General features: G+C 60.3%; 369 protein-coding genes, 15 tRNA genes, 1 other RNA gene, 4 pseudogenes, 1 CRISPR repeat array and 1 riboswitch (2 of these 391 running past the window's edge). Of the genes and pseudogenes, 282 read left to right on the top strand and 107 right to left on the bottom strand.

The features are described 5' to 3' along the window. Positions 1-1,054, top strand: partial view of an ABC transporter ATP-binding protein gene (locus AACP62_RS00210; RefSeq protein WP_339345563.1) — the 3' portion only. It extends 74 nt beyond the left edge of the window; 1,054 of the gene's 1,128 nt are visible here — the last part of the coding sequence; the start codon falls outside the window, past its left edge; its stop codon occupies positions 1,052-1,054. A gap of 171 nt (positions 1,055-1,225) precedes the next feature. Next, entirely contained in the window at positions 1,226-2,875 is a 1,650-nt protein-coding gene (locus tag AACP62_RS00215; RefSeq protein ID WP_425332890.1) for a DUF4032 domain-containing protein, read from the top strand. A gap of 104 nt (positions 2,876-2,979) precedes the next feature. Here the strand turns inward: AACP62_RS00215 and rlmB are convergent, their stop codons facing one another. The 8 genes from rlmB to AACP62_RS00255 all read right to left on the bottom strand — a co-directional run bounded on the left by rlmB (position 2,980) and on the right by AACP62_RS00255 (position 15,484). Continuing rightward, entirely contained in the window at positions 2,980-3,972 is a 993-nt protein-coding gene (rlmB, locus tag AACP62_RS00220) for a 23S rRNA (guanosine(2251)-2'-O)-methyltransferase RlmB (RefSeq protein ID WP_339345565.1), read from the bottom strand. 92 nt (positions 3,973-4,064) lie between these two features. After that, positions 4,065-4,817, bottom strand: coding sequence for a carboxymuconolactone decarboxylase family protein (locus AACP62_RS00225; protein ID WP_339345567.1), 753 nt, complete (start codon positions 4,815-4,817; stop codon positions 4,065-4,067). A 50-nt stretch (positions 4,818-4,867) separates the two neighbouring features. After that, on the bottom strand, positions 4,868-5,917 hold the full coding sequence (locus AACP62_RS00230; RefSeq protein WP_339346485.1) for a LacI family DNA-binding transcriptional regulator: 1,050 nt from the start codon (positions 5,915-5,917) through the stop codon (positions 4,868-4,870). Then, entirely contained in the window at positions 5,914-7,362 is a 1,449-nt protein-coding gene (locus tag AACP62_RS00235; protein ID WP_339345568.1) for an MFS transporter, read from the bottom strand. Before AACP62_RS00235 ends, AACP62_RS00230 begins: the two co-directional genes overlap by 4 nt. Beyond that, positions 7,352-11,401 (bottom strand): fibronectin type III domain-containing protein, encoded by a 4,050-nt coding sequence (locus AACP62_RS00240; RefSeq protein WP_339345569.1) that lies wholly within the window; start codon positions 11,399-11,401, stop codon positions 7,352-7,354. The genes AACP62_RS00235 and AACP62_RS00240 overlap by 11 nt, the downstream gene beginning before the upstream one ends. Before the next feature lie 250 nt (positions 11,402-11,651). Beyond that, entirely contained in the window at positions 11,652-12,233 is a 582-nt protein-coding gene (gene dcd, locus AACP62_RS00245) for a dCTP deaminase (RefSeq protein WP_015022650.1), read from the bottom strand. Between the two features lie 841 nt (positions 12,234-13,074). Continuing rightward, a complete protein-coding gene (locus AACP62_RS00250; RefSeq protein ID WP_044097755.1) occupies positions 13,075-14,478 on the bottom strand; it encodes an MFS transporter in 1,404 nt (467 codons plus the stop codon). Positions 14,479-14,491: 13 nt separating this feature from the next. Next, on the bottom strand, positions 14,492-15,484 hold the full coding sequence (locus AACP62_RS00255) for a nucleoside hydrolase (RefSeq protein ID WP_029678351.1): 993 nt from the start codon (positions 15,482-15,484) through the stop codon (positions 14,492-14,494). A 275-nt stretch (positions 15,485-15,759) separates the two neighbouring features. Here AACP62_RS00255 and fbaA point away from each other — a divergent pair, with 275 nt between their 5' ends. The 5 genes from fbaA (at position 15,760) to ilvC (ending at position 22,268) form a co-directional block, all read left to right on the top strand. Then, the gene (gene fbaA, locus AACP62_RS00260; protein WP_339345574.1) at positions 15,760-16,824 is read left to right on the top strand and encodes a class II fructose-bisphosphate aldolase; all 1,065 of its coding nucleotides are present in this window, start codon (positions 15,760-15,762) and stop codon (positions 16,822-16,824) included. A 194-nt stretch (positions 16,825-17,018) separates the two neighbouring features. Continuing rightward, positions 17,019-18,320 carry an adenylosuccinate synthase gene (locus tag AACP62_RS00265; RefSeq protein ID WP_339345575.1) on the top strand — a complete coding sequence of 434 codons (1,302 nt, stop codon included), beginning with the start codon at positions 17,019-17,021 and terminating at the stop codon, positions 18,318-18,320. Positions 18,321-18,329: 9 nt separating this feature from the next. After that, entirely contained in the window at positions 18,330-19,298 is a 969-nt protein-coding gene (locus AACP62_RS00270) for an FAD:protein FMN transferase (protein WP_339345577.1), read from the top strand. Positions 19,299-19,697: 399 nt separating this feature from the next. Beyond that, positions 19,698-20,954 (top strand): MFS transporter, encoded by a 1,257-nt coding sequence (locus AACP62_RS00275; protein WP_195760154.1) that lies wholly within the window; start codon positions 19,698-19,700, stop codon positions 20,952-20,954. 264 nt (positions 20,955-21,218) lie between these two features. Then, positions 21,219-22,268, top strand: a complete 1,050-nt coding sequence (gene ilvC, locus AACP62_RS00280) for a ketol-acid reductoisomerase (RefSeq protein WP_339345579.1) — start codon at positions 21,219-21,221, stop codon at positions 22,266-22,268. Between the two features lie 307 nt (positions 22,269-22,575). Here the strand turns inward: ilvC and AACP62_RS00285 are convergent, their stop codons facing one another. Together AACP62_RS00285 and AACP62_RS00290 are read right to left on the bottom strand one after the other, a co-directional pair. Then, positions 22,576-24,081: an amino acid permease gene (locus tag AACP62_RS00285; RefSeq protein WP_110417796.1), complete on the bottom strand. Its 1,506-nt coding sequence runs from the start codon at positions 24,079-24,081 to the stop codon at positions 22,576-22,578. A gap of 204 nt (positions 24,082-24,285) precedes the next feature. Next, positions 24,286-25,761, bottom strand: coding sequence for an amino acid permease (locus tag AACP62_RS00290; RefSeq protein WP_339345583.1), 1,476 nt, complete (start codon positions 25,759-25,761; stop codon positions 24,286-24,288). Between the two features lie 96 nt (positions 25,762-25,857). Further along, positions 25,858-26,036: riboswitch (Lysine riboswitch) on the bottom strand. 172 nt (positions 26,037-26,208) lie between these two features. Between AACP62_RS00290 and AACP62_RS00295 the strand changes: the two genes are divergently transcribed. Then, positions 26,209-27,165: a 3-hydroxyacyl-CoA dehydrogenase family protein gene (locus AACP62_RS00295; protein ID WP_339345584.1), complete on the top strand. Its 957-nt coding sequence runs from the start codon at positions 26,209-26,211 to the stop codon at positions 27,163-27,165. Positions 27,166-27,183: 18 nt separating this feature from the next. Here the strand turns inward: AACP62_RS00295 and AACP62_RS00300 are convergent, their stop codons facing one another. Next, a complete protein-coding gene (locus AACP62_RS00300) occupies positions 27,184-28,644 on the bottom strand; it encodes an amino acid permease (RefSeq protein ID WP_339345585.1) in 1,461 nt (486 codons plus the stop codon). Between the two features lie 305 nt (positions 28,645-28,949). On the opposite strand from AACP62_RS00300, the gene AACP62_RS00305 reads away from it, so the two are divergent. The 8 genes from AACP62_RS00305 (at position 28,950) to AACP62_RS00340 (ending at position 38,256) form a co-directional block, all read left to right on the top strand. After that, positions 28,950-30,440, top strand: a complete 1,491-nt coding sequence (locus tag AACP62_RS00305; RefSeq protein WP_339345586.1) for an amino acid permease — start codon at positions 28,950-28,952, stop codon at positions 30,438-30,440. Between the two features lie 159 nt (positions 30,441-30,599). After that, positions 30,600-32,414, top strand: coding sequence for an FTR1 family iron permease (locus tag AACP62_RS00310; RefSeq protein ID WP_339345588.1), 1,815 nt, complete (start codon positions 30,600-30,602; stop codon positions 32,412-32,414). Then, positions 32,411-33,034 (top strand): iron transporter, encoded by a 624-nt coding sequence (locus AACP62_RS00315; protein WP_029678340.1) that lies wholly within the window; start codon positions 32,411-32,413, stop codon positions 33,032-33,034. Before AACP62_RS00310 ends, AACP62_RS00315 begins: the two co-directional genes overlap by 4 nt. Before the next feature lie 13 nt (positions 33,035-33,047). Continuing rightward, on the top strand, positions 33,048-34,322 hold the full coding sequence (locus AACP62_RS00320; protein ID WP_339345590.1) for a Fe-S-containing protein: 1,275 nt from the start codon (positions 33,048-33,050) through the stop codon (positions 34,320-34,322). Positions 34,323-34,343: 21 nt separating this feature from the next. Next, positions 34,344-35,654, top strand: coding sequence for an ABC transporter permease (locus tag AACP62_RS00325; RefSeq protein ID WP_339345592.1), 1,311 nt, complete (start codon positions 34,344-34,346; stop codon positions 35,652-35,654). A gap of 16 nt (positions 35,655-35,670) precedes the next feature. Continuing rightward, entirely contained in the window at positions 35,671-36,837 is a 1,167-nt protein-coding gene (locus AACP62_RS00330) for an ABC transporter permease (RefSeq protein ID WP_339346490.1), read from the top strand. A 44-nt stretch (positions 36,838-36,881) separates the two neighbouring features. Then, positions 36,882-37,709, top strand: a complete 828-nt coding sequence (locus AACP62_RS00335) for an ABC transporter ATP-binding protein (RefSeq protein ID WP_339346492.1) — start codon at positions 36,882-36,884, stop codon at positions 37,707-37,709. Position 37,710: 1 nt separating this feature from the next. Further along, the gene (locus AACP62_RS00340) at positions 37,711-38,256 is read left to right on the top strand and encodes an FMN-binding protein (RefSeq protein ID WP_339345594.1); all 546 of its coding nucleotides are present in this window, start codon (positions 37,711-37,713) and stop codon (positions 38,254-38,256) included. A 91-nt stretch (positions 38,257-38,347) separates the two neighbouring features. Here AACP62_RS00340 and AACP62_RS00345 read toward each other — a convergent pair whose 3' ends face one another. Then, positions 38,348-39,637, bottom strand: coding sequence for a class I SAM-dependent methyltransferase (locus AACP62_RS00345; RefSeq protein ID WP_339345596.1), 1,290 nt, complete (start codon positions 39,635-39,637; stop codon positions 38,348-38,350). A gap of 189 nt (positions 39,638-39,826) precedes the next feature. Between AACP62_RS00345 and AACP62_RS00350 the strand changes: the two genes are divergently transcribed. Continuing rightward, positions 39,827-40,246, top strand: coding sequence for a DUF4186 domain-containing protein (locus tag AACP62_RS00350; RefSeq protein WP_339345598.1), 420 nt, complete (start codon positions 39,827-39,829; stop codon positions 40,244-40,246). Between the two features lie 116 nt (positions 40,247-40,362). On the opposite strand, the gene AACP62_RS00355 is transcribed toward AACP62_RS00350, so the two are convergent. Next, positions 40,363-41,409, bottom strand: coding sequence for a LacI family DNA-binding transcriptional regulator (locus tag AACP62_RS00355; RefSeq protein WP_154312965.1), 1,047 nt, complete (start codon positions 41,407-41,409; stop codon positions 40,363-40,365). A 260-nt stretch (positions 41,410-41,669) separates the two neighbouring features. On the opposite strand from AACP62_RS00355, the gene AACP62_RS00360 reads away from it, so the two are divergent. The 4 genes from AACP62_RS00360 to AACP62_RS00375 all read left to right on the top strand — a co-directional run bounded on the left by AACP62_RS00360 (position 41,670) and on the right by AACP62_RS00375 (position 47,563). Beyond that, positions 41,670-43,073: an extracellular solute-binding protein gene (locus tag AACP62_RS00360; protein ID WP_339345601.1), complete on the top strand. Its 1,404-nt coding sequence runs from the start codon at positions 41,670-41,672 to the stop codon at positions 43,071-43,073. Positions 43,074-43,102: 29 nt separating this feature from the next. After that, positions 43,103-44,026: a carbohydrate ABC transporter permease gene (locus AACP62_RS00365; protein ID WP_045935921.1), complete on the top strand. Its 924-nt coding sequence runs from the start codon at positions 43,103-43,105 to the stop codon at positions 44,024-44,026. After that, positions 44,023-44,844, top strand: coding sequence for a carbohydrate ABC transporter permease (locus AACP62_RS00370; RefSeq protein ID WP_045935920.1), 822 nt, complete (start codon positions 44,023-44,025; stop codon positions 44,842-44,844). The genes AACP62_RS00365 and AACP62_RS00370 overlap by 4 nt, the downstream gene beginning before the upstream one ends. 106 nt (positions 44,845-44,950) lie before the next feature. Next, complete coding sequence (locus tag AACP62_RS00375; RefSeq protein WP_339345606.1) at positions 44,951-47,563, top strand: glycoside hydrolase family 31 protein; 2,613 nt, start codon at positions 44,951-44,953, stop codon at positions 47,561-47,563. Between the two features lie 91 nt (positions 47,564-47,654). Here AACP62_RS00375 and AACP62_RS00380 read toward each other — a convergent pair whose 3' ends face one another. The 9 genes from AACP62_RS00380 to AACP62_RS00415 all read right to left on the bottom strand — a co-directional run bounded on the left by AACP62_RS00380 (position 47,655) and on the right by AACP62_RS00415 (position 58,881). Then, the gene (locus AACP62_RS00380; RefSeq protein ID WP_198205828.1) at positions 47,655-49,310 is read right to left on the bottom strand and encodes an MFS transporter; all 1,656 of its coding nucleotides are present in this window, start codon (positions 49,308-49,310) and stop codon (positions 47,655-47,657) included. A 179-nt stretch (positions 49,311-49,489) separates the two neighbouring features. Beyond that, positions 49,490-50,383, bottom strand: coding sequence for a 3-hydroxyacyl-CoA dehydrogenase (locus AACP62_RS00385; RefSeq protein ID WP_154312961.1), 894 nt, complete (start codon positions 50,381-50,383; stop codon positions 49,490-49,492). Positions 50,384-50,598: 215 nt separating this feature from the next. Continuing rightward, entirely contained in the window at positions 50,599-51,492 is an 894-nt protein-coding gene (locus AACP62_RS00390; protein WP_198205827.1) for a 3-hydroxyacyl-CoA dehydrogenase, read from the bottom strand. A gap of 302 nt (positions 51,493-51,794) precedes the next feature. Further along, positions 51,795-52,190 (bottom strand): VOC family protein, encoded by a 396-nt coding sequence (locus tag AACP62_RS00395; protein ID WP_425332891.1) that lies wholly within the window; start codon positions 52,188-52,190, stop codon positions 51,795-51,797. Between the two features lie 116 nt (positions 52,191-52,306). Then, entirely contained in the window at positions 52,307-52,609 is a 303-nt protein-coding gene (locus AACP62_RS00400; protein ID WP_339345609.1) for a DUF4411 family protein, read from the bottom strand. After that, on the bottom strand, positions 52,576-52,839 hold the full coding sequence (locus tag AACP62_RS08300; RefSeq protein ID WP_425332892.1) for a DUF4411 family protein: 264 nt from the start codon (positions 52,837-52,839) through the stop codon (positions 52,576-52,578). Before AACP62_RS08300 ends, AACP62_RS00400 begins: the two co-directional genes overlap by 34 nt. Continuing rightward, the gene (locus AACP62_RS00405; protein ID WP_339345610.1) at positions 52,836-54,002 is read right to left on the bottom strand and encodes an ImmA/IrrE family metallo-endopeptidase; all 1,167 of its coding nucleotides are present in this window, start codon (positions 54,000-54,002) and stop codon (positions 52,836-52,838) included. Before AACP62_RS00405 ends, AACP62_RS08300 begins: the two co-directional genes overlap by 4 nt. Positions 54,003-54,418: 416 nt before the next feature. After that, positions 54,419-56,488: a glycoside hydrolase family 31 protein gene (locus AACP62_RS00410; protein ID WP_339345611.1), complete on the bottom strand. Its 2,070-nt coding sequence runs from the start codon at positions 56,486-56,488 to the stop codon at positions 54,419-54,421. A gap of 521 nt (positions 56,489-57,009) precedes the next feature. Next, the gene (locus AACP62_RS00415) at positions 57,010-58,881 is read right to left on the bottom strand and encodes a PfkB family carbohydrate kinase (RefSeq protein WP_339345613.1); all 1,872 of its coding nucleotides are present in this window, start codon (positions 58,879-58,881) and stop codon (positions 57,010-57,012) included. Between the two features lie 251 nt (positions 58,882-59,132). Between AACP62_RS00415 and AACP62_RS00420 the strand changes: the two are divergent. The 6 genes and pseudogenes from AACP62_RS00420 to AACP62_RS00445 form a co-directional block, all read left to right on the top strand. Next, positions 59,133-59,783 (top strand): annotated as a pseudogene (locus AACP62_RS00420) (ECF transporter S component); the annotation flags it as partial. A gap of 146 nt (positions 59,784-59,929) precedes the next feature. Next, complete coding sequence (locus AACP62_RS00425; protein WP_339345614.1) at positions 59,930-60,748, top strand: energy-coupling factor transporter transmembrane component T; 819 nt, start codon at positions 59,930-59,932, stop codon at positions 60,746-60,748. Further along, positions 60,745-61,593 carry an energy-coupling factor ABC transporter ATP-binding protein gene (locus AACP62_RS00430; protein ID WP_339345615.1) on the top strand — a complete coding sequence of 283 codons (849 nt, stop codon included), beginning with the start codon at positions 60,745-60,747 and terminating at the stop codon, positions 61,591-61,593. Before AACP62_RS00425 ends, AACP62_RS00430 begins: the two co-directional genes overlap by 4 nt. After that, complete coding sequence (locus AACP62_RS00435) at positions 61,590-62,408, top strand: energy-coupling factor ABC transporter ATP-binding protein (RefSeq protein WP_339345617.1); 819 nt, start codon at positions 61,590-61,592, stop codon at positions 62,406-62,408. The genes AACP62_RS00430 and AACP62_RS00435 overlap by 4 nt, the downstream gene beginning before the upstream one ends. 34 nt (positions 62,409-62,442) lie before the next feature. Next, positions 62,443-63,366: a nucleoside hydrolase gene (locus tag AACP62_RS00440; RefSeq protein WP_339345619.1), complete on the top strand. Its 924-nt coding sequence runs from the start codon at positions 62,443-62,445 to the stop codon at positions 63,364-63,366. 40 nt (positions 63,367-63,406) lie between these two features. Continuing rightward, a complete protein-coding gene (locus tag AACP62_RS00445) occupies positions 63,407-64,855 on the top strand; it encodes an MFS transporter (RefSeq protein WP_154312948.1) in 1,449 nt (482 codons plus the stop codon). Between the two features lie 145 nt (positions 64,856-65,000). On the opposite strand, the gene AACP62_RS00450 is transcribed toward AACP62_RS00445, so the two are convergent. From AACP62_RS00450 to AACP62_RS00470, 5 genes are all read right to left on the bottom strand, one after another. After that, the gene (locus AACP62_RS00450; protein ID WP_339345621.1) at positions 65,001-65,972 is read right to left on the bottom strand and encodes a siderophore-interacting protein; all 972 of its coding nucleotides are present in this window, start codon (positions 65,970-65,972) and stop codon (positions 65,001-65,003) included. A gap of 185 nt (positions 65,973-66,157) precedes the next feature. Then, positions 66,158-67,039, bottom strand: coding sequence for an ABC transporter ATP-binding protein (locus tag AACP62_RS00455; protein WP_339345622.1), 882 nt, complete (start codon positions 67,037-67,039; stop codon positions 66,158-66,160). 5 nt (positions 67,040-67,044) lie between these two features. Then, the gene (locus AACP62_RS00460) at positions 67,045-68,061 is read right to left on the bottom strand and encodes a FecCD family ABC transporter permease (RefSeq protein ID WP_339345623.1); all 1,017 of its coding nucleotides are present in this window, start codon (positions 68,059-68,061) and stop codon (positions 67,045-67,047) included. Positions 68,062-68,104: 43 nt separating this feature from the next. Next, positions 68,105-69,154 (bottom strand): FecCD family ABC transporter permease, encoded by a 1,050-nt coding sequence (locus AACP62_RS00465; RefSeq protein ID WP_339345624.1) that lies wholly within the window; start codon positions 69,152-69,154, stop codon positions 68,105-68,107. A 46-nt stretch (positions 69,155-69,200) separates the two neighbouring features. Then, positions 69,201-70,271 carry an iron-siderophore ABC transporter substrate-binding protein gene (locus tag AACP62_RS00470; RefSeq protein ID WP_339345625.1) on the bottom strand — a complete coding sequence of 357 codons (1,071 nt, stop codon included), beginning with the start codon at positions 70,269-70,271 and terminating at the stop codon, positions 69,201-69,203. 418 nt (positions 70,272-70,689) lie between these two features. Here AACP62_RS00470 and AACP62_RS00475 point away from each other — a divergent pair, with 418 nt between their 5' ends. From AACP62_RS00475 to AACP62_RS00495, 5 genes are all read left to right on the top strand, one after another. Further along, positions 70,690-71,385, top strand: coding sequence for a lantibiotic protection ABC transporter ATP-binding protein (locus tag AACP62_RS00475; RefSeq protein ID WP_339345626.1), 696 nt, complete (start codon positions 70,690-70,692; stop codon positions 71,383-71,385). Next, a complete protein-coding gene (locus tag AACP62_RS00480; RefSeq protein ID WP_339345628.1) occupies positions 71,382-72,239 on the top strand; it encodes a lantibiotic immunity ABC transporter MutE/EpiE family permease subunit in 858 nt (285 codons plus the stop codon). The genes AACP62_RS00475 and AACP62_RS00480 overlap by 4 nt, the downstream gene beginning before the upstream one ends. 1 nt (position 72,240) lies before the next feature. Next, on the top strand, positions 72,241-73,065 hold the full coding sequence (locus tag AACP62_RS00485; protein WP_339345629.1) for an ABC transporter permease: 825 nt from the start codon (positions 72,241-72,243) through the stop codon (positions 73,063-73,065). A gap of 150 nt (positions 73,066-73,215) precedes the next feature. Further along, positions 73,216-73,947 (top strand): response regulator transcription factor, encoded by a 732-nt coding sequence (locus AACP62_RS00490; RefSeq protein ID WP_339345631.1) that lies wholly within the window; start codon positions 73,216-73,218, stop codon positions 73,945-73,947. Continuing rightward, entirely contained in the window at positions 73,935-75,443 is a 1,509-nt protein-coding gene (locus AACP62_RS00495) for a sensor histidine kinase (protein ID WP_339345632.1), read from the top strand. Before AACP62_RS00490 ends, AACP62_RS00495 begins: the two co-directional genes overlap by 13 nt. 1,432 nt (positions 75,444-76,875) lie before the next feature. Here AACP62_RS00495 and AACP62_RS00500 read toward each other — a convergent pair. The 4 genes from AACP62_RS00500 to AACP62_RS00510 form a co-directional block, all read right to left on the bottom strand. Further along, on the bottom strand, positions 76,876-77,172 hold the full coding sequence (locus AACP62_RS00500; RefSeq protein WP_198217313.1) for an ATP-binding cassette domain-containing protein: 297 nt from the start codon (positions 77,170-77,172) through the stop codon (positions 76,876-76,878). 397 nt (positions 77,173-77,569) lie between these two features. Next, positions 77,570-77,863: an ABC transporter transmembrane domain-containing protein gene (locus tag AACP62_RS08305; protein WP_024627011.1), complete on the bottom strand. Its 294-nt coding sequence runs from the start codon at positions 77,861-77,863 to the stop codon at positions 77,570-77,572. Between the two features lie 433 nt (positions 77,864-78,296). Next, positions 78,297-79,727 carry an ABC transporter permease gene (locus AACP62_RS00505; protein WP_024627010.1) on the bottom strand — a complete coding sequence of 477 codons (1,431 nt, stop codon included), beginning with the start codon at positions 79,725-79,727 and terminating at the stop codon, positions 78,297-78,299. Next, positions 79,724-80,389 (bottom strand): ABC transporter ATP-binding protein, encoded by a 666-nt coding sequence (locus AACP62_RS00510; RefSeq protein WP_229281577.1) that lies wholly within the window; start codon positions 80,387-80,389, stop codon positions 79,724-79,726. The genes AACP62_RS00505 and AACP62_RS00510 overlap by 4 nt, the downstream gene beginning before the upstream one ends. A 111-nt stretch (positions 80,390-80,500) precedes the next feature. On the opposite strand from AACP62_RS00510, the gene AACP62_RS00515 reads away from it, so the two are divergent. From AACP62_RS00515 to AACP62_RS00530, 4 genes are all read left to right on the top strand, one after another. Continuing rightward, the gene (locus AACP62_RS00515) at positions 80,501-80,887 is read left to right on the top strand and encodes a hypothetical protein (protein ID WP_198205806.1); all 387 of its coding nucleotides are present in this window, start codon (positions 80,501-80,503) and stop codon (positions 80,885-80,887) included. Positions 80,888-81,247: 360 nt separating this feature from the next. Further along, positions 81,248-84,379, top strand: coding sequence for a cation-translocating P-type ATPase (locus tag AACP62_RS00520; RefSeq protein ID WP_339345639.1), 3,132 nt, complete (start codon positions 81,248-81,250; stop codon positions 84,377-84,379). A 425-nt stretch (positions 84,380-84,804) separates the two neighbouring features. Beyond that, positions 84,805-85,011 (top strand): type II toxin-antitoxin system RelB/DinJ family antitoxin, encoded by a 207-nt coding sequence (locus AACP62_RS00525; RefSeq protein WP_339345640.1) that lies wholly within the window; start codon positions 84,805-84,807, stop codon positions 85,009-85,011. 337 nt (positions 85,012-85,348) lie between these two features. Further along, a complete protein-coding gene (locus tag AACP62_RS00530; protein ID WP_339345642.1) occupies positions 85,349-88,138 on the top strand; it encodes a class I SAM-dependent DNA methyltransferase in 2,790 nt (929 codons plus the stop codon). Between the two features lie 1,420 nt (positions 88,139-89,558). Here the strand turns inward: AACP62_RS00530 and AACP62_RS00535 are convergent. The 5 genes from AACP62_RS00535 to AACP62_RS00555 form a co-directional block, all read right to left on the bottom strand. Continuing rightward, positions 89,559-90,635 (bottom strand): hypothetical protein, encoded by a 1,077-nt coding sequence (locus tag AACP62_RS00535; RefSeq protein WP_339345644.1) that lies wholly within the window; start codon positions 90,633-90,635, stop codon positions 89,559-89,561. Further along, positions 90,622-91,281, bottom strand: coding sequence for an ABC transporter ATP-binding protein (locus AACP62_RS00540; protein ID WP_339345646.1), 660 nt, complete (start codon positions 91,279-91,281; stop codon positions 90,622-90,624). Before AACP62_RS00540 ends, AACP62_RS00535 begins: the two co-directional genes overlap by 14 nt. Beyond that, positions 91,278-92,348: a hypothetical protein gene (locus AACP62_RS00545; RefSeq protein WP_339345647.1), complete on the bottom strand. Its 1,071-nt coding sequence runs from the start codon at positions 92,346-92,348 to the stop codon at positions 91,278-91,280. The genes AACP62_RS00540 and AACP62_RS00545 overlap by 4 nt, the downstream gene beginning before the upstream one ends. Then, positions 92,345-93,100, bottom strand: a complete 756-nt coding sequence (locus tag AACP62_RS00550) for a hypothetical protein (protein WP_339345649.1) — start codon at positions 93,098-93,100, stop codon at positions 92,345-92,347. The genes AACP62_RS00545 and AACP62_RS00550 overlap by 4 nt, the downstream gene beginning before the upstream one ends. Before the next feature lie 299 nt (positions 93,101-93,399). Further along, a tRNA-Lys gene (locus tag AACP62_RS00555) sits at positions 93,400-93,472 on the bottom strand. 675 nt (positions 93,473-94,147) lie between these two features. On the opposite strand from AACP62_RS00555, the gene AACP62_RS00560 reads away from it, so the two are divergent. The 3 genes from AACP62_RS00560 to AACP62_RS00570 all read left to right on the top strand — a co-directional run bounded on the left by AACP62_RS00560 (position 94,148) and on the right by AACP62_RS00570 (position 96,261). Beyond that, a complete protein-coding gene (locus tag AACP62_RS00560; RefSeq protein ID WP_339345651.1) occupies positions 94,148-94,279 on the top strand; it encodes a hypothetical protein in 132 nt (43 codons plus the stop codon). Between the two features lie 21 nt (positions 94,280-94,300). Continuing rightward, the gene (locus AACP62_RS00565; protein ID WP_339345653.1) at positions 94,301-94,687 is read left to right on the top strand and encodes a hypothetical protein; all 387 of its coding nucleotides are present in this window, start codon (positions 94,301-94,303) and stop codon (positions 94,685-94,687) included. 140 nt (positions 94,688-94,827) lie between these two features. Then, the gene (locus AACP62_RS00570; RefSeq protein WP_339345654.1) at positions 94,828-96,261 is read left to right on the top strand and encodes an alpha-L-fucosidase; all 1,434 of its coding nucleotides are present in this window, start codon (positions 94,828-94,830) and stop codon (positions 96,259-96,261) included. Positions 96,262-96,866: 605 nt separating this feature from the next. Here the strand turns inward: AACP62_RS00570 and AACP62_RS00575 are convergent. Further along, the gene (locus AACP62_RS00575; RefSeq protein ID WP_339345656.1) at positions 96,867-97,190 is read right to left on the bottom strand and encodes a hypothetical protein; all 324 of its coding nucleotides are present in this window, start codon (positions 97,188-97,190) and stop codon (positions 96,867-96,869) included. Between the two features lie 514 nt (positions 97,191-97,704). Between AACP62_RS00575 and AACP62_RS08310 the strand changes: the two genes are divergently transcribed. Together AACP62_RS08310 and AACP62_RS00580 are read left to right on the top strand one after the other, a co-directional pair. Next, on the top strand, positions 97,705-98,064 hold the full coding sequence (locus AACP62_RS08310; protein WP_425332893.1) for a response regulator transcription factor: 360 nt from the start codon (positions 97,705-97,707) through the stop codon (positions 98,062-98,064). A gap of 289 nt (positions 98,065-98,353) precedes the next feature. After that, a complete protein-coding gene (locus tag AACP62_RS00580; protein WP_339345658.1) occupies positions 98,354-98,917 on the top strand; it encodes a GNAT family N-acetyltransferase in 564 nt (187 codons plus the stop codon). A gap of 117 nt (positions 98,918-99,034) precedes the next feature. Here the strand turns inward: AACP62_RS00580 and AACP62_RS00585 are convergent, their stop codons facing one another. Beyond that, positions 99,035-99,490, bottom strand: coding sequence for a hypothetical protein (locus tag AACP62_RS00585; protein WP_339345660.1), 456 nt, complete (start codon positions 99,488-99,490; stop codon positions 99,035-99,037). Between the two features lie 692 nt (positions 99,491-100,182). Here AACP62_RS00585 and AACP62_RS00590 point away from each other — a divergent pair. From AACP62_RS00590 to AACP62_RS00615, 6 genes are all read left to right on the top strand, one after another. After that, the gene (locus AACP62_RS00590) at positions 100,183-101,091 is read left to right on the top strand and encodes an ABC transporter ATP-binding protein (RefSeq protein ID WP_339345663.1); all 909 of its coding nucleotides are present in this window, start codon (positions 100,183-100,185) and stop codon (positions 101,089-101,091) included. A gap of 167 nt (positions 101,092-101,258) precedes the next feature. Continuing rightward, positions 101,259-101,819 carry an ABC transporter permease gene (locus AACP62_RS00595; protein WP_339346494.1) on the top strand — a complete coding sequence of 187 codons (561 nt, stop codon included), beginning with the start codon at positions 101,259-101,261 and terminating at the stop codon, positions 101,817-101,819. A gap of 233 nt (positions 101,820-102,052) precedes the next feature. Continuing rightward, positions 102,053-102,616, top strand: coding sequence for a hypothetical protein (locus tag AACP62_RS00600; protein ID WP_339345665.1), 564 nt, complete (start codon positions 102,053-102,055; stop codon positions 102,614-102,616). A gap of 49 nt (positions 102,617-102,665) precedes the next feature. After that, on the top strand, positions 102,666-103,895 hold the full coding sequence (ftsY, locus tag AACP62_RS00605; protein WP_339345666.1) for a signal recognition particle-docking protein FtsY: 1,230 nt from the start codon (positions 102,666-102,668) through the stop codon (positions 103,893-103,895). A gap of 189 nt (positions 103,896-104,084) precedes the next feature. Beyond that, positions 104,085-105,350: an ammonium transporter gene (locus AACP62_RS00610; RefSeq protein ID WP_339345667.1), complete on the top strand. Its 1,266-nt coding sequence runs from the start codon at positions 104,085-104,087 to the stop codon at positions 105,348-105,350. A gap of 17 nt (positions 105,351-105,367) precedes the next feature. Further along, entirely contained in the window at positions 105,368-105,706 is a 339-nt protein-coding gene (locus AACP62_RS00615) for a P-II family nitrogen regulator (protein ID WP_121912878.1), read from the top strand. Positions 105,707-105,825: 119 nt separating this feature from the next. Here the strand turns inward: AACP62_RS00615 and AACP62_RS00620 are convergent, their stop codons facing one another. Then, a complete protein-coding gene (locus AACP62_RS00620; protein WP_339345668.1) occupies positions 105,826-107,217 on the bottom strand; it encodes an MATE family efflux transporter in 1,392 nt (463 codons plus the stop codon). 415 nt (positions 107,218-107,632) lie between these two features. On the opposite strand from AACP62_RS00620, the gene dnaB reads away from it, so the two are divergent. The 5 genes and pseudogenes from dnaB to AACP62_RS00645 all read left to right on the top strand — a co-directional run bounded on the left by dnaB (position 107,633) and on the right by AACP62_RS00645 (position 113,605). Beyond that, positions 107,633-108,973, top strand: a complete 1,341-nt coding sequence (gene dnaB / locus AACP62_RS00625) for a replicative DNA helicase (RefSeq protein WP_198177608.1) — start codon at positions 107,633-107,635, stop codon at positions 108,971-108,973. Beyond that, positions 108,973-110,367, top strand: a complete 1,395-nt coding sequence (locus tag AACP62_RS00630) for a Mur ligase family protein (RefSeq protein WP_425332901.1) — start codon at positions 108,973-108,975, stop codon at positions 110,365-110,367. Before dnaB ends, AACP62_RS00630 begins: the two co-directional genes overlap by 1 nt. 26 nt (positions 110,368-110,393) lie before the next feature. After that, positions 110,394-111,194, top strand: a complete 801-nt coding sequence (locus tag AACP62_RS00635; protein WP_339345671.1) for a type 1 glutamine amidotransferase — start codon at positions 110,394-110,396, stop codon at positions 111,192-111,194. Positions 111,195-111,419: 225 nt separating this feature from the next. Then, positions 111,420-111,656, top strand: a pseudogene (locus AACP62_RS08315) (phasin family protein); the annotation flags it as partial. Positions 111,657-111,895: 239 nt separating this feature from the next. After that, positions 111,896-113,605, top strand: coding sequence for an ABC1 kinase family protein (locus AACP62_RS00645; protein WP_339346497.1), 1,710 nt, complete (start codon positions 111,896-111,898; stop codon positions 113,603-113,605). Between the two features lie 50 nt (positions 113,606-113,655). Here the strand turns inward: AACP62_RS00645 and AACP62_RS00650 are convergent, their stop codons facing one another. Continuing rightward, positions 113,656-114,516 carry an aldo/keto reductase gene (locus AACP62_RS00650; protein ID WP_198219556.1) on the bottom strand — a complete coding sequence of 287 codons (861 nt, stop codon included), beginning with the start codon at positions 114,514-114,516 and terminating at the stop codon, positions 113,656-113,658. A gap of 181 nt (positions 114,517-114,697) precedes the next feature. On the opposite strand from AACP62_RS00650, the gene AACP62_RS00655 reads away from it, so the two are divergent. Further along, positions 114,698-115,780: a glycerophosphodiester phosphodiesterase family protein gene (locus AACP62_RS00655; protein ID WP_198219555.1), complete on the top strand. Its 1,083-nt coding sequence runs from the start codon at positions 114,698-114,700 to the stop codon at positions 115,778-115,780. Here the strand turns inward: AACP62_RS00655 and AACP62_RS00660 are convergent. The 5 genes from AACP62_RS00660 to AACP62_RS00680 all read right to left on the bottom strand — a co-directional run bounded on the left by AACP62_RS00660 (position 115,749) and on the right by AACP62_RS00680 (position 123,210). Further along, the gene (locus AACP62_RS00660) at positions 115,749-117,836 is read right to left on the bottom strand and encodes an FtsX-like permease family protein (RefSeq protein ID WP_198187819.1); all 2,088 of its coding nucleotides are present in this window, start codon (positions 117,834-117,836) and stop codon (positions 115,749-115,751) included. The genes AACP62_RS00655 and AACP62_RS00660 overlap by 32 nt on opposite strands. 390 nt (positions 117,837-118,226) lie before the next feature. Beyond that, entirely contained in the window at positions 118,227-118,865 is a 639-nt protein-coding gene (upp, locus tag AACP62_RS00665; protein ID WP_015022561.1) for a uracil phosphoribosyltransferase, read from the bottom strand. A gap of 248 nt (positions 118,866-119,113) precedes the next feature. Continuing rightward, entirely contained in the window at positions 119,114-119,809 is a 696-nt protein-coding gene (locus AACP62_RS00670) for a hypothetical protein (protein WP_044097783.1), read from the bottom strand. A gap of 13 nt (positions 119,810-119,822) precedes the next feature. Further along, entirely contained in the window at positions 119,823-120,902 is a 1,080-nt protein-coding gene (locus AACP62_RS00675) for an NUDIX hydrolase (RefSeq protein WP_339345677.1), read from the bottom strand. Between the two features lie 61 nt (positions 120,903-120,963). Continuing rightward, positions 120,964-123,210: an RNA degradosome polyphosphate kinase gene (locus tag AACP62_RS00680; RefSeq protein ID WP_339345678.1), complete on the bottom strand. Its 2,247-nt coding sequence runs from the start codon at positions 123,208-123,210 to the stop codon at positions 120,964-120,966. Between the two features lie 671 nt (positions 123,211-123,881). On the opposite strand from AACP62_RS00680, the gene AACP62_RS00685 reads away from it, so the two are divergent. The 14 genes from AACP62_RS00685 (at position 123,882) to leuA (ending at position 137,420) form a co-directional block, all read left to right on the top strand. Continuing rightward, a complete protein-coding gene (locus tag AACP62_RS00685; protein WP_198205783.1) occupies positions 123,882-124,763 on the top strand; it encodes a CpaE/TadZ family protein in 882 nt (293 codons plus the stop codon). After that, positions 124,760-125,848 (top strand): TadA family conjugal transfer-associated ATPase, encoded by a 1,089-nt coding sequence (locus AACP62_RS00690; protein ID WP_339345679.1) that lies wholly within the window; start codon positions 124,760-124,762, stop codon positions 125,846-125,848. Before AACP62_RS00685 ends, AACP62_RS00690 begins: the two co-directional genes overlap by 4 nt. A gap of 12 nt (positions 125,849-125,860) precedes the next feature. After that, positions 125,861-126,523 carry a pilus assembly protein gene (locus tag AACP62_RS00695; RefSeq protein ID WP_339345680.1) on the top strand — a complete coding sequence of 221 codons (663 nt, stop codon included), beginning with the start codon at positions 125,861-125,863 and terminating at the stop codon, positions 126,521-126,523. Next, complete coding sequence (locus AACP62_RS00700; RefSeq protein WP_339345681.1) at positions 126,514-127,056, top strand: pilus assembly protein; 543 nt, start codon at positions 126,514-126,516, stop codon at positions 127,054-127,056. Before AACP62_RS00695 ends, AACP62_RS00700 begins: the two co-directional genes overlap by 10 nt. Before the next feature lie 330 nt (positions 127,057-127,386). Beyond that, positions 127,387-127,623: a DUF4244 domain-containing protein gene (locus AACP62_RS00705; protein WP_339345682.1), complete on the top strand. Its 237-nt coding sequence runs from the start codon at positions 127,387-127,389 to the stop codon at positions 127,621-127,623. After that, positions 127,610-127,987 carry a TadE family type IV pilus minor pilin gene (locus AACP62_RS00710; RefSeq protein WP_339345684.1) on the top strand — a complete coding sequence of 126 codons (378 nt, stop codon included), beginning with the start codon at positions 127,610-127,612 and terminating at the stop codon, positions 127,985-127,987. The genes AACP62_RS00705 and AACP62_RS00710 overlap by 14 nt, the downstream gene beginning before the upstream one ends. A 3-nt stretch (positions 127,988-127,990) precedes the next feature. Continuing rightward, on the top strand, positions 127,991-128,386 hold the full coding sequence (locus tag AACP62_RS00715) for an Rv3654c family TadE-like protein (RefSeq protein WP_339345685.1): 396 nt from the start codon (positions 127,991-127,993) through the stop codon (positions 128,384-128,386). 70 nt (positions 128,387-128,456) lie between these two features. Further along, positions 128,457-131,354: a DNA polymerase III subunit gamma and tau gene (locus AACP62_RS00720; protein WP_339345687.1), complete on the top strand. Its 2,898-nt coding sequence runs from the start codon at positions 128,457-128,459 to the stop codon at positions 131,352-131,354. Beyond that, the gene (gene recR / locus AACP62_RS00725; RefSeq protein ID WP_015022549.1) at positions 131,354-131,956 is read left to right on the top strand and encodes a recombination mediator RecR; all 603 of its coding nucleotides are present in this window, start codon (positions 131,354-131,356) and stop codon (positions 131,954-131,956) included. Before AACP62_RS00720 ends, recR begins: the two co-directional genes overlap by 1 nt. Before the next feature lie 128 nt (positions 131,957-132,084). Next, positions 132,085-132,918, top strand: coding sequence for an aspartate kinase (locus AACP62_RS00730; protein ID WP_081709035.1), 834 nt, complete (start codon positions 132,085-132,087; stop codon positions 132,916-132,918). After that, the gene (locus AACP62_RS00735) at positions 132,915-133,478 is read left to right on the top strand and encodes an ACT domain-containing protein (RefSeq protein ID WP_029678247.1); all 564 of its coding nucleotides are present in this window, start codon (positions 132,915-132,917) and stop codon (positions 133,476-133,478) included. Before AACP62_RS00730 ends, AACP62_RS00735 begins: the two co-directional genes overlap by 4 nt. A 17-nt stretch (positions 133,479-133,495) precedes the next feature. Continuing rightward, positions 133,496-134,584: an aspartate-semialdehyde dehydrogenase gene (locus tag AACP62_RS00740; RefSeq protein WP_339345691.1), complete on the top strand. Its 1,089-nt coding sequence runs from the start codon at positions 133,496-133,498 to the stop codon at positions 134,582-134,584. Between the two features lie 41 nt (positions 134,585-134,625). Beyond that, positions 134,626-135,246, top strand: a complete 621-nt coding sequence (locus AACP62_RS00745; protein WP_024626962.1) for a DUF5701 family protein — start codon at positions 134,626-134,628, stop codon at positions 135,244-135,246. Between the two features lie 263 nt (positions 135,247-135,509). Next, complete coding sequence (leuA, locus tag AACP62_RS00750; RefSeq protein ID WP_029678245.1) at positions 135,510-137,420, top strand: 2-isopropylmalate synthase; 1,911 nt, start codon at positions 135,510-135,512, stop codon at positions 137,418-137,420. 100 nt (positions 137,421-137,520) lie between these two features. Here the strand turns inward: leuA and AACP62_RS00755 are convergent, their stop codons facing one another. After that, the gene (locus AACP62_RS00755; protein ID WP_339345693.1) at positions 137,521-139,773 is read right to left on the bottom strand and encodes a transglycosylase domain-containing protein; all 2,253 of its coding nucleotides are present in this window, start codon (positions 139,771-139,773) and stop codon (positions 137,521-137,523) included. Positions 139,774-139,944: 171 nt separating this feature from the next. Between AACP62_RS00755 and AACP62_RS00760 the strand changes: the two genes are divergently transcribed. Next, entirely contained in the window at positions 139,945-141,087 is a 1,143-nt protein-coding gene (locus AACP62_RS00760; protein ID WP_029678243.1) for an inositol-3-phosphate synthase, read from the top strand. Between the two features lie 176 nt (positions 141,088-141,263). Here the strand turns inward: AACP62_RS00760 and AACP62_RS00765 are convergent, their stop codons facing one another. Together AACP62_RS00765 and AACP62_RS00770 are read right to left on the bottom strand one after the other, a co-directional pair. After that, positions 141,264-142,787, bottom strand: coding sequence for an alpha-L-arabinofuranosidase C-terminal domain-containing protein (locus AACP62_RS00765; RefSeq protein ID WP_198187843.1), 1,524 nt, complete (start codon positions 142,785-142,787; stop codon positions 141,264-141,266). Between the two features lie 12 nt (positions 142,788-142,799). Further along, positions 142,800-144,050 (bottom strand): MFS transporter, encoded by a 1,251-nt coding sequence (locus AACP62_RS00770; protein ID WP_198187844.1) that lies wholly within the window; start codon positions 144,048-144,050, stop codon positions 142,800-142,802. A 196-nt stretch (positions 144,051-144,246) separates the two neighbouring features. Here AACP62_RS00770 and AACP62_RS00775 point away from each other — a divergent pair, with 196 nt between their 5' ends. Beyond that, positions 144,247-144,957, top strand: a complete 711-nt coding sequence (locus tag AACP62_RS00775; RefSeq protein ID WP_155804977.1) for a TetR/AcrR family transcriptional regulator — start codon at positions 144,247-144,249, stop codon at positions 144,955-144,957. A gap of 26 nt (positions 144,958-144,983) precedes the next feature. Here the strand turns inward: AACP62_RS00775 and glf are convergent, their stop codons facing one another. Next, the gene (gene glf, locus AACP62_RS00780; RefSeq protein WP_198187845.1) at positions 144,984-146,162 is read right to left on the bottom strand and encodes a UDP-galactopyranose mutase; all 1,179 of its coding nucleotides are present in this window, start codon (positions 146,160-146,162) and stop codon (positions 144,984-144,986) included. Positions 146,163-146,398: 236 nt separating this feature from the next. On the opposite strand from glf, the gene ffs reads away from it, so the two are divergent. From ffs to clpB, 22 genes and pseudogenes are all read left to right on the top strand, one after another. Next, an RNA gene (gene ffs / locus AACP62_RS00785) (signal recognition particle sRNA small type) lies at positions 146,399-146,489 on the top strand. A gap of 98 nt (positions 146,490-146,587) precedes the next feature. Continuing rightward, positions 146,588-147,607 (top strand): phosphatase PAP2 family protein, encoded by a 1,020-nt coding sequence (locus AACP62_RS00790; RefSeq protein WP_198187846.1) that lies wholly within the window; start codon positions 146,588-146,590, stop codon positions 147,605-147,607. Positions 147,608-147,754: 147 nt separating this feature from the next. After that, a complete protein-coding gene (gene topA / locus AACP62_RS00795) occupies positions 147,755-150,631 on the top strand; it encodes a type I DNA topoisomerase (RefSeq protein WP_198187848.1) in 2,877 nt (958 codons plus the stop codon). Continuing rightward, positions 150,628-151,281: pseudogene (gene tmk, locus AACP62_RS00800) on the top strand (dTMP kinase); the annotation flags it as partial. The gene topA and the pseudogene tmk, both read left to right, overlap by 4 nt. Before the next feature lie 323 nt (positions 151,282-151,604). Beyond that, the gene (locus AACP62_RS00805; RefSeq protein ID WP_339345706.1) at positions 151,605-152,765 is read left to right on the top strand and encodes a DNA polymerase III subunit delta'; all 1,161 of its coding nucleotides are present in this window, start codon (positions 151,605-151,607) and stop codon (positions 152,763-152,765) included. A 74-nt stretch (positions 152,766-152,839) separates the two neighbouring features. Beyond that, a complete protein-coding gene (locus tag AACP62_RS00810; RefSeq protein ID WP_339345707.1) occupies positions 152,840-153,412 on the top strand; it encodes a YbhB/YbcL family Raf kinase inhibitor-like protein in 573 nt (190 codons plus the stop codon). 193 nt (positions 153,413-153,605) lie between these two features. Beyond that, complete coding sequence (locus AACP62_RS00815; protein WP_339345709.1) at positions 153,606-155,132, top strand: C69 family dipeptidase; 1,527 nt, start codon at positions 153,606-153,608, stop codon at positions 155,130-155,132. Between the two features lie 39 nt (positions 155,133-155,171). Beyond that, positions 155,172-156,692: a formate--tetrahydrofolate ligase gene (locus AACP62_RS00820; protein ID WP_339345711.1), complete on the top strand. Its 1,521-nt coding sequence runs from the start codon at positions 155,172-155,174 to the stop codon at positions 156,690-156,692. Positions 156,693-156,787: 95 nt separating this feature from the next. Further along, positions 156,788-156,861, top strand: a tRNA-Lys gene (locus AACP62_RS00825). Between the two features lie 328 nt (positions 156,862-157,189). Further along, positions 157,190-158,230 (top strand): substrate-binding domain-containing protein, encoded by a 1,041-nt coding sequence (locus AACP62_RS00830; RefSeq protein WP_339345713.1) that lies wholly within the window; start codon positions 157,190-157,192, stop codon positions 158,228-158,230. A gap of 327 nt (positions 158,231-158,557) precedes the next feature. Further along, positions 158,558-159,502 (top strand): nucleoside hydrolase, encoded by a 945-nt coding sequence (locus AACP62_RS00835; RefSeq protein WP_029678230.1) that lies wholly within the window; start codon positions 158,558-158,560, stop codon positions 159,500-159,502. An 18-nt stretch (positions 159,503-159,520) separates the two neighbouring features. Continuing rightward, positions 159,521-160,927, top strand: coding sequence for an MFS transporter (locus AACP62_RS00840; RefSeq protein WP_029678229.1), 1,407 nt, complete (start codon positions 159,521-159,523; stop codon positions 160,925-160,927). A 123-nt stretch (positions 160,928-161,050) separates the two neighbouring features. Then, a complete protein-coding gene (locus AACP62_RS00845; protein ID WP_029678228.1) occupies positions 161,051-161,656 on the top strand; it encodes a histidine kinase in 606 nt (201 codons plus the stop codon). Then, positions 161,653-162,393 carry an energy-coupling factor transporter transmembrane component T gene (locus AACP62_RS00850; protein ID WP_339345719.1) on the top strand — a complete coding sequence of 247 codons (741 nt, stop codon included), beginning with the start codon at positions 161,653-161,655 and terminating at the stop codon, positions 162,391-162,393. Before AACP62_RS00845 ends, AACP62_RS00850 begins: the two co-directional genes overlap by 4 nt. Next, positions 162,390-163,235: an energy-coupling factor ABC transporter ATP-binding protein gene (locus AACP62_RS00855; protein WP_339345721.1), complete on the top strand. Its 846-nt coding sequence runs from the start codon at positions 162,390-162,392 to the stop codon at positions 163,233-163,235. The genes AACP62_RS00850 and AACP62_RS00855 overlap by 4 nt, the downstream gene beginning before the upstream one ends. Positions 163,236-163,237: 2 nt before the next feature. After that, entirely contained in the window at positions 163,238-164,056 is an 819-nt protein-coding gene (locus AACP62_RS00860; protein WP_339345723.1) for an energy-coupling factor ABC transporter ATP-binding protein, read from the top strand. Positions 164,057-164,397: 341 nt separating this feature from the next. Continuing rightward, positions 164,398-165,132, top strand: a complete 735-nt coding sequence (locus AACP62_RS00865; protein WP_339345725.1) for an MIP/aquaporin family protein — start codon at positions 164,398-164,400, stop codon at positions 165,130-165,132. Between the two features lie 178 nt (positions 165,133-165,310). Next, complete coding sequence (locus AACP62_RS00870; protein ID WP_029678222.1) at positions 165,311-166,657, top strand: metal-dependent hydrolase family protein; 1,347 nt, start codon at positions 165,311-165,313, stop codon at positions 166,655-166,657. A gap of 90 nt (positions 166,658-166,747) precedes the next feature. Further along, positions 166,748-167,791 (top strand): tRNA glutamyl-Q(34) synthetase GluQRS, encoded by a 1,044-nt coding sequence (gene gluQRS, locus AACP62_RS00875; RefSeq protein ID WP_339345728.1) that lies wholly within the window; start codon positions 166,748-166,750, stop codon positions 167,789-167,791. Positions 167,792-167,922: 131 nt separating this feature from the next. Then, a complete protein-coding gene (locus tag AACP62_RS00880; protein ID WP_339345729.1) occupies positions 167,923-168,741 on the top strand; it encodes a YggS family pyridoxal phosphate-dependent enzyme in 819 nt (272 codons plus the stop codon). Between the two features lie 66 nt (positions 168,742-168,807). Continuing rightward, positions 168,808-169,623: a fumarylacetoacetate hydrolase family protein gene (locus AACP62_RS00885; protein ID WP_339345731.1), complete on the top strand. Its 816-nt coding sequence runs from the start codon at positions 168,808-168,810 to the stop codon at positions 169,621-169,623. A 160-nt stretch (positions 169,624-169,783) separates the two neighbouring features. After that, entirely contained in the window at positions 169,784-172,567 is a 2,784-nt protein-coding gene (gene clpB, locus AACP62_RS00890; RefSeq protein ID WP_339345733.1) for an ATP-dependent chaperone ClpB, read from the top strand. Positions 172,568-172,641: 74 nt separating this feature from the next. Here the strand turns inward: clpB and AACP62_RS00895 are convergent, their stop codons facing one another. Next, on the bottom strand, positions 172,642-174,717 hold the full coding sequence (locus AACP62_RS00895; RefSeq protein WP_339345734.1) for a P-type ATPase actuator domain-containing protein: 2,076 nt from the start codon (positions 174,715-174,717) through the stop codon (positions 172,642-172,644). 176 nt (positions 174,718-174,893) lie between these two features. Between AACP62_RS00895 and AACP62_RS00900 the strand changes: the two genes are divergently transcribed. The 11 genes from AACP62_RS00900 to AACP62_RS00950 all read left to right on the top strand — a co-directional run bounded on the left by AACP62_RS00900 (position 174,894) and on the right by AACP62_RS00950 (position 186,332). Next, positions 174,894-176,246, top strand: coding sequence for a DNA recombination protein RmuC (locus AACP62_RS00900; RefSeq protein ID WP_339345736.1), 1,353 nt, complete (start codon positions 174,894-174,896; stop codon positions 176,244-176,246). A gap of 37 nt (positions 176,247-176,283) precedes the next feature. Next, a complete protein-coding gene (locus AACP62_RS00905) occupies positions 176,284-176,961 on the top strand; it encodes a type I phosphoribosyltransferase (RefSeq protein WP_339345738.1) in 678 nt (225 codons plus the stop codon). Then, positions 176,958-177,662, top strand: coding sequence for a TrmH family RNA methyltransferase (locus AACP62_RS00910; protein ID WP_045935827.1), 705 nt, complete (start codon positions 176,958-176,960; stop codon positions 177,660-177,662). The genes AACP62_RS00905 and AACP62_RS00910 overlap by 4 nt, the downstream gene beginning before the upstream one ends. Further along, entirely contained in the window at positions 177,659-178,585 is a 927-nt protein-coding gene (locus tag AACP62_RS00915) for an ATP-binding cassette domain-containing protein (RefSeq protein WP_339345741.1), read from the top strand. The genes AACP62_RS00910 and AACP62_RS00915 overlap by 4 nt, the downstream gene beginning before the upstream one ends. Further along, a complete protein-coding gene (locus tag AACP62_RS00920; protein ID WP_339345743.1) occupies positions 178,582-179,571 on the top strand; it encodes an ABC transporter permease subunit in 990 nt (329 codons plus the stop codon). Before AACP62_RS00915 ends, AACP62_RS00920 begins: the two co-directional genes overlap by 4 nt. Before the next feature lie 43 nt (positions 179,572-179,614). After that, on the top strand, positions 179,615-179,911 hold the full coding sequence (gene gatC, locus AACP62_RS00925) for an Asp-tRNA(Asn)/Glu-tRNA(Gln) amidotransferase subunit GatC (protein WP_015022515.1): 297 nt from the start codon (positions 179,615-179,617) through the stop codon (positions 179,909-179,911). Positions 179,912-179,915: 4 nt separating this feature from the next. Further along, a complete protein-coding gene (gatA, locus tag AACP62_RS00930; protein ID WP_339345745.1) occupies positions 179,916-181,469 on the top strand; it encodes an Asp-tRNA(Asn)/Glu-tRNA(Gln) amidotransferase subunit GatA in 1,554 nt (517 codons plus the stop codon). Positions 181,470-181,493: 24 nt separating this feature from the next. Continuing rightward, a complete protein-coding gene (gatB, locus tag AACP62_RS00935) occupies positions 181,494-182,996 on the top strand; it encodes an Asp-tRNA(Asn)/Glu-tRNA(Gln) amidotransferase subunit GatB (RefSeq protein WP_339345747.1) in 1,503 nt (500 codons plus the stop codon). Between the two features lie 244 nt (positions 182,997-183,240). Continuing rightward, complete coding sequence (locus AACP62_RS00940; protein WP_339346498.1) at positions 183,241-184,293, top strand: GNAT family N-acetyltransferase; 1,053 nt, start codon at positions 183,241-183,243, stop codon at positions 184,291-184,293. Beyond that, entirely contained in the window at positions 184,290-184,604 is a 315-nt protein-coding gene (locus AACP62_RS00945; protein WP_015022511.1) for a DUF2469 domain-containing protein, read from the top strand. The genes AACP62_RS00940 and AACP62_RS00945 overlap by 4 nt, the downstream gene beginning before the upstream one ends. A 138-nt stretch (positions 184,605-184,742) precedes the next feature. Next, complete coding sequence (locus AACP62_RS00950; protein WP_045935821.1) at positions 184,743-186,332, top strand: NAD(P)/FAD-dependent oxidoreductase; 1,590 nt, start codon at positions 184,743-184,745, stop codon at positions 186,330-186,332. Positions 186,333-186,392: 60 nt separating this feature from the next. On the opposite strand, the gene AACP62_RS00955 is transcribed toward AACP62_RS00950, so the two are convergent. Further along, a complete protein-coding gene (locus tag AACP62_RS00955; RefSeq protein ID WP_339345752.1) occupies positions 186,393-187,055 on the bottom strand; it encodes a TetR/AcrR family transcriptional regulator in 663 nt (220 codons plus the stop codon). 221 nt (positions 187,056-187,276) lie between these two features. On the opposite strand from AACP62_RS00955, the gene rho reads away from it, so the two are divergent. Further along, complete coding sequence (gene rho / locus AACP62_RS00960; RefSeq protein WP_425332894.1) at positions 187,277-189,151, top strand: transcription termination factor Rho; 1,875 nt, start codon at positions 187,277-187,279, stop codon at positions 189,149-189,151. Positions 189,152-189,313: 162 nt separating this feature from the next. On the opposite strand, the gene AACP62_RS00965 is transcribed toward rho, so the two are convergent. Further along, positions 189,314-193,069, bottom strand: a complete 3,756-nt coding sequence (locus AACP62_RS00965; RefSeq protein WP_339345754.1) for an RCC1 domain-containing protein — start codon at positions 193,067-193,069, stop codon at positions 189,314-189,316. A gap of 163 nt (positions 193,070-193,232) precedes the next feature. Between AACP62_RS00965 and AACP62_RS00970 the strand changes: the two genes are divergently transcribed. Further along, on the top strand, positions 193,233-193,589 hold the full coding sequence (locus AACP62_RS00970) for a chorismate mutase (RefSeq protein WP_198183092.1): 357 nt from the start codon (positions 193,233-193,235) through the stop codon (positions 193,587-193,589). A gap of 65 nt (positions 193,590-193,654) precedes the next feature. On the opposite strand, the gene AACP62_RS00975 is transcribed toward AACP62_RS00970, so the two are convergent. From AACP62_RS00975 to AACP62_RS00995, 5 genes are all read right to left on the bottom strand, one after another. Then, complete coding sequence (locus AACP62_RS00975; RefSeq protein ID WP_339345756.1) at positions 193,655-199,138, bottom strand: RCC1 domain-containing protein; 5,484 nt, start codon at positions 199,136-199,138, stop codon at positions 193,655-193,657. A gap of 318 nt (positions 199,139-199,456) precedes the next feature. Further along, positions 199,457-202,198: a valine--tRNA ligase gene (gene valS, locus AACP62_RS00980; RefSeq protein WP_339345757.1), complete on the bottom strand. Its 2,742-nt coding sequence runs from the start codon at positions 202,196-202,198 to the stop codon at positions 199,457-199,459. Positions 202,199-202,242: 44 nt separating this feature from the next. Further along, positions 202,243-203,775, bottom strand: coding sequence for an ABC transporter substrate-binding protein (locus AACP62_RS00985; RefSeq protein WP_339345758.1), 1,533 nt, complete (start codon positions 203,773-203,775; stop codon positions 202,243-202,245). A gap of 10 nt (positions 203,776-203,785) precedes the next feature. Continuing rightward, on the bottom strand, positions 203,786-204,433 hold the full coding sequence (nth, locus tag AACP62_RS00990; RefSeq protein ID WP_339346499.1) for an endonuclease III: 648 nt from the start codon (positions 204,431-204,433) through the stop codon (positions 203,786-203,788). Between the two features lie 61 nt (positions 204,434-204,494). Beyond that, positions 204,495-205,334 (bottom strand): winged helix-turn-helix transcriptional regulator, encoded by an 840-nt coding sequence (locus AACP62_RS00995; RefSeq protein WP_339345759.1) that lies wholly within the window; start codon positions 205,332-205,334, stop codon positions 204,495-204,497. 163 nt (positions 205,335-205,497) lie between these two features. Between AACP62_RS00995 and AACP62_RS01000 the strand changes: the two genes are divergently transcribed. Further along, complete coding sequence (locus tag AACP62_RS01000; protein WP_339345760.1) at positions 205,498-206,160, top strand: hypothetical protein; 663 nt, start codon at positions 205,498-205,500, stop codon at positions 206,158-206,160. Between the two features lies 1 nt (position 206,161). Here the strand turns inward: AACP62_RS01000 and AACP62_RS01005 are convergent, their stop codons facing one another. The 4 genes from AACP62_RS01005 to AACP62_RS01020 form a co-directional block, all read right to left on the bottom strand. Beyond that, positions 206,162-206,725, bottom strand: a complete 564-nt coding sequence (locus AACP62_RS01005) for a manganese efflux pump MntP (RefSeq protein ID WP_339345762.1) — start codon at positions 206,723-206,725, stop codon at positions 206,162-206,164. Between the two features lie 267 nt (positions 206,726-206,992). Continuing rightward, positions 206,993-207,637: a DUF421 domain-containing protein gene (locus AACP62_RS01010; RefSeq protein WP_029678190.1), complete on the bottom strand. Its 645-nt coding sequence runs from the start codon at positions 207,635-207,637 to the stop codon at positions 206,993-206,995. A 3-nt stretch (positions 207,638-207,640) separates the two neighbouring features. Then, the gene (locus AACP62_RS01015; protein WP_015022498.1) at positions 207,641-208,087 is read right to left on the bottom strand and encodes a DUF3290 family protein; all 447 of its coding nucleotides are present in this window, start codon (positions 208,085-208,087) and stop codon (positions 207,641-207,643) included. Between the two features lie 150 nt (positions 208,088-208,237). Beyond that, a complete protein-coding gene (locus AACP62_RS01020; RefSeq protein WP_029678189.1) occupies positions 208,238-208,729 on the bottom strand; it encodes an inorganic diphosphatase in 492 nt (163 codons plus the stop codon). Positions 208,730-208,886: 157 nt separating this feature from the next. Here AACP62_RS01020 and AACP62_RS01025 point away from each other — a divergent pair, with 157 nt between their 5' ends. Next, a complete protein-coding gene (locus AACP62_RS01025; RefSeq protein WP_339345764.1) occupies positions 208,887-212,792 on the top strand; it encodes an LPXTG cell wall anchor domain-containing protein in 3,906 nt (1,301 codons plus the stop codon). Positions 212,793-212,845: 53 nt separating this feature from the next. Here AACP62_RS01025 and AACP62_RS01030 read toward each other — a convergent pair whose 3' ends face one another. Further along, the gene (locus tag AACP62_RS01030) at positions 212,846-216,550 is read right to left on the bottom strand and encodes a glycosyl hydrolase 115 family protein (RefSeq protein WP_339345766.1); all 3,705 of its coding nucleotides are present in this window, start codon (positions 216,548-216,550) and stop codon (positions 212,846-212,848) included. A gap of 190 nt (positions 216,551-216,740) precedes the next feature. Here AACP62_RS01030 and AACP62_RS01035 point away from each other — a divergent pair, with 190 nt between their 5' ends. Further along, positions 216,741-217,745: a LacI family DNA-binding transcriptional regulator gene (locus tag AACP62_RS01035; protein ID WP_339345768.1), complete on the top strand. Its 1,005-nt coding sequence runs from the start codon at positions 216,741-216,743 to the stop codon at positions 217,743-217,745. 443 nt (positions 217,746-218,188) lie between these two features. Here AACP62_RS01035 and AACP62_RS01040 read toward each other — a convergent pair whose 3' ends face one another. Further along, on the bottom strand, positions 218,189-219,196 hold the full coding sequence (locus AACP62_RS01040) for an aldo/keto reductase (protein ID WP_339345769.1): 1,008 nt from the start codon (positions 219,194-219,196) through the stop codon (positions 218,189-218,191). 1,456 nt (positions 219,197-220,652) lie between these two features. On the opposite strand from AACP62_RS01040, the gene AACP62_RS01045 reads away from it, so the two are divergent. Further along, positions 220,653-221,030, top strand: coding sequence for a hypothetical protein (locus AACP62_RS01045; protein WP_339345770.1), 378 nt, complete (start codon positions 220,653-220,655; stop codon positions 221,028-221,030). 126 nt (positions 221,031-221,156) lie between these two features. On the opposite strand, the gene AACP62_RS01050 is transcribed toward AACP62_RS01045, so the two are convergent. Further along, positions 221,157-221,233 (bottom strand) — tRNA-Met (locus AACP62_RS01050). A 95-nt stretch (positions 221,234-221,328) separates the two neighbouring features. Here AACP62_RS01050 and AACP62_RS01055 point away from each other — a divergent pair. From AACP62_RS01055 to AACP62_RS01125, 15 genes are all read left to right on the top strand, one after another. Beyond that, positions 221,329-222,384, top strand: coding sequence for a homoserine O-succinyltransferase (locus AACP62_RS01055; RefSeq protein WP_339345771.1), 1,056 nt, complete (start codon positions 221,329-221,331; stop codon positions 222,382-222,384). Positions 222,385-222,583: 199 nt separating this feature from the next. Then, positions 222,584-223,399: a F0F1 ATP synthase subunit A gene (gene atpB / locus AACP62_RS01060; protein WP_029678181.1), complete on the top strand. Its 816-nt coding sequence runs from the start codon at positions 222,584-222,586 to the stop codon at positions 223,397-223,399. Positions 223,400-223,530: 131 nt separating this feature from the next. Then, the gene (gene atpE / locus AACP62_RS01065) at positions 223,531-223,758 is read left to right on the top strand and encodes an ATP synthase F0 subunit C (RefSeq protein ID WP_015022486.1); all 228 of its coding nucleotides are present in this window, start codon (positions 223,531-223,533) and stop codon (positions 223,756-223,758) included. A 50-nt stretch (positions 223,759-223,808) separates the two neighbouring features. Beyond that, positions 223,809-224,351, top strand: coding sequence for a F0F1 ATP synthase subunit B (locus AACP62_RS01070; protein WP_029678179.1), 543 nt, complete (start codon positions 223,809-223,811; stop codon positions 224,349-224,351). A 51-nt stretch (positions 224,352-224,402) separates the two neighbouring features. Further along, a complete protein-coding gene (locus tag AACP62_RS01075; protein WP_029678178.1) occupies positions 224,403-225,230 on the top strand; it encodes a F0F1 ATP synthase subunit delta in 828 nt (275 codons plus the stop codon). A 46-nt stretch (positions 225,231-225,276) separates the two neighbouring features. Beyond that, positions 225,277-226,935, top strand: coding sequence for a F0F1 ATP synthase subunit alpha (gene atpA, locus AACP62_RS01080; RefSeq protein WP_029678177.1), 1,659 nt, complete (start codon positions 225,277-225,279; stop codon positions 226,933-226,935). A gap of 3 nt (positions 226,936-226,938) precedes the next feature. Further along, complete coding sequence (locus AACP62_RS01085; RefSeq protein WP_029678176.1) at positions 226,939-227,889, top strand: F0F1 ATP synthase subunit gamma; 951 nt, start codon at positions 226,939-226,941, stop codon at positions 227,887-227,889. 8 nt (positions 227,890-227,897) lie between these two features. Then, a complete protein-coding gene (gene atpD / locus AACP62_RS01090) occupies positions 227,898-229,382 on the top strand; it encodes a F0F1 ATP synthase subunit beta (protein ID WP_029678175.1) in 1,485 nt (494 codons plus the stop codon). Between the two features lie 2 nt (positions 229,383-229,384). After that, positions 229,385-229,681, top strand: coding sequence for a F0F1 ATP synthase subunit epsilon (locus tag AACP62_RS01095; RefSeq protein ID WP_029678174.1), 297 nt, complete (start codon positions 229,385-229,387; stop codon positions 229,679-229,681). A gap of 88 nt (positions 229,682-229,769) precedes the next feature. Beyond that, positions 229,770-230,573, top strand: a complete 804-nt coding sequence (gene nucS, locus AACP62_RS01100) for an endonuclease NucS (protein ID WP_339345778.1) — start codon at positions 229,770-229,772, stop codon at positions 230,571-230,573. Positions 230,574-230,810: 237 nt separating this feature from the next. After that, positions 230,811-231,053, top strand: a complete 243-nt coding sequence (gene nrdH, locus AACP62_RS01105) for a glutaredoxin-like protein NrdH (protein WP_029678172.1) — start codon at positions 230,811-230,813, stop codon at positions 231,051-231,053. A 522-nt stretch (positions 231,054-231,575) separates the two neighbouring features. Further along, on the top strand, positions 231,576-232,229 hold the full coding sequence (locus tag AACP62_RS01110; RefSeq protein WP_339345780.1) for an amino acid ABC transporter permease: 654 nt from the start codon (positions 231,576-231,578) through the stop codon (positions 232,227-232,229). Next, the gene (locus tag AACP62_RS01115; RefSeq protein WP_339345782.1) at positions 232,216-232,890 is read left to right on the top strand and encodes an amino acid ABC transporter permease; all 675 of its coding nucleotides are present in this window, start codon (positions 232,216-232,218) and stop codon (positions 232,888-232,890) included. The genes AACP62_RS01110 and AACP62_RS01115 overlap by 14 nt, the downstream gene beginning before the upstream one ends. Further along, positions 232,883-233,752, top strand: coding sequence for an amino acid ABC transporter ATP-binding protein (locus AACP62_RS01120; RefSeq protein ID WP_339345783.1), 870 nt, complete (start codon positions 232,883-232,885; stop codon positions 233,750-233,752). Before AACP62_RS01115 ends, AACP62_RS01120 begins: the two co-directional genes overlap by 8 nt. A gap of 87 nt (positions 233,753-233,839) precedes the next feature. Further along, the gene (locus AACP62_RS01125; RefSeq protein WP_339345785.1) at positions 233,840-234,751 is read left to right on the top strand and encodes a cysteine ABC transporter substrate-binding protein; all 912 of its coding nucleotides are present in this window, start codon (positions 233,840-233,842) and stop codon (positions 234,749-234,751) included. Between the two features lie 103 nt (positions 234,752-234,854). Here AACP62_RS01125 and AACP62_RS01130 read toward each other — a convergent pair whose 3' ends face one another. Next, positions 234,855-235,790 (bottom strand): FKBP-type peptidyl-prolyl cis-trans isomerase, encoded by a 936-nt coding sequence (locus tag AACP62_RS01130; RefSeq protein WP_339345787.1) that lies wholly within the window; start codon positions 235,788-235,790, stop codon positions 234,855-234,857. 112 nt (positions 235,791-235,902) lie between these two features. Here AACP62_RS01130 and AACP62_RS01135 point away from each other — a divergent pair, with 112 nt between their 5' ends. The 3 genes from AACP62_RS01135 (at position 235,903) to AACP62_RS01145 (ending at position 239,042) form a co-directional block, all read left to right on the top strand. Continuing rightward, the gene (locus AACP62_RS01135; RefSeq protein ID WP_339345789.1) at positions 235,903-236,931 is read left to right on the top strand and encodes a hypothetical protein; all 1,029 of its coding nucleotides are present in this window, start codon (positions 235,903-235,905) and stop codon (positions 236,929-236,931) included. A 2-nt stretch (positions 236,932-236,933) separates the two neighbouring features. Next, on the top strand, positions 236,934-237,959 hold the full coding sequence (locus tag AACP62_RS01140) for a DUF8094 domain-containing protein (RefSeq protein WP_339346501.1): 1,026 nt from the start codon (positions 236,934-236,936) through the stop codon (positions 237,957-237,959). Between the two features lie 117 nt (positions 237,960-238,076). After that, the gene (locus AACP62_RS01145; RefSeq protein WP_339345791.1) at positions 238,077-239,042 is read left to right on the top strand and encodes a tetratricopeptide repeat protein; all 966 of its coding nucleotides are present in this window, start codon (positions 238,077-238,079) and stop codon (positions 239,040-239,042) included. A gap of 12 nt (positions 239,043-239,054) precedes the next feature. Here AACP62_RS01145 and AACP62_RS01150 read toward each other — a convergent pair whose 3' ends face one another. Then, on the bottom strand, positions 239,055-239,684 hold the full coding sequence (locus tag AACP62_RS01150) for a CYTH domain-containing protein (protein ID WP_339346503.1): 630 nt from the start codon (positions 239,682-239,684) through the stop codon (positions 239,055-239,057). Between the two features lie 365 nt (positions 239,685-240,049). On the opposite strand from AACP62_RS01150, the gene AACP62_RS01155 reads away from it, so the two are divergent. The 8 genes from AACP62_RS01155 to AACP62_RS01190 all read left to right on the top strand — a co-directional run bounded on the left by AACP62_RS01155 (position 240,050) and on the right by AACP62_RS01190 (position 249,912). Beyond that, positions 240,050-240,125 (top strand) — tRNA-Arg (locus tag AACP62_RS01155). Positions 240,126-240,421: 296 nt separating this feature from the next. Further along, a complete protein-coding gene (gene spxB, locus AACP62_RS01160) occupies positions 240,422-242,176 on the top strand; it encodes a pyruvate oxidase (protein WP_339345792.1) in 1,755 nt (584 codons plus the stop codon). A 103-nt stretch (positions 242,177-242,279) separates the two neighbouring features. Then, on the top strand, positions 242,280-242,669 hold the full coding sequence (locus tag AACP62_RS01165) for a Rid family detoxifying hydrolase (protein ID WP_339345794.1): 390 nt from the start codon (positions 242,280-242,282) through the stop codon (positions 242,667-242,669). Between the two features lie 43 nt (positions 242,670-242,712). Further along, the gene (argS, locus tag AACP62_RS01170; protein ID WP_339345796.1) at positions 242,713-244,470 is read left to right on the top strand and encodes an arginine--tRNA ligase; all 1,758 of its coding nucleotides are present in this window, start codon (positions 242,713-242,715) and stop codon (positions 244,468-244,470) included. A gap of 27 nt (positions 244,471-244,497) precedes the next feature. Next, positions 244,498-246,069 (top strand): diaminopimelate decarboxylase family protein, encoded by a 1,572-nt coding sequence (locus AACP62_RS01175; RefSeq protein WP_339345798.1) that lies wholly within the window; start codon positions 244,498-244,500, stop codon positions 246,067-246,069. 111 nt (positions 246,070-246,180) lie between these two features. Further along, the gene (locus AACP62_RS01180) at positions 246,181-247,521 is read left to right on the top strand and encodes a homoserine dehydrogenase (protein ID WP_339345800.1); all 1,341 of its coding nucleotides are present in this window, start codon (positions 246,181-246,183) and stop codon (positions 247,519-247,521) included. Beyond that, complete coding sequence (gene thrB / locus AACP62_RS01185; RefSeq protein ID WP_339345802.1) at positions 247,521-248,573, top strand: homoserine kinase; 1,053 nt, start codon at positions 247,521-247,523, stop codon at positions 248,571-248,573. Before AACP62_RS01180 ends, thrB begins: the two co-directional genes overlap by 1 nt. Beyond that, positions 248,521-249,912: a Maf family nucleotide pyrophosphatase gene (locus AACP62_RS01190; protein WP_425332895.1), complete on the top strand. Its 1,392-nt coding sequence runs from the start codon at positions 248,521-248,523 to the stop codon at positions 249,910-249,912. Before thrB ends, AACP62_RS01190 begins: the two co-directional genes overlap by 53 nt. 19 nt (positions 249,913-249,931) lie before the next feature. On the opposite strand, the gene AACP62_RS01195 is transcribed toward AACP62_RS01190, so the two are convergent. Beyond that, on the bottom strand, positions 249,932-250,876 hold the full coding sequence (locus AACP62_RS01195; RefSeq protein WP_339346505.1) for an AEC family transporter: 945 nt from the start codon (positions 250,874-250,876) through the stop codon (positions 249,932-249,934). A 144-nt stretch (positions 250,877-251,020) separates the two neighbouring features. Here AACP62_RS01195 and dapE point away from each other — a divergent pair, with 144 nt between their 5' ends. The 12 genes from dapE (at position 251,021) to rplA (ending at position 262,763) form a co-directional block, all read left to right on the top strand. Continuing rightward, positions 251,021-252,250 carry a succinyl-diaminopimelate desuccinylase gene (gene dapE, locus AACP62_RS01200; protein WP_339345804.1) on the top strand — a complete coding sequence of 410 codons (1,230 nt, stop codon included), beginning with the start codon at positions 251,021-251,023 and terminating at the stop codon, positions 252,248-252,250. Positions 252,251-252,429: 179 nt separating this feature from the next. Next, entirely contained in the window at positions 252,430-255,141 is a 2,712-nt protein-coding gene (locus tag AACP62_RS01205) for an Rne/Rng family ribonuclease (protein WP_425332896.1), read from the top strand. A 155-nt stretch (positions 255,142-255,296) separates the two neighbouring features. Further along, complete coding sequence (gene rplU / locus AACP62_RS01210; RefSeq protein WP_024626855.1) at positions 255,297-255,605, top strand: 50S ribosomal protein L21; 309 nt, start codon at positions 255,297-255,299, stop codon at positions 255,603-255,605. Positions 255,606-255,637: 32 nt separating this feature from the next. Then, a complete protein-coding gene (rpmA, locus tag AACP62_RS01215) occupies positions 255,638-255,889 on the top strand; it encodes a 50S ribosomal protein L27 (protein WP_015022457.1) in 252 nt (83 codons plus the stop codon). 127 nt (positions 255,890-256,016) lie between these two features. Beyond that, positions 256,017-257,696: a GTPase ObgE gene (obgE, locus tag AACP62_RS01220; RefSeq protein WP_339345809.1), complete on the top strand. Its 1,680-nt coding sequence runs from the start codon at positions 256,017-256,019 to the stop codon at positions 257,694-257,696. Then, the gene (gene proB / locus AACP62_RS01225; protein ID WP_339345810.1) at positions 257,693-258,835 is read left to right on the top strand and encodes a glutamate 5-kinase; all 1,143 of its coding nucleotides are present in this window, start codon (positions 257,693-257,695) and stop codon (positions 258,833-258,835) included. Before obgE ends, proB begins: the two co-directional genes overlap by 4 nt. Positions 258,836-258,878: 43 nt before the next feature. Then, positions 258,879-260,087 carry a pyridoxal phosphate-dependent aminotransferase gene (locus AACP62_RS01230; RefSeq protein ID WP_339346508.1) on the top strand — a complete coding sequence of 403 codons (1,209 nt, stop codon included), beginning with the start codon at positions 258,879-258,881 and terminating at the stop codon, positions 260,085-260,087. 119 nt (positions 260,088-260,206) lie between these two features. Beyond that, positions 260,207-260,282: transfer RNA gene (locus AACP62_RS01235), tRNA-Trp, on the top strand. 44 nt (positions 260,283-260,326) lie between these two features. Continuing rightward, on the top strand, positions 260,327-260,551 hold the full coding sequence (gene secE / locus AACP62_RS01240; RefSeq protein WP_029678149.1) for a preprotein translocase subunit SecE: 225 nt from the start codon (positions 260,327-260,329) through the stop codon (positions 260,549-260,551). Between the two features lie 30 nt (positions 260,552-260,581). After that, positions 260,582-261,439, top strand: a complete 858-nt coding sequence (gene nusG, locus AACP62_RS01245; RefSeq protein ID WP_339345811.1) for a transcription termination/antitermination protein NusG — start codon at positions 260,582-260,584, stop codon at positions 261,437-261,439. Between the two features lie 138 nt (positions 261,440-261,577). Continuing rightward, positions 261,578-262,009, top strand: a complete 432-nt coding sequence (gene rplK / locus AACP62_RS01250) for a 50S ribosomal protein L11 (protein ID WP_015022451.1) — start codon at positions 261,578-261,580, stop codon at positions 262,007-262,009. A 64-nt stretch (positions 262,010-262,073) separates the two neighbouring features. Then, on the top strand, positions 262,074-262,763 hold the full coding sequence (gene rplA / locus AACP62_RS01255; RefSeq protein WP_029678147.1) for a 50S ribosomal protein L1: 690 nt from the start codon (positions 262,074-262,076) through the stop codon (positions 262,761-262,763). 90 nt (positions 262,764-262,853) lie between these two features. On the opposite strand, the gene AACP62_RS01260 is transcribed toward rplA, so the two are convergent. Together AACP62_RS01260 and AACP62_RS01265 are read right to left on the bottom strand one after the other, a co-directional pair. Then, the gene (locus AACP62_RS01260) at positions 262,854-264,086 is read right to left on the bottom strand and encodes a PucR family transcriptional regulator (protein ID WP_339345812.1); all 1,233 of its coding nucleotides are present in this window, start codon (positions 264,084-264,086) and stop codon (positions 262,854-262,856) included. Beyond that, a complete protein-coding gene (locus tag AACP62_RS01265) occupies positions 264,083-265,975 on the bottom strand; it encodes a DUF6020 family protein (protein ID WP_339345813.1) in 1,893 nt (630 codons plus the stop codon). Before AACP62_RS01265 ends, AACP62_RS01260 begins: the two co-directional genes overlap by 4 nt. A gap of 522 nt (positions 265,976-266,497) precedes the next feature. On the opposite strand from AACP62_RS01265, the gene AACP62_RS01270 reads away from it, so the two are divergent. From AACP62_RS01270 to AACP62_RS01290, 5 genes are all read left to right on the top strand, one after another. Then, positions 266,498-267,259: a biotin--[acetyl-CoA-carboxylase] ligase gene (locus AACP62_RS01270; protein ID WP_339345814.1), complete on the top strand. Its 762-nt coding sequence runs from the start codon at positions 266,498-266,500 to the stop codon at positions 267,257-267,259. A 66-nt stretch (positions 267,260-267,325) separates the two neighbouring features. Next, entirely contained in the window at positions 267,326-269,161 is a 1,836-nt protein-coding gene (locus tag AACP62_RS01275; protein WP_339345815.1) for an acetyl/propionyl/methylcrotonyl-CoA carboxylase subunit alpha, read from the top strand. Next, on the top strand, positions 269,158-270,729 hold the full coding sequence (locus AACP62_RS01280) for an acyl-CoA carboxylase subunit beta (RefSeq protein WP_339345816.1): 1,572 nt from the start codon (positions 269,158-269,160) through the stop codon (positions 270,727-270,729). Before AACP62_RS01275 ends, AACP62_RS01280 begins: the two co-directional genes overlap by 4 nt. A gap of 51 nt (positions 270,730-270,780) precedes the next feature. Continuing rightward, positions 270,781-280,140, top strand: coding sequence for a fatty acid synthase subunit beta domain-containing protein (locus AACP62_RS01285; RefSeq protein ID WP_339345817.1), 9,360 nt, complete (start codon positions 270,781-270,783; stop codon positions 280,138-280,140). Positions 280,141-282,411: 2,271 nt separating this feature from the next. Beyond that, positions 282,412-282,485, top strand: a tRNA-Gly gene (locus tag AACP62_RS01290). A gap of 900 nt (positions 282,486-283,385) precedes the next feature. Here the strand turns inward: AACP62_RS01290 and AACP62_RS01295 are convergent. Next, positions 283,386-283,640: an RDD family protein gene (locus AACP62_RS01295; RefSeq protein WP_339345818.1), complete on the bottom strand. Its 255-nt coding sequence runs from the start codon at positions 283,638-283,640 to the stop codon at positions 283,386-283,388. Between the two features lie 811 nt (positions 283,641-284,451). Between AACP62_RS01295 and AACP62_RS01300 the strand changes: the two genes are divergently transcribed. Beyond that, positions 284,452-284,922 (top strand): holo-ACP synthase, encoded by a 471-nt coding sequence (locus AACP62_RS01300; RefSeq protein WP_339345820.1) that lies wholly within the window; start codon positions 284,452-284,454, stop codon positions 284,920-284,922. 365 nt (positions 284,923-285,287) lie between these two features. Here AACP62_RS01300 and AACP62_RS01305 read toward each other — a convergent pair whose 3' ends face one another. Then, positions 285,288-286,367, bottom strand: coding sequence for a hypothetical protein (locus AACP62_RS01305; RefSeq protein ID WP_339345822.1), 1,080 nt, complete (start codon positions 286,365-286,367; stop codon positions 285,288-285,290). Positions 286,368-287,321: 954 nt separating this feature from the next. On the opposite strand from AACP62_RS01305, the gene AACP62_RS01310 reads away from it, so the two are divergent. The 11 genes from AACP62_RS01310 to AACP62_RS01360 all read left to right on the top strand — a co-directional run bounded on the left by AACP62_RS01310 (position 287,322) and on the right by AACP62_RS01360 (position 305,367). Beyond that, entirely contained in the window at positions 287,322-287,936 is a 615-nt protein-coding gene (locus AACP62_RS01310; RefSeq protein WP_155804963.1) for a helix-turn-helix domain-containing protein, read from the top strand. A gap of 581 nt (positions 287,937-288,517) precedes the next feature. Then, positions 288,518-288,766, top strand: coding sequence for an HD domain-containing protein (locus AACP62_RS01315; RefSeq protein WP_029678130.1), 249 nt, complete (start codon positions 288,518-288,520; stop codon positions 288,764-288,766). After that, positions 288,753-290,897, top strand: coding sequence for a CRISPR-associated helicase Cas3' (gene cas3 / locus AACP62_RS01320; RefSeq protein ID WP_339345824.1), 2,145 nt, complete (start codon positions 288,753-288,755; stop codon positions 290,895-290,897). Before AACP62_RS01315 ends, cas3 begins: the two co-directional genes overlap by 14 nt. 45 nt (positions 290,898-290,942) lie before the next feature. Then, positions 290,943-291,599, top strand: a complete 657-nt coding sequence (gene cas5c, locus AACP62_RS01325) for a type I-C CRISPR-associated protein Cas5c (RefSeq protein WP_339345825.1) — start codon at positions 290,943-290,945, stop codon at positions 291,597-291,599. Continuing rightward, on the top strand, positions 291,596-293,389 hold the full coding sequence (gene cas8c, locus AACP62_RS01330) for a type I-C CRISPR-associated protein Cas8c/Csd1 (RefSeq protein ID WP_339345826.1): 1,794 nt from the start codon (positions 291,596-291,598) through the stop codon (positions 293,387-293,389). Before cas5c ends, cas8c begins: the two co-directional genes overlap by 4 nt. Beyond that, entirely contained in the window at positions 293,382-294,314 is a 933-nt protein-coding gene (gene cas7c, locus AACP62_RS01335) for a type I-C CRISPR-associated protein Cas7/Csd2 (protein WP_029678124.1), read from the top strand. The genes cas8c and cas7c overlap by 8 nt, the downstream gene beginning before the upstream one ends. Before the next feature lie 10 nt (positions 294,315-294,324). After that, complete coding sequence (cas4, locus tag AACP62_RS01340) at positions 294,325-295,026, top strand: CRISPR-associated protein Cas4 (protein ID WP_339345829.1); 702 nt, start codon at positions 294,325-294,327, stop codon at positions 295,024-295,026. A gap of 60 nt (positions 295,027-295,086) precedes the next feature. Continuing rightward, a complete protein-coding gene (gene cas1c, locus AACP62_RS01345) occupies positions 295,087-296,118 on the top strand; it encodes a type I-C CRISPR-associated endonuclease Cas1c (protein WP_353955847.1) in 1,032 nt (343 codons plus the stop codon). 15 nt (positions 296,119-296,133) lie between these two features. After that, positions 296,134-296,421, top strand: a complete 288-nt coding sequence (gene cas2, locus AACP62_RS01350) for a CRISPR-associated endonuclease Cas2 (protein ID WP_232342799.1) — start codon at positions 296,134-296,136, stop codon at positions 296,419-296,421. Positions 296,422-296,899: 478 nt separating this feature from the next. Then, positions 296,900-303,544: a CRISPR direct-repeat array (repeat unit 32 nt; unit sequence GTCGCTCCCTTCACGGGAGCGTGGATTGAAAT). Between the two features lie 470 nt (positions 303,545-304,014). Then, positions 304,015-304,299 carry a hypothetical protein gene (locus tag AACP62_RS01355; protein ID WP_339345830.1) on the top strand — a complete coding sequence of 95 codons (285 nt, stop codon included), beginning with the start codon at positions 304,015-304,017 and terminating at the stop codon, positions 304,297-304,299. Positions 304,300-304,650: 351 nt separating this feature from the next. Further along, a complete protein-coding gene (locus tag AACP62_RS01360) occupies positions 304,651-305,367 on the top strand; it encodes a hypothetical protein (protein WP_339345831.1) in 717 nt (238 codons plus the stop codon). A gap of 160 nt (positions 305,368-305,527) precedes the next feature. Here AACP62_RS01360 and AACP62_RS01365 read toward each other — a convergent pair whose 3' ends face one another. From AACP62_RS01365 to AACP62_RS01370, 3 genes are all read right to left on the bottom strand, one after another. Further along, the gene (locus tag AACP62_RS01365) at positions 305,528-306,754 is read right to left on the bottom strand and encodes a hypothetical protein (RefSeq protein WP_339345832.1); all 1,227 of its coding nucleotides are present in this window, start codon (positions 306,752-306,754) and stop codon (positions 305,528-305,530) included. A 175-nt stretch (positions 306,755-306,929) separates the two neighbouring features. Beyond that, positions 306,930-307,163 (bottom strand): YMGG-like glycine zipper-containing protein, encoded by a 234-nt coding sequence (locus AACP62_RS08320; protein WP_425332902.1) that lies wholly within the window; start codon positions 307,161-307,163, stop codon positions 306,930-306,932. Positions 307,164-307,389: 226 nt separating this feature from the next. Then, positions 307,390-307,593 (bottom strand): DUF4176 domain-containing protein, encoded by a 204-nt coding sequence (locus tag AACP62_RS01370; RefSeq protein WP_198205693.1) that lies wholly within the window; start codon positions 307,591-307,593, stop codon positions 307,390-307,392. Between the two features lie 420 nt (positions 307,594-308,013). On the opposite strand from AACP62_RS01370, the gene rpsO reads away from it, so the two are divergent. The 21 genes from rpsO (at position 308,014) to AACP62_RS01475 (ending at position 336,313) form a co-directional block, all read left to right on the top strand. Further along, on the top strand, positions 308,014-308,283 hold the full coding sequence (gene rpsO, locus AACP62_RS01375) for a 30S ribosomal protein S15 (protein ID WP_024626835.1): 270 nt from the start codon (positions 308,014-308,016) through the stop codon (positions 308,281-308,283). A 251-nt stretch (positions 308,284-308,534) separates the two neighbouring features. Continuing rightward, on the top strand, positions 308,535-311,315 hold the full coding sequence (locus AACP62_RS01380; protein ID WP_339345837.1) for a polyribonucleotide nucleotidyltransferase: 2,781 nt from the start codon (positions 308,535-308,537) through the stop codon (positions 311,313-311,315). A 79-nt stretch (positions 311,316-311,394) separates the two neighbouring features. Next, positions 311,395-311,979, top strand: coding sequence for a LemA family protein (locus tag AACP62_RS01385; protein WP_198205691.1), 585 nt, complete (start codon positions 311,395-311,397; stop codon positions 311,977-311,979). Beyond that, the gene (locus tag AACP62_RS01390; RefSeq protein WP_339345839.1) at positions 311,976-314,240 is read left to right on the top strand and encodes a DUF2207 family protein; all 2,265 of its coding nucleotides are present in this window, start codon (positions 311,976-311,978) and stop codon (positions 314,238-314,240) included. The genes AACP62_RS01385 and AACP62_RS01390 overlap by 4 nt, the downstream gene beginning before the upstream one ends. 78 nt (positions 314,241-314,318) lie before the next feature. Further along, positions 314,319-315,200, top strand: coding sequence for an aldo/keto reductase (locus AACP62_RS01395; RefSeq protein WP_339345840.1), 882 nt, complete (start codon positions 314,319-314,321; stop codon positions 315,198-315,200). Next, positions 315,197-316,177, top strand: a complete 981-nt coding sequence (locus tag AACP62_RS01400; protein WP_339345842.1) for a purine nucleoside phosphorylase YfiH/LACC1 family protein — start codon at positions 315,197-315,199, stop codon at positions 316,175-316,177. The genes AACP62_RS01395 and AACP62_RS01400 overlap by 4 nt, the downstream gene beginning before the upstream one ends. Positions 316,178-316,296: 119 nt before the next feature. Next, positions 316,297-317,088 (top strand): IspD/TarI family cytidylyltransferase, encoded by a 792-nt coding sequence (locus tag AACP62_RS01405; RefSeq protein ID WP_339345844.1) that lies wholly within the window; start codon positions 316,297-316,299, stop codon positions 317,086-317,088. A 22-nt stretch (positions 317,089-317,110) separates the two neighbouring features. Further along, positions 317,111-317,830, top strand: a complete 720-nt coding sequence (locus AACP62_RS01410; RefSeq protein ID WP_339345845.1) for a pyroglutamyl-peptidase I — start codon at positions 317,111-317,113, stop codon at positions 317,828-317,830. A 144-nt stretch (positions 317,831-317,974) separates the two neighbouring features. Beyond that, positions 317,975-319,699, top strand: a complete 1,725-nt coding sequence (locus AACP62_RS01415) for a cell division protein (protein ID WP_339345846.1) — start codon at positions 317,975-317,977, stop codon at positions 319,697-319,699. A 221-nt stretch (positions 319,700-319,920) separates the two neighbouring features. Beyond that, complete coding sequence (locus AACP62_RS01420; RefSeq protein WP_339345847.1) at positions 319,921-320,907, top strand: CPBP family intramembrane glutamic endopeptidase; 987 nt, start codon at positions 319,921-319,923, stop codon at positions 320,905-320,907. Between the two features lie 112 nt (positions 320,908-321,019). Further along, complete coding sequence (locus tag AACP62_RS01425) at positions 321,020-322,384, top strand: C1 family peptidase (protein WP_339345850.1); 1,365 nt, start codon at positions 321,020-321,022, stop codon at positions 322,382-322,384. 177 nt (positions 322,385-322,561) lie between these two features. Further along, on the top strand, positions 322,562-323,683 hold the full coding sequence (locus AACP62_RS01430) for a 3-deoxy-7-phosphoheptulonate synthase (RefSeq protein WP_155805001.1): 1,122 nt from the start codon (positions 322,562-322,564) through the stop codon (positions 323,681-323,683). After that, the gene (locus AACP62_RS01435; protein WP_029678104.1) at positions 323,680-324,900 is read left to right on the top strand and encodes a 3-deoxy-7-phosphoheptulonate synthase; all 1,221 of its coding nucleotides are present in this window, start codon (positions 323,680-323,682) and stop codon (positions 324,898-324,900) included. The genes AACP62_RS01430 and AACP62_RS01435 overlap by 4 nt, the downstream gene beginning before the upstream one ends. A gap of 64 nt (positions 324,901-324,964) precedes the next feature. Then, positions 324,965-325,699: a 5'-methylthioadenosine/S-adenosylhomocysteine nucleosidase gene (mtnN, locus tag AACP62_RS01440; protein ID WP_198182976.1), complete on the top strand. Its 735-nt coding sequence runs from the start codon at positions 324,965-324,967 to the stop codon at positions 325,697-325,699. 376 nt (positions 325,700-326,075) lie between these two features. Beyond that, entirely contained in the window at positions 326,076-326,597 is a 522-nt protein-coding gene (rplJ, locus tag AACP62_RS01445; RefSeq protein WP_024626821.1) for a 50S ribosomal protein L10, read from the top strand. Between the two features lie 103 nt (positions 326,598-326,700). Then, the gene (gene rplL / locus AACP62_RS01450; RefSeq protein ID WP_015022403.1) at positions 326,701-327,081 is read left to right on the top strand and encodes a 50S ribosomal protein L7/L12; all 381 of its coding nucleotides are present in this window, start codon (positions 326,701-326,703) and stop codon (positions 327,079-327,081) included. A 318-nt stretch (positions 327,082-327,399) separates the two neighbouring features. Next, entirely contained in the window at positions 327,400-328,941 is a 1,542-nt protein-coding gene (locus AACP62_RS01455; protein WP_198182974.1) for a glycoside hydrolase family 30 protein, read from the top strand. A gap of 53 nt (positions 328,942-328,994) precedes the next feature. Next, a complete protein-coding gene (locus tag AACP62_RS01460) occupies positions 328,995-330,530 on the top strand; it encodes a glycoside hydrolase family 30 protein (protein WP_198182972.1) in 1,536 nt (511 codons plus the stop codon). A 259-nt stretch (positions 330,531-330,789) separates the two neighbouring features. Beyond that, positions 330,790-332,361, top strand: coding sequence for a variant leucine-rich repeat-containing protein (locus tag AACP62_RS01465; protein WP_339345861.1), 1,572 nt, complete (start codon positions 330,790-330,792; stop codon positions 332,359-332,361). 8 nt (positions 332,362-332,369) lie between these two features. Then, positions 332,370-336,080, top strand: coding sequence for a helicase (locus tag AACP62_RS01470; RefSeq protein WP_339345863.1), 3,711 nt, complete (start codon positions 332,370-332,372; stop codon positions 336,078-336,080). Continuing rightward, positions 336,080-336,313 (top strand): hypothetical protein, encoded by a 234-nt coding sequence (locus AACP62_RS01475; RefSeq protein WP_044097724.1) that lies wholly within the window; start codon positions 336,080-336,082, stop codon positions 336,311-336,313. The genes AACP62_RS01470 and AACP62_RS01475 overlap by 1 nt, the downstream gene beginning before the upstream one ends. 9 nt (positions 336,314-336,322) lie before the next feature. On the opposite strand, the gene AACP62_RS01480 is transcribed toward AACP62_RS01475, so the two are convergent. Further along, positions 336,323-336,733: an MscL family protein gene (locus AACP62_RS01480; RefSeq protein ID WP_415873641.1), complete on the bottom strand. Its 411-nt coding sequence runs from the start codon at positions 336,731-336,733 to the stop codon at positions 336,323-336,325. A 571-nt stretch (positions 336,734-337,304) separates the two neighbouring features. Here AACP62_RS01480 and AACP62_RS01485 point away from each other — a divergent pair. Beyond that, complete coding sequence (locus AACP62_RS01485) at positions 337,305-337,586, top strand: hypothetical protein (RefSeq protein WP_232342741.1); 282 nt, start codon at positions 337,305-337,307, stop codon at positions 337,584-337,586. Here AACP62_RS01485 and AACP62_RS08325 read toward each other — a convergent pair. The 3 genes and pseudogenes from AACP62_RS08325 to AACP62_RS01495 all read right to left on the bottom strand — a co-directional run. Then, positions 337,500-337,790, bottom strand: a pseudogene (locus AACP62_RS08325) (SAF domain-containing protein); the annotation flags it as partial. The gene AACP62_RS01485 and the pseudogene AACP62_RS08325 sit on opposite strands and share 87 nt — an antisense overlap. Before the next feature lie 72 nt (positions 337,791-337,862). Continuing rightward, a complete protein-coding gene (locus AACP62_RS01490; RefSeq protein WP_044097723.1) occupies positions 337,863-338,078 on the bottom strand; it encodes an FmdB family zinc ribbon protein in 216 nt (71 codons plus the stop codon). Between the two features lie 101 nt (positions 338,079-338,179). Beyond that, on the bottom strand, positions 338,180-338,857 hold the full coding sequence (locus AACP62_RS01495; RefSeq protein WP_198182968.1) for a 5-formyltetrahydrofolate cyclo-ligase: 678 nt from the start codon (positions 338,855-338,857) through the stop codon (positions 338,180-338,182). A gap of 79 nt (positions 338,858-338,936) precedes the next feature. Between AACP62_RS01495 and AACP62_RS01500 the strand changes: the two genes are divergently transcribed. From AACP62_RS01500 to rpmG, 13 genes are all read left to right on the top strand, one after another. Next, entirely contained in the window at positions 338,937-339,590 is a 654-nt protein-coding gene (locus tag AACP62_RS01500; protein ID WP_198182966.1) for a GNAT family N-acetyltransferase, read from the top strand. 76 nt (positions 339,591-339,666) lie between these two features. Then, positions 339,667-341,097: a hypothetical protein gene (locus AACP62_RS01505; RefSeq protein WP_198182964.1), complete on the top strand. Its 1,431-nt coding sequence runs from the start codon at positions 339,667-339,669 to the stop codon at positions 341,095-341,097. A gap of 178 nt (positions 341,098-341,275) precedes the next feature. Next, a complete protein-coding gene (gene groES, locus AACP62_RS01510) occupies positions 341,276-341,569 on the top strand; it encodes a co-chaperone GroES (protein ID WP_015022393.1) in 294 nt (97 codons plus the stop codon). A gap of 119 nt (positions 341,570-341,688) precedes the next feature. Beyond that, a complete protein-coding gene (locus tag AACP62_RS01515; RefSeq protein ID WP_198182962.1) occupies positions 341,689-342,789 on the top strand; it encodes a histidinol-phosphate transaminase in 1,101 nt (366 codons plus the stop codon). A gap of 178 nt (positions 342,790-342,967) precedes the next feature. Next, entirely contained in the window at positions 342,968-343,456 is a 489-nt protein-coding gene (nrdI, locus tag AACP62_RS01520) for a class Ib ribonucleoside-diphosphate reductase assembly flavoprotein NrdI (protein ID WP_198182960.1), read from the top strand. Between the two features lie 65 nt (positions 343,457-343,521). Beyond that, entirely contained in the window at positions 343,522-344,517 is a 996-nt protein-coding gene (gene nrdF, locus AACP62_RS01525; protein WP_045925134.1) for a class 1b ribonucleoside-diphosphate reductase subunit beta, read from the top strand. A 175-nt stretch (positions 344,518-344,692) separates the two neighbouring features. Further along, the gene (gene nrdI / locus AACP62_RS01530; RefSeq protein WP_015022389.1) at positions 344,693-345,190 is read left to right on the top strand and encodes a class Ib ribonucleoside-diphosphate reductase assembly flavoprotein NrdI; all 498 of its coding nucleotides are present in this window, start codon (positions 344,693-344,695) and stop codon (positions 345,188-345,190) included. Between the two features lie 51 nt (positions 345,191-345,241). Then, positions 345,242-347,437: a class 1b ribonucleoside-diphosphate reductase subunit alpha gene (nrdE, locus tag AACP62_RS01535; RefSeq protein WP_029678085.1), complete on the top strand. Its 2,196-nt coding sequence runs from the start codon at positions 345,242-345,244 to the stop codon at positions 347,435-347,437. 170 nt (positions 347,438-347,607) lie between these two features. Beyond that, a complete protein-coding gene (nrdF, locus tag AACP62_RS01540) occupies positions 347,608-348,603 on the top strand; it encodes a class 1b ribonucleoside-diphosphate reductase subunit beta (protein ID WP_029678084.1) in 996 nt (331 codons plus the stop codon). 117 nt (positions 348,604-348,720) lie between these two features. Then, positions 348,721-348,802 (top strand) — tRNA-Tyr (locus AACP62_RS01545). A 1-nt stretch (position 348,803) separates the two neighbouring features. Next, a tRNA-Thr gene (locus tag AACP62_RS01550) sits at positions 348,804-348,875 on the top strand. Positions 348,876-348,879: 4 nt separating this feature from the next. Continuing rightward, positions 348,880-348,953 (top strand) — tRNA-Met (locus tag AACP62_RS01555). 46 nt (positions 348,954-348,999) lie between these two features. Continuing rightward, positions 349,000-349,167 (top strand): 50S ribosomal protein L33, encoded by a 168-nt coding sequence (gene rpmG / locus AACP62_RS01560; protein WP_015022386.1) that lies wholly within the window; start codon positions 349,000-349,002, stop codon positions 349,165-349,167. Positions 349,168-349,301: 134 nt separating this feature from the next. Here rpmG and AACP62_RS01565 read toward each other — a convergent pair whose 3' ends face one another. Continuing rightward, positions 349,302-350,633, bottom strand: coding sequence for an O-acetylhomoserine aminocarboxypropyltransferase/cysteine synthase family protein (locus AACP62_RS01565; protein ID WP_339345871.1), 1,332 nt, complete (start codon positions 350,631-350,633; stop codon positions 349,302-349,304). 361 nt (positions 350,634-350,994) lie between these two features. On the opposite strand from AACP62_RS01565, the gene AACP62_RS01570 reads away from it, so the two are divergent. Together AACP62_RS01570 and AACP62_RS01575 are read left to right on the top strand one after the other, a co-directional pair. Next, positions 350,995-352,227: an FAD-binding protein gene (locus AACP62_RS01570; RefSeq protein ID WP_339345874.1), complete on the top strand. Its 1,233-nt coding sequence runs from the start codon at positions 350,995-350,997 to the stop codon at positions 352,225-352,227. Positions 352,228-352,527: 300 nt separating this feature from the next. After that, the gene (locus AACP62_RS01575; protein ID WP_339345876.1) at positions 352,528-353,973 is read left to right on the top strand and encodes a tagaturonate reductase; all 1,446 of its coding nucleotides are present in this window, start codon (positions 352,528-352,530) and stop codon (positions 353,971-353,973) included. Positions 353,974-354,304: 331 nt separating this feature from the next. Here AACP62_RS01575 and AACP62_RS01580 read toward each other — a convergent pair whose 3' ends face one another. After that, a complete protein-coding gene (locus AACP62_RS01580; protein WP_339345878.1) occupies positions 354,305-355,432 on the bottom strand; it encodes a mannonate dehydratase in 1,128 nt (375 codons plus the stop codon). An 80-nt stretch (positions 355,433-355,512) separates the two neighbouring features. Then, positions 355,513-357,156 (bottom strand): mannitol dehydrogenase family protein, encoded by a 1,644-nt coding sequence (locus tag AACP62_RS01585; protein WP_339345880.1) that lies wholly within the window; start codon positions 357,154-357,156, stop codon positions 355,513-355,515. A 248-nt stretch (positions 357,157-357,404) separates the two neighbouring features. Here AACP62_RS01585 and AACP62_RS01590 point away from each other — a divergent pair, with 248 nt between their 5' ends. From AACP62_RS01590 to dapC, 5 genes are all read left to right on the top strand, one after another. Further along, on the top strand, positions 357,405-358,436 hold the full coding sequence (locus AACP62_RS01590) for a LacI family DNA-binding transcriptional regulator (protein WP_339345882.1): 1,032 nt from the start codon (positions 357,405-357,407) through the stop codon (positions 358,434-358,436). 152 nt (positions 358,437-358,588) lie between these two features. Then, positions 358,589-360,031, top strand: a complete 1,443-nt coding sequence (gene uxaC, locus AACP62_RS01595) for a glucuronate isomerase (protein WP_339345884.1) — start codon at positions 358,589-358,591, stop codon at positions 360,029-360,031. 263 nt (positions 360,032-360,294) lie between these two features. Next, entirely contained in the window at positions 360,295-361,818 is a 1,524-nt protein-coding gene (locus tag AACP62_RS01600; RefSeq protein ID WP_339345886.1) for an amino acid permease, read from the top strand. A 57-nt stretch (positions 361,819-361,875) separates the two neighbouring features. After that, positions 361,876-362,193 (top strand): ferredoxin, encoded by a 318-nt coding sequence (gene fdxA / locus AACP62_RS01605; protein WP_015022367.1) that lies wholly within the window; start codon positions 361,876-361,878, stop codon positions 362,191-362,193. A 70-nt stretch (positions 362,194-362,263) separates the two neighbouring features. Further along, on the top strand, positions 362,264-363,394 hold the full coding sequence (dapC, locus tag AACP62_RS01610; protein ID WP_339345888.1) for a succinyldiaminopimelate transaminase: 1,131 nt from the start codon (positions 362,264-362,266) through the stop codon (positions 363,392-363,394). Here dapC and dinB read toward each other — a convergent pair. Next, positions 363,391-364,662 (bottom strand): DNA polymerase IV, encoded by a 1,272-nt coding sequence (gene dinB / locus AACP62_RS01615; RefSeq protein ID WP_339345890.1) that lies wholly within the window; start codon positions 364,660-364,662, stop codon positions 363,391-363,393. The two genes, dapC and dinB, sit on opposite strands and share 4 nt — an antisense overlap. Positions 364,663-364,888: 226 nt before the next feature. Here dinB and AACP62_RS01620 point away from each other — a divergent pair. After that, positions 364,889-364,975 (top strand) — tRNA-Ser (locus AACP62_RS01620). Positions 364,976-365,190: 215 nt separating this feature from the next. Here AACP62_RS01620 and AACP62_RS01625 read toward each other — a convergent pair. Beyond that, the gene (locus tag AACP62_RS01625; RefSeq protein ID WP_339345892.1) at positions 365,191-365,856 is read right to left on the bottom strand and encodes an IMPACT family protein; all 666 of its coding nucleotides are present in this window, start codon (positions 365,854-365,856) and stop codon (positions 365,191-365,193) included. Between the two features lie 108 nt (positions 365,857-365,964). Between AACP62_RS01625 and AACP62_RS01630 the strand changes: the two genes are divergently transcribed. The 3 genes from AACP62_RS01630 to rpsI all read left to right on the top strand — a co-directional run bounded on the left by AACP62_RS01630 (position 365,965) and on the right by rpsI (position 367,762). Next, positions 365,965-366,597: an AbrB family transcriptional regulator gene (locus AACP62_RS01630; protein ID WP_339345893.1), complete on the top strand. Its 633-nt coding sequence runs from the start codon at positions 365,965-365,967 to the stop codon at positions 366,595-366,597. Between the two features lie 203 nt (positions 366,598-366,800). Continuing rightward, the gene (gene rplM / locus AACP62_RS01635; protein WP_339345895.1) at positions 366,801-367,250 is read left to right on the top strand and encodes a 50S ribosomal protein L13; all 450 of its coding nucleotides are present in this window, start codon (positions 366,801-366,803) and stop codon (positions 367,248-367,250) included. 20 nt (positions 367,251-367,270) lie between these two features. Next, complete coding sequence (gene rpsI / locus AACP62_RS01640) at positions 367,271-367,762, top strand: 30S ribosomal protein S9 (protein WP_015022361.1); 492 nt, start codon at positions 367,271-367,273, stop codon at positions 367,760-367,762. Between the two features lie 30 nt (positions 367,763-367,792). Here the strand turns inward: rpsI and AACP62_RS01645 are convergent, their stop codons facing one another. Further along, complete coding sequence (locus AACP62_RS01645) at positions 367,793-367,939, bottom strand: hypothetical protein (protein ID WP_339345899.1); 147 nt, start codon at positions 367,937-367,939, stop codon at positions 367,793-367,795. A gap of 132 nt (positions 367,940-368,071) precedes the next feature. Between AACP62_RS01645 and adhE the strand changes: the two genes are divergently transcribed. The 28 genes from adhE (at position 368,072) to AACP62_RS01785 (ending at position 393,591) form a co-directional block, all read left to right on the top strand. Continuing rightward, positions 368,072-370,855 (top strand): bifunctional acetaldehyde-CoA/alcohol dehydrogenase, encoded by a 2,784-nt coding sequence (gene adhE, locus AACP62_RS01650; RefSeq protein WP_339345901.1) that lies wholly within the window; start codon positions 368,072-368,074, stop codon positions 370,853-370,855. A gap of 285 nt (positions 370,856-371,140) precedes the next feature. Then, on the top strand, positions 371,141-371,449 hold the full coding sequence (rpsJ, locus tag AACP62_RS01655; RefSeq protein ID WP_006295278.1) for a 30S ribosomal protein S10: 309 nt from the start codon (positions 371,141-371,143) through the stop codon (positions 371,447-371,449). A 16-nt stretch (positions 371,450-371,465) separates the two neighbouring features. Next, positions 371,466-372,119 (top strand): 50S ribosomal protein L3, encoded by a 654-nt coding sequence (gene rplC, locus AACP62_RS01660; protein ID WP_015022359.1) that lies wholly within the window; start codon positions 371,466-371,468, stop codon positions 372,117-372,119. Positions 372,120-372,123: 4 nt separating this feature from the next. Next, positions 372,124-372,798: a 50S ribosomal protein L4 gene (gene rplD, locus AACP62_RS01665; protein WP_029678067.1), complete on the top strand. Its 675-nt coding sequence runs from the start codon at positions 372,124-372,126 to the stop codon at positions 372,796-372,798. A 5-nt stretch (positions 372,799-372,803) separates the two neighbouring features. Continuing rightward, positions 372,804-373,106, top strand: coding sequence for a 50S ribosomal protein L23 (gene rplW, locus AACP62_RS01670; RefSeq protein WP_015022357.1), 303 nt, complete (start codon positions 372,804-372,806; stop codon positions 373,104-373,106). A gap of 35 nt (positions 373,107-373,141) precedes the next feature. Further along, positions 373,142-373,972, top strand: coding sequence for a 50S ribosomal protein L2 (gene rplB / locus AACP62_RS01675; protein WP_015022356.1), 831 nt, complete (start codon positions 373,142-373,144; stop codon positions 373,970-373,972). A 15-nt stretch (positions 373,973-373,987) separates the two neighbouring features. Further along, positions 373,988-374,266, top strand: a complete 279-nt coding sequence (rpsS, locus tag AACP62_RS01680; RefSeq protein WP_015022355.1) for a 30S ribosomal protein S19 — start codon at positions 373,988-373,990, stop codon at positions 374,264-374,266. Positions 374,267-374,287: 21 nt separating this feature from the next. After that, a complete protein-coding gene (rplV, locus tag AACP62_RS01685; protein WP_024626790.1) occupies positions 374,288-374,647 on the top strand; it encodes a 50S ribosomal protein L22 in 360 nt (119 codons plus the stop codon). Beyond that, on the top strand, positions 374,647-375,492 hold the full coding sequence (gene rpsC / locus AACP62_RS01690) for a 30S ribosomal protein S3 (RefSeq protein ID WP_029678066.1): 846 nt from the start codon (positions 374,647-374,649) through the stop codon (positions 375,490-375,492). Before rplV ends, rpsC begins: the two co-directional genes overlap by 1 nt. Before the next feature lie 3 nt (positions 375,493-375,495). Further along, positions 375,496-375,915, top strand: coding sequence for a 50S ribosomal protein L16 (rplP, locus tag AACP62_RS01695; RefSeq protein ID WP_015022352.1), 420 nt, complete (start codon positions 375,496-375,498; stop codon positions 375,913-375,915). Then, a complete protein-coding gene (gene rpmC / locus AACP62_RS01700) occupies positions 375,915-376,178 on the top strand; it encodes a 50S ribosomal protein L29 (protein ID WP_015022351.1) in 264 nt (87 codons plus the stop codon). Before rplP ends, rpmC begins: the two co-directional genes overlap by 1 nt. 2 nt (positions 376,179-376,180) lie before the next feature. Continuing rightward, positions 376,181-376,447, top strand: coding sequence for a 30S ribosomal protein S17 (gene rpsQ, locus AACP62_RS01705; RefSeq protein WP_015022350.1), 267 nt, complete (start codon positions 376,181-376,183; stop codon positions 376,445-376,447). A gap of 79 nt (positions 376,448-376,526) precedes the next feature. Next, a complete protein-coding gene (gene rplN, locus AACP62_RS01710) occupies positions 376,527-376,895 on the top strand; it encodes a 50S ribosomal protein L14 (RefSeq protein ID WP_015022349.1) in 369 nt (122 codons plus the stop codon). 1 nt (position 376,896) lies between these two features. Continuing rightward, positions 376,897-377,232, top strand: a complete 336-nt coding sequence (rplX, locus tag AACP62_RS01715; RefSeq protein ID WP_015022348.1) for a 50S ribosomal protein L24 — start codon at positions 376,897-376,899, stop codon at positions 377,230-377,232. Then, positions 377,229-377,801, top strand: a complete 573-nt coding sequence (rplE, locus tag AACP62_RS01720; RefSeq protein WP_339345922.1) for a 50S ribosomal protein L5 — start codon at positions 377,229-377,231, stop codon at positions 377,799-377,801. The genes rplX and rplE overlap by 4 nt, the downstream gene beginning before the upstream one ends. A gap of 1 nt (position 377,802) precedes the next feature. Next, the gene (locus AACP62_RS01725; RefSeq protein ID WP_015022346.1) at positions 377,803-377,988 is read left to right on the top strand and encodes a type Z 30S ribosomal protein S14; all 186 of its coding nucleotides are present in this window, start codon (positions 377,803-377,805) and stop codon (positions 377,986-377,988) included. An 80-nt stretch (positions 377,989-378,068) separates the two neighbouring features. Then, the gene (gene rpsH, locus AACP62_RS01730) at positions 378,069-378,467 is read left to right on the top strand and encodes a 30S ribosomal protein S8 (RefSeq protein WP_024626787.1); all 399 of its coding nucleotides are present in this window, start codon (positions 378,069-378,071) and stop codon (positions 378,465-378,467) included. A 16-nt stretch (positions 378,468-378,483) separates the two neighbouring features. Further along, the gene (gene rplF / locus AACP62_RS01735) at positions 378,484-379,023 is read left to right on the top strand and encodes a 50S ribosomal protein L6 (RefSeq protein WP_029678065.1); all 540 of its coding nucleotides are present in this window, start codon (positions 378,484-378,486) and stop codon (positions 379,021-379,023) included. A 1-nt stretch (position 379,024) separates the two neighbouring features. Then, on the top strand, positions 379,025-379,396 hold the full coding sequence (gene rplR / locus AACP62_RS01740; RefSeq protein WP_029678064.1) for a 50S ribosomal protein L18: 372 nt from the start codon (positions 379,025-379,027) through the stop codon (positions 379,394-379,396). Continuing rightward, on the top strand, positions 379,393-380,154 hold the full coding sequence (gene rpsE / locus AACP62_RS01745) for a 30S ribosomal protein S5 (RefSeq protein ID WP_029678063.1): 762 nt from the start codon (positions 379,393-379,395) through the stop codon (positions 380,152-380,154). Before rplR ends, rpsE begins: the two co-directional genes overlap by 4 nt. Continuing rightward, on the top strand, positions 380,154-380,339 hold the full coding sequence (gene rpmD / locus AACP62_RS01750) for a 50S ribosomal protein L30 (RefSeq protein WP_339345929.1): 186 nt from the start codon (positions 380,154-380,156) through the stop codon (positions 380,337-380,339). The genes rpsE and rpmD overlap by 1 nt, the downstream gene beginning before the upstream one ends. 2 nt (positions 380,340-380,341) lie before the next feature. Beyond that, positions 380,342-380,806: a 50S ribosomal protein L15 gene (gene rplO / locus AACP62_RS01755; protein ID WP_339345931.1), complete on the top strand. Its 465-nt coding sequence runs from the start codon at positions 380,342-380,344 to the stop codon at positions 380,804-380,806. 184 nt (positions 380,807-380,990) lie between these two features. After that, a complete protein-coding gene (secY, locus tag AACP62_RS01760) occupies positions 380,991-382,319 on the top strand; it encodes a preprotein translocase subunit SecY (RefSeq protein WP_029678061.1) in 1,329 nt (442 codons plus the stop codon). A gap of 247 nt (positions 382,320-382,566) precedes the next feature. After that, complete coding sequence (locus tag AACP62_RS01765) at positions 382,567-383,139, top strand: adenylate kinase (RefSeq protein ID WP_029678060.1); 573 nt, start codon at positions 382,567-382,569, stop codon at positions 383,137-383,139. Between the two features lie 293 nt (positions 383,140-383,432). After that, on the top strand, positions 383,433-385,259 hold the full coding sequence (locus tag AACP62_RS01770) for an ABC transporter ATP-binding protein (RefSeq protein WP_339345935.1): 1,827 nt from the start codon (positions 383,433-383,435) through the stop codon (positions 385,257-385,259). Further along, the gene (locus AACP62_RS01775; RefSeq protein ID WP_339346513.1) at positions 385,249-387,264 is read left to right on the top strand and encodes an ABC transporter ATP-binding protein; all 2,016 of its coding nucleotides are present in this window, start codon (positions 385,249-385,251) and stop codon (positions 387,262-387,264) included. The genes AACP62_RS01770 and AACP62_RS01775 overlap by 11 nt, the downstream gene beginning before the upstream one ends. A gap of 286 nt (positions 387,265-387,550) precedes the next feature. After that, positions 387,551-390,916 carry a DUF5107 domain-containing protein gene (locus tag AACP62_RS01780; protein ID WP_339345936.1) on the top strand — a complete coding sequence of 1,122 codons (3,366 nt, stop codon included), beginning with the start codon at positions 387,551-387,553 and terminating at the stop codon, positions 390,914-390,916. Then, the gene (locus AACP62_RS01785) at positions 390,913-393,591 is read left to right on the top strand and encodes a glycoside hydrolase family 2 TIM barrel-domain containing protein (RefSeq protein WP_339345937.1); all 2,679 of its coding nucleotides are present in this window, start codon (positions 390,913-390,915) and stop codon (positions 393,589-393,591) included. The genes AACP62_RS01780 and AACP62_RS01785 overlap by 4 nt, the downstream gene beginning before the upstream one ends. Positions 393,592-393,678: 87 nt before the next feature. On the opposite strand, the gene gdhA is transcribed toward AACP62_RS01785, so the two are convergent. Continuing rightward, entirely contained in the window at positions 393,679-395,025 is a 1,347-nt protein-coding gene (gdhA, locus tag AACP62_RS01790) for an NADP-specific glutamate dehydrogenase (protein ID WP_339345938.1), read from the bottom strand. A 382-nt stretch (positions 395,026-395,407) separates the two neighbouring features. Between gdhA and AACP62_RS01795 the strand changes: the two genes are divergently transcribed. From AACP62_RS01795 to AACP62_RS01835, 9 genes are all read left to right on the top strand, one after another. Next, positions 395,408-395,869, top strand: a complete 462-nt coding sequence (locus AACP62_RS01795; protein WP_029678055.1) for an Hsp20/alpha crystallin family protein — start codon at positions 395,408-395,410, stop codon at positions 395,867-395,869. 184 nt (positions 395,870-396,053) lie between these two features. Then, entirely contained in the window at positions 396,054-396,272 is a 219-nt protein-coding gene (gene infA, locus AACP62_RS01800; protein ID WP_015022331.1) for a translation initiation factor IF-1, read from the top strand. A 25-nt stretch (positions 396,273-396,297) separates the two neighbouring features. Further along, positions 396,298-396,411 (top strand): 50S ribosomal protein L36, encoded by a 114-nt coding sequence (gene rpmJ, locus AACP62_RS01805; protein ID WP_015022330.1) that lies wholly within the window; start codon positions 396,298-396,300, stop codon positions 396,409-396,411. A 132-nt stretch (positions 396,412-396,543) separates the two neighbouring features. Continuing rightward, the gene (gene rpsM / locus AACP62_RS01810) at positions 396,544-396,921 is read left to right on the top strand and encodes a 30S ribosomal protein S13 (RefSeq protein WP_015022329.1); all 378 of its coding nucleotides are present in this window, start codon (positions 396,544-396,546) and stop codon (positions 396,919-396,921) included. An 87-nt stretch (positions 396,922-397,008) separates the two neighbouring features. Further along, on the top strand, positions 397,009-397,407 hold the full coding sequence (gene rpsK, locus AACP62_RS01815; protein ID WP_015022328.1) for a 30S ribosomal protein S11: 399 nt from the start codon (positions 397,009-397,011) through the stop codon (positions 397,405-397,407). A 75-nt stretch (positions 397,408-397,482) separates the two neighbouring features. After that, the gene (locus AACP62_RS01820; protein ID WP_015022327.1) at positions 397,483-398,478 is read left to right on the top strand and encodes a DNA-directed RNA polymerase subunit alpha; all 996 of its coding nucleotides are present in this window, start codon (positions 397,483-397,485) and stop codon (positions 398,476-398,478) included. Between the two features lie 126 nt (positions 398,479-398,604). Next, positions 398,605-399,249 (top strand): 50S ribosomal protein L17, encoded by a 645-nt coding sequence (gene rplQ / locus AACP62_RS01825; RefSeq protein ID WP_024626776.1) that lies wholly within the window; start codon positions 398,605-398,607, stop codon positions 399,247-399,249. A 78-nt stretch (positions 399,250-399,327) separates the two neighbouring features. Continuing rightward, the gene (locus AACP62_RS01830; RefSeq protein ID WP_339345941.1) at positions 399,328-400,290 is read left to right on the top strand and encodes a tRNA pseudouridine synthase A; all 963 of its coding nucleotides are present in this window, start codon (positions 399,328-399,330) and stop codon (positions 400,288-400,290) included. A gap of 108 nt (positions 400,291-400,398) precedes the next feature. Next, positions 400,399-400,484, top strand: a tRNA-Ser gene (locus tag AACP62_RS01835). A gap of 578 nt (positions 400,485-401,062) precedes the next feature. Here AACP62_RS01835 and AACP62_RS01840 read toward each other — a convergent pair. After that, positions 401,063-401,875 carry a hypothetical protein gene (locus tag AACP62_RS01840; protein ID WP_339345943.1) on the bottom strand — a complete coding sequence of 271 codons (813 nt, stop codon included), beginning with the start codon at positions 401,873-401,875 and terminating at the stop codon, positions 401,063-401,065. 140 nt (positions 401,876-402,015) lie between these two features. Here AACP62_RS01840 and nusA point away from each other — a divergent pair, with 140 nt between their 5' ends. The 5 genes from nusA (at position 402,016) to ribF (ending at position 408,957) form a co-directional block, all read left to right on the top strand. Next, complete coding sequence (gene nusA / locus AACP62_RS01845; RefSeq protein ID WP_029678050.1) at positions 402,016-403,074, top strand: transcription termination factor NusA; 1,059 nt, start codon at positions 402,016-402,018, stop codon at positions 403,072-403,074. Between the two features lie 183 nt (positions 403,075-403,257). Further along, on the top strand, positions 403,258-406,029 hold the full coding sequence (gene infB / locus AACP62_RS01850) for a translation initiation factor IF-2 (protein ID WP_339345945.1): 2,772 nt from the start codon (positions 403,258-403,260) through the stop codon (positions 406,027-406,029). Positions 406,030-406,158: 129 nt separating this feature from the next. Then, positions 406,159-406,662 (top strand): 30S ribosome-binding factor RbfA, encoded by a 504-nt coding sequence (gene rbfA, locus AACP62_RS01855; RefSeq protein WP_029678048.1) that lies wholly within the window; start codon positions 406,159-406,161, stop codon positions 406,660-406,662. Beyond that, entirely contained in the window at positions 406,646-407,704 is a 1,059-nt protein-coding gene (truB, locus tag AACP62_RS01860; RefSeq protein WP_339345947.1) for a tRNA pseudouridine(55) synthase TruB, read from the top strand. The genes rbfA and truB overlap by 17 nt, the downstream gene beginning before the upstream one ends. 119 nt (positions 407,705-407,823) lie before the next feature. Next, on the top strand, positions 407,824-408,957 hold the full coding sequence (gene ribF, locus AACP62_RS01865; RefSeq protein WP_339345949.1) for a bifunctional riboflavin kinase/FMN adenylyltransferase: 1,134 nt from the start codon (positions 407,824-407,826) through the stop codon (positions 408,955-408,957). Positions 408,958-408,978: 21 nt separating this feature from the next. Here ribF and AACP62_RS01870 read toward each other — a convergent pair whose 3' ends face one another. The 4 genes from AACP62_RS01870 to radA form a co-directional block, all read right to left on the bottom strand. Continuing rightward, complete coding sequence (locus tag AACP62_RS01870) at positions 408,979-409,746, bottom strand: amino acid ABC transporter ATP-binding protein (RefSeq protein ID WP_029678045.1); 768 nt, start codon at positions 409,744-409,746, stop codon at positions 408,979-408,981. Then, positions 409,743-410,600, bottom strand: coding sequence for an amino acid ABC transporter permease (locus AACP62_RS01875; protein WP_029678044.1), 858 nt, complete (start codon positions 410,598-410,600; stop codon positions 409,743-409,745). Before AACP62_RS01875 ends, AACP62_RS01870 begins: the two co-directional genes overlap by 4 nt. A 25-nt stretch (positions 410,601-410,625) precedes the next feature. After that, a complete protein-coding gene (locus AACP62_RS01880; RefSeq protein WP_029678043.1) occupies positions 410,626-411,489 on the bottom strand; it encodes an ABC transporter substrate-binding protein in 864 nt (287 codons plus the stop codon). Positions 411,490-411,613: 124 nt separating this feature from the next. Further along, positions 411,614-413,023, bottom strand: coding sequence for a DNA repair protein RadA (gene radA / locus AACP62_RS01885; protein ID WP_029678042.1), 1,410 nt, complete (start codon positions 413,021-413,023; stop codon positions 411,614-411,616). A 90-nt stretch (positions 413,024-413,113) separates the two neighbouring features. On the opposite strand from radA, the gene AACP62_RS01890 reads away from it, so the two are divergent. Continuing rightward, positions 413,114-413,767 carry a hypothetical protein gene (locus AACP62_RS01890; protein WP_029678041.1) on the top strand — a complete coding sequence of 218 codons (654 nt, stop codon included), beginning with the start codon at positions 413,114-413,116 and terminating at the stop codon, positions 413,765-413,767. A 67-nt stretch (positions 413,768-413,834) separates the two neighbouring features. After that, on the top strand, positions 413,835-413,924 hold the full coding sequence (locus AACP62_RS01895; RefSeq protein WP_004268639.1) for a 30S ribosomal protein bS22: 90 nt from the start codon (positions 413,835-413,837) through the stop codon (positions 413,922-413,924). Positions 413,925-414,061: 137 nt separating this feature from the next. On the opposite strand, the gene rpiA is transcribed toward AACP62_RS01895, so the two are convergent. The 4 genes from rpiA to AACP62_RS01915 form a co-directional block, all read right to left on the bottom strand. Beyond that, positions 414,062-414,760 carry a ribose-5-phosphate isomerase RpiA gene (gene rpiA / locus AACP62_RS01900; protein ID WP_029678040.1) on the bottom strand — a complete coding sequence of 233 codons (699 nt, stop codon included), beginning with the start codon at positions 414,758-414,760 and terminating at the stop codon, positions 414,062-414,064. A gap of 106 nt (positions 414,761-414,866) precedes the next feature. Then, positions 414,867-415,862 (bottom strand): ribonuclease H family protein, encoded by a 996-nt coding sequence (locus AACP62_RS01905; protein ID WP_339345953.1) that lies wholly within the window; start codon positions 415,860-415,862, stop codon positions 414,867-414,869. Between the two features lie 88 nt (positions 415,863-415,950). Beyond that, the gene (gene pgm, locus AACP62_RS01910; protein WP_339345954.1) at positions 415,951-417,624 is read right to left on the bottom strand and encodes a phosphoglucomutase (alpha-D-glucose-1,6-bisphosphate-dependent); all 1,674 of its coding nucleotides are present in this window, start codon (positions 417,622-417,624) and stop codon (positions 415,951-415,953) included. 62 nt (positions 417,625-417,686) lie between these two features. Continuing rightward, the gene (locus AACP62_RS01915; protein WP_339345956.1) at positions 417,687-418,781 is read right to left on the bottom strand and encodes a diacylglycerol/lipid kinase family protein; all 1,095 of its coding nucleotides are present in this window, start codon (positions 418,779-418,781) and stop codon (positions 417,687-417,689) included. Positions 418,782-419,002: 221 nt separating this feature from the next. On the opposite strand from AACP62_RS01915, the gene AACP62_RS01920 reads away from it, so the two are divergent. From AACP62_RS01920 to AACP62_RS01950, 7 genes are all read left to right on the top strand, one after another. After that, a complete protein-coding gene (locus AACP62_RS01920) occupies positions 419,003-419,680 on the top strand; it encodes a serine dehydratase beta chain (protein WP_339345959.1) in 678 nt (225 codons plus the stop codon). A 12-nt stretch (positions 419,681-419,692) separates the two neighbouring features. After that, positions 419,693-420,568: an L-serine ammonia-lyase, iron-sulfur-dependent, subunit alpha gene (gene sdaAA, locus AACP62_RS01925; RefSeq protein WP_029678035.1), complete on the top strand. Its 876-nt coding sequence runs from the start codon at positions 419,693-419,695 to the stop codon at positions 420,566-420,568. Between the two features lie 174 nt (positions 420,569-420,742). Then, a complete protein-coding gene (gene serS / locus AACP62_RS01930; RefSeq protein ID WP_339345960.1) occupies positions 420,743-422,029 on the top strand; it encodes a serine--tRNA ligase in 1,287 nt (428 codons plus the stop codon). Between the two features lie 93 nt (positions 422,030-422,122). Continuing rightward, positions 422,123-422,207 (top strand) — tRNA-Ser (locus AACP62_RS01935). A 190-nt stretch (positions 422,208-422,397) separates the two neighbouring features. Beyond that, complete coding sequence (locus AACP62_RS01940; protein ID WP_029678033.1) at positions 422,398-422,895, top strand: hypothetical protein; 498 nt, start codon at positions 422,398-422,400, stop codon at positions 422,893-422,895. A gap of 115 nt (positions 422,896-423,010) precedes the next feature. Further along, a complete protein-coding gene (locus AACP62_RS01945) occupies positions 423,011-423,505 on the top strand; it encodes a YbaK/EbsC family protein (RefSeq protein ID WP_339345961.1) in 495 nt (164 codons plus the stop codon). Between the two features lie 127 nt (positions 423,506-423,632). Next, positions 423,633-425,192, top strand: a complete 1,560-nt coding sequence (locus AACP62_RS01950; protein WP_425332903.1) for a ClC family H(+)/Cl(-) exchange transporter — start codon at positions 423,633-423,635, stop codon at positions 425,190-425,192. A 28-nt stretch (positions 425,193-425,220) separates the two neighbouring features. Here the strand turns inward: AACP62_RS01950 and AACP62_RS01955 are convergent, their stop codons facing one another. After that, positions 425,221-425,832: a Type 1 glutamine amidotransferase-like domain-containing protein gene (locus AACP62_RS01955; protein ID WP_339345966.1), complete on the bottom strand. Its 612-nt coding sequence runs from the start codon at positions 425,830-425,832 to the stop codon at positions 425,221-425,223. 172 nt (positions 425,833-426,004) lie between these two features. Here AACP62_RS01955 and AACP62_RS01960 point away from each other — a divergent pair, with 172 nt between their 5' ends. Continuing rightward, positions 426,005-426,724 carry an HAD family hydrolase gene (locus tag AACP62_RS01960; protein WP_339345968.1) on the top strand — a complete coding sequence of 240 codons (720 nt, stop codon included), beginning with the start codon at positions 426,005-426,007 and terminating at the stop codon, positions 426,722-426,724. Between the two features lie 8 nt (positions 426,725-426,732). On the opposite strand, the gene AACP62_RS01965 is transcribed toward AACP62_RS01960, so the two are convergent. Both AACP62_RS01965 and AACP62_RS01970 read right to left on the bottom strand, forming a co-directional pair. After that, a complete protein-coding gene (locus tag AACP62_RS01965) occupies positions 426,733-427,434 on the bottom strand; it encodes a LuxR C-terminal-related transcriptional regulator (RefSeq protein WP_029678028.1) in 702 nt (233 codons plus the stop codon). A 99-nt stretch (positions 427,435-427,533) separates the two neighbouring features. Continuing rightward, positions 427,534-428,847 carry a PspC domain-containing protein gene (locus tag AACP62_RS01970; RefSeq protein WP_339345970.1) on the bottom strand — a complete coding sequence of 438 codons (1,314 nt, stop codon included), beginning with the start codon at positions 428,845-428,847 and terminating at the stop codon, positions 427,534-427,536. 113 nt (positions 428,848-428,960) lie between these two features. Between AACP62_RS01970 and AACP62_RS01975 the strand changes: the two genes are divergently transcribed. Together AACP62_RS01975 and AACP62_RS01980 are read left to right on the top strand one after the other, a co-directional pair. Then, positions 428,961-430,865: a PspC domain-containing protein gene (locus AACP62_RS01975; protein ID WP_339345971.1), complete on the top strand. Its 1,905-nt coding sequence runs from the start codon at positions 428,961-428,963 to the stop codon at positions 430,863-430,865. A gap of 28 nt (positions 430,866-430,893) precedes the next feature. Further along, the gene (locus AACP62_RS01980; protein WP_155804951.1) at positions 430,894-431,271 is read left to right on the top strand and encodes a hypothetical protein; all 378 of its coding nucleotides are present in this window, start codon (positions 430,894-430,896) and stop codon (positions 431,269-431,271) included. On the opposite strand, the gene AACP62_RS01985 is transcribed toward AACP62_RS01980, so the two are convergent. The 3 genes from AACP62_RS01985 to AACP62_RS01995 are packed head-to-tail and all read right to left on the bottom strand — an operon-like array spanning position 431,212 to position 435,515. Then, on the bottom strand, positions 431,212-432,768 hold the full coding sequence (locus AACP62_RS01985; RefSeq protein WP_339345973.1) for an alpha/beta hydrolase family protein: 1,557 nt from the start codon (positions 432,766-432,768) through the stop codon (positions 431,212-431,214). The two genes, AACP62_RS01980 and AACP62_RS01985, sit on opposite strands and share 60 nt — an antisense overlap. A gap of 44 nt (positions 432,769-432,812) precedes the next feature. Then, complete coding sequence (locus AACP62_RS01990) at positions 432,813-433,469, bottom strand: DUF4125 family protein (RefSeq protein WP_339345975.1); 657 nt, start codon at positions 433,467-433,469, stop codon at positions 432,813-432,815. Positions 433,470-433,481: 12 nt separating this feature from the next. Then, positions 433,482-435,515, bottom strand: coding sequence for a DUF4037 domain-containing protein (locus AACP62_RS01995; protein ID WP_425332897.1), 2,034 nt, complete (start codon positions 435,513-435,515; stop codon positions 433,482-433,484). A 404-nt stretch (positions 435,516-435,919) separates the two neighbouring features. Between AACP62_RS01995 and AACP62_RS02000 the strand changes: the two genes are divergently transcribed. The 4 genes from AACP62_RS02000 to AACP62_RS02015 all read left to right on the top strand — a co-directional run bounded on the left by AACP62_RS02000 (position 435,920) and on the right by AACP62_RS02015 (position 440,383). After that, positions 435,920-437,494 carry a PTS transporter subunit IIC gene (locus AACP62_RS02000; protein ID WP_339345977.1) on the top strand — a complete coding sequence of 525 codons (1,575 nt, stop codon included), beginning with the start codon at positions 435,920-435,922 and terminating at the stop codon, positions 437,492-437,494. 115 nt (positions 437,495-437,609) lie between these two features. After that, the gene (locus AACP62_RS02005) at positions 437,610-438,611 is read left to right on the top strand and encodes a LacI family DNA-binding transcriptional regulator (protein WP_339345978.1); all 1,002 of its coding nucleotides are present in this window, start codon (positions 437,610-437,612) and stop codon (positions 438,609-438,611) included. A gap of 12 nt (positions 438,612-438,623) precedes the next feature. Beyond that, positions 438,624-439,307: a ribulose-phosphate 3-epimerase gene (gene rpe / locus AACP62_RS02010; protein ID WP_045935676.1), complete on the top strand. Its 684-nt coding sequence runs from the start codon at positions 438,624-438,626 to the stop codon at positions 439,305-439,307. A 176-nt stretch (positions 439,308-439,483) separates the two neighbouring features. Beyond that, complete coding sequence (locus tag AACP62_RS02015) at positions 439,484-440,383, top strand: ribokinase (protein WP_339345983.1); 900 nt, start codon at positions 439,484-439,486, stop codon at positions 440,381-440,383. A 122-nt stretch (positions 440,384-440,505) separates the two neighbouring features. On the opposite strand, the gene AACP62_RS02020 is transcribed toward AACP62_RS02015, so the two are convergent. Further along, positions 440,506-440,579 (bottom strand) — tRNA-Pro (locus tag AACP62_RS02020). Positions 440,580-440,707: 128 nt separating this feature from the next. Between AACP62_RS02020 and lysS the strand changes: the two genes are divergently transcribed. The 4 genes from lysS (at position 440,708) to AACP62_RS02040 (ending at position 445,160) form a co-directional block, all read left to right on the top strand. Beyond that, positions 440,708-442,336, top strand: coding sequence for a lysine--tRNA ligase (gene lysS, locus AACP62_RS02025; RefSeq protein ID WP_339345985.1), 1,629 nt, complete (start codon positions 440,708-440,710; stop codon positions 442,334-442,336). A gap of 21 nt (positions 442,337-442,357) precedes the next feature. Continuing rightward, the gene (gene menA / locus AACP62_RS02030) at positions 442,358-443,338 is read left to right on the top strand and encodes a 1,4-dihydroxy-2-naphthoate octaprenyltransferase (RefSeq protein WP_339345986.1); all 981 of its coding nucleotides are present in this window, start codon (positions 442,358-442,360) and stop codon (positions 443,336-443,338) included. A 66-nt stretch (positions 443,339-443,404) separates the two neighbouring features. After that, on the top strand, positions 443,405-444,352 hold the full coding sequence (gene menA / locus AACP62_RS02035) for a 1,4-dihydroxy-2-naphthoate octaprenyltransferase (protein ID WP_339345988.1): 948 nt from the start codon (positions 443,405-443,407) through the stop codon (positions 444,350-444,352). Positions 444,353-444,419: 67 nt separating this feature from the next. After that, positions 444,420-445,160, top strand: a complete 741-nt coding sequence (locus AACP62_RS02040) for a phosphoglyceromutase (protein ID WP_024626731.1) — start codon at positions 444,420-444,422, stop codon at positions 445,158-445,160. A gap of 192 nt (positions 445,161-445,352) precedes the next feature. Here AACP62_RS02040 and phoU read toward each other — a convergent pair whose 3' ends face one another. Beyond that, a complete protein-coding gene (gene phoU / locus AACP62_RS02045) occupies positions 445,353-446,030 on the bottom strand; it encodes a phosphate signaling complex protein PhoU (RefSeq protein ID WP_198180375.1) in 678 nt (225 codons plus the stop codon). Between the two features lie 201 nt (positions 446,031-446,231). Between phoU and AACP62_RS02050 the strand changes: the two genes are divergently transcribed. After that, the gene (locus AACP62_RS02050; protein ID WP_339345989.1) at positions 446,232-447,482 is read left to right on the top strand and encodes a sensor histidine kinase; all 1,251 of its coding nucleotides are present in this window, start codon (positions 446,232-446,234) and stop codon (positions 447,480-447,482) included. Here AACP62_RS02050 and AACP62_RS02055 read toward each other — a convergent pair. Next, positions 447,415-447,702, bottom strand: a complete 288-nt coding sequence (locus tag AACP62_RS02055) for a hypothetical protein (protein ID WP_045935671.1) — start codon at positions 447,700-447,702, stop codon at positions 447,415-447,417. The genes AACP62_RS02050 and AACP62_RS02055 overlap by 68 nt on opposite strands. A 139-nt stretch (positions 447,703-447,841) precedes the next feature. Here AACP62_RS02055 and manA point away from each other — a divergent pair, with 139 nt between their 5' ends. The 4 genes from manA to AACP62_RS02075 all read left to right on the top strand — a co-directional run bounded on the left by manA (position 447,842) and on the right by AACP62_RS02075 (position 452,439). Continuing rightward, entirely contained in the window at positions 447,842-449,227 is a 1,386-nt protein-coding gene (manA, locus tag AACP62_RS02060) for a mannose-6-phosphate isomerase, class I (protein ID WP_029678746.1), read from the top strand. Between the two features lie 293 nt (positions 449,228-449,520). Continuing rightward, positions 449,521-450,432 (top strand): CHAP domain-containing protein, encoded by a 912-nt coding sequence (locus AACP62_RS02065; protein ID WP_029678745.1) that lies wholly within the window; start codon positions 449,521-449,523, stop codon positions 450,430-450,432. 49 nt (positions 450,433-450,481) lie between these two features. Next, entirely contained in the window at positions 450,482-451,222 is a 741-nt protein-coding gene (locus AACP62_RS02070) for a C40 family peptidase (RefSeq protein ID WP_029678744.1), read from the top strand. 170 nt (positions 451,223-451,392) lie between these two features. Then, positions 451,393-452,439 (top strand): universal stress protein, encoded by a 1,047-nt coding sequence (locus AACP62_RS02075; RefSeq protein ID WP_029678743.1) that lies wholly within the window; start codon positions 451,393-451,395, stop codon positions 452,437-452,439. 67 nt (positions 452,440-452,506) lie between these two features. Here the strand turns inward: AACP62_RS02075 and AACP62_RS02080 are convergent, their stop codons facing one another. After that, positions 452,507-452,920, bottom strand: coding sequence for an OsmC family protein (locus AACP62_RS02080; protein ID WP_024626723.1), 414 nt, complete (start codon positions 452,918-452,920; stop codon positions 452,507-452,509). A gap of 142 nt (positions 452,921-453,062) precedes the next feature. On the opposite strand from AACP62_RS02080, the gene AACP62_RS02085 reads away from it, so the two are divergent. The 3 genes from AACP62_RS02085 (at position 453,063) to AACP62_RS02095 (ending at position 455,235) form a co-directional block, all read left to right on the top strand. Beyond that, complete coding sequence (locus tag AACP62_RS02085) at positions 453,063-453,938, top strand: thymidylate synthase (protein ID WP_029678741.1); 876 nt, start codon at positions 453,063-453,065, stop codon at positions 453,936-453,938. An 89-nt stretch (positions 453,939-454,027) separates the two neighbouring features. Beyond that, on the top strand, positions 454,028-454,696 hold the full coding sequence (locus tag AACP62_RS02090; RefSeq protein WP_339345995.1) for a dihydrofolate reductase: 669 nt from the start codon (positions 454,028-454,030) through the stop codon (positions 454,694-454,696). Next, positions 454,696-455,235 (top strand): low molecular weight protein-tyrosine-phosphatase, encoded by a 540-nt coding sequence (locus AACP62_RS02095; RefSeq protein ID WP_339345997.1) that lies wholly within the window; start codon positions 454,696-454,698, stop codon positions 455,233-455,235. Before AACP62_RS02090 ends, AACP62_RS02095 begins: the two co-directional genes overlap by 1 nt. Before the next feature lie 65 nt (positions 455,236-455,300). Here the strand turns inward: AACP62_RS02095 and AACP62_RS02100 are convergent. From AACP62_RS02100 to galE, 3 genes are all read right to left on the bottom strand, one after another. Beyond that, a tRNA-Phe gene (locus AACP62_RS02100) sits at positions 455,301-455,376 on the bottom strand. Positions 455,377-455,423: 47 nt separating this feature from the next. Then, a tRNA-Asp gene (locus AACP62_RS02105) sits at positions 455,424-455,497 on the bottom strand. 72 nt (positions 455,498-455,569) lie between these two features. Then, positions 455,570-456,580: a UDP-glucose 4-epimerase GalE gene (gene galE, locus AACP62_RS02110; protein WP_029678737.1), complete on the bottom strand. Its 1,011-nt coding sequence runs from the start codon at positions 456,578-456,580 to the stop codon at positions 455,570-455,572. A gap of 144 nt (positions 456,581-456,724) precedes the next feature. On the opposite strand from galE, the gene trmB reads away from it, so the two are divergent. The 3 genes from trmB to AACP62_RS02125 form a co-directional block, all read left to right on the top strand. Next, positions 456,725-457,543 carry a tRNA (guanine(46)-N(7))-methyltransferase TrmB gene (gene trmB, locus AACP62_RS02115; protein WP_029678736.1) on the top strand — a complete coding sequence of 273 codons (819 nt, stop codon included), beginning with the start codon at positions 456,725-456,727 and terminating at the stop codon, positions 457,541-457,543. Positions 457,544-457,874: 331 nt separating this feature from the next. Then, the gene (locus AACP62_RS02120; RefSeq protein ID WP_339346000.1) at positions 457,875-460,262 is read left to right on the top strand and encodes a glycoside hydrolase family 28 protein; all 2,388 of its coding nucleotides are present in this window, start codon (positions 457,875-457,877) and stop codon (positions 460,260-460,262) included. 43 nt (positions 460,263-460,305) lie between these two features. After that, a protein-coding gene (locus AACP62_RS02125; protein WP_339346002.1) for a GTP-binding protein crosses the window boundary here: on the top strand, positions 460,306-461,373 show its 5' portion. 954 nt of this gene lie beyond the right edge of the window; only the first 1,068 of its 2,022 coding nucleotides appear in the window; its start codon is at positions 460,306-460,308; its stop codon lies beyond the right edge, outside the window.

The following is a 461,373-nucleotide window of genomic DNA, read 5'->3' on the forward strand; positions in this document are numbered from 1 at the left end:
TCTGGACATCAAAGACGGTGAATTCCTTGTTCTGGTAGGGCCTTCCGGCTGCGGAAAGTCCACCACCCTGCGCATGTTGGCCGGCCTGGAGGAGGTCAACAAGGGCCGCATCATGATTGGTGACAAGGACGTGACGACCATGCAGCCCAAGGACCGCGACATCGCCATGGTCTTCCAGAACTACGCTCTTTACCCCCACATGACAGTGGCCGACAACATGGGCTTCGCCCTGAAGATCGCCGGCACCCCCAAGGATCAGATTCGCCAGCGGGTGGAGAAGGCCGCTGAGGTGCTGGATCTGACTGAATACCTGGACCGCAAGCCCAAGGCTCTGTCCGGTGGTCAGCGTCAGCGTGTGGCCATGGGCCGCGCTATTGTGCGTCAGCCCAAGGTCTTCCTGATGGATGAGCCTCTGTCCAACCTGGACGCCAAGCTGCGTGTCCAGACCCGTACACAGATCGCCGCTCTGCAGCGCCAGCTGAACGTCACCACCCTGTACGTGACCCACGATCAGACCGAGGCTCTGACCATGGGTGACAGGATTGCCGTCATCAAGCTGGGCGTCCTGCAGCAGGTGGGTGCGCCTACCGAGCTTTACGATCGGCCGGAGAACGTCTTCGTGGCCGGCTTCATCGGCTCGCCTTCCATGAACATCAACATTCACCCCGTGGTCAACGGCCAGGCCAAGATCGGTGAGGACACCATCAGCCTGCCGCGCGAGGCCGTCGACAAGCTGACCCCCGAGGACCAGGGCAAGATTGTCGTGGGCTTCCGTCCCGAGAATGCCTCTCTGGCCAGTGCCTCCGATCCGGATGCCTTCTCCCTGAAAGTGGCCAACGTGGAGGATCTGGGCTCCGACGGCTATATCTACGGCAACATTCTGACCGACAACAGCGCGGCTGAGCAGGCCATCGTCATGTCCGACCAGAACAAGCTGACCACCATCCGTGTCAACCCGCGCGACCTGCCCAAGGTGGGCGACGTGGTCAAGATCCACATCGATCCTGACAAGATGCACCTGTTCTCCCCGGCCAGCGAGCTGCGGCTGAACTGAGCATTCCTGTGACCCTGTGGTTCGGCCACGGTTTCCCGCCGAGCCGCAGGGCCCGTATCGATCATTGATATCATCTCCTTTCCTTGTTGACCGGGTGACCAGGAGCCCCGCGCGGCGCATCCGTGCGGGGCTCTTCCCGTATAGGATGGGCGGCGATGGGATGGATGAAGCATGACTAGCGTGAACATCAACCGGGCGACGGCCTCCTCTCTGGACCCCCGTGCCCTGAAAGCCACCTCGATAAAGACCACGGCCGATCCCTCCTCCGAGCAGGAACCGGCTGCCCTGCATATCACGGCCACCAGCTCCAACCCCAGGATGTTCACCCTGCCCTGGGAGCGGCCGCTGGCTACCTGGCCCCGGGATCTGCTGGCCAACCTGCCCAGAGGCATCTCCCGGCACGTGGTGCGCTTCGTCCACGTGGGCGACGATGTCTACGCCATGAAGGAGATCACCCAGAGGGTGGCTGAGCGGGAGTACGAACTCCTGCGCAAGCTGCAAAAACTGGAGCTGCCCACGGTCAACCCCATCGCTGTGGTCACCGGTCGACACACTCGCGAGGGCGAGCCTCTTGAGGCCATGCTGGTCACCCAGCACCTGAAGTTCTCGCTGCCCTACCGTGCCCTCTTCGCCCGCAATCTGCGCCCGGACACGGCTGAACGTCTAATCGATGCCCTTGCGGTTCTTCTGGTACGGCTCCATCTGGCCGGCTTCTACTGGGGCGATGTCTCGCTTTCCAACGTGCTCTTCCTGCGTGATGCCGACGCCTTCTCGGCTTTCCTGGTCGATGCCGAGACCGGCGATCTGCACCCCAGCCTGACCGATGGACAGCGCGAGTACGACATCGACTTGGCCAGGACCAACATCATCGGCGAGCTCATGGATCTGGATTCCGGCAACCTGCTGGCCGGTGAGGTGGACGAGGTCGGTGTAGGCAACCGGCTGGTGGACCGCTATCACTCCCTCTGGAGCGCCCTGACGGACGTGGACAGCTTCGACCCGGATGAGATGTGGAAAATCGAGCGCCGCGTCAACAGGCTCAACGAACTGGGATTCGACGTGGACGAGCTGGAGATGAAGACCGAGGAGGACGGCAACCGGGTGCTGGTGCGCCCAAGGGTGGTCGATGCCGGCTACGCCTCCCGCAAGTTGCTGCGGCTGACCGGTCTGGATGTGCAGGAGAACCAGGCCCGGCGGCTGCTCAACGATCTGGACGCCTATCGGGCATCCACCTGGCGGCAGGGTGAGGACCTGGAGATTGTGGCCACCGACTGGATGCGTGAGGTCTTCGAGCCTACTGTGCGTATGATTCCGCCGGAGTACCGTTCGCAGATCGAACCGGCCCAGTTCTTCCATGAGGTGCTGACCCACCGCTGGCTGATGGCCGAGAAGGCCGGTCACGATGTGCCCATGGCCGAGGCCGTGCAGAGCTACATCAGTGAGTCCCTGCCCGAGTACCGGCTGGACTCCGAGGACATGAAGACCATCAACGAAGAGGCCGATGCCGGGGTGGTCGACGACGAGATGAATTGGCAGGGCGCCCATGCCCAGGCCGGTCAGGGTGAGCAAGTCACCAGAGATCAGGCCGACAAGGACGCAGATGGCCATGATGGGGTGGCTGACCAGACTAATGCTGAAGGCCAGACCGGAGCAGACACCCGGACGAACCGTGACCGGGCTAGCGAAGAGGTGCAGTCACAGCCAGCCTTCGAGGACGCGAATGGAGGCCGAAGTTCGCTGAGGTCGGTCTACGCCCCCGGCAGTCTGGATGCTGCTGCCGACCAGGACGATCAGGACGACGCGGTCTGGGCTTCCAGCTGATTGATTGGCTTGTGCGGCAATGGTCTGCTGTTTGCTGGCTGCTGCAGGCAGGCTGTTGCCGCTTGGCATGCCCGTCTCCGGATTGTCGGTGTTTGCCTGGTGGATTATTTGGCTTGGCTGGTGGACCGTCGGCGTGCCATGGCTACGGCGTAGAGGCTGATGCCGGCCGCCACCGAGGCGTTCAGGGATTCCACCGAGCTGGAGATGGGGATGGAGGCCAGGGCATCGCAGTTCTCGCGGACCAGGCGGCTCAGCCCCTTGCCTTCGGAGCCCAGGACCACCACCAGCGGATCGGTCTCGAAGCCTGTCTCGCCCACAATGGCGCTGCCTGCGCCGTCCAGGCCAACCGCGTAGTAACCGCGTTCCTTGAGCCCTTGGATGGCCTTGGTCAGATTGACCACGCGGGCCACAGGCAGATGGGCGGCGGCTCCGGCGGAGACCTTCCAGGCTGCGGCTGTGACCGAGGCGCTGCGTCGCTCGGGCAGAATTACACCAGAGGCCCCGAAGGCTGCTGCTGAACGGATCACTGCCCCCAGATTCTGCGGGTCGGTGACCCCGTCCAGGGCGATGAACAGCGGGCGGGCGGCAACCTTGGTCGCCTGGTCGGCCCCTTCCAGCGCAGCCGAGTGCTTCTCGGCCCTATCGACCAGGCTCTGCAGGGATGCGTACTGGTAGGGCTGCACCTTGAGGACCACGCCCTGGTGGTTGCTGGACCGGGCGATGCGGTTCATCTCCAGGCGGTCGGCTTCCAGCAGGTTGAGTCCCTCCTGACCTGCCAGCCTTACGATTTCTCTGGTCCTGTCGTCGTGTTCCATCCGGGCGGCCAGATAGAGCTGGCTGGCCGGGACGCCTACACGCAGGGCTTCCAGGACAGCGTTGCGGCCGATGACCAGGTCGTCGGAATCAGAGGTGAACCGGTCGGCCCGGCGCCGGGCTGCCAGACGTGGATCGGCCGCCTGCCTGCGCTGGGCCGCCTGCCGGGCCTTGTATGCCTTGTGATAGACGCGATCCTCTGCCTTGGGGGTAGGCCCCCGGCCGCGCAGCTTGTTGCGGTGCTTGCCACCCGAACCCTTGGTCGGGCCTTTCTTGTTAGCCATGTCTTCAGTGTAAAGGCAGGCGGGAACCGGTCAGATGTCCGTCGACCTCAATGCCTACAGGGCGAAGACACACTGTAACCAGGCCGTGTGAGTCATCCCAGAGCGGCCACCTGATCAGAATCCGGGAACTCCATCCACTCGACCGGGGACTGTCCCTTCGATGCAGGGGTGACGGCGATGTGGGCCATGGATGCCCGGCCCGAGGCCCCATGCCAGTGTCTGACGCCTGCCGGGCAAAAGACTACGTCGCCGGGTTCCAGTCTGCGCGGCTGATGGCCCTCCTCCTGCTCCCACCCCTGACCGGCGGTGACAATTAGGAGCTGGCCATGCGGATGGGTGTGCCAACGGTTGACGCACCCGGGCGCGAAGGTCACATTGCTGGCCGAGCATTCCGCGTCCGGATCGGTCAGGCGATGCAGCCAGACATGACCGGTGAAGTTGGGGCCGTCAGCCGAATCTCCCAAGGGGTAGGGCCCTGAATCCGGCTCGGTCCCGGCTTTGGATGGGATTGCAGCACTGTCCTGGTTCTCACCGTAGACCTCCTTGGCCAGGTCGAAGGCCGACCATGCCTTGGGCCAGCCTGCGTAGAAGGCCAGGTGGGTGATCAGCGCCACCATTTCTGTGCGGGTGACGCCATTGCTCTTGGCCATGGCCATGTGGCTCTTCAACTGGGGGAAGAGTCCCATGCTCATCAAGCCTGCGCAGGTGATCATGCTGCGGTCCCGAGCCGAAAGTTCGTCCTCGCGGGACCAGACCTGGCCGAAGAGCATGTCGTCGTTCAGGTGGGCGAATTGTGGCGCGAACCGACCGAGCCGGTCGTGGCCCGCAGTTTGTTTGATTGCCATGGGTTAGTCTCCTTGCCATCATTGTGGCCGGGTCATTCCGGCAGATTCAGCTATACCCCTTCGAGTGCGCTCGAAGTCAAGGTGCCCAGACTGTCCCGGATGGTCAACGAGGTAGGCAGGGCCAGGGCTCCGCGGTCCTCGGTGACAGGTGGGATGCCGGCTTTGCGCAGCCGAGCGATCAGGGCGGCCTGTTGACGGGACTGCCCGGTCTCGGGCTTCCGACCCAGCAGAATATCAGCTGCGGCATGTCCTATGGCTCTGCGGGGGATACGAATCGTAGCTACGGCCGGCTTGACGACAGGAGCGACCATGGTGTTGTCAAATCCGAGGACGCCGACCCTGTCGGGCACGGTGATTCCTTTGGACTGCAGCTCCAGAATGACACCGGCGGCGATTAGATCATTGTAAGCGACCACGGCATCGGGAGGTTCCTGCTCCAGTGCGATGACGGCCTGCCTACCGCCTTGGACAGTAGGATTCACCGGACCAATTCGTCGGCATTCCAGCCCTATAGTCCGGCTGAGTGCTTGCAGGCTCTCCCAGCGGGATCGGTCGGACCAGGCCCCCACACGGCTGGCTATGTACACTACAGACCGTCTTCCCTGACGCCGTAGCAGTTCCAGGGCTTGGGCCAGGCCGGTGGAGGCATCGGGCAGGACAGAAGGAAGGCCTTCCATGGGGCGGTTGAGGATTACAAGAGGCAGGCGTCGTCCCAGGCGCCGGGCCGTTGACGCCCGGACCTGATCGGTGGCCAGGATGATTCCACGGGTATGGCCGACCAGGCTTTCCAACAGGTCTTCCGTGCGCCCCAGCTCGGTTCCGGCTTCGATGATGCCGACTGCACCTTGTTCAGGAAGTGCCTCCTGAGCGCCGGCAAGGATCTGGGAGGAGATTCCGTTGGAGGTGTCCTGGACCAGAAAGGTGATCATGACTGGACCGGTCGCATCCCTACTGGGAGGACGGTCGGGCAGGGGGTATCCCATGGATCGGGCCAGGGAGCGGATATGGTCGGCGGTCTGCGAGTTCAGTCGACCGGGATTGTTGAGCGCGCGGGAGACCGTGGACGGGGACACTCCGGCCCTTGCGGCCACATCGATCATGCGCACGCGTCGGTGCCCTTCCCGCCCCTGTGCGGGCTCCGGGGATTTCCTGGACAAGCCTGATGCTCCGTTCCTTGCCTGATATGGCTGCACTGGCATTGTAGACGGCCTGCCTGCAGGTCGGCGCTGATGCGTCCGAAGACCTCCTCGGTCAGCGGATAGCAGCGGATCAGCAGGACCGAGATGGTGAACATGGCAGCCGGTACCAGGCCCACAGCCAGCCGCATGTTGGTGCCCAGGGCCGGATCCTGGGCAACATTCATGCCTGGCCTGTAACCCAGGAAAGACAGGATGGCCGGCCCCGCCCATCCATTGATGGCCGCTCCGACCTGGCGGGTGATGCTGAGGGCGGCCATGGAGGCTCCGGCAGTGTTTCCGTTGCCGGTCCGCCACTGCTCGTACTGGACCGAATCCGCCTGCATGGCCCAGATGCAGGGGGTGATGACCTGCACTCCGATGCCGTTCAAGGCTATGCAGGCGACTGCAGGCCAGGCGGATCGGACCAGGATGAAGGCCAGCGAGGATCCGATGACCATCAGCCCGCCCAAGGTCCAGGTGCCTCGCTTGCCCAGACGCTGCACCAGCCAGGGCGAGCAGGGGGCTACAACCACCCCGGCAAGGACGCCCACCAGGGTCAAGGCGAAGGTGATTCGTCCGGTCTGCCCAGGGTTGCCGACGGTCAGGACCTCCTTGGCGACGATTGGGGCCAGCGAAGCCACCGGGTTGGTCATGAACAGGGTGGCCAGACAGACCACCAGCAGGGGCCGATTGTCGGCCAGGAGTCGCAGATCCTCTTTCAGGGAGGTGCGAGGGGCTGCTGGAGGTAGGTAGCGCTCCCTGGTGGTCCGGGCCATGATCAGATAGCCCAGGGAGCCCAGCAGACAGCAGGCGGCGACCACCGGAAGAAAGAGGCGGGAGGGGTCCATGTCGTTGACCCGCGGTGCCAGGGTAAAGGTCAGGATGACCCCTGCCGCCGCTCCGCCGAAGGTGCGGGAGGCAGCCAGGCGCTGGCGGTCATCGGGGTCCCGGGTCATGGCTCCCAGAAGGGCCCCGTAGGGCACGCCGCCCAAGGCCCCGAGGAGTTGATAAAGCAGGTAGGTGGCGATGGCCCAGCCGATGCGTACCGCCATGGGGGCGCCCGCCGGAATGGTGTACATCAGGGTGACGGAGATCATCATCGGCAGGCCGAAGATGACGACAAGCCGCCGCAGACCGCCCTCCCGGTCTTTGTCGCGTCCGTCGGTGATTCTTCCGGCGACCAGGTAGACCAGGGCCTGGAAGAGGTGGGCTCCCAGGAAGATGTCGGCCACCAGCATGGGATCCATGCCCAAGTAGAGGTAGTAGGTGGTCAGAAAGAGGTTGGTCATCTGCCAGCCGACGTTGTTGGCGGCATCGCCCAGTCCGTAGCCCAGGATGGCGGACCTGGGCAGGGACTCAGCACTCATGGTCGCCCTCGGTGATGAGGCAGGGAAGGGAGGCGGGGGATTCCGGTCCGGCTCCTGCCGCATTGATGGCGCTGACGCTGACCGTGTACTTGCCGGGTGTCAGATCATCGAGGGTCAGGGTGGTCTGTTTTGCAGCCAATCGCAGTCTCGTATTCTGCCCACTTCCCATTTCGCGCATGGTGACCAGATAGCCCTGTAGAGGGATGCCTCCATCGTTCGGGGGAGACCAGGATGCCTGCATGGTTTTACCGGAAGAGGTCAGCCCGGGTTTGGCCGGACGCCCGGGCGCATGCCCGAGGATTAAGGGATCGCCTTGGGAAGAGGTGGGTGAGACCCGGCCATCCTCGGTGGTGAAGGCTGCCATGACCCGGTAGATGCCTGGTGGAATCTGCCGGAAACTATGGGTCTGTTGGTCGGCGGGCAGCCAGACGGTCGGCTTGGGCTCATGATTGTCAGACGGTTTCAGGGTCAGTTCGCACCCTGAAAACCCGCGTGGGACATGGTCAACAGTCAGACGGACGGTCATGTCTGCCGGGTCAATGCTGACCTGGGGGTCGCTGGGCCTGGGCAGCGTCGGATCGGTCCTTTCGGCTTTGGGGGGTCCCATACGCAGCTCAAGCAGGTCCGCTGGTTCGCCGATGCCCGTGGAGTTGCACTCCTGCAGGATCATCCGCCAGGTGCCGAAGGGGATCCCGTCCAGGTCGGCCCGTCCCTGAGGCCGGTCTAGGTAGAAGGTCATAGCCCGGCCTTTTCGGTCACGCAGAAGGACCTGGGCGGTGCGGGGCGCGTCGGCCTGGTGTCGGATCGGTCCGTGCTGCCAAGCCAGGCGCAGGCGGTGTCCATGAGGCTGGGCGTCGATACTTTGGGGAGCTGCAGGTATGGCCGGCAGACGATGGCGAGAGAAGGCCATGATCTGGCTCAGCTGCAAGGCGTACCGTCCTCCCTGATAAGGGTTGGCTCGCAGCCGGGTTGCCTCGATTTTGATAAACCTGATATTGCTCATTGGGGCGAAGTCGAAGGCCTGTGGCCTACCGTCCGCCGGCAGCGGATAGTTGTGGCGGCTGCAGACCTTGGTCCAGCTGCGACCGTTCGATGAAAGGCTGATGGAGAAGTCCAGCGGAAAGCCCTGACCCTGGTTGGGGTCGGTCGACCTGCTGCCGGTTGCGTACTCCACCACGCCGAAGGAACCGGTGCCTGACTGCTGGCTGGCATCTCCAGACGGATTGCGACCCCGGGGCGCTAGGACCACCTGGGATAGGGTGGCAGCCTGCCGCATCTCCAGGAGAATCCACTCCGGGCGGTTCCGGTTGCCGACGGAGCTGGACCAGCCGAATCGGTCGTAGGCGGCTCCGAGACGGCCGTCGACCAAGGCGGCCCTTGTCCACCCTGGCAGATCAGCTTGGGAGGAGACCTGGACCCGGGCCCCTGCGGCAAGATTGGCCCGGGCCTGTCGGGGAGGCCGCCGCCCGGCGGTGAAGGTGACCGTTACCGTGGCCGTCTCCTCCAGCTCTCCACGAAAGCGCACGCGGGCTCGATAGAGATGTCCGGGTTCCAGGCCGGAGGGATTGACGGTGTAGTAGATATCCTGCTCGTGGCGCAGGTTCCCGTTCATGCTTTCCAGGCTGAAGGCGCCCTCGGCATCCTCCAGGATCTTGGCGCTCCAGCGCTCGCTCATTGCGCTGCCCTCCTGACGCAGATGGATGCAGTGTTTAACCTCTCTTGATACCCATTCCACCCGGCCCAGGTCGATGCGGGGGTGTGCGGTCCCCAGCCGTGGCGGAGCGACATGGTCGATCCACCCCAGGAAGTTCTCCTCCCGGAAGACCTGCCTACCCTGCTTGCGCACGCACAGGATCAGAAGGAGTCGGGCCCCCTGGCTGGCCCGATCCCTGGGCACGGTGATGGTCACGGGTACGGTCCGCCAGGATGCATGTGGGACCCGCACCCGTCGGCGACCTCGGTCGACAACTACCTGTCTGCCCTCTGGGCCACGCTGCCAGGCCACTTGCCAGACCAACTCAAGGTCGGTTCCCCCACGTTCCTCGTCATTGTGAACGATGATGGTGCGTCGGCTGGTCATTCCGCGCGGGTAGATCCTGTGGGGCTGGCCTAGGCGCGGTTCACGGTCGAATTCCTTGTCGTAGGCGGCGACATCTGCGAAGGAGGCGGCTATATATCCAAAGGCGGGCCCCTCCTGCCAGGGTTCGTCCTCACCGCGCCAGGGATCGAACTGGGGACGCAGCAGCCTTTTAGGGTTAAGCCCCCTGCGGATTCTGCGCCGGTCCGGTTCCAGGCAGGCCTCGATGTTGTCGTAGATGAAGGCGGAAATGCAGAAAGGCTTCCAGTCGACCACTCGCGTGGTCCGTATGCCCCTGGTCACCCGTCCGACCTCCCGGCTGAAGTCCGCCCGGGAGATGGTGTCCGGATCGCCGTTGAGACGGCCGTGGTAGATGTCGACAATCCGTCCCTGCCCATCGTAGCGGGGGATGCCTGCGGTGGAGACGGAGAATTCCTCACCTGCTGCCAGGGGCAGGGGCGAATCGATGTCGTAGAGGGCATAGATGTTTGGAGCCGAAGTCATGCCAGAGGGATACCCGCCGTAATAGTGGCGGGAATCCTCATCGGTAATGGGAGCATTGAAGCCATCATTGACCACTGGCCGGGTGCCGTCCTGCTCCTGCACGGCCGCTTGCAGGGCTGGGATGAGCAGGTCGCCATCCTTGGGGTTCCATGCCTCGTTGGTGGTGGACCAGAGGACGATGCTGGGGTGGTTCCGGTAGGCCCGCACCCACCGCCGCGTCCACTCGGCATAGTGGCCAATGGCTTCAGGGCCGTAGCTCATGTGGAAGGGCGGATTCAGTTGCACGTTGGCTGGAGAGCCTGGATTCCAGAAGGCTGTCTCCTCCTCAAGGAGCATGCCGGTCTCGTCGGCGCGGTCGGCCAGGGCTTGCGAGGGGACTGAGCGGATGTGGTTGCGCAGGATGTTGAAGTTGGCATGTCGATAGGCGTCAACCCAGGCCTTGGTCATGTCCAGGCCGGATTGGTTGTCGTCAAGGATCAGCCCATAGGCATCGCCGGCCTCGTTGATCAGGTCGCGGCTGCCCTGGTTGAGTAGGCAGAGGGAGTCGCCGCGCAACCGGATGGGGATGCCGTTGAGCAGGTACCGATCTCCCTGGCGCTGGAATTGCCGGAAGCCGAATCGCTCCTGGGAACGGTCGACCACATGGCCGCCGACGTCGAGAAGAGCCTGCATGACATAGAGAAAGGGATCGGCACGGGACCAGTAGTGAGCATCCGGCCAGGCCGTCTGCAGGTGGACGACCTTGGAGGAGCGGGGACTCAGGGAGCAGGACACCGGGTTGAAGGCCAAGACGGCCCGGCCCCTGCGCATTGAAGGTTTCCAGGGGCGTACCTTGGCCCTGAACCGCAGATCGCATGGGCGCTCGCTGGTGTTGATCAGCGTTGCATTGAGCTCCAGCCGGTCGTTGGAGGGGTCGGCGTCGCCGCCCAGATCGGGGATGATTTGCAGGTCTTCGATGCGGATCTTGGGCCTGCTGCTGAGCCAGACGTCGCCGCCCAGCCCCAGCCGTCCAACCAGGTTCTCAGTGCCGAAGGGGAAGAGCAACCGATCGGGTCCTTCTGCAGAGGTCAGGGCATCGGCGGGAAGGGATTTGACACTCCAGATTTCAATCCTTATTTGGTTGCGTCCGGCATGAACCGCCTTGGTGACGTCCAGATCATAGGGGAGCAGCGTCATCAGATAACCCTTGGTGGATGACGGCCCCACTGGAATTGCATTGATCGACACCTTGCCCAGGGTGGCAAGGGCATCCAGGTGCAGGATTATATCCTCGTTCGGGTCAAGGGCGTTCAGGAAGAATTCCTTGAGGTAGACGCCATGGTGCAGATCCCGGCTCCAGGAGTCCGGATAGCCGGTGGTCTCCGGCAGGCTGTCCCACCAAGTGGGCACCATGACGGGATATCCCCGGTCTCCGTCGTTGGGGTGGAAGTCCCAGATGCCGTTGAGATTGAGTTTCACGCCGCCTCGCCTCGCTGCCTGCTGATGTCGGTTCCCGATCGGCCATCATGGCCGGTCAACAGGCAGGGTACATCGTATTAAGGCATTGCCATTTATTGCCAATCTGGTCCCGAGAAGTAAGGGTGGCCAGAGCTTGCTTCAAGCATGGCGGCTGAAGGCAGACTTCCGGCCTGGGCATTTGGGGATTGTCGACGAATATGCAGACACAGGCATGCAGGTGCCAGGCCTTTATGGTCCTGGCTTGGGGTGATTAGTCTGAGACGTCGGCCTTGTAGAAGTTGATGTAGGAGCGGGAAGGAGTTGGGCCGCGCTGGCCTTGGTAGTGGGAGCCGTTGTGCTTGGACCCGTAAGGGTATTGAGCGGGCGAGGAGAGCTGGAAGAAGCACATCTGGCCGATCTTCATGCCAGGCCAAAGTTTGACCGGCAGGGTGCTCACGTTGGACAGCTCCAGGGTGATGTGACCTTCAAAACCCGGATCGACGAACCCGGCGGTGGAGTGGGTCAGAATGCCCAAGCGGCCCAGGGAGCTTTTGCCCTCCAACCGGGCGGCCAGAGTGGAGTCCAGCTTGACATACTCCCAGGTGGATCCCAGAACGAACTCGCCTGGGTGCAGAATCCAGGGTTCGTCCTTGGGCACCTCGAATTGCTCGGTCAGCGCACCCTGGTCCTCCGCCGGATCCACGTATGTGTACTGATGGTTGTTGAAGACCCGGAAGTAGCGGTCCAGGCGTACGTCCACGCTGGAGGGCTGGACCATGGCGGGCGTCCACGGGTCCAGATTCAGGTGTCCTGCCTGGTGGGCATCCAGGATGTCATGGTCGCTGAGCAACATGCCTAGGTATCTCCTTTGGATTCGTTGGTCGAGGGTCTCTCCTCGGGCGGGAAACCATCCGAAATCCAGTCTAACCGGCCCTATGCCCGCTTCCTGATCCTGCTGGATTCACAGAGAATTTTCAGATAACACTATCGTCACCATAAGGTACCTGCTCTTTACTATAGATATCGGCTCAAAAACCGAACGGGCGGTTGACCTCCGTCCGACAACTGATTTCCCTTTCTTCTCTCTCGCCCGGCGGTGTTCACGCATCGCCGGGTTCTCTTCATTTTGGGGGAAGTATCAGTGCGCCGACGTTTCACGTGAAACCGTATGTCCAATGGCTCGATTGAGTTCGTTAAGGTCTATTACAGTACGGTCGGGCGTTGGCGAATCAATGAGTGTTTGCAAATCCATGAGTCGCCCAGTGTTGGTCCGGTCCGAACCTTTGTTCCTTGAGCTTCTACCCCCCCCCCCCTGTATTCAGGACTCAAGGCCGGCAGATCTCCGAGATGGAATTGACAGTTCCGTGCAGCCACATTCTGGCATAGATCGTGCTCCGATGCGCGGCCCAAATCATAGGCACAGAATTGAAGACGAGCATTGAAAATATGGAAGAACCCCCGTCAGTTATGGCTATGACGGGGGTTCTCCACCGGGGGGAGGGACGGCGATCTTCTTGCCTTCGGCGGCTGAGGGAAGAGGGGGACTATCACATTGCCAAAAGCAGTCCGAACTCCGCTCCCTCCCCGGTTCGAGCGGCCGGGTGCCGGTGCTGGGCCCGACTCATTCCCGAGGCCAGGAGGAGTGGACCAAGCAGTGCGGCTATCCGACCAAGTATGTGTAGGTCACACCAGCCTTACTCCTGGGGAGCCTTGGCTGACATGGCCTTGTGGAAGATGGCCACGATGATCAGGGCCAGCAGGGCGGCCGCCGCCATGACCCAGAACATGTTGGCCACCTGGGCCTGGATGCCGGTCTTGACGCCCGCCAGTGCATGTGACCCGAATTGGGGATTGGCCATGAGTCCGCTGTAGACAGCCATGCCAATAGAGGCCGAGGTGTTCATCATCAGATCCCCGATGCCGATGCCGCGTCCGTTCTGGTCCACAGGCAGGGTGGCCGAGAAGGAGTCGTAGAGGGGCGTGTAGGACATGGTGATGCCGGCGATGAAGACCGAGGCCAGCGCGGTCAGGACCCAGAAACCCGAGGTGAGCATCAGGGCCGAACCGGCGGCTCCGGCGATCATGAGCAGGGCGGACAGGATCAGCATGGGCAGGCGTCCCATGGCGTTCATGATGACTCCGGACAGGCAGCCCACCAGAGTGGCCACGATGTAGACGATGGTCAGGCAGAGGGAGACCTGGCTCAGGGAGATTCCGTAGATGCGGTCGCCGATCACGTTGTAGATGGGCACGCAGGCGAAATTGAAGAAGTAGAAGACGAAGAGGGCCAGCAGGACAGCCATGTAGGCGCCGTTGGTCACGAACCCGCGGCTCAGGAAGGGGTTGGCGCCCTTCCAGACGTAGCCGGCGAAGATCAGGATCAGGACGGCCAGCACCCCAAGCATCCAGGTGGCCGGGAAGGAGAAGTAGACGGCCACGAACCCGGCGATCAGCGCGAACAGGGCGATGCCGAAGACGTCGATGCGCTCGCCCTTGATGCCGGTGTCAGGCGTGTACTTGAGCACCGGGGGGATGAGCAGGATGGAGACCAGGGGCACCAGGAAGAGGTAGCGCCAGTCGATGGAGGTGATCAGTCCGCCGGCGAAGATGCCCACAGCCGAGGATGCGTAGTAGACGGCGTTGAAGATGCCCAGGTAGAAGGCGCGCTCCTTGTCGCTCAGGTACTTCATGGCCATGACCAGGAAGACCGAGCCGGCCACCTGACCGCCCGCGGTCTGGATCATGCGGGCCAGGACCACGGCCCAGAAGTTCGAAGCGCCGAAGAAGCCCAGGAGGCTGCCGACTATCAGGGCGCCCACGCCGAACAGGGTCATCTTCCTTGGGGAGATGTAGTCGCAGAGGGTGCCGTAGAGCATGCAGACCACGCCCAGGACGATGCCGGGTAGGGTGCTGATCAGCGAGGCGTTGGCGGACATCCCCAGGGAGTCACCCACGTTCTGGAAGACCAGGTTGAAGGCCTGGATCATCAGTGTGCCCAGCAGGAAGATGGCCAGCAGGGCCGGCAGGGCCCGCTTGGTGCTGCGGCGGTTTTCGTCCACGGTTGCTTCGGTAGCCGTTGTAGTGATGGTTTCGCTCATGACTGCCGTCCTTCTATCGTTCGCTCTCGGTCTTGCGCACCAGGGTCAGAAGCCTGTCCATGAAGCGCCGGGTGAACCGCTCGGTGTCGACCGACAGGGCCACCTTGGTGTTCTTGACCGTGTCCAGAAGCCTGCTGGGGTCGCCGATGGTACGGGCCCGCTGCGGTCCCTCGGTCTCGACCATCAGATTGGTGGCGAAGGTGGTGACCAGGCTGGGGTCGATGGCCACGGCTGCGGCCAGGGGATCGTGCAGGTTGCAGCCTCCCAGGTAGACCCCGCTCTCCTTTTCGCTGATGTCGATGTAGTAATCGGTCATGTCTGCCAGGAAGCGGCCGGCGCTGGTGCCTGTGGCGCGCAGGGCCTCGGTGTCCTCGCGGCTCATCAGAGCCTGGGTGGTCACATCCAGGCCAACCATGGTGATGTCTGCGGTGGTGGCGAAGACCCGGTTGGCTGCCTCGGGATCCTGGTTGATGTTGGCCTCTGCGAAGGGCCCAACGTTGCCAGGCTGGGTCAGCGTGCCGCCCATCATGACGATGCTGATGCGGTCGACGATGTCGGGGGCCTTTTCCAGGGCGGCGGCGATGGTGGTCAGGGCGCCGGTGGGCACTACGACCAGCTCACCCTTGGGGTAACGACGGACCGCGTCGATGATGAAGTCCACCGAGCTCTGCTGGCTGGCCTGCCGGTCGGTCTGTGCGGGGATTTCGACGTTGCCGGTGCCGTTGGCCCCGTGGAAGATCTCGGAGTCCGGCGGAACGCTGAAGGAGTCGGCCGTGCTGGGGTGATCGATTCCCTTGAAGACCGGGATATCCTCCCTGCCGTACATGGCCAGAAGCCGCAGATCGTTGTCGACGCCTTGGTCGCGCACCACGTTGCCGTAGGTGCCGGTGATTCCGATCAGTTCGGCATCCGGGGAGCCCAGAACGTAGGACAGAGCCAGCGTGTCATCGATGCCAGTGTCCAGATCCAGGATGATCTTGCGGACGGTTCCCTTGTTTGCTGACACGTTGGTCTCCTTCCCAGAAGGATGGGCAGCCCCAACCTTCTGCTTACCTATGTCGTGCCTTCCCTAGGCTGATTCGTTACTGCCGTGAAACAAACAACCTGTTTGATGTAACGTTTCATCAAACTGTACGGAGCTAAACTACCTGCGGCTTGGAGGCTTGTCAAAGCGCGTCGGGGGGGTGTTCGCCATCAGGGCAGAGACCCGCAAATCCATCGGTGATGTCTGCAGCTACGGGTGGTCGGCCGCTTTTCCTTGCAACCGACGATAATGAGGGTATGACTTTAGCGACTCCTGAACAGTATGTGGCGATGCTCGATGCGGCCAGACGGGGGTCCTACGCCTATCCCGCCATCAATGTGACCAGCACCCAGACCCTGAACGCGGCCCTGCAGGGGTTGGACGAGGCCCAGTCCGACGGGATCATCCAGGTCTCCGTGGGAGGTGCCGCCTACCTGTCCGGACAGCGCCTTGCCGACCGAGTGGCTGGCTCCATCGCCTTCGCCAAGTTCGCCCACGAGGTGATCGCCCGCTATCCGAGTATCACCGTGGCCCTGCATACGGACCATTGCGCCCCGCAATACCTGGACGAATGGGTGCGGCCCCTGCTGGCCTACGAGAGGGACCAGGTGGCCCACGGTCAGGATCCGCTCTTCCAGTCACACATGTGGGACGGTTCCGGCCTGCCCCTGCGGGAAAATTTGGCCACGGCGGCGGAGCTGCTGGAACTGTCCCGCGCCGCCCATACCGTTCTGGAGATTGAGGTGGGCACTGTCGGCGGCGAGGAGGACGGTCACTCGGCTGCCATCGACCAGCGGCTCTATTCCTCGCCCGAGGACGGCCCCAGGGTGGTCGATGCCCTGGGCCTGGGCGAGCGCGGCCGCTACATGGTGGCTTTTACCTTCGGTAATGTGCATGGGTCCTATAAGCCCGGTGTGGTCAAACTGCGGCCCGACCTGTTGGGGCAGATCCAGGCCAGGACGGCCAGAGCCATATCCAATGGGGAAGTCGGTGGCATACCCACTCCGAGCGCCCCTGCCGACAAGCCCTTCCTCCTGGTCTTCCACGGGGGCTCTGGCTCGCAGCCGGGGGAGATTGCCTCGGCCGTCGCTCATGGCGTGGTCAAGATGAATGTGGACACCGACACCCAGTACGCCTTCACCAGGGCCGTGGCCGGGCACATGTTCGCCAACTACGACAAGGTCCTCAAGGTGGACGGGGAGGTCGGCGAAAAGAGCGAGTACGACCCCCGTTCCTGGGGACGCCAGGCCGAGGACGGGATGGCGGCGCGTGTAGTCCAGGCCTGCCAGCAGCTGGGTAGTGCGGGAAGAGCCATGAGGTGATTGGCAACTTCCTGTCTTGAGAGGTACATGATGGCGGGGAAGCTGCGGTCGACTGCTGAACCTGTTCGGGCCTTCTGACACCAGGGTTGGTGCCTGGGTCGGTCGGTCTTCCGCTCCACACGTAGGGTTAGGCTCATCTATGGATGGTCTGCCGTTGTTTCCTTGGATGGCGGCCAGTGGATAAGGAGCATCGTATGCCTGGAATCGTGATCGTCGGGGCCCAGTGGGGCGACGAGGGCAAGGGCAAGGCAACGGATCTGATCGGCGAGCACATGGACTACGTCGCCAGGTTCAACGGGGGCAACAATGCCGGCCATACCGTGGTCGTGGGTGATCAGGAGTACGCCCTCCATCTTCTGCCCTCGGGGATCATTCACCCGGCCATCACCCCGGTCATCGGCAACGGCGTCGTGGTTGACCCGGCCGCCCTCTTCGAGGAAATCGATGGGCTCCAGTCCCGCGGCGTGGATTGCATCCGGCTGAGGATCAGCGAGTCCGCGCACATCATCGCCCCCTACCACCGGACGCTGGATAAGGTGACCGAGCGCTTCCTGGGCAAGCATAAGATCGGCACGACCGGCCGCGGGATCGGCCCCGCCTACGCCGACAAGATCAACCGTGTGGGCATTCGTGTGCACGACCTGTTCAATGTCGACCACCTGCGTGACAAGGTGGAGGCCAGCCTGCACCAGAAGAACCAGATGCTGGTCAAGCTCTACAACCGCCGGGCCATCGAGGTGGAGGCCACCGTTGAAGAGCTGGCGGGATACGCCGAACGGCTCAAGCCCTATGTGGCCAATACCTCATTGATGCTCAACCAGGCCCTGGAACAGGGCAAGAACGTGCTTTTCGAAGGCGGACAGGCCACCATGCTGGACGTGGACCACGGTACCTACCCCTTCGTCACCTCATCCAACTGCACCGCCGGGGGAGCCTGCACCGGCACCGGCGTGGGCCCGACCAAGATCGACCGGGTGGTCGGCGTGGCCAAGGCCTATGTGACCCGCGTGGGCGAGGGACCCTTCCCCACGGAACTGGACAATGAGCAGGGCGAATGGCTGCGCCGTCAGGGACACGAGTACGGGGTGACCACCGGCCGCTCCCGTCGCTGCGGTTGGTTCGACGCGCTGGTCAGCCGCTATGCAGTGCAGATCAACGGCCTGACCGACATCGTGCTGACCAAGCTGGATGTTCTCTCCGGTCTGGAGACCATTCCGGTCTGCGTGGGCTACGACATCACCCGGTCCGACGGCTCCAGGGTCAGGGTGGACCAGATGCCCGTGGACCAGGCCGAGTTCCAATCCGCCCAACCGGTGTACGAGGAGCTGCCGGGCTGGCGCGAGGACATCTCCGGTGCCAAGAGCTTCGAGGAGTTCCCGACCAAGGCCAAGGACTACATCCATCGCCTGGAGGACCTGTCCGGCTGCCGCATTTCGGCTGTGGGTTCGGGTCCGGGCCGCGATCAGATCGTGCAGATCCACTCGCTGATCGACTGAGGAATCTCCATGGGTCTGCCCTGCCTGACCGCCTTCCCCGGGGCGGTGGGTACGGGAATCATTATCTCCACGAATCGGCCTTTGGGAGACTGGCTTCACGGCGCCATCGCCGATCTGATCGAGGATTACGAACGTGCCCTGTCGCGGTTCAGGCAGGATGCCATACCTGCGCAGATGGCCCAGGCTATTCATGGGGGAAGGTTCGTCTTTCCGGACTACTGTCAAGGGCTCTTTGACCTATATGACAGGCTGTACTCCGCCACCGACGGGGCCTTGGACCCCATGGTGGGCGAGGACCTGACCCGTCTGGGCTACGGCAGGCAGCCCACCTTCCGGCTGCAGGCCGATGCTGCCGGTCAGCTGGGGCGGATCCATGGGCGACCGACCTGGGGCGATGACCTCAGGCGTCAGGGTGCTGTCCTTGTGACTACCGGCCCGGTCAGCCTTGATTTCGGGGCGGTCGGCAAGGGCTATCTGGTAGACCTCATTGCCGATTTGCTCGAACCTCGGGTGGAAGAGTATCTGATCGATGCCGGTGGCGACATGCGTATGCGGACCTCTCGTCCGGTCTCCATCGCCATGGAGGATCCCGGTGATCTGTCTGCCGGCGTGGGCCGAATCGAGCTGTCCCATGGGTCCTTGTGCGCCTCGGCACCCAGCCGCCGCCATTGGACCGACCGCTCCGAGGATGCCGCAGCAGCGGGGTTGACGGCACTTCACCACATCCTGGATGCCATCGACGGTCGTCCGGTCGACCGCGTGCTGGCCTCCTGGGTAGTCACTGACGAGAGGAACAACGGACACCCCACGGGTCTGGCTGACGGTCTGGCCACCGCACTCTTCCTGGTGCCGCCGGATGCGCTGGCCGCCGGATTCTCCTTCTCCTGCGCCCTCATGTATGCCGACCGTCAGGCCGTGATTTCCAACGAATTCCCGGGCCGGTTCTTCACCGACCCCAACATCCATCCGTCCACATAGTGGACCTGTCTCGTTGAACAAGCCGGTGCCAGGCCTATGGTCAGCACCAATACAGATGCGCGGAAAACGCATCCGATTCGAGAATGATGAAGGGAGGTTCGCCGTGATGACCAGCTTGACAGACACCCGCCGATTCGGCACCGTGTCCGCACGAATTATTAGCCCGTCCTCACCGGCGGACTGACTCGACAATCTTCATTGTTCGACCCCGTCGGAAGGCGGGGCTGGACGCATAGGCTTCATCGCATCAGACCCTGCCAACAGCGGGGTTTTTCTATAAGGAGATGAGATGAAGTGACGGCAAACGACGTCAGTGTTGCTTCCCCGGCCTCGACAGCCACCGCGTCCGGCAGCACCCGTGTGACCCGCAGCTCGGTTCGCACGGTCATCGGGGCCTCCATGGTCGGCACGGCCATTGAGTTCTACGATTTCTACGCTTACGGGACGGCTTCGGCCAACTATTTCCCCAAGCTGTTCTTCCCTAAGACCGATCCGACCGTGGCCCTCCTGGCCTCCCTGCTGACCTTCGCCATCGCTTTCATCGCGCGGCCCTTGGGATCCTTGATCTTCGGACACTTCGGGGACCGTCAGGGGCGCAAGACCACGTTGGTGGTCTCCCTGCTGACCATGGGCTGCTCCACGGTTCTGATCGGCGTCCTGCCCACTTATGCCACCTGGGGGCTCTGGGCCGTAGTGGTCCTCTGCCTGTGCCGGTTCGTGCAAGGTATCGGCCTGGGTGGCGAGTGGTCCGGCGCGGCCCTGGTGGCCACCGAGAACGCCCCGGAAGGCAAGAGGGCCCTTTACGGCTCCTTCCCTGAGCTGGGTGCCCCAATCGGCTTCTTCCTGGCCAACGGGACCTACTTCCTGCTGGAGATGTTCTGCACACCCGAGCAGATGCTGAGCTGGGGCTGGCGTGTGCCCTTCCTGCTCTCCGCCATCCTGGTGGTTGTAGGGCTGGCTGTGCGCGTCTCCATGCAGGAGACTCCCATTTTCCAGATGGCCCTGGATCAGCAGAAGGTCGTCAAGACCCCGCTTCTGGAGGTCTTCCGCAAGAGCTGGCGCCAGGTGCTCCAGGCCACTTTCCTGGTCGCGGTCACCTACACCCTCTTCTACACCTTGGCCACCTGGTCGCTGGCTTACGGCACCAAGCCCAAGTCCCAGGGCGGCGGCGGACTGGGCTTCACCAACCAGGAGTACCTGCTCATGCTTATGGTCTCCATCCTGGTCTTCGCCCTCTTCATCGTGCTGGCCTGCGTCTATGCGGACCGCATCGGCCGTCGCCGGGTGCTGATCGGCAGCTCCGTCATGCTGGTGGTCTTCAGCCTGGTCTTCCCCTACCTGCTCATGGCCCATCACAACACCTTCCAGGTCATGGTCTTCCTCTGCGTCGGGTTCGCCCTGATGGGCATCGCCTTCGGGCCTATCGGCGCCTTCCTGCCAGAGCTCTTTGACGCCAACGTGCGCTACTCGGGTTCCGGCATCGGCTACAACTTGGCGGCCATCGTGGGCGCGGCCTTCGTGCCTACCATCGCCACCTGGCTCTCCTCCCACTGGGGAGTGCGTTCGGTCGGGCTCTACCTGGCCGTTATGGCGGTCTGCTGCCTGGTGGCAGTGCTGACCTGCCACGAAACCAAGGATGTGGACTTCACCAAGTAAGCCCTGGAGGCATCCCGCCGGCCGGTTCTTTGAATCGCGCCGGTGTCCGAACAACGAATTGCGGACAGTCCATCTGGCCATATCACGAGTATGGTTGGAGGCATACCGTATCCACAGGGTACGGATCGGGGTCAAGGACAAAATCCGTCGCCCCGGTCGAAAGAGCATCGTCCGCCTGGAACAATGACAGGAATTCACAGTATTTAGCGTTCCCCGGCCTGGAAGAGCCGGTCCGGTCGGACCGCACATAAAGGAGTGTAGATAATGGCAGCACAGATTTGGTATGAGAAGGATGGGGACCTTTCGGTTCTGGATGGCAAGAAGGTGGCCATCATCGGCTACGGTTCCCAGGGACATGCTCATGCGCTGAACCTGCGTGATTCCGGTGTGGACGTTGTGGTCGGCCTGCGTGCCAACTCCAAGTCGGTGCCCTTCGCCAAGGAGCAGGGCCTGGAGGTCAAGACCGTGCCCGAGGCCACCAAAGAGGCCGACATCGTCATGATTCTGGCCCCCGACCAGTATCAGCGCAACATCTGGCGGGATGACATCGAGCCCAACATCAAGGACGGTGCGGCAGTTGCCTTCGCCCACGGGTTCAACATCCATTACGGCTACATCAAGCCCAGCGCCGACCATCCGGTCTTCATGGTGGCCCCCAAGGGCCCGGGCCATATTGTCCGTCGTGAGTACGTCGCTGGCCGTGGTGTGCCCGTGGTTGTGGCCGTGGAGCAGGATCCCCGCGGCGACGCCTGGGACATCACTCTGGCCTACGCCAAGGCTCTGGGCGCCCTGCGCGCCGGCGCCATCAAGACCACCTTCAAGGAAGAGACCGAGACTGACCTCTTCGGCGAGCAGGATGTGCTCATGGGCGGCGTCAACCACCTGGTCGAGGCTGGCTTCGAAGTGCTGACCGAGGCTGGCTACCAGCCCGAGATCGCCTACTTCGAGGTCTGCCACGAGCTCAAGATGCTGGTCGACCTGATGAACGAGGGCGGCCTGAACAAGGCTCGCTGGTCCTGCTCCGACACCGCTCAGTACGGTGATTTCACCTCCACCGTGGTGGACGAGTCCACCAAGGACAGGATGCGTCACCAGCTGCAGCGCATTCAGGACGGCTCCTTCGCCAAGGAGTTCATCGACGATCAGGATGCCGGCGCCCCCAAGTTCAAGGAGCTCCAGGAGAAGTACTCCCACGAGAAGATCGAGGAGGTCGGCCCCAAGCTGCGCGCCATGTTCTCTTGGAACAAGGACGTCAAGGATGCCGACGAGGCCCAGTCCTTCACCGGCAAGATCGCCCGTTCCCAGGTGCAGTGACATCTAGGTTCTGTCGGGAGGACCCTGCCTAGTCCGACTGACCATTCAGCAAATAGCCGTCCCCTTATCCGGATGCAAAGCCGATGAGGGAACGGCCATTTTGTTATCATGACCGAACACTCATGTTTCAGTTGCGCGCTCAGATTGTTCGCTGACCGGGTCGGTCATATGGATGTGCGAAATATTCAATGCGGGAGGATATACAGCGGTGCCCCGCGGGTGGAACGACCATCTGCGGGGCACCATTTGTTATATAAGGACGTTGAACTGTTGAACTACTTACAGGGTGTCCGCTGCGCCTGCTGCTTCAGCGTGCGGATTCGGCACCGGACACGTCCATGTCCTTGAGGCGCACGATCTTGGTGTGGTTGACGAACTTGAAGCCCAGGTAGAGGACCAGAACCAGGACCACGCTGAAGTAGGTCATGGCCATGTGCGACCAGTTCAGGCTGAGCAGGGAGGGGATGTCCTGTCCAGCGATGACGATGACGCAGAGCACCATGGCCAGGACCGGGCCGAACGGGTAGAGCTTGGAGTGGTACTTGAGCTCGCTCAGGTCGTGCCCCTGGAGCTTGAAGGCCCTCCGGAAGCGGAAGTGGCTCAGGGCGATGCCAATCCAGGCGATGAACCCGGTCAGCCCGGTGGCGGTCACCAGCCACATATAGAAGGACTGGCCGAAGATGCTGGAGGCGAAGGTGGCCAGGGACATGCAGACCGTGGCCACCAGGGCCGCCAGGGGGATGCCCCTCTTGGTGGTCTTGGCGAAGATGGCCGGGGCATAGTGGTCCTTGGCCAATCCGTAGAGCATGCGGCTGGAGGCGTAGGCTCCGGTGTTGACGGCCGAGAGGATGGATGTCAGCACCACCGCATTCATGACGCTGGCTGCCGAGGCCAGGCCGGCCCGCTGGAAGACCAGGGTGAAGGGCGACATGGCGATGTTCCCGTCAGATGCTCCCAGGAGGTTGGGGCTGGTGTAGGGGATCAGGGCGGCGATGACGAAGATGGAGAGCACATAGAAGAGCAGGATCCGCCAGAAGACGTCGTTGATGGCCTTGGGGACCGCCTTGCCGGGGTTCTCGGACTCGCCGGCGGTCACGCCCACTACTTCAGTGCCCTGGAAGGAGTAGCCGGCGATCAAGAAGACGCTCATGATGGCCGGGAACCCTCCCACGAAGGGGGCATCCTTGTAGGTGAAGTTCTTCAGGCCGACCGCCGGCTGGAACATGATTCCGCAGATCATGGCCATGCCGATGACCAGGAAGACAATGATGGTGGCCACTTTGATCAGTGAGAGCCAGAATTCCGTCTCGCCGAATGCGGAGACCGTCAGGGCGTTGATCAGGAAGACGATGACCAGGACCAGCAGGCTCCATATCCATCCTGGGGTGTGGGGCAGCCAGTACTGGATCAGCAGAGCGGCGGTGGAGATGTCCACGGCACCCGAGATGGTCCAGTTCAGCCAGTAGTCCCAGCCCATGGCGAAGCCCAGGGCCGGATCCACATAGCGGGCGCTGTAGGCGGCGAAGGATCCCGACACCGGCAGGTGGGTGGCCAGCTCGCCCAAGCTGGTCATCAGGAAGTAGACCATGACGCCCATGGCTATGTAGGCCAGGAGTCCGCCGCCGGGGCCGGCTGTGGAGATGGTGGAGCCGGAGGTCATGAACAGGCCGGTGCCGATGCAGCCGCCCAGGGCGATCATGGAGATGTGGCGGGTCTTGAGGTTACGCTTGACGCTGCCGTAGCCATGATGCTCTTGCCCGGCCCGGTCGGATTGATTGGTGTTCGACGCTGCATTGCTGGTATTCTGCGTCATGATCCTCCTCCTTTTGGCTGGGCGACGCACCGGGGAGTCCGGGGTCGTACTGAAATTGCGATTCCTGATATGCCGGCTGGATGCCGGAATAGATTCATATGGCCGGGTCCTTGAGCCGGTCCTCGAACGCTTAGGGAGTCTATGCCATTGGTATGGCCTTTCGGCTCCCGTGGTCACAATGTGTCATGTTAGCTGGCAAATCTTTCATAGCGATTCCGGATCCCCGCTCAAATCCATCTCCTCCAGGGGCACGATCCGGGTATGGTGTCGGATCTTGTAACCCAGGTAGAGCGCAAGCACCAGGGGCACGCTGATGTAGGTGACGCCGATTTCCTGCCAGTTCCAGTTGACGAAGGCCTCGAAGTTCTGCCCGCCGATGACAATGACGCATAGGATCAGGGCCAGGATGGGTCCCAAGGGGAAGAGCTTGGCGTGGTAGCGCAGCTCCTCAACCCGGTGGCCCTGGACCACCCAGGCGCGGCGGAATCGATAGTGGCTAAGTGCAATGCCGATCCAGACGATGAATCCGGTCAGCCCCGAGGCGGCAACCAGCCACATGTAGATAGGCTGGCCGAAGATGCTGGCGGCAAAGGTGGCCAGGGAGACCACCAGAGTGGCGATCAGCGAGGCCATGGGGATGCCGTGACGGGTGGTGTGCCCGAAGAAGGCCGGGGCGTAATGGTCCTTGGCAAGGGCATAGAGCATTCGGGTTGAGGCGTAGACCCCTGAGTTGGCGGACGAGAGGACCGAGGTCAGGATGATGGCGTTCATGACGCTGGCTGCCGAGGCCAGGCCCGCACGTTGGAAGACCAGGGTGAAAGGCGACATGGCGATGTCCCCCTGGGCGGAGCTGAGCAGATTGGGGCTGGTATAGGGAATCAGCGCGGCGATGACGAAGATGGACAGGATATAGAAGAGTAGGATCCGCCAGAAGACGTCGTTGATGGCCTTGGGAACGGCACGGGCCGGGTCCTTGGATTCGCCGGCCGTGACCCCGATCAGCTCGGTGCCCTGGAAGGAAAAGCCTGCAATCAGAAAGACGTTGAGAATGGCAGGGAACCCGCCCACGAAGGGGGCGTCCTTGTAGGTGAAATTGCCCAGGCCCACGGCTGGGCGGAACATGATTCCGCAGATCATGGCCAGACCGATGACCAGGAAGACGATCACCGTCATAACCTTGATCAGGGAGAGCCAGAACTCGGTCTCGCCAAAGGTCGACACGGTCAGGGCGTTGATCAGAAAGATAGTCACCAGGACCAGCAGGCTCCAGATCCAGCCAGGAGTGTGTGGCAGCCAGTACTGGATCAGCAGGGCTGCGGTGGAGATGTCCACAGCCACGGTGATGGCCCAGTTCAGCCAGTAGTTCCAACCCATGGCGAAGCCCAGGGCCGGATCCACATAGCGGGCGTTGTAGGCGGCAAAGGAGCCGGAAGTGGGCAGGTGGGTGGCCAGCTCGCCAAGACTGGTCATCAGGAAGTAGACCATGAGGCCCATGGCCGCGTAGGCCACCAGCGCGCCTCCCGGTCCCGCCTTGGCGATGGTGGAACCGGAGGTCATGAACAGGCCGGTACCGATGCAGCCGCCCAGGGCGATCATGGTGACGTGTCGGGTCTTGAGGTTGCGTTGGACCCGGTCGGTGGATGCGGAGGGACTGGCCTTTCCGCCCTGCCTGGTCGCCATGACTGCTCTTCTCCTTGAACTGACCTGAGAGCCCTATGACGACGGTTCCGGCCGGTTCCGCTCAGGCGGAATCCAGACGTATTGCCTGTCCGTGACACTGCACATAGCGCTCCGCAACATGGGGTTGCGACAGTCCCGGACCTGTTCGACCCGGGCCCAACGGGACGGATGGGCGGATCCGCACCGTTTCGGCCGGACCTCCTTTCGCCGGGAATTGGCGACACCGCACTGTCTGCTCCCGGTTACTGATAGGTTCGGCGACCTCTTCAGTGGTTTTGCAATTACGGGCCAGCATAGAGGGATTCTCAGACAAGGTCCGAACGGTTTCCGTCGTCTCCAATGATCGATAGGCAAATCTTGCAATGTATGGCTCTGCTGGGAGTCCCGGCTGCGCCGATTGACCGCGTAGGATGGGCGTGAATTCGTTAGGAAAGAAGGCAGTGACTGATGAAGGTCGACGACATCAAGGTAATCGGCAATATCGGGGCGGGCACCATGGGGCATGCCACGGCGCTCCAGTTCGCCATGCGCGGGTATCCGGTCCGGCTGGTGGACTCCAGTCGGCAGGCCCTGGACCGTGGGAGGGGACTGATTGAGCATGATCTGGATACCTTTATCGGTGCCGGGCTGATTCCCCAGGATCAGAGGGAGAGCGTGCTGGATCGGATTCAGGAGGACACTGATTACGGCATTCTGGCTGATGCCGATTTTGTCATCGAATCCGTCTTGGAAGACATGGATGTCAAGCACCAGGTTTGGCAGCAGGTGGAGACCATAGTTGGCGAGCAGACCATTCTGGCTACCAATACCTCGGGATTAGGGCCCACTGAGATCGCCTCGGTACTGCAACATCCCCAGCGGTTCCTGGTGGCCCACTTCTGGAATCCCGCCCAGCTCATGCCCCTGGTCGAGGTGGTCCCTGCTGCGGACACTGATCAGGGAGTAGTGGATACCGCGGTCGAGCTCATGAACCGCATCGGCAAGCATGCTGTGGCGCTGTCCACGGAATCACTCGGATTCGTAGGCAACCGTATCCAGGCGGCTGTCATTCGGGAGTGCCTGAATATCGTGGAACGCGGCATCGCCACTCCGCAGGCCGTCGACGAGATTGTCACCTACAGCCTGGGTCGGCGGTGGAGCATCCTTGGACCCATTGCCAGCGCTGATCTGGGAGGATTGGATGTCTTCGACAATATCTCCAAGTACCTCTACGACGATTTGGACAACCGTCCCGGCGAGGACCCGATCTTGAAGGCCAAGGTTCAAGCAGGGCAGCTGGGTGCCAAGAGCGGCCAGGGGTTCTATTCCTGGCAGGGTGCCGAGAGCCAGGCCATGATCGCCGACCGCGACCGGCGACTGCTGGAGGCGCTGGTCGCGGACCGCAAGAAGGAGGAGGGCCGCTGAGTTCTCCCGCTTGTATCGCTACTGCGCTCGCCGCTGGGTCAGTTGGTAGGCCACCAGGAGGACGATCAGCCAGATGGGCCCGGCGATGACGGCCACCCGGTAGCTGGACGAGAAGCACATGAGCACCACGATCATGGCCAGGAAGGCCAGGACCGCCCAGGGGGTCACCCGGGCAAAGGGCAGCTTGAAGTGCAGGACGTTCAGAGCGTTTTCGCCGGTCTTGCCCGCCAGGTCGCCGGGTCCCTCGCCGCGGGCAACAGCACGCCGGAAGAGCATCTCGGTCACCATGATCATTGACCAGTTGATGATGGCCGAGATTGTGGCGATGCTCATCAGGTAGTTGAAGGCGAACTGGGGCCAGAGGAAGACCACGACCACGGCCAGGGCGATGATGCAGGCCGAGGTCAGCACTCCTGCGTAGGGCACCCCTCCCTTGGACAGCTTCCCCAGATACTTGGGGGCATTGCCCTGCCGGGCCAGGGAGAAGAGCATGCGGGAGTTGGAGTAGAGGGCCGAGTTGTAGACGCTCATGACTGCGGTCAGGCAGACGAAGTTGAGGATGCCTGCGGCCGCGTGGACTCCAACCGAGTCGAAGATCTGGACGAAGGGACTGACGACCATACCCTGAGCATTGGGCTTGCCGATGGCGTTCCAGGGAACCACGGCCATGATCACCCCAAGCGTCAGGATGTAGAAGACCAGAATCCTCCAGATGATGGCGTTGGTGGCCTTGGGGATGGTCCGACGGGGATCGGAGGCCTCTCCGGCGGTGATGCCGATGAGTTCCGTGCCGCCGAAGCTGAACATGACCACCGCCAGCGACATGAGCAGACCGGTCCACTGGCCATTGGCCCCGTGACGCATGAGTCCGTTGGGCAGGAATCCGCCGCCCACGGTGAACCAGTTGGCAAAGGAGGCCCGCAGTCCGTTGGCAGTGGGCAGGGCCATGACCACGACAGCCAGTCCGCCGATGATCATTGCGACGATGGCCGCGATCTTGATGATGGCGAACCAGAACTCGAACTCGCCGAACTTGCTGACTCCCATCAGATTGGCGGCCGTGATGACCACCAGGAAGAAGGCTGCAGAGACCCAGGCGGGGATTGCCGGGAACCAGAAGTTGACGAAGGTGCCCACCACGGACAGTTCGACCATGGATACCAGCACATAGTTCATCCAGTAGTTCCACCCTGAAACGAAACCTGCCCGCTTGGACCAGTAGCGGGTGGCGTAGTAGCTGAAGGCGCCGGACTTGGGGTCTTCCACGCTCATTTCGCTCATGGCCCTGACGATCATGAAGATGGCCAGACCGCCTATCAGATAGGCGATGATGATGGACGGCCCAGCCAATGAGATGGATTCCCCGGACCCGTAGAAGAGTCCCGTTCCGATGGCGCCGCCCAGCGAGATGAGCTGGATATGCCTGTTCTTCAGGGTTTTGCGCAGGTCCTTGCCCTGCGACTCCTTGGGTTGATCCATGGGGATGTCATTCCTTAGGTGGTGATGGTTGCCGGCTGAATGTTGCCGGCCGACAGGGCCAACCCTATAGGAGCCGACCCGAGCAGAATGGCTGTGCCTTTGCATTGTGGAATAAAGGCGTCCGCCATATGAGACAGTCAATTCACCGAATGGTGACCGCCAGGCCCTACCATGGGCGTCGGTGCCTCCCGTCCGCTCCCGGTTATCGGCACCTCTGTGGTATTGCTGACCTACCGGCCTCGGTGGGACGTCCCTTCCTGGACGGCGATGATTAATGGGTTGTGAAGACAAGGAGGTGCAGTCGCATGAACCGTACGGGCAATGGCCCTTTGGCACAGCAGAATCAAGGTGACAGCGCCTCGGCAGGCGACGGCATGGAACGCGGTCTGAGCAACCGGCATGTACAGTTCATCGCCATCGGCGGCACCATCGGCACCGGGCTCTTCCTGGGGTCGGGCAAGTCCATAGCCCTGACCGGGCCCTCCATCATCCTGGTCTACATCGGCGTCGGCGTGATCATGTACCTGCTCATGCGGGCCATTGGCGAGCTCATGTATCGCAGCCCCGTCCAGCACACCTTCATCGCCTTCATCAGCCGCTACCTGGGCCAGGGATGGGGGTCCTTCGCCGGCTGGTCCTACTGGATTGTGCTCATTCTGATCGGCATGTCCGAGCTGACTGCCGTGGGCACCTACTTCGTCACCTTCTTCGGCACCTTCGGCATTGATCTGAGCGCCTGGCGGGGTCTGATCGAGCTCTGCTTTCTGGCGGCCATGGTATGTATCAACCTGATTGCCGTGCGGGTCTTCGGAGAGACCGAGTTCTGGTTCTCCATGATCAAGATCACCCTGATTCTGGCCATGATTGCCACGGCCGTGGTCATGGTCATCACGGGCTTCCACTATCCGGCCGTCCACATGCCGGGACAGGACCGGATCAGCCCGGCCGGTCATGCTGGCCTGGACAACATCACCACCGGCCTGAGTCTGGCGCCCAACGGGTGGATGGCTTTCTTCATGAGCTTCCAGATGGTCTTCTTCGCCTACGAGATGATCGAGTTCGTGGGAGTCACCGTCTCCGAGACCCAGAATCCCCGCAAGGTCCTGCCCAAGGCCATCAACCAGATCATCCTGAGGGTGCTGATCTTCTACGTGGGCGCCCTGGTCGCCATCATGCTGATTGTGCCCTGGCGCTCCTTCCGCCCCAACGCCGACGGCAGCTTCACCTCGCCCTTCGTCATGGTCTTCCGTTATGCCGGGGTGGACTGGGCAGCCGCACTGGTCTTCTTCGTGGTCATCACGGCAGCCAGCTCCTCGCTGAACTCCCTGCTCTACTCCGCCGGCCGCAATCTCTTCCAGCTGGCCGCCGCCGGCCGCTCTCCAGTGATGCGCAGCCTGCATACGATTTCGCGCCGCGGCAAGGTGCCCGCCCGGGCCATCGTTCTGTCCGGGGTGTTGATCCTCTTATCTCCGGTGCTGCATCTGCTGCCTGGCTTCGAGGATACCTTCGTCCTGTTCACCTCCTGCTCCAGCGCGGTCATCATCTTCATCTACATCCTGACCCTGCTTGCTCACCGTCGCTACAGGGCCAGCAAGGATTTCATGCCCGATGGATTCATCATGCCTGCCTACCGGGTGACCGGAACCGTTGCCATTGCCTTCTTCGTCCTGATCTATCTCTCGCTCTTCCTGGCTCCCGACACCCGGTATCCAGCCATACTGGGATTGGTCTGGCTGCTGGTATTCGGGGGTATCTGCCTGTGGAAGCATAAGGGTGAACCGCTGTCGACCGACTGATCATCCGTGAGCGTCGGCGCATTATATGGCCTCAAAACGCTATAAACAAGTCTGTTTTTCCACTTGTGCTTGGGCTAGATTGTTTTTCGGTAGTTGTCAAATCGGCCTTCGTTTCCCGCAGGTTCGATTACGAGGGACTGACGAAGGAGATCATCGCCCATGGTTGCACAGGTCGGCAGGACACGAGTGGCCAGGACCGCTGGCTCCCTGCTCTCATGCCTGCTCTTGGCCCTGATATTCCTGGTTCTGCAGACCCCGCAGTCGGCCATGGCGGCGAGCGGAGCCACGGATTATGGCAGCTGGACCCAGGTGGCTGGTTCCGTATCCCATCAGCTGGATCGAGGTTGTGAGGACTATGCCAGGGGGGATCGCGCCGGGGCGGCATCGGAATTCATGGGAGCCTACAACGTGGGCTACGTGGGTTCCGGATTTGTCTCGGTGGTGGAGTCGACCCTGGGGCAGGACAGGCGCAACGCACTGGATGGGCAGTTCCAGGCCCTGCAGAATCAGGTCTACGCCCCGGATGCCGGGCAGACCCTGACCCAGGGCAGCGAAAAACTCAAGGCTGACCTGGCCGCTGCGGCCACCCAGCTGGATGCCACCCAAGGGCTGGCCAATCCCCGTGCCTATGCCAAGGCTCAGCAGGAGCAGATCAAGGCGGACCGTCAAAGGCTGGACGCGGCCAAGAAGCATCGGAACAAGGGCAAGGGCGACCGGACCTGGACCCAGGTGGCCCACGAGATGACGCCCATCCTGGATCAGGCACTCGCGCAAGCATCCAAGGGACAGGGCCAGGCGGGATCCGACCTGGTCAACAAGGCCTATTACCAGTATTACGAGAAGCTGGGCTTCGAGAAGAACGTCATGAACGCCATCAGCGGCAACAGGGTCTCCCAGGTCGAGTACCAGTTCAAGGAGACCCGTATGGCCATGGTGGCGGGCAAGCCGGCCAAGACCCTGGTGAACGACCTGAAGAGCATGCTGGTCGAGGACGCAGCCATTCTGGACGGAGGTGCCGCGGACCAGGTCAATGGGTGGACGTCCTTCCTGACCTCAGCCTTCGGCCAGGCCTTCGTAGTCCTGCTGAGGGAGGGGTTGGAGGCCATCCTGGTGGTGGCGGCCATCATCGCCTACCTGGTCAAGTCCGGCCATAAAGACAAGGTCCGGCACATTTACTGGGGCATTGCAGCGGGCCTGGTGGCCAGCGGTCTGGTGGCCTTGCTCTTCACCCTGCTCTTCAACGGGAATGGTCCCCAACAGGAGATTCTGGAGGGCGTGGTGGCCCTGGTAGCCATGCTCATGTTGCTCTACACCAGCAACTGGATGCTGTCCAAGTCCTCTGTGGAATCCTGGAACCACTACATCCGAAGCCGGACCGTGGCTGCCATCTCCAAGGGCAGCGTAATCTCCCTGGCCCTGCTCTCCTTCCTGGCGGTCTTCCGGGAGGGGGCTGAGACGGTCATGTTCTACCAGGCCATCTTTGCCATGGCACCTGGTGGTTCACGGGAGATCTGGGCCGGTTTTGCGGCTGCCGCCGTGGTCCTGGTCATCGTCTTCGTGCTCATCCGCTTCACCTCGGTCAAGATCCCCATCCGGCCCTTCTTCATCATCACCAGCCTGCTCATGGCGGTCATGGTGGTCATCTTCGCCGGGGGTGGCGTCCATGCCCTGATCGAGGGCGACCTGGTGCCGGCCACCTATCTGCCCGGTGTGCCCACCAGCGACTGGATCGGGCTGTATCCCTACACGCAGACCATCGGCGCCCAGATTCTGGCGGCTCTGGTCGTGGTCGTGCTGGCAATTGTGTCGACCCGCCGCCTGCACAAGCAGGAGCAATCACGGTCGAATCAGGACTCCGACGGGTCCCCGTCGGCACCCGTCCATCAGACGGAAGCCGATCGGGCCGTCGAAGGGGCTGTGTCCTCCCAGGTCACGGCATCCATGCAAACACCAAAGAGCGAAGGACAATCATGAAGAAGAGACAATTGACCGCCTTGGTCGCGCTGGTGCTCTCGGGCACTTTGGCCCTGGCGGGGTGCGGCTCCAGCGGGTCAGGCACCCGTGAGGCCCCAGCGCCTGAGGCCTCCGGTGCCTCCCAATCCTCGGCAGGCAAGGGAGCAGGGTTCGAAGAGATCCCCATCCCGCCCGACGATCAGCAGAAGGGCCCCTTGAACATCGGCACGGTCTTCTTCCAGCCCATCGACATGGAGCCCGCTTCCATGGGCTTGAAGGCAGCGGATGCCAGCCTGCACCTGGAGGCCGATATCCACGCCCTGCCCAACAACAATCTGGGCTATGCCAAGGGGGAGTTCGTTCCGGATCTGACCGTCAACTACACCATCCAGAACAAGGATGATCCCAACGACAAACAGTCCGGCACCTTCATGCAGATGAACGCCTCGGATGGCCCGCATTACGGAGCCAACATCAAGATGGAGAAGGCCGGCTCCTACAAGCTGACCTATTCCATCGACTCTCCTGAGAAGAAGGGCTGGATGCTGCACGTCGACCCGGAGACCGGCGTGAAGGGACACTTCTGGACCGAGCCCATCGTGGTCAGCTGGGACTGGGACTACACGCCCCACCAGTGGTAAGCTGCTATGCACCATGCTTGAGCAATTTGTCACGGTTTTGCCGGGGACGTTGGCCCCGGCCCTCCTGGTCATGGTTTTCAGTGTGCTTTTGGGGGTTGGCGAGGGTCGCGATCGGCCCCGTTCTTCTTCCTGGCGGCTGATTGGCCTGGGGGTCGGCGTGCTGGGGGCGCTGGTTTTTGCCCTCCTGCGCGCCACCGTGATCATCAACCGGCGAACCATGGTCAACTATCCGACCCTGGTAGCCTGCGTTCTGACCGATCTGGCGGCCATCGTGGTGGTGCTGGCCGCCGACCGGCTGGTTTCGGACTGGCATCGCCGCCCCTGGGCCATGGATCTGGCCAACGGTTTGGCGGCCCTGGCCATAGCCCTGACCACCTTCCGTGCCCTGCCCGATGTCATCCTGCAGCTTACGGCCTTTGTGGAGCCGGGGGAGCCGGTGATGACCTCGGCCATGCTTCTGAGGGCCCTGGGCTTCCTGCTTGGTCTGGCTGCCGCTGTGATAGTGGCTGCCATTCTGAGGACCATGCATACTTCCTGCCCCCGGATAGCCTTCCGTCTGGCCGCCCTGCTCATGGTGGTCCTGCTGCTGATTCGGCACGGCGTAGCCCTGGTGGCCCTGATGCAGACCACCGGCCTGGTTCTTCTGCACGGCTGGGCCTTCCGGGTCATGGCCCTGGGATACAACGCCGATCTGACCCTGGTCCTTGCCCAGGTTCTGGTCTTCATCATTCCAGTCTTGGCCTGCTTGGTTGCAGGCTGGCGTATGCCGGTGACCGGAGCCTCCACAGCGGAAGACCGTAGTCACCGGGCCTTCCGCCGAAGGGCCCTGGCATCAGCGGTCTGGAGCCTGGTGGCTATGATCGGCGTCACCCTGGCCCTGACAGTGGGAACGGCCCAGGCCCACAAGGTCCCCGTGCTCTCGCCTCCGGAGCGGTATTCCTTGACCTCCGATACGGCTACCATTCGTTTCTCCCAGGTGGAGGATGGCCATCTGCATCGATTCAGCTACCGGGCCAAGGACGGCACCGAGATGCGCTTTATCATCATCCGCAAGAACGGCGCAGCCTACGGAGTCGGGCTGGATGCCTGCGAGAACTGCGGGGATGCGGGCTATTACGAAAAAGACGGCAAGATCATCTGCAAGAAGTGCGACGTAGCCATCAACTTGGCCACCATCGGGTTCAAGGGCGGCTGCAATCCCGTCCCTCTGCCATACAAGACCGGCCGGGGCGCCATACTGATCAGCACCGCCGACCTGGATGCCCTGTCATCGCACTTCAAGAGCTGAAAAAGGGAAGGAGCGGTTGGTATGTTCTTCATGCGAATGATGCTGCGGTCATTCAGCCGCCAGTTCGGGCGAAGAATGCTCATCGCCGCCACAGTCTGCCTGTCTGCCTGCGTGGCTACGGCCATGCTGGGGGTGGTCTTCGACGTGGGTGACAAGCTCAACGCGGAACTTTCCACCTATGGATCCAACATCACGGTCCAAGCCAAGGCTGATGCCGTGGTCTCCGACCTCTACGGCGACCAGGAGGGCAGCCCCTCAGGCGATGAGTCAACGCCAACCGCCTTCCTCAAGGAGTCCCAGGTGCCCAAGATCAAGACCATCTTCTGGGCCTACAACATCACCGACTTCGCTCCCCGCCTGGATCTTCGTGGCACTGTGGACCAGGTCGGTGCCCCCCTGGTAGGCACCTGGTTCGGCCGGACAGTCAAGGTAGACAGCGGCGAGAGCAGTACTGCAGGTCTCAAAGGTCTTAGGCCTTGGTGGAAGGTTCAAGGCCGCTGGCCCAAGGACGAGGCCGGGTCCGGCGGCAGGACCGAGGCCATGATGGGCAAGGAGCTGGCTGCACGACTGGGCGGCCGTCAGGTTGGCGACCAGGTCAGGGTCGGTCTGGGTGATCAACAGCGGACCGTCACCATTGTGGGCATCTTCGACTCCGGTGATTCTGACGCCTCCTCCCTCTACCTGCCTACCAGGCCGTTGCAGGAGATGTCCGGCCTGACCGATCAGATCGACCAGGTGGAGGTCAAGGCTCTGACCACGCCCGAGAACGACCTGGCCCGCAAGGCCGCACGAAACCCAGCTGCCCTCTCCCAGGACGAGTGGGAGACCTGGTACTGCACGGCCTACCCCTCATCCATCGCTTACCAGATCGAGGAGGCCATCCCCGGGTCCATGGCCAAGCAGGTCAGACAGGTGGCAGCCCTGCAGGGCGATGTTCTGCAGAAGACCCAGGCGGTCATGATCCTGATGACCGTGCTCAGCCTGCTGGCGGCAGCCATCGCCGTGGCCAATTTGATGGCGTCCTCCATATCCGAGCGGTCCTCGGAGTTCGCCCTGCTCAAGGCCTTGGGCGCCACCGACGGGGCTGTATCCCGATTGGTGCTAGCCGAGACGGCCCTGATCGCCCTGGCCGGGGCTCTGGTCGGCGCCTTGCTGGGCTCTGGAGTGGCTCAGATCGTAGGCAGGGTGGTCTTCGGCTCGGGCATCACCATGCGACCCATGGTCTTCGTGCTGGTCTTCGTGCTGCTGGCCATTACAGTGCTGCTGGCGTCCATCTCGTCCATCAGATCGATTCTGCGGCTTCGGCCGGCGGAGGTGCTTCATGGCCGCTGATCGCCATAAGAGCCATATGACCAATACCCGCATGTTCCTGACCATGCTCTTCGGGGCCGTCTTCCGTCGTCGGGGACGTGCACTGATGGCCGTGGTGGCATCCCTGGTGGGCGCAGCTACCCTCTTCTGCCTGGCGGCGGTCTGCATCGAGGCCCCTAGACAGATCAACCAGGAGATGCGTTCCTACGGGGCCAACCTGGTCGTCTCGCCCATCCAGGGGGGCAATAGGTCCGGGTCCGGCATCGAACAGGGCATGGTGGACCATACTACCCACATGGTGACCGCCAAGGCCCCGGCCCGGTACGCCACCTATCGATATGAAACGGTGCAGGTCAATGCCGGGGCCCGCGAGATGGCCGGCATCCACCCAGACCAGGTGCGTCAGCTCAACCGTCACTGGAGCGTGGAAGGTTCCTGGCCCCGGCCCGGTTCGGTCATGGTGGGGCGGGACCTGGCTGATTCGCTGGGGCTGACCACTGGCAAGCAGATGACCATCGGCTACCCGGCAAGCCAGGTCACCGGCACAGGCAAGGCCGGAGGCCAGGGCCGTGACTTTCGTGTGGGGGGCATCGTCGATACCGGTGGACCCGAGGATCGCATTATCTATGCCGACCTGGCCGATCTGGAGCTCCTGACCGGGGCCAAGCGGGGCACCGATGTCATCGAATACTCGGTCAACACCATGACTTCGGGGCTGAAGACCATCGCCGCAGGCATCAACGACATGACCTCCATGGGGGTCAAGGCCCGGCCGGTCACCAGGATCACAGCGGGCGACAGCCATACCATCGCCATGCTCCAGTCGCTCTTCTGGCTGGTTTCGGTGGTGGTACTGGTCCTGACCTTTGTGGGCGTGGGGACCACCATGGCCTCCATCGTCTCCCAACGGCGCAGCGAGATCGGCCTGCGCAAGGCTCTGGGTGCCTCTTCGCGGGGGATAGCCATGGAGTTTCTGGCGGAGTCGGCCTGCTACGGATTGGCCGGAGGTCTGGTCGGCACCGCCCTGGGCTATGGCTTCGCCCGGCTGCTCTGCCTATCCGTCTTCCAGCGTCCGCTGGGCTTCAACTGGTGGCTGGCCCTGGGCACGGTCCTGCTGAGCGTGGCCATATCGATGATCGCATCCATCCGGCCGGTCCTCCGGGCTTCGCGTATCGACCCGGCCCTGGTTTTGAGGGAGGAATGACAATGACGCAGGCAAAGGCGAGCGAGTCCCAGTCGGGCGGCGGCATGCTGCTGGATCTGGACCACGTTTCCAAGATCTACGGCGATCTGCATGCCCTGGACGATCTGAATCTGAGCGTCCCGCAGGGCCAGTGGCTGGCCGTGGTGGGGTCCTCCGGCTCGGGCAAGACCACGCTGATGAACATTCTGGGTTGCATGGACACCCCCAGCCGAGGCTCGGTCCGTCTGCAGGGGCGGCAGCTGGAGGATCTGAGCCAGTCCCAGCTGGCCGATGTGCGTAAGAATGTGATCGGCCTGGTCTTCCAGAAGTTCTACCTGGTCCCACATCTGACCGCCCTGGAGAACGTCATGGTGGCCCAGTACTACCACTCGGTGGTGGACGAGGATCAGGCCATGAAGGCCCTGGACCGGGTGGGTCTGGCGGATCGGGCCCGCCACCTGCCCAGCCAGCTTTCGGGCGGCGAGCAGCAGCGGGTCTGCGTGGCACGTGCGCTGATCAACGAGCCCAAGCTGATCCTGGCTGACGAGCCCACCGGCAACCTGGACGAGGCCAACGAGCGGATCGTGCTGGACCTCTTTAGGCAATTGCATGACCAGGGAACCTCCCTGATCGTGGTTACGCACGATGCCCTGGTTGCCTCCTGCGCCCAGCGGGAGATCATGCTCAACCACGGTGTGCTGGCCGGTGAGCAGTGGAACGATGAGGAGGCCAAGCAGGCCTACCTGGCAGCCGGAGGTCGGCCGGCCTTCAGTGGGGCTCCTGGAGATACCGGGGACCAGGATATTCCGGTGGGCTTCCATGACCCCACCAAGACGGCCAAGACCGGCGGCTCCCTGCCGGGATCGGCTGCTGATGCAGAAGGAGGGCGTTGAAATGGCTACAAGCAAGTCTCGGGGACTGGCCACAGCCTCGGCAACCCTGGTGACCCTGGTGGCGGTCGGCTCCCTCCTGGGCGGCTGCGGAAGCCAGGAGGCCAAGCCCATGGACGACGAGTTCGCCGGATCGGGCGCAGAGTCCAGCTCTGCACCAGAATCGGGAGCCGGCGCTGCGGGCGAGGGCACGCCCACGGCTGTTTCCCGTGATGGACTGCCGACCGCCCCGGCTGACACGGGCAACTATCACGATGGTACTTACGCCCTGACGGGCAAGTACGGGCATGACGGGGCTGACAGCATCGATGTGGATCTGGACCTGTCGGGAGGCCAGGTGACCCGGGTCCAGGTCCAGGGGCATTCGGATTCGCCCGTCTCGCGCGGCCACATGGAACGCTTTGCCCGGGCTGTGCCCGGAGTGGTCCAGGGACGCCCGCTCAAGGAGCTCAAGGTGGACAAGGTGGCCGGGGCCAGCTGGACTTCGGATGCCTTTAACAAGGCTCTGGACCTGGCCCGGCTGGAAGCTTCGGCGGACAGGTCGTCCTGAGGACCGGGCTGTAAGGGTTGCGTAAACAAAAAGGGGCGAGGATTTGACTCCCCGCCCCTTTTCAGGCTTTATGGTTTTAACGGTCGCGTAGTTATCGGTCCCACCAGGGCCGCAGCGGATAGGTGTCCGTGCCGGTCTCTGGATCAGGTTTGATGCACTGGAACTGGTGTATCTGAATGTTGTCGAGTTCGAAGTTGAGCCGCGCGCCGGCCATGTACAGGCCCCAGAGCCGCGCCTTGGGCTCGCCCACCATGGGCTTGGCCTGGTCCCAATGCTCCTGGAGGTTCTCGGTCCAGTGCTTGAGGGTCAGCGCATAGTGCTGACGAAGGTTCTCCTGGGTGATGACCTCGAAGCCGGTATCCTGGATGGCCAGTTCGATCTCGGCCGGGCTGGCCAGCTCGCCGTCGGGGAAGATGTAGCGGTCGATGAAGCCGCCGGCCCGCTTGTGGTCATGGGAGTTGGTGCGGGTGATCTGGTGGTTGAGCAGGATGCCGCCCGGACGCAGCTTGTCCATCATCTCCTTGAAGTAGGAGGGGTACTGCTTGTAGCCGACATGCTCCATCATGCCGATGGAGCAGATTCCATCGAAGCCGGACTCAGGCACGTCGCGGTAGTCCATCAGCCTGACCTCGGCCAGATCCTGCAGGCCCTCCTGGCGGATCCAGTTCTGGGCCCACTCGACCTGCTCCTCAGCCAGAGTCACGCCGATGACGTGGATGCCGCGGCGGGCGGCCGCGATCTCCATGGAACCCCAGCCGCAGCCCACGTCCAGCAGACGGTCGCCCTTGTTCAGGTGCATCTTGTCCAGGACCATGTTGAGCTTGTGCCACTGAGCGTCCTCCAGACTGTCGTCCTCCTTCTCGAAGACGGCGCAGGTGTAGGTCATGGAGGACCCCAGGAAGAGCCGGTAGAAGTCGTTGGACTGGTCGTAGTGGTAGCTGACGGTGGCCGCGTCGCCCCGACGTGTGTGGGGGCGGATGCCCTCGGTCAGTCGCTTGGCCAGGGAAGGTCCTTCGATGGCCGGCGGCTCGGGTACGCGCACTCCGTGCGAGAAGACGGCTCCAGCCGCCCGCGCCAGCTCCATCTTGCTGGGGTGCTTGACGAAGTGCTTGAGGCCCATCAGCTCCTTGAGGACCTGATAGGGGTTGCCCGGCAGCAACTCGGGAGAATCCAGATCGCCCTGCAGGTAGGCGCGGGCCAGACCCAGGTCGTTGGGATTTTCCGTGATGTAGTACATGGCACGGGAATTCTTGACTTCCAGATGCAGCGGCGCTTGGTCCTGCCCGAAGACCGACCCATCGAAGGCGGTCACCTGCACAGGCGCGTCAGGGGTGAGGAAGAGCCCGATCATCTCGGCTACAGTCATCTTGCTTTTGGCCATGAAGCCCCCTTGTGTGACCCGGACATGACCGAACATGGCGGGTCTGGTAGTTAGTGGATACAAGTACTGTCTTCACCCTACCCCTGACACTGGTCCCCGTTGGGTCCATGTTTGGTGAATTATTCCGCATGGGAAACCTTGCCTGGGTACAGACTCTTTGGTAAGGCTAAACATGGAGGCGATCAGGCAATGACCAGCAGCGGATCAGCGTCGGTCGGGGCAGATGAGGCCTGGACCCAGGACACTCTTGCCAGATTGGGGCATTCGCGCTTCCGGGCCGGCTTCTCTCTGTCGGCCAAGGATCGCGCCTACGCCCGTGCCAAGGGTAGGGATACCATCGACCGCCACGCCCATGAGATGCTGGCCAAGCGTGTGGGGCCTGCCCACCCTTTGAAGGATGGCAAGCAGACCCCCTACCGCGGGCATCCGGTCTTCACGGCCCAGCATGCCACAGCCACCTGTTGCCGGGGGTGCATCGAGCGCTGGCATCATATACCGCGAGGCCGGGCTCTGACCGATGCGGAGGTTGATGCCCTGGCCAGGCTGGTCATGGCCTGGATCGAGCGGGATTTGGTGAATCATCCGGCATCTGCCCCGGAATTGCTTTAGACCTGATTTTGGTTGCCTGATCCGGTCCGATAAATATTTGGTGACCTGCCCACTAATGTCGTGTTTCTGGTGTTTCCAAGGAAATATTTTCGTATCACACTTACGGCGGTGTGAAATCATGAATTGCAGGCCCATTTATCCAAGGGGCGGGTGTCTTCAATCGGGGCAGTCGTGTTACGAATCATGATCTGGGTGTCCAAGGTTATGTATGGGTTCTTTGGTGGGGTTTTCTTCAGAAATTCCAATGCGAGCGAACCAGCCTTGGCGCCCAGATCAAAAGGATCCTGACGAATTGTTGTCAGCCCGATTTTATCTGCGTAAGTGCTGTCATCGAAACCAACCAGGGAAAGGTTACCTGGGACGGTGAGCCTAAAACGATTGAGTTTGAAAAGTAACGGGATAGCGACCGAATCATCCTGGCAGCAGAGAGCAGTAGGGCGGCTTTCCATGCTTTGAAGCTGAGAAATAAAGGAGCTGAATACGTCTTGTCCGGGCTGCAGCTTTATTAATTCGGTTTTCACTGGTTCCGGCCACTGTCTGCAAGCTTCCAGGAAACCTTGCAAACGGTTCAAGGAACTGAAGTGCAGGGACGATTTTGGCGAGATGTGCATATACGCGATGTTCCGGTGACCAAGTGTAAGTAAATGATTGACCGCCAGCTGGATACCCTTTGCGTCATCGATTTTCACTGAACCGTCCAGGTCATGGTTCGATTCCACGTTGATGCCGATAATCGGTACATTGATACTACTCAAGCGGCTGGTTTCCTTGGAAGTGATGTCGAAAGAGGACACGAAAACCAGATCAACGTTTCTCCTGATAGGCAGTTCGGCAAAGAAATGCTCTTGTTCTTCGGAGTCGCCGATGGGATAGATGGAGGTGTCGTAGCCAGCCGGATGGAGGATGGAATCCAGCCCTTCGCGTACCAAGGAGCCGAACCAATCCAAGCGTTCGTTGCCAACCAGCAGTGCGGCGCGGAATGTCCGGCCGGTTTTAAGGCTTGCTGCCGTGTGCGTAACGGTAAAATTCATGGCCTCAGCGGCCTTCATTACCTTCGCCCGTGTTTTCGCTGACACCTTTTCTGGACTGGTGAAAGATCTCGATACTGTCGAAATCGACACCCCTGCTTCGCGAGCAACGTCGTAAACGCTGGCTTTGGACACTTGCCACCTCAATGCGGAGAAAATGCAACCAACTCTGTAAGTATAACAATCGCTCACTTTATCCTCGCTTGCAGATGGATTAGATCGACACGCCGCATATTGGGATGTAGCGAGCGGTAATTGACTCAGGAAGAATAGCTAAATAATGCTAAGGGTCGCATTACTTGATAATTTGTTATGAATGATTGAATATAGAGCCCGATTCTTTGATATACAATAGGTCTCGCAAGTGAGTATCTTACAAGGAGGTAGGAAAAACAATGCGAGTAAAACGCGTATTGGCTACATTTGTTGCGACCGTTAGCATAATTGCTTTGTCGGCGTGTGGTGCCGGGGGCGGTCAGGGCGAAGGCCAGACTGACACCAAGGCCGATAAGGGATTGAAAACTCTTGGGGTGAATGTCAAGTACAACCCCAACCACCTTGTGAATAAAGGCAAGCCCATTCAGCTTGAATACTGGTCTTGGGTCGACAAGGAACAGGACCCCATCAGTGCTATGACCCGTGATTATCAGAAGATTCACCCCAATGTCACTTTCAAAATTGTGAATGTTGCTTGGGCTGACTATTGGACGAAGGTTCCGCTAGCTTTGAAAGGCAAGAATGGACCTGCTTTATTTGCTATCCATAATTCACAAGATGCCCTCCTGAAGCCTTATATGGCCCCGATTGATATACCCGCAGACCAGCTCAAAGCCGATTACACCGGGGTCTCCGCCCACCTTGAGAAGGGCAAGGCCTACTACATCGATACGGTCATCAACACGGGGAACATCTATTACAACAAGAAGCTGTGGAAGGAGGCCAATTTGACGGATTCCGACATTCCGAAGACTTGGGACCAGTTGGTTACAGTCGCCCAGAAACTTACCAAATGGGATGGCTCCAAGATGGTGCAATCCGGCTTTAACCTCAACGGAGACGAAGCAAGCGCGGGCTACCCTGGTCTCTGGCAGGGGCTCAATTATCAAAAAGGCGAGCTCATGTTTGATTCCTCAGGAACGAAACCCAACTATAAAAATGAAACGACCAAAGAGAACATGCAGTTCATCAAGGACCTGTATGACAAATATAAGGTGGCTTCAACGGCGTTCGGCGTGGATATGGGGCAGAGTTTCGGCAATGGACAGACGGCCATGGTCTACCAGTGGGGAGGTTTTGCTGGCACGCTGAAGCTGAAGTATCCGGATATCGATTACGGCGTCTTCGCAACCCCGACCTTCTCTGAGCAGACGCCTTTTGCCTACGATCGTTACAACGGAGAATCGACCCCTGGCGTCAACAAGAACCAATCCAAAGAACAGCAGGAGGCGGCACAGGACTTCCTCAAATACATCCTCGCCAATGACAAGTTCATCAAGGACGATGCAAAGGCCTTCAATTCGTTCCCGGCTAAGAAGTCCCTGCAGAACGATTCAGAGATTCTGTCCATGCCGATCATGGCCGCTATCAAGCCTAGAATCGACCGGTTGATTTGGCCCGGACCGACGCCTTCAACTATGGAATCAAGCGCCAAAAAGTCTTTCCAGGACGTTTTCCAGAACCATAAATCGATTGATAGCGCCCTGGACTCGACCCAGGCTCTGATGGAGAAAGACATCAAAGGCACCGGATTCAAATCACTTGAGCCTGCCTATGCCTTCTATAAGGAGGCAAGGCGATAGACCATGGATGGACGTCGGAAGGCACAGCTATGAAGGCAGTGACGAAAACAGGTCACACAGGCAGCAAGACCATCCAGACTGGTAAGGGCCTCGGTCGTGTATTCACGATGAGGAACGTATCTCTTGCGGCCCTGGTCATATATTTCAGCGTGTTCATGATCTACCCGATATTCAAGGCATTCGCAGGTAGCATGCATGATTGGAATCCCCTGATAGGGACCTATAAATGGGTCGGTTTTGATAATTTCCGTCTGGTGCTTTCCGACGGTCTGTTTTGGAAGTCCATAGGGAACACGGCTGTCTTTTGCCTGGTATCGGTTGTGTTCCGTATTGTTCTCGGTTTGGGCTTGGCGCTCTTGCTCAGTTCGAAGTTGGTCAAGGCCAAGGATACGCTGCGTGGTCTCTTCTATATGCCGACCATCACCCCTATGGTTGCGGTGGCCTTTGTATGGGTTTGGATGTTTGACCCGCAGTTCGGCATGATCGACCGGGTTCTTGGGCTGGATATCAACTGGCTCAAGGATCCCAACTGGGCCTTGCCGGCCGTGATCATCATGACAATATGGAAGGATTTCGGGTACGCGGTCGTGCTCTATCTGGGGGCATTGATGAGTTTGCCGAGAAGTGTTTACGAAGCTGCCGCTATTGATGGAGCCAATGCATGGCAGACTTTTTGGAAAATCACGCTTCCGCTGCTGAAGCCAATGACTCTCTTCATCGTCATCACTTCCCTGATCAGTTATCTTCAGGCTTACGTGCAGATCATGATCATGACTGGCGGTGGACCCGGAACGCAAACATACACAATCAGCTATCTCATCTTCGATGAGGCCTTCCAGAAATACAAGTTCGGCACAGCTTCGGCCATGAGTGTTCTTCTCTTCCTTATGACAGGAATACTCACGATTCTGATGTTCAAGGCCTCAGGTGATATGGATATGGAGGAATCATGAGAGCAAGGAAAATGTGGTCCTGGATCCTGACTGGGATGCTTTTCATCCTTGCTCTGATCACAATCATCCCCTTTGTCTGGATGTTCATTTCGTCATTTGCGCCCAACAGCGAGATCGTGAAAGTGTCAGGCGGTATCTTCCCCAAACCCACAACTCTGAGCAATTACCGGGGCATACAGGAGAAGTTCGATTTTCTCCGTCTTTTTCTGAACTCCTTGTTCGTGTCATCGTTCAAGACGGTCGTGATCATCTACACAAGCGCAGCCTTGGGATATGTGTTTTCGAAGATGAGGTTCAGAGGGCGCAATTTGATATTCGGTATTGTGCTTAGCACCATGATGGTACCGTGGGCAGTCACCATTATTCCTCAATACGAGATGATGACCAAGTTTGGTTGGCTGGATACCTACAAGGCTCTGCTGGCTCCGGGCCTCGTCAACGCTTTCGGAGTCTTTCTTTTCCGCCAGTCGATTGGAGGAATACCGGATGAGATCGTGGAAGCGGCCAAATTGGATGGTGCCGGGGACGCAGTAATCTTCCACCGCATCATCCTGCCCATGAGCAGGAACTCCATATCCGCCTTGGCTATATTTACCTTCCTGTGGAATTGGGAGGATTACCTCTGGCCATTCTTGATGATCACCGATGAGAAGAAACAGCTGCTCTCCGTAGGTCTGAAGATGTTCAGTGGGCGATATGGGACCGATTACGGTGGCTTGTTTGCTGCAACCTCTATCGCCATTATTCCGGTGCTTGTGGTGTATGTGGTTTTCCAGAAGCAGTTTATAGCTGGAGTGGCCAGCGGTAGCGGCAAGTAGACAATGTTCAAGAAGATCTTCTAAATGGAGCAGGTTTCCGGTTCTTTACATGGAAGCTCTTTTGATGCGGGTCTGGATATAAGAAAACAGAGGAAGGAATTATTCTATGCGGGGAATAGATGACTCATATCGAGGCTTTTCTGCTTTTAATAACAAGCTTAAGCCAACCATGAATACCAGGTGGACCATCTGTGGGGATTGCTGGAGGATAGGGATTCTGAGCGATTCCCTGATCAGGCTGGAATGGTCTGCGAAAGGGGACTTCGAAGACCAGGCCACTCAAACTGTAATCAACAGAAACTTCACCGATCCAGACCAAATCCATGCGCGTGTAATAAAAGGAGATGAACAGCTTGTCATTGATACGCCAGCACTAAGGCTGGAATATGATTACAACTCCTTTGCCAAGGAGGGGCTCAGTGCCATGGTGAAAGGGGTTTCCAATCAGTTCAACACTTGGCATTTCGGTGATGATTCCCTGCATAACCTGCGTGGGACAGCGAGAACTCTTGACGAGGCTGATGGATCAATCGAATTGGGAGACGGTGTCATTTCCCGCGATGGGTGGGCCATTCTGGACGATTCATCTTCGAACCTTATTGTTCGTACTGACCAGGCTGGGGGGGAGAAAGATCCGTATGGTCATTGGATCATCCCCAGGGAAAGCAAGGAGATAGATATCTATCTGTTTGCCTATGGCCATCGTTATCGGGAGGCCCTAGCGGATTTTTACCAGTTAACCGGACCTGTTCCGCTTCTTCCACGGTGGGCTCTTGGAAACTGGTGGAGCCGTTTCCACCCCTATACTTCAGCGGAGTATCTAGGTCTTATGGATCGTTTCCGAGCATCTCGGTTGCCATTCACCGTCGCCGTCATGGACATGGATTGGCATTTGACGGATTCAGTTGATCCCAAGTACGGGTCCGGATGGACTGGATATACCTGGAATCGACAGCTGATTCCGGACCCTGAGAGTTTCCTCCATTCTCTTCATAAGCGGGATTTGCATGTTTCTCTCAATGTTCATCCTAGAGATGGGATTAGAGCATTCGAGAAGCCATATGCTGATATGGCACGGACATTGGGGGTGGACGCAGACAAGGGAGATCCGATTATGTTCGATCTCACGAATATCCGCTTCCTCAAGGCTTACCTGCAAATGCATCATCAGCTGGAGTCCCAGGGGGTAGATTTTTGGTGGCTGGACTGGCAGCAGGGGGGTGTGACTCGGGTGCCGGGGTTGGACCCCTTGTGGATGCTTAATCACTTCCATTACTTAGACAGTGCGCGTTCCGGTCATTGGCCCCTGATTCTTTCCAGGTATGCCGGCCCTGGGTCGCATCGGTACCCTATAGGATTCTCTGGCGACACCATTGTCACTTGGAATTCACTGAAGTTCCAGCCTTACTTCACTGCGACTGCCAGCAACATCGGTTTTGGCTGGTGGAGTCATGATATTGGCGGCCATATGAAAGGATGTCGGGATGACGAGCTGGAGGCCAGATGGTATCAGTTGGGTACCTTTAGTCCTATCAACCGTCTGCACTCATCAGCTTCGCCGTTCGAAGGGAAGGAGCCCTGGGAATATCCTCAGCCCTACCGAGGCGCTATGGAGAATGCCTTGCGCTTACGACAGGCGCTGATACCCTATCTCTATACAATGAACTGGCGGGCGGCATATGAAGGGCTCCCCTTGGTCCAGCCTCTTTACTGGGAAGATCCAGAATGCGAAGATGCTTATGCGTTTCCGGGCGAATATTGGTTTGGCAGCCAGATTCTGGTTTCTCCGATCTTGCAGCCTGTTGATGCCATTACCAGAATGGGGGAGAGCCTAACCTGGCTGCCTTCTGGGGACTGGTTTGATTGCATGGACGGTCGTCATTACCAAGCTGGTGATCCGCAAGGTCGCAGGTTGAGCCTGTGGCGGACAATCGACAGGGTACCGGTCTTGGCAAAAGCCGGAGGAATTATTCCTTTAGGGCCTGCCTATGAAGCCCCGGGTGGAGAGAGCGTTTCCTCTCCTGACAGCTATTCTGTTGGACGTTGCAAACCTAGGGCGGAAACTAGGAAGGAACTATCGGTCGGTTGCCATCCTCTGTCTGGCAACCCCGAACAGATGGTCCTGATGGTTTTCCCTGGTGCAGACGGTTGCTTCACCTTGATCGAGGATGCTGGACGTTTCCCTGTTTCTCCCGATCTTGACAAGGCTGAACGGGAGGCGGGTGCTGCAAGGACCGCCATCCGCCTTAATTGGTCTTCCGGCGGCGTAGTCACGATAGATGCTGTTAATGGATGCGTTGAAGCCTTGCCATCTTACAGGCATTGGAAAGTAGCTTTGCGCGGTTGGGCACCTACGGATTGCAAGGTGCGGATTGACAGGAGTGTGAGGAAAGTCCCAACGACATATGACGAATCAACACTGACAGTCTGGCTTGATCTAGGTAGGGTGCCAGTAGGCTCCAAAGTTGAAATATTGCCTGAGCGGGCTGAGTTGGCAAGCAACCCCGCGATGCATGACGCCGGTGCGGTCTTAAAGAGAGCGCAGATCTCTTTTGAAGTTAAAGATCAGCTCGCGGATATGGTGTCCAGGCAAGGAGTGGATGCGCTTGCGGGTTTGGATACCCTGCAAGCTGGATTCCCTGGCGGCGAACAGGGGGTGCCTTCGGCAGTGCCACGGTCGGTTCAATCGGCCTTGACTGAGATACTGTTGCGTTCTTAAGCTAATTGAGGCTAATAGATTGTCGGCTCTGGGTCTGTCTCCGGAGCCGACAATCCATTTTGTATCAAAGTAGAGAAGCTTTCGCGCCCTTTTATTTTGTTCCTCTAGTTGATTTGTTGCTGCCCAGTTTTTTCATCATTTCGGCAGCCAGCTTTTTCGGTGTCTTGCGCACGCCACTCTCTTCGGCATCCTTGATGATGGTCTTTACGTCCAGGTCGGGATTGCGGTCCTGGGTGGCCACCAGGTCGCGTGCCTCCTGCCGGTTGAGCACGGTGGGCAGGGTGCCGGGCATGGGGCGCCGGGCGGTCTCCGCCAGGAAGAGCACGGTAATCAGACCGCAGGTGGAGGTGAACATGATCCAGTAGGCGGGTGCTAGGGACTTGCCGGTCGCTGTTACCAACCCTTCCATGATGACAGGTGCGGTGCCGCCGAAGACGGCCACAGCCAGGTTGTATGACAGTCCCATGCCGCCGTAACGGGAAGCGGTGGGGAAGAGGGCCGGCAGGGTGGATGCCAGGTTGGCCACGAAGAAGATGACCGGGATGGCCAGCAGGACCAGTCCGCCGAAGACGGCGCCCGTGGTCTCGTGCTCCAGCAGTCGGAAGGCCGGCAGGGACAGGCATAGTCCGGTGAATGCTCCCATGAACAGCACCTTCTTGCGTCCGAAGCGGTCGGAAAGGGCTCCGGTGATGGGGATGCAGCAGGCCACCATAAGCAGGACCGGCAGGGAGAGCAGGTTGGCCTGGGCCGTGTTGTAGTGCAGGGTGCCTGACAGGTAGGTGGGCATGTAGGCGGTCAGCGTGTAGCTCAGGGTGTTGGCCGCGGCGACCAGGATGAAGGCCATGAGCAGCTCCCGCCAGTAGCCGCGGATCAGGTCCAGCAGGCTCTTGTGTTGGCTCTTGGTCTTTTCGGCGCTGGCATCCTGGGCCTGGCGGAAGGCAGGGGTGTCCTGGACCTTGGCCCGGAAGTAGACCGCGATGGCAGCCAGCGGCAGGGCGATGATGAAGGGGATACGCCAGCCCCAGGCCAGCATGGCTTCCGGGGAGATGGAGAACTCCAGCAAGGAGACCAAGGCTGCTCCGAAGGCGTAGCCGAGGTAGGATCCCACATCCAGCAGGGAGGCGAAGAAGCCGCGATGCCGGTCCGGGGAGTATTCAGTGACCATGGTCGAAGCGCCTGCGTACTCACCGCCTGTGGAGAAGCCCTGGATCAGCTTGAGCAGGATAAGCAGGATGGGCGCCAGCGGGCCGACGGCCGCATAGCCGGGCAGAAGGCCGATCAGCAGGGTGGCTGCGGACATGCTCAGCAGGGTGAAGGCCAGAATGCGTTGGCGGCCGATCTTGTCGCCCAGCTGGCCCAGGACCACTCCACCCAGGGGGCGGGCGACGAAGGTGACGGCGAAGACGCCCAAGGAGAAGAGCCGCTGTACGGCATCGGATGCGTCGGACAGGAAGACGCGGCCGATGGTCACCGCCAGGTAGCCGTAGACCCCCACGTCGTACCATTCCATGAAGTTGCCGACCACGGTGCCGGCGATGGCTCGCTTGAGGGTGGACCTGTCCACCACGTTGATGTCGGTCAGATGCAGGCGCTCGCTCCAACCGCGATGCGGTCTGGGATTCTGCTTGCGGGCCTTGCGTTTTTCCGCGGCCTGCTGCTTCTTCAGCTGCTTGGCTGTCTGTCGATCACGCTGTTTCTGCTCGTGTTGGCCGCTAGCTGCAGCCGAAATTTTATCGTCCTCTGCCATTATTCCTTCTCCGGCCACTAGGCCGTTGTTCGTCTTTTCCGCCTTTGTGATTTCCCTGTCTGCCTCTTCCTTTAGCGGTTTTCACAAAAATGCCATAAATATACAGCTTAGCACGCCTCATGATGAGGGCTGTGGCGGGCCCTTATCTGGCCCTCCACAGCCCTCTTGGTCGGATTTAATTAGGCCTTGAGGAATCCGGGATCTCGGTAGTCGGGATCAGGATACTGGTAGAAGCCCTGACCGGTCTCTTCGCCCAGCTTGCCTTGCTCGATCATGGCATTGAGCTTGTCCAGGAGGGGCTTGGCTTGAGGATTGTCACCCTGACGCTGGCTGAGGATGTTGTAGGCGGTCCGAAGGCCGACCATGTCGTAGAAACCGAAGGGTCCCTTGGGCGCACCAGTGGCGATCATCCAGGTTTTGTCGATAGTCTGTGGATCGGCCACATCGTGCGCCCATAGCATGCCGGCAGCGCCCATGAGCGGCATCAGCAACGTGTTGAGCACATAGCCGGGCTGTTCCTTGTGCAGCTGGATGGGGACCATACCAATCTCCCGGGCAAAGGAAACGATTTGGTTGTAGATGTCTGGGTCGGTTTGATCGGTTCCCATGATTTCAGCGGTATTCATCAGCCAGATCTGGTTGGCGAAGTGCAAGTTCAGGAATTTGTCTGGCCTGCCTGTGTCGGATGCGAAAGTGCTGGGCACGTAGGTGGAGGAGTTACTGGCGAAGATGGTGTTCTCGGGCGCCAGCTTGGCCAGGCTCTGATAGAAGTCGTGCTTGATGGAGGGCTTCTCGGGGATTGCCTCGATGACCAGATTCGCGTTCTTGACTGCCTCGCTCAGGTCGGTGGTGAAGCTCATTCGGCCTAATCCGGCATCGAACTGTTCGTCTGTTGCTTTTATGTCGCGCTTATAGGCGGTGCGAAGCGCCTTGACTCGCTCTCTGGCCGCTGCTACGGCATCGTCTCCGATGTCGTAGACCGTGACATTTTTGCCCTTGAATGCACATTGATAGGCGATCTGACTGCCCAAAACACCGCCACCGGCGACGGTGACCTGTTCAATATTTGTCATGAATGACCTCTTTCATTGTGTCGGCATCCTTCCTTGGATGCCTGATTCAATGGTAGTAAAGAGGCGCAGCCGGCGATTTGCAAAGGTTGACGAGCAGCTTGACGTTTAGATCCGCTTGAAAGTTAACAATGAAAATGGACCCGCCTATTGCGGGGAGGCGATTTGCGTTGTGGTCCCCCGCAACGGACGGGTCCTGTCTGGTGGAAACGGTTCTCTCAGGCCTTCAGGAAGTCAGGATCAGCAAAGGCGGGGTTGGGATAGGTGTAGAACCCTTCTCCCGAATCCTTGCCGGTCTTGCCCTCGTCCATCATCTTCTGGATCTTCTCCAGGAAGGGCTTGAAGTCAGGGTTGTCTCCCCGCTGCTCCTTGGTGATGTTGTAAGCGGTCCGCAGTCCCACAACGTCAAAGATGGCAAAGGGTCCCATGGGTGCGCCTGTCGCGATCATCCAGGTCTTGTCCACGGTCTCCGGATCCGCGATGCCCTGACCCCAAAGATAGGAGGCGGCTTCGAGCAGGGGGATGAGGAGGGTGTTCAGGACGTATCCAGGCTGCTCCTTCTTCAGGACGATGGGAACCATGCCGATCTCCCTGGCATAGTCCACGATTTCATCGAAGACCTTAGGGTCGGTCTGATCGGTACCCATGATCTCAGCCGTGTTGTACAGCCAAACCTGGTTGGCGAAGTGCATGTTCAGGAACTTGTCCGGCCGGCCCGTGTCAGCTGCGAAGGTGCTGGGCACGTAGGTGGAGGAGTTGCTGGTGAAGATGGTGTCCTTGGGAGCCAACTTGGCCAGATTCTGATAAAGGTCATGCTTGATCGAGGGCTTCTCCGGGACAGCTTCGATGACCAAGTCAGCGTTCTTGACGGCTTCGGCCATGTCGGCGGTAAAGGACATGTTGTTTAGTCCGGCGTCGAATTGCTCATCAGTAGCATTGATGTCGTGCTTGTAGGAATCGCGCAGGTTCTTGACGCGCTCCTCGGCGGCCGCCACAGCCTGGTCGTTGATATCGTAGATTGTTACCTTCTTACCCTTGAAGGCTGATTGATAGGCGATCTGGCTGCCAAGCACCCCACCGCCGGCAACCGTGACATTATGAATGTTCGTCATAGAAACCTCTTTTCGTCGCAATGCATCCATCTTTGGATACTTATTCCATACTACAGGCAGTGCCTGGGATTATTCTGGGTGTTCCATGATTGTTGGAAGCCTGAAATAACGCCCGAAATCACGGTTTATTCAGCCGTTCAATTGAGCGTGTGAAACACTGAGAATTTTGTCGCTTTGCTCACATGAGTGGTAAGCAGCAGTCGTCGTTGGGGCGGGGTTGCGAGCTGCTCTATTACGCGATTGGCCATCTCCATTCCTCGGTATACACGAGAGGGAAGAGTCGCCGGACTCTGAGAGGACAATCAGAGAATCTGGCAGAACTCGATGGTCTCCTGATTGGGTCCGATGACGTTGAAATAGCGGATTCCGTGCTGCCAGAAAGTGGGAATGGACTGGATGGAGTCCTCTCTGATGTTCAACCCCATCTCCAGGGCGTGCTCATAAGCGGCATCGATGTCTGGCGTGTCCAACGCCCAGTGGTTGATGGCTCCGGTGCGCATGGGCGCAGGTTCGCCCTCCCAGGTCTCGATGGTCAGATGCCCCAGACGCAGGAAGGCGCAGCGGTTCTCTCTGTTGGGGTAGATGCCGACCAGTTCGAACCCGAGTTTGTTGGTGTAGAAGTCGATGGTCTCGTCCAGGTCACGGGCGATCATGCCCGAGTGCTGCAGATCCTTGGCATAGTCCGACATTGGTCTCATGATGGCCGCTCCTTTGGTACCTTGATGCTGCGATGCTTCCTTATCTACTCTAGGCGATGGTGCGTCTGGAGATGAGGGTGAGGTAGAAAGTGAAGCAGGCTTTGTAGCCTGAATCTTCAGAAGCCTCCAACGTCCTGCATGAAAGCGAATAGGCCCACAGTGTTAACCGTGAGCTGGGAGGCGACAGTCGGAATCTTGGGATGTCTCCACGGGCGATCCGATTCAGCTTGGGGTTGCTCGAAAGTGACGATGGTAGCGCCGTAAAACTTGGCTGTAGCAATCAACCAGGGGTCGGCGATATCTCTGTCAGCCCATTCACGTACCGCTGTAGGTCGGTAACCGTTTTCGGGGCGGGCAATCTGGTTGAGCACTGTCCCATACGCTTCTACAATGCCATCCTCTTTCTCGCAGGCGACCATAATGCTTTTACTGCGTCCAACCAGACATCGACTTCCGAACAGTTGTGACCATATACCTCGTCGCGAACTTTGTCGATGATTGTCATTTGGCCCTCGTTGACCAAATCATGTAGATGATTCCAGAACGGTTTCGACAAAGCAAACTGAGGGCTGTAGTACCGGTTGCATGGTTCGATCAGGCAGTTTGCATCAATAAGAAAGGGCGAATCCATGAACGATGGCTGTGTCATGAGACGGCTCTTTTCATGAGCTTGGTGAAGGTGTCGCCTGTGATATCCGTGAGACGATACGCATCTAAATATGTGGTTCCCCCTTTGGCCACGCTGCTTGCTAGTCGTTCCAGGAATCGGGAATCGAATCTGCTCAGTTCGGTGTTATAAAAGGTTGGGGAACCTTGCTTATTTTCAGTTTCTTCTGACCAGATTTGGGCGGCCTGGTTGCATTCCTGGAAGGTTTCCTGGCTGATTAGCTTATGCTTCAGGGCGCGAAGGGCCAAAGCGGTGTGGGAGACAGGGAAGCGCTTTTTTAGTTCTTTCATCCGTTCGTCCAATGTGGTGTCGTCAGGAATGTTCTGCCATGCTTCCAAGAAGTCTTCGTCTGGCAACAATATGGCCGTCGCTACTTCATTGCAGACCTGTTCAAGCCTGGTGACTCCGGTGGGTAGGGCGGTGTCATTGTATAATTCATCAGCTCCCAGCCAAACATGTGCCAGCTCATGCACCAGGGAGAAGAGGCGAGCGGTTTCGGGCTCGTCAGTCTTGTTGATAAATATCAATGGGGCGTATGGATCGATGAGTGTAAAAGCACGAAATTCTGTAGGGTCGAGTGGTCTATGGGTGTTGTTGCCGACCACTCCGTTCTGCATGATGAGAATCCCGGTGCCCTCAGCGCGCTCGCGCAGCAGTTTGAAAGCCTTAGCCGGGTCATGCAGGCCGGATTTGCGATACCAATGTTCATCAATCTTCAGAGCTCGACGAATATCCTTGACGATAAGGTCGCTGCCGTCATTGATGGTCCGGGAACCCACCTGTTCCAGTCGGGTGCCTTCATTATCGATACGGTCTTGCCTCGCCCAGTCCTGGATGGCGGTCATCTGGTCAATGGTGTCCACAAGATCTCGGGAAGGATGTCCTTGTGGCTGCTGACTGCCGATAGTGCGTTTGGCATAGACGGGTGGCGTATCATCAATGGGCTCATCCATGAAGAAGTAGCCGAATGGCACCTGCAACTTGTCGCTGATGCCATGCAGTTGAGAGACAGTAGGCCTTTTGGCGCCCTGTCTCCATGCATCAATATTTTGACGTTGGTTTTCACTTAGATGATCTTCGGTGCCTATGGATATGACCCAATCGAGAATGGTGCGGGGAACATTGACGCGTACTGTTTGAGCCATTGTTCCCCCTTCTGCATCTCGAATCCTATCTGGTCATTTTCGCAGAGCACTTTGGACACCATTATTCGCTCTTTGAGGGTTATGAGCAAGCCTATCAGGGGCTCCGGTGCCAGTTGCTGACCAGGCCGGTTGGAGTTGATGCTCAAAGGAATCATGATCACCGGCACCCGTTTATTGGTCTGTTGCTTCATTTATCGATTACGCTACAACCGGCTTCCAGGAGATCAACGCCTTACGGATCGTGATTTGGTGATTCGCTACTCGATAACCTGGCAAACTCCCTGAGTGAACGTTGCGCAGGGTGGAATATGAGCGTGAAAACTTAACGAAACTCAGAACGGGATGCATCATGTCTTGATTGACTAAGAAGTCGGGTCAGGACGAGCGATCCTGACCCGATGCGAATGACGGATGTATCAGAGCATGCCCAGCAGCTCGTGGTTTCTGCTGTCCCTGGCGAATACCGGCAGGGTATCCAACGGGGCTTCTGCGGTGATCGTCTGGCCTCCGCCGTACATTGCTCCGTCGCGAAGATCCTGCCACTGTGTAGTCGCATCCCCAGGCAGGTAGACCTGTCGAGATCTCGCTCCTTCCTCTACCACGGGGGCTACCAGCAGATCAGGTCCGAGCATATACTCGTCGGCGATATCGGAGGCAGCGTCGTCATGGGGGAATTCGTAGAATAGCCCCCTGATGAGCGGCTGCCCATCCTCATGCGCTTGAGCAAATAGCTCACGCAAATACGGGCGAAGATGTTCTCGGATCTTGATGAACTTGACATAGATGTCTTCGACGGACTTGCCGTAGCTCCATGGTTCATTGCTCGCTCCGGACGGTAGTCGCCGTTCGCCTCGCGCTGTAGTGATGGCAGTCTTGGTGGTCCCGTCGGGGTGATGCTGGCTACGGTCACCGTGATTGCGCATGACGGGCGAGAAGCAGGAGAATTGCGCCCACCTCAATAACAGTTCACGGAAGGTGGGATCGTCGATATCGCCATTGTGGAAGCCACCCAGGTCGGTGGTGAACCAAGGAATGCCGGCCATGCCCATATGGATAGCGCAGGTGATTTGTGCTCTGAACGCCTCGAAGGTGGACGCCACATCGCCCGACCATACAAGAGCTCCATATTGCTGGGATCCGGCCCAAGCGCATCTGGTGAGGTTAACGATCTGCCCCTGGCGTCCGTAGGCCAGCTGCCCCTCGTAGAACCCCCTGTTGTATTCCCGCGGATACAGATTGGCTGTCTGCTGAGCAGGTCCAGCCCAGTAGCGGTAATTGCTGAAATCGTAAGTGCCGTACTCTGGTTCGGCTTCATCCAGCCAGAAGGCATCGACGCCGACATCGGCGTAGTGCTCACGGCATTTCTCCCATACATATTGGCGGGCTTTAGGGTTGGTAGCATCGTAGAACTGGCTGGGCCCCTCGAACATCATGCCGATGTCTTCGCCGTGGTCTGCTCGTACCAGCAGATTCTTGGCCTTCATCTCTGGATAGTTTTCAGAAGTCAGTGCTATCTGCGGCCAGACTGACACCATGAGTCGGATCCCCATCTTGTGCAATTCGTTGCTCATGCTGACGGGATCCGGCCAGAATTCGTCCTCGAACCTGAAATCACCCATGTGAGGCCAATGGAAGAAGTCGATGACAATGAGGTCCAGAGGGATACCGCGTTTTTTGAACTCTCTGGCAACTTCCAGCAATTGATCCTGGTTCCAATAGCGAAGCTTGCTCTGCCAAAATCCAAGACCCCATTCAGGCATCTGAGGAGCATGGCCGGTAGCGTCTGCGTAATGGGCCATAATAGAGCGGTAATCGGCACCGGCTGTAACCCAGTAATCAATCTGCCGAGTGCTGTCCGCCGACCATTGAGTCTTGTTTTTCCCAAAACTGACGGAACCGACGGCTGGATTGTTCCAGAGGAATCCGTATCCACAGCTGGAGACGACGAAGGGTATGGAGATTTGCGAGTTCCTATGGGCCAGTTCGAGCGTACAGCCTTTCAGATTCATGATGTTCTGTTGATATTCACCCATGCCGTACAGACGTTCGTTTTCCGGAGGCACGAATGTCACCTTGACCTGGTGGTCGCCTCCCACGATGGGAGTGAAAGAACGCGCTCTTAAATTCAGGGAGCCGCCATCGCTCATCTCGCTGAAGAGCAGCTTGCCGTCGGTGCGCCAAAAGCTGAGCAGGCACTTGTCGGTATAGCCGTTACCTGTGTCAATGCCGCCCGAAGCCTGCGCCTTGACCATGAGAGACCCGTTGATTATGGTGGCCTGTCCCTGCTGGTCATCGATGCTTATGTGCACCGCATCGGCAGGCTCGTGGTGGTCTCGTAAAAGCGCCCAGTCCGGGTCTTCGGGTTCGTGCATCTGCGAGGATCGGACGCGTATCGAATCTGATCCCCAGGGCTCGATGCGAAGGTATTCACCGTTGCCTGTCCACTTCAGGGCTTGGCCGTCGGTGGTAAATGTTGAATGTTGCATTGATTCGGTACCCTTTCACTTGGTTGATTCACCTTTGAGATCAGTCCTTTATCGCACCTGCTGTAACTTCCGCAACGATACGTTTCTGTGCGGCCATGAGCAGTATTGCGGTTGGCACCGAAGTCAGAACAGTTGCAGCCATCAATGGCCCCATTCCGGATTCTGTGCCCTATGAAATTATAGGGACCATCGTGATGGGACGCATGCGGACCCGTCGGAATCCAGCGTTGACGAAATCATGAAGTCAGACCATGCCAAACAATGAGAACAATGAGAACAGCGAGGTCGTCACGATGGTTGTAAATATATGCCAATGTGAAGCAGCGTAACGGCGAATGGTACAGCTGCTGTGGAATCCGCAGTGATTGGACCGGCGATGCACGCCAAAAGGCCGAGACGGGGCCATGACCGCAGACCTTGATGATTGGCACGGCAGTCGGAGGACCTGGGGACGTTCGGCTTGAGCCAGAGCAAGGCCTAGGACAATCACAGCCTTCCGACCGGTCTCGTGCCTGGGCCGCTCAGTCGATCAGGCCCTCCAGCTGGCGGCGGTTGATCAGGGAGGGGATGACGCCTTCGTGGGCGACGCTGAAGCCCGCGGCCAGATTGGCGATGTGGGCGGCTTTGTCCAGGGAGCATCCGTTGCACAGATAGGCGGCCAGGGCGCTGATGAAGGCATCGCTGGCACCGGTGTCATCGATTGCTCGGGTCTCGTGGGCCGGGAAGTCCTTGTGTCCGCTGGCCGTGACCAGGGTGCAGCCGTACTCGCCCAGGGTGATGATGACCTTGCCCACCCCGCCGTCGATGAACCGTTTCGCCTTGTCTACCACGGATTCTGGTCCGGGTATCAGGGTGTTCAGCTCGTTGAGATTCGGGATCAGGATGTCGATCGAAGCCAGCAGGTCTTCAGGCAGGTGGTCGCAGGACGACGGTTTGACGATGGTGGCGGCCTGGTGGCGCTTGGCTGTTCTGCAGGCCTCGGCGACGGTGTCCATGGGGATCTCTGTCTGGATCAGGCAGTAGCCGGTGTTTCTGAAGATCTGGTCGCGCTGGGTGATGTCGTCCGGTGTCAGGGACTCGTTGGCACCCGCCACCAGGGAAATCATCGATTCGCCCTTGCTGTCGACGAAGATATAGGCTTTGCCTGTGTCCGCTCCGGTGACCCTGCGCACGCCAGTGGCATCCACATGGGCTTGCCTCATCGTTTTGTAAATGTAGTCCGCGGCCGGATCGCTGCCGACATTGCCGATCAGGGAAACCTGATGTTGCAGCCTGGCCACGCCCACCGCCTGGTTGGTGGCCTTGCCCCCCGGCGTGGAGGCGAAGTTCCTGGTCGTGGTGGTCATACCTGCCTTGGGCAGGCTGGGGGCGGTCAGGTAGGTGTCCACGTTGATGCTGCCGACCACCACGATTTTCTTGCATTGTTGGTCCGGGGGCCGGCCGATGGTCTTCTCGCCGTCCAGGGTGAAGACGTGCTCGAAGGTCTCGCTTGGATCGGACTCATGCTCGATGGAGCGGATGATTCGTCGGCACAGGTAGGCGCCGAAATCGGCATTGCGCATCACGTAGGACGATATCTCCGGGCTGCCCGGGTAGCGCAGATGCACGTTGGTGTCGTTCATCAGGGAGACCAGGGAGAGGTCCTGGGGCAGGCGGTAATGCATGGATTCGGCGAATTGAAGGAATTCCAGGGCGTGGTGGTAGTGGGATGCCACGACTCCGGTGACCTGCCGGTTCTCCAGGACCCGGGTCAGGTCCTCACCGATTGTTTCCAGGACCATGTCGGTGTGGTACTGGAGGTTGTGGTCGAACAAGCAGCGTCGATAGCCATGCAGGAAGCTCTGGGTCCGTCTGCCCGGCGAGAGCAGGCAGGCGATGCTGGTGTGGTGGCGCTTGATCAGCTCTTCGGTGAGACTGTAAGCAGCCTCTTCGTAGGGCATGAGCGCGGTCCGGTCGTCTCCCAGGGGTCCAATGGTGAGTTCGGGAATCCCTCCTGCCTCGATCCTGCTTTTCAAGGCCAGGCTTGTCTGGTCGATCGGCTCCCAGACCATGCCATCCACCCGATGCTCCAGAGCGGACAGAATGTTGCGTTCCTCCTGGTCATGATCGCCGTAGCTGTTGAAAACCAGGGTGCCGTACCCCGACTTCTGTGCCTGCTGGATGATTCCGTCCAAGGTGGAGTCCATGGAGATGGATGAACTGAGCAGGACCCCGATTCTCCAGGTGGTGGTGCTGGGCTTGGAGGATCCGTAGGGCGTGTAGTGGTACTTCCTGACCAGTTCGAGGACCCTGTCGCGCGTGGCGGCTGTGATGCTCGCGTCCTTGTGATTCACAATCTTGGAGACCGTCGATGTGGATACGCCGGCAAGCTGAGCAATGTCCTTGATGTTCATGGGGTTTCCTGTCCTCCTCATCTCTGAAGCGCCGGCGAACGGCTTTGTCGACCTGCTGGATCTAGCGAATCAAGCTTACCTGAGGGATCGTCGTCGGAGGTTTCGCATTTGACACCCCATGCGGCTGTTGATAGTCTCTGTCAATGAAAGTTGTTTACTAAAGTGGTTTCTCAAAGCGGTGATGCGGATCTGGCTGTGAGCGACGGCCATCTGCAGAAATCGACATTCAAGGACCAAAGGCGGTACGGATTATGAGCGCGCAATCGTTGTGGAGAGGAATCACTGCGCAGTTCTCGACAAAATCCTTGGTGCTGATACCCATCGCGGTGGGTATCAACCTCATCGGCGGTACCCTGAGCTCCACCCTCAAACTGCCGCTCTTCCTGGATATGATCGGCACCACGGTCATCGCCTGCCTGTCCGGCCCCTGGGTGGCTGCCCTGTGCGGACTGCTGACCAACGTCTTCCTCGCCTTGGTGGCCAATCCGGTCTATCTGCCCTATGCGCTCTCCAGCGTCCTGTGCGGCCTGGTGATCGGCTACATGGTCAAGGCCGGGCTCTTCAGACGGATATGGGGAGTCGTTCTGGTCTGGCTTGCCTGCGCACTGGTCAACACGGTCACCGCCTCTCTGATCACCGTCTTCGTCTACGGGGGCGCCACCGGAGTCAACGGCACCTCGGTCCTCACAGCTGCACTGGTGGTGGCTGTCAAGAACATCGTCATCTCGGTGCTGTCCTCCTCCATGCTGGAGAATCTGATCGACAAGGGAATCACCGTCCTGATCGCTTATGTGATCGTGCGACGAATCCCCAAACGCTTCCTGAGCCAGTACGCTCTGGATGGCAGCGAGGACCAGGCCGATCTGGACGATTTGGATGACCTGGATGAGGACGAAGACGAGGACGAACGCGAAGCGACTGGGGCGTCCAGTCGGGAGAGTTCGGCACGGCCGGGGAAGATCGACGGCGCGATGGAATCTGAGCGGGGCCCATCGACAGGCGACCCAGCGGACTTGGACTGTGAACGTACCCAAAGGTCTGAACGCTGATGCCTGGTCCCGCGTCGAACGGCATTCCTGATTCCCCGCTGGCCCGTATGCATCCCATGGCCAAGATCGCCGGCGTGTGCTCCTTGGGCCTGGCGACCTTGGTCTGGCCGGACTTCACCCTAGGCCTGGGGATCATCGTCATGCTCTTTATCGCAGCGGCTCTGGCTCGGGTGCTTCGGCCCTTCTCCGGCGTCATGCTGGGGTTCGGCATTCCCGTTACGCTCATGCTGCTGTTCATCCAGGGGTGCTACAGCCCGAGGAATACCAGGGTCGTTCTTGACCTGGGATTCGCGCAACTGGGCCTCGAAGGCAGTCTCTATGCGGCCAAAATCGTAGTGACGCTTTTAGTCTTCCTGGGGTCCTTCTACCTGACCAATAAAACTACGTACATGGGTCGTCTGGTTGCGGCTCTGACACAGATTGGCGTTCCATCCAAGATCGGCTACCTGATTCTGGCCAGCCTCAATGTGGTCCCGCAGATGCAGCGCAGGATTGCGGTCATCGAACAGTCACAGCACGCGCGTGGCCTGGAGACCGGCGGCGGCTTGATTTCCCGGGCGCGGGCCTTCCTGCCCCTGCTTGGGCCGGTTGTCCTTTCCTCCCTGACGGATTCACAGGAGCGCGGGATGACCCTGGAGACCCGCGGATTCGGCATCCGGGGGGTGCGGCAGACCAGCTACCTTGAGGTGGTCTGGCGGCGCAGTGACACCGTGATGACCATCCTGTTCGCCGTTTTTCTGGTGCTGATCCTGGTGCTCGGCTGCCTCTCGCGCACCGGTCTGATCACCCTGGCTATCCAATGGGGAGGTCGGGCATGACCAAGGTCATACGAGTGGATGATTTCTCCTTCAGATACCGTGATGCCGATCGAACCACCTTGAAACGGGTGAGTTTCAGCGTAGAGCAGGGCAGCTTCTTCTGCATTGTCGGAGCCAATGGGTCGGGCAAGTCGACCCTGTGCAATGCCCTGGTCGGTCTGATTCCGCACTATTTCGTAGGCAAATCCAAGGGAAGCGTCAGCATCGAAGACAAGGACGTAGCCACTTCGACCATCGCCGATCTGTCCAGACAGGTGGGCCTGGTCTTTCAGAATCCCTTCAATCAGCTCTCTTATACGGCCGGGACCGTGGCCGAGGAACTGGCCTTCGGACTGGGCAATCATGGGGTTTCACGTGAAACCATGCATGCCAAGGTGGCCCGGGTGGCTGCTCTTATGCATATCGAGGATTTGCTCGACAAGAACCCCCTGGAGCTTTCCGGCGGACAGGTGCAGCGGGTGGCCCTGGGCTCGACCTTGATCATGGAACCGGACATCCTGGTTCTGGACGAATGCACGGCCCAGCTGGACCCGCTTGGCAGCGAGGAAATCTTCGACATTGTCAAGCGGCTCAACCAGGAGGGGATCACCGTAGTCATGGTCGATCACGATATGGAGCGGGTCGCCAGATGCGCTGATCAGGTCATGGTCCTGGGGGCAGGCCGGGTCCGCGCTCTGGGTACACCCGAGGAGGTCTTCACTGATCCCGAGGTGGAGAAGTGGGGGATTGACATTCCGGATTATGTCAAGCTTGCCAGGGGTCTGGAGGACGCAGGATTCGATCTGCCAGGTCTGCCCGTACGCGAGGACCAGGCGGTACGCATGATTCGGGAGGCGCTGCGATGAGGATCGACCTGGAGCATCTGGAGTACGTCTACCCTCACGGCCATCGTGCCCTGGACGGAGTGGATCTGGCTCTCGAAGGTGACCGGCCCGTGGCGCTGATCGGTCAGAACGGTGCTGGCAAGACCACCCTGGCCAAGCATCTGAACGGCATCATTAGACCGACCGGCGGACGGGTTTTGATCGACGGCGTCGATCTGGCCACGGCGGACACGGCCCAGTGGGCCCGGAAGGTGGGGTACGTCTTTCAGAACCCCGACGATCAGCTCTTTCTGGACAGCGTGCGCAAGGAATTCGAGTTCGGTCCCCGGCAGCTGGGGTTCGATCAGGATCTGATAGAGCGACGCATGGAGCAGGTGGCTGAGTTGGTGGGCTTGGCGGACCGGCTGGACGATCATCCTTTCGACCTGAGCCCCACCGAGAAGAAGTTCTGTGCCATCGGCTCCGTCCTGATGATGGATACGGGTGCTGTGGTTTTCGATGAGCCCACATGCGGACAGGACAAGTTCGGCAATGATCGGCTGGCTGCCATCATCGCCCGTCTGCGGGACCAAGGCAGGCTCTGCATCACGATTTCCCATGACATGAAGTTCGTCACCCGCAACTTCCCCAGGGTTGTGCTCATGCAGCATGGCCGGGTCCTGTTGGATGGCAGCCGCGAGGAGGTCTTCGCCCGGGAGGATGTGCTCAAGCAGGCCTATGTGACACCTCCGCCCATCACCCGTGTGGCGCGGCAGGTCGGCCTGGATGGCCCGGTCTTCACCGTCTCTGCCTTTGTTGATGCAGCCCGGCGGGCCAGAGCAGGGGCAGGAATTTGAGTTTGGATACGACACGAGGAAAAGGAGTGAAGCAATGACCAAACCTCTGATCATCGACACAGACCCCGGCATCGATGATGCTGCGGCCATCACGATGCTGGTCGACGAGCCCAGCTTCGACATCAGACTGATAGCTTCGGTGTCAGGCAATGTGGGCATCGGCCACACCACCAACAATGCCCTGAAGCTGCTGACCTTCCTGGGCAGGCGTATTCCCGTGGCCCGAGGCGCTGCGGCCCCGCTCATGCGCGACAACAGGTTCGCCACCGAAGCCCACGGCAAGTCGGGGATGGGGTCATTCGTCTTTCCTGATCCGGATGACAGCCTGTTGACCGAAAACAATGCGGTCCTGGAGGAGCGACGGGTGCTCCTGGAGAGTGATGAGCCAGTCACCATCCTGACCCTGGGTCCTCTGACCAACATCGCCCTGCTGTTGGCCACCTTCCCGGAGGTCAAGGACCACATCGATCGGATCGTCATGATGGGAGGCTCCACCGGACGCGGCAACATCGGGGTCTATGGCGAGTTCAACATCTCCGTCGATCCTGAGGCTGCCAAGATGGTCTTCCGCAGCGGGCTGCCTGTGACCATGGTCGGCTTGGACATCGGCCGCAAGGCCCATCTGGTGGCCTGCGACCTGGACGATCTGGACGCAGCCGGCGAAGTGGGCGGTATGGTCGCCTCCCTCTTCCGGTCCTACGATGGCGGACACATCGAGGAGGGGATCAAGATGTACGATCCCTCTGCCGCCATGATCCTGCTCCAGCCCGACCTGTTCACCATGCGCCAGGCTTTCGTGGATGTCGAAATCTCCAGCCCGCTCACCTTGGGCGCCACGGTGGTCGATTACGACGGCATCCTCGGCGGCAAGGCCAACGCCAGCGTCTGCGTGGACGTGGATGTGGACGGATTCCGCTCCGCCTTTGTCGACAGGGTCGGCCGGGTCCGCCGCCAGTAGCTTCCGCATTGAGAAGAACCGAAAGGAAACTAAGGAAAAAATGAGTGAGTCAACTGTCTCCGAGGAGCAGAAGAACGGCATACCCGTTCCCGAGGAGGGGACTCCCGAGTTCGCGAAAATGAACAAGATGGCCCGCGTGGCCATCCCGGTGGTCCTGATCATCTTCACCCTGGGCGTGCTCCAGCAGCAGGCCTTCGGCATGATCTACGTGAACATCGGCAAGCAGCTCAACCAGGCCAATCTGGCTCCGCTGATCACCTCCCTGCCGGGCATCATCCTGGGAATCGTCTGCGTCATCTACGGCTCCCTGGGCGATTTCGTCTCCCTGAAGAAGATGATGATCCTGGGCACGATCGTCTTCGTGCTGGGGTCGATTCTGGGCTGCTTCGGCACCTTCAGCATCTGGATCGTCATCGCGGCCCGCGTGGTTCAGTCGGCCGGCTGGCAGGTTTCCGGATCCATCTTCCTGGTTCTGGTCTCCAAGTATGTGGAGAAGAAGAAGCGCGTGCTCTGGTATGGCGTCTTCGTCGCGGTCTTCCGCTTCGCCGCCGCCCTGGGCGTCTTCCTGGCCGGCTACATGACCCTGCTTGACTGGCGCTGGCTCTTCGGCGTGGGCATCCTGGCCGTCTTCTTCATTCCCGTCCTGGCCAAGAACCTGCCCGACCAGCATGCCGCTGGCGTCAAGATCGACGGAATCGGCTTCACGCTGATCGGACTGTTCGCCGCTTCGGTGACCATGTTCTTCACCGACATCAACTGGGGCTGGGGCATCGCCTGCATCGTGACCCTGGTGGCCTTCCTGGTCTATGTCAACAAGGCCAGCAACCCCTTCATCACTCCGAAGATGCTGACCAACCCGGCCTTCGCCATGACCATGACCGTCATTTTCGTCGGCTACTTCTTCAGCTACACCCTGAACGCGGGCGTCAACGCCATTGGTCTGAACGTCTACGGCATCGACTCCTCCAAGGTCTCCAACCTGCTGGTCTGGTCCATCATCCTGGCCGGCATCATGGGATTCGCTGCCGGGCCGATCATCCAGAAGATCGGGCGCAAGGCTTCGGTCATCCTAGCTCTGGCCTGCATGGGCGGCGGTCTGATCGCCATTGCCTTCCTGATTCCCGCCGGTAAGATCTGGGCCCTGGCTGTGGCGCCCTGCATCTACTACTTCGGCACCTCCTTCTTCTACCAGCCCATCGTTGACACCGCGACCCTGACCGTGGCTCCTGAGGAGTCCGGGCGCGTGCTCGGCTTCAACGACCTCCTGCAGGCCATCACCGGCTCCATCGGCGTTGCCCTCTTCGGCCAGCTCATGGCCAACGGATCCATGGGTTCGGGCAGCCTGGCCGGCACTGCGCAGGGCCTGGCTTCGACCTACGCCAATGTCTTCATGATCGGCGGCGTGATCATCCTGCTGGGCTTGGTGCTCTTCATCTGCTCCATGAAGATGATCTACAGCCACTCCCGCGTGGCTGAGGATGAGGACTGATCCTCCGAGCTGCTGATTGAGAGAACCGGGTCCCGGGTTTGCCCCTGGCCCGGTTCTTTTGATATGAAAAGCCGGAACGGAAATGCGGGCAGGCCTTTCGTGACATCGCGAATTAAGCTTCTGTCGCTCCGCAGCTTGTAGCCGGTCAGGACATCTCGCTACGGCCCTGGCGCCAATATCCCATGAAAGAGATGCTGCGCCGGTCCATTCCCCGGTCTCTGACCAGCATGCGCCTCAGTTCGCGGACGGTGGCTGCCTCCCCCGCAATCCAGGCGTATAGGTCGTCGGAATGAATGGAGGCATCCGCCTGGGCGGCATTGGCAGTCTCCCAGAGCAGCTCTTTGTCGATATCGATTTCTGTGAATTCCTTGGGAGCTTCAGCGGCTGAGGCCGTGGGCGAATGAATCGGCAGGTCCTCCAAGAGGCTGCGCATGGCTTTGATAAGGGCATGTCCATGCCCGGATTCGTCGCAGGTAGTCCATATGACGCGGATTCCTTCGTGCTCGGGCAGCGGAAGACGATCCTCTTCGGTCGGGATCTCGATCACCGCCGCCCCGTCGCCCTGCCAGTGGTCCCGGATCAGGCTGTCCATTATGGCGGCGATGGCCGGTACCGCCGTTTCGTCGCCCACCAGGAGAAGATGCCTGGATTGGCCTGGGTGAAAGTCCATCCCTGCGACTGGTCCTCCGGCCTGTGCGTTGGGACCGATGATGATGGCTTGGTCGCCAGGTCTGGCAGCCTCTGCGAAGGCTCCTGCAGGCCCGGCATGATCGTGGATGACGAAGTCCACATCTATTTGCTCGCTCTCGGGTCTGACCTTGCGAACCGTATAGGTGCGCAGAGGATTGCGGCTCTCTGCGGGCAGGGTCCTCCACTGTTGGTACCAGGCAAGCGGATCTTCAGGGGTCGCCTCGAAGAAGGAAGGGGGCGGCACGGATCCGTCGGGGAGGGGCAAGAGGATTTTGATTCGCTCATCGTAGCCCGCGTCTGCAAAAATCTTCAGATCCGGTCCCTGGAAGACGATCCGCTTGAAGTGGGGCGAGAGCGTTTCCGCTCTGGCTACGGAGACACGGAAGGGAATCAAGGGTACAGGATGATTGGTGGCTTGTTGTTCCATGGCTGGCTCTCTTTCGGTTGGGGTTTATGGGTTGACCGTGGTGTCGGGCTGTAGGCGCTCGGGTTGTGGTGGTTTGAGACTTTGTGGTTTGAGGTTTTGCGGTTCGGGAGGTCGGGGTTGGGGACGTTGGGGTAAGCGATGTGGGGAGCGGGACGAGAGGTTTTACATCATTGGGTTGTTCGGTGTCATCCTGCCGAGTCATCCCAGTGTACGTGTGCATTACAAGCCCCGCCAGAGTGGGCTTGGAGACTATGGAGGGGTGCCGGGGTCATCAAGGGGGCACCGGTGGATCCATCGGTCACCACAGTGGAAGCGATGTCGAATACCTCGCTGACCAGGTTCTCGGTCATGACCTCATCGGGGGCGCCCAGGGCGACCCTCCTGCCATCCTTGATGGCCAGGATCCAATCCGAGTATCTGGCGGCCATGTTCAGGTCGTGGAGAACCATGACCACTGTGACTCCCTCCTGCCTGTTCAGGGTGCTCAGCAGGTCAAGTACCTCAAGCTGGTAGGCGATGTCGAGATAAGTGGTCGGTTCGTCAAGAAGGAGTATGTCGGTCTGCTGGGCCAGGGTCAAGGCGATCCAGGCGCGCTGGCGTTGGCCTCCGGACAGACGGTCGATTGGGCATCCAGCCATATCGGTCAGTCCGGTCAGGGCAAGGGCCCGTTCCACCGCCTTTTCATCCTTGGTCGTCCACCGCTCGACGAAGTGGTGGTGGGGGTATCGGCCGCGAGCGACCAGGTCGGCGATGGTGATGCCGGTGGGGGCTGACGGGTTCTGCGGTAGCAGCCCCAGGATCGTCGCCACCTTGCGGGTGGGCATGCTGGTGATGGGTTCTCCGTCCAGCATGACGGCACCCGAGGCCGGTTTCAGTATCCTTGCCATGGCCTTGAGGAAGGTTGATTTTCCGCACCCGTTGGGTCCGATGATGGATCCCATCGTGTGTGGGGGTATATCCAGACTCAGGTCCTCGATGACCGTGCGCCCGCCATAGGTGAGGCGGAGGTGCGATGCGGTCAGCCTATGCGCGATGCTCCAGGAGTCGCCTGCCGGGGGTGACGTCATGATGTTCAGAGCTCCTGTCTGCGGGTCATGAGGACCATAATCGTGATGAGAACGGGCCCGCCCACAATGCTGGTGATGATGCCGACAGGCACCTGGGCCGTAGGCAGATGTTGGGCGACGATGTCCGACCCAAGAACCAGGCAGCCTCCCACCAGGCCCGACTGGATAAGGGCTGATGCTCCACGACCGACCAGGACCGCGGCGATGGGCCCGGAAAGAAAAGAGACAAAAGAGATAGGGCCGGTGGTCGCCGTTGCGACGGCCAGGAGCAGCACACCCACGATAATCACCTGGAACTGGACACGGCTTACCCTGACTCCCAGTCCGGCGGCCATCTCCGGTCCCAGCTGCAGGGTGCTGACATTCCTGTCGAGTGCCAACAGGAGCATGGCGCCAGCCAGGGTTGTTGTTGCCAGTATGGGTAGATCGGACCACTGGGCATCCGCCAGACTGCCTGTCAGCCATCTGGTCGCAGCCTGGATGTCCCACTGGTCGCTACGAATCGTCAGCCAGGAACCCAGTGCGTTGAACCCTGCGGCTACTCCTATTCCGATCAGTATCAGCCGGGTCGGGTCAAATGAACCGCGCCAGGCCAGGGCCATGACCAGGAGGGCAGTCAGGAGACCACCCATGACTGCCAGGCAGGCCAGTGGCATGCCCGACAGGCCCAATACGACAATGCTGAAGATCGCAGCCGTGTTGGCTCCGGCCGTAATGCCGATGATGTCCGGGCTGGCCATCATGTTGCGCAGGAGGTGCTGGAAGCCGATCCCGGCCATGCCGAACGCCATGCCGGCGACACAGCCGATCAGTGTCCGGGGCAAGCGCAGTTGGAGAATCACGAACCTGGTACCTTCGGCGCCCTGCCCCCAAACCGTTCCAATCAGGTCGTTCATGGAGTAGACGCGGTGTCCCAGAACCAGGTCGGCTAGTGCGAGCCCGAACAGAAGTATCACAAGCAGAATGGTGACTGCCAGTGAACGAATGGCTTGGGCCCGTCGTATCCGCTGCAGGTCGGTCATCGTATCCGCCTATGCGAATCATGAAGGGAACAAACGACCATGCCTATACCTCTGTGGTTCTTCTGCGCCCGGCCAGAATCACGAATACGGGAGCCCCGATCAGTGCCGTGACGATGCCGACCTCCACATCGGATGGACGGGTGATTATCCTGCCAACCACGTCGGCGCCGACCACCAGGAGGGGGCCGATAAGGATGCTCAGGGCCATGATTCGCCTGTAGTCGGGGCCTATGAGCAGTCGTGCCACATGGGGGACCACCAGCCCGACGAAGCCGATCGGACCCGCCAGTGCCGTACAGGAGGCGCAGAGGAGTATCGCCGCAAGCCAGGCCAGGCTGCGGACACGTCCGACGTGCATACCCAGTCCTTCGGCCATCTGGTCCCCCAGGGTCAAGGCGTTGATCCCGGGCGTCAGGCAGAAGGCGAGTATCAGCCCAAGAGCGAGAAGAAGCAGAACCGGCATCATGAGGTCGAACCGGGCGCCCGAGATTCCGCCCACCTGCCAGAAGCGATATGAGCTGATGACGTTGACGCGCGGCAAAAGGATGGCGGAGGTAAGGGACCCCAGTACAGAACTGATCACGACACCGGCCAGGGTCAGCCGCAGGGGCGATGGGCCGGATGGACCCAGGGATCCTATAGCCCAGACGACCAGTGCGGTCATCGCGCTGCCCAGCAATCCCACCCAGACATACTGGGCTGGCGTTGAAAGGGAGAAGAAGGCCATGGAGCAGACGATTGCAAGAGCTGCCCCCGTGTTGAAGCCCAGAATCGACGGGTCCGCCAGCGGGTTGCGGGATATGCCCTGCGTCAGGGTCCCGGCCACCCCGAGCCCGGCACCGACCAGGAGGCCGAGGACGGTGCGGGGAATTCTCAGGCGGATGGCCGAGACCGCGATGTCATCCGAGGAGGCGGACAGGGCATTGAGGATGTCGGAAAGGCTGACGGAACGGGATCCGAAAACCAGGGACAGGCCGCAGACCATGACCAGACAAGCCGCCAGAATCAGCCCGGACAAAACCATGGGTCCGGTTCTCTTGCGATGCATGACGGCCTGTCGAGTATCAGGGCGCGGTGTCATTTCTGACCGCATATCGGCGCTCCCTCTTCCTTTTCCATCCCTTCCCTGCGGGGCCGAATCAGATCTTGGCGGCAGCCTCGCCCAGAAGCCCGGCGTAGGTGTCGGTCGTCTTCTGGATGGACAGGGCCGAGGGGTCAAGGGCGTTGGCCATCTCGCTGTCGTTGTCGATGACCACGACGGATCCGCGCGCAACTGCGGGAATCTTGGAGAGAAGGGGGTCCTTGCGCATCGCTTCAAGCAGGTCCGGGGTGCCGTAGGTGACGATGATGTCGACATCCTTGTACCTGTCGGCGTGCTCGGAGGAGATCTCCTTGTAGAAGTCCTTGGTGCTCCTGGAGTCCTCCTTGATGGATTCTGGGGTCTCCAGGCCCAGGTCGTTCAGGAATTGCGGCCGGGCGTCGGAGGTGGTGTAGACGCTGAACTTGGAGAGCTTGGAGGCATCGAAGTACATGACCGCCCCGGTCTTCCCCTTGATGGCCGAGTTGGCCTCGGCTGCCTTTGCGATGCGTTCCTCCAGGTCGGCTATCAGATTCTTGCCCTTTTCGGGTTCTCCGATGGCCTGGGCGGTGGCGGTGATGACCTTGCGCCAGGGGTCGCCCCAGGCAACCTTCTGGTAGGCGATGGTGGGCGCGATCCTGCTCAAGGTGTCGTACTGCTTCTTGGTCATGCCGGAGAGCAGGCCGATGATCAGATCGGGCTTGGATGCGGCGATGGCCTCGACATCGATACTGTCTGATTCGTCATGCAGCTTGGGCATATCCGCCTTGTCCACATGCATGTCATCCAGGGCATCCTTGGTCCAGGGCAGGTATCCGCCATCCACGGTCTTGCCGAAGGCGTTCTTCTGGATACTGACCGGCACGACTCCCAGGGCCAGGAGATTGTCGGGGGTGGCCCATCCGACGGTGGCGATGCGCTTGGGCTTGGAGGGTATGGAGGTGGTGCCGTAGACGTGATCGATCTTGACGGGGAAGGATCCTCGCTCTTCCGTGGCCTTTGACTCGCTGGACGGACCTGCCTGCGAGCCCGATCCGCAGGCACCCAGGAAGAACAGGGCGCTTGCCAGCACCAGAATGACTGCGATAGTGCGCTTGAATCGAGTGAGGGAAGGGAATGGTCGAATGTGCATGTGGTTCCTTTGATCGTGCTGTCGAATTGGCATGGTGCACCAGAGCCAGGTACCAGATGTAGCATCGGCTCGGCGGGAAGAAAAGAGTTGATTTCCTTGGTTGCGTGTGTTAAATGGCACGCTGCAAAAACGAGGAGAAAGCGAGGGCTGGGTCCGATCGACATCTCATGACCTTCGGTGAAACCATCCAGAATAGTCCTTGCTCTGCTGGCCTCTTGCTCTGCCGGCTTGCTACACGGATCCTGTCGGATATTAAGGTTCGACAGACGCAGAATTGTGACTGTTCCAGGCCTCTCAGACCTTCACCCTTCACAATGCCTTCCTTGGATTGCAGAAGTGTCCAGCCCGCTCCTTTATCTTTCTTTATTTTCGGTCTTTAGTCTGGCTCCTGTCACACGGAAACGAATAGGAGCTGACCATGCGTTACATATTGCGGACCGAGGGGCTGACCAAGGTCTTCGGCCACGGACAACGGGCCGTCGACCAGGTGTCCCTGCATGTCCCCGAGGGCGGAGTCTACGGGCTCCTGGGTCCAAACGGGGCTGGCAAATCCACCACCCTGAAGATGGTCACAGGCATGCTGCACCCCACTGGCGGATCGATGATTCTGGACGGGCACCCTTGGTCGCGCCGGGACCTCTACGACATCGGCGCCCTGATCGAGCAGCCGCCCATCTACCCAAACCTGACGGCCCGCCAGAACCTCAAGGTGCGTACAACCCTCTTCGGCCTGCCCGATGAACGGATCGACCAGGCGCTCTCCGTTACCGGACTGAGCGATACGGGCTCCAAGAAAGCTGGGCAGTTCTCCCTGGGTATGAAGCAGCGTCTGGGGATAGCCAACGCCATCCTGACCAAGCCTCGTCTGCTGATTCTGGACGAGCCCACCAACGGGCTGGATCCGTTGGGCATCGAGGAGCTGAGGGGGATGATACGCAGCTTCCCGCAGCAGGGGATGAGCGTGATCGTCTCCAGCCATATCCTCTCCGAGGTGTCGGTCCTGGCGGACCACATCGGCATCATCGCCGACGGTCGCCTGGCCTACGAGAATGAGCTGCACACCGGGGAGGACCTGGAGGGGCTGTTCATGGACGTGCTCAGGAGGTCACGATGAACGAGAGGAATGCCAGCGAACTCATCCAGCAGAATACGACTACTTCAGACAACCGGGCCGAGGCAAGGCTCGGGACTAGGGGCAACGGCATCCCCTTCGGCAGGATCCTGGCAGCGGAGATCATGAAGGGCCGGTCGGCAGCACCCAGACGGATGGCCCTGGCTTTCCCCCTGGTGCTCATTGTCATCGTGGCTTGCTTCGCATTCGGACTGCACGCCTGGTTGCCCTCCTGGGTCAACTACTGGTATGTCCTGCTCCTTCCGGCCATGACCGCCCTGATAAGCGTCGCCGTGGCCAACATCGACGGAAAGCAGCGGTGGAGAACGACCCTGTCCCTGCCTGCCGCGCCCGTTATGGTCTGGTGGGCCAAGATCGTCTACTGCCTGCTTCTGGTCGGCCTCGCCACCCTCCTGGCTCTGGGCCTTTCGGCACTCATAGTCGCCGTTTCCGGGGTTCAGGGCCCCTCCCTGGTCGATTTTGTAGTCAGCGCCCTGATGCTGGTCCTGGCCTGCTCCTGGATGATACCGGCGGGACTTGCCCTGACCGCCCGGTTCGGCGTTCTGATCGGGTTCGGCCTGCCTTACATGGTGGACCTGCTGGTCTCAATCATCTTCTGGGGAAACCAACGGCTATGGCCCTTCCTGCCGCCCGCCGCCATGATCAACCTGCCGGTGCCCTTCATGAAGGTCATGCCTGATGGTGTGCCCCTGGAGACTGAAGACAACAGTCCTATCAAGGCTGCGCTGTCTGTCTTCGGCGGGCAAAGCCTGACGGCCTTGGTGGCCTGTCTGGTCTGGTTCCTGCTCCTGTCCGTCCTGACGGGCATCTGGTTCTCGCGGAAGGAGACCAACTGACATGACTGGGATGACAGTCGGCCGGGTCGTGGCCTCGGAAATCGTGCGTTTGCACGGATCTGTGCTTATCGCCATCCATGTCGTCTGCGGGTTGGCGGCAGGACTCGTCTGCGGCGCCTACTTCGCCGCAGCCCCCTATGATCCCGGGTTGGAGACCGATGCCTTCTTTCAGGTCCTGGGCGCCTTCATGCCCCTGATGGCCGCCATTGTCGTTGCCATAAACATCGAAACCGAGCGTGAGGCCGGCGACATGGCCAACCTTCTGGGGATTCCCAGCCGCCGTCTGGGTCTGGCGGCCAAGGTCCTGGTGCTCTGGCTTCTGGGTCTGCTGGCACTGGCCCTGGCGGCTCTGGCCTTCTGCCTACCCATGGTTCTGGCTGGCGGACTGGGTGCACCAATCTCGGCCGTTGCGCTCGCTACTTTGGGCATGGCCGGTGGTTCCCTCTGCCTCTACCTTTTCTCCATCGCCCTGGCCCTACGCTTCGGCCGGAATGCGACCATCGCCATCGGGGTCCTCGGCACAGGGATATCCATCAGTTCCCTTGGCGGCCTCTTCAATGGCCTGTACAGCCGTACCCTGTCCGGCGCCGCCAGCACTCCCGGGATCAGCCAGTGGATACCCTTTACCTGGCCTACCAGGTTCGGCTCCCTGGGGATCGAGCAGGCCCTGGCCTTGACCATGCCGGGAGGGGAGGGCTTGCGTGCCTCAATCGGCATGACGGCTCTGGATAATCTGGTTCCCTGTCTGGTCCTCACCCTGACCCTGGGCCTGGCCCTCCTGCTCTGGATCGGCAGGTTCGAGGATCGGCGAAAGGTCAGCGATTAGACTGGATCACAGGGCATCCGGTCCGTAAGGAATCTGTCCTGCAAGGAAATCGTCCTGCAAGAAATCAAGCTTGCAAGAATCCTGGCCCGCAAGGTGTTCATTCTCAAACGCGGCTGGGCCGGGTCGGCAAGCGCAGAAAAGGAGCCAATCGTGGCTGATGTGCACGCCGGAGGTTCCCCCGGGGACGATCGGCATCGGGCCTCCATCCTGGTGGTGGATGACGATTCAAGGATCACCACCCTGCTGATGGCCGCCCTGTCCAAGGACGGCTATGCCGTGACCGTGGTCAACGAGTCGCGGAAGGTCGTAAGCATGGACCTGTCCTCGGTCGACCTGATTCTCTGCGATGTCATGATGCCCCACATGGACGGCTTTGCCCTCCTGGCTGCCATCAGGGAACGGGTGTCCTGTCCGATCATCTTCCTGACGGCCAAGACCGACGAGGACAGTGCGGTCCTGGCTTATGGCCTGGGTGCCGACGACTATATACGCAAGCCTTTCGGTATTGCCGAGCTCCGAGCCAAGGTCAGGGCGAGGCTTTCCCAGGGCAGTCGGCGCGGGCGCCCGCTCCTGCATTTCGGACCCTTGGACATGGACCTTCAGGCGCGGCAGATCAGGGTGGACGGGCACAACGCCAATCTGACGGATGCGGAATACCGCATATGCGCCCTGCTGGCAGAACATCCCGGTCGGGCCTACGCGCCCATGCAGATATGGGAGGCCTGCCTGGCCGCAGAGGATGACCCGGCCGCCAATGATACGGACAGCGATGCCACGGCTGCGGTCAGGGTGCATCTGAGCAATGCCCGGCGCAAGCTCAAAGCCCTGGGGGTGGACCCCATCAGGACCATCTGGTCGGTGGGGTACCAATGGGTGGCCTGACTGATGGCGCGCCCGAGTCGCCGATGGAGCAGAGCGTCAACGGCAAGGGCCGGCCAAGTCGCAAGGGAATGCCCATCGTTCTGCTGATCATCAGATACTTTCTCTATGTGCTGCTGATTCTGGCTCTGCTCTTCGCCGGCATATATATGGTCTGGATAAACCTGGGGGCCAGGGGCGACTTCTTCTGGGCCAACTATGGCGAGCAGCATCTGGAGAAGGTTGGGCGCTCCATTGGCCGTACGACCACTGTTGACGAATCACTGATTCCCGCCGCCTACTGGTACCGAACATATGACCATCAAGGGCATCCCGTGGGGGGCGATATGAAGGGCGGCATGGCCAGCGAGGCCGACCAGCTGGCTGCCTACCATCGGGAGCATAGGGCCTCTAAGACATCGGAAGAGCGGGAAAAGAAGACGGGACGGCCCCTTGCCACTCGTGCAAAGCAGGATGCGACCTACGCCGTCTATGCCACAGCCAATGGGCAGCCATGCGTCCTGGCCTATCGGGTTCAGCCGCAGTGGGCATCGAGGCAGGCCCGGGACCGCTATCCCAATCCCCAGAATCTTCTGCTCGCGTCTTACGGGATGGCTTTGCTGCTCACCCTCTTGTCGGTCGGGTTGCGGGCGGCCCATGTCATATCGTCCAAGCTCAAGGTCTTCAACCAGGTGGCTGACGACATAGGGCGGCAGGACCTGGATGCCTCCCTGCCCCGCAGCAACGTGCTGGAGATCAACCGGGTGCTGGGGTCCTTCGACAGGATGCGCGCCACGCTGAAGGACTCGCTGGAGAAGACCTGGACGGCCCAGGAGTCCCAGCGTCGGCAGGTGGCGGCCCTGGCTCACGATCTGAAGACGCCGCTGACCATCATGCGAGGCAATGCAGACCTGCTGGGGGAGACCGGGCTCAGCCGGGAGCAGCAGTCCTACCTGGACTCCATCGAGGATGTCATCCGTGAGATGGCTGACTATGCGCAAGCCATCAGCCAGGGTTCCGTGGGCACGGCTTCAGGGCGATCCGGGGTTATGGCGGTTGCTTTGAAAGATGTGGTCAACAACCAGGCCCAAGGCTACCTGAATGCCCGGGGGCTGCGGCTTGAGAGCGATGGCCGTCTGGATTCCGCCGCCGGTCACATTTCCGGTGATGCCGCTGACCTTGTCCGAGCGATCATGAACATCGTTGCGAACGCGGCTGACTACTCGCCGGACCATGGCCTAGTGACGTTGACCTGGAGGCTGGAGGGTGGTCAGGAGGGCGGGCGAGCCCTAGTGGTGACCGTGCGTGACCGGGGTCCAGGTTTCAGCAGCCGGGCTCTGGCCCATGCCACGGAATGGCTCTATCAGGCTGACAGCAGTCGGCACGGCTCCAGCGGTCACCATGGCATCGGCCTGGCTGCAGCGCGGTCGACTGTGGAAAGTGCAGGAGGCCGCCTAATCCTGGCCAATGCAGCCAGTGGCGATGGCGCAGCAGTCACTGTATCTTTGCCAGTGCAGTGAATTCAGCGGAGCTGATACCGGTCACAGCAAACTCGGTGTCCAGTTAAGAATTGCACAGTGGTAAAGATTAGGAAATAGTGTTAATCGTGGGCCAATAATTATGAAAACATCAATTGTTTAGCAATCGCTTTAGTAATTGATTACTAAAGTTCACCATTCTTTGGCAGATCTGTATGTTACAGATAACAGAAAGTATCAATCTGTAGGGATCTGCATGTAAAAATCAGATGACGCTGAACAGAGCGATCTGTCGCTGGAGTAGGCGATAATAGCACAGGGAAAAAGAAATGAATCCCGAGGTCAAACCTATTCTATAGCGAAAGCCTGATCGACGGCAAAACGGTGGTTTCGGCTTGCATCAACGGCAGACACATAGGCGAAGAGGCCTGTCTACTGCAAGACAGCAGGCATCAGCGCAGGCAGTCATACCCGATCGGAGATGCCGATGCCCGTATGACGCCTACGCAGCTGTATGAAATTGAAACTATTTGAGATGACCGGAGGAGCCTCAAGATCGTCGTCAGGGCCTGGCATGAAAATACCGTAATACGGTTCAAAACGCACGGCCGACATGGAATATAGGTGCCGTATCCTCTTCTCTCTTTTTGTATCATCCTATCTGGTATGAGAAGCTCAGAGCGTACGTCATGTATCAGCCCACGCCCACTCGTTTAGGCTATTAACCAGCGGTCTGATGCCCGGTCCGGCTCCTTAAGCCCGTAGGCGATCAACATCGTCGTGATCATATAGTCATCAAAAAAATCAGATAGTTGATTGACTGTGCGGAACAGCGAGGGTCATGTCTTGAAAATGAGCAATTCCAAGATTTATTCCTGCGTGCCCTGTATAAGTTTCACGTACTGTACTCCCAGCTAAACTTTACTGCTAGGTATCTCATGATCAGTCTAGCAATGACTACATATCATGCTGGAAACCAAGCAGCCAATAAATTTCATTAAAGATATCTTTAGAGGGCAAGACGATAGTTTGAATCGTCTGTTCCTTTGTTGAGGTGAGAACCTTGCTGCCGGTGGATCGTATTGTCCGCGCATATTTATATATAGCCAAATAATTCACATTGGTATCAAGTTTATTAACAGCAATACATATAGGAGAGTAGGATTGGCAGACAATATTTTCCAAAGGAAACCATTGATAGTTCTATTGGCCAAAACTATGATTCTATTTTGACGAAGCGATTGATTTTATTCTCTGTGCCGCCATGACTATTGTCTGCTCCGGGGAATTGGCATGAATGACTTGTGCGACGAGCTCCTCGTTTTTAGCGTCTAAATGGTATGTTTTTTCGTCAAGCAGCATGATCGGCCGCCTTATGGACAACAGCCTTGCCAGGGCCAAGCGATAGCGTTCACCGCTACTCAGCAATACACCGCGTTGCCTACTGGGGTATCCAATCCATCGAAGGTGTCTCTCACTTTGGCGTGAGGTTCACCTTATTTAAGGCATTCCAGCAGCCTTCATCGGATACGCCGTTCTTGTTCATCGCCAAATTCGTTCTGGAAGAACCGGAATATATGGGGGCATCTTGTTCTACATAGCCGATCAGAGAACGTACATAAGAGGAGCTGAGAGTTGAAATATCAATGCCATTAAAGAGAACATGGCCATGATTTGGCTTATAGAATACCTTTATAAGGGCCAGCATGGTTGATTTGCCCGCTTCGGATGGTCCGACTATCGCGTAGACGACGCCGCCTTTCATATGCACACCCGCTTCATTCAGTTGGAGCCCGCCACGATTGTTCCGTGCGTCATCATACGGAATATCAGCATGGTCAAGATCGATGTCAATCTGATCGGAGTTGGTGACCTTCCTTTGGACCCTACTGGATACTGCTCATGCTGATGTCGCATCTTCGGTCGGCATTCTCATTATCGCTTGAATGCTGGAGTTCGCGCCCAACGCTCTGAACAGTCTGCTATATGTCGAAGAAAGTGTCGCCATAGGCGTGGGCATCATTTCTAGGTACATAGAAAAGTTACCAGTTGCTGAACAGTCATCACTCCTTTGGCCACTTGGAAAGCGCCGATTCCCGATACAACCATCAGGCACAACTGCATTAAGGCCATTCCTGATGGCCATATCAGTGACTGCTTCTTTGAAATTAGACGACCGGATGTGCACGCTTGCCTGGCTTCTCGCCGATTTTATTGGTCTCACGCTCCGTGGCGTCGAAAACCCTGATCCTTTTCAAACTCATCAAAGCATCAGTGGCTGCAGACGTCATATCTCCTATGGCCGTTTGAGCCCCTCTGGAGCAGTCTCGTAATTTTCCGGATAAGACTACCAGTAAACCGACAGTAACAAGACAGGTCGAAAGAGAGATAACGAACATGACGGGACTGATTATGACCATTCCCACACACGCGCCTATGAACACCAGTAAAGTGCCAAACACTTCTGGCAATTATCGGTCAGCAATCGCTTCAGTTCATTTGTATCAGATGAAATAATAGAAATTACGTTGCCTGTATGCGACTGGTCCAGATCTTTGAACGGCAAATGCAGAATATGCATTACTAGAGACCGTCTCATATCGTTCAACAGCAGGTAAGCGTCAAAAGAAGTGATTGCTGCGCCGGACAGAAACACTCCTGCCAACGCTATTAGAGGGGCACTGCGGATCGCATGTTATGCTGCACGCGTCCAAGAATGACATTGACAAGCTGTGGCTGAGCCAGATTTAAGAGGGCGCTCGCTATACTTAGCAGACTAACCGTGAATAAAACACCCTTATGGATTTCAAAAGGCGGGGCACGTCTATCAAAGATGCGGTTTTCTCATTACTATTCCGCTTGTGTGGCGACATTTTCGTCCTTTGTTGGGGGTGGTTACTCACCGACTGCACGTGATATGACCCTCACAGAATCCTCGGAACGCGCGCACAGCGCCTGCACGCCTGTGACGAGGGCGCCTACGACAATAGCGAGGAGTGCGATGACCGCCCAATATCCCCATTGAACGCTTATCTTTGCGCTTCCCAGATATCGTTGCAGCATGAAGGCGGTGCCGCAGGTGCTGAGCAGTGTGATGACGAAGGCGAGCAGCACCGAGGTGACCATCGAAATGAGACCATCGAGGGCTCCCAAAATGCGCAACTGTCCGGTACTGGCACCGGATACGTATGTCAGCGCCAGATCCAGGCGTCGCCCTCGTGCGGTGATCATCAGTCCGGAGATTGCGCCCACCAAAGCGATGATGAGCGCAGGGCCGAGCATGGCCATCAGGTTCGTCAGCATGTGTGGGTTCACGTTCATGGAATGGCCGTTACTGGCGAAATTCTTGAGGCTGTCGGTCAGCGTATGCAACACACCAGAGAAAGTCATGAGCAACGACAAGCCGGCCGTCATGGGAATGATGGTCGCGTTCTGTCGTTGGATCCTCCCAACGGCCTGCTGCCTAGCGAGTTTCCAGGTGCTGAATGGCAGGGGGAGAAGATGCGTCCATCCTTTGGTGAACCAGTGCATGACATAGGGAGCCAGAACAGCCAATGCGAAGATCAGGAGGAACATGCCTCCCATGGAGAACCCAATGAATCCTGTCACTCTGGACTCTATGGGATTCCTGCCGGAAATGTGCGTGGCGAGCTCGCCAGAGTCTATCTTGCGTGTAGCTGTCCCCGGGATGATGAGCGCGCATATCGCTCCCACGAGCAACGATGCGCCTAGCAGAACACGGAATGCGTTCACTTGTCTCGGCGGGTTTTGTGACTGCCGAAGCGCCTCTATCGGCCTGATCTTGGATAGTGTGCGCACGGTCAGCACTGTGCCTGCAAGGACGGCGACTCCGGCAATGGCCAACCCAGTGCCGATGGATGCCAGCAGCTGGGTTGCTTGATACGTCAGTTTCAGCTCGAATGCTCTGGCCAGGAGGTCGAACAGATATGGTGCTGCCAGCGGCGTCAGGAGGGATGACGCTACTGCTGCCAAGATGAATAGGACGATGATGATAGCCAGATTCCCGAAGAGCAGCTGCCAGGGCGTGGCGCCTTGAAGGACCAGCAATGCTAGTTGGTGCCTGCGCTGGTTCAGAGCGGCGGTCACGACCCACAGCATCACGAACACGGCTATGACCACGCTGAACAGCATTGCTGGGCCGGAAAGGTTGGCGCCTAACCCGGCATCCGGTCCGTGGTAAGCGGCATCAATAGCCCTGCGCGCGGCGACGATAGTGCACACAGCGGTCTGGGAAACGATTAGTGACAGCCATACGCCGGCCCATACGGCCGGGGCTGCTTTCAGATCAGAGAGTGCGCCCCTCATATGCGGGCCCCGCTCTCCGTATCAGCGTTCAGCACGTGGCCATCACGGACCTCAACGATCTGGTCGCACTGTCCGGCTACCTCTCCACTGTGGGTCACTATTACTACGGTCCTGCCCGCATCCATAGCCAGGCTTTTGAACACCTGCATGACCTTGGCGCCAGATTCCTGATCCAAGGCTCCAGTCGGCTCGTCGGCGAAAATGATATCTGCATCGGAGAGCAGCACTCGTGCAAGCGCGACACGTTGCTGCTCTCCGCCTGAGAGCATCGTCACGCTCCTTTTTTTCTCGTTTGCCAATCCGAAGTACCGCAACATCTCATCCGCTTTTTGCTTGGGGAGTCGACGGCCGCGCAGGGTGAATGGCAGCGCGAGGTTCTCCTCCACCGTCATGCTCGTGATCAGGTTGTAGGATTGAAACACGAATCCCAGATGTCGACGCCGAAACCGAGTGAGCGCGGACGCTCGCATATGTGTGATGTCATGCCCTAGAAGGGAGATGCTTCCGGATGTCGCACGTTCCAACCCCGAAAGGCAGTACAGCAAGGTGGACTTTCCGCTGCCTGAGGGGCCGACAATCCCCGTGATTCTTCCGGGCTCAGCATGGAAGTCGACATGGTCGAGGATGGTGATCGAATCATCCTTCCTCGGAGTCACCGTCATTGTCAATCCATTTGAACTCACTGAAGCACCACTCATCACCGTTCTCCCATCATCGCCGTTCTCGCGACTTATAAATCTTCATCAGAATATTGCTATGGATGCCATACAAGGATGGCGCCCATAGACTTACATGACTGTTGTCCCTGCCGTCATCAGGGCAAAAATGACAGCCCATGCCATTTTGGTGAATGCGTCATCGCAGTGGCATATTTTTGTGGATTAGCTGCAGGTCCATCAACTCCAGATATTATCATGCCCACCGCCGTGGCATGCAAATATGCTGACGCCGCTATGATGAGCGGCTTCATCATTCATGGCGATATTGCTATTCTGCAGATCGATAATGTTGTGCATTTTGTCCGTCTCTCTCCTCTCTTTCTCGTGTTTAGTGCTATTTCCAATGGTGTCTCCACTGAAAGGATCGTTAGGGCAGACGGCTGGCAAGAACTACCATGGTTGGCCTATAAGACTATTTACTGCTCAGATAACGCCAGCTGAGCCTGTCGAATAATCACAAGAGGGTCTTAAATAGGATTCTCAGGGCAGATAAGGGTTTTTATGCCAGATGAGCCCAAATTGATTAAAGCTTTTCTAATGAAGATCTAGTATTTTTTTGGGGGGGGGGATTCGGCAACTAGGGCGCTGCCAAGTTAAGTGCAGCAAAGATACCGTCTCTGTCATGAGACAGGCCTGAGAATGCATACTGAAGCAAAGGCCTTGACGACTTCGGCCGTGTTTATGTATATTATTGGTTCAACTTGGCAAGCATCCACGCAGCGTTTTGGTTTGGCCGCCTCTGATTTCTTCCAACGGGCCTCTGAAGCGTTGACTACTCCGTGGCATAAGCAGGAGAGTGGCATGACTGGGTTGACCAGCGATCCCAAGCATGAGAAATCGACAGATACCGGCGTGATCCCGACTGCAGGGCAGGGCCATGAGCAGAGGCGCAGAGTGAATGGCCCCGTCCTCAAGGACCCTTCTATAGTAGGTGTCGATCAGGTTGCCCTTGCTCTGAATGTGGACCCCGACCGGGGCCTGGATGAGGCCGAGGCGGCGCGTCGGCTGGACAGGTTCGGTCCTAATGAGCTGGCTGGAGCACCTTCCGTTCCCGCGTGGCGGAAGTTCCTCCAACAGTTCAAGGATCCCTTGGTCTATCTACTCCTAGCCGCCACGGCCATTTCGTTGGTGGCCTGGGTGGTGGAACGCTCACATCCGGCATCAGGAGGCGGGGAGCCCCTGCCCTTTGATGCCATCGTCATCATGATCATCCTCATCCTTAATGCCGCCCTGGGGTACGCTCAGGAGGCTAAGGCCGAGCGGGCTGTGGATGCTCTGGCGAGCATGACGGCCCCGCACGCCTCGGTGCTGCGAGGCGGCCGGGTGGTCAGCCTGGAGACCAGCAGGATCGTGCCTGGTGATGTAGTAGTCCTGGCTGAAGGCGATTCGGTCGGCGCCGACGGAAGACTGTTCCAGGCCGCGGGTCTGCGCGTGGCCGAGGCATCGCTGACCGGCGAGTCGCTGCCGGTGGGCAAGCGGCCCGGTCGGCTTGACCAGCCCAAGGCTCTGGGTGACAGAACCAACATGGTCTTCAACGGCACCGCAGTGACCCAGGGGAACGGGCGCATGATCGTCACCTCTACTGGTATGGACACCCAGGTCGGGAAGATCGCCGACATGCTGGCTGATACCCAGGAGGAACCCACGCCCCTACAGAAGGAGATGGCCCGCGTCTCCAAGCTCCTCGGACTGGCCGTCTGCTTGATTGCCGCCCTGGTTTTGGCTGCTTTGGCCCTGATGGAAGGCTTTCAGACAACCCAGGATCTGATTGATTCCCTGCTCATGGCCGTATCCCTGGCCGTAGCTGCTGTGCCGGAGGGGCTGACGGCCATCCTGACTGTGGTTCTCGCCCTGGGCGTGCAGCGCATGGCCAAGCATCATGCCATCGTCAAGAAGCTCAGCTCGGTGGAGACCCTGGGATCGGCATCAGTCATCTGCTCCGACAAGACAGGGACTCTTACACGCAATGAAATGACCGTTGAACGGGTGGTCGTCCCCTCGGGGCAGGTCAGGCTCACTGGCACCGGGTACGCTCCGGAGGGAACCATGCAGCCGGTCGAGGCCAGTGGGTCAGATGATCAACAACTGACAGATACCATTGGTTCATCTCTGGCTGAGGCAGTGGAAGAGACCCTGATGGTCGGGGCCATCGCCAACGACGGAGACCTGCATTGGCAGCCGGTCGAGGCCGAACCTGATTCCCAGGCCCAGTCTGGATCCGGGCAGGGTCACTGGCAGAGCGTCGGCGATCCCACGGAGGTCTCTCTGATTGTCGCCGCTCGCAAAGTCGGCGCTGATGCCAAGGCTGATAGCTACCGTCGTCTGGCCGAGATTCCTTTCACGTCCGAGCGCAAGCTCATGTCGGTTCTGGCTGCCCCGAATGATGACAACGAAAGGGAATCACGTCTCTTCTGCAAGGGCGCTCCCGACGTGCTGCTTGGCCGATGCGACCGGATTCTCGATGGCGGCCAGGTCAGACCTATGACCAGTGCCGATCGGGAAAGGATACTTGCTCAGGTCAGCAGTCTCTCGGCGGATGCCTACAGGACCTTGGGACAGGCTTTCCGGCCTGTATCCGACCAGGAGCTGTCGGCGCTGGCCGAAGCTGACGCGGGGGAGTGGCCGTCAAGCACGGTCGGGACGGATCAGACGGACCGGTTGCCTGAAAAGTCTCAGCATGCTCCTGCAATTCGCTTGTCTGCCGACAAGGTGATCCAGGAAAGCACCCGACTGGAGAGCAATCTGATCTGGACGGGCATGGTCGGCATCATTGACCCGCCCCGCACTGAGGTCCGCCATGCGGTGGATCAGGCTCACAAGGCCGGCATCAGAACGATCATGATCACCGGCGACCATCCGCTTACTGCAGCCAGAATCGCAGGGGACCTGGGCATCATCAAGCCCGGACAGCCGGCCTGCACTGGCGAGCAGCTGGATGCCATGGACTCGGACCAGCTTCGGGAGACCACCTCCAAGGTCTCCGTCTACGCCCGCGTGGCCCCCGAGCACAAGCTGAAGATCGTCGAATCGCTCCAGGACCAGGGCAAGGTCGTGGCCATGACCGGCGACGGCGTCAACGATGCCCCTGCTGTCAAGACCGCAGACATCGGCGTGGCCATGGGCATCACCGGGACCGAGGTCACCAAGGAATCGGCCAAGATGATCCTGGCGGACGACAATTTCGCCACCATCGTCCAGGCTGTGCGAGAAGGCCGGGGCATATTCGACAACATCCGCAAGTTCCTGCGCTACCTGCTCAGCTCCAACATGGGAGAGGTCTTCACGGTCTTCGGTGGAGTGGTCTTTGCAGGGCTTCTGGGCATATCGCAGCCCGGTATGGCGGGTGTCACCGTGCCGCTGCTGGCCACCCAGCTGCTCTGGATCAACCTCCTGACCGATGCGGCCCCCGCGCTGGCCATGGGTGTGGACCCGCAGACCGACGATCTGATGGATCGCCCGCCCCGATCCATCAACGACCGGGTGATCGACCGGGACATGTGGGTTGACATCGTTTATATAGGCCTGGTCATGGCTGCGGTCACCCTGATCGGCATGGACATGCACCTGAGCGGCGGCCTCTTCACCGACAGGTCCGTCCAGGCGATCGGTCACGAGGCGCAGATCAGGGAGGCGCGGACCATGGGCTTCACTATCCTGGTCTTCGCCCAGCTCTTCAACGCGCTGGCCTCCCGCTCCTCCCGCAAGTCGGCCTTCCTGGGGCTCTTCAGCAATCCCTGGCTCTGGGGCGCCATCGGCGTCTCCATACTGCTTCAGCTCCTGGTGATCTACGTGCCCTTCCTGGGCGAGGCCTTCGGCACCGTCCCCCTCCAACCCCAGGCCTGGCTGGAGTGCATCGCCCTGGCCTCCCTGGTCCTGGTGGCCTCGGAACTGCGAAAGCTGTTCAACTGGGCGGCCAGACGGGTACGGGCATAACATCGCTTCTTCCTGATGCGGCGACCACACTCGCTGTCGCCGCATTAAGTGAGGACACAGTTTGCGCCCTACTTCATCTTCCGCAAAACCATTGTGGATCAGCTGTGTGGAGCCAAGGCTGTTGTTGCTAGGCGGGGAGGGGATGAGTGCATCCGTGTCCGGCATCATTCTCGTTCGGGCGACTTTGGTTGTAGCAGAAGACCACTCGGTAACGCTTCCATAGAGGACCACTTCGTCCAAGATGGCTTGGAAGCATGAGTAGTCGGAATCGCCCAGCGCAGCATGAAGCAATGGGCACATGCTATTGCTGTCAGCTATGCGCATTGATGCATTACCATGCACTGCAATTTTGCATTAAAGTAAGATATCTGCTGTAATTTTGCACTTTAATGCAAAATTACAGACAACAAGGAAGGTGGGCTCCGATGGAGAAGATGTCTCAGGTTACGGTGCGGATATCCGATGCAGACAAGCAACAGGTGGATCATATCGTGAAGGAGCTTGGTCTGGATATGACTACGGTCACCAGAGCCTTTTACAAGCAGATTATTCGGGAGCAGCGGGTGCCCTTGGACTTCAGCTTGGGCCTACCTGTCGAAACCGAAGAAGCCTTGGAGGATCGCGCCTTCTAGCCATGAGGGGGAAGACTAAGGGGTACGCCACAGGAAAGGACCTGGTGGATGGCGTGCTGGCAACTGCTGACACGGGCTGATGAGACTTGCGCTGATTCCTGCCACTGCCTTCATAAAAAACCCGAGTTGCACGGCTCACGAACATACCTTGTTAGAGCGAATTGAGGAGAAAGTGAACTGATAATTGTGAATTTCCAGACTTTGGTCCGCGCTTTGAAGGCATACAACTCGATATATGCGCTGTAATGGCGTGCAACCGTGCGTGAGTGGAATATAGACGGTCATGGAGTGAAAACGCAGGACTGAAACTTCACACACGTGTGGAAAGATAAATGGTATGAGTGCTTCGCAGCAGAAAAGCGTGGAAGAGTTCATCCAGCGCTGGAAGGATCGTGGTCAAGAGAAGCAGGAGAATCAGCGCTTCTGGATTGACCTGCTGAGCAATGTCTTGGGCATGGCGAATGTGACGGAGAATGTACGGTTCGAGTATAGGACCGTAGATGGTGGCTACATCGACGTATTGTGCCCTGAGGCTCGGTTTCTTGTTGAGCAAAAGGGTGCGGCGTTTGACTTGGATAAACCCGAGAAACGCCAAGGCAGCATGGTTACGCCTGTCCAGCAGGCGTTGAGATATGCGGATGCGCTGCCGTTCAGCATGAAGCCTGCCGTATTGTGTACGTGCAACTTCAGCCGGTTCCGCTTCTACGATCTAGATAAGGATCCACGCGCCACGGGAGCACCTGCTGACGAGTTTACCTTGGAGGAGTTGGGCGACCATCTAGGCACACTATCCTCGATCTTCAGCTCCGAACATTCACGTATGCATGTACAGCAGAAGCTCTCTGAACATGCGGGCGTGCTGGTGGCCAACCTGCATAACGCCCTGGCCGCTCAGTACGACGATCCCGACGACCCGCAGGCGCATCATTCGCTCGCCGTGCTCACGGTGCGCATTGTATTCTGCCTGTATGCTGAGGACGCACGCCTGTTTCCGCCTAACTCCTTCAGCAATTATGTGAGGGGGAATGATGCTAACCATTTGCGCCGAGCAGTCGTCGACCTCTTTCAAGTGCTTAACACCCCTAATTCGCATCGTGATAAGTATCTTGAGGACGAGCTTAAACAGTTTGACTACGTGAATGGCGGACTGTTTGCCGAACCCATCGAGATTCCCCAGTTCACCGACGACATCCGCGACGCGATGATTCACGCGGGTGATGAGTTCGACTGGAAGGGCATCTCGCCGGTCATTTTCGGCTCCCTCATGGAGGAGACCCTAAGCCACGACCAGAGGCGCAAGGGTGGTATGCACTATACCACCGTCAAAAATATCCACAGGCTTATTGACCCACTATTCCTTGATGATTTGAAGACGGAGCTGAAGACTATCGAAGACGATAAGAGTCTGGGCGAACGTGCGCGTATGAACCGTCTTAAGGCATATCAAGAGAAGCTCGCCTCTCTGAAGTTCCTCGATCCTGCGTGCGGCTCCGGCAATTTCTTGACTGAAACGTTCCTCCGTCTGCGTGAACTGGAGAACAAAGCAATAGCCGACATGCTCCATGGTCAGGGCTACATGGAGTTCGGTGGTCAGGACTCATTGGTCAAGGTCAGTATCGACCAGTTCCACGGAATCGAGATTAACGATTTCGCTGTCTCAGTCGCCAAGACTGCCTTGTGGATCGCCGAGCAGCAGGCGTTGGACGATACTGAAGGCATCGCTGGATGCACACTCGACCATCTTCCTTTGCATGATTCCGGCAATATCGTGCAAGCCAATTCGCTGCGCTACGACTGGAATGAGATACTGCCGGGAAATCAGTGTGACTATGTGATGGGCAACCCACCGTTCGTCGGGCGTAATAAAAAAACTGATGATCAAATCAAAGATATGCAATTAATTTGGGGTGACCGTTATGATGGCAACCTTGACTATGCGACTTGCTGGTTTAACAAATCTGCGTACTATCTGAGAGATGCGCGCAATTCTGATTTTGCTTTTGTCTCAACGAACAGTATTTGCCAGGGCATCCAAGTTCCATTCTTGTTCAAGCCGCTTAAGCAGCTGGGTTGGCATATCAGATTTGCTCATAAAACTTTTGCGTGGGATGCTCAATCAACAGACGTCGCACATGTGCATGTTGTAATTGTTGGGATGAGTCGGAAACGTGGCATGTGCCGTTTATGGGATTATCCATCAATTACACAAGACGGTATCGAAAGTGCACAATCCAAAATCAATGGGTATCTGGTGCCAGCTCCAGAAGTATTCGTAGAAAAGCGTTCGCAAAAAGTTGGTCCCCTATCTCCGATGCTCACGTTGGCTAATTTTGGGTCTATGCCGCGTGACGGAGGAAATCTAATTCTGAATGATCGCGAAGCATACGCGGAGGCAATGGCGGATCCTATCGCCGCAAAATACGTTCGACCATTTCGTGGTGCACGCGAACTCATCAACGGTGAGGAACGCTGGTGCCTGTGGATGCTAAATGCTGAGCCATCAGATTTAAGGAAGTCTGCTTTTCTCAAGCATCGCGTGGAACGAGTCAAAGAGATGCGTGAACATAGTTCCGCCTCTTCTACTAGAGGTATGGCTTCTACAGCTTGGTTGTTTGGACAATTAGCTCAACCATCAACAAATTATCTTGCGGTACCCCGTGTATTTAGTGGGCAACGTAAGTACGCAACATGCGATTGGTTAGCTGAAAATGTTATCGCTAGTGATGCTTGTATGACGATCGATGATCCAGATGGTTTTGCCTTCGCAATTATTGAGTCTTCAATGTTCATGGCTTGGCAAAAAACAATCGGTGGGCGACTTAAGTCTGATTGTCGTTTTAGCAACACTGTTGTATGGAACACACTTCCGTTGCCTCAACTGGACGATGTGATCCGTCGACGAGCGACTGAGGCTGGTAAAGCGGTGCTTGCTGCACGTGCGAATCATATGGGTCAGTCATTAGCTGATCTGTACGATCCTGACTTCATGCCCAGCGACCTGTACTATGCGCACAAGAACCTTGACAAGATCGTTGATGTGGCGTTTGGTGCCAAGAAGCCATGCAAGGCGGATGACGAGCGCTTACGGATTCTGTTCGACCGCTATGCGGAGATGATTAAGCAGTAATAAAGCTATAAAAAAGCAACTTGCTTTGGCGCTGCTATCTGCTCAGTTGGGCCGCGAATGGTCGTGTGAGCTCATGGTGTTTACTTATTCCTTTTACTTTGACGTCCAGCCAAGCTTCTTCGCAGCTTGGCTGGTGCCTAACTTTAAGCGAGTACTCGTCTTCTGACGTTGGAGGAATGGTGTCGAAGTAGTTTTATAGGCAGTTACCTGACGAGTTCGCAGCCTGGTTTGGATCGCGGTTACCTTTCCCTAATGATGCAGGAAGTTTGAGATGTCTAGTTGTGCGTGCAGAAAAGGTTCAGCCACCCCTGTTCTCGGAATTGTGGTTAACGAAAGTCGGCCGCGAGTCGGCGCGCAGAAACAAATTACACAAATTTGCTATAGAAAGCCTCTCTGCGAGCATTCCACTTGCGTTTAGCAGATACCATTCCATATTGAAAATGTTGAATCTCTGAGAAGCTAATATCTCTAAAGAACCCAGTCTCTTAATCTGTGCCCCCGTGGGACTCGAACCCGCAACCCACCACTTATGGGATTTAAGGGTTTTCCCATCGCATTGTTATTCAGGCGGTAGTTGCTGCTGCTATATTGGGCGGTTTAGCCGGCCTTTTATGCTTAAATCCAGGACGCTTACGGCAGGAGGTTCAATGGAGTTTCGTCTCACCGGCAGCCGCCAGAATCTTGGATTGACTGGCTAGATCCAGGATGGTAGATATGCGTGTACACGGTGACACCGCACGGACTATAGAGCACTGATGGTACATGACTTCCCAGTTTGTCCGAGTAACTCAAGTGGTACCCTCACAAATTACTCTAGAGATGATATTGGCCTGGTTAGGGGAAGATATAAGCAACCCAACGCTTGGATTAAGGGTGAAAGCGATGCGCTCATTCTTTACCTGGTCGCATGCATCGAAGCGCCTTCCTGATAATCCAATGGACATAGTGCCGGCCGTCAAACCAAGAAGAAGAAACAGCAGCCAACGCCAGTGGAAGCTGTGTCTAAGGTGCTTGTACACCCAGATCCATGGGTCAGATTGCTGGTGAGATTATTTGCTGACGCTGGTCTACGAAGAACAGAAGCAGTAGCGGCCAGGGCAGAGGACTTTATCGACGATTTCACGGGCAAAAGAGACAAGGAACGAGTGGCCCTACTGAGCACAGCACTTGAGAACGAGCTTAAGCGCCTGCCGAAAGGGTGGACCTTCCCGGGTCAACTCGAGGGGCACTTGTGCGGTGATACGGCGTACCGACTGGTGAAAGATGCTACCGGCTCACTCTCGACCAAGAGAATCGAATTCCTACTCCCCAACAGAACGCAGAAGCCTAGAATACGTAAGTGGTGACCGATACTTGGATTTTAAAACTCAGTCCCGGTCACCGCTCTTCCGCCATCTTCGCATGCCAACGATTTTTACCATTAATCGCGATCTTTGAAATGCTTAAATAGAGATTTTTCCTTTATGCTACAGGCGCCGACAGCAGTTCCCATTGTCATGCCGAGAATAGTAGAGCATATCGTAGGCAGCAAAGATGCCACCAGCACTCCTGACATATCTGTAACTCGAATAACTTTTAAAACAATAATTGAGACTGAAAGAGTCAAACATACCGCCATGAGCGTGCACAACCCATATTCAACCATGAGCCGGAGCACCATCGAAGATTTAGGCTCACCAGCATGCAGATAACCAGAATTCTCCAGCTTGCGTCTACGACATAAGACAACTCCAAAGACAAAGCACAGAAGCAAGGGCGCAAAAATTAAGGGTCGGGTCAAACGTGCGGTGAACTCGCTATTGGGATCAAACTTGTCTCCCATAGTGTAATTTATTTGCTCGGTTTGGGCGTTACTAGAAGTTTCAGAATATTGCAAAGCCTGATTCAAAGTCCTGGAAATACTCTTCGGAGGCCACACGGAAGCCCAGCACTCATCATAAGCAGACGGGGTGATTACCGGTACGAGTGCAGCAAAGCCAAGCCTAGTGTCTCTACCGTCTTCCGGCCACTGATAGATGCCCGCAAGTTTCATAGGGCCAGCAGTTGTATCTACTTGGGAGCCTATGTGCAAGAAAAACTTATCGGCTAGTGCCTGTGAAAGCCAAATACCTCCAGTCGTGGCAGATGATTGCTTTCCGCCGGTAATAACAGTGAGGAAGCTTTGTGATACCTCATAAGTGTTAAGCGGACTTGCCTTCGACAAAGTCAACCGTATAGGAGTCGCTTTCCGCAGGCCACCTGCGGCTTCAATTCCAGTATTTTGAGGCAACGCCTGGCAAGCAGCAGGTTCAATCTGTTGCTCTGCCTTAATTACATAGACGTTAGAGAGGGAGCTCCTGTATGTGCGTGCTTCTTGTTCAATGCTCATAACCTGGCGGCCGTCGATTCCAGCGCACGCTGCAATCACGCAGGTGAGTATGAATAAAGTCGATAAAAACTGCGACATCCCGCTGTTGATATTCCGCCAAGCTTCTCTGAAGGTCTCACGCAAGCGCATGCACGCCCTCCTCTACAAGCGGCACATACTCCTCAAGGTTGAGTACCCGGTCACACGATTGCCGCACGAACGGATCATGTGTTGCAATCACAACGGCCATACCCCTGTCAGCCAGGAGTCTGAGACTGTCCGCCACTTGGTGGGCAGACCTCATATCCAACTGAGCAGTAGGTTCGTCTACCAAAAGCAAATCAGGCTCACAACAGATTGCCCTAACTAGCATAAGCCGTTGAGCCTCCCCACCAGAAAGATCGCAGAAGAGAGATTCAATCCTTGTTTTCAAACCGAACTCAACAAGAGTCTCTTCCGCCTTTTCATTTGCTTGTGGCCTTGGCATGCCGTGAGCAATGAAAGGGAAACTAGCTATATCTCGAACTGTTCTGTATTTAGGACCGTAAGGGTTTTGGAAAACCCAGCAAACTCGTGAACCTTTGCGGATATCTACTCGCCCGCTGTATGGCTTTTCCCAGCACGCTATAAGAGATAACAAGGTCGATTTGCCTGAGCCGGAAGGTCCGGTTACAGCCAAAGTCTGACCCGTTTCCAGCTCAAAATTTACGTGTTCATACAGTAGATCAGTCTCAGGGAATCGGTGAGATACATCCTTCACCTGTACTATTAAAACCCCCCGCGAATTGCTACTCATTGAGCGACCTTGCAGGAAGTTGTATCGATGGCTGAGCCAAGATTGACAGATTGTAAAGGCTTAGAAGAAGATGCCATAACGAACCCACCGTTCGAACCCACAATTGTAATCCTTCTGGCCTCAGAACCTGTTTGTATGCATGCATGGTCATCTTTGTATGCGAAGACAGCTCCTACCGGGATTTTAAAGGCTTTTATTGGATTCTCTAGTTGTATGCTGCCATCAACCCCAGCTGCGAGGGCATCATGATTGCTGGAGATCGAAGCAAACTCTGGACTGGCAGCAATAGTATTCAGAAACGCTTTATCCGAGCACAAGCCTTCTTGCGATATGGCACCGCGCTTACCAAAAAGGTTTATCACGTGATTGCCTGGAGCCAATGATTCGGGCATTTTTTGCACGCGTACAGCACTCAAATGACCTTTTACGAGGCCTAATTCTTGTTCTGCCTGCGCTCCGGGTGTTAACTTCCACTCTCCAACTTGAATCTTTTCCGCAGGCAACCACACGACGTGCTCAAGTTTTAGTGATCCCTCGTCCGCCAGTCCCATCTTGGTCTGCACATCTAATAGAGCTGCACGCATAAACCTATCAAAGATTTTAGGCTTCGACGATCGCACAGCATACCCCATGCGAGACAACTCCTCGCGCAGCGTTGCCACATCGTCTCCTTGGTCTTGAGGGCCTAAATCACGATAGAAGGGCAAAGAGGAATGGATTGCCAGAACTGGTACATCATTGACCGAAAACGGGGAACTGCCAGAGGTAATTTCACCGCTTCCATGAATGGCCGTCGCGGTAACCATGCCTGAACCACTCCATGTCAGAGGAGTATCAGCCGCAACATCAAAACTAACTTTCACTGGATGAGAATCCAAAAAATTCTCCGTAGTGACAGGAGCCTTATGAGTCGATTCTGCCGGGGCTAAAGTCCGAGGAGTAAAACGTGATGCCATAACCATTCCAGCAGCACAACCTGCTCCTATTAGAGCTATGACAGCAGATAACAATACGAGCGCTGAAGTGAGCCTGCCTCGTGATTTTTTTAAATGTGGAGGATTCTTCATGGATTATCGACCCCATTACTTACGGTAATGCCCACATTCCCCAAAGAAAGACAATACCGAGCCTGGGATCCTTGCTTACCTGCTACAGGGAAACCAAAAATTTCTTGAAGAGTGCGATGGTCATTATCATCATTTTCACTTTGAGTCTGCAGAATTTGGGCTGATTCATTGAATTTTGCCGCTGTATATGTTTTATCTACAATCCCCGCATCCATCAGACATTGTGCTGCCAAAATTCCAGGATCTTTATAGCGCTCGGGATTATCTTGCTGGTCGCGGAACAGGCCTTCTATTATTTTAGTCGTATGGTCAGAACATGTAACGGACTGCTTAAACCATTGCTTACTATCAGTGTTTGGGTCCATGTTCTCTGAACTCTGATAAAGTCCATCGGGCATTTTGGTGTCGTGCTCATCATATCCTGCATTAGCCATGCACTCCAGATATTTGTCGTGGGCAGCTTCATAGTCAGTAGGATCAATACGACCTGTTTTTACTGCACGATTCAACACATCTCGCTCGAAGTCGTCCAAATCCTCACGGGAAGCATATGATTTGAAAATACTCTCAAGAGACTCAACACGCTCAGCGCTGCTCTTCTCTTGGGCCAGAGACCTACTGTGCTCAGCGCTGCTCTTTTCGTGGGCCTGATTCTGAGAAGACTTCTGGCCGCCACAACCGCAGAGTATGGTCATAGAAAGCATGACTGCGAGAAGCACCACATTTTTCATGAGTTTTTGCACATGCGTCATGAGCACCTCCCTAAAAGGTCCTCTTCCATACAAAGCACATCGTTTATATTGCCGATACTGGCATACACTGCCACAACAACTCTGTTGCCAGTAGCAAGATTGTAGCATCTCTTTTCGCCAATATCAGGCTGCCTGTTGTCTAATTGCACAGCAGCATCTGAGGTGGAATGACTCTTGGCGATGGAACCCACCAAGAGCCATTCTCGTTGGAATCCGCCCTCGAGAACAGCTCTGAACCGTGCTTGTGCTGATAGGTCCTGCCCATCGCCGAGCCGCCAAAAGCAAGCCAGCAGAAAAAGTGCCCCCCGTGGGACTCGAACCCACAACCCACGACTTAAAAGGACGCTGCTCTAACCATTGAGCCAGAGGGGCAACATGGCACATTATACCTCATACTTGGCCGACGGCACATCGCGGCGGCCTGTCTATTGGATGGACACATCGGGGCCGGGTCCCGCCGGCCGACCCTTCCGATTGCCGGACTTGTCGCTGCCTGATGCTCGGCCCGTCCCTTTGCTAGTGCCGTGCAGGAGTACACCGCGTTGAATGACCATCACCGGACTTCGGGGGAAGAGTGAAGCCTCTGCCGACGTAGCGCGAGAAAGAAAGACAGGCACCATGCTTACGCATCGCCCATCCATATTCACTCCTCTTTACGGGACTTGGACCATGACAGCCCCTTGGACCCCTTCGGCACCCAAATGCTGGTCCATCAGAAGGCCATCGTTCAGATAGGACACATTCCTGGCTGATTTCCAGTGATCGCCGGGAGGACATTGAGGACTGGCGCTGGGCCTGTCAGCTGCAACCGGCACAGGTCATCCGATTCGGGGTGGAGTACATGCGCTCGCTGGAGCCGTTGAATGCCGGCACCCTGGTCTGGCCAGCTCAATGACGAATGGCGGGTGATCTCCAGGACGGCGGTGGACTATAACGGGCATCGCAAGCCCCTCTGCTTCGCCCCCGCGCGATTTCTTCGCTCCTCGCCTAGTCTCCATTCAGTCCGAGGTCTCAAAGGCCTACTGGGCTGAGTACAGTTAGGCTGGCATGCCTGTCATCACCGACCAGCTGGCCTTGGTCATGGTCAACGATACCCGTCGGGTCTGGGAGGGTCAGTGGGGGTGGAGCGCCGCCGCTTGGATGGAACCGTTCTGGTCCTCAAATCACCCGGGTCACTGATAGGCAGGGGAGCAGGCCCAGGTGGTTCTGGAGGCCGCCGTGGTCGCCTTCTGTGACCCCGCCCAGGAGATTCTGGTGTTCAGCCCCGACCGGCCAGGTTTTGCTAGGGTCATTTACAATCCGGCTGAGGTTGTCGACCAGACCCTCCGGCAAGGTCCTCTCGAAGCCTCTACTGAGGCCGAGGACTGCGGCTACCGGTTGACCCTGACCGCTCGGGCGTATGCCTGCGACGTCTTCTGCATGGTGGACAAGGTGGACCCTGCCGCCTCAACCGACGGCGGCATGGCCACCATCCTGTCCGGGCCGGGTGGTCGATGTCTGTCTGCACGGCACTTTCCGCCTCCCCGCTGGCTGGCAAACTGGCCACCCTTATTCATGTCTCATGCGTGTCAATTCCTTTCGTGGTAATTGTGAGGTAAGTTAATTAATTAGGTCTCGGCTGCCCGATGGCGTATGAGCAGATTCGGACAAAGAAGTGCAAAGACCCGCCAGAAGACCGCAGACCCAGGCAAACCCACCGACAAGACGAATTCCAAGGAAGGATTTCGATGAATCTGGATTATCTCGCCAATATCAAGCCATCCCACCGCCAGCTCGATTGGCAGCGCATGGAGATGTATGCCTTCATGCACTTTGGCATGAACACGATGACCGACCGCGAATGGGGCTTGGGTCACGAGGATCCCGCCCTCTTCAACCCGACGGACCTGGACTGCGACCAGTGGATGGAGACCTTTAAAGCCGCTGGCATGACGGGGGTGATCCTCACCTGCAAGCATCACGATGGATTCTGCCTCTGGCCCAGTGCCTATACCGATCACAGCGTGGCCAGCTCTCCCTGGAAGGGAGGGAAGGGCGATGTGGTCCGTGAGGTCTCTCAGGCCGCCCACCGTCACGGCCTCAAGTTCGGTGTCTACCTGTCCCCCTGGGACAGGACCGAGGCCACTTACGGGCAGGGCAAGGCCTATGACGACTACTATGTCAACCAGCTGATAGAACTTCTTACCCACTACGGACCTATCTTCAGTGTTTGGATGGATGGAGCCAATGGTGAGGGACCCAACGGTAAGATCCAGGCCTATGACTGGCAACGCTATTTCAACGTGATCAGGGCCCTTCAGCCGGAAGCGGTCATCAGTGTTTGCGGACCTGATGTCCGCTGGTGTGGCAACGAGGCCGGTAAGGCACGCGAGAACGAGTGGAGCGTGGTTCCAGCATCCCTCAGCCATGCAGAGTGGAAGATGGGCAAAGGGGAACTGGCCCATCTTGCCAACCCTGATTGGGTTGTGCGTTCTGAAGATGAGGATCTGGGCAGTCGCAAGGTTCTTGAACAGTACGGCGGCCCCCTGGTCTGGTACCCGGCTGAGGTCGACACCTCCATCCGGCCCGGCTGGTTCCACCATGCCAGCGAGGACGACAAGGTGCGCACGGCTGACGAGCTTTTCGACATTTGGTCCACCACTGTTGGCGGGAACGCCAATCTTGTGCTCAACGTGCCGTCGAACGCCCAGGGGAAGATCAGCCGGCCCGATGTGGATTCCCTGACTGGTCTGGGCCGCAGGATCCAGGAATTCTGGCAGGGGGCCGTCACCGAGGGTGTCAAGGTATCCGTCTCTTCCAACGCCTGCGGGAGTGACCCACAGGCCCTCCTGTCCACCGCTGTGGACTCCGGCTGGTGGCTGGCTGCTGCGGATGATGAGCATCCCACTGTTACCATTGATTTTGACCGCCCCCGACAGGTGGATGGGCTCGTCCTTCGTGAGCACATCGAAGTCGGCCAGCGGGTGGAGCAGGTCGTCATCAGTGCCGAACTTGACGGTCAACTCCGCCAGGTGGCAGGAGTGGGGGCTGTTGGGTATCAGCACTTCGCACAGGTCGGTCCACTGACCACGAGCCACCTGGAGATCAGTGTGACCAGGTCACGTGGCCCCGTGGCCCTGGACACCTGTCTGATTCGCGAGGGGGGCACCAGGACCGAGTAAGGCAAACGTGGGTCAGGCAGGCTACCCTACCCGTGTTCCGGGCCGCTGTGACCGGATAGACGGGATATTGAACAATCTGCCGGGGCCTCTGCCTGGGCTGGGTGGGTTGATTCGGTTTGCGTCGCCCTCTCATCTCCTGCTACTTCGTCAGCCAGTTCGGGGATGGCTGCTGGAAGGGGCGAGGGATGCAGGCGATGAGTTGGCCGTCGTTGGTGGCTGGATTACCTGTTCCTCCACCAATGAGGCCAGCCGCAGGACCGTCTAGACGGGGGGGGGATTCGAGGATATTCCGGGGAACAGTCAGGTTGCGGCTTATAGAGGGGCTTCTGCGCACGGGCGGCAACATCGGGTATTGAGTTCGTCCGGATTGTCGCCGCCGGGGTTATACCGGGCTGATGCTGGACCTCAGGGCAACATTGTTACGTTATCTGGCGGTGGGAAAGCTCGAAGAGCAACCGCTCAGTACAACTGCCCCGTCGGTAAAACGTACAAGTATAAGGCATGGGTAGATGTTGATTTATTGCACTACGCAGATCCGGCTGCATTAGGCTGGTCGAAAGAAATCTCCGTAACTTGCAAACGCTAGTCGTATGTTATCGAATCCGCTATTCGGCTTCTTTCACGGCATTGTTAATATCCTGAATGGCGGATTCGATTAAATCTTCTCTTGTGGTTTCCGGAGCGAAAATCTCATTGATCAGTTCAATCAGTCGTGCATTGAATTGTTCCATCTTGTGTTTGGGAACTGCAAGCTGCGTTCTTCCTATGGTTGCGTCATGCAAGTAGTCCCTGAGAAATAGGGGAACGTTCTCGTATTTGACTTCGTAGTCACTCGTATTTTCCTGTCTAGAAAAGCGGGCCGTTACTCCATACTGCAAAGTAACCGAGAAGTCTTCAACGCCGTTCCGTTCGATACTGTTCTCTGCCAAAATGCACTCCCTCCAATATTATTCAAAGCTCTATCTCATCATGCGAAGAACTGGAATGTTGCCTAGAACATCCAACGTTGTCTAGCGGTTGACACATTCACAGCGACGACAAGAGCACAGGTATTCATCTGCCAAGTCTACGCAATTATTGGGTTCGGTTGTCCGGCATAAGTGAGTAATTGGACGGACTCGTACGCACATTTACTATGCTTGCTACCTATTTTTTGTTCCACACCGAACGTCTGTTTTGGGGATAGCAAGCGTAGCTTTGGGGCAAGGCTCATTCCTGTTTCGCCGGACTGTGGGATATCCGAACCCGATAAGATCTGCTATGGCGGCTCTAGAACCATTCGCCGGCTTTCCAGTCGTCGATGATGTTCACACCCCGATAAGCTTCATAGACGCGATCAACAGACTTCTTGAAACTTTGTTTAAAACTTCTCGTAACGTCGATGAACCGAATTGTTTGTAGAGCAGTTGCCAGTGCACGAGTCTAGGCTCTCGAGTTAAGGATATGTCTACCAGAGACCTGCACCGTGCCATTCACGCAGTGGCAGATGGGAATGCAGTGCTCACCCCCCCCCCCCCCCGCATCACAGCAGAGCTCATCAACCGCAACAGAGCCTATGCCCGGCATAAGCTCAGTAATCCGCCGGCCAGGCAGCAGCTGGACAAACTGACCCCCAGGGAGTACGAGATAGCCGGGCTCATCGCTCGAGGATTCTCTAATCAGGAAATAGCCCAGCGCCTCACTCTCGAAATTACCTCCGTCAGACGCTACGTAAGTCGCATACTCGACAAGACCGGCCTGCGAGACCGCATACAAATTGTCATCACATGGTTCAGGCCCGAATGTCTGACTGACGATCCTTGACCGGTTGTTCCGGGCATCGTAAGGCGAAAATCAGAAAGGACGATGAATTCCAGAGCGACGCTTTTGCTGATCTGATGAAGCTGAGGCTGGGGCTAGAGCTTCGAACGTAAGTTTGGGAGAACGTTTATTGAACATTGTGATTCTTGCTGTACTGAGTTCCAGCTATTCAGTTATGCACGCGTTGTCCCGGCGACACTTGTTCCCTTTGGAAACTCGAGTTCCGTTGAATGCTGCTCAGGTAAGCTGAAGCACAAAGTGGTGGCCGAGCACTCGACAGAGGAGGTGGACCATGGGAATCCGTCTGGTGAGGCTGGACCGGCCGGGAGCAGTGGGTGCCGAAGCGATTTGGGAGTATCTACTGGCCTGTCGTGCCCGGCCTGAGGATGAGGCGGCTGGTCTCGGCCCATTGGAGGACTGCCACAGCCTGGATGAGGTTCGTCGGTTTGGTCTGCCGGAGGTGGCTCGTCAGGCGCGTGGTGATGATCTGCCGCCGGGGTTTGTGCCAGCTCTGCAGTTCGGCGCCATGGACCCCAGCGGCAAACTGGTGGGGATGATTCAGCTGAGGTTGCAGCTTACGCAGGCGCTTCTGCGAGTGAGCGGCAACATCGGCTATTCAGTTCGTCCGGATTGTCGCCGGCTGGGCTATGCCGGGCTGATGCTGGATGAATGTCTTCGACAAGCTGCCACTCTGGGCATGAGTAGGGTCCTGATTACTTGTTCCCCGTCGAATCTGGCCAGCCGCCGGACCATCCTTTCGCGTGGCGGGCAACTGGAGAATGTGCTCCCCAGCAGATCTGGTCAGCCAGTAGAACGGTATTGGATTGATTTGTCTACGAAACGAACAGATCGGTAAACGCAATCTTGGATGCAAAAGCAGCTTTCATGTAATTGCTTCCTGGCTAGGGTCTCTGCAATGATTTTCTCCGGCTATGACGTATATGCGCATCCAGAACGCGAACTTATTTTAAGCTTATTTTGAGCGAATGCCGGTTAGTGTATATTTTGTTTTTATGCACATTCCGTGCATTATGTACGACGGCAAAGGAACCGCCATGGGGCAAACAGCTTCGACACAGAAACCATCCGATAAGCCGCAAGTCATTGCTGTCAGCTTTTTTGCCCTGGCATTCATTCTCGCCCATGTTATATCGTTTGTCACCGGTTCACGGTTCTGGGGTTCATGCACGTACCCAGCAGCTTGGCTAATGATGATTGTCTTCATGATGGTAAGACACTGGCGGCGAAAAGGAACCGCCATGGGACAAACAGCTTCGACACAGAAACCATCCGATAAGCCGCAAGACATTGCTGTCAGCTTTTTTGCCCTGGCATTCATTCTCGCCCATGTTATATCGTTTGTCACCGGTTCACGGTTCTGGGGTTCATGCACGTACCCAGCAGCTTGGCTAATGATGATTGTCTTCATGATGGTAAGACACTGGCTGCGAAACAGTGAAGGCCAGCATCATTCGAGATAGCCAATACACGAAAAGGGCGAAATAGTGGGTTCCGTCGATAACTTGCAGAGTTTCGCATCATCGCCGTCGCTGTTCGTTCGCGCGGTCTACTGTTGTCGGCGGTCAACCTCCCCACTGGTGAGCATGAGCCTGGGGAACAAGCATCGCACTTTTCTCAATATCCGCTTTTGCTGATACTGGTATGGCTTCTCTTACCAAAGTGCCGATTGGAACAAAGTAGATGTACCCGGCCGCCCCTTGGTGGCTCGCTTGATAAATGGGAATATGCTGTTCCAGCTGCAGGTAAACCAGTAGTGGAATCGGCGTTTGTCAGTACGTGCTCTTGGACGCCATAATTTGTGGGACGGTGGCGGTTTTATGTCTGATCCAGCTTGTATTTTATTAGAAAATGCCTGAAATTCTGGGCTCATGGGTGAGGAAAGAATATGGATTAATAAACTATCGTAGTTGAAGCAGATGGTCTCATGGCAAAGACTGTCGGAGCCAAAAATCACCAGAATATGCTGGGCCGGAATTTGAACTGATTCTTTCCTCTGCCTGCCCAGACTCAGCAAATTGAAATAGTCATGAATAGGCAAGCAACAATAGACGACACAACCCGCGCTTTACCACATCAGTATTGACGCTGAAAGGCTCTGGAATGGGCAACATCGAAGTAAGCGTATCGAACCTTACTGTTCGAATAAAGAACAAAACGATTCTCTCTCATCTTTCATTGGAGGTTGAAGAAGGGTCTTTCCATGGGGTCATCGGGCCAAATTGCGCTGGAAAGACAACCTTGTTCACCGTCCTGGAAGGACTGCAAAAACCGGTTGAGGGAACGGTCTCCGTTCTGGGCAAGACGCCCTATCCACGCAACTTGGCCCTGCTGCGCCAAATAGGCATCCAGCCTCAAAAGTCGTCCTTCTTCCCCAAAACGACGCTCCTTGAGCACCTTACTGCAGTGGCCGATATCTACCAGGTGCCCCGGTCGCGTGTGGACGATCTTATTGATGCATTGAAACTGGATCATGTGGCATCCAACAAGGTTGAATCATTGTCCGGCGGCGAACAACAGAGACTGGCCATCGCCACGGCTGTCGTCCACCATCCTCGGCTGCTCTTTTTGGACGAACCCACTGCTGCCCTCGATCCTGAGTCACGCCATGACCTTGTGAGCCTGCTCAAATCCAGTCAGCAATTGGCCGCCACGGTTCTTTATACAACGCACCATCTGGACGAGGCGGAGCGGTTGTGCAACGTGGTCTCGATCTTGGCGGATAAGCATATTCTCGTGACGGCCAGTCCTAGCAAGCTTATTGCGCAAGCAGAGATGGAATCGACCATTCTTCTTCCGAATGCCTTGGATCAGGCCGATCATGTAGCCCGTCTCGTGGGAGCTGACTATGTAAAAACCACACCCGACGGTCTGACAGTTCGCACCAGGGATACCGGAGTTACTTTCGCGAAATTGGTTGATTCCGGGATCAATACAAGCCAGGCGCAAGTCAAGGATGGGCGTCTGGAGGATGTCTACCTTCGCCTTCTCGAAAAGGAGAGCGTCAAATGAACAGCTTCAAAACTCTATTCAAGTTGATGTTCCACTACGATATTCGTGACTGGTCCACTTTGGTTTTCATCTTTCTCTTTCCTATAGCCTTGTTGCTGGTCCTGGTCCTGTCTTTTAAGAGCTACGTTCCTGGAGTTGATATTGCCAGTTAAATCAGCGCCAATGTCATTGCGTTTGGTGCGGCCTACGTGGGTATTTTTGCCGGTGCTTCGCACCTTGCCCTCTGGCGTGAGAATGGCATGCTTCAGACGGTTCGCAATTTTCCTCTATCCTGGAATGTGATTATCCTCTCCCAGGCTGTTGTGGGTATCGTCGTCCTCCTGGCGCAGGCTGTAGTGCTTGTCGTCTTGGGGATGATCATGGGAATGAGGCTGAAACCGACATTTGTGTCGGGATTGCTTCCCCTGGTCCTGGGCTATCTCTTGTTCTTTTTCCTGGGCGTCATTATCGCCATGATAATTTACTCGGTCGCAGGGGTATCCATCCTTGCAAACATCATTATTCTGCCCCTGGGTTTCATTGGCGGAGCCATGATGCCGCTCAATATGCTGCCGTCCTGGGTGCAGACCATTGCCCCGTATACGCCCCTATACCACATGAGGGAGGCCTTATCGATGATGCTGATTGGATCGGGCACCTGGCCTCATGCCTGGCTTGGGATCCTATACCTAGCCGTGGGATGCATTACCTTGGGGCTTGTTTCCATATACGGTTTTCGTTGGAAATGAAACTTCTGATGCTTATGTACCTTTTGCTGCCATTGCACGAGACTTCTTGATTTCTCGAATGGTAGTTGCGGACCTGGCTGAGCGTAATTCCTGCGAAAGCCGTTCTTCTCGATTGCGGCCGCCTTGGGTGAAAGAAGGATCCTGAGCGTCCGCTAACCTTCCAGTGTGAAAGAGACCTATAGATTCCTCGTGTCTTAGCGCGTCTGAGGGCTTCTTCTGAGAGAATGGCAAGTATGGTCTGGCTTATTGTCCTGGTATGGGTGCTGGTGGTGGCGGCATTCATCGTATTTGTCTTGCGCTTGGCGCTAGGCGAGTCCCAGGACCGTGCCTTCTCCCAGTCTCTGAACGAGCGCGTGCACCGGGCCGCCCGCCGTGAGCAGGAGCGAGAGAATAAGCTGCCGCGGATAGCAGGAGGGAATTTGTCTTTCGCCCCCGGATCGGGCGAGGATGCACCAACAGCCGAGGATACCGAACATCCCTATCCGGTCTATGTCAATTCCTCCTCCGTGGTGGAGGTTCGAGGTATGCTGGCCTCCGATTCCACGGACGAGATCAATCTGCCTCCGCCACCAAGCAGCGATTCCTCAACATCCGTCAGTTCGAGACAAAGGACAAATACGGTTCAGGCGGCTTCCGTAGCCTCTGGGCCTCCAGCTCCCAGGAACTCTACCTTGCGATCGTCCAGCCCTGAGCCTTCACATCCGCAGCGGCGGGAGCCTCAGCCCATCACCTCCGATGTCATGCCTTCAGTCAAGAGCGGTTCGCAGACGGAAACGAGTCATCCGAGCGGAAAGTGACCGCTGGTGATGACCGTCCGTGTCCCTTTTCGCCTTTAGGCTGGTATTTATGACAACACAGCAGCTCCTTATTTTTATCGCGGTGCTGATCGTCCTGGTGCTGGCGGTGGTCGGCATTCTGGTGGCGGTCCGTAAACGCCGGTCCCAGGGGGATTCCACGCGCCCTGCCGGGGCGCAAGAGCCTGATGATGACCACTCTTCTTTGTCCACGAAATCGGCGACGGCTGTAGCCTCCGATACGGACGCTTCTACGGGTTCAGTGGGCTCGGTAGATTCAGAGGCGTCCGCCCAGTCGTCTTCAACCGGCCAGGCAGCACCATCGGCCCAGGAGGAGCTGGCTCATCCGGAGGCCTCTGCATCCCGTATGACCAGGCTCAAGGCCAGGCTGGCCAAGAGCCCCAACCCCTTCGGCAAGGCCCTCTTTGCCATTCTGACCAAGGATCATCTGAGCGAATCCGACTGGGAGGATGTGGAAGACACCCTGCTTATGGCGGACGTGGGCGCTGAGGCCAGCGAACAGCTGGTGAAACAGTTGCACGACGATGCTCGGATCACGGGGCAGAAGGATCCCGCGGCAGTGCGCAGCGGCCTTCGTCAGCGTCTGATCGATCTGGTCGACCCCAACATGGACCGAACTCTTGTGGCTGCCCGACCCCAGGCCAACAGGCCCTCGGTCATCATCATGGTGGGGGTCAACGGTACCGGTAAGACCACCACGGCGGGCAAGCTGGCCAGGCTCTTCGTGGCCGATGGCAAGTCAGTGGTCATGGGTGCCGCCGATACCTTCCGTGCCGCCGCTGCTGACCAGCTGGAAACCTGGGGCGGCAAGGTGGGCGTGCCCGTAGTCCGTAGTGACCGCGACAGCGCCGACCCGGCCTCGGTGGCCTTCGAAGCAGCGGAACGAGCCAAAAATGATCATGCGGATGTCCTCATTGTGGACACAGCTGGGCGTCTGCAGAACAAGGCCAACCTGATGGATCAGCTGGGCAAGATCCGGCGGGTGATCGAGAAGAACCTGCCTGTGGACGAGGTTCTGCTGGTCCTGGATGCCACCACCGGGCAGAACGGGATGATTCAGGCCCAGGTCTTCGCCCAGGCCATCGGTGTCACGGGCATTGTCCTGACCAAGCTGGACGGCTCGGCCAAGGGCGGCATTGTCATTTCTGTCCAGCGGGAGCTGGGCGTGCCCGTCAAGCTGGTCGGGCTGGGCGAAGGACCTGACGATCTGGCTGTCTTCGACCCCGAGTCCTTTGTCGACGGCATTCTGGGAGACGAGTAGTCCGGACGGTCGGTTGGTCATAAGGTGGTCATCCAATAGTCACCCGGAGGTAATGCGACGGTGACCTGACCGTCATCCTCTTCCTGTTTGATGAATCGGGAAGTGGAAGAGAATCTGACGTAGGCTGTCCGGAGGGGAGTCCTCTTTATTGGGATTGCTCGCCCGGATGGGGAAAAGAGAGGTGTAGGCATGGATTCTGGAAATGCTGCCTGGATGCTGGTAGCGGCGTCCATGGTTTTCCTAATGACTCCAGCGGTGGCTTTCTTCTATGGGGGTATGGTCCGAGCCAAGGCTGTGCTCAACATGATGATGATGTCCACGCTGGCCATTGCCGTGACCGGGATTATTTGGACCCTCTGGGGATGGTCGATTTCGTTTGCAGGCAAGGACATCGGCGGTGTCTTCGGCGACCCCATCACCGGCTTCCTGCTCAAGGACACTGTCACAGCCAAGAATGGGGTCTTCACCTCGCTTGATTCCGCAAACGCTGCCTATCCGCATACGGTGGATATCGCCTTCCAGGCCGCCTTCGCCATGATCTGCGTGGCCCTGATTTCGGGAGCCCTGGCAGAGCGAGTCAGAATCAGCACCTGGATGATCTTCGTGGCCCTCTGGGTCACCTTGGATTACGCGCCCATGGCCCATATGGTATGGAATCACGGGCTTCTGGCTGCCGATGGACCCATCTCCAACGCCATCGGAGCCCAGGCGCACGATTTCGCAGGCGGTACGGTCATCCACATCAACGCGGCAGTGGCAGCCCTGGTCATTGTGCTCATCATCGGCCGGCGACTCGGCTTCCCCAAGGAGTCCATGCGTCCCCACAATGTGCCCATGGTCATGCTGGGCGCCTTCCTGCTCTGGTTCGGCTGGTTCGGTTTCAATGCCGGTTCCGCCTTCGCCGCCAATGGCACGGCTGGATATGCCTGGGTTTCCACGACCATAGCCGCCAGCGGCGCCACCCTGGGCTGGCTCTTTACTGAGCGGGTCCGCACCGGGCATTACACCGCCATGGGTGCAGCATCCGGCATGGTCGCCGGCCTGGTGGCCATCACTCCAGCGGCCGACGTGGTGTCTCCGCTCTGGGCCATGGTCATCGGCCTCTTGGCTGGTTTCGTCTGCTGCCTGGCCTGCGGTCTCAAGTTCCGTTTCGCCTATGACGACTCCTTGGATGTGGTAGGCATCCATGGCGTGGGTGGTTTATTGGGCACTCTGCTGATAGGCTTCTTTGGTACCGGCACGGGCTTCCTGGCCGGTGGCAATTTCCGGCAGCTGCTGGTTCAGTTCCTGGTGGCGCTGATTGCGATCATCTACGCGGCTGCGGTAACCGGTGTGATCGCCTTCGCACTGGAGAAGACCATTGGTTGGAGAGTCAGCAGGGATCAGGAGATCATCGGCGTCGACCAGAGCGATCAGGGTGAGAGCGCCTACGACTTCGGATCCATTCTGAACTGATCAGAAAGGAAGGCAGCATGAAACTCATTACCGCCATCATTCAGCCCGGGCGGCTGGATCAGGTTAAACAGGCCCTGACCGAGGTCGGCGTGCACGGCATGACCGTCTCGTCAGCCCAGGGCTATGGTCGGCAGGGCGGCCATAAGGAGGTCTACCGGGGCAGCACTGTCAAGGTGGACCTGGTTCCCAAGGTGCGCCTGGAGGTGCTGACCGAGGATCGCCGGGTTGACGAGCTGGTCGACACCATCGTCCAGGCTGCCGCCACCAACACCGTGGGCGACGGCAAGGTCTGGGTGCAGACCCTGGACTCGGTGGTCAGGGTCCGAACCGGGGAGACCGGCGTAGACGCCATCTGAGGCAACCGCCTGCTGCCGTCTGTATGGTCGTCTTCCTCCTACTGACCAGTTTCGCAGGATTCCGTCGCTGTGGCCAATTTCATGGTCTAGCGGTCGAGGTCCTGCTTTTTTATGTCTCTTCAGGCTTGGCTGGCCTGGCTAATCGTCCCCATCCAGACATCGGTGCGCGTTCTCAAGCCATTGCAGATGGCCCTGACGCCGATGAAGAGGACATTGAGCACGGCCCAGAGCATGGCTATCCGCCAGGTGGGTGTCCAGTTCATGGCCAGAGCCGTCATGCCCAGCAGGCCGATCACGTAGATCACAGCCGTCAGGGAGCAGGTGGCTGCCAGGTAGCGATAATCCCCGGCCCCGATCAGAATCCCGTCCAGCGCCCACATCCATCCGGCGACCGGCATGAACACCCCTTGGACGATCATCCCTACGGTGATCAGCGACCTGATGGCTGGCGTTGGACTAAACAGTGGAGCGGCGAAGAGGCCCAGAGCGATCATGACCAGCCCGACCAGCACTCCCATGGCCATGCCGGCCCTGGCCGACAGGTCGGTCATGATCCGTGCCCGTGACCGCTGTCCGGCGCCCAGCTCGGTGGCTACCAGTGACTGGCCTGCGATGCCCACGGCGTCCAGCATGTTCAGGCCGAAGTTCCAGGCCGAGTTGACCCCCTGGTAGGCAGCCAGTACCTGCTCGCCCAGGTGGGCCGCCGCCACCACGGTCATGAAGAGGCAGACCCGCAGGGCCAGGGTCCGCAGGAAGAGCGGGAAGCCGTCGCCCATGCTGGCCGCCATGCCTGAGAGCCGGGGCCGTAGCTGGGCACCTTCCCGATGGGCCCATACCAGGGCGGGAATGGTCAGGAAGAGTCCCATGGCCCACTCGGCGATCAGTGTTGCCAGGCCCGAGCCCAGAATGTCCATGTGCAGGCCGAAGACCAGAAGGACCTCCAGGACGGTATTGAGGATGGCGCCCGACACGGCGGCTACCAGGGTGATCTTTACCTTTTGCAATCCGCGGAAGATGCCGTTGGCTGCATACACCATAAGCATGGCCGGAAGGCCGAAGACCAGGGCATTCAGGTAGGTCTGTGCTGCCTGCAGGACCGGCCCGCGGGCTCCCATCAGGCTGCAGATGGGACGGCTCAGAGCCAGGAGCAGGGCGCAGACGACTATGCCGATGACGAAGGCCAGCCACATGCCGTCCACACCAGCCTGCATCCCCTCCCGGCGGCGGCCGGCGCCCATGAGTCGGGCCACCTGGGAGGTTGTCCCATAGGCCAGGAAGATGCAGAGCCCCACGGTGGTCAGCACCACAGTGGATCCGACGGAGAGCCCGGCCAGGGCCGAATCGCTGATGTGGCCCACGATGGCGGTGTCGATCATGACGAAGAGCGGGGAGGCAATCAGCTGGCCGAAAGTAGGTATGGCCAGTCCAGCAATGGTCCGGTAGGTCGCTCGCCGCTCTTCCGGCGTGATTGATCCGGTCTTGGTTTCGGGGATGTTCCTGTGCCTGCGCATGGACGACATGCTAATGCTCTGGACTGAAGACACAACCCCTGAAAGCCGGTCCGTGGACACCCTGCCGGTGGATGCCGTATCACCAAACAGCCTTGAGTGCAAGCTGGATTGATGATGTGGAAGGCTGTCCCCAAGTTTTGCACAGAGTTATACCCATGAGGTGGATAAGTTGCGCACATGTCCTCTAGGACACGCCTTGAATGTGGATAACTTATTTTTCTGTACACATACAGGAGAGGCCCCTACCCGGCCAGTACGGTCGGCGCGCCCTGGTGAATGCCTTGGGTGAAATCCTCCTCATAGGGCTTTCAAGGACGGTCCTCTTCGTAGAATCGTGGCTATGGCTTCCGACGACTATACCGACTACACCCATCCCGAACAGCGTCCAACCGATCATGCCCAGACCGGCCGCGACATGCTCTTCGACCGGGTGCCCCCGCATGATGACGATGCGGAGATGGCCGTGCTGGGCGGCATGCTCATGAGCAAGGATGCCATCGGCGAGGTCAGCCAGATGATCGATATATCCGACTTCTACCAGCCCAAGCACCAGACCATCTACGAGGCCATAGTCACCCTCTTCTCGGCCTCCCAGCCGGTGGATGCGGTCCTGGTGGCCAACGAGCTGCTCAAGTCCGGCGACCTGGAGAAGGTGGGGGGCACTGACTATCTGCACTCCCTGGTGGCCTCGGTTCCTACAGCCGCCAACGCCACCTACTATGCGGAAATCGTCCACCAGCGGGCCATCCTGCGCAACGTGATTGCGGCCGGCACCAAGATTGCTCAGCTGGGTTATTCGGCCGAGGGTTCCCAGGCCGAGGACATCGTCAACCTGGCCCAGGCCGAGGTCTACGAGATGAGCGTGGGCAGGGTCCGCCAGGATTACGAGGCCATCGGTCCGGTCGTCCACGACACCCTGGACCAGCTGGATAAGCTGCAGAACGGCGACATGGAGCGGGGCGTGCCCACCGGCTTCAAGAGCATTGACGACGTGACCCAGGGCCTGCAGCCCGGACAGATGATCGTGGTGGCCGGCCGCCCCGCCATGGGCAAGTCCACCCTGGGCATCGACTTCGCCCGCGCCGCGGCCCTCCACAACAACATGACCACAGTGGTCTTCTCCCTGGAGATGAGCAAGACCGAGCTGGCCCAGCGCATCATCTCGGCCGAGACCGATATTCCCCTGGTGGCCCTGCGCCGGGCGGACGACATTACCCCCGAACGGTGGAACACCCTGAACACCTTCTGGAGCAGGCTCCAGGATGCTCCGCTCTTCCTGGACGATTCGCCCAATATGAGCCTGATGGAGATCCGCGCCAAGTGCCGTCGGCTCAAGCAGACCAACGACCTGAAGCTGGTGGTCATCGACTACCTGCAGCTGATGACCTCGGGCAAGCGGGTCGAATCCCGCCAGCAGGAGGTCTCCGACTTCTCGCGCGCACTGAAGCTGCTGGCCAAGGAGCTGGAGGTTCCGGTGGTCGCGCTGAGCCAGCTCAATCGAGGGCCCGAGATGCGCAACGACAAGAAGCCCATGCTCTCCGACCTGCGTGAGTCGGGATCCATCGAGCAGGATGCTGACGTGGTCTTCTTGGTCCACCGGCCGGACTTCTACGACAAGGAGGACCGCCCGGGTGAGGCCGACATCATCCTGGCCAAACACCGCAACGGCCCCACCGACACCTTCAAGCTGGCCTTCCTGGGCGAGAAGTCCAAGTTCAAGGACATGCCCCAGGACTACCAGCAGGGAGGGGTCTGATCATGCGGTCCACGACTTCCAAGACGCAGCCTGCCGATCAGCCCGGTCGTCCCCGTCGGCCTTGGCGTTCGCTCCTGGCCCTTCTGGTCGGCAAGGCGGTGCGCCTCGTTTCGCGTCTGTCCCATCATGGCGGTTCGGCCCTGCCTGGCAAGGTCGTCGAGCGGATCGACCCGGGCTTCCTGGCCAGGACCCTGTCGGGGCTGCCCCGTGGTGTGGTTCTGGTCTCGGGGACCAACGGCAAGACCACCACCACCCGGATGGTGGCATCTATGCTGGAATCCCTGGGCCTCAAGGTCTTTACCAACCCGACCGGGTCCAACTTCACCCGTGGTGTGGTCTCGGCCTTGGTCTCTACCCTGGGGTTCTCTGGCCGTTTGCATGCCGATATCGCCGTCCTGGAGCTGGACGAGGCCTATGCGGTTCACTTTGTGCGACAGGTCAAGCCCCGCTACGCTCTCCTGCTCAATGTCATGCGTGACCAGTTGGACCGGTTTGGGGAAATCGATACTACTGCCCGGCTGCTGGGTCAGGTGGCTCAGGCCACTACGGGCACGGTGGTCCTCAACCGCGAGGATCCGCGCATCGCCAGCCTGGCTGCCCAGACACCGGCCCAGACCGGTGTGGCCTACTTCGGTCTGTCAGATGACCTGCTGACCTATTTCCCCACTGATGACGACATGCATGCCTCGGACCGGGACGCCGATGGTGCCGGTGCGATCAGCGCTTCCCGTCCGGTCCGCCCCGGTCACCGGTTGCCAGCCGAGGTGAGCCTGGAACGGGTCATGGACCACAGGGCCTCCTTCCGCCTGGACGGTCGTCTTCTGGAGACCGATCTGCGCCTGGAAGGTGTCTACAACCTCTACAATGCGGCCGCTGCCCTGGCGTTGGTGAGGGTCGTTCTGGAGGACAGGGAGCCTGATGATGCAGCGCTCATGGATGCTCTGTCCAAGGTGACGCCCGCCTTCGGCCGTGGCGAGGTCATCACCTACCAGGGCGCGCCGGTTGAGCTGGTCCTGGTCAAGAACCCCATGGGCTTCCGACTGGCCCTGTCCTCCTTCAACCCTGCCGGCCAGGACACCATGATTGCCATCCGCGACGAGTATGCGGACGGGCGTGACATGAGCTGGCTCTGGGATGTGGATTTCACCTCGCTCAGGGATGCCGGCGTGGCCATGGTCTCCGGCACCCGGGCCTATGACATGGCCCTGCGCCTGGCCTATGACCAGGTGCCCACTGAGGCGATCGAGACCGACCTGGATCGGGCGCTGACGGCCTTCCTTGAGGTACACCCAGGGCGACCCAAGCGGATTTACTGCACCTATACTTCTATGCTCAGGCTTCGGTCCGCCCTCGGCAGGATCACGAGCGTGGACGATGCCGGGGTGGGCGCATGAGCGAGCGAGCCAAAAGGAGCGCAGGAATGCCGCAGACGCAGGATAAGGCCAAGGCCGTGGGAGACCATCCGCCGCTGCAGATCCTCTCCCTCTACCACCGCGACATGAACATCTACGGGGATTCGGGCAACATTCTCAGCGTGACCCGCCGGGCTGAGCTGTACGGGTTCCGCCCCATGGTCCGCTATTACGATCCAGGCGATGCCTGGCCGGAGCAAATCGACATGATTCTGGGCGGCGGCGGACAGGACCATGGCCAGGAACGGATCATCGACGACCTGCGGGAGCGGGGCGGGCTTCTGCACGATCTGGCTGACCAGGATGTGCCCATGCTGATGATCTGCGGGCTCTATCAGCTCTTCGGCCATTATTTCGAGACCTCCGACCATGAGCGCCTGGAGGGGGTCGGCATCCTTGACGTGAATACCATTGCCAAGCCCGAGCGGATGATTGGCAACCTGGTGGAGCAGGCAGAGGATTTCGGCAGGGTGGTCGGCTACGAGAACCACTCGGGCCTGACCTATCTGGGGGAGGGGGCCCAACCCCTGGGCATGGTGACCGAGGATGGACGCGGCAACAACGGCAAGGACCACACCGAGGGGGCCCGCTGGAAGAAGGTCATCGGCACCTACATGCACGGGTCGCTGCTGCCGAAGAACCCGGCCATCACGGACTTCCTTATCGAGGGCGCAGCCGAAAGGCGGTACGGCCAGGGCACCTTCGCCCAGATGCAGGCGGCCATGGACCAGAAGAGTCGGAGCGAACTGGAGCGTCTGGACTCTCTGGCAGATCAGGCCAGCCGTATCGCAGCCTCCAGGCCCAGATGAAGGAGAGCCTGCGGTTCTGTCTATGGTTCCTTCGGTTGCGGCAGATATTCTGATTAGGAATCAGAGGGCAGTGCCAGGGAAAGGTGCCGCGGTCCCTTTTGCCATGGTGTCGAATCGGATCGGTCAATGATAACCGGCTAGACTGTAAAGAGAGACGGCCGCTCGTCTCTTGGCGGTCAAAAGAGCCCGGTACTTCAAGGGCGTATGAATGCTGGGAGGCATATCATGTCGGATTTGCATATCGGTGACGGATTGCACAAGGTGCTTCTGGCTGGCATCGGAGCCTTGGCCACAGGCGTGGAGAAGGGCCAGGAGGTCATTGACAACCTGGTCAAGAAGGGCGAACTGACGGTCGAGCAGGGCAAGATTCTCAACACTGAGCTCAAGCGGAACAGACAGAACCCTCCCGCTCCTGCACCTGCTCCTACTCCTGCACCTGCACCTGCAGACAGCGCACCTGCACCGGCCGCTGGCGCTCCCAGGCCTGCGACCCATGTTGCTCCTGACCCCCGTCGTACCGACCATGATCCCTTGGCGCCAATGCCGAATCGTCGGTCCGGGTCCATCCCCATCACATCCAATGATCCCATTGCGGGTCAGCAGGGCTGAAGGCGGTCGATTACTGTCAGCGTCGGTCGTCTGCGCCGGAATGTCTGCCGCTGGTCGGCCATGCGGGCAAAGGACGCAGGTGAGTGGTGAGTATGGATGCCATGAACGGGCATGATGCCCCTGTGCAGACCATCGGCCTCTTCGGGGTCGGTACGGGAGAGCGGCAGGGGGCGGCAGTAAGGATCCGGCACAGGCGTGGCAGGGCCCGTCGACTGGCCGAGATGATCCGCATAGCGAACCGGTTCGACATCATCCACGGTCTGACCCCGGTCACCATGCGCCGATTGTTCGAAGCGCTCGGACCCACTTTCGTCAAGGTGGGCCAGATTCTCTCCATGCGTTCGGAGATCCTGCCGGAGGCCTTTTGCCGTGAGCTCTCCAAGTTGCGCGCCGATGCGGATCCCATCCCGTATTCCGTGGTGACCAGCACCCTGGCCGCCGAGTACGGCCGTCCGCTCGACCAGATCTTCTCCTCCATAGACCCTGTTCCCCTGGGGTCGGCTTCCCTGGCGCAGGTGCATCGGGCCCGCCTGGTCAGCGGTGAGGACGTGGCTGTCAAGGTCCAACGCCCAGGGATTCAAGAGACCATGGCCCAGGACATCGACATTCTGCGCAGTATGGTCAAGTGGGCCTCCCGGTTCGTCCGCAGCACCCAGGTGATTGACATCCGCGGGGTTGTCGAGGAGCTCTGGGAGACCTTCCAGTCCGAGGTCGACTTCCAGCAGGAGGCCGCCAATCTGGCTGAATTCAAGGATTTCTGCAACTCATACGCCTACATCGACTGCCCGAAGCCCTATCCCGAACTGTGCACCAGGCATGTGGTGGTGATGGAGTACATCGACGGGATATCCCTCTCGCGGCCCGCCCAGCTGGTGGCCCAGGGCTATGACCTGAAGGAGATCGGTACCAAGCTGGTCGACAACTATGCCACCCAGATCATGGACCGGGGCTTCTTCCACGCCGATCCGCACCCCGGCAACATCATCATCCGCGATGGCTGCATAGTGCTGATAGACCTTGGCATGGTCGGGCGTCTGGATAAGGTGACCAAATCGGCTTTGAAGGACATGATTTTTGCGGTGGGCCGCGAGGATTCACCGGCCCTGGCCCAGGGGCTGCTCCGCTTCGCCGGTACGGGAGAGGCCAGGGCCGAGGACTACCCCTACCTTCTGGCCGATCTGGATGCGGTCGTCCAGCGGTTCGGCAAGCTGGATCTGGCTGATCTGGACATCGCCGAATATGTCAATGCCGTTATGAAGCTGGCCGCCCGGCATGGCATCAAGGTGCCGGGGTCGGTCACCATGGTGGCGCGGTGCCTGGTCACCCTTGAAGGACTCTTGGACGAGTTCCTGCCCGAGGCCAACATCGTGCAGATCATCACCGATCATGTCGCCTATAGCCAGGGCACGGGATCCATCCTCAAGGAGGAGACCCGGAAGCTGGGCGTCCAAGGCGACTTGGCCCTGCATGGGCTTTTGGGCGCCCTGGCTGAGTCCCAGACCGCGGCCAAGATGCTTACCCGTGGCCAGCTGCGCGCCAATGTGCAGCTGGTAGGCTCCGAGGAACCCCTGCAGCAGCTGTCCGACATGGTCAACAGGCTGACCATGGCCCTGATTGTCGTCGGCCTCTATGTGGGCTCCTCAATCGTCTACTTCGCCCGCATCAAGCCGGTGGTCTTCGGTATCCCGGTGGTCAGCATGCTGGGATACGTGGTGGCCTTCATTCTTTCGGTCTGGATAGTCCTGGACATCCTGATCAAGCACCGGGCCCTCAAGCGTCGGCGACGCAACGGCGAAGCCTAGGCTGAGAGCCCATCCATCCTGGATAGATACAGATACTCTCTGATGCTGAATCAGCCGGCGAAGTCCTCAACGGTTTCAGGATCCTCATGGTTCATGAAAGCGGATTTGCCGGTGTCCATGGCACGCAGCCGGTCCATCTCCTGGTCGCTGAGCTGGAAGTCCCAGATGTCGAGGTTCTCGCGCATGCGCTCGCGGTGGGTGGTCTTCGGGATGATGATGACCCCGTCCTGGACCAGGAAGCGCAGGGCCACCTGGGCTGCGGTCCGGCCGTGCGCTTGTCCGATTTCGGTCAGGGTCGGGTTGGTGAACATACCCTGGCGGCCCTCGGCGAAGGGTCCCCAGGATTCGATCCGGGTGCCGTACTTGTCCATGTAGGTGCGTTCCTGGGGGCGCTGGTGGAAGACGTGGGTCTCCAGCTGGTTGACGGCCGGGACGATTCTGTTGAACTTGACCAGGTCCACATAGCGGTCGGCATAGAAGTTCGAGACTCCGATGGCCCGCAGAACACCCTGGTCATAGAGATCCTCAAGGGCGTGCCAGGCTGCGTAGTAGTCGTTGAAGGGCTGGTGAAGGAGGACCAGGTCCAGGTGGTCAGTCCCCAGCTTCTTCAAGGACTCCTCGATCGAGGCCTTGGTCTTGTCGTACCCGTAGTTGGTGATCCAGACCTTGGTGGTCAGGAAGACCTGGTCGCGGTCGAGGCCGCTCTGGGCCAGGGCATCTCCGACGGCCTGCTCGTTTCCATAGGCCTGAGCCGTGTCGATGGCCCGGTACCCGGTTTCCAGAGCATCCAGAACCGAGCGGCGGCACTCGTCCAGGTCGGCGATCTGGTAGACGCCGAAGCCCTCCATGGGCATGAGGACGCCGTTGTTGAGCTTGACGGACGGGACGGCAGTGGATGAATCGTTCTGCATGGTATTGTGCTTCTTTCTTGGCAGATTGCTTGACGGAGTTGGTTAAAGGCGGGGCATGCCTCTCTAATCTGCTTGTTCAAGGATAAGGCCTTGAAGCAGCTTGAAGTCAAGCCGGCAAAGCGCGTCCGGCCTCCTGCGATGCTAGCGTGGGTAGTGAAGTAGCTGATGGCTGGAGGCGATGATGGGGTCCAAAGCACGATTGGCCGGCAAGGTCGCACTGGGTCTGGGATTCGGGGTTTTTGGAGCCTGGTGCTGGGCCCTGGCTCCTGGCCTTTCGGTGGTTGCGGGCCGAAGAAAGCCTGCTGGACTGTCGCTGCATCCATATGCTCATAGGGGTCTGCACGATGCTGGCTCGGGGATGGAGACGACCAATCCCGACGCTGAACAGACCGCCTACTTGCACCGTATTCATGATTGCCTGAAGGTTGCGTCTGTTAAACCCCTAGGTAGGCACGCTTCGGCTCCGGCCAATCCCCATCGGGTGGTGGCGCCCGAAAATTCGCTGGCTGCCTTCGAAGCGGCCTGCAGGGCCGGCTACGGGATTGAGTTGGATGTCCATCTCAGCCGTGATGGCCAGGTGGTGGTCATCCACGATGGAGATCTGCGGCGGGTGGCTGGTGTCAATCGAGCAGTTGCGGACCTGACCTACGATCAGCTGCGGAGGATTCCCCTGTGCCCAAGCCCAGCCCAGGCTTTTGAGTCCGTGGAAGAGATTCCGGGTTCTGCCGACCACGATGGCGGTCCCGAAACGGAGGGAGAGGACGAGAGTCTCGACGATTCTGAAGTGCAGCATGTGCCTCTTCTGTCTGATGTGCTCGCTCTGGTGGATGGCCGGGTGCCCCTGGTCGTCGAGATCAAGATGGACCGGGGCTTGGATCGGGAGCTTATGCACCGCACCGATGCCCTCCTGTCTCAATACCAGGGTCCTTATGTGATTGAGTCCTTCAATGTCCTGGCCCTTGCCTGGTATCGGGTTCACCACCCAGGCGTCACTAGGGGACAACTGGTCGCCCCCTACCACGGTCGCGTAGACACATGTTCCTCGGCTGTGCGCTGGATGGCCGGGTCCCTCCTCTTCAATTGGCTGGGGCGGCCGGACTTCGTGGCCTGCGAGTGGCACAGCGGGCACTCAATGCCCATGCGGCTCTATCGATTCCTGGGTGGGACGCCCATCGCCTGGACCGTCCGTTCCGAGCGCGCGCAGGAGGCGGCCAGCCCGGACTTCGACGGCATCATCTTCGAATCGTATCTGCCCGAGAGCTGAACCAGCTGTACAGGCCTGAGGCCGCAGCAGCCAGGCCTATCGCCCAGAGGGCCATGGTCAGGAAGTAGCCGTAGGGGAGAGGCACGACGCTCATGTCTATCTGGCCGGACAACTGGTGGAAGATGACGGCCAGCACCCCCGCCATGGCCAGGGCTGAAAGCAGGATGGCCGAAAGAGCATCGATTACTGACTCCCAAACCGAGGAGCAGACCAATGTTCCACGTGAAACACCGGCAGCCTGCATTCTCCGATTCTCCTGGCGACGCTCATTGACTGCGATGGCGCATGCCTGGATCAGGAATATGGCCGTCAGGACGATGGCCCCGTTCGCTATCTGGGGCATGGCCCGCTGCACCTTCTGTGACCTTTGGATGTCGGAACGAATGTACTCCTTCTTGGTGCAAGCCTTGATGCCCTTGCTGTCCCATGAAGCGTTGAGCTTACTGATCAAATCGTTTGTCTGGACTCGGGGAGCGGTCCTGACTAAGGTAGTCAACCCACGGTCGTCGGGAGCCAGTTGTGACAGGCTGTCATCCATGATCAGGTACTCGCCTGTCTGCCCTGTCGGTGTCATGTCAACAATGGCGGTGATGGTCAGCGTGTGACGCTTTTCGTTTTTGTCGATTAAGGTCAGCGTGCGTCCGAGGGGATTCTTTTCCTGACTGTGGCCTTTCGATATGGCGACCTTACCTGCTCCCAGGTCTGCAGCCGAGCCTGTGATGAAAGCAGGACTGATCGTGTCAAGCGCCTTGCCGCTTTTGTTGATGTGCATGGCACTGATGAAAGGTGCATCGCTTTTGCTGTCTGTGTTGCCCGCTCTTCTCCAAGATTCTTTGCTGTAGGTGACGGCGGATCCTACATCTGCGGACGAGCGAAGTTGCCGGTCCAAATCCCTGGTGTCTTTGGTATCTGTTGTGACCATGACTTCGGCAGCGACCGGCTTATACCGGCTTATGGCTTCTTGCGCCCAGCTGGACCGTCCCAGGGCTATAAATCCGGTTACGATGACCAGCATCAGTATGATCGGCACTGCTACGGCGGTGGAGCTCCGGTTCTCCTTTCGCGCCCTTTGGCGCGCCAGAAGACCGGCGCCTCGGAAGGCCAGTTGGAAGGGGATGCCGATCAGGTTGGCGCAGGCCGGAACCAGGACAGGAGCCAGGGCGCCGATGATGACCAGCAAACATCCGGTCGAGGCCAGAATCTGGATTTCAATGTCCATGCCATTGAAGCGGTGATAGACCATGGCCAGTCCTCCAGCCAGGCCGGCCAGGGCGATTATCAGGCGAAGAGGACCAATTGACTTGGTCCCCGATCGGTTCTCGGAGTCCTGCAGGGCCTCGATGGGAGAGATCGCGGTAATCCTCCTGGCGGCGAACCAGGTTCCTAAGAGGCCTGCCAGGAGTATCCCAGCGAAAGCGAAGATAATTCCCATGGGGTGTGGATGCGCGCTCATTTCCAGCGCTTCGAGGCCTGAGTTGATCAGGGACTTGGCGAATGCTGGCACCAGCAGGCATCCCGCCAGACTGCCCAGGAGGGCGGCCAAACCTACCGGAATCATGAATTCCAGTAGGGAGATGAATCTCACGGTCCTGGGAGAGGCGCCTGAAAGCCGCATCATGGCATACTCGCGACGACGGCGCTCGATCAGGAACCCCACAGAAGTGATGACGAGGAAGATGGAGACGAACCCACATATGCAGGCGTACCCTATGGATATTTGTGAAGCGCCGTCTTGTAAGGACAGGGTCATAGCGCGATCGTAGGAATTCATTGCGCGTGTATCCGGCATTCCGTCGCCCTTCCGAGCGGCAATGGCTACCTGGACCCAGGCGCTGGTAAGGACCGAAGCGGCCATGACCGCCAGGACCATGACCGTGTAGGAGGACCGATGCTCATGCAGAAAGGATCGCACCAGGGAGGCCAGGCCAGGAGTGCGTACCCTGGTCCGACCTGCGGTTTGCGAGCCGCCCCCACCCATCGGTCCTGAGGCACCGGTTCCTGTGATTGATCTACCTAGGGAAAGGGACTTGCCCTCCATGGTGTGCTCCTTTCTCACCCTTGAATGCTGCTGTTCCTATTGCAACACCGGGCGAAGGCCCACTCAGGGTGTTTTCAGGGTCAGACCAGGGGAGAACCAGGGTGGCAATCAGCGATTAGGCATTCTCGTGCGAAAGGTGAGTGTAAGAGGCAAGAGGATGGAGGGCGGGAGGATTATAGATGTGATGACTGGTTCGCTAAGCTCCATGGCATTGCAGAGTCGGCAGTTTCTATAGCGACGATTTCATACCCGAGCCTATCCTTGCAGACGAGGTAGGAGAGTGAAGCCTGCCTATCTTAGGCAGCATCCGCCGGAAAGGACATTGAACACCGTTGAAAAAAGGACCCGAATCGTGCAGGATTCGGGTCCTTGTCAGGTATGGGGTCCGTGCTCCGTCAGTTCGTCAGGTCAGTCGATGACGCCGTAAAGACGGTCGCCGGCATCGCCCAGGCCGGGCACGATGTAGGCGTGCTCGTTCAGTTTCTGATCGACTGCGCAGACCACCACCTTGAGGTTGATGGAGGGGTCCATCTCCTCCTTGAGGCGGTTTAGGCCCTCAGGAGCGGCCAGAATGTTGATGGAGGTCACGTCCTTGGCCCCGCGCTCGGCCAGGTATTTGGTGGCGGCGATCAGGGTACCGCCGGTGGCCAGCATGGGATCCAGCAGGAAGCACTGACGACCGGAGAGGTCCTCTGGCAGGCGGTTGGCGTAGGTGATGATGTCCAGGGTGTTCTCGTCGCGCTTGAGACCGAGGAATCCGACCTCAGCGGTAGGCAGCAGTCGGGTCATGCCGTCAAGCATGCCCAGTCCGGCGCGCAGGATGGGAACCACCATGGGGCGCGGGGAGCAGAGCTTCTTGCCCACCATGGGAGCGACCGGGGTCTCGATGGGGTGGTCCTCGATGTCCAGATTGCGTGTGGCCTCGTAGGCCTCAAGCATGACCAGTTCGCTGATCAGCTCGCGGAAGGTGTTGGAAGGGGTGTTTTTGTCCCGCAATACGGTCAGCTTGTGCTCGATCAGCGGGTGTTCCAGTACGTGAAGTTCCATACCTCTCAGCGTAGCTCAGCGGGTCGGCTTCTGGTAGCGACCGGCAAGCCATGCTGCCTTCGATTTGGGAATGAAAATGAAAACGCCGAACCATGCAAGCGCCTGTCGGCGCAAACGCCGCTCGCAGCGGCAACAAACGGAGCCCGGGGCTTAGCCATGGTCCGACGCAGTCCCCATTGTAGGGCATGCCGGGGTCTGATCTGTGCTCACGGCGCGCTTACGCTTCCGGCATGAAAGGGTGGCGGATTCTACTCCAGCCGTCCCCGCCGCCAGAGCGATGCGCCCCGCATGAAGTCACGGGCCGTCTGGTTGAGGGAGTTGACGGTGCGCTGTGCCGCGTCGACCTCCTTGGCCTCCTGGCCGTCCAGCTGACGGCTCTGGGCGTCCCGGATGGTGGTCTTGATGCCGCGGGCGATAACATCGCAGAATGCTCCGGCCCGTTCCAGGGCTATGGCGAAGTCTCCGGTGAAAGCTCCGGAGAGGATGGAGTCGGCGGTTCGGATGATGTCGTCGGCCTCCGGGGCCTGATCGACGCCGGCGATGGCTGATGCAGCAGTGTCGGTGGGCTCGCCCAGCCGCCATAGACGACTGATTCCATCAGCGTCCTTACGCATCCAGCTGCGAAGCATGTAGAGCCGCCAAAGGATGCCTGGCAGAGAGTCGGGATCACTGTCGCTCCAGAGCTCGGCCACTATATCCACGCCCTCACGGTCTACCAGGGTCAGCACCCGTTTGACGATGGCGGGGTCGGTGCTGTGGTGGACCCGGTCCAGCAGGGAGGCTGCTGATACATGGCTCATCTCGCTGATCTGCTGCGGATCCATTCCTCCGGAGAGCTGGTCGGCGATGGCCGGGTCCAGCTGGCCAGGGCGTGAGGGTCGGGATGCTCCGGTGCCGGAAGCCACGAATCCCGTGCGGGAAGAGCGGATTGAGGATGAGCCGATTCTGGAGTTGCTGTCAGTAGACAATGGGAGTCACCTTCTGTATGTCGATGATGGTCGGATGATTGGGGTCGCCGGTCAGACTGAGGACGACGGCGTTGCCGGTGGGCATGAAGGGGGAGTCGTCAGGCAGCCGTTTGGACAGCGATCCGCTGGAGCACAACCCGCGCAGCTTTTCAAAGATACCTCCCAGGACCGGGCGATGCATGCAGATCATGGTCGTTTGGTTGCCTGTCAACAGGTCGGCCATCTGCCTGTCCAGCCAGTTGTGGGCCTGTTCGGGGCGGCGGTGGTAGGAGGACTCCGTCAGGCAGGCCACCATCTCCATGGACAGGCCTACCTCGTCAGCGTAGGGTCGCAATGTCTGCACACAGCGGATCCAGGGGGAGGACAGGAGGCGGTCGGGCGCGAAGCAGGCCAGTTCCCGAGCCAGGGCGTAGGAGGTGCCGGCGCCTTTGGGGGTCAGAGGACGATCCGCGTCCTTGCCTGTCCACTCCTTACGGGCCACTGCCTTGCCGTGACGGACGATGATCAGCTGACGAGCCCGGATGCCGCCCTGCTCCACCCGGTCCACGAAGGCGTCCAGTATGGTTCTGTCGCTGGGGTGGGTCAATAGTTTTCGGGCTTCGGAGGCTCCGGCCCAGCGTATCTGGTCGACTTCTCTGGAATCAGGCCGGTGGATGGGGCCCAGCAGTGCGCTCTGACCGGCGGCGTGGTCCGGGTCGGTCTGTGTGGCCATCCAGTAGCAGATATGTTTGAGTCTGCCGCCCTTACCGCCCCGGCGTCGACCCTCGTTGTTCAGGGGATATTCGGCATCCCCCAGGTATGGGCCAAGCCGGACGAGACAACCTGTCTCCTCGCCGACCTCGCGCACGGCCGCCCGCATGTGGGTCTCACGGTTCTCCAGCTTGCCCTTGGGCCAACTCCAGTCGTCGTACTTGGGACGATGGACCAGGCAGAGCTCCAGGTCATCAAGGTCGGATCGGGGGCTGGCTCCTGGGGCTGCTCGGCCGTCGTCGCTGAATTTCATCCATCCCTGGAAGCTTGTGCGCCACCGGTAGATGATGGCTCCAGCTGCCTCGACCGTCCTGCTCATGGTCGGGTGCCATCCCGATCATCCGCCCCGACGGCGGACCTGACGGCCTGAAGGGGCATCATCATCGCCTGGCCCTGGGGGTTCGGGAGTGACGGTCAATCAGGTACTCCTGCGAGTCGACCAGAGGCCTGCCCTGATCATCTCGACTGTGGCGCACATAGGTGCCGTCGGGCTGCATGTGCCAGGAGCTTGTGGTGTCAGCCATCTGCAAATCCACATAGTCGATCAGTCCCTGCACCTGCTCGGGCGCAGTGATCCGGACCAGCGCCTCCACGCGGCGGTCCAGGTTGCGGTGCATCAGGTCAGCAGAACCTATCCAGACCTCTGGCCCGGCCAGGGGGCCCTCGCCAATCTGGGGGCCCTGTGAGTTGGCGAAGGCGAAAATGCGGCTATGCTCCAGGAACCGCCCCAGGATGGAATGGACTCGGATATTTTCGCTCAGCCCGGGCACGCCTGGCTTCAGGGCGCAGATGCCGCGCTCCACAATGTCAATGCGGACCCCGGCCTGGCTGGCCCGATAGAGGGCGTCGATGATCTTTTCGTCCACCAGGGAGTTGACCTTGATTCGTATCCACGCAGGCTTGCCGTTCAGAGCAGTCTCTTCCTCGCGGGCGATCCGCTGTAGCAGCCCGGAGCGGACAGTGCGCGGAGCTACCAGCAGGCGGTGGAAGGAGGACTTTGGCGCATAACCTGACAACTGGTTGAAGAGCCGGGTAAGGTCCTGTCCCACCACCGGGTCGCAGGTCAGCAGACCCAGGTCGGTATACTGGCGGGCGGTCTTGGGGTTGTAGTTGCCGGTGCCCACGTGGCAGTAACGACGCAGGCCGTCCTGCTCCTGACGGACCACCAGGGAGAGCTTGCAGTGGGTCTTGAGCCCCACGATCCCGTAGACTACATGGACGCCGGCCCGTTCCAGCTGACGAGCCCAGGCGATGTTGGCCTCCTCATCAAATCGGGCCTTGATCTCGACCAGAGCCAGAACCTGCTTGCCGGCGTGTGCGGCATCCACCAGGGCGTTGATGATGGGCGAGTTGCCCGAGGTCCGGTAGAGGGTCTGTTTGATGGCCAGCACTCGTGGATCGGCCGCCGCCTGTTCCAGGAAGGCCTGGACCGAGGTGGAGAAGGAGTCATAGGGATGGTGGAGGAGGATGTCATGCTCGCGGATGGCGGCAAAGATGTCCTGGGCCTGGCTGGATTCCACCTCGGCTATCTGTCGGTTGGTGGTGGGTATGAAGGGGCGAAACTTGAGGTCGTCCCGGTCTATGGACTGCAGCTCGAACAGGACCGTGCAGTCCAAGGGGGCAGGCAGCCGATAGACCTCCTCCTGGTTGACCCGGAGCTTGCTAGCCAGCAGTTGGGAGAGGAAGGGAGAAGCGGAGTCGGAAATCTCCAAGCGGATGGGCGGTCCGAACCGCCGCTGCAGCAGCTCCTTTTCCATGGCGTTGAGCAGGTTTTCGGCGTCGTCCTCCTCGACGTCAATATCCTCGTTGCGGGTGACGCGGAAGGAGCGGGCCTCCTTGATGATCATGCCTGGGAAGAGGTATTCCAGGTGGGCGATGATCAGGTTCTCCATGGTGATGAACCCATAGCGCTCCTCCCGGCCCTCCTCATCGGTCAGATCGTCAACAGGAACCAGACGGGAGAGATTGTCGGGAATCTTGACGCGGGCGAAGTGGGTCTTGCCCGAGGTCGGGTTCTCCACCAGGACCGCCAGATTCAGGGAGTTGCCTGAGATATAGGGGAAGGGGTGTGCCGGGTCGACGGCCAGCGGGGTCAAGACCGGGAAGACCTGGTTGCGGAAGAAGTTGGTGAGCCGTTCCTGCTCCTGGCTGCTCAGTTGTGTCCAGCTCAGCAGGATGATGCTTTCGGCGGCCAGGTCCGGCAGGATGTGGTCGATGACATAGTGGGCATGCTCGTCCTGAAGCTTGTGCGCCTGCTCGGAGATGGCTCTCAGCTGCTGACGAGGGCTCATTCCGCTTGCTGCCGTCACGGCAATACCGGTGTCCACGCGACGCTTCAGACCCGCCACGCGAACCATGAAGAACTCATCAAGATTGCTGGCAAAAATTGCGGCGAAGTTGGCGCGCTCCAGCAAGGGCACGCTCTCGTCTTCGGCCAGCTCAAGCACGCGCTTGTTGAATTTGAGCCAGCTCAGCTCCCGGTCGAAATAGCGGTCCTCAGGCAAGGGCGAGACCGGGTGATCCGAGTGCCTGGATACATGCCGTGCCTGGCCGTCGGTCTCGGCAATATGCTCCGCAATCTGGCTGCGTAGCAAGGCCTTGGAGGGTGCGTCAAATTTCTGAACCATACCATAGCACTTTATTCCCAGGTGCCGTCCTCTGCAATCGTTGATAAAGCTTGTGGATAAATAGGAACGGCCCCCCGCAGGAGGCCGTTCCCACAAGGTCGATCCAGATGGAATCTCTGCACAACATCATCGTTGCAACGGTCAAGTCTTATATACCCGTCCAACGTATCGGTCCTAGTGGCCATACACTTTGTGGGCTTCCGTGCTCTTGAACCGTCCTTGTATAAGCTAATATGCCAGTTTTGAGGCCGACGGCAAGCATGCCGATCGTGTTTGAGCGGAGAAGGTTACCGGCTTGGCTTTTTGTGCGATTGCGTGCATTGCGGCAGGTCGAATACTCCAGGTTTGGAGGAATCTGTTGCTTCCATGTGATTATCTGTGGCCTTTCATGGGCATAGGCTTAAAAATGCTGCAATTTCAGGCGTGTCGTGATATTGATGCATTTGTGCACAGAGGGAGCGAAGCGATGTGGAGGCATAGGGTCATTCGACCACATTAGCTCCGGGGGCTGGTGCTGATGCCAGGGGGCGGATGTACTGGTAACCATGACTGGAATGAGCGTAGGCGAACCGCGGAAGATGATAAAAGACAGCGTGAAAGGGCGGGAGCACGAATGGACTCCTCACGCCTTTAGCTCAGCCGGATTGTTCCCGGAACATCGACCAGGGAGGATGGCGGGCGAAGATGCCAGCATCTGGCGGAGTGGCTCAGAAGCCGAGTATGGGTCCGCTGTGACCGGACTGGTCTTTCTCTCGGCTTCTGGAGGCATTGGACTGACGACCATGGCGGCCTTGATGGCCAAACAGCTTCGAAAGATGGCCCTGTCATGTGCTCTAGTGGATTTGGACCTGGCTGGCGGAGGGATGGATGTCCTGGTCGGTATCGAGGGGGCGCCTGGCATGCGGCTGGGACGGATCCGCGCTCCCCTGGGCCGGGTGGATCCCCAGGCTCTCCGTGAAGAGCTGCCGGTCTGGGATGGCATCCCGCTGCTCAGCAACGATCCCTGGAGTGCTCCGCCACAGGGCTGGTGGGATGTGGATGCGGCCGTCAACGCGGTGGCTGGATTTGCTGATCTCTTGCTGATCGATGCCGGTCGGGGCCAGGGTCTGGGTAATCTGCGCTCGCTGAAGGGACTGCCTTCGCTCTTGATGGTGGACATGACCGTACTGGGCCTTGCGCGGGCGAAGGCACTTATCCATACCTTGAACGACCGCAGGGATGCCGGTGCTCAAGCCCAAGACAGTCCATTGATTTCATGCAGGCCCCCCATGGCTCTGATTGGGATGATGCCCACCCAGCACAGGGTCGGCCATGGTGTCGACCTGGAGCAGGCAGAGGAGTTTCTAGGTCGATCGGTGGATGTGGTCCTCAAGCCACAGCCGAAGCTGTCGGCATCCGTTTTGGATGGTCGTGGCCTGGAACGAGTCCCTCGTGCTTACTGCAGGGCCCTTCGACCCCTGGTGGAGCGGATCGCGGGAATGGTCGTCGTCGGCGAAGGAAGGGAAGATCTGATATCTTCTCGCGGATTGACTCGGTCTGAGGCTGTCAGATGAGCCAGGGGAGTGGGGAAAGCCTTGAAGGTTCATTCCCAGATGATGATTCGGCTCAGCCTCCCACTTTCGGCTATTTGGATGGGCTGGTGAGCAATCCTGCGGTGACTGACATCGCGGTGACCGGGCAGGGTGATGTTTGGATCGACCGGGGCTCGGGCATGGAGGAGGTTCTGCTTCGGCCTGGATTCACAGGCCCTCGGGCAGTGAGGGACTTTGCTGTGCAGTTATGCGCGCAGCTGGGGCGTCGTCTGGATGATGCTCGTCCCATGGCCGACGCTTCCAGCAGGGAGGGGATCAGGGTCCACGCCGTGCTTGCCCCGCTTGTTCCCGAGGGCGCTGCCATTTCCATCAGGCTTCCCAACAGGCACCCGCCCGATCTGGAGGAGTTGGCTGCTGCCGGGCTGTGTCCCGCCAGCTGGCTATTCATTCTTCGGGCGCTGGTGGTCAATCGGGCCAGCATCCTGGTGACTGGTGGCACAGGTGCCGGCAAGACCACACTCCTGCGGGCATTGCTTGGCATGTGTCCACAGGAGCAACGGCTGGTCGTCGTGGAGGAAGTCCGAGAGCTTGGTCGTATTGCCGGACATAGAAATATGGTTTCACTGGCTGTCAGAGAGTCCAACGTTGAAGGGGCAGGAGGCGTGGGGTTGGTCGATTTGGTCAAGGCCACACTGCGCATGCGGCCTGATCGGATCATCCTGGGCGAGTGCCGGGGAGAGGAGATAGCTGATTTGCTGAGGGCTTTCAATTCTGGTCATCGGGGTGGCATGGCGACTCTGCATGCCGACAATGTGGAACGCGTTCCATCCAGGCTGGCGACTCTGGGGTTACTGGCGGGGTTGCAGCCGAGGGCGCTGGCGGCTCTGGCCCAAGGGGCGTTTGACGTCGTTATCCATCTGGAACGTTCCGGCGGCCATAGACATATCGCACAGATTGGCCGACTGACAACTGCCGCCGACGGTCGGCTTCTTGGGGAGACTGTCTGCACCTGGGCTGGTCGAGGGGCCGCTACTTATGGAACGGCTTGGTCGAAGTTTGCCAGGCGGTGGGGCATTGTGACAAGTGCCTCTGCGAGCACTCCGTAGTCGAGGTGGATGATGAATGACGAGACTGCAGCCTGGCTGGCTGCGATGATGATGACTGTTGCCTGTCTGGTCCTGCTTCCGCATAGGGGAGGTGCAGCTGCAAGACTGAAAGCCATGTCTGTCAGGCCCTCCGCACAGTCGGAACGTTCCGGTTTGGCGGTGCTGATCACTTCACTGCTTGCCTATGTCGACAATGGAGGCGGTCTGGTAGAGGCTTTCGAAGAGGCATCCGGGCGGCGGTTCGCCACCCGGGAGGTCACACCGGAACGTGTCATGGCCATGTTGGAGAACCGATGCCTGCCCCAGGAACGGGGGCCGACTCTGACGATTATGGCCCAGGCTCTGATGGCCTGCTATGGGCTCAGCGCCATCCTGGGTTGCCGGGCTTCGGATGGTCTGCGGACTGTGGCAGCTATGCAGAGACGGCGGACGGCACTGGATGAGGCCCGGGGAAAAGCCTTTGCCTTGCCCAAGGCCACAATTCGTCTCCTGTCGACCCTGCCAGCGTTGACAATCATCATGGGAGAGTTTATGGGTGCGCGACCACTGGCCTTCCTATGTCGCCCAGGCCCGGGAACTGTCTGTCTGATCCTTGGAGCGGCCTTCTATGTTCTTGGTCTGGTTTGGATGCATCTGCTGATGAACGATCTGGGCCGGGAGGATCTATGGATCTGAAACCGCTGATTGCCGCTCTGTTGACCATAATGGCCCTTCTACTTATGGAATTCGACAGTTCAGGTGAGCGATTAGCCGATAAGCAGGACTCCACGCCACCCTTGAGTCTGGTGCTGGCCTTGCTGGGAGTCGCTGTTCGTCAGGGGGCCTCCCTGCCCAGGGCCCTGGGTGTGGTTGGCGGGCTGTTGCCAGGTCCTTATGGGCATCGAATGGTTTGCGTGGCTCACCTGCTCGGACGTGGCAACGGATGGGATCTGTCCTGGTCGGGAGCGACTGGCGATCCTGATTACGGGCAGTCCATGCAGGTCCTGGCTGACTGTCTGGAGCCGTCCTGGCGTTTGGGATCATCGCCCCTGGCACGTATCGAGACAACCATGCGCCAGCTGGATCACCATGCCCGCAGTGTGCTGGCCCGGGCCACGGCGACGATCACCGTCAGGCTGCTGGTGCCGACAGGGCTGTGCATTCTGCCGGCTTTCGTGCTGATCGGAGTCATACCGTGCATTGCGGCTTTTGCGGGTGGGATGTCCTGAGGGCATGAAGTCCATGCTGGCGCGGTTGTCCACAGGCCGCCGATGCAGGTTCGCTTATCCACATGTATCGGACAAGTCGACCGAAACGGACTGGAACGGGCACAGTGAAAGGTACCGGATGCCGACTCCCTAAGGAACGGCAATTCGCCGGGGCGGGGAAGACAAGGAAAGGCAAGGGCGAGAACGATGACATATTCACAAGAGGTTGCGACGGTCTTCCATTTGCAGAACAGTCAGGCAGGAGGCCAGTTGGTGCCGGCTGCGACATGGCCTGCTGCAGGTACCGGATCCGGGTGGTTGCGAAGACTAAGGCAGCGTTCCAACCGGTTCATGACGGATTTGTATATTCGTATCAGCCAGGCTATAGATTCTGGAGTGCGTGCCCTGCATGGGCGGCTGAGCGTGGTGCTGGCCAGGCCTGAATCGGGGGCCATCACTGCTGAATACGCTGTGATCATGGTGGTGGCCGCCACGCTGGCTGGTGTGCTCCTGGCCATTGTCAAATCCTCTTCCACGCGCACTTTGCTGATGGGGCTGGTGAAGAAGGCGCTCAGTGCCGTCGGCTGAGAGACGGTCCGAGCGGAGACGACGGTGGCGATCCGATAACGGTGCAATAACGGCCGAGTTCGCCATCGTTCTTCCCGCTGTCATGGTTCTGGCTCTCATACTGCTGACGTTGACTCAGACGATCAGGATCGGCATGGTCTGTCAGGATGCGGCCAACGCTGCTGCCAGAGACCTGATTGTCACCCAAGGCAAGGGCGATTCCCAAGAGCTGGTGCACCGGATGGCCGGTCCGCATGCCCAGGTGAGGTTGAGTCCATCGGCCGGGCAGACGGCAGTCAGGGTGTCATGCCCAGTGGTTTCCGGCCCTATGGGCGTGCTGCCTGCACAGGTCCATGGCGATGCCGTGGCCATATTGGAGGAATGAGTCATGCGCGGACACGTCAGAAAGACGCGCGTCGAGCGTGCCGGTTCATGGATAAAGGGTTCGGATCCGGGCTCCGGCACGGTTTTGGGCATCATGCTGATGGCTCTAATTAGCCTGGGTCTGATTCTGGCAGCGCTGCTGGGCAATCTCATGATTTGCCGGACACGTGCACGCACCGGCGCCGATGTTTCGGCTCTTGCCGCAGCTTCTGCCCTGGACGAAGGACAGACGAAGCCCTGTACTCTGGCCTCCCGGGTTGCCCGTCTCAACCGTGGTGTCCTCACCGATTGTCAGGTGGATGGAGTCGACGTGAGGGTCTCGGTGGGGGTGGACACCGGAGTTCCGATGATGCCCCGCCTGGTCCAGTCTGCACGGGCAGGCCCCGAACCCTGTGGATGAGAGGAGAAAGCGGGGCGAAAGCCTTAGGAAGGAAAGCGAACGTGTCTAAAGAAATGGATAGCCTTGAACCATGGCACTAGCACTCTATCGGCGGTATCGGCCTGACACTTTTGACGGCATCATCGGTCAGAAGCAGGTCACGGTGCCCCTTACCCGAGCTCTGGATGAGAACCGGCTGACCCATGCCTACCTCTTCTCCGGTCCCAGGGGATGCGGAAAGACCAGCAGTGCCAGGATTTTCGCCCGCTGTGTCAACTGCGCCAAAGGACCGACCAGCCATCCCTGCGGCGAATGCGACAGCTGCAAGGATCTGGCCACAGGAGGCCCTGGTTCCATCGATGTGGTGGAGATTGACGCTGCCAGCCACAATGGAGTTGACGATGCTAGGGAACTTAGGGAGCGAGCAGGCTTCGCCCCCGTGCGTGACCGCTACAAGATTTTCATTCTGGACGAGGCTCATATGGTCACCCAGCAAGGATTCAATGCCCTGCTGAAGATCGTCGAGGAGCCGCCGGAACACGTCATGTTCATCTTCGCCACCACAGAGCCGGAGAAGGTGATCGGCACCATCCGCTCCCGCACCCACCATTACCCCTTCCGTCTGGTGCCCCAGGAAGTCATGGGACCATACCTGGAGCAGATTTGCGAAAAGGAGGACATTAAGGCCGAGCCCGGTGTGCTCAAGCTGGCCATGCGGGCTGGAGGCGGATCGGTGCGTGACACCCTTTCCGTGCTGGACCAGCTCATGGTAGGCGCTGACGAGCAAACCATTACCTATGATGCGGCTGTAGCTCTGCTGGGGTTCACTCCTGCCGCACTGATCGGCGAAGCTGTGGACGCACTAATCGCCCACGACGGGGCTGGCCTCTACGGGGTCATTCAAAAAGTGGTCGTCGGCGGGTTCGAGCCCCAGCGCTTCGTCGAGGATCTGCTGGCCCATGTCCGCGATCTGCTGGTTCTCAAATTGGCGGGAGAGCGGGCCGAAAGCGTGCTTAGCGAGGATGCGGACGACGACCAGGTGGCCGATCTGCATCGCCAGGCGAATGCTTTGGATTTGCAGGTCTTGACCAGAATGGCTGACATCATCAATGATGCACTGGCGGGAATGAACGGGGCCACCTCACCCAGGATGCGCTTGGAGCTGCTGGCCGCCAGGCTGCTGGCAATTGTCTGCGAGCCTATGGAGCAGGCATCGGCTGAAGCAGCAGCTTCCACAGCTGGTGCGGCCCCGGCGCCCGCCCGCAGTGGGTTCATTGGCGCTAACAGGTCTCAGCAGAACAGTCGGTCGTCCAGTGCAGCCCAACTTGGTCCTGCTGGCGGGGCTGATCGCCCCGAACAGCCAGGCAGGGCAGGTTCGTTGTCTGCTGCGGCCCCCGCCACCTTTGCTCGGCCGCAGAACATGGCAGGTCCCCATCCCGAATCCTCTGCTGATGGACAGCAAGAGGGCGAAGGACGACGGCCCACCCATCCCCGTTCAGGCTCTACCCGACCTGAGCGCAAGGAAGCCCCCTCCTCATCGACTCGACAGCCGGCGGGACAGGCCGGATTACCCAATTCTGACAGGCCCGCCCAATCTGCTGAACCGCCTCGGTCAGTGCAACAGGAGGCCACGCAGGGGCAGACAAACGAGGTGCCGACCGGTACGGAGCTGGATAAGCGCTGGGATGCCCTGGTGGCCGCCCTGCCTGATGAGGTACGCCAGTATGTGGTGCGGGACCGGGTGCCTACCGTGGCCATGAAAGCAGATTCCTCTGGTCGCAAGCGACTGTCTATGACCTTCGACCGTCCACTCAGCCAGCATGCCTTCGCCATGGCCGTGGCTGCGCAGTCGGTTGACGGGGAGACCAAGGTGCCGCGTATCGTCATGGTCCGCGCTCGCCAGGAGTTTGGACAGGCCACGATGATCGCCCCATCCGGGACGGCTGCCAATGGCGAGACGGTAGAGTCCGTCAACAGGATGTCTCCTCAGCGCCGGGCAGAGGTCAAGAAGGAAGTGGCTTTGGCACGTGCTGGCTTGGCCACCATGAACCTTGGGGCGGCGGTCATGCCTCATGCGGCCACGGAGCAGGGGCATGCCCCTAGGGAGATGACGACTTCGACTGGTCATCAAGGTGAGACCGGAGCATCGGCATCGGAGGGAAGGTCCACCCCTGGGAAAGCTGCAGGCGACGGGAACTCCGACGACGCCCACCACCCGGTCGGCGGTCCGGTCCAATCGTCGCCGGCTGCGGGCTTTGGCTCAACTGCCTCTACGGTATTGCCGGACGATGATCCCTGGGCCCACCCTATGCTCGCAACGCATGCACCGCAGAAGACCTGGCAGCCTGGTGAAAGCAGCGACGGATCCAATGGCCGGAAAGACCATGAGTCCAAAAAGGTAGCTCTGCCGGACATGAGTGATGACACGGATCCTTGGGCCGTGCCCGATCCCGGGAACAGCGCCACAACCTCTGCAGAGTCCTCCAGCAGTCAGGGCCATGAAGATTCGGACCAAGGCCTTGCAGTTTCGAAATCGGCTGATTCGCCCGGTCAAGGAAGCGCTACGGGTGCAACCTCGGCTCCGGCATCGGGGACCGAATCGGTTTCCGATGCCGGAGCCTTGGCGACTGGCATATCAATCTCGTCGGACGTGCAGAGTGACGGACACGGTTCCAATGCTGCCGGTGGTTCGGATGGCCCCCAGGCAATGGCCGATGCATCCGGATCTGATGACAGGAGAATGCCAGCAGGCTTCGCTAGTTCAGCCTCTAGCTCCTCCCAGGCCTCGGGGCCTTCTGTGGATCCTGAGGACGATGTCTATTCCATGGACGATGCCAGGCTCGGGGCGGACAACGCCATGAACCAGGATGAACTGACCAAAATGTTCGATGTGACCAAGGTGGAGGATTTTGCTGCTGACGACCCTCAGAATCCGATCAACGTCCAAAAGCGCCGGCAGGAACAGGCGCAGCGACAGGGAGGTGAATGATGGCTGCTACCTATGATGGAGCCATTCAAGAGCTGATTGATGCTTTTGCTCAACTGCCAGGCATTGGTCCCAAGGGGGCGCAGCGCATCGCCTTCTACATTCTGGGAGCCGATCGGCGCAGTGCTCAGGATCTGGCCGACGCCATCGTCGCCGCCAAGGAGAAGGTCCGGTTTTGCGAGATCTGCGGCAATGTCTGCGAGACCAGCCCATGCCCCATTTGTCAGGATCCGAGGCGTGACCGCAGCATCATCTGTGTAGTCGAGGAGCCCAAGGACGTCATGAGTATCGAACGTACTGGAGAATACCGGGGCCTATATCATGTGCTGGGCGGGGCCATCGATCCTATGTCCAACGTTGGGCCCGGCGATCTGCGCATTCCCGAGCTCTTGAAACGGTTGGGCACAGATCAGGTCAAAGAGGTCATGCTGGCCCTGGATCCCAACATCGAAGGCGAGGCCACCACCACCTACTTGGGACGGCTGCTGGGTCCTCTGGATCTTCGGGTCACCAGGCTGGCCAGCGGTCTGCCTGTCGGCAGTGATCTGGAATATGCTGACGAGATCACCCTTGGTCGGGCGATTTCCGGCCGCCGCGATCTGTAAGGCCCGCAGTCATAGTTTCGCATGTTGGTGGAGAGGGTCTGATAAAACGGTGTCGTTCGTATAATCCATATAATCAATATGTTGCAGATGATGGTCTAGTGGCTTAACCGTCGCGGGATGGAACAGCAGTGGCACTTATCGTTCAGAAATATGGCGGGTCTTCAGTGGCGGACTCGGACTCCATCAAGCGTGTGGCCAAGCGCATCATCGATACCAAGCGCGCAGGCAATGACATCGCCGTGGTGGTTTCCGCCATGGGGGACACCACTGACGATCTGATCGATCAGGCCATGGATGTGGACTCCAATCCTCCGGCCCGTGAGATGGACATGCTTATGACGGCGGGGGAACGCATCTCCATGAGCCTGCTGGCTATGAGCATCCATGCACAAGGTGAGCATGCCCATTCCTTCACCGGTTCGCAGGCGGGATTCATGACTGATGCACGCTACGGTGCAGCCCACATCCGCCATGTCCGACCCCAGCGAGTCATGAAGGCCCTGGACCGAGGCGAAGTGGGAATCGTAGCAGGTTTCCAGGGGGTCAACGCCGACGGCGATGCCACCACCCTGGGCCGCGGCGGTTCGGACACCTCGGCTGTGGCCTTGGCTGTGGCACTCAAGGCGGATGTCTGCGAGATCTATACCGATGTGGACGGCGTCTTTACCGCCGATCCGCGCATTGTGCCCACCGCCCGAAGAATCGCTCGCATCTCATACGAGGAAATGCTGGAGATGGCGGCCGGCGGATCCAAGGTGCTGGCCCTGCGCTGCGTGGAGTATGCCCAGCGCTTCCGCATGCCCATCCATGTGCGCAGCTCCTTTTCCCATCGTCCGGGCACGCTGATTATGCCCGATGATGTCGATGTCGACAAGATTCCCAATCTGGAGACCGGCCAGTTGCCGGATCCCCCCGCTGCACACACCGACAGGCAACGGGATATGACGGAAGGAAGGTCATGACCAACGGCGAATCCATGGGCGATTTGTTCCCGGACCTGAACGGCCCCGAGTCACCCATAATCTCAGGGGTTGCCCACGACCGCAGCGAGACCCAGGTCAGCCTGCGGGCCGTGCCCGATCGACCTGGCGTGGCCGCGCGGCTCTTCACCATCCTTGCCGAGGGCGGCATCAACATCGACATGATCGTCCAGGCTGGGGCGGCCACCGGAACCGTGGACATCTCCTTCACCCTGCCGTCCGCTCAGGCTGATCAGGTGGTTCCCATGCTGGATGATTCCCGCGAGCAACTGGGGTTCCGCTCGGTCGACATCAATCCCGAGGTGGGCAAGGTGACTCTGGTAGGGGTGGGCATGAAGACCCACTCAGGTATCACTGCCACCTTCTTCCGGGCCTTGAGCGACAGGCATATCAACGTGCTCATGATCTCGACTTCCGAGATCCGCATCTCCGCCCTGGTGCCCATTCAGGACTTGGACGAAGCGGTACGGGCCATCCATACGGCCTTCCACTTGGATGCCGATCAGGTCGAGGCGGTTGTTTATGGCGGCACGGGTCGCTGAGCAGAGAGGAGAGAGCAATGACGGATAAGGCTGTTTTGGCGAACAACGGTCGCCGCGGCATCAATGTAGCTGTTCTGGGTGCCACCGGCCAGGTAGGCATGGTCATGCGCCGCATGCTGGACGAACGGGACTTCCCCGTGGCCGACCTGCGATTCATGGCCTCCTCCCGGTCTGCCGGAGAGCAGCTGCGCTGGCGTGACAGGACCATCACGGTCGAGGATGTGGAGCAGGCCGATCTGAGCGGAATTGATCTGGCCATCTTCTCCGCCGGCGGTTCGACCTCAGGAACCTGGGCCCCGCGCTTCGCCGAGGCCGGAGCCTACGTGGTCGACAACTCCTCCCATTGGCGGATGGATCCCGAGGTTCCCCTGGTGGTGTCTGAGGTCAACCCCGAGGACCTGGATCTTATCCCCCGGCGGATCGTGGCCAATCCCAACTGCACCACCATGGCCTGCATGCCGGTGCTGAGCCCCTTGGCCAAGGCATACGGTCTGCGCCGCTTGATCGTCTCCTCCTACCAGGCCGTGTCGGGGGCTGGGCGCGCCGGCGTCCTCCAGCTGCGCGACGAGGCCAAAACCGCTGTGGAGCAGGGCGCTGACCGACTGGTCTTCGACGGATCGGCCATCGAGTTCCCCCCGCCCACCAAGGTGGTGCGCACCATTGCCTTCAACGCCGTTCCCTTTATTGGTGACTTGGTCGATGACGGCAGCGGGGAGACCGACGAGGAGCAGAAGTTGCGCAATGAGAGCCGCAAGATCCTGCACCTGCCCGATCTCGCCGCATCCTGCACCTGCGTGCGGGTAGGGGTCTTCACAGCCCACGGCATGAGCATTAACGCCGAGTTCGAGCATGACGTCACCCCTGACCAGGCCCGCGACCTGCTGTCCAAGGCCCCCGGAGTAAGTCTGGCGGAAATACCCACTCCTCTGGATGCAGCCGGCAAGGACCCCAGCTTCGTGGGCCGCATCCGCCAGGACCAGGCCGTGGAAGGCAAGAGGGGATTGTCCATGTTCGTGGCCAATGACAACCTGCGCAAGGGAGCCGCCCTCAACGCCGTGCAGATCGCCGAGCTGATCGCCCACAAGCACTTCGCTGACAGAATCTGAGATGCCCGGTTCGCTTGTGGGCACCGATTAGACTGGAGACCATGACCAGATCTTCCCAAGAAGTGCAGCGGCAACTGGATAGGATCGTGGCCCTGGGCTATCCGGATGTGGCGGACATCAGCGCCGCCGCTTTCAGAGCCTTGGCCCAGCCTCTGATCTCCGCGCTGGAATCCACTGAGCTGGGCGAGCAGATCCTGCTCATTCCCACCAGGGAGCTGGTCTCACCTGAGTCGCTGATCGCCCGGACCAGCATCAATCGCATGGCTGGCTTTACCACTATGCCTCCGCGCGATATCGCCAGCTTCCTGCCGCAGAACGGGTTCGAGCCGCCCGAAGGACCCTTCTACATCGTCCTGGAGCCACATACCGGCACCTGCTACACCAACCGAGAACCGGACGTAGCCCGCAAGCTGATCGACTCCGACGATCGACTCCCTCTGACCTTGGAGGAGGGGCTGGCCATCGCCACCCAGCATCCCGACTGGCTTGCGGTCAAGAACGGCTTCAACCTGCTGGGTTCCCACAGCGCCGATGGGCGCGTGCCCAGCATCTGGATGAGCCAGAACGCTCCCCGTCTGGGTTCGGTCTGGCCCAACTCGCGTCACACCTGGCTGGGCAACGCCTACTGCGAGGGCCGTCGCGGCGTCTCCCTCTTCCAGTGAATCCCTTCTACTAAATCTTCTGAATCTTATGCAGTGAGCACTCTGTCAGCGTTTGCATAGTGTGGTGTTTGCGTCCTTGGCACCCATGCGAATTATGCCAGACCCCATGCGCTAGCTTTTCCCTGCGTCGGAATGCGGACCCGGACCGCATGTCCCGGCCCTCCTCCGGTAAGATAATGGCACCCCCGGTACGATTTCGGCCTGCCCGAACACCTACAGCCGGGTGACATTGTGGTTTCCGACGAACGAAAGAAGGAGGAGAGATGGATCAGGATCGTGCATCCGTGTTTGATCTTGCGGCCCAGGCCGCGGCGTCCAATGGAGGGAACAACGACCTGCTGCTGCCTCCCCCCAGGTTCGTGGGTTCGCCGCAGAAGCCCAGTGCCATGCCCTACAACAAATATGTGGCCTACAACAAGCAGGTTCCCTTCGACTACCCGCAGCGCACCTGGCCGGGCAAGACCCTGAAGCGGGCGCCCCGTTGGTGCTCGGTCGATCTTCGCGACGGCAACCAGGCCCTGGTCGACCCCATGGATTCCGAGCGCAAGCTGAGATTCTGGAATCTGCTGATCTCCATGGGCTTCAAGGAGATCGAAGTGGGCTTCCCCTCGGCCTCCGAGACCGATTACGACTTCATTCGCCTACTGATAGAGCGCGAGCTGATTCCTGACGATGTGACCATCGTGGTCCTGACCCAGGCCCGTGAGCACCTGATTCGCCGAACCTATGAGGCCCTGCGTGGGGCCAAGCGGGCCGTGGTCCACTTCTACAACTCGGTTTCGGTCCTGCAGCGGGAGGTTGTCTTCCACAAGGACAAGGCCGGGATCAAGAAGCTGGCCACCGACGCTGCCGAGCTCTGCCGCTCCCTGGAGGCCGATGCCGGGGGCACTGATCTTTCCTATGAGTATTCGCCCGAGTCCTTCTCCGGGGCAGAGCCTGAGTATTCCCTGGAGGTCTGCAACGCGGTCATCGACGTGATCAGGCCCACGCCGGAACACCCCATGATCATCAACCTGCCCAACACCGTGGAGATGACCACCCCCAACGTCTTCGCCGACGAGGTGGAGTACATATCAACCAACCTCAAGGATCGGGATGCGGTGGTGCTCTCCCTGCATCCCCACAACGACGAGGGTATGGCTGTGGCCGCCACCGAACTCAGTCTGCTGGCCGGGGCCGACCGGGTGGAGGGCTGTCTGCTGGGCAATGGCGAGCGCACCGGCAATGTCGACATTTGCACGGTGGGGCTGAACCTGCTGGTCCAGGGGATCGATCCTCAGCTGGACTTCTCCGATATGCCCGGCATTCGTCGGACGGTGGAGTACTGCAATCAGATCGCCGTCTCCGAGCGGCACCCCTATGTGGGCAATTTCGTCTTCACAGCCTTCTCCGGCTCCCACCAGGATGCGATCAAGAAGGGGCTGGATGCCCGGCAGCAGGCGGCTCTACGCGCCAACGCCAACCCCGATGACTTCCTCTGGCTGGTGCCTTACCTGCCCATCGATCCCAAGGATGTGGGCGGCAACTACGAGGCCATCATCCGGGTCAACTCCCAGTCGGGCAAGGGCGGCATGGCCTACCTGCTCAAGGCCAACCACCATCTGGATCTACCCAAGCGTCTCCAGGTGGAGTTCGAACGTCTGGTCCAGAGCTATGCCGACAGCACCAAGCGCGAGGTCAAGGATGCCGACATCTGGCGGCTCTTCAAGGACGAGTACCTGCCCGTGGAGGCCGGTGGAAGCGTTGTCGGCGGCGAGTCCATGGCCGATCAACGCGACGAGACCCTGCATCAGTGGGGACGCTTCAAGCTGCTGAATGTGGCAGTCACCTCCGGCGAGGACGGCTCCGACACGGTTCTCGATGCCACCCTGCTGGATAGGGGGCTCGCTCCAGGCGATCCTGAGGTGCGTCGTCGTGTTCAGGGACATGGGAATGGTCCTATTGCGGCCTTCCTGGATGCACTCAAGTCCCTGGATCAGACCGTCTCGGTCCTGGATTACGCCGAGCACGCCATGACCGCCGGTACGGATGCTCTGGCGGCTTCCTACGTGGAATGCCAGGTGGGTGAACCGGCCAGGTCCCGGGTGATCTGGGGTGTGGGCATCGACTCGTCCATCTCCACCAGCTCCCTCAAGGCCATCATCTCGGCGCTCAACCGTTTCCAGCGCGGCTGAAGGCCAGAAAATCCAATACCGGTCCTTTTAGGCCCGATCCGGACGCACAGTTACGCCCGGATCGGGCCAAATTGTCTGAACAGGTATACCGTTGGCTGGTTTACTGCTGGGATGACTCGGCCCCGGAGTTGCCCTGACCCTGAGTGCTGCCTTCGTTGCCGCCCTCACTGCTGCCGCTGTTGTCTTCGTTCTCCGTTCCGCCTCCAGCGCCAGCGCCCGAACCACTGCCGGGCCCGGACTGCTCCTGCTCGGAGTTCTGGCGCTGGGAGCGTTGCCTGGGTGCGTATGAGTATTCACGGTTGCGCGTGGACGAGCTGCTCTGCCTGGATCCGGTGCCCCAGTTGCCTTCCGGGCCACCGACCTTGCCGTGGTCTTCGGCATCCGGGAAACGTTCCACCGGACTGTTGCCTAGAGCCGACTTCATATATTGGGTGAAGAGCTGGACCGCATAGAAGTTGTCGTGATAGTGATCCGGCACCTTCAGGGCGCCGCCGTCCTGCCCCTGGTTCCAGACGGCGAAGGTGGTCAGGAGCGAGGGGGTGAATCCGATGAAGGAGATGGCGGTCTGGTCATTGGCCGTGCCGGTCTTGCCCGCGATGGGCCGCCCCAGAGAACGGGCATAGGATGCAGTGCCGCGCTGGACCGTGGTGGTCATGGCCTTCTGCAGCAGAGCCACCTGATCGGCGTTGAAGACCTGATCCGACTGGATTGCAGCCGTGTAAAGCTCCTGATCCTTGGTGTCTTTGACCTGGGCGACCAGGTGCAACTTGGGCCGTTGCCCTCCATTGGCCAGGGTGGCGTAACCCTGGGTCACGTCATAGACCGAGAGAGCGTCCACACCCAGGGTGTCGAAGGTGGTCGTATCATCGATTTTCCCGGTGATGCCGGCTGTGTGGGCCACTTGGGCAATCTTTTGCGAGGTCACGTGTTCGCCCAGGTCCATGAAGACCGTGTTGACCGAGTTGGCGAATGCCGAGTAGAGGTTGATGTACCCGTAGCTGACATTTCCGGCGTTGGCGACGGACTTGCCCACGCTGGAGAAGGTACGCGGTGAATTGCCATTGAAGACCGTGTTCAGGCTGACCCCATCCTGGATGGCGCCCAGGAGCGTGTAAGCCTTCATGGTCGAACCGACCTGGAAGGTCGCCTGATCCACGTTGTTGAGCTGGTGGGTCAGGTAGTCGTCACCGGCGTACAGGGAGATGATGGCCCCGGTCTTGGGGTCGACCGAAAGTCCTCCGATCTGCAGAGTGGCCGGCAGATGCTTGTTGCCTGTGGATGGACTGGCCACCTGGAACATCAGATCCTGCTTGTCCTTTTGGATGGTGGTGATGATCCGGTAGCCGCCTGTATCCAGGTCGTCGGCTGTGAAGGGGGCCTTTTTGCCGGAGGACAGCTCGTTGCGGACCATGCGCAGCAGGTAGCCGTTGGGCCCCTGGTAGACGTTCTGCGGCATGTATTTGATGGTCTGCGGCATTTGGGCGCTGGCCCGGTCCTGATGGCTGATGTAGTGGTCCTCCTCCATGATGGCCAGCACGCGGCGGAAGCGGGACTCGGCCTGCTTGGGGTTGACCGCCGGGTCCCAGGAGGCAGGGGCGGGGATGATGCCAGCCAGCATGGCCGACTCAGGCATGGTCAGGTCCTTGGCGTCCTTACCGAAGTAGTTTTGCGCGGCGGCCTGGATCCCGTAAGCGCCACGTCCGAAGTAGATGGTGTTCAGATAGTTGCAAAGGACGGTGTCCTTATCCTCAGTCCTGGAAATCTTCAAGGAGAGAATGGCCTCGCGTAGCTTGCCCTTGTAGGTGGTGGTCTCGCCCAGATAGTAGCGCTCGGCATACTGCTGGGTGATGGTGGATCCGCCCTGTCGGGTGCCCTTGGTCACGTTGTTGAAGAGCGCTCGGCTGATGCCTTTGAGGTCGATGCCGTTGTCCTTGTAGAAGGTGCGGTTTTCCGAGGCAACGACCGCATTGCCCGCATACTTGGGCAGGACCGAGCAGTTGATGATCTCCCGGTTCTGATTGGCGTAGGTTCCGATGGGGGTGGTGCCGTCCGCATAGTAGACCGTGGTCTTTTGTGCCAGGGCCTGCTTCTCAGGCGGGATGATTTCAGTGGTCAGATACAGGTATGCGAAGGCCGCCGCCCCGGCGACCAGCACCAGTCCCAGCAGGGCCAGGGTCCACTTAAGTACGCGATGCGATTTGTGGGGCCGTCCGCGACGGGGTCCGCCGCCCCGGGGTTTGCGGTCGGCATGCCGCGAGGTGAGCCTGTCAGCGCGATTCCTGCTGCCGCGCGTTCCGGACTGGGTCCTGCGTGTGGGCGAGGTCGAACTGACTGAACGAGTCTGATTGGCCATGCCAACCACGCTATCCGGCGGGGCTGAAAACTGTTCGACCTAAGGCTGAACGTTCATCATTTTCGTACGTTTACGCCATCCTTGGAGTTCTGTACTGCTCATTCCTCCATGCTATTCATCGGGAGAAGGTATGCTTAGGTTGGAATAACTCAGTAAATCAGAGGAGTTTGTATGAGCATCCGTGTAGCTATAGCGGGCGTGGGCAACTGCGCTTCCTCGCTGGTACAGGGAGTCGAGTATTACAAGGACGCCAAGGATGATGACAAAATCCCCGGCATCATGCACGCCAATTTCGGTGGCTACCGCATTCGTGACGTGGAGTTCGTGACCGCCTTCGATGTGGATTCACTCAAGGTCGGCAAGGACCTGAGCGAGGCTATCTTCGCCTCGCAAAACAACACCTACAAGTTCTGCGACGTCCCCAACAAGGGCGTGGAGGTCCTGCGCGGGCCGACCGGCGACGGACTGGGCGAGTACTACAAGAAGATGATCACCGAGTCGGATGCCGAGCCCGTGGATGTGGCCCAGGTCCTGCGCGACAAGAAGGTCGATGTGCTGGTCTCCTACCTGCCCGTCGGCTCTGAGCAGGCCGACAAGGCCTATGCCACCGCCGCCATCGAGGCCGGGTGCGCCTTCGTCAACTGCCTGCCTGTCTTCATCGCCTCCGACCCCGAATGGGCTCAGAAGTTCCGCGATGCCGGCCTGCCCATCGTGGGTGATGACATCAAGAGCCAGGTGGGCGCCACCATTACCCACAGGGTCATGGCCCGCCTCTTCGAGGATCGCGGCGTGCGTCTGGACCGCACCTACCAGCTGAACGTCGGCGGCAACATGGACTTCATGAACATGCTGCAGCGTACTCGTCTGGAGTCCAAGAAGGTTTCCAAGACCCGTGCAGTCACCTCCATCGTTCCCCACGACATGGATCCCCACAACGTCCACATCGGCCCTTCCGACTATGTGGCCTGGCTGGATGACCGCAAGTTCGCCTTTGTGCGTCTGGAGGGCACCACCTTTGGTGACGTCCCGCTGAATCTGGAGTACAAGCTGGAGGTCTGGGATTCGCCCAACTCGGCTGGCATCGTCATCGATGCCCTGCGCGCCGCCAAGATCGCCCTGGACCGCCACCTGGCCGGCCCGGTGCTGGCACCCAGCTCCTACTTCATGAAGTCGCCCGCTGTCCAGCATGAGGACAACGAGGCCCGTCAGCTGGTCGAGGATTACATCGCCGGCAAGGTGGAGGGTGACGAGAGCGCCCTGGATGCCGATGTCAAGGCCGCAAAGGAGAACGGCAAGGACGTCTGGCACGCCTGAGTAGAACACCCCAGTCGGGTGCTGTCGTGCGCCTGATATAAGCATGTGGCCGACCTCTTTCGGGGGATCGGCCACATGCTGTTTATATGTTTGGTTTGTTTATATAGCTGGATCGTAGATTTGAGTCGGCGGACCTCAGACAAAGTGCCCAGCCCGCCGATCGCTGCTGCTGATTCTCAGACCATGGCCAGGTCAAGCACATTCACTGAGGCCGGGTCCAGACGGACTGTAATTTCACGTCCTTCGGGGATGTCCGAGACATCGACCTGGCGAGCCCTGACCTGGTCCGGGTCGGATCGGGTATTGCAGACATGTGGATCCTGTGCAGAAAGGCTTTGCATGCCCGCAGGACGCACAGGCTCGGGCAGGGTCAGCGTCGCTTCGGTGGCTGAGGCCATGTCGGCGTTGACCAGATCCACCATGATGTGTCCGTCCTTGACCGAGGCAAAGACGTGCAGGGACGGGTTGTCGGCCTCCGGCAGGCTCTGGACCGCCCGGGCTCCCTGGTGGCACCGGTACATCATGAAGACGTCGTAGTTGGGGGTCAGGATGGTGGCATCGTCCTCGGTCAGGATCAACGAGTTGAGGACGTTCAGGGTCTGGGCATTGCAGGCCATGGACACCTTGTCGCATCTGGATTGAAGGATATCCAGCGTCAGAGCCGAGGTGACCGCGTCGCGCATGGTCACCTGCTGCCGGAGCGCCGGACGGGCCGTGAAGGCATCGCCATGCCAGTTGCCCCATTCGCCCATGACCAGGTCGACCCTTGTCAGCCTGGAATCCATGCTGCTCTCAGGGTGGGGCATGGTGGCCAGGCAGGCCTGCATCAGATCCCACTGCTGGTCGATGACCTCACCGAGTTCAAGGGCGCCTTGAATCACCCGATCCCAGCCGTCCTGATCAAACTGAGTGGAAGTGTCGTCGGGGTGGTCGATGTTCCAGTTGTAGAAGTGTAGGTCGTAGGCGGCGATGGGCGGTTGGCGGTACTGGGCCAAAGCCTGGAAGAAGTCCCTGGTCCAGCGCACCCGTTCCATAGGCTTGTTTCCGTCTGGGCCGCAGGCGATGGGCCGGATCATCGGGGGCTGGTCCCCGTTCTCGGCGAAGGTGGGCATGGCCGAGGCGAACATCCGATAGCGGTCCGCGTACATGGACGGGGTCATCGTCCCCCCGCCGGCCCAGGGCTCGTTCCCCAGACCCCAGAATTTCACGCCATAGGGGGAGGGGTGGCCGTTGGAGGCCCGCATGGCCGACATGGCCGTGCCCGATGGACGGTTGCAGTACTCCATCCAGTCGCGCATCTCAGCCACGGATCCGCTCAGCATGTTCACGTTGATCCAGGGTTCGGCGCCAATGGCCTGGCACAGGCGGAGGAACTCGTCGGTGCCGAAACCATGCCCGTCAGGTTGGTAGGTACCGAAGTTCTCGTTGTATCCCACCGGACGCTGATTGCGGGGCCCGACCCCCTGACGCCAGTGGTAGGTGTCGGCATAGCAGCCGCCGGGCCAGCGTAGCAGGGGAGGCTTCAGAGCTTTCAGGGCCTTGAGGGCGTCCGTGCGGATGCCGTCGGTGTTGGGGATGGTGGAATCCGTGCCCACCCATAGTCCCTGATCGATGCACTCGCCGAGGAATTCGATGAACTGGCCGTGCAGGTAGGGGCTGATGGTGCCGGTGGTCAGGCGCGGGTCGATATGGATGCTCACTGTTCGGACTCCTTACTTGATGGTGCGGATGCGGCTGATGAAGATGCAGGCCAGCAGCACCAGGACGATGGCGGTGGGGAAGACCAGCTGGTAGGACTTGGTCACCGAGACGATCAGCGAGGTCACCATGGGCCCCACCATCTGGCCCAGGGTGGTGGCGATGTTGAGGATGCCCAGATCCTTGCCGGCCTCCTCGGCATTGGGCAGAACGTCAACGTTGAGTGCCTGGTCGACCGACCCGTACATTCCGTAGCCGAAGCCGCCGATGGCGGTGAACAGAATCATGCCCAGGGGGCTGTGGATGATCCAAGGCATGGCATAGCCCAGGGCCAGAAGCAGGCTGGCGATGACCACGGGCATCTTCCTGCGGCCGATCCTGTCGGAGATCGGGCCTGCTCCCAGGGCCGCGATCATGGAGACCACGATCAGCACCAGGGACATGGTCGACATGGTGGCCGCCGAGTCCTTGACGGACTGGCCCATATAGTCCTGAAGGATGAAGAGCTGGTAGTTGAGGATCATATAGTAGCTGAACAGGAGCAGGGAACGTCCTACAAAGGCCATCCAGAAGTCGGGCGCGTGGCGGGGCGGGCGGAAGGATTCCAGGATGGAGCGCAGGCTGCTGCTCAAAGCGGGCATGTCCTTTGAGGAGGGCTCCTTGGGCCAGATGACCACTGTGACCAGTCCGGCCACGCCCATGACTATGCCGGACATGATCCAGCCTGGGATTTGCATGGTGATAAAGCGGGCGCCGACCAGGGTGCCCAGGGAGTTGCCCACCAGGTTGCCTGCCGATATGAATGCCGACATGGTGGCCCGCTGTGATTCGGGAACGCGGTCGGACAGGGAGGCGACCACTGGCGAGATCATCATGTTCAGGCCGACCATGGCCAGGCAGTAGAAGATGCCGATGGCCCAGACATTGGCGATGACTCCCATGAGGAAGAGCGAGATACCGGCCAGTACACCGCCGGAAACAACCCAGGGGGTTCTGCGGCCGAAGACGGAACGGGTCCTGTCGGACAGGTTGCCCACGATCAGGTTGGATACCAGGGATGTCAGAGCCGTGGTGGCGTTGAAGACCCCGGATATGGCCACCTTGGACCCCGGAGCGATGTCGGTCAGGCGTTGGGGTAGCAGGACCGAGGCGACGATGGACAGGGCCATCATCCAGAACAGATTGAAAATGAAGAAGGCCATGCAGTATCGGCTTTTAGCTGCGGTACCGAGCTCCTGCCCGCCTGCTGAATCGGCTTGTGTCATTATCCGACTCCCTCTCTTTCGGTGCGTCTGTGCACAGTGGGGAAGCGCCGTGCTTCCCATATTGTTTTATATCTTATAAATATAAAATAAGCAAGAGGGCAAGTCTTTGCGGGCGGTTCCCATCATGGGAACGGGGCAGAGAAAGGGGCTATGCACGGCCTAGGACGGTCTGTCGGCCAACGGTATGATGATTCTGATGAGTGATGCGAACAGGAAGACCGGTAGCAAGGTGGGCGGAGATCAGGTTGGACGCCTTCCGGGCCGCCCGATTGGCGCCCGCCAGCGGATGGCCCCCGATGAACGCCGCAGACAGATAGCCCAGGTCGCCGCCCAGATGATCGCCTACTACGGCACCTATGGTGTCTCCATGCAGGCCATTGCGGATGCCGTCGGTCTGACCTTGCCGGGACTGCGTCATTACGTCCGCACGCGCGAGGAGCTGCTCTCCCTGGTCATCCAGGTCTACTACGACCAGGGTTCCTTCACCTTTGGATCCAAGCCTGGTGAGCGCGATGAGCTTGCCATTGGTCGAGATCGGGAGGGGCATCCCCTCTATTCGCTGCCGGGTTATCTGCGTCGTCTGATCAAGGAGAACGCCGAGCGTATGGTCCTGGTCATGCTCTTCATGCATTTGGCTGTGGAGGCTCATGATCCGGCTCATCCCGCACACGAATACTACCGTGATCGTCATGCCCGGATGATCGACTTTATGGACGGAATCCGTTGGAAGCTGCCTGAGCCCTATCGGGATCGGTCGGCCTTCCATCGGTTGATTAGAACCGTTTATTGCACCATGGATGGGGTGCAGATCCAGGCGCTGACCAATCCCGACGACGACATGATCGCCCTGTGGACAAAGGCGGAACCCATTCTCTTCCCGTCACCCCAGTGGGATGATTGCCGCTAGAGGGTCGACAGGAATCGGGTTCTGTTTCAGTCCTTGGCGGGGCCTACCAGGGGAGCGATCCTCTTGTCCCAGGCATCCAGGGCCGAGTTGATGACCTGGTGCATGTCGTAGTAAGCGTAGGTGCCCAGGCGGCCGCCGAAGATCACCTTTGGCTGCTGGGCTGCCAGTTGCTTGTACTGGGTGTAGAGGGCCCGGTCGTCGCTGGTGTTGATGGGGTAGTAGGGCTCATCGCCCTTGCCGGCGAAGCGGCTGTACTCCTCCCAGACCACGGTGCGCTCATGGTTCTGCCGGTCGTAGCGTTCGGGGTTGAAGTTCTTGAACTCGATGGCGCGGGTGTAGGGCACGTCAGGATCGGAGAAGTTCATGACCGGGCAGCCGAAGTGGTCGTCCTCGTCGTAGCGGCGCTCCTTGAAGTCCACGGTCCGCCACTTGAGCTCGCCCAGACGGTAGTCGAAGTAGCGGTCGACCGGGCCGGTGTAGACCACGGGGACCTGTCCCACCAGAGCATCCCGGTTCCAGGGCTGGGAGTTGTCGAAGAAGTCGGTCTTCAGGCTCACCTGGATGCGCGGGTCGTCGATCATCCGCTCGAACCAGGCGGTGTAGCCGTCCTTGGGCAGGCCCTCCCAGGTGTCCTTGAAGTAGTGGTTGTCGTAGTTGAACCGCACCGGGAGCCGCTTGATGATTGAGGCGGGTAGCTGGGAGGGGTCGGTCTGCCACTGCTTGGCCGTGTAGTTCTTGATGAAGGCCTCGTACAGGGGGCGGCCAATCAGGCTGATCCCCTGGTCGTTCAGGTTACCCGGGTCGGTCCCGGCCAGCTCGCCGGCTTGCTCCCGGATCAGTTCCCGGGCCTGCTGGGGGGTGTAGTGGGCGTGGAAGAACTGATTGATGGTGCCCAGGTTGATGGGTAGGGGGTAGACCTCGCCCTTGTGGGTGGTGTAAACCCGGTGGGTGTAGTCGGTGAATTCGGTGAAGCGATTGACGTACTCCCAGACCTTGCGGTTGGAGGTGTGGAAGAGGTGGGCTCCATACTTATGGATTTCGGCCCCAGTCTCCTCGTCCATGTAGGAGTAGGCATTGCCGCCGATGTGGTCGCGCACGTCGATGATCCGTACCCGGGCCCCGCTGTGCTCGACCGCCTGCTGGGCCACGGTCAGACCGAACAGGCCAGCGCCCACAATCACCAAATCAGCATCCATGTCAGCCATTCGTCTTAAGCCATCCATCCCTCGTCGCTGTGATGCCGGGCTAGCTATTATCTATTGCCAGGTTCCGGCATGATCCGTGATCAGCCGCTGGAGTACGGCGATCCTGTTGCCTACATGCTAGCGGACAGATCTGGTCAGGGAAGCTGCGGGCGGCAATGTCGACCGAATACGCACCTGGCATGGATGGGTTGGCGCTTTTCAGTGGACAAGTGGAGCCTGTCTGCTATCATAGTGACTTGCTCTCACGTGGCGTTATGTCACCCAATCCCCCCAGGGCAGGAATGCAGCAAGGGTAAGTGGCCTCTGGCGGGTGCGTGGGAGTTTTCCATGTGTGTCCTGCCCGAGCTGGCTGGAGTCGTGAAAACAACGCGTTAGTCGGACGGGGTGTCGGCTGTCGACCCAGGGGTTGGATAGAGTCTTGAGGTATGACCAACAAGCACAAGCAGGGCGAAGCACAGCAGACCTGGTACCGGAGCCCGAATGAGCAGACCGAAGAGGATGGCAGTCATGTTGACCGGGATCCCCTGACTTCTCGCCCACGGATTTCAGCCCTGGTCCTGTGCCTGGTCGCCGGCCTGGCCTGCCTGGGTCTGTCGGCTTTGGTTTGGTGGGCGGCCGTCTGGACTGTGCCCGGGCAGACCTATGACGACATGGCCCTGACCAACTTCCGAGGTTTCCTTGACCAGGCGCCCCTGGTCAAAGCCTACCTGGGACTGTTCACCATCCCTTATGTGACTGTGGTGATCTGCGTGGTGCTGGGTCTTGTAGCCCTGGCGGTAGTTTTGGCCCGCCGCCGGTGGTGGCTGCTTGGCCAGGTCGCGGTTTATGCTCTGGTGGTTTACGGGGCTGCGCGCATTCTCAAACGCTTCCTGCCTCGCCCTGTGCTGATCCATGCCCAGGCCTCCGCAGCCAACTCGGCTCCATCCGGACACACCATCCTGGCTCTGGCGGTGGTCCTGGCCCTGCTCTGTGTGGTGCCGCGTGTTTGGAGGGCTCCGGTCGCCTTGGTGGGGTTCGCCTTTGACCTGTCCGTGGGCTGCTCCCTGGTCCAGGGCGGCTGGCACCGCCCCTCAGACGTAATCATGGGCATTCTTATTCCGGTTGGTCTCTGTCTTATTGCTCTGGCCGCCACTCGAGGCACCGGGATGGATGTTCCTGGGACCAGAATGTCCTCGGCTTCGATCCAGATTGTCTCCACACTGATGTTGGTTGCGGGGTTCCTGGGGGTTCTCTACGCCTGCTATGTTATCTGGCAGGTCAGTCCTGGTCTGGAGATTGGAGCCCGGTGGACGGCCTATGGGGTGCACTGCTCGGCTGTCATAATGATGGCCTCGGTTCTGTCACTGACCTTGGGACTGGTTCTGGCGATGAGGCAGATTACGGCCTCGCCTTTGACCAGGATGGGCCTTGTCGGTCGGCCTCCGGCTCCGCCCCAAAATGACTGAGGTTGATTTTTGGCGTACTGAACGCGTCTGATTTATTCACCATCAAACTCGGGGATCCACACCCGCGCACATAGCCCCTTGATTTGCATGGTGACGGAACCTCGTGAGTAAGATGGCGTGCGAAAGAACACAATATAAGGAGAGGCCATGGCATCCGGCAATAAGCTCGTCATTGTTGAGTCGCCAACCAAGGCAAAGAAGATCGGCGGGTACCTGGGCAAGGGCTACACGGTCATGGCTTCAGTGGGCCATATCCGCGACCTGGCTCAGCCGTCGCAGATCCCGGCCTCCCAGAAGAAGGCCTACGGCAAGTTCGGCGTAGACGTGAACGATGGCTTCAAGCCCTACTACATTGTGGACGATAAAAAGAAGCACACGGTATCCGAACTCAAGAAGGCGCTGAAGAATGCCGACGAGCTCTACCTGGCCACTGATGAGGATCGTGAGGGGGAGGCCATCGCCTGGCATCTGGTCCAGACCCTTAAACCCAAGGTGCCGGTAAAGCGCATGGTCTTTCATGAGATCACTCCAGAGGCCATCAAGAATTCACTCAAGCACACCAGGGACGTGGATGCCCACATGGTCGACGCCCAGGAGACCCGCAGGGTGCTGGATCGGCTCTATGGCTACGAGCTTTCGCCGGTGCTCTGGCGCAAGGTGGGTCCGGGGCTGAGTGCCGGGCGTGTCCAGTCTGTGGCGACTCGGCTGATTGTGGAGCGCGAGCGTGAGCGCATGGCCTTTGTCAAGGCCTCCTACTGGGATCTGCTGGCGCATTTGGTGCAGAAGGATGCCAAGGAATCGGCGTCGTCGAGTGGTTTTCAGGCGCGCATGATCAGCCTGGGGGAGCAGCGGCTGGCGGTCTCCAAGGACTTCACATCCAAGGGTCAGCTGACGCAGGCTGCTGCCAAGGAGCAGGTCCTGCAGCTGGATGAACAGCATGCCCGGAGCCTGGCAGAGGCTTTGAAAGATCAGGACTTCACGGTGACGGGTATGGAGACCAAGCCCTATCGGCGGCGTCCCCAGCCCCCATTCACCACGTCTACCCTGCAGCAGACGGCTGGCAACCGGCTGGGCATGAGTTCCAGGGCTACCATGCGCGCTGCCCAGGGGCTCTATGAGAACGGGTTCATCACCTACATGCGTACCGATTCGGTCACCCTCTCCCAGGAAGCCATCGCAGCTGCCCGCAAGGGGGTCGAGCGTGAGTACGGTGCCGAATATCTTTCGGCCAAGTCCAAGCAGTATGTGACCAAGACCGCCGGCGCCCAGGAGGCCCACGAGTGCATCCGGCCCGCCGGTTCCACCTTCCACAGGCCCCAGGAGCTGGCCGACCGCCTGGCCCCTGATCAGCTTAAGCTCTACACCCTGATTTGGCGGCGAACCCTGGCTTCACAGATGGCCGACGCCACCGGGTCCACAGCCACTATCCGCCTGTCGGCGCAGGCGGGCAGGGAGGGTACGGCCCTCTTCCAGGCTTCAGGCACTGTCATCAAGTTCCCCGGTTTCCTCAAGGCTGTGGGTTCTGGCTCTGAGCAGAGCGATGAGGATTCATCCCTGCCTCCAGTCCAGAAGGGGGATGTGCTTCGCGCCGCCTCCGTAGAGCCTGAGGGACATGAAACCCAGCCGCCTGCACGCTACACCGAGGCCTCCCTGGTCAAGACCCTGGAGGCCAAGGAGATCGGCAGACCTTCCACTTATGCCAGCATTATTTCGACCATCATCGATCGTGGATACGTTTACGAGCGCGGTCGTGCCCTGATCCCATCCTGGCTGGCCTTTTCGGTGGTCAGATTGTTGGAGACCAACTTCCCCAAATACGTGGACTACCAATTCACGGCGCAGATGGAGAACGGCCTGGATATGATCGCCCATGGTAAGGAGCGAGGCAAGGACTGGCTGACTAGGTTCTACTTCGGCTCGGGCCCTGGTGCCGCTCAGAACGCTGACCAGGCTCATCAGGGCTTGCAGGAGCAGGTGGCCCAGCTGGGAGACATCGACGCCCGCAAGATCAACACCATCGAGATAGGGGATGGTCTGCAGGTGAGGGTCGGCCGCTATGGTCCCTATCTTGAAGATACGGCTAACCTGGATGCCGACGGAAACCCTAAGCGTGCTTCGTTGCCGCCCACTATGGCCCCGGACGAGCTGACTGTGGCGGCGGGCCATGAGCTGATTGCAGCCAACGCCGGCGGTCCCCGTCAGCTGGGCAAGGATCCACAGACCGGCGGTCGCGTCGAGGTGCGCAAGGGCAGATTCGGGCCCTATGTGGCTCTGATCAGCCCTGAGGAGGAAACGGCCGAGCAGAAAAAGCCGTCCGGCAAGACTGCACGCACGGCCAAACAGACTGCTCCTAAGCCCAAGATGGCATCGCTCTTCAAGACCATGGATCCGGATACGGTCACCCTGGAGGATGCTCTGAAACTGCTCAGCCTACCTAGGACGGTTGGGAGCATCGAACTGACTGATGCCAAGACGGGAGAAACCAGCCAGGCCACTGTCACGGCCAGCAACGGCCGTTATGGCCCCTATCTGACGGCCACCAAGGCCGATGGCGGCACCGAGACGCGTTCGTTGACCGACGAGGGGCAGATTTTCTCTATCGACCAGGCCGGGGCTAAGGCCCTCTTTGACCAGCCCAAGTACGGGCGGCGTTCCCGGAGCGCGGCCAAGCCTCCTCTTCGTGAGCTGGGTACGGACCCTGACAGCGGCAAACCCGTCACCATCAAAGACGGGTTCTATGGTGTCTATATCACCGACGGACAGACCAACAGGACCCTGCCCAAGCAGTACACGGCCCAGTCCATCGAGCCGGAGGTGGCCTTCCGCCTGCTGGCGGAGAAGCGCGCGGCCGGACCTGCTAAGCGGCGCGGCCGGACCACCAGCAAGTCGACCGCGCGAAAGTCGACTGCCCGCAAGTCGGGGTCCAGCAAATCCACGGCTGGCAAGTCGACCACTCGCGCCCGCAAAACCACAAAGAAGACTAAAACTACCAAGACTTCCAAAACTAGGGAGCATCAGGCATGAGCGATGGTTTGTTCATTTCCTTCGAGGGCGTGGATGGTGCAGGCAAAACCACCCAGGTCCAACAAGCACACAACTATCTGCAGGAGCGTGGCCTGCGGTCCCTGGTTACCCGCGAGCCAGGCGGTACCCCTGTCGGATTGACTATTCGGGAACTCGTCCTTCACGGGTTGGCCGCTTTTCCCTCGGTCGCCGTGACCGGAGGTACCGACGTGGTTGATGCCTCCGACGATCTGGCCCCCAGGACCGAGGCCTTGCTCTATGCGGCGGATCGGGCTGAGCATGTGGCCCAGGTGGTGCGTCCGGCTCTGGAGCGAGGAGACATTGTGCTCTGCGACCGCTATCTGGACTCCTCAGTGGCCTATCAGGCCGGAGGCCGTGATCTGTCGGCGGATGTGATTCGTCGGCTGAGCTTGTGGGCCAGTCAGGGTTTGCTGCCCAAGCGCACCTACCTGCTGGACGCGGATCCGTCTCAGTCCAAGTCGCGTCTGGATCATGAACCCGACCGGCTGGAGTCGGCTGGCGATGACTTTCAGCAGCATGTGCGTCAGGCATTCCTGCAGCTGGCACAGAAGGAGCCCGACCGGTTCCTGGTTATCGATGCCACCCAATCCATCGACCAGATTTGGCAGATCATCCAGGACGATTTGGACAAGTTGGTCGAAGGGCGCGAGCCGGATCTGCCTCAGGTAGACGATGAACTCCCGGATGTCGATGATGACACTGATGACACTGACGCCCAGGACGATGCCGACGAGGATGAATCGACGGCAGGATATGAGGATGATGAGCAGGGTGCCGAGTCGGACTGGACCGAGGTTGCGGATACGTCCGATCAGGCACCGGAAGCTGACGCTGACCAGGATGACCAGCCCATGGAGGCAGGAACAGTCGGCGGGGATGCTGACGACAATTCGGTTCCTGTGGATTCTCGCGCTCGCTGGCTGCTCCGGTCCCGGCTCCTGCGGAAGACCCGATGAGTGTCTGGGATGCCATCGTGGGCCAGCAGCCCACGGTCGAGCTACTCAAGCGGACGGTGGCCGCTCAGGCGCAGGGCCATGACGAGGTGGCACAGTCCTGGCTGATCTGTGGCCCTCCTGGTTCAGGTCGCTCCAACCTGGCCCGAGCTTTCGCGGCAGCCCTGATCAGTCCGGATCAGGGATTGAGCGACCAGCCTACCCGCGTCACTCAGCAGGTTCTGACTGGAACCCATCCGGATGTGACCATACTGTCCACCAACAAGGTCACCATCGGCATCAACGAGGTCAGGGAGCTGATCATGACCTCGGAGCAGATGCCCTCAACCTCGCGCTGGCGGGTCATCATCATCGAAGACGTGGATCGGATGCTGGAGCGGACCACCAATGTATTGCTCAAGGAGATCGAGGAGCCGGCCGAACATACTATCTGGCTTCTGTGCGCACCCAGCGCCCAGGATGTGCTGCCCACCATCCGTTCGCGGACCAGAGTGCTCAACCTGGCTGTGCCGTCCAACACTGCAGTGGCTGATTTTCTGACTGATCAGGTGGGGGTGGACCGGCCCCTGGCCGCCAAGGCCGCCCGCCTGGCCCAAGGGCATATTGGCATCGCCCGTCTCTACGCTACCAGGGATCAGGTCCTGGCCGACCGTGATGAGCTTGTGGTGGGTCTGCTGGGTCTTAGGCGTGCTTCGGATGCCGTGATCCTGGCTGGCCGAGTGGTGGATGCGGCTCGGGATCAGGCCACCGCCACCGTGGACGATGAGGTGGCCAGGGACGAGCGGGAGTTTCGGCAGATCAACGGGCTTAGGGACAAAGAACGTATTCCCCGGCAGCTGCGTGGGGCCTATCATGCCCTGGGCGGCAAGGATCAGGTTCGCCGTCGGGTCACCAGACTGACCCGGGATGTGCTGGACCGTAACCTAAGCACCCTGGCCAGCGTCTATCGAGATGTGGGCGTCCTGCAGAATGGCGCCGAGGAAAAGGCCGGCCTGGTCAATTTGGAAAATCGGGCGGCAATTGCCGATCTGTCCGTCAGGCTCTCCAGGCAGGGGGCCATCGACCGCATTCAGCTGATTGCCCGGGCTCGCAGGAGGCTGGCTGCCAACGGTTCCCCGCTCTTGGTCTTCGAAGCCCTTTTCTGCACTCTGCTGGTCTGAGTATGACACAATTGCCGTAATTGTCGGCCAAGGATGAACTTGACCTCGTCGGCTGGGCGGGCGAGAATCGAATCATGAGGATTATCACTGATTTCGGCACTATTCCCGATCGGTACGCAAAGCGCGCCCCTCAGTCCCTTACCCGCAAGGGACGTCCCGTGGTCTCCTTCCCCTTCCGGCTCGAGGATGTGCCCCAGGAGGCCCGCTATCTGCACTGGATGTTGGTGGATCCTGACTCTGTGCCTGTGTGTGGCTTCCCCTGGATTCACTGGTCCCTGGCCAACCTGCCCGTAGACGCTCTGGCTGCCCTGCAGCCTGATGCGGGCGGAAGCTCCGTTTTGGCCATTCCCGAGGACTTCTCCAGAAATCTGTCTAATCTGATTCCCGGCGTGCCCCAAGGACGCACCTCGGCGGCCTCGCCCCTGGTCATGGAGGAGGAGATCGCCGACGATCCCGCCGTACTTATGCGTTATAACGGCCCCACGCCTCCAGACCGGGTTCATGACTATGTGCTGTCGGTCTGGGCCACACAAGAGGCGTTGCCCGGCCTGGAGGAGGGGTTCTGGCTCAATGCCCTGGCCCATGCCATCCATTCCGCCCAGCCGGTAGCCGCAGCAGCTCGGGCCTGGCTGCCCGCCGATGCATGAGGATTTGATTTAGCGCACATCTCCTGATATTGGGACTGATATTGGGGTTGTCTGGCACTAGAGTGAGGCCATGCCCCAAGTGCGCAGACGGACGTCATCCCTGTCTACACACGCAGTCGGTTGGACAAGTATCCTCCGACCTCCGGGCTGGTGATGACAGTTGACCGCGACCAGATAAAAGGAAGACGCTTACATGCCCTGCACCACGCTTCTGATAGGCAAGAATGCCAGTTACGACGGGTCCACCATCATCGCTCGGAATGAGGATTCAGCCAACGGAGAGTTCCGTCCCAAGCGTTTCGTTCTGGTCACTCCCGACCAGCAACCCCAGCACTACCGCAGCGTGATCAGCCACCTGGAGATGGATCTGCCCAAGGATCCTATGCGTTACACTTCGGTGCCCAACGCCGTGCTCGATCAGGGGCTCTGGGCCGAAGCAGGCGTTAACAGCGACAATGTGGCCATGTCAGCCACCGAGACCATCACTACCAACGAGCGTGTTCTGGGTGCAGACCCGCTGGTGGAGCTCACCCCTGCACAGGGCCGTCCCGGCGATGAGGGCTATCTGGCCGAGGTGCCCGGAGGTATCGGCGAGGAGGATCTGGTCACCATCGTCCTGCCCTATATCCACTCGGCACGGGAGGGTGTCAAGCGGTTGGGCTCCCTGCTGGAGCGCTATGGCACCTATGAGATGAACGGCATCGCTTTCAGCGACGTGGATGAGATCTGGTGGATGGAGACCGTGGGCGGCCACCATTGGATCGCCAAGCGGGTGCCCGATGACTCCTATGTGACCATGCCCAACCAGCTGGGCATCGACGAGTTCGATCTGGACGACGCTTTCGGGGATCAAACCGACCACCTCTGCTCGGCCGACCTGCGGGAGTTCATTGCCGACAACCACCTGAACCTGGCTGTGGAGTCAGCTTCGCCCTTCAATCCCCGTGATGCCTTTGGCTCCCATAGCGATTCAGACCATGTATACAACACGCCTCGCGCCTGGTACATGCAGCGTTTCCTCAATCCCTATGACGAGATCTGGGATGGGCCGGACGCTGACCATGCCCCCACCAGCGACAACATCCCCTGGTGCCGCCAGCCCGAGCGTCTGATTACCGTGGAGGATGTCAAATACTTGCTCAGTTCCCACTATCAGGGCACGCCCTACGATCCTTATGGGCGGACCGGCGACGAGCACACCAAGGGGCTCTACCGGCCCATTGGTATCAACCGCAACGACCAGCTGGCCCTGATCCAGCTGCGCCCTTACCGGCCTGAATCCTGCCGGGCCATCCAGTGGATGTCCTATGGATCCAACGCTTTCAATGCACTGGTTCCCTTCTATGCCAATGTGGAAAGAACGCCTGATTATCTCGCCAACGCTACGGATCGTGTCTCCACCGACAGCCTCTACTGGTCCGATCGGCTGATCGCTGCACTGTGCGACTCGGCCTTCGCCGGCACTTCAGCTGCAGTCGAACGCTACCAGCAGAGTGTTGGGGGAGAGGGCCATCGTCTAATCGCCGCTGCGGACGAACAGGTGGCCAGGCTGGAGGGCGCCGATAAGGGCACGGACAACCCCGAGGTCCGCCAGGTCCTGGAGGCTGCAAACCAGGACATGGCCGACCGCCTGCGCAAGGAGACCGATGACCTGCTGGGCCAGGTGCTTTATACAGTCAGCATGGGCATGCGCAACGGATACCATCTGTCCGACAACTGAGCCATTCGATCGACAAGGATCATAAAGGAGGAGAGCCTCATGACGGGCTTCGACGATTACGTCAGGCCATATGGCCTGTTTGAGAAGATCGATGCTTTCGGCTACCTGAAGGATCTGCAGGATCATCCGGATATGCCGCGCAAGCATGGTCAGGTGCTGCTGGTTACCGCAGACACCCCGCTCAAGGCATCGCGTGGGGAGGGCAAGACCACCACCACCATCGCCCTGATCGATGCCCTGCGCGCCCGGGGAGTGGATGCCGCAGCTGTCCTGCGTCAGCCCAGCATGGGCATTACCGCAGCAGGATCCAAGGGTGGCGCCTCTGGTGGCGGCAAGTCCTCCCTGACGCATCCTGAGCTGGTGGACTGGGGTCTGTGCGGGGAGATGGCGGCCATCGAATCCGCCCAGAACCTCTTGGTCTCCTTTGCGGAGAAAGCTGTGGACGAGGGTCGGTTGGACACCGTCCTGGTTCCCCGGGTCAGTGAGGTGCCATCGCGATCCCTGCGGCAGATCACCGTGGACCGCGGCAAGGGCGACCTGCCTGAGCGGACCGTGCTGACGCCCACCTGCGAGCTCATGCAGATTGTGGTGCTCTCCCGGAGCATGGAGGAGATCGAACGGCGCGTGGCCGCCATGGTCGCGGGAACCCTGGATGGCCGCCCGGTCACCTTCGGAGAGTTTGTGGATCTCTGGCGGATCACCGGCATTCTGACCGATGCCGTCAAGCCAGCCTTCACTCAGACCCTGGAGGGCTCCCCGGTCTACGTGCATGGCGGGCCATTCGCCAACGTCTCCATCGGCATTCCCAGCCTGGTGTCCGTGGAGATGGCCTGCGCCCGGCATGACGTGGTCGTCGTCGAGGCGGGCTACGGAGCCGATGCCGGCGCCCAGAAATGGCTGGACATCGCCGCCCGCGAGTATGGGGCCCAGTGGCCGGCCGCCGCCGTGGTCGTCACACGTGCCACCACCTGGCGGGACGATCCCAAGCTGAGCTGGCGCTATCCCTTCCACGTGCATCGTCTGGAGGGACTGGGTATCCCCACCTTCCCGCTGATCAACCTCTGGGAGGGCGAGGATGACCAAGTGGATTCCTTGCGGGAGACCGCCGATGGCCTGGGCTTCCGCAAGCCCATCGCGGGCAACCTCTTCCGTGACGGGGGCAAGGCCCTTGAGCCTCAGCTGGACGATCTGATCAAGGCCTTGCAGGAGCCCACGAACGCCCATGCGGATACAGCCAGCCTGCATGATATGTCCGTGCCGGATCGGATCCGCTGGATCGCCCAGAGCGCCTACGGCGTGCCGGCTGATCGGGTCGTCGAGCGTGAGGGCTTCCAGGACAGCCTCCAGGCGGCCTCCGACCTGTGCAGCAAGGCGGGCGTTTCCCTCGAAGATCTGGTGGTGGTGGCGGTCAAATCGCCGGCTACCATGACCGACGATGACCGGGCCGACCAGGACAAGCGCACAGTCACCTTGAAGAAGGTCGAGGCCCATACGGGTGCCGGCCTCCTGCAGGTGAACCTGACCACTTCCCTGACCACGCCCATGCCCAAGATCGTCTGAGCAGGCTGTGCATGGATTCGACAGGTCTGTGACGCGCCGTGTTGCGGGCCTGCCGAAACCGTGTATAGTATCTACTTGGCTCTTGAAAGTGCCCTGCCCCTATAGCTCAGTTGGCTAGAGCAGCTGACTCTTAATCAGCGTGTCCGGGGTTCGAGCCCCCGTGGGGGCACAGAGTCAAAGCCCAGCAATCGTAATGGTTGTTGGGCTTTTCCTTTATCTACGCTAAGGCCTGCAAGCCCCAAAATGTATACTAAATGTATACTAAATTACATCAGGGGAATTCTGGCACTCTCGACCTAAGATGAGATCTTGCCGAAGCGGGACGCTTTGAGGTCTGTTGATTAATCGGCTGGTGTGTTCCTCACGTTGCCTGTCTGCCGCCCTTCACCTACGCGGCGATGGTCGTGAGGTATCTTGATGATGGCAGAAGAGCAGGGAGCCTGCTCTCTTGGGCAGGCATAAGGGGGCTGGCGTTGACGTATGTGACCATTCGCGATGTGGCTGAGCAGGCGGGGGTGTCACCCACTACCGTTTCGCAGATCCTGCACGGCAAAGGCCGCTTTTCAAGCAAGACCAGAAAGTTTGTGCTGAGTATGGTCAAGTCCATGGGTTACGTGCCCGACTCCCGGGCCCGAGCCATGCGCTCTGATCCGGTCAAGACGGTGGGGCTGTTGGTGCCGGACTTGCGTAACGCCTATTTCGCCGACATGGTTGCCTCCATGGAGGAGGAGCTCTATGCCCGCGGCATTTCGACGCTGATTGGTTCTTTCGGCGAGGATTCGGCTCGACAGGACTCTTTTTTGCGCAACATCATGGGCCAGCGGATCGATGGGGCCATCGTTGTGCCCAAAGGGGTGCCCACCCATGGTATTGAGGATGTAGTCAGGTGGGGGCTGCCATTGGTCTTCGTGGATCGACGGGTGCCTGGTCTGACTTCGGTGCCTTACATCGTTTCGGACCCCAGCCAGGGTATACGTCAGGCACTGCAGGCCCTTTTTCAGAAAGGTCATCGACGCGTCGGATTCGTCTCGCATTCCTCGCTGGCTTCGACCACCCTCTATGAGCGGGAGAGCGCCTTCCGTGAGCTGACTGCCGAGATGATGCCGGATTGTGACTGCCCGGTCGTGGATTGCCAGGGGGGATATGACTCGCGTGTGGCGGGGCTGGATGTGCTGATGGCCCACCAGGTCACGGCTGTCATCTTCGGCTACTCGCCGGACGCCATCACCATGATCGGGTTGATGCAGAAGCGTCAGCTCGTCATTGGCGTGGACATCTCGGTGGTTTCCTTTGATGACATCGAGGTCTTTCGGCTTATGACCCCGCAGGTGTCGGTCATATCCCAACAGGCCCAGGAGATGGGTCGCCGAGGTGTGCGGGAAGTGCTGGAGCTGATCGGGGCCCGTGAGAATGCCGCTGACGATGACGGGAAGGCTCCTTCGCCGCAAGAGGCCAATGACAGCAGGGAGCGGCACATGGTAGCTATTCCTACCATCTTCATTGCCAGGGATTCGGTCGGCCCGCTGCATCGTGACTGATTGCAAGGCTCTATACCAGCCCTGATATTGGAAAACTGGTATTGACACGCCTCTGTTGACAGCGATGATTTAACGTTTTATCGTAATCATACGACAGCGATAAAACGTTAAACCAATGGCGTGAACGCTGTACACCGGATGATGATGAAGCGTCGACTTTCCGTGGAATTGCGGGGGAGAGTAATGCCGGCCATCAACCTCACGGTCACGGCGACCGGGCGGCGGATGACCGCTGATGCGGGAATCGATGCTGACGAGAATGTCGCGTGACAGCTCGTCTGATTCCGGTTGACCGGAGTTCCGAGAGGAACGGAAACGAGGAAATCAATGGAGAGCCGGAAGAAATCAATTCTATGCGTTGACACGGGCGTGGACGATGCCCTCGCACTTTGCTATGCCCTGTCTCACGAGGATCTTGACCTGATCGGGATCTGTGCCTCCTACGGCATGGCTACCGTCCCCAAGACCTACTCCAACACCAAGCACATTGTGAACAGTCTTGGCAAGGGCGACCAGATTCCGGTTTACATGGGATCTGAAAAGCCGTTGCAGCGTGATCGCGAATATTCGGGCACTTTTCATGGCATGGATGGACTGGGCAATCAAGATCTTCCTGATATCAGTGGCGATGCCACTCCAGAGGAGTCGGTCGACTTTATCGTTGACAGCATCAAACGTTACGGGGAAGATCTGCAGATCATCACCACTGGGCCTATGACCGACATGGCCAAGGTGTTGCTGCGATTCCCTGACGGTCCACTTCCTGGCTTCAGCATGGTCAGTATGGCTGGTGCGGCTATAACCCCAGGGAACTGCAATCTTTATTCCGAGGCGAATGTGATGGTAGATCCAGAAGCGGCCAAGATCTGCTTCGAATCTGGAGTGCCCATCACCATGGTTGGCTTGGACGTCACCAGGAAGACTCTGCTGACTGAAAAAGAGTTGAAGGTCTGGCAGGGCTATGACAGTGAAAGCGCCAAGATTCTCAGCAAGGCCGTGGGGTTCTATCTTGAGGCCTACCGGGTTCACCACCCCTATCTGGCCGGCTGCGCTTTGCACGATCCTCTGGCTGTTGGTGTAGCCATGCATCCCGATCTGGTCACTACCATCCCGATGAACATCACCGTCGTCACTTCTGGGGAAGCCGATGGCGATACCGTGGAGAACCTCGACAAGGTGGCCGAAGAGCCTACCACCAAGGTGGCGCTGAGCGTAGACGGCGAGCGGTTCATGAAAGACTTCTACGCCCATATGGACGCGGTACTTCGCTAGGAAAGGCAATCGAGAGCAATGAACGAGAAATCTACCGACGAGCTTGAGGAGTCGTTGATCCTCAAGGCTATGCCTTTCATGATCTTCATCTGCTTCATGCAGGTTTTCAGCGATAAGATGTTCGGCATCGTTTCGCCCGACATTGCCGGGACTTTCGCCCTTTCTCCGGCTCAGGTGGGCTGGCTGACGACCATTGCATCCCTGGTATTCGGTGTGGGTGGCGCCATCTATTCCACGCTGTCAGACGATGTATCGCCGCGAAAGCTATTCACTGTCGGAACGGCTATGTTCGGAATTGGCTCCATCCTGATGGTTGCCTTCCAGTTCTCTTTCTGGCTGATTATCGCCGCCAGATCGGTGCAGGTAGCCGGCGCTGCTGTTATTCCAGGATGTTTCGTGGTCTTCGTGCGCAAGTATCTGTCTGCCGATAAACAGGCCAAGTACCTTGGTTTCAATACAGCCATGTATCAGCTGTCAGCTGCCTTGGGTGCCGTGTTCGGCGGATTCGTCAGCAAGTACCTGTCATGGCAGATGACCATGATCGTGCCTGTTATAGTGCTCATCGCCCTGCCTGCTGTTCGCAAATATCTTCCCGACAAGGCCAAGGAGACCGGCAAGCAGCCTGCCGAGCGTATGAATGTGGTTTCCATCGTGATCTTTTCGATTGCTTTCGCGCTGATTCTTATGGCCATCAACAAGAACACGATTATGTGGTGGGGCTTGGCGCTTGTATCCGTCGTGATCTATGTGATCTGCTCCAAGATGGTCAAGAACCCCATCATCGATATCACCCTGTTCAAGGTACCCAAGTTGGTGTCGGGTTCGCTGGTCGGTGCCATTGTCTACGGGGTACAGATGTCGTTCTTCTTCGTCTTCCCCTTCCTCATCAAGGCCAATTACGATGTGAGTAGCGCGACCGTCGGCATGATGTACTTGCCTGCTAATATCTGTGCATTTCTCTCCGGCATGTCATCAGGATTCATCACCAATAAGATTGGCTCGAAGAAAGGCTTCCAGTTGGGATGCCTGATCATCCTGCTCTCGCAGTTGATGTTCGGATTCTGCCTGGGCGGAAACATCATCTTCATGTGGATAGCCCTTGCCCTGTTCGGGGTTGGCTATACGGTTATCTACCCGGCATATAATTCGATTCTGCCGAATTCTCTGCCCAATGATGTTGTAGGTCGGTGCATGGCTGTCAACAATCTGCTCAACCGATTGATCAACACGGCCATGATAGCCGTTGCAGGCGTGCTCATGTCCGGCTCTGGTCTGGCCAAGAAGATCATTCCTGCCATGGGCCACACAGATCAGTCATTCATCTATTCCAATGTCTGCTTCATCTTTGCGGTGGTCATTGTCATAGGCATGGTGTCCTACTACTTCGTCTTCAAGAACGTGAAAGAGGACAAGCAGCAGGCCTGACGAGAATATTGCGAATTCATCGGCATTTCATGACTGGTTCCCTGCTGTCCTTTGGACTGGTGGGGAACCTGGCATGGACCCGTAGCGCTGGGAGTGTATCTCTTGGCGCGGGAAGGAACCATGATGAAACGTGGTTTGCGATATGACTTCTCGCTGCTGGCCCTCCTGCTCATACCAGTAGGCGTTTCGGTCAACGTGGTGGGTTATCAGCTGTCCTCGATTCTGAAATTCCCTATCTTCATCGATCAGATAGGCACCCTCTTTGTGTCAATGCTCGGCGGGCCCTGGGTGGGCTTGGTGACGGGACTCATGGGCAATGTAATCAACGGCATGCTCAATCCTGTGGCCTTCCCCTATGCTTTGGTCGCCATGACTACAGGGTTTGTTGCCGGGCTGCTCTCCCGCTGGCGGTGGTATACGAACATCATCGGCGCAGTAGCCGCCTGCTTTGTGATCAGCATTGCGGCGGCCGTGGTCAAGGCGCCGGTCACCATAGCTGTTTTTGGCGGAGTTACTGGCGCCGGTAGTGATCTGCTGACAGCAGCCTTGCTGGTGACGGGGACCAGCCTGATCAAGTCGGTTTTTTCGACCAGCATCTTCACCGCAGTGGCCTCTACAGCCATCGATGTTTCGGTCAGCTGGGTGATCCTGCGCAAGTTGCCCGACAGGTTCCTGATCAAGTTCAATTACGGATCCCCTTATGTCAGGAAGGTCGCCACGGCATCATGATTGGTTTCATAGATCGACTGTATCCGTCCTCCAAGGCAGCCATGGTGCTGCTTGCCATCCTTGTCGGTATCTTCACCCCTGGGTACATTCTGCAATATGCCATGTTCCCGGTCTTCCTGTTGCTGGCAATCATGGCCGGTAACGGCATGAGGTTCTTCAAGGCCTTTCTCTCGTCCGTCGGCACGGTCGTCCTGGTGATCTTCCTGGTGCAGGTCTTCATTGTCCGCTATCCAGACAGCGCGCATATCTGGGCGTTCATTGCCTTGTCTCCTACCGGTCTGGACAAGAGCCTGGGAATCACTTCCAGAATCGTATCCAGCGCTTCGGCCATCATGTGGTACTTCCAGGTGACCACGCCCAAGGACATGGTCTACGCCATGGAACAAGCGCATTTTCCCAAGAAGGTTACCTTTGTGATCATGTCGACCATTGGCATGGTTCCTCAGGTGATCAATCGTTCCAGGACCATTATGGATGCGCAGAAATCCCGCGGCATCGAGACCGAGGGCAACGCCTGGGCACGGGTGAAGTCCTTCGTGCCCATGTTGGGACCATTGATTTTCTCCCTAATTCAGCAGACCGAGGAACACGCTCTGGCATTGCAGTCACGGGCCTTTCTGGCGCCTGTACCCAAGACCTCCCTTTATCGCCTTGACAAGCACACGATCGATCGGGTGATTCAGGTGATCTGCTTGCTGCTGTTGATTCTGTTCATCGTCTGGAGGGTCTGGAAATGAGTGTCATCAGTCTGGAACATGTGGGATACCGTTATCCTCTGGGCCATGAGGATGCCGTGCATGATGTCTCCTTCCAGGTGGAGCAGGGGCAGGTCTGTGCGCTTCTGGGTGCCAATGGGTCGGGGAAGACCACTATCTGCAATCTGATTCGCGGCTTCATACCGCGCTTTTACCGGGGAGAGCCGACGGGTCTGGTTCAGCTGGCCGGGCGGCCTGTGGAGCAATATGACGACGCGGAACTGACTGAAACCATCGGCTACTCCTTTCAGAATCCTTTTACGCAGATGTCCGGTGTCAAGGACAACGTGCGTGAGGAGATCGCCTATGCGCTGGAGAACCTTGGCATAGAGAGGGAGGCGATAGCCGCGCGTGTGGATGCCATGATTGATCTGCTTCACCTGGACGACATCGCTGATGCCAATCCTCTGGAACTTTCCGGGGGGCAACGGCAGCGAGTGGCCATTGCCGCGGTGCTGGTGACGGACCCACCCATTGTCGTTTTGGATGAACCCACCTCTCAGCTGGATCCGCAGAGCACCGAGGATGTATTCAACATCATCGCTCTGCTCAAGCGCCAGGGCAAGACCGTCATCCTGGTTGAGCACAAGATCGATCTGGTGGCCCGTTACAGTGACCTGGTCATCCTCATGGAAGATGGCCGGGTTGCCATGAGTGGGCCAGCGCGTCGTGTGCTCACCGATCCGCAGGTCTTGGATCACGGCGGTCAGTTGCCCGAGGTCACCCGCTTCTTCCTGGAACGCAACCAGAAGCTGGGGTTGAATGATCCCGTGCCGCTCTCGGTCGAGGATGCCATAAAACGTTACGGACGGAAAGGGGCCTGAAGATGGCCTATCTTGAGTTGGACAAGGTCGGATATACCTATCCAAACGGATATCAGGCTCTGCGGGAGGTCAGCCTGTCCTGCGAGCTTGGGGAAGCTGTTGCCATCATCGGCCGCAACGGGGCCGGAAAGACCACCATGGTCAAGCTCATGAACGGACTGCTCAAGCCCACTCATGGTCGTGTCACGGTGGACGGGACTGCAACTGATCAAGAGGATGCCGCTCATGTGGCAGCCAAGGTCGGCTATGTCTTTCAGAATCCGGATGATCAGATCTTCCAGGACAGCATCCGCCGGGAAATAGCCTATGGGCTGGTGAAAAAGCATGTTGCCCGGGACCGTATCGGGGGGCGGGTCGCCTGGGCCGCTGAAGTCTGCGGTTTGGGTGACAGCCTGGATTCCCATCCCTATGACCTTCCCTTCTCGCAGCGCAAGTTCGTCACCATAGCCTCGGCTTTGGTTATGGACCCTCAGGTGCTGATTCTGGACGAGCCTACCGCCGGTCAGGACAGGGCCGCTACGGACCTGCTGGCAGGGATAATCCAGCAGGTGACGGCAATGGGTAAGACGGTCATCACCATCAGTCATGACATGGAGTTCGTCACTCGTCATTTCCAGCGGGGCATTGTCATGGCCGACAGACAGATTCTCATGGATGGGCCCATCGCTCGGATCTTCAGGGATGATGATTTGCTCGAACAGGCTCATCTGGCCCGTCCCTATCTGGCGCAGTTGGCCCAGGCCTGGGGCTTCCACGACGTGCTCACCTCTGAGGATTTCATGGCGGCCCTGCCCCAGACATCATTACTGACAAATCAGTGACACTGCCCCCCCCCCCCTGGATAAGGCTCCAGCGGTTTATGAAGTCTGTGTGCCTGATTGAGTTGGGGGGCTCTGCTCGTTTTCCCTAGAGGTAGTGCACTCCATGCGATTCTCAATGCGTCACAATCAGTGGTAGTTGGCATAGAATATTTATGCCGGTTGAAGTGCAGTCGTGTTGATGGTGACACGCGGTTGGGGCTGGCGCGATATCGGATTTCAAAGAATTACTTGAATCAATGGAGATCATGAGCGCTTCTCGGTCTAGTGCCATCACCTGTTTTCATTGAATGATGCCCGTGCATCGGTCCCCAGGCGGCATCGTGAGAGGGGTGAAGGATCGAATGGAATATTCGCTCATGACCAAGCTGGCCGCTGAATGTGTCGGCACCGCCATATTGATGATTTTCGGCAACGGCGCGGTCGCCGACGTGGACCTGGAGGGCACCAAGGGCCACCATTCCGGCTGGCTCACCATTGCCATGGGATATGGCTTCGGAGTCATGTTTCCCGTGCTCATGTTCGGCGGGGTATCCGGAGCCCACATCAACCCGGCCATGACTCTGGGACAGGCCGTCATCGGCATCTTCCCCTGGAGTCAGGTTCTGCCTTATATTCTGGCGCAGCTGGTCGGAGCAGCCCTGGGTCAGCTGGTTGTCTATGTCTGCTACTTCCCGCACTACCGCATGACCAAGGAGCCAGCGCCGATTCTGGGCACCTTCTGTACAACTGATGCCTCGGGCTCGATGGTCAACTATTTTATCAATGAGTTCTTTGGCACGCTGGTGCTGGTCCTGGGAGCCCTCTGCTGTTTGCAGGGCCCATGGGGGTCTAAGGGGTTGGCCGCCGCCTCCATCGTTGTCGGCTTGATCGTCTGGGGGCTGGTCACCTCTCTGGGCGGTCCCACTGGCCCTGGTCTGAACCCTGCACGAGACCTGGTGCCGCGCTTCCTGCACTGGATTCTGCCCGTGCCCAATAAGGGGGACTCACGCTGGGGCGAGGCTTGGATTCCAGTGGTGGCACCCATCGCCGGTGCCATCGTCGGAGCCGCGATTTTCAAAGTTCTTTTCGCTGCCTGATCAGCAGCTTGGTGACAAGGCCCCAGGCTCCATTTTGGAGGCTCAAGACCTTATTTATTGCGTTGCCAAGCTTGTGGGTAGTCAAGCTTGAATGGTTCGTCCTGCCATGGATATTATTGACCATATATGCCCGATTCCTCGCAATGAGTGCATCGGAGATGGGAAGGCAGGTACGACCATGGGGCGTCTTCAAGGCAGGAAAGAGCGCGAGCCGTTTGTGCTCGAGCATGCCAGTATCGCGACCGGTGATGAACAAGGCACGGTCCAGAAGGATATGTCTGTTCTGGTGTCCGCGGACGGCCGGATAGAACAGGTCTGCCCGACCCCGCTGGCCTACGTGCCTTCCGGATATCACCGGATCAACGCTACGGGCAAGTTCGTAGCACCTGGACTCATCAATGCCCATACCCATCTCTTTGCCGATGGCAAGCCATTGTCTGGTGGTACGGAACTCTCGCCGCGTGTGGTCAATGCCGGCTTGAAGGTGGTGCACAGCCCTGCCGGCAGAGTCCTCATGGACGCCAGGATCAAAGGCAACGTTTCTACACTGTTGAACTCGGGCGTCACGACCATTCGTACCCTGGGCGATGTGGGCTATGAGGCGGTTCGTCTGCGCGACAAGATTGATGCCGATGAACTGACCGGTCCGCGCATGCTGGCTGCCGGCCCACTCTTGGCGATTCCAGGAGGGCATGGCGATCCTTTCATCGCCCTCTCCTGCTCCTCTCCAGAAGAGGCCAGGCGTCGAACCAGGGAGAACCTGGATCATGGTGTCAATGCCATCAAGGTGGCTGCGACCGGCGGCGTCACCGATGCCACCAAGCTTGGCGAGGCCGGCAGCCCGCAGATGACCGAGGAGGAAATGGCCGCAGTCTGCGATGAGGCCCATGAGTTTGGTGTGCTCGTCGCAGCACACGCTCAGAGTCCCGAGGGTGTCAAGGCCGCTCTCAAGGCAGGCGTGGACACCATCGAGCATGGCAGCGCCCTTGACGACGAGATGATCGGACTCTTCCTTGACAATCCGCGCTCGCTTCGTGGTTTCTCTGCCCTGGATCCCACCCTGTCCGCCGGGCTGCCGCTGGTCAAGATCAGCCAGCAGGAGCTGGGGATCAGCGATATAGTTCGTGGCAACTCCGAGCTGGTCGTCGATGGCATGGTCAAGAGCGCCAAGCAGGCTCATGAGAACGGCATTGCCGTCGGCGTTGGGACCGACACCGGCATGACCTTTGTGCCCCAGTACGGCACTTGGCGAGAACTCGACTATCTGGTGCGGTACGCTGACTTCACCCCGGCTCAGGCCTTCCACGCCGCCACCCAGGTCAATGCCCGAAACCTGGGCTTCGACAATGTCACTGGTTCGGTCGACACGGGCAAGGATGCGGATCTGATCGTCCTTGACGAGGACCCTGCCAAGAATGTGCGGACCCTGGCTGACCCCAAGTTGGTCATTGTTCGTGGCAAGCCGGTCTGGCGCCCTGAGGTCAAGCACTTCGAGGAGATCGATCGCTTGCTCGACAGCTTCTGACCATTTACCTTGCGTGACCATTCAAGGGCATGTAGTAGTTTGACTGCCTGATGGTTCCTCGATGACCGGGTGGCATGCAAGCATGTCGGTATGCACAAGGGAGAACCGATAGTGGACCAGGTCGGCCAGGCCAAGGTCGTAGGAAGGTTGGCACCTTCGCCAACCGGGCGAATGCATCTGGGCAATATCTATGCATGTCTGGCGGCCTGGCTGGGTGTCAGGTCACAAGGGCCTGGCGGGGTTCTGCGGCTTCGCATCGAAGACATAGATACGCCACGGGTGGTCAAGGACGCTGATCATTGGATCATGGATGACCTGGCCTGGCTGGGATTGGATTGGGATGGCGAGGTGGTCTACCAGTCCCAGCGTGCCGATGCCTACAGGCAGGCATTGAAGCTGCTGGAATCGCAGCAATTGGTCGGCGGGCAGCCGCTGATTTATCCCTGCTTCTGTTCCCGTGCTGACATCCGCGCGGCATCGGCGCCGAATGAAGGCGACGGGTTCATCGTCTATCCCGGCACCTGCCGAGGACTTTCCCCTGAGGTGGTCAGTGAAAGGATGGCTCGAGGGCAGCGGCACAGTCTGCGAATCGCAGTCCCTGATCAGCCCGACAAACCGGATGCCATCTGTCGCTTCGACGATCTGATTTTTGGCCCGCAGTCCTTCAACTTGGCCAGGCAGGTCGGCGATGTGGTCGTCAAACGTTCGGATGGTTTGGTTTCCTACCAGTTGGCGGTGACGGTGGATGACCTGGCCATGGGTGTCAACCAGATCGTGCGGGGAAGGGACCTGCTGAGATCAACGGCCATTCAGATGTGGATCCGGAATCATCTTCAGCCGCAGGCTCCTCGCGTTCAATATGCGCATCTGCCTCTGATTGATGGTGTGGACGGCAGGAGGATGTCCAAGCGTTTCGGATCGCCGGACCTGGGATTACTGAGAAGAGACGGCTGGTCGTCCAGGCAGGTGTTGGGGGTCTGTGGCTGGCTTCTGGGAATCTTGGACCGTCCCAGACCTGCCAGTGCTCGGGAACTGCTGGATGGTTTCACGTGGAACACTCTGACCGCTGACCGCAAGGACCGGCAGCTAAACCTGAGCGAGCTGAACGTTTCTGAAGCAAAGCCGAGTCTGTAGGTTCTTCGATACTGAATTTTGTCGCTCGTTTCCGACGTCGGCTTTCTCCCGGGCTTGTAGGCTTGCAGGTATGAGCCACTGGCTACCATGGCCTCAGTCAAGGCTTCCGGATTTTAAGGAGGTAGCGGGTCATGGTCGCCTATATGGACCACAAGGATCTGGGCAATCGGCAGATTAGCAGGGAACGGGCCGTGCAGATTGCGGATGGGGTCAAGCGTGTGGCCGACAGGATCGCCAAAGCGGAAGACTCCGCTGGTCGAAAAGAAGGCTCGGTAACCCTGCTGGCGGCCACCAAGACCCGCGATGTGGGCGAGATTATGGCAGCCATTGATGCCGGGGTGCGTCGGATCGGCGAGAACCGTCCTCAGGAGGTCACCGCCAAGGCCCAGGGATTGCTGGAGCTCTGTCGGGACAGGGGACTGGCTCTCGGCACCGACGTTGTAGACAGTGATTCATCAAGCGCCAGCCTGGGCTTCCACCTTATCGGGCAGCTCCAATCCAACAAGATCAATAAGATCCTGCCATATGTCGACACGGTCGAGTCGGTCGACGGGCCCTCGCTGGCTCGGAAGCTGGCCACGCGGGCACTGGCTGCAGGCAGGACTGTGGGCATACTCCTGGAGGTCAACGAGTCCGGCGAGCAGGCCAAGTCGGGATGTGCCCCCGACCAGGCCCTGGATCTGGCCTATGAACTGGCAGCTATGGAGGGGATTCAGCTTAAGGGTTTGATGACCGTCGGTGCACATGTGGACGATGAGGCCATCATCAGGAGCGGATTCGCCCATTTGCGCGGTCTGCGCGACCGCATCAGGGATTCTGGGGAGCCGGGCACCGACACCTGCACCATGCTGTCCATGGGAATGACCGGAGACATGGAGTATGCAGTGGCTGAGGGGTCGACCGAGGTTCGTGTAGGCACAGCCATCTTCGGCCCGCGGGCTTTTATCTGACCAGCCACTGCCTGTTTCGGAACCCGAACCTATCAAGCGGCCCGGCCTGGGGCTAGACTGTGCCCTATGAGAATCGCGCGTTTTTCCTACAAGGACACCCCACGATATGCCTTCGTCCAAACTGATAAGCAGGACGGCAAGGATTACCTGGTCGAGCTGAGCGGCTACCCCCTGACCGGTCAGCAGGTCGAGCCCACCGGCAAGCGTTACCCCCTGGACGACGAGGATGTGCGGCTGCTGGCTCCGGTCATCCCCTCCAAGATCTACGGGGCGGCCAAGAACTATCGAGCTCACGCCGCCTACATGGCCGAGCATGGCCAGTCCTCGGACCCGGAGCCTCCGGAGAAGCTCATGCTCTTCATGAAGCCCTCCACCTCGGTCATCGGCCCTGACGACCCCATCGTCAAGCCTTCCTACAGCAAGGACATGAACTACGAGCCCGAGGTTGCCGTTGTCATGGGCAGGATGGCGCGGAAGGTGAGCGTCAACGAGGCCATGGACTATGTGCTGGGCTACACCTGCGTCAACGATGTGACCCTGCGCGATCTGCAGAAGAACGACCCAATGTGGACCCGCTGCAAGGGCTTTGACACCGCCTGTCCCCTCGGGCCTTGGATCGAGACCGACCTGGACTATCGGGATGCGAAGATCTCCTTCAGGCTCAACGGGGAAGAGGTGCCTGAGGCAAGCGGCACCACTGCCAACCTGATTCACTCCATTCCTGAGCAGATCGCCTTCATCTCCAGTTTCGCCACACTGCTGCCCGGCGATGTCATCATGACCGGTACCCCTAACGCCACGGGTTCCTTGAAAAACCGTGACGAGGCCACTGTCCAGGTGGAGGGAATCGGCTACCTGCGCAATGTGGTCATTGACGAGTAGCAAATAGCAGGAAAACAAACGATATAAAAACTTGAGTCGTTTAGGCTCAAGTTTGGGAATAGGTGTCCTCCTTTCGCTGTTGTAGAAGACAGATGAACCCGTGACGGGGTCTGGTTGAGTGATTCTGCTGGCCCCGCCGAAGAATGTTGGAGGATGCTCTATGAACGAAAACTTCACCACCATGGCTCAGCAGGCCATAGGCGATGCTATCCAGTCGGCCTCGGCGGCCGGCAACCCCCAGGTGGATGTGCTCCATCTGTTGGACTCCTTGCTGCGTCAGCAGTCCGGCGTGGTTCCTGGACTGATCCAGGCCGCAGGTGGTGACAGCCAAAGAGTCGGCGCCGAGGTCCGTCAGGCCCTGGTGGCTCTGCCGTCGGCCAGCGGATCCACGGCCTCACAGCCCGATGCCAGCCGTCAGCTCAGCATGGCCCTGGCCCAGGCTGAGAAGGAAATGCAGGCCATGGGGGACGAGTACGTCTCCACCGAGCACCTGCTCATCGCCATCGCCCAGGGTCCCTCGCAGGCCGCCGATATTCTGAATCGGAATGGTCTGCAGGCCGATACCCTGCGCAAGGCTGTGCCCCAGGTGCGCGGCGGCGCCAAGGTGACCAGCCCGGATGCCGAAGGTACCTACAAGGCCCTGGAGAAGTACTCCACCGATCTGACCGCCCAGGCCAAGGAGGGCAAGCTGGACCCGGTCATCGGCAGGGACCAGGAAATCCGTCGTGTCATGCAGATCCTGTCGCGGCGCACCAAGAACAACCCTGTTCTCATCGGCGAGCCCGGCGTGGGCAAGACAGCTGTGGTCGAGGGGCTGGCCGAGCGCATCGTGGCTGGCGACGTACCTACCACCCTGCAGGGCAAGAGGCTGATCTCACTGGATCTGAGCTCCATGGTGGCTGGCAGCAAGTACCGCGGCGAATTTGAGGAACGACTCAAGGCCGTCCTCAACGAGATCAAGAGCGCCAACGGCCAGGTCATCACCTTCATCGACGAGATTCACACCATCGTCGGTGCTGGTGCCGCCGAGGGATCCATGGATGCGGGCAACATGCTCAAGCCCATGTTGGCCAGGGGTGAACTGCGCCTGATCGGCGCCACCACCTTGGACGAATATCGGGAGAACATCGAGAAGGATCCGGCTCTGGAGCGCCGCTTCCAGCAGGTCTTCGTGGGTGAGCCCTCCGTGGAGGACACCGTGGCCATCCTGCGTGGTCTCAAGCAGCGTTACGAGGCCCACCACAAGGTGACCATCGGTGATGACGCCCTGGTGGCTGCGGCCACGCTATCCAACCGGTACATCTCTGGTCGTCAGCTCCCTGACAAGGCCATCGACCTGGTTGACGAGGCTGCTGCCCACCTTCGGATGGAGCTGGACTCCCAGCCTGAGGAGATCGACGAGCTTCAGCGTCGCGTCACCCGTCTGGAGATGGAGGAGATGCAGCTGAAGAAGGCTGATGACCCCGCCTCCAAGGATCGTCTGAGCAAGCTGCAGGCCGAGCTGGCGGACTCCCGCGAGAAGCTGGGTGGTCTCAAGGCCCGTTGGGAGAACGAGAAGGCTGGCCACAACAAGGTTGGCGACCTGCGTGCCCAGTTGGATGCCAAGCGGGTCGAAGCCGACAAGGCCACCCGTGAAGGGGACCTGGAGAAAGCCTCCCGCATTCTCTATGGTGAGATCCCTGGCATTCGCAAGCAGCTGGCCCAGGCGGAGAACGCGGCCGAGCAGGCCAAGAACGCCTCTAATGACGCTGGTCCCGATGGGGCTGACATCGCCGGGGGGCCGGCCCAGGAGCCCATGGTTCCTGACCACGTGGATGCAGATTCCGTGGCCGAAATCGTCTCTGACTGGACCGGTATTCCTGTGGGACGGCTCATGGAGGGCGAGAACGAGAAGCTCCTGCATATGGAGGACTACCTGGGCAAGCGGGTGGTTGGCCAGCAGGAGGCCATCCATGCAGTCTCCGACGCAGTCCGGCGCTCGCGTGCCGGCATCGCCGACCCCGATAGGCCCACAGGATCCTTCATGTTCCTGGGCCCCACGGGCGTAGGTAAGACGGAGCTGGCCAAGGCTTTGGCAGACTTCCTCTTTGACGACGAGAAGGCCATGGTCCGCATCGACATGTCAGAGTACATGGAGAAGGCCTCGGTCTCCCGGCTGATTGGCGCTGCCCCCGGCTATGTGGGCTATGAGGAGGGCGGCCAGCTGACCGAGGCCGTGCGTAGGCGGCCCTACTCGGTGGTCCTCTTCGATGAGGTGGAGAAGGCCAACCCTGAGGTCTTCGACCTGCTCCTGCAGGTCCTGGATGACGGCAGGTTGACCGATGGCCAGGGCAGAACGGTGGACTTCAAGAACACCATCCTGATTATGACCTCCAACCTGGGCTCGCAGTTCCTGGTCCGGGACGACCTGGACGAGGAAGGCAAGCGCAAGGCCGTCATGGATGCTGTGCACGCCAATTTCAAGCCCGAGTTCATCAACCGCTTGGACGATCTGGTCATCTTCCATCCGTTGACCCGCGACGAGCTGGGTTCCATTGTGGACATCCAGGTCAAGCAGGTGGCCCAGCGGCTGACCGATCGGCGCATCACTCTGGATGTCACCGACTCCGCTCGGGAGTGGCTGGCCAACATGGGCTATGATCCGGCTTTCGGCGCTCGTCCGCTGCGTCGACTGGTCCAGACCGAGGTGGGCGATCAGCTTGCCAGGATGCTGCTGGCTGGCAAGGTCCACGACGGCGACACGGTCCTGGTGGATCAGACCGGCGGCGACCACCTGGAGCTGACCGCCTGGCCCACTGAAAACCTGGTCGATGACTCGGTCACGGTCGACGATGTGACGGCTGATGGCGACGCTGATGCTGATGCCGGTGATGCCGGACGCGATGGAGGTCGTGGCCGTCATGCCGCACGTGGCGACGATCAAGGTCAGACCCAGTCTCACTGAGGTCAATTGGGTTCGACATCCGGGATCATTCCCGGGTGCCGAACCTTTTCGCTCCACAGACTGTCTTTGTGGATTCAATCCATAGCAGCAGCCGGGTCCTTGCCCTCTTGCATGGACTCCCACTGGCTATCGACGATGATCTGGGGGCGTCGTGCCGCGACTGTTGGAAGCTGGTCCGTGTCGATCAGGGCAAGGTGCAGCCAGCGACGGCGCAGGTGCCGCAGCCGGTGCAGACGACGAACGTTGAGCATGGCCAGGATGGTTGACAGGGCACCTGTTACTGCTGCGATCATGGGGTTGAGCATCCAGCCCAGGAAGGGTTGGCAGATTCCGGTGGCAATGACCAGGGCGATGATGTTGTAGACAGTGGACCAGGTCAGATTCTGCCTGATGACCCGGGTGGTGGCTCGGCTCAGTTCTATGGCCCTACTGGTCCCGTCCAGGTCGCCCTGGTGCAGGATCAGGTCCGCCTGCGGCAGGTCGATGTCCTCTGCGGCATCGTCCGTGTGGGTCTGGGGTTTTGGATCTAGAGTGATGTCTACTCGAGCCTTGGCCGTCAGTTTTGGATCCGCTGTAGTTCCAGCCGCCAGAGCCACCAGGCTGGTTCGGCCCTGCTTTGCAGCGGAGGCGGTTTCTTGACCGGTCCGATCCGCTGGAACGCCCTTGCTGGTCCGTGTCAGGTCGTGATTGAGCCGATCCATGCACTCACGCTTGCGCTCGGGGGTCAGCCGGGTAATCAGCATATCCACGCCCGCCTGACGGGCCGCCCGCTCAATCCTGTCGTCCGGCTGGCGGCTCCCATCCAGAATCAGGCTGCTCACCCGAAGGGCACGTAGATGGGCAGCGGCCCGGGTCAGGGATTCCGTGTGGGCACCCTGTACCTCCGAGTCGTCGGGATCCAGCAGAGAGGAGTCGTCCAGAATCAGGGTGCGTACCCGGCCCAGGTGGTTCATGGCCCGTGGTGAGGTGAAGAGCAAACCGTGGGCCAGGCCCGTCTCCAGGCTGGTTCGGAAGGCCAGGGGGATGGACATGGCTGCGACGGCAGGGCAGGCGATGGTCAGCACACAGACGGCATTGCCTACGGCATGGGCCAGGTGAGGCTGTGGTCCTAGCATGAGCCAGAGCATGAAGGTCCAGACAGCCAGAATCATTATCAGGGCTATGGCTGTGTGGACGATACGGTCCATCCTGCGCATGGCGGGGGATCGCTCGACCAGAGCCTGAGGAATGATTTTCACGAGCCTGGCTGCATAGGTGTTGTCACCGGCGGCATCCACGCGGATGGACAATCGGCCTTCCAGGATCTTGCTGGAGGCCAGGATTCGGTCACCGGGTCCGCATGGCCGGGGCCTGTCACCGCCTGTCAGCTCGCTGTCGTCCACCAGGGCCGACCCTGACTCCACAACCCCATCGGCGGCCGGGCGTTCTCCTGTGCGTACCAGGAGCAGATCGCCTGGGTGGATCCGGTCACGTGCAAGGATTTGGGCGGGAACTGTCTGCGGATGCTCGGAATCGGCCACCAGGCCTGAGGCTGGCCGGATCTCTGTCAGGTGGTTCAAAGAGGCCACCAGGGAGGCTTCCATTTTGGTGCCGATGACCCGGGCCAGCAGTAAGAGGCTAATGACCACGCCGACCAGATCGAAGTAGGGGGATCGGGAGCCCTCAGGCAGCAGGGATCCGGCCAGGCAGGTAGCCAGGCTGTATAGGTAGGCCAGACTTGTGGCCAGCATGGCCAGGAGATCTGGGCTGCAGCGGTGTTCGGTCATGGCCTTCCACCCGTCCATGAGTATCCCGCGGCCGCAGTAGAAGATAACTGGAGTTATCAGAATAGCCTGGACCCAGGGGCTGGTCAGCCAGGAAGGAATCAGATTGGGGCCGAAGCGATCGAACAGGTCCAGAACCAGAACGGGCGCGGTCAGCAGGGCGCTGATGATGGTAGGCCTGAGCAGACGATGGCTGCGGGAGTCCAGATCGGCCCCCCATTTGCCCCAATCCTCGGGATCGCGCCAGGGGTGGTTGGCCGGGGAGTCCGTGCCTGCATCCTGGTCGCTGATATGAGCCGACGGCATAAGGAAGTACCAGATGATCAGCCAAGTGACCGCACAGGCCACGACCAGATCGGCTATCGCCAGGAAGATATCGATACCCACGGATCTCCTTCGGTCTTGCTCCAACCCCTTAATATTTCCTATTCTGCCCTTTATTGCGGCCCGGCGCCGGTCATAAGGCCGATTCCTTGCGGAAAAAACGAATTCTCGAATTATCGCCGGCAGCCTGCCGTGCCGACCTGGTTTTCGGGTCCAGTGCTGGAGGTTTACTAGAACATATGTTCGATTCTACGTCATCAGTAGTTATGGTGGTGCTTCTCCTGCTGATCGGTATAGTCCTGGGAGGACTGGCCGGGTATGTGCTGGGTCGCGCCCAGGGTCGGAAGGCCGTCGGCATGGGGTCCGACGGCCAGGTGGATGAACTGCGTGCGCAGCTGGATCAGGCCCAGGAACGGTTCCATGGATCCGATGCGGCTCTGGTCGAGGCACGGACCAAGGTGGACGGCCTGAACCGCGAGCTCTCCTTTGTCAAGTCCCAGCTGGCCCAGGCCCAGCAGGCCGAACAGATCAGAATCGAGCAGGAGCGCCGCCGTACACAGGCTCAGGAAGAGGAGAAGCGGCGCAGGCAGGCTGAGAGCATGGAGGAGGAGAGCAAGGTGCTCTCGGCTCTGGCCCCGGTGCAAAAGAATCTGGACGCCCTACAACACAAGGTTGCCCAGATCGAGGAGGGCCGCAAGCAGGAGATGGGCTCCCTGGGGCAGCAGCTGAAGAGTCTGGGCGAGCAGCAGGGGCGACTGGACAAGGAGACCAGTTCTTTGGCTTCGGCCCTGCGCAACAACAAGGTACGCGGCGCCTGGGGCGAGGCTCAGCTCAGGAATATCGTCGAATCTGCGGGGCTCTTGGAGCATGTGGACTTCGATACTCAGGTAGTGGTCACGGCCTCGGATGGTCGCGTCCTGCGCCCCGATATGGTGGTCCATCTGCCCGGCGGCAAGACCATTCCGATTGATGCCAAGGCCCCTTATTCCGACTACCAGCGGGCCTGCGAGATCCCAGACACTGCCTCGGACGATGAGTTGCACCGCCGGGACGAGCTGCTCAAGGCGCATGCCCGGGCCCTGCGAGAGCACGTAAAGGCCCTGGCCGACAAGGAGTATTGGAACGCCTTCGAGACGGCCCCGGACTTCGTGGTGGCCTTCATTCCCAACGACTCCCTTCTGCAGGCCGCCCTGGAGGTGGACCCCACCCTGATGGACGATGCTTTCGCGCAGAAAGTGGCCCTGACCTCGCCGGTGACCCTCTGGGCTGTGCTCAAGTCGGTGGCCTACGCCTGGCAGCAGCAGAACCTGTCAGAGGATGCCCGCACCCTCTTCACGTTGACCCACGAGCTCTATGACCGCTTTGTGGTCCTGGGCGATCGGGCCAACAAACTGGGCCGCTCCATCACTGCCACGGTGACCGCCTACAACAAGTTCGCCTCCTCTTTGGAGTCGCGCGTTCTGGTCACCGCCCGCAAGCTACAGCAGATGAATCCCTCCAAGGTCATCGATTCGGTCGACATGATCGATTCGGACAAGGGCAATATCAGGGAGCTGACCGCCCCGGAAGTTTTGCCCGACCAAGGGCAGTGAGTGCCGCTTAGGGGCCACCGGCGCTAGTCTGATAAGCATGAACGAGGCAACGAAGAGACAAGAGGGTTCATCCTTCAGGCCCACTGGGTCGCCTGATTTGGTCGGGCGCGAATCCGACGTGGACCTGCCTGGGCCGGTCGATCAGCTGCGTGAACTCCTGGCCCAGGAGATCGGCGGGCGTCCCTTCACCGAGCTGAGCGGGGTTACCTTTCATCATCGCGGGGCCGAACTCGCCGGTCATGTGCTTCTGGACACCCTGGAGGATGCGGGCTATTCAGTCGACGACTTCGATGCGGTCGGGGCCTTGACGGCCGCCGCCGTGCCACTGGCTGATGCCATGCTTCATGCCGCAGCCTCACGCGGCCAGGATCTGGACGCCTTCGTCATGGACTTCGTCTACCCCTCCATCAAAGGCCCATCCATCAAGGGTAGGCGGGTCATCCTGCTGGATGCCTGGCTGGGCCGGAAATCCTATGTGCAGACCTCGTCCCTGGTCACTTTGGGCAAGAATGACGAACTCAATCTTGACTGCGGGATCATCCAGCGTCAGGGTGCCAAGACGTTGGCCATCGCCTCGCTGGTGGGTGGCCGGACCGATGGCAGCGTTCAGGTGGTCGATCCAGTTGACGGCTCCCGGCAAAGACTGCCTTTCATCTGCGCCTACCAGGAGGATCAATTCGTCGGTGCGGCAGACGACTCTCCGGTGCGGTCATGAGAGACCCAAATCCAATTACCCGAGCGGCCATGGCATCAGATGAGCCGGTCTTCCGCCAGGTGGGGGTCGGCCCCTGGCAGGAAGAGCATCCCGAGCAGCCCCTGCCGACGGACCCGCGCTATGACCCTGAACTGCTGGAGCAGGGGGATCGGCGCAACGTTTTGGATCGTTACCGATATTGGAAGGTCGATGCCATTCGGGACGACCTGGATCGCCGGGGCCGCCATGACTTCGAGGTGGCTGTGGAGAATTGGACCCACGATTTCAATATCGGCTCCATGGTCCGAACCGCCAACGCCTTCGCCGCCCGCCGCGTCCATATAGTCGGTCCTCACAAATGGAACCGCAAGGGCTCGTTGATGACCGAGCTCTACCAGCATGTGGTCCACGACCCCGACATAGCAACCATGACGGCCACCCTGCGAGAAGAGGCGGCCGGGCAGGGGGAGTCCACCCCCCGCATGATCGCCATCGACAATGTCCCCGGGGCCGTCCCCATGGAGACCTATCGCTTTCCCCGTCGTTGTCTGCTCATGTTCGGCGCCGAGGGGCCGGGCTTGTCCGAGAAGGCCTTGGAGCTGGCCGACGATGTGGTCTACATCTCCCAGTTCGGATCGGTGCGCTCCATCAACGCCGGGGCTGCGGCTGCCGTGGCCATGCACTCCTGGATCTGCCAGCACGCGGAGGTGGCGGGGCCATGATTGTCATCGACGCGCTGACCAAGCGCTTCGGCTCCCGCAAGGCACTGAACCGTGTCTCCTTCACGGCCAGGGACGGTCGGGTGACCGGTTTTGTGGGGCCTAAAGGCGCCGGCAAGTCGACCACGCTGCGCATTGCTCTGGGGCTGGTTCGCCCTGATGCAGGAAAGGCCCTGTTCGATGGCCAGCCTTTCGTCCGGCTCTCATCGCCCATGCGGACAGCAGGCGCGGTACTGAATCCACGCAACGCCCATCCTGCCTGCAAGGCCAGGGACCACCTGCTGGCCCTGGCCGCAGTCAATGGCATTGATCGACGTCGGGTGGACCAGGTGCTTGAGATGGTAGGCCTGCAATCGGTCGCCGACAGGTCGACGGGATCCCTTTCTCTGGGGATGAGTCAGCGGCTGGCCCTGGCCGCTGCCCTGCTGGGTGAACCGCACAACCTGGTTCTGGATGATCCCCTTGATGGTCTGGATCCGGGTGGAGCCGAGCGAGTGAGGGACATTTGGCGCGGTCTTGCCTCACAGGGCAGGGCAGTCCTCCTGAGCTCCCGTAAGATCAACGAGGTGGCTCAAATCGCCGACGATCTGGTCATCATCGCCAAGGGAAGGATCCTGGAGAGAACGACAGTGGCCCGATTCATTGGCGAGCACTCCCGTGACTCCATCTATGCGGTGACCCCACAGCCGGATCAGTTAAAGGCCGCCCTGGCCACGGCTGCCGGAATCAGCGTCACCCGTCTGCCGCCAGACGAGAGCTGTCCGCCCGATGCCGCCCGCTTCCGCATCCAGGGCGCGCCCCTGGCTTCGACGGCCTCGATTCTGGCCCAGGAGGGTGTGGTTCTCTACGACTTCCAGCCGGAGGAAGTTTCCTTGGAACAGGCCTACAAGGACATCATCCACGGCAGAGGGGATATGCGACCATGAGTGCCGACAATGGCCGTCGAGTCCGGCGGAGTCGGCGAGAAGTACCCGCAGGACCTGATAACGCAACCCCACGGCATGGCTCCGCCTTCACTCGGCTGCGTCGGACCTCGGGGCTGTCCTTCCTGGATTCGCGTCGCCCGTCCGGTCAGCTGACCCTTTTCGGGGCGGTCCGAGGGGAGCTGCGCAAGATACTCTCCCTACGATCTACCTGGGTCCTCCTCCTGATCGTCATGCTGTTACAGCCATTGAGCACCGGCCTGATGGCCTGTGCGACCCGGGTCCTGGCTGGCCCGGGTTGGCAGAGCAATCACCTTCCGGATCACCTGCTGCCTGCCTCCGGTGACGTTTTCCGGTCGGCCATCGCATCGGGCCTTTTCCCGGCCATGGTCGTGGCGGGCATGCTGGGGGTTCTGGTCCTTACGCGTGAGTTTTCCGGAGCCACCATTGAGAGCACGCTGACGGCCAATCCTCGTCGGGGCATGGTCCTGATGGCCAAGGGTCTTGCCTTGGCCTTATTGACTTGGTTGGCGGCACAGATAGGCCTGCTGCTCAGCTGGATCCTGACGACACTGCTTCTGTCGGGCGGATCGGGGGCCTTGCCTGCCTACAAGCCCGGGCTGGTCCTGATTGATTTGCTGGGTGGCCCGCTCATGGTGGTCCTCTTTGCTTTGATGGCCCTGGGTCTGGGGGCCGTGAGCCGCTCCAAGGCTGGTGGGATCGGCCTGTTCCTGGGGCTGACCGTGATTCTGCCATTGATTCTGGGACTCCTGGCGGGTTTGGTCCCTCATGCCGACTGGCTGCAGATTCCCTTCAGCCTGACCCCAACCAGCCTGCTGAGCACCTTCCTTTCAGGTCTGGGCCAGGCAGCAGGTGCAGGCATAGGATGGTGGCCCACCTGGTGGCAGTCGGGCCTGATCATGATGGTCTGGACGGCTCTATGCTGTGCTCTGGGAACCCTGGTCTTTAGGCGCGCAGACATCGGTTGACCCTGTCTTCTGCGTGTCATAGAGCACCCATATGATAAGTAGTATGCCAACTTTTACACGTGAAGAGATCAAGCACTTGGGCGATTTGGCCCGGATTGCTTTGACCGATCAGGAGGCTGACCGCCTCAAGGGCGAACTCAACGTGATCGCCGATTCCATTACCAAGGTTCAGGAGGTGGCCGGCGACGACGTGCCCCCCACTGCCAATCCCATTCCTCTGGAGGCCTACCTGCGTCCCGATGAGGCTGAGGAACCACTGACCCAGGAGGCTGCTCTCTCGGGGGCACCGGTCACCGAGTCGGGCATGTTTGTGGCCCCGCGCATTCTGGGTGAGGAGTGAGACGATGAGCGCACAGGAAGAATTGGTCAAGCAATCCGCCTCCGACATGGCCGCACAGCTGCGGTCGGGGCAGGTCTCCAGCCGCGAGCTGGTCCAGGCTCATCTGGATGTGATCGAAGCCGCCGAGCCCAGCATTGATGCGTTTTTGCAGGTGAGCGCCGATCAGGCCCTGGAACAGGCTGACGCCTTCGACCAGCGTCTGGCCCATGACGGCGCCGAGGGGCTGCCGGAACTGGCCGGCGTTCCCATTGCCATCAAGGACATGATCGTCACCAAGGGCATTCCCACGACGGCCGCATCCAAGATCCTCGAGGGATGGGTGCCGCCTTACGATGCCACCGTCATCAAGAAACTCAAGACCGCAGGGATGCCCATTCTGGGCAAGACCAACCTGGATGAGTTCGCCCAGGGATCCTCCACTGAGCACTCGGCCTTCAAGCCCACACACAACCCCTGGGACACCGAGCGGGTCCCGGGCGGCTCGGGCGGCGGCTCGGCCTCGGCAGTCGGCGCCTTTGAGGCCCCTCTGGCTCTGGGCACCGACACCGGCGGGTCCATTCGCCAGCCCGGATCACTGACCGGCACCGTGGGCGTCAAACCTACCTATGGCGGTGTCTCCAGGTTCGGGGCCATCGCCATGGCCTCCTCCCTGGATCAGATTGGTCCGGTCTCCAGGACCGTGCTGGATGCGGCCCTGCTGCAGGAGGTCATCGGTGGCTATGACCGCCGAGACTCCACATCAATTCCCAAGCCGGTTCCCCCTCTGGTCCAGGCCGCTCGTCAAGGTCAGAATCGCGATTTGAAGGGCCTCAAGGTGGGGCTGGTCAAGGAGTTGGGCGGCGAGGGCTACCAGCCCGGCGTCGAGGCCCGCTTCAACGAGGCCGTCTCGTTGCTGGAGTCCATGGGCGCCGAGGTGGTCCAGGTCTCCTGCCCGCACTTCCCCTATGCGCTGGCCGCCTACTACATCATCATGCCTTCCGAGGTCTCCTCCAACCTGGCCCGTTACGACGGCATGCGCTACGGACTGCGGGTCATGCCCCCCGAAGGCGTCCCACAGACGGCTGCCAACATGATGGCTGCCACCCGTGAGGCCGGGTTCGGCGACGAGGTCAAGCGCAGGATCATCCTGGGCATCTACGCCCTGTCCGCCGGGTACTACGACGCCTGGTACGGCTCGGCCCAGAAGGTTCGCACCCTGGTCATCCGCGACTTCGAGAAGGCCTTTGAACAGGCCGACGTCCTGGTCTCGCCGACTTCGCCGACCACGGCCTTCCGCTTTGGCGAGAAGATGGACGACCCGCTGGCCATGTACCTGAACGACGTGGCCACCATTCCGGCTAATCTGGCCGGCACTCCGGCCATGTCGATTCCCGCTGGGCTCAGCGACGACGGGCTGCCTGTCGGCTTCCAGTTCTTCGCCCCCCAAATGCGTGATGAGGTCATGTACCGGCCTGCCGCAGCTCTTGAGGCGGCCCTGGAGGAGCAGTGGGGCGGGCCCATTTCCAAGAAGCTGTCCACCCCCTGGCTGGATGGCCTGGCTCAGGGATCGACCAAGTAGGCATCGGAAGGAAACGGAATCACAATGGCTGAAAAACTTATGAAGTACGCCGATGCCGTGGCCAAGTACGACCCGGTGTTCGGCCTGGAGGTCCATGTCGAGCTCTGCACCAACACCAAGCTCTTCTGCCCGGCCCATATCGAGTTCGGCGGCGAGCCCAACACCCAGCTGACCCCGGTCTCCCTGGGCCTGCCCGGCAGTCTGCCCGTGGTCAACAAGACCGCCATCGACTATGCGGTCAAACTGGGCCTGGCCCTGCACTGCAAGGTCAACGAGTGGAGCCAGTTCGCCAGGAAGAACTACTTCTACCCGGACATGCCGCGCGACTACCAGATCTCCCAGTACGACAAGCCCCTGAATGGCGAGGGCTACCTGGATGTGGAGCTGGACGACGGCAGCATCTTCCGTGTGCCCATCGAGCGGGCCCATGTGGAGGACGACGCCGGCAAGAACACGCACGTGGGCGGGGCCGATGGCCGTATCGAAGGCGCCGACCACTCCCTGGTGGACTACAACCGTGCCGGTGTCCCCCTGGTCGAGATCGTGACCAAGCCCATCGAGGGCGCCGGGGCACGCACCCCCGAGGTGGCAGGGGCCTATGTCCGGGCCATCAGAGACATCGTCCGGGCCCTGGGCATCTCCCACGCCCGGATGGAGCAGGGCAACATGCGTGCCGACGTCAACGTCTCCCTGCACGCCGGGCCGGACGCCCCTCTGGGAACCCGGTCGGAGACCAAGAATGTCAACACCTTCAAGGGCATCGAGAAGACCCTGACCTACGAGATCCGCCGACAGGCGGCCCTGCTGGAGTCCGGTGGGGAGGTGCTGCAGGAGACCCGCCACTGGGACGAGTCCACACAGACCACTGCGGGCGGCCGGGTCAAGTCCGATGCCAACGATTACCGGTACTTCCCCGATCCTGACCTGGTCATGGTCCATGTGACCAAGGATCATATCGAGGAGCTCAGGGCCCAGATGCCTGAGATGCCGCGCGAACGCCGCGCCCGTCTCAAGAAGGAGTGGGACTTCACCGACCGGCAGATGCAGGACGCGGTCAACGCCGATGCCGTGGACCTGATCGAGGATACGGTCAAGGCCGGCGCCACGGCTGCCGGAGCCCGCAAGTGGTGGCTGGGCGAGATCTCCCGCGAAGCCAACGCCCGTGGGGTCAGCCTGCAGGAGCTGCCCATTTCGGCTCAGGATGTCGCTGATGTGGAGCAGCTGATCGCTGACGGCAAGCTCAATGACAAGCTGGCCAAGCAGACCGTCTCCGGCGTGTTGGCAGGCGAGGGCAAGCCGGCCGAGGTCGTCAAGAAGCACGGCTACCAGGTGGTTTCGGATGACGGGGCCCTGGACGCAGCCGTCGATCAGGCCCTCAAGGACAACCCGGACATCGTGGCCAAGCTCAAGGGCGGCAATATGAAGCCCATGGGCGCTATTATCGGAGCGGTCATGCGGGCCACCAAGGGTCAGGCCGATGCCAAGGCGGTCAGCAAGATCGTCATGGAGCGCATCGCCAAGTCCTGACCGCGCCCGGTCCGCCGGACCGGTCCCATCGGGTTCGGACCGGCGGACTGCCTGGCTTCTCATGGTTTTCCCAGGGGCGAGGGATTACAATTGATTGCCATCGCAAGGTGGCGATCATGGAGGTGACGTGATGTCTATGAGCGGCAGGGGCAATGACCGACCGCAAACGCAATCCGAGGGATCCGAAGACGCGGCGAACAGACAGCTGCCAGACCGGATTGAGATTCCCTACATCCGGGGCGAAATGTTGCACCTGCGGCCGGCCGTCATCGCTGATCTGACGGCGATGGACCAGCTGGAGGCCTTCTACAATTCCACCGGAATCACCGGTAAGGGGCCCAGTGCCGAACGAGCCGTGGTCAACGCTTGGGTGCGACGGTCGGTGGCCTGGTCCAAGGGTCTGGCTGCCCGTGATTCGGGCGTGGGCGATCCAGAGTCCCGTCGCACCCTGGCCTGGGCCATGGTCACTGATGCGGATACCGACCAGGACGGCTCGCCCGATGCTGATGCCACCAAGGGGGTCATCGGCATGATCTTCCTGATCGACGTGGACGGCTGGTCCCGTTCGGCCAGGATCCAGGTGGTCCTGGGCAGGCACTTCCGCGGACGTGGCTACTCCCGGGATGCCATGCCCAGAATCATGACCTACGGATACGCGGCTGCTCCTACAGGGCTGGGCCTGCACCGGATCTGGGTGGCCGTGCCGGAGAAGAACACACGCTCAATCTCCGTCTACCAGTCCCTGGGATTCATGATCTCGGGCACCTCCCGTGATGCGCTCTGGGATGCCGAGAACGGCAAGTATCAGGATCAGATCGTCATGGACGCCCTGGTCGACGAGTACGATCCCATCCGTTCTTTGAATGCTTTCGGCATGCATGTCATCCGCGAAAACCCCGGTGTGGCTGAAGCCCTTGTTGCACATGGATATGCAGCGGATGAGGATGGTGGTATCAGCGAAGCAAAGTCCAAAGAGTCCACCTCGGCATCTCAGGATTCGCAGACGTCAAGCGAACAGATCGGTTTGGCCCCGAAGAGTGGTTCACATTCAGGAAAATCTGCTGGAGGCCACGCAGGACCCAACGGCAGGAATGACAAGACGGCGGGCCCTGGTCAGACGGACGCCAAGGATGCGGGGAGGAAGTCCGGTTCCGAAGAACCCGTTGCCGAGCGGTCTGGCGAGGAGCATACAGCGTCGGATTGGGCCTACGGGTCGGCTGAGGCCAAGCGATCCAAGCGTGCCTGGTGGCGTACGCTTGGCCATGGCCGTGATCGCGCGAATGGAGGTAGTCGATGAGTGCTGAGGATCTCGACAACTACGAGACCAACGCCGAGCTGGCCTTGTATCGCGAGTATCGGGACGTGATCAAGCTGTTCACCTACGTTGTCGAGACCGAACGGCGGTTCTACCTGGCCAACAAGGTGGACTTCAACGTCCGATCCGCTGGGCAGGACGTCTACTTTGACGTTCGACTGACCGATGCCTGGGTCTGGGATGTCTACCGGTCCAGCCGGTTTGTCAAGAACGTCCGGATCGTCACTTTCAAGGACGTCAATGTGGAGGAAGTGCAGAAGACGGACATCGATATCCCTGACTCGCTGGGCTAAACAGTGCGCAGGGGCGAGCATCATCACGTCTGCACCACGCAATGGCGGGAATTCGTGTGGGAAGTCGCTCGGTAGCATCTGACTGGGGACGGGCCGGGTACAGTGGTGATGATTTCATACGGTTTTCAGGAGGTTGGCATGGAGCGCAAGCAGTCCGTGATCGTCATCGGCGGAGGGCCCGCCGGCTTGACAGCGGCATGGGAACTGGTCAAGGACGGCGGCGACGAGCGCTATGACGTCACTGTGCTGGAGGCCACTGATGCCTTTGGCGGCATCTCCCGCACAGTTCGGCACAACGGCAATCGCATGGACATTGGTGGACACCGGTTCTTCTCCAAGGACGACCGGATCATGGACTGGTGGAAGGAGGTCCTGCCACTGCAAGGCGCGCCCTCCTATGACGACAAAAAACTTGGCCGCCACCACGACCTGGAGCCCGGCGGCCCCGACCCGGAGAAGACCGACCGGGTCATGCTCAAGCGTCATCGTGTCTCCAGGATTTACTGGAACCACCATTTCTTCGACTATCCCATCTCTTTGACGCTCAACACACTCAGGGCCATGGGCTTCAAGCTGACCATGCAGGCCGGATTCAGCTACCTGAAGTCCGTCGTCCACAAGCTGCCTGAGGACAACCTGGAGAACTTCTACATCAACCGCTTCGGCCGCAAGCTCTACTCCATGTTCTTCGAGGGCTATACCGAAAAGCTCTGGGGACGCCATCCCCGCGAGATCAGCGCCGACTGGGGCGCCCAGAGGGTCAAGGGACTCAGCATCATGGGCGTGCTCAAGAACGCCTTCCAGAAGCTGCTGCCCAAGAAGCGCGACGCTCATCAGGTCGAGACCAGCCTGATCGAGGAGTTCTGGTACCCCAAGCTTGGTCCAGGGCAGCTCTGGGAGACCGTGGAGCGTCGCAATGTGGAGCATGGAGTCCACGTGATCACCGATGCCCGTGTGATCGGACTGACCCAGAGCGATGGCCACATGACCGGTGTGATCTATCGCAATGCTGATGGCAAGGAGGTGACCCTGAAGGCTGACCAGATCATCTCCTCCATGCCCATCAAGGACCTGGTGGAGGCCATTGCCCACGAGGAGCCCTCCACTGACAAGGAGATGGTCAGGGTGGCTCAGGGCCTGCCTTACCGCGACTTCGTGACCGTTGGCCTGTTGGTCCGCCACCTGCGCATCCGCAACACCACCTCCATCAAGACCCTGGGCGACCCGCCCATCGTTCCCGACTGCTGGATCTATGTGCAGGATCCCGGCTACAAGATGGGCCGCATCCAGATTTTCAACAACTGGAGCCCCTACATGGTCAAGAACGTGGACGGCACTGTCTGGATCGGCCTGGAGTACTTCTGCAAGGAGGGTGATGACTTCTGGAACATGAGCGATCAGGAGACGACTGACTTCGCCATCAAGGAGCTGACCCGGATGGGCATCATCAACGGACCTGCCGACGTGCTGGACTCGCACCGGGAGCGGGTGGTCAAGGCCTACCCGGCCTACTTCGATACCTACGCCCAGATGCCCGAGCTGGTCAAATGGCTGGACTCCTTCGGCAACCTCTACTGCGTGGGCCGCAACGGGCAGCATCACTACAACAACCAGGACCACTCCATGGCCACATCCATGGAAGCCGTGGCCAACATCAAATCGGGGCGTACTGACAAGACCAACGTCTGGAACGTCAACACCGAGAAGTCCTATCACGAGGAGAAGTAGACAGACCTCTACCTTCGTTTCCCTTCAAGCCTCCGACTGCAGGGTCGGGGGCTTTGTCATTTACGACAGGGCGATGGCTGGTGGCTTCAAGGGCAGGCCGAGAAGCTGCGAGAAGAAGGACACGCTCTCGCGGACACGTTGGCGGACCACCTCTCTGATTTGCGGGTTTCCGGCGGCTCCTCTGCCGTTGCTGACGATGGACGAGAGCCCGTCGGCCATCAGCCAGGCCACAGTGCGGGTGCCGGCTGTTTGGATCAGCTGGGTCTGCGGCAGGTCGCCCCGATCCAGCCAGCGGTCCAGGGCCTTGGACAAAGGGTCGATGATCTGCCTGACGAAGCCCTCCATCACATTGCTGTTGGTGCTCAGGTAGTTGTACCAGTTGGCCTTATCAGCGAAGATGACGTCCATCTTCCAGATGGCCCTTACCAGATGCGGACAGATGTCGTCCAGCGCCTCTTGAACGCTCAGGTCAGGATTCTGCAGAATGTCGACCACATTGTCCACGTAGGAGGCCAGGTAGGTGCGCACGCAGGCATCTATCAGGTCGTCCTTGGATTTGAAGTAGTAATAGAAAACGCTCATTCCTACGCCCTTGCCGTGGTTCATGGCACGGATTACGTCACGCAGGGATGTGTTTGCAGCGCCTTTCCGGTCAAAGACCCGCATGGCGGTGGTTACGAATTCGCTCCGCCGTTGTTCACGCAGAGATGATCGGTCAGTCATATGCCCAGTCTAAAGGTTTACCTGTGATTTCTGGACACGCAGGTCGGTTCTTGCACCGGTCGTGCACTCGTTGTAGGCTTATGGAAGTTCGACAAGCCGAGTCGGCATCGAATTTTCATGAGCGGTACCCCCGCACTATTCTCAAGCTATTTGCCTAGCCTAAGTAGGCATAGCGAAGGAAAGGCATTACAACAGTGGCAACAAGCCAAGATATTCATTCCATGAAGCTGCCCGAACTCAAGGAACTGGCCAGGCAGCTGGGGTTGCGCGGTATTTCCGGCATGCGCAAGCCTGTCCTGATCGAGACGATCGAGGCGGCACGCTCGGGCGGCAAGGCCCCTGAGGGAGTAACCGTTGGTAAGCCCAAGGCTGCGGCCGCCGTGGCCAAGGGGGGCCAGGCCACCGATCAGCAGCAGCCGACGAAGCAGGAGACGGACTCCTCCGCGGAAGGCGGACAGGAGACCACGGATACCAAGGGATCGGAGGAATCCAAGGACGATCGTCCTGTCGGAGACCTCTTCGATGTTTTGGGTATTGACGATCATAAGAGCGGTCATAGCGAGCACCGGACCCGCTTCCCCCATACGGTGGCCGACGAGGAGAACGTGGTCATATCCCGTCGCCGTCACCGCAGCACGGATTCATCCCGAGGCTCTCACTCCAACCGTGGCCGGAACGAGCATGAGCATGATGAGGAGCGCGCAGGCTCCGGCTCCGGTTCTGTGCGCAATTTGGACGACATTCTGGCGGCTCTGCCCTCACGGAATGACCGGCCCCGTCGGCGCAGCTACGAGGATCGCGGCGAGGAAGGGCGTGACTACCGTCATAACGGCTATGACCGCCGAAACCGGGGCGATCGTAATGACCGCAACGATCGCAACGACCGACGCAACCGTAACAACCATCGCAGCAGCGGCCGGGATCGTGACTATGAGCCCAGGGAGAACTTCAAGCCCGAGGACCTGGTCCCCGTGGCAGGCATTGTGGATGTGCTGGACTCCTACGCCTTCGTGCGCACTTCCGGCTACCTGCCCGGCCCCAACGACGTCTACATCTCCATGGGCCAGGTCAAGAAGTACGGCCTGCGCAAGGGTGATGCCGTGCACGGTTCCATCCGTCCCCCCCGCGAGGGCGAGCACCGCAATCAGCGGCAGAAGTTCGTTCCTCTGCAGGCCATCGATACCATCAACGGTATGAGCGTGGAGGACGCTGCAGGACGGCCCCACTTCAACAAGCTGACCCCCCTCTACCCGCAGGAGCGCATGCGGATGGAGACCCAGCCCAAGAACATCACCGGTCGTCTGATCGACATCGTCGCCCCCATCGGCAAGGGTCAGCGCGGTCTGATCGTTTCGCCGCCCAAGGCCGGCAAGACTCTGACCCTGCAGTCCATCGCCAACTCCATCACCGCCAACAACCCTGAGGTGCACCTGATGGTGGTCCTGGTGGACGAGCGGCCCGAGGAGGTCACGGACATGGAGCGCACGGTCCAGGGCGAGGTCATCTCCTCCACCTTCGACCGCCCTGCCAGCGATCACACCACTGTGGCCGAGCTGGCCATCGAACGGGCCAAGCGCCTGGTTGAGCTGGGGCAGGATGTGGTGGTCCTTCTGGATTCCATGACCCGCCTGGCCCGCGCATACAACATCTCGGCTCCCGCCTCCGGACGTATCCTCTCCGGCGGTGTGGACGCGCAAGCCCTCTATCCGCCTAAGCGCTTCTTCGGCGCCGCCCGCAACATCGAGAACGGCGGCTCCCTGACCATCATCTCCTCGGCCCTGGTGGAAACCGGGTCCAAGATGGATGAGGTCATCTTCGAGGAGTTCAAGGGCACCGGCAACATGGAGCTGAGGCTGACCAGGGATCTGGCCGATAAGCGCATGTTCCCCGCCATCGACATCAACGCCTCCGGCACCCGGCGTGAGGAGCTGATCACCGCGCCCGAGGAGCTGGCCGTGGTCTACCGGCTGCGTCGCCTCCTGGGTGGCATGGAGACCGAGCAGGCCTATCAGACCCTGGTGCCCAGGCTGAAGAAGACCGCCACCAACCGGGACTTCCTGGCGGCCATCAACCAGTCCATGCTGGCGCAGAAGTGACTCGGGTCTGACGCCTGACATGTTTATTGGGCCCCATCCGCGATTCAGTTCGTGGATAGGGCCCAATGCATAAGCAGTGGCGAAACAAGACAGCTGTTTAGGGCGATGATCTACTCGAAGCCTGTCAGCCCAGGTTTTTTCATAGTGTCGTCCCTGCCCCTGTCATGCTGCCATTTTGTTCTCCCGCCGATGGAATCTGGCAGCCATGGCGGCTCCCATGCCCAGCAGGCCAGCTATGATCAGCAGAATCACGCCAGTGCTGCCGGTCAGGGGCAGGACGGCCAACTGGTCGTAGGTGTAGGGCAGGGTCTGATCCTTTTGATCCACGCCTACCAGGCTCCATTGAATGACGGTATCCACCTGCCCGGGCCTGTAACGAGGAGTGATTGCCAACCAGGTGCCGTTCTGATACTGCGGGGTTCCCTCTGTAGCCAGTCCGGCGAAGGTGACCGTCTTAACCAGGCTTCTGATCACAACAGCCTGTGGAGTCTTGCTGTTCAGGTCCGGTCCGGATTGGTCGTCGCCCAGTTGGCCGGCATCGTCGGCACCCCATCCGTAGGCCAGGCCGTCGGAGCCTAGGGCCAGTGAGCTCGGGTCGCCCGTGCTGACGGCTGTGAAACTGAAATCTGCAGGCGTGTCCTCGGGCTTGGCCAAGGATGTTGGGTCTGAGCCTTCTGCGGCATTGCTCCAGGTCAGGATCTGTCCATCGGAGCCCAGGGCGGAGGCTGCTCCGGTGCCGGCGCTGATCTGCGTGATGGCAAACCCCGTCGGCAGTCCGTCGGGAAGGGTCAATAGGGCAGGGGTTTTCTTGTTCTCGCCCTTGACCTGTCCCCAAGCCCAAATGCGTCCTTGGGAATCCAGGGCCAGAGCCTGGTGGTCTCCGGCGCTGATGGCGCTCATCTCGCCCGTCAGTCCTTGAACGGCAGACGGTGTGGGGTTGGCGCCGTCGGCATTGACCGGCAGGCTGGGATCGCCCAGCTGGCCGGAATCATTGGTGCCCCAGGCGTAGACTTGTCCATCCACGGTCATGGCCAGTGAATACCGGCTTCCGGCGCTGATTGCCGTTATGGTCGTCGGGATTCCGGTCACCATGGCAGGGCTGGTTCGCCCGTCTGGCGAGACGGTATCGCCACCGGCGTTATCCAGGCCCAGCTGCCCGTACTGGTTGGCACCCCAGGACCAGACTCGTCCCTGGGAATCCAGAGCCAAGGCATGTCCGCCGCCTGCACTGATGGACCGGATCTTGGCCGGCAGGCCGGGTACAAGGTGGGGCCGGCTTTGGGCATTCAGGGTGGAGTCGCCCAGCTGGCCGACATCGTTGTTGCCCCAGGCATAGACCTTTCCATCGGATCCTAGAGCGAGGCCATAGTCGCGGCCCGCGCTGACCTGGGTGAAGACGAAGCTGGCTTCCGCTTTCTCGGGCATGTCCACTCGGACCGGCATGGTGCTGGTGCCGCCCTTGGCGATGTTCGCGTTGCCCAGCTGGCTGCTGTTGTTCTTGCCCCAGGCGTAGGCCTTCCCGTCGGATCCCAGGGCCAGGGACCAGTGGGAACCGGCACTGACCTGGCTGAAGCGAATGCCCCGCAGGGCTGGCGGCGTCAGGGTGACCTTCGTTCCGCCCATCTCGGTTCCATGGTCTGGTGTCATGGTCCAGTTCTGACTCTCAGGGCTCCAGTGGGCCTTGAGCGTCATGGAACTGGTGACTGGCTTGGAGAAGTCGTAGGCGGTCTTGCCTAGGAACCAGCCATCGAAGCGATAGCCGGCCTTGGTCGGGTCAGCACTTGGGCGGATTGCCCGCTCTCCCGCTTCCAGACTCTGGCTGGGAGGCGCTGGTGAATCGCTCTCCGACTGGAAGGTTACGGTCACCCCGCGCGCCAGGTAGCGGAAGGGCAGGTGGACCAGGGTCTGTTCTTGATCGTTCAAGGTCCATGTCAGGGCCACATCCACTAGCCCTGGGGCGTGCGGCGGGGTGGTGGCCGTCCAGGTCCCGTTCTTTTGCGCCTGCATTCCGGTGGTGATATCCGTAGTGTCGAATTGGAGTCCAGTCAGTTTTGCCGGCCAGGGGAAGGCGACCGCGGAGGGTCGGCTATGGCCGGCATCACCGCTAGTGCCTTGACCCAGCTGGCCCTCGTCGTCACGTCCCCAGCTGTAGGTCAGGCCGTCGTCGCAGATAGCCAGGTTAAAATCCTCGCCAGCGTCGATACTGATCCAGTGTCGGCCGGCAAGGTTCGGATCCTCCAAGCGTTCCGGAGTGGTCTGGGGGCTGTCTGCTGCGGAGGTTTTGCCGTCGCCCATCTGTCCGTAGCTATTGTCGCCCCAGGTCCAGATATTGCCATTGGAATCCAGAGCTATGGCATGGTTGGAACCGTAATGGCAGCCACCAGCGATGGCGGTGATTCTGGTCCCCTGGGGGAAGCTGACCTGGACGGGGTCTTTGAACACCTCGGTCTTGCTTGCGCTTGACCCGTTGCCGATCTGGCCGTTTTCGTTCATCCCCCAGGTCCAGACCCTTCCCTGGTCATCCAGGGCCAGAGTGTTTTCGAAGCCGTCTGCGATGGCCACCACATGGACCTTGTCAAGGCCGTGGATCTTGATCGGCGTATAGTTTCCTACGACCGCGCCGGCGGATGGATCCAACTGGTGGTAAAGGTTGCTTCCCCATGACCATACCGTGCCAGCGTCATCCAGAGCTGTTGAGTAGTTCATTCCTGCCTGCACAGCTATGATTTTGTGGTTCTTATCGAATCCCTGGATGAGGCTGGGCGTGGAGTCGCATATGCCGTCGCACTTATGGCGGCCGGTTTCTCCTTCACTGCAGGTTCCCCAGCCATAGACGTTGCCATCCGATCCTATGGCCAGGGTGTGATTGTGACTGCCGGTGACGGCCTTGTAGGTGAATCCGGCCGGCGCTCCTTCAGGCAGCATCACCTTGACCGGGTATTCCGAATAGTTATGCATGCCGCTGTCAGCCACATTAGGGTTGCCCAAGGTCTTCAGATAGTTGTATCCCCAGGACCAGAGGGTGCCATGGTTGTCCAGGGCCATGCTGAAGAACCGACCAGCGTTGACGCTGACGAACCGAAAATCCTTGTCATTGCGGACTTCTTCGGGCCGGGGCACCCTTATGGGCGTTGACTTGTTGACAACAGTGCCATCGCCCAGCTGAGCACCAGCATTATAGCCCCAGGCATAGACGTTGCCATCCGATCCCAAAGCCAGTGAGAACCGGATGCCTGCACTGACCTGGCTGAAACGGACACCGGAGGGCGGGGGCGGGGTAAGGGTCACTCCGGTGCCTCCTGATTCTGGTCCCTCTTGCGGCTGCATGGTCCAGGTCTGGTCGGCCCGGGCCCACTTGGCTTTCAGGGTCAGGTCTGTGTGCACAGGAGCGGAGAAGTCGTAAGCGACCTTGCCTGCGAACCAACCTTCGAGAACGAATCCTCGGCGGGTGGGTTCAGGACTGGGGCGCGCAACCTGGGCGCCATCGGCCACAGTCGAAGTTGTCGGAGCCACGGACTGCATGTTGTAGTCGAAAGTGACCGTGTGGCTGGTGGCATTCGATGGGGAAGAGGCGGTTGAGGTCGGCTCCGGGGAACCTGCGGTGCCGGGCGAAGGCGAGGACGGCGAGGTGGGCGATGTGCTGGCAGCAGGCGCTGATTGTCCTGTTGCCGTCGCACGAGAGCCATTGGCCAGGGTGGGAATGCCGGATGGCGATGATGACGGACCGGGGGAAACCGAAGGAATCTGTCCGGGGGTATTGGCTCCAGTACCAATTGCCCCAGTTCCCTGAGTTGCGACTGCGGTCCCATTGGATTCCGGCGCTGCCTGGCCAAACTGCAGGCCGAGCATGCTGCAGGCGACCAGGACGCAGCATAGACTGACGAGCACTGTGACGCGACGACTACGTACCATCTTCATGTGAAGGCATCCTCCCCCATGCGTCCGGCACTTGTATAGGCAGGTGTAGGCGAACGAGACTCTCCCCAAGAGTCAATAATTCCATCCACTACAATAACACCAGTGCCAAAGTGGAGAGGGGCCCGGCATAGTCGCCTGGAGCGTTTGATTAGACTGGTATTTCATGAGCTCTGAGAAGACGGAAACAGTGATTGATGACCAGGCGCGGAGTGGGGGTCCCCAGGCCCAGGCCGCCCGCCAGGTTGAGGAACTGCGTGCCGATGTGGACACCATCGATGCCGCCGTTGTCGCCATGCTTGCCGAACGGTTCCGGGTGACCCACCGAATTGGGTTGCTCAAGGCGCAGGCAGGATTCGCTTCGGCGGATATGCACCGGGAGAGCACACAGATAGCTGCCTTGCGAGATAAGGCTGATGATTACGGGCTGGATCCTGATCTGGCCGAGGCCTACCTGCATCTGGTGGCCGACACCGCCAAGCGCGACCACGAACGGCTGGCCGGCCAGACCAACTTACGCTGAGGAAATCCGTCGTAGTTTCATGGCCGACGTCCCGTGTCAACTCCTATGCCGTCGGCCATGAAATTTCAGCGCGTGCTTGCTGGAGCCTGATGGGCTGTTTCCAGGTAATGTTGCCTCGCTGCCAGGACTGTCACCGTCACGAAAAGTCCTACAAGCAGTATGACGAGCAGACCCTGGCTGCCGGTCAGGGGCAGAATATCCCTGTAGGTAAAGGGCAGGTTCTCGGTATGAGGATTGCCCTGGCCCACATTCCAAGTGATGTTGACTGTTGTTTGGCCTGCCTTGAAGGCTGGGGTATAGAAGGTCCAGGTATTCCATGATCCCCATGTGTCGGCTGTGCTGCTCCGGGTCAGTTCAAGAACTGATGCAGTATGCGGATCCGTGCCGACTGTGGCCGAGCTGATGGTCAATTGCGGCGGGCAGACCAAGGTGGCCGCCTTGACTGAGTCGCTGTCCAAATTGGTGCCGAGCTGCTTGCCGCCATTGTCACCCCAACCGTAGGCCATGCCGTCGGAGTCGATGGCCAGGACTTGGCGCTCGCCTGCACTTATCTGTATGGTGCTACCGTCCTTGCTCACCAAAATGGGGGATGTGCTGATGGATCCTGAGATGGAGACATTGCCCAGGGCGTTTTGACCGTTGTTTCCCCAGGTGTAGATTCGCCCTTTGTCGTCGATTCCTGCGCAGAACCATCCTCCGGCGCTGATCTCGGTGGGTTTGAATCCATCGCTGCCTCCGTCGGGATCGGCCACCGGGGTTGGTATTGCGGCATCATTGGTGTCTCCGGTACCCAGTCGCCCATCGGTATTCGCACCCCAAGCATAGGCTTTGCCGTCTCTGCCAATGGCCAGGGAGTGCGAGCCTCCTGCGCTGACCTGAGTGGCGAAGAATCCCATTGACCCGTCCTCATATTGCACGGGTGACGATACCGACACAGGAGTGGCCTGTGAGGATTTGGCATTGTTGCCCAGTCTACCGCTGTCGCCGTATCCCCAGGCGTAGGTTTGCCCGCTTATGCCGATAATCAGAGAGTGCTGATATCCCGCACTGACCTGTCTAGCCTGGAATCCAGGACTGGTGGCGCTTGCGTTGACAGCTACAGGGGCAGGGGCGTTCCCGCTCGTGTTGCCGTCGCCCACCTGTCCGCCGTTGCTCCTGTCTCCCCAGGCGTAGACCTGATGATCCTTGCCGATGGCCAGGGAATGATAGCCTCCTGCACTTACCTGGGTGTAGGCAAAGTCAGTACCTGCGTCGGATGGCTTCTTCACTTGGACGGGCGTCGTGTTGGTGCCGCCTGCGGTGCCCTTGCCGAGCTGCCCCCTGCCGTTGTCTCCCCAGGCGTAAGCATTGCCGTCACTGCCGAGGGCCAACGAGAATCCATATCCAGCACTTACCTGGGTGTAGGCGAAGTCGGTACCTGCGTCGGATGGTTTCTTCACTTGGACGGGCGTCTTGCTGCTGTCCTTGCTGCCGTTACCGAGCTGTCCCGTGCTGTTGTTTCCCCAGGCGTAGGCATTGCCGTCGCTGCCGACAGCCAAGGAATGGTTTTTGCCTGTGCTGACCTGGGCGAAGCGGATGCCGCGCTGCGAGGGCGGAGTGATGGTGACCTGGTATCCGCCAGTGGACGGACTGACGGTTGGGTCGACGGTCATTTGAGTCGAAAGCGTCCAGTGCGCGACCAGGGTCAACGGGTCCGTTACCGGCTTGCCGAAGTCGTAGGCAACATTTGAACTGCCGTCAGCCGCTTTGACGAACCACCCGTCGAACAGGAAGCCCGTCTTGGCCACGGTCTGTCGGGGTACCAATTCGCCTTCCTCGATGTCTTTGCTTGTCCATGCAGCTCCAGTACCTCCCTCAGGGTCAAGCGTTATGCGTTTCTTGGTCCGATCGAAGGTGTAGTCGAACTGCTGTGTCTGCCTTGAGTCTCCGGTATCGTCGGCAATAGTCCATGTGATGGTGAAGCTGGAGGGGCCGTACGGGTACGCGGGCGTGACAAAGGTCCAATCCTGGTTTGCATCCCAGGTGTCTTTGCCTGTCTGGGTCAGGTTTGTGGCCGGCTTGGTGCTGCTGGCCATGGTGCCGAAGATGACCTTAATAAGGGTGATCTGCGGCGGCTGTGTGGTGCCGGGCACTGAGGATGCCCCGTTTCGTCCAAGCTGGTTGTAGTAGCTGTATCCCCAGGTGTAGAGCAATCCGTCAGACCCGATGGCCGTCTGGTGATGGCTGGAGGTGGACACTGCGGAAGCCTTTATTGACTGAGCCAGGGTGATGGCTTTCGGATTGGTCTGCCATGCCGTATTATCGTTCACGCCGTTGCCCAGCTGGCCGTAGCCCTCCTTGCCCCAGGTATAGATCCTTCCGCTGTCGTCTATGGCTTCCGATCCATCGTCGCCTGCGCTGATGGCGGTGATGTTGACGTCATCGGCTCCGAAGCTGATCGCGGTGGATCCTCTCGTACTGACATTTGTATCTGTAGTGGAGCCGATGGCGGTGCCGGAACCCCATCCATAGAGGCCATGATCCGTATCCAGCGCCAGCACGTGCTGGTAGCCCGCGCTGATGGCGATATAGAACCGGGTATCAGGCTGTCCGGTGTCCAGGTCTTGGACACGTGTCGGTGTCGGACTGTCATTAGGGGCGCCGTTGCCAAGCTGCCCCTTGTCGTTCTGGCCCCAAGTCCAGACATGGCCTTGACTGTCCAGGGCCGTGCCCGAGGTAAATCCTGCGCTGATGGCGGTGATGCCGGACAGCGCCGTGACCTTGGTAGGGGTGGAATGGCTGTCATAGTTGCCGATGCCGAGCTGGCCGAACTGGTTGTTGCCCCAGGTGTAGACCGTGCCGTCCGAGGCCAGGGCCATGGCGTATGACCGTCCTGCGCTGATGGCGGTGATTTTGGCATCGCCTGTCTGTGCTTTTACCGGTTCGTTGGAATTATCGGTAGTGCCGTTGCCGAGCTGTCCCTTGCCGTTGCTGCCCCAGGTGTAGACCGTGCCGTCGGAGGCCAGGGCCATGGAGTAAGTGTCGCCGGCGCTGACGGCTATGAAGATCTTTCCTTTTATGGCATCATTTTCGGCTATTCGCACCGGAGTTGTTGCCGTGCCTGAGTCTTTGCCGTTTCCCAGTCCGCCGCTGGCCTGATTCCCCCAGGCGTATACGTGTCCGTCAGAACCCACAGCCAGGGTGTGATAGCGCCCGGCGCTGGCCTGGGCAAATCTCACTGCTCTGGGCTTGGGGGGAGTCAGGGTGATTTTGGAGCCCCCGGTGTCGTCGCCATGGAGGGCATCCGAGGTCTTCCATTTCATGTCTGACGAAGACCAATGCGCTTTCAGATTCAGTGGCCCGGTGACCGGACTGCTGAAGTCGTAGGCCACATTGGAGCTGCCGTCCGCCTCCTTGATGAACCAGCCGTCGAACAGGAAACCTGCCTTGGTGACGGTGGGAGGCGAAGCCTGCTTGCCTGCGGTGACGAACTGGTCCGAGGCTGATGAGCCTCCGTCCGAATCAAAGGTGATCTTCTGGGCAGTGGGTGTGAATGTATAGTTGCCAATGCTTTGCCCCTGTTGTGCAGCACCGCCAATGGACCATTGACCGTCGTTGATCCTGATCTTGGTGGTTCCGTAAGTGTGGTGTGGGGTAGTGACCTTCCATGGGGTATTCGCACTCCAAGCGTCGTCACCTGCTGAAGTTCGGCTGATCAGACTACCGCTGTCGGTCTTGGCAACATCAGTCTTGCCAAAGGTCACCTTGGCCAGATCTATCTGGGGTGGGCTGACCGCCGCAGGCTTGGTCTGTGAGCCGCTTTGAGGCCCGCTGCTGCCCTGTCCCAGCTTGCCGCTTTTCGCTTCCCCCCAGCTGTAGGGGAGCCCGTCCGAGCCGATGGCCAGACTGTGCCGGCAGACATCGAATGCGGCGACTGTGACGCCTGTCAGGCTCACCTTGGTCATGATTGATTTAGGATTTGTGGTTCCATCGCCCAGCTGGCCGCTGGAATTGCTGCCGAACATGTACAGGCTGCCCGCAGAGTCGACCACCGCAGAGGAGTAGTCCCCGGCGCTGACTGAAACAGGCGTCGCCGCTTCCGTGGGCCAGCTTAACAGACTGGGGTAGAAGGAGTGAACGCTGTCGGTATTGGCGTCATTGCCCTTGGTCAGGGGATAACCCCAGTAGTACACCTTGCCTGTATTGCTCAGTGCAAGGACGTGCAGGTACCCTGCATCGATGTCGGTGTAGACTGTGCTGTCTGGGTTGCCGGTCGAGTCGCCGTAAATGCGCGATGGAGTGTAGACGTTGGAACCACTGCTGGTGCCGTCCATGGTGCCGATGCTGAGCTGGCCGCCCTGGTTGCGTCCCCAGGCGTAGGCATGTCCTTGGCTGTCCAGCGCCGTTTGAAAATCGTATCCGGCACTGATGGTGGTGAAGGTGACGCCGGATGAAGAGACCGCTGCTGGTGAAGAGTTGACGTTGACGCCCGTGTGCCCGTTGCCGAGCTGGCCGTATTCGTTGTCTCCCCATGTGTAGATCGTCCCGCTGGAGGACAGGGCCATGGCATGCCAGTATCCGGCGCTGATGGCGGTGATGGTGGCATTAAGATTCGCCTTTACCGGTACTGAAGAATTCGTGGTGGACCCGTTGCCGAGTTCGCCGCGACTGTTGTCGCCCCAGGTGTAGACGGTGCCGTCCGAGGCTAGGGCCATGGAGAATGTGGTTCCCGCGCTGACGGATATGAAGGTCTTTCCCTTGATGGCCTCGTTTTCGGTAATCCGCACTGGCGTGTTTTTGTTGGTTGTGGTGCCGTCGCCAAGCTCGCCCTTGCTGTTGTCGCCCCAGGCATAAACGTGGCCATCCGAGCCTACGGCCAGGGTGTGGTCATGACCGGCGCTGACCTGTGCGAATCTGACCCCTCTGGGCTTGGGGGGTGTAAGTGTGATTGCAGAGCCCCCGGTGTCGTCGCCGCTGACGTCGGCCGTCGTCCACTGGGCGTCGTTGACCGATGACCAATGGGCCGTCAGCGACTGCGTGCTGGTGACCGGCTTGCCGAAGTCATAGGCCACGTCGGAGCCCTTCAGGAACCATCCGTCAAACAGGTAACCTGATTTGGCGACGGTGGGAGGTGATGCCAGATGGCCTGAGGTTACTGTCTGGCTCAAGGCCGGTGAGCCGGACGTCAGCGAGCCCCCGTCAGGCTCGAAGGTAAGGGTATATGAGGATGAATCCCTGGTCTGTGGCGACTTGGCTCTCGGTGAGCTGTTCCTGATGGGTTTGTCCGTCTTTTTCTCGTTGAACGGTAGGATGGACTTGAAAGGCGAGGGATTGTTGCTGGCCAGCGGTGATGGTGTGGCGGTCGGAGCAGCGGCCCCGGCCTCTGCCTCGCCGCCCGTCCTGAGCAATGGACTCACGCTGCTGTACGGGCTGGGAGAGGGCGTTTCCGTGGTAGGCGAAGGTGCCGTATCGCCTGTGGTTGCGTATGCTCCTGTTGATGCGCCGATCAGTGCCAACCCAACCATGGCTGTCAGTGTCATCAGTCTGCGGATGCCATGAGCATTCCCCATTCGATTCTTCCTCCCCAAGCGTGCCGATTCCCCAGGTCGTAGCCCCAAAATCTGCGTCGGTGCACACTAAAATAAAGTCCCTCTATAACTTCTACTGTAGCATTGCAATCTTCGAGCAGTTCATAGTGTCGTGATCAGGCCCTTGCAGGACAAATTCGTTGCAAGAGGCATGCCGTTGATTGTGGAAGCCGCACTTTTTGTATGAGCGACGGTGGTTCGATTGGCATTGCGGATTGCCGTTGTCACCAGTGACGCCGACAAAAAACCGGGGTGGTGCCTATGGCTGAACCGCCCCGGTTGCATTGGGAATTGTGAAGCCTACTTGCGAGGCTTCTTGGCGGGGGGCTCGCCCAGCTGGCTGGTGGTCACACGGATGCCCGCCTCATCCTCGCCGGCTCCCGTCGCCTCGGACTGAGCGGTCTCCTCGACCAGATCCAAATCTCCGGTGACCCTGCCCGCTTCGGCTATGTCGTCCAGGGCGGCCTTGACGGCTTCCAGGCCCTCCGGCGCCACGCTCAAGGAGGCTGAGAGGATGGGGGTCTTCATGGAGACCTTGGCCTCGGACTTGATCCGCCGCAGGGAGGCCAAGGCCGTACCTGCCCAGGCCAAAAGAGCCGGATCCTGGCCCTGGGCAGCTGCCCGGTAGGATTCCGGACGTGGCCAGGAGGCGCGGTGGACCGATCCGTCCCCCTGGTGCATCCACTGCCAGGCCTCTTCGGTGGCGAAGGGCAGGAAGGGTGCCAGGAGACGATCCAGAGCATCCAGGACCAGCCCCAGGGTTGTGCGGGCGCTCAGCACCTGGGCCTCGTCAGGGGTCCTGCCGGTGGCATCCGCGGTCCCATAGGCCCGGTTCTTGGCCAGCTCAATGTAGTTGTCGCAGAAGTCCCAGAAGAAGGATTCGGTCACCTCCAGGGCCTTGGAGTGCTCATAGGCTTCGAGGGCCTTGGTGGCTTGGTCGATCACCTGGGCAAGGCCGGCCAGAACCGCGCGATCCAACGGGACCGTGACGTCAGCGGGGTTCCAGGTGGCCTCCGCTGACCGGGTGACCTTATGGTTCTCATCCTCCCGACCGATGGCCAGGGCGAACTTGACGGCGTTGAGGAGCTTGACGGCCAGGCGGCGGCCGATCTTCATCTGCCCCTCATCGTAGGTGGCATCCAGGCCCAGCCGGGCGCAGGATGCCCAGTAGCGCACGGCATCGGCGCCATACTTCTTGATGGGTTCGTCCGGCACCACCACATTGCCCTTGGACTTGCTCATCTTCTTGTGGTCCGGATCCAGGATCCACCCCGACAGGGTGGTGTCGCTCCAGGGCAGGCAGCCGTTCTCCAGGTGGGCGCGGTCCATGGAGCTGAAGAGCCAGGTGCGGATGATGTCCTGGCCCTGGGGGCGCAGGTCCATGGGGAAGGTGGCCTTGAAGAGGGCCTGATCCTGTTCGCCCGGCTCGGCCCAGTGGGTCACGATCTGGGGGGTCAGGGAGCTGGTGGCCCAGGTGTCCATGATGTCCTTCTCGGCCGTGAAGCCGCCAGGCTGGTCGCGCTGGGATTCCTCGAAGCCCTCGGGCACATCAGTGCTGGGATCGATGGGGAGCCTGTCCTCGGCCGGGGTGATGGGATGGGCGTAGTCGGTCTCGCCGTTCTCCTTGACCGGATACCAGAGGGGGAAGGGGACTCCGAAGAAGCGCTGCCGGGAGATCAGCCAGTCGCCGTTCAGGCCCTCGACCCAGTTGTTGTAGCGCACCCGCATGAAGTCCGGGTGGAAGTTGAGCTCCTTGCCGCGCTCCAGCAGCTCCTGGTTCAGTTTCTGGTCGGTGCCGCCGTTGCGCAGGTACCACTGGCGGGAGGTGACGATCTCCAGGGGCTTGTCGCCCTTCTCGTAGAAGTTGGTCATGCGCTTGGTGGGCTTGGGCTCGCCGTCCAGGTCGCCGGACTCGCGCAGGGCATCCACGATGATCTTGCGGGCTGAGAAGGTGGTCTTGCCCTCGGTCTGCTCGAAAATGCGCCGTCCGCCCTCATCGGTGATCCAGTCCGGCACGTCCATGACGATTCGTCCATTGCGCTGGATGATGGACCTGGTTGGCAGATTCAGATCCCGCCACCACTGCACGTCGGTCACGTCGCCGAAGGTGCAGCACATGGCGATGCCGGCGCCCTTGTCCATCTCGGCGGCGGGATGGGCCAGGATGGGCACCTCCACCTTGAACAGGGGGGAGTAGACCTTCTGCCCGAAATACTTCTGGTAGCGCTTGTCATCCGGGTGGGCGATCAGGGCTCCACAGGCCGCCAGCAGCTCAGGCCTGGTGGTCTCGATGTATATCGGCGTGCCGTCCGCAAACCGGAAGGCCACCCTGTGGTAGAAGCCGTCGTACTCGCGCGACTCCAGCTCGGCCTGGGCCACGGCGGTCTGGAAGGTCACGTCCCAGAGCCCGGGGGCCTCCTTCTGGTAGGCCTCGCCCCTGGCCAGGTTCCGCAGGAAAGCCTTCTGTGCTACACGGCGGGGATGCTCGCCGATGGTGTGGTAGGTCTGCGACCAGTCCACCGACAGGCCCAGCGACCGCCAGAGCTGCTCGAAGAGCTTCTCGTCCTCGGCGGTCAGTTCCTCGCACAGTTCGATGAAGTTCTGACGGGAGACGGGCACCTGGTCCTTGGCGCTGATCTTCTTGCCCTTAGTCCCATGGAAGGGGGGTTTGAAGTCCGGATCGTACTTGAGCGAGGTGTCCACGCGGACACCGTAATAGTTCTGGACCCGCCGCTCGGTGGGCAGGCCGTTGTCGTCCCAGCCCATGGGGTAGAAGACGTCGTAGCCCTGCATCCGCTTGAACCGGGCGATCACGTCGGTATGGGTGTACGAGAAGACGTGTCCGACGTGCAAATGCCCCGAAACCGTGGGCGGCGGGGTGTCGATGGAGTAGACACCGGAGCGCTCGCGGGTGTTGCGGAAGCGGTAGACGCCGGACTCATCCCAGTCGCGGCACCACTTTTCCTCCAGGCCATCCACGCCCACCCTGTCGGGCAGGGGGGTCAGATGGGCATTGACGATTCCTTGGTGTTCAGCAGACATACCAGCATTTTATGGACGAACAGTGACAAGGGGTGCCGGCCTTTTCACCCTTGGATGCGCAGGTTCCACAGGGGCAGGTAGCGGTCCAACAGAGAGCTGGGCATGCCCTTCAGGCGGGGGGCGGTGAGGACCAGGGGCGTGCGCTGATACAGCCAGTCGCTGGGGGAGAGGTCGCTGACCTGTCGGGCAAAGGCCTTCAGTCGTTCGGCATAGGTGTTCTGGTCGGTGCAGTCCGTCACCTGCTTCCAGGAATTCTGAACATCGACATTGTCGAAGAGCATGGTTGAGTCGGGGTCGGCGAAGCGGTCGATTTCATCATTGTCCATGACCATCAGGGCCATGTCGTAGTCGCGGCGGTTGAGCACCTGGTCGCGGAAGGTGGGCTGATCCACCATGGAGACCTGGGTGGGGATGCCTGCTGCCTTGAGCTGTGTGCGCATCAGCTCGCCCACCTGGCTGCCGAATTCGCGGGGATAGACCAGACGCAGACCGTTCTTAAAGAAGGAGGGGCGGTAGTAGGAGGACCGATGAATCGCCTGGGCCCGGTCGAAGGGGAAGGCCTGCAGATCAGGATCGTAGCCGGGGCTCAGCTGGTTGAGTGGTCCGCCCAGCGCCTTGGCTCCGCCTCCCTCCAGTTTGGCAATGGCTTCTCGATCCAGGGCGTAGCGGACGGCCTCGCGCATATGCTGGTCGGACAGCGGGCTGGTTGCTATGTTGTTGAAGGCCAGGACCACATTGTCTGTGCTGGGCGTGGCGGTCGGCGCCTTGTGGGCCTGTGCGGCGGTGGCAGGGTCCAAGTCCACTACGGCGTCCAGGCGTCCCTGGTCCAGATCCTTGACGGTCTCTTGCGGACTGCCGGTATAGGTGAAGATCACCTTGCCGATGGCGGGCTTGTCCGGGCCTCGGTAGGATTTGTTGGCAGTCAGGGTCAGGCTTGTGCCAGGTTGCCAGTCATCCACCTGGTAGGGGCCTGAACCGGCTGATCGAGTGGAATAGTTGACCCGGGCCTGGCGGTCGTAGACTATGCCCGCCCGACCGCTCAGGGCGGTCAGCAGTCTGGCGTTCGGGCTCTTCAGGCCGATCACCAGTGTGGCATCATCGGGGTTGGTGACCCTGGCCAGTCCGTCCAGATCCCGATGGCCCTGGTACTGATGGTCGATGATCTGGTGCAGGGACCAGAGGGCATCCTCCGAGGTCAGGCGGCGGCCGTCGGCGAAGCGGGCGTCATTGCGCAGATGAAAGGTATAGAGCAGGCCGTTTGCGGAGACCTCCCAGTTCTGGGCCAGGCCGGGCGTCGGCCGACCTTTGGCGTCGGGCCTGGTCAGGGTCTGGTAGACGTTGCCCATCAGGGCCTGGTCGGTGGCGCGTCCTGGTTCGGTGCGGATGTCCAGGGAGACGGGGGCCTGGCGGGCCCGGATGCGCACGATTCGGCCTGAACCCTCCTGGGCCCAGGGCACCCGCCAGCCCCCTTGGCCCGTAACCAGCGGCCAGGCCATGTAGGTGCCCGCGGTCAGGACCGCCAGTACCAGGAAAAAGATGATTCCGGATCTGATTTGTTTGTGTCTGCCGCGTGCCATGGTTTTGATTCTACCGAGAGGCTGGTCCGGCCAGGAGTTCGGCGCTGGGACATGTTTCAGCCAAGGGGCAGTGGAGGCAGTCGGGCTTGCGGGCGTGGCAGGTGGCCCGGCCGTGCAGAATCAGCCTGTGCGACAGATTGGTCCAGTCCTCGGGCGGGAAGCAGTCGCAGATCTCATGCTCGATCTTCACCGGATCGGGGTGGGCGCTGCGCCAGTCGGTCCGCCAGCGCAGACGGCCGGTGACCCGGGTGACGTGGGTGTCCACCGGGAATCCGGGGATGTTGAAGGCATTGCCCAGGACCACGTTGGCGGTCTTGCGCCCCACGCCGGGCAGGCTGGTCAGTTCCTCCATGGTCTGGGGGACCTTGCCCCCGTAGTCCTCGGTCAGCATCAGGGACAGCCCCAGGAGGTGTCGGGCCTTGGCATGGTAGAAGCCCACCGGGTGGATGATGGACTCCAGTTCGGCAGGCTGCGCTTGGGCCATTGATTCGGGGTCGGGGTAGCGCTCGAAGAGTTCGGGGGTCACCGAGTTGACCCGCTTATCAGTGGTCTGGGCGCTCAGGACCGTGGCCACCAGCAGTTCGAAGGGGTTGCGGAAGTGCAGGGCGCAGACCGCCTCGGGAAAGACCTGGCAGAGGATGCGGTACTCCTCGTGCATGCGGGCCAGGCGTCGGGCCTTGCTTTCCCTGCCCTGGGGGCGCTTTCGGTTTGATGATGCATCAGTCACTATGATCGGTTTTCTTCTTGTTGGAATCCTGGGGTTGTTCTGACTGGCTGTCCTGTTGCTCGTGTTGCTCGGCTGGGTCTGGATTGGTCCCGGCCTCCGGCTCCGGTTTGGGCACTGAGGTCGTCCTTGTCGAGGAGGGCGGGTCGAACCGGTAGCCCACGTTGCGGACCGTGCCGATCAGGTGCTCGTACTCGCTGCCCAGCTTGGCCCTGAGCCGCCGCACGTGCACATCCACCGTTCTCGTGCCGCCGTAATAGTCATAGCCCCAGACCTCTTGGAGGAGCTGCGCCCTGGTGAAGACCCTGCCGGGATGCTGAACCAGGTATTTGAGCAGCTCGAACTCCTTGTAGGCCAGGTTGATGGGACGGCCGTGGATTCGGGCCGTGTAGCTCTCGGTGTCCACAACCAGATCGCCCGAGCGGACCTGACCGGTGGGGACTTGGTCTTCCACCTCTTCCGGCTGGACATCAGGCTTGCGTGTCGGTGTCACACGCTGGCAGACCAGACGCAGCCGGGCTTCGACCTCGGCAGGTGATGCGGACTGAATGATGACGTCGGCCACGCCCCAGCCGGCATTGACCACGGTGAAGCCGCCCTCGCTCAGAATCAGGATGATAGGCGTGGACAGACCCGAGGCCCGGGTCAGGCTGCAGAGGGTCTTGGCTTCGGCCAGGTCGTCGCTGGCATCGATCAGCAGCACGGTGTCCTCGGGCATTCTTACCAGGGAGGCGGCATCCAGGGGCAGGACGCGCACTCGATGGGAGAGCAGGGCCAAGGCTGGCAGAACCGATGCCGGGTCCTCGGCGCAGGTCATCAAGGTCAGATCCGTCACGGGGGTACCTTCTTCCCTGTCCGTTCGTCCATAGCGGGGGTGGATTCGTTGAACAGTCGTCATCATTGTACAATCGGCCCGTCACAGGGGCTCCGAGTTCACAGGATGGCCTTGCCCTAGGATGTGACGTATGGCTCCCCGACGGGGACAGGCAGGAGGACCCATGGCGCAGACCGTAAAAGAAACCCGGGATGGACGCGCGCCCGCCCTGACCCAGTTGTTGGCCCTGTCGGCCCTGATTCTGCCGGGCGTGGCGGTGGGCTTGCTGGCCGAGCCCCGGGTCGCTCGATGGGTGCAGGCCGTTCTGGTTCTGGTGCTGGCCTCAGCCATGCTGGTCTCTTGGCCCCTGGTGGGCCGAGGCATCCGATCCGGTCCTGACCGAGCCGTGTCTGGTCTGCTGGCCTTGGTCGCTCTGGTGCCGTCCCTGGTCGTGCAAGGGCCTGGTGCTCTCTGGGCCTGGCTGTCGGCTGCGGCATTCCTGCTGGCACTTCTGGCTGTATTTATGTTTGTTCGTCAGATGCTGCGTCGGGATCGGCGGATGGTTATCCGCGGCATTTCTGCAACCGCCATGGGCGGGGTGACCGCTGTGGCCGCCTCAGGGTGGGTCTTTCTGCCGGAGCTGGTCAGAGGCTTGCATCCTGACCTGATGCCGATTCTGGTGGTGCTTGTGGCCTTGCTGCTGCTGGTCGGGCTCATGACTTCGGGTTACCGTTGGGCCCAGGAGGCAGCTGACCGGCGTGGAGCCGTTGGTCTGGCGCTGATGTCGGTTCTTCTGGCCGGATCCATCGTGGTTCTGGCCGCTATGGTCTTGCAGACGACGTTCTGAGTCAGGCATTCATCAGGTGATCCAAAAGGATCTGGATGCCCATGACGATCAGAATGATGCCGCCGGCGATTCTGGCAGGCTTGCGCCAGCGGGACCCGACCGCGTATCCGATGCGCAGTCCCAGAATGGAGGCTGCAGCCGTCACCAGCCCGATGACCAGTGCGGACAGCCAGATGTTGATGCCCAGCAGGGCCAGGCCTGCGCCCACGCCGAATGAGTCGATGCTGGTGGCGATGGCTGCAGGGAGCATCTGCCGCCAGGAGAAGCCCTCCTCGCCCTTTGCTCCTTCTTCCTCGCCATAGACGCCCTCGCGGATCATGTTGACCCCGATGACCGAAAGGATGCCGAAGATAATCCAGTGATCCACGGCGGCCAAGGAGTCCTGCAGCATGGAGGCGGTGAAGTAGCCCAGCAGGGGCAGCAGAGTCTGGAATCCGCCGAACCAAAGTCCGACCAGCCAATGATGGCGGGCCCGCAGCCGGTCCACGGACAGTCCCTTGCTGATGGAGACGGCAAAAGCGTCAGAAGATACACCTAAAGCGATAAACAACAATCTCAAGAACACGGCATTCCTCGAAAGGGTTCATCCCCGCTGGGATGGGCCTCGACCAGGTCTCCTCAAACCCGCCTACGCCTCGGGAGCGTCGAGCGCGGAACTGCCGATTGGAGTCGGCTTTGAATTCGTTGAATGCCGTTCACATGCTACGCCAAAACAATATGGACATAGATTTTACCTGTCAGCGCTGGAACAATCAAGCATAAGATGAGGCCGGGCGGCCCTGCCCAATGGGCCATGGTCGCCGTCAGGCTGTCTCCCGATGTGTGGATGGAGCTATTGGTCCTGGTAGGTGACGGCGTAGAACTCACCGTTCTGGTATCGGGCCATGTACACATCACTGACCTTGTGTATGCCCTGCTTGGCCAGCTGCTCGTCGAGCCAGTCCTCGTCCCGTCCCATGGTGTCAAGAACGTCGGGATTGACCCGCCCGTCCATGACCACCGGGTAGCGCACGTCCTTGTCGCCCTCGGAGATGATGGTCAGGCCGCCGTTCTGCTCAACGATGCCCCGCTTGACGTCGCGGATGTCATTGATGCCCTTGGTGCGCAGCTTGAAGTCCACCTCCTTGGCCGTCAGGTTGACCTTGAGGCAGTTCTGGACCAGCAGTTTGCCGTTCTTGATGATGGTGACCGGTTCGCCGTCGATGTACTTGCCCACTGCGTGGATGTGGGTCTTGGCGTACCGGGTGATGAGAATCAGCGCCGCCCATATCAGCAGGATGACAATGTACTGGGCCATTGAGATGCTGTCGCTGTAGATGACGCCGCCGATGATGCCGCCCAGGACGTAGTTCTGCAGCTGATCCATGGGCGAGGTGGGCGCCAGGTTCCCCTTGCCGGTCACGTTGATGAGCAGGGTGATGAAGAGCAGCCCGACGATCAGCTTCAGGGCCACATTGACGTAGAAATTGATATCCATGGGTCACTCTCCGATCACGGTGATGTCTGGGTGGTACAGGTCGGCGCGTTGCAGCAGGAACTCGGAGCCGGAGCTGTTGAATACCAGGGTGTAGTAGCCCTTGGGAGTCTTGATGATCATGTCGTTGTTGCGCGAGGTGTCGTTGATGCTGATCTGTTCAGGGTTGACCTTGAGCTTGGCGGCGGACTTGTCGATGACCGTGGTCAGCTGTCCGCTCTGCAGGCTGGCCGTGCGCAGATTGGTGTAGTCGCTGTACTGGATGGCCGCAGCCAAGAGGAGCAGGGTGGCCAGGATGATGGACAGATCCTTGTACTTATGGTTCCAGCGATGGCGGGAGTACATAAACAGGAAGAAGAGGAAGGCCAGGGCCAGAACGACGACCACGATGATCCTGATCATGGTCCAATTGGTCTGCCCGCCCTTGAGGTATTGGTACGTATAGAAAGTCATAGCCGCTCCTGCCCTTGCGCGCGCACCCGCAATTCGTAATCGTAGACGGGCAGACGCAATTTGGGAGGATTTAGGCATGCAAAACCCCGGTTCGGGCTCTCTGTTGGGCCCTTGCCGGGGTGGTTATGACTGCTGACCAGCCTTGAGTGGTCAGTGCTGGGCGGCCAGGCGCTCGCGTGCAGCCTTGATCTGGGTCTCGGCGGCCTCGGCGTTGGTCCAGTAATCGCCGGGCATGACCTCCTTGCCCGGTTCCAGAGCCTTGTACTGCTCGAAGAAGTGCTTGATCTCCTGCTTGTGGAAATCGGAGACATCGTCGATGTCCTTGATGCCATCGAAGCGGACGTCGGCGGGCACGCAGAGGACCTTGTCATCCCCGCCGGCCTCGTCGACCATGTGGTAGAGGCCTACGGCGCGGCATTCAACGATGCAGCCCGGGAAGACCGAGTCGGGAATCATGACCAGGGCATCCAAGGGATCCCCGTCCTCGCCCAGGGTGCCGTCGATGTACCCGTAGTCATCGGGGTAGCCCATGGAGGTGAAGAGGGTGCGGTCCAGCCTGATATGGCCGCTGTCGTGGTCCATCTCGTACTTGTTGCGGGAGCCCCGGGGGATCTCGACCAATACGTCGAATGTCTCTGCCATTGTCCTGTCTCCTTTTCGGTCTGGACGGCATAGGTATGTCTCATACACAGCATAACCGTCCCGCGGCACATTCGACCACAGTCTCCCGCTCACGCACCTATATGCCCAGCGGCCGCTCATACTCAAGGCATGGGGCGGGCGAAGAGTGAGGACGAGTATGAACAAGCATAGATGGATCGGCCTCTTGGCGGCTCTGGCTGCCCTGGCGACCCTTGCCGGTCCGGCGGCCCCGGCCATGGCTGGCGGAGGATCAGGTCATGCCGGTGGCAGACCAGTGCCCCCCGGCGGCCAAAAGGTCCGGCTCTGGCAGGGTTGGGCCTACAAGGATGATGACCAGGGGGCTTTTGGTGGCTATGAGATAGGCAGCGTAGACAGGGCGTTCTCCCAGATGGGCGTGGTGGATGGAGGCAATGCCACTACGGCCCGGGTCAAGCGACAGGCTCTGGATGAGGCCAACGGCAATTGCCAGGCGCGCTTTAACGAGGCCCATGCCGACCAGTCCGGACAGGGCCACTGCCGGGTGACCGGCGTGGGCGTGGTTGCCGGCTACCGTGGATCCCAACGTATCTTTGACGGGATCTCCGTGGCTATTCACAAGCTTTGGATGGATAACTGGCGTAGCCAGGTGGCCAACAGCACCTTCAGCAACCGTGGGGTGACCTATCGGACCAGCGACTCCTTCTGGGATCAGTCCAACGACAATCTAGACAAATTCGCTGAAGAGTATGCAGGTGACGAAAAGGGCATCTCCCTGGTGGTGATCATGCTCAACGACTACGAGCCCAAGCCGGCCGATCTGCCGCCGGGTCCGCCCGATAAGCAAGTGGATCGGGGCACCAGCGCGGATGGAATGACCAATCGCACCCATATCGTTACTGGAACCGGTCGTGGCGGTCGCGAACTGACATTTACCGATGTCTTCAACCCTCAGGGCAAGCAGTACCGTGTCAGTGGTCAGCATGTCAGAGACCAGACCAGCGGCGAAGACCTGACCGACCAATTCGTTTTCAACACCGCCGAAGGGGCCAGGCCGCCTGGTGACCGGGCCACAGCCACCTGGAAGGGCGGGACCCTACCGGAGGAACACCGCTGGGCATGGCAGCTGGATGTGACTGTCGACCGGCCGGAGACCGGGGTGATCCTGGACCAGGGAGGAATCCACTGGAAGGGCGCTGCCCGGCAGGTTGACCAGTCGACTCCCGAGCGTCGTACGCCCACCTGGAAGCCCAGGCCGGACAAATCCTGGATTCTACGAGACACTGCCACGGGGGCGTGGAAGAGCGTAATAGACCCCCAATGGAGTAACGGGACTGGTGCTGATGGACATGCCTTTTTGGACGGCGACCGGGTGGGATCGGTGGTCAACGCCACTGTCGAAGCCCATTTGATTGAAGCCCCTAAGGTTTTTGCCCTGACTGACGACTGGAGTGCTGCCGACTATCTGGTTGATCAGGATGGGGTTGGGGCTATCCGCATTTTTGTGTCTAAGGCCAAGGCGGATGCAGACGGGCACTACCGCCGCAGCAGCGTCGAAGACATCGTGGCCAAAGGCAGGGATGTGACCGATCGTTTTGAGATCAGCGTGACAGGCACTCGCGCGCGGGCCCAGGCCAAGAGCGGATGGTTGAGCGGTCTCAAGGGGATGGGGGACCCTATGCAGGTCACCATGCTGGTTCCCTTCACGGTTCGATTTGCCAATGGCGGTGGCGCGGCCCAGGTTCGCAAGGATCTGGGCAGAACACCCGACCAGGAGCTGACCTTCTGCAAGGCGCCCGACGGCCATGGAAACCAGGGCGAGGCCCTGACCAACTCAGGCTCCCAAACTGTCAACAGGCAGAGTGTACAGACCAACAAGCCAGGCATCTGCGGGTATCTGCCTCCGGTGCGCAAGGATGTCATCTCGGAGGCCGGTCAGGGCGGGGAGCAGGCCAGTGTTGACGGCAAGGTGGTCTTTCCTGGTCAGCGGCTGGAGTATCAGTTGGATACCCAGCCCAGCCTGCCTGACAATCTGGCCTATCCAGTCAAATCAATCATCCTGACGGATGTCTATGACCGCTGGTTTTTGCCCGACAAACAGACTCTTGAGGTGACTGACCTGCAGAGCGGCGATGTCATCGCCAAGACCGGATATGCCACACAGTGGAAGGACAAGGATCATATCCTGCGGGTGACCATTACCGATTCCGCCCGTATCAGCCAGTGGCGGGCCGGGGGCAACCCCAGAATTCGCCTGCGCTTCGAGGGCAGGGTTGATCCCAAGGCCCCAACGGATCACCGTGTGGGCAATCAATGGGTGCTGACGCTGAACAACTCGCTGACTCCATCCAACCAGGTGAGCAATCCGCCGGCTGACTTCCATCCTTCAAAGAGCGATGTCAGCACGCATGATCCAGGCATCAGCATCGATGGCAAGGTGCTTTTTGTGGGCGACCGTGGTGTCTATCGGATCAGTCTGGACGCCCGCCGAAAAGACACCGCCTATCCGGTCTGGCGGTTGGGCATGACGGATGGCTACGACGCTCGTCACCTGGATATCGATCCCAAGGGCATCGAGGTTCTGGGTTCCGATGGCCGCGATTACACCAAGGCTTTCAACATTCAGGTAAAAAACGGTACAGTCCTGGTCTTCGCCAAAACCGTGGATACCTATGTTCCGGCCACAGGCGTGACCCTCAAAGGGGATCCCCAGCCTGCCGATCTGGCTGCCTATGCCGCTGCCCGAGGCCATAATCCACTCCTAGAACCGTCTATTGACCAAGGGCTGCTGGGACGCACCTACGATCTTGCCTTGCCCTACACGGTCATCCGTGCGGAAGCCGGTCACGTGGTTCGTAACCAGGCGACCCAGATCATCAACGACCTGCACAAAGCGACCAACGTGGTCACCAATCCGGTCAAGCCGCTCAATCCCGCCAAGGATGTGGTGGTTGCCGTGGGTGGAGGAAGCGCTCATGGTGGCAGTATCTACCGTGACCGGCTCTTCCTCTACCGTCTGGACTCCAGTCTGCTGCCGGCCGGACGTGCCTATCCGCAGGTGAAAACCTGGCGGATCGAGGATCGGCTGGACCCAGCGGTGGATCGGTTCACTGGCCATTGGGCCGTCTACGCAACCCAGGATCTCTACGAGAACGGACGCATCCTGATTCATCATGGACGGATCATGGCTGGTTCGGGCATGTCCGCAGATGTCCATGGCGGTCCTTTGTTTACGATGACCGCAGACCCTGCAGGTCTTGTCAAAGTGGAGGCTACACCGCGGTATCTGGCCTTGGTCAGCGCTTCAGGCGACCGCCCGGTCGGTTGGAGGGCCTATCTGCAGTGCAGGCGTCTGAAGAACGTGGAACATCATGAGAACCGATTCACTGAGTTCTATCAGGACAAGACGCTGGTCTCCAACACGGTCTGGACCAGAACGCCCGATATGACACCGGCTCTGCACATAGAGAAGTTTGATCAGGCTGGTGGTATGCCCAAGGGTGATCGGGACCAGCCGGAACAGGCCCTCCGGACTCATGACGATGTTCCCATTGTCTTCCGGATCACCAATGATTCTCCTCGTGATCCCAGCGATGGGACCGGAGCAATCTTCCCCGCACGGCAACTGCATTTGGAGGATCAGACAATCGTGGGTCAGGGGCGTGTGACCGGGATCCACTATCCGGATAATTGGTCAACCCTTATGCTCCGTCCTGGCCAGTCGGTGGACGTGCATGCTACGGTGACGGGCATATCAGGTCGGCACGCCGACAGGGCCAGGGTGATCGGCAGTCCGCTGGTGCCCTGTCCGGTAGAAGATGAGGCGTCCCTTCCTGAACGGGAAGATACCGGCAAGGCTTCTCTGCAGCCTGATTCTCGGGGCGTGATGGTCGAAGGTCATCTGCTGTGCTCGGATCGGGCCGTCCGTTCCAATAGCGACGATTGGAACGCCCTTGGGGAAGCACTGCCCAAAACCGGGGCAGCAGTGGCTCTTCCGCTGGCCATCGTTGCAGCGGCGGTCGGGACCGGCTCGCTTCTCTCCGGCTTGGTCAGGCGGGTGTCTAAGGGTCATGGGAGTCGGCATTGACCGCTGATCTCAGGCGTCCAGCCCAATTCGTGTCCCCCTGGTCTGTGGTCTTTCTAACGGGGCCACTGCTCATCCAAAGGTGGCCGTGATCCATCGCAGGCCAGGTAGACACGGGCGATGCGCATGCCGGCCCGTTCCGGCTCCAAGGTCAGAACGTGCCGACCGTCGGTCAGCTGGACGGCGGTCATCTCTGACCATCCCCAGACATGTTCGGTGGCAAAGGTCATCAGTCTTCCTCCTCGGGGGAAGAGGTCGGTCCGGGCCAGCGGGTCGCCGTCCAGAATCAGATGGCAGGAGTCCTCCAGGTCGGAGGCGAACTGGGTCAGGAGCCAGATCCGGTAATTGCCTGGCTTGCTAATTTGGAAAGCCATGTTCATGCCGGGAGCCTGACCGGGATCGGGCCAGAGCCGTTGCCTTGGCTCGGCCCGCATGGCCAGGCCCCGGCCCCTGTGAGTGGGGGCATCGGTGGGGACCCAACAGCCCCTCCGAGGTTTGCCATTGTGTGGCCCATCCTGTGACAGCCAGGCGTTTTCATCCTGTCTCAGGCAGTCGGCGGCCTCAAGGTAGAAGCGTTCTGGCGTCTTGTTGATGTCACTGTTCTGGCGTTCGTCTGACCAGATCAGCTTCGGCCGCGTATACAAACCGCCGTGCAGCCAGTAGTCCTGATCGAAGTAGGGTACAGGTTCGTCCGGAGTGCAGTCCGGATCGATTTTGTAATCCTTGATGGCCAGGTTCCACAGAGGGCGGTCCAAAGTCTCGGCCGTGGGCGTTGGCTGAAGGTCTGCAATCTGATTGCTGGTCTGAGCCCTGTCTATGAGAGTTGCGTGAGAACTACTGTTATCAGTCTGTTCGGAGGGCCGGCTATTTGCCATCCAGGTACTGAAAGCCGGTCCTAGCCGGCTGGGTCGTTCCAGACCGGTGTTGATTACGACTTTATCGATGCCGAAGGAGTCGTCCACGGCGATCAGCTGCAACCGGTGGGCTCCTGCCTCCAAATAGGGCAGGATCATGGTCAGTTGTTCCGCGTTGTATACGATGGTTTCCTGCCAGTTGCCACGGAATTCGTCAGTGGTGGGCGATTCCAGGATTTCGCCCCGGTTGCCATCAAGGCTGACATGCAGGCGAATTCGGCCACGTGAGTTCAGGGTGGGCAGCCGGTGAATCTCCAGACGATGACGGCCGGGGGTCTTCAGCCAGAAGTCCAGGCTCAGACAGGCCCCGCTTTCCGATTCCGGGTCGCTCCAGCCCTTGGTCTGCATCAGGTCCGGACCGAAACGGCCCAGGTCTTGGGTCGCCAGCCAAGTAGTGGCCTCAGTGAGGTCGGGGCTGACGCGTCCGCGTGAGGGGTCCATACTAATGTGGCCATCCGCCTCAACGTAGCCGGTGAATCCTCGTTCGAGACGAGGGTCTTCGCCTACCAGAACATCGACCCTGATCGGGGTAGACCAGGCTTTTTCTGTTGCCTCCGGGTTGCAGGGACGAGTGATGATGGTCAGCGTGCCTTGACGACCCGCATGGGTTGAAGCGTTCTCGACCTGTACATGGATTCGCCACTCGTCCCTGACGATCCGCCGCCCCTCTGGCAGGCGAATCCAGTCCTGATCGGCGCTGACGCACACTTCCTGCGCAGGGCTGCCCGTAAGGTCCAGATCAAACCACTGATCATCGATGCCATAGGGGTCAAAGACCAGCCTGGCGTGATCGTTATTGCCGGGGACCTTAACGCTCTCCTCTGCTCCCTGTGGTGTCAGGATCAGTCCCTGGTCCGGTTGTACCTTGACTGGTCTGCAAGCCGGGTATTGAGGTAGCGTAGGAGGAGGGAACCTGTTTGGAGTGAGGATGCCGTCCCAGTAGCCTTGGGCAAGCTCCTTGTTGTACCAATGGAGCAGGGCCCGGATCATCCCCTGGAAGAGATGGGAGATTCTCGTTTGTCTGTCGGCGGCCGGCATGGCGCCTCGGGCGGCCTCAAGACGGCTTCGGTCCGCATGGTAGAACTGGGCGTTCACGTAGTAGGCCATGGCAATCTTCAGATCCACCAACGATCGGTAGGATTCGCGAAACTCTGGTTTCATGCTCCTGCCAAGATTGTGCGAGCGTTCAGCCAGTTCCCGTAAGGCTGCCAGGCGGCCGCCTGCCTCGTCGTCGTAGCCTGTCTGGGTGAAGGAGTCCTCGTGCAGGTGTTCGATTTTGGTCTGATTGTTGATCCGGTAGTAGCTCATGCACAGGTCGGCAGCCTCAGATCCGCGATTGTCGTCGAAGGTCTGATTGAACCAGGCGGCCACGAAGTCCCGGGCCGACAGACTGTGGTGATCCTCGTCCGCATTCCAGGCCAGGTGGAGGAAGTAGGACCCCTCCAGCTCCAGGCGCTTGATAGCTCCCAGATTATCCACCCATACCCGGCGGATGCCCCGATCCCAGCACTTGCCCAGCTGGTCGTTCATCAGAGCCAGGGGAGTGGATGAAGTACACCGGTAGCTGGTCCTCGGCGGCGCCCAGTAGGAGCTGTGGTAGTAGACCCCATTGCCCCCGCTGCGTGCCCGTTCGTCCTGATTGGGGAAGCGGCGCATATACCCATAGTTGTCGTTGACCCACATGATGGTCACGTCTTCGGGCAGGTCCAGGCCTGCGTCGTAGAGGGGCAGTACTTCCTTGTAAGGAATGAAGAGCTGGGGGACCTCCTGTGGAGGTCGGCCCAGGTGCTGACGCAGGATGTCCCTCTGGTCATGAATGATCCGACCGAGCAGATCGACCCGAGCTTGCAGGCGGCCCTTCTGGTCCAGGTTCGGATCCTCGTCGATGGCACGCGTTGTCAGGCCCGTGTCGTGAATGCCTCGCATGCCCAGGGTCCAGGTGACCTCGTAGTTCCGGTTCATGTCCACGCTTTGTGACCAGTAGCGCCGAATCATATCCCGGTTGCGTCCGGGCAGCGAATAGTCATAGTCCACATGCCTGCCCTGTGAGGCTACCCAGGGGTCCCACTCATGCTGGTTGCTCCGCAGGAGCATGTCGCAGTGGCTGCTCCCGATTACCAACCCCATGCTCTGGGCAAGCCTCCCGTTGCGCGGATCAGAGTTGAAGGCGTTGACGTGCATGGCCGGCCACAGATAGTTACCACCCAGTCGCAGGATCAGATCGAAGACTTTTTCGTAGGTCGCCGGTCCGATGGTTCCGTCCGGGGTGTGCAGGCGGGCCCAATCGTCCAGCTCCTCCTCGTCGTTGATGAAGAAGCCCCGGTATTTGACTGAGGGCCAGTCGAAGACGCGCAGGTCGTCGGGCAGGCATATCCGTTCATGGTGACGGGCTGGTGCGTTTCCCCACCAGTGCAGGGGTGAGATGCCGATGGCCCGGCTGAGAGCGTAGATTCCGTATATGGTTCCGCGCCGGTCAGTCCCGGCGATATAGAGGGTGCCGTCGATGACCTGCAAGGTGAAGCCTTCCCAGCGATACTCTCCTTGGGGGTCCTTGAGCGGGGTCAGATCGAGCTGGTCGGAGCAGACAGCCGAATCGATCCAACTTGAATGGCCTAGGGTGCCCAGGCAAACGGTCGGGCTACTCTCGTCTATCAGATTGGTCGGTCTCTGGGTTCGACCTGTGACGGTCGCAAAATCCCTCATCAGATTGCTTGCCGCAATTTGCACGGCCGAATCCTCGCCATGATCCAGCAGCCAATTGGGCCGGACCCCTGAATCGGCCAGAACTGCGCCCGACCCGGCAGTCACTGGGATGGTTCCGGGCTGGGGATGAAACAAGGTAACCATGGCGCTCCCACTGTCTGCTGATCAGGCGGATGCTCTACCGCCTATGTTCGGACACCCATAGGCTAACACCTGATTAGGAAAATTTTCAATGAGCAAAAAAAAGAATATGACTGGCAGGGTTCGATGGCCGTCTCCCTCCATTACCATAGTTGGAGACGCTCACAGTACAGCAGAGCCGGGAGGCGATCCGATGAGCAAGAAAGTGACGCTGGCCGACGTTGCTGCCAAGGCAGGGGTTGCTGTGTCAACGGCCTCCAAGGCGCTGCGCAACAGCGCACAGGTCAGCGGCCCGACAAGGGCCAAGGTGTTCAAGGCTGCCGCGGAGCTTTCCTTTTCGCTCAATGAGCGTCAGAAGCAGTCCCAGCCCCCAAGCCTGCCCAAGTCGGTGGGCCTGGTCACTTCGGACCTGGACGGCCAGTTCTCCATGCCCATCCTGATCGGCGCGGAAAGCTACTTCGGAGTCGAGTCCATTCCTGTTTTTCTCTGCAACGCTGGCAGGGATCCGGCTCTTGAACAGCATCATATAGATAATCTGCTGGCCTACGGCGTCAAAGGTCTACTGATGGTCGGATGGCGTACCGATCCGCGGCCTGCGCTGACCAGCTGTCCGGTGCCGGTTGTCTATGCCAACCAGGCATCCCTGGATCCCCATGACTGCTCGGTCGTCACTGACAACGAGGATATCGGGCGGCTGATGGTACGGCATTTGGTCGAGGGTGGATCCAAAAAAATCGTGCTGATCGCTGGCGATCCGGCCTTCCAGTCCTCGGTCAGACGGCTCAAGGGCGAGATGGCCGAACTGGATAGCCGTGGGTTGGCGCCCGTGCGTACGGTTCGGTATGGAGGCTGGAACGAAGAGACCGGACGTCGCACCATGGTTGGCTTGCTGGATGAGGGCATCGACTTCGATGGGGTGGCTTGCGGCGACGACGAGATAGCTCGGGGATGTCTGGATATCCTGCATGATTGCCAAGTCTCCGTGCCGGATAGGGTTTCGGTGGTTGGGGTTGACAATCGGCAGGTCATTGTCGGCAACTCGCGTCCCCCGCTGACCAGCGTTGACCTGAATCTGAAGGCCATCGGCACAAGGGCGGCCAGCTGTCTGGCTGAGATGATGGACGGCCGAGGTCACCAGGGCATCGAATATGTCAAGGGCACGCTTGTTCAGCGAGCCTCTACCAGAATGCCGTTGTAAAGCCAGTCCGTCGGCAGATTTCAGCGGGTCATACAATTGCGACCTTACTGATACGAGCGAGCCTCCCGCTCTTTAACTGTAAGAAACTTTTTCATTTAATAAACTTTCTCCTTACCTTAACTAGTGTCGGAGCTGCCGCTCAGAATCCAGCCACAGGCCGTCTGGTCTGGTTTCCAGCGTCAGCGATCATGATCCTTTCGGCGTCTCGTATCCCACTTGATGAAGAAAGGACATGCCATGGCCTTGCACCTCACAAAAGCGCATTGGATGGAGATTCCGGCTCATCGCGTTTCCTGCGCGATCGGACTTTTAGCGAGATGTCCGCACCATGTTTGGCGCCACTGCTGTTGGTTCTGCAGTGCGTAAGACCTCCGCACAGCTGGAGAAGCCGACCTTGAAACGTTTGCCGTAGAAAGTCCTGACGCGGAGGGATGTTGGCAGAGTCAATTCTCCTCTGCATCCAGCAGCACCACGCCCTGGGGAGGATTGCTGTCGATGGCTCCCACAGTCTCATGTGGCAGGTAGGGCTCCTCCATGGAGGCGATTTCCTCGGGTGTGAGTTTCAAATCCAGTGCGGCCGCCGCATCGTCAAGGTGCCGGGCTTTGGTGGCTCCGATGATCGGTGAAGCAACACCTTTGGCCCACTGCCAGGCTATGGCTACCTGGGCCATAGGAACATCGTGCTGCTGCGCCACTTTTTGTACGCGGTCAATGATGGCCAGGTCGTTGTCTTCGGCCCGGTCATACTTGCCGCGAGAGACCTTGTCGGTGGCGCTGCGCAGTGTGTCAGCGGTCCAAGTGGGCCGTGTCAGGTGGCCGGCGGCCAGAGGGCTGTAGGGCATGAGTGAGACGTTCGTCTTTCTGCAGAAGGGTATCAGGTCCTTCTCGTCCTCCCTGTAGAGCAGGTTGTAGTGGTTTTCCATGGCGCTGAAAGGGGTCCAGCCGTTGTCTTGGGCGACCTTCTGCATGTCCTGAAACTGGCTGGCGTACATAGCTGAGGCGCCCAGCGCTCGCACCTTGCCAGCCTGGACCAGATCGTTCAGCGCCTCCATGGTCTCCTCAATGGGGGTTTCATAGTCGAACCTGTGGATAATGTAGAGGTCCAGGTAGTCGGTGCCCAGTCGCTTTAGCGTCCCATCAATTTCCCGGTGGATGGCCTTGGATGAAAGTCGCCCCTCATTGAAATAGACCTTGGAGGCGATGACCACACGGTCGCGGCTTGTATGCTTTCTAATCGCCTTTCCCAGATATTCCTCGCTGGTCCCGGCGGAGTAGCCGTTGGCCGTATCGAAAAAGGTGATGCCCAGATCCAGTGCGTGCGCAACGACCGTGTCAGTCCCTGCCTCATCCAGCGTCCAGTCGTGCATGGTGCCTGGCTTGCCGAAGCTCATGCACCCCACGCAGATTTTCGATATATCGATGCCCGTTTTACCCAGTTGTGTGTATTGCATGATGAGCCTCCTTGGCCTTCCTTGGTGCTGATGCAATCATGCTAGCAAGTTCGAGTCGGTGGAAGTCTACTTATGAGATAGCTGTAGTGGTTACGACTCTGAGCGAGTGGCTTTTGGGTTCGGATACCGGTTTACCGGTTTGAGTTCATGTGGTTCTCGTATTTGAATTCGAAGTTTTCCGGCTGATGGGTATAGAGGTTCGACAATCTGCATGATCAGGCCGATGGTCGGATATGGTGGTCAAAGCTGTGACTGTTGTTGTGAATTTGCCACTGACACCAGGCACGCGTTAATGCAGTTGTCCATTTGTGACGAATCCAGGCAAAGCTTGAATGGTATGGAGTAACGGGGCTGCAAATACCGTTGTAGAGAAAACCACAGCAGGTCTACCTCCTTAGATGGCTTGGTAAGCCAGGCCAACAACTGCATTCACTACTACTTCGAGGACGAGCTTAGAGGACGAGCTTATAGGTGCCATGCAGCGTGCGAGCGAAGTTGAGGCTGCCCGTATTGACCAGATAATTACCCGAGCTATGAAGAACAAAGCCCAGAGTATTGTCCCCATGTGTATCCTGCCCGAGGATGACACCGCTGAAAATGCCGACATTCTACCGCACTCAGCCAGAAATAGAACAACAAACACGAATCCAGCTGACAGTCCAGTGGTTGCTAATCCTTATCTTCTGCAAGCATTCGCGCTGATAGAGCTTTGGCGTAACATACGATGGACGATAATCAAGTCTTCCATCTATGGATTTTTTGTGGCACCTGCGAAAATGGGATTAGTCAAGCTGCGTTATCGAATCGGCCGATTTCTCATGATTCTCGCTTCTTGCCTGGGAAGGTAAACTCATTGACGATTGCAGACACAACAATCGAAGATAGGCTAGGAAACAAGAACTCCCTAATCCTTGGGATTGCAGTCTCGTCCGTATAGAACTTCAGGATTCCAATATCAAGTGTCAAGCCCGTCGGTTTTTGATTCAGATAAGTTCACTGATATTTCTGCGACATTGCAATGCCCTTTGTATTAGTATGTGACTACGTTTCAGTCGGCTGCACACGCCTGCAGGCTTATATCTTGCTTAAATGAGTATATCGCCGACAACTGTGGTACATGTGCTTGCTAGCAGTTGTCAGATGCAACATGCGTGAGCGGTCCCATGACATGGCTGTTTGCCTCGCCGGCAATCGTGCTTTGGTATGAAATCGATATCTGGCGGCATAATAAGCAATGTGAGTTAAGGGTTCACTGATTCACTTCAATGGGTTTGGCCGATTGATTGTTGTCTGATTCCATTGAAGTGATAACACGATGGTTTTTAAATCCCGATCTTTCAAGTTTAGCGACGCCTCTACTGATTACTCTTTGTCGAATTTCAATCGGTTGTTCAAGGTTTCCGCCAATGATATGATTGTAATCGAATCAAAATATCCTTTGATGAAGGGGGCCCATATGGCATATCAAGAAGATATGGATTGCATTGATTTTTCGAATCTATTGAGCACTAAGGAACCGTACTATTGCTATTCCAAAAAGTATGACAGCGAGGTACACAAATCAGGGAAAACAGATGGGAAAACACAGCAAGAGCTTATGGTGCCGTGGTTCGCCAAGCATACAACTGACAGTGCCAAAAGCTGCTATAATAATTTACAAAATGCTGCATCTCTACTTTGGATTGCCGAGGCAGTTGACATTGACCCATCAACTGTTGCCACAGCTTTTAAAGATGCAAAGCAGGCAGGGAACTTTCGACAGGCCTGCAAGGCGATAAGGAATAGCATTAAATGGTCGGATATCATTGAATCCTTAAACACTAAAACTGTTTAGCACTGTTTAGCGTCAGGCAAACTGTCCATTTAGTTGTGTCTGGCGACCCGGTCAGGGTCTTTTGTGTTTCAATGGGAAATGCCAGATTAAACAAAGGCTCGGAATCCGAACGATTCCGAGCCTTACTGGTAGCGGGGTCAGGATTTGAACCTGAGACCTCTGGGTTATGAGCCCAGCGAGCTACCGAACTGCTCCACCCCGCGTCGGCTGTTCAACACAGCAGTTATCTATATTACGGATTCCAGCGCACTTGTCAAGTCCGTGTGTGGGAAGGCCTGCGCTGGGCCATAATAGAGTCATGCCTATCACCATCCCCACCGGATTGCCGGCCAGATCCATCCTGGATTCGGAGCGCATCTTCGCCCTGGAAAGCCACGAGGCGGAGCGCCAGGAGATGCGTCCGCTCAGGCTGGTCATCCTCAACCTGATGCCTACCAAAGTGGAGACCGAGACCCAGCTGCTGCGGCTGATCTCCAAATCGCCGCTTCAGGTGGAGATCGACTTCATGAAGACTTCCACCCATCAGGCCGTGCATACCAGCATGGATCACCTGGTCAAGTTCTACGAGAATCTGGATTCCTTCCAGGACAACTGTTATGACGGTCTTGTCGTGACGGGCGCTCCAGTGGAGCAGATGGACTTCGAGCAAGTCGACTACTGGGATGAACTGACCCACATTCTGGACTGGGCCTCTACCCACGTCTTCTCCACTATGTATCTATGCTGGGGAGCCATGGCCGGGCTCTACTACCGCCACGGCATCGCCAAGCGCGACCTGGATCGCAAGGTCTTCGGGGTCTTTCCTCAGTATCTGCAGGACGAGTACTGCTTCATCACCAATGGCTTCGACGAGATCGCCCTGCAGCCCCACTCCCGCTGGGCCGGGGTGGACGAGGACCAGGTGCGGGCCTGTCCGGATCTGCAGGTGCTCACCTGGGGTCCCCAGTCCGGTCCCGGGCTTATCAGCACCCAGGATTTCTCAGAGATTTTCGTGCTGGGTCACTGGGAGTACGACCGTGACACTCTGGCCCACGAATACCAGCGTGACATGGCCAAGGGCCTGGACCAGGTGCCTTTCCCGGTCAACTACTATCCTCACGACGATCCAACATTGGAGCCGGTCTTCTCATGGCGGGCCCACGCCAACCTGCTCTGGCGCAACTGGCTGAACTGGGTCTACGAGACCACTCCCTATGACCTGGACCAGGTGCCGACTCTGCGGGCTGCGGGCCGGCTAGGCACCGACCGATCCATCAGACACGCCCCTGGCAGCCCACGCGCCGACGGATACCGCCCTCTGGCAGCCGACGGGTACGGGCTTATTCCGGGCGCTGTTAATTCCGGGCGCTGTTAAAAGTTAATGACGATCGCATTAAGTTCATCATCGGGCTTGTCCACGTCGCGGTGCGGATTGGACCTGCGGCCACTATTTGTGACACACTGGATGAATCTATGATTACCGTGGCTCTTGGTGTGGGCTACACTACCCATACGGTGCAGCCATGAGTCGCATGCGCGCTATAGTGTTCACTGTGTCGTTCAGGAGGCGATAGATGCTAGAGGCAATGGGAAGTGAAGCTTTCAGTCTGGCCATGGCCAAGCCGAGTGAGCTGCCTTCCATCGAAGATTTCCTGCCTCCTGAGATTCTTTTCCAGGGAACGCCCTTTGCCATGAACCGGATCATCCTGATCAGGTTCGTGGCCATGGTCATTATTCTCCTGGTGCTGGGAATCACTGCCGCAAGGGCCAAGCTGATCCCTTCCCGCTGGCAGGGGGCCATTGAGTGGGTCATCGAGTTCATCCGTGACTCGGTCGTTTACGACACCTTGGGCGAAATTCGTGGCAAGCGCTACGTGCCCATGATCACGACCATCTTCTTGACCATCCTGGTCTTCAACCTCTGTGGCATCGTGCCGGGCATGAACATAGCGGCCACGGCCACTATCACCATGCCTCTGGTCTTCGCCATCTGGACTTTCTGCCAGTACATGGTAACGGGATTCCGGGAGCAGGGCGTCTGGGGCTACTTCAAGTCGGAACTCTTCCCAGCGGGTGTGCCATGGCCTCTCTATATTATTCTGACGCCCATCCAGCTTCTGGAGATGGTCATCGTCAAGCCGGCCTCTCTGACCATCCGACTCTTCGCCAACATGATCGCCGGCCATCTGCTGGTGGCGGTTACCCTAGCCTTTACCCAGTTCTACATTGTTGAGGCCAGCAATAAGGTGTTGGCCCTGGCTGGTGTGGGCTGGTTCGTTCTGGGCTTCGCCCTGACGGCCTTTGAAATCTTCGTGGCGGCCCTTCAGGCCTACATATTCGCCATCCTGACCACGGTTTACATCTCCATGAGTTACCCTGAAGAAGGTTGAGCGAAAAGAACAAGCCGCGGTCGGCGTTTTAAGCGGTCGCAGCCTACATATTCGTTGGTTCCGACCAGTAGACGGGGGTCGGGGCCGAACCACAATCCAAGAACCGGCAACGGTGGAGGAAAGGAAAATAAATGGACATCATCACACTTGCTGAGGTCTCCGGCAATCTGAGCATCCTGGGATACGGTATTGCAGCTCTCGGCCCCGCGCTGGGTCTGGGCATCGCCGTCGGCAAGACCGTCGAGAGCATGGCTCGCCAGCCTGAGATCAGCGGACAGCTCCGCACCACCATGTTCATCGGCCTGGCTCTGATCGAGGTGCTGGCCCTGCTGGGCTTCGTGGCGCTCTTCATCGCCTGAGCCGTGCGATTCCTGCATGATCCGGCTTCGATAAAGGAAAGGAGGAGCCAATGTACGCTCTAGCGGCAGGCAAAGGAATCAAGCTGTTTATTCCTCCGATTTACGATATCTTCTGGTCGCTGGTCATCCTGGTCATTCTGGCCGTCTTCTTCTACAAGTTCTTCATGCCCAAGTTCCAGGCCATCTTCGATGAGCGCTCGTCCAAGATCGAGGGCAACATCCAGAAGGCCGCCAAGGCTCGTGAAGAGGCGGATCAGGCCCGTAAGCAGTATCAGGATCAGCTTGGCAAGGCTCGTGTTGAGGCTTCCCAGATCCGGGATGACGCCCGCGCCGAGGCCTCCAGGATCGTGGCGGATGCCAGGACCCGGGCCGAGACCGAGGCCAACCAGATCACCGAGAACGCCCAGCGATCCCTCAAGTCCCAGCAGCAGCAGGCGCTGGTCTCGCTCAAGGGCGAGGTGGGCACGCTGGCTACGGCTCTTGCAGGCAAAATTCTGGGATCGCAGCTTCAGGATGATGCCGTGCAGTCCTCCATGATCGACTCGATCATTGCGGACCAGGGCGGCCAGTCCTCGGACAAGCGGCAGGCATGATGACTGATTGGCGGACGATGGGTACGTTGATTCCACGAAAGGGGAGGTGACATGCGAGGAGAGACTTCGCTGAGCTCCGACAAGGAGACCAGGGCCAAGTATGCCCCTTTGCTCAAGAGCAAGGGGAAGGATGCCCTCCGCGTGGCCATGGAGCTCTATACCTTCGTGACCCTGCTCGATGCCAACAGGCCCCTGGAGCGTGCGCTGACCGATCCCTCCCGTCCGGCTGAGGACAAGTGGCGTGTGATTGACACCATCCTGGCTGATAAGGCCGACCCACTGACCGTGGATATCCTCCATGATTTGACCGATCATCAGTGGAGCCGCGTGGTGCACATCGCCAACGCGGCCGAGGACATGTCGGTGGATGCCACCGCCTATTACACCGATGCTCTGGGCATCACCAACCAGGTGGCCGGCGAGCTGGCTGAGATTCATTCGGCCCTGCTCGGGATGCCTCTGGTGCTCTTCCGACTCTCGGATGAGTACAGTGATCCCAAGCCCCGGGCCGACCTGCTCAAGGCGCTCCTTGACGGGCAGCATATGCATCCGGTCACCGAGCAGATGGCCTTGAACGCCACCATAGATCTGCGCGGACGACGCTTCCCCGACACCATCGTTTGGTTGGTGGATCGTTTCTCCGAGCACATGGACCAGGTTATGGTCACCGTCACCACGGCGGTCTCCATGAAGGACGAGCAGGTCAGCCGCCTGCAGGAGGTCTACGGGCGCAAGCTAGGCAAGCCGGTCCACATCAACTCGGTGGTTGATCCCTCGGTCATAGGTGGCATGAAGGTCCAGTACGGCTCGGTCTCCACCGACGGCACGGTGGCCACCCAGCTCAAGCACCTGAAGCGGCGAATGGCCGTGGCGGGATAAGCAGGGGACCAACAGACTTGAACAAGAACAGAAATAAGGAGTGATCATGGCAGAAATGACCATTGATCCCGCCGTGGTGCGCAAGGCGCTCGACCAGTTCGTCGAGTCCTACAAGCCGACGGACACCCCCACCCAGGAGGTGGGCTACGTCCGTACGGCCGGTGACGGCATTGCGCATGTGGAGGGACTGCCTGGTTGCATGGCCAACGAGCTGCTGACCTTTGAGGACGGCACGCTGGGTCTGGCATTCAACCTGGACGCCCGAGAGATCGGCGTGGTCATCCTGGGCGACTTCGCAGGTGTCGAAGAGGGCCAGGAAGTCCACAGGACCGGTGAGGTGCTTTCAGTGCCCGTCGGCGACGGCTATCTGGGTCGTACGGTCAACCCTCTGGGCGAGCCGATCGACGGCCTGGGCGAAATCAAGAGCGAGGGCCGCAGAATCCTGGAGGCCCAGGCCCCCGACGTCATGCACCGGCATCCCGTCGATGAGCCCCTGGCCACCGGCATCAAGGCCATCGACGCCATGACACCCATCGGCCGCGGTCAGCGCCAGCTGATCATCGGCGACCGGCAGACCGGCAAGACGGCCATCGCCATCGACACCATCATCAACCAGAAGCGCAACTGGGAGTCCGGAGATCCCAAGAAGCAGGTACGGTGCATCTACGTGGCCATCGGCCAGAAGGGCACCACCATCGCCTCGGTCCGTTCCTCCCTGGAAGAGGCCGGCGCCATGGAGTACACCACCATCGTGGCCTCCCCGGCTTCCGACTCTGCAGGCTTCAAATACATAGCCCCCTACACCGGTTCGGCCATCGGCCAGCACTGGATGTATGGCGGCAAGCACGTCCTGATTGTCTTTGACGACCTGAGCAAGCAGGCCGAGGCCTACCGGTCCATCTCCCTGCTGCTGCGTCGTCCGCCGGGGCGCGAGGCTTATCCTGGCGACGTCTTCTACCTGCATTCGCGTCTGCTGGAGCGCTGCGCGAAGCTCTCAGATGACCTGGGCGGCGGATCCATGACCGGTCTGCCCATCATCGAGACCAAGGCCAACGACGTCTCGGCCTACATTCCGACCAACGTGATCTCCATCACCGACGGCCAGATCTTCCTGCAGTCCGACCTGTTCAATGCCAACCAGCGTCCCGCCGTGGATGTGGGCATCTCCGTCTCCCGAGTGGGCGGCGCCGCACAGACCAAGGCTCTGAAGAAGGTCTCCTCGACCCTGAAGATCTCCCTGGCCCAGTACCGCTCTCTGCAGTCCTTCGCCATGTTCGCCTCGGATCTGGATGCGGCCTCCAAGGCCCAGCTGACCCGCGGTGCCAGGCTGACCGAGCTGCTCAAGCAGCCTCAGTTCACCCCATACTCCATGGAGAAGCAGGTTGTCTCCGTCTGGGTGGGCACCCACGGCAAGCTGGACGACTTGGACCTGGAGGACGTGCTGCCCTTTGAGTCCGGGCTCCTAGACTACCTGGACCACAACACGGACATCCTCAAGACCATCCGCGACACGGAGGACTTCACCGACGATACCGAGAAGGCCCTGGATAAGGCCGTGGACGAGTTCGCCAAGACCTTCGTGACCCACAAGGGTGAGACCCTGGATGGTCACAAGGCCGATCAGGATCAAGAGCAGCCGGTGGCCGTCCAGCAGGAGAAGCTTGTGGCCGAAGGCAAGAGCGGCAGCAAGGCCGGGAAGCGGTAGACCATGGCCTCACAACTCGCATTCAAGTCAAGGATCGCCTCCACATCGGCATTGGAGAAGATCTTCAATGCCCAGGAGATGATAGCCTCCTCGCATATCGCCAAGGCCAGGACCGTGGCCATGGAAGCGAAGCCTTACTCCGATGCGATCTTCGATGCAGTCCAGGCCCTGGTGGCCCACACGGACGACATCCGCCATCCCATTGTCAGGAAGGACGAGAAGAACCCGCGCGTGGCTGTGCTGGCGCTGACGGCCGACCGTGGCATGGCAGGGGCCTATACCTCCTCGGTCATCCGCGAGACGGAATCTCTGCTGGCCCGCCTGGACCAGCAGGGCCGACAGCCCCAGCTCTTCGTCTACGGTCGTCGCGGCGTCTCTTACTACCGCTACCGCAACCGCAGCATCGTCAAGACCTGGGAGGGCAACAGCGATCGGCCCGGTGTGGATGTGGCCAGGGAAATCTCACAAGCGCTGCTGGAGACCTACATGACTCCAGCGGCCAAGGGCGGCGTCTCCGAGCTCTACATCGTCTTCACTGAATTCATCAACATGGTGGTGCAGAAGGTTCGGGTGCTGCGCATGCTGCCACTGGAACTGATCAGGCCTGACCAGGAGCAGCCTGAGGAGGCCATCGATGCCCCGGTGCCGGACGACGAACATGGACGCCAGGGTGACCGATATGCGGCCCTCTACGACTTCGAGCCCAGCCCGCAGGAGGTGCTGGATGCCGTTCTGCCCAAGTACATTCAGTCGCGCATCCATGAATGTCTGCTCACTTCGGCCGCCTCGGAGACCGCCAGCAGGCAGAATGCCATGCACACCGCCACTGATAACGCCAAGGGGCTGATCGACGACCTGACCCGCAGGCTCAATGCCACGCGTCAGGCGGCCATCACGCAGGAACTTACCGAGATCGTCGGCAGCGCCGATGCGCTCAACAAAGAGGAAGAGTAGGAACGCCAATGGTTGCACAGCAAGAACAGCCGACCACAGCGAGCCGCAAGCCGGATTCGGCCTCCAAGGGGCGCGTCACCCGAGTCCAGGGTTCGGTCATCGATGTGGAGTTCCCGGCAGGCCATCTGCCGGACATCTACAATGCCCTGACCGTGAATCTGAGCAAGTCCTCGGACACCGAGGGTGAGTCGCTGACCACTATCATGCTGGAGGTGGAGCAGCATCTGGGCGATTCCACGGTCCGCACCGTGGCCCTGAAGCCCACCGACGGCCTGGTCCGCGGCGCTACCGTCACCGATACGGGCGGGCCCATCATGGTGCCTGTGGGCGACGTGACCAAGGGACACGTTTTCGACGTGGCCGGCAATATCCTCAACAAGAAGGAGGGTGAGCAGATCAAGGTCACCGAACGGTGGCCCATCCATCGCAACCCGCCTGCCTTCGATCAGCTGGAGTCCAAGACCCAGATGTTCGAGACCGGCATCAAGGTCATCGATCTGCTGACCCCTTACGTGGAGGGCGGCAAGATCGGCCTGTTCGGCGGCGCAGGCGTGGGTAAGACCGTGCTCATCCAGGAGATGATCCAGCGCGTGGCGCAGAACCACGGCGGTGTCTCGGTCTTCGCTGGTGTGGGCGAACGCACTCGTGAGGGCAACGACCTGATCGGCGAGATGGATGAGGCCGGCGTGCTGGAGAAGACCGCATTGGTCTTCGGCCAGATGGACGAGCCCCCGGGGACCCGTCTGCGCGTGCCCCTGACTGCCCTGACCATGTCGGAGTACTTCCGCGACGTGGAGAACCAGGATGTGCTGCTCTTCATCGACAACATCTTCCGGTTCACCCAGGCCGGCTCCGAGGTCTCCACCCTGCTGGGCCGCATGCCATCGGCCGTGGGCTACCAGCCCAACCTGGCCGACGAGATGGGTGCCCTGCAGGAGAGGATCACCTCGACTCGTGGCCATTCGATCACCTCCCTGCAGGCCATCTACGTGCCGGCCGATGATTACACCGACCCGGCGCCTGCGACCACCTTCGCCCACCTGGACGCAACCACCGAGCTCAGCCGCGACATCGCCTCCCAGGGCATCTACCCGGCTGTGGATCCGCTGGCATCCACCTCCAGGATTCTGGACCCGCGCTATGTGGGGCAGGCCCACTATGACTGCGCCAACCGGGTCAAGGCCATCCTGCAGAGGAACAAGGAGCTCCAGGACATCATCGCCCTGATCGGCATCGACGAGCTGGGCGAAGAGGACAAGACCACCGTCAACCGCGCCCGCAAGATCGAGCAGTTCCTGGGCCAGAACTTCTACGTGGCTGAGAAGTTCACCGGTCGCAAGGGCTCCTACGTGCCTGCGGACGAGACCATCGAGGCCTTCACCCGCATCTGCGACGGTGCCTACGATGACGTGCCCGAGCAGGCATTCTCCGGCATCGGCGGAATCGACGACCTTGAGCACAAGTGGCACGATATGCAGAAGGAATACCGGTAGTCATGACGGACACTGGCAAGACCTCCATGCAGGTCAACATCGTCTCGGCGGACAGGCCCATCTGGTCGGGTCAGGCACGGTCGGTCACCGTGCCCGGCACCCAGGGGTCCATGGGCATCATGCCCGACCACGAACCGGTGCTGGCCCTGCTGCAGGAGGGCAATATCCGGGTTCAGGCCACGGATGGCGGTCGTCAGTCCTTCCATGTGGATAGCGGATTCGCCTCCTTCGACAGCAACAAGCTGACTGTGGCCGTGGACCACTACCTGGAGGATGCTGATCAGGGACAGCAGTCCTGACTCCCATCCTCTTCCGCCCGGCTGGTGCACTTGCATCGGCCGGGCTTTTTCTTTCTCGCCCGGAACAGCGACTGATATATTGGCATCTGTGCGAATCATTGTTGCCGACTGCTCCGCCGAATACTCCGGGCGTCTCAATGCCAGCCTGCCGCCGGCCAGGCGCGTTCTGCTGATCAAGGCCGACATGAGCTGTCTGATCTTTTCGGAGCTGGGCTCCTACAAGCCCCTGAACTGGATGTGCGCCCCCTGTACCATCAGGGAGATCGAACCCGAGGAGGCGGGCAAAGACGGCGCGGGTGTCAAGACTGATTCCGTGGCTGGAACCGGGCCGGATGAGGTAGTCGAAGCCGCCGCGCCCGACGCGTTGATCGCCCAGGAGCAGGATCAGGACCAGGCTCGGCCTGTCCGTAAGGTTCTGCGTGTTTCGGCGGTCAAATCCAGCGATGTACTCACCATCAGGCTCTACCAGGTCTATGCCGACGACAGCTACGACCTGGGGACGGATCCAGGCTTGGTCAAGGACGGTGTGGAAGCGCATCTGCAGCGCTACCTGGCTAAACAGATTGACCGCATCGGCCCGGGAGCCACCCTGGTCCGTCGGGAGTATCCCACGCCCATCGGCCCGGTGGACATCATGGCCGTGGATGGCCAGGGACGGCATGTGGCCATCGAGATCAAGCGGCATGGGGGCATCGACGGGGTGGAACAGCTGACCCGCTACTGCCGCCTGCTCAACCGCGACCCTCTGCTGGCCCCTGTCCGCGGAATCTTCGCGGCCCAGACCATTACACCCCAGGCCAGGGTCCTTGCCGAGGACAGGGGATTCGAGTGCCTGATCCTGGACTACGAGGCCATGAAGGGCACTGACAGCGATGAACTGACCCTCTTCTGAGACGGTTTTCAGTCTTATATCGTCTTGTATAGTCAATATGTCAGGCAGCTCACATAGGTTCTCATTTGGTTCTATAAGACCCAAAAAGCTACTAGATATTGGGGTTTATGGTCTGACACGCCACTACAGGTGGTATTGTGCTTGTGTCTGGGATTGTGTAGAGTGCAATCAACAGGTTCCGAGCAGAGGGCTAATAGGGCTTGGAATATCACGGCTACATTTAAGGGAGAGGCGATTATGTCCATCACGGTCTACACCAAGGCGCACTGTCCCCAGTGTGATGCCACCAAGCGTCAGTTGACCAAGCAGGGGCTGGATTTCGAGCAGGTGGATTTGACTGAGGATCAGACCTTGATCGACCAGTTCATCGCCCAGGGATTCAAGCAGACCCCCATCGTAGTCACTGACCAGGAGACGTGGAGCGGGTATCGCCCCGATCTGATCAGGAAGGTAGCGCAGAGCGCCAAGGTCTTCGCCTGATCAAAGCACTCGGAGCCCGGTTCACGAATATGTGGACCGGGCTTTTTTCATAGCTTGGCCAGCAGTCGGGTTAGTGCAAATCGCGTTGTGCGCCTACTTGGTTAGTAGATGCTTGGTAGGTAAGTAATTGGCTGATGTTTGTTCTGCAAGTGCTTGATCAGTTGGACTTGTTCGATTGGGCACTGCCTACTTGATAAGTGTTGCAATGGTAGAGAGACCATCTGTGGTTTTGGAGTGTATCCGATAGTTCGGGAGGCACGATCTGCAGGTGTCGGTTAGCCTTTACCGACCAGTGGCTATCTTATTGGTGCTCTTTGGTTGTGGCGTGAATACGAATCGCCGTACAGGTTGCTGTGAGAGTGGATGATAACGCGGTATCCGGTATTCGTATACCCAAAAGCAGAGGAAACCGGCTCGCGTTCCCTAGGATGGTCCACTATATGCCGCAGGCGGCGGGAAGCGGGCGAGAAGCGGTGAAGAGGAGACGATGAATAGCACTCAAGCAAGTTGGGAGGTGGGGGCATGAATTGGACCTTTATGGCGCAGAATCTGCACTTCTTCGTCAACGCGGCCTATGTGACGGTCTTCATCTCCTTCTTCGGTGTGGTGTTTTCCATGCTGATCGGGCTGGTTTGCGCCGGGCTGGAGGTCTTCAGGATCCCCCTGCTCTCGCAGATGGCCAGGGTATACATTGAGCTGTCAAGAAACACCCCGCTCCTGGTTCAGCTCTATTTCCTTTATTTCGGGTTGCCCAAACTTGGGGTCAATTGGAGCGCCCAGACCTGCGCCATCGTCGGGCTTGCCTTCCTGGGCGGCTCCTACATGGCCGAGGCCATGCGTGGCGGACTGGAGGCGGTGCCCCGGGTGCAGATCGAGTCAGCCCGCGTCCTGGGATTCACGCGAGCCCAGACCCTGTCCAGAATCGTGTTGCCACAGGCCCTGAGCAGCACCATACCGGGCGTGGTGGCCAACATCATCTTCCTGATCAAGGAGTCCTCGGTGGTCTCGGCCATCGCTCTGGCCGACGTCATGTATGTCACCAAGGACCTGATGGGCACCTCCTATGACACCTACGAGTCCCTGACTCTGCTCATCGTCACCTATCTGGTCATCCTGCTGCCCATCTCCGTCATCGGAACCGTTCTTGAGCGGAGGTTCGACTATGCACGGCGTTGAGGTGCTCTTCCAGCCAGGGGTCATGCCCAGGCTCTTCCAGGGGCTCTGGGTGACCGTCTGGATAGCCGGCGTCTCGGTCCTGCTCTCCCTGCCCTTGGGCTTGGTGGTCGGATGGCTGATGACTCTGCGCAACCCCCTGATTCGCTTCCTGATGAGGATCTATCTGGACTTCATCCGCATCATGCCCCAACTGGCCTTGCTCTTCATCGCCTTCTATGGGCTGTCCAGGGCTTGGAACCTGAATCTGGACGCCACCGGCGCCTGCCTGCTGGTCTTTGTGCTATGGGGTGGGGCCGAGCTGGGCGACCTGGTCCGCGGTGCCCTGGAGTCCATTCCCCGCACCCAGGTGGAGTCGGCCTATGTTCTGGGGCTGGGGTCCTGGCAGACCTTCTCCAGGATCATCCTTCCGCAGGCCCTGCGCCGACTGCTGCCGGCCAGTGTCAACCTGGCCACCAGGATCGTCAAGACCACCTCCCTGGCCGCCCTGCTGGGCGTCATCGAGGTCATCAAGGTCGGTCAGCAGATCATCGATGCCAACCGTTTCGCCTATCCCCAGGCGACCTTGTGGGTCTACGGGGTGATCTTCTTCATGTATTTCTTCATCTGCTGGCCCCTGTCCCTGGTGGCCCGGCATCTGGAAAAGAGGTGGGCCCATGACTGAGGGGCAAACAACGGCGAACCAGCCACAGGAGGAACAGGAGGAGCGGGCGGTGCTGACCGTCGAGCATCTGGTCAAACAGTATCCGCAGGCTCAGAGCCCTGTGCTCAACGACATCTCCTTCCAGGTGCCCAAGGGCAAGGTCTTTGTGGTCCTGGGTCCCTCGGGCTCAGGCAAGTCCACCCTGCTGCGGACCATAGCCGGACTGGAGCCCATACAGGGCGGCCGCATCCTTCTGGACGGTCAGGTGGTGGAGACCGGTCACCCCCTGGGCAAGCACAGCGGAGGTCCTGGAGGCCTGATGTCGGGTAGCCGCAGCTCTGACCTGCGCACCCGGATCGGCATGGTCTTCCAGAGCTATGACCTCTTCCCCAACAGGACCGTCCTGGACAACGTGACCCTGGCGCCCGTCCTGGTTCAGAAGCGCAAGCGGGAGCAGGCGCGTCAGGAGGCTCTGGAGCTGCTGGACCGGGTTGGTCTGGCCGACCGCCGGGATGCCTGGCCCAGCCAGCTTTCGGGCGGCCAGCGGCAAAGGGTCGCCATCTGCCGGGCGCTCATCCTCCATCCCGAGATCATGCTCTTTGACGAGGTGACCGCAGCTCTTGATCCGGAGATGGTGCGCGAAGTCCTCCAGGTCATTCTGGAGCTGGCCGACCAGGGGCTGACCATGATGATCGTTACCCACGAGATGGCCTTCGCCAGGGGCATCGCCGATCACATCGTCCTGTTGGATGGAGGCGCCCTGGTCGAGCAGTCCGACGACCCGGAGGCCTTCTTCACCCACCCGGCCACTGACCGGGCGCAACGCTTCCTGTCCACCTTCACTTATGAGCGCAGGCGGGATCAGGATCAGGAGTCCCGATGAGTACTCCGCATATTCGTCCGGCGGCATTCGCCGGAACCGTCCCCAGGGGCGGCCGAAGGAAAGAGAAAGAATAGGAAAAGAGGGATCATGACCGCAAGGGTAATGAACCGATTGATACGGGCGGCGCTGGCCACGGGGGCGACGATCGCGATGATGGCTTCCATGGCGGCCTGCGGCCCTTCGGCGGCCACCCCCAGTGACGCTGGAAGCGGCTCGGGGAGCAACTCCGGCTCCTCGGCGTCATCCGGGTCTGCACGCACCCCGGAGCAGATCACCAAGTCCGGGAAGCTCAAGGTGGCGGTCTTCACTGACAAGGCCCCCTTCGGCTACGTGGACAAGGATGGCAAGAACCAAGGCTACGACGTGGTCCTGGCCGAGCGCCTGGCCAAGGACCTGGGAGTGAAGCCCGAATACACCTCGGTGGACCCGGCCGCCCGGGTGGACGTGCTGTCCAGCAACAAGGTGGACGTGGTCCTGGCCAACTTCACTGTCACTGATGATCGCGCTCGCAAGGTGGACTTCGCCAAGCCTTATATGAAGGTCTTCCTGGGCGTGGTTTCCCCGGATTCGGCGCCGATCAAGGATGTGAAGGAACTCAACGGCAAAACCCTGATCATCGCCAAGGGGACCACGGCCGAGCCCTACTTCGAGCAGCACTATCCGGAAGTCAAGCTGCAGAAGTACGACCAGTATGCCGATGCCTACAACGCCCTGCTGGACCACCGTGGCGACGCCATGAGCACCGACAACACCGAGGTGCTGGCCTGGGCCAAGGCCAACAAGGGCTTCTCGGTGGGCATCACCAAGCTTGGGGATGAGGCGGTCATCGCCCCGGCCGTGCGCAAGGGGAACAAGCCCCTGCTGGACTACATCAACAAGGAGCTGGTCAAGCTGGGCCAGGAGCAGTTCTTCCATGAGGACTACCGCAAGACCCTGGAACCGGTCTACGGCAGCGCAGCCAACCCCGATGAGATCGTGGTCGAGGGTGGCAAGGACTGACCCGACCATCTGGTTTATGACAGGGGCCCGAACCCATCCGAATGCGACTGGATGGGTACGGGCCCCTGCTTGTCTGATCCGTCTGAGTTGGTGGATCGGCTGGTCAGTAGGCGGCCAGGATGTCGACCACGAAGATCAGGGTCGAATTGGCCGGGATCTTCTGCTGTTGTTGGCTGCTATAGCCCAGGTCGGGCGGAATGACCAAAAGAACCTGAGAGCCTACCGTCTGTCCAGCCAGACCCTGTTGCCAGCCCTTGACCACCTGGTCCAGGCTGAAGTCGCTGGCCTCACCCCTGTCCCAGGAGGAGTCGAACTGCTTGCCGTCGGAGGCCAGCCAGCCGGTGTAGTTGGCACTGACGCTCTGATGCTCGCCGACCTTGGCCCCCTCGCCCTTGATCAGGGGCTGGACGACTAATCCTCCCTTTGGTTTGTATCCGTTGAGATCCAGGGAGGGCTTGCCCTTGTCGTCCAAGCTGATCTTGGGCAGGTCGCTGGGCAGGTCGGTCACCTTCTTACCCTGTGCGCGGGTCAGGTTCTTGGACCTGGAGACGAAGGTCAGGGCCATGATATAGGAGTCGCTCGCCTGGCTGCTGCCGGAGCCTGACTCATCGATGCCCACGGCCACGGTGGAGTTGACCTTGAGGCCCTTGAAGGTGTCGTAGTAGGCCGGGATGGATTTCTTGCTGATGACGATGGAGCACTCCGGGCTGCTCTTGTCCCAGGTGGAGTTGATCACCTTGCCGGTCTTGGCGTCCAGGGCCAGGCTCCTTGTGCATACGCGGTCCCCGTCGCGGATGACTGCGCCGTTGCCCTCCTGGATGACCTGATGGGTCTGGTTCTCGACCTTGAAGGGGGTCTTGAAGCTGATGTCGGGCTTGCTGCCGAGTTTGCCACTGGCCGATACGCCTTGCATGGTGTCACCCGAGTGCCCGCCCCTGTCGGATTTCCCGCTGCAGGCTGACAGTCCAAGACATAGGGTCAGAGCGGTCATGGCGCCAAGCAGGCGCTTGATGCCTGATTTCCTTGCGTTGATAGTCATAGAAGACCAGTTTAGGGCTTATAGGTGATTTCCCGGTGCTGGAAACCATCTCATAGGGGGCCGACGGTAGAATGTGGATAATATGGAGCAAGTACCCGAGGAAAAAGATGAGATGACGCGGCCTGGTAAGCCCTCGCGTCACAGCATGATCATGCGCGGCATCGTCACCCCCATCTTCGGACTGCTGGCTGTAACGGCCATTGTGCTGGGTATTCTCAACGCCACGGTTTGGAAGCCTTCGGCTCATGTGGATGCGCATGCGCGCACCAAGGCGGCCTATGTGGTGACCGATCCAGGTGTGCTTCCCCTGGTGGACAGCAAAGTGACCATGCGCGTGGATGCGGCATCGACTGGGACTGCCGCGTCAGCAGATCAGAATTCACAGAAGCCCGCCGTCTGTATGGCCCTGACCACGGCCAAGGATGCAGCTGGATGGACGGCCGGGCAAGATGTGGCCCGGGTGCGCGGCCTGGACAATTGGCAGACCCTGTCTGTCGGCAGGGACACCAGTCCTGGCAAGTCCGCCAAAAGTGATCAGGGCGTGGCCTTTCAGGATTCGGATATGTGGCAACAGGTCACCTGCTCCGACAGCAGCGTGTCAATGTCCCTGAAGACCGACGATCCGCAGGCCGTCCTGCTGGTGGCGGTTCCCCAAGGCGCTCATTCCCTGGGGCTGGAGATGCTCTGGCAGCGTGACAAACTGCCCAACTTCGCCATGCCTTTCTACTTTGCCGGCGGGCTTCTGGCCCTGCTGGCCGTTCTTTCGGCTACGGTCTTCGCCATGGATCCGGTCAAGCGCCGTAAGCAGACCGAGCCTGAACAGGAGGCTGAAGAGACTCCCGAAGTCAGCGTGGCCCAGGCTTTGGGCAACGCCATTCTGCCTGGTCTCGGGAATCGGCGTAGCCCGGCTTCCGGCCGACGCCTGCGTCACGCCCGCGGCCAGGCGCGGCAGGGGGATCCGGGACCCCCGCCCAGGCCGCCTGTGGTGATTGATCCACGCAATCGGAACCTGGTCGCTGACCAACAGGAGGGTGACGACAGGAGAGCCGATGATATGTCGTCCACCAGGGTCATCAGCAGCCAGGAGATGGCCTCCTACCTAGCCAGGCTTGCCCACGAGGGGGAGGAGGGGCGCCAATGAGTATGAACAAATCGATGAACAAGGTGGCGGTTGCAGCTGCGCTGGCCCTGTCCTTGGCTCTTTTGCCAGGTCTGTCCGCCTGTGAGGGGCAGGTTCCCCAGGCCCGCCGGACAGAGCCTCAAAGCACTGCAACCACTGCTCCCGCGCCCAACCTGACCCCGGCCCAGGAAGCTCGTATCCGCAAGAGCATCGGGGCTGTTCTGGACCAGGCCAACGAGGCCAAGGACCCTGCCGGGCTGGACCAGCGCGTCAGCGGTCCCCAGCTGGAGATCCGCACCAGCGAATTGACCATAGCCCGGGCCACCGGGCAGCTGGATCCCAAGACGACCATCCCTACCACCATCGCCCAGACGGTCATCCCCGGCGATCCAGGCTGGCCGCGCTCGGTCTTCTCGATTACCACCACCACTCAGGATCAGCAGTCCAAGCGCCTCTTGGTTCTCGACCAGGAGTCCGCCCATGACAACTACAAGCTATGGGGTGTGGCCCGGCTCTTCCAGGGAGCACAGTTGCCCAAGTTCCCGGTGGCCACCATAGGCGCCAGGATGGGGCAGGGCGACGATCAGGGGCTCAAGGCTACGCCGGTGGAGGCCGTGCGCCGCTACGCCGACCTCCTGCAGAACCCCCAGGGCAGCAAGTATGCCAAGGAGTTCGCCCAGGATGACTTCCGCAACTCGCTGGGCACGCTGACTCAGGTGGTCCAGCAGGGGATCGAGGCCAACAAGGGCAGTCAGTTGCAGACCTTTACCCCGGCACAGGGGCAGCTGCGGGTCATGCACTCCTCCGATGGAGGCGACCTGGTCGTGGCCCGGATCGATTCGGTCTGGACCAGGCAGGCAGGTGAGGGACGTGAATCCTCGCCTGCTTCGGATGCGGAGACGGCCCTCTTTGGGCAGGGCAAGCCCACCAGCACCATGAAGGTCACCTATGTCAACGTGATCGCCCTCTATGTGCCTTCTGCGGACTCGCATGAGCCCATCAGGGCCGTGGGTGCCGAACGTGAGCCCATCAAGGTGGAGGCGGTCTGAGGAGCGGGATTGCGCTGGGTGAACGCCCGGGCCTTGGACTAGATTGGCTTCCAGGAGTATGCAATCGAGGGCGGGCCGAAGCTGCAGTCGGCGTCCGCGGGGTTAAGGAGGACTGACATGGCGAACAAGAACGGGCAGGGGCAGCCGGGTGTCTCGCTGGCAGGAGCGGTCGACCTGGGCGCGCTCAAGCATCAGGTCGATGCCGAGCCAGGTCAGCAGGGAGGTGCGCCCGCAGCCGGTGGCTACGTGATCGATACCACCGAGGCCAGTTTCCAGGCCATGGTCCAGACCTCGACCACCTTCCCCATTCTGATCCTGCTCTGGGTGCCCACCGACGACCGCCTCTTCCCTCTGGCCACCCGTCTGGCCCAGGCCGTCAACGCCCAGGAGGGACACATCCAGCTCTCCCGAATCGATATCGCTTCCAATCCGCAGATCGCCCAGACCTTCCAGGTGCAGGGCGCCCCGGCCCTCTTCGCCCTGCTGGCCGGCAGGCCCATGCCTATTCTGCAGGGGCTGCCCACCGATGAGGAGATGAACCAGATCACCGATCAGCTCATTCCCCAGGTGATTCAGATGGCACAGAAGGCCGGTATCACCGGCAGTGCTCCCTACCAGGAGACCAACGACCAGGGGCAAGATGAGCAGGCCAGCCAGTCAGCGGCTGATGCCATCCCGCCTGCCCATCAAGAGGCCCATCGGCTGGCCCAGGAGGGCGACTATGCAGCTGCAGCCGAGGCCTATGGCAAGCTGGTCCAGGCCGACTCGACCGACGATCTGGCCAAGCGTGAACAGGCTAAGTGCCTGCTGATGGCCCGTTCAGCAAAGGCCGATGTCCGCAAGGTCCGTCAGGCGGCCGCCGATGCCCCTGACGACCTGCAGGCCCAGTTGGATGTGGCCGATGTGGACATGATCGGCGGCCAGATTCAGGATGCCTTCGATCGCCTGCTGGATTTTCTGGCCGGGCACCGGGATCAGACCGATCCCATCCGCCGCCGTCTGCTGGAGTACTTCGTCATTCCTGAACCGACTGATCCCCGGCTGGCCAAGGCCCGTCGCCGTCTATCCACATTGATGTACTGAACCGTTCCTGGGTCAGGCCTCACGGTTCCCATCGAAGTTGGTCAGGAAGCGCGGTCCGCTGGCTTTCAGCTCCCGGTCGAAGTCGGTCGCCCAGTCGCCAAAGGGGTGGTTGGCCAGCCCGTCGTTGGAGAACCGTGGGTCGTCGGTTATTTCAGTGGCGCAGAAGTCGGGGATGGTCAGGTCGGTCACCGGCCCGGTCCGCTCCACCTCGGCCACCACCAGGGGAGCGTTGCCGTCCCCGAAGACATCCAGGTTCCACCAGTCCTCGTCCAGCCAGACCCCATACCGGTTCTTGACTATGGGAATGCCGCCGCGCAGGATCAGCTCCAGGGCGATGCCTGGGTCGATGGTCCGTTCAGCCTCGTAGCGTGTGCCGCCGACGGAGGGCCCCTTGGCTGTCATTGAGGCAGCGTCGAAGTGGTCGCCATCCTCAAGCAGGGTATGGAGGGCATCGGTCCGGGCCGTCATGGGCACCACCGGATCCACCTGTCCCTGAAGGCGAACCCGCAGGGCGAAGTTGTCTTCATGCACGTAGTAGCTCTGCACAATCAGGGTCGGCCGACTCTCTCCGAGCAGCTCCCGGGGGAGGTCCCGGCAGAAGAATCTGCGCTCGAACTCGAAATCGTCCTCGTCCTCATTCATGGCCATGCTTCCCATGGTACGGTAGGCCGGTTGCGGCCACCATTTGCTGTTCACGGCCCATTGGAGTTGTCCAGGTATGTGAAGGCCGCTTGTGATGGCCGGGTGAAGGAACTACAGTGGAGACTATCCCGAGAGAAGATCATCCGGGAATGTTGGCGGCTTCGCGCCACCGCATGAGGATGCAATGGCGCAACCGGGGCGGTGGCACGAGGCCTTGCCATCACGATACCTGCGAAACGCCCGGAATCTTGCGGCAACACGCCGAGAGTGGCTGGCGTCTGACCGACACGTCAGAACGCGCATGGGTGCGAAAATGCGCAAAGTGTCCTAGTATGGTCTCTGTTGTCCACTGGAAAGTGGCTGTCGGGTTCGTAGCTCAGCGGATAGAGCGTCTGTCTCCGGAACAGAAGGTCGAGGGTTCGAATCCCTTCGAGCCCACCAAGATGAAATCCCTGCAGCCAGGAAAAGCGCAGGGGTTTTCTTTATACGACTCCTGTCTGTCATCATGCCCGGGATCATGATCATGGCACTTACTGAATAACTGGATGAAGCAAGCGCACCCTATGCGTCACGATATGTGTGGTGAATCACTAAGCTTTTGAGGAACATGACCCTTGGCCCGCTTGTGTCTTCGTTCTCAGGTGCCATAGTGAAAGGGTAAGACCGAACGTCGGGGAGGACCGACGCTTCCGCGTTGTGGCGGAGCCTCCTTTCCGCGGCGAAGCAAAGGAGTTCACATGGCCAATCGAATCAATGCAGGGGATGCTGTTCTTCACGTCCTGGAGCAGTGGGGGGTGCCGCGCATCTATGGCCTGCCCGGCGGCTCCTTCGACTCCATGATGAACGCCATCCACAACGAGCGCGAGCGCATCGACTTCATCCAGGTCCGTCACGAGGAGGCCGGAGCCCTGGCTGCTGCCGGCGAGGCCAAGCTGACCGGCCGGATTGGTGTCTGCTTCGGCTCGTCTGGTCCTGGCGCGGTCCATCTGCTCAATGGCCTCTATGATGCCCGTGAGGACGGCGTGCCGGTGCTGGCCCTGGTGGGCGAAGTGCCCCAGGCCTTTATGAACATGGACTTCTTCCAGGCCATGGACGAGGTGCCTATCTTTACCGATGTGGCCGTATTCGCCCGGGCCGCGACCAACGCCCAAGGACTGCCGGCCCTGGTGGACGAGGCCATCCGCCGCGCCTATGCCAACCACGGGGTTTCCGTGGTCATCATTCCCAAGGATCTGGCCTGGGCCGAGATCGACGACCGCCCGGTGGCATCTGCACCTAACTTCCGCAAGCCTGAGCCTCTGAAGCCTGCGGCTGACCAGGTCAGCAAGGCGGTGGAGATCATTCAGTCCGCCAAGGCTCCGCTGCTCTACTTCGGCCAGGGCGCTGCCGGTGCTCGTGATGAGCTGGTCGCCATGTCAGAGCGTTTCAAGATGCCCATGGTCTCCACCTTCCCGGCCAAGGGGATTGTGGAGGACACCTATCCTGCCTACCTGCAGTCGGCCGGCCGTGTGGCCACCAAGACCGCCACGGAGGCCATCTACACTTCCGATCTGACGGTCTGGGTTGGCTCGGACAACCCCTTCGGGTCCATGTTCGTCACTCCCAACACCAAGGTCATCCAGATCGATCTGAACCCGGTCAAGCTGGGCAAGCGCTTCCAGGCCAACGTGGTTCTGGCCATCCAGGCCGATGCCCGCGAGGCCCTCAAGGCGATAACCGCCGCTGGTCAGGATCAGGAGGAGTCCGTCTTCTACAGGGCCTGCCTGCGCAGCAAGGAGAACTGGGACCAGTGGCTGGCCTCCTTCAACGAAGACACCCGCACGCCCCTGAGGCCTGAGCCTGTCTTCCACGTCATCGATCAGCAGCTTGAGGACAATGACATTGTCATCCCCGACGTGGGCAATGTGGACATCGACTTCCTGCGTCTGCTGCATCTGAAGCCTACCAACCGCTGGACCGTCTCCGGCAAGCACGCCACCATGGGCTACGCTGTGCCGGCCGCCTTGGCTGCCAAGCTGGAGCATCCGGAATCGACCGTCTATTCCCTGAGCGGCGACGGCGGATTCGCCATGCTCGGCGAGGAGGTGCTGGCCCAGCTCAAGTACCATGCCCCGGTCATCAACGTGGTCTTCTCCAACCAGTCCTTGGGCTACATCGAGGCCGAGCAGCGCGACGACAGCCATCAGCCCCTGAGCGGGGTGGATCTGCCCGACACCGACTGGGCCAAGGTCGGCGAGGGCATGGGCGCCCTGGGCTTCACTGTGCGCACGGTGGACGATGCCCGTCATGCCTTCTCCGAGGCCCGCAAGGCCGACAGGTCTTCGGTCATTGACATCAAGCTGACAGGAGCCAGCCCTCTGGATACCCGCTACATGCGGTTCCCGGAGACCTGCTCGGATCCGGACCAGGTCGAGAAATTCGTCAAGACCTACGAGGCCGGCGATCTGCGCTCCCTGGCCTACTGGATGGGTCAGGAGGCCCGCAAGGGCTGAGACTGTTGCCACTTGCGCCGGGCGGGCACTCCTATAGTGGACGGTGTCCGCCCGGGGCTTCGGCCCGGTATGGGTGCGGCGGACCTGAAGAAAGGACGGACTCATGGAAGATGGACCGGAAGAGATCGGCACGCCATACGCGCCCCAGGCCTTGGGAGCCTACAGTCAGGCTGTGAAGGCCGGGGGCTTTGTCTTTGTCTCCGGGCAGTTGGGCATCGACCCGAACACCGGCGAGCTTGTGGAAGGCACTGCGGCTGACCAGGCCACCCAGGCTCTGAAGAACGTCAAGAACATCCTGGATGCAGCTGGCAGCGGCATGGAGAAAGTGGTCAAGGCCACCATCCTTATGCGGCAGGTGGAGGATTTCACCCAGGTGGACCAGGCCTACTCCCAGGTTTTCATCGGCTCGGTGCGGCCGGCCCGTGTGGCTTTCGGCGGTGCGGACATCCCCAGGGGGGCCCTGGTCGAGATCGAGGTCGTGGCTCTGGCCTGATACAGGCCGGCTGCTGGTCCCCGCCGTCGCTAGACTTGAGGGCATGAGTCCTGAAGCACTTGCCCGTATCATCTCTTCGACCGCCGTCCGGATGGCCCAGTCAGGCCGCCTGGGAAGCCTGGAGCCCGGCATGGTTCCTGACGCCGACCATCTGGCGGTCATGCGTCCCAAGGACCGTTCCCACGGGGACTGGTCCACCAACATCGCCATGCAGCTGGCCAAGAAGGCTGGCATGAGGCCTGCAGAACTGGGGCAGGCCCTGGTCGATGCCCTGCGAGAGGCCGACGGGATCGCCCAGGTGGACGTGGCAGGGCCCGGCTTCATCAACATAACTTTGGACTCGGCCTCAGCGGCTGCTGTGGTCGATGCGGTCCTGGAGGCGGGACCCGCCTTTGGAAGCAACGATCACCTGAGCGGGCGCACGCTTAATCTGGAATTTGTCTCGGCCAACCCTACGGGTCCCATCCACATCGGCGGCACACGGTGGGCGGCTGTGGGCGACTCCATGGCTCGCGTCCTGGAGGCCAACGGCGCCAAGGTGGTCAGGGAGTACTACTTCAACGATCACGGCACACAGATTGACCGCTTCTCCCGTTCGCTGGTGGCGGCGGCCCACGGCGAGCCCGTGCCCGCTGACGGCTACAAGGGCTCCTACATTGATGAGATTGCATCGCGGGTGGTCAAGGAGGCTGCCGACGAAGGGCAGGACATCCTGGCCATGCCCAGGGTGCGCGACGAGGACGGCGCCGAGGGTGACAGCCCCCAGCGCGAGGCCTTCCGCACCCGGGCCGTGCCCATGATGTTCGCCGAGATCCAGCAGTCCATGCGTGACTTCCGGGTCAACTTCGATGTCTGGTTCCATGAGAACAGTCTGTATGAGTCCGGCCAGGTGGACCGGGCCATTGATGAGTTGCGGGCCAAGGGCGACATCTTTGAGAAGGACGGGGCTACCTGGTTCCGCTCCACCACTTACGGTGACGACAAGGACCGGGTGATCATCAAGTCCGACGGCCACGCAGCCTATGTGGCGGCCGACATCGCCTACTACCTGAACAAGCGGCGCAGGGCCAAGGATCCCTGCGATGAGGCCATCTACATGCTGGGCGCCGACCACCATGGCTACATCGGCAGGATGATGGCCATCTGCGCGGCCTTCGGAGACACCCCAGGCGTGAACATGCAGATTCTGATTGGCCAGATGGTCAACGTCATCAAGGACGGCCAGGCCGTGCGCATGAGCAAGCGGGCAGGCAACGTGGTCACCATCGACGATCTGGTGGATGCCGTGGGGGTGGATGCCGCACGGTATTCCCTGGCCCGCACCGACTACAACCAGAGCGTGGACATCGACCTGGACCTGCTGGCCTCGCATACCAATGACAACCCCGTCTACTACGTGCAGTACGCACACGCCCGTTCCAAGAATGTGGATAGGAACGCAGCACAGGCGGGCATCGACCGGTCCGGGGCCGACCTGTCCCTGCTGGACACTGCCGCCGACAACGATGTTCTGGGCGTCCTGGCTCTTTACCCCAATGTTGTTCAGACTGCCGGCGACCAGAAGGCTCCCCACCGGGTGGCCCACTACCTGGAGCAGCTGGCTGGGGTATATCACCGCTGGTACAACCTGGAGCGCGTGGTGCCCATGGAGCCCACTGGCCGGGCGGATTTGGACCAGGACGAGGACAGGAATCCACAGCCGGCCCGTGCGGCAGCGCGCCTTCGGCTCAATGACGCCGTGCAGCAGGTCATCGCCAACGGTCTGGGTCTGTTGGGCGTCCAGGCCCCGGACCGTATGTAAACCCTCAAGGTCACCGGGAGGTCGTCGATGGAAACAGGGATGTGCGGGCTGGGGCCCGACGGGTTCTGGCCCGGAGCTCTGCAGCGGGACAGCGAGGGCATGCTGACCATGCACGGGTGCTCCATGGAGGACCTGGCCAAGCGTTACGGCACCCCCATGTATCTGATGGATACCGCGATGATGGCGGAACGGGCCTCGGCCTTCCGTCAGGCGGCCCTGCGGGATCTGGGTGGTGCGACCACCAGGGTCAGCTACGCCGGCAAGGCCTTCCTCAGCAAGGAGACCGTGCGGATCATGCTGCGCCAGGGGCTGGATATCGACACCTGCTCCCTGGGCGAGATGCTGATTGCCCAGGCCGCCGGCGCCCCTGGCCGCCGCCTGGTCCTGCACGGCAACAACAAGTCCGACCAGGAGATCGACCTGGCTGTGAAGGAGGGCTACAGGGCCATCGTCATCGATGCGCCTGACGAGCCTGCCCGAATCGCTGCTGCCGCAAGGGCGCAGGGACGTCGCGCCAAGGTCATGCTCCGGGTGACCGTGGGGGTGCACGCCGGCGGCCACGAGTACATCTCCACTGCCCACGAGGATCAGAAGTTCGGCATTCCCCTGCTGCCCCAGGGCACCGATGTGGGCCTGCTGGACCTTGGGCCTGAGCCCGGTTCTACCGAACAGGCTGGAGCAGTGATTTCGGCGGATATGAAGGGGAACGGTTCCTCGACTCCTGTCGATTCCGTACTCTCACCCTCCTCTTCGGCCCTGTATTCCGCTGCCAACGGGCCCCTTGAACCGGCTGATTCCGCCCTGATCAAAGCCATGTCCGTCCTGGCCGACGGCCCGGCCATCGCCCTGCTTAAGGAAATTCGCTCCCACGAGAAGGAACTGGAGCTGGTGGGCATCCACACCCATATCGGCTCCCAGATCCATGACTCTTCGGCCTTCATCGAGGCCGCCCGGCGCATGATGCTGCTGCGGCACACCTTCTGGGCCACCGACGGATACCTGATGCCTGAGGTGGATCTGGGCGGCGGTTTCTCCGTGCCCTACACCCCGGATGAGGATCGGATGGACCTGGACCAGACCCTGACCAGTCTGGGGGCTGACATGGTCGCCATCAACCGCCGCTTGGGCATGCCCATGCCGGTCATCGCCTTCGAGCCCGGCCGCTGGATCGTGGCCCCCTGTGGCATGAGCCTGTACCGGGTGGGCACCGTCAAGCCCGTCCCCCTGTCCGACGGAAGCGTGCGTACCTATGTTTCGGTTGACGGCGGCATGAGCGACAACATCCGTCCGGCCCTCTACGGGGCCGAATACACCGCTGTTCTGGCCAACAGACATGGCAGCGGGGACCGGATCCAGGCCCGTGTGGTGGGCAAGCACTGTGAATCGGGGGATATCCTGGTGCAGGATGCGGCCCTGCCAGCGGACATCCGCCGGGGTGACCTGCTCCTGGTGCCGGTGACCGGCGCCTACGGGCGGACCATGGCCAGCAATTACAACCAGGCCCTGATCCCCGCCGTGGTAGGTCTGGACCAGTCCGGTGCCCATCTGATGCTGCGGCGGCAGACCATGGATGACCTGCTGGCCTTGGACCAGGGATGAGTCCCGTTCCGGATGGAAACGGCCGCCGGGGTGGATACGGGTGTCGGATTGGCTTTCTAAGATAGAGCAACACCCGGTGACAGGCCCCGTTGGGGCGGATGGAGGATCCATATGCCCACGAATACGCAGCAGCAGGAGGCCGTCAGGCCTATCCGTATAGCACTTCTGGGGGCAGGGACCGTGGGTTCCCAGACCGCTCGCCTCCTGGTGGAGCAGAGCCAGGATCTGGCCAGCCGAGTGGGTCGTCCCCTGCAGCTGGTGGGCATCGCCGTCCTCCACCCCGACAAGGTCAAGGCTGATTGGATCGATCCGTCCCTGCTGACCACAGACTCAGCCGGTCTGGTCACCCGGGCGGACATCGTCATCGAACTGATCGGCGGCATCGAGCCGGCCCGCACCCTGCTGCTCAAGGCCATCGAGTCCGGCGCCAGCGTGGTCACCGCCAACAAGGCCCTGCTGGCCCAGCACGGTCCCGAGCTCTACCGGGCTGCCGAAGAGCGGGGCGTCGACATCTACTTCGAGGCGGCCGTGGGCGGGGCCATCCCCATCGTGCGGCCCCTGCGCGAATCCCTGGTGGGTGACGGCATCACCAGCCTGGTGGGCATTGTCAACGGAACCACCAACTACATTCTGGATGAGATGACCACCAAGGGTCTTCAATTCGACCAGGCCCTGCGCGACGCCCAGGCCAAGGGCTTCGCTGAGGCGGACCCCACTGCCGACGTGGACGGGCTGGATGCAGCCGCCAAGGCCGCCATCATGGCCACGCTGGCCTTCCATACCGATGTGCGCCTGGACGATGTCCCCGTGGAGGGCATCCGTGCCATCACCGCTGACGATATTGCGGCCGCACAGACCGAGCACAGGGTCATCAAGCTTCTGGCCGTGGCCGAACGCGGCGAACAGGGCATCTCCGCCCGGGTCTATCCGGCACTGATCCCCGACAACCACCCCCTGGCCTCGGTCCATGGCAGTTTCAACGCGGTTTTTGTCACCGCCAAGGCCGCAGACGATCTCATGTTCTACGGCCGGGGTGCCGGCGGAGCGCCCACAGCATCAGCCGTTGTGGGGGACGTGGTCACCGAGGCCCGCCACATCGTCCGGCATGGCATGGGTCCGGGGATCCCCATGTATGCCAACATCCCCATGGCCCCGCTGGATGCATCCCGGGCCGCCTTTGCCGTCCGTTTCCTGATCCACGACAAGCCTGGCGTGTTGGCGGCCATCGCCCAGGTCTTTTCCGAGGCGGGCATCTCCATCAACGGAGTCAACCAGGACATCAAGCCCACCCTGCATGACCCGGGCTACAGCGGCGAGATCCAGCAGCTGCGCGTGGTCACCCACCTGTGCGACGAGGTGACCCTGCGGCAGGTGGTCGAGCGGATTTCCACCTTCGACTCGGTCACCGGGCAGGCCTCCATCCTGCGTGTCTTCGATCGGCAGGCCCAATGATGACCGCTGCTGCAGAGGGTCCATCCACTGTGCGGGTGCGTGTGCCGGCCACCAGCGCCAACCTGGGATCGGGTTTCGATGCGGTCGGTCTGGCACTGGATTACCATGACGAAATCGTCTTCACCCGTTCCGTGGACCCGGGCGATACCACCGCCTATGTGGTCATCAAGGGCGAGGGGGAGCGGACACTGCCCCGAGACGAGACCCATCTGGTCGTCTCCGCCTTCCGGCGGGCCTGCCAGGTCTTTGGGCTGCCAAGGTTCGGGTTCATCATGCGCGCGGTCAACCGCATCCCCCAGGCCAGGGGGTTGGGATCCAGCGCCGAGGCCATCGTGGCCGGGATTGCGGCGGCTGCGGCTTTTGCCCACACCGGCCCCCTGCGCCGTGATGCCGTCTTCGCACTGGCCGCCCAGATCGAGGGGCATCCCGACAACGTGGCGCCTGCCGTCTACGGGGGTCTGACCGTCTCCTACGATCTGGCCACCGGCGAGGGTGTGGGTTCCCTGCCCATAGCCGGGGGCGCACCCTTGGAGGGCGGTTACCACACCCTGCGCTACAAGGTGTATCCGGCCATCAAAGCCACGGTCTTCGTCCCTGGCGCTCGCCTGTCCACGCAGAAGGCCCGCCAGGCCCTGCCCAACCGGGTGCCTTACGCGGATGCCGTTCACAACCTGTCAAGGGCGGCCCTGATTCCCGGCGCTCTGAACCCCGGGTCCCTGGATGATCCGGGGACCGAGTCCGCCGAGCAGGCTGCCAGGGTCAACGCCCTGCTCTTCGTAGCCACCCAGGACCGGCTCCATCAGCCATACCGGGCCGGGCTCATGCCCTCCTCAACCAAGCTCCTGCAGCTCCTTCGCCGTCAGGGCTATGCGGCGGCAGTCTCCGGAGCCGGGCCCTGCATTATCGTCCTGCACTACGGGGATGCTGAAAACGAGCTGCGGATCCTTGCCAAGGACTATCTGGATTCCGGCCGCTGGCGGATCCTGTCCTTGGACGTGGATGGCAAGGGGGTCCAGGTGGAACGGGACCAGGAAGGCAATCGTGAACACTGAAGACAGGCATATTCCGCTTATCCTGGCATCGTCCTCCCCCTCAAGGCGTCGGCTTCTGGTCCAGGCGGGCATCGACCCCATCATCCGACCCTCAAAGGTGGATGAGCCGGCCGTCCTGGCGGAACGGGCCCGTGAACTGGGCTGTCACCTGGAAGACCTGGATGTGCGCGAACGGGTCAGCGTCCTGGCTGAGGCCAAGGCTTCGGCTGTCCAAACGACCATGGATGCCGTCAAGGATGCCGAAAGGCGCTCGCGGGGCGACCTGGTCACTTTTAGGCCTCTGAGCCAGGACGATTCGGATGCATCCTCCAGGGATCCCATGAGCCAGGTCATCGGGACCTGGGGCGGGATGCTCGGAGCCGGGCGCGGGCCCCTCCTGCTGGGGTGCGACTCGCTGTTCAGTGTGGACGGCGCCGTCATGGGCAAGCCCCATAAGCCGGAGCGTGCTCTGGAGCGGCTGATGGCCATGCGCGGCCGAACAGGCACCCTGGTCACCGGCCACTGTCTGATCGATCTGGCCACCGGCCGACGGGTCCGGGCGGTCAGCAGCGCCCAGGTGACCTTCGGAGACTATGACCGGGCCTCCATGCAGGCCTATGTGGCCACCGGCGAACCCCTGGAGGTGGCCGGCTCCTTCACCCTGGAGGGATTGGGCAGCGCTTTCATCCAGGGCATCCAGGGTGATCCCAGCGGAGTGATGGGATTGAGCATGCCCACCCTGCGCGCCCTGGCCCAGGAGCTGGACGTCTCCTGGCCTGACCTGTGGGCCCAGCGGGTCCTGCCCGAGCGGCAGCAGGCAGACGGATCGACGCATGGCTCTGAGGGGCTGGTCGCCCCTGCGGAGAACGTCCACCAGCCTGGCGACGGGTGGGTGGACTGTGCCTGTGGCAGGCGGCACTGGGGGCTCAACGGGGCTGCCGGCGTCTTGCTGGCCAGGCGTGATGCCCGCACGGGCGCACCCGTCAGCGTGCTTCTGCAGCACCGGGCCCGCTGGAGCGCCGAGGGCGGCACCTGGGGCGTGCCGGGCGGCGCCATCTCCGACGGGGAGAATCCTCTTGAGGGCGGCCTGCGCGAGAGCTATGAGGAGGCCAACATCCACCCGGAGGACATTCAGGTGGTGGGTTCCTACCTGGAGGACCACGGTCCCTGGGGTTACACGACCATCCTGGCCTTCGAGCGTCCCGGCCACCAGGTCGATCCCCGCATGAATGACGACGAGAGCATTGCCCTGGAATGGGTGGACCTGGACAAGGTCGTGGACCTGCCCCTGCTCAAGGCCTTCGGACAGGATTGGCCGCACTTCCGGCAACGCTTGGAGGCCCTGGCGGCCGAAGGCTGAGCAGGAGTGTTCAGGCGTATCAGCTCAGGAGCAGGGCGACCAGGGCGATGATCACGGGCGAGCTGATCGTGCTCAGCAGGATGCCATGCCTGGCGAAGGTAGTTCCCACCTCGTAGCGGGCCGCATAATTGTAGACGTTCTGGCCGGTGGGCAGGGCCGCCAGAACCACGCACCCGTACAACTCAGCCCCGCTGAAGCCCATCATGAACCGGGCCAGCAGGTAGGCGATCATGGGCATGACCAGATTCTTCAGGATCACCGCGCACAGGGTGGCACGACGGTCGGTGCCCTGGCCCATGGGTCGCGAACCCCGCAGGGACATGCCGAAGGCCATGAGGATCATGGGCACGGCCGACTGCCCGATCATGTCGATGGGCTTGTAGACGAAGTCGGGGATGACGAAATGACCGACCTGGGCGCTGATGGCCGAAATCGCTATGCCGCCTATGGAGCCGATGAGGATGGGCTGCTTCAAGGGTTGTTTGAGGATGGTCCTGACCGAGAGCTTGCCGGAGGTGGTCGCGTCCAGAACGGTCAATCCGATGGGGGTGAACAGGGCCTGTTGCATGACCAGGATGGGTGCCACCAGTGTGGGATTGCCCAGAATATAGGTGGCTACAGGCAGCCCGATGTTGTTGGAGTTCAAATAGAGGGAGTCGAGAGCGCCGATGGTGGCTTCGGCGGCCGGCAGGTGGAAGCTGGTCGCGTTCAGGGCCACGAAGAGCAGACCTACGGCCGCCGCCGACAGGAAGGCCACGATGATGCTGGGGTGGAAGATGACCGACAGCTTCTGTTTGGAGAGGATGGCGAACATCAGGCAGGGCGTTGACACAAAGAAGGAGTATTTGTTGAGCACCAGCTGGGCCGTGGGACCGCCTACATGGAAGCGGGCGGCCACATAGCCCACGGCGATGACCACGCCGATGATGAAGAACCCTTCCATGGCACTGAGCAGTCCAGGCACTCCGGCATCCTCCTCGTCTCGCATGGTGGACGACGGCCTCCCGGGCGGAGGGCCACCGCTTCCGTCGTCCCCATTGTGCCACCCGGAGCCCATGCTTGCGGCTGCAGGTCCATCCGCGCTCCTTCGGCCCGCTAGCATGGCACTATGGCCAAGAACACACAGACGGATATTGATCTTCTCGCCGGCGCCCGGGGGGCAGAACCAGCCCAGGCCCTGGCAAGCATACTGGAGGCCATGACCGCCCTGCCTTCGGTCAGTGGTCAGGAAACCGCCCTGGCCGATGCCGTCCAGAGGGCCCTGTCCTCACGCTCTGGCCTCTTGGTCCGACGGTTGGGCGACACGGTCGTGGCCTCCACCCAGCTGGGCCGTCCCCACCGCATCGTCCTTGCCGGGCATTTGGACACCGTGCCCGTGGATGGGAACCTGCCCCCGCGCTGGCTGGAGCCCGGCGATCCGCATATCCGCACTGATCCGGCCGCCGCCCACCCCGGATCCCGGGTGCTCTACGGCCGGGGTACCGCCGACATGAAGGCCTCGGATGCCGTCTTCCTCCATCTGGCGCTCACCCTGCAGGAGCCGGTCTATGACCTGACCTTCGTCTTCTACGACCATGAGGAGGTCCAGGCCGACCTGAACGGGCTGGGTCGGGTGGTGGCCGCCCACCCAGACTGGGTGCAGGGGGATTTCGCCATCATCGGCGAGCCCACCGACTGCGCCATCGAGGCTGGCTGTAACGGAACCATGCGATTCGACCTGATCACCCACGGTACGGCGGCCCACTCCGCCCGTTCCTGGATGGGCAGCAATGCCATCCACGCGGCCGCGCCCATTCTGGACCGGCTGGAGCAGTACCGTCCGGCCACGGTTCGGGTGGACGGCCTGGACTACCGGGAGGGGCTCAACGCCACCATGATCGAAGGCGGTCTGGGCACCAACGTCATTCCCGACCGCTGCCGGGTGCATGTCAACTACCGGTTCGCCCCCGACAAGAGCCTGGCCCAGGCCAAGGAGCTGATGATGGGCCAGGGGACAGGCGCCGAGCTGGGCAATGGCGAGCATATGGCCCGCGGCGGGGTCTTCCAGGGATTCTCGGTGCGCATGTGCGATGAATCTCCCGCGGCCCGTCCGGGTCTGGATTCGCCATGGGCGCGTTCGCTGGCGGACCTGGTTGCCCGGACCACGGGTCAGCAGCCTCGCGCCAAGCTGGGATGGACCGATGTAGCGCGGTTTTCAGCCCTCGGCCTACCAGCCGTCAATCTGGGCGCGGGGAACCCCCTGCTGGCCCACAAGGCCGACGAACAGGTGCCCCTGGATGACCTGGTCAGGCTGGAGGCGATACTGGTCGAGTGGCTCAATGGACCTGATGGCCGCTGAACTGTGCCATACTAGATGACGGTGGTTCTGCCTGACCACTTGCAGCGTAGGCGTTGATCCCCCCGGACGGAGACCCAGTGATCCGTACGGGCGTCGGTGTCCGCCTGCGTCAGGAAGACTTTTTGCCAAGGCGTTTCGAACGGGCGTACGTAGGTGCGCGGTTGCAGTGAGAGTGCAGCGTGAGGACGGATCGGAACCGTGAGAGCGGCGCGAGGCGGCGTGCCGCAAGGAGCATTGTGCCCGAAAAAACGAATAATGAGGATACCCAGGAGAATAGGCCCGCCATCAGTGATGGGCAGGGCCGGCAGGTCGAGGAGACCGCCGGTTCCGGCACCCGCCGCCGCACTGGACGACGTGTGGTCAGGGTGGCCGGCGCCGCCGGTGCCGACGTACCTGTGAAGGTCGAGGCCGAGAAGCGCAAGGCCTCCCGCAAGGCCAAGGAGGAGGACGACGAGTCCAAGCCCTCCGCCACCCATCGCCGTCGCACCCGCAAGCCCAAGGAGGATCAGGCGGCCGATCAGAGCGCCCAGGAGGATGAGAGCGAGTCCAAGCCGGCCAGGGCGACCACTCGTCGTCGCACCCGAACTACTGCCCGTCGACACACTGAGGAGCATGCCCAGGAGGGCGAACCTGATCAAGACCGTCAGGAACGTGCCCTTGAGGCTGTGGAGGCTCTGACCTCGAGTCGTAGCCAGAGGGCAGGCCGGAAGGCCGAGGAGCAGGATGAGCGTCCGCGCGCCTCCCGTCCCCGACCCATGACATCCCTGCTCTTCCAGGAGCCCGTCATACCCACCTCCCGGCCTGAGCAGGATGAGAGCGAAGAACGGGATGACGAAGAGGAGGATGCCGAGCAATCGCCCAATACCTCCCGCCGCAGCAGATCCAGGAGCACTTCGGAGGGCGGTTCACGCCGTTCCCGCAGGCTCAACGCCGAGGAGCGCAGGGCCGCTGACGAGGTGGAGCGCATCGAGGAGGATCTGGATCACGAGGGCATCACCTTCGTGGTCGACGAGGACCAGGAGCAGCAGGACGAGGATCAGAATGAGTCCAGTACACGCACCCGTCGCCGTCGCCGTTCCAAGAGTGATGACGAGGACACTGAGAAGTCCGTTTCCACTCGTCGCCGCCGTCGCGGGCACGAGCAGGAGAAAGACAAGGACAAGGATGACGAGGACGAGGCCCCGCTGACCCGTCGCCGTCGCCGTCGCAGGGGCTCCAAGTCCGCTGAGGGCGAGTCCGAGGAGTCCGGCACCCGCCGTTCGCGCAAGCAGCAATATATCGATGAGATCACCGACGTGGAGGGTTCCACCCGCCTGGAGGCCAAGAAGCAGCGTCGGCGGGACAACCGTCGCGAGCGCTCCCGCCAGTCCCAGCTGGTCGAGCAGGACTTCCTGGCCCGCCGCGAAAACGTCAACCGTCTGATGGTGGTGCGCGAGAAGGAGCACCACACCCAGATCTCGGTCATCGAGGACGACATCCTGGTCGAGCACTACGTCTCCGACATCCAGGAGGTCTCCACTGTCGGCAACATCTACCTGGGCCGGGTCCAGAACGTCCTGCCCAGCATGGAGGCTGCCTTCGTGGACATCGGCCAGGCCCGCAACGGCGTGCTCTACGCCGGCGAGGTCAACTGGGACTCCACCCGTCTGGAAGGTCAGCCCCGCCGGATCGAGCTGGCCTTCAAGTCCGGCGATCCCGTGCTGGTCCAGGTCACCAAGGATCCCATCGGTCACAAGGGCGCCCGGCTGACTTCGCAGGTCACTCTGGCCGGCCGCTTCCTGGTCCTGGTACCCTCGGGCGGCATGACCGGCGTCAGCCGAAAGCTGCCCGACCGCGAGCGTTCCCGCCTCAAGAGCATCGTCTCCAGGGTGGCTCCCAAGGACATGGGTGTCATCATCCGAACCGCGGCCGAGGGGGCCAGCGAGGAGGCTCTGACCAAGGACCTGAAGAACCTGCAGCGTCAGTGGAGCAAGATCGAGGACAAGCGCAAGGAGTTTCTGCACGGCAAACGCCCCAAGCTTCTGCAGGGCGAGCCGGACGTGGCCATCCGCGTGGTCCGTGACATCTTCAACGACGACTTCGCCAAGCTGGTGGTCCAGGGCGAGGGGGTCTACGAGAGGGTCCGCAACTACCTGGAGACCATGGCGCCCGACCTGGAGGAGAAGCTTGAGCACTGGGATCCGGCCGAGCACCAGGGCAAGGATGTCTTCGACCGCTGGAGCATCGACAGCCAGCTGCGCAAGGGAATGGAGCGTCAGGTCTACCTGCCCTCCGGCGGCTCCCTGGTCATCGACCGCACCGAGGCCATGACCACCATCGATGTGAACACGGGCCGCTTCATAGGCAAGGGCAAGTCCCTGGAGGAGACGGTGACCCGCTGCAACCTGGAAGCCTCCGAGGAGATCGCCAGGCAGCTGCGTCTGCGCGACATCGGCGGCATGATCATGATCGACTATGTGGACATGGTCATGCCCGCCAACCGCGACCTGGTCCTGCGCCGCTTGGTGGAGTGCCTGGCCCGGGACCGCACCAAGCATCAGGTGGCCGAGGTCACCTCCCTGGGTCTGGTGCAGATGACCCGCAAACGGGTGGGCCAGGGTCTGGTCGAGGCCTTCTCCGAGGAGTGCCCCACCTGCCATGGCCGAGGCTTCATCCTTCACGACAAGCCGACCATCTCCGCCTCCTATGCCGATCCATACGCGGTCAAGGGCGGTGACCCCTTCGTCAAGACCAACAAGCATGGGCATGGCTCCTCTGCCAAGGAGACCTTGTCCACCGGCTCGACACCTGCAGTCAAGGCCAAGCTGGCCAGGATCGCTGCGGCGGCCCAGGCGGCATCGGACGAGGACGATGCCCAGGCTGGGACGGCGGATGTCGCCAAGGAGTCATAAACTTAACCTCGTTTTGTCGGCGGGGCAGGCACATTTGACGACGCGGTGTGTTTGCTTCTATACTGGTTAGCTGGTGTCTGGACGGGTCCGTCAATCGCATGGCGGGATTCGGTTGCCGGGCGCAGACAGCTTTGGACAACAGGCAAGGTAGGGCTATGTACGCGATTGTGAAGGCCGGAGGCCATCAGGAGAAGGTCGAGGTCGGTGACCAGATCACGGTCAACCGTCTGGCTGCCAGGAAGGGCGAGTCGGTCGAGTTTCCGGTCGCGCTGGTCGTCGATGGATCCAAGGTGACCATGGCCGCCAAGGATCTGGCCAAGATCTCCGTCAAGGGCGAGGTCGTGGATGACGAGGCCAAGGGTCCCAAGATCAACATTCAGAAGTTCAAGAACAAGACCGGCGTGGCGCGTCGCAAGGGCCACCGCCAGAAGCAGACCGTGGTCAAGATCACGGCCATCGCCTGAGGGCCTAGGTCGAGGTAGGAAAGGAACCAGACATGGCACATAAGAAGGGCGCGTCCAGCTCACGCAACGGGCGCGATTCGAATGCACAGTACCTGGGCGTCAAGAAGTTCGGCGGCGAGGCCGTAGTGGCCGGTAACATCATCGTTCGCCAGCGTGGCACCAAGTTCCACCCCGGCCAGAACGTCGGCCTGGGCAAGGACCACACCCTCTTCGCCCTGACGGACGGAACGGTTCGGTTCGCCAACCGGCGTGACCGCAAGGTCGTTGACGTGCTTACCGCCTGATTGCCTTATCGGCATCAGTCAAAGGCCATCCCTGTCATGGGGTGGCCTTTTTGCATATGTATGGAGATGCCGGGCATTCAGCTCTCAGGGGCCGCATGTCAGGCCGGATTGAGTACCATGGGCCCCTATGAGCGCATTTGTGGATCAGGTCACCGTCCATGTCAAGGGTGGCGATGGCGGCAATGGGGCTTCCTCTATCCGCCGCGAGAAGTACAAGCCCCTGGCCGGGCCCGATGGTGGCGATGGCGGCCAGGGCGGTTCGGTCATTCTTCAGGCCGATGCCAACGCCACCAGTCTGCTGGATTACCGCTTCCTGCCCCACCGCCAGGCCGAATCGGGCACCATGGGTCTGGGCGGCGACAAGGACGGCAGCCGTGGCCAGGATCTGATTTTGCCGGTCCCTGTGGGCACTGTGGTCTTCACCGCCAAGGGCGGCCAGGGCGAGCGCAAGCAGCCGGGTGAGCGCCTGGCCGATCTGGCTCATGCAGGGGACCGGTTCGTGGCGGCCCAGGGCGGCGTGGGAGGCCTGGGCAACCGCTCCCTGGCCACCAAGGCCAGGCGTGCCCCCGGCTTCGCACTGCTGGGGGACCCCGGGCAGGAGCGTGACCTGGTGCTGGAGCTCAAATCCATCGCCGACGTGGCCCTGGTGGGTTTCCCCAGCGCAGGCAAGTCCAGCCTGGTGGCAGCCATGAGCGCGGCCCGGCCCAAGATCGCCGACTATCCATTCACCACCCTGGTGCCCAACCTGGGCGTGGTCCAGGCAGGGGAGAGCCGCTTCACTATGGCCGACGTGCCAGGGCTGATCCCGGGAGCCTCCCAGGGCAAGGGCCTAGGGCTGGAGTTTCTGCGGCACATCGAGCGCACCGAGATCATCGCCCACGTCATCGATTGCGCCACTCTGGAGCCTGATCGGGATCCCATGAGCGACTATCGGGCCCTGGAAGAGGAGCTGTCCCGCTATGCCGACCGCCTGGAGCTTCCGCTGGGGGTCATCCCCATGGCGGAGCGGCCCAGGGTGATCATCCTCAACAAGGCCGACCTGCCGGAGGCACGCGAACTGGCCGAATTCGTCCGTCCCGACTTCGAAGCCCTGGGCCTCAGGGTCTTCATAGTCTCCACAGCCTCGCATCAGGGCCTCAAGGAACTGGGCTACTACCTGGCTGGTCTGGTGGATCGGCTGCGCAGGCAGCTGCGGGAGCAGCAGGAGGCCAGGCAGGAGGAGCGTGTGGTCATCCGCCCCCTGGAGCGGCGGCGCAGGAGTGCCGACCAGTCCGGGGACTTCACTCTTGAGCGGCATCAGACCCGGTCCGGACAGACCTGGTTCAGGGTCTGCGGTGCCAAGCCCGAGCGCTGGGTTCGCCAAACCAACTTCGACAACGAGGAGGCCGTGGGCTATCTGGCCGACTGCCTGGCCCGAATGGGTGTGGAGGATGCCCTGCGCAAGGCCGGAGCCAGACCTGGGGACGAGGTTCGCATCGGTCCTGGCGACGATGCGGTGGCTTTCGACTGGGACCCGAGCGTGGCGGCCGGTGCCGAAATGCTGGATGGCACCCCCCAGGTGGCCCGGGGCCGCGACCTGCGGCTGGAGGAGAGCCAGGGGCTCAACCGCCGCCGCACCAACAGCGAACGCCGCCGCCAGTACCACCAGATGATGGATGCCCGGCAGGCGGTGCGTCAGGTCATGGAGCAGGAGCGGCGCCAGGGGCACTGGGCCGACCCCTCCGTGGATGACGATCCCCACGACAGGCAGGGCCTGCTGGGGCGCGGGGATGCGGATACCGCCAGTTCGGAAGAGGCCGGGCAATGACCGGCGGGGAGGAATCCGACCAGGCCGCGGTCCGTTCCCGGGTGGCCCAGGCCCGCACCATGGTGGTCAAGGTAGGATCCAGCTCCCTGACCGATCCCCATGGGCACCTGGACCTTGGCCGCCTGCGTTCGCTGGTGGGCGCCCTGGCCTCTGCGGCCGTCAATGGTGCTCGCCTGGTCCTGGTCACCTCCGGAGCCATTGCTGCCGGCTTCGGCACCCTGGGGTTTGACCAACGCCCTGATGATGTGGCCACCCAGCAGGCTACGGCCTCGGTGGGCCAGGGGCTGCTCATGGCCCAGTATGAGACTGCCTTCGCCCGCTATGGCCTGCGTGTTGGCCAGATTCTGATCACAGCCCGTGACACCACCCATGCCGTCCAGTACCGCAACGCCCGGCGCACCCTCTGCCGTCTGATGGATCTGGGGGTCATCCCCATCGTCAACGAGAACGATGCCCTGGCCAGCAACGAGATCCGTTTCGGTGACAACGACCACCTTTCGGCCCTGATCGCCAACATCGTCAGCGCCGATGCCCTGGTCCTGCTGACTGATGTGGATGCCCTCTACACCGAGCCCCCATCCAGGCCAGGGGCGCGCAAGATCGGCTTCGTGCCCGATGTGGCGGCCATCATGGACCAGGTGGATGCCCAGGGATCCGTCTCCGGGCTGGGGACCGGAGGCATGTCCACCAAGCTGGAGGCGGCCCGGATTGCTGCGTCCTCCGGAATGCCCGTGGTTCTGACCCGTGCCGACCTTGCAGGTCCTGCCCTGGCCGGCGACCGGGTGGGCACCCTCTTCGCCCCCATCCGTCCGCGTGGTTCCTCGCATCGGCTCTGGATCAAGTTCGCCTCCCGTCCCCGGGGTGGCTATCTGGTGGATCAGGGGGCTGTCAAAGCCCTGCGCGGCGGCCGGGCCAGCCTGCTGGCGGCTGGCGCCAGATCGGTTCAGGGTGAGTTTTCGGCCGGCGATCCTGTCTGGATCCACGATGAGTCTGGCCACCAGGTGGCCAAGGGCCTGTCCGGCTACGACTCCGAGGAGGCCCAGGACATGCTGGGCCTAAACACCAAGGAGCTCCGCAGCCGACTGGGCGCCCACTATGCCCACCCGCTGGTGCATCGGGACTCTCTGGTCCTGGTCTGAGCACATCCCTGGGGGTAGCGGGCGGTAGCATGACAGTATGACTATGGCGCAATGGCAGACCCTGAGCAGACGCATAGATGCGGTGGCCCCCAGTGCCACTCTGGCCGTGGATTCAAAAGCCAAGGCCATGAAGGCCCAAGGCATGAATGTGATCAGCTTCGGTGCCGGCGAACCCAACTTCCCCACGCCTGACCACATCGTTCAGGCTGCGGCCCGCGCCTGTCTGGATCCGCGCAACCACCGCTATACGCCTACGGCGGGTCTGCCCCAATTGAAGCAGGCCATCGCCGACAAGACCCTGCGCGACTCGGGCTATCAAATCGACCCGGATCAGGTGGTGGTCACCAACGGCGGCAAGCAGGCGGTCTACGAGACCTTCCAGATCCTCTTGAACCCCGGCGATGAGGTCATCATTCCCGCGCCCTACTGGACCAGCTATCCCCAGATGGTTCTGCTGGCTGGTGGTCGGCCGGTCCCGGTGCTCAGTGGAGCCGACCAGGGCTATATCCCCAGCCTGGAGCAGCTGGAGGCGGCCCGAACCGAGCATACCCGTGCCATCATCCTCAATCTGCCTGCCAATCCCACCGGGGCGGTCTGGGACGACGACCTGGTGGCTGCCGTGGACCGTTGGGCCATGGAGCACCAGATCTGGGTGATCAGTGACGAAATCTATGAGCACCTGACCTACCAGGGGGCGCGCACCCCCTATCCTGGCGCTCTGGTGCCCCAGGTGCGCGATCAGCTGATTGTGGTCAACGGTGTGGCCAAGACCTATGCCATGACCGGCTGGCGGGTGGGCTGGCTGGCTGCACCCCTGCCGGTTGCCCAGGCGGCTGCCAAGCTTCAGGGGCATATGACCTCCAACGTGGCCAACGTCTCCCAACAGGCGGCCCTGGCTGCCCTGACCGGCGGTCTGGAGGACGTTGAGGCCATGCGGTCGGCCTTTGCCCTGCGTCGACGGGCCATTGTGGATGCGCTGAATGACATGGATGGGGTGACCTGCCCTGAACCCCTGGGTGCCTTCTACGCCTTTGCCGACGTGACCGGTCTGCTGAATCGGCCAGTGGGTCCGCAAGGCACGGTCTGTGCCACCTCGGGTGAGTTGGCCGAGGTCATCCTGGAGCAGATCCAGGTGGCGGCCGTGCCTGGTGAGGCCTTCGGCGCGCCCGGCTGCTTGCGCTTCTCCTACGCGCTGGCCGACGACGATCTGGCCGAGGGCATGCGGCGTCTTGGGGACTGGGTCAGCGCCTGACCCGGCTTCCGGGCAAAATGCTCTCGGGGCAACACGGTTGGACGCAATCCACCCTTTAGGCTAGACTTGCGATTTGGCGGTTTTTCCTCCCTGTCGAGTAGGCTGGGGGAAGTTCCGATAGGGAAGTGGCGCAATTGGTAGCGCAACGGTCTCCAAAACCGTAGGTTGTGGGTTCGAGTCCCGCCTTCCCTGCCAAGGCTTGCAGCAGATGATGCAGAACAAACGAAGGACGGATGACCATGGCACAGAAGGATGGGGCTGAGGAAGCCAAGCCGAACTTCTTCATGCGTATCGGGCTCTTCATCAAGCAGGTCATCGATGAGATCCGCAAGGTCGTGACCCCTACGGGCAAGGAACTGGTGGGCTGGTCCGTGGCCGTCTTCATCTTTGTGTTGCTGCTGATGGTCTTCGTGACCGTGATGGACTTCGGGCTGGGCAAACTGGCCTTCCTGATATTTGGCTGAGCCGTGACAAGGTAGAAGGTGGAGTGATCCATGAGTGATGATCTGACCAGAGAGGGATTGGACCCCGATCAGGCCGCCGAGTCGGTCCCATCGGCGTCCGATGATGCCCCCACACAGGAGGATACCCAGGTCCAGGATCAGTCTCTCGGATCCCCTTCTGAGCAGGCTGAGCAGGACAGCACACCCGCCGAATTCGCCCAGGCCGAGGACACCCAGGTCGAATCTTCCGATTCCGACGGCTCCTCTGACGACGATCAGACCGACCAGGAGGATCCCGGTCAGCGTGCCGTGGACGAGTTCTCCAAGAAGCTGCGCACCCTTGAGGGCAAGTGGTACGTTCTGCACACCTACTCCGGCTACGAGAAGCGCGTCAAGGCCAACGTGGAGTCCCGTGTGGCATCCTTCGGTTTGGAGGACAAGGTCTTCCAGGTGGAGATTCCCATGGAGGAGGTCGAGAAGCACACCGACAAGGGCAAGAAGGTCGTCACCCGCGTGCGTGTGCCCGGCTATGTGCTGATTCGTATGTGGCCCGACGAGAACGCCCGCCGCATCATCCGCGACACCGAGGGCGTCACCGGATTTGTCGGCCCCAGCAAGGAGCCGGCTCCACTGACCCGCAAGGAGGTCGTCCAGATGATGGCCCCCATGATTGCCTCCGAGGCGCTGAAGGCCGCTGGGGACAAGCCCGAGGCTGCCAAGAAGCGCACAGTGGAGGTCTCCTACGCCGTCGGCGACCAGGTCACCGTTACCGAAGGGCCTTTCGCCACCATGGCCGCCGTGGTCTCCGATGTGGAGCCCACCACGCAGAAGCTGACCGTTCTGGTCTCCATCTTCGGCAGGGACACCCCTGTGGAACTGGGCTTCGACCAGGTCGAAAAGATCGTCTGATTCTCGTCGGCCGGTCCCCGGTCGATGCGATAATTGCCGAGCTTGTGCTTCCTTGTGGAGCGCATTTGGAAAGAACAGGTTGCGGGAGGGGACCTATGGTCTCCGACATCACCGCTTCGTAGAAAGAAGAACCAGCATATGGCTGCAAAGAAGAAAGTCACCGCGCTGATCAAGGTGCAGATAGAGGCCGGCAAGGCCAACCCCGCGCCCCCGCTGGGCCCGGCACTGGGTTCCCACGGCGTGAACATCATGGACTTCTGCAAGCAGTACAACGATGCCACCAAGGACAAGATGGGCCAGGTCATCCCCTGCATCATCACCGTCTACGAGGATCGTTCATTCACCTTCATTACCAAGACTCCGCCGGCAGCCGATCTGCTGCGCAAGGCGGCCGGTGTCTCCAAGGGTGCCGGCAACCCGCTGACCACCAAGGTGGGATCCGTCACCAAGGCCCAGGTCCGCGAGATCGCCCAGACCAAGATGGAGGATCTGTCGGCCCGCGACGTCGAGGCCGGGATGAAGATCATCGAAGGCACCGCCCGTTCCATGGGCATCACCGTCACCGACTGAAATTTTTGTTGTGAGCGGTAGGGCATACGCTTGCCCGCACCGCGACTGCTGATAGGAGAAGCAGATGACCAAGCGTTCCAAGAAGTACCGCGAGGCGGCCGAGAAGGTCGATCGCACCAACCTGTACACCCCTGAGGAGGGTATCGCCCTGCTCAAGAGCATGCCCAAGCGCGGGTTTGACGAGACCGTGGAGGCCGTCTACCGCCTGAACGTGGATCCCCGCAAGGCCGACCAGCTGGTCCGCGGCACCGTCAGCCTGCCCAACGGCACCGGCAAGACCGTGCGCGTCCTGGTCTTCGCCCGTGGTCCCCAGGCGACTGCAGCCGCCGAGGCCGGAGCCGACGAGGTGGGCGACGACGAGCTGGTGACCAGGGTCGCCGGCGGCTATCTGGACTTCGATGCCGTGGTGGCTACCCCCGACATGATGGGCAAGGTCGGCCGCCTGGGCCGCGTGCTGGGTCCCCGTGGCCTCATGCCCAACCCCAAGACCGGCACCGTGACCATGGATGTGGCCAAGGCGGTCACCGAGATCAAGGCCGGACGTATCGAGTTCCGTGTGGACAAGAACGGCAACCTGAGCTTCCCGGTTGGCAAGGTCTCCTTCGAGCAGCAGGCTCTGGAGGAGAACTTCCACGCGGTCGACGAGGAGATCAAGCGCCTGAAGCCGGCCACGGTCAAGGGCCGCTACATCACCAAGGCCACCGTCACCACCACCATGGGTCCGGGCGTCCCCCTGGACATCGCGGTGCTCTGAGCCGGTTCGGCTGTATACTTCCAGGGTGGGAGACCTTCGGGTCCCCGCCCTTTTCATATCTTGGCCAGGCAGCAGTTGGACAGGCCTCAGTCAGTCGGTACCCGGATGCGACCTTCGGATTCTGCCGATGATCAGGGCTGCCTGGAGGACGAAGGATTCTCGCGGGTCCATGGCATCCCAGCCGGTTACCTCCACGCAACGCCTGAGCCGGTAGCGCACGGTGTTGGGATGGATGCCCAGCTTCTTGGCGGTGACCTCCAGCGAGTTGCCCGAGCGCAGGAAGGTGAGCAGGGTGGTCGGCAGGGGCCCGTCCGGATCCTGGCCGGCCAGGCTCAGATAGACCTCCTGGTAGAGCTGGTCGGCAGCGTCCCTGTCCCCGTTCAGGGCTCGTTCGGGCAGCAGGTCGTCGGCGTGCAGTGGCCTGGGCAGGGCGGCGGTGATGGGATCGGCCACGGCCGGGGCTGCTGCGTGCGTGCTCAGGGCGGCTCGTATTGAGGCGCCCGCACCGGAGATCCCATGGTGGAGAGATCCCAGGCAGACAGCTGACTCCTCAGCAAAGAAGTGCAGGATGGATGCGCAGAAGTCGACCGGGGTGCCCGAGCGGTTTGGGTCGATCAGAACCACCATGAGCCCCTCGTTCTCGCCCACCAGTGCCCTGCCGCCTTGACGGGCCACCGTGGTGTGGATGGGATGACGGGCGTTCTCCATGCCCTGCCCCTCATCGTTGCCTTGGGCCTCGCCGACGACGGCAAAGCAGTCGAATTCGGTCGGCCAGCCCAGCCGTGCCAGATCGTCAACGGTCCGTGTATCCGCCGTTTGCTCAATCAAATGCCGGATGATCCTCGACTCCGTTGCGGCCTTGCGTCCGTTTCTTGCCTCGGCCAGGTCGGCGTAGAGAGCGGCTGCTGCGGTGGCGGCATGACGGGTGTAGACCAGCGTGGACCGTTCCCCTTCGGTCCCCATGGTCCGGCCAGCCTCCTCAAGCATGTTCAGAATGACCTGGGTCAACTCCATGGCCCGGTGTGGGCCCAGACTCCGGGAGAGCTCGGCTGGTACGGGGGAGGGGACTTCACCGCCTTCTGTGCCTTGGGCGTCAAGTCGGGAGAGCAGGTCATCCAGAGCTGTTCGAATGGCCCCTTCCAAGGTTCTGCGACCATCAGCGGGCAGGGACCTGGCCCAAGGCAGCGTCTCATCCAAATGATCCAGTGTCTTCCGGAGAATCTGCTCCATGGCGGTATCGGAAGCGGCAGGTGCACAGTGAGCTTGCTGCGCCTCAGCAGGGTCGTCGTCCTGCGGCCTGGGCCGCTTCGACTTGCCGATCATGACGGCCGGTCCATCAGGTTTTCGGCGCGGGCGCGGCGGCTCTGCCGGACCATGTCCAGGATCAGGAAGGGCACCACCATGTCCACCGGAAGCATGTGCCGTTCGAAGTTGTTGGCTGGTGCGGTGATCATGACCCCCATGATCAGCAGGAGGGGGAACCAGCAGAGGGCCCCGCGCCAGTGACCGGCTGCCAGGCGTGCGACTATCAGCAGCAGGGCGGCCACCACCCAGAAGTTGGCCCGTGCCACCAGGCCCAGCAGGGGGGTGTCGGCCCAGGTTCTGACGAATCCGGTCACTCCGTTGCGCCAGTCGTGGCACCAGGCCGCCAGCCAGGAGCCCGAGTTCTGCACGTAGCCGTTGTTGAGGTAGTAGGACATGGCCACGTAGGCAGGGTCGCCGGGGTCGAAGTAGCCGTAGGACTCGGCCATGAAGGCATCCAGGTAGATCACCGGGTTGCGCATTCCCACCTGGAGCCAGGCCCGATTCAGCCGGGACAGCTGCTCGGGTGTGACGGTCCTCCAGCGATAGACGATCAGTTTGGGCTGGTTGCCCGAGGACTTGACCCGGTCGGCCTCCCAGGGGGTGTACTGGATGGCGGCATTGTCCAGGTCCATGATGGGCTCAAGGTCGGCCCTTGCCTGGGCCGGAATCCCCTGGGGGTTGAGCTTGGCCACCCGGGCGATCTGCTGCAGCTGGATGCTGCGGCTCTCCACAGGGTCACCCTGGATGACTGTTCCCGTGGCCGTTAGAGCCCCGGTCACTCCAGTGAACAGGAGCAGGGGCAGCAGGAGTCCTATCAGGATGGTGGCCCACTGGCGACGGTGGATGATCAGGGCCAGGACCAGCTGGGCCAGGACGATGTAGAGGGCGTACTTGGCGCTGATCAGCATGATCAGGGTGCTCAAGGCGAGGCCGGGCCGCAACCGGGCCGCTTGGCTGGCGTAGAGCGGCGAGTTCTTGTCCCCCGATTCCAGCTGGTGCCAGATGCCGAACCACCAGATGAAGGCGAAGGCGAAGAGGGGGGACTTGGTCAGGCTGAAGGTGCTGAAGACCACGAAGGGGGAGAAGAGGAAGAAGAGCACGACCAGGGTACGGGCCAGGGCACCGACCTGCCCGGTTCCGCTGCCACGCAGGAAGCGGTCGGCAGTGACGGCGCAACAGAAGGCCGCGAAGATCACCTGCAGCCCTGCCAGGAGCACGATGCCTGCATCATAGGATCCGGTCAGATGGTTGGAGGCCATGATGGTCATCCCGTAGACCAGGGTCAGCACCATGTTGTGCTGGTCGGTCAGGAAGGTGGGGTGCCCCGGCCACAGGTAATGGCCGATGGGGTAGACGTCCATCTGGGTGAAGGCATTGCCGCCGTAGGGGGGCTGATCGCCCTGCAGCTGGGCCAGGAAGTTGGCGCATTCCTGGGCCTGCGCGTACAGATCGGCCCCGTAGGCGGCCAGCAGGGTGAGAAAGGCCCAGGCCCAGCCCAGCAGGAGCAGGCGCATGATGGGTCGCCAGCCGTTGGTCTGCCGGGTGATGAAGGTCGCGTAGGCACGCATCCGTGGGCGCTGTGCCAGGGCGGTCAGCCGCTGCGGCATCCTGAGGGGTTCGGAGCCCAGCAGAATCCGGCGAAAGGCCAGGACCAGGGCCAGGCAGACAGCCAGGGTTCCCAGCATGATCAGCACCTGGGGCAGGCCCACCTGTGTCAGCGAACCCTGCTGACGGTAGATGGGGCCCAGACCGGTGCAGCAGGCGATCCAGAGGCAGGCCAGCAGGGCCAGGACCAGGCCGACGGTCCGGGAAGCACGGGAACCAGGCCTCCTGGTCTGCAAGGCCGATGTTTGCACAGGTTGTTCGCCCGCCTCTCTCGCTTGCGCCCTTCCGCTGTCTGCGCTCAAAAGAACCCCTTTCGCGGGTCATGCCTGGTGTACGGCTTCCCCATTTTATCCAGTGCCCATCCGAGGATGCGCTCAGAGCTGTCCAGGGGTCCCCTGTGAAAAGATACAAAAACCGGCCTTCGCTTTTGTGGGTGGTTCGCTACCGGGGCTGACCCCTTGTGCCGTATAGTGGAACGCGTGCCTCATCAGAATATCAAGTGGCAGCCATCGGCATCGCTGGACAGTGGCGTACTCTCCTCGATCGTGGTGCTCGACACCGTCGATTCGACCAATACGCTCGTGGCTCATGCTCTGGAAGCCTCGACGTATTCGGATGCGCGCGACCGGGTCGAGCGGCTGTTTGGGGGCGGTGAAGCGACAACGAGCACGGAGGCCGTGAAGGGACTGGCCTCTGGCACAAGGGGAAAAGCCGAAGATACGCCTCGAAAAAATGCCCGTCAGGGTGTTTCTACGACTACACGATACGAGGGAAGAGTCGCAAGTAAAGGTATTCGGCGATGGCCGGGCGCCGGGGGGAGCACCATGCCGCTGAGCGTAGCGGTTGCCGATGCGCAGTCCCGGTGCCGCGGTCGTCTCGCCCGAACCTGGGTCAATCAGCCCCGACGCTCCCTGCTGGCCACATGGGCCCTGCCGCTGCCCACCAGCCTGCTGACTGGACCCTTTGGCGGATGGATGCCCATGGTGGCGGGACTGGCTGCTCTGGAAGGCCTGCAGGACGTGCTTGAGTACCACGGCTGCCGACTGGCTGACGGCGGCGACCCTGACGGGGTCCTGACCCTCAAGTGGCCCAACGACTTGTTCTGCCGCGGAGCCAAGCTGGGGGGCATCCTCTGCGAGCTGGTCCGGGTGGAACAGGACTGGTCGGCCTTGGCTGTCGGCATCGGCATCAACCTCTTCCTGCCCCGGCAGGCGCTGCCCATTGCTGAGTCCACCTCCTTGCAGCTCCATTACCGGGATCTGCCCGATTACCAGACCCTGCGCGACGACCTGGTCGATGCCATCAGCTGGCACCTGAGTGGGGAGATGGCCCCCCTCGGCGTTGACGGGTCGCTGGATAGCGCCTTGAACGGGCCGCAGGGGCTGCGCTCGCGGATTGCCGCGCTCAGCTGGACGCTGGGCAGGCGGGTCAGAGTCGTTCCCGTGGCCGGTGAGCCCGTGGAGGGCCGTGCCCTGGAGATCAATCCGGACGCCTCTCTGCGCGTGCGGTTGCCCGACGGCAGCCAAGTTGACGTTTCCACGGCAGACGTGGGCGTCCTGCCTGAAGTAGCTGCTGTGGGGGTCTAAACCCTCACCCTGTTCATGCTTTCCGTCAGTCCGAATCACCCTTGAGCAACCAGTGAGGAGAGGGGAATGAAAAAACTGCTGATCGCCAACCGCGGCGAGATAGCCCTACGGGTTGTGCGCACCGCCCAGGAGATGGGCATCGCCACCGTGGCCGTCTACGCCGACCAGGATCGGGATGCCCCCTATGCCCAGATGGCGGACGAGGCCTACCTACTGCCTGGGGACACCAACATGGAGACCTATCTTAACGAGGATCTGATCGTCTCCATCGCCCGCCGGGCCGGCGCTGACGCCCTCCACCCGGGCTATGGCTTCCTGTCCGAGTTCTCCTCCTTCGCGCGAAAGGTGATTGAGGCGGGCATCACCTGGGTGGGGCCTGGTCCGGAGGTCCTGGACGAGCTGGGCGACAAGATCACCGCCTGCAAGGTGGCCGAGCGGGCCCGGGTGCCTGTGGTGCCGGGCCTGAGCGAGCCCGTCACCGACATGCGTCCCCTGCTGGACTTCGCCGACGAGCACGGTTATCCGGTCATGATGAAGAAGGCTGACGGCGGCGGCGGCCGGGGGATCACCCTGATCAACGACAGCGATGAGCTGCGTACCTTCTACATGAACCATGATGCCCTTCAGGGCGGCGACCTGGGTGACTACTTCATAGAGAAGTTCGTGGACCGGGCCCGGCACGTGGAGACCCAGTCCGGCAGGGACAGCCACGGCCAGTTCACCGTCTACTCCACCAGGGACTGCTCGGTCCAGCGCCGCAACCAGAAGCTGGTGGAGGAGGCCCCGGCCCCCTTCCTGTCCGACGACGTGATCGCCCAGCTGGAGGGATTCTCACGTCGCCTGTTCGACACGGTGGGCTACGTGGGCCTGGGCACCTGTGAGTTCCTGGTCACCCCCAGGGATGACGTCTACTTCATGGAGGTCAACCCCCGGCTGCAGGTGGAGCATACGGTCAGCGAGCAGGTGTGCGGACTGGACCTGGTCCGCGAGCAGCTGCGGATAGCCGACGGCGGCTCCCTGAACGTGGCGCCTCCGCCCCGAGGCCACAGCTTCGAGCTGCGCATTACCAGCGAGGACCCGGCCACCAACCTGACACCCAGCTCAGGGACCATCGAGTCGATTCAATGGCCCTCCGGCCCCGGCATCCGCGTGGATTCGGGCGTCGAGGTGGGCGACACGGTCTCGCCCAGGGACGACTCCATGATGGGCAAGCTGATCGTGACCGCCCAGGACCGTCCGTCGGCCGTGGCCAGGGTCCGTCGGGCTCTGCGCGAGATGAGCATCAGCGGGGTCCCCACTCCTGCCGGCCTCTTCCAGAAGATTTTCACCAACCCCGAGTTCACCGCCGAGGGCGGTCACTCCTTCGACGTGTCCACCAAGTGGCTGGAACGGGTCTATCTGAATGTGGAGCCTGCCTCCAACGGCAGTGGTCAGCCCGCTTCGGTCTCCGGCGCCTCCGCCCAGGAACAGGACCGGGACAGCGATCCCATGGAGACCTACAACGTGGAGATCGACGACAAGCGGGTCAAGCTGTCCCTGCCTCAGTCGCTGCTGGGCGGCATGAGCGGCGTCGGCGGCCACGGCGGCATTTCCAGGCCCCGGCAGCCCCTGCGCGGGCGCGGGCTGCGCGATCAGGAGCCCGGCGCACCCCGGCAGGATGCAGCCCGGTCCGGAGTCATCGTGGCCACCATGCAGGCGGTGGTCACCCGCATCAACGTGGCCCCCGACCAGGAGGTGGACAAGGGCGACCTGCTGGTGGTTCTGGAGTCCATGAAGATGGAGAACTACGTCTATGCCCCGGCCAAGGGCCGTGTGAAGACCATTGACGTGTCCGTGGCCCAGGGGGTTGATCCGGGCCAGACCCTGGTCACCCTGGATCTGGGCGGGGAGGAGCAGGCATGAGCGTCACCGAATCCACCTTGGGCTCCCAGCCGGTACGCCAGGGCATCCACCGGGCCGCCGCCCTGGCCAAGCAGGCCGAGGAGCACGCCCGTGACCGTCAGCACGCCAAGGGCAAGCAGACCGCCCGGGAGCGTCTGGATCTGCTCTTCGACAAGGACACCTTCGAGGAGGTGGGCCGCTTCGCCGGCGGCGACATCGCCGGGGACCGGGCCGGCTCCGCGGTCATCACCGGCTTCGGTCTGGTCTACGGGCGCAAGGTGGGCGTCTACGCCCAGGACTTCTCCGTTCGCGGCGGGACCTTGGGCCGGGCCGAGGGCGAGAAGATCTGCCGGCTCATGGATATGGCCCTGCGGATCAAGGTCCCCATCGTGGCCATGATCGACTCGGGCGGCGCCCGCATCCAGGAGGGTGTGGCCGCCCTGACCCAGTACGGCCGCATCTTCCGCAAGACCTGCCAGGCCAGCGGCTTCGTTCCACAGATCTCCCTGATCCTGGGCCCTTGCGCCGGCGGTGCCGTCTACTGCCCGGCCCTGACCGACCTGATCATCATGACCAAGGAGAACTCGGACATGTTCGTCACCGGTCCCGACGTGGTCAAGGCGGCCACCGGCGAGACCATCAGCATGGACCAGCTGGGCGGCGGCTACGTGCACAACACCCGTTCCGGCGTGGCCCACTACCTGGGGGAGGATGAGGCCGACGCCATCGACTACGCCAGGACCGTGCTGGCCTACCTGCCTGCCAACAGCGGACAGGAGCCTCCCCGCTATGCCTTCATCTCCGGCCATGCCGAGCGTCAGGCCGCCAAGCGCCTGGCCACGGTCATCCCCGAGAACGACCGGCAGCCCTACGACGTGCTGGATGTCATCCATGCCATCGTCGACTACGGCGAACTGGTCCAGGTCCAGGAGCTCTACGCCCGGTCCATCGTGGTGGGCTTCGCCTGCCTGGAGGGCCGTCCGGTGGGGATCGTGGCCAACCAGCCCATGGTGGACGCGGGCAGCCTGGATGTGGAATCCTCCGAGAAGCTGGCCCGCTTCGTCCGCCTCTGCGATGCTTTCAACCTGCCGGTCATCACCCTGGTGGACACCCCCGGCTACAAGCCGGGCTCGGACCAGGAGCACGCCGGCATCATCCGCCGGGGGGCCAAGGTCATCTACGCCTACGCCAACGCCCAGGTGCCCATGGTCACCATTGTGCTGCGCAAGGCCTTCGGTGGCTCCTACATCGTCATGGGCTCCAAGGCCATCGGCGCGGACCTCAACTACGCCTGGCCCTCCTCGCAGATAGCAGTGCTGGGGGCCCAGGGCGCGGTCAACATCATCCACCGGCGCGACCTGCAGGAGGCCAAGGAGGCCGGCCGGGACGTGGATGAGCTGCGCGACCGGCTGGCCCAGGAGTATGAAACCAGCACCGTCAACGCCAATCTCTCCCTGGAGATGGGCGAGCTGGACGCCATGATCGACCCGGAGCAGACCAGACCGGTCCTGATCCAGGCCATGGACCTCCTGGCAGACAAGCAACGCGTCAGGGTCAACGACAAGCACCACGGCAACCAGCCTCTATGAGCTTCCCCTCGTCATTATCAGCAATCCCCAACTCTCTATGAATAGGACATCATGACCAGTACATTCTTCATCAACCGTCTCGCCGAGCAGCCGCACGCACTCATGTTCGCCGGCCAGTCCAACCCCTGGACCGTGGCCCTGGACGATCTGCAGGGCGATCCCGATATCGACAAGGCTCTGAGGGAGCGGATGGCGGCGGCCACCGACCTGCTCAGGGCGGTCAAGCCCGACCTGCTGGCCACCAACGGCCGTCAGCTGGATCTGTTCGGCTACAGGCCTGACCCGGTCAGACTGGGGCCGGCCGCCGACGCGGCGGTCAGTGTGCCCGGCATCGCCCTGGTGCAGCTGGGCGCCCTCATGGACATGGACCAGCTGGGCTACGACGCAGCCCAGGCCCGTCCGGTGGCCCTGCTGGGGCATTCCCAGGGCATCATCGGCGTCCACATGGTCCAGGAGATTCAGGCTGCAGGGTCCCTCAAGGCCGCCCAGGGTGCCATCGACCAGATCCTGGCCACCGCCATGCTGATCGGCACGGCTGGCACCCGTCAGGCCCGTCGTCTGGGCATCCACCGCCAGGGTGAGGCCACCCCTATGCTTTCGGTGCGCGGCGCCACCCGCCATCAGGTGGAGGTCCTGATCGACCGGGTGCCTGGCGCTCGCGGCCCCATCAGCGTGGCCGTGACCAACTCGGATCGCAATCTGGTCCTGTCCGGCTATCCGGAGGATCTGGCAGCCTTCGCCATCGAGGCGGGCAAGGAGAGCGAGCATCAGCGCCAACTGCGCGAGGACAAGGTCCGTGGCGGAACCGCCTTCTCGCCGGTTCTGGAGTACCTGGATGTGACCCTGCCCTTCCACTCGCCGCTCATGAAGGAGGCCGTGGATCTGAGTGTGGACTGGGCCTCCCGCTGCGGTCTGGACACCGGGCGTGCCCGGGTTCTGGCTCAGGAGGTCCTGCTCAACCATGCCGACTGGGCCGGCCGGATCGCCGAGGTCATGGACCAGCAGGATGCCGCCTCCCTCTGGCTGGTGGATCTGGGCCCGGGCGAGACCCTGGGCAAGCTGGTGGACAACCTGGTCCAGGGCACCGGCGTGGGCGTGGTCGAGGCCTCCAACCAGGCCCGGCGCGCGCAGCTGTCCACCATGGAGGAGGATCCGGTCCGTACCCAGGACTGGTCCAAGCTGGCTCCCCGCCTGCTTGAGACACCGGCCGGTCCCCGGGTGGAGACGGCCTTCAGCAGGTTGACCGGCAAGCCCCCGGTCATGCTGGCCGGCATGACCCCGACCACCGTGGAGCCCGAGATCGTGGCTGCGGCCGCCAACGCCGGCTACTGGGCCGAGCTGGCCGGCGGCGGCCAGGTGACCGCCGAGGTCTTCGACCGCCATGTGTCCCAGCTGGAGGACCAGCTGCAGGAGGGCCGCACGGTCGAGTTCAACGCCATGTTCATGGACCGCTACCTGTGGAATCTGCAGTTCGGCAGCCAGCACATCGTGCCCAAGAAGCGCGCCTCCGGCACCCCCATCGACGGGGTGGTCATCTCTGCCGGCATCCCCGAGCTGGACGAGGCCGTGACCCTGATCCGTCAGCTCAACGAGGAGGGCTTCCCCTACGTGGCCTTCAAGCCCGGCACGGTGGACCAGATTCGCCAGGTCGTGGCCATCGCCCGCAAGGTCGCCCCCACCCATATTCTCATGGAGGTCGAGGGCGGGGCTGCAGGTGGCCACCACTCCTGGGAGTCCCTGGACGACCTGCTTTCGACCACCTACGCCGAGGTTCGCGCCTGCCCCAACATCGTTCTGGTGGCCGGCGGCGGTATCGGTACCCCTGAGCGTGCTGCCGACTACATCAGCGGCCAGTGGTCCCGCGCCTACCACCTGCCGGACATGCCCGTGGACGGCGTCATGATCGGCACGGCTGCCATGACCGCCAAGGAGGCCCACACCAATCCCGAGATCAAGCGGGCTCTGGTGGCCACTCCCGGCATCGACACCTCCACCCCCGATCCGGACCCCTTCGCCCCCATGGGAGAGAAGTGGGTGCCCAGCGGCAAGTCCGTGGGGGGCGTGGGCTCCGGCCTGAGCCATCTGCACGCCGACATCTACGAGATGGAGAACTCCTCCGCCGAGTGCGGCCGTCTGCTGGTCCGGGTCATGAAGCATCCCGAGGAGTTGGAGACCCGCCGCGGGGAGATCATCGAGGCCCTGAACAAGACCGCCAAGCCCTACTTCGGCGATCTGGAGACCATGACCTACCAGGACTGGGCCCAGCGCTTCGCCGACCTGGCCTACCCCTGGGCCGACGACACCTACATCGACCGCTTCCTGCACCTGCTACGGCGCATCGAGGCCCGTGTCTGCGAGCGTCAGAGCGGCGAGTTCGACTCCATCTTCGCCTCCAGGCAGGATGTTGCCGAGCCGGAGCAGGCGCTTCGCCGGCTGCATGAGGCCTATCCCCAGGCTGCCGAACTCAAGGTGGTGCCCACCGATGTGGCCTGGTTCCCTGTTCTGGTGCGCGAGTATCCCAAGCCCATGCCCTTCGTGCCGGTCATCGACAACGATCTGCTGCGCTGGTGGGGCCAGGATCAGCTCTGGCAGTCCGAGGACCCCCGCTACGGCGCCGACTCGGTCAGGGCCATCCCCGGACCCATCTCCGTGGCGGGCATCACCACGGTGGACGAGCCGGTGGCTTCCATTCTGGGACGATTCGAGCAGGCGGCCATAGACCGGGTGCGCGGCCTGAACAGCGGTCCAGCCAAGGCCTACAGCCAGCTGGCAGGCGCCGCTGACGCGCAGGAGTTCATCCGCCGCAGCCCCAACATCTCCTGGGTGGGCCACTTGATGGCCAATCCGGCATACGGGACGGCCATGGACGACCCAAACTACGCCATCACCGCCACCGGCCAGGACGACCAGGGCGAGCACTACGACCTGGACATCCACCTGGACACCTACTGGGACGACGACCCCGACGGCGGCCTGGACCGGCATGCGGTGCGCGACATCGTCGTGCCGCTGACCCTCAAGAGCAACCAGGTCGGCCTCTTCCCGGTGGTCGACCGCAGCCGCCTGCCCAAGGACGTCTATGCCCTGCTGGCCGATACAGCCGGCATCGGCAACACCTCCGTCACCGGCGACAAGCTGGAGGCCATGCCTGTCATAGAGAAGGACGATGATGACCCTGAGCATCCCTTCGGCCTGGCCCACAGCGGTTACACCCTGGCAGCCAACCTGGGCTTCGACCATGAGGCGGCCACCGGAGGCGCCCTACCCGATGCGCTGATTCCCTCCGGCTTCGCCCCGGACGCCCTGGTGGGTCCGGCCTGGCCGGCCATCTACGCAGCCCTGGGATCCGTCTATGTGAATGGCTTCCCCATCATCGAGGGACTGCTCAATGCGGTCCATCTGGACCACCTGATCGAGCTGGAGGTCAGCGAGAAGCGCCTGCTGGAACACACCGGCCAGCGGATCGAGCTGACCAGCTGGGCCGAGCCCTACCAGGAATCTTCCTCCGGCCGGGTGGTGACCATCCATGTGGTCCACGCCGCCCAGAACGGGACCGTGCTGGCCCGCGAGGTCGAGCGTTTCGCCATCCGTGGCCGCGCCTACAGCGACCAGCTGCCCCAGGAGGCTCCCGAGTACGGTGGCATCCGCGCCGACACGGTGGACACACCACGCAGGCTGCTGCGCCGCGTCACCGTCACCGCCCCCAAGGACATGACCGCCTTCGCACGTACCTCCGGGGACTTCAATCCCATCCATACCTCCAAGCGAGGAGCGGCCGTCTCCGGCCTGTCTGCGCCGCTGGTGCACGGCATGTGGCTGTCGGCCACCGCCCAGTACGCGGCCCAAGCCACTGACGAGCAGGGCGTCCACTACGAGATCGCCGGATGGACCTACAACATGTATGGCATGGTCCAGCTGGGCGACAAGGTGGAGATCAGCCTGGAGCGTGTGGGCAAGGTCCGCCATGGCGGACTGGTCCTGGAGGTCACCTGCAGGATCGACGGCCAGCTGGTCTCCCGTGGCACGGCCATTGCACGTGCCCCGAGGACCGCCTACGTCTACCCCGGTCAGGGGATTCAGCAGCAGGGCATGGTCCTGGACGAGCGGGCCAAGTCTCCGGCCGCCCGTGAGACCTGGGAAAGGGCCGATGCCCTGACCCGCAGCAAGCTGGGGTTCTCCATCCTGGCCGTGGTACGTGATAACCCGCACACCCTGACGGCCAAGGGGGTCACCTACCACCATCCGGAGGGTCTGCTGAATCTGACCCAGTTCACCCAGGTGGCCCTGGCCACCGTGGCCTTTGCCCAGACCGCCCGCCTGCGTGAGTCCGGCATGGACATCTGGCCCGCCTACTTCGCCGGCCACTCCCTGGGCGAGTACAACGCCCTGAGCTCCTTCGCCGGGGTCATGTCCCTGGAGACGGTTCTGGAGCTGGTCTTCCACCGCGGTTCCACCATGCACTCCCTGATCGAACGCGACGAGCAGGGGCGCAGCAACTACCGGATGGGCGCCCTGCGTCCCAACCAGTTCGGCGTGGGCGACTCCGGGGTCAAGCAGTATGTGGAGTCCGTATCCAAGGAGTGCGGCGAATTCCTGGAGATCGTCAACTACAACCTGGCTGGCCAGCAGTACGCCATAGCTGGAACCATCGCCGGTCTGGAGTATCTGCGTGCCGACGCCAACCGCCGGGCCAAGGAGGCAGGCGGCAAACCGGCCTTCATGTACGTGCCCGGCATCGACGTACCCTTCCACTCCACTCTGCTGCGCAAGGGAGTGCCCGAGTTCCGTGACACCCTGGACGCCCTGCTGCCCGAGCACATCGACTACTCCCGCCTGGAGGGTCGCTACATACCCAACCTGGTTGCACGGCCATTCCAGATGACCAAGGAGTTCGCGGCCTCCATCCTGGAGGTGGTCCCCTCCGAACGCATTAAGCAGGCGCTGGATGATCCCCAGGTCTGGGATCAGTATGCGGCCGACGACCAGAAGCTGGGCCGTCTGCTGCTGACCGAGCTGCTCTCCTGGCAGTTCGCCTCTCCTGTGCGTTGGATCGAGACCCAGGCGATCATGTTCGATGCCCCCGAGCAGGGTGGCCTGGGCGTGGAACAGCTGATCGAGGTAGGGCTGGGCCATTCGCCCACCCTGGCCAACCTGGGCACCAAGACCCTGAAGCTGCCCGACTTTCGCGAGCGTCATGTGAGCGTCTACAACCTGGGCAGGGACGAGAGCCGGGTCTATTTGACCGACACTGATCCCATGGCCCCGGTGGAGGAGGAGCCCGCAGCTCCGGTACAGGAATCCAGCCCTGAACCTGCTGAGGTAGCTGCGGCTGCACCTGCATCGGCTCCGGCTCCGGTCCCTGTCCCTGCAGCAGCCGAGGACTCGGCCCCTGCTCCCGCTCCCGCCCCGACCGCCGGTGGCCCATCAGGTGCCGATGTGGCCGACCTGCCCTTCAAGGCCTCGGATGCCATCGCCGTTCTGCTGGCCTACTCCACCAAGATCCGCCCCGAACAGATTGGACAGACCGACACCACCGACACCCTGACCAACGGCGTCTCCTCCAGGCGCAACCAGCTGCTGATGGACATCAGCTCCGAGCTGGGTGTGGCCAGCGTGGACGGTGCCGCCGAGGCCAGCATGACCGACCTGAGTGCCCTGGTGAACAAGGTGGCCCCCAACTATCGGCCCTTCGGCCCGGTACTCTCTGACATCGTGCGTGAGCGTATCCGCGACCTCTTCGGCCCATCCGGCCTCAAACTGCAGCAGGTTGAGCAACGGGTCTCCGACGTCTGGCAGCTGGGTGCGGGCTGGGTTTCGGCCACCGTGGCCAGCCTGGTCCTGGACACCCGTGAGGGTGCCTCCTCGCGTGGCGGCGACCTGGCGCTCCTGCCCACCGAAGCCGTCTCCACCGTGCCTGCGGCCAATGCGCTGATTGATCAGGCTGTTCAGCAGGTGGCCCAGCGTCACGGCGTCACGGTCTCCATGCCTTCTGCAGGCGGTGCTGCTGGCGGTGCCGTGGTTGACTCCGCCGCCCTGGATGCCTTCGCGGCCCAGGTGACCGGCTCTGAGGGCGTGCTGGCCTCCACCGCCCGCTTCCTCCTGGACAAGCTAGGGCTTGAACCCCCGGCCGTCCAGCCTGGCGAGAATGAGGACGCTGCCGTTGTGGCTGCCGTCGATGCCGAGCTGGGCAGCGACTGGCCCGAGCAGGTGGCGCCACGGTTCGAGGCCTCGCGCGCCGTCCTCTTCGACGACCGCTGGGCCAGCGCCCGTGAGGATCTGGCTCACATCTACCACGAGCATGACGACGACCGCAGCCGCCTGAGCTTCGTAGGAGCCGGACGCGAGGTGCACGATCAGGCCGTCTGGTACGCCGAGCAGGCGCGTAAACGCGGCGAGCAGGATCTGGCCCGGGTCTTCAGCGGCATCGCCGACCAGGCCATGACCCCAGCCGATTCGGACCAGACCGCCGCACGGTTCGCCAAGGACGTGGCCGTGGTCACCGGCGTGGCCCCCAAGTCCATCGCGGGATCTTTGACTGCCGGCCTCCTGGAGGGCGGGGCGACGGTCATCGCCGTCTGCCATTCCCTGAAGCCGCAGACCGTCATCTGGGCCCGCGACCTCTACCGTCGCCATGCCGTGGGCGGTGCCCGTCTCTGGATCGTGCCCGCCAACCTGTCCAGCTACCGGGATGTGGATGCCCTGGTCGACTGGGTCGGCAACGAGCAGCGCAAGACCACGGGGGCTACGACCACCGTGCTCAAGCCCGCCTACGAGCCCACCCTGCTGCTGCCCTTCGCAGCCCCCGCCATGCACGGGACCATGGCCGACTCGGGCCGGCTCTTCGAGTCCCAGGCCCGGCTCATGCTCTGGAGCCTGGAACGCCAGATCGCCGGGTTCGCCGCCATCGGGGCGGACACCGACGTCGACCACCGTCTGCATGTGGTCCTGCCTGGCTCTCCCAACCGCGGCATGTTCGGCGGCGACGGAGCCTACGGGGAGGTCAAGGCCGCCCTGGATGCCATCGTCAACCGGTCCCGCCCCGAGCAGGACTGGTCCGGTCGGGTCACCTTCGCCCACCCGCTGATCGGCTGGGTCCGGGGCACCGGACTCATGGGCGGCAACGACCCGCTGGTCCAGGTGGTGGAGCGTCACGGCATCCGCACCTACTCCACTGAGCAGATGGCTGATTCCCTGTTGGAGCTCTGCACTGTGCAGGCCCGCCAGCAGGCTCTCAAGGCCCCGCTTAAGGCCGACCTGACCGGTGGCCTGGGCTCCAGTCCGCTGGACCTGAAGGCCCTGAAAGCTGAGGCTGCCCAGGATGACGATGCGTCGACACCGGCTCCAGCCGGAAAGCCCGGTGATGCGCCCGCAGATGCCGACAAGGATCCGGACCGGGTCATCAAAGCCCTGCCCACACCCCGGGTGCCCGCCCAGGCCCCGGTGGATATGCAGGATTGGCAGGGCGTGACCGCTCGACCCGAGGATCAGATCGTCATTGTCTCCATTGGTGAGATGGGTCCCTGGGGCTCCGGCCGCACCCGCTTCGAGGCCGAGATGGGCATCCACTCGGATGGCCAGGTCGACCTGAGCGCCGCCGCCGTCCTCGAACTGGCCTGGAACATGGGTCTGGTCGAGTGGCAAGACAGCCCCAAGCCGGGCTGGTACGACACGGATGGCGAGCTGGTGCCCGAGCAGGACATCGCCGAGCGCTACCACGACCAAGTAGTGGCTCGCTCCGGCATCCGTCCCTTCGACGACGGCATGGGTTCTGACTACCGCCAGGGCACCAACGAGGAGGAGGTGGACGTCTTCCTGGATCACGACGTGGCCTTCTCGGTGCCCACCAAGGACATGGCCGAGGAGTACGTGGCCCAGGATCCTGACCACACCAGCATCGCCCGCGACGAGGAGTCCGGCGAGTGGACCGTCACCCGCCTGCCTGGTTCCCGCATCCGCGTGCCGCGCCGGGCCACCATGTCCAGGACCGTGGGCGGCCAGTTCCCCAAGGGCTTCGACCCGGTCAAGTGGGGCATTCCCGCCTCCATGGTCGGGGACGTAGATCAGATCGCCCTCTGGAACATCGTGACCACCGTGGATGCCTACCTGTCGGCCGGATTCACCCCGGTGGAGATCCTTCAGGCCGTGCACCCCTCCAAGGTGGCCTCCACCCAGGGGACCGGCTTCGGCGGTATGGCCTCCATGCGCAAGCTCTACTTGGATCGCTTCCTGGGCAAGGAAATCCCCACGGACATCCTCCAGGAGGCCCTGCCCAACGTGGTGGCCGCGCACGTCATGCAGTCCTACATCGGCGGATACGGCAACATGGTCCAGCCGGTCTCGGCCTGCGCCACGGCTGCGGTCTCCCTTGAGGAGGGTGCGGACAAGATCGCCCTGGGCAAGGCGGACTTCGTAGTCACGGGCGCCATCGACGACATCGGCGTGGAGTCGGTCATCGGCTTCGGCAACATGAACGCCACCGCCGACTCCGCCGAGATGTACGCCAAGGGCATCCAGCCGAGGTTCTTCTCTCGGGCCAACGATCGTCGGCGTGGCGGCTTCCTGGAGTCCCAGGGCGGCGGGACCATCCTGCTGACCCGCGGTGACATCGCCCTGCGCATGGGTCTGCCTGTGGCTGGCGTGGTCGGGTACATCCACTCCTTCGCGGACGGCGCCCACACCTCCATCCCCGCACCCGGGTTGGGAGCTTTGGCCGCCGGCATGGGCGGCAAGGACTCGGATCTGGTGCGCTCGCTGGCCAAGCTGGGCGTGAGCCCCGACGACATCGCCGTGGTCTCCAAGCATGACACCTCCACCAATGCCAACGATCCCAACGAGTCCGAGTTGCACAACACCCTGGCCCACGCTATCGGGCGGACGGACGGCAACCCGCTCTACGTCATCTCCCAGAAGAGCCTGACCGGCCATGCCAAGGGTGGTGCCTGCATCTTCCAGATCAACGGACTCACCCAGCTCTTCCGGTCCGGGTTCATCCCGGCCAATGCCTCCCTGGACTGCGTGGATCCGGTCCTGAGGCGTGACGACCATCTGGTCTGGCTGGAGCAGCCTCTGAAGGTGGGCAAGGTCAAGGCTGGGCTGGTTACCTCCCTGGGCTTCGGCCATGTCTCCGGCATCGGGGTCATCGTCAGCCCCGGAGCCTTTGAGGCAGCCGTGCTCCAGACCTCTGGCCAGGAGGCTCTGGACGAGTGGCGTCGCCGGGCCAACGACCGTCTGGCCGCTGGTCAGCGCCATTTGGAGGAGGGCCGCATGGGTCGGGCCCCGCTCTATGAGCCCATCGACAACCGCCGCTTCCATGAGGACGGCCACGGGTATGTGGGCCACGAGATTGAGAAGGCTATGCTTCTGGATCCCCAGGCCCGCCTGGGTGCCGACGGATACTACGACCGGGGATGAGAGCGGCGTGAACCAGCTGGACTTCCGTCTGAAGCAATAGGCGGGAGTCCGGTGAGGGAACAGTCATTGCGATGATCGGGGAGGTGGGCCAGACGGCTTGCCTCCCTTATTGTCTCGCCATTGGGTGTGGCTGTCCCTTGTATTCATGCCTTATGTACAAGGGCTCCCTTGCAGGTATGCGAGTTATCTGGTCGTAGGGACTTATTGGTCATTGGAGCTGTTGTAATGGCTGCGCATAAGGGATTTTGTCCGAATATTGCCCGCATGTTGCTCAACCGGCGGTGTGCTATTGCCAGGCTGCGATTGGAGCCTTTTCACAAAAAGGTATAAAAAGTAGATGGGTGACCCAGATTTTACTTGGGATTATTGCTGGGCCACCCAAATGGCCGAACTCGTCTTGGGGGAGTGTCCGGCCTCTTACTCGTGCGAAGTGTTAGTGCTAGTGATCGCTGTAATGGAATTCCTGCTGCTGAGGTTTGCTGCCATAATACTCATGGCAAGAAGCCCGATTATCATAGCCACGCCGATATTTTCCCCTTCAGCTGTGGGCAGGACGCCTACAGTCAGGGGGAGTCGCTGGTTGTTGATGCCGCCGGATCGGTCGATCGAATTGAACGTTTAGCGGATGGCCACTGTCGCCATAATTGGTTGTATGCGGGGGTTGGGGATGACATCCCAAGTGTCATCGCCGTTTTGTTTCAGTCAGGTTCTCTGCTTCTGCTCAAGGATCATCTCAGCGGATACACCGCTTGCAGGGGAAAAGGAATTGCGGCGGTAAAGCGATTGACTGCATTGAGGGGATTGTCTGTTTCTAGTAGTCTATTCGGATTTGTTTTCTGGACATGAGTCCTTCTGTCTGGAGCAAGGCCCTGGGAATGGAAGGCACCTATGCTGCATGAAGTGATTTGTAAGGAGTACCGTTTTATTATTCGAAACAAAGGCAGGCATACCCCGCGTGTGCACGATGTTGTCGCCCAGCTCTCACTAATTATTGACGCCACACGGATAGGCGCCCCTCATAGGAAGCGGCAGCCAGTGAATAAGGGTAACTCGTACTGACCGAGCGTTTCCGCTTAGGAACCGCACTCATCGGTGTTCACTGCGCTCGCAGGCATAGTCATATTGCAGCAAGGTATCGTTCATGTCTAAGGGAATACAAGGAACATCGCGACACCGAAAGCGACACCGCACAATCCGAATATCGTAGCCCCAGCGAGTCGCTTCATGTAATCCGGCTTGCCCCAATTGTTTTTGAGGTCATCCGAACATGCTGACAGACAATGTTTAATCACCGATATCATTTCATTCCCTTTCTTAAGAAGGAGCTGCAAGATGCAAGACTGTCAAAATAGGTAGGGTCAAATCGTCGACGCTAAAGCAGAACAAGTCGTGGCATAGGTTATGGTGGTAGCTCCGCATCAGCAAGCTAGCATCTGACCTTATCTGCAAACACATTTCATCTCTTCGTTAGTCAAAGCAGAAGAACCTGGCTAACTTCTCGTCAATTATGTTTGGCTATAGTTCCCTTCTCAACTGTGATCAACTACTTGTTTCCCGCCGTTCTCGTTTTTGAGAACCGCGTAATAGATATCTACTGATGTTGCTGTAAATGCTATCAGAAGAATTGATGCTCATACTGTTATCGCTAGCATGATTTCAACTTTTGTGATCGATGCTCGGGCATAGTGGAATTCCCATTCTCGAAAAATAAGGCTGCTGTGCGTGGCGAATTTGTCAACGCAAATGTCAATTACCTCTGATTTTCGTCCTCTAACATCGGATGGCAGCATGTTGTCCGTGTGATTCTCATTGCTCTGTAAAGATGAATAATCTTGCGGAAATCTGTCAGCCAAGTTTCGTGCAGAACGTTTATTCTTTCCATGCATATCATTCGATAAGGAGTGGTCACCGCGTGAGCATGGATGATCCCGTAGTACTCAGGCAGTCGCTGGTACGCACAAGGTGTTCCTTGGATCCACGGGATTGATCCATGGATACGCAGAGAAGCGATACTGGCGACGGCGCGATCTCTTGTTCAAGGTGGATGAACCGCCTGAGACTAGTCCAGCCGCCAAGGGATCAGAATTTCTGTACGGATCTTCATGGTTATTCGCAGGGGAGGGGTAGTCAGCGCCGGTTTCCATGCCACCGAGGGGGTTCTCTCCAGTGATGTATACGTACGTTTATTGCCAAGTTCAACCGGGCGATGTTCGATGTACTGCATGTTCCGGCCGGCCCATGTGCTATGCTCTGTACCGAGCCAACGGCTTTGCGGGCGTAGCTCAATGGTAGAGCCTCAGTCTTCCAAACTGATTACGCGGGTTCGATTCCCGTCGCCCGCTCCACGATAATCGCTGATATTCCGCCATTCTTGGCGAGTTTTCCAGCCTCTTGGAGCAATCAGGATCGGGCCTGACTGAGCGAGATTTTCGCCAGTATTCGGCACTTTACGGGCTAAATGGGTACACGATAGGGTACACACGGAGGTGCTCGGATGACTACAACGACAGGGCCTGTCAGACGCTACATAGGTATCGTATTCGTCCAGGACGGCAGAGGCTACTGGTATTTCCACTGGAACCATTGTTGGGCCCTATGACCAGGTTGGACAGTTGGTAAAACGGGCCCCCAAGAATGGAAAGCTAATTGAGTTGTTATATCCAGTCAAGTATGCTTGGTGCATTACGAGGTATGAAGCTTGGCAAGAAAGTTGCCGCTTCCTTAAGGATTGAAAGAATTTCGAGAACACTTTAGGAAAGACACTGCCGGCAGCCCTCGGTGTTGATGGTTGTTGGGCATTGTTCAAAGGATTGGCGGGGTGATGATAGTGAGTATTGTGGCATCCGTCGGTTTTGCGCTGTCAATTATCTGCCTGGTAGAGTGTGTGACTCGTCTATTTCCCAAAGGAGTGACCGCTGGGAGAGCAACCTTTGTTGTTCTGCCATGCCTGGCGTTGATAATTCTTGGGTTTGTCTCCTTGCATTTCATGGGTGGCCCTAAGGGTTCCATTCCCATGACTAACTGGATCATCGCTATAGCGCTGCTGGTGATATACGTGGCTGTACGGTCGGCGTTCGCCATTGCCAAGCAGATACATAGCGGCCAGCAGGATACGGATGAAAACCAGCTATAGTTTGCTGCACCGTGCGCACTAATGCCTGCAGCTTGCTTGCTGCTGGAAGCCGTATCTTCTTCGCATGCCTGCACGATGGGTACAGGGCGTCGTCGCGGCATTGCAGGCATGCCTATTGTTTTCTGGTCACTGTTGTTCCCATGATCTTGTCGGCGAAGGTCTGCCCTCTGCCATCCCATAAAGGCCAAAGAAAACCAATGAAGAGCGATGCGAAATCAGCAAAATGCGCTATCTCCCGTACGCCCATTTTCAGACCGGATATAGGCAGGTTGGAATCCTGATCGCATACCTGAAGCTTGAGGAGACGGTGCGCCCAGGATTGCCCATTGCGCGTGGACCATGCGGAAATAACGCAGGCAACAGCCACAGAAGCGCAATCGATTCAAGGTTGAGCAGATCCGCCTGGCGAAGATCTTCCAAATGCAATGGTCCCCACCAATTGCGATAGCAACGACGCAGGCAATACTATGCGAAGCAGGTACGACGCCACTCTGCGCCACCATAAAGCTGACATTATTACCTCCCTTCAAATACCACCCTCTTGCTTTTATTCTCGGTATGACAAGCGTAGCCCTGCATTGTCTATGATGACGTTCTCTGGGCTGCGCATCGAGAGCGAAGGACTCAGGCAACTCCACTCCGAGCTGGAAAAGGTCGCAGTGCTTCCCGAACAAACAAACAGGTGTGAACCACTCCGGCGGAGATTCACGCATAGGCATAAGAGCATGACCGAGTGATTTGAACTCCTGATCAATGTCCAGCCGCTCATGATTCTTTTGCCACTGGTTTCTGTACCTCCGTTCGCAGGTACGTGACAAGCTAAGGACAATGTGTACTCATCGTCGCATGGATTGGATTCCTGTGGCCTCAGGTCCTGCGAAGAGTCTCTGAGTTGCTGCTCTGAATGTTCCTCAATGATTTGTGTGCGGTTGGCCCATCCCGCTGACTTCCGAGTAGGTTGCCGACTGCGCGCTATGAGATGCGGCAGACTCTCACTCTATCTATTCCTATCCATACCTTCCCTTCTTGCTAACCTCTTGTTCCTTATGGTTTATTCCTTCCTCGGGCTATTTGTGCACGATTGCAGTGATTGTTCATTAGGACCATAGGTTCTGTAGTCTTCAAGCTTCTGACCGGATGATTTGCTGCAGGGGCCGATGAGGGGCATACTCGGGCCTATGGAAGATGCCGGGTTTGGACAAGTGCTGGGGTTGGGACATGACCTGGTCGACCTGAAGGAGTTCGGCCGGCAGCTGGCCATGCCGGGCACGCGTATGACGAGCTTGTTCTCGCCACGGGAGCGGCGGCAGGCCGAGCAGCGGGCCCTGCTCAAGCATGACGACACAGCGGCGCATTTGGCGGTGCGCTGGGCCGGTAAGGAGTCGGTGCTCAAGGCCTGGTCGCAGGCGCTGGGGTCTGAGCCGTCGCCCTATGATTTGGACGATTTCCCCTGGAGCGGGGTGGAAATCTTGGACGACGGCCGGGGTCGGCCGAGCGTCAATCTAGAGTCCTCCGTGGAAGCCAGGCTTTACGATTCCTTGCCTCTAACCGGTGGTCAGGTCGATCGAGTGCAGTTGTGCTGGCACATCGCTCTCAGCCATGATGGACCGGTGGCTTCGGCGGTTGTACTTTTGTGCAGGTGTGTCTGAAATTAGACAAGAACATGTGACGCATGTGGCGTTAATTCCTGGTTGTCGTGTTCGACAACCAAATAGAAGTCCTCGGCATGTGGGGTGATGCTTTTACTGTGTCGAAGTCGAATTCGACGTTCAAGGCTGCAAATGCAGTCAGTTCTACGTATTACATGCGTCGCTCTAAGGGTTGACTGTGGTTCCCGTGTAGACTACATAAAGCTTCTTCTTGAGGTGTGTTCCCCGCTTACGCGGAGATAATCCCGGCGCAGCGTTCGGTTGTGGGTCCGCAAGGAATTCAGGTGCGGCATGGCAGGGGCGTAAGACGCAAGGGACCGCCCCTCCGAAGCCGAGGAAACGGCCCTTTCACAAGCCCGGCGAGCTCAGCACCCGGAGGTGATCGCAGGATGCGTCACGCACATGTAGTGATGGGCCCCGTCGATCTGCTCCTGGGTGTAGTGATCAGGGGCGGGAGCGTAGCTGGAGCCGCTACCTCCCGACGACGGCGCGGGAGCGGTATAGCCGCCTCCTGATCCGCCTCCCCGACGAGCGGTCTGGCTGCTGCGGGATCCGCCTCGTGCATATCTGGAGCCGTTGGAACGGGCCGAAGTACTGGCAGAGCCGCCCCGTGTGTGGCCCGAGGAAGGCACCGGCGCTGCAACAGCCGCCTGCTGGGCCTGCTGATCGGCGGCCTCCCGGTCGGCATTGGCCTTGGCGGTCTTCGAGTCATTGACCGCCTGCATCTGGCTGGCGAGGTCCTGGATGGCCTTTCGCCGCGCGTTGGTGTCTGCCTTGGCGTCGGCCTGCACGGCCTTGGCCTGGTCGAGCACCGTCTTCAGGGCGTCGCGCACAGCGTTGTCCGCCACCTGGCCGTCGCTGCCCGAGAGCAGCGAGTCCCCGTCAGCGATTGCCTTGTCCAGATGCGCCTTGACTGTCCTGGCCTCGTCATGGGCCACCTTCTCCGAGGCCGCTTTGACGCCGCGGTCGGCGGCATCAGCCTTGGCGGCAACTTGAGCGGCCTGCTGTGCCAAGGCTCTCAACGAACTCCACGAGTCGTCCACGCTGCACGAAGGCACTGCGGGGACGGAGGGCTTGGCGGCCTTGTCCACGGCGGCCACGACCTTGACGTCGGACACGTCGCCCTGGGGTATGGCCCGGGCCCGTCGCTGCGCCGCAGCCCGGTCCGCCTTGTAGGCCTTCAGGCTCCGAGCCGCGGAAGCCGCTTGCGACCGGCAGTCGGCCAGCGACTCCGCCTTGACGTGCGAAGACCAAGCCCACACCCCTAGCAACAGGCCCGCGGCAACCACCAGAACGGCCACGAGGGCGACGATGAAATGCCAATGGTTGGCCTTCGCCGATGCGCCCTGCGCATTCCCCTTCCATGCCATGACTGATTCCCTTCCCTCATGGTGCAGGCCTTGTATGGTCTGCGACAGAACGCCTGCATCCTCGAAGATAATCATTACTGATGCAAACTTTTTTGTGCATACTACGCGCATTCCCCGCATACGTGTGAATAATCACATTTGTAGCAGGCTCGCCGGACTTGACTTCATGCGTCCCCTGCATCCGTGGGCGTGATTCCATCAAGGGGAACATCGTTGTCATTGGTCCAATCCTCTTCGCTTACTCTGAGTTCAAAGATTTCAGAACAGATGGCTGGCAGGTTCGCCACGATAATTCAAAACCAACAACCAGAGTGATCCCGAATCGCTCTGTTGTCGCGTGGGAGTGCAGCAGGTATGTCTTTAGCATCTTTGTCTTTGACTTCTGTGCTCGCATATATGGGGTCGCTGTTGGTGTTTCTGAGCTCATCGATGATGGCAGGCATAGGGAATGCTGCGGTAAGTGCGACCGAGTTTACATCTTCAGCCTTGTCTTTGAAGGAGGTAAACGTTTCCGGGCAATTGGTTGGCTAGCGTATAACTCTGCTAAACATGTTTTTGACTGGATCGCGCCCGATCTTGAGGTTGTGTGGTGTGGGCAGACAAGGACGAAGCAAATGGAGCTTACGGGCTAGTACCAATGCATGGATCTGGCGAGGAGACATATGCTAATGGTATGTGTCAGTATGATCCAGAGTGTCCTGTACATCGTCATCGTCCAGGGACGACGTGTCCGGTGGTTTACCGCAAGAGGATGGCTGCGGCGCGTGAGGCTGAACGCCGTCAGCAGCAGCGTGACGAGCTAATAGGGGTCGTCGTCTTCATAGCGGTCGTTATCATCGGCTTTGCCATCCTGAATAGGGTAATCCCCGGATTCCTTAGCACTCTTCTGCAGGGCCTCGGCTTCATGAATAAGTAAATACCAAGCATTTCTGACTCTTGCTCGCAGTCTCAATGCCAAGAAGGTCTTACTATAGGCTCAACGGTCATTGCACCTAGCGCGACACCTATCCCAGTTTTCAAATCACGTATTTGAAATCAGGCGAGCTCACACCGCGTACCAATGCTATGTGGGGCGTTGCCCATGGTGGTCAGTTTGTGCTTTTGGATTGTTACCAATACCATCGCTATCGGTCTGTGGGGCCGACAGGGAAGCTTTGGATGCACTTCGATGGTCAGACGGCCCGATTTTATTATCAGCAGATAATTGCCAAGCGGGGGCCGATCTTCGCCCTGGAGCAGGTTGAAAAGGCATTGCATCCGCTAAAGACCATTTACAACATATTTCGGTTCGGCACCTATTTATCCGAAACAATGCTTGCGAAATATGTGACGGACATTCTGACCTGGTTCGTTGATGCGCCGGTGGGGCAGGGTGACATTGACAGGAGCGGCCATGACATTCAAATGGTGATGACATATATTGCCAATCATCAGCTAGCCGCTATGACTGGTCTCGGTGAGCTTAGCTTCATTAGGGTATTCAAAAAGGCAACCGGTTATACGCCTCATGCCTATGCTATGGACGCGCTAACCAATGCAACTCGAAGCATACTCAACAATTCTTCTAAGCCTGTCGAGCAGATAGCTCTGAATTGCGGATGTTCCAAGCCTCCGTCTTTTGCAGCGCTCCTAAATCCAAAGTAGAGAGTCTCCTATGTAGATCCATCGCCGTACTTTGTAGATAGCGGATAAGGTCAATGAACATATCAAGTGCTTGTGCTGTGGAGAGTAGAGTAGAGCGTATCCGTAATGTGATACAGATCGGTTCAAACGGGGCGGACCTAGTCGCATGCTCATGTTTGCAGTCGGTTTGTGTTCCATTTTCCATCATTTATGGTGTTTGCAGGCATTGATATGTATGGAGGGATAGTCGCCGTGAGGCGTGGATTGAAACGGTTATGTTGTTATTTCTGTATAGAGGGCTCATCGGCTATGTTCGATGAGCCTCTTGTTTTTTTGTAGCGAGGGCCTTTTTCTCGCTTTTGATTAATAAAACTTCGTAATTTTCTTAATTACAACTTAACCGAAGTTGACTTTCTGGAAGTATAGATATATTTTTACTTTAGTACATGAGTTAATCGCCTATACGAAGGAGATGGGGCGATGGTTGATGATTCTGTGTTTATATGCGGGAAGCCGGTCTGTGTATGGCGATTGACGCCTTGGATTCAGGTCAATACAACGCAACCGCTCAACAGTGACCGAAGTCAGGAAGAGATGATCGCATGACGACCGAAGGCGATGAGATAGACGAGTATCTGGCCCGCACTTCGAAAGATCATGGTTTCGAGGTCTGCGTGCAGCATCTGGTGATGACTGGATGTCTTGATGCAGCCTTCGCCGGCAGGCTGGCTGGTTATCTGTATGACCAAGATCAGGCTGATATGGGTCTGGATACAGGCCTTCTTCACGACATAGGCAAGTATTCGGAGGAATTCCAGAGGATGATCAGGGAGGCCTATGATGAGCAGTAGTGTCAATCACTCTTCATACGGGATGAAAGTAGCCTATAAGCTCCATCTTCAAGAAGCCACATTTGCCATTGCAGGGCATCATGCTGGGTTGCCGGATTTTGGCAATCGTATTGATACCGAGAATTCAAGCACCTTGGTCGGCAGAATGAAGCGTCCCAACCCTGATGCATCGCATTGGAAGGATGAGATCACTCTTCCCGAAGTCAAGCCGCTTGCTTCTTTGGGCTCACATTTCTCGGACATGATGCGTATCCGTATGCACGAATCAGCGCTAGTGGATGCGGATCGGCTGGATGCTGAGTTCTTTGTCAATGGCAAAGTAGAGCGCGATGAATCGCCATTTCTCGAGCAGCTGCTTCAGGATCTCGGTCCTGATCGTCTGTCCAGTTCTATTATGCCGCCTCCACAGGAATTACGCGAAATAAGCAAAGCGCTGGCTGGGCAGCTGCGTGAGCATCAGTCGATCAGAATCAAGGCGCTTGCTGAAATCATGGAGCGCAGGGCTGAGTCCTTCCTGTCGGCGAAGGCGAGTACGTCGTTGAATGAAAAGCGCAATGCCATATTGCGTGACTGCCTTACTCACGGAGCTGATCCTGAATGGAAACCAGGTCTATACACGCTGACCGCTCCCACAGGCGGCGGCAAGACTGATTCCTCGCTTACGTTCGCGCTTGAACACGCCAAAACGCACCATATGGATAGGGTTATTTACGTCGTGCCCTACACGTCAATCATCGACCAGACGGTAAAGGAATTCGAAACCCTCCTTGGGCCAGATGCGGTTCTACCACACTATGCAGATGCTGCTTTCCAATTAAAAGAGGAAGACGAGCTTACAGCAAACGATTTGCACCGCAGTTTTGCGGCCGAGAACTGGAACATGCCGGTTATCGTAACCACTGCTGTGCAGTTTTTCGAAAGCCTGTTCGCCAACAAGGCCTCTAAACTCAGGAAGATTCATAACATAGCTAACTCTGTTGTGATCTTCGATGAGGCCCAGACCTTGCCCTTGCCTCAGCTGAAACCATGTGTACAGGCCATAGCTGAACTGGTTGCCAATTATCACGTCACCGCGGTGCTGTGCACAGCAACACAGCCGGCCTTGCAGGAACTGTTTGCTCAGGCTCTTCAATGCCCGAATCTGACCATCCCTGAAATTGCACCATTAAGCGAAAAGGAGCGCTCGGAATTCAGGCGCAACCGAATCGTCGATGACGGTCATAAGAACATGGATGAGATGGCTGAAGCTGTAGAAGGCCATAATCAGGTTCTGTGCGTGGTCAACACACGTAAGGAGGCGCAGTACATCTCCGGAGCGGTGCGAAAGCATGGCTTTGAAGACGGTACTTTCTGCTTGACTACACTGCAATGTGCCTATGACAGGGAACGGTTGCTGAAGCAGATACGGGATCGCCTCACCCAGGGAGAATCTTGCAGGGTCGTATCCACGTCTCTGATAGAGGCCGGAGTGGACGTCGATTTTCCTGAGGCGTATAGGGAACAGACTGGTCTTGATTCGATTCTTCAGACAGCTGGCCGTTGCAATAGAGAAGGTCGACGTGAAGCGGATGCCTCATTGGTTCATGTTTTTTCGACTGATGAGGGCCAGGTTTCGTTTTTGAAACAGAATATGCTGGCTTTCGAGTTGGTACGGGAAGGCAATGCTGATCTGGCATCTTCAAAAGCGATTCATGAATATTTCACCAGGCTCTTTGGAATGCGAGGGGACGAGAGTCTCGATCAGCGTCAGATTCTCAAGGCTCATGAGCGTGGAATATCAGGATGCCGTATGCCGTTCGCTCAGATTGCTGAGCTTTTCAAGCTGATTGATACGCCAACTGTTCCCGTCTATATACCGGTCAATGAAGAAGCGAGCGCCCTGTGTGCCCAGCTGACTGATCCTCGTTGCTATACGCGAGGGCTGTTCCGCAGATTGGGCCGGTACGCGGTCAATGTCTGGCCTAGACAGCTGGACAGACTCAAAGAGGCTGGGAAGATATCCGCTTTGGCTGAGCACGGTGCCAGGTCGGATGACGATGCATTTGTTCTGCTGGACATGGGCATGTACGACAGTGCTACAGGTCTGCAGGTCGATGAAGATCAGTTGCCTCAAAACGGTCTGCTGTATTGATGGCTGAATCGTAATTGGCAATACCGGCAACAGGAAAGGAGACCAATGACAGTACAACTTGAGGTCTGGGGTCCGTACGCCCTCTTCACCAGACCGGAAATGAAAGTAGAGAGGGTCTCGTACGACGTGATGACGCCATCGGCGGCACGGGGGATTCTGGAGGCTGTGTTCTGGCATCCGGGCATGATCTGGCGGATTGACAGGATCGTGGTTATGAATCCCATCAGATTCACCAGTGTTCGTCGCAATGAGGTCAGCAGCGTGATATCGGCCGATACTATCCGGTCGATGATCAATGATCCGTCCAAAGACAGCGCGATCTATGCTTCCTCAGACATTCAGCAGCGTGCCTCCACCATTCTGCGGGATGTTCACTATGTGATTGAGGCACACTTTGATATGAACAGCAAAGCTGCTGCAGGGGATACGCCGGCTAAGTTCATCAGCATGTTCAATAGACGAGCTCAGAACGGGCAGTACTATCACCACCCTTATTTCGGAACACGGGAGTTCCCTGTCGATTTTCGGCTTTGGGATGCCGATAAGGGTCAGCCCAAGGGATTCGAAAATGGTCATCGGGATCTGGGGTACATGTTATACGACATGGACTATCGAGACCCTGCGGACCCGCAACCTATGTTTTTCAGAGCTGAGTTGATTAACGGCGTGCTGGATGCAACTGATCCGAGGGTGAGCTCATGATTGGCGAACTAGTCAGACTTTACGACCGGCTGGTGGAGGCTGATCAGGCACCGCGGTATGGATACAGCGTTGAAAATGTTCCGTGGGGACTGGACATAGCGGATGACGGGGCCATAACCCATGTCATTCCGTTTGGGACATTGACAAAGAACAAGCAGTTCAGACGTATGATGCCTGTTCCGGCACATGCATTACGAACGGTGAAAATTCAGGCCAATTTCCTCTGTGACAACTCCTCTTACCTGCTAGGTGCAGATGCCAACGGTGCAACAGACAAGGCGGCCAAGCGCTTTGCAGCTGCTGCTGAATTGCATCGTCAGGTGCTTGCAAACGCCGAAGATGATGAAGCCCGTGCAGTGCTCGCTTTCTTTTCCCGGACGCCTCAAGCGGCAGTTGTCGAGGAGAAATTGGGCGAAGGGGACTGGAAGAAGGCCTTGACCGGTAATTTCGTCCTCTGCCGCAGCGGCTTACCTTTATCTGAAAATCCAACCATGCAAAAATACTGGGATTCATGGTTCTCTTCGGGTGACGAGGACGGTGATAATCCGGCCGCTGGTTCTGAAACCATGCAAAGTGTTGTTTCAGGCCAAGCCGTCGTTCCCGCTCTTACTCATCCAAATATCAGAGGCGTCCGCAACGCACAATCCAGCGGATCCGCACTGGTGTCTTTCAATGCGCCAGCGTATCTTTCCTACAACAAAAAGCAGGACCAAAATGCTCCTATGAGCAAGCGTGAAGCTTTCGCTTACACCACAGCCTTAAATACTGTGTTGAAGGACGATCAGTACACAAGAACTATCAATGATGGTTCCTTGACGATTGTCTCTTGGGCAGAATCAGGACAGGCTGAGTACTCAGCCGAGATGAACATGTGTATTGAAGGCGCCGTAGGGGTTGATCAACAGGATCTGATAGCCACTGTCACGGCCTTGTCTAAAGGAAACCCAGTTGATTTCAATGGTGTCAGGCTTAATCCGGATGAGCATTTCTATATCCTTGGACTTGCCCCCAACGCCGCCAGACTTTCGGTGTCCTTCTTCTTGAAGGACACCTATGGCAGTTACATGGAGCATGTACGTCGGCATTATGAAGATCTGGATATCGAACGCCCGAAATTTGACAAGCGTCGTGACCTACCTGTGTGGATGCTGCTTGCGCAAACTGTACCGCCCGCCAATGGTGGGAAAAAGAGGATCCCAGCTTCCCCCCATACAGTTTCCGACCTTTTTAAGGCCATTCTTACAGGTGCGCCCTATCCTACGTCGCTCCTGACTGCTGTTGAGAACCGCATAGGCGTTGAGCATGACGTGCCCCGCGCCAAGGCTGCAATCATCAAAGCGTATTTTCTTCGTCACCCAAACAACCAATGCCCTAAGGAGGTATTGCAAGTGTCCATCAACAAAGAAAGCACTAATGTGCCCTATGTCCTAGGACGGCTGTTCGCCCTATATGAGGACATACAACATGCTGCGAATCCCGGTATCAATACCACGATTGGTGACCGCTTCTTTACTAACGCATCGACCATGCCAGCCGTGGTTTTCCCGCACTTGGGCGATTTGGCGAAAAAGCACCTGCGAAAACTGTCGACGGGAACGCGCATTTACTATACCAAGCGTATAGCAGATCTGATGACCAGAATCGGCGAGAGTTTCCCGACGAGGTTATCGCTGCCCGAACAGGGTGCTTTCCAGCTCGGATATTATTTCGAGACTCAGGAGCGGTACAAGGGCAAGAACAAGGACGACAATAAGGAAATCAGCAAGGAAGAAGGAGTTGTAAATGAGTGAGCAAACTGCCAAGGCAATCCAAAATAGGTATGATTTCTCAATTCTCTATGATGTTGAGAATGGCAACCCCAACGGAGATCCGGAATCAGGCAATATGCCACGAACCGATAGTGAGACCGGGATTGGTATTGTTACCGATGTTTGCCTGAAGAGGAAGATACGTAACTATGTGCAGCTGATTAATGGGGATAAGGCGCCCTGGCGTATCTATATCAAGCAGCAGGTTCCGCTGAACCGCCTCGATGCTGAGGCGCTAAAAGCGGTTGGCGTCAATGGGGATCCCGATGTGGACAGTATCGGGAAGGCTTTAAAGAAGGCCAAGAAGGAAAACGGCGAGCTGGATAGATTAATCCTCGATTACATGTGCTCCAATTTCTTCGATATCAGGACCTTTGGCGCGGTGATGACCACCTTCGTCAAGGGCGGGTTGGCCTGTGGCCAGGTGCGCGGCCCTGTGCAACTTGGATTCTCGAGGTCCATCGATCCGATTTTCCCGCAGTCTGTCACCATCACCAGAGTGGCCATTACTACGGAAAAAGACCAAGAGAACAAGAACAACGAGATGGGCAACAAGTCCATCGTTCCTTACGGTTTATACCGTGCTGATGGCTATGTGAATGCCAAGCTAGCACAAAAGACCACCGGATTTAGCGAGGAGGACCTGGCCATGCTTTGGCAGGCCATTCTCAATATGTTCGAGTTTGATCATTCCGCAGCTAGGGGCAAGATGGCCGTTCGCAAACTCTACGTCTTCAAGCACAGCAACGATCTTGGTGATGCTCCCTCCTACAAGCTGTTCGATAGCATTCATGTGGCTCATAAGCCTGAGGTTGAGACACCGCGCAGCTTCTCGGATTACGATGTGACGGTCGATACTTCAGCTATTCCGCAGTCGGTCGAACTGACTGAAATGGTGGATGGCTGAGTCTGCTGCAATGAGTGATAATTCCATGGACTTGTCCATGGCCACAGGGCCGGCCGAATATCCTGAGGATGAATGGCTGGCCCTGTCTGGCATTCAGCATTTCGAATTCTGTAAGCGCCAATGGGCATTGATCCACATAGAGGAGCAATGGCGTGACAACACCAGAACATATGCAGGAGACTTCGAACATCGGCGTGCTCACGACTACCATGCTTCAGAAAAACGTGGCGACACCTTGATATTGCGCGACCTGCGTGTATTCTCCCGAAGGCTGGGAGTGGTCGGCGATTGTGACATCGTCGAATTTCATGCAGCTCAGGATGGAGTTGCATTGACAGGCAGAAGAGGACGGTGGACACCCTATCCTATTGAGTACAAGCATGGTTCCAGCAAGGTCAATAATGCTGACCGTTTGCAATTGTGCGGCGAAGCCATGTGTCTGGAAGAAATGCTCTCCTGCAGTATCAGCCAGGGGGCATTGTTCTACCAGCGGACCAAGCGCCGTGAAGTGGTCGAACTCAACGATGATCTTCGCGCCCAGGTAGTCGATGATCTGGCGCAGATGCGGGACCTTTATCGGCGAGGCCATACTCCAAAGGTGAAGCCAAAGACGGGATGTCGGGCATGCTCATTGAGGGATATCTGCCTGCCCGAGCTTGTGCATAAGTCTTCCGCTGCTGACTACATTCGAAAGACCTTGAAAGAGCTGTAGGGGTAATTTGAGCAATGAGAGTCTATTGAGGGAAAAACACCAGAGGGAAGCGATGATTCATTGAGACAGATGTTGAACACCTTGTTTGTCACTACAGAGGATGCCTACCTTTCCCTGGAGCAGGAGAACGTCGTGGTGAATGAGGGGGACCGCGTCATGGGGCGGATTCCTCTACGTGCCCTGGAGTCTATTCTTTGCTTCAGTTACAAGGGTGCCTCGCCGGCCTTGCTGGGTAAGTGCAATGAGTTTGGAGTCTCATTTGCCTTCTATTCTCCTCAGGGCAAGTACTACGGGTCTGTGCTTGGAGAAGCTAACAGAAATGTGCTTTTGCGACGCCGTCAGTATCACATGGCCGATGATGATAATGAGGTCTGTTCGATTGCAGCCTCATTCGTCATGGGCAAGATATTCAATGCGCGACAGGTGCTGGAACGTGCTACCCGAGACCACGCCTTACGAATCAATGTGCCTCGTGTCAAAAAGCAGAGTGCCCGTCTCTTGGCGGCCTTGCAGGAATTGGACGGCTGCCTAACGGCGGATTCGGTTCGTGGTGTGGAGGGGGAGGCCGCGAAGTGCTACTTTTATGCCTTTGATGATCTCATCCTCACAAATAAGGATGATTTCTACTTCGAGCAGCGCAGCCGGAGGCCACCGATGGATAGGATGAACGCCCTGCTCTCATTTATCTACGTGCTACTTTCCGGAGATTGTCGTTCTGCACTTCAAGGTGTCGGCCTTGATCCTTATGTCGGTTTCTTGCATACAGATAGGCCAGGCAGATCTTCGCTGGCTCTGGACCTTGTTGAGGAATTGCGCCCTGTCTTTGCGGATCGGCTGGCTTTGTCCCTGGTCAACACCCATGTGGTTAAGGCCGGAGATTTCGAGATTCGAGAGAATGGAGGAACCTATCTTAACGACAAGGGGAGGAAGCAGGTGCTTTCAGCCTGGCAGAAGCGCAAAAATGAGCAAATCATGCACCCCTTTCTTAAGGAGAAAGTGCCATGGGGGTTGGTGCCCTATGTGCAGGCATTATTGCTGGCTAGATACATACGTGGGGATATGGATGCCTATCCTCCAATGTTCTGGAAGTAGGGTGGAAGAATAATGATGGTGGTTGTTGCCTATGATGTCGACACCTGTGAGGCGGCTGGGCGGAAGCGGTTGCGACAGGTCGGCCATGAGTGCATGAAGTTTGGGCAGCGTGTGCAAAATAGTGTGTTTGAATGCGTGGTCACTCCTGCCGACCGTGAGCTCCTAAAACAGCGGCTGATGACGTTGATCAATCCTCAGGAAGACAGCTTGATTATGTACGACCTGGGTGCCAGATATTCCCGAAGGATCCATTACTATGGGGTGAGACGCCATATCCCTGTTGATCAAGTGATGATGCTATAGAGTCAATATGAGCTTGGATATATGATTTTGATTGTATCGTGCTGTTCCAGCAACTGAAATTAGACGTTGGCTAAGTGATTGGTGTAATTCTGTAAACAGTGCATTATGCTGACTGATGTTTTGGACCATAGTTGACGCGAAACTCTAGCAATCATGTATTCGTCTGATCCTTCGCGCCGCAGATCTTTGCTTTAGGACAATGGTCGGTCTAAATTTCGCATGTTTTTGTGATCAGAATTCTTTTCAAAGTTACAAGCGGAAAACTATCGATGCGAAGAAAGCTAGAATTTTAGTGAAACGGATGAATGGTTGTTTGATAACTGAATAGTGATGTTATCGACTTGAGCAATCATCTCAATTGCTCGACTAGAAACATGAGATGGGTACCTGGGTTGGACTGTTGTGAGTCTTCAGCCATTAAAAGCTGACCACCATTAAAAGCTGATCATATATTGGTCATCAGATGTATCATTGTGCTGTCGCTCCCTTCACGGGAGCGTGGATTGAAATCCCGATGAATCTCACGATGGTACCGATCACCGGGTCGCTCCCTTCACGGGAGCGTGGATTGAAATTGATATGGTTGTGCCCCGACCGGATGGCCGGGGCAGTCGCTCCCTTCACGGGAGCGTGGATTGAAATTTTTGCCTCCTGTGCCCACCTGGCGAGTGGTGTCGGTCGCTCCCTTCACGGGAGCGTGGATTGAAATACAACATTTTGAGCAATAGTCTGCCGATTGAGTAGTCGCTCCCTTCACGGGAGCGTGGATTGAAATGTCATGCTTGTGGATGATGATAAGGCCAAGGACAAGTCGCTCCCTTCACGGGAGCGTGGATTGAAATCCCGAGGATAGGTATCTCAATGCGATGGCTGACATGTCGCTCCCTTCACGGGAGCGTGGATTGAAATATGACCGTGTCCTTGGTCTTCGGGGTCAGATTTAGTCGCTCCCTTCACGGGAGCGTGGATTGAAATAGACCGCGCACATGGCAGGCATCGCGGAACGCTTGTCGCTCCCTTCACGGGAGCGTGGATTGAAATCAGGCGTAGCGCGCAAAAGCCACGCGGGCAAAGCCGTCGCTCCCTTCACGGGAGCGTGGATTGAAATCTGTTAGTGTGCGCAATTGCGGGCACTGTTTGGCTGTCGCTCCCTTCACGGGAGCGTGGATTGAAATATGTATCCCTATGTGGACATCAAACCACCAGCCGGTCGCTCCCTTCACGGGAGCGTGGATTGAAATATCTTGTAGGTCTGAATCAGGCAAGAGCAACCAAGTCGCTCCCTTCACGGGAGCGTGGATTGAAATTCGGTGAGTACGGTTTCTGTAGTCATGATATTAGGTCGCTCCCTTCACGGGAGCGTGGATTGAAATTCCACGATTGCGTAGTGTTGGGGAGCGTCACTGGGTCGCTCCCTTCACGGGAGCGTGGATTGAAATAAATCAGTCTTAATAAGGCCATGAAAGATATTAGGTCGCTCCCTTCACGGGAGCGTGGATTGAAATATCATCGTAGGCTCAGGTCTCACCCTTTCGAGGGGTCGCTCCCTTCACGGGAGCGTGGATTGAAATCTATCGTTACTTGCATGATTCATCCTGGCTTACTGTCGCTCCCTTCACGGGAGCGTGGATTGAAATATCAAATACAAAGAAGTTCTTGACCTTCTTCTTGTCGCTCCCTTCACGGGAGCGTGGATTGAAATTTCTGGACAAGCCGTGCCATCATGCCGCCATAATGGGTCGCTCCCTTCACGGGAGCGTGGATTGAAATTTCAGTGGGGATCCCGTCATTGTCACTTGTCTCCGGTCGCTCCCTTCACGGGAGCGTGGATTGAAATTTGGTCAGTGTGTAGACGATGGCGAATGATACCGCGGTCGCTCCCTTCACGGGAGCGTGGATTGAAATATTGTTATGATTACAATAACATATAATGCTCAAGTCGCTCCCTTCACGGGAGCGTGGATTGAAATTTTAGGCAGCTTAGCGACTGTGGGTGGTGCCTATGTCGCTCCCTTCACGGGAGCGTGGATTGAAATCTCACACCTTGTATGCACGAACTTGCAGACCCGAGTCGCTCCCTTCACGGGAGCGTGGATTGAAATAAAAGTCGTGGCCGTCGTGGGAGCTGTGCCAGGTCGCTCCCTTCACGGGAGCGTGGATTGAAATTGGGACGTGTCACCGGTCTTTGGATCGGGTGAGGGTCGCTCCCTTCACGGGAGCGTGGATTGAAATTGGAACCCGGTAACAATCCCGTTCCAAATGCCCATGTCGCTCCCTTCACGGGAGCGTGGATTGAAATAAGAGCTTCCACGATCAGGCTTTCGCAGCTACGGGCGGTCGCTCCCTTCACGGGAGCGTGGATTGAAATTTGGCGCCACCTACAATATCGTCGAGTGGCACATGTCGCTCCTTTCACGGGAGCGTGGATTGAAATAGCACGTCAACTATCCCGTGGATTTGGGTGTCGAAGTCGCTCCCTTCACGGGAGCGTGGATTGAAATCCGGATACAAACGAAATCACCGACCTTATACAAGTCGCTCCCTTCACGGGAGCGTGGATTGAAATTACAATGCCGTCATCTCCGCCATGGAATGCGGGGGTCGCTCCCTTCACGGGAGCGTGGATTGAAATCTGCGCTGCTCGGCCTGGGATACGCAGTATCATGTCGCTCCCTTCACGGGAGCGTGGATTGAAATGTCGTAGGCATGGTTCATTTGGGCGAGCTTGCGCGTCGCTCCCTTCACGGGAGCGTGGATTGAAATACCCTGGATCCTGCTTCCAGTGATGCGAACGCCAAGGTCGCTCCCTTCACGGGAGCGTGGATTGAAATTACAGACCTGATTCACGGCAAGGCCGAGGGGGCGTCGCTCCCTTCACGGGAGCGTGGATTGAAATGTGAATATGGGGCAATCGCGCCCACTGCCCTGATGGTCGCTCCCTTCACGGGAGCGTGGATTGAAATTTGTAGTCGGCGTTGATGGACGAACGGAACCTCGAGTCGCTCCCTTCACGGGAGCGTGGATTGAAATCACTTGGATACCATGCGGCTCCCTCACCCTGCCCGTCGCTCCCTTCACGGGAGCGTGGATTGAAATCTGACAAGCGGCGGTGTACAGGTGGAAGTGGGGGGTCGCTCCCTTCACGGGAGCGTGGATTGAAATGCGGCTCAGGGCCGCTCTGGCGGGTGCCAGGCTGGTCGCTCCCTTCACGGGAGCGTGGATTGAAATCTGGACTGGGAGCCGCCGGCAGGGTACCGGGGCGAGTCGCTCCCTTCACGGGAGCGTGGATTGAAATCAGATGAAAATAATGCGAGTAGCTGGTGTTTGGAGTCGCTCCCTTCACGGGAGCGTGGATTGAAATCTTTGATACATGGTCTGCCAGTTTGCCCACTGTGGTCGCTCCCTTCACGGGAGCGTGGATTGAAATGTTATGTATCTCGATCATATATACCTACTTAATAGTCGCTCCCTTCACGGGAGCGTGGATTGAAATTGTGGATGGGAGAGCGCCTGAGCCCGGCGACGAGGTCGCTCCCTTCACGGGAGCGTGGATTGAAATGGGCTGGAATGCGTCGCCATGCCGGCATATACTGGTCGCTCCCTTCACGGGAGCGTGGATTGAAATATCCACTGGGCGATGCCTACCGCGCCCAGGCCTGGTCGCTCCCTTCACGGGAGCGTGGATTGAAATTTAATATATTTGATATATTGGCTGAAGTCACAGGTCGCTCCCTTCACGGGAGCGTGGATTGAAATCATGGCATTGTACAAGTCCATCTGATTGGACTTGGTCGCTCCCTTCACGGGAGCGTGGATTGAAATTGGCGGTCGGAAGGTCAAGGAGGCTCCGGACTTCGTCGCTCCCTTCACGGGAGCGTGGATTGAAATGCGGGCCTCCTGTCGACGGGGACGACCGAGGCGGGTCGCTCCCTTCACGGGAGCGTGGATTGAAATCCGGCCTTCCCGACGCATGCGGGAAAGCACGACGGTCGCTCCCTTCACGGGAGCGTGGATTGAAATGTCAAAGCCGGAGGCCGTTCCACGCGGGTGGACCGGTCGCTCCCTTCACGGGAGCGTGGATTGAAATCTAGAAAGGCATGGGTTGGGTTGGAGCGGATGTGTCGCTCCCTTCACGGGAGCGTGGATTGAAATATAAGAGGGTTGGCCGGTGTCCCTTTGAGGGGGGTCGCTCCCTTCACGGGAGCGTGGATTGAAATGGCTTGGAAAGATTAGAAGAAGCTGAGACAATGCGTCGCTCCCTTCACGGGAGCGTGGATTGAAATCAACAGCTTAGAGCGTGCATGGCTGTTAAGCACGTGTCGCTCCCTTCACGGGAGCGTGGATTGAAATCGCTGATGTGATGAACTCCAACAAAATCGGCTATGTCGCTCCCTTCACGGGAGCGTGGATTGAAATATCACTACGTCGTAGTCGTGCTTTTGGGGGGCACGTCGCTCCCTTCACGGGAGCGTGGATTGAAATTGATGGGCCGGTATGCGAAAGCCGTAAGGGAGCTGGTCGCTCCCTTCACGGGAGCGTGGATTGAAATAGCTTGGGTGAGATTATCCGAATCAGCAGCCACGTCGCTCCCTTCACGGGAGCGTGGATTGAAATCCGGGAACTGCACAGCAACGAATGGAATGACGAGTCGCTCCCTTCACGGGAGCGTGGATTGAAATTCCACATTACCGGCAGAACTCAAGAACGTCATGGTCGCTCCCTTCACGGGAGCGTGGATTGAAATCAGATAGTCAATTTTTACGCTGTTGTCAATCGTCGTCGCTCCCTTCACGGGAGCGTGGATTGAAATGACTAATGCTCAATCCCGATTACATGCCCAATAGGTCGCTCCCTTCACGGGAGCGTGGATTGAAATGTGGACGTGCCGGACCTGGAGGCCGAGTTCCGCGAGTCGCTCCCTTCACGGGAGCGTGGATTGAAATCAGGAGGAGCTGTCGAGCGCAGGAATCAGCATGGGTCGCTCCCTTCACGGGAGCGTGGATTGAAATATCAGCCGGATTGATCCGGATGCCCGTGTGCGCATGTCGCTCCCTTCACGGGAGCGTGGATTGAAATCCCAAAATAATGAGCGCTCTGGGGTATTCAGCCGGTCGCTCCCTTCACGGGAGCGTGGATTGAAATTAGAAGAATCTCCCTGCAATCCGGTCATCCATGTGTCGCTCCCTTCACGGGAGCGTGGATTGAAATATGTTGAGCAGCTCGATCATATTATAGGGGAGCTGTCGCTCCCTTCACGGGAGCGTGGATTGAAATATCAAAAACGTCAAGGGCACAGGTGGATTCCACGTCGCTCCCTTCACGGGAGCGTGGATTGAAATTACGGCGATGTCAACTACCTGGTCTGCCCGCTCAGGTCGCTCCCTTCACGGGAGCGTGGATTGAAATCGGTGATTCGTCCCAAGCGTGGATAAGCCAGCCGTGTCGCTCCCTTCACGGGAGCGTGGATTGAAATGCTCATCACCCACCAGGCGTGCGCTGAAGCGCTGGTCGCTCCCTTCACGGGAGCGTGGATTGAAATACCGACAGCCGGTTTGCAGGCGGCGTATCCACAAGGTCGCTCCCTTCACGGGAGCGTGGATTGAAATTTGCTCCCAAGCAGAAGGTTGAGGTACCTGGTGGTCGCTCCCTTCACGGGAGCGTGGATTGAAATTTTTGGCCAGACGTGGCCGCAAAGTTCGGCTTCTGTCGCTCCCTTCACGGGAGCGTGGATTGAAATCATGGTCTCTGCTCCTATCATCATGTCATTGCCGGTCGCTCCCTTCACGGGAGCGTGGATTGAAATGTTGTTATCAGATTTGTGGGTGCTGAGTGTAAGGTCGCTCCCTTCACGGGAGCGTGGATTGAAATTCAGTTTTGAGGACAAACTTGTCTCCCCGGTTCGGTCGCTCCCTTCACGGGAGCGTGGATTGAAATTCCACCGCGTTCAGCAGGTCGTCAAAATCGTTTGTCGCTCCCTTCACGGGAGCGTGGATTGAAATCAGGTGTTTGTTTTGGCATCGTACCCGACCGGCAGGTCGCTCCCTTCACGGGAGCGTGGATTGAAATTGGAGACCGTCCTCTATAGCGACCCAAGGCTAGGGGTCGCTCCCTTCACGGGAGCGTGGATTGAAATAACTTCTCAATTTTCCGCCTGCCTAAGAAACTGAGTCGCTCCCTTCACGGGAGCGTGGATTGAAATCAAAACGTTGTGACCGTCAACATGCGTGTGGCTGTCGCTCCCTTCACGGGAGCGTGGATTGAAATGCCAAGCTCATGCTCAACAATCTGTACGGGAAGGTCGCTCCCTTCACGGGAGCGTGGATTGAAATACCCAGTCCCACGGGATCGCCAAGAGCGTCCGCGTCGCTCCCTTCACGGGAGCGTGGATTGAAATTGGACGATGCCGGACACTGCTCCCATCTTCGCAGCGTCGCTCCCTTCACGGGAGCGTGGATTGAAATCGTTGGGCACGAATGTGAAGGGCTTGGTCTCCCCGTCGCTCCCTTCACGGGAGCGTGGATTGAAATATCAAAATCTTGCTCGCTCGTGAATAGACCATTATGTCGCTCCTTTCACGGGAGCGTGGATTGAAATTGATTTCCCAAAAATATATAATCACGATTGTGCGTCGCTCCCTTCACGGGAGCGTGGATTGAAATGAGTATGACGACTCTGTATGAAGCCTTTTTCGTCGTCGCTCCCTTCACGGGAGCGTGGATTGAAATCTGTAGTCTCCCTCTATTTTCCACTTGCCTGTCTGTCGCTCCCTTCACGGGAGCGTGGATTGAAATAGGCGGGATGATATTCCCGAAAGCTGGCTATCACGTCGCTCCCTTCACGGGAGCGTGGATTGAAATATGTAGTTGTGGATCACATAGTCGTCGCCGTCCTGGTCGCTCCCTTCACGGGAGCGTGGATTGAAATTGGCGAGACCCAAGTATCAGGGATTATCACACTGGTCGCTCCCTTCATGGGAGCGTGGATTGAAATACCGAGCTGATGAAGGCGGCGATCCAGGGCCGCAGGTCGCTTCCTTCACGGGAGCGTGGATTGAAATTAGAAGGCAGACTGATCATCAAGCAGGTACCCTCGTCGCTCCTTTCATGGGAGCGTGGATTGAAAGTCGGGACCTAGGCGTATGTCGGAAAGCCGGAGCTGTCATTCCCGTTATGCGAGTGTGGATTGGGAATACCACTACGAATGGTTCTCTACCTGTGGTAACTGCGTTGCCCCTTTCGTGGAAGCCTAAATTGGAAAACCGATTGCTCCCCTTTAAATTACCCAGACAGCATTTTTTCTATCGGGAACATGCATTAAATCAGTACTTTCGCCAGAACACTGCCAAGGATTATACTCCTACTAAACAGGATTATGAGTTGCTGCTTCGGCATAGTCTTAGTCGTTTTTATACCATTTACTTGTTCCTAGCCGCGAGAGTGCCGTGCTCCCCTACATCCGCGAGGATGATACAAAGAAGTGGACCGCAACAGTTTAGGAGTATACAAATACTGCTGGTGTTCCCCGCATCTGCGGGAATGATCCCACGGGCCATCGGATGATGCCCTTCAGGAACACAAATATGAGAGGAGATGAATGGTTATGGATGAGGATTTCATGAGAAAAATGGCGTCCAAGGATAAGGCCTGCACCACTCATGACCATATTCCTGATGACCGGATCAACAGTTACGCGTCATGGTATCCCATCACTGATGATATGGATGAGACCGAACGCCGGGTCTGGGATTCGCTGGATGATGAGGACAGGAAAATGATCCAGTCGGATCGGACATACTATGGGACGAACTATGGTGCTGGCTTCGGTGGCAATAGCAAGGTGAGTTTTTACGATGTCCTCGGCATTAGGCAGTTCGACTGACTCATTCCGGGGCTCGTATATGTTGTTGCAATCAGTAAAGGGATCGCTATAGGAGCGTCGGGGAGAATCCATGACCGCTTCATAGTTCGAACATGAGTGTTTGATTCTCCTTCAGCCCCAGCAATCGCATTGGTGCGCCCTGATTGAAGGTTGCTTCTGCCTTCAAGGCATCCATTGCCGCTTAGCAGATGACTAGCGGGGTGTTTGAACACGGATTGTCATGGTTTTCAGATGCGCATGATTGGTTGGGCAGAAGACGCGGCCCGGGTGTTCCTGGGTGCGGATGCGCCTACCGGTATAAGCTTGTAGGCGATGTGTCCACGAATAGCGGACTTGGAGGTGTGGTCGCCGATGGAGCAATTCGACGATGCGGATGGCGCGGAACCCGGCAGAAGCGATTCAACTGGTTCCACAGCCGTACCATCGCACCCGGATGAGTCGACTGCGGTGAACAAGGTTTCGGCTCATCCTGAGGCAACCATTCCGGATTCGGAGTACTCCCTGGCTGAGATTGAGCAGCGCCGTGCTCGCCCGGTCCGCTGGGTCGTCTTTGCACTGGCGGTCCTCCTGGCCATCGTCATTCCTTACGGATACGGGCGCTCGCTGGCCATCAACCACACCCAGGGCGTGCTCCACTATGCCTCGGTCCTGGACCCGCGCGGCATAGCCCTGATTGCATGGACGGTGACCGTGCTGACCTTTATGGGCATCGGCATGTCCATCATCGAGTCGTCCTCCTGGTTCTGGCGGGTGGTCTTCGTGCTGGGCCTGGCCGCCGAACAGCTGATTGCCGGCCTCTGCCTGCTCAAGATGAACTTCTGGTACAGCACCTTCGTCGTTTACCAGCATCAGGCCATCCTGGCGAACGCGGCCAACTTGGGCATCATCGCGGCCGGGCTGGGCGTAGCGGTCTTTGCGGTCGTTTTCGTTGCCATCCTGGTATGCGTACGCAAGGATTCCCCCTGGAACACGCTGACCCACAGCTGGTCGGCCCTGTCCATGTTCTTCATCATCGAGCTGGCGGCCATCGCCATCGTCCTCTTCGGAGGCCTCATCACTGCGGTTTGAATCATAGGATCGCTGAATTTACCAGAATATGCTGCACGATGGGTGTCGGTAACTGTCAGTTGTGGTTTTGGGTTGATTCCTGTCCGCACGCTGTCAAGAGGTGCGAACGTAAGACCAAAGCGCAATTGACCGCGGGGGAGGGGGTTGATGCATATGGGCTTTACTCGGCTAATTCCCGATCCAGGCGTTTGGCTATCCGCTCGGCGTAGGAGGTATCTATGATGATTAGGCTCCCGCAGGTCACAAACAGAGCGACCAAGGGCCAGCCCATGAGGGTATGGACCCATTCGGGAAGGGTGAAGAAATCAGTGAGGAACATGAGCGGCACCAGGATGTAAACGCTGTAGCCGAGGACATGCATGGTGTAGGGGATGGTAGTTCCTGTGATGTATCGCATGCCGATCCAGTAGTTGTCGAGGGCGATTTGGAGTTCGCGGCTGCTGGCCGGGGTCATTTGGTGTTGGGGGAATTGCCGGTGGGTGGCCCAAACCCATGCGCCGACGCCGATGGCGAGGCCTAGGACGCAGCTGACGATCGCTGTGGTCCGTCGGGGCATGCCCAGGAGGACATCGCCGCCCTGGAGTGGATGGTACGGTTCGTAGCGGTGCCATGCGCGGGCTATTTTTAAGGCGGATATGAAGATGATGACGATCAGCGCGACGATGGATAAGGGGACAGAGTAGTGTCTTCTGTTGTATTCCCTGGCTTCCGGGGTCCGGTAACGCATGGGGGCCTTAACGGGCTGGTTGCGGACGCGGTCCCAGTAGACGCGGGTGAACCGGTCGGGCAGGAAGCCGATGGCTTCGTAGCGCCACCATGCGGGGCGGCAGGCGTGCCAGTTCGGCGTCGACCGTGCCCGGCGGCGGACCGGGTCCTCCCGCCGGTGGTCGCGGGCGAGGGCGCGGACCTGGCGGGCGCGCAGGAGCCTGGTGACTGGGTTGTCGGGTCCCTTCCAGGCCAGGAGGCTGACCTGGTCCTGGGTGAAGATGACCAGGTCGGGGTCGGGGGTGTGGCCGACGCCGACCTCGGGCAGGGGAGCGTCGCCCCCGGGAACTACGCCGGGTCCGCAGGCAACGCCGCCCACGGAGCAGATCCTGCCTGCGTACCATGGACCGGATGACCCGGTGGCCTGTTCGGGTGGCTGCACGTACTGGCCGACCAGGCGGACCACCAGCCCGTCCTCTCCCAGCCTGTCGAACCATCCAGTGCCTCTGTAGGCCCCGGATACGGTGGCGGGCCCGTCGGCCAGTACGACCAGTGAACCCAGGGGTAGGACCTGCCCGGGCCGGGGCCGGCCGATCCTGCCGCGCCGCCTCCACACATGCCCCTGGAAGGTCTGCAGGCACAGGCCCCGTGCCAGGAGGTAGGGCGCCAGGACGCGGTCCATTAGCCGCCTCGACCTCCACGCATTGAACGACATCAACACAAACAACCAGACCAGGATCGCCGGAGCGCCTAATAGGACATCTACCAATAGATACAGCATCAGTACGCACCCACTAATATCATCCCTGGTTTCAATCCGAGCCGCGCACATGGCAATGCAGGAGACAGCGGGAAAGCTACCATAGATTGTCCTTAATGTGGCCCCACATGTTATCTCCGTTCCTGCGATTGACGGAATTGTCGTAAAAAGTGTTGCCGGCTACTGTACCGAGGTAACCTACGACTAAACCAATTCCAGCTCCTACAATCGTACCTGGTCTAGGGCGATTGAATCCTACAACTGCTCCAGCGGCGGCTCCTACTGCAGCATCGATAACACCACCAGAGGCAGTGATCAGGCCATGAGCTATGGCATCTTGGGTAGCTGCCTGTTGTCAGCATGTGCCGAAGGAATCAGCAATGCCGCTCAATGATTCAAAACCACCAGAAAAAAATCGCCGACCATGAGAGAGCGGTTCAACGTGCTCAGTTGCATAGCCTAGGCGGTTGCTTCATTAACGCATCCGTCAAGGTCGTTTTTGGTCTTCTCCCCTCTATCCCTTTTATCGAGTATGTCCTATGTGACCGGTAACTGAATCAGAGATGAAGATGGGGGTAGTCGGTTGATTTGGTGACTTCATCAAATGTTCGTTCATAGGATTGTTCCTCGGCGTTGATATATCCCATGAACACTATTTCCGTCACGTCTGGACGGTTGAAGAAAATGGTCTTGGCCGGATCGGTCATGCCATACGGGAATTGTACGGCACCATAGTCAAAGTAACCCGTTGTTCCATGCATGTAACCAGCAGGGTACCCGGGTCTCTTCCGGTTTTCACCACGGATCCCAAGGGAAGAATGGTATCTTCTGATTTGATGGAGTTCTGCCCGGATTATTTCATTAGGTGCCTCTCTTTGATGGATGAATGAAGTTACATTCCTTCAACTTCTCTAAAAACCTATAGCAGGACTACATGTAAATCACGGTCGGTTCGTGCAACACAGTGCGACATCTTCGCTACATCGGAGTGCAATGACTCATTCCTCATTGGCGCTAATCCAATTTTCGCCGTGCTCTCCTTCATTTTGTTGATTCCGTCATTGTTCATTTGGTCCGCAAAATGTGTATAATTGACTTTTGGCGTGTTTCGCCCGCGGATCGAGAGCGCTTCAGCATAGGGCTGGTGCACCGCGTAACGGAAGAATGCAAGAGGAGGAGCCGTGGCTCTTACGAGTGAGCAGAAGCAGGCAATCGTCAAGGAATACGCGACCCACGAGGGTGACACCGGTTCCCCCGAGGTCCAGGTGGCTCTGCTGAGCAAGCGCATTTCCGACCTGACCGAGCACCTCAAGCAGCATCAGCACGACCATCATTCGCGTCGCGGCCTGCTGCTCATGGTCGGCCATCGTCGCCGGTTGCTGGATTACCTCAAGAAGGTGGACATCAACCGCTACCGTTCCCTGGTGGAGCGTCTTGGACTACGCCACTAATATGCATGCTTTCGCCCGGGCCTAGCGCTCGGGCGCTTTTGCATGACTGAACCAGGCACCGTCGATCCCGGGATGGGGTTGCAGAAGATGGTGCCGAACTGAGAATGCAAAGCTGGTCCGCAAGGAATGAAGATAGCCGGACACGGGGTTCGGCAGGGCCAGACCGAAGTAGAAGGATTTCCGGCAGTCAATTGATGCCGAGCATCCTGACATCAGGTAGTAAACAAGCAGTAGACAAAAGGAGGAACCCTATGGAGGGTCCCGAAATCACGGCTGTAGAAGCCACGATCGATAACGGATCATATGGTAAGCGCACGGTGCGCTTCGAGACGGGTCGTCTCGCCCAGCAGGCGGATGGGGCAGTAGCCGCCTATCTTGATGACGATTCCATGGTGCTGTCCACCACCACCGCTGGATCCAGCCCCAAGGAGAACTACGACTTCTTCCCGCTGACCGTCGATGTGGAAGAGAAGATGTACGCCGCGGGCAAGATCCCCGGCTCCTTCTTCCGTCGCGAGGGTAGGCCCTCCAACGAAGCCATCCTGGCCTGCCGGTTGATTGACCGCCCCCTGCGTCCCCTCTTCCCGCACACCCTGCGCAACGAGGTCCAGGTTGTGGAGACCATCCTGGCTGTCAATCCTGAGGATGCCTACGACGTGCTGGCCCTGAACGCGGCCTCCGCCTCCACCCTGATTTCCGGTCTGCCCTTCGAGGGCCCGGTCTCGGGTCTGCGCCTGGCCCTGATCGATGGCCAGTGGGTGGCCTTCCCCCGTTGGAGCGAGCGCGAGCGTGCCGTCTTCGAGCTGGTCGTGGCCGGTCGTGTGGTCGAGGGCGGGGATGTCGCCATCGCCATGATCGAGGCAGGCGCCGGCAAGAACGCCTGGAGCCTGATCTATGACGAGGGCCAGATCAAGCCCGACGAAGAGGTGGTCGCCCAGGGGCTTGAGGCCGCCAAGCCCTTCATCAAGGTTCTGTGCGAGGCCCAGAGCGAGCTCAAGGCCAAGGCCGCCAAGCCCACCAAGGACTTCCAGCTCTTCCCCGAGTACACCGACGAGCTCTACGCGCGCATCGACCAAGTGGCTCATGCCGACCTGGACCAGGCCCTCTCCATCGCGGAGAAGCTGCCCCGCCAGGAGTGCATCCACGAGATCAAGGAGAAGGTCCGTGAGGCTCTGGCCGACGAGTTCACCGACATGGACGAGGCCGAGAAGGACAAGGAGCTGGGCAACGCCTTCAAGGAGCTTCAGCGTCAGATCGTCCGCCGCCGCATCCTGACCCAGGACTACCGCATCGACGGCCGTGGCCTGCGCGACATCCGCACCCTGTCCGCCGAGGTGGACGTGGTGCCCCGCGTGCACGGTTCAGCCCTCTTCCAGCGCGGTGAGACCCAGGTGCTGGGCGTCACCACCCTGAACATGTTGAAGATGGAGCAGACCATCGACGCCCTGTCCGGCCCCACCACCAAGCGCTACATGCACAACTACGAGATGCCGCCCTATTCGACCGGCGAGACCGGCCGCGTGGGTTCGCCCAAGCGCCGCGAGGTGGGCCATGGCAACCTGGCCGAGCGTGCTCTGATCCCGGTTCTGCCCAGCCGTGAGGAGTTCCCCTACGCCATCCGTCAGGTCTCCGAGGCCATCGGTTCCAACGGGTCCACCTCCATGGGCTCCGTCTGCGCCTCCACCCTGTCCCTGCTTGCTGCCGGCGTGCCCCTGAAGGCACCTGTGGCGGGCATTGCCATGGGTCTGGTCACAGGCGAGGTCGACGGTCGGCCCACCTACAAGACCCTGACCGACATTCTGGGCGCCGAGGATGCCTTCGGCGACATGGACTTCAAGGTGGCCGGCACCTCCGAGTTCATCACCTCCCTGCAGCTGGACACCAAGCTGGACGGCATTCCCGCCGACATCCTGGCCGCCGCCCTGCAGCAGGCCAAGGAAGCCCGGGCCACCATCCTGGACGTCATCAACGAGTGCATCGACGGGCCCGCCGAGATGAGCCCCTATGCGCCGCGCATCATCACCACTAAGGTCCCTGTCGACAAGATCGGCGAGGTCATCGGCCCCAAGGGCAAGATGATCAACCAGATCCAGGAGGACACCGGCGCCGATGTCTCCATCGAGGACGACGGCACGGTCTACATCGCCTCCGAGGGCGGCGAGGCCGCGGCCAAGGCCAAGGAGGTCATTGACCAGATCGCCAACCCGCACGTGCCAGAGGCGGGGGAGACCTTCAATGGCAAGGTGGTCAAGATCACCAGCTTCGGCGCCTTCGTCAACCTGACCCCCGGCACCGATGGACTTCTGCACATCTCGCAGATCCGCAACCTGGCCAACGGCGAGCGCATCGACTCCGTGGAGGACGTTCTCAAGGAGGGCGACACCGTCGAGGTCATCGTTCAGGGTGTGGACGACCGAGGCAAGATCTCCCTGGCCATCCCCGGCTTCGAGGACCAGGAGTCCGCAGGAGGTCGCGATCGCGGAGGCCGTGGTGACCGTCGGGACCGTGGCGGTGATCGTCGTGATCGCAGCGGTCGTGGTGACCGTGATCGTCGCGATCGCCGCAGCCGTTCCTCCGAACGCGAGGATCGGTATGAGGCCCCGCGTCGCTCCCGTTCCGAGCGTGATGACCGCTACTACGACGACGAGGACCAGGAGGACCGTCCCCGGCACCGTCGCCAGAGCCGTGACCGCGACTTTGAGGATGGCGGTGACTGGTTCGAGGACGAGGACAGTGGCTCCCGTCGTGATCGGCGTCGGGTCTCCCGTGACGATGACGAGGATCGTGGCGGCCGTGGTCGTGGTGATCGTCGTGGCCGTAGCAGCCGTTCCGAGCGTGATGACCGCAGTGATCGTGGCGGTCGTCATGAGCGTCGCTCTTCCGGACGTGGCGGTTACCGTGGTCGCAGGGAGAACCCGCGCTATGCAGCCGACGAGCACTACGATGAGTACCGGGCCGACCGGGAGGAGCGTTCCGAACGCCCCCGTCGCCGCGTGCGCAGGGACTTCGATCCCTTCGACAGTGAGGACTGACCCCCACTGATGCCGGGACCCCGTTCAATTGGGCGGGGTCCCTTTTTGTCTCCTCTGACTTTAGTGAGAGAATGAAGGCATGTCTGTATCTACGATCGTGCTCATCATCATCCTCCTGCTGGTCGTGTTGCTGGTCATCTGGGGAATCGGGGCCTACAACGGCTTGGTCAATCTGCGCAACCGCGTGGCCAATGGCTGGGCCCAGATCGACGTCCAGCTCAAGCAGCGTGCCGACCTGGTGCCCAACCTGGTCCAGACGGTCAAGGGCTACGCCTCACACGAGTCCACCGTCCTGGAGGAGGTGACCAAGGCCCGCGCCGACGTGGCCCAGACCCAGACGGCTGGCGGAGACCAGATGCAGGCCCGTGCCGATGCCGAGCAGCGGTTGGGTCAATCCCTGGTCACCCTGATGGCTCGTGCGGAGGCCTACCCTGAGCTCAAGGCCAACCAGAACTTCCTGGATCTGCAGCGTCAGCTCAAGGACCTGGAGGATAAGATTGCCTACGCCAGGCAGTTCTACAATGACGTGGTCCAGAAGTTCAACACCCGCATCGAGACGGTCCCCTCCAACATCATCGCATCCCTCTTCCACTTCCGTCAGGCCCAGTACTTCCAGGCCGACGAGGGCAGCCGTCAGGCGCCAGTTGTGGACTTCGGACAGTGAACGCCCCAGCAGCCTCCTCCGGGAAGGCGGCCTCGAATCATCCCTCCTCGGGCCATCCCTCCTGGAGCGCCTCACGCTTTCTCGGGGCCTTGGCGCTGGCTCTGGTGGCAGCCTTGGTGACTTGCCTCGCTGTCCTGTATATCTCCAACAGGAATCGTCCCGACCTGGTATACGATTCGGTGGATTATGATGTCCAGGTCCTGGATAATGGGGATTTGCGTATCAGTCAGACCCTGACTGTCACCATGAATTCCCGCGAGGACGACCACGGCAAGAAACGCCCTTGGCGGGAGCTCTACCAGCGCTATCAGATCAAGCCTGACCGGCTGACCGGCATAAGCGACGTAAGCGTGACTGACCTGACTAATGGCTCCACATATAGGCAGACCAACCCGCTAAAGTATCCTGATGCTGTCAGGTACATTCACGACTGGGACAAGAACTGGGCCGGCACCTGGTATATGGGCATGGTCTCGGACTGGATGCTGAAATCCTACAAGCCGGGCGATGCGGGCCAAGGGTCCGCCTGCGGCGATCTGGGCAATCAATGCCAAGTGGAGCTGGGCTGGAACATTCCACAGACTACCAAGGATTCAGGTCGGCGCTTCCGCATCGACATGACCTTCCACGGGGTCACCACTGCCCATCCCGATGTGGCCGAATTCCAATGGGAGCCCGTGGGCGACACCAACCAGATTCCCGTTGAGCATGTGAGCGCCAATGTCAAGCTGCCCAAGCAGACAGGAACGGAGAAGGGCAAGGACGCGAAGGCCTGGCTGCACTTCGCTGGCAGGGGTTCCTACCAGGTGGTGGATGACAGCCGTATCCGATTCTCCGCAGACCACATCAAGCCGGGCCAGCATCTGGATTTGGTGGTGCTCTTCGATGCGGGGAGGACTTCCTCGGTGGTCAGGACCGATTCTCAACCGGCACGCGACCGTATTGTTGGGCAAGAGCGTCCGCAGTACGAGCACTGGCACGCTGAGCAGACCAGGCGGGCGAGGATCGGACTCTTGACGGGTGTCTTGGTACTCTTGGCTGCTATCGGGCTGATTGCAGTGATGCTTTGGCGGTCCTTCCGCAATTATGGAGACTCCCAGTACCAAGGCGATATCATCTACTACCGTCAGCCTCCTGATCTGTCACCCGCCGTGGCCGCCGTTATCAACGATGTGATGCTGACCCGAGAATCCCCTATTGGCAGGCAATTGTCAGCAACCATTCTTTCCCTGGCCTCCAAGCGGGCCATCGCTCTTGTTCCCGTCAAGTATGAGGACCGGGCGAGTTTCGGCGAAGGATCCGTGACCACCCAGGTGAGGCGCTTGCTGCTCAAAGGCAAACAGCAGTCCATGGAGGTGGTCATCAATCCGGTCTGCAGCAAGGATCGAGCATCCCTGGCCCTGTCCTCAAGCGAGGAAGCCTGCCTGAGCATGCTGGAAGGTGCCTCCACTCTGATTGGCCCCGAGAATAAACGCTTCGACCTGTATGAGATGATTGCGCTCTTCGCCAAGACTGAATCCGATAATGGCAGGGCCTACCTGGATGCTTTCTACCAGGCTGTCGAGTATGAGACCAACAATGCCGACCTGCGCGCCTATCGTCATAATGTAGGGATCTTTGCCTTCCTGGCTGTGCTCTTGGCTGCTTTCATTCTGTTGGCCGGATTCCTGCCGGGCACCGTACTGGTACGTGCGCCCTTGGCCATGCTTCTGGTGGCTGTGGTGACATTCTCCTTGCGCTATAACTGTTGGCGGGTGCTGAGCAGGAATGGACAGCCCATGGCCGGGCAGGTGTCGGGACTTCGGCGCTATCTGCTTGACTTCAGCGATTTTAGCCACCGTGGTGTGGAGGATCTGGTGCTCTGGGACCGTTACCTGGTTTACGCTACGGCCTTCGGCATAAGCGACCGGGTCGTCGCTCAGCTGGCACAGGCCAGCCCTGAACTGACCGACTCCGACTGGCTGAATGACAATGCGCGCGGCAGCCTGCTCTACTGGACCTTCCTGCCTTACAGCCAGGATGTTGCGGCGGCTGCCTCCCTGAGTGACCCTGAAGCATTGGCTGTCAATTCAGCGCTCGGCCAAGGTGGCGTGATTGATTTGGGTACTCAATTGACCCAGGGACTCGACCAGATTGGCGGCCTGATTGGCATGGCCAGCGGCAACGGCTCTGGCAGTGTTATTGGCGGGTTTGGCGACGGCGGTGGCTCCTTCGACGGTGGCGGCGGTGGTTCCGGTGGCGGATCCTTCGGCGGCCGCTGAGACCGGACCGCCAGTTAAGCTCGATGGGAGGCCGGCGGTGTCGAAGCCGGCCTCAATCTACAAGACGGGAGTACATGCATGACATCGTCGATGCGGGCCTTGGGGCCCTTTACTACGACAGCGGTCGGACTGGGCTGCATGGGATTGTCCATCGAGGGCAAGCCGGATCAGGCAACGGCCATCGACGTCATCCATCAGGCCCTGGATGCCGGTTGTCGACATCTGGATACCGCCTGGTCATACTACGAATCGGGCGGCCCCGAACAGACCAACGAGCGACTGGTTCGCCAGGCTTTGGAATCCTGGAAGGGACCTCGTCAGGACGTGCTGGTGGCCACCAAGGTTGGGCACTACCGCAACTTCACTGACGGGCGACCCACTTGGGCTGTGGACGGTCGGCCGGAGAGCCTGATCCGGCACGCCAAGGAGTCCGCTCAGGCCCTGGGCGTGGACACCATTGACCTGCTCTATATGCACCGTCCTGACCCGCAGGTGCCCTACCAGGAGTCACTGGAGGCCATGGCTGAGCTGGCCAAGCAGGGCGTGGCCCGGACCCTGGGTGTCTCCAACGTAGATATTGAGCGGATGGACCTGGCTCGCAAGATTCTGGGCGATGATCTCGTAGCCGTGCAGAACCAGTTCTCACCCACCTTCACCAGCTCCCGCCAGGAGCTGGACCATGCGGCCGAACTGGGTCTGGCCTTCGTCTGCTGGAGCCCCCTGGGAGGCTTCCGAGCGCCCAAGGACGAAACCCGTTATGATGCCTTCCGGCAGGTGGCTCAGGAGCGCGGTGTCTCCCACCAGCGCGTGGTCCTGGCCTGGGAACTGTCCCAGAACAGCAACGTCTTTGTGGTTCCCGGGGCTCACAGGGCGGCCACCATTCTGGATTCCCTACAGGCGGCTGACATGGAACTGAGCGAGGACGAGATGGACCGCCTGAACCGGGCGGCGACTGCATGAGTCCCAAGCCTGAACCAAGAGAGCAGGGCACCCAGAGCGATCAGGGCCAAGCCTGGGATCGGGAACGGACCCTACTGGACAGCAGTCCCCTGCCGTCACTGGACGATCAGGGCCGGCCGATCCCAGTCACCATTCCCATAGCCTTAGCGCCTGGGATCAAAGTGGTCTATACCACCAGGCTGGGCGGGGTCTCCTCGGGCGATTATGCCCAGCTGAATCTCGGCGGCAAGGGGGGCGACGACCCGCAGGCGGTGGTTGCCAACCGTCAGGCCCTGGGCCGCCAGCTGGACCGTCCCATGGTCCTGGTGGATCAGGTTCATTCAGCCAGGGTCTGGGACGCTGACCAGGGTCAGCCCCAGGGACGCTGCGAGGCCGATGCTCAGGTGACCACCCGGCGTGACCTGGCCCTGGGCATCTTCGCCGCCGACTGCCTTCCTGTGCTTTTGGCCGACCCTCAGGTCGGCGTGATGGGGGCGGCCCACTGCGGCCGTCGTGGTCTGGTTGCCGGAGTCATTCCGGCCACAGTCCAGGCCATGGCCGACAAGGGAGCTGACCCGTCCAGGATCGTGGCAACCTTGGGGCCTCGAATCTGTGCGGATTGCTATCAGGTGGGCTCGGAACTGGCCGATGGCTTCGAGAAGCGTTTCCCCGGCGCATCCGGACCATGCCGATTCGGCGGAATCGCCATCGACATCGCCGCTGCAGCCATGATGGAACTGAAGGCGGCAGGAGTGACCCATATCGTAGACTCCGCCCACAGGGTCGGTGCCGCCACCAGCTACCTGCGTCAGGACCCGGACCTGGAAGAGCTGTGCAGTCAGGACGGTGAGGGTCCTTCCCTGTCCAAGCGTCTTGAGGATCTGCGCCGACCGTTATGTACGCTGGAAAATCCGCTCTGGTACTCCCACCGCCGGGCCTCACTGGCCAGCAAGTCGGGGGAGGGGCGCATGCTGGCCCTTATTCTGGCCGACGACTGACACTGTAGGTTGATTAATCCTGTTCCCAGCAGCCGGAGCGGGCCTCGGGTGCAGATGTTCGGTGCAGATAGCGCCGGGTCTGCACCTTTCTCTGTTCTCGTATGAGTACCGTTGAGTCTATGAGTGAGAGCAGAGCATCAGCAGCCCCGTCCGATGTCAGTCAGGATAACGCAGACTCGGAGGAGCAGATTCAGCCAGTTGTGGCGGTGATTCTCGCGGCCGGGCTGGGCGTTCGATTTGACGAGAGCAACCCCAAGCAGCTGGTGCAGGTGGGTGGCAAACCCATCGTCACCTGGTCAATTGACGCCTTCCAGTCCAATGCCCGGGTCACCGACATCCTGGTTGTGGTCAATGATCGGGTGCGGGAGGCTGTCGAGGCCATTGTGGGCGATGACACCTATGACAAGGTCCGCACGGTCATCCAGGGCGGCATCGAGCGCGTGGACAGCACCGAAGCGGCCCTGCAGACCCTGGCTGATGCGGAAATCCCCCAGGATGCCAAACTGCTCATCCACGATGCGGTGCGACCCTTCGTCAGCCAGGAGTCCATCGATGGCTGCATCGATGCCTTGGATACCTTCAAGGCCGCAACCGTGGCCGTGGCCTCGACCGACACCATGCTGATGGGCGGCGACCTGGGCGAACGCAAGGTGGTGCGCCAGGTACCCGACCGTGACAACATGTTCCGGGCCCAGACCCCGCAGGCCTTCCGTTTCAGCACGCTCCGCAAGGCCTACGATCTGGCTGCCGCGGACCCCGATTTCCATCCCACTGATGACACCCGGGTCGTGGTGGACTACCTGCCTGAGGAGCCGGTGGCCATCGTGGCCGGCAGCGTGACCAACATGAAGATCACTCTGCCCTCGGACGTGCCCATGGCTGAATGGATAGCGCGCTCCCTGGCCGGGTGAAGCCCTGTGTACCATGGGGCACATGGAGCAGATCAAGGTCATCGTCGCCGGATACGACCATTACCAGGGTGTTGACGTCAACCCTTCCTATGAGGTCTCACAGGCTCTGGCCAAGCATGGCATGGAGGGCATGCGGCCAGTCGGCCCCACCGAGGAGGATCCCTTGGAGGGCGTAGACCTGGTTATTTCCTCCGTCACCATGCCTGTCAGCTTCGCCAAGGCCTGGCCCATACTGCATGAGGCCATAGAGCGGGTGCACCCCGATATCATCATCGCGACAGGTCTCAAGCGTCGGGCTCGCGGTATCGCCATGGAGCGTTGCGCCGTCAACCTCAAGGAGGATGACGCAGACGACCGTGACAACTCAGGGGAGCAGGAGCCCTCGGATGCCGACCGCGAGACCAGCCGCCAGCCCATCGACCCCCGGGGCCCGGCCGCCTACTGGACCCGACTGCCGCTGAGGGCCATCCTGCACGACTTCGGCACCTGTGGCATTCCCGCCACGCTGAGCTCGGACGCGGGTACCTATGTCTGCAACGCGCTCTTCTACAACCTGCTGGCATGGGCTGCAGGACACAAGGATGTCCTGGCCGGGTTCGTCAGCCTTCCCCTGGTCAATGAAAGCGGCGGTCAGGAGTGCGGCCTGCCCCTGGATCAGCAGATACAGGCTGTGCGCGAGGTGGTCAATGAGACCATTCGCTACTATCGCAGGCCCTCCTCCAGTCCTATTCTTATTGCCTGAGACGCTTATGTAAGGCCAATGTGTCGGCGGCAGGTCAGACGGCGAATTTTGGCCTGCCATGGGGTAGAGTCGAGGTAAATCCACCGGACCGAAGACATCCTTGTCACGGGCCGGCATGTCCTGGTGGCGAAGAGGAGTGTTTCCATGGCCGAAGATCAGTTTCCCGTTGTCCTGCGAGGCTATGACAAGGAGCGGGTCGACCAGGCCCTGGCGGCCTCACGGAGCAATCTGGCCCGGTTGCGTCAGCAGATCAAGGCTGACGATGATCGCATTCTGAAGCTGGAGGCAGAACTCCAGGAGGCCAAGTCACGCAAGGTCGAACAGCCGCGCAACTCCTTCGCCTCCCTTGGAGCCAACGCCCAGCAGCTGCTGGCCTCGGCCGAGCAGACCAGTACCGAGCTGCTCAACCGTGCCAAGCAGGATGCGGCATCCACCAAGACATCCGCCCAGGAGAAGGCGACGACCCTGGTCAACGAGGCCCAGCTTGAAGCCAAACACATCGTGGACGAGGCCAACGCCAAGGCCAAGTCCATCGTCGAGGCCGCCAACGACGAAGCCAGGACCGTCACCACCACTGCCAAGCAGCAGAGCGAGCAGAGCAAGTCCGCGGCCGACAAGGCGGTGGCCGAACGTCGCCAGGCCCTGGATCTGGAGCTGCAGAACTCCCGCGAGGAGCACGAAAAGCGGCTGGCCACCAGCAAGGCCACCCAGGACAAGGAGCTGTCCGAGCAGAAGGCCAAGGCTGCCAAGGAGATCGCCGACAAGCGGCGCAAGAGCGACGAGGAGATCGCCAAGCTCAAGAAGGATGCCAACGATCAGATTCAGAAGGCCCTGGCCGAGGCCAACAAGAAGCTGGCCGACGTGCGCGAGCAGGTCTCCAAGAGCCTGAACGACGCCCGCAGGCAGGCCTCGGAGATTACCGACAAGGCCAAGTCCGAGGCCCAGCAAATTGTGGACGAGTCCAAGGTCACCAGTGCCGAGACCATGGCCAAGGTCAACGCCGAGGCCGAGCAGGTCCGCTCCGACATCGCAGCCCAGCAGGAGGATGCCACCAAGAAGGTGGGCGAGCTGCTCAAGAGCCTGGAGGAACGGCGGGTCAAGACCGAGAAGGAGACCCAGGAGCTGATAGAACAGGCCAAGGCAACCCGCAAGGATGCCGATTCGTTCGCCTCCTTCAAACGTGAGGAGTCCGAGCGCAAGGCCAGCCAGCTGCTGGAGGAGGCCAAGCAGCGCGCCCAGGCCGAGGTCGAGGCCCATCGCAAGGCCGCCCAGGCTGAGCTGGACGGGCTCAAGGACCACATCACCAAGCTGCAGCATCGGGAAGCCACTATCACCTCCCGGGTTGACGAGCTGCGGAACATCTTCTCCAAGTCCTTTGGCAACTTTGATGGCTTCCACGATGAGGCTGTGGTCAATGACCAGGACGATGGCCAGGCTCCCAGTGTTCCCGTGGTCAACGCTGTACCTGCCGCGGACCCGCTACCTGTGCCTGCTTCGAAGGCCGAAAACGAGGATGATGGTGTCGGTCAGCCTGTCACCGAGACCCAGGAAGAAGCCACTCAGACTTCGGTCGATTCGGTCGCAGAGAGTCAACCGGCCGATGACTTGGCGGCTGATGACGCGGCAGCTGATTCCGTCAAGGATGCCAAAGATGATGCCAGCGCAGCTGTGGCCGTCCGGTCCTCGGCCAATATGCCGACCCAGGTCCTGCCCTCCCCGGCGCCGAGTGTCCTGCCCGATGCATCCGTCCAGGCCGATGATACGCCGGCCCAGGCCAAGGATGGACAGGTGGAGAAGGCGGTCACGGACCAGGAGACTACGGTCATTCCGCCCATCAACGATGACGTGACCCCGACCGATCGGGACTGATCAGCGAACGTCCATATTCGCCAAGGCCGGCTTGCAGGCATGATCTGCAACCCGGCCTTTCTGTTTTCCTGGAAATTGCGTGACCTCATGCCGAACCGGCATGGGCGTCAATCTCGATCCGAACCGCTGCCTTGGCTTAGAGTCAATGGTGAAAGGGTGCAGGCCAGAGGTCAAAGGGTTGGGAGAGCGTCATGCAGCATTCACAGCACGCATCATCACATGTGTCTGCCACAGATTCGATCGAGACGGATGCGGGCAGGCAGGAAGAGTCGAGCGCATCTGAAGGACCTGTACGCTCATGGAGTGCCCAGGTGCGTCGTGGTGTGGACCTGCAGTCCCTCTACGCTCTGGTATACCTGGTGGTGGCCAACCTGATCGCGGGAGTTCTGAATCTACCCTCGGTGGCCGCAGCCCTGGGCATTGCTCGTCAGCCAGGGCTGGCTGATCTGCTGGGTGATCTGGTTATGCTGGTCTTTCTCTTTGGCACCCGCGGTCAGGACCTGCTCGGCCGTGGCTCCAACCCGGTGCGCTACAAGGCTCAGACTAATCCCGGTCCGGCCTTGCTGATCGGGGCCATTCTGTCGATCATGCTGGCCAGCAGCATCGAGACTGGCTTCACCTGGGTGGTCAACCAGGGATCCCAGGTCCTTGGGCTGGTCTACCATTCCACCACCTCCCAGATCGCTGTGGGCCAGCATGGGTTCCTATCTCCCCTGGACACGGCCATCCTGGTCCCCGTCGTAGAGGAGTTCCTGCTGCGCGGCGTGGTCATGGGCAGGCTCAGACCCTATGGACGGACCTTCGCCATCGTCACCTCCTCCTTTATCTTTGCCTGTCTGCACGGGGACATCACCCAGAGTCTGTTCACCTTCCTGCTGGGTCTGGTCCTGGGCTTCATCGCCATGGAATACTCCATCCTCTGGTCCATGGCTCTGCATATCTTCAACAACCTGGTCCTGGCTGACGCCATGATGTGGCTGACCCAGACGGTGCCTGCCCGCACCGGCGCGATGATTAACCAAGGAATGACCATTCTGGGCCTGGTTGGGGGGCTGGTCGTCCTCTGGCTGATCCGGGGACAGCTGGCAGACTACCTGCGCGCCAACCGCTCACGCCACGGAACCTATAAGGGCTGGATATCTCTTGGGTTGGCCGTCCTGGTGGTCCTGGCAGTGATCAATGCAGCCCAGCGCTTCTCCCTGGCTTGATGGGTACAGTTGTCCACATCCTCCTCCAGGCGAACCCTCGATGACCGATTCCCGCTATGCTGGATGCAGGGATGCAGATACATCCGCATGAAAGGAAACAAGGACAGACCGTATGACATCAGCACTGACACCACTGGATCAGACCCGTTTGGAGGGCCTGCGCACCGCCTTCGATGAGCGCGAGGCCAACCATGTCGCCATGAACGCCGTCACTCAGGTAGGTATTGACGAAGTGGCTCATAACTATAATCGCTCCCGCCTGCTCCAGCACCGATTCTCGGTCAGCATTGACAATGGCACGGTCACCTCGCAGGCGCACTCCGGCCGCTGCTGGCTCTTCAGCTCGCTGAATGTGGCTCGATTCGTGGCCCGCAAGGCTCTGAACATTGATGGTGAAAGCACCGCCAACCCCATGGGCGACTTCGAGCTGTCCCAGAACTACGCCATGTACTATGACAAGCTTGAGCGCGTCAACTACTTCCTGCGTGACGTGGCGGCTCTGGTGCGGGCCGGCGAGCCCGTGGACTCCCAGCTCATGCGCTTCCTGATGGGCGATGTCATGGGCGATGGCGGCCAGTGGATCATGGCCATGAACATCTATAAGAAGTACGGCGCAGTGCCCAAGCAGTACTATCCCGAGACCGCCTCCTCCCAGAACACCAGCCAGATGAACGATCAGCTGCGTCGTCTGCTTCACCAGGCCACGGCTCACATGGTGGCCAACCCGGACGGCATCGATGAGATCATCGACCGGACCCTGGAGGCCGGTCACCGTATCCTGACCATTCATCTGGGCACCCCGCCCACCAGCTTCGACTGGGAGTGGACCGACAAGGACGGCGTCTTCCACCGGGATGGGCGGATCACTCCGCAGGAGTTCTGGAAGCGCTACGTGAATGCCGGGCTTGAGGACTATGTCTGCCTGGTCGACGATCCGCGCCCCGAGCACCCCAAGGGCCGCAAGATCGGCATCGAGCACCTGGGCAACGTGGCTGGCGGCGATCCCACCGAGTACCTGAACGTCCCGGTGGAGGTCATGAAGGACTGCGCCCGCCGCCTGATGAGCGAGCAGGGACTGCCGGTCTGGTTCGGCGCCGACTGCCACCCCATGATGGACCGCAAGGCCGGTCAGTGGGCAACCGACCTGTTCGAGTACGGTCGGGTCTACGGTGTGGACTTCGACATGGACAAGGAGCAGCGGGTGCGCTTCGGCGATTCGGCCCAGAACCATGCCATGGCATTCGTGGGCGTGGATGTGGCCGATGACGGCCGGACCACCAACCGTTGGCGGGTTGAGAACTCCTGGGGCGGGGACATCGCCAACAAGGGCTACTTCACCATGAGCGACGACTGGTTCAGCCAGTATGTCTACGAGGTGGCCGTTCCCAAGTCCATGCTGTCCGAGCAGTATCGCCAGGCCTTCGACCAGGAGGCCATCATGCTGCCCGCCTGGGACCCCATGGGTGCCTTGGCCTGAGCAACAGCGCCATTGAGCTATATTTACCCATCTAACTGTTCGTTCCCGTGGTCTAGAGGATCTCGGGAACGGATTGTCCACATTGGCCCGGATGTGGACGGCCATAAGTAATTCGGGCATGATCGTCGTAGCGCGACAGAGAGGAGAGCGACCGTGGCATTCGTCAAGGAACCGGATATCATCCCGGAAGAGGAGCGGCAGTATTTTGCCGATACGGCCGTCTTTCCCGAAACAGTGGATGTCAACATTCGTCAGCTGGATCCCATCCCGGCACCTAGGGTTTTTCTGCGCTCGCGGCCCCTGGATTCGAAGCGTATGGAGCTGGTCCGGGACTCCCGCCAGGCCATTCGCGATGTTCTGCATGGGCGGGATGACAGGCTGCTGGTCATCACCGGCCCCTGCTCCATTCACGACCCGGAGGCTGCTCTGGAGTACGCCCGTCGTCTGTCGGCCGTCAATGAGAGGTTGAAGGATCGGCTGCTGATTGTCATGCGGGTCTACTTCGAGAAGCCCAGGACCACGGTCGGTTGGAAGGGGCTGATCAACGACCCCGACCTGGATGGAACATTCAACATTCGCAAGGGGATTCGTCTGGCCCGTCAGGTGCTCTGGCAGGTCCTGGGCCAGGGGATTCCGGCGGCCACAGAATGGCTGGATCCCATCACCCCACAGTATCTTTCCGACGCGGTCAGCTGGGGGGCCATAGGTGCTCGGAATACAGAGAGCCAGGTCCACAGGGAGCTGGCCAGCGGCATGTCCATGCCCATGGGCTTCAAGAACTCGACCGAGGGCAGTGTAGAGGCTGCGGTCGATTCCTGTCTGGCTGCGGCATCCGAGCATCATTTCCTGTCCATCAACCTGGATGGTCATGTCATCGCTGCGGAGACCATGGGCAACCCTGACTGCCACATTATTCTGCGCGGTTCCAGTCATGGACCCAATTACGATGCGGAATCCGTCCGGTCCGCCCTGGAGGTCCTGCACCAGGCGCCGTTGGGCCCTGGTGCATGCCGGGGTCTGATTGTGGACGCAGCCCATGGCAACTGCGGCAAGGACCCCGTACGCGAGGCCCGGGTGGTCGAGGAACTGGCAGACCGTCTTGCCAAGGGCGAGCAGGGCCTGTCGGGTGTCATGATGGAGAGTTTTCTTGAGGGCGGTCACCAGAAGCCGGCCCCACTGGACCAGCTGGTCTTCGGTCGGTCCGTCACCGACGCCTGCATTGCCTGGGACAGGACCGAGGAACTGCTGCAGATTCTGGCCGATGCCGTGCAAGCCCGTCGGGAAAGGATGAAGGCATGAGTGGGATGAAGGATGAGCCACAGGAGCCTCTGCCCCGACCCAGTAAGGCCTACGAGGTTGAACTGGTGCACAAGGCGCTGGCGGCCGGCGTCAACCCCCTGCAGACCGGGAACGTGCCCAGGTGGGAAGACGAGGTAGGCATAGGTCGGATTGTCAACAGGCGGGTCTTTGAGCTTGACCGCCTGCCTTCGCCCGCGCAGATGCTGACCCGATACCCCTTGGATGGCCGGGCCAAGGACCTGGTCATCCGCTCCCGGCAGGAGATTGTGGACTGTCTGCATGGACGGGACGACAGGCTGTTGGTCATTGTGGGTCCCTGTTCCATTCACGACCCCGATGCCGCGCTGGACTATGCCCGTCGTCTGTCGGCCGTCAATGAGAGGTTGAAGGATCGGCTGCTGATTGTCATGCGGGTCTACTTCGAGAAGCCCAGGACCACGGTCGGTTGGAAGGGGCTGATCAACGACCCCGACCTGGACGGCAGCCACAACATCCAGAAGGGACTGGTTCTGGCACGGCGCATCCTTCTGGGTGTGCTGGAGACCGGGCTTCCGGCGGCCACGGAATTCCTTGAGCCTACATCGCCACAGTACATTTCTGACGCGGTCAGCTGGGGGGCTATAGGTGCTCGGAACACGGAGAGCCAGGTCCATCGACAGCTGGCCAGCGGCATGTCCATGCCCATCGGCTTCAAGAACGCCACGGACGGCAGCGTGGATGTGGCCATCGACTCCTGCTACGCGGCCTCGCAACGCCACACCTTCTTCGGCATAGACCACGAGGGTCAGGCTGCAGCCGTTGCGACCATGGGCAATCCCGACTGCCACCTGGTCCTTCGCGGCTCCAAATCCGGTCCCAACTACGATCAGGACTCGGTGCGGGCGGCGCTCGCCGTGCTGCGCCAGCGCATGCCCAAGGACAGCGCGGCTGCCCACGGACTGCTTATCGATGCCTCCCATGGCAATTCCGGCAAGGATGAGCGGCGCCAGATCCAGGTTGTCCATGAGTTGGCCCAACGGATAGGCGACGGCGAGGAAGGCTTTACCGGGCTGATGATGGAAAGCTTCATACGTGGAGGCAATCAGAAGCCGGCCCCCCTGGACCAACTGGTTTATGGGTGTTCGATCACTGACCGTTGCATCTCCTGGCCTGACACTGAGGACCTGCTGGAGGAGCTGGCACAGGCAGTGGACCGTCGTCGCGGCGCGGCTCGTTGACTTACGGCCTGCAGTAGGCTGGTCGGGCCGCAGTCGCGGGTGAAACATGGATAAGGAGTCAGGCATGAGCGAAACAGACGGTTCCCTGGAGGGTGAAGATCGACGGCCGGTTGTCGTCATAGGAGCCATGGACGAGGAGGTGGCCCTGATTGGCCAAGGCCTGAAGCAGGCGGATCAGGATCCACACGCCAGCGATGCTGGACTGAAAGTCATATGTGGCACCCTTGAGGGGTCGCAGGGCCCGGTTCGACTGGCTGCCACAGTGGGCGGCATGGGTACGGTCAACATCGCCGCCACCACGCAGTATCTGATTGATGCCTTCCATCCCAGGGCCGTGATCTTCTCCGGCATTGCCGGCAACCTGAACAAGGACCTGCACATCAACGACGTGGTTCTTGGAGGCACCCTGCGCTATCTGGACACGGACATGCGGTTGGTGGCCCAGTCGGCCCCCGGCACCGAGGAGTTCCATTCGGACCCTCACCTGTTGGATCTGGCAGGCCGCACTCTGGATGCCATGGGAATCAAGCACATCGTCGGCATTATTGCCACGGGCAACTACTTTGTGGACAGCCCTGAGAAGATTGCCCAGGTCAAGGAGCAGACCGGGGCCGATGCGGTCGAGATGGAGGGAGCAGCCGTCTGCCACGTGGCGGCCCGCAACAAGGTTCCGGCTCTGGTCATCCGCGCTTTGAGCGACAACGCCGATACCGACTACGAGGTTTTCCGGGAGTTCGACATCTCCGAATACGCCGACACGGCCGCCAGGCTGGTGCTGGGCATCGTGCGCGGGCTCTGATCGCAGATCGGTAAGGAGCTCCTGGGTGTCTGGCCTGGCGACCGTGGGCATGTGAGCTGATTGGTTGCGCCGTTAAGGTTTGTGAACCATAAATCTGCTGCGGTCTTGCGGTCCTCGGATCCGGCTGGTGCTGAACTTGTCGTGTCTGCGGATTTGACGGTCGTGGCTGATCTGTGTAGTATTGCCCCTTGCATACCAAAGACCGTTGGTCGGGACCCTTGGGTCTCCTAAGTTCGGTTGATCGAGCCAGCACAGGTTGAGTTTCAAATCGGTCCTCGCGACCTGTTTTCCGCTCTGCCTGTCGGCAGGGCTTTCTTTTTGCCTGCCATGCTTGGTCGTCCGGCTCCCTCCAGAGGTCTGTCTAGGAAGGAACGCCATGAAAAGGCCCGAAAAGGAAGAGGCTGTCGCCAGGCTGACGGACAAGTTCCGTGACGCCGATGCCATCATCCTCACCGAGTACCGCGGGCTCAGTGTTCCGCAGGTCGCCGATCTGCGAAACAAGCTAGGCCGCGATACTTCCTACAACGTGGCGAAGAACACGCTAGCCCGGATTGCGGCCAAAGAGGCTGGAATCGAGGGTCTCGATGAGATGCTTGCCGGCCCCTGCGCCATCACCTTCGTCAAGGGTGATTACGTCAATGCCGCCAAGACGCTGCGTGATTTCGCCAAGGACAACCCGGCACTGATCGTCAAGGGCGGCTTCATCGATGGAGCTGTTGCTGACGCGGATGCCATGAAGAAGATCGCGGATCTGGAATCCCGCGATGTTCTGCTCTCCCGGATGGCCGGCGCGCTCAAGGGCACCATGTCCAAGGCCGCCAACCTGTTCGTCGCTGTGCCTACCAAGGCCGTGCGCACGTTCGACGCCCTGCGCGAGAAGCAGGAAAAGGCCGCCTGAGTCCACGGCCACTGGCCCGGATTCATACGGTAAACACAAGAAAAGATGTTCGGTGGTCGGCCTACCAGTCAATGCCGGTCGCCACAAATGAAAGGAAGCCATTATGGCCAAGCTCTCCGCTGACGAGCTCATCGACGCGTTCAAGGAAATGACTCTGGTCGAGCTGTCCGACTTCGTCAAGAAGTTCGAGGACGAGTTCGACGTCGAGGCCTCCGCCCCTGTGGCCGTGGCCGCCGCCGCTCCCGGTGCTGCTGCTCCTGCTGAGGAGGAGAAGACCGAGTTCGACGTCGTCCTCTCCGCCATCGGCGACAAGAAGATTCAGGTCATCAAGGCTGTCAAGGCCATCACCAACCTGGGTCTGGCCGATGCCAAGGCTCTGGTTGACGGTGCCCCCAAGACCGTCCTGGAAGGTGCCAAGAAGGAAGACGCCGACAAGGCCAAGGCCCAGCTGGAAGAGGCCGGCGCCACCGTCGAGCTCAAGTAGTCACCGGCTCTGTCTGAGCCACTGCATGCTTGAAGGCCCTGTGCTGTCATCGACAGCGCGGGGCTTTTTCTATATCTTGTCCGACCGTGCGCACAGGGATGGTTGCGCTGCCCCGTGCAGAGCCGACGGGATATACGTATGTTCGTCCCGCTGTTGTGGACGCAGTTTCAGCCGCCCTGGGGCATAGGGATGACCATATAGCCGGAACGATTGCAATAGATTGCAACAATTTTTTCATGATTAGAACCGCAACTAAGCTAAGGCTCTGTCCTATCGACCGTGACGCCGATGCCCAGATACGACAACGAGAGAGCAATCATGACCATCACTTTCACCAACCAGTTCTGGACCGTGACCTCCGGAGATCTGACCGATCGACGCAGGCCCCTGCAAGCCCCTCCACTGGGGGAGAAGCCCAAGGATGCCAAGCCCATCGTCATTGATCCCTGCCAGCGCCATCAGCCCTGGCTCGGGGCCGGAGCCGCCATCACCGATGCCGCGGCCTCGTTGATCTGGGGCAGCCAAACCACGCAGCAAAGGCATGACCTTTTGGACGACATGTTCAACCCTGACAAGGGCGGTTTTTCGGTCATCCGCATCCCGCTGGGCTCCTGCGAGCCGTCTTCCCAGCCCTACTACACCTACGATGACATTCCCTACGGTGAGCATGACAGGGACCTGGTCAGGTTCTCCCTGGGCGAGGGCGAGCCGGGTGCTCCGGACGCCACCAAGGACTATAAGTACATCATCCCCGTCGTCCAGGAAATTCTGTCCATCAATCCTGCTGTGAAGATCATCGCCTCGCCCTGGAGTGCCCCGGCCTGGATGAAGAACACCGGCCACCTGTGCATGGGCGGTCACCTGCGCTTCGGTGATTGGACCGGCAACGGCTATGATCTGCTTGAGGATTCCATAGAGGGGGTCTATGCCCGTTACTTCGCCCGCTACATCGACGAGATGGAAGCCATCGGCATCCCCATATGGGCGGTCACTGTGCAGAACGAACCTTCCAACGCCGCCCCCTGGCCGGCCATGACCTGGACACTGGCCCAGCAAGCCGACTTCGCCCACCGCTTCCTGCGGCCTGCGCTGGACCGTCGGCACCCCCAGGTGCGTATCTTCATCAACGATGACTCGGGGCACTGCCTGACCGGACCGGTCGACAAGGATGTCACAGCCGAGCAGGCCCGCTCCATCGATGGTCTGACCCTGCACACCTATGACAACGACTATCCGAATCTGGACTATGCCAACCGGGTCTATCCACAGTGGATCTACGGCATGACCGAGCGTCGCTGCATGCTGAACCAGACCCCCGAGGATGCCGCTCACATCATGTCCGGTGTCATTGGCAACTGGCTGGTCCGCCATGGATCTTCCTTTATCACCCTGTGGAACATGGCTCTGGACGAGCGGGGACTGCCCAACCAGATCGGCGCCGACGGCAGACGCGGGGTGGTCACCATCGATCATGGCAGCGGCAAGGTCCGCAGGAACCTGGAGTATTTCATGCTCCGCAGCTTCGGCCAGGACGTGGAGCCCGGTTCGGTAGTGATCGACTCCAGCAACTACACCCCGGACGGTTGGAGCGGCTCGCTGGGCTCAGTGGCCTTCCTGGCGCCGGATGGTTCCATCGCCGCCCATATCTACAACCCCACGGGCAAGCCTGTCAAGGCGGCTGTCACCGTCAACGGCTGGGGGGACCGCTGGCAGAGTGTGACTGTGCCCGCCTGGGGGACCGTGACCATGCACGCGACGATGGGCGAGCGGATCAATGATTCGGCTGTACCCGATGATGAGGACTTCGCCCTGCAGCTGCCTGAGCACACTGTGGATGACAAGGCTCCCGGGCAGGAGTGAGGACCGGATTGGCGATGCGGGGGAAAGAACCTGGAACGAGGAGATGCACGAGCATGAAGGAGATTTGGACCGCGACGGCAGGGGATCTGTCCCAGCGGCGAGAACCGATAGCGATTCCAGAGACGACGAGTGGACCCGGCGCAGCCGTCCCTATCGTCATCGATCCAACTAGGCGCTACCAGTATTGGGAGGGGGCCGGTGCTGCTCTGACGGACTCCAGCGCCTACCTGTTCATGACGGCCATGGATGCCGACCAGCGTCATCGGATTCTGACCGAGCTCTTCGACCCGGCTCAGGCGGGCCTTTCCGCCCTGAGGATCTCGATGGGGTCCTGCGATTTCTCCAGCCAGCGCTACTACTCCTATGATGATTTGCCCGAAGGGGTTATGTCGGATCCGGGCATGGCCTACTTCTCCATTGGGCAGGGGAAGCCAGGCTCGCCCGAGGCCACCAGGGACATGAAGTACATGGTCCCCGTCCTTCAGGAGATCATGGCCATCAACCCGGGCGTGCGGATCCTGGCCTCTCCCTGGAGTGCACCCGCCTGGATGAAGGACAGCGGTCGGCTGGACGGGGCTGGGCGTTTGCGGCTGGGTCAATACTGCGGCAACGGCTACCGTTCACGTGACACGGTCGATGCCGCCTATGCTCGCTACTTTGTCCGGTTTATTGAGGCCTACCAGAAGTTGGGGATTCCCATCTCGGCAGTGACCATGCAGAACGAGCCCTCCAACAATCCGCCATGGCCCATGACGATCTGGACTCCTGAGGAGCTGGTGCGCTGGGGCGTGGACTACCTGCGTCCGGCACTGGACCGTAGCTTCCCCGAGGTGGAGATCTTCTTCGGTGATGACGGTCTGAGGTTCTTCAGTCGCCCGGTCAGCGACTATATGACTCCTGTGGAGGCCCTGAGCTTCGCCGGGACGGCCATGCATACATACTCCGGCCTGCCCAAGTGGGTGGTGAACGCCACCAGACAGTTCCCGGGATGGCGCTCGGTCATGAGTGAGCGCCGCTGCATGCTGGACGAGCGGGTGGACGAGGCAAGCCACGTCATGTTCGGGGAGATAGGCATCGGACTGGTCCGTCAGGGCGTGGGCATGATCGACCTGTGGAATCTGGCCCTGGATGAGCAAGGTCTGCCCAGCTGGGCGCGAACCATGGGTCGGCGCGGGGTCATCACTGTCGACTCACGAACCGGCGGGGTCAGACGCAATCTGGAATACTTCATGCTTCGCAATTTCGGGCAGGACGTACCGGTGGGCGCTCGCAGGGTGGCCTCCACCAGCCATACCCGCGACGGCCGGACCGGCGGTCTGGGCTCGGTCGCCTTCGTTCGCGACGACGGTGAGCTCAGCGTCATCCTCTACAATCCGACCGGAGCGCCCATCCAGGCGGCCCTGACCGTCAATGGCTGGGGCGCCAGGTGGCGATCGATAAGCGTACCGGCCTTCGGGACGGTCTCCTGCCACATGTCGAGCTCCGACCACCTCAACCGCAGCACGGTGCCCGAGGATGACCAATTCGTCGTTCATATGACTCCACACCCAGCTGATGACCACGACGAGGGAGAGGACGGCCAGGACTGATCCGACAACGGCGGTCGTTGCTTGACTCTGATGGTTGGATCCAGAGTAAGGGCGGCCGCCGTTTCTTGTCGATCGAGTCGATCGCGTCGCTGCCAAAGCCATGCCTGCAGGAAGGGTTCACTGCACCGGCATGCCCGCCAGCCTTTCATGTGTCCTTTATCAGTTAATTCGGCACGCAATCAATCCTATCTCTGGGTTTCATGACAGAATAGGCGATAGTACCGAGTGAAGGCGGCTGCAGATTTGGGAGGTCGAAAACGTGAGTGACGATCGGCGACCGGGGCAGGTGTGGATAGTCAAGTTCAATGGGGCGGAAGAGACCCGGCTCAAGCCTGGCGAGACCGTCGAGATCGGCCGCAAGCCTCTGCGTCCACTGGCCGATGATGGTCGGCGTCGTCTGGAGGTGCCCGATAAGACTAAATCCATGTCCAAACGACATGCCATTTTCTCCGTCGACAAGGATGGTCTGGCCACCTTGCGCGACATGGGTTCCACCAATGGGTCCTATCTGATCCAGTCCGACGGATCACTGGTCAGGCTGCCTGTGGATGCCGCCTTCCCCCTGTCCAGCAGCTCGGCTCGGTTCCAATTCGGTGATGTCCCTGTCGACTTCGTGCGCATCAGCAATCCCGAAGAAGATAAGACCGACCCTGCGACCCGGGTGCCTGACCTTTTCTCATACTCCACACAGCCCCGTGGCATGGTTGAACCTGATGCAGCTGAAATGTCCGTCGATGACATTCTGGACATGCGCGCCGGCGAGCCCACTGGCATCTTCAAGGCCGATGGGGTCCGCAACAGGGTCACTGCCCTGCACGATATGGCTCTGGGTGCCGCCAAGACAGCCGATTCCTCCCAAGAGGCCGACAGCGCTCCACAAGATCGTCCCAGGTCTGTCCCATTCGCTCGCGACTCGCAGGACAATCCGTCGCAGCCCGCAGATTCGCGGGGCTCGCAAGCCAGGTATTCTGACGACTCTGATTCAGCCGAGCGTGGCCAAGCTGACAGGGGGGCGGCTGATGCAGACTCAGCGGATGATCAGGAATCGGATCGTCGCAGGGTCTATGCCGATCAGCCGGATGACAGGGCATTCGAAGACCGCCAGGGTGACCGGCGTGCAAATGATTTCCAGGCCCAGGGCGCCCGTGGCGAAGCTCGTCGGCCTCTGCCATGGCAGGAGCAAGAATCCGAGCAGGGCCTGCCGCTGGTCGGCACCCAGGAGGAGGATAGCCAGCCTGTCGACCGCGACCTTTTCGCAGATGCTCGCCGTTCCCGTTCCGCTGAATCCGCTTCTGATCAGAATCGCTACGACCGGGATGCTCGCGATGCCCGTGATGTCCGTGACGATCGTGCAACTTCCGGCCGCAGCGGCTATGCGGACGACCAGTCACGGCAGGGTCGGAGAGACCAAGCGGACTCGGCTCAGGGGTTCACCCCGCTGGGAGCTGTAGAATTGGCCCGCCTGTCCAAGAAGGAATCGGATCAGGCCCGGCGTCCCCAGCAAGCGGACGAGCAGGGTGATGACCAGCGTTATCAGCCAGCCTTCGAGCCCGGATCCGTCTTCGAACGGGTCTCCAAGGGGAACTACGACCGTAGCCAGGAGGCTATCGTAGTGGACGGGATGAGCTCAGATGATGCCAAGCGTACCGGGGACTTCGCCCTGCAGTTCGCCATGGCCAAGCATCGGCAGCTGCTGCCTTTCCTGGCGATGAATCCGTCTCTCTATGATGATCTGTACGCTTGGTTGGAGGCTCAGGGCGACCAGGACATCGACGCGGCCCTGCGCAACAATGACGGGTATCACGAATATCTGAATGCCGTGCGGAAGTGAGTGAACGGATGAGCGAGACGGTAATGAGCACCGGGGGATTGGAAGAGGACAAACGTGCTGAAGATGCCCAGGCATCAACGGCTGGTTCTTCCTCCGATCGCGCGGCAGAAGAGGTCAAGGCCCCGTTGACTCCCCTGGAGCGAATTCGAGGATGGCGCCAGGATTACCAGAACCAGGTGGGCCTGACCCCCTTGGAGAATGTGTCGCAGTTGGCGGCGCAGATGGACCTGACGCATGCGCATCCTTCAGGCATCGCCCAGCTTTTCGCCAGCGGCCAGGTCCATTTGGATGCGCTCTTCCGAGACCGTGGGATGCTGCGAGCAGCCCACCGGCGCATGGAGCGGGTTCTGGACGATCAGGCCGCCAAAGAGCGTGCCAGCGGTTTCGCCCAGCTTTCCATGGTGGTGGGAGTGGCTGCCTGGCAGGGGCGCGACATGCCCGTGCTGCTCTATCCCGTTCGTATCGACGAGAGCACACAGGGGGCCTCCAGGGCCTCCATCAGATTCACAGGCAAGGTGGATCTTAATCCTGCCTTGATCTCGGCCATGCGTGAGCGGGGCATCACCCTGGATCCTGACCGTCTGTTTTCCGCTTCCCACTATCAGGGCGGCACCCCCGAAACTTCATCCCTGTTCAAGGACATGACGGCCCTGATCACGCCGCATATCAGCGACTTCACCATCGAACGGAAAATCGTTCTGGGATGCTTTATCGAGCCATCGGCCCAGCTGCTGGGCGAGAGCCTTCGGATTCTGGACCGGATGACCACCGGGTCCACCGGCAACGATCTGCTGGATGCCCTGGCTGGCGACCAGGCTGCCTCCGAGCGGCTCAAGGGCGGACCTGTGCCTGACTACAGCCCCTTCGATGCAGACCCTCACAGTGAGTTCGAAGCCGGAGATGTGGACAACCGGGTCCGTTATGCCGCCCAGCTGGTGGCGACCGGACACAGCGTGCTCGTGGATGAACAGACCGGCCGCCACAGCGCCGACGATGCTCTGGCCATCGCCTCGCGCTGCGTCACTGCTGGAAGAACCGTACTCTATGTGCCCTGTGTGGTGGAGGAAAAGCGGCGCTTCCAGCGTCGTCTGGATGCCGCCGGGATGGCGGACATGGCTCTTGATCTGACCGACGACCAGCTGGGCCGGGTCCTGGACCAGCGGCTGATCGATGCAGTGGGGTTCAAACCCGGCAAGGCCAGCGAACACTTCGATCAGGTGGCTGACGAGCTTGTGGGTGTCCGCTCCCGGCTGACCCGCTACCTGGGTGATCTGCATGGAGTGGATTCCAGCTGGGGGGTTTCGGCCTACCAGACCATTCAGAATCTGGCCAACATCGCCAATATGCCTACGCACCCTGCCACCCGTGTCCGTCTGGGCGCAGCCACGGCCCACAACCTGCAGCCCGAGCTGGATGCCTGGGCAGACAAGCTGGAAAGGGCTGCCGAGCTGGGCGAATTCGTGATCGGTCCTCAGGACACGCCTTGGTTCGGCGCCACCCTGGTCAGCGAGAACGAGGCTGTGGACGCATACTCCCGTGTGGTTCGCCTGCTGCAGCGGCTTCTGCCGGACACCCGCGAACAGGTCAAATCCACCGTGGAGACCTGCGGATTCCCCGTGCCGGCCACCGTCAAGGATTGGGGTAGGCAGGTGGTGGTCCTCAAAAATCTGCGCCGGGTACTGGATGTCTTCCAACCCTCCATCTTCGAGCGTGACATTCCCGCCATGATCGAGGCCACCAAGTCCAAGGCCGACCGCAAGGCCAATGGCACCAATCTGGGATTCTGGGAACGCCGACGTCTGGTCAAGGAGGCCAAGAGCCTGCTCAGGCCCGGTGCCCAGGTCGAGGATCTGCATGAGTCGTTGGTGGTGGTCTCCAAGCAGGCAGAGCAATGGCGGACTTTTGTCCCCCACGGCGGCTGGCCGGTCCTGCCGCCCAAGCTGGACGTCATCATCGATACTCAGGAATCCCTGATTCGCGACATGACGGCTCTGGACACCGTTCTGGCCTCGACTCCGGCTGGCGGCGATCTTGAGACCATGGACTTGAACAAGGTTGAGGAACGGCTCAAGGCCCTCTTTGACGACCATACAGCCCTGGATACCTTGCCTGAGCGCTGCGCCCTGGAGGACGAATTCAACAAGGCGGGGCTGCAGGATCTGGTCCAGGACCTGCGCAACCGCCAGGTTGGGGGCAAGGCGGTACGGGCTGAATTGCAGCTGACCTGGTGGACCACGGTCTTCGATGACATCATGCGCTCCTCGCAGATCATCTCCAACCAGGACGGTTCCGCCCTGTCCAATGCAGCCGACCGCTTCAGCCAGGTAGATGCCCAGCACGTGGCCAGCGTAGGGCCCATGGTTGCCCAGGAGAGCGAGAAGCGCCTGTCCGAGCTGCTCTTCTCCCGCACCCAGGAGGCCAATCAGCTGCACACCATGCTGGCCGGCAGTCCCGGTGCCTCCCTTGCGGTCTTCCAGCAGGCCCACCCCGGCATCCTGTCGGCGGCCAAGCCCATCATCATTGCGACTCCGGCTACGTTGGCGACCAGGACGAATCCGACACAGCTGGCTGACACGGTCATCATCGATGCCGGAGCCCATATGCCTTCCATCCAGGTGCTGACCGTGCTGGCTCGTGCCCGGCAGGTGGCGGTCATCGCCCACCGGCCTACCATCACCTCGGATGGCCTCTTGCAGCTGGTCGACCATCTGGTCCCGGTCACGGTCAAAGCCCGGCCCTCGCGCCGCTCGATTCGGCTGGACACCTTCCTGAAGGATCATGGCTATGGGGATCTGTCGGCGCCCGTCCCCGATTGCCGAAAGCCTGGGAGGGTAACCCTGACCAGGGTGGATGGTGCTGGCGTCCCTGTAATGGCCACTGGGCTGGTCGAGTCCAGCCAACAGGAGGTGGCCGCCGTTGTCGACATGCTCCGACGCAAGGCCGGATCCTTCTCCCTGGTGCCGAACAGCTATCTGCTGACTGTGGTCACCCTGTCGGCAACCCACCGCTCCAGGCTGGGCGCCGAACTCAAGTCGGCAGCGGCCAAGGACAGGGCTTTCGCCAAGTTCCTGCGGCATGTACGCATCGTTGGCATTGACGAGGTCTGCGGAGCCAGGGCCACGGACGTGATCCTTACTCTGGGTTTTGCGAAGACCACCCACGGCCGTCTTCTGCAGCAGTTCGGCGATCTGGAAGGCGAAGGGGGCAAGGGCATGTTGCTGGATGCTCTGGTCCTGCCGGATCGGAATCTGGACATCGTCGCGGCATTCTCGGCTGATGATCTGGAGGCCGACCGCATTCACCAGCCCGGACCGCGTTTGCTCAAGGATCTGTTGAACTGGGTTGAGCATCCTGATACGGAACCGACACGGCCCGAGCAAGCCGAGCAGTCCACTAATGTGCTCTTCGGGGATCTTGCCCAGCGCTTGCGGACCCGGGGGCTGGATGTAGCCCTGGATTACGGGTACGATCAGGCGCCCCGAATTCCGCTGGTGGTGGGGCTCAAGAACAAGCCCTATGCTTTGGCCGTGTTGACCGACGATGCCGAGTTCATGCACACCCAGTCCACCCGGGAGCGTCACCGGTTCACCACTGAGGACTTGCAGTATCTTGGCTGGTCGGTCATGACCGTCTGGAGTGTTTCGGCCTTTGTCAACCCCGATAAAGAAGCCGACAGGATCGTTGCCCGTCTTGCCGATATCTACCAGCAGGCGCGTTGATGGCGGATAATCAGCTGGATCGCGATAATCAGTTCGATGAGCCTGCGGCTCCGCACCGACGTCGGCATCGGCGGGTGGTTCGTCCAGGCAAGGAGCGGTTCGATGTTGATGGCATCGAGGAGGATCCCCAGGACCGTATCTGTACACAGGATCGGCTTGACGGGGATGACCGACGGATTCTGGGCGAGCTGCCGCCTCACTGGGGGCTCTTCCCCAATGAGCGCGGCGACTGACTGTCGGGCCTAGTTCTGGCTCTTGGGCAGTCTGGTTCCGACCTGTTGACCGTCTGTGTTCGTTGATTGGTGGATGTCGTCGGCAATCTGGCGCAGCAACTGAAGGCTCTGGTCCTGGGGGCTTGGAGCGTTGGGCTGGTCCTTGATGCCCGAGGCCGCCCGGCTCAACTGCCGTAGCTTGTTGATGGGCATGATGATGCAGAAGTAGACGGCGATGGCGATCAAGAGGAAGTTGAGCAGGGCTGTCAGAATGGCGCCGAAGGAGATTGTGGCGTTCCGGTAGGTGATGGTCAGGAGTCCCGACAGGTCCGGTTTGTCGAAGATCATGGCAATCAGGGGGCTGATCAGATTGTTGACGATGGCGTTGACCACGCTGGTCACTGCTGAACCCATGACCACACCCACGGCCATATCGACCATGGACCCACGCGAGATGAACTGCTTGAATTCGCCCAGCACGCCCTTGTTGCTGAGTTGCGAGATTTTGTGGACTGCTTCGGCGGTATCTTTGGCCGCCACCTGGTTGATCGAGGCCATTCTGCATCCTTCCGTAGCTGATATGAGGCATGGAAAGCCCATGCCTGCTTCTTTCTCCATTATCGCGGGCCCAGGATTGTTTCGGTTTTCCGACATGATTGGAGGGTGTCGATGCAGAAGTTTTGTCGGGTCGGATGGCAATGACCGGGGTGGATGGATCCAGCGATAACAGAAGCAGAGCCTGACTGGCGTCCAGGGCGAAGGCGGCCTGTGACCTTTGGCGGACTTGATTGCCTTCCCGTCCTTCCAGATCGGATCGATCCCTGGCCATGGTCTGTGCCGGCTGCAGAGCCAGTGCCTGTTCGGCTATCATGCAGTGTCCACCGCCTGGGGTCTGCTCGGGAGTCGGCGTCTGCAGGCCCTTGACTTGCTGGACATGGGGAAACTCAGGTTCCCTGTTAACGCTAGGCCGGTCTCGCGCTGAGGAGGGTGGCAGAGGATTCTGATATGCAGAATGCGCGCCGGCACCGGCTGGGCAGTCTCCCCAGGCCAGCAAATTCACTTTGTCGCCAGCCTGCAGGTCTCCTGGATCATCGGCGAGGCGGACGGTCACCGGGGTGGTCCCGGGCGGCTGTGCAGGTCTGTTGCTGATCATGGCCGTGGTCAGCGGTTGCCCTGTGTGAAGGCTGATCATCAGCCGCCGCCCACGTACCTGTCCAAACGAAGAGATCAGGCCGGGCAGCAGTTCCCTGCCATGCAGGATTCGCGTTTCAACCATGCCAGGCTCGATGGCTGATCCGCGTGCAATAGGCCGCGAGGCGACCAGTATGGACAGGCGGCCCTGGGCCTGGACCAGGATCTGCAGGGTGCAGAAGACTGCCAGCCCCAATGCAAGGGCGGCTCCCGCACGTCGCAGCTTAAAAAGCCGCCGTCGGCGGGTCAGGGAACCGGCGGCAGCTGAAGGCTTGTCCTTATTGCTGAATATGGAAAAATCGACCATGCGCCCAGCCTGTCAGGATTTTGGCAGGCATGTGGGTCCGCATGGTCGATGTGGTCGAATGTGCCTCTCGGTCTACTTGCTGCTTGTGGAGCTTGAAGAGGAGGAAGATGAGGCTCCGTCGGTCCGGTAGAAACCATGGCCCTTGAACTCGATGGGCACTGCGGAGAAGACCTTGCGGACCTGCTGCTGCCCGCACTTGGGGCAGATGGTGATGGGCTCGTCGTTGAAAGACTGCTCCTTGGTAAAGTCGTATCCGCAGTTCTTGCAACGATAATGATAGGTGGGCACCGTTCTTTCCCTCCGCTGATGGTCGGTTCGCGCGACGATTGGTTCAACACCCAATATCCTAGTGGTGGCTTCGACCAGAAGAATCGGCACCGGGCCTTTCGTCAGTCTTGTTCATCACCATTATGGTCCGCTCTGGGCCCTCGTGACAGACCTGCGGCTGTGGGCGTGAAACCTTCGGGCGTCAGGACGGCATCCACAGGAAGATCATGGTCCAGATGCGGCAGAGGTTTTTCCACGAATTCGCCGGGCCAGCAGATGCCCACCACCGGAGTCTGTTCTGCTCGCAGGCACAGAGCCCGGTCATACCAGCCCCCGCCCCGACCCAGACGAATGCCGGCATGGTCGATGGCCAGTGCGGGCACCAGGATCAGACCGGCTTGATTCAAGGCCTGTGCTGGCAGGGCCGACATATCGGGTTCGTCCGGCCGCCAGCCGGGAATCCGCTTCATGTCATTCAGATCCCGCTCTGATTGGAGGCGTCCCCAACCTACTTGGGTGCCCGTGCCAAGCATGGGGATAAGCACCTGGTAGCCCCGGCCCAGCAGGAGGTCCAGGCTGGGGTCCATGGCTATCTCCCCGCGAATGGAGGCAAAGGCAGCCACGGTCAGGCTCTGGCGGCCTTGGGAGCGCTCGACCTTGGCAAGCACTTGGTCGGCCAACAGGTCGGCCAGCTTACGGCCTGCGTCCAGGCATTGGGCCCGATTGATGCGCCTTCGGGCTTCCAGCAGCCGGCCGCGCCGATCCTGTTTGTCCATATCGATGCGTTCCTGCTTGTTCATGCACTCAGTTCTACCAGCAGGGGCTCTCCCTAATGGACGTATGCCTGCCTCGGATGCCGTTCGGTGAGAACATGGAATCATGTCGGTTCTGCATACCTTCCGCCAGGTCTGGCAGGGTTCCCGAGCCCGTTCGAACAATGCCCTGGAACTGCCTGATCGTCTGACTCCACCACCAGGCCATGGGGATTTCCTGCTCAGGCCCATCCGCGAGGGTGACCAGGCAGCCTGGAACGCGGTCCGATGGAGGAATCGTGATTGGCTGGCCCCATGGGAATCAGGGGATCCCCGTCATGGACCCGGCATGACCTATGCCCAGTGGATGCAGGAGTTGGAGCATTCCCAGCAGGAGGGCACCTCAGCGGTCTTTCTGATGGAGTTTCATCAGAGCATAGTGGGGCAGATTTCCCTGGGCGCCATCCGCTATGGGTCCATGTGCACGGCGACTGTGGGCTATTGGGTGGACCAGGATTGGATCGGTCACGGATTCGCACCCCTGGCTTTGGCCATGTTGGCGAATTGGGCCTTCAGAGACAGGAGGGGGCCCCATCTGCACCGTCTGGAGGTGGCGATTCTGCCTGAAAACCAGCGCTCCCTACGTGTGGTCCAAAAGCTGGGGATGGAGTCGGAGGGACTGCGCCGCAGCTATATGTATGTAAACGGACAGTGGCGGGATCACCTGACCTTTGCCTGGGTCAGCGACCAATTCGATCCCGATTTGCTGGCTCGTCTATAAGCTTCTGGGGCGGACATGGTCGACACGCTGGGTTTGACTTGCCGCTTGGGGCATACCGTCAACTAACGTAGTACCTATGGTTTATGAATCACTCAGCAGCATTGTGGTTTTGGTGATTGCGGTGATTCTGGTGCTGGGTTGGCTGCCGTTTCGCACCGTCAAAGGCATGAAGCGGGCCTCGGAGCATCGCCAGGACAGGCTTTCCACCTCCCTGCACATGGTGGGTCGGGAAGACGGCATGAGGTTCTGCGACAGGCAGTCGAGGACGGTGAAAGGGTTGGTCATGCAGCAAGGGCAGCAGGATGGCAACCGGCGCAGTCAGGCCCAGCGCATCAAGCAGATCAGACAGTTGCGCCGCGCGGCCATACGTCGTCGTCGCATCCTGGTCCTTGCCCTCTTGGTCGTCACCCTGCTGGTGGCTGGTTGCTCCTTCCTTATGGACTACAGCCCATGGTTTACTCTGATTCCCCTGGCGCTGGTGATAGTGGTATTGGCCGCAGGTGCGCATGCTTCAGCCCAGGCTCGAGCCTGGGAGCGCAATTTAGCCCAGCGGCGTGCCCGGCAGCGTCGTCAGCAGGCGGCCAGTCTGACTAAGAGCAAGACCCCCAGCAAACCTGGGCAGGCCAAGAATGAGGGTCGCGCGGAAACTGCCACGGATGTGCTTGACCAGGGTGAGATTCGCCGAACACTGGCCCAGGCCAAGGCTGATCAGCAGGCAGCCCTCAAAGCCAGGCAGCACAATTCGTCCAAGCCCGCAAAGTCTGCAGTCAGTAGCAGCAAGGCCAAGAGCTCAGCCGGGTCCGCCAAGTTGAGCGAAAAGACTGCTGCACAGACCGGGCATACGTCGAACAAGCCGTCCGCCGCTAAGAAAGCCTCTGAACGGACCCCAGCCAAACAAGCGGCTTCTCGACCGGAGGCTTCGAAACCAGCAACTACCAAATCTTCAAGGGTCCAAAAGGCTGCCTCCAAGCCAGCAGCACCCAAGTCGTCAGTGGACAAGTCAGTTGCCTCTCCGCAGTCGGCATCCGTGCAATCCGCTACCACCCGGTCAGGTAAGTCTGGATCGGTCTCTGTGCCTGCCGGCAAAGAGCACTCAGCTTCGTCGGCTCAGTCCTCCACATCAGGAGAATCATCGTCTTCGGCTAAGGCCCAGGACGATGCCACCAACGAACTCGAACGTATCAACCCATCTCCGGCCTTGGATGCCTTCGGCATGGCTGCAGGCCAGGATCTGATCTCCTTCTCCCTGGGATCAGACCGTGGCGAGGGATCAGGCAAGGACGGCAAGAAGAGCGAAGACGAGGGTCCCCGCAGCCTGGAGATCAAGTCCACCCGACAGGTCTCCGTGGCCCGTCCCCCCCAAAAGAAGAAGGCCGAAGGGCAGCCCGACGACTTTCACAAGCGGGAGATGCAGGCCCAGGTCGAGGCGCCTGATCGCAGCGAGGACTCCCTGTCCATCGGCGTGGAGGCTATATTGGCCCGGCGTCGTCCGGCAGCCAAGTCGTGAGCGACCAATCGACGACCCTTCTTTCACCACCAGCGTTAGCACTCAAGTTGGCAGAGTGCTAATTTCGCGCTACTATGACTTGTAGCGCAAAGGAATGCGTGGTGAGTGTTCGTCAGCCTCTCATCGACGTTCCGGCGTGGGTTCATTGGCTGTTCTCACAAGATGTAGGAGGTCCACAGTGTCGATTTCACTCACACCGTTGGAAGACAAGATCGTCATCAAGCAGGCTGAGGCGGAGACCAAGACCGCTTCCGGGCTGGTCATCCCCGATACCGCCAAGGAGAAGCCCCAGCAGGGCGAGGTGCTGGCGGCAGGACCCGGCCGTCGTGACGACAAGGGCGAGCGCATCCCCATGGATGTCAAGGTTGGCGACAAGGTTCTGTACTCCAAGTACGGCGGCACCGAGGTCAACTACGGCGGCGAGGACTACCTGATTGTGTCCGCACGCGACGTTCTGGCCATCCTCAAGTAACGAGGCGGTGATAGTGGCCCCTGGTCCCGCAGAAGGACCAGGGGCCATTTGCGTCTCGTCAGTACCGTGCAGCGGAACAAACGCCGCAGGGACATATGGCGGCCACTAGCATGGTGTCCATGTACTATCGTCATCGCGCCAGCATTGATTCCCTCCCCGGATACCGCCAGGGCAGCCCGGCACCATCTGTTCCCGGGTTGACCAGTTACAAGATCTCCAGCAACGAGAACCCATACCCGCCCTTGCCAGGCGTGCTTCAGACCGTCTCCCAGCAAGCCCTGGGCCATTTGAACCGCTATCCCGACATGCGTGGCACCCTTCTGGTAGAGCGGCTGGCCCAGATGCACGGCGTCGATCCCGCATGCATCCAGCTGGGGTGTGGATCCACCGAGGTCATCACCCAGCTGGTTGACCTGGTGGCCGGTCATGGCGACCAGGTGGTCTATCCCTGGCGCAGTTTCGAGGCCTATCCCATCATCGTCACCATGGCTGGCGCCACCGGAGTGCCCGTGCCCCTGGATAAGCAGGGGCGGCATGACATCGATGCCATGATCGCCGCGGTCAACGACCACACCAGACTGGTCATTGTCAACAATCCCAATAATCCAACTGCGACCAACGTCGACCGCGGCCAGGCCGAACAGCTGTTGCAGGCCCTGCCCGCCGATCTGCCGGTGCTCTTTGATGAGGCTTACATACAGTTCAACGACGACCCTGATCGAGCCGACGGATTGTCGCTCATGCGCGAGCACCCCAATGTGATAGTGGCCCGGACCTTCTCGAAGGCCTACGGACTGGCCGGTCTACGGATCGGATACGCCGTGGCTGCCGAGCCGATCATTGCCGGAATGAACAAGGTGGCCCTGCCTTTCGGCGTCACCGATGTGGCCCAGACGGCGGCGATGGCCAGCCTGGACGCACAGGATCGCCTAGCCGAACGGGTCCAGGCACTCAGGCAGGAACGGGCCAGAATCCTGGCTGGTTTGAAGGAGCAGGGGTGGAATATCCCCGAACCTCGGGCCAACTACTACTGGCTGCCTCTGGGCCAGGCCGCCGCACAGGCTGATCAGCGTTTCCGCGACGCCGGTCTGTCTGTCAGAACCTTCCCTGGCGAGGGCATCCGCATCACTGTGGGGGAGCGGGAGGCCAACGACCGGGTCCTGGAGGTTTGCGCGGACCTGCGCCGACAGGGTTTGCCGCAGGACCAGATCTCTGACTAACGGTCGCAATGGCGCGAACGTAAATGTAAATGCTTGCCGTCTTCGCGCTTGTATGGAATGTCACAGCGGGGGCGGTTTTGCCGTTGTGAACTTGTGTCGTCTTGGATAAACCTATATATTGTGGTTGGCTGGCCAAGTCTATCCAATATATAGTGTTTACCAAGGAGCAGCAGTCACTATGTCTTCAGCAGATGTGGATCGGCACGATCCTCCCGATGGCGCCTTCAGGCTGGTGTATTTCTCCAGCGTCTCCAACAACACCCACCGCTTTGTTCAGCGGCTGGACGTAAAGGAGCCCATCCGCATCCCCCTGTATGAACGACGCCAGCCCATGCCCGTTATGGATGCGCCCTACCTTCTGCTGGTGCCCACCTATGGCGGTGGGTCAGCCAAGGGAGCCGTGCCCAAGCAGGTCATCCACTTCCTGAACAATCCGGTCAACCGCAGGCTGATTCGCGGGGTCGTCACCTCGGGCAACCGAAACTTCGGCAGCGCCTATTGTGCGGCCGGCCCGCTGATAGCCCGCCGGTGCGGTGTCCCTGAGCTCTATCGCTTCGAGCTGCTGGGCACCTCGGAGGATGTTCAAGCGGTCAGGGCCATTCTGGCCGGTATGGGAGTGCAGCTCCAGCAGCAGTCGACTGATTCACGAAAGGCGGTTTTGTCATGAGCCAGCAGGAAAACACGCAAGAAAGCACCAAGTCAGAGGCCAGCGTCTATGCCGACGACGAGATGATGCGCCAATCCATCACCCCGCCCCAATACCGTGTCACCCCTGAGGCCAGGATTCGCCCGGTCAACTGGAACAAGATCACCGACGAGAAGGATCTGGAGGTCTGGAACCGCCTGGTCTCCAACTTCTGGTTGCCCGAGAAGGTGCCGCTGTCCAACGACATCCCATCCTGGAACACGCTGACCGATCACGAGCGCCAGACCACGGTCCGCGTCTTCACCGGACTGACCATGCTGGACACCACCCAGGCCACCATCGGCGAGCTGGTACAGATCGATCACGCCCGCACCGAGCAGGAGCAGGCCATCTACACCAACATCGCCTTCATGCAGTCGGTCCATGCCCGCTCCTACTCCTCGGTCTTCTCCACCCTCTGCTCCAGCGAGGAGATCGACAAGGCCTACCGCTGGGCTGTGGCCAACGACGTCCTCCAGGAGCGCGTCCACACAGTCCTGCACGAGTATGTCAGCGAGGATCCCCTGAAGCGCAAGGTGGCCTCCACCATGCTCTCCTCCCTCATGCTTTATGCGGGCTTCTACCTGCCCCTCTATTTCTCCAGCCATGCCAAGCTGATGAACACGGCTGACATGATTCGGCTGATCCTGCGCGACAAGGCCATCCACGGCTACTACTCGGGCTACAAGTATCAGCGGGGTCTTGAGGAGAGGACCCAGGCCGACCAGGCCATGCTGGAGAAGTTCACCAACGATCTGCTGGACAAGCTCTATGATCTGGAGATGGTTTACTCCGGGCAGATCTATGAGGGCTTCCCCTTCGTCGAGGATGTCTTCGCCTTCGTTCGCTACAATGCCAACAAGGCGCTGATGAACCTGGGCTACCCGGCCCGGTTCGCAGCCGACCAGACCGATGTCAGTTCGGAGATCCTGGCGGCCCTGTCGCCCTCGGCCAACGAGAACCATGATTTCTTCTCGGGTTCGGGCTCCTCCTACGTTATGGGGCACTCCGAGTCCACGGACGACGACGACTGGGACTTCTAGTCCAGTTGGAACCGGTGTGATATTGGGCACAGAAAACCCTATATATGCTCACCGTTTTCGATATCGATAGCACATATAGTAGTTCAGGCTCGCGCTGGGCGGGTTCTGATCGGTCCGTTCTCAGGGCGGACATCACCGTCAAGACAGGCTCTGGATGGCCTGATCAGGAGGAAGCATGGAGCAACAGCAGACCGCCGGAACTGATTCGGAGCTCAGCGCTCCCGAGTTCGCCGCCCAGGGTCAGCGCCTGGGGGCCGTGGTCTACTTCTCGTCGGCCTCGCGCAACACCGCCCGGTTCATCGCCAACTGCCATTTGGATGACGAGGGGATTGACGTCTTCCGCATCCCTCTGAGGCCCAAGGACCCGCCGCTCAACATTCGGCAGCCCTACATCCTGATCGTCCCCACCTATGGGGGAGGATCAGCCAAGAAGGCGGTCATGCCCCAGATCAAGCGCTTCCTGAATGATCCGGCCAACCGGGCCGGTATCCGCGGGGTCATCGCCTCGGGCAACACCAACTTCGGGGAGGCCTTCTGCATGGCGGGGGATATCATCTCCCGCAAGTGCAATGTGCCCTTCCTCTACTATTTCGAGCTCATGGGCACCAAGGAGGACCAGGAGAAGGTCCGCCGCGGGGTCGTGGATTTCTTCCGCAACCACCCCGAGTCCTGAGCAAATTTTCTTACACGTATCATCATTGCCACATTCATGAAAGGACACCCGATGGGAGCAAACGAGGACACGTCCCTGGCCCTGGACAGGACCGCATCCGAGGATGAGGAGACCTTCGATCCGGCTCACGACTACCATGCCCTGAACGCCATGCTGAACCTGTATGACAAGGACGGCAGGATCCAGTTCGACAAGGACCATGAGGCCGAGCGCCAGTACATGGACCGGCACGTGGGTCCCAACACCATGACCTTCCCCTCCACGGCCGAGAGGATCGCCTACCTTCTGGACCACGAGTACTATGACCGGAAGGTCTTCGAGAGCTACACCCCGGAGTTTCTGGACAGGATCTACAAGCATGCGGCCGAGAGCGGCTTCGAGTTCGAGACCTTCCTGGGCGCCTTCAAGTTCTACACTTCCTACGCGCTGAAGACCTTCGACGGCAAGCGCTACCTGGAGGACTTCCCCCAGCGCTGCGTGGCCGTGGCCCTGGAGCTGGCCGACGGGGACGAGCAGGCCGCCATGAAGTACACGGATGAGATCATCTCCGGACGCTTCCAGCCCGCCACCCCAACCTTCCTGAATCTGGGCAAGGCCCAGCGCGGCGAGCCGGTCTCCTGCTTCCTGGTGCGTATCGAGGACAACATGGAGTCCATCTCCCGTGGCGTCAACGCCGCCCTGCAGCTGTCCAAGAGGGGCGGCGGCGTGGCCCTGCTGCTCAGCAACCTGCGTGAGATGGGTGCACCCATCAAGCACATCGAGAACCAGTCCAGCGGCGTGGTCCCGGTCATGAAGCTCCTGGAGGATTCCTTCTCCTACGCCAACCAGCTGGGTGCCCGCCAGGGTGCCGGCGCCGTCTACCTGTCGGCCCACCACCCCGACATCATGCGCTTCCTGGACACCAAGCGGGAGAATGCGGACGAGAAGATCCGCATCAAGTCCCTGGCCCTGGGCGTGGTCATCCCCGACATCACCTTCGAGCTGGCCAAGCGCAAGGAGCCCATGGCCCTCTTCTCGCCCTACGACGTGGAGCGGGTCTACGGCAAGCCCTTCGCCGACATCTCCATCACCGAGCACTACGAGGAGATGGTCAAGGACAAGCGGATCCACAAGAAGTACATTGACGCCCGCGACTTCTTCATGACCCTGGCCGAGATCCAGTTCGAGTCCGGCTACCCCTACATCCTCTTCGAGGACACGGTCAACAAGGCCAACCCCATCGACGGCCGGATCACCATGTCCAACCTCTGCTCGGAGATTCTGCAGGTCCAGGAGCCCAGCACCTACTCCGAGAACCTGGACTATGAGCATATCGGCCGTGACATCTCATGCAACCTGGGGTCCCTCAACATCGCCAAGGCCATGGACGGCGGCCTGGCCGACACGGTCGAAACCTCGGTGCGGGCACTGACCTCCGTCTCCGACCACACCAACATCGAGGCCGTCCCCTCCATCAAGCGGGGTAACGACGAGGGCCATGCCATCGGTCTGGGTCAGATGAACCTCCATGGCTTCCTGGCCCGCGAGGGCATCCACTACGGGTCCGAGGAGGGGCTGGACTTCACGGACATGTACTTCATGACCGTGGCCTACCACGCCTACAGGGCCTCCCATGCCCTGGCCGTGGAGCGGGGGAAGGCCTTCGCCTCCTTCGCCAAGTCCGATTACGCCAAGCCGGCAGGCCAAGGGAACTACTTCGATAAGTACACCGAGGGCAGCCGTTCCCTGGAGCCCAGGACCCAGCGGATCAAGGACCTCTTCGACCAGTACCAGGTCCACATTCCCACGGTTGAGGACTGGAAGGAGCTTCAGGCGGCCATCCTCAAGGACGGTATCTACAACCAGAACCTCCAGGCTGTTCCGCCGACCGGATCCATCTCCTACATCAACCACTCCACCAGCTCCATCCACCCGATCGCATCCAAGATCGAGATCCGCAAGGAGGGCAAGATCGGGCGCGTCTACTACCCGGCTCCCTACATGACCAACGACAACCTGGACTACTTCGAGGATGCCTACGAGATCGGCTGGAAGAAGATCGTGGACACCTACGCCGAGGCCACCCAGCATGTGGATCAGGGGCTCTCGCTGACCCTCTTCTTCCCCGACACGGCTACCACCCGCGATCTGAATAAGGCTCAGATTTACGCCTGGCGCAAGGGGATCAAGACCCTCTACTACATCAGGATCCGCCAGCAGGCGTTGGAGGGCACCGAGGTCGAGGGCTGCGTCAGCTGCATGCTGTAAGGCACCTGTCCTTAAGATGTATGCAATCACTGGTCGGTGCCGTCTTCAAGGGCGGCACCGACCCTTTGGTATCTACATCCACAGGTCGGTCCGTCCATGCGGTAGACTGACGGTCCTGTCATGATTCGCGTCGCACTGTCGAACACCTATCCAACAAGGAGCAATCAACCATGGTCCCACCCATTTCCATTCCCCGGCAGCCGCTGAAGCTGATCGACCGGGTCTCTGCCATCAACTGGAACCGTCTGGAGGACGAGAAGGACCTGGAGGTCTGGGATCGTCTGACCGGCAACTTTTGGCTGCCCGAGAAGGTCCCTGTCAGCAATGATCTGCCCTCTTGGCAGGCCATGAGCGAGGAGGAGCACACCCTGACCATGCGGGTCTTCACCGGGCTGACCCTTCTGGACACCATCCAGGGGACCGTGGGCGCCGTCAGCCTGATCCCGGATGCGCTGACCCCCCATGAGGAGGCGGTCTACACCAACATCGCCTTCATGGAGTCGGTCCACGCCAAGTCCTACTCCTCCATCTTCTCCACCCTGGCCTCCACGCCTCAGATCGACGCCGCCTTTGAGTGGAGCGAACACAACGAGTTCCTCCAGCGCAAGGCACAGATCGTCCTGGACTACTACGAGGGCGACAACCCCCTGAAGCGCAAGGTGGCCTCCACCCTGCTTGAGTCCTTCCTCTTCTACTCGGGCTTCTACCTGCCCATGTACTTCTCCAGCCATGCCAAGCTGACCAACACGGCCGACCTGATCCGTCTGATCATCCGGGACGAGGCCGTGCACGGATACTACATCGGTTACAAGTACCAAAAGGGGCTGGCCAAGGTTTCCGACTCCGAGCGCCAGGCCATGAGCGATTACACCTATGAGCTCCTGGGAGACCTGTACGACAACGAGGTGGAATACACCGAGAGCCTGTACTCCGGGGTGGGCCTGGTGGAGGATGTCACCAAGTTCCTGCGCTACAACGGCAACAAGGCGCTGATGAACCTGGGCTATCCGGCCCTCTTCCCCTCGGACACCACCGATGTGAATCCGGCCATCATCGCTTCGCTGAGCCCCAACGCCGACGAGAACCACGACTTCTTCTCCGGCTCGGGCTCCTCCTACGTCATGGGGAAGGCCGTGGAAACGGACGACGACGACTGGGATTTCTGACCTGTCCGGTCCCGCTCTGACGCGGAAGACACGACGTTGGAGCGGGACTTGCGGAAAACGGAAAAACATGTCATTATAGGCAAGTTGCCGTACGGAGCTCCGGTTCTAGTGCGGCATGGCGGATTTCCCAAGCGGTCAAAGGGAGCTGACTGTAAATCAGCCGCGTAATGCTTCAGAGGTTCGAATCCTCTATCCGCCACGCCTCGGTAGCTCAGTGGCAGAGCACTTCCTTGGTAAGGAAGAGGTCGTGAGTCCGATTCTCACCCGAGGCTCTCTGGCGGGGTAGCTCAGCTGGCTAGAGCGTACGACTCATAATCGTAAGGTCAAGAGTTCGAGTCTCTTCCTCGCTACTGTGGCCGACATACGTCGGTCGTGCAACGACTATAGAGGTGAACCATGGCAAAAGCCGCAGATATCCGTCCTGGCATTACGCTGGCGTGCACCGTGTGCAAGGAGCGTAATTACATTACGACCAAGAACCGTCGTAACACTCCTGACCGTCTGGAGCTCAAGAAGTTCTGCCCCCGTTGCGGCAAGCATACTCTGCATCGGGAGACCCGCTGAGTTTCCCGTCTTTTGGCTTCATCGGAACCCGACCATTTGGCCGGGTTCTTTTTTATGCAAGGGTGCTTCCTCATGCAAATCTGTCTATATGCCTGCCCTGCATTATGGGTTTTGCGATATAGGAGGCTCGGTCTTCATAGAGTGTCCCGGTAGGCGGCCGCAAAGGCATGATCCAGGTCGGCGATCAGGTCGCCCGGGTTCTCCAGGCCCACGGAGATTCGAATCAGATCGTCGCCCACGCCTGCGCTGAGGCGGTAGGGGCCTGGAACCTCCCTGTGGGTGATCCTGGCCGGGTCCACAATCAGGGTGCGGCAGTCGCCGATGTTGGGCATGTAGCTCATGAGACGCACCGAGTCCACGATGCGCTTGACCTGCTCATAGCCTCCCTGGACCTTGAAGGAGAGGATGGTGCCGACACCCTTGGGCAGCAGGGTCGAGGCCAGGCGGTCCTGCTGGTCCGCATCGCCCTGGTGCCGGCCCTCGGGAATACCCGAATAGTTGACCTGCTCTACCTGGGGGATGGTCAGCAGATGGCGGGCCAGGACTTCCGCCGTCTTCACCTCGGCGGCGACTCGCTGTGCCAGGGTCTCAAGGCCGGTCAGCTGTAGGTAGGCGGTGAAGGGGCTCATGACCGCCCCGAAGGTATGCAGGTACTTGGTATGGACCCTGTGGAGGAAGGCCATCTTGCCGAAGGCATCCAGAAAGCTGACCATGGACCCGTGCCGCTCGTCGCTGATGATCAGTTCGGGCTGGCTCATCTGCGGGAAGCGGCCGTTGCCCCAGTCGAACCGTCCTGCATCCACGATGACCCCGCCCAGGGCGTTGCCGTGGCCGCTGATTCCCTTGGTGGTCGAGTGGACGACGATGTCGGCACCGAAGTCGATTGGGTTGAGCAGATATGGCGTGGGCACCGTATTGTCTATGATCAGGGCCAGCCCATGCCGGTGGGCCAGGTCGGCCAGACCGGGGATGTCGGCGATGGCTGTGGACGGATTGGCCACGGACTCGGCGAAGATGGCCCTGGTGTTGTCCTGGATCAGGGATTCCACTGCATCAAGGTCGTTGATGTCGTCCACGAAATCCGTCTCAATACCGAAGTTGGGGAAGAAGGTCTTCATGGCATCCACGGAGGTCCCATAGAGGTCGACCGGGGAGATCAGCCTCCCACCGCCTTCGGCTGCACACATGAGGGCTGATGACACGGCGGCCATCCCTGAGGCCATGGCTACGGCCCCCTTGCCCCCCTCCAAGCTGGCCAGGCGGTCCTCCAGGACCTTGACCGTTGGGTTTGCCAGGCGTGAGTAAGAGAATCCTTGAATTTCACCGGCGGCCAGGGCATCCCCCCGGTCGGCAGTGACCATGTCAAAGGCGGCCGACTGATAGATGGGGACGCTGGCCGCGCCTCCGACAAGGTTTTGACAGTCATAGCCGTCATGGACGGCTTTTGTTGCGAATCCTTTGCTCATGACGGCCCGCTCCTCTGAATGTGGCCTAGACGCTGGCGTGCTTCAGGGATTATCAAACCCGTTTTCGGATGCTGAGACAACAGCGCCTCTATAGGCGTTCCTTATAAGAGGTTATTCAGCCTCTGCCGTCCTTGTCGGTAGCATCGGCTGACCGCGGATAAATCAAGGGCACCTACCCATGTGCGGCTCTATATTTTGCTTTTGTCTGCCGTGTGCAGGCTAAGGGCACATGGCGTACCTGCCGTAATTCACTGTATCGAGCCAGTGGGTCGAGAAGGCAGATCAGGACAGCAGATCAGATGGCTGGTAGGCAAGAAGGGTCTATATCAACTCTGTCACCTGCGATGATACAGTGAAATACATGTCAGAAGCAGTCACCGCCAACATCTCAACTCCGACATTTGCCGATATCACCACCATAGGTGTGGGCGGGAGCATGGCCGCCTTCGTTCAGCCCCGAAGCCGTGTGGATATGATCGAGGCTGTGGAGGGCGCGGATTCCAAGGGGCTGCCTCTCTGCCTGATCGGTGGGGGGTCCAACCTGCTTGCCTCTGACCAGGATTTCCCGGGCGTGGTTGTGCGTGATACCCGCCAGGACATCAGCGTGCCTGACGAGGTGGCTCCGCCTGAGGGTGGCCTTCCTGTCGTTCACATCAATGCCACGGCTGGGACCAACTGGGATGACCTCGTCTCCTACTGCGTGCGCATGCACCTGATCGGGGTGGAGGGTCTATCCGGCATCCCAGGTACTGTCGGGGCTTCGGTAGTCCAGAACATCGGCGCCTACGGCCAGGAGGTCGGACGCCTGGTCGACTCGGTTGAGGTCTGGGATCGCCAGGACAAAGTCACCGCTTATTTGCACGCCTCGGATTTGGATTTCGGATACAGGACCTCCCTGCTCAAGCAGACCATGTACCAGGCGCCGGCTGTGCCCGACGCACGGTTCTTCCCAACGCCGCGCTACGTGGTGCTTTCGGTTACCTTGGTCCTGCGACACGGATCAGAAGCTCGGGTGGGTTCGGTCCAGCTGGCCAAGGCACTGGGCGTGGAGCCAGGAGCAACGCTTCCCCTTGAGCGGATTCGACAGGCGGTTCTGACCGTCAGAGCAGGCAAGGGGATGTTGGAGGATCCCTACCGGTACCTGACCGATTGGATGGAATCATGCCGTCGAACCTCCGACCTGGAAGTGGCTCTGGAGTCGGTCCAGGATGACCTTCACGGCCCCAGGGGCGAGCGGGTGTTGCTTGACCGCCACAGCTGCGGGAGTTTCTTCACCAATCCGATCATCACTCGTGAGGTCGCTGATGCCCTGCCGGCGGATGCCCCTCGTTACCCTGTCGAGGGTTCGGCATTGGTCAAGACCTCTGCAGCTTGGCTGATTGATCATTCAGGTTTCCACAAGGGATTCGCCTTGGAGCAGGGGTCGGCTGCCGCCCTGTCCGACGTGCACACGCTGGCCTTGACCAACCGGGGAGGCGCCGGCTCAGACGACATGGTGGCCCTGGCCCGTGCCATACAGAAAGGCGTCGATTCCACCTTCGGCATCCGCCTGATTCCCGAGCCCGTTACTCCGGGCATCGACTTGGCCTGGTAGCCCCATCTTCAGGATCCTCTTCTTCCGACCCTCAGATCGATCCGAAGATCTGAGGGTCTGTTTTTGACAGATGCCCATCAGCAATGCCAGGACAAGCAACAGCCGGCAACATATTCCTCTGCCATTCCCCTATCGCATAGCTTGAAAACTGCAATGATCGAATCGGACTTTCACCCGCTTTGTCGCTGGTTGAGACAGGCCTGTCGGATCCATCAGCCCTGGTTATGGAAGGAAAGCTATGCGGTTTCCCAGGACATGGCGGTCAGCGGGCGCCAGGCAAAAGGACGGAGAGGAGGCACTGTGGAAAGACTGCAGGAAGCAGTGGCCATGCATCTGGGATTGACCAGTTCAAAGGCAGCTCGACGGCCCATCAGGATCATACAGTTCGGTGAGGGAAATTTCCTCAGAGGATTTGTTGAGTGGATAGTGCAGCAGCTCAACAACAAGGGCGTGTTTGGGGGAAACATAGCAGTGGTCCAGCCCCGTGCAAATGGCAGAGTCCAAGCCTTGGAGGACCAGGAAGGGCTCTATACAGTCGTTTTGGAAGGTCTCAAGGATGGACAGCCGGTCCGCAGCCATGAGTTGATTGACTCCATCGGCAAGACAGTCAACCCCTACCAGGACTGGGAGGGGTTTCTGGCTCTTGCCGATGATCCCGACACGCAGATCATCATCTCCAATACCACCGAAGCAGGCATTGCCATCAACGATGGGGATAAGGTCACGGATCAGCCACCAGCGGGATATCCGGCGAAGTTGGCTGATCTGCTCAAGCGGAGGTTCGACAGGTCCATGCCAGGCTACCTGATTATGCCCTGTGAGCTCATCGCTGACAACGGTCCGGCCTTGCATCGGGCTCTGATAAATGTCGCTGAACGGTTCGGATGGGGTAAGGACTTCATCGAATGGCTCGATCGGGAGAACACTTTCGTATCCACGCTCGTGGATCGGATAGTCCCCGGCTACCCGCGCGAAGATGCCCAGGAGCTTTGGGAGATGCTGGGCTACGAGGACCAGAACATGGTCAAGGCCGAACCCTTTCTGCTCTGGGTCGTAGCCGGAGACCAGACCGCCCAGCGCAAGGTTCAAGAGCTGCTTCCCGCGCGGAAGGCAGGAATCAACCTGGTGACCTGCGATGCTGTACAGCCCTACAGTGAGCGCAAGGTTTATCTGCTCAACGGCCCTCATACCACCATGGCCCAGGTGGCTCGGCTGGCCGGATTCAGGACTGTAGGACAGGTCATGGGCGATAAGACCATGCGCTCTTTCATCACCCGCGAGATGGAGGAAGAGATCATTCCCGTCCAGACCCTGCCCAAGGAGGAGCTGGAGAACTTCGCTGCTGCGGTTCGCGAGCGGTTCGACAACCCCTTTATCCAGCATTCCTTGGATTCCATAGGGCTGAACTCGGTCTCCAAATTCGGCTCCCGCCTCCTCCCGCTGGTTACGGCCAACGTAGAGCAGGGATGTGGGCTTCCGGAGCGGATCGTCCTGGCGCTGTCCTGCCTCTTGTGGATTTATGGCGGCAAGGCCGGTGATGCTGTAAAGATTCGGGATGATCCCAAGGTCGTCGATGCCTTTCGCGTGGCTGCCGGTCAGGATGATTTTGTCGATCGGATTCTTGCTGATGCTGCCATTTGGGGCCGTGACCTGACCAGGATTGCAGGGCTGGCTGAGGCTGTCCAGAAGAACCTTGGCGATTTGGCCGACCGAGGCGTCCAGCCCCTGATTGACCGATTGGCATGAGCCAACAGAGCAAATGAAGGGCCAGTTGCTTCAAGGCAATTTGATTCTCGCGTTTACAATATGTCGGCTTTCCAAGGTTGAAAGAAACTTCCCACAGGGCGTGGTCCCGGCGGGAACATCGAATAAGTGTCTGATGCCAGGTCGGGTTTGCGATTGACCCGGACCGGCATCAGGCACTTCCTTATTGTTTGGGATTCCTTCTGCTTCGCCCTCAGGCTAGGTTTGTCTTGAGGAATGAGACAGGCAATGAGCTACGAAATTGGCGGCAATGAGAAATAAAGGCTCCCTTGCCAAAGAGCATGACAAGGGGACCATACTTGATTTTGCTTCATCAACGGTTGTAGCGGTAAGCGTCCCAGACTCCAAGCAGATACTGGATGCCCATGGCGCGGTCATAGAGGCCGTAGCCTGGCCGTGGTCTGCCGGCTTCCGTGTTCTCGCTCCATAAATGCCGTCCGTGGTCGGGGCGGATGTAGCCCTGGTAATCGGCCTCGGCGTAGGCCTTCATGATGCCGACGGTGTCCACGTTGCCCTCGCTTGCGCGGTGACCTACCTCGTAGAATGAGCCCTGCTCGTCGGTGAAACGGATGTTGCGCACGTGGCTGAAGTAGATCCTGTCCATGAAGGTATTGACTGCATCCACGGCGTCGTTGCCCCGTCTGGATGAGAAGGATCCCAGACACAGGCACAGTCCGTTGCAGGGGCTGGGATTCAGATCAAGCGCTCGTTGGATCCCCTCCTTGCTGGAGACCACGCGCGGCCAACCGAACAGGTCGAAGGCAGGGTCGTCGGGGTGGACGGCCAGCTTGACCCCGTAGCGCTCGCAGGTGGGGATCACGGCATCCAGGAAGTACTTGTAGTTGGCGTACATCTGCTCGTGGTCCATTCCCTGATAGGCCTCCATCAGTTCAGGCAGATGGGCAAGCCGTTCGGGTTCCCAGCCGGGCACAGTCAGGGACCCGGCCCCCTTCAGGGTTTCGTCGATGATGCCCTGTGGGCTGAGCCGGTCCACCTGGTGCTGGTTGTAGTAGAGGGCGGTGGACCCGTCTGGGCAGGGGTGGAACATCTCCGTGCGCAGCCAGTCGAAGACCGGCATGAAATTGTAGGTGACGACTTTGACCCCGGCCTTGCCCAGGTTGGCTACGGTCTCCATGTAGGCGTCAATGGCCTGGTCACGGCTGATCCCGAGGACCGTCGAACCGGTCTTGATGGATTCGTGGACGTTGACAGACTCAACCACATCGGCGTTGAAGGTCTTGGTTACGCCTGCCGCCCGATCCCTGGCAGACAGCTCGGTGATTGTCGCCATGGCCTCTTCGATTTCATCCGGCTGCCAAACCTCGCCGGCCTGTTTATGATGTAGGGACCAGACAATGGTCTCCACCCCCGGAATCTGACGAATATCATCCAGGCTGATGGTGTCGTTGCCCTGGCCGTACCAGCGGAATCCCATGTGCATAATGCTCTCTCCTTATATTCGATATTCGAATCGGGCGGACCCGGTTGTTGCCTGCCTTGTCGAGTCGGTAGATACCGATGTCACCAGGCGCTTGCAGCCTTGTGAAGGGTGCTCGCTACAGCCCCATTGCCCTGGCACATGGCGGTCAGGAAGGTCTCGATTTTGTCGGCCAGCGGGGTGGCGTTCAGATCGGTTCCGAAGATGGAGGTATCGGCCAGGATGGACTTGATCGTCGTCGCCACAGTCTCCTTCCTGGCTGACCCATTGAGTGGGATGTCGACCAGAATCCTTTGAAGTTCCTCCAGGCGCGGGTCCGGGCTCAGCTCGACCGGCCGCCCGGCATCGTCGGTTCCATTGCCGTCCGAACCGATCAGCAGCCGCAGCCAGGCGGCGATGATCAGCGGGATGGCTTCCAGATCGGCTGTGTCAAGGTCCTTGGCTCGGATGTACTTGCTGATGGTGATTCCGTATCTGACCGGAATCTTCTGGGAGGTGTCGGCGCAGATGCGTGCCGGTGTATCGGGCAGGCCGGGATTGGGAACCCTGATCTCGATGACTTGGCGGAGGAACTCCTTGGGGGAGAAGATGCCCGGGTCCTCGACCACAGGCAGTCCTTCCACATACCCCAGGCGGGTGACCAAGGCCTTGAGGTCCGGGTCGGCGATGGTTTTCGACATGGTCGGATACCCTAGGAGCATCCCGAAGACGGCCAGGGCCGTGTGCAGGGGGTTCAGGCAGGTGGTGACCTTCATCTGGTCGGCGGCGTTGACCGTATCCTGGTCGGCCATGTAGACCCCTGCCTTCTCCAGAGGCGGGCGGCCTGCAGGGAAGTCGTCCTCAACCACCCAATACCAGGTCTCCTCGGTGTTGGCATAGGGGGCCATGACGGTTCCGACCCTGGTACGGAAGGGTTCCGCATCGGCGATGCCCAGAGCCTTGAATCGGCGACCCACTTCCGCGTCTGGGTTGGGCGTGATTCTGTCGATCATGGTCAATGGGAAGGTGATCTTGTTCTTGTCCTTGAGGTAGTCGCCGAAGCCTTTTTCGGCCAGGCCCCTTCCTATCCACTCGTCGGCCATCCGCCTGACGACCTGACCGAACCGCTCCCCGTTTCGTGAGAAGTTGTCGGTGCTGACCAGGGCCAGGGGAAGGGCACCGGCCCGGTAGCGCTCCAGCAGGAGGGCCGTGATGACTGCGATGGCGCTCTTGGCCTTGTCGGGTCCGCCCTCGAATTCCGGAGCGATCCATGGCAGCGGCCGGCCTTGGGAGTCGACCAGGGCGTAGCCTTTCTCGGTGATGGTTGTGGTGACCATCTGCAGGCTGGGATTGCGGAAGACCAGCCTCAGATCACGCAGGGGCTTCGGGTCTTCGCCTAGCGGATAGGTGCCCGCAACTGAGGCGATCAACGAGGTTTTCATGGATCCGTCCGCTTTCAGGATGACCTGAAGATAGCGGTCGTCGAAGGGGGTGTAGGCCTGGTCGATGATGGCCGGGTCGAAGGATTCGACCACCGATATGCCTCGATCGGTGGCGCCTGAATCCAGAAGTTTTTGGGCAATGGGGGCGTGAACTGCCCTGAAGAGGTTGCCTGCGCCGAAGTGGACCCAGGTAGGCGAGCGCTTGGTGGCTTGGCGCATGGCCTCGATGTCGTAGGTTGGCAGGGTGACACCGGCCTTCTGCCAGGCAGCAGTCTGATTATGCATATCGTCGCTCAGGTGAAGCATCAGTGTCTTCCTTTATCAAAAGAGCCATTCCGCGGAGACCAGGCGTACGCACTTGCCCCACTTGTTTTCGAACCTACTCAGGTGGGAGCTTGCCTGCCTTCGGAGTTGCCGTTTGTTTCTCACCAGACTGCTGTCGGCTGCTATGGACATTGTGGAATTACTTATACTTGGACGCTAAGAGGTACTTGGCTTTGTTGGCGTATGCTCCATGCGCTATGGGGCTGCAGAGGGAAGGCTGATACGGCTAGATGAAGACCGAAGCAGATTCGGGCGGCGATTCCTCCAAGGGCAACCGCCGCATCACCATATATGATGTGGCCCGCCAGGCCGGCGTCTCGCCTTCAACGGTCTCGCGCACCTTTTCACGCCCGGATCGGGTCAGCATTTCGACCGCTCGGATGGTTCAGAAGGTCGCTGATTCGCTGGGCTATCACAGCGACATGGTCGACAGCAGGTCAGACTCCCAAGGCAGGGGACTGGTGGCGGTCATTGTGCCCGACCTGGGTAATCAGTTTTTCACCGGGGTCATCCGCAATATCCAGGACGAATGCGAGCGTTTCCTTTTCGAAACCCTGATTCTTGATACCCGGGAGTCCATTACCCGGGAACGCAGGATCGTCGATGCGGTCGCCCCCGTGGTCTCGGGGATCATTCTGGTCTCCCCCAGGATGCCCGATGCCATGATCCGCAAGTGCGCCCAGCTGCGTCCTCTTGTCAGCGTCAACCGTGATGTTCGGGGCGTCTCCAGCATCAGCATCGACTCGTCCAAGGGGGCATGCCAGGCGGTCGACTACCTGCACTCATTGGGCTACCGGAGTCTTACTTATTTGGACGGGCCGGCGGCCTCCTGGTCAAGTGGCATACGGTGGCGGCACATCCTCGATGAGTGCGACGCCAAGGGGATGAGCGTCAAGCGCTCGCTGCCTTGCGCTCCCACCTTTTACGGGGGCTATTCCTTTGCAGAGAAATATCTGGCAAATCCTACGGGAGCGGTCATTGCCCACAACGATCTGATGGCGATCGGTCTGATCGTGGCCTTACGACGGCTTGGTTGCCAGTGCCCTCGTGATGTCTCGGTCATCGGGTTCGACAACGACATCATGTCCATGGTGAGCAGTCCGCCTCTGACAACCATTCATATGTCCCTTTCGGCCCTTGGACGTGGGGCTGCCGATCTCCTTATGCAGCGTCTTTCCGGAGCCTCCCTGTCTGTAGCCCCGACGGTTCCGGCCCGTCTGGTCATCAGGCAGAGCACGGGCAAGGCTGCGTCAGGTTCCTGATCAGGAAGGTTTCCGACAAGTCATGGCAACATCATGCCGAGCCTTTTCGGGTGCACATAGGCTGATCAAGAGCATGTGCGAGTTCCGATTGTCTGACTGCCTTACCTGTCCGTTGGTCTGTACAGGAGGATTTGGGCATCGCGGAAATTCGGATGCCGGACTTGCTGTTTTCGACTAAGGAGTTTGTAGTGGCTTTCCTGGATGACGATTTTCTTCTTGGGACGCGGTTGTCTCGAGGGTTGTTCCATGACGTGGCTGAGAATCTTCCACTGGTGGATTATCACTGCCATCTGCACGCCAAGGAGATCTATGAGGACCCCAACTTCGATAATATCGTCGATGCCTGGCTGACAGATGGGCACAATTATGGAGACCACTATAAGTGGCGACTGGAGAGGGCCAATGGTGTTCCGGAACGGCTGATCACCGGAGACGGCGACCCTTGGGACAAATTCATGGCTTACGCCCGGACCATGGAACAGGCTGTGGGCAGCCCGGTCTATCTATGGACCCACATGGAACTGCGGAGGTACTTCGGCATCTGCGAACCCCTGACCACCAAGACCGCCAGGTCCATCTTTGATCAGACCAACGAGCTGCTGGCCACCCCGGACTTCTCGCGAAGAGCGCTTCTGCGTCGCATGAACCTCAAGGTGGTCTGCACCACGGATTCCCCTGAGGACAGTCTGGAGTACCACGATCGGTTCGCCAAGGAGGGGGAGCCTTTTAGGATGGTCCCCGCCTTCCGCCCGGATGCGGCCCTGAATCCGACAGCCAAGGGGTATGGCGGGTGGATCGGCACAATGGAGTCGGTCTGCGGCAAGCCGATCGATGACTTCAGCGATCTGGTCGAAGCTCTGCGCAATCGTGTGGATTACTTCCATCAGCATGGTTCCAGACTCTCCGACCATGCTGTCGATGTGGTGGAGTTCGCTCCGGCGACTGCAGAACAGCTGGATGTCATCTTCAGCAAGGCCAGGGCCGGACTGGGCCTTGGCAGGCAGGAGCAGGCCCAATACCGTGCAGGCCTCCTCCTTGAGCTCATGCGGATCTACAAGGATAAGGGCTGGACCATGCAGCTCCACCTCCATGCCAGTCGCAACAACAATTCGACAGCCTTCCAGCGGTTGGGAGCGGACACGGGTTACGATGCCCTGGCGGACGGTTCGGTGGCCGCCCCCCTTGCGGCCCTTCTTGACCAGGCGCAAAGCTCGAACATCCTGCCCAGGACCATCGTCTATTCCCTCAATCCCGACGACTACATGGCCATAGCCACTGACCTGGGCTGCTTCGGCGGCGATGATCGGGGCCAGCTTCAACTGGGCAACGCCTGGTGGTTCAACGACACCATCACCGGGATGCGCCGCCAGCTTGAGGTTCTGGCAGAAACCTCTCTCTTGGGCAATGCGGTAGGAATGACCACGGACTCCCGCAGCTTCCTGTCCTTCCCCAGGCACGAGCTCTTCCGCAGGGTGCTCTGCGGGCTCCTGGGGGACTGGGCGAGCCAAGGCGTCATTCCTGATGACGAGGAGTATCTTGCCCCTCTGGTCCGCGCGGTCTCCTATGAGAACGCCCTGGCCCTTTTTAAGAGCTGATGTGCAGGTTGGCTGACGCCCATGGCCAGAAAGTCGCTTCGTGCGACAGCTCTGACGGCTCGGAGAGAATGCGGCGCCAGGGCCGCAAAGGCCTGGGCGCTCTGCATCAGGGGGATTCGATCCCTGTTTGATTTGACGGTTCCGGTCGTGCTCCCCATCGGGTAGTATCCCGAAATGGGCAAAGTCCGGACTTGTGTATCCCCATCTCCTATAGTGATGGGCCGGAGGAGCTTGCGGCACAATAAGTCACGATTGGGAGCAGGATGGAATTATTCAGGAAGAAATCGGTTGAACAGACCCTGGCGGAGACCGGGGAGGAGGGCAGGTCGCTCAAGCGGACGCTGACCACCTGGGACCTGGCCATCATGGCCGTCGCAGTGGCCGTGGGCGCCGGCATTTTCTCGGTGGGTGCCCAGGCTGCGGCCTTCCATGCGGGCCCGGCCGTCATCATCTCCTTCATCATCGCAGGTATCGTCTGCGCGGCGGCCGTCATGTGTTACGCGGAGTTCGCTTCCATGATCCCGGTTTCAGGCTCGGCCTACACTTTCACCTACAACACCATGGGCGAACTGGTGGCCTGGATTATCGGCTGGGACCTGATTCTGGAGATGCTCATGGCCGCCTCGGTCATCTCCAAGTACTGGGGCGTCTACCTGAATGACTTCATCCATCTGATGGGGGGAACCTCGTTCAGCTCCAGCTTCCACGTGGGCGGCCTGGACGTGGACCTGGCCCCGCTGGCGGTCGTCACCCTCTTCACGGTCCTGCTGGTCCTGGGCACCAAGCTCTCGGCCCGGTTCGACGGCGCCTTGACCGTCCTCAAAATCGGCATCGTGGTCTTCGTCATCGTGGTGGGTTTCTTCTACGTCAAGTTGGACAACTACCGGCCCTTCATCCCGCCTTCCGAGCCGGCTTCGGCCGTTCCGGGCGCCAGCGTACCGGGAATCATGGGCCAGCCGCTCTGGCAGTGGGTCTCAGGCATGCAGCCCACCATCTACGGTGTCCCCGGCATCCTCTCAGGCGCTGCCCTGGTCTTCTTCGCCTTCGTGGGCTTCGATATCGTCGCCACCACCTCCGAGGAGGCCAAGGAGCCCCACAAGACCATTCCCCGTGGAATCGGCCTGGGCATGCTGATCGTCATCACCCTGTACATCCTGGTCGCCATCGTCACCACCGGCATGGTCTCCTACAAGGACCTGGCCAAGGCCAAGAACCCCTCCCTGGCCACCGGCTTCGAGATGGTCGGCGCTCCCTGGGCTGCCAAGATCATCTCCTTCGGCATCGTGGTGGGGCTGACCACCGTGGTCATGGTGCTCCTGCTGGGGCTGACCCGCATTGTCTTCGCCATGAGCCGCGACGGGCTTCTTCCCCGCGCCCTGTCCCGCACCGGCCGTCATGGCACGCCTGCCCGCATCCAGATCCTGGGCGGCATCGTGGTGGCCGTGGTGGCCTCCTGCTTCCCCATAGACGTCCTGTCCGACATGGTCAACATCGGCACGCTCTCGGCCTTTTTGTTGGTGGCCATCTCCCTGCCCATCATGCGCAAGCGCCGGCCGGACCTGCCCCGGTCCTTCAAGATGCCCGGCAACCCCTGGGTTCCCATTCTGATCGCCCTGGCCTGCCTCTGGCTCATGCTCAATCTGACCGTGCTGACCTGGATTCGATTCGTGGTCTGGTTGGCAGCAGGCCTGGCCATCTACTTCTGCTATTCCTACCGGCACTCCCTGCTCGGTCGGCATCAGCTCAGCGGGAAGATATCCGAGGCCACCCAGGCCGGTCTGGACTGACCTGGAGCGTCGGCGCTGCAGTGTAGAGTGAATACTCGCATACTCAGGAGGTAACCCATGACCTACGTCATCGCTCAGCCTTGCGTGGACGTCAAGGACAAGGCCTGCGTGGACGAATGCCCGGTGGACTGCATCTACGAGGGCGTCCGTTCGCTCTACATCAACCCCAACGAGTGCGTGGACTGCGGCGCCTGCGAGCCGGTCTGCCCGGTGGAGGCCATCTTCTACGAGGACGACCTGCCCGAGGAGTGGACCTGGTACAAGGACGCGGCGACTGATTTCTTCGCCCAGGTGGGGGATGCAGGCGGCGCTGCTGCGGTCGGCCCCTACGATCACGATCCGGAGGGTGTGGCAGCCCTGCCACCCAACAAGTAGTCGATTAAGGCTGACGAGCCGCGGATGGGAGCCATCCCACCGCGGCTTATTTATAAGAGAAAGGCGGGCCATGGGCTTCCACTCTTTCGAATCCCCCTACGACTGGTCAAGGATTGACTCTTACCGGCGGCGTGCTGAGCAGTGCCCCAGCGGTCTGGTCGACCTGTCGGTGGGTTCGCCGGTGGATCCTGTACCCAGGTCTGTCAGGGATGCCTTGGCGGCGGCTTCGGATGATGGCCAGGCACGAGGTTATCCAAAAACTGCCGGTGATGGTCCCCTGAGGCAGGCTGCGGTCGACTGGTTCCTTCGCTATCGGGGGGTCGATCTGGATGCCGTGGACGCGGACCTGGTGCCCACGGTCGGGTCCAAGGAGGCGGTGGCGCTCATGGCCTCCCTTCTGCATCTGGGACCAGGGGACCGGGTGGTGCAGCCGAAGGTATCCTATCCCACCTATGCCATCGGAACCCAGCTGGCCGGAGCACAGGTCACGACCGTGGATGATCCGACAGATATAGATTCTTGGGTGAATCTGCCCGGTGTGCGTGCAATATGGATCAATTCGCCAGGCAACCCCAGTGGGCGGATCATCGACCAAGCTGGGCTTGCTAAGATCGTGCGGGCGGCCCGTTCGATAGGGGCGACGGTCATGAGCGACGAGTGCTATGCCATGCTGGATTGGTCAGGGCCCACCCAAGCCGCGCCCTGCATCCTGGAGTCTCAAGTCTGTGGCGGCGATGCCAGTGGGATACTCTGTCTGTACTCGATGAGCAAGCAGTCCAACATGGCTGGGTATAGGGCGGCTTTCGTGGCTGGCGATGCTCATCTGGTGAAGGCCATGACAGCCTACCGCAAGCAGGTGGGACTGATTGTGCCGGGTCCGGTGCAGCGGGCCATGAGGGCCGCTCTGGAGGACGGCGAGGCTGTGATGGCCCAGCGCGAGGTCTACGCCCGTCGCCTGCATGCCCTGGCTGAAGCTCTCAGCTCTTGCGGATATGATGCCGTCATGCCTCAGGGAGGTCTCTATATCTGGACACAAGCCCGCTCAGGAGACTGTTGGGCCGATATGGCTGACCTGTCCCGTCTGGGTATTCTGGCCAGTCCCGGTGAGTTCTATGGGGATGGCCACTATCTGCGGTTCTCGTCAACCATCGCCGACGAGCAGCTGGAGCTGGCGCTGGGACGTCTGCGAAGCGTCGCTTAGAGGCCCATGCTGACTGAGCCCTTGCCGTAGCGGCTTCTGATGGAGTCCATGGTGGCCTCTGCCTGATCCAGGCGTTGGGCCTCGCTGCCCGTGCGACGTTTGCTCTCGTGGATGATGTCGTCCAGGGACGGCTGGATGGGGGTGTCCTCCACCCGGCTCAGACCGGATGCGCTGACACCGGCCAGACGGATCAGCCTGGGAAGGGGTGTGTCCATGGGCACACCATCGGGCAGCCCCAGCATGGCCTTGAGCAGGCCGACCGCTTGCGGATAGATGCGGTTGGCTGAGTTGACCGGTGTTTCCAGGGTGTGGGCCTTGGTCATATAGCGCAGATCATCGAAGCGCAGTTTGACAGTGATGGTCCGGGCGATCAGGTCGTGCGATCGCAGTCCCGTGGCCACCTCGTTGCTGCAGACGCGCAGGAGGTCGCAGACCTGCTTCATGCTGGTGGTGTCGTGCAGAAAGGTGCGTTCCGCGCCCAGGGACTTCTCTGGCGCCCGCGGCTGGACCGGATCGTCGTCCAGTCCATGGGAGGCCTGTGCCAGCTTCCTGGCTGTAAGGCTCGAGCCTGTGGCCCGAGTCAGATCGCGCTCGCTCATGGTGGCCAGGTCGGCTACATCCTTGATGGCCCAGGCGTTGAGCCGCTTCTCCAAGGCAGGGCCGATGCCGGGAATGCCGCGCAGGGGCATCAGCTGGACGAACTCGGCCTGCCGGGCCTTGGGGATCAGCAGCATGCCGTCGGGCTTGGCATTGGTTGAGGCCATCTTGGCCACCAACTTGTTGGTGGCGATTCCCACTGAACAGGTCACGTGGAACTGACCTGCCACGCTGGATCGGATCCACCGGGCGATGGCCGTGGGCATACCCCAGCGCATGAGCGCCCCGGACACGTCCATGTAGCATTCGTCCACAGAGACCTGTTCGATCTGATCGGTGATTCGTGAGAAAACCGTATCAAATATCCGTCGTGAGATGCCCCGGTAATAGGCCATGTCAACCGGGAGGAAGACCCCTTGAGGGCACAGTCGTCTGGCGCGTGCCAGGGGCATCGCCGAGTTGATGCCGAAGGACCTGGCCTCGTAGCTGGCGGCGGAGACCACCGAACGCCGTCCTGTGCCTATGATGACCGGTCGGCCTTGCAATTGTGGGTGTCGGGCGACTTCGCAGGAGGCGTAGAAGGCATCCATGTCAATGTGCAGCACCGTGCAGCCGGTCTCGTCATGTCCCCAGTCCTTCTTGGCGGCTGCAAGCCTTGGTGCGGTACTCATGGCTCCATGATATAAGGAGGCCCCGGAGGAACATGCGATAAATTATTCTCAAACGTAAACTCTCGTAAAAGATTCATTTTTGTGGTTTTTGTCCATAAAAGTAAACGGTTCTGTGCTCCGCCTTGCCGCTTCCCGTCGCCCCGGCGAGTCAGGTCGGTCAATCATGGTATTCTATTGTTTTGTTCTCGAAACTTTGGGGCTAAGGTCCCGGCTCGGGAGCCTGCATGGAGACGTGCCTGAGTGGCCGAAAGGGGCACCCTGCTAAGGTGTTGACTGCGCAAGCGGTCCAGGAGTTCGAATCTCCTCGTCTCCGCCTGATGACCGGTGATCGTTGATTTTGGACGATTGCCGGTCTTGTCGATTTCCAATGGCCTTTATTTTTCTGGGTTTTCTTTGGTTTCTATATTCTTTTTCATGTCGTGCCCTGGAAGGGTCCTGGTCTGCGTGGCAGAAGACCGGTGGTACTTGGCATGAACCTGTCCGGCAGGGTAGACCACAGCCAGGCAGCGGCTGTACGGTTTTTCTTGGCTATCGGGAGGCAGATGAAGCCTTGTCCTCCGACAGGGGAATCAGCCTGCGGCCTTCACCCAGTGCATTGGGTTGGGCCCGGCCCTGCAGAAGGTCGTCCAGCCGACCATCAAAAGCCGGCACCGCTGTGGGCTCCAGGTCGTAGGTCAATCGGACCCTATCGGTGAAGTTCTCGGTCTCCACGTTGCCTTCATAGTTGCGGATCAGACGGCGGAGAGGGTCGTACTCCGGGTAGTCCACAGTGATCGTGAAGCGCTGCGTCAGGAGTATGCGTGCCGATTTCGCCGCCTTGAGTGCCAGGGAGGCTGCCGAGGAATAGGCCCGGATCAATCCTCCCGACCCAAGAAGGATCCCTCCGAAGTATCGGGTCACGGTCAGGACGCAGTCGGTCAGCCCCTGCCGACGCATGACCTCAAGTATGGGTTTACCGGCCGTTCCGGAGGGCTCACCGTCATCGCTCATGCGCTCGCTGGTGCGGCCCTCGGGTCCCCAGATCGCGCAGTGGCAGACGTGCCGGGCCTTGGGGTGCTGCAGGCGGACCTCCTGGACGAAGGCCATGGCCGCCTCCTGGTCCTCTATATGGCAGGCCTGGCCGATGAACTCGGACTTCCGATCGGTCAGAGAGCCTGCGGCCGGTTTCTGCGGCGTATCCAGTATGGTGAGCAAATCGGCTTGCCTCCTATGCCTATCGTCTCCTCGGTTCCTGCGCTATCTCCATGCTAGAGGGGATCCCGGGCCGAGCCTGTTATCAAGGAGGCGACCTAAGCTGGCCGCATGACCAATCCCCAGGACCAACCGGAAACCGAAGCCCCGTCAGCCGGCAAGCCCCACGAGGCCCTGACCGTTTTCTATGAAAGGCTCAGGCACTCTACGGATACGGCCGAGCTGCACGAATTCGCCCGCAGCCCTCTGCCCGACAGGTCCGATCAGGCCGCCTTCTCCCGCTTCACGGCACTGCTGGAGGCCGTGGCCGGCAACGAGCACACGCCGGTGGAGGACCGGATCTACCTGGCGCAGTCCATGCCCTTCCCCAATATCCTGGTCAAGCTCTCCCAGGATTCCAGCGCCGAGGTCCGTCGGGCGGTTGCCGCCAACAAGGATGACAAGAACTGGCTGGCCGGTCTGCTCACCAAGGACAAGGACGCCGGAGTCAGGGCTGCTGCGTTGACCAACCCCATGACATCCTGGAAGATGCGCCTGGAGGGCGCCCAGGACGAGCGTACCGATGCTGACACTCTGGACTTCCTGGGGGCTCTGGGCACTCGCGATGAGCAGGATGCCCCCCATGTGCTGGCTGCCATGGTGCGCCGGGCTGTGGCTTTGAATCCCAACACCGGGCAGGCCACCCTTGATGCCCTGCGCAAGGACCCGGACGGGCAGGTGGCACGGGCAGCAGCCTCCCGCTGAGACCGGTTCCGACGCTAATTTTGACGAACGGCACTCAGGCGTTACAATAATGGATTGTTGTGTTTCCCTAAGGGGTCCTCAAAGCGCTTTTCCCACTCGCCGTCTAGGACTTTAAGGGAGCCCACGGAATACATGGCTTTCGGCCAGCATGGCAGCATGTGGCGCGGAGAGCCCGAAACACAATGCAAGGAAAAGGTTGAATCGTGAAGACTTTCACCCCGAAACCAGCCGATCTGACACATGACTGGTATATCGTCGACGCCTCCGGTGTGGTGCTGGGACGTCTGGCATCACAGGTGGCCGATCTGCTGCGCGGCAAGAACAAGCCCACTTATGCGCCTTATGCGGACTCCGGCAACAACGTCATCGTCATCAACGCGTCCAAGATGGTGCTGACAGGCAACAAGAGCGACAAGGTGCTCTACACCCACTCGGGCCGTCCTGGTGGTCTGCGCCGCGACTCCTACGGGCAGTTGATGGAGCACAACCCCGAGCGCATCATCATGACGGCGGTCAAGGGCATGCTGCCCAAGAACAAGCTGGCCAAGGTCCAGCTGACCAGGCTGCGGGTCTTCGCAGGCGAGGAGCATCCTCACACCTCACAGAAGCCCATTGAGTACAAGATCCATCAGGTCGCCCAGCAGGCCAAGTAGGACCAGAGGAGATAATCACCATGGCTGACAACAACAACAGCTCCGCGGTTCTTGAGGCCGAGGAGACCAGTGCTTCCTACACTTCCGAGACCAACGCCGGTGCAGGCACCGGCACCTCCGCCATCGAGCCGGGCTACGGTACCGGTCGTCGCAAGGAGGCCGTCGCCCGCGTCCGTCTGATTCCGGGATCAGGCAAGTGGAGCATCAACGGACACACCCTGGAGGAGTACTTCCCCAGCAAGCTGCACCAGCGTGAGGTCAACTCGCCCATCGTGCTGCTCAAGCTCGAGAACAAGTTCGACGTGGTTGTGCGCGTCGAGGGCGGCGGCGTGACCGGCCAGGCCGGCGCAGTCCGTCTGGGCGTCGCACGCGCCCTGAACGCCATCGATCGGGACGCCAACCGTCCTGCCCTGAAGAAGGCCGGATTCCTGACCCGTGACGCCCGCGTGGTGGAGCGCAAGAAGGCTGGTCTGCACAAGGCCCGTCGCGCCCCGCAGTTCTCCAAGCGCTGACGTTCCTAGTTTCTTCAATCCCCGAGGTTCTCAAGGACCTTGGGGATTTTTCATGCCTGGATTCACACCTGGACGGCCCGGTTCCAAGCGAACGACAAAGCGCACGTTGCGGTGCGGAAAATGACCAGAAAAACCACGAATTCCCACACGACACGCTTCAAGCGAACGTTCGCTCATCCTGGGGCTCAATGGTGCCCCCTCGGGTCTATATTGTGACTTTCGTCACGTTATGACGGATGCCTTTCATGGACGGGCACGGTCTCGAGACTGCTGAGACCTTCTGCTGGCCCTTATCGGCATTCGCGGAACATGAGGAGGGCCAATATCTTGGCTGGAACGCAGAAGCAGAAGCAAGAGCATCAGGTGAAGGAGCCGGCAACCGGCAGGGAAGACACCCGGGCCGACAGCAGTGAGCTGGCCCGCAAGGAGGTGGATGCCCTGGTCGTCCGCGCGCAGTCGGCCTTACGCGCCTTTGAGGAGCTCAACCAGGAACAGGTGGATCGGATTGTGGCCAAGGCCTCGATTGCGGCCCTGAACAAGCACCTGTCCCTGGCACAGATGGCCGTGGAAGAGACCGGACGCGGCCTGGTGGAAGACAAGGCGACCAAGAACATCTTCGCCTGCGAGCATGTGACCAACTACCTGGCCAGACAGCGCACTGTGGGCATCATCAGTGAGAACGACGTGGACGGCATCATCGAGGTGGCCGAGCCGGTGGGAGTCGTGGCTGGTGTGACCCCGGTGACCAACCCCACTTCGACAGCCATCTTTAAATCGCTGCTGGCACTGAAGACCCGCTGCCCCATCGTCTTCGGATTCCACCCCTACGCCCAGCGCTGCTCGGTGGAGGCGGCAAGGATCGTCCGTGACGCCGCCATCGAGGCGGGCGCTCCGCAGGATTGTATCCAGTGGATAGAGCACCCCTCGGTCGAGGCTACCGGCGCCCTCATGCAACACCCTGGCGTGGCCACCATTCTGGCTACCGGCGGTACCGGTATGGTCAAGGCCGCCTACTCCTCGGGCAAGCCTGCCCTGGGTGTAGGAGCCGGCAATGCCCCGGCCTATGTGGATCGAAGGGTCAACGTGCCCCGGGCCGTCAACGACCTGATTCTGTCCAAGCATTTTGACTACGGCATGATCTGCGCTACAGAGCAGGCCATCGTCGCCCATCAGGATGTCTATGAACGGGTGATTGAGGAGATGAAGCGGCGCAAGGCCTACTTCGTCAATCCTGAGGAGAAGGCCAAGCTGGAGGAGTACATGTTCGGCGTGCGGGCCCATGCCGGTGCCGATGCGCCCTCTCCCAGGCTCAACTCCGAGGTCCCGGGCAAATCCCCCCAGTTCATCGCACGTCAGGCCGGCTTCGAGATACCCGGGGATGCGACCATTCTGGCTGCCCAATGCGACCAGGTCGGGCCCATGGAACCCCTGACCTTGGAGAAGCTGGCTCCGGTTCAGGCCGTGCTCAAGGCCAGCAACAAGGAGGAGGGGTTCACCCTCTGCGAGCAGATGCTGCGTTATGGTGCAGGGCATACGGCAGCCATTCACACTGACGATGAGAGGCTGGTACGCGAGTACGGACAGCGCATGCACGCCTGCCGGATTGTCTGGAACCAGCCCAGCTCTCTGGGTGGCATCGGTGACATCTACAATGCCATCGCCCCTTCCCTGACCCTGGGCTGCGGCTCCTATGGCGGCAATTCGGTGTCAGGCAACGTCCAGGCGGTCAATCTGATCAACATCAAGCGGATCGCACGGAGGAACAACAACATGCAGTGGTTCAAGGTGCCCCCCAAGACCTACTTCGAGCCCAACTCCGTCCGCTACCTGCGCGACATGTTCGGCATCCACCGGGCGGTAATCGTATGCGACAAGGTCATGGAGCAGCTGGGGATTGTCGACAAGATCATCGATCAGCTGCGGTCCCGGCCCGAGCCGGTCACCTTCCGCATCATCGACTACGTCGAGCCGGAGCCAAGCGTCGAGACGGTGGAACGCGGTGCGGCCATGATGCGTCATGAGTTCGGCCCCGATACCATCATCGCCGTGGGCGGAGGGAGCCCCATGGACGCAGCCAAGATCATGTGGCTGCTCTATGAGCACCCGGAAATCTCCTTTGCCGATGTTCGGGAGAAGTTCTTCGACATCCGCAAGCGGGCCTTCAAGATTCCGCCCCTGGGCACCAAGGCCAGGCTGGTCTGCATCCCGACCTCCTCGGGCACGGGTTCGGAGGTCACCCCATTCGCGGTCATCACCGATCACAAGACCGGATACAAGTACCCCATCACCGACTACGCCCTGACCCCCAGCGTGGCCATCGTCGATCCGGTTCTTGCCCGCACCCAGCCCAAGCAGCTGGCCTGCGACTCGGGCTTCGATGCCCTGACCCACTGCATGGAGGCTTTTGTTTCCGTCTATGCCAATGACTACACCGACGCCATGGCCTTGCACGCGGCCAAGCTGATCTGGGACAACCTGGAGCCTTCCGTAGGCACCGCCGGCGGCGAGGCCAAGATGCGTGCCCAGGAGAAGATGCATAATGCGGCGACCATGGCGGGTATGGCCTTTGGCTCGGCCTTCCTGGGCATGTGCCACGGCATGGCGCATACCATCGGAGCACTCTGCCACGTGGCCCATGGGCGGGCCAACTCCATCCTTCTGCCCTATGTGATTCGCTACAATGGGCGGATTCCGGACGAGCCGACCAGCTGGCCCAAGTACAGCGAGTATGTGGCCCCGGAGCGCTACAGGCAGATGGCCCATGTGCTGGGCATCGAATCAGCTACTCCCGAGGAGGGTGTGGAGCTCCTGGCACGTGCTGTGGAATCATACAGGGACGAGCGTCTGGGCATGGATGCCTCCTTCCAGGCGGCCGGCGTGGACGAGGACCTCTATTGGCAGTCCCTGGATCAGATCGGCATGCGCGCTTACGAGGACCAGTGCACACCGGCCAACCCCCGCATTCCGCTTATTGAGGACATGAGGGACATCGCCGTGGCCGCCTACTACGGGGTCAGCCAGGAGGAGGGTCACCGGATGAGGGTTGCCCGCCAGGGCGAGGATGTGGTCCAAGAGGCCTCCCAGCCGGCCTGACAGGTCCAGAATTGATCCGAGGGTTCCCCTGCAAACGGCGCGACACGCCCGGATTCTTCTAGGGGAACCCTCGTGCTTTAATAAGAAAGTTGCCTGTTTTGGGCTCGCATTTTGTCAATCACAATAGCGGGTGCAGCGAGGAATCCCATCCCCACGGGATTCTCCACGGCTGCGCATGGATCCGGCTGAGGCCTGTCGGGAGGAATGTCTCCTGTGGCCGTCGTTCCGTGCCCTCGAAACAGACTGGGTAATCAGTTCATAGATCGCTAGAAAGGGCGGACGGCAATGGCGGGACAGAAAATCCGCATCAGGCTAAAGTCCTATGACCATGAGGTCATCGACCAATCGGCGAAGAAGATCGTCGAGACGGTGACGAACGCGGGCGCAACTGTGGTTGGCCCCGTTCCGCTGCCGACTGAGAAGAACGTGTATGTCGTCATCCGTTCTCCTCATAAGTACAAGGACTCCCGCGAGCACTTCGAGATGCGCACCCACAAGCGCCTGATCGACATCGTGGATCCCACGCCCAAGGCTGTGGATTCGCTGATGCACATCGATCTGCCGGCGGACGTCAACATTGAGATCAAACTGTAGGGGAGGAGGAAACCGCATGGCTGAAGAGCAGAGGAACCGCAAGGCTCTCCTGGGCCGCAAGCTGGGCATGTCCCAGGTCTGGGACGAGAACGGCTTCTTCGTCCCGGTGACCCTGGTGGACGTGTCCACCAACGTGGTGACCGCGGTCAAGAACCAGGAGAAGGACGGCTACCAGGCCATCCAGATCGGCTACGGGCAGATCGACCCCACCAAGGTGACCAAGCCGCTGGCTGGCCACTTCGCCAAGGCCGGAGTGACCCCGCGTCGCCACCTGGTCGAGGTCCGCACCGCCGATGCTGACAGCTATCAGCCCGGCCAGGAGCTGGGTCTGGACCTGCTGCCCGAGGGCAGCGAGGTCGACGTGACCGGCACCACCAAGGGCAAGGGCTTTGCCGGCACCATCAAGCGCTGGGGCTTCAAGTCCTACCGCCGCACCCACGGTTCGCACAAGAACGAGCGCCGTCCCGGTTCAGTGGGCGCTTGCGCAACGCCCAGCCGCATCCTCAAGGGCAAGCGGATGGCCGGCCGCATGGGTCACGACACCTCGACCGTCCAGAACCTGACCATCGTCTCCGCAGATGCCGAGAAGGGCGTCATCGCCATCAAGGGTGCCCTGCCCGGGCCCCGCGGTGCCATCGTCCTGGTTCGTTCGGCAGTGAAGGGAGCCTGAAATCATGGCTAAGTTGACTCTGAACATCACCGACGCCCAGGGCAAGAACACCGGGACTGTGGATGCACCCGAGCAGATCTTCGGCATTGCCGAAGAGGATGTCCGCTCACACGTGCCGCTGATCCACCAGGTGGTTGTAGCCCAGCTGGCTGCAGCCCGCCAGGGCACACACTCGGTCAAGACCCGGTCCACCGTCTCAGGCGGTGGCCGTAAGCCTTGGAAGCAGAAGGGTACCGGACGTGCTCGTCAGGGCTCCATCCGCGCTCCCCAGTGGACCGGTGGCGCCATTGTCCACGGCCCGCAGCCGCGCGACTACTCTCAGCGCACCCCCAAGAAGATGAAGGCCGCAGCATTGCGCTACGTTCTGTCCGACCGGGTCAATGCCGGGCGCGTGCACGTGGTCGACTTCGGCATTGGCGAGACCCCGTCCACCAAGGCCGCCAAGGCAGCCCTGCTGCCCCTGGTCGATAACAGATTCACCACCGTCGTGCTGTCCCGTGAGAACATCAACGAGTGGCTCTCCGTCAGGAACCTGCCCACCGTCCATGTCCTCTTCGCCGATCAGCTCAACACCTACGATGTGGTCACGGCCGAGGATGTCGTCTTCAGCAAGGATGGCTTTGATGCCTTCCTGGCTGCCAAGGGCGGCGCCAAGTCCGAGACCGTCAAGGAGGCCTGATTTTCATGGCAGCTATCCACAAGCCAGCACACGACATCATTCTGCGCCCGGTCGTCTCCGAGAAGAGCTATGCCAACTCGGACCGCGGCCAGTACACATTCGTGGTGGACCCTGATGCCAACAAGGTCGCCATCAAGCAGGCCATCGAGCAGATCTTCAACGTGAAGGTCACATCGGTCAACACCCTCAATCGGCAGGGCAAGCGGACCCGGACCCGTACGGGCTGGGGTCGTCGCGCCGCCGAGAAGCGCGCCATCGTCAAGGTGGCCGAGGGCCAGTCGATCGATGTCTTCGGTACCAATAACTGAAGGCTAGCCGAGAAAAGTTAAGGAAGAACTAGATTATGGCTATCCGTACATACAAGCCGACGACCGCGGGCCGTCGCAACGCCTCGGTTTCGGACTTCGCCGAAATCACGCGCTCCAAGCCCGAGAAGTCGCTGGTTCGCAAGCTGAGCAAGACCGGCGGACGCAACTCCTATGGTCGCGTCACCAGCCGCCATCGGGGCGGCGGACACAAGCGCCAGTACCGCCTCATCGACTTCCGTCGCTGGGACAAGGACGGCGTGCCCGCCAAGGTTGCTGAGATCGAATACGATCCCAACCGCTCGGCCCGCATCGCCCTTCTGCACTTTGCAGACGGCGAGAAGCGCTACATCATCGCCCCGCAGGGCATCAAGCAGGGTGACGTCATCGAGACCGGTCCCCAGGCCGACATCAAGCCCGGCAACAACCTGCCCCTGCGCAACATCCCCACCGGCACCATCGTCCATGCCATTGAGCTGCGGCCCCTGGGTGGCGCCAAGATCGCGCGCTCGGCCGGTGCTGCCGTCCAGTTGGTGGCCAAGGACGGGGCTTACGCCCAGCTGCGTATGCCCTCCGGCGAGATTCGCAACGTCGACTCCCGTTGCCGTGCAACGGTGGGCGAGGTCGGCAACAATGACCACGCCAACGTTCAGCTTGGCAAGGCAGGACGTGCCCGCTGGATGGGACGCAGGCCCATCACCCGTGGTGAATCCATGAACCCGGTCGACCACCCGCATGGCGGACGCACTCGAGGCGGAAAGCCGCCAGTGTCTCCCTGGGGCAAGGGCGAGGTCCGCACCCGCAGGCCCAAGAAGGCCTCCAACAAGATGATCGTGCGTCGTCGTCCAAATGGTAAGAACCGCAAGTAAGGGAGTGTCGGAAAGATGACTCGTAGCATCAAGAAGGGCCCATTCGTCGACGCCCACTTGCAGAAGAAAGTCGACGAGCAGAACGAGAAGGGCACCAAGAACGTCATCAAGACCTGGTCCCGTCGTTCCATGATCACCCCGGACTTCATCGGGCACACTTTCGCTGTGCACGATGGCCGTAAGCATGTCCCGGTCTTCGTCACCGAGGCCATGGTCGGTCACAAGCTCGGCGAGTTCGCCCCCACCCGGACCTTCAGGGGTCACGTGAAGGACGACAAGAAAGCACGCCGCTGAGGCGAGGGAGAGTAGAGACACATGGAAGCTAAGGCAATTGCACGTCACGTTCGCGTGACGCCTCGCAAGGCTCGCCGCGTCGTCGACCTCATCCGAGGCAAGCAGGCGACCGAGGCCGTAACCATTCTGAAGTTCGCCCCCCAGGACGCGGCCGTTCCGGTCCGCAAGTGCCTGGAGAGCGCCATCGCCAACGCGCGTGTCAAGGCGGACAAGGCCAACCAGCCCTTCCGCGAGAACGAGCTGATGGTTCGGGAGACCTACGTGGACGAGGGAACCACCCTGAAGCGGTTCCGCGCCCGCGCCCAGGGTCGTGCGGCCCGCATCAACAAGCGGACCAGCCACATCACCGTCGTGGTGGCCGACAAGGAAGGAGCCCGATAATGGGGCAGAAGATCAACCCGTTTGGGTACCGACTCGGCATCACCGAGGAGCACCGCAGCAAGTGGTACTCCGACTCCAACAAGGCGGGGGAGCGTTACAGCGACTTCGTCCTCGAGGACGACAAGATCCGCAAGGAGATGAACAAGGATCTGGAGCGCGCAGGCGTCTCCAAGATCGTCATCGAGCGGACCCGTGACCGTGTGCGCGTCGACATTCACACCGCCCGGCCGGGTATCGTCATCGGCCGTCGTGGAGCAGAGGCCGAGCGCGTGCGCGCCAAGCTGGAGAAGATCACCGGCAAGCAGGTCCAACTGAACATCTTCGAAGTCAAGAACGCCTCCATCGATGCCCAGCTGGTGGCTCAGGGCATCGCCGAGCAGTTGACTAACCGCGTCACCTTCCGTCGGGCCATGCGCAAGGCTCAGCAGGATGCCATGCGCGCAGGCGCCAAGGGCATCAGGATCAAGCTGTCCGGCCGTCTGGGCGGAGCCGAGATGAGCCGTTCGGAGTTCTACCGCGAGGGCCGTGTGCCTCTGCAGACTCTGCGCGCTCTGATCGACTATGGCTTCTTCGAGGCCAGGACCACCTACGGCCGCATCGGCGTCAAGGTCTGGATCTACAAGGGCGATATGACCGAGCGTCAGTTCGAGGAGCAGCAGGCTCAGCAGAACAACCGCCCCGGTCGGCGCGGCGATCGTCGTCCCCGTCGTGGCGTCCGTCCCTCCGAGGGACGCACCCGCCGCGAGCAGGATGCAGCCAAGCAGAACAGCGGTGTGGCCGCGCCGCCGGCGGCGGCTCAGGAGCAGACCGCCTCGGCCCCCGTCGCAACCGAAGCAAAGGAGTGAGCCGTGCTTATCCCAAAGAGGACTAAATACCGCAAGCAGCATCGTCCGGGTCGTTCGGGCATGTCCAAGGGTGGCAACGAGATCGCTTTCGGCGATTACGGCATCCAGGCCCTGGCTCCGGCTTACCTGACCAATAGGCAGATCGAGGCGGCCCGTATCGCCATGACCCGGTACATCAAGCGTGGTGGCCGAGTCTGGATCACGGTCTTCCCGGATCGCCCCCTGACCAAGCACGCCCTGGGATCCCGAATGGGTTCCGGCAAGGGTGCGCCCGAGTTCTGGGTGGCCAACGTCCGTCCCGGCCGGGTGCTCTTCGAGATCGGCGGCGTGAGCGAGGATGTGGCCCGTGAGGCCCTTCGCCGCGCTACTGACAAGCTTCCCATGAAGTGCCGGATTATTGCACGTGAAGGCGGTGACATCTGATGTCAGTCGGAACAGCCGAGTATTCCATCAAGAATCTGAATGAAAAGACCAATGCGGAGATCGAGGATTTCCTGAAGAAGTCCAAGGAAGAGCTGTTCAACCTGCGCTTCCAGTCGGCCACCGGTCAGCTGGAGAACACCTCCCGCCTCAAGGCCGTCAAGCACGACATCGCCAGGATGTACACCGTCCTGCGTGAGCGCGAGCTGGGCATCAGCCAGGAGCCCGCCGAAGCAAAGGCCGAGAGCAAAGCTGAGGAGAAGTAAGCATGGCTGACAAGCAGGAGCGCAACTTCCGCAAGGTTCGCAGCGGCTACGTCGTGTCCGACAAGATGGACAAGACCATCACCGTCGAGCTGGAGCAGCGTTCGACCCACCCCCTGTACGGCAAGGTCGTCCGCAGCAACCGCAAGGTCAAGGCCCATGATGAGAAGAACGAGGCCCATGTGGGCGACTTCGTGAGTATCATGGAGACCCGTCCTCTGAGCAAGACCAAGCGCTGGCGTCTCGACTCCATTGTCGAGCGCGCCAAGTAACAAGTTCGGCCAGGCTCCGCATTTCATCCCGCCCAGGCGCAGGGTGTCTGCGGAGAACCAGCGCGGCTAAGGAGAATCAATGATTCAGCAGGAATCGCGGCTTCAGGTCGCCGACAACACGGGTGCCAAGGAGATTCTGGCCATCCGCGTGCTCGGCGGGTCGAAGCGACGCTATGCCGGCATTGGCGATGTGATCGTCGCCACCGTCAAGGATGCCATTCCCGGCGGGTCGGTCAAGAAGGGCGAGGTCGTCAAGGCGGTCGTCGTCCGTACGGTCAAGGAGCATCGTCGTCACGACGGCTCCTACATCAAGTTCGACGAGAACGCGGCGGTCATCCTCGGCACCGGTCGTGAGCCCCGCGGTACTCGTATCTTCGGACCGGTCGGTCGTGAGCTGCGCGACAAGCGCTTCATGAAGATCGTGTCCCTGGCACCGGAGGTGATCTGAAGTGGTAGCCAAAATCAAGACAGGCGACCAGGTCAAGGTCATCCGCGGCAAGGATCGCGGCAAGGAGGGCAAGGTTCTGCGAATTCTGCCCAATGACCGCTTGATCGTCGAGGGTATTCAGATCGTCAAGAAGCATGTGCGGGCCACCCAGCAGGGTCAGGAGTCGGGCATCGTCCCGACCGAGGCGCCCATCCATCGCTCCAACGTGATGGTCATCGACCCGGAGACCAAGAAGCCGACTCGCATCGGCGTGAACATCAAGGAGGAGGCGCGTGACGGCAAGGTCAAGGTCGTGCGCACCCGCTTCGCCAAGAAGTCAGGCAAGGAGCTGTCATGAGCGATACCACCGTTGAAGCACCGGCAGTCCCTCGTTTGCTGCAGCAGTACCGCGAGAGCATTGTGCCCGAGCTGGAGAAGGAGTTCAAATTCTCCAACCCCATGCAGGTGCCCAGGATCGAGAAGATCGTGGTCTCCATGGGTGTGGGTGCCGCGGCACGTGACTCCAAGCTGATTGAGGGCGCGGTCAAGGACCTGACGGCCATCACCGGCCAGAAGCCCAAGATCACCAAGGCCAAGAAGTCCGTGGCGCAGTTCCACCTGCGTGAGGGACAGGCCATTGGCGCCTTCGCCACTCTGCGCGGCGTGCGCATGTGGGAGTTCCTGGATCGACTGCTGACACTGGCTCTGCCCCGTATCCGCGACTTCCGCGGCATCAGTGACCGTCAGTTCGACGGCCAGGGCAACTACAACTTCGGTCTCACGGAGCAGTCCATGTTCCACGAGATCGATCCTGATCAGATCGATCACCAGCGTGGTATGGATATCACCGTGGTGACCTCCACCAAGAACGATCAGGAGGCCCGTGCGCTGCTCAAGCAGCTGGGCTTCCCCTTCAAGGAGAACTGATATGGCAAAAACCGCTCTGAGAAACAAGGCGGCACGCAAGCCGAAGTTCAAGGTGCGTGGATACACGCGCTGCCAGGTCTGCGGTCGTCCTCATTCCGTCTATCGCAAGTTCGGCCTGTGCCGCATCTGCCTTCGCGAGAAGGCCCATCGCGGCGAGCTGCCGGGTGTGACGAAGTCCAGTTGGTAAAGATCGACGCTGAAGGTCCGTGGTCGCGGCAGTTTGCTGCCCGGCGGCGGAAACCACGGCGAGGAAGGGCATAAGCCCACATGACAATGACAGATCCCATCGCAGACATGCTGACACGTCTGCGTAATGCGAGTGCGGCCAAGCATGAAACAGTCGACATGCCGTACTCCAAGTTCAAGGCGAACATCGCGCAGATCCTCAAGCGCGAAGGTTTCATCGCCGATTACCGCGCCAAGGAGGCGCGCGTCGGGCAGGATCTGGAGATCACGCTCAAGTACGGCCCCGATGGACGCCAGTCCATTCAGGGAATCAAGCGCGTCTCCAAGCCCGGTCTGCGCCGGTACGCCAAGTCGGATTCCCTGCCCATGCCCCTGGGCGGGCTGGGAATCGCCATCATCTCGACCAGCTCGGGACTGATGACCCAAAAGGAATGCCTCGACAGGGGCATCGGCGGCGAGATCGTCGCCTACGTATGGTGAGAAAGGAGAGCTGAACATGGCATCGCATATCGGTAAGCTCCCCATCGCCGTTCCGGCAGGTGTGGAGGTGGCTTTCAAGGGCCAGGAATTCACCGCCAAGGGTCCCAAGGGCTCGGACGGATACACGCTGCCCGAGGGCATCACCGGCAAGGTCGAGGGTAATGAGATCATCATGACCCCCGCCGACGAGGACCGCACCACCAAGGCCAAGCACGGACTGAGCCGCTCCATCGTGGCTTCCATGGTCGAAGGCGTCTCCAAGGGCTACAGCAAGCACCTGCAGATCGTCGGCACTGGCTACCGCGTGGTCGCCAAGGGCAAGTCCCTGGAGTTCTCGCTGGGCTACTCGCACACCATCACCGTCGACCCCCCGGAGGGCATCACCTTCGAGACGCCGAACGCCAACGAAGTGGTCGTCTCCGGTATCGACAAGCAGGCCGTCGGCCAGGCTGCCGCCAACATCCGCGCCCTGCGTTCGCCCGAGCCTTACAAGGGCAAGGGCATCAAGTACGCCGACGAGCACATCCTGCGCAAGGCTGGAAAGGCTGGTAAGTGATATGACGGTCTCGATACTAGGCAAAGGCAAGAAGATCGCCCGTCTGCGCCGCCATGCCCGTCTGCGCAAGCGCGTTTCCGGCACGGCAGAGCGCCCCCGTCTGGTGGTCACACGAACCAACCGCAACATGATCGCCCAGATTGTCGACGACACCAGGGGTGTCACCCTGGTCAGCGAGTCGACCATGGCTTCGGATTACGGCTCCTTCAAAGGCACCAAGACCGAGGCCGCCCGCAAGGTGGGCGAGCAGATTGCGGCCAAGGCCAAGAAGGCCGGCATCACCACCGTGGTCTTTGACCGTGGTGGCAACAAGTACCACGGAAGGGTCGCAGCGGTTGCGGAAGGCGCCCGTGAGGGAGGTTTGGCACTGTGAGCGACAACGAAACGACAAAGGAAACAACCCAGGTGACTGAAGATTCCACAAATACTCAGTCCAGCCAGGGTGGCAGAAGGGACCGGAACGACCGGAACGATGATCGCCGCGGTGGTCGTCGTGGCGGTTCTCGTGACGGCCGCAGGGATGGCCGTCGTGGTCGTCGCGACCGCGACGAGCGTGACGACATGCTCGACAGGGTCGTCACCATCAACCGTGTCTCCAAGGTCCACAAGGGAGGCCGTACCTTCAGCTTCGCGGCTCTGGTAGTCGTGGGCGATGGCAAGGGCACTGTGGGCGTTGGCTACGGCAAGTCCCGTGAGGTTCCTGCAGCCATCTCCAAGGGTCAGCTGGATGCCAAGAAGCACATGTTCACCGTCCCACGTATCCGCGGCACTGTCACCCACCCGGTGATCGGCCACGATGCGGCCGGCACGGTTCTCCTGCGGCCTGCAGCCCCCGGGACCGGCGTTATCGCCGGTGGTCCGGTCCGCGCCGTCCTGGAGTGCGCCGGCATCACTGATATCCTGAGCAAATCCATGGGATCGGCCACCGCCGTCAACATGGTGCGGGCCACTGTAGCTGCCTTGAAGCAGCTGGAGGAGCCCGAGGAGATCGCGGCACGCCGCGGTCTGCCTCTGGAGGAGGTCGCTCCCGATTCCCTCCTGCGCGCACGTGCCGCCGGCATCGCCGACGAGCGTAAGGAGCGCGAAGAGGCCAAGGCCAAGGCTGACGAGCAGTCAAAGGCAGGTGAGTGATGACCAAGCAGATCAAGATCACCCTGGTCAAGGGTGTGGCTCATGCCACCGATCGCCAGAAGGAGAACGTCAGGTCTCTGGGCCTTCACAAGATCGGTCAGTCAGTCCTTCGTGAGGACACCCCCGTCTACCGGGGGATGGCTGTCAAGGTCCGCCACCTGGTGAACGTAGAGGAGGCAGACTGATTATGGCCAGCGACAAGCAAGAGCCTACCATCCTGCAGATGCATGACCTGCGTCCGGCTCCAGGCGCCAAGCGCGACCGTATCCGCGTCGGTCGTGGCGAGGGGTCCAAGGGCAAGACCTCCGGTCGTGGCACCAAAGGCACCAAGGCCCGTTACCAGGTCCGTCCGGGCTTTGAAGGCGGCCAGCTGCCCCTGTACATGCGGCTGCCCAAGTTGCGCGGGTTCAGGAGCCCCTTCAAGAAGGAGTACCAGGTGGTCAACCTGGGTGCTCTGGAAGGACTCTTCCCCAAGGGCGGCGAAGTCACCGTCGAGGATCTGGTCGATAAGGGAGCGGTCCGCAAGGGTCACCCCGTCAAGGTCCTGGGTGATGGCGATGTCAAGGCTGCTTTCACCCTCAAGGGCGTCAAGGCCTCGGCCTCGGCCAGAAGCAAGATAGAAGCCGCAGGCGGGTCCGTCTCCGAGGACTGATACTCATAGGGGGCAGACCGTAAGGCAGATGATTCCGGCCCTCCCCGCTCCAAGCGGGCGGGGGCCGGAACTCGTTTCCGGCCTGGTTGCCGTCGGTTTTGACGGAGCCATCGGCTAAGCTGGTCGGAGCAAGAAGGTGCGATGCACCGGGACCAACGCGTGGGCGCGTAGGGAGGGAACTTAGGTGAGGACGTTAATCCAGGCCTTCAGGACCAAGGAGTTGAGGAAGAAAATCTTCTTCGTTCTTGGCATCATCATCATCTATCGCATCGGGTCGTTCATACCTACCCCAGGCGTGGATTATCCCGCCGTGCAGAAGTGCATCACCACGGCTGGCAATGAGGACTTCATCGGCCTGGTGAACCTGTTCTCAGGCGGAGCTCTACTGCAGCTGTCCATCTTCGCATTGGGCATCATGCCTTACATCACTGCATCCATCGTGGTGCAGCTGCTGCGCGTGGTTATTCCTCGTTTCGAGGCTCTGCACAAGGAGGGCCAGTCAGGCGAGGCCAAGTTGACCGAGTACACCAGGTATTTGACCATGGGTCTGGCCGTGCTGCAGTCCACGACCATTCTGGTTACGGCCAGCAAGGGCGCGCTCTTCGGTGGTGCCTGCCAACAGCATGTCATCCCTGACAGCTCCTGGTGGAATATGGCCGTCATGGTTCTGATCATGACCGGCGGCACCGGTCTGATTATGTGGATGGCCGAACTGATCACCGACAAGGGCATCGGTAACGGCATGTCCGTCCTGATCTTCATCTCCATCTGCTCCGGCTTCCTGCCGCAGCTCTGGAACATCGGTTGGGGGACCAACGGCAAGGATGGCGACTGGGTCAAGTTCGGCATTGTCGTGACCGTCTTGTTGGTTATCCTGATTCTGGTCGACTACGTGGAACTGGCTCAGCGTCGTATTCCCGTCCAGTACACTCGCAGGATGATTGGTCGTAAGATGTACGGCGGATCTTCCACCTATCTGCCGCTCAAGATCAACATGTCTGGCGTGATTCCCCCCATCTTCGCTTCATCTATTTTGGCCATCCCTACCCTGATTGCCCAGTTCGGCAATTCCGATCAGAGCTGGGTCAAGTGGATTGATGCCAACATGGCCAACACGACCTCGGTCTGGTACATCGTGCTCTACTCGGTCATGATTGTCTTCTTCTGCTTCTTCTACACGTCCATCACCTTCAACCCGGACGAGACTGCCGACAACATGAAAGAGTATGGCGGCTTCATCCCGGGCATCAGGGCCGGGCGGGCCACCAGTCGATACCTGTCATATGTGATGAATCGGCTGAACACGGTGGGTGCCATCTATCTGCTCTTCGTGGCCCTGATCCCGACGGTGCTGATCATGCTGCTGAAGATCAACTCCAAGCTGCCCTTCGGCGGCACCACCATTCTGATTATCGCCGGTGTCGGCCTGGACACCCTGCGCCAGGCCAGGGCACAGACCGAACAGTTCCAGTACACCGGCTTCCTGCTGGAGGGCGAACACAAGGAGGGCTGACCCTTCTGCCGAAAACCCGCGAGTAATGGCTGACCGAAACAGTTGAAGGTCCGACCCTGGCCCTTGGTGGCATGGGGTCGGACCCTGTTGTATCCGGAAGACGGTTTGCACGAGTTTAGTGAGTGCAACCTGCGTTGGGCCAGATAGCCGCTAGCATACGTAAATGAGAGTTCTACACGGCTCAGACAGCTAAAATCGTCTGGGCCTTAGAGCCAAGAACAATAGAAGATCGAACAAAGGATAGGGAATGGCACAGCGACTGTTGATCATGGGACCTCAAGGTGTTGGCAAGGGCACACAGGCGGCCTTGCTCAGCAAGCATTACGGGATTCCTGCCATCTCCACCGGCGACATTTTCCGCTACAACCTGAAGAACGGAACCGAGTTGGGCAAGCAGGCCAAGGCTTACACCGACAAGGGTGAACTGGTTCCAGACGAGCTGACCAACAAGATCGTCAAGGACCGCCTTGGCATGGACGACGCCGCCCAGGGCTGGATTCTGGACGGCTACCCCCGTTCGGCCTCCCAGGTCGAGGCGCTGGACAAGATGCTCCAGGAGCTTGGCACTCCGCTGACAGCTGTGGTGGCCCTGGATGCAGACCATGACGTGCTCATGCAGCGCATCGCCAAGCGGGCCAAGGAAGAGGGGCGGGCAGACGATACACCCGAGGCCATTGCCAAGCGCCTGGATATCTATGCCAAGGAGACGGCCCCCCTGCTGAATACCTATAAGTCCCGTGGTCTTCTGGTCGCAGTGGATGGCCAGGGCGAGGTCGACCAGATCTCCAAGGAGATCATCACAGAGTTGGACGAGCGATAATTCATAGCCTGTCAGGCGAGAGTCCTGTCGCCAGTTGAATCAATCGTAGGAATGCCAAGCTTAGAATCCACCGGCAAGACTCGCTGATACGACTGACCGAGGCATAGAAGCTGCATGACCCCGAGGGGCGTGACAGCTTCTTTTTGTGGAGGGCGGAAATCCCTGCGCGTCCGCCCAACCCTGACGGACAGGATGATAGCCTAGGTGCATTCAGACCCTCTTTCGAGGGTATTGCATGTCGGTGATTGGCCGTAAAAGATAGAGAAATCAGCACAGAAACAGAAGAGGTTCACTTGAAGGGGTCTACGGCATCCGTAGTCAGATCGGATAAACAGGAACCAGCGCGTCCGAAGCATACCATCCGCACCATCCTGCGCTCCCTGCGCGAATACCGGAAGGCCAGCTTTCTGGCTCCGGCCTTCGTCTTTCTTGAGAGCGTTCTAGAGATTGTGATCCCGACCATCATGGCCTCCCTGATCGATCAGGGGGTCTCGGGGAGGTCCATGCCGGCCATCTTCAAATTCGGGCTGATTCTGCTGGCCTGCTCGGCCGTCTCCCTGTTTTCTGGGTTCATGTCCGGGCGGTATGCGGCCATCGCCTCTTCCGGCCTGGCCAAGAATGTCCGTAGCGATCTGTTCGCCAAGGTGCAGTCCTTCAGCTTCACCAATATCGACCGCTTCTCCACCGGATCCATCATCACCAGGCTGACCACCGATGTGACCAACCTGCAGAATGCCTATCAGATGGTCATCAGGGTCGGTGTCAGAGCGCCGATCATGGTCATTGTGGCCTGGCTCTTTTCTTATAAGATTTCCAGGCCCATATCCCTGGTCTTCCTGATCGCCATCCCCATCCTGGGCTTCGGATTGATCGGGCTGTCCCTGCTGGTTCACCCCATCTTCGAGCGCGTCTTCCACACCTACGACCACCTCAACAATGTGGTGGATGAGAACCTCCAGGGAATCAGAGTGGTCAAGTCATACAACCGGGAGGACTACGAGGAGCGCAAGTTCAACAGTATTTCCTTGGCCATCTATCGTGCCTTCTGCAAGGCCGAGCGGATCATGAGTCTGAACCCGGCATTGTTGAACTTCTGCATCTATGCCTCTCTGCTGGTCATATCCTGGATGGGCGCCTCCCAGATTGTTGCCTCCGGGAACAACGCTGCCCTGGGGCTGACCACGGGCGATCTGACCGCCCTGGTCACCTATGCCATCCAGATCATGATGGCCATGAACATGGTCTCCATGATCGTGGTCATGGTCGTCATCTCCCAGGCTTCCGCCGAGCGTATCTGCCAGGTGCTGGACGAGGTCAGCACCGTGCACGATCCCGCCAAGCCGGTCATGAGGGTGGCCGATGGATCCATCAGCTTCCAGGATGTGACATTCCGCTACTCGGACCGGTCCGAACGTCCGGTTCTGAGCCATATCAATCTGGACGTTCCCTCGGGCTCCACCCTGGGCATCGTGGGCGGGACCGGCTCCTCCAAATCCAGCCTGGTCCAGCTCATTCCCCGTCTCTATGACGTCACCGATGGGTCCCTCCAGGTGGGCGGGGTGGACGTGCGCCAGTACGATCTGACGGTCCTGCGCGACCAGGTGGCCATGGTGCTCCAGAAGAATGTCCTCTTCACCGGGACCATCGCCGAGAACCTGCGCTGGGGCAACCCTGAGGCCACGGACGACGAGCTGGTGCGCGCCTGTACCCTGGCCCAGGCCGACGGTTTCGTGCGGGAGTTTCCCGATGGTTATCAGACCTACCTGGACGAGGGCGGCACCAACCTCTCCGGCGGCCAACGACAGCGTCTGTGCATCGCGCGGGCCCTTCTGAAGAAGCCTGACATCCTGATTCTGGATGACTCGACTAGCGCCGTGGACACCAAGACCGACCAGCTGATCCGCCGGGCCTTCAGCCAGGAGATCCCCGACACCACCAAGATCATCATCTCCCAGCGTCTGGCCTCCGTGGAGGACGCCGATATGATCGTGGTCCTGGAGGAGGGCAGGATTCTCGACAAGGGCACCCACCAGGAGCTCCTGCGAACATGTCAGGAGTACCGATTCATCTACGAATCACAGACCAGGAACCAGAGCGAGGAGGACAAGGATCATGAGTGACGGATCATTCAAGGACCGCAAGCCCCGCCTGGACAAGGCCGCGCCGGGAACGACCCGTCGCATCCTGCGCTACCTGCTGGCCTACCGCTGGCAGCTGGCGGTGATCGTGGTCTGCATCATCATCAGCGCCGGGGCCCAGGCGGCATCGGCCTTCTTCCTGCAGCCACTAATCGACCACTACATCCTGCCGCTGGTCGGGGCCTCCGACCCTGACTGGGGACCGCTGATGAGGACCCTGATCCTGATGGGCTGCCTCTATGCGGTGGGGACCTTCTGCTCCTGGTTCTGGAACTGGCTGATCGTCAAGGTGGAGCAGGGCACCCTGAAGACCATCCGTGACCAGATGTTCGCCCACCAGCAGGAGCTGCCCATCGGCTTCTTCGACACCCATGAGCATGGCGACACCATGAGCCGCTACACCAACGACACGGATACCCTCCGTCAGGCCATCTCCCAGTCCTTCCCGCAGATGGTCTCCTCGGTCCTGTCCGCGCTGGCGGCCCTGATCTCCATGCTCTGGCTCTCCATTCCATTCACCGTCCTGACCCTGGTCTTCGCGGAGGTCCTGATTGTCGTGGTCCGGGTTCTGGTCACCCGAAGCGGTCGCTACTTCGTTCACCAGCAGCGTTATCTGGGCCAGGTGAACGCCTTCGTTGAAGAGGCCGTCAATGGGCAGAAGGTCATCAAGGTCTTCAACCATGAGGATGCCACCGCCAAGGTCTTCGAGGAGAGGAATGAGGAGCTCTTCCAGGCTTCGGCCCAGGCCAACACCTACGGCAATGTCACCATGCCGGTCGTGGGCAACATGGGCTACCTGCTCTATGTCATCCTGGCCATCGTCGGAGGTCTGGCCGGTATTGCGGGCATGGGCAATGTAGGACTGACCGGGGCGGGGCCGCTGACCCTGGGGACCATCGTCTCCCTTCTGACCCTCTCCCGCTCCTTCATCAACCCCATCGGCCAGGTCTCCATGCAGTTCAACATGGTCATGATGGCCTTGGCCGGTGCCTCCCGGATCTTCGACCTGATGGACCAGCCCGTCGAGGCTGACCAGGGTACGGTCAGATTGGTCAGCGTCGAACTGGCCTCGGACGGCCGGACCATGACCCCTGTCGACCACGAAACAGGGCATTGGGCCTGGAAGCGCGAGGCGGATGACGACGGCAGGCGCTCGCTGGAGGCCGCCATGAAGCTTCCCGGCGATGCCCGTGACGTGGCCCTGAAGGCCAAGGATCAGGCCATCACCTCTCCTGATGGGCGATACACCCTCCTTCAAGGGGATGTGCGATTCACCGACGTCAGCTTCGGATACGACCCGAGCAAGCCTGTCCTGCACGACATCACCTGGTTCGCCAAGCCAGGGCAGAAGGTTGCGCTGGTCGGTGCCACCGGTGCCGGCAAGACCACGATCACCAACCTGATCAACCGCTTCTACGACATCCAGCAGGGCCAGATCCTCTATGACGGGATCGATGTGAAGAACATCCGCAAGCCTGATCTCCGCCGCTCACTGGGCATCGTCCTTCAGGATGTCAACCTCTTTACGGGTACCGTCCTGGACAACATCCGCTACGGACGTCTGGATGCCACGGACCAGGAGTGCATCGAAGCCGCCAGGATGACCAACGCCGACAGCTTCATCCGCATGCTTCCCCAGGGCTACCAGACTGTTCTTGAGGGGGATGGAAGCGGACTGTCCCAGGGTCAGCGTCAGCTGATTTCAATTGCCAGGGCGGCTGTGGCCGATCCTCCAGCCATGATTCTGGACGAAGCCACTTCCTCAATCGATACCAGGACCGAGGAGGTGGTCCAGCAGGGCATGGACGCACTCATGCGAGGCCGGACGGTCTTCGTCATCGCTCATCGGCTCTCCACGGTTCGCAACTCCGATGTGATCATGGTCCTGGACCATGGGCGGATCATCGAGCGCGGCAACCACGATGAGCTGATAGCCAAGCATGGCGAGTACTACCAGCTCTATACCGGAGCCCTGGAACTGGAGTAGGGTTCTATGGGATTGCCGAGGGGTCGGAGGAAGATGCCGAAAGGCATGATCAGGCCTTAGGCGAACGCCAGCCTAGGGGGTCGGTTCTTGATGGGCCGACCCCCTTTCATGTATATGCGACCGTCCGTTTTCAGCAGTTGATCCGAGCTGAACAAGTGTTGATCAGCCAAGACAGCCTAGTAGCAATTTTTTAATATTTTCAAACAATTTATGCAGTTCTGAGGGCTGATTCCGACTATAGACTGAGAGCAAATATATACAGTTTTGCTGAGCAGACAAGGGGCTGATGACCATGGGCGTCACAGTGAAAGTCACAGAGCTTACGATTCCAACCTACGGAATCGGAAAACCGGATAAGAATCCGCAATTTATTGAAAATCGAGTCTACCAGGGCTCTTCGGGACGGGTCTATCCTTACCCGGTCATCGAGACCATCTCGGATGAATGCAAGGATCAGGACTACAAGGCGGTCATTCTGGAGAACGAATACTTGGAGGTGACCGTCCTGCCTGAGTTGGGCGGACGAATCCAGTATGCCCGAGACAAGACCAACGACTATGACTTCGTCTACCGCAATCGGGTCATAAAACCTGCCCTGGTAGGCCTGACCGGCCCTTGGATTTCCGGGGGCATCGAGTTCAACTGGCCGCAGCACCATCGGCCCAGCACCTTCCTTCCGGTGGACTGCACCCTCAAGGACCTGCCGGACGGTGGCAAGGCGGTGGTCTGCCACGATACCGACCGCATCTACGGCACCCAGGTCACCACCACCATCGCCCTGCATCCCGGGGTCAGCGTCATCGAAATCTCGGCCCGGCTTTACAACGGCACGCCCCTGCCCCAGTCCTTCCTCTGGTGGGCCAACCCGGCCGTGGCGGTCAACGAACACACCAGGACCGTCATGCCACCCGATGTCACTGCGGTCATGGACCACGGCAAGCGCGACGTCTCCCGCTTTCCCATCGCGACGGGAACCTACTACAAGCACGACTACTCCCAGGGAGTGGATATCAGCCGCTACAAGAACGTGCCGGTGCCCACCTCCTATATGGCCGCGCATTCGGACTATGACTTCGTCGGCGGTTACGATTTCTCGCGGCAGGCGGGCATTCTGCATGTGGCTGACCATCACATCTCGCCGGGCAAGAAGCAGTGGACCTGGGGTTGCGGAGACTTCGGCCACGCCTGGGATCGCAATCTGACCGATGCCGACGGTCCTTATGTGGAGCTGATGACCGGTGTTTTCACTGACAACCAGCCTGACTTCACCTGGCTCAAGCCCTACGAGGGCAAGACCTTCACCCAATACTTCATGCCCTACAAGCAGGTGGGGCTGGTCAAGAACGCCAGTGTGGATGCGGCCCTCAACCTGGAAGTCGGCCCCGAGCAGACCTTCGGAGCCGCCGGCGAGCATGAGGGGATCGAGGCCCAGGGGCTGAAGGCCGGGCAAGGGCGAATCACCGTCTACGCCACACGGGTTCAAAAGGACGCGCGCGTCCAGGTCACTGCAGACGACGGATCCATCCTTTACCAGTGGCAGGGCACCCTTGGCCCCGACAATCAGGTCAGGGCCGAATTCGAGACAGGCGATCATCCGGGAACTGCACTGACAGCCCGAGTGGAGGACGCCCAAGGGCGGCTCCTGGTCAGCTATCGTCCACAGCCACCTGCCGATGGAAAGATTCCCGAGCCGGCGCAGGCCGCCGATCGGCCGGAGCGTATCGCCACCAATGAGGAACTGCTGCTGACCGGTTTGCACCTGGAACAGTACCGCCATGCCACCTACCGGCCTGATCCCTACTACCTGGAGGGGCTCAAGCGTGACCCGGGCGACGCGCGCATCAACAACGCCTACGGCCGACTTCTGCTTCGACGCGGCGACTTCGCCGGAGCCGAGCAGCACTTCCGCACGGCCATCAAGCGGTTGACCTGGCGCAACAGCCAGCCCTATGATTCCGAGGCCCACTACAATCTGGGTCTCGCCTTGAGCTATCAGGGACGAATGGACGAGGCCTACGACGCTTTCTACAAGGCCACCTGGGACGATGCCCAAAAGGAACGGGCCTTCTTCTGCCTGGCCTGTATCGAGACATGTCGCGGTCAGCTGGAGCAGGCATTGGACTTCGTTCAGCGTGCTCTGACGCGCAACACCGACAACATCAGGGCTCGCGGGCTCAAGGCCTATCTGCTGCGCCGTCTGGGCAGGCGGGATCAGGCGAACCAAGTGGTCCGCGAGAATCTGGCCCTGGATCGGTTCGACTTCGTATCCGGCTACGAGCGGGTTTTGGCAGGCGGTGATCCGGACGAGCTGTCCAGACTGATGCGCGGTGATTACCTCAACCTACTGCGGACGGCACGAGACTATGCTGCATTCGGCGCCTATGAGGAGGCGCTGCAGTTGCTGGGCCAGGCCGATCAGCATCAGCCCATGGTCGGGTATTATCAAGGCTGGTATCTGCACCTGCTGGGGCGGAAGGATCAGGCCATTCAGGCCTTCCGGGCCGCTGAAGGCGCGCCTTCGGACTACTGTTTCCCCAATTCCCTGGATGATATCGCCCCCCTGCGCACAGCCATGACCCTGGTCGATGGTCCCAAGGCAGCCTATTATCTGGGCTGCCTCTACTACGACAAGTCTCTGGCGGACCGGGCTATCAAGCTTTGGGAGCATTCCCGGCAATTGGACCCCGACTTCGCCACCGTCCACCGCAACCTGGCCATCGCCTACGGTAACAAGCGACACGATTGGCAGGCCGCCGATCAGGAAATCGAGACCGCCTGCCGGTTGGATCCTGAAGATGCACGGGTCTTTCTGGAGCGGGATCAACTTCACAGGCTGATGGGCTGGAGCTTTGCCCGCCGCCTGCAGGAATTCGAGAAGCATCCAGAGGTTGTGGCCCGCAGGGACGATCTCTATATCGAATACCTGAGTCTGCTCAACCAGACTGGCAGTTATGAACGGGCCTATCAGCTGATGAGCGGCCGGCGATTCCATCCCTGGGAGGGCGGCGAGGGCAAAATCACCGCCCAATACCGAATCTCCCTGAAGCTGATGGCCAAGGATGCCATGGCGGCCCAGGATTGGGACCGTGCTGCGGACCTGCTGGAGCGTGCCATGACATATCCTGAAAACCTGGGCGAAGGCAAACTGGAAGGCCAGAAGGACAACGATCTGCACTACTACCTGGGGCTGGTCAGACGGGCCGCGGGTGACGAGGAAGCTGCGGATCAGGAGTTCCGTCTGGCCTGCCTAGGCTCCGGACAGGTGGGGGAGTCGCTCTACTACAACGATCAGCCCGCCGAGATGGTCCTCTTCCAGGGGTTGGCCCACCAGGCCCTGGAAGAGCAGGGTCCGGCCAACGCCTGCTACTACCGGTTGCTGGACTTCGGCGAGCAACACTTGGACGACCATGTGGAAAAGGACTACTTTGCAGTCTCCCTGCCTGACTTTTTGACCTTCGATGCAGACTATACCCGCATGAACCGGGTCCACTGCCTCTACCTGATGGCCCTGGCACGCATCGGCACAGGGCAGATCGACCAGGCTCGGGAGTGCCTGAAGCAGGTTCTGGAACTGGATGCCGGTCATATCCAGGCCGGGTTGTTCACTGATGAATTGGACCACAGGACAATTCTTGCCGGGAGGAAGTCATGACCAAGGTTGCATTGGCTGGAGCCTGGCAGGTTCAGTCCCCGTCTGAGCTGCAGGGAACCGTCCTGATGCCGGGCACGCTGGATACCAATGGACTCGGACATGATGATCAGGAGCTGTCCGCAGACTATGGCAGCGGCAAGCCCGGACCCATCGGCTCCCGGCTGACCAGGCGGCACACCTTCGAGGGGACAGTCAGATTGTCCCGGCAGATTCGATGGACCCCGCAGCCGGGGCGGAGGGTCTTCTTCGAGGTGGAGCGCGCTCGCCGCCTGGAGGTCAGGGTCGGCGAACGCCAGGTTGAGCCCTACCGTCCTCAGACCTTGAACACCCCCCATGTTTTCGAGCTGACTGGACTGCTGACGGGCGATGATCTGCTGCAGGTGGATTCCGACAATGCCTACCAGGGCATGCCCCACGATGCCATCCTGGATTCCTCGACCGCCACTGACCACACCCAGACCAACTGGAACGGGCTTCTGGGGGACATCGGCCTGCGTGTGGAGGAGGATACCTTTATAGATAGGGTCCGTGCCTACCCGCGTGGCGATGCGCTGACTGTAGAGGCTGATGTGGATTCGGGACAGGGATTCCATGGTCGCCTGAGGCTCTCTTCCGATGCGCTGGCCCAGCCTCTGGAGGTCGCTGCAGATCTGGAACCTGGGCGGCGAACACTGACCTGGTCCGATCTGCCGCTTGACGCCCATGCGGATCGCTGGGACGAATACCAGGGCTGTCTGCACGGCATAACGGTTGAACTTTTGATGCCGGACGGATCCAGGGTGCTCTCGCGGGTCAGCACGGACTTCGGCATCCGTGATTTCGCTGCCGATGAGCAGGGGAGACTGGCTTTGAATGGCAGGGCCTTCTTCCTGCGTGGCGAGGCCAATTGTGCTGAGTTCCCGCAGACCGGCTTCCCGCCCATGGACGTGGGCTCCTGGATTCGTATTCTGGAGGCCTACCGTTCATACGGAGTGAATGTGGTCCGCTTCCATTCGCACTGCCCGCCCGAGGCAGCCTTCATCGCGGCGGACCGGATGGGGATGATGATGCAGCCCGAGCTCTCCCATTGGGACCACCAACATGCCTTCCAGGAGGATGTCAGTTACCGCTACTATCGCACCGAACTGGAGCAGACACTGCTCTTCCTGGCCAACCACCCCTCCTTTGTCATGCTCACCCTGGGCAACGAGCTGTCTGCGGATGCGACCGGTCACCAGCGCATGGCTCAGTTGGTGCAGGATGCCCGGAGCATTGACGATACCCGGCTCTATGCCAATTCCTCCAACCCGCACTATGGTCAGCTTGGCAGCGACGACTGCAACGAGGTCTACACCTCTGAGTCTTATAAGGGTCACGACCTGCGCTGCTGCTTTGCCAACATGCGTGGGTCCACCAACGCGGTTCATCCGGGCACTGCCCACAATTTCGAGGACACCATGCAGGAAGTCCGCAAAGAGTGCGAGGTGCCGGTCTATGGATTCGAGGTAGGGCAGTATGAGGTGCTGCCTGACTTCCGGGAGATTGAAGAGTTCACCGGGGTCACCCGTCCTGACAATTACGCAATGATTCGTGACAGGGTCCGCGAATCTGGCCTGGACCAGAGCACTTGGCTGGACTGGGTGGCCGCTACAGGCGAACTGTCACGGATCTGCTACCGGGAGGAGGTGGAGTCCGTCCTGCGAACCCCTTCCATGTCGGGGCTTTCGCTGCTGGGTCTTCAGGACTTTCCCGGACAAGGCACGGCTCTGGTGGGCATGATGGATGCCCATCTGCACCCCAAGCGCTTTCCCTTCGCCCGTCCTGAACGTTTCCGGTCCTTCTTCACCGATCAGTTGCCGCTGGCAGTCATGGACCGTTACGCCTATACCAACCGGGAGAAGCTTTCAGGGACGGTCAGGGTGGCCAACTACGGCCGACGCACCCTTCGGGGTGATCTGCGGCTGCGGTTGCAGGGCCCGGGGGTTGATCTGGAACATGTCTTCCGCAAGGTCACCTGTCCGGTGGGCAAGCTGACCGATCTGGGGGCCTTCGAATTGCCTCTGGACGGAGTTGAAGGCAACCAACGCTGCCGTCTGAGTCTGGAGATCGACGGCGTGGCCAACGTCTATTCGGTCTGGGTCTACCAGGACAGCCAGCCTGACCGGCCAGACGGTCTGTACGAAGCCAGGAGGTTCGATCGGCAGGCGCGTCGGGTCCTGGACCAGGGGGGCACGGTCTATCTGAGTCCCGACTCCACGGCCCAGTCCCTGCCCGGATCCGTTCAGGCCCACTTCTCCACGGACTTCTGGTCGGTGGGAACGTTCAAGGACCAGAGCGGCACCATGGGGCAGTTCATTCAGGCCGACCACCCTGTTTTTGCCGATTTTCCGACCGACTCGCACACTGACTGGCAGTGGTGGCCCATGGCCACCCAGCGGGCCATCGTCCTGCCCGAGCGCTACCAGTCCATCATCACCGAGATGGATAGCTACGCCTACCTGCGACCCATGACGCAGCTGCTGGAATGCCGTTGCGGCAAGGGCCGGCTTCTGCTCTCCTCCATGGGCCTGCAGAATCTGTCCGAATATCCTGAGGCCAGGGCCCTACAGGCCAGCATCTACCGGTATCTGGGCTCCAAGGACTTCAACCCGCGTCAGAGGATTGATCCCGAGGTCATCGACCAGCTGGTCGCCTGAGTCCTGCTGTTCGCTAAAGCACAATAAGGGGCCGACCCACAATTTCAGCGGGCCAGCCCCTTTTGCTCGGATGGGCTAAGTCCTATCTCAGAGGATGCCTTGGGCCACCATGGCATCGGCCACCTTGGTGAAGCCGGCCACATTGGCGCCCAGCATCAGGTCGCCCTCATGCCCGTATTCCTTGGATGCCTGGTAGGACTTCTGGAAGATTCCAGTCATAATGTCCTTCAGCCGCTGATCCACCTCATCGAAGGTCCACTGCAGCCGAAGCGAGTTCTGGCTCATCTCCAGACCGGAGACTGCGACGCCGCCGGCATTGGCGGCCTTGGCGGGTCCATAGAGCACTTTGTTGTCCTGATAGACCTGGATGGCTTCGGGGGTGGAGGGCATGTTGGCACCCTCGCAGACCACGGTGCATCCATTGGCGACCAGGGTCTTTGCGGATTCCTCATCGATTTCGTTCTGCGTGGCGCAGGGCAGGGCGATGTCGCAGGGTACAGTCCAGACGCCCTTGCAGCCCTCGTGGTACTCAGCGGAGTCCACGCGGTCCGCATACTCGCGAATTCGGCCGCGGTGACCAAGCTTGATGTCCTTGACGACGTCGAGGTCAATCCCGTTGGGATCGTAGACGTATCCGTTGGAGTCGGATGCCGTTACCACCTTGGCGCCCAGCTGCTGTGCCTTTTCGGTGGCGAAGATGGCCACGTTGCCCGAACCGGAGATGACGACGGTCTTGCCCTGGAAGGAATCCTTGCGCAGCGTCTGCAGGGCCTCCTGGGTGTAGTAGCACAGGCCGTACCCCGTGGCCTCGGTCCTGGCCAGCGAGCCGCCGAAGGTCATGTCCTTGCCGGTCAGAACACCCGAGTACTCGTCGCGAATTCTCTTGTACTGGCCGAACAGGTAGCCGATTTCGCGAGATCCTACGTTGATGTCGCCGGCGGGCACATCGGTGAACTGTCCGATGTGACGCTGCAGCTCGGTCATGAAGGCCTGGCAGAAGCGCATGACCTCGGCATCCGAGCGGCCCTTGGGGTCGAAGTCGGATCCGCCCTTGGCACCGCCCATGGGCAGTCCGGTCAGCGAATTCTTCAGAATCTGCTCGAAGCCCAGGAACTTGATGACGGACTCGGTCACGGTCGGGTGGAAGCGCAGGCCGCCCTTGTATGGGCCGATGGCCGAATTGAATTGGATCCGGTAGCCGCGGTTGACCTGGACATGGCCTTGGTCGTCGGTCCAGGCCACACGGAACTTGACTGCACGCTCGGGCTCGACCAGGCGCTCCAGCACGCCGTTGGCCTCATACTCGGGATGCCGCTCCACCACGGGCTCCAGGCTGGAGAAAACTTCGCGCACAGCCTGCAGGAATTCCGGCTGGTCGCCGTCGCGCTTCTCGACCTGCTGGTACACGCGCTTGATGTATTCGTTGGTGAGCATCTGAGCTCCTTTGACTAGGAATGGCCGGTCCATCCGGTCCACATACGATTGGGTCCGCCCTCAAGAGCCTACGGGGGCTGGCGGAATCTTATCCTATGGTAAATGCCTCAAAGTTACGTCACAAGAATTTTGGTCCGTAATGTCTGACATATGGTCATTCAAGGCCCGAAGAATGAGAGAACGAGAAAGAGCAATCAAAGCAGCCAGCAAAGTTGAGTCTATATGACTCAACTTTTATTCCTTGGGTGAACATCGGGCATGGAACCCGGGGTCCGCGGTTTGGACAAAGTGAAGGGCAAGGAGCCCGGGAGGACAGGTCAGGATGTCCGCCTGGGGTTCCGGTCCGCAGAAACTATGACTTACAGAATCAGGAGATGTGATTATGGCTATGTTTCCCGCATTGATGAACAACTCGATTTTCGGTGACTTCTTCGACGATCCCTTCTTCAACAACTGGCGTGACGGGCGTCGGCAGGGTCAGGGCGCCAAGAACGCGCTGAACAGCCCCTTGATGAACACGGATGTGCGTGAGAAGGATGGGCAGTACCAGCTCTCCATCGATATGCCCGGCTTCGACAAGAAGGACATTGGCCTGCGTCTGGAGGATGGCTACCTGATTGTCTCCGCCCAGAAGAACGGTGACCAGGGCGACAAGGACGACCAGGGACGGTGGATTCGGCGTGAGCGCTACACCGGGTCCTGCTCCCGCAGCTTCTATGTGGGCGACAAGGTCCGTCAGGAGGACATTCATGCCCACTATGCCAACGGCACCCTGGAGGTGACCCTGCCCAAGACCAGCATTGAGCCGGCTGACAACACGCAGAACATCGCCATCGAGGACTGAGGGATTCTGGTCCTTATCGGACCGTCTGAACGACTGCTATACTGATTGAGCGACAGCCGTTCAGACGGCCCTTTTGTCGTGTCAACACGCTATTGCCCAATTTTGGGTCCATCAATGCTATACTTGCCATTTGGCGTGTCTTTCGGCGCGCTGTGTAACCGGCCGAGGATCGGATAGAAGGCTTATGGCAAAAGATGGTGTGATCGAGGTGGAAGGGCGTGTGGTCGAGGCCCTCCCGAATGCGATGTTCCGCGTCGAGCTCGAGAACAAGCACCTGGTGCTGGCCACCATTTCCGGCAAGATGCGCAAGAATTACATCCGCATTCTGCCCCAGGATCGGGTGGTGCTCGAAATGAGTCCCTATGATCTGAACCGCGGACGGATTACGTACCGGTATAAGTAACAAGGTACACAAGCAAAGGAAAACCATGAAGGTCAGCCCTAGTGTGAAGAGAATCTGCGAGAACTGCCGCGTGATTCGTCGTCACGGCCGCGTCATGGTGATCTGCAAAAACCCACGCCACAAGCAGCGCCAGGGCTGAGCGGATTCCCAGCGGCAACGAACACCAAAGGCGCTGAGTCACAGCCAGCAGGCTGAACCCCGGGTGCGCAGGCCCGGGCCGGGAGACCGGAAGACTCGGTGCACGACCTGCGTAGAACAAAAAGGAATCGCAATGGCACGTCTTGCCGGAGTCGACATCCCCAACGAGAAGCGCATAGAGATAGCCCTCACCTATATCTTCGGTGTGGGGCGTACTCGCGCCAAGGAAACACTTGCCGCGACCGGAGTGAATCCGGACACCCGCGTCAAGGATCTCACGGACGAGCAGCTCATTACGCTGCGTGATTACCTCGAGGGAAACTACAAGATCGAGGGTGATCTGCGTCGTGAGATCGACGCTGATATTCGCCGTAAGATCCAAATCAACTGCTATCAGGGCCAGCGCCACCGCCGGGGCCTGCCCGTGCGCGGCCAGCGGACCAAGACCAACGCCCGCACCCGCAAGGGACCCAAGCGCACCGTCGCCGGAAAGAAGAAGGCGACCAAGTAAGGCCGAATGCGAAGCGGGGATGAGGGTCCCCGATGGTTCGTACTAGCAATTAGTTATTCGTTATTCGTGACAAGGAAACGAGGATCAATGGCAGCAGCAAAGCAGGCCGCGCGCAAGCCTCGTCGTCGGGATCGCAAGTCGGTTCCGGTCGGGCAGGCGCATATCAAGTCAACATTCAACAACACCATCATCTCCATCACCGATCCCTCCGGTGCTGTAGTGGCCTGGGCTTCAGGCGGCGACGTAGGCTTCAAGGGCTCCCGCAAGTCCACTCCTTACGCTGCGGGCATGGCCGCCGAATCCGCAGCCCGCAAGGCCATGGAGCATGGGGTCAAGAAGGTGGATGTCTTCGTCAAGGGCCCGGGTTCGGGCCGTGAGACCGCCATCCGCTCCCTGCAGTCCGCAGGCCTGGAGGTCGGTTCCATCTCCGATGTGACCCCCCAGGCACACAATGGCGTTCGTCCTCCCAAGCGCCGTCGCGTCTGAGCACTAGAAAACCCATGAATCCACCCGCGAAGATCGGTGAGTGCACCACCGGTCGGAGCTGAAAGGATAGCAACAGTGCTTATTGCACAGCGTCCGACTCTTACTGAAGAAGTCGTCAATGCCCAGCGCTCCCGTTTCACCATCGAGCCCTTGGAGCCCGGATTCGGGTACACCTTGGGCAACTCCCTGCGTCGTACCCTGCTGAGCTCCATACCCGGTGCGGCTGTGACCTCGGTCCGCATTTCGGGTGCCCTGCATGAGTTCACCACGCTGCCTGGTGTGGAGGAGGACGTCACTGAGATCCTGCTCAACATCAAAGGCATCGTGCTGACCAGCGAGTACGACGAGCCTGTGGTCATGTATTTGCGCAAGAGCGGCAAGGGCGAGGCCACCGCCGGGGACATCACCCCGCCGGCCGGCGTCACCGTGGCCAATCCTGATCTGCATATTGCGACCCTGGCCGAGGATGGCGAGCTGGAGATCGAGTTTACGGTGGAGCGTGGGCGTGGATACGTCCAGGCCCAGCTCAACAAGCAGGACAACGATGAGATTGGCCGCATCCCGGTCGATTCCATTTACTCTCCTGTGCTCAAGGTCAGCTACAAGGTCGAGGCCACCCGTGTCGAGCAGCGCACGGATTTCGACAAGCTGATTCTGGATGTGGAGACCAAGCCTGCCATCTCGCCGCGTGACGCGGTGGCATCAGCTGGGTCGACCCTGGTCGAGCTCTTCGGCCTCTGCCGTGAGCTCAACACCCAGGCCGAAGGCGTGGAGGTCGGACCCGAGCCTGTGGTGGAAGAGGCCGATCCGCAGATGTCCGTGCCGATTGAGGACCTGAACCTGACGCAGCGTTCCTACAACTGCCTCAAGCGCGAAGGAATCCACACCATCGGCGAACTGGTCTCGCATACCGAGCAGGATCTGCTGGACATCCGCAACTTCGGCATGAAGTCCATCGACGAGGTCAAGGAGAAGCTTGAGGGCATGGGGCTGTCGCTGAAGGCCTCCCCGCTGGGCTTCGACACCAATAATCTCGAGGGAGGCACCTTCTTCTCGCCTGACGACGAGTGAAGGATAGCAGCCTTCGTATGAGCGGACGAGGGGGAAGGGTTCCGTCGTCTGCCGACAGAAATTCCGGGAAGTCGGATGTTCGGGCGTATGCCCACCTGTCCTCCCGGGCCGTAAGGAGATAATCCAATGCCAAAACCTAGCAAGGGCCCACGTCTGGCCTCCAGCCCGGCACACGAGCGGCTGATGCTGGCCAACATGGCCACCAGCCTCTTTGCCAACGGCCGTATCACGACCACACTGCCCAAGGCCAAGCGCCTGCGTCCCCTGGCTGAGCGGCTGATCACCTTCGCCAAGCGTGGGGATCTGCCTGCCCGCCGCCGCGTTATGCGCGTCATCCGCGACAAGTCTGTGGTTCATATCCTGTTCACGCAGATTGCCGAGCAGATGCAGCAGCGTGAGGGTGGCTACACCCGCATCACCAAGATCGCACCCCGCCGTGGAGACAACTCCCCACAGGCCGTGATCGAGCTGGTCACCGAACCTCTGTCGGCCAAGAAGGCCGTGGTCAAGGAGGCTGAGTCCGCAGCCAAGGTGGCCGCCAAGGACGACAATGCCGAGGTGGCAGCAGCCACCGATGCCGCTGTAGCCGAAGGCGCTGCCAAGGATGCCGTCGACCAGGCTGTCGAGGCCAACGAGTCCGATCAGGACGTGGCCCAGGCTGACCAGGCCGCCGAGGATCTGGAACAGACCGCCGACAAGGCGGATCAGGCCGAAGCCCAGGCTGAGGAAGATGCCGACGTGGCTGAGGATGCCGAGAAGTCTGCCGAGTAATCGGTTATTGCATTCGATGACGGGGTCGGGGAGCATGGCTCTCCGGCCCCGTTTGTCATTGCTGCCAGGGAGGTCGTGATGGAGGATCAGGAAGGGAAGATGTCCCTTGTCAGGCTGCGTATGGACCTGGCCTACGACGGTGGCGGCTTCCATGGTTGGGCCCGGCAGCCCGGGCTACGCACGGTCCAAGGTTGCATCGAGCATGCTCTGTCTCTGATTACCGGAGCCCGCAGATCGAATGGTGAGGTTTCCTATCGCCAAGCCGACTGGGAACCCAGACTGGTCGTGGCTGGAAGGACAGACACTGGGGTCCACGCATCTCACCAGGTGGCACACTTGGACGTTCCCGACGCTGTGCTCGAATCCTGCAGGGGACATATGGGGGTCGATGGTGTTTTGGCCCTGGAACGCCGCCTCCGGCACCTGTTGCCTTCCGACATCGTTCTGCTCGGTCTCGGATTGGCCCCTGCAGGTTTCGATGCCCGCTTCTCTGCCCTGGAACGTACCTACCTGTATCGGGTCAGCCAGGGGGGTCAGCCAGGGGATCCGCGCATGCGGGGCTATGTGCTTGACCTGGAGGGGAGCCTGGATCTGCAAGCTATGAACGAGGCCGCAGCGAAGTGTATCGGTCTGCATGACTTCGGATCCTTTGCCAGGCCAAACCCTGGCGGCACGACCATCCGCAAGGTCCTGGCAGCACACTGGGACCTGGTTCCCACTGTGAATCTGTGCGAGGCTGCCCAGGGACAGAATGCCGTCGGATACCTTCCGACCTTTATGGAGTCCGGGCTGACCGTCTTTCGGATTGTGGCCGATGCTTTTGCTCATAACATGGTCCGCTCACTGGTTGCGGCCTGCATCCAGGTGGGCCAGGGGCGACGCTCCGTGCAATGGTTTGCCGACAAGGTGGCCCACCCCCTGCGTGAAGGTTCCACTGGTCCTATAGATGCTCGAGGGTTGACCCTGGAGCATGTGGCCTACCCGCCTGATGACCAGCTTGCTGAGCGGGCGCAGGCCATCCGGGCACGCCGGACACTGTGATCCCCTGGTTGTTCACAGTGGCCGTTGGCTGCGCCACGCCGCTTGCCAGATAGGGACTCTGTGGCATAATAGAAAAGTTGTTGTTCGGCAGTGTCGGGCAACGACTATGGTTGAGTGTCCGAGCGGTCTAAGGAGCACGCCTCGAAAGCGTGTGAGGGCAACTCCCTCCGCGAGTTCGAATCTCGCCTCAACCGCCCTTATCGGCCCCGGCCCGATGGTCGGGGCCTTTTACGTTTTACCCTGTTGTTGCCTTTCACAGTTTAGTGGCACACTTGGAGTATCAGGTTTCATAATTGCTGCTGATATGCGGTCCATAGAAGACCGACTTTTTGCGGAGTGACCGAGAGAATGGCACCCGTTTGGTTCATGGATGTCAGATGTGATTGGTCTTCCGCATGCAATCTTTGACTACCTAGTTTGGCATGACCATGAGTCGCGATACTCAGCAAATAAAAAGACCGTCCAATGCAGAAGGCGATGTGGTGGTCACACCGGCTCGCCTCCTACATTGCACGGGTTCATACCCCCCTGCGTTCCTGTGGAATACTCCTGTGGAACACGTTCTATAATAGCACCGTCTAAAACTTTGGCGCCACTCGTAAAGTTTCGTGAAATCTGCGGTAAGCAATAGTTAATGTGCTGTGCTTGATGATTGCACTTCATGATTGACCAGGTTTTGGGCATGAATGGGCAAGGGTTGCTCGCATATGCGGATGAGGAGACGTGCGAGCGCTACTAGTGGAACCTGCTGGTGGCTGGTCCGTCCTGGACGTCAGTGCTTTGGCACCTGTAGCAGGGCTGACGAAGTGGCCGGGTAGCCGAGGTTCATGGCCATGGACATGTGGGCTACAATCATGTCGACCAGGGCCGATGTGGCCTGCCGGTGGCTTTTCTCGTTCTGACTGGCATCGGTTCGTATGGCGCCTGAGGAGCCGTTCAGTTTTCTCCCCACGGCAAGTAGGGTCCGTGCCGTATCCATCTCGATCAGGGCAGGGGTAGGGGTCTGTATTCCATTGGCGGGGTCGGTGGACTTTTCAGGGTGCGCCAGCAGATCAGTGGTGGAATAGACCCCCTGCCGGGGATCGTGCTTGGCGCGACCGACCAGAATCTGTGCGGCTGCAGTGTGTGCATCGGCCAGGGTGAGCATCCACGCGGCATCCGTCTTGCGTGCTGCGAGCACCGAAAGTTCGAATCCTGAACGGTCTTCGCCTATGATGGCCTGATCGGCCAATTCGACCGGCAGTGCCTTGGCCAGTGGATCCAACTGCTGTGCAGCCTGAACCAGCCTCAATGTAGCTGTTTGGCGATTGGCCTGTCCGCCCTGGGAGGCCGTCAAAGCCTGGGCTGCGTGTACCGTGGCTTCGTCCAAGCGGGCAGGGCACTCACGGGCCGCTTGGATCCAAGCCTGGGCCCGGCTATTTGCCCGATCCCTCTGAAGCTGTTCCGACTGCCGGGCTCGCGTCCATGCCTGCTCACATGCTGTGGGACGGAGATTGTCGGGGTCGTGCTGGCTGACATGCACCGCTGAGGGTGCGCATCCTGAGATGGTGGCAGCCAGCAGAAGAACTGCGATACCGGCCCTCATTCGTCGCGCCAGGATCGCTGGCCGACGACTCGCCCACCCGTGGTATTCAGGAACCGGCTGTGTCTGCATGAAAGGTTAGAATAGTAGGCATTGCAGACTAAAAGAAGCACGGTCTGAATAACTTCATAGGAGGTCTTGACATGGAACTGGACCTGGCTGAAATTCATCAGCTGGCACACGAACAAGGGATTGATGCCGAGACCTTGGATCAAGCACTGAGCGAGGCTCTTCTTCTGGCCTACCAGAAGTCGCCTCATGCAGCCAAACACGCACGTGTGGAGCTGGACGAACGTGCTGGGACTTTTACCATCTGGGCACAGGACGAGATCGCTCGTGAACCCACCCCCGAAGAGCCCGAACCGGGCTATGATTTGGGCGAGGAATACGACGACACACCGAAGGACTTCGATAGGCTGGCGGCTTCCACAGCCCGCCAGGTCATCCGTCAGCTCTTCCGCCAGGCCGACGATGAGCGAGTCTTCGGAGCTTTCTCAGGCCAAAAGGGCCATCTGATCACCGGAGTCGTGCAGCAGGATGCCAGCGATCCCGGCAACGTGCATGTGGCCGTAGATAATGTCGAGGCCATTTTGCCCCGTCGTGAGCAGGTGCCTGGAGAGCATTACCAGCACGGCCAGCGGATCCGTGTCTACGTGGTCAATGTCTCCCGTGGGCTCAAGGGACCGGAAATCATCGTGTCGCGTTCCCACCCGGAGCTGGTTCGCCGCCTCTTTGAGCGGGAGGTGCCCGAGCTGGTCTCTGGTGCAGTCTCCATCATGGCCATTGCCCGTGAGGCCGGGGCCAGAACCAAGATCGCGGTCCGTGCCAACACCAAGGGGGTCAATCCCAAGGGCGCGCTGATCGGCCCGGCGGGTGCTCGCGTTCGTGCCGTCATGGAGAACCTGGGACCTGAGAAGATTGACATCGTGGACTGGTCCAAGGACCCCGCCGAATTCGTGGCTGCGGCCCTGTCCCCGGCGGTGGTCCGTCAGGTGCAGATCGTCAGCGAGCCCAACCGCACGGCCATTGCCTTCATCAAGGATGCCCAGCTCTCCCTGGCCATTGGTAAAGAGGGCCAGAACGCCCGTCTTGCCGCCAAGCTGACCGGATGGAAGATTGGCATCGAGTCCGAGGAGGCCCACCAGCAAAAACTACGTGAACTGCAGGCGCAATCGGCTTCGGCTGCTGGTGAAGACGCCTGAGAGCAAACATCCGACGACGCGAGTATGCTGGACCCGGTATCCCGAGTCCGGAGGTTCATGCCGTCGGCCCCGGCACAGAGACGAGGTAACACGATCATGGTCGCACGATGAGACAGGATATGTTCGCCGTCATGAAAGAGTGATCGCGCCGGTCATATGCGCGGTCCGGTAAGGAGAAAGTAAGTGCCCAAAGCACGCGTGTATGAGCTGGCCAAGGAATTTGGCGTAGACAGCAAGACTGTTCTGGCGAAATTGAAGGACATGGGCGAATTCGTCAAGTCCGCATCCTCCACTGTCGAGGCCCCTGTGGTTCGTCGACTCAAGAACGCTTTCCCTCAGAAGGGACAAAGCGACGCTGGGCAGGCCGCTGCGCGAAATGCCCGCCCCGGTAGCCCTAATCACGGAAGCGGCCAGGGTCAGCATGGCCGCGCGCAATCCGGCGGTACCCAGCCGCCAACACCTGGGCCCAAGCCCGGACAGAATCATCGGTCCTCGACCGGCGGCGAGGCGCCACGGGGTCAGCAGCGTCCCGGTGGCCACTTCCCCAAGCCCGGTGCATCCCAGGGTAATCGCAACGAGCATGAGCAGCGCAACCAGTCCCGTGGACCCAAGCCTTCAGCCATGGGCAGGCCCGGCCCCCAGGGCTCGCGCAACAACGGTCGTCCTGGTGGTTCCAACGCTGCGGCGGCACGTCATGGTGCACGGCCGGGAGCATCCACGCCCCGTCCGGGCAATAATCCTTTCAGCCGAAAGCAGGGGATGAAGGCCCCCATGCCTTCGGATATCCCCAGGCCGCATCCCATGGCCAGACCCACCGTCAACGACTCCCGCAGGGGCCGGGGCGGATTCCGCAACGGTCGTGGCGGTCGCCCCGGGCAGGGCGCCCGTCCAGGGCAGTGGGGCCATAGCCGTCCAGGCCAGCAGACCCATCAGGGCGGCGGCAACCGTTTCGGCGGTGCTTCGTCGGCGCCTTCAGGTGGCTTCCGTGGCGGTTCCGGCCGTGGTGGTCGTGGTCGCGGCGGTGCTGCTGGAGCATTCGGTCGCCAGGGAGGCAAGTCCTCCAAGGCCCGCAAGAATCGGATGGCCAAGAGGCATGAATTCCAGGAGATGAAGGCACCCGTCATCGGCGGTGTGCGCATCCCCGCAGGCAATGGACGTACCGTCAAGCTGCGTCAGGGCGCAACCCTGGCCGACCTGGCCGACAAGATCAACGTCAACCCTGCCGCCCTGGTCACGGTGCTCTTCCACCTGGGCGAGATGGCTACGGCCACCCAGTCCCTGGATGAGGCCACTTTCCAGATTCTGGGCGACGAGATTGGATGGAAGATCCGCATCGTCTCCGCTGAGGAGGAGGACAAGGAGCTCCTTCAGCAGTTCGACATCAACCTGGACGAAGAACGTGAGGACCAGGACGACAAGAACCTGCAGCCCAGGCCTCCGGTGGTTACGGTCATGGGCCATGTCGACCATGGTAAGACCCGGCTGCTGGACACCATCCGCAAGACCAACACGACCACCCAGGAGGCTGGCGGCATCACCCAGCGCATCGGGGCCTACCAGGCCACGGTCACCCTGGATGGGGAGGATCGCAAGATCACCTTCCTGGACACCCCTGGCCACGAGGCCTTTACGGCCATGCGTGCCCGTGGTGCCGAGCTGACTGATGTGGCTGTCCTGGTGGTGGCCGCGGACGACGGCGTCATGCCGCAGACCGTGGAGGCCATCAACCATGCACAGGCCGCACATGTGCCCATCGTGGTGGCTGTCAACAAGATTGATGTCGAGGGAGCCAATCCCCAGAAGGTACGTGGTCAGCTGACCGAGTTCGGACTGGTATCCGAAGAGTACGGCGGCGACACTATGTTCGTCGACATCTCCGCCAAGCTGGGTACCAACGTGGACAAGCTCCTGGAGGCCGTCCTGCTGACTGCCGATGCAGATCTTGACCTTCGGGCCAACCCCGACATGGACGCTCGCGGTGCCACGGTCGAGGCCCGCCTGGACAAGGGCCGTGGAGCTGTGGCCACTGTGTTGGTCCAGCAGGGAACCCTGCATGTAGGCGATGCCATTGTGGCTGGATCGGCCTATGGCCGTGTACGTGCCATGCTGGACGAGAACGGTCGGCAGATGGACGCTGCCGGTCCTTCCACGCCTGTCCAGGTGCTGGGCCTTACCTCGGTGCCTACCGCCGGTGACCTCTTCCTGGTCGCACCCGACGACCGCACAGCCCGTCAGATTGCCGAGAAGCGCGAGGCTTCGGCCCGCGCCGCACAGCTGGCCAAGCGCCGCAAGGTTGTCTCCTTGGAGAGCTTGAAGGAGCAGTTCGCCAAGTCCGAGGTGGACATGCTCAACATCGTCATCAAGGGCGACTCCTCCGGCTCGGTCGAGGCCCTGGAAGACTCCCTGATGAAGATCGAGGTCTCCGACGAGGTCGGGATCCAGGTCATCCACCGGGGCGTGGGCGCCATCACCCAGAACGACGTCAACCTGGCTACGGTCGACAAGGCCGTCATCATCGGTTTCAATGTCCGGCCCAACAGACAGGTTCAGGATCTGGCCGACCGCGAGGGCGTGGAGATCAAGTACTACTCGGTCATCTACAATGCCATCGAGGACATCGAGGCTGCGCTCAAGGGCATGCTTAAGCCGGAGTACGAGGAGGTCACCACCTCCCACTCCGAGATCCGCGAGATCTTCCGCTCCTCCAAGTTCGGCAACATCGCTGGCGTCATGGTCCAGGATGGCACCGTCAAGCGGGGCACCAAGGCTCGCATCGCCCGCAACGGGGTGGTCACCATCAACGACCTGGAGATTTCCTCCCTGCGCCGGTTCAAGGACGACGTCAACGAGGTATCCGAAGGATACGAGGCTGGCATCAACCTGGGCTCCTTCAACGACATCGAGGTGGGCGACATCATCGAGACCTACGAGATGCGGGAAGTGGAACGCAAGTAGGGCCTGTCGACCATCCGACCACATGTCGGAGGGTCTGTGGTGATCCGCCCCGGTCTGGGTACTCCCTGGCCGGGGCGGATGTCCATGAATGAGACGATTGGTTATGGACGGTTTGAGAAAGGAATCATGATGGCTGGAAATCCCCGCGCTGTACGCATAGCAGCCCTGATACAACGGGTTGTGGCCTCTGCGCTGGAGTCCCAGATGCACGACAAGCGCCTGGCAGGGGTCACCGTCACTGAGGTTCGGGTCACCAACGACCTGCAGATAGCCAAGATCTACTGGACCCAGCTGGGTCGGTCCGGACACGAGGCCGGTGAGCGCAAGCGGGCCCAGCAGGCCCTGCGGCAGGCCTCAGGCAGGCTTCGCACCCTGGTCGGCGCCCGGGCCGGTCTGCGACTGACGCCTACGCTGCGCTTCATCTACGATGAGGTGCCTGCCGAGGCTACCGAGATTGAGGATGTGTTGACTGCGGCCCGTCACAGAGACGAGGCCATGGCCAAGGCCCGGGTCAATGCCAGCTATGCCGGTGACCCCGATCCATATAGGCATGACGACGAAGAAGAGACCGGTGGGTCGGACTCCGTCCCTGATGAACCTGCGGCAGAGGATGCGGATGAAGCCGACCGCTGAGTCGTCGGACGTGATGGATTCTGGTCATGGTGAACCGACCTCGGGCATCATCCTTGTTGACAAGCCGAGCGGTGTGACTAGCCATGACGTGGTGGCCGCCGTCCGTTCTGGCCTCGGCATGCGTCGCGTAGGCCATGCCGGGACCCTGGATCCCATGGCCACCGGCCTGCTGGTCCTTGGATTCGGCCAGGCTACGCGGTTGCTGACGGTCATCGTCGGCCATGACAAAACCTACCGGGTCACCATGCGCCTGGGACTGGGTACCACCACGGACGATGCGGACGGGGAATTGCTGCCGGCCCGTCCTGGAGTTGCGCAGAGGGTGGACGAGCTGACAGCCCAGGGTCTGCAGGACCTGATTGATCGTTGCTTCACCGGCTGGATCGACCAGGTGCCAGATGCATTCTCCGCCATCAAGGTCAGGGGCAGGCGGGCCTATGATCTGGCTCGCGCAGGCCAGGAGGTCAGGCTGGAACCCCGCCGCATTCGGATTGCATCCTTCCGTCTGCTCGACTTTCGTCGTGTGGATCTGCCTGACCAGGGTGTCAGGGTGGTCGATGCGGATGTGGAGGTGACCTGCTCCAGCGGCACCTACATCAGGGCCCTGGCTCGCGACCTGGGCGAGCGGCTGGATTTGGGCGGCTACCTGACCGCTCTACGAAGGATTCGGGTAGGTCCATTCGATCTGGGGGATTCCAATCTGGCATCCAGGGTTTTGGGCGGTCAGGTGGTCCCGCACACCTACCGGAACCGACAAGGTCAGACGGTTGTCCGCAGTCGTATGGTCCCAGACCGCGACCGGCAGGGGATGTTGGATGGTTCCCTAAGTCTTGAGCAGGCAGCACGCATGAGTATGCCTGTCCTGAACCTGAATGCCGACCAGGCCGCCAGGGTGGCCAACGGAGGATTCTTGGATCTGCATGTCACCGGGCCCACGGCCGCCCTGGCCGGACCTGGGGACAGGCAGCGGCTGGCTGCCATTCTAGTGCCCGGTTCACGAGGCGGGGCCAAGCCGGATGTGGTCTTCCACCCCGAGGCCTGAGTGTGCGGTTTCGGGTTTAAACTCAGGGTCTTGCCAGGGTGCGACGGTGGGAATACAGTGCTTAAGGAATTTTCGGCGCCCGGGTTCGGGGGTCGCCATGACTAGGTGATGGGAAGCGGATGAAGGTCAGTCAGGTCAGCCCGAATGAGTCGGGCATTGTCAGGTGGCCGGGAACCTTGGGGGCCCGGTCCAGCGTGATTACCATCGGTGTCTTCGACGGTATGCACCGGGGTCATCAGGCCCTTCTGCGCCGAGTGGTGGAGCTCGCTGCCAAGGCACAGGACCGGCCTATGGCCCTGGTCTTCGACCCTAGTCCCAAGCTGGTCCATAGCTATGCCGACAGCCATGACATGACTGAGCCGTCCCTGGACCTGATTCGCCATGACCCTGATCAGATCATGCCTCTGGAGGAGCGCCTACGACTGATGGCCCAGCTGGGGCTGGATCAGGTTCTGGTGGTGCGATACACGCTGACCTTTGCAGCCAAGTCCTATCGGTTCTTCCTCAAGCAGCTTACCGAGCAACTGGCCATGCGGACGCTGGTCCTGGGTCGCGATGCGCAGATGGGTGCAGGGCGGGTAGGTGACATCAAGGCCATTGGTGATCTGGCGGACACTGGACTGTTCAACCTGGAAGTAGTGGACGACCAGGGTCCCGGCGACTGCACCCTGCATGACGCTGACGGCCTGGAGCGGCATCGGGTACGAGCCTGGAGCAGCTCGCATCTTCGGCAGTTGATCCTGGATGGAGATGTGGATGCGGCACTGGATATTCTGGGTCGGCCGCACATGGTCCAAGGCACAGTGGTCCATGGGGAGCAGCGGGGTCGCCGTTTGGGATTTCCAACTGCCAACCTTGCTCCCGACAGTCAGGGGATGATGCCCGCTGATGGAGTCTATGCAGGCTGGCTGGTCGACCTGGGACTGCCTACGGATCCGATGGCGACGCCGGAGGGCCGGGAGGGTCGGCTGGCTCAGGGTTCGCCCTGGCGGATGCCTGCCGCCATCTCCATCGGCACCAAGGAGACCTTCCTGGCCCCGGGGGAGCGGGTGCCGAGACTCCTGGAGGCCAATGCCGTCCGGCCGGATTGGGTGGACCTGTATGGTCATCGTGTCCGGGTGGAGTTCCTCAGCCGTCTGCGTGGCCAGAAGCGGTATGCAGGCGAGGAACCCCTCAAACGACAGCTGGCCCTGGATGCCAATCGCACCTTGGAGCTGACCAAGGCTGCAGGAAGGGTGTTCTCCGCCAACTGAAAGCTGAAGGTGCTTGGGAGCTCACAGTCCCCGGAAGTGGCTGAAGAACTCCCTGGTGCGCGGATTCTGCGACTCGTCCATGACCTCTTGCGGAGTTCCGTTCTCAGCGATGACTCCGTCCAGCAGGAGAACCACCCGGTTGGCTGCGTGATGCGCGAAACTCATTTCGTGGGTGGCCATGAGGATAGTGGTGCCTCCGGCGGTCAGCTCCGAGACCATGGCCAGTACCTCGCCCACCAGCATGGGGTCCAGGGCTGAGGTGATCTCATCCAACAGGAGCAGTTCCGGGTCGGTCATCAGGGCTCGGACGATGGCCACCCGCTGTTGCTGACCGCCGGAGAGCTGGTCGGGGTAGGCACCGGCCTTCTTTCTCATGCCAATCCGATCCAACAGATCCAGGGCCCGCTCCTTGGCCTGGTCCTTGGGCATGCCGTGGACCTTGATGGCTCCCAGGGTCACGTTTTTCAGAACGTTCATGTGGGGGAAGAGGTTGAACTGCTGGAAGACCACGCCGATTCTGGCCCGGCAGGCATCCTGGTTGATCCTGGGATCGGTGATGTCGGTGCCGCCCAGCCAGATCCTGCCGTCGTTGACGGTCTCCAGCAGGTTGATGCACTTCATCAGGGTGGACTTGCCCGACCCGGATGGGCCCAGAAGGGCCACGGTCTCATGAGGCATGATGGTCATGGAGATGCCGCGAAGGACCTGGTTGCCTCCGGGGTAGGTCTTGCGCACATCCTCCAGACGGAGCACCGGCTGGTTCTGATCGGTGCCTGCCTGTTCGCTCATACCATGCCTCCGCTCTGTTCGCGCTTGCGCAGTCGGTTGGAATACCAGTCGTTGAGAAGAATGAAGGGGACCGATGTGGCGATGAAGAGCACCGAGGCCACCACGTAGGGGGTGAAGTTGTAGGAGGTGGCCACAATGATCTGGGCCGCCCTGACCGCGTCAACAGCTCCCAGAACCGAGATCAGCCCCACGTCTTTCTGCATGGAGATGAAGTCGTTCATCAGTGCCGGAGCCACCTTGCGCAGGGCCTGGGGGATGACCACCAAACGCATGGTCTGTCCCGAGGTCAAGCCCAGGGAGCGTGCAGACGCCCTCTGGGAGGGGCCTACATCCTGGAAGCCGGCCCGCAGCACCTCGGCGATGTAGGCCGAATAGGAGAGGATGACTGCTACAGTGCCCAGCAGGGCTGCCGGAATCCGGTTGAAGATGGCCAGTCCAGGGATGCCGAAGCCGATCAGGTAGAGGACCACGATCATGGGGATCCCCCTCATGATCGTGGTGTAGACCTGGGCCAGCACCCGTAGGGGAAATAGCAGCGGGTTTCGGCTGGTGCGGATCATGGCCAAGAGGGTGCCTAGGATGGCCACGCCGATGACCGCGAAGAAAAGGACCTCCAGATTGAGCCAAAGCCCCTGGAGGACCTTGGGAAAGGCTTGGGCGAAGTAGGCGCCGGAGAAAAACGACTGCTTGACTCGGGGCCAGCCAGGTGAGGCGTGCAGCCCCAGGGCGATCAGCAGGGCCAGTACAAGCGTGCTGGCGATGCTGATCCCCACTGAGCGCAGATTCTGTCGACGGCCGTAGCGTTCCCGTTCCCGTTGGATATCGCTGACCGCGTCCTGTGCCGAGGTGGCCATGAACGACAAGGTTTCCTTTCTTCTCTCAGCCCAGGGTGGGCAGGGAGGTGTAGACGTGCAGCCACTGCTTCTGCAGCTTGTCCAAGGTCCCATCCTTCTTCAGGGCGGTGACAGCCTTGGAAGCAGCCGGGGTCAGCTTGGAGCCCTTGGGTAGGACTATGCCCATGCCCTCCGGGTCCTGCGAGCCCTTGATCTGCCCGAGGATCTTGGCGTTCTTGACCTGCCCGGAATCGACCATGGTCACGGCTGAGGGGGTGTCCACGACAAGCGCGTCGATCTGATTGGCGTCCAAGGCCTGGGACGAGGCCACGTCGTCGTTGAAGGTGTCGATGTCAGGCTTGACCAGCTTGTGGGCCATCTCGTAGGAGGTGGAGCCGACCATGGCTCCTATCTTGGCGTCCTTGATTTGGGCAAGGGAGGTGGCGGAGGCGTACTGGGAGTTGTTCCTGACCACCAGCGACTGGGTGGAGTTGTAGTAGCTGGGAGTGAAGTCCACAGCCTGTCGACGTTCCGGGGTGATGGAGAACTGCTGGATGTTCAGGTCGTAGTCCTTGCTCCCCGGGGCGATGGCGGCGTCAAAGGTGGTCCGGGTCCAAGTGACGTGCGCCTTGTCGAAGCCCATTTTCTCTGCCACTGCATAGGCCACGGCCGCCTCGTAGCCCTTGCCGGATTCGGGCTTGTTGTCCTGCACGTAGGGGGCGTAGGCCGGGTCTCCGGTGGCAATGGTCAGGGTGCCGGGTTTGATGGTTTGCTGGGTGATGTCCTGTTTGGTAGCTGACTGCCCGCCGTTGCTCGATGAGGAGCCACAGGCCGCGCCGGCCATGAGCGTGACTGTCGTGAGTGCGGCCGCCGTCAGCCTGCGTATGGTTTTCCTGGTGAAGATGGTCATGCTGATCTGCTCCTCGCGATGATGATGGGTGTCGGTCTTCCGGCGACTCCATCCTAGTCCGGCAGGTTAACGAGTCGGCAGGTGGGTGCCATAGGGTGCGGTAGGGGACCAGCGGCCACCGGGTTCAGACCAGTCCCAGGGCTTCCAGGGCCTCGGCCAGATAGGTGACCTCGACCACTTCCAGTCCCGGAATGGGCTTTCGGCCTCCTGAATGCCGGTCGGGCGGGACCAGCGCCCGGGTGAATCCCAGCCGAGCGGCCTCCTGCAGCCGGTGATTGAGCTGAGGCACGGGCCTGACCTGCCCGGTCAGCGAAATCTCGCCCATGGCACAGGTCGTGCGCAGGATGGGCCGGGACTTGGCTGCACTGGCCAGCGCGGCCACGATGGCCAGGTCACATCCGGGTTCCTTGGCCAGCCCGCCGGCAATGGTGGACACATACAGGTCCCGTGTCAGCAGGTTGACGCGGCCGTGACGGTAGAGCACCGCGGCCAGCATGGCCAGACGGTTGGCGTCGATTCCGTTGGTGTTGCGTCTGGGTGTGGGCAGAACAGATGAAGTAACCAGGGCCTGAATCTCAATGGGCAGGCTGCGGTGGCCGTCCAAAGTGAAGGTCACACAGGTGCCCTCCACCTCCTGCCCGGCCGTGGACAGGAAGAGCCCTGTGGGGTCGCTGACCTCTTCAATGCCCTGCTCGCCCATGTCGAAACAGCCCACCTCGTCGGTGGGGCCGAAACGGTTCTTGACGGCTCTCAGCAGGCGCAGGGCGGTCTGGGAGTCGCCCTCGAACTGGCAGACCACATCGACCAGATGCTCCAGGGTCCGCGGCCCGGCGATGGAGCCGTCCTTGGTCACATGGCCGACCAGGAGGATGGGGATGTCGTGCGATTTGGCCATGTCGATCAGGCTGATGGCCACCTCTCGTACCTGGGTCGAGCCCCCGGAGATGCCGTCAACCTGGCTGGAGACGATGGTCTGGGCGGAGTCCACAATGGCCAGTGCCGGCTTCTCACGCTCGATCAGCCCCAGCACCGTGGCCAGGTCGGTCGTCGAAGCCAGCAACAGTGAATCCTTGAGCGCTCCCACCCGACTGGCCCGCATCCGTACCTGGGCCTGGGACTCCTCACCGGATACGTAGAGCACCTTGCCTTTTTCGCCGCCACGGTCGGCCACGCGGCCGGCGGTCTCCAACAGGAGGGTGGACTTGCCTATGCCTGGCTCGCCGGCCAAGAGGATGACCGACCCGGGTACGATGCCCCCGCCCAGGACCCGGTCGAACTCCTCGAATCCTGTGGGGATGCGCTTTACCTGGTCCGTACCTATCCGGGTGATGGGTCGGGCCATGCCGTTCTTCGGGGGCGCAGGTGCCGTATGGCTGCCGCCGGAGGAGGACAAACCCCCACCTGCACCTACGACACGGGCTTCGTGGAATTCCTCGATGGTTCCCCACTGGCCGCATTCCGGGCAGCGTCCGAACCACTTGCCGCCGGTCCATCCGCACTCCGTGCACACGTATTGCGTCGTCGTCTTGGCCATACCTGCACGCTATCGGGATTCAGGGACGAGGAACTGGGCTTTTACGGCATCTTCGCAGTGCCGACACCCTGCCCATGAGAGAATGGAGACATGGCTGACAATCCTTCTGCACCCCTGACCTCTTCCTCTGACTCCTCCGCGCACGCCAAGCAGCGCCGTCGACGGATCGGTCTGGTCATCGCCCTGGCGGCGGTGGTGGTCCTGGTGCTCCTATCGGCCTTCGTCTGGCCTCACTGGGCGGTGCGCAGCCAAGAGCCCGTCGCTCAGGCTTCGGCCTCCGCATCTTCACAGCCTTCGCAAGCCAGCAGTCCCAAGGCCAAGGCGGTTCCTCTGCCCGATTCGGCTTCCGAGCTGCTCAAGGCCATGCCCGATACGGTGGGCGAGTTCGCCCGCGTCAAGGCTGATCCTGACAGTGAGTGGAGCACCCGTACACCTATCGAGGAGTACAACCTGGTCTACTCCACAGGCAGGTCGGGCGGGGATGTGACCCTTCACCTGGCTCAGTGGTCCAGGAGCGAGGATGCAAAGGCACTCTACGACAGCCAGTCCACGGGCATGTCCGGCAAGGAGCTGGCCTCGGGCAATGTTCGCAGCGGCGGCACGGTCACCGGATCCTATCTGGAAAAGGCGGATGGCGACGACGAGCACAAGGCGCTGGTCATTTGGCAGAATGATACCGTGGTCTTCCGTGCCCAGGGCCAGCGGACTGCGCTGGAGGCTTTTTACAAGGCCTTCCCGCTTTAGTCGTCCCGCAAGCGGTGTACGATAAGCAAGTTGGACACTTCCAGGTAACTAAGGATCGGAGGCTCGGATGGGTTCTGTCATCAAGAAGCGCCGCAAGCGGATGAGCAAGAAGAAGCACCGCAAACTGCTGCGCAAGACTCGTCACCAGCGCAAGTAGCTTTATGACTTATGGCCCATCAGGGCCAACGAAGCCCCCCGCATCGAATGGACGCGGGGGGCTTCATGTTCATATCATCGCTGGTCATCGTGGCCAGCCGGATGTTTCCAGCCGAGAGGCAAGATGTTCGCGGATGATCACTTGTTGGCGTTGGTCATGACCCGGGGCCCGTTGGGATCGCCCACGATGACCGTGTCAACCATGTTGAGGAAGAGGCCGTGTTCCACGACGCCCACGGTAGTGATCAGATCCTGGGCCAGATCCTGCGGGTGCTCGATCCGATCCAGATGCAGATCGATGATGTGGTTGTGCTCGTCGGTCAGAACAGGCTGCCCCTGGCCGTCCAGCCGCAGTACGGGGTTATAGCCGCGCTCCTTGAAGCGATCCAGGACGTGGCGCTCGCCGAAGGGGATGACCTCCACTGGCAGCGGGAAGCGGCCGATGGTGTCGACCACCTTGGACTCGTCCACAATCCAGACGATCCTTCGGGAGTTGACGGCCACGATCTTCTCCCAGAGCAGGGCTGCGCCGCCGCCCTTGATGCCGTTGAAGTCCTTGTCGACCTCATCGGCCCCGTCGATGGTGACATCGATGTGATCCACCTGGTCGATGTCGACAATGCGGATTCCATAACCCTCGGCCTGCTCCTTGGTCCGCCGGGAGGTGGTCACGCCGGTGAACTCCAAGCCCTCTTCCTTGACGCGCCGTCCCAGTTCATCCACGAAGAACCGGACCGTGGATCCGGTGCCCAGTCCGGCGGTCATGCCATTCTCGACCAGCTTGGCTGCTTCGATGCCGGCGGCCTTCTTCAGTCTGTCCTGCTCGGTCTTGTCCATACACGCTCCTTCATGCCCGCATGCGCTGAACCGCTGATGTCTGCGGGTCTTGTTGGTTCAGGTTCACTCCAGTGTAGACGATGGCCCCTGACGGTCCAGGAACCGCTCAATCCTCCACTTCGATGGCATGCAGGCGGAAAGGCGCCTCCTGGATGGTCACGTAGCCGTCAGGGTCGATGTCCGCGTCTATGTCGATGCTGCCGACGATATGCAGGTCCTGCCCGGTGAACATGCTGCTGCCGGACGGGGGTGGCGTGATGCGGATGCGGCCGCTGGCTCTCAGTCCCCGAGCTCCGGAGTTCTTGGTCTCCTGGTCAGCTGTATCGGCGTCCGAGGTGTCCTTGAATGCCGATACGGGTTCGTCTTCCTGACCATCGGCTATGCCATGGTCGGGTACGCCATTGCCTGCGTCAGCTGTTGCTGCCACAGATTCGGCCTGCTCGGGATCCACAGCCTCGGACTCGACGGCGGTTTCGGCCAGGTCCTTCTGCTCCTCCTGGTTCAGGCGAGCCTTCTTTCGACCCAGCTCGTTCAGAACTTGCGGTCCTCCGTCCAGCTCAGCCTTGACTGCGGGCGGCACCTGTGTGCCCTGGGCATAGGGGGAGGCCAGCAGCGAACGCCAGCCCTCGATGGGCAGACAGCCTTCCCGGTCGCCCTTGCCTGCAGCTGTGGCGTAGCCGCGGGCCAGGGTGTCCACTTTCTCGTTGAAGGTGTTGCCCGCGTGGCCCTTGACCCAGACAAACCTGACCGATCCCGTCCGGGCTTGGATTTCCCGGTCGATTGCTTCGATAAGAGGGCGGTTCTTGACCGGCTTGCCCTGGGAGTTCTTCCATCCCTTCTTCTTCCACCCGGGCACCCAGGTGGTGGAGCAGTTGATGGCGTATTGGGAATCGGTTTCGATGACCAGAGGGCGCTCGCCTGGGTGGGCGCGCAGGGCCTGGAGCACAGCGCAGAGTTCGCCGATTTGATTGGTGCCGTTGCTGGCGCCGCCCGCATCCGCGTCGCCGCCCTCATGATCGGCCCAGGCCCAGCCCATGGGGCCATTGGGATTGCTCAATGCGCTGCCGTCGGTGGAGACGACCATATCCGTGTCATTGGTCATGGTTCCAGTCTAAGCGAGAAAATAGAGAACCTCCGCGCCAGTGATGACCGATGCGGGGGGGGGGAAGACGGGTGGTCTTGTCTGCGGTTCAGCCCAGGGCCTTGGCGACCACCTGGTCGGCGTCGTCCAGAACCTGGTCCAGGGCCTCAGGGGAAACGAAGGATTCGGCGTAGACCTTGTAGATGTTCTCGGTGCCGGAGGGGCGGGCGGCGAACCAGTTGTTCCGGGTGGTCACCTTGATGCCGCCGATTTTGGCCCCATTGCCCGGGGCCTCGGTCAGCTTGGCGGTTATGGGTTCGCCGGCCAGGGTGGAGGCCGTCACATCGTCGCCGTTCAGCTGGGCGAACTTCTGCTTCTGCTCCAAGGTGGTCGGGGTGTCCACCCGCTTGTACCAGCTTTGGCCGAAGCGCTCCACCTGCTCCTGGTGGAGCTGGGCCGGGTTCTTTCCCGTCTTGGCTGTGATTTCGGCAGCCAGAAGGTCGGGGATCAGCCCGTCCTTGTCGGTCGTCCAGACACGGCCGTCCCGGCGCAGGAAGCTCATCCCGGAGCTTTCCTCGCCGCCGAAGGCCACCTCGCCCTTGAAGAGGGGGTCGACGAACCACTTGAAGCCCACAGGCACCTCGATCAGCCTGGCACCGATGGAGGCAGCCACGCGGTCGATCAGGGAGGAGGAGACCAGGGTTTTGCCGATGCCGGCGCCCTGGGGCCAACCGGGTCGGTTCCCGGAGAAGAGGTATTCCACGCAGACGGCGATGTAATGGTTGGGATTCATGACGCCGGTTCCCGGGCAGACGATGCCATGTCGGTCGGCATCCGGATCGGTGCCGCCCACCAGGTCGTAGGAGTCCCAGGCTCCGGCGTTGAGGCGATCCACCAGCCCCTTCATGGCATACGGGGAGCTGGGATCCATGCGGATCTTTCCATCGTGGTCGATGGTCATGAACCGCCAGGTCGGATCCACCTCTGGGTTGACGACGCCGATGTTCAGGCCGTACTTTTCATTGATCAGCGGCCAGTAGTTGACCGAGGCGCCACCCAACGGATCAATGCCCAGACGGACCCCTGAGGATCTGATCAGGTCGAAGTCGATGACATTGCCCAGGTCGGCCACGTAGTGTTCCCGGTAGTCGAAGCGCTCCACCAGGTCGGATTTGATGGCATCCTCGAAGGGGATTCGCTTGACCTGCCTGTAGTCGCCCAGAAGCTCATTGGCCCGTTGCGCTATGGCGTTGGTGGTTTCGGCCGGAGCAGGACCGCCTGTGGGCGGGTCATACTTGAATCCGCCGTCGGTGGGCGGGTTGTGGGAGGGGGTGACCACAATGCCGTCAGCCAGGTCCTTGCCGGAGAAGCGCTGGGTGCCGTCGGCCGCCCGGTTGTGTGTCAGGATGGTCTGGGAGACGGTGGGAGTGGGAGTGTAGTCATCATTGGCATCAATGCGCACACGTACCCCGTTTGCGGTCAGGACCTCGATGGCCGTCTTCCAGGCGGGCAGGGAGAGGGCGTGGGTGTCGCGGCCCAGGTAAAGCGGTCCCGTGACCCCGTTCCTGGTCCGCTGTTCGGCTATGGCCTGGCTGATGGCCACGATGTGGGCCTCGTTGAAGGAGGTGGTCAGGGCGGAGCCTCGATGCCCGGAGGTGCCGAAGGATACGCGCTGGGAGGGGTTGGAAGGGTCGGGGACGAGATCGTAGTACCTGCCGATCAGATCGTCGACGTTGATCAGATCTTCTGGGCTGGCAGGTTTGCCCGCATTCTGTGCTGTCATGGCTCCCATCATGCCACCCCGGCATGAAAAAACGGGCACAGGGGCGACAGGCTCCTTCGGTCTCAGTCGGACTGGGGCACACGCACGTCCAAGGCTTGGCGCTCCACGCTGAGTGCGATGTGGCAGGTCTCGCCCAGAATGTCGCCGTCCACCTGGGCCAGGGCGGGCTTCTCCAGGCGGATCTCCGCCTTGGTTCCCTGCAGCTGGACGATCGTGGAGTTGGTCGACAGGGGGCTCTGGCTGGATTTGCGGGTGATGGTCTGATGCATCACATCACCGAAGAGGTTGGCCCAGCCGATTAGGCCGGCGGAGGTGTCGATGATCTCGAAGTCCAGGATGCCATCATCGTAGGAGGCGTCGGGCATCAGGGAGAATCCTGGAATCTCCCCGCAGTTGCCGGCCATGAAAGTGCGGAAGGTCACTGAGGTGTTGGTCTGTGTGACCTGGTCGGGCCTGGTGATGGAGATGTCAGCCGTGTACTTGGGGGCGAACAGATGCTTGGCGCCACTGATGAAGTAGGCCAGCCAGCTGACCGTCTTTTTCAGGTTGGGGTCGGTGTCGTCAATCATCAGGGCGTCGAAGCCGATGCCGGCGATGATCAGGAATGCATGACCATGGTCTTGCTCCTGACCTTCTGCGTCGAGCAGAGCCATGCGGCCCACATCCACCTGGGTGGACCCGTGCGAGGTGGCCACGGCCAGGGCGGCGTCCAGATCGCCTACGGGAATTCCCATGTTGCGGGCGAAGAGGTTTCCGGTCCCGATGGGAATGATGCCCATGACATGGTCGCTGGAGGCCATGGCACTGGCTACAGTGCGTACGGTTCCGTCCCCGCCCACGGCAACGACTACGTTTGCCCCACGCTCCAGCGCCATGCGGGCACAGGCTTTCCCATCCCGGTCCAGCTGGGTTTCTATGAAGCTGAATTCGCGGATGCCCTTGTCCCGGCAGTATTGCTGGATGCGCTCGCGGGCGGCGGCGGCCTGGGGTTTGGAGGGGTTGATAACGAAAGCGTAGCTGAGCTGGTCGTCGTCCCGGGCCAGGATTTGCATGGCGAACCTATGCCGTCGTTGGGCGCGGACGATCAGCACCACCGCAGTGACGACAATGGCCGCCGCTGCCAGGATGGCGAGGATGACGACCGCTGGAATTGGCATGACTCTATTTTGCGCGCCGTGCCGACCCGATACATCTGGGTGTGTCCGACGTGAACGAACTCTCTACAGCAATCACGCTGACAGTATGAGCTGATTGAGTTATGAAAACCGCAAAGTTATGATTGCACTCGGTCCATGTGGTCCCCTCGGTCTGGAGCTGCAACGGCTTCGTACGCGGGAAGTCTGGGAAAGCCAGGGGGGTATGGGGAGAGGAGGCAGTCATGGACAAGTACAAGAGCGTGTTCGACATCATAGGTCCCATCATGATTGGACCCTCCAGCTCTCATACAGCTGGGGCCGTGGCCATCGGCCGGGTTGGGCACATCCTTGCCGGAGGTGTTCCGAGCCGTGCTGATATTCATTATTATGATTCCTTCGCTCGCACGCACAGCGGCCACGGTACCGACTATGCCATCATCAGCGGCCTGCTGGGTTTTGCCCCGGACGACCCCCGGGTGCCTGATGCCATTGGCATCGCCCGCAGGCAGGGCATGGAGCTGACCTTCCATGAGGAGGACGAACCCAGCCCCATCGACCACCCGAACACCGCCGTCCTGGACCTCCAGGGACCAGCCGGTCGGGTGATCTATGCGTCTTGTTCCATCGGGGGCGGGACCATTGAAGTGCGGCGTATCAACTTGGACGGCTGCCTGATCACTCCTCCAGGGCTTCTACCCATCCTGCTGGTGGAACTGGATGAATCCGCAAACGATGCCGGTCGGCGATTGGAGCGCATACGCGATCTGCTTCGGGAGGAGGGCGTGACCAAGCAGACAAGGTATGAACCCGATGGTCCGGCTGGCATGGCGGTGTACGAGTTCGATTTGGACAATCCGCTGTCCGCGCAACAGCAGAAGCAAATCGCGGGTCACTCGTCCCGGATGATTTATATCGACTAGGAGGCATGGCGCATGTTCACTTCAATCGCTGAACTTGTGAGTATGGCCGAAGAGCGCGGCTCGTCGATATCAGAAGTTGCCATCGACGAGGAGGTGCGGCGTTCGCACCAGACCCGTGAACATATCTGGGCAAGAATGGCCAAGAACCTGCAGGTCATGCAGGCCGCCGTGGCCAGGGGGTCCCAGGGCGATGGCGTGTTCTCCAAGACTGGGCTGAGTGGTGGTCAGGCGGCCCTGCTGGAGCATTACCGGAAGACGCGGACCAGCCTGAGCGGCGATGCCATCCTGCAGGCCGTTGAGGCCGCTATGGCTACCAATGAGGTCAACGCGGCCATGGGCATCATCTGCGCGACGCCTACTGCCGGCTCCTCGGGCACCCTGCCTGGAGTACTCACCGTGCTCAAAAATCGGTTGGGACTGGATGACGATGGGCTAATCCGCTGCCTGTTCACTGCAGGGGCTTTTGGACTGGTTACGGCCAACAAGGCGATGATCTCCGGAGCTACAGGCGGCTGTCAGGCCGAGGTGGGCAGCGCATCCGGCATGGCTGCCGCTGCAGCGGTTGAGGGCGCAGGGGGCGATCCTGATGCCTGTGCCCAGGCTTTTGCCATAGCCATGAGCAATCTGCTGGGCCTTGTCTGTGATCCCGTGGCTGGCCTGGTGGAGGTGCCTTGCGTAAATCGCAACGCCATCGGAACCGCCAACGCTTTGATTGCTGCTGACATCGCCTTATCGGGCGGCGTCAGCAGGATCCCGCCCGATGAGGTCATCGCAGCCATGAAGTCCATAGGCGAGAGCATGCCCTCATCACTGAGGGAGACCGGCATCGGCGGGCTGGCGGGCACTCCCACCGGCAAACGGTTCCGCAGGACTGTATTTGGCAAGTGATGCGGGGCAGGCGCATATATATAAGGGACGGATGGCTCCCGCTCGCCTTCTCGCCGTGGTTGCTCTTCCTGACTGGTCGGCGGTGGCCAGGCCGGTTGCGGCAGAGGTCATAAGGCTCGGAAAGAGGTGTGCGGGGCCGGTTTTCGTGTCCCCTGAAAGTCATAGAATTCAGATATGTTAGATATCAGGTTCATTCAGGAACATCCGGATGTTGTCCGTGAATCACAGCGCAAACGCGGCGAATCGGTCGAACTCGTCGACGAAGTGCTGAAGGCGGACAGTGAGCGCAGGGCTGCACTCAAGGATTACGAGAGCTACAGGGCCGAGCAGAAGTCGCTCGGTAAGCGCATGGGCTCGGCCTCTCCTGATGAGAAAGCCGACCTTCTGGCCCGGACCAAGAGCCTGTCGGACAAGGTGAACGCCTGCAAGGCAGCCTCCGACGAGGCCAACTCCAGGTACACCGATCTCATGTGGAAGTTCAGCAACGTAGTGGAGCCCGAGGCCCCCGAGGGTGGCGAGGACGACTACGTGGTGGTCAAGAAGGTCGGCACTCCGCGCGACTTCGCCAAGGAGGGCTTTGAGCCCAAGAACCATTTGGATCTGGGTGTGGGCGTGGCCGGTATCGACATGCGCAGGGGCGTCAAAGTCTCCGGATCCCGCTTCTACTTCCTGCGCGGGGATGTGGCCCGGCTGGAGATCGCCATGCTGACCATGGCCGTGGACCAGGCCATGGAGCATGGTTTCATTCCTACCATTACGCCCACCTTGGTCCGTCCTGAAGTCATGGCCGGCACCGGCTTCCTGAATGCCCATGCCGACGAGATCTATCGTCTACGCGAGCCTGACGACCAGTATCTGGTGGGTACATCGGAGGTCTCCCTGGCCGGTATGCACGAGGACGAGATTCTGGATCTGAGCAAGGGGCCGCTGCGCTACTGCGGCTGGTCCAGCTGCTACCGGCGAGAGGCTGGCTCCGCCGGCAAGGACACCATGGGCATCATTCGCGTCCACCAGTTCGACAAGGTGGAGATGTTCGTCTACTGCAAGCAGGAGGACTCCCGCGACCAGCACCAGCAGCTGTTGGCCATGGAGCAGGAGATGTTGGCCAAGGTGGATGTGCCCTATCGGATCATCGACACTGCTGCAGGAGACCTGGGATCCTCGGCTGCGCGCAAGTTCGACTGCGAGGCCTGGGTGCCCACCCAGGGTCGCTACCGCGAGCTGACGTCAACATCCAACTGCACCGAGTACCAGGCCCGTCGCCTCAACGAACGCGAGCGGCTGGAGGACGGCTCTACCCGTCCCGTCAGCACCCTGAATGGGACCCTGGCCACCACCCGTTGGTTGGTCGCCATCCTGGAGAACCACCAGAACGCCGACGGCTCCATCGTCATCCCTGAGGCCATGCGCTCCTATGTGGGTGGCAAGGAGGTCATCGAGCCCAAGACCTGGGAGGCCTGAGCCGACTCTGTCGGAAGCGACCGACATTCCGTCGGTGGTTGGACCAACCTTGATGTCGTATGATGAGTGACGTGCCTGATTGGCACGTCTTTTGGACAGGTGTCTGAGCGGCCGAAAGAGACGGTCTTGAAAACCGTTGTGGCGCAAGCCACCGCGGGTTCGAATCCCGCCCTGTCCGCCTGGTTGATGCCCCGGAGCCATATCCGGGGCATTTTTGTATTTGCTGGAATCCTATGCTTGCAGTCCTGAGGTCAGCGATTGCAGAGCGGTTTGGGCTGGAACCTGGTGTCTACAATGATGGATGGTAGCCATGCTTAATCACGCGAGCCGACCCTTGGGTGCCGACTCTGCAAGGGAAAGGTCGGGTCGTGGATCAATTCATCGCCATTGTCTCTCTGATCGGGGATTGGTTGCTTTTCACATTCCCACTCTTCCAGGGGCTGATGGAGCTGCAGGAATATCAGGAGCTCCTGGACGACTTTGATCAGCTCAGCAAGAATTGGGATGAGGTCTCGCCCTGGTGGTGGCTGGCCCCCATCGTCAAGATCCACTTGGAGCGCAAACGCGGGCACGAAATTCTCCGTCAGGCCACCAGGACCCGATCAGAACGGCGACGGGCGCTGAGCTTCCTTGACCAGGCGACTGCCTGGTACTTCGTGTCAGTTGCAGGTTGGTTGAAGATGATCTCCTCCTCTTATGAATTGCTTGAGACATACGAGGCCAAAGAGAACATATGGCTGCTGGTCCTTCTGATCGTTCTACTGACCTCCGGCGGTCTCTTCAATGCTTACTACCGCATAGACAGGAAGCGGATAGGCCAGAAGGAGAAGGAGCTGAAGCCCGACTCAGAGGTGGCCAACGACTGATGAGACGTCCATGAGACCAGGCAATGACAACGCTGAACCTGCAACCGGAGCTGACTGTGGCTCTACAGGGGATATAGGCCAGAAGTCAATAGGCTCGGAGGACAGGAAGATGCCTGTGCCTGTTCGAGCGCTGCTGGACGGTTTGAGAATCGATTGGCGTGTCGTACAGCATCCGCCCTTGGACACCATCGACCAGGGCATGGAGCTGGGCATTGCTGATCTGCTGGGACTCTCTGTAGAAAACCTCTCCAAGTTCCTGCTGTTGGAGGATGCTGGGGGTCTGCTGATACTCCTGGTGTCCAAGGGCATAGTGCGGCCTGATTTGCGCCAGGTGCGGGAAGTGGTCGGATGCAGAAGACTGCACATGGCCTCGGCTGCCACCCTGCGTCAGTGTCTGGATACGGTGCCGGGTCGGGTCTCGCTACTGGATCTTGCGGGCCATCGCGGCCAGGTTGACACCGTCGTCCTGGACGGTAGTCTGACGGCAACAGACGAACAGACAGCACTGCCGTTGGGCTCCGACGATGTATCCGTCTGTCTGCCTGGCTCCTGCCTTCCGGATCTTGCACGGAAGCTGGTATCCCGGGTGTTCATACTGCCGGAGGGTTGAAGTCGTCGACCAGGTCATTGTTTCTGGTCTCTGCCTTGGGGGATGCTGGAAACCGTTGTGTGCGAAGGAGGGAAGGAGCAGGCCGGTGAGGCTGAATCTGTCTAACAGAGGGTCGTCGGCAGATAAGATGGATCAGACCCATCGTTCCGAACAGTTGCAGGCGACCCGACCAGGTCGAGCTGGCCGGTGGCTGGTGGCCCTCAGAGCGGCGTGTTGCGGATTGCTGGTGGGAGTACTAGTAGTGCTCTACCGCCAGGGCATCGGCTACGGCACCCGGTTTGCTCGATGGGCCTACGCACAGATGCGTGACCAACCTCTGATAATCCTTCCTTGGCTGTTGGCCGCCCTGCTGGTCGGCCTGGCCCTGGCCTGGATGGTCCGCCGGGTTCCCATGGCCTCCGGCTCCGGCATTCCGCAGGTGGAAGGTGTGGTCATCCACGGCATGCGCATGCCCGCCCTCCCCGTGCTGGGTGTACGATTCCTAGGCGGTCTGGCCTGTGGCATGTTCGGCCTGTCTTTGGGTCGCGAGGGGCCCTCGGTGCAGATCGGCGCAGCCGGTTCCCAGCTGGTTTCCCGAGGATTGCGCCGTGACCGTGTGGAGGAGACCTGTCTGGTGACCTCGGGCGCGGCTGCCGGTCTGTCTGCGGCATTCAGCGCGCCCTTGTCGGGGATGGTCTTTGCTCTGGAGGAGATTCACCGGTCCTTTTCGCCGATGATTCTTCTTTCGGCGGCCATGGCCTGCCTGAGTGCTGATTTCATCGCCAAAAACCGCTTCGGCCTGCGCCCTGTCCTGGACTTTACGGCTATGCCCCAGTTGACCATTGCCCAGTATCTGCTGATGATTCCCCTTGGGCTGGTGGCCGGCCTTGTGGGAGCTGCCATGAATCGTCTGCTGTTGGGCGCGCAGAGCATTTACAGCCACCTGCCCTCGAAGCTGGGACCGGTGATCTCCCTCTTCCTGGCCCTGCCGGTAGGATTGCTGCTGCCTGCTGTTCTGGGTGGCGGCGAGGACCTGATTGGCAAGGCGGAAGGCGTTCGCGAGGTGGCTTGGTCAGTGGCCATCAACCTTTTGGTTTTGCTTCTGGTCAAGATGCTCTTTACGGCCACTTCCTTTGGCAGCGGTGCCCCCGGCGGCATCTTCATGCCTATTCTGGCGGTTGGTACGCTGACCGGGTCCCTGTGCGGTATGGGTGCGGCCGCCCTGGGAATGCCCGCTCGAATCATTCCGGTCTGCGCGGTCTGTGCCATGGCAGGCACCCTGACGGCCTCGGTCAAGGCTCCTATAACGTCCATTCTGTTGACGGTGGAGATGTCTGGCTCTCTGGTTCATATGCTGCCCGTGGCCCTATGTGCTTTCACGGCCCTGATGGTGTCCGATTTGCTGCGTGTCGAGCCGATTTACGAGGCTCTGCTGGAGCGTTACCGTCGGGGGCATGCTCCTGATGCCCAGGTTCCTGACAGGGTTGCTGTGGAGTTCCCCATAGAGCATGGCAGCCCAGCGGCTGGTCGTCTGCTGGGGCAGGTTCCTTGGCCGCATGGATGTGCCGTGGTCGGTCTGCGCAGGGGCGAGCATCGGCTGATTCCCGCAGGCGACCTGCGGCTGCTCGCGGGAGACGGTGTCATCCTGCTCTGTCCGGGCGATAGCTTGGATCAGGCCCGACGGGTCATGGAAGGCCTCTGTCGCTGACAGGTACTTTTCTAAACTGGAGTTTTCTCTAAAGAATGGTCAGGCACTGCCCGTGGACAGCCACGGCCTGGCTGTTGCTGATGGCCACCATGGGACCATCGTCGCCGTAGTGGTCCAGAATTTTCCTGGTCACCTCGGCGAAGGGCTCGGAATCAAGGTGGGGGAGGAGGCGGAAGTCCACCAGACCCAGCCCAGTAGTGGAGTCCAGATCCGGGGCGGCCGAGCGTGGATCCATGGCATCCAGGAAGCCGATATCGGGACCGGTCACCACAGCGCCAGCCGATTCGCCGATATAGGGTTTGCCCTGATTCACCTGCTGTCTGATCAGATCCGCAGCGCCTGAGCGACGCAGCTCCTGCAGCAGGAAGAAGGTGTTGCCGCCGGATAAGTAGATCAGGTCGTCCTCCTCCAGGCTTCGGCGTATGGTCTCCGGATCGGCGGTCGAGACTTCCAGGTCGTCGATCCTGCAGCCCATGTCAGTGAATGTCTTGCGAGCTTCCTGGACATAACCATCCGAACGCTGTGGGAGGTTGGCCGTGGGAATGAAGGCCACCATATGATTCTTGGGCGAGTCCTCGAGGAAGGCGGGCAGCCTGTCAGCGGTAGCGGAGAATGAGGATGTGAGCAGCAGCCGACGCATGACGGCTCCTTTCGTACCGGGCGGGACTTCCGCCCAGGGCAGGTTGCAAAACGTAAGATCCAATCATTGCTGGCTTCAATATATCCATCCCGCGGCCTTCACCTAGTGATTGACCGCGTGCTTGCTGGATTCTGCCGTAGGCCCTGTAGGTCCAGATGTTTATTCTGGGGGCATGGCAAGGCGGCATCGGGAGTTACAGCAGGGATTCGGTCAAGGCGTTTTGGACGACCTGTCAGGCGAAGATATATTCAGCGACGACCGTCCCGATCTCGCAGCCCCCGGCGGCAGTATCCTCCTCGCTCTGCCTGGGACCTTGGTGGATTGGGATCCGCGCCGAGCTCTGGTTGGACAGTACCCTGACGGGGTGGTCGATATGGTGCTGGACCCGGAAGACCCCTGGGGCTTCGCCTGCGTCAGAAGACAGATCAATCTGGGTGTGGATCCGCAGCAGGCACTGGCCGACTATGAAGCCACTCACGGGCCTGCGGTCGCCTGGGTGGTTAGGGTCTGTCTGGAAAACTACACCCTGGCAGTGAAAGGCCTTCTTCCTGGCGCATCGGAGCTGCTGGGGGATCTGCGGCGAGCTGGCCTGACCCTTTGGGGCCTGGCGGCGACGACCAGTCAGCTGATTGCAGCGGCATCCGAGGTCCTTTCGCCGCTCTCTGCTTTGAAAGGCACGCTCATCTCATCCAAGGAGCATCTGGACCTCTCCGATCCGCTCTTCTATCGTCTGGCCCTGCGCCGCTTCGCCATCAGCCCCGGGCATACGATTTTCGTTGATGTGGATCCTGCGCATGTGGCTATAGCTGACAGGCTAGGCATGGATGGAATTCTTGCCCAGGACATCAGCAGTCTCCGCCAGCATCTTCGTCAACGCGGTATCGCCTGCTGAGCGGACTTTCAGACGATGCGGCGGTCTGCGGCCCAGCGGGTCAGTTCGGTCCGGTTGGACAGCTGAAGTTTGCGCAGGACGTTGGAGACGTGGGTCTCAACTGTCTTTATGGAGATGAACAGCTCGGAGGCCACCTCGCGGTATGTGTAGCCCCGGGCGATCAGGCGCATGACCTCCTGCTCGCGCGCGGAGAGCCGGTCCAGTTCGTCGTCTTCTGCCAGACCGGCATCTGCGACCTCGTCCTCCTGGAAGGCGGAGAGCACGAATCCGGCCAGCTTGGGCGAGAAGACGGCGTATCCTTCGTGCACCTGGCGTATTGAAGAGACCAGGTCCTTGGCAGAGATGGTCTTGGTCACGTAACCACGGGCTCCGGCGCGGATGACCGAACCCACGTCCCTGGGTGAGTCGGATACGGAAAGGGCCAGAAAGACCGACTGGGGGGAGAGGGGATGGGAACGGCTCAGAATTTCGGCACCTCCGCCGCCCTGGCCGCCGGGCACGTGCACATCCAGCAGAACCACGTCGGGACGGGTCTGCCTGACCATGAGGATGGAGGACTCCACGTCCGCCGCCTGACCCACGATGTGAAAATGCGGCTGCAGGGTGGTGATGACGCCGGTGCGGAACATCTCATGGTCGTCGACGACGGCTACGCGAATGTTTGCGGACCCATCCTGGGCTTGATGAGGCTCTGCTGCAGTCGTGGTCATGGGCGTGGTTCAGCCCGCCTTTCCCGACGCGGGGTCCTCAAGTGTGGATGGGATCGGACCGGCATGCGTCTGTGAATGAATGGTTCACCATGCATCCTATCATTGCTGGGCATCAGTCCCTTTTTCGGCCTGACCAACCTTGCCCTCCTGATGCTGGCTGGCCTCGGACAGCGGCATGTGCATCCTGACCTCGGTGCCCCAATCAGGGCGGGAGACGATTTCGACCCTGCCGCCCCGCCGACGAATCCGGCCGATGATGGACTCGCGTATTCCCAGACGGTCAGCTGGAATCGCATCCATATCAAAGCCCGAACCATGGTCGCGCACGTAGACCTCAACCTGATTCCTGCGGGCCTCGCAATATACGGAGATGGGTTCACCACCGTGGGTGACGGCATTGACCAAGGCCTGCCGGGCCGCGTTGAGCAAGGCATCGGTCTGGGCGCAGGGCATGGCGTCGCCCACGGTGACCACCTCGATTGGCTTGCCGGATTCGTCTTCCACCTGTGCGGCTATCTGGCTCAGCCCGGTGCTGACGGACCGGTCTGAGGGGGTGCGTTCCTGATAGAGCCAGTTGCGCAGATCGCGTTCCTGGGATCGGGCCAGGGTGAAGACGGTATGTGGGTCGTCGGCATGCAGCTGAATCAGGGCCAGGGTCTGCAGAACGCCATCGTGCAGATGGGCTGCCATATCGGCCCGCTCCTCCTCGCGTTCCTTCATGGCGCGTTCATCACCCAGCTGGCTAATGATTGAGCCGACCCAGGGCACGACCACTGCGGTTACGCCTACAAGAAGCAGGCCGGCCAGGACTATCAGGGTCAGGGCCCAATGCAATTCCTGGGTGGACAGCAGGAAGATTACCGCAGCCGACAGGATCAGGGCCAGGCTTCCGATCAGGGCCGGCAGGTGGTAGCCGGTTCCTTGGTTCTCCGGCCTCAGCCAGGCCAGGACCAGTCCAGCGCAGAAAAGCAGGCAGGGGACGACAAAGGCGGGGCGCATACCGCTGCTGAGCAGAATGACCGCGGTCAGCAGGAGGATGATGCCCAGGCCTGCCAGCAGTCTGGTTACCCGCCCGGGGGTGATGCTGTGATCCTCCTTCTGACCTGGTTGCCCAGTAAGGATGCTGGGCGCCAGCGGGGCTGACCGCGGATCATGCGGTTGGACTGCCTGGGTGGGATCGCCCTGGGGAAGTGTCAACCAAAGAAAGCAGTAGACCACGCAGGTGATCATTTTGGGAGCCAGGAGAACCATGACCAGGCGTATCCAGAAGACGGGGATACCCAGGTGCAAACTGACGCCCTTGCAGACTCCGCACAGGATCCTGCCCTTGTGCGGCCTCATCAGGGGCATGCGCGCAGGGTGCAGAGGGGGCGGTTCCTTCAGCGTTTGTTCTTCCTGCATGGTTGCGTTCATGCTTTCATTATCGTTTTCGGACGGTGCCGATAAGGCAGTAAGGGGAAGAAATCAGGGTTGAATCAGGGTGTTCCCCCATAAGATTCACGCTCGCTGGGTGTTGTAATGAAGACATGAATGGTGAGATGAACGGCAATGGCCCTGAGAACGGCTGGCAGTGGAAGTCCGACAGGTTCTTCCGCGCCTGCAGGGAGTCCTATCTGATTCGTGACCAGGGATGGATCGGTGGCGTCTGCGTAGCCTTGGCCCGTCGGCTGGGATGGAGCGTGACCCTGGTCAGAGCGCTGATGATTTTGGCGGTCTTTTTCTTCGGCACCGGTGCTGCCTTCTACGGTTTTGCCTGGTTCGTCTTGCCGGACCGGCGTGGTGTCATTATCGCCCAGGAGCTGATTCATGGGATTTGGCACGCTTCCATGGTGGGCATCATCATTTATTGGCTGCTGGCAATCCTGATTCCTGGAGTCGGAATCTTTTCCCTGGCTTTGGGTGCGTTGATCCTGTATCTGCTCATCCGGTGGAGCCGCAACAAGGCCCTGGAGTACCAAAGAGGGTACTGGGCTGGGCCGGATGCCGGCAGGCCGGTTTCGGGCGATCCTTGGGTGATGGGACCGCAGTATTCGGAACGGCCGAGTGGCGCAGGTTCTCAGTGGTATTCGAATCAGCCTGAGTACCCAAGCTTTTCGGGGTATGAGGGGTACCAGGACTACACAGGGACGCGAAGCAATGCACAGACGGCAAGTAATGCGAGCTCGGAAGGATTCAAGGACCAGCCGGAGCATTCCGATTCGTATGGAACTTTGGGGCAACAAGGGGAGGTAGCCTCTCCTGGACCCATCTCTGAGACAGAGGATTCGGCAAACGCTGGCAGCGATTCGAATAATACGCAAGATGGGGGCAATCCCATCGCTGGTGCAGCTCCCGGAGGCTGGGCGGGGGCAGAAGGCCCTGCAGAACCTGCTGGGAACATGAATCAGTCATATGGATTCAGTGCCTGGCCGGGCTATGGCACAACCGGGTCATTCTCGACAGGACCGGGAATAGCCCGTAAGGGTCCGTCGGTTCCGCCTCGGCTACGACGTCGCCCCGCCGGACCTGTGCTGGTCAGTCTTCTGTCAGGACTGATCCTGGTCTCCGGAGCAGGGGTCTGGTGGATGGCCACGAACCCCTATCGCGGATTGAATGCTGCCTTGGCCTATGCTCTGATCTGGGCTGGAGGCGTCACGCTGGCACTTGGCGTGGTCATACTGGTCCTGGGCTTGATGGGCCGCAGGTCTGGAGGGTTGACCCCCATTGCCTTGATGGCCTGCCTGGTTGTCCTGATTCTGGCTACCGGTTCGGCCATACCAGGCATTGAGCAAACCCAGAACCGCAGGGTCTTGGCCGACTACGCCACAGTTCAGGTTAACGGCAATAACCATGGGCGTTTGTTGGGGGCAGACAGTGCAGACATGAGGCGTTATCGCCGCGGTATCAAGCTGGTCGGAGACCAGCATGATCAGGGAAGTGCCGTCATTGACCTGACTGGTTATGAGCAGAAACACGGCACCCATCGTGTTCAGATTATGGATGATGCGGTGAGTACAGTCTCAGGCTGCCCGACGGGCACCGTCCGCCTGGCTGTGGCCTATGCTGACGTTCGCCTGCTCATACCTAAGGGATGCAGTTTGTCCTATAGGGAACACGCCGACCTCTACAGGGTCTTGGGATCAGGGGCGGCTGACTGGATAACCGAGACGGAACAAGGAAACTGGATGTGGTGGGGCAATACGTCGTCATCAGCTGAACGACGCGATTGGGAGGAAGCCCTGCGAGCGTCCAAGGAGGATCAGTGGCATATGCCCGACGAGCCCGAATTGATCGTCGAAGCCAATCTCATGGCCGGTGCACGGGTCACCGTGCAAGCCCAGGGGAGTGCTACCCAGCCAAAGCGGGCGCAGCTCTACAGCGGTTTGATCAATGATTATTGGGATTATAGCTACAATCCATGGCAGTTTGGGGAGGATCAGGAAGATGACTGATACGCAGCAACCAGAAGGAGACCAGCCGATGGATCGTCAGGAACGCATCACCAAGGCCATGCCGGTTGAATCCCCACCCCCGATTTACCAGGTTCGGATGCAGCCGCCGGAGCCGGTCCGTCCTAGCGGGCCCAGCTTGCCTACCATCATTTTTGGCGCCCTGGTTGGACTTTTAGCTCTGACCATGTTGGCTCTAGGATTGGTCTTTCTGCGTTACGGTACGGATCTGACCATAGTCGTACCCTGGCAGCGGATTATTCCATTGATTTTTGCCGGCCTGGGCGTAGTGCTGATTGGCGCGTCTGTATTAGCCTGGCTGGCATCAGCAAGGCGCACCCGCTCTGTCTCAAAAGACCAGGATATTCCAGAAGATCAGGCTGCCAAGGATGGCCAGAGACCCCAGTAGGGTCAGGGTCAGGGTCAGCCAGTGGCCAGCCCCGGCAACAGCTGGTTTGCCGTCAGATCGGCTGAAGATAGAGGTCAGGGTGCTCGCCAGGAGCAGGATGAGTACCAGGCACAGGACGGATAACAGGGACCAGCATGATGCCATCATCGAGGACAGGTGCATAAGGTCAAGCGCCTGGCGGACCACAGTAAAGGCATAGGCCAGCAGGGCAGCCATAAGTCCTGCGGCTAGCAGGCCTAGCGACCAGAGCCGTCCGGCCAGGCCTTTGCCGAAACCTGACCGTCGGTGGTTATTGCCTCGTGTTCGCAGATGTGAACTCAAGGTTCCAATCAGGGCAGATACCAGGGCGGCAGCCAGCAGGATGGGGCCACAGGCCATTAGCGCCAGCAGGGCGGTGAGCGAAGGTATCAACCCTGTATTCGTGTGCTCGGGCACTTGATTGAGCTGATGGGGCTGACTGCCGGCAATCATAGGAGTCGACCATTGTTCGGCTTTGGTGCCCAGTACTACAGCGTTGATCCAGTCTTCCAGATTATGGGTATATCTGGGTTCCAGGGGCAACCCGGCCTTGGCCAGCCGACTGCCGGTGCGGATCTGATGGTTGGTGGGGTAGTAGCGCAGGGTCACGTTGTCGTTGCCACTTGCATGCGCCCTGCTGATGATCTCGCGCGCACCCTGCTCGACCGGCATGGAGACGTCCATGGTGCCGAAGTTGATCATGACCGGCATCCGCAGCTGGTCCAGATAGGGCAGGGAGGGGAAGTCGGCGTACTCCAGGCCCAGCAGGGACAGGTCCATGCCCATGAGCCGCGGTATCACCTTGCGGATCCCCTTGGGTGCGCCGATCAGGTCCAGGTAGCTGGTGGCCGCCATGGCCATCTGCCGCCGTCCCGGGTAGACGGGGGGCGAAGTGAGGATGGAGAAGGCGATGCTTGGGTCCTTGGCGGTCATGATGGTCGATATCCAGGTGCCCTCGGACTCGGCGTACAGGCCCACCTTGGTTGGATCCACACCGGGCCAGGAGCGCAGACGGTCAAGGGAACGCCCATAGTCGGCGGCCATGGCCTGATAGTCGCGGTGGAAGGTTGTGTAGGTGTCCAGACGTTTGTCAGGCACCAGGGTGGTGATGCCGGCTGAGGCCATGGCTGAAGCCAGGTCGCCGTACACCTCGGAGGATTTGCCTGTTCCGGCGCCATGGATGAACAGGCAGGCTGGTCCGGTGCCCTTTCGGTCGCCTGGCTCTCTGATGATGGCCTGGATGCGAACCCCGCCATCCAGAGAGATGCCGATCTTCCGCTCCCTGACGGGGTGGGTGCCCTCAGGGGTGGTGGCTCCAAGGCTCGAGGCGATGGCAGTGGACCGGGTCGGGACCTGCAGATGGTCGCGGTAGGGTTCCACCTGCCAGCCCGGCGTCATGGCTTGGCCCAAAAGGAGCATGACCAGCAGGATGACCACAAAGGAGGCGGCGGTGAAACCCGCCCGTTTCAGCTTTTGCACCCGTCAACTCTACCCGACTGCGTGACTGGTTGGTCAGATGGGCCTCATGATTGTGGTTCAGGTGCTCTGTCCTGGGCCTGCTCGGCTTCGTCCAGGGTCTCAAAGCCATTCATTTGCACCGTGGCCAGGATGGTTTCCTCGGTAAGGTTGCCGCCCCGGGCCGCGATCCGGTCCACCATGGACTGGTAAAGATCCAGCGTCTGTGCCGAATAGGTGCCCAGTTCCCCACGCAGGTAGGTCTCGAAGGAGGTGGTCTCCGGCGTGTCCTCGCTGGTGCGCAGGACCCGCATCTCCTGGCCCAGGCGGGGGTAGCGCTCGCGGAAGTCCTTGGCCCAGGCCACCTGTCGGTCGATGATGCGCTCCTGGCGCTCCTGGCGCTCCAGGCCCAGCCTGGGCAGGTAGGGGGCGATGCTGCTGTGGTACTGGTCCGGGGCTGTGGACTCCATCATCCGCCCGTACTTCTCGGTCAACAGGTTGCGCCCCGTTTTGTCGGCCTGGTCCAGGTCGTCCGCATAGCTGGTCAGTAGGGGGTGCGGCCAGGTCAGAAACTGGCTCAGACGCATCTGGTGGAACATGGGCCAGTTGCCCTGACAGTTGGCTGGACCACCCTCGTTGTTGACCTGTTGGAACTGCTCCCATTCGTGGCGGACGATCCGCTCGCGCAGGGATTCCTCATCCTGACATTGCTCGTCGTTAGCCATCCTTGGCTCCTTTCAGATGCTGTGCAGAACCGGATTGTCGCTGGAGATGTGGGCCTCGACATAGGGGCGCTGCCACTCCAGGAAGGTTTCCGGGCTGTTGGTCAAGCCCTCCGCCTGCAACTCTTCCACGATTCTTGCACAGATGGACTCCACAAGCTTGGTGACGCGTTCGGCGGCCGGCCGGGCTCCCTTGCCGCCCTCGCCGAAGCCTTGCCCTCCGTAGCAGGCAGCCGATGCCAGGCGCAGGATGTCCTCCAGCTGCTCGGTCAGGTCGGCCAGCCTGGTGGCCATTCGTGCGCTCAGCCGCCGCAGGGCCGCGAAGGTCCACTTGTAATAGGGCAGATACCCGACGGTCAGCGGATTGTTGATCAGGAAGATCAGGGAGGCGCAGGCCTTGATGAATTCGTTGATTGACAGCATGGCTGCAGCCCCGTCGCCCCGCTGCAGGCTCCGAGGCAGGTTGTACTGGCCAGCCTGGGCGATCATGCCCAGCCGGCGGGAGATTAGGCAGAAGCGCACATCGTCGGGCATGGCCTTGAACCCCTGCCGGGTGGCCAGCATCTGTCCCAAAGGATCGGCGAAAATCCTGCCATTGGTGGCAGCCGCCAGCGTGGCCTCGTCCAGGAGCAGCCACTCGTGTGGGTGATCTTCCGGGGGAGCCTGACGGTAGCCGGTCAGGGATTCGAAGAAGGCGCCGATCTCGAAGACGCCCACGCGGCGGTTGGCTCCCTTGGCTCTGACGCTGTCGGTTCTCGAACCGAACCCCATGAATTCGGTGGGCAGGGCCTCGTAGTCCTTCTGCAGCTGGTCGCCGATGGCCCGATAATCCTCGCTGGTCAGCCACAGGCAGAAGCCGGGGCCGAAATCATGATCCCGGGAGATGGCATCGTCAAAGCCGTAGCAGTCCGATCCATGGCCCATCAGGCCTACGGCGATCCGGCCGCTATATTGGGGGTAGCGTTCCTCCAGCATGGGACGGCCCACCTGCTCCCAGTAGGCCTTGGCCAGGTCCAATCCCTGAATATCCGGATGGGAGCCATGCCGATCGTTGTCACTGCTGTGATTTCTGGCCGGGGTCCGATCTGAGCTGGCTTTCGGCTGGCTGGATGCTGCTTCGTCGGCCTGCTTGGATTGGTCCTTGTCCCCGGCTTCTTCGGCGGCGGCCTGGGCCTGGTCCAGATTGGCCTTGGTGATCTGGTAATAGTCGCTGCCCTTGCCGTACCGGTCCTCGATGATGGCCAGGGCCCTTCGGTAGGTGTCCGCCGACTGGCCGAAGCGCCCGGTCATGTAGCAGACCTGGGCAAAGCCAGCCAGGGCCGAGGCATAGTGTGCGCTATTTTCCAGGTGGCCGGTTCGATAGATGTCCAGGGCTGTGCGGGCCTGGTCCCAGGCCTCTCGCAGAGCCTGCGGATTGTCCTTGCGTTGCATGAGCAGGAGGGCAAGATTGGTGTGGGTGGAGGCCAGATCCAGATCCCGGGAAGGATCAGTACTGGAAGTCTCCAGGATGTCCATGGCCTGGCGCAGCTCCTGCTCGGCCTGGTCGGGCCGGTCGGTTTCGCTGTAGAGCATGGACAGGTTGTTGTGCAGGGCGGCCAGCCGCCGGTCCTTGGGCCCAAGGGTTTTGGCTGCGGAGGCAAGCGCCTGCCGGTAGAGGTCTTCGGCCTGGTCGTACTTCTTGGCCGCCCGCAGACCTGTGGCCGCATTGATCAGGGTGGTCGTCCAGGCCTCGGACCCCTCGATGCGCATGCGCGAGGCCAGTTCGATGGCGCGCTGGATCATCCACATATTCTCCCGGTGGCGGCCCTGGGACCGGTAGAAGCCCATGGTTTCGTTCAGCACGGTCAGCAGTCCGGCGTCGTCGCCCGCATTCTCCGCATCCACCAGCGCCTGCTGCAGGTAGGGTTCGGCCTGATCACGGGCCTTGCCGGCGTTGAAGATGGCATCCAGTCCGTCCAGGAAGGCTTGGGTGCCGAAGCTGCCGTCCGGTTGCATGTAGGACTGTTGAGGCTCTTTCGGCTTGCTGTCCTGCCAACCGACCTCGTCCATGTGGCCTCCGCTCGTCATCAATGATGGAATCGTGATGCACGCGATTATACGATGCGTCGATTATTCATATCCATTCTACGGCTTGAACTTCTGCGGGGAACTGCGGGTCCGGGTCGGTTTGCTCACAGTCAGTGACATCGGTTATCCGTGGACGAAGAGTAATCGGTTTCGTAATCTAGCGGGATAAGCAATGACGTCAAAGGCGGAAACGACGGTTTGTCCAAATGGTGTCGCGATTTCCTGAATATCCATAAAACGCTGCAATGACAATGAAAAATAAAGTGCTGAGCCTGTCGTGATTGGCATTTTTGCCAAGCGTCTGCTTGCACAATCGCGACGAATGGTATAAGACTTTGAGTAACCGGTTACGCAATCGTTGTCGTACAAGGAGGTATTGCAGCACCATGAATCTCGATTCAGTTGTGCAGGCCCTGGACCATGGTTTCAATTGGTTCATAGGTCTGGGCGGCGCGGCCATGATGTTCTTCATCATCACCCTGTTGTCGCTGGCCTTCGGCGTCAAACTGTCCAAGGCGTTTGAAGGCGGTTTGAGAATGGCCATGGCCCTGACCGGCATGAGTGCGGTCATTGGGCTGTTGACCAACACCTTCAGTCCGGCTCTCAAGGCTTTCGTGCGTTATACCGGCCTTCAGCTGTCGGTCACGGATCTGGGCTGGGCACCCATCGCCGTCATTACCTGGAGCTCGTTGTACACGCTCTATTTCGCTCTTATCTGCATCGTGACCAACCTGGTCATGCTGGCCTTGAAACTCACCAACACCCTGAACGTCGATCTGTTCAACATCTGGAATGTATCCATACTCGGCCTTCTCATCAACTGGAGCGCCGGCGGGAACTTCTTCCTCATGTCCGTTTTCGTGGTCTTCATCTACGCCTTGATGCTCTTCAACGCTGATGCCATGAAGCCCACCATTGATGATCTGCTTGGCTACGATCAGGACAACATCACCACCACGGCTCACCCTGCCCTGCTTGTGACTCCAGTGGTTGTCCTCCTCGATCGTCTGATCAGCAAGGTCCTGCCTTTCATCGATCGGTTCGACTTCGATGCCGAGACCCTGAACAAGAAGATCGGATTCCTGGGAAGCAAGGGGGCCATAGGCGCATATTTGGGCGTATTCGTGGGTCTTCTGGGTCGCCAGGATGCCGCCCATATCTGCGCACTGGCATTCTCCTCCGGTGTCTGCCTGGAGCTTTTCGGAGTCGTAGGGGACTGGTTCGCTCCCGCTATCGGTCCCCTATCCCAGGGGGTCACCTCTTTCATGGAGCGTCGCATGAAGGGACGCAAGCTGTATATCGCCATTGATTGGCCCATCCTGGCATCCCGGGCCGAACTCTGGGCTGTGGCCAACATCCTGGCTCCCATCCTGCTCCTGATTGCCATGATTCTTCCCGGCAATTCGGTATTGCCTCTCGGAGGGATCATCCTCACCGTACTGGCGCCCTCGCTCCTTATCGGAGCCAGGGGCAAGGTGGTGAGAATGACCCTGATAGGAACCATCATGATTCCCCTCTTCCTTTGGGCCGCAAGCCTGATATCGCCCTTCCTGACCCAGACTTCGAAGGCCATGGGAGTCTTCCCCGCCGGGCTGGGCAAGAACGAGATGTTCTCGGCCGTGGATTCAGATCCGCTGGAGAAGATGCTGGCCATGCTGATCGGCAATGCGGTTCGTACCCTCGATTTGAAAACCATCGGTCTGGCTCTGCTGGCTCTGCTGGCTTACATTGCACTTTTTGCCTGGTATATCAGGAGGCTTCGCAGGGAGGCGGCGACAGGAATCAGTGTCGGTTCGGTTGCTGTTGACCAGCTCGATGCCGACCCAAGGGCTGGTTCGGTTGCCACACAGAGTGGAGTCGCCGCAGCCGAGGAAACTTCATCACCTTCTTTGCCTCCTGCCGGCAGGCGCTCAGGCGAGCCGGAAGGAGCTGGAGTCGGGGGTGATACCTCCGGTCTATAGAAGTCCTGGAAACCTCGCTGAAATCACGTCTCCGGTTTAACCTGAAGTAACCGGTTAGGCCCAGGGAATCCATCCCATGCAGGGCCCTCCATCGCAAAGATATAAGGATCGACTGATGGTGACGATTAGGGATATTGCGGAGCTGAGCGGTGTTTCCACAGCAACCGTGTCGCGCATTCTCAACAAGAAAGGAGGGGCCAGCGATGCGACGGTAAGCAAGGTCAACGCCATAGTCAAAAAGCTTGGATATCAGCCGAACTTCGTGGCAAGGACCCTGTCCGAGCAGTCATCGGATTTGGTCGCTCTCTTGGTTCCCGACCTGGGCAATCCCTACTTTGCTGATTTGTCAGGGAGGATAGAACAGGCCGCAGACCGGCGAGGACTCCATATATATCTATGCAACAGCAGGGATGAACGCGATAAGGTCAATTATTATCTGCGGTTTATGGAGGGCATCCGAGTCCGCGGGGCCATCATCAGCTCCTTGTTTGTTGATGAAGAAGATCTGACCAAGCTCAACAACCTGGGAATCTTCACGCTCACGATGGACCGGGCATGTTTCTCGCATCCGTATTCGGCCTTATATGTGGACCACCGAGCGGGAGGGTACAAGGCCACCAGGTATCTGATCCAACAGGGTTCCTGCAGTCATCTCATGTTCATATCGGGACCTGAGCAGGAAAAAAGCTCTGAGGATCGGTATGCCGGGTACCTGAAGGCGATCACCGAGGCAGGGGCCAAGCCGGTTGCCAAACTGACGACTTCCTTCTCCCTGGCCGGCGGATACCAGGCAGCAAAGGGTTTCCTGGAGGATCACCCGGGGTCTGTGGATGGCATCTTCTGCTCTGATGACATTCTGGCCATCGGAGCCATGAGAGCCTGTACCGACCTGGGAATCCGGATACCCCGGGATATGCGGGTCTTTGGCTATGACGACATTGAACTGGCTGAATATTCCGTGCCGCGTCTGAGCACGGTCAATCAGCTTCCCGAGGACATAGGCGAGCAAATCATGGATTTGTTCGAAAGCACAGTGTCCAGCAAGGGGAAGCCGCAGAAACGTTCAATCGAACCGCACCTTGTCATTCGTGACAGCTCACAGACAAGGGGCGCGTAAATAGGAGATGTAATGCTGGAAATAGGGCCATCGCTCATGTGCGCCGATCTGGGCAATCTGGAACGTGATGTCAGGGAGCTCGATGCGGCGGGTGTTGATTTCTACCATATCGATGTGATGGACGGATCGTTCGTTCCGAACTTCACCCTTGGTCCCGACTTCGTACACAAGGTGCGGGCCATTACCGACAAGCCGCTGGATCTGCACATGATGGTGGAGCGGCCGGAACGCTATATTGACATGTTCGCTCTGGCCGGGGCTTCCGGAATCGCCATTCATGCAGAGTCCACCAGAAACCTGCAGGGGACTCTGACGGCAATCCATAAGGCAGGTCTCAAGGCCGGTGTGGCCATCAGTCCGGCCACGCCGCTGGACGTGTTGGACTACGTATACGACGTCACGGATTATGTGATTCTGATGACGGTCAATCCCGGCTTCGCAGGGCAGCGATTCATCGAGCCCATGTACGGCAAAATCAGTGATTTGGCCGATCGAATCCGCAACAGAGGCATGAATATCCCCATTGAGGTGGATGGGAACATCGGCCGGCAGACCATTCCTGAATGTGTGCGCAGAGGAGCCACCAGATTCATCGGAGGCACCAGCGCCATATTCCGCGAAGGCCGCAGCCTGGCTGAGAATGTCCGTGCCACGCGCGAACTCTTCAAGGAGGCGGTGGGCCCGCAAGAGGTCTGACATCCGTTTCTTGTTCTCGATCGGTTACTGATGAGCCGATTATTGTGCATCAGCATGCTTGCCGACTGAGCCCAAACCAGTTGTAAAACACATCACACGCTAAGGCCGAGAGCCGCTGCGTGAGGCGAAGCCTTGCCTGATAGCGGCAAATTCATACCTATTTTGAGGAGATTATCATGCATTATGACGTCATAGTACTGGGCAGCATCAATCTGGATGTCAAGGCCCTGGTGACCAGCTATCCCAGACGCGGGGATACGGCAACAGCAAGGAGCATCACCATGCTGCCGGGCGGGAAGGGTTCGAATCAGGCCGTGGCTGCAGCCAAGTTGGGAGGCAAGGTGGCCATGCTGGGCGCGGTCGGTGAGGACGGCGCAGGCAAGCAGATGCTTGACAATTTAAGCGATTGGGGAGTCGATACCCAGTTCGTCATGCGCAATGGCAATGAGGGGACCGGAACATTCATCGTCCAGGTCGATCAGACCTCCGAGAACACCATGGTGGGAACCCTTGGCGCCAATGACACCATCACGGCCGCAGAAGTGGATACAGCCTTGGATCAGATGGAGGCTCCGGTTCTGCTTATGCAGCTGGAGACCAGTCGCGAGTCCGTTCTGGCTGCTTTGAAGGCCGGCAGACGCAAGGGCATGTACATCATCCTTGATCCCGCTCCGGCTGACGGCTTCTTTCCCGAGGCGCTCGCCTATGCTGATTGTGTCACGCCCAACCAGCAGGAGACCGAGCGGATCACCGGTATTCATGTGACCGACAAGGTGGAGGCGGTCAAGGCTGCCAAAGCCATAGGCGGCATGGGGCCGAAGACCGTCATCGTCAAGCTGGGTGCCGATGGGAGCGTGGTTTTGCATGAGGGGGAGATCTACGAAATCGACTCAGTCAAGGTCCACGCACTGGACTCCGTCTGTGCCGGTGATGTGTTTGCCGGCGCCCTTGCGGTCAACTATGCCCAGCATGGGGATTTTCTGAAGGCGGTGAATTTTGCCAACAAGGCGGCCGCCATCAAGGTCAGTCGTGTGGGCAACCATCAGGTCTTCCCCACCTTGGCCGATATGAGCTGACCGAAGTCAAGCACAGCTGCATGCAGTTTGACGAGTAATCACCCGCAGTGAAAAATGCGGTAAGACAATTAAGAGGGATAAGGAAGAGGCCGGCATTATCTGCCGGCCTCTTATCGCATTTGTCGGGGTAGGGGGATTTGAACCCCCGGCCTCTTCGTCCCGAACGAAGCGCGCTACCAAGCTGCGCTATACCCCGTGACAACGTTCTATATAGTACACGTACCGTCGGCCAAACGCCATCGTCTGCGCGGCGCGACCGCTCAACCGCTTGCCGGTCGACGGTACCCGGGGCCAAGTACCGGCTCATGCGTAAAATAGCAGTTTATGAATGACTCATCGGAAGAAACCCCTCGTCTGACTACGGTCGAGCGTGCTCAGGCGCTGCTCGACCAGGATATGGCCATCACGGAGAAGATCGATCAGGGCGCCCAGTTGGATGACGCCATTGATCCCGGCAACCTGACGGACAGCGCTGAAGGCCATCCCGAACAGGTGCGCATGCGTGTGGCCAAGAGGGCTCTCATGCTCAAGGAGGGCATTGAGCCCTACCCGGTCCATCTGGATGTGACCAATCGCATTGAGGATGTGCGCCGTAAGTATCAGGACCGCCTTGAGCCTGGCCAGGAGACCGAGGATGTGGTTGGCATCGCCGGCAGGGTCCTATTCCTGCGCAACGGCGGCGGCCTCTGCTTCGTCCAGCTGGCGGCAGGCGACGGCACGCGCATCCAGGGCATGGTTTCCAAGCGTGAGATCGGCGCTGATTCTCTCAAGCGCTTCAAGCAGTTGGTCGACTTGGGCGACCACCTCTACCTGCGTGGCCGTGTGGTCGCCTCCAAGACCGGGGAACTCTCCGTCTTCGCCACTGAGTGGAACATCGCGGCCAAGGCCCTGCAGCCCCTGCCCGCCCTTCACAAGGAACTGACCGAGGAACAGCGCACCCGCAAGCCCTACCTGGCCATGATCGCCGATGAGGATGTGCGGGCCATGGTCCGCCGCCGTTCCAAGGCCGTCTCCTCCCTGAGGCGTACCTTCGAGGACCACGACTTCATGGAGGTCGAGACCCCCATGCTTCAGACCGTGCATGGCGGCGCCGCGGCCCGGCCATTCACCACGCATATGAACGCCTTCGACATCGACCTCTACCTGCGCATCGCCCCTGAGCTCTTCCTCAAGCGCTGCCTGGTCGGCGGCATTGAGCGGGTCTTCGAGATCAACCGCGACTTTCGCAATGAGGGCGTGGATGCCACCCATGCCCCGGAGTTCACCATGCTGGAGGCCTATCAGGCCTACGGCACCTATGACACCATCGGAGAGCTGACCAAGGAGCTGATTCAGAAGGCGGCCATGGCCACGGCAGGTTCGCTGACGGTGACCCTGAAGGATGGCAGCCAATACGACTTCGGCGGCGATTGGCGTCAGATCAGCATGTATGAGTCCCTTTCCGAATCCCTGGGCGAGGAGATCACCCCGCAGACCAGCGTGGACCATCTCCGGACCATTGCTGACAAACTGGGCCTGGAGGAGGAGCCGGCCGAGAACCACGGCAAGCTGGTCGAGCACCTCTGGGAGCACTTCTGGCAGGACAAGCTGTACGAGCCGACCTTCGTGCGTGATTTTCCGGTCGAGACCTCGCCCCTGGTCAAGGCCCACCGCACCAAGCCGGGCGTGGTCGAGAAGTGGGACCTTTACGTGCGCGGGTTCGAACTGGCCACGGGCTATTCGGAGCTCAACGATCCGGTGGTCCAGCGGCAGCGGTTCGTCGAGCAGGCCAAGATGGCCAGCCGCGGCGATGTCGAGGCCATGGACATTGACGAGGACTTCCTTGAGGCCCTGGGCGTGGGCATGCCTCCCGCAGGCGGCATGGGCATGGGCATCGATCGTCTGCTGATCGCCCTTACCGGTGCATCCATCCGCGAGACCATCACCTTCCCCCTGGTCAAGCCGCTGGTCTGAGATAACAGGGGAGGGACGGTCATGAATATCAGGCTTTGGATGGATGGTATGCGTCCCAGGACGCTGCCTGCATCGGTGGCGCCTGTCTGCGTGGGCGCTTCGGCTGCAGTCCTGGAGCGGTCACGGCTGTTGGAACAGTGCACCAGCTCCTGCTCGCCCACGCCTGCCGACCCTGCCCTGCAGGCGGCCACGCCGGGACGGCTGGCTCTGATCGTGGTCTTGTTGGTCCTGCTCGCCCTGTCCATGCAGATCGCAGCCAACTTCGCCAACGACTACGCCGATGGTGTTCGCGGCACCGACTCCGGCCGTGGAGGCGAGGAGGCCGCCTCCGGCAGGCCCAGACGTCTGGTGGCCGCCGGCGTGCCACCCAGGAAGGTGCTGTACGCCACCATGATCTCGGCGGCCTTCACCTGTCTGATGGGTCTGGCCGTCATGGCATTGACCGGTCACTGGTGGATGATCCTGGTCGGGGTCTGCTGCCTGGTCGCCGGCTGGTGTTACGTGGGTGGCCCGCATCCATATGGCTACCACGGGCTGGGCGAGGTCAGCGTATTCATCTTCTTCGGTCTGGTGGCCACCCTGGGCACCGAGTATTTTCTCATTAATAGGGTTGATACCGCCGGTATCCTGGGTGCCTGCGTCTGCGGGCTCAATGCCGTGGGCCTGCTCATGCTCAACAATTACCGGGACCTGGATGACGACCGCCGATCCGGCAAGCACACATATGCGGTTCTGGTGGGGGCGCGCGCAGCGGCTATTTCCATTTACCTGGTCTACATCCTGAGCCTGGTTCTGGGTCTGATCCAGTTCGTCCCGGCTGTCATGAGGCGTGGCCTGCCCGGCTTCCCTCTTGTGCTGGTCCTCCTGCCTGTGGCCGCTGTCTTTCTGCTGATCTGTCGAGCCTTTGCCCGTGGCCAGGTGCCCAAGGCCTTCGGCATGGCAGGCAAGGGTACCCTGGTCTCCGCCCTATGCTGGTCGGCGGGCCTGCTCCTGCAGCTGTGAAAATCCTGATACCCTCATAAGAAGGCAGTCCGACTTTCGAGCGATTTGGTGGATAATCAGGCAATCATGTTCATCACACTTCGGGAATACAAGGACGCACTGCGGCCCTCGGCCCTGCTCTGCTCGCCCACGCCGGTGCTGATCGGCACGGCGGTGGCCCTCCGGCAGCTGTTCAACCAAGGGCTGGGTCCGGGTGCGCGCTTCTGGCTGATCGCCCTCCTATGCTGTCTGACGGCTGTGTTCATCCACAGCACCTGCAATCTGGCCAATGACTACTTTGACGGCATCAGAGGTACTGACGAAGGCCGCAGCAGCCTTTCGGGCGCCGGCGCTGACGGCTCGGTGCCCGATCTGCCTAGACGTGGGGTGGCCGGTGGTGTGGAACCTCGCAAGGTCCTGCTGTCCGCCTATCTCAACATCCTTATGGCCTGCCTGTCCGGACTGATCCTCTGCTGGGTGACCGGCCACTGGTGGATGATCCTGGTTGGCATCTTCTGTCTGCTGGGAGCCTGGTTTTACACGGGAGGCAAACACCCTTACGGCTATAGGGCCATGGGCGAGCTGAGCATCATGATCTTCTTCGGCCTGGTGGGTGTGCTGGCCACCCAGTACCTGGAGACCGGCGGCATCGACCGCCATGGCTTCATCGGCGCTTTGGTTGGCGGTCTTATCTGCATTCCCGTTCTGGAGATCAACAACTATCGGGACATCGATGCGGATCCTCTGGCCGGCAAGTACACGCTGTCTTCATTCATCGGAGCCAAAGGCACGCTGATTCTGATGGGGTCCTGCTATGCCCTGGCTGTGATTCTGGGCGTGTTCGAGTCGTGGTCCCTGTCCGGCGGCTCCCTTGCGGACGCCTGGCCCCGCCTGCTCTGCCTGCTGCCCGTCCTGGCCCTGGCCATCGCCACCACAGTAGCCAGCTGTCGGAAGCGGTTCAGCAAGGCGTTCGCGCTATCGGGCTATACGGATCTGCTGACAGGGTTCTGCTGGCTGGGTGTCTGCCTGCTCTGAGTGGCCGCTCTACAGGGGGAGCCGTAGGTCCGCCAAACAGTCCCTCTTAGGTCTTAGAATTTTCACTATGACCTACAAACTAGTATTGCTCAGGCACGGCCAGAGCGCATGGAACAACACCAATCAGTTCACCGGCTGGGTGGACGTCCCGCTGACCGAGCAGGGCGAGCAGGAGGCCCGTAAGGGCGGCAAGCTGCTCAAGGATAAGGGTGTTCTGCCCGACATCGTCTTCACCTCGCTGCTGCGCCGCGCCATCAACACCGCCAACATCGCCCTGGACGAGGCTGACCGCCTTTGGATCCCCGTCAAGCGCGACTGGAGGCTGAACGAGCGTCACTACGGGGCTCTGCAGGGCAAGAACAAGACCGAGATCCGCGAGAAGTACGGCGACGAGAAGTTCATGCTCTGGCGTCGTTCCTATGCCACCCCGCCGCCCGAGATCGATCCTGACGACGAATACTCGCAGTCCCATGACCCTCGGTATGCCGGAGCCCCTGTGCCCCGCGCCGAAGCGCTGGCCAACGTGGTCAAGCGCGTCACCCCCTACTGGGAGAGCGATATTGTTCCTGAGCTCAAGACCGGCAAGACCGTCCTGATTGCCGCCCACGGCAACTCCCTGAGGGCCATCGTCAAGATGCTCGACAACCTGACTGAGGACGAGATCGCCAAGGTCAACATCCCCACGGCCATCCCACTGGTCTACGAGCTGGACGAGAACTTCAAGCCCATCAAGCCTCGCGGCGAGTACCTGGATCCGGAGGCAGCCGCAGCCGGTGCTGCTGCTGTGGCGGCCCAGGGCCAGAAGTGAGATTCCTCGGATAGATCTATCCGATGATGTGAATCGGGCTTTGGATGCAGAGTATCCCAAGCTGATTGGGCGGTGTCTTTCCCCTTTGTGGAAGGCACCGCCTTTCGTATTTATTCCTGGCCGTTGGAGAAGTAAAAAACGGCCCGTCACCTGACTGACGGTCAGGTCACGGGCCGCACGGTTGCCGTTCGTTCAGTCCAGATCGAGGTCGAGGTCCTTGGGATCCTTGGAGGGGTCGAAGCCCGAGACGATGTAGACCACGCGCCGGGCCGCCGAAACGCCATGGTCTCCCAGACGCTCCATGAACCGTGCTACCAGGACCAGGTCGATCAGCTGCTGTCTGGTTCCCTTCCAGTCGTCTGAGAGGGCATAGCCGAATGTCTGCTGATGGAGCTTGTCCATCTGGTCATCGCTGACGATGATCTGTTCGGCTATGGTCGTGTCCCTGTCGGAGAGCATCTCGACCAGACGATCGGCCATGACATCCAGAAAGTCCTGCATCTGTTTGAACAGGGGGATGACCTCGTCGGGCAGGGTCGGTTCGGGATAGGAGCGCCTTGCGGTCTCGGCGATGTGCCTGGCCAGGTCCCCCATGCGTTCAAAGGTCGCCGACAGGCTCAACGTGGAGACCACGACTCGCAGATCAGTGGCCACGGGGCTCTGCTTGGCCAGGAGCCTGATGCATTGATCGATGATGCTGGCCTGGAGGTTGTCTATCTCAGCATCCCCATCGATGACCTCCTGGGCCGTCTCCACGTCGCAGTCCATCAGGGATCGCCCGGCTTTTTTGATGGCATCGCGAACCTTGGCGGCCATCCGATCCAGATCGTCGGCCACCAGCCCCAGCTCCTCGTTGAAAATCACACGCATTGTTCTTCCCTTTCGGCCTCGGTCAACGATATGACTCCAGTCTATGTGACCAGGATGGCAAGAAAAAGTCAGACCCGAAGAATGTCGGGCCTTTGGAGCGCCAATCACTGTCGGATATGCGAGAATAAAGCCGGAACGGCCGATGAGACTTGGTTGATGTAGCAGTGTCCGGGGTCGGCGCCGGACTGGAGGGAAGTCCTTATGAGACGGTTCATGGACCGCCTACGCAGCCTTGTGGGCAACCGAAGCAGGGATGGCGAACAGGCTGATGGCGAGGCTTTGGAGGGCTCGACCCAGGCCTTGTTGGCGCTGATACCCGCCGCTACGGTTGTGGTTGATGGCGATGACGAGGTTGTCCGCTCCAGCCCGGATGCCTACAGGCTGGGAATCGTCAGCAACGACGAGATCTCCAATCCGAGGATCATCGAAGCCATCGCGCAGGTGCGCCGCTCGGGCGGTCGACGCAGCTTTAACCTGATCACTAGAACGCCTACCGAATTTGCTCTGGATGCCGCAGCTGAGAGCAGGGAATCCGATGATTGGGATATTGATGAGGCCGAGGATCCTGGGGATGCGACCCGTGTCCAGGCCCAGGCGGTGTCCAGGAGGAACTGGCTCAAGGTCACCCTGGGTCGCATCGACCAGTCCCTGGTGGTGGTGCTTATCGATGATGTGAGCGATTCGGTCAGGTTTGTTCGGACCAGGGACGCCTTCATGACCAATGTATCCGAGCAGATGCTCAAGCCGGTCCAGGCACTGGAGGAGCTGGCGGCGCAGCTGAAAACCACCTCCCACCTGGAGGGGGATGATCCGGAACTGCTTCGCAGCCACCTGCGCAGCGTCTCCAAGGATGCCTCCTCGGTCCAGCGTTACAGCGCATATCTGGGGCATGTGCTCAAGGATCTTCTTCTGCTGATCCGGGCTCAGGAGCGGATCAAACCCAGCAGGGAGAACGTGCTTGATGTTGCTGAGCAGATACGTGCAGTGGTACGGGATGAGCAGGATAGAGCCGACCAGGCCCATGTGACCCTGCGCTGGCGATGCGACCAGCCACTGACGATTCATGGCGACGGGCAACAGATCAGAGTGGCCCTGGCCAAGCTGGTGGAGAACGCTGTCTCCTATTCGTCTTCGGGCTCTACCGTCTCCCTGGTGGCACAGCCCTCCAAGGATGGGCGCTACGGAATCATCAGGGTGGTCGACCACGGCAGAGGCATATCCAAGGCCGACCAGGGCAGGATCTTCGAGCGCTTCTACCGGGCCGACAACCAGAATGAAGAGACTGCCGTAGGCATCGGTCTGGGGCTGGCCATCGTCAAGCATGTCGCTCTGACCCACCATGGCTCGGTCACTGTCTGGAGCGCGCCGGGAGAGGGGAGCACCTTCACACTGATGCTTCCTCTGGCTCAGGGTCCGGTTGCTGGGCAAGACGGCGATAATCCCAACGATTGAAGTGCTCCCAGATCATCAGCAGAATGCCCACGCCAACCCCGGACAGGCAGACAATCAGGGGCTTGGTGACTGTCATCCCGGTCAGGGCCAGGATGCCCACCACGACCAGAGCCAGAATCCAGGCACCGGTACCGAACAGGAAGATGCGTCGCAGGTCCACCTGCACGGGCCGTGGCGATGGCCTGCGGGCATCCGGGTCGAAAATGGGAGCCAGCTTCATACCCCCACTGTACCGTTCGCAATGACATGCTGCGACCCCCTCGCCTTGCCCATGCTTCGGCCCTTGTCTTATCATGACGGGGATTGGTGGGTTCGTATGCACCGGCCCATGGAGGGATTTCCCGTGGAAAGGGGAGTGCGTGTATCCGATCCAAGCTGTGGAGAAGCACTACGCCTGGGGCTCACATGACCGACTGCAGCGCATGTTCCATCTGCATGAGTCAGTCGAACGCCAGGGGGATACCTTGGCGGAAATGTGGTTCAGCGGGCACACCGAATCCCCCTCGCCTCTGACGCTGCCAGACGGCTCGCTCATGCCGCTGACCGAGGCCATTCGCCGCAATCCCATGGCTATGCTGGGGGAGCGTGACTCCCGCCTCTTCGGTCCCACCCTTCCTTACCTGTTCAAGATAATCTCGGCCCGTATTCCTCTGTCCCTGCAGGTGCATCCGCTGGATTTCGAGGCCCGTGCCGGTTTCAACCGTGAGAATGCCCTGGGGGTGCCTGACGACGATCCCAGCCGCTCCTTTCACGACAGTCTGGCCAAGAACGAGATGGTGGTGGCCTTGGAGCCCTTCCAGGCCTGTGTAGGCTTCGCGACCATCTCCACGCAGCTGACCCTCCTGCGCGCCGTGGATCATCCTCTGGCCGAGCTGATGGCTGAAGCACTGACTGCCCGCACCTTCCACCTGGGTGTTCCTCCGGCCCGCTTCGCCTCTGCTGATGCCATGATGCCGGTCTCCTCCTTGATTTGGCCCGACTCCCGCCGACGTATCTTCCGGGCCTTCCACGCTGCCGTGACTGCCGAGCCGGAGGCGGCCCGAGGCCTGGAGGAAGCCTTGGAGGCTGCTGCCATGCGGCTGCGGTCCAGGCGGGCGGAAGCCGTGCTGGACCATGCCCTGTGTGCCGCCCGGGCCTTTCCGGGTGACCCCGCCGTGCTCTGCTTGCTTATGCTCAATCCCGTGGACCTGGAGGAAGGTGATTCGGTCTATATTCCCGCCGGGACTCCTCACGCATACATCCATGGCACTGCGGCAGAGATCATGACCAACTCCGACAACGTGCTCAGGGCCGGCATGACACCCAAGCATCGGGATATACCCAACCTCCTGCACAGCCTGGACTGCCAGCCTTCGGCTCCTATCGATCCATCCAGCTCCATGATCGCCACCCTGATCATGCACAATATGGTGACCTACCGGCCCAAGATCAACGAATACATGCTGGTCTACGGACATGTGGAGGAGGGTGGCGCCACCTGGCCCTTGCTCAACAGGCTTCAGCAGCGCTATGGAGATCTGATAGAGCGTCTTGGGCCTCGTCACCTGATGATCCCCCGCAGAGGACCGCGCATCATCGTCTGCACTGATGGTCGGATCCGTTGTGCGGCTGCTGGCCAGTCCTGTGTACTGGACCAGGGACAGGCCCTCTTCATTCCCTCCGAGGATGGTCGTGTCGACATCACCATGCCCCAAGATTTCGACGAGGCCGGCGGGTCCTTCCTTTTGGCTTCAACCCCGGTCTGACCTCGCATGAGCCTGGTTCGCTCAGGGTGGACCAGGCAGGGTTCAAAACCGAGGAACACGCCGTGTCCGACGGCACGCATGCCGGTTTGCTCATGTCCGCCTCATGTCCGTATAATCCTAGCGTATTCCGTGGTTGTCGAAGATGAGCGACCACCGAAGCCATGCTTGAGTACACCAGTATGGACAATTCAGGTCATTTGGTCTGGGTTCTCGCTTGCGTTATGGTGTTCCCTTGTGATGGTTCGTGATACGGCACGAAAGTCGCGTCGGAACATAAACGGGAGTGATTCTAGATGAAGCATGCTGCGCACAGGGCTTCTGCCAGGCGAGGCGCAGGTGTCGGCAGTTGGTCGACCGGCCGATCTTCAGGCGTACCCCAGGCAGCGGCCATTGAGGGTCTTGATGATGCTCTGGCGGCCAAGCTGAACCAGGCGGCCCCTCGGACCCGTCGTTCCATCCGTCTGGCGGCAAAAGCCTCAGCCCGTCGCTCCCATATCATGACCGGTTCGGCCCTGACTGTCCTGGTCGGTGCTGCCGCTTCCTCTATGGCGGTCAGTCAGGCTCGCGGGGATTGGTCCCTGCCCTTGGCTGACAGTGTCGCCATCAATTTGGTCACCCCTTCATCCTCTGCTGGCTCCTCTGACTCAAATGGTGGTGCAAGGGTCTCCCGCTCTGATTACCGTCAGCCCCTGCCGACGGCCTCACAACGTAACGAGGGCAGCTGGGAGCTGGGTGAATCCGAACTCGATGCCGGACAGATGTCCAAATCCCTGGCCAACAATCCGGTCGTGGCTGTGCTGATGGATGCCAATCGATCGGTTCTGCCTTCAGGGTTCAACCCCAACCATGCCACTGGAGATGCTGGCAATGTCTATGAGTTCAGCCAGTGCACCTGGTGGGCCTACGTCCGGCGTCACCAGCTGGGTCTGCCGGTGGGCTCACACATGGGCAATGCCAAGGATTGGTCCGGCTCTGCCCGCTCCCTGGGCTATTGGGTGGACAATACGCCGCGCAATGTCGGCGACATCGTGGTCTTCCAGGCTGGCCAGGAGGGTTCGGATTCCACCTACGGCCACGTGGCCATCGTTGAGAAGATCAACCCCGACGGCTCCATTGTCACCTCGGAGTGCGGTGCCGTCATGAACGGAAAGACCTACTCCCGCACCTTGTCCAATGTGCACGCTTTCAACTACATCCACTACTGATTCTTGGTTAGTTCATTCTTGTTCCTAATACGTGATAGAATTGTGACCGATGAAAAAAACACGCAAGTATGTGAGCATGATGGCAGCTGCCACAATCTGTGGCATGCTCTCCATCGGTATACCCGCCGTGGCCCAGGCCAGTGACGGCAGTGAAGCCGTAGTTACTTCGTCGCGTTCATTCACTCCCGGCAGCAAGGTGCGTGCCGATCTATTGACCGAGTCGACGGCTACCACTGTCGAAAAGGACAGCAGCTGGGGTGGCATTGAGTCTTTGAACGTTCCTGCCACCAAGTCCCAGGCCGAGAAGGATGCTGAAGCCAGGGCCCAGCAGGCTCAAGAGCAGGCCCAAGAACAGGCCCAGGCTGCAGCCAGTCGGCGTCAGTCCGCGCAGCAGGTCAGTCGTTCGGCTGCTCGTGCCAGCACCACCAACACGGTTACGGATGCACCGGTCTCCGGCACGGGTGCAGATGTGGTCAACTACGCCCTTCAGTTCCAGGGGATTCCTTATGTGTATGGCGGGACCGATCCAGCCACGGGCTTCGACTGCTCTGGATTCACCCAGTATGTGTTCGCCCACTTCGGCATCAGCCTGCCCCGCACGGCCGATGCGCAACGTTCGGTGGGTGTACCGGTCACGGATCCTGCTCCTGGTGACCTGCTGGTGACCTCTGATGGTAGCCATGTGGGCATTTATGTCGGCGGTGGCCGCATGATTCATGCCCCGCGTCCCGGTCGGACCGTAACAGTTCAGAAACTTTATCGGGATTTCGAGTATCGTCGTCTGGTCTAAGGCATAGTTGTTGTGCAGGATCAACGCCCCTACGGGGGCGTTTTGCATATTCAGAGTCGAAGTTCCTCGCGTGTTGGCCCCTGCCAACTTATTGATAAGGACTGCATGCGATATTCTGACAGAAAGAGCGATGTCGGTTTGTCATCGCCAAGTTTAAAGGAGGTCGTCGGATGAGCAACGACAAGGCTGTTCTGGTAGGCGTCGATGGCTCGGACGCCAGCTACAAGGCGGCGTGGTGGGCCGCCAACTACGCTAAGCATGCAGGGTTGACCCTGCAAATCGTCTGCGCATATTCCCTTCCCTCGTATGCGGCCGTCTCCTTCGACGCGACATACACCACCATGGGAGACGACGTTGCGGCCCACAACGACGCCCAGGAGATTCTCTCCAAGGCCAAGGCCATCGCCGATGAGCAAGGTGTCGGTGCAGCCACGCTGATTGTGACAGGGGATCCTTCATCGGTCTTCGTGGAGCTGAGCCGCAACTACCGGCTGATCGTCATCGGGAACCGGGGTAAGGGCGGCCTGGCTGAGCGCCTGCTGGGCACCACCAGCTCCAGCCTGCCCGCCTATGCCTACTGTCCTATTGTGGTCGTTCCTTACACCGACGACGACGGCAACCTGATGCATCTGAGTAACGACATCAAGCGGGTTGCCGTGGGTTCTGACGAGTCCAAGTGGGGGCTTAAGGCCCTGCAGATCGCCGCCGCCTTTGCTGACAGCTGGAATGCCGAGCTGGATGTCATGTCGGCAGTACCCAATATCTCCGGACTGACCGGTACGGGTTCGTCCGAGGAGCGCAGCGTCATGGACTCCTACCTGGATGACCTCAATACCCGAATCGAACCGCTCATGAAGACCTATCCCGATCTGCGCATCAATAAGACCGTGGTGCCGGGATCGGCTGTTGAAGCCCTGACACAGGCCAGTAAGACCCATGATGTGGTCGTGGTCGGCTCGCGTGGTCGCGGCGGCTTCACCGGGCTCCTGCTGGGATCGACCAGCCAGGGGCTCCTGCAGCATGCCGTCAGCCCCGTCTACGTGGTGCCGCGCAAGTACGTGGAGGCCGAGGAATCCGGGCTCAAAGCTGCTGCAGAGGCGGCTGAAACCACTGACGTGGCTGAGATCACCGGTGTGGAGCAGGTCTCTGTGGATTCGGCCAAGCCCGAGCAGCTGGCTGACCTGGAGTCGACCATCGACCCCGAACACAAGGAGTAAGGGCAAGGAGCGGGGGCCCATGAAGTTCCATGAGCCTAGGGGTCCCCGCTCCTTTATTGTTGTTGGTTCAGTGTCGAACCTTGACGGAGATCCTGACTGGGGTCTCCCGCTGGTAGGTGTGTGCCACGGTGCAGGACTTGGCGATATGGCGGCGTACCCGCTCCTCCAGCTTGTCTGCATCATCCTGGGCCAGCCTGGCCGAGGTGGCATCGACGTCCACCTGCTCGTCGAAACTCAGGTAGGCGTCATCGTCGGCGTCATAGGTGCCGTCCACCACGATTTTCGCCCCCTTGCCCTTGCCCAGGGCGCTCTCCACGGCGAATTGGCTGGAGAGGGCTCCACAGGCGGCCAGAGCGATCTTCATCAGGTCGCCGGGGTTGAACTGATCCTCGCCCTTGCCGAAGGTGATGTGGGCACCGTTGTCGCCATAGGCGTTCCAGGTGCCGTCCTTGTCGCGTTCGACCCAAAGTCTCTTGCCCATCTGTTCCTCCTTGTCCACACCCGGCCGGGTGCGTCATCCGGGTCCGACCCTGTGGCCGGACCTGCTCCTCCAATCTAACCCGGACTTTGCGATTCGTCACAGGGGCGCGCTCAGCTTACCGAGGACTTGATAGTATGGCCGCATGGCCTTGACTTCCGAAGAACTGCAGCGTATCCGTACACGTATCCCCGAGCGTCCCGACTCGGACATTCCCACTCCTTATGAGGACCTGGTGCGCACCATCCTGCGCGAGGGAACTCTGAAGTCCGACAGGACGGGAACTGGGACCATATCCCTGTTCGGACGGCAGATGCGCTTCGACCTGTCGCATTCCTTCCCGCTGATCACCACCAAGAAGGTTTACTTCCGTGGCATCGCCTACGAGCTGCTTTGGTTTCTGAAAGGGTCACAGAATGTGCGTTGGCTGCAGGAGAACCGCGTGCATATCTGGGACGAGTGGGCCGACCCGGAGACCGGGGATCTGGGCCCGGTCTATGGGGTCCAGTGGCGCAGCTGGCCAGCTCCGACCCCAGAGGACCCTCATCGCACCATCGATCAGATCGCCAAGGTGCTGGATCTGATACGCACCCACCCGGATTCCCGTCGAATGATCGTCACTGCTTGGAATCCAGCCCAGGTTGACAGCATGGCCCTGCCGCCCTGTCATGCGCTCTTCCAGTTCTATGTGGCCGACGGCAGGCTGAGCTGCCAGCTCTATCAGCGCTCCTGCGACATGTTCCTGGGGGTGCCCTTCAACATTGCCTCCTATGCCCTGCTGACCCTGATGATGGCCCAGCAGGCCGATCTTGAGCCGGGGGAGTTCGTCTGGACCGGTGGCGACTGCCATATCTATGACAACCATGTGGAGCAGGTTCTGGAGCAGCTGTCGCGCAAGCCCTATCCCTACCCGACCATGCGCATTCGCAAGGCCGATTCCATCTTCTCCTACCGGTACGAAGACTTCGAGGTGGTGGACTATCAGTGCCATCCCGCCATCAAGGCCCCGGTGGCGGTCTGATGGTGCGCTGAGCCGAATACGGGCACCGTCGAATCCGAAGATTAGAATGTACTCGTATATCTACTCACTATGAGGAGTGAACACAACAGATGGAGCATGACAATAGTCGCAGCGGCTATCACGAACCCGAGCCCGGTCAGGCCGGGCTTCTAGGCGATGAGGAATGGCGGCATCAGGAAGAAGCGATAGGCCGCCGCTCATCGGTAAATATGATCTGGGCGCAGGCGCAGGCCACTGACGGTCGGCGCGGTGCCATCGGTTACCATAATGCGCTGCCCTGGCATCTGAGCGAGGACATGCGGCATTTCAAGGAGCTGACCGTATCTCATCCTGTCATCATGGGGCGGCGGACCTGGATTTCCATGGGGGAGCGGCCCCTGCCCAAGAGGGACAACATCATTCTCTCCAGCGACCCGAGGTTTCATGCGCCAGGCGCCACTGTGGTATCTGCGGCCGACGATGCTCTGGAGCTGGCCAGGCAGGAAGCCATTCCCGACGATGGGATGGATCGCAGTGAAATCTGGGTTATCGGCGGCGCGGGGGTCTTCAGCACCTTCTTTCCGCTGGCAGATGCGGCCTACGTGACCGACCTGGACCTGCAGACTCAGGCTGACGTCTTTGTGCCCGATATGGAGGAGCTGGTCAGCAAGCGATTCTGGCAGGTGTGCGACAAGACCCAGTGGATGACTCCTGCCAAACCGGACCAGGCGGCGGCCATCAGGCGTTTCCGGTACATCACCTATGGGAAGGTGCGTTGATGGGCCAGGATTCTGAAGGAAAGGCCTCACTGGGTCCCTACCACGTCATGACCGTCTGCACCGGCAACATCTGCCGGTCACCCATGGCTGAGGTCATCCTGCGCAAGTTCTTCCGAGATCGCGGAATGGATGAGGACCAGGTCAGAGTGGAATCCAGCGGCGTCAGCGACGAGGAGTTCGGCAACCCTATAGATCGGCGTGCCCAGAAGGTGCTGCGCGAGCGGGGCTATGAGGTGCCGGCTGACCACTTCGCCCACCGAATCACCCGGGAGGAGGCCGAAGACGCCGACCTGCTGCTGCCCATGACGGCCGACCATATGCGCGCCCTGCTGCGTCTGCTGCCCTCAGGCAAGCGATCGGCCGTTCACCTGTACCGTAGCTTCGACCCGGATCTGCCCAAGCCAGCGCCGGGCCGGGAGAGCCAAATCGACCTGGTGGACCCCTGGTATGGCGGCCCCCGTGAGTTCGAGGTGGCCATCGATCAGATCGAGCACACTGCGCCATACATCGTCGACTGGGTAGTGCGTCAGCTGTCCTGAACGATAGATGAATGCAAATATCAATTAAGCCCCTGGATTCCTATGAATCTCAGGGGCTTAATGGCTGGTGGCTCCGAGCGGGATCGAACCGTTGACCTAGCGATTTTCAGTCGCTCGCTCTACCAACTGAGCTACAGAGCCATGAACAGTCGAAAAGACCCGGACAAACCGGGTCAGACCATTCCCAGCGACTCCGGCCGGACTTGAACCGGTGACCTCCGCCGTGACAGGGCGGCGCTCTAACCAACTGAGCTACGGAGCCGAGGCTGCTCGAACAGCCAAGAGGAAAGTTTACATGAGCGCCGGAGGAATGCAAGCCCCGGCGCGTCGCTGCCTAGTCCTGTTGCTGCCAGCCATCGGTGTCGATGTGGTGGGCAGGGTTGGCCTGCCAGGCCTTCCATGCTGATTCGACGATCTCTTCGACGCCATACTTGGCATGCCAGCCCATCTCGGTGTTGATCCGGGTGGGGTCGCCAATCAGGTGCGGCGGGTCTCCGGCGCGGCGGGGCTTGATGGCTTCGGTGAAGGGCAGACCAGTCACTTTCTTGACCTCGTCCACAATCTGGCGAACGGATGTGCCCTGGCCTGTACCCACGTTGAAGGCATCGTAGCGGCGCTGGTCGCGGTCAAGATAGTCCAGGGCGGCGATGTGAGCGTCGGCCAGGTCGGAGACGTGGATGTAGTCACGTACGCATGTGCCGTCAGGGGTGGGGTAGTCGTCGCCGAAGATGGCTGGAGCCTTGCCCTGTCGCAGCCTGTCGAAGAGCATGGGAATCAGATTGAGGACCGCCGGGTCCTCCAGGCTGACCGGTCCGCAGCCGGCTACGTTGAAGTAGCGCAGGGCGCAGAAGCGGATGCCGTAAGGCTGCTCGCAGGCCCGGGCCATCCACTCGCCGACCAGCTTGGTCTGGCCGTAAGGGTTGATGGGGACCATGGGCTGCACGTCCTCGGGGACCACATCGACCGGGGGCTCGCCGTAGGTTGCGGCCGAGCTGGAGAAGACCAGCTTCTTGGCATCGGTCTTTGCCATGGCGGATAGGACGTTGATCATGCCGTTCAGGTTCTGCTGGTAGTACCAGATGGGCTTCTCCACGGACTCGCCCACCTGCTTGCGGGCGGCGAAGTGGATGACCGAGTCGACCTTGTTTGCCTTGATGATCTCAGCCAGACGCTGGTCGGCCCCCGGCGCGGCCACGTCAGCGCCATAAAGACGGGCATCGCCGATCCGGCTGGGTTTGCCATAGCTGAGGTCGTCAACCACGACGACCTCCTTGCCTGCCTCCTGCAGGGCGTGGACCACATGGGCGCCGATATATCCGCACCCTCCTGTCACCAGAATGGCCATTTTCCTCGCCTTTCTCTGAAGACCGCAGACGCGATCATGTTCAATTTTGAGTATAAATGTTCTTTTTTGTTTCAATTTGAGTATATCACGGAAACAAACGCGCCACAGGCCATGGAGCTGCCACATTTAGGATATACATGAAGGGTGAAAAATACTGAGCAACCACAGAAATCCAACCGTAGGACCATCGTCTCTTACGTCCTGCGCTCCGGCAGGCTCAGTCCCCGCCTGGAAGCTGCCTGGCAGCGTTATTCCGCACTCTACATGCTGGATTTGCCTGGGGAAGGATCCCCTCTGTCGGTGGCTCAGAATCTGCAACTGGATCAGGAAGCGGTTGATCGAATCTGGGGGCGACGAGCGCCGCTGACCATCGAAATCGGATCCGGTCAGGGCGAGAACATCGTGGCTGCTGCCCGCAGCCATCCTGAACGCAACTACCTTGCCTTGGAGGTCTACCGTCCCGGCCTGGCCCACACCATGCTCATGGCAGGCAAGGATGGGCTTACCAACCTGAGGCTGGCCCAGGTCAATGCCCCAGACCTGCTGGAGCACCTGGCTGTGAACCTGGTCGACGAACTCTGGACCTTCTTTCCGGATCCCTGGCCCAAGACCAAGCATCACAAGCGTCGGCTGATTCAGCCAGCCCTGGCCGACGCGGTGGTGCTATGCCTGCACGAGGGAGGACTTTGGCGGATAGCTACGGACATTGATGACTACGCTTTGCATGTGCATGAAGTACTGGATGGCCATCCGGGTCTGTGCAATTTAGGCGATAGAAGGGTTAGGCTGCCTTTGGGCCATGTAGGCAAAGGGACTGCCGCACTGGCCGAAGAGATGCCCCACGGGGACTTCATCGAGTCAAATCGATTTGAGGGCCGTATTGTGACCAATTTCGAGCGCAAGGGCATGCAGGCCGGTAGGACCATCCACGACCTGACCTACCAGGTGGTCGCCTCTGGATGAAACCAGACATCCTCGATATTTCAACCTGCCCTTGGCCGATTCTGAAAATTGTCGCCAGGTCATGGCAATCGTTGGCAATTCGGTGATCGTCATGTTCGGCGGTGGGTAATCTGTCGCTGTGAGTACATCGGTTTGATTCTTCGAGGAGAGCCACGTGTATCACATACCCATTGCCAATGGCTGCCAGGGTTTGTCTGTGCCGGATGGCCCATCCGCAGGGTCGTCCGGCTGTTCCGTGCTTGACTACGGAGCCTCCCCTGATGCTGATCCGGGCACCAATACGCGTGCATTCAATCGGGCGCTTCTCGCTGCATCGAGTAGGAGGCAGGGCATGGTGATTGTGCCTCCGGGGCGCTTTCTGCTCTACTCAGTACATCTGCGCAGCGGCATCCGCATCCACCTGGAGAAAGGTGCTGTCCTGGCAGCCGCCCGTACGGATATTCGACACGGTGTCTGTGATGTGCAGGGCGAGTCGTTTCGACAGCGGGGCCAAGGCGGCAACTATGACGAGCCTGAGATCAATCGCTATGTGGGTTTGCAGGATCATGCGCATTCCTATCTGCGCAACAGCCTGATTCTGGGCGAACATATTCACGGGGTCTCTATTGACGGTCCGGGCAGGATCGATGGTTCTTGGACGGATGCGAACGGAATCCGTCGCCAAGCTCTCACATATGCGGACCCGGCACTTCCTGCCCTGCGCAACAGCCATGGTCATGATGGTGAATGGTTTGGCAACAAAGCCATTGCTTTGCGAGACTGTCAGGATGTCACGCTCAGCGGCTTTGAGATACTGGCAGGCGGCCACTTCGCTGTCATCGCTACCGGTTGCCGGAACCTGCTTGTGGAAGGGCTGACCATAGACACCAACCGTGATGGCATCGATTTGGATTCTGTGGAGGATATCACCGTTCGCGGGTGTCGCGTCAACTCGCCCCATGATGATGCCATCGTGGTCAAAGCCTCATATGCGTCGGGCCGGTTCGCCCCTTCACGCAATATACTTATCGAGAACTGCCAGGTTTCGGGTTACGACCTAGGTTCGGTTCTCAACGGGCTTCCGTCGGTGGACCGGGTCTCCTGCCATCCTGGCATTGGGCCTATCGGCAGGATCAAGCTGGGGACAGAGGCGACCTGTGGCTATGAGCGTGTAACTGTTCGAAAGGTTGTTTTCCGACACTGTTTCGGCCTGGCCATCGAGGCCACCGATGGGTCGGACGTGCGTGATGTGCGTGTTGAAGACGTGGATATGGCCGATGTAACGTGTCCGCTGTTTATTCGTACGGGTGATAGGGCACGTTTCCCGGTCACTGGCCAACATCGGGATGAGCGCGTGAGCGATGACGGACGGATCAGGCTGGATGATACCAACTGGGTTCTGCCTGACAGGCCTGGGTATGACAGGTACCTTGTACGTCGGTATGCCCCTGCACATCGGTTTCAGCAAGTGACCATGTCTGACGGCAACCGGCTGTGCGTGGTGGATCAGCGAGATCCGATACGCTTGAATTCAGCCAATTGGTGGGTTGATGCCCATGGCGCCAGGCACCCTTGGCGATACGACAGCTCGGCCGAGGCCTATCTTCCCGATATGGATCGGGTCCTTACGCAGCAGGACGCAGCCGAAATGGGCAATGCCATCGGCGCGGCCCGGTGCGCTCGTGCAGTGGGCATCAGCGTGAGCCACCTGCATGCCATCGATGTTGAACCCAGATACCCGATCATTCTTGCCGGATGCTTGGATGGCCGTCTGGAGAATATTCGGCTCAAGGATTTGAGCGTACGATTTCGCGGCGGGTTGAGCATGCGGGATGCTGTTGAGCAGCGGTGCTTCGATACGCATTGGAAATGCGCTGAAACTGATTGGCCGCCTGTCGAGCAACGAATCCATTGGATGGTCGAGCCACATGGTGATGATGCGATGCTGCTGCCCAGGGTGCGATGGAATCCGCAAGGCGAGACTTGGCAGGACGATCCTTTCAATGTGCCTGAGGGAGTGCGGGATTACCCCGAGCCTGTCCAATTCGGCATCCTGCCGGCCTACGGGCTCTATGCGCGTCATGTCGATGACCTGGTGATGGAAGGCATCGACCTGTCTACTGATGCGCCCGACGGGCGGGCACCCATAGTGCTCGACGATGTGGAAGGCGGGAAGCTAAAAGGGCTGCATAGCAGTGGGGACATGCCCAGTCTGGTCCTGGTCGAGGCTCGATGCAAACGGCGGACCGGATTTGAGTGCCTGCCCGATGAGCCCTTTCGAGCAACCCGGGTCAACAGGTTCTGCGTGCCATCTGGAATCCAGATTCAGACTGTCAGACTTACATCTCCGGAACCCGGCACGCCTCCGGACCATCAGTATCCGTATCCGACCGTGGCGGATGCGGCTTCGGGGTACTGCTATAAGAATGCAGGCTGCAAACGCTTTTTGGCAAGAGTTCATCCACCATACTTTCTGCCGATCAAGGACTGCAAGGTCGCTCTTGGCGAGACGCTGACCATGGAAGTGCCCGCACGCGATCCAGCTCAGCCTGAAGCTGCTCATGCATGCCGGATCTATTTGGAGGATCCGCCTGATGGGGCGCGTTGTGAAAACGGCTGGCTGACTTGGCGGCCCAGCCGACCAGGCCGTTGGACCTTGACTTTTCGTATGGACAAGGATGGCATGGTCATCCGTGAACGTGTTCGGGTCGAAGTCCTTCCTGGGCATCTGGCCGGGTAATGTGTAGGCCGGAGCGCGGATTGAATCGGTCAAGGAGCAAGGCATGGCCAAGAGGATAGTGGTGGGGATGCTGGCGCATGTCGATGCCGGCAAGACCACGCTCTCGGAGGCCATGCTCTACCAGGGCGGGGAAATTCGCCGTCTGGGCAGGGTGGACCATGGCGATGCCTATCTGGACACCAACGATCTGGAGCGTCAACGTGGCATCACCATTTTCTCCAAGCCAGCCCGGCTGACCTATCGTGATGTCGATCTGACCCTCATCGATACACCCGGCCATGTGGATTTCTCAGCCGAGATGGAGCGGGTCCTGTCGGTCTTGGATTATGCTCTTCTGGTCGTCGATGCAACCGCTGGATTGGAAGGGTATGTCGATACACTTTGGCGGCTTCTGACACGCTACGAGGTACCCACTTTCATTTTCGTCAACAAGTTGGATTCCCCTGGTGCTGATGCCGTCCGCATCCTTGAAAGCTGCAGGCAACGCTGGTCTCCGGGCTGCATCGATTTGAGCCGTGGACTTGAGCATGGCGATATGGAGGATGTGGCCCTGCTTGGTGAGGACGTCATGGATGAGTACCTCAAGGCCCAGGGCATATCGGATGAGAGCCTGGTGAGGTTGGTTGCCGACCGCCGTCTCTTCCCCTGTTTCCTTGGATCTGCCCTGCGTCTGGACGGGGTCGATGCTCTCCTTGAGGGGCTGGAGCGGTACACCCTTTCGCCGGTGTACGGCAAACAGTTCGGGGCAAGAGTATTTAAAATATCGCATGATGACAAGGGTGCCAGGTTGACCTGGCTCAAGGTGACCGGTGGCGACCTGCCGGTCAAATCCTCTTTGGCTACCGAACTCTGTCATGGAGATGAAGCCAGCAAAGCATCGGGTTCCGTTGCTAAGGCGTACGGGACAGCCGGAGATATGGGGAAGAACGGGCACGTTGAGACCAGGGAGACGGTTGATCAGCTTCGTGTCTACTCGGGAGCTTCCTATACCTTGACGGACTGCGCCCAGGCCGGAAGCATCGTGGCAGCAACCGGCCTTGACCTGACACGTCCGGGGCAGGGGCTTGGGTGCGAGCGGAAGGATCTGACTCCTGTGCTGGAGCCGGTGTTG

It is taken from the genome of Bifidobacterium apis, from assembly GCF_036986835.1.
Lineage (GTDB): Bacteria > Actinomycetota > Actinomycetes > Actinomycetales > Bifidobacteriaceae > Bombiscardovia > Bombiscardovia apis_A.

What these genes read in the sequence shown, in the direction of transcription:
- AACP62_RS01260 (WP_339345812.1), bottom strand. Translation starts at nt 264,086, where the DNA reads ATGATCGGCAAGTCGAAGCGGCCCAGGCCGCAGGACGACGACCCTGCT.
- leuA (WP_029678245.1), top strand. Translation starts at nt 135,510, where the DNA reads ATGGATCAGGATCGTGCATCCGTGTTTGATCTTGCGGCCCAGGCCGCG.
- AACP62_RS00855 (WP_339345721.1), top strand. Translation starts at nt 162,390, where the DNA reads ATGAGTGTCATCAGTCTGGAACATGTGGGATACCGTTATCCTCTGGGC.
- AACP62_RS01600 (WP_339345886.1), top strand. Translation starts at nt 360,295, where the DNA reads ATGGAATTATTCAGGAAGAAATCGGTTGAACAGACCCTGGCGGAGACC.
- ribF (WP_339345949.1), top strand. Translation starts at nt 407,824, where the DNA reads ATGAAGGTCAGTCAGGTCAGCCCGAATGAGTCGGGCATTGTCAGGTGG.
- AACP62_RS00845 (WP_029678228.1), top strand. Translation starts at nt 161,051, where the DNA reads ATGAAACGTGGTTTGCGATATGACTTCTCGCTGCTGGCCCTCCTGCTC.
- AACP62_RS01400 (WP_339345842.1), top strand. Translation starts at nt 315,197, where the DNA reads ATGAGTCCCAAGCCTGAACCAAGAGAGCAGGGCACCCAGAGCGATCAG.
- AACP62_RS00320 (WP_339345590.1), top strand. Translation starts at nt 33,048, where the DNA reads ATGCTTGAGCAATTTGTCACGGTTTTGCCGGGGACGTTGGCCCCGGCC.
- AACP62_RS00445 (WP_154312948.1), top strand. Translation starts at nt 63,407, where the DNA reads ATGAGTGAGTCAACTGTCTCCGAGGAGCAGAAGAACGGCATACCCGTT.
- AACP62_RS00715 (WP_339345685.1), top strand. Translation starts at nt 127,991, where the DNA reads ATGCGCGGACACGTCAGAAAGACGCGCGTCGAGCGTGCCGGTTCATGG.
- AACP62_RS01470 (WP_339345863.1), top strand. Translation starts at nt 332,370, where the DNA reads ATGAGCGAGACGGTAATGAGCACCGGGGGATTGGAAGAGGACAAACGT.
- AACP62_RS01570 (WP_339345874.1), top strand. Translation starts at nt 350,995, where the DNA reads ATGTCAGAAGCAGTCACCGCCAACATCTCAACTCCGACATTTGCCGAT.
- AACP62_RS00620 (WP_339345668.1), bottom strand. Translation starts at nt 107,217, where the DNA reads ATGCGCAGGCACAGGAACATCCCCGAAACCAAGACCGGATCAATCACG.
- AACP62_RS00735 (WP_029678247.1), top strand. Translation starts at nt 132,915, where the DNA reads ATGACCAACGGCGAATCCATGGGCGATTTGTTCCCGGACCTGAACGGC.
- AACP62_RS02050 (WP_339345989.1), top strand. Translation starts at nt 446,232, where the DNA reads ATGAGACGGTTCATGGACCGCCTACGCAGCCTTGTGGGCAACCGAAGC.
- rpsJ (WP_006295278.1), top strand. Translation starts at nt 371,141, where the DNA reads ATGGCGGGACAGAAAATCCGCATCAGGCTAAAGTCCTATGACCATGAG.
- AACP62_RS01145 (WP_339345791.1), top strand. Translation starts at nt 238,077, where the DNA reads ATGGCGAACAAGAACGGGCAGGGGCAGCCGGGTGTCTCGCTGGCAGGA.
- AACP62_RS00370 (WP_045935920.1), top strand. Translation starts at nt 44,023, where the DNA reads ATGAGAGCAAGGAAAATGTGGTCCTGGATCCTGACTGGGATGCTTTTC.
- AACP62_RS00275 (WP_195760154.1), top strand. Translation starts at nt 19,698, where the DNA reads ATGGTCGGCACGGCCATTGAGTTCTACGATTTCTACGCTTACGGGACG.
- AACP62_RS00645 (WP_339346497.1), top strand. Translation starts at nt 111,896, where the DNA reads ATGGATGCCATGAACGGGCATGATGCCCCTGTGCAGACCATCGGCCTC.
- AACP62_RS01780 (WP_339345936.1), top strand. Translation starts at nt 387,551, where the DNA reads ATGACCATGGGCGTCACAGTGAAAGTCACAGAGCTTACGATTCCAACC.
- rpsK (WP_015022328.1), top strand. Translation starts at nt 397,009, where the DNA reads ATGGCAGCAGCAAAGCAGGCCGCGCGCAAGCCTCGTCGTCGGGATCGC.
- rplL (WP_015022403.1), top strand. Translation starts at nt 326,701, where the DNA reads ATGGCCAAGCTCTCCGCTGACGAGCTCATCGACGCGTTCAAGGAAATG.
- AACP62_RS00430 (WP_339345615.1), top strand. Translation starts at nt 60,745, where the DNA reads ATGACCAAGGTCATACGAGTGGATGATTTCTCCTTCAGATACCGTGAT.
- AACP62_RS01505 (WP_198182964.1), top strand. Translation starts at nt 339,667, where the DNA reads ATGGTTTATGAATCACTCAGCAGCATTGTGGTTTTGGTGATTGCGGTG.
- mtnN (WP_198182976.1), top strand. Translation starts at nt 324,965, where the DNA reads ATGAGCGAAACAGACGGTTCCCTGGAGGGTGAAGATCGACGGCCGGTT.
- dapE (WP_339345804.1), top strand. Translation starts at nt 251,021, where the DNA reads ATGGCCAAGAACACACAGACGGATATTGATCTTCTCGCCGGCGCCCGG.
- AACP62_RS08300 (WP_425332892.1), bottom strand. Translation starts at nt 52,839, where the DNA reads ATGACACAGCCATCGTTCATGGATTCGCCCTTTCTTATTGATGCAAAC.
- AACP62_RS01315 (WP_029678130.1), top strand. Translation starts at nt 288,518, where the DNA reads ATGACGACCGAAGGCGATGAGATAGACGAGTATCTGGCCCGCACTTCG.
- AACP62_RS00770 (WP_198187844.1), bottom strand. Translation starts at nt 144,050, where the DNA reads ATGACACAAGCCGATTCAGCAGGCGGGCAGGAGCTCGGTACCGCAGCT.
- AACP62_RS01365 (WP_339345832.1), bottom strand. Translation starts at nt 306,754, where the DNA reads ATGGACCGCGTCCTGGCGCCCTACCTCCTGGCACGGGGCCTGTGCCTG.
- AACP62_RS01075 (WP_029678178.1), top strand. Translation starts at nt 224,403, where the DNA reads ATGCGAGGAGAGACTTCGCTGAGCTCCGACAAGGAGACCAGGGCCAAG.
- recR (WP_015022549.1), top strand. Translation starts at nt 131,354, where the DNA reads ATGGCTGCTACCTATGATGGAGCCATTCAAGAGCTGATTGATGCTTTT.
- AACP62_RS01055 (WP_339345771.1), top strand. Translation starts at nt 221,329, where the DNA reads ATGCCTATCACCATCCCCACCGGATTGCCGGCCAGATCCATCCTGGAT.
- AACP62_RS01000 (WP_339345760.1), top strand. Translation starts at nt 205,498, where the DNA reads ATGGCGCAGACCGTAAAAGAAACCCGGGATGGACGCGCGCCCGCCCTG.
- AACP62_RS00310 (WP_339345588.1), top strand. Translation starts at nt 30,600, where the DNA reads ATGGTTGCACAGGTCGGCAGGACACGAGTGGCCAGGACCGCTGGCTCC.
- lysS (WP_339345985.1), top strand. Translation starts at nt 440,708, where the DNA reads ATGAATGACTCATCGGAAGAAACCCCTCGTCTGACTACGGTCGAGCGT.
- AACP62_RS00350 (WP_339345598.1), top strand. Translation starts at nt 39,827, where the DNA reads ATGACCAGCAGCGGATCAGCGTCGGTCGGGGCAGATGAGGCCTGGACC.
- nrdI (WP_198182960.1), top strand. Translation starts at nt 342,968, where the DNA reads ATGTCTTCAGCAGATGTGGATCGGCACGATCCTCCCGATGGCGCCTTC.
- AACP62_RS01275 (WP_339345815.1), top strand. Translation starts at nt 267,326, where the DNA reads ATGAAAAAACTGCTGATCGCCAACCGCGGCGAGATAGCCCTACGGGTT.
- AACP62_RS01150 (WP_339346503.1), bottom strand. Translation starts at nt 239,684, where the DNA reads ATGAATGAGGACGAGGACGATTTCGAGTTCGAGCGCAGATTCTTCTGC.
- AACP62_RS00295 (WP_339345584.1), top strand. Translation starts at nt 26,209, where the DNA reads ATGAAGGTCGACGACATCAAGGTAATCGGCAATATCGGGGCGGGCACC.
- rpsS (WP_015022355.1), top strand. Translation starts at nt 373,988, where the DNA reads ATGACTCGTAGCATCAAGAAGGGCCCATTCGTCGACGCCCACTTGCAG.
- AACP62_RS01515 (WP_198182962.1), top strand. Translation starts at nt 341,689, where the DNA reads ATGTACTATCGTCATCGCGCCAGCATTGATTCCCTCCCCGGATACCGC.
- AACP62_RS01115 (WP_339345782.1), top strand. Translation starts at nt 232,216, where the DNA reads ATGCACGGCGTTGAGGTGCTCTTCCAGCCAGGGGTCATGCCCAGGCTC.
- pgm (WP_339345954.1), bottom strand. Translation starts at nt 417,624, where the DNA reads ATGACAGCACAGAATGCGGGCAAACCTGCCAGCCCAGAAGATCTGATC.
- AACP62_RS00720 (WP_339345687.1), top strand. Translation starts at nt 128,457, where the DNA reads ATGGCACTAGCACTCTATCGGCGGTATCGGCCTGACACTTTTGACGGC.
- AACP62_RS00475 (WP_339345626.1), top strand. Translation starts at nt 70,690, where the DNA reads ATGCGTTACATATTGCGGACCGAGGGGCTGACCAAGGTCTTCGGCCAC.
- AACP62_RS00965 (WP_339345754.1), bottom strand. Translation starts at nt 193,069, where the DNA reads ATGAAGATGGTACGTAGTCGTCGCGTCACAGTGCTCGTCAGTCTATGC.
- AACP62_RS01175 (WP_339345798.1), top strand. Translation starts at nt 244,498, where the DNA reads ATGGAAACAGGGATGTGCGGGCTGGGGCCCGACGGGTTCTGGCCCGGA.
- rplC (WP_015022359.1), top strand. Translation starts at nt 371,466, where the DNA reads ATGGCTGAAGAGCAGAGGAACCGCAAGGCTCTCCTGGGCCGCAAGCTG.
- AACP62_RS00760 (WP_029678243.1), top strand. Translation starts at nt 139,945, where the DNA reads ATGAGCATCCGTGTAGCTATAGCGGGCGTGGGCAACTGCGCTTCCTCG.
- AACP62_RS01190 (WP_425332895.1), top strand. Translation starts at nt 248,521, where the DNA reads ATGGCAAGGGGGTCCAGGTGGAACGGGACCAGGAAGGCAATCGTGAAC.
- rpiA (WP_029678040.1), bottom strand. Translation starts at nt 414,760, where the DNA reads ATGGACAAGACCGAGCAGGACAGACTGAAGAAGGCCGCCGGCATCGAA.
- valS (WP_339345757.1), bottom strand. Translation starts at nt 202,198, where the DNA reads ATGTCTGCTGAACACCAAGGAATCGTCAATGCCCATCTGACCCCCCTG.
- AACP62_RS00395 (WP_425332891.1), bottom strand. Translation starts at nt 52,190, where the DNA reads ATGAGACCAATGTCGGACTATGCCAAGGATCTGCAGCACTCGGGCATG.
- AACP62_RS00290 (WP_339345583.1), bottom strand. Translation starts at nt 25,761, where the DNA reads ATGGCGACCAGGCAGGGCGGAAAGGCCAGTCCCTCCGCATCCACCGAC.
- AACP62_RS00330 (WP_339346490.1), top strand. Translation starts at nt 35,671, where the DNA reads ATGACCAATACCCGCATGTTCCTGACCATGCTCTTCGGGGCCGTCTTC.
- AACP62_RS00850 (WP_339345719.1), top strand. Translation starts at nt 161,653, where the DNA reads ATGATTGGTTTCATAGATCGACTGTATCCGTCCTCCAAGGCAGCCATG.
- AACP62_RS01040 (WP_339345769.1), bottom strand. Translation starts at nt 219,196, where the DNA reads ATGCAATACACACAACTGGGTAAAACGGGCATCGATATATCGAAAATC.
- AACP62_RS01875 (WP_029678044.1), bottom strand. Translation starts at nt 410,600, where the DNA reads ATGGCCACCTCGGCACAGGACGCGGTCAGCGATATCCAACGGGAACGG.
- AACP62_RS02000 (WP_339345977.1), top strand. Translation starts at nt 435,920, where the DNA reads ATGAATCTCGATTCAGTTGTGCAGGCCCTGGACCATGGTTTCAATTGG.
- rplR (WP_029678064.1), top strand. Translation starts at nt 379,025, where the DNA reads ATGACGGTCTCGATACTAGGCAAAGGCAAGAAGATCGCCCGTCTGCGC.
- AACP62_RS01725 (WP_015022346.1), top strand. Translation starts at nt 377,803, where the DNA reads ATGGCAAAAACCGCTCTGAGAAACAAGGCGGCACGCAAGCCGAAGTTC.
- AACP62_RS01085 (WP_029678176.1), top strand. Translation starts at nt 226,939, where the DNA reads ATGGCCTCACAACTCGCATTCAAGTCAAGGATCGCCTCCACATCGGCA.
- AACP62_RS01045 (WP_339345770.1), top strand. Translation starts at nt 220,653, where the DNA reads ATGGCATATCAAGAAGATATGGATTGCATTGATTTTTCGAATCTATTG.
- AACP62_RS00305 (WP_339345586.1), top strand. Translation starts at nt 28,950, where the DNA reads ATGAACCGTACGGGCAATGGCCCTTTGGCACAGCAGAATCAAGGTGAC.
- adhE (WP_339345901.1), top strand. Translation starts at nt 368,072, where the DNA reads ATGAGGAGGGCCAATATCTTGGCTGGAACGCAGAAGCAGAAGCAAGAG.
- AACP62_RS00910 (WP_045935827.1), top strand. Translation starts at nt 176,958, where the DNA reads ATGAGAGACCCAAATCCAATTACCCGAGCGGCCATGGCATCAGATGAG.
- thrB (WP_339345802.1), top strand. Translation starts at nt 247,521, where the DNA reads ATGACCGCTGCTGCAGAGGGTCCATCCACTGTGCGGGTGCGTGTGCCG.
- AACP62_RS02095 (WP_339345997.1), top strand. Translation starts at nt 454,696, where the DNA reads ATGGGCCAGGATTCTGAAGGAAAGGCCTCACTGGGTCCCTACCACGTC.
- rpmC (WP_015022351.1), top strand. Translation starts at nt 375,915, where the DNA reads ATGTCAGTCGGAACAGCCGAGTATTCCATCAAGAATCTGAATGAAAAG.
- AACP62_RS00545 (WP_339345647.1), bottom strand. Translation starts at nt 92,348, where the DNA reads ATGAAGAATCCTCCACATTTAAAAAAATCACGAGGCAGGCTCACTTCA.
- clpB (WP_339345733.1), top strand. Translation starts at nt 169,784, where the DNA reads ATGAACGAAAACTTCACCACCATGGCTCAGCAGGCCATAGGCGATGCT.
- atpA (WP_029678177.1), top strand. Translation starts at nt 225,277, where the DNA reads ATGGCAGAAATGACCATTGATCCCGCCGTGGTGCGCAAGGCGCTCGAC.
- rplD (WP_029678067.1), top strand. Translation starts at nt 372,124, where the DNA reads ATGGCTAAGTTGACTCTGAACATCACCGACGCCCAGGGCAAGAACACC.
- AACP62_RS00905 (WP_339345738.1), top strand. Translation starts at nt 176,284, where the DNA reads ATGAACGAGGCAACGAAGAGACAAGAGGGTTCATCCTTCAGGCCCACT.
- AACP62_RS00225 (WP_339345567.1), bottom strand. Translation starts at nt 4,817, where the DNA reads ATGGCAATCAAACAAACTGCGGGCCACGACCGGCTCGGTCGGTTCGCG.
- AACP62_RS01975 (WP_339345971.1), top strand. Translation starts at nt 428,961, where the DNA reads ATGAATGGTGAGATGAACGGCAATGGCCCTGAGAACGGCTGGCAGTGG.
- AACP62_RS00390 (WP_198205827.1), bottom strand. Translation starts at nt 51,492, where the DNA reads ATGACGAACATTCATAATGTCACGGTTGCCGGCGGTGGGGTGCTTGGC.
- AACP62_RS01285 (WP_339345817.1), top strand. Translation starts at nt 270,781, where the DNA reads ATGACCAGTACATTCTTCATCAACCGTCTCGCCGAGCAGCCGCACGCA.
- AACP62_RS00810 (WP_339345707.1), top strand. Translation starts at nt 152,840, where the DNA reads ATGAGGATTATCACTGATTTCGGCACTATTCCCGATCGGTACGCAAAG.
- AACP62_RS01010 (WP_029678190.1), bottom strand. Translation starts at nt 207,637, where the DNA reads ATGGATATCAATTTCTACGTCAATGTGGCCCTGAAGCTGATCGTCGGG.
- AACP62_RS00590 (WP_339345663.1), top strand. Translation starts at nt 100,183, where the DNA reads ATGGGCAACATCGAAGTAAGCGTATCGAACCTTACTGTTCGAATAAAG.
- nrdE (WP_029678085.1), top strand. Translation starts at nt 345,242, where the DNA reads ATGGGAGCAAACGAGGACACGTCCCTGGCCCTGGACAGGACCGCATCC.
- AACP62_RS01305 (WP_339345822.1), bottom strand. Translation starts at nt 286,367, where the DNA reads ATGATTATCTTCGAGGATGCAGGCGTTCTGTCGCAGACCATACAAGGC.
- AACP62_RS01095 (WP_029678174.1), top strand. Translation starts at nt 229,385, where the DNA reads ATGACGGACACTGGCAAGACCTCCATGCAGGTCAACATCGTCTCGGCG.
- atpE (WP_015022486.1), top strand. Translation starts at nt 223,531, where the DNA reads ATGGACATCATCACACTTGCTGAGGTCTCCGGCAATCTGAGCATCCTG.
- nrdF (WP_029678084.1), top strand. Translation starts at nt 347,608, where the DNA reads ATGGTCCCACCCATTTCCATTCCCCGGCAGCCGCTGAAGCTGATCGAC.
- rplJ (WP_024626821.1), top strand. Translation starts at nt 326,076, where the DNA reads ATGAAAAGGCCCGAAAAGGAAGAGGCTGTCGCCAGGCTGACGGACAAG.
- nrdH (WP_029678172.1), top strand. Translation starts at nt 230,811, where the DNA reads ATGTCCATCACGGTCTACACCAAGGCGCACTGTCCCCAGTGTGATGCC.
- AACP62_RS00470 (WP_339345625.1), bottom strand. Translation starts at nt 70,271, where the DNA reads ATGCACATTCGACCATTCCCTTCCCTCACTCGATTCAAGCGCACTATC.
- nusG (WP_339345811.1), top strand. Translation starts at nt 260,582, where the DNA reads ATGAGTGATGATCTGACCAGAGAGGGATTGGACCCCGATCAGGCCGCC.
- AACP62_RS01180 (WP_339345800.1), top strand. Translation starts at nt 246,181, where the DNA reads ATGCCCACGAATACGCAGCAGCAGGAGGCCGTCAGGCCTATCCGTATA.
- AACP62_RS00955 (WP_339345752.1), bottom strand. Translation starts at nt 187,055, where the DNA reads ATGACTGACCGATCATCTCTGCGTGAACAACGGCGGAGCGAATTCGTA.
- AACP62_RS00495 (WP_339345632.1), top strand. Translation starts at nt 73,935, where the DNA reads ATGGGTGGCCTGACTGATGGCGCGCCCGAGTCGCCGATGGAGCAGAGC.
- AACP62_RS01130 (WP_339345787.1), bottom strand. Translation starts at nt 235,790, where the DNA reads ATGACTATCAACGCAAGGAAATCAGGCATCAAGCGCCTGCTTGGCGCC.
- dinB (WP_339345890.1), bottom strand. Translation starts at nt 364,662, where the DNA reads ATGAGTACCGCACCAAGGCTTGCAGCCGCCAAGAAGGACTGGGGACAT.
- sdaAA (WP_029678035.1), top strand. Translation starts at nt 419,693, where the DNA reads ATGTTCACTTCAATCGCTGAACTTGTGAGTATGGCCGAAGAGCGCGGC.
- upp (WP_015022561.1), bottom strand. Translation starts at nt 118,865, where the DNA reads ATGGAACTTCACGTACTGGAACACCCGCTGATCGAGCACAAGCTGACC.
- AACP62_RS00340 (WP_339345594.1), top strand. Translation starts at nt 37,711, where the DNA reads ATGGCTACAAGCAAGTCTCGGGGACTGGCCACAGCCTCGGCAACCCTG.
- AACP62_RS01950 (WP_425332903.1), top strand. Translation starts at nt 423,633, where the DNA reads ATGGATCAGACCCATCGTTCCGAACAGTTGCAGGCGACCCGACCAGGT.
- AACP62_RS02005 (WP_339345978.1), top strand. Translation starts at nt 437,610, where the DNA reads ATGGTGACGATTAGGGATATTGCGGAGCTGAGCGGTGTTTCCACAGCA.
- AACP62_RS00945 (WP_015022511.1), top strand. Translation starts at nt 184,290, where the DNA reads ATGAGTGCTGAGGATCTCGACAACTACGAGACCAACGCCGAGCTGGCC.
- glf (WP_198187845.1), bottom strand. Translation starts at nt 146,162, where the DNA reads ATGGCTGACATGGATGCTGATTTGGTGATTGTGGGCGCTGGCCTGTTC.
- spxB (WP_339345792.1), top strand. Translation starts at nt 240,422, where the DNA reads ATGGCCAATCGAATCAATGCAGGGGATGCTGTTCTTCACGTCCTGGAG.
- AACP62_RS01500 (WP_198182966.1), top strand. Translation starts at nt 338,937, where the DNA reads ATGTCGGTTCTGCATACCTTCCGCCAGGTCTGGCAGGGTTCCCGAGCC.
- AACP62_RS01955 (WP_339345966.1), bottom strand. Translation starts at nt 425,832, where the DNA reads ATGCGTCGGCTGCTGCTCACATCCTCATTCTCCGCTACCGCTGACAGG.
- AACP62_RS00920 (WP_339345743.1), top strand. Translation starts at nt 178,582, where the DNA reads ATGAGTGCCGACAATGGCCGTCGAGTCCGGCGGAGTCGGCGAGAAGTA.
- AACP62_RS01070 (WP_029678179.1), top strand. Translation starts at nt 223,809, where the DNA reads ATGTACGCTCTAGCGGCAGGCAAAGGAATCAAGCTGTTTATTCCTCCG.
- AACP62_RS01165 (WP_339345794.1), top strand. Translation starts at nt 242,280, where the DNA reads ATGGAAGATGGACCGGAAGAGATCGGCACGCCATACGCGCCCCAGGCC.
- AACP62_RS00685 (WP_198205783.1), top strand. Translation starts at nt 123,882, where the DNA reads ATGGCGGGCGAAGATGCCAGCATCTGGCGGAGTGGCTCAGAAGCCGAG.
- nrdI (WP_015022389.1), top strand. Translation starts at nt 344,693, where the DNA reads ATGGAGCAACAGCAGACCGCCGGAACTGATTCGGAGCTCAGCGCTCCC.
- rplK (WP_015022451.1), top strand. Translation starts at nt 261,578, where the DNA reads ATGGCTGCAAAGAAGAAAGTCACCGCGCTGATCAAGGTGCAGATAGAG.
- AACP62_RS01830 (WP_339345941.1), top strand. Translation starts at nt 399,328, where the DNA reads ATGGAGGATCAGGAAGGGAAGATGTCCCTTGTCAGGCTGCGTATGGAC.
- rpsQ (WP_015022350.1), top strand. Translation starts at nt 376,181, where the DNA reads ATGGCTGACAAGCAGGAGCGCAACTTCCGCAAGGTTCGCAGCGGCTAC.
- AACP62_RS00675 (WP_339345677.1), bottom strand. Translation starts at nt 120,902, where the DNA reads ATGAGCAGGACGGTCGAGGCAGCTGGAGCCATCATCTACCGGTGGCGC.
- AACP62_RS02070 (WP_029678744.1), top strand. Translation starts at nt 450,482, where the DNA reads ATGAAAAAAACACGCAAGTATGTGAGCATGATGGCAGCTGCCACAATC.
- serS (WP_339345960.1), top strand. Translation starts at nt 420,743, where the DNA reads ATGTTAGATATCAGGTTCATTCAGGAACATCCGGATGTTGTCCGTGAA.
- rplF (WP_029678065.1), top strand. Translation starts at nt 378,484, where the DNA reads ATGGCATCGCATATCGGTAAGCTCCCCATCGCCGTTCCGGCAGGTGTG.
- AACP62_RS00870 (WP_029678222.1), top strand. Translation starts at nt 165,311, where the DNA reads ATGGGGCGTCTTCAAGGCAGGAAAGAGCGCGAGCCGTTTGTGCTCGAG.
- cas2 (WP_232342799.1), top strand. Translation starts at nt 296,134, where the DNA reads ATGGTGGTTGTTGCCTATGATGTCGACACCTGTGAGGCGGCTGGGCGG.
- AACP62_RS01970 (WP_339345970.1), bottom strand. Translation starts at nt 428,847, where the DNA reads ATGAACGCAACCATGCAGGAAGAACAAACGCTGAAGGAACCGCCCCCT.
- AACP62_RS00365 (WP_045935921.1), top strand. Translation starts at nt 43,103, where the DNA reads ATGAAGGCAGTGACGAAAACAGGTCACACAGGCAGCAAGACCATCCAG.
- AACP62_RS01990 (WP_339345975.1), bottom strand. Translation starts at nt 433,469, where the DNA reads ATGGCTAACGACGAGCAATGTCAGGATGAGGAATCCCTGCGCGAGCGG.
- gatB (WP_339345747.1), top strand. Translation starts at nt 181,494, where the DNA reads ATGGCTGAAAAACTTATGAAGTACGCCGATGCCGTGGCCAAGTACGAC.
- AACP62_RS00535 (WP_339345644.1), bottom strand. Translation starts at nt 90,635, where the DNA reads ATGCGCTTGCGTGAGACCTTCAGAGAAGCTTGGCGGAATATCAACAGC.
- AACP62_RS01425 (WP_339345850.1), top strand. Translation starts at nt 321,020, where the DNA reads ATGACATCAGCACTGACACCACTGGATCAGACCCGTTTGGAGGGCCTG.
- galE (WP_029678737.1), bottom strand. Translation starts at nt 456,580, where the DNA reads ATGGCCATTCTGGTGACAGGAGGGTGCGGATATATCGGCGCCCATGTG.
- AACP62_RS00230 (WP_339346485.1), bottom strand. Translation starts at nt 5,917, where the DNA reads ATGATCGATGTGGCCGCAAGGGCCGGAGTGTCCCCGTCCACGGTCTCC.
- AACP62_RS00460 (WP_339345623.1), bottom strand. Translation starts at nt 68,061, where the DNA reads ATGACCGACCTGCAGCGGATACGACGGGCCCAAGCCATTCGTTCACTG.
- rpsC (WP_029678066.1), top strand. Translation starts at nt 374,647, where the DNA reads ATGGGGCAGAAGATCAACCCGTTTGGGTACCGACTCGGCATCACCGAG.
- AACP62_RS00790 (WP_198187846.1), top strand. Translation starts at nt 146,588, where the DNA reads ATGACCAACAAGCACAAGCAGGGCGAAGCACAGCAGACCTGGTACCGG.
- AACP62_RS00440 (WP_339345619.1), top strand. Translation starts at nt 62,443, where the DNA reads ATGACCAAACCTCTGATCATCGACACAGACCCCGGCATCGATGATGCT.
- atpB (WP_029678181.1), top strand. Translation starts at nt 222,584, where the DNA reads ATGCTAGAGGCAATGGGAAGTGAAGCTTTCAGTCTGGCCATGGCCAAG.
- truB (WP_339345947.1), top strand. Translation starts at nt 406,646, where the DNA reads ATGAAGCCGACCGCTGAGTCGTCGGACGTGATGGATTCTGGTCATGGT.
- AACP62_RS00940 (WP_339346498.1), top strand. Translation starts at nt 183,241, where the DNA reads ATGTTGCACCTGCGGCCGGCCGTCATCGCTGATCTGACGGCGATGGAC.
- AACP62_RS02120 (WP_339346000.1), top strand. Translation starts at nt 457,875, where the DNA reads ATGGTGATTGTGCCTCCGGGGCGCTTTCTGCTCTACTCAGTACATCTG.
- AACP62_RS00690 (WP_339345679.1), top strand. Translation starts at nt 124,760, where the DNA reads ATGAGCCAGGGGAGTGGGGAAAGCCTTGAAGGTTCATTCCCAGATGAT.
- AACP62_RS01415 (WP_339345846.1), top strand. Translation starts at nt 317,975, where the DNA reads ATGGCCGAAGATCAGTTTCCCGTTGTCCTGCGAGGCTATGACAAGGAG.
- rho (WP_425332894.1), top strand. Translation starts at nt 187,277, where the DNA reads ATGAAGCTGCCCGAACTCAAGGAACTGGCCAGGCAGCTGGGGTTGCGC.
- AACP62_RS00755 (WP_339345693.1), bottom strand. Translation starts at nt 139,773, where the DNA reads ATGGCCAATCAGACTCGTTCAGTCAGTTCGACCTCGCCCACACGCAGG.
- AACP62_RS00400 (WP_339345609.1), bottom strand. Translation starts at nt 52,609, where the DNA reads ATGGTCGCCTGCGAGAAAGAGGATGGCATTGTAGAAGCGTATGGGACA.
- atpD (WP_029678175.1), top strand. Translation starts at nt 227,898, where the DNA reads ATGGTTGCACAGCAAGAACAGCCGACCACAGCGAGCCGCAAGCCGGAT.
- AACP62_RS02015 (WP_339345983.1), top strand. Translation starts at nt 439,484, where the DNA reads ATGCATTATGACGTCATAGTACTGGGCAGCATCAATCTGGATGTCAAG.
- AACP62_RS02085 (WP_029678741.1), top strand. Translation starts at nt 453,063, where the DNA reads ATGGCCTTGACTTCCGAAGAACTGCAGCGTATCCGTACACGTATCCCC.
- AACP62_RS00900 (WP_339345736.1), top strand. Translation starts at nt 174,894, where the DNA reads ATGTTCGATTCTACGTCATCAGTAGTTATGGTGGTGCTTCTCCTGCTG.
- proB (WP_339345810.1), top strand. Translation starts at nt 257,693, where the DNA reads ATGACCGGCGGGGAGGAATCCGACCAGGCCGCGGTCCGTTCCCGGGTG.
- AACP62_RS01920 (WP_339345959.1), top strand. Translation starts at nt 419,003, where the DNA reads ATGGACAAGTACAAGAGCGTGTTCGACATCATAGGTCCCATCATGATT.
- AACP62_RS01455 (WP_198182974.1), top strand. Translation starts at nt 327,400, where the DNA reads ATGACCATCACTTTCACCAACCAGTTCTGGACCGTGACCTCCGGAGAT.
- AACP62_RS01380 (WP_339345837.1), top strand. Translation starts at nt 308,535, where the DNA reads ATGGAGGGTCCCGAAATCACGGCTGTAGAAGCCACGATCGATAACGGA.
- rplQ (WP_024626776.1), top strand. Translation starts at nt 398,605, where the DNA reads ATGCCAAAACCTAGCAAGGGCCCACGTCTGGCCTCCAGCCCGGCACAC.
- AACP62_RS02090 (WP_339345995.1), top strand. Translation starts at nt 454,028, where the DNA reads ATGGAGCATGACAATAGTCGCAGCGGCTATCACGAACCCGAGCCCGGT.
- nth (WP_339346499.1), bottom strand. Translation starts at nt 204,433, where the DNA reads ATGCACGAGGAGTACCGCATCCTCTGCCAGGTCTTTCCCGAGGCGGTC.
- AACP62_RS00615 (WP_121912878.1), top strand. Translation starts at nt 105,368, where the DNA reads ATGAAACTCATTACCGCCATCATTCAGCCCGGGCGGCTGGATCAGGTT.
- AACP62_RS01765 (WP_029678060.1), top strand. Translation starts at nt 382,567, where the DNA reads ATGGCACAGCGACTGTTGATCATGGGACCTCAAGGTGTTGGCAAGGGC.
- AACP62_RS01965 (WP_029678028.1), bottom strand. Translation starts at nt 427,434, where the DNA reads ATGACCACGACTGCAGCAGAGCCTCATCAAGCCCAGGATGGGTCCGCA.
- AACP62_RS01630 (WP_339345893.1), top strand. Translation starts at nt 365,965, where the DNA reads ATGACCAATCCCCAGGACCAACCGGAAACCGAAGCCCCGTCAGCCGGC.
- AACP62_RS00360 (WP_339345601.1), top strand. Translation starts at nt 41,670, where the DNA reads ATGCGAGTAAAACGCGTATTGGCTACATTTGTTGCGACCGTTAGCATA.
- AACP62_RS02080 (WP_024626723.1), bottom strand. Translation starts at nt 452,920, where the DNA reads ATGGGCAAGAGACTTTGGGTCGAACGCGACAAGGACGGCACCTGGAAC.
- rbfA (WP_029678048.1), top strand. Translation starts at nt 406,159, where the DNA reads ATGGCTGGAAATCCCCGCGCTGTACGCATAGCAGCCCTGATACAACGG.
- AACP62_RS00570 (WP_339345654.1), top strand. Translation starts at nt 94,828, where the DNA reads ATGAATCTGGATTATCTCGCCAATATCAAGCCATCCCACCGCCAGCTC.
- menA (WP_339345988.1), top strand. Translation starts at nt 443,405, where the DNA reads ATGTTCATCACACTTCGGGAATACAAGGACGCACTGCGGCCCTCGGCC.
- AACP62_RS00530 (WP_339345642.1), top strand. Translation starts at nt 85,349, where the DNA reads ATGAGTGCTTCGCAGCAGAAAAGCGTGGAAGAGTTCATCCAGCGCTGG.
- AACP62_RS00820 (WP_339345711.1), top strand. Translation starts at nt 155,172, where the DNA reads ATGACGGGCTTCGACGATTACGTCAGGCCATATGGCCTGTTTGAGAAG.
- AACP62_RS00455 (WP_339345622.1), bottom strand. Translation starts at nt 67,039, where the DNA reads ATGACGTCACCCCCGGCAGGCGACTCCTGGAGCATCGCGCATAGGCTG.
- AACP62_RS08310 (WP_425332893.1), top strand. Translation starts at nt 97,705, where the DNA reads ATGTCTACCAGAGACCTGCACCGTGCCATTCACGCAGTGGCAGATGGG.
- AACP62_RS00560 (WP_339345651.1), top strand. Translation starts at nt 94,148, where the DNA reads ATGCCTGTCATCACCGACCAGCTGGCCTTGGTCATGGTCAACGATACC.
- AACP62_RS00505 (WP_024627010.1), bottom strand. Translation starts at nt 79,727, where the DNA reads ATGAGGGGCGCACTCTCTGATCTGAAAGCAGCCCCGGCCGTATGGGCC.
- obgE (WP_339345809.1), top strand. Translation starts at nt 256,017, where the DNA reads ATGAGCGCATTTGTGGATCAGGTCACCGTCCATGTCAAGGGTGGCGAT.
- AACP62_RS01370 (WP_198205693.1), bottom strand. Translation starts at nt 307,593, where the DNA reads ATGCATGGAACAACGGGTTACTTTGACTATGGTGCCGTACAATTCCCG.
- AACP62_RS00300 (WP_339345585.1), bottom strand. Translation starts at nt 28,644, where the DNA reads ATGGATCAACCCAAGGAGTCGCAGGGCAAGGACCTGCGCAAAACCCTG.
- AACP62_RS01580 (WP_339345878.1), bottom strand. Translation starts at nt 355,432, where the DNA reads ATGCACATGGGATTCCGCTGGTACGGCCAGGGCAACGACACCATCAGC.
- AACP62_RS00335 (WP_339346492.1), top strand. Translation starts at nt 36,882, where the DNA reads ATGCTGCTGGATCTGGACCACGTTTCCAAGATCTACGGCGATCTGCAT.
- AACP62_RS00550 (WP_339345649.1), bottom strand. Translation starts at nt 93,100, where the DNA reads ATGACGCATGTGCAAAAACTCATGAAAAATGTGGTGCTTCTCGCAGTC.
- AACP62_RS00950 (WP_045935821.1), top strand. Translation starts at nt 184,743, where the DNA reads ATGGAGCGCAAGCAGTCCGTGATCGTCATCGGCGGAGGGCCCGCCGGC.
- AACP62_RS00465 (WP_339345624.1), bottom strand. Translation starts at nt 69,154, where the DNA reads ATGCGGTCAGAAATGACACCGCGCCCTGATACTCGACAGGCCGTCATG.
- AACP62_RS01360 (WP_339345831.1), top strand. Translation starts at nt 304,651, where the DNA reads ATGGAGCAATTCGACGATGCGGATGGCGCGGAACCCGGCAGAAGCGAT.
- AACP62_RS02065 (WP_029678745.1), top strand. Translation starts at nt 449,521, where the DNA reads ATGAAGCATGCTGCGCACAGGGCTTCTGCCAGGCGAGGCGCAGGTGTC.
- phoU (WP_198180375.1), bottom strand. Translation starts at nt 446,030, where the DNA reads ATGCGTGTGATTTTCAACGAGGAGCTGGGGCTGGTGGCCGACGATCTG.
- gatA (WP_339345745.1), top strand. Translation starts at nt 179,916, where the DNA reads ATGAGCGCACAGGAAGAATTGGTCAAGCAATCCGCCTCCGACATGGCC.
- AACP62_RS01015 (WP_015022498.1), bottom strand. Translation starts at nt 208,087, where the DNA reads ATGACTTTCTATACGTACCAATACCTCAAGGGCGGGCAGACCAATTGG.
- AACP62_RS01030 (WP_339345766.1), bottom strand. Translation starts at nt 216,550, where the DNA reads ATGGTTACCTTGTTTCATCCCCAGCCCGGAACCATCCCAGTGACTGCC.
- AACP62_RS00880 (WP_339345729.1), top strand. Translation starts at nt 167,923, where the DNA reads ATGGTCGCCTATATGGACCACAAGGATCTGGGCAATCGGCAGATTAGC.
- AACP62_RS01355 (WP_339345830.1), top strand. Translation starts at nt 304,015, where the DNA reads ATGGTTATGGATGAGGATTTCATGAGAAAAATGGCGTCCAAGGATAAG.
- AACP62_RS01495 (WP_198182968.1), bottom strand. Translation starts at nt 338,857, where the DNA reads ATGAACAAGCAGGAACGCATCGATATGGACAAACAGGATCGGCGCGGC.
- AACP62_RS00265 (WP_339345575.1), top strand. Translation starts at nt 17,019, where the DNA reads ATGCCTGGAATCGTGATCGTCGGGGCCCAGTGGGGCGACGAGGGCAAG.
- AACP62_RS01280 (WP_339345816.1), top strand. Translation starts at nt 269,158, where the DNA reads ATGAGCGTCACCGAATCCACCTTGGGCTCCCAGCCGGTACGCCAGGGC.
- AACP62_RS00885 (WP_339345731.1), top strand. Translation starts at nt 168,808, where the DNA reads ATGAGAATCGCGCGTTTTTCCTACAAGGACACCCCACGATATGCCTTC.
- AACP62_RS01125 (WP_339345785.1), top strand. Translation starts at nt 233,840, where the DNA reads ATGACCGCAAGGGTAATGAACCGATTGATACGGGCGGCGCTGGCCACG.
- AACP62_RS01120 (WP_339345783.1), top strand. Translation starts at nt 232,883, where the DNA reads ATGACTGAGGGGCAAACAACGGCGAACCAGCCACAGGAGGAACAGGAG.
- AACP62_RS01980 (WP_155804951.1), top strand. Translation starts at nt 430,894, where the DNA reads ATGGATCGTCAGGAACGCATCACCAAGGCCATGCCGGTTGAATCCCCA.
- AACP62_RS02055 (WP_045935671.1), bottom strand. Translation starts at nt 447,702, where the DNA reads ATGAAGCTGGCTCCCATTTTCGACCCGGATGCCCGCAGGCCATCGCCA.
- AACP62_RS00250 (WP_044097755.1), bottom strand. Translation starts at nt 14,478, where the DNA reads ATGAGCGAAACCATCACTACAACGGCTACCGAAGCAACCGTGGACGAA.
- AACP62_RS00985 (WP_339345758.1), bottom strand. Translation starts at nt 203,775, where the DNA reads ATGGCACGCGGCAGACACAAACAAATCAGATCCGGAATCATCTTTTTC.
- AACP62_RS00655 (WP_198219555.1), top strand. Translation starts at nt 114,698, where the DNA reads ATGGGGTCCAAAGCACGATTGGCCGGCAAGGTCGCACTGGGTCTGGGA.
- AACP62_RS00450 (WP_339345621.1), bottom strand. Translation starts at nt 65,972, where the DNA reads ATGGAACAACAAGCCACCAATCATCCTGTACCCTTGATTCCCTTCCGT.
- rplV (WP_024626790.1), top strand. Translation starts at nt 374,288, where the DNA reads ATGGAAGCTAAGGCAATTGCACGTCACGTTCGCGTGACGCCTCGCAAG.
- cas5c (WP_339345825.1), top strand. Translation starts at nt 290,943, where the DNA reads ATGACAGTACAACTTGAGGTCTGGGGTCCGTACGCCCTCTTCACCAGA.
- AACP62_RS00700 (WP_339345681.1), top strand. Translation starts at nt 126,514, where the DNA reads ATGGATCTGAAACCGCTGATTGCCGCTCTGTTGACCATAATGGCCCTT.
- AACP62_RS01460 (WP_198182972.1), top strand. Translation starts at nt 328,995, where the DNA reads ATGAAGGAGATTTGGACCGCGACGGCAGGGGATCTGTCCCAGCGGCGA.
- AACP62_RS00375 (WP_339345606.1), top strand. Translation starts at nt 44,951, where the DNA reads ATGCGGGGAATAGATGACTCATATCGAGGCTTTTCTGCTTTTAATAAC.
- AACP62_RS01020 (WP_029678189.1), bottom strand. Translation starts at nt 208,729, where the DNA reads ATGGCAGAGACATTCGACGTATTGGTCGAGATCCCCCGGGGCTCCCGC.
- AACP62_RS01890 (WP_029678041.1), top strand. Translation starts at nt 413,114, where the DNA reads ATGGCTGACAATCCTTCTGCACCCCTGACCTCTTCCTCTGACTCCTCC.
- cas7c (WP_029678124.1), top strand. Translation starts at nt 293,382, where the DNA reads ATGAGTGAGCAAACTGCCAAGGCAATCCAAAATAGGTATGATTTCTCA.
- rplN (WP_015022349.1), top strand. Translation starts at nt 376,527, where the DNA reads ATGATTCAGCAGGAATCGCGGCTTCAGGTCGCCGACAACACGGGTGCC.
- cas4 (WP_339345829.1), top strand. Translation starts at nt 294,325, where the DNA reads ATGAGTGATAATTCCATGGACTTGTCCATGGCCACAGGGCCGGCCGAA.
- fdxA (WP_015022367.1), top strand. Translation starts at nt 361,876, where the DNA reads ATGACCTACGTCATCGCTCAGCCTTGCGTGGACGTCAAGGACAAGGCC.
- AACP62_RS01995 (WP_425332897.1), bottom strand. Translation starts at nt 435,515, where the DNA reads ATGGACGAGGTCGGTTGGCAGGACAGCAAGCCGAAAGAGCCTCAACAG.
- gluQRS (WP_339345728.1), top strand. Translation starts at nt 166,748, where the DNA reads ATGCACAAGGGAGAACCGATAGTGGACCAGGTCGGCCAGGCCAAGGTC.
- AACP62_RS00410 (WP_339345611.1), bottom strand. Translation starts at nt 56,488, where the DNA reads ATGCAACATTCAACATTTACCACCGACGGCCAAGCCCTGAAGTGGACA.
- rpmJ (WP_015022330.1), top strand. Translation starts at nt 396,298, where the DNA reads ATGAAGGTCAGCCCTAGTGTGAAGAGAATCTGCGAGAACTGCCGCGTG.
- AACP62_RS00580 (WP_339345658.1), top strand. Translation starts at nt 98,354, where the DNA reads ATGGGAATCCGTCTGGTGAGGCTGGACCGGCCGGGAGCAGTGGGTGCC.
- rpe (WP_045935676.1), top strand. Translation starts at nt 438,624, where the DNA reads ATGCTGGAAATAGGGCCATCGCTCATGTGCGCCGATCTGGGCAATCTG.
- AACP62_RS00840 (WP_029678229.1), top strand. Translation starts at nt 159,521, where the DNA reads ATGAACGAGAAATCTACCGACGAGCTTGAGGAGTCGTTGATCCTCAAG.
- rpmA (WP_015022457.1), top strand. Translation starts at nt 255,638, where the DNA reads ATGGCACATAAGAAGGGCGCGTCCAGCTCACGCAACGGGCGCGATTCG.
- AACP62_RS00315 (WP_029678340.1), top strand. Translation starts at nt 32,411, where the DNA reads ATGAAGAAGAGACAATTGACCGCCTTGGTCGCGCTGGTGCTCTCGGGC.
- AACP62_RS01895 (WP_004268639.1), top strand. Translation starts at nt 413,835, where the DNA reads ATGGGTTCTGTCATCAAGAAGCGCCGCAAGCGGATGAGCAAGAAGAAG.
- AACP62_RS00865 (WP_339345725.1), top strand. Translation starts at nt 164,398, where the DNA reads ATGGAATATTCGCTCATGACCAAGCTGGCCGCTGAATGTGTCGGCACC.
- nrdF (WP_045925134.1), top strand. Translation starts at nt 343,522, where the DNA reads ATGCGCCAATCCATCACCCCGCCCCAATACCGTGTCACCCCTGAGGCC.
- AACP62_RS01300 (WP_339345820.1), top strand. Translation starts at nt 284,452, where the DNA reads ATGGAAGATGCCGGGTTTGGACAAGTGCTGGGGTTGGGACATGACCTG.
- AACP62_RS01960 (WP_339345968.1), top strand. Translation starts at nt 426,005, where the DNA reads ATGGCAAGGCGGCATCGGGAGTTACAGCAGGGATTCGGTCAAGGCGTT.
- topA (WP_198187848.1), top strand. Translation starts at nt 147,755, where the DNA reads ATGGCATCCGGCAATAAGCTCGTCATTGTTGAGTCGCCAACCAAGGCA.
- AACP62_RS00815 (WP_339345709.1), top strand. Translation starts at nt 153,606, where the DNA reads ATGCCCTGCACCACGCTTCTGATAGGCAAGAATGCCAGTTACGACGGG.
- dapC (WP_339345888.1), top strand. Translation starts at nt 362,264, where the DNA reads ATGGGCTTCCACTCTTTCGAATCCCCCTACGACTGGTCAAGGATTGAC.
- AACP62_RS00775 (WP_155804977.1), top strand. Translation starts at nt 144,247, where the DNA reads ATGAGTGATGCGAACAGGAAGACCGGTAGCAAGGTGGGCGGAGATCAG.
- AACP62_RS00600 (WP_339345665.1), top strand. Translation starts at nt 102,053, where the DNA reads ATGGTCTGGCTTATTGTCCTGGTATGGGTGCTGGTGGTGGCGGCATTC.
- AACP62_RS01035 (WP_339345768.1), top strand. Translation starts at nt 216,741, where the DNA reads ATGAGCAAGAAAGTGACGCTGGCCGACGTTGCTGCCAAGGCAGGGGTT.
- cas3 (WP_339345824.1), top strand. Translation starts at nt 288,753, where the DNA reads ATGATGAGCAGTAGTGTCAATCACTCTTCATACGGGATGAAAGTAGCC.
- rpsM (WP_015022329.1), top strand. Translation starts at nt 396,544, where the DNA reads ATGGCACGTCTTGCCGGAGTCGACATCCCCAACGAGAAGCGCATAGAG.
- rplW (WP_015022357.1), top strand. Translation starts at nt 372,804, where the DNA reads ATGGCAGCTATCCACAAGCCAGCACACGACATCATTCTGCGCCCGGTC.
- rplA (WP_029678147.1), top strand. Translation starts at nt 262,074, where the DNA reads ATGACCAAGCGTTCCAAGAAGTACCGCGAGGCGGCCGAGAAGGTCGAT.
- AACP62_RS00435 (WP_339345617.1), top strand. Translation starts at nt 61,590, where the DNA reads ATGAGGATCGACCTGGAGCATCTGGAGTACGTCTACCCTCACGGCCAT.
- dcd (WP_015022650.1), bottom strand. Translation starts at nt 12,233, where the DNA reads ATGTTGCTCAGCGACCATGACATCCTGGATGCCCACCAGGCAGGACAC.
- AACP62_RS00345 (WP_339345596.1), bottom strand. Translation starts at nt 39,637, where the DNA reads ATGGCCAAAAGCAAGATGACTGTAGCCGAGATGATCGGGCTCTTCCTC.
- AACP62_RS01645 (WP_339345899.1), bottom strand. Translation starts at nt 367,939, where the DNA reads ATGAGCGAACGTTCGCTTGAAGCGTGTCGTGTGGGAATTCGTGGTTTT.
- AACP62_RS00485 (WP_339345629.1), top strand. Translation starts at nt 72,241, where the DNA reads ATGACTGGGATGACAGTCGGCCGGGTCGTGGCCTCGGAAATCGTGCGT.
- ilvC (WP_339345579.1), top strand. Translation starts at nt 21,219, where the DNA reads ATGGCAGCACAGATTTGGTATGAGAAGGATGGGGACCTTTCGGTTCTG.
- AACP62_RS01590 (WP_339345882.1), top strand. Translation starts at nt 357,405, where the DNA reads ATGAAGACCGAAGCAGATTCGGGCGGCGATTCCTCCAAGGGCAACCGC.
- AACP62_RS00680 (WP_339345678.1), bottom strand. Translation starts at nt 123,210, where the DNA reads ATGGTTCAGAAATTTGACGCACCCTCCAAGGCCTTGCTACGCAGCCAG.
- cas8c (WP_339345826.1), top strand. Translation starts at nt 291,596, where the DNA reads ATGATTGGCGAACTAGTCAGACTTTACGACCGGCTGGTGGAGGCTGAT.
- AACP62_RS00705 (WP_339345682.1), top strand. Translation starts at nt 127,387, where the DNA reads ATGACGGATTTGTATATTCGTATCAGCCAGGCTATAGATTCTGGAGTG.
- AACP62_RS00270 (WP_339345577.1), top strand. Translation starts at nt 18,330, where the DNA reads ATGGGTCTGCCCTGCCTGACCGCCTTCCCCGGGGCGGTGGGTACGGGA.
- AACP62_RS01140 (WP_339346501.1), top strand. Translation starts at nt 236,934, where the DNA reads ATGAACAAATCGATGAACAAGGTGGCGGTTGCAGCTGCGCTGGCCCTG.
- AACP62_RS01110 (WP_339345780.1), top strand. Translation starts at nt 231,576, where the DNA reads ATGAATTGGACCTTTATGGCGCAGAATCTGCACTTCTTCGTCAACGCG.
- uxaC (WP_339345884.1), top strand. Translation starts at nt 358,589, where the DNA reads ATGCCGGACTTGCTGTTTTCGACTAAGGAGTTTGTAGTGGCTTTCCTG.
- AACP62_RS01485 (WP_232342741.1), top strand. Translation starts at nt 337,305, where the DNA reads ATGCGCGCCGGCACCGGCTGGGCAGTCTCCCCAGGCCAGCAAATTCAC.
- fbaA (WP_339345574.1), top strand. Translation starts at nt 15,760, where the DNA reads ATGACTTTAGCGACTCCTGAACAGTATGTGGCGATGCTCGATGCGGCC.
- AACP62_RS02075 (WP_029678743.1), top strand. Translation starts at nt 451,393, where the DNA reads ATGAGCAACGACAAGGCTGTTCTGGTAGGCGTCGATGGCTCGGACGCC.
- AACP62_RS00380 (WP_198205828.1), bottom strand. Translation starts at nt 49,310, where the DNA reads ATGGCAGAGGACGATAAAATTTCGGCTGCAGCTAGCGGCCAACACGAG.
- AACP62_RS01480 (WP_415873641.1), bottom strand. Translation starts at nt 336,733, where the DNA reads ATGGTCGATATGGCCGTGGGTGTGGTCATGGGTTCAGCAGTGACCAGC.
- rplO (WP_339345931.1), top strand. Translation starts at nt 380,342, where the DNA reads ATGGCCAGCGACAAGCAAGAGCCTACCATCCTGCAGATGCATGACCTG.
- AACP62_RS00480 (WP_339345628.1), top strand. Translation starts at nt 71,382, where the DNA reads ATGAACGAGAGGAATGCCAGCGAACTCATCCAGCAGAATACGACTACT.
- AACP62_RS01475 (WP_044097724.1), top strand. Translation starts at nt 336,080, where the DNA reads ATGGCGGATAATCAGCTGGATCGCGATAATCAGTTCGATGAGCCTGCG.
- AACP62_RS00740 (WP_339345691.1), top strand. Translation starts at nt 133,496, where the DNA reads ATGACGGATAAGGCTGTTTTGGCGAACAACGGTCGCCGCGGCATCAAT.
- AACP62_RS00585 (WP_339345660.1), bottom strand. Translation starts at nt 99,490, where the DNA reads ATGAAGACAATCATCATTAGCCAAGCTGCTGGGTACGTGCATGAACCC.
- AACP62_RS00415 (WP_339345613.1), bottom strand. Translation starts at nt 58,881, where the DNA reads ATGAACATCAAGGACATTGCTCAGCTTGCCGGCGTATCCACATCGACG.
- AACP62_RS00325 (WP_339345592.1), top strand. Translation starts at nt 34,344, where the DNA reads ATGTTCTTCATGCGAATGATGCTGCGGTCATTCAGCCGCCAGTTCGGG.
- AACP62_RS00510 (WP_229281577.1), bottom strand. Translation starts at nt 80,389, where the DNA reads ATGACGGTGACTCCGAGGAAGGATGATTCGATCACCATCCTCGACCAT.
- rplB (WP_015022356.1), top strand. Translation starts at nt 373,142, where the DNA reads ATGGCTATCCGTACATACAAGCCGACGACCGCGGGCCGTCGCAACGCC.
- AACP62_RS00215 (WP_425332890.1), top strand. Translation starts at nt 1,226, where the DNA reads ATGACTAGCGTGAACATCAACCGGGCGACGGCCTCCTCTCTGGACCCC.
- AACP62_RS01880 (WP_029678043.1), bottom strand. Translation starts at nt 411,489, where the DNA reads ATGACCATCTTCACCAGGAAAACCATACGCAGGCTGACGGCGGCCGCA.
- rlmB (WP_339345565.1), bottom strand. Translation starts at nt 3,972, where the DNA reads ATGGCTAACAAGAAAGGCCCGACCAAGGGTTCGGGTGGCAAGCACCGC.
- AACP62_RS02040 (WP_024626731.1), top strand. Translation starts at nt 444,420, where the DNA reads ATGACCTACAAACTAGTATTGCTCAGGCACGGCCAGAGCGCATGGAAC.
- AACP62_RS00425 (WP_339345614.1), top strand. Translation starts at nt 59,930, where the DNA reads ATGCCTGGTCCCGCGTCGAACGGCATTCCTGATTCCCCGCTGGCCCGT.
- argS (WP_339345796.1), top strand. Translation starts at nt 242,713, where the DNA reads ATGAGTCCTGAAGCACTTGCCCGTATCATCTCTTCGACCGCCGTCCGG.
- AACP62_RS01565 (WP_339345871.1), bottom strand. Translation starts at nt 350,633, where the DNA reads ATGAGCAAAGGATTCGCAACAAAAGCCGTCCATGACGGCTATGACTGT.
- AACP62_RS01410 (WP_339345845.1), top strand. Translation starts at nt 317,111, where the DNA reads ATGGAGCAGATCAAGGTCATCGTCGCCGGATACGACCATTACCAGGGT.
- AACP62_RS01585 (WP_339345880.1), bottom strand. Translation starts at nt 357,156, where the DNA reads ATGCTTCACCTGAGCGACGATATGCATAATCAGACTGCTGCCTGGCAG.
- AACP62_RS00520 (WP_339345639.1), top strand. Translation starts at nt 81,248, where the DNA reads ATGACTGGGTTGACCAGCGATCCCAAGCATGAGAAATCGACAGATACC.
- AACP62_RS01905 (WP_339345953.1), bottom strand. Translation starts at nt 415,862, where the DNA reads ATGACCAATGACACGGATATGGTCGTCTCCACCGACGGCAGCGCATTG.
- AACP62_RS00525 (WP_339345640.1), top strand. Translation starts at nt 84,805, where the DNA reads ATGGAGAAGATGTCTCAGGTTACGGTGCGGATATCCGATGCAGACAAG.
- AACP62_RS01405 (WP_339345844.1), top strand. Translation starts at nt 316,297, where the DNA reads ATGAGTGAGAGCAGAGCATCAGCAGCCCCGTCCGATGTCAGTCAGGAT.
- AACP62_RS00610 (WP_339345667.1), top strand. Translation starts at nt 104,085, where the DNA reads ATGGATTCTGGAAATGCTGCCTGGATGCTGGTAGCGGCGTCCATGGTT.
- AACP62_RS00235 (WP_339345568.1), bottom strand. Translation starts at nt 7,362, where the DNA reads ATGAGTGCTGAGTCCCTGCCCAGGTCCGCCATCCTGGGCTACGGACTG.
- AACP62_RS01870 (WP_029678045.1), bottom strand. Translation starts at nt 409,746, where the DNA reads ATGAGCGAACAGGCAGGCACCGATCAGAACCAGCCGGTGCTCCGTCTG.
- gdhA (WP_339345938.1), bottom strand. Translation starts at nt 395,025, where the DNA reads ATGCTCACCAACGAATACATCAAGCGCGTGTACCAGCAGGTCGAGAAG.
- AACP62_RS01395 (WP_339345840.1), top strand. Translation starts at nt 314,319, where the DNA reads ATGACATCGTCGATGCGGGCCTTGGGGCCCTTTACTACGACAGCGGTC.
- rpmD (WP_339345929.1), top strand. Translation starts at nt 380,154, where the DNA reads ATGACCAAGCAGATCAAGATCACCCTGGTCAAGGGTGTGGCTCATGCC.
- AACP62_RS00970 (WP_198183092.1), top strand. Translation starts at nt 193,233, where the DNA reads ATGAGCTCTGAGAAGACGGAAACAGTGATTGATGACCAGGCGCGGAGT.
- rplE (WP_339345922.1), top strand. Translation starts at nt 377,229, where the DNA reads ATGAGCGATACCACCGTTGAAGCACCGGCAGTCCCTCGTTTGCTGCAG.
- AACP62_RS00975 (WP_339345756.1), bottom strand. Translation starts at nt 199,138, where the DNA reads ATGGGGAATGCTCATGGCATCCGCAGACTGATGACACTGACAGCCATG.
- AACP62_RS00635 (WP_339345671.1), top strand. Translation starts at nt 110,394, where the DNA reads ATGCCGCAGACGCAGGATAAGGCCAAGGCCGTGGGAGACCATCCGCCG.
- rplU (WP_024626855.1), top strand. Translation starts at nt 255,297, where the DNA reads ATGTACGCGATTGTGAAGGCCGGAGGCCATCAGGAGAAGGTCGAGGTC.
- AACP62_RS01230 (WP_339346508.1), top strand. Translation starts at nt 258,879, where the DNA reads ATGGCGCAATGGCAGACCCTGAGCAGACGCATAGATGCGGTGGCCCCC.
- rpsI (WP_015022361.1), top strand. Translation starts at nt 367,271, where the DNA reads ATGGCTGACAACAACAACAGCTCCGCGGTTCTTGAGGCCGAGGAGACC.
- AACP62_RS00385 (WP_154312961.1), bottom strand. Translation starts at nt 50,383, where the DNA reads ATGACAAATATTGAACAGGTCACCGTCGCCGGTGGCGGTGTTTTGGGC.
- rpmG (WP_015022386.1), top strand. Translation starts at nt 349,000, where the DNA reads ATGGCAAAAGCCGCAGATATCCGTCCTGGCATTACGCTGGCGTGCACC.
- AACP62_RS01385 (WP_198205691.1), top strand. Translation starts at nt 311,395, where the DNA reads ATGTCTGTATCTACGATCGTGCTCATCATCATCCTCCTGCTGGTCGTG.
- AACP62_RS00835 (WP_029678230.1), top strand. Translation starts at nt 158,558, where the DNA reads ATGGAGAGCCGGAAGAAATCAATTCTATGCGTTGACACGGGCGTGGAC.
- nusA (WP_029678050.1), top strand. Translation starts at nt 402,016, where the DNA reads ATGGAACTGGACCTGGCTGAAATTCATCAGCTGGCACACGAACAAGGG.
- AACP62_RS00915 (WP_339345741.1), top strand. Translation starts at nt 177,659, where the DNA reads ATGATTGTCATCGACGCGCTGACCAAGCGCTTCGGCTCCCGCAAGGCA.
- AACP62_RS01435 (WP_029678104.1), top strand. Translation starts at nt 323,680, where the DNA reads ATGAGTGGGATGAAGGATGAGCCACAGGAGCCTCTGCCCCGACCCAGT.
- AACP62_RS00745 (WP_024626962.1), top strand. Translation starts at nt 134,626, where the DNA reads ATGACCAGATCTTCCCAAGAAGTGCAGCGGCAACTGGATAGGATCGTG.
- AACP62_RS01915 (WP_339345956.1), bottom strand. Translation starts at nt 418,781, where the DNA reads ATGCCAATTCCAGCGGTCGTCATCCTCGCCATCCTGGCAGCGGCGGCC.
- AACP62_RS01795 (WP_029678055.1), top strand. Translation starts at nt 395,408, where the DNA reads ATGGCTATGTTTCCCGCATTGATGAACAACTCGATTTTCGGTGACTTC.
- AACP62_RS01270 (WP_339345814.1), top strand. Translation starts at nt 266,498, where the DNA reads ATGCCGCTGAGCGTAGCGGTTGCCGATGCGCAGTCCCGGTGCCGCGGT.
- radA (WP_029678042.1), bottom strand. Translation starts at nt 413,023, where the DNA reads ATGGCCAAGACGACGACGCAATACGTGTGCACGGAGTGCGGATGGACC.
- AACP62_RS00805 (WP_339345706.1), top strand. Translation starts at nt 151,605, where the DNA reads ATGAGTGTCTGGGATGCCATCGTGGGCCAGCAGCCCACGGTCGAGCTA.
- AACP62_RS00515 (WP_198205806.1), top strand. Translation starts at nt 80,501, where the DNA reads ATGGCGCCCATAGACTTACATGACTGTTGTCCCTGCCGTCATCAGGGC.
- AACP62_RS01785 (WP_339345937.1), top strand. Translation starts at nt 390,913, where the DNA reads ATGACCAAGGTTGCATTGGCTGGAGCCTGGCAGGTTCAGTCCCCGTCT.
- AACP62_RS01135 (WP_339345789.1), top strand. Translation starts at nt 235,903, where the DNA reads ATGACGCGGCCTGGTAAGCCCTCGCGTCACAGCATGATCATGCGCGGC.
- menA (WP_339345986.1), top strand. Translation starts at nt 442,358, where the DNA reads ATGAATATCAGGCTTTGGATGGATGGTATGCGTCCCAGGACGCTGCCT.
- rpsH (WP_024626787.1), top strand. Translation starts at nt 378,069, where the DNA reads ATGACAATGACAGATCCCATCGCAGACATGCTGACACGTCTGCGTAAT.
- AACP62_RS01025 (WP_339345764.1), top strand. Translation starts at nt 208,887, where the DNA reads ATGAACAAGCATAGATGGATCGGCCTCTTGGCGGCTCTGGCTGCCCTG.
- dnaB (WP_198177608.1), top strand. Translation starts at nt 107,633, where the DNA reads ATGCTCTTCGACCGGGTGCCCCCGCATGATGACGATGCGGAGATGGCC.
- AACP62_RS00405 (WP_339345610.1), bottom strand. Translation starts at nt 54,002, where the DNA reads ATGGCTCAAACAGTACGCGTCAATGTTCCCCGCACCATTCTCGATTGG.
- AACP62_RS00650 (WP_198219556.1), bottom strand. Translation starts at nt 114,516, where the DNA reads ATGCAGAACGATTCATCCACTGCCGTCCCGTCCGTCAAGCTCAACAAC.
- gatC (WP_015022515.1), top strand. Translation starts at nt 179,615, where the DNA reads ATGCCAACTTTTACACGTGAAGAGATCAAGCACTTGGGCGATTTGGCC.
- AACP62_RS00695 (WP_339345680.1), top strand. Translation starts at nt 125,861, where the DNA reads ATGAATGACGAGACTGCAGCCTGGCTGGCTGCGATGATGATGACTGTT.
- infA (WP_015022331.1), top strand. Translation starts at nt 396,054, where the DNA reads ATGGCAAAAGATGGTGTGATCGAGGTGGAAGGGCGTGTGGTCGAGGCC.
- ftsY (WP_339345666.1), top strand. Translation starts at nt 102,666, where the DNA reads ATGACAACACAGCAGCTCCTTATTTTTATCGCGGTGCTGATCGTCCTG.
- AACP62_RS00285 (WP_110417796.1), bottom strand. Translation starts at nt 24,081, where the DNA reads ATGACGCAGAATACCAGCAATGCAGCGTCGAACACCAATCAATCCGAC.
- AACP62_RS01840 (WP_339345943.1), bottom strand. Translation starts at nt 401,875, where the DNA reads ATGAGGGCCGGTATCGCAGTTCTTCTGCTGGCTGCCACCATCTCAGGA.
- AACP62_RS00540 (WP_339345646.1), bottom strand. Translation starts at nt 91,281, where the DNA reads ATGAGTAGCAATTCGCGGGGGGTTTTAATAGTACAGGTGAAGGATGTA.
- AACP62_RS00860 (WP_339345723.1), top strand. Translation starts at nt 163,238, where the DNA reads ATGGCCTATCTTGAGTTGGACAAGGTCGGATATACCTATCCAAACGGA.
- secE (WP_029678149.1), top strand. Translation starts at nt 260,327, where the DNA reads ATGGCACAGAAGGATGGGGCTGAGGAAGCCAAGCCGAACTTCTTCATG.